Below are 456,505 nucleotides of genomic sequence, written 5' to 3'. Positions count from 1 at the left end.
CGGCCCGTGGGAGGGTCGCCGGGCACGCCGCGGGTCGGGCAGGATGTGAGCCGTGCGCCTCTTCATCGACGACCCCCGGCAGCCCGACGACGTCACCGTGGCCGACCTGCGCGACCTGGCCGAGCGCCTCGCGCGCGAGGCCGGCGAGCTGGTCCGCTCCGGCCGCCCCGACCGCGTCGAGGTGGCCGCGACGAAGTCGACCGCGACCGACGTCGTGACGCGGATGGATGCCGACTCCGAGGCGCTGCTGCGCCGCGGCATCGCGGCCGCCCGCCCCGACGACGCGATCCTCGGCGAGGAGGAGGGCGCCTCGGCCGGGACGTCCGGAGTCACCTGGGTGATCGACCCCGTCGACGGGACCGTGAACTACCTCTACGGCGTCGCGTCGTACGCGGTGTCGGTCGCCGCGGTGGTCGGTCCGCCCGACCCGCTGGAGTGGACCGTGCTCGCCGGGGCGGTGCACTCGGTCGTCGACGACCGCACGTGGACGGCGGGGCTGGGCGCCGGCGCGACGCTCGACGGCCGCCCCGTGCACGTCAACGCCGAGACCGACCTCGGCCAGTGCCTCGTCGGCACCGGCTTCGGGTACGACGCCGACCGCCGTCGCGCGCAGGCCCGCGTGCTGCTCGACGTGCTGCCGCAGGTCCGCGACATCCGTCGGCTCGGCTCGGCTGCGATCGACCTGTGCCTCGTCGCCACGGGCGAGCTCGACCTCTACTACGAGCGCGGCCTCAACCCGTGGGACATGGCCGCGGGAGCGCTCGTCGCGCACGAGGCCGGGGCGCGCGTGACGGGCCTGCGGGGCCGGGCCGCGGACCGCGAGATGACGGTCGCGGGACCGCCCGAGGCGGTCGCGCGCCTGGTCCGGATCCTCGAGGACGCGGGCGCCGACTCCGACTCCTGAGGCGGCACCGCGCACCCGTGACCAACGACACCCGGTCGCGTGCCGCGACACAGGGTGCATCCCTCAGGGAAATGGTGCAGAATCCGGGGGCCCACCGGGAACAATTCCGGTGCGCCGCGCATTGATGAGCGTGCAGTGCCACGAACCCCCTCGGGGCACGTCACGTCACGGGGTGCCCCCGCACCCCGCACCCGTGCCGCCCGGCACGACCGGCCGTCGCCGGTGGTCCGGACGCGCACAGTCGCGATCGACGATATTCCGGAGAGTGACCCCACAGATGGCAACAGACTACGACGCCCCCCGCAAGAGTGAAGAGGAGCTCAGCGAGGACTCGCTCCAGGAGCTCCAGGCTCGTCGCTCCGACAAGAGCTCGGGCGTCGTTGACGAGGACGAGACCGAGGCGGCCGAAGGCTTCGAGCTGCCCGGTGCCGACCTGTCCGGCGAGGAGCTCTCCGTCCGGGTCCTTCCTCGTCAGGCGGACGAGTTCACGTGCGCGAGCTGTTTCCTCGTGCACCACCGCAGCCAGCTCGCCTACGAGAAGAACGGCCAGCAGATCTGCTCGGAGTGCGCTGCCTGACCCGCCGCGCACCACGGCCGACGGCCGCCGCCCCCTCCCCGGGGCGGCGGCCGTCGGCGTTCGCGGGCCTGCGCTCAGGCGGCGTGCGCGGCGCGGACCGCGTCGGCCAGGTTCTGCGGGTGCCGGGTCGAGACGAGCCAGTACGGCGTCGGGTCCTGCGGGTCCTCGAGCACCACGTGGACCCCGGTGCGCGCCCAGGCGCGCAGGCACACGTACGCGCGCGCGTCGAGGCGGGGGCCGAGCTGGACGCGCATCGCGTCGGCGTCGAGGGTCGTCACCTGGCCGAGCAGGGACGCCGGGACGTGGGCCCGCCCCGCCCGGAGCTCGCCGTCGGCGACCTCGACGACCGGCGACGTCCACCACAGCGCGACGACGCCCGCGACGGCGGCCAGGCCGCCGACGCCGAGCGCGATGGCGTGGCTCGCCGGCCACAGGGCGATCCCGAGGACGAGGGCGAAGCCGAGCGCCGCGGCCCAGCCGCCCACGCCCGGGACGAGGCGCTCGCGGTACGAGGCCGTGCTCGCGGCGCCGGAGGTCCCGGCGGGTCCGCGGGTCGGGGACGGGGTGCTGCGGTCGGCGGCGTCGGTCATGGGTCCATCATCCCAGCACCTCGTACCGTGGCCGACGTGCTCGCGGCGCTCCGCGCGCACTAGGCTCTGCGGGTGCCGAACCACCAGCAGCCCTCGACCGGCGACGTCGACGTCCTCATCACGCTCCTCGACGACGTCCCCCTGCCCGCCTACGCCCACCCGGGCGACGCGGGCGCGGACCTCGTGACGACCGTCGACGTCGAGCTGGCGCCGGGGGAGCGGGCCGTGGTCCCGACGGGTGTGTCGATCGCGCTGCCCGACGGCTACGCGGCGTTCGTGCACCCGCGCTCGGGTCTCGCGGCGAAGCACGGGCTCACGGTCGTCAACGCGCCGGGGACCGTGGACGCCGGGTACCGCGGCGAGATCAAGGTGACGCTGCTCAACACCGACGTGCGCGAGCCCGTCGTCCTGCGGCGCGGGGACCGGGTCGCCCAGCTCGTCGTCCAGAAGGTCGAGCGGGCGCGGTTCGTGCAGGCCGAGCGCCTGCCCGGGTCGCACCGCGGCGAGGGCGGGTTCGGGTCGAGCGGCGGGTGGACGCCCGTACCCTGACCGGCGCACCCCGACCGCCGCTGCGCGGGCTAGTGTGGAATCAGTGCGGGACGAGCGTCCCGTGAGGAGACCCGGCCGAGTGCCGGGCAGGTGAAGGAGTTCGTCCGTGGGTCTGTTCCGTCGCTCCAGGTCGTCCGAGCCGGCCGAGTCGTCCGAGCCGTCGGGCACGACGTCCGAGCAGGCCGGCGACGGCGCGCCCGCCCCGGAGACGGCCGCCGAGGCCCCCGCGCGCGGCCCCTACGACTCCTCCCAGGTGCCCGAGCGCGGCCCGCGCCTCGACCTCGGCGCGGTGTGGCTCCCCGGCGTGCCGGGCATGGAGCTGCGCATGGAGGTCGACAAGAAGACGCAGCGCATCACGGGCGTGGCGTGCGCGGTCGGCGGCTCCGGGCTCCAGGTGCAGGCGTTCGCCGCACCGCGCACCGAGGGCATCTGGGACGAGATCCGCGGCGAGATCGCGGCGTCCGTCACCAAGCAGGGCGGCACGGTCGACGACCTGCCCGGCCCGTTCGGGCGCGAGCTGCTCGCGCGCATCCCCGCGCAGACGCCGGACGGCCGCCCGGGCGTCCGGCCCGCGCGCTTCGTGGGGGTCGACGGCCCGCGCTGGTTCCTGCGCGGCGTGCTCACGGGCAAGGCGGCGGTCGACCCGGCCGAGGCGCGCCTGCTGGAGTCGGTGTTCGCCAACATCGTCGTCGTGCGCGACCAGAACCCGCGCCCGCCGCGCGACCTGCTCACCCTGCACCTGCCGGGCAAGGGCCCCGACGCCGCCGCGGCCCCGACCCCGGCCGGCGCCCCCGAGACGCCGTCGTTCGACCCGCTGACCCGTGGGCCGGAGATCACGGAGATCCGCTGACATGGTCCCCACCCTGCGTGACGCCTGGCGCACCGCGCTCGCCTCCCAGGAGGAGCTCGCGGCCGACGAGGAGCGCACCGAGGCGGCCCGGCAGAAGGGCTGCCGTGCCGTGGCCGAGCTGCCCAACCGCCGCCGCGCGAAGATCTCCGGCGTCCTGCGGTCCGTCGTGCTCCGCCCGCGCGAGGGCGTGCCGACCGTCGAGGTCGAGCTCTTCGACGGGTCCGGGGTCGTCGACCTCGTCTGGCTCGGGCGCCGCCGGATCGCGGGCATCGAGCCCGGGCGCCGTGCGCTCGTCGAGGGCCTCGTGTGCGACGTCGACGGTCGCCGCACCATCTTCAACCCGCGCTACGAGCTGCTGGCCAAGCCGGGGGAGTGACCGCGCGGCCGTCGTGCACGGCCGTGCCGTACGATCCTGCGCACCCGACCCGGCCGCGCCGGCCCTCCCGCCGGCGCCGCCCACCCGAGCCCCCGAGGACGCCACGACATGACGAGCAGCAGCGACGCGACCGGCGGCCCCGCGGGCGGGCGCCCCGACCCGGAGCGCGCTCCCGTGGCGCACGACGCCGAGGTGGTGGAGACGGTGGTCGACGACGTCGCGGCGCCCGAGGACGGCCGCGCTCGCGGCGTGCGCGCGCTCGCGGGCGAGGACTTCTCGGTGGCCGACGCGATCGGCGGCGTGCGCGGGCTCGTGGAGTCCGTCGCGCCGGGGCTGGTGTTCGTCGTCGTCTACGTCGCGACGACGAACCTGCGCTGGGCGCTCGTGACGTCCGTGGCGGCGGCCCTCGTGGCCGTCGCGGCGCGCCTCGTCCAGCGCACGCCCGTGACGCAGGCGTTCGGCGGTCTCCTGGGCGTGGGCATCGGCGTCCTGTGGGCGTGGCGCTCGGGGGAGGCGCAGGACTACTTCGCGTGGGGCCTGTGGACCAACGCCGCGTACCTCGTCGCGCTCCTCGTGTCCGTCGTGGTCCGCTGGCCGCTCGTCGGGCTCGTCGTCGAGGGCTTCCGCAGCGGCTTCGGCGTGGGGACGGCGTCGGGCGGCGCGGCCGCGGCCGACGGTGACCCGCGCGCGAGCGCGGACGCTCCCGCGGAGCAGCCCGCCGAGCGGGCCGCCGGGGGCGCGGGAGAGCCCGGCGCGTTCGCGCGCTGGGCGCGGGCGTGGCGGTCGGACCGCGCGCTCGTGCGCCGCTACACCGCCGCGACGTGGCTGTGGATCGGGCTCTTCGGGGCGCGTCTCGCGGTCCAGGTGCCGCTGTACCTCGACGGCGACGTCGGCTGGCTCGGTACCGCGCGCCTCGTCATGGGGATCCCGCTGTGGGCCCTCGTGCTGTGGCTCACGTGGATCCTGGTGCGCCGCCCGGCGACCGCCGGTCCGCGGCCCGCGGCATAGCCGCGGGGCGCGCGCGGCGCGCCCTCAGAGCAGGTCGCCGCCGAGCTCGGGAGGCTCGACGGGCGCGTCCGGCGCCGTCGGGCCGTCCTCGGCCTCCCCGGCGAGCAGCCGGGCCAGCGCGCCCTCGTCCGCCTCGTTCCCCGTGACGAGCAGGAGCTCGTCCCCGACCTCGAGCGTGTCGTCGGCGCTCGGCGCGATCGGGCGCGTGCCGCGCACGATCGCGGCGAGCACGGTGTCCGCCGGCCAGCGCACCTCGCCGACCCGGTGACCGAGGAGCGGCGACGACGGCGGCAGCGTCACCTCGAGGATGTCGGCGCCCGACTGGTGGAACGTGAAGATGCGCACGAGGTCGCCCACGGCGACGGCCTCCTCGACCATCGCCGTCATGATGCGCGGTGTGGACACCGCGACGTCGACGCCCCACGACTCGTCGAACATCCACTCGTTCTTCGGGTTGTTGACGCGCGCGACCGTGCGCGGCACGCCGAACTCGGTCTTGGCGAGGAGCGACACGACGAGGTTCACCTTGTCGTCGCCCGTCGCGGCCACGATGACGTCGCACTCGTCGACCTTCGCCTCGGCGAGCGACGACAGCTCGCACGCGTCGGCGAGGAGCCAGTCGGCCTCCGCGACCTGCGCCACGCGCATCGCCGCGGGCTGCTTGTCGACGAGCATGACCTCGTGGTCGTGGCTGAGGAGCTCGCGGGCGATCGAGCGGCCGACGGAGCCCGCTCCGGCGATGACGACGCGCATCACTCGGCCTCGACCTTCGGTGCGTGGGTGAGCCGGCGTTCGACGACGGCGGCCCGCTCGTCGTCCATGAGCACGTGCAGCACGTCGTTCTCCTGCAGGACGGTGCGGTCGGTGACGAGGACGCCGTCGCCGAAGCGGCTGACGAACGCGACGCGCGCCTCGGTCGCGTCCTCGATGGCGCGGACGGTGCGGCCGATCCAGCCGGGGTGGAAGTCGACCTGGGCGAGCCGCACGCGCCCGGACGGGTCGCGGTACTCGTCGGTCGCACCGAACGGGAGCATGCGGCGCAGCACCTGGTCCGAGGTCCAGCGCACGGTCGCCACGGTCGGGATGCCGAGCCGCTGGTAGATCTCGGCGCGCTGCGGGTCGTAGATGCGGGCGACGACCTTCTCGACGCCGAACGTCTCGCGGACCACGCGCGCGGACAGGATGTTCGAGTTGTCGCCGTCCGAGACGGCGGCGAACGCGTAGGCGTCCTCGATGCCGGCCTGCACGAGCGTGTCGCGGTCGAATCCGACGCCGGTCACCTTCTTGCCCGTGAACTCCGCGGGCAGGCGCCGGAACGCGTCGGGGTTCTGGTCGACGACGGCGACCGAGTGGCCGCTCGACTCGAGGGACTGGGCGAGCGTCGCACCGACGCGCCCGCAGCCCATGATCACGAAGTGCACGCACCGAACGCTACCGCCCGCGGAGCCCGTGGGCGCGCACCAGCGCGACCGGGCGCCGTCGGGCATAGCATGTGTCCTCGTGTCGGAGATCGCTGATGCCGCGAAGCGGCTGCTGCTCGGGCGGCCTGTCCGTTCCGAGCACCTGGGGCACACGCTGCTCCCCAAGCGCGTCGCGCTGCCCGTCTTCGCGTCCGACGCGCTCTCGTCCGTCGCGTACGCCCCGGACGAGATCCTCCTGACGCTCGCCCTCGCCGGTCTCAGCGCGACGATGATCTCGCCGTGGGTCGGCCTCGCGGTCGTGGTCGTGCTGCTGACGGTCGTCGCGTCCTACCGCCAGAACGTGCGCGCGTACCCGTCGGGCGGCGGCGACTACGAGGTCGCGACGGTCAACCTCGGCCCCACGGCGGGCGTCGGCGTCGCGTCGGCCCTCATGGTCGACTACGTGCTCACGGTCGCGGTCTCGATCTCCTCGGGCGCGCAGTACGCCGCGAGCGCGATCCCCGCGCTGCGAGACCACGAGGCGGCGTTCGCGATCGGGCTCGTCGTGGTGCTCACGCTCGTCAACCTGCGCGGGGTGAAGGAGTCCGGCACCTTCTTCGCGATCCCCGTCTACCTCTTCATGCTCGCGATCGGCACGACGGCGGTCGTCGGCTTCTTCCAGTACGTCACCGGCAACCTCGGCCCGGCCGAGAGCGCGGAGTTCGAGCTCACCGCGGAGAGCGGGTTCGACCAGGGGCTCATGGGCATCGCGGGCGCCTTCCTCGTGGCGCGTGCGTTCGCGTCCGGGTGCGCCGCCCTCACGGGCGTCGAGGCCATCAGCAACGGCGTCCCCGCGTTCCGCAAGCCCAAGTCGCGCAACGCCGCCACGACGCTCGCCCTGCTGGGCGGCATCTCGGCGGCGATGATGCTCTCGATCCTCTTCCTCGCCCGCGCGACGGGCGTGCACTACGCGGAGGACCCGCACGCGCAGCTCTCGCTCGACGGCGAGCCGCTCCCGGTCGACTACGTGCAGCACCCCGTGATCGGGCAGCTCGCGGAGACGGTGTTCAGCGGCGCCCCGATCCTGTTCTACGTCGTGTCGGCCGTGACAGGGCTCATCCTCGTGCTGGCGGCCAACACCGCGTTCAACGGGTTCCCGGTGCTCGGCTCGATCCTCGCCAAGGACGGCTACCTCCCGCGTCAGCTCCACACGCGCGGCGACCGCCTCGCGTTCTCGAACGGGATCATCACGCTCGCGGTCGCGGCGATCGTGCTCATCTGGGCCTTCGACGCCGAGGTGACGCGCCTGATCCAGCTCTACATCGTGGGCGTGTTCGTCTCCTTCACGCTGTCCCAGCTGGGCATGGTGCGGCACTGGACCCGCGCGCTGCGCACCGAGCACCAGCCGCGCGAGCGGTCCCGCATGCGCCGCTCGCGCGTCGTGAACACCGTGGGCCTCGGCATGACCGGCACGGTGCTCGTCATCGTGCTCCTCACGAAGTTCACGCACGGCGCGTGGATCGCGATCCTGGCGATGGCGATCGTCTTCGTGCTCATGAAGTCGATCCGCAAGCACTACGACACGGTGCGCGACGAGCTCGCGCTCGGCGACGACGCCGCAGCCGCCCGCGCGCTGCCGAGCCGCGTGCACGCGATCGTGCTCGTCTCGAAGATCCACCGCCCGACGATGCGCGCGCTCGCGTACGCGCGGGCCTCGCGGCCGTCGGTCCTGGAGGCCGTCACCGTCGGCGTGGACGCCGAGGACGTGGAGGACCTGATGCGGCAGTGGGAGGCGCTCGACCTCCCGGTGCCGCTGCGCGTGCTGGACTCGCCGTTCCGCGAGATCACGCGGCCCGTGCTGTCGTACGTGCGGTCCGTGCGTCGTGAGTCCCCGCGTGACCTGGTGGTCGTGTACATCCCGGAGTACGTCGTCGGGCACTGGTGGGAGCAGCTGCTGCACAACCAGAGCGCGCTGCGCCTCAAGGGCCGCCTCCTCTTCACGCCGGGTGTCGTCGTGGCGTCGGTGCCGTGGCAGCTCTCCTCGACGGAGGGGCAGACGGGGCTCGAGGGCGAGGGCTTCCGCCAGCGCTTCACGGGCTACTGATCCCGCCGGCACGGCGTGCGCGGACGGCCCGGCCCCGACTCGGGGCCGGGCCGTCGTGCGCCCGGACCGGGACGGGCGACCGCGCTCGGGACGCGGACGGGGGAGCGTCCGGGATACTGGGGGCATGCCGTCCTCCTCGCGTGGTCCCGCCGTGCCCTCCGACCGTCCGTCCGACCCCGCCGTGGGACGTCCCGAGCGCGCGCCGCGACGCGGTGGCCGACGCCAGGGGCGCCAGAACCGGCAGTCGCCGCGCACGCTCCCTCGACCTGAGGTCGAGGTCGAGCTCGAGGTCGGTCCCGTCGCGCACGGCGGCCACTGCGTGGCCCGCCACGAGGGCCGGGTCGTCTTCGTGCGGCACGCGCTGCCGGGGGAGCGTGTGCGCGCCCGCGTCACCGAGGGCGGCGACGCGGCCAAGTTCTGGCGTGCCGACGCGGTCGAGGTGCTCGAGGCGTCGCCCGACCGGGTGCCGTCCGTCTGGCCCGAGGCGGGCCCGGGCGGCGTGGGCGGCGGTGAGCTCGCGCACGTCGCCCTGGGTGCGCAGCGGCGGTGGAAGCGCGACGTCCTGGCGGAGCAGCTGCGCCGGCTCGCACGCCTCGATCTCGACGAGCTTCACCCTCAGGTAGAGGTCGAGGGTCTGCCGGGCGACGACGATCGCGGTGGCCTCGGGTACCGCACGCGCGTCGACCTGGTGGCCGACGGCGGGGGCCGCGCCGGCATGCACCGCTTCCGCTCGCACACCGTCCTCCCGCTCGACGCCATGCCGCTCGCGAGCGAGGACGTCGCCGACCTCGCGGCGCACGAGAAGGTCTTCACCCGCACGTGGCGCCCGGGCACGCGGATCGAGCTCGTCGCACCCGTCGGGTCCGCGCCGGTCCTGCTCGTCGACGGCGAGCCCTGGCGCGGGGGGCCCGACCACCGGCCCAACGCGCGGCGCAGCGTCACCGAGCGGGTCGTGCTCGGCGACCGGGAGCACACGTACCGGGTCGCCGCCGACGGGTTCTGGCAGGTCCACCGGGAGGCACCCGCGACGCTGGCGGCGGCCGTCCTGGAGGGGGTCGGCGACGTCGGCGGGGCGCGGGTGCTCGACCTCTACTCGGGGGCCGGGCTGTTCACGTCACCGCTCGCCGCGGCCGTGGGCGACGACGGCACGGTCCTCGCCGTCGAGGGCGACGAGCGCGCCGTGCGCGACGCCCGGCGCAACGCGCACGGGCTCGACCGGGTCGAGCTGCGGCACGGGCCGGTCGAGCAGGTGCTCGCGCAGGACGGGAGCGGGGCGGACGTCGTCGTGCTCGACCCGCCCCGCGTCGGCGCCGGGCGTGCCGTCGTCGAGGCCGTGGCGGCCCGGCAGCCCTCGCGCGTCGTCTACGTCGCGTGCGACCCGGCCGCGCTCGCCCGTGACGTGTCGTACCTCGCGGAGCACGGCTACGGGCTCACGTCGCTGCGCGCGTTCGACCTCTTCCCCATGACGCACCACCTCGAGGCGGTCGCCGTCCTCACGCGCTGACCGCGCTGACCGCGCTGACCGCGCTGACCGCGCTGATCGTGCGTGGGCGGGGGCGTGGACGCGGTCCGGGCGGCGGAGGGCGCATGATGAGGGGAGAGCCCTGCGACGACGGGACGGTGGTGTGCGCATGACGGGCACGACGGGGACAGGGGCCCGGGCGGACGTCCCGGCGGCGAGCGACGACAGGACCGCCGGTGACCCGGACGACGTCCGGGACGTCGTCGGCGTGGGCGTCCTGATGCCGAACGGGCGGCTCGCGGGCCGGACCTTCGCGTCGCGCGCCGAGGCGGAGGCGTGGGCGCGGCCCGACGAGGGGGAGGAGGTCGTCGAGCTCAACGTCCTGTGCGACTGCGACCTCTGACCCGTCGCCGACCCCATATATCTTGACGTCAAGATATGTGGGGTATGCTGGTTGCGGTGCAGGTCGCAGCGGGTCGTGGACGAGCCGCCGGCCACCGCCCCGACCGTCCTCCGGGACGCGGCCGGAGCGGCGCACCGGCCCGGCGTAGTCTGGGCGAAGCCCCCTGAACCATGGCATCCGTGCCACCGTCTCGCCACGAAGGAGCTACGAGTGAGCAGCGTCGACACGTTCGGGTCGAAGGGAACGCTGGAGGTCGGTGAGAACTCGTACGAGATCTTCCGCCTCTCCGCCGTCGAGGGTGTCGAGCGCCTCCCGTACAGCCTGAAGATCCTCGCCGAGAACCTCCTGCGCACGGAGGACGGCGCCAACATCACCGCGGACCACGTCCGCGCGCTCGCGTCCTGGGACCCGGCCGCGCAGCCGGACACCGAGATCCAGTTCACGCCGGCGCGCGTGATCATGCAGGACTTCACCGGTGTGCCGTGCGTCGTGGACCTCGCGACGATGCGCGAGGCCGTCGCGGAGCTCGGCGGCGACCCGTCGCGCATCAACCCGCTGGCGCCGGCCGAGATGGTCATCGACCACTCGGTCCAGATCGACGTCGCGGGCCGCTCGGACGCGTTCGAGCGCAACGTCGAGTTCGAGTACCAGCGCAACCACGAGCGCTACCAGTTCCTGCGCTGGGGCCAGACGGCCTTCGACGACTTCAAGGTCGTCCCCCCGGGTACCGGCATCGTGCACCAGGTCAACATCGAGTACCTCGCGCGCACCGTCATGACCCGTGAGGTCGGCGGCGTGCTGCGCGCCTACCCGGACACGTGCGTCGGCACCGACTCGCACACGACGATGGTCAACGGCCTCGGCGTGCTCGGCTGGGGCGTCGGCGGCATCGAGGCCGAGGCGGCCATGCTCGGCCAGCCCGTCTCGATGCTCATCCCGCGCGTCGTGGGCTTCAAGCTCAACGGCTCCATCCCGGCGGGCGTGACCGCGACCGACGTCGTGCTCACCATCACCCAGATGCTGCGCCAGCACGGCGTCGTCGGGAAGTTCGTCGAGTTCTACGGCGCGGGCGTGGCCCAGGTGCCGCTCGCGAACCGCGCGACCATCGGCAACATGAGCCCCGAGTTCGGCTCGACCGCCGCGATCTTCCCGATCGACGGCGTGACGATCGACTACCTGCGCCTCACGGGCCGCAGCGACGAGCAGCTCGCGCTCGTCGAGGCGTACGCCAAGGAGCAGGGCCTGTGGCTCGACCCGGAGGCGGACGGCTACGTCGAGCCCGTCTTCTCCGAGTACCTCGAGCTCGACCTCTCGACGGTCGTCCCCTCGATCGCCGGCCCGAAGCGCCCGCAGGACCGCATCGAGCTCGGCGAGGCGAAGGAGTCGTTCGCGTCCGCGATCCTCGACTACGTCGACGCCCAGGAGGCTGCGCCGTTCACGGGTCTCGACGAGTCGGTCGAGGAGACGTTCCCGGCGTCCGACCCCATCGCCGCCGCCGCGCACGACGACCCGTCCGACCAGCCGGTCGCGCCGAGCCACGCCGACAGCGCGAAGCGCCCGCACAAGGTCGTCCCGGTCACGCTCGAGGACGGCACGACGACCGAGCTCGACCACGGGCACGTCGTCATCGCGTCGATCACGTCGTGCACCAACACGTCGAACCCGTCGGTCATGCTCGCGGCGGCCCTGCTCGCGAAGAAGGCGGTCGACCGCGGCCTCGCGTCGAAGCCCTGGGTCAAGACGTCGATGGCGCCCGGCTCGCAGGTCGTGACGAACTACTACGAGAAGGCCGGCCTGTGGCCGTACCTCGAGAAGCTCGGCTTCCACCTGGTCGGCTACGGCTGCGCCACGTGCATCGGCAACTCGGGCCCGCTGGCCGACGAGATCTCGGCGACGGTCAACGAGCACGACCTCTCGGTCGTCTCGGTCCTCTCGGGCAACCGCAACTTCGAGGGTCGCATCAACCCTGACGTGAAGATGAACTACCTCGCGTCGCCGCCCCTCGTCATCGCCTACGCGCTGGCCGGCACGATGGACTTCGACTTCGAGCGCGAGCCCCTCGGCACGGACCCGCACGGCGAGCCGGTCTTCCTCCAGGACATCTGGCCCTCCCCGGAGGAGGTCCAGGCGACGATCGACGCGTCGATCGACCGCGACATGTTCACGAAGGACTACGCGGACGTCTTCTCGGGTGACGACCGCTGGCGCGCGCTCGAGACGCCCGAGGGCGACACGTTCGCGTGGGACGCCGAGTCGACCTACGTGCGCAAGCCCCCGTACTTCGAGGGCATGGGCATGGAGCCGTCGCCCGTCACCGACATCTCCGGCGCGCGCGTGCTCGCGAAGCTCGGCGACTCCGTGACGACCGACCACATCAGCCCTGCCGGCGCCATCAAGGTGGACTCGCCGGCCGGCAAGTACCTCGCGGAGCACGGCGTCGCGCGCCGCGACTTCAACTCCTACGGCTCGCGCCGCGGGAACCACGAGGTCATGATCCGTGGCACGTTCGCGAACATCCGCCTGCGCAACCAGCTCCTCGACAACGTCGAGGGCGGCTACACCTTCAACTTCGTGAAGGACGCGCAGGACACGATCTACGACGCCGCGCAGGACTACGCCGCGCAGGGCACCCCGCTCGTCATCCTCGGTGGCAAGGAGTACGGCTCCGGCTCGTCGCGCGACTGGGCGGCCAAGGGCACCGCGCTCCTGGGCGTCAAGGCCGTCATCACGGAGAGCTTCGAGCGCATCCACCGCTCGAACCTCATCGGCATGGGTGTCCTCCCGCTGCAGTTCCCGGCGGGCGAGAACGCCGAGTCGCTCGGTCTCGCGGGCACGGAGACCTTCGACATCGAGGGCATCACCGCGCTCAACGACGGCACCACGCCGTCGACGGTCAAGGTCACCGCCACGAAGCCCGACGGCACGAGCGTCGAGTTCGACGCCGTCGTGCGCATCGACACCCCGGGCGAGGCGGACTACTACCGCAACGGCGGCATCCTGCAGTACGTGCTGCGCTCGCTCGTCAGCGCCTGACGACGACGCGACCTCGACGGCGCGCCCACCCCGGCCGGGGTGGGCGCGCCGTCGCCGTCCTCGGGCAGGTCGCGCGGAGGGCCGGTGTCGGGGGCGCGGCGTAGCGTCGGCCGTATGACACAGCGGTCGTGGTCGGTCCTGGGCGTCCCGTCGAGCGCGGCGGCCCACGGCCCCGGTCTCGAGAGGGCGCCGTCGGCGCTGCGCGCGGCCGGTCTCGTGGACGCGCTGCGGGGGCGCGGGCTCGCGGTCGTCGACCAGGGCGACGTCGAGCCGGCCCGCTGGCGTGCGCACCACGAGCCCGGGCGCCTGAACGACGTCGAGCGCGTCGCCGCGGGCGTCGGTCGCGTCCGCGACGCGGTGGGGAGCGAGCTCCGAGCAGGTCGTGTGCCGCTCGTGCTCGGCGGCGAGTGCACCGTGACGCTCGGTGTCGTCGCCGCGGCGGTGGACGTGCACGACGACGTCGGCCTCGTCTACGTCGACGGCGGTCAGGACCTCTTCACGGTCGCGTCGCACCCCGAGGAGCCGATCGCCGACGCGACGGGCGTCGCGCACCTGCTCGAGCTCCCGGGCGCGAGCCCGGAGCTGGCCGCCGTCGGGGCGCGGCGGCCGCTCCTGGACGCGCGGCGGCTCGCGTTCCTCGGCTTCTCCGACGCCGAGGAGGACGACGACGGCCGCGTCGTCGCGACCCGCGTCCCCGCCGCCGAGGTGTCCGCGGGCCCGGAGGCGGCGGCACGCCGCGCCGTGGACGGCGTGGGCAGCGGGCCGTTCGTCCTCCACGTGGACGTGGACGTCCTCGACTTCTTCGCGCTGCCCGCCGCGGACGTGCCCGTCTTCGGACGCGGGCTCGTCCCCGCCGAGCTGGAGCGCGTCGTGCGGGAGGTCGTCTCGGACCCGGACCTCGTCGCGGTGACCCTGGTGGAGTTCAACCCGGACCACGGCGGGGCGGCGACGGCCCGCGCGCTCGTCGACCTGGTCACCCGGGCGCTCGCACCCGGCTGAGGCGCGCGCTGCGCACCCCGACGACCGGACGCGACGTCAGAGCGGGGCGTCGAGCGTGCGGGTCCGGTCCCACGGCTCGGTCCATCCGAGCCGGTCGAACAGCGCGTCGAGGATCCCCCCCGTGAAGCCCCAGACGAGGTGCTCGCGCCCGTCGGCCTCCACGAGGAAGCCGGGGCTCTTGTGCACCCGGCGGTCGCGGCGGACCGTCACGGTGCGGCGTCGGCCGGGGTCGAGGAGGTCGGCCACGGGGACCCGGAACACGTGGGCCGACTCGGCGGCGTCGACGGCGCGGACGGGGGTGGGCCGGGCCCACCACCCGAGCACGGGGGTGACGACGTGGTTGCTCACCGGCACGGGCAGCCGGCCGAGCGTGCCGAGCACCTCGACGCCGCCCGGGTCGAGGCCCGTCTCCTCCTCGGCCTCGCGCAGCGCGCCGCCGACGGGACCGTCGTCCTCGGGCTCCAGCCGGCCGCCCGGGAACGCGACCTGGCCGGGGTGGTGGCCGAGCGTCGTCGCGCGCGCGAGGAGGAGCACGTCGAGGTCGGCGGGCACGGCCGCGGCCGGGTGCTCGGCGGGCACGCCGTCGAGGACGCCGAAGAGCAGCAGCACCGCGGCGTCGCGCGCGTCCGGGCGCAGCGTGCCGACGGCGTGGCGCCACGGCTCGGGCCAGGCGCCGCCGTCGCGCGCGAGCGTCGCGAGCTGCGTGCGCGCCGACGCGCGCGCGGCCCCGGGCTGCGCCGTCACCAGCTCACCGGGAGCGGGCGGCCCTCCTCGTAGCCCGCGGCGGACTGCACGCCGACGACGGCGCGGTCCGCGAGCTCGGCGAGGCTCGACGCCCCGGCGTAGGTCGCGGAGCTGCGCAGCCCGGACGTGATCTGGTCGAGCAGGTCCTCGACGCCCGGCCGCTGGGGGTCGAGGAACATACGGCTCGAGCTGATGCCCTCCTCGTACAGCGCCTTGCGCGCGCGGTCGAACGGAGATCCCCCCGCGGTGCGCGCGGCGACGGCGCGCGCCGACGCCATGCCGAAGCTCTCCTTGTAGAGGCGGCCCGTGCCGTCGTCGTGCAGGTCGCCGGGGGACTCGTAGGTGCCCGCGAACCACGAGCCGATCATCACCTGCGAGGCGCCCGCGGCGAGCGCGAGGGCGACGTCGCGCGGGTGGCGCACGCCGCCGTCCGCCCAGACGTGCTTGCCGAGCTCGCGTGCCGCGGCGGCGCACTCCAGCACCGCCGAGAACTGCGGGCGGCCGACGGCCGTCATCATGCGCGTGGTGCACATGGCGCCCGGCCCCACGCCGACCTTGACGATGTCCGCGCCGGCCGCGACGAGGTCGCGCACGCCGTCGGCCGTGACGACGTTGCCCGCCACCACCGGGACGTCCGGCCCGACCGAGCGCACCGCGTCGAGCGCCTGGAGCATCTTCGCCTGGTGCCCGTGCGCCGTGTCCACGACGAGCACGTCCACGCCCGCCGCGAGGAGCTCCTTCGCCTTCGCCGCGACGTCGCCGTTGATCCCGACGGCGGCGCCGACCCGCAGGCGGCCGGCGTCGTCGAGCGCGGGCGCGTAGACCGACGAGCGCAGCGCGCCCTTGCGCGTGAGGACGCCGACGAGCGCGCCGTCGCGCGTGACGGGCGCGACCTTGAGGCGCGCGGTGTGGAGCTGCTCGTAGGCCGCCTCGAGCCCGGCACGACCGCCGTCGAGGACGGAGGCGTCGAGGACGAGCGGGTGGTCGGTCATCACCTGGTGGACCTGGGTGAAGCGGTCGACGTCGGCACAGTCGGCCTCGGTGACCACGCCCACCGGGCGCCCGTCGTCCACGACGACCGCGGCGCCGTGCGCGCGCTTGCCGATGAGCGTGAGGGCGGTGTGGACGGTGTCGTGCGGGCCGACGACGACGGGCGTCTCGATGACGGGGTCCTTGGACTTCACGTCCGCGACGACGTCCGCCACGACGTCGGTCGGCACGTCCTGCGGGATGATCGCGATGCCGCCGCGCCGCGACACGGTCTCCGCCATGCGGCGCCCCGCGACGGCCGTCATGTTGGCGACGACGACGGGGATCGTCGTTCCCGTCCCGTCGGCGGAGGAGAGGTCGACGTCGAAGCGCGACGTGACCTCGGAGCGCGACGGGACGAGGAAGACGTCGCCGTAGGTGAGGTCGGTCGCGGGGGACTGTCCGGGCAGGAAGCGCATGGCTCCATCCTACGAGGTCGCACCCCACCGTTGTCCGCAGTGTGGAAGGAGAATTCCACGGACGCCGCGTCCGTGCGTCCGGGGCGCGAGTGTGCGTCAATGACGTGAAGGTCCCGTCGCCCGGCGCACCGCGGCGCAGGTCATCGGCCCGGACGGCCTAGAGTTGTCGGGCTGGTCGCACGGGAACGGAACGGAGCATCTGCATGAGCCTGCTTGGCACGATCACCTCGCCCGAGGACGTGCAACGGCTGACCCCGGGGCAGGCGCGCGAGCTCGCCGCGGAGATCCGGGCGTTCCTCGTCGACTCCGTCTCCCGCACGGGCGGCCACCTCGGCCCGAACCTCGGGGTCGTGGAGCTGACCATCGCGATGCACCGCGTGTTCTCGTCGCCCACGGACACCTTCGTGTTCGACACGGGCCACCAGTCCTACGTGCACAAGCTCCTCACGGGGCGCCAGGACTTCTCCGCGCTGCGCAAGCAGGGCGGGCTGTCCGGGTACCCGTCGCGCGCCGAGTCCGAGCACGACGTCGTCGAGAACTCGCACGCGTCCACCGCGCTCTCGTGGGGCGACGGCATCGCGAAGGCGAACGTCGTGCGCGGCCTCACCGACCGGCACGTCGTCGCGGTCATCGGCGACGGCGCGCTCACCGGCGGCATGGCCTGGGAGGCGCTCAACAACATCGCGGAGAGCCAGGACCGGCGGCTCGTGGTCGTCGTCAACGACAACGGGCGCTCGTACTCGCCCACGATCGGCGGCCTCGCGCACCACCTGTCGACGCTGCGCACCACGCACGGCTACGAGAGCTTCCTGCAGTGGGGCAAGCGCACCCTCAACCGGTCCGGCGCGCCCGGGCGGTTCGCGTACGAGTGGCTGCACGGCCTGAAGAAGGGCCTCAAGGACGTCGTCGCACCCCAGGGCATGTTCGAGGACCTCGGCATCAAGTACGTCGGGCCCGTCGACGGCCACGACGTGGAGGCCATGGAGCACGCGCTGCGCCGCGCGAAGGCGTACGGCGCGCCCGTGATCGTGCACGCGCTCACCGAGAAGGGCCGCGGCTACACGCCCGCCGAGCAGGACGTCGCCGACCGCTTCCACGCCGTGGGCAAGATCCACCCGGAGACCGGGCTCCCGGTCGCACCCTCGCGCTTCGGCTGGACGAGCGTCTTCGCCGACGAGATCGTCCAGATCGGGCGACGACGCTCCGACGTCGTCGCGATCACCGCGGCGATGCTCGAGCCGGTCGGTCTCAAGCCGTTCTCGCAGGCGTTCCCCGAGCGCACGTTCGACGTCGGGATCGCGGAGCAGCACGCCGCGACGTCGGCGGCCGGGATGGCGTTCGCCGGGCTGCACCCCGTGGTCGCGGTGTACGCGACGTTCCTCAACCGCGCGTTCGACCAGGTGCTCATGGACGTCGCGCTGCACAAGGCCGGCGTCACGTTCGTCCTCGACCGCGCGGGCATCACGGGCGACGACGGCGCGAGCCACAACGGCATGTGGGACATGGCGATGCTGCGCATCGTGCCAGGCCTGCGCCTGGCAGCGCCGCGCGACGAGGAGACGTTGCGGGCCGCGCTGCGCGAGGCCGTGGACGTCGACGACGCCCCGACGGTCGTGCGCTACCCGAAGGGCGCGCTCTCGGACGCGCTGCCCGCGGTCGAGTCCGTCGACGGCGTGGACCTGCTCGCGGTGCCCGCGGGCGCGGGCGCCGAGGCCGCCCCCGCTGCGGCGGCTCCGGGTGGTCCGCGCCGCGTCCTGCTCGTCGGCCTGGGCTCGATGGCCCGCGTCGCGCTCGACGCCGGGGAGTCGCTCACCGCGCACGGCGTCGACGTCACGGTGGCGTCGCCCACGTGGGTGCTCCCGCTGCCGAGCGCGCTCGTCAAGCTCGCCGGGGAGCACGACCTCGTCGTCACGGTGGAGGACGGCGTCGTGGACGGCGGCGTCGGTGCGCTGCTGGCCCAGCGGGCGCTGGAGTCGGGCGTGCGCACGCCCGTGCACCCGATCGGTCTCCCGGCGCAGTTCCTCGACCACGCCACGCGCGACCAGGTCGTGTCGGCGTACCGCCTCACCGGAGCGGACGTCGCGCGCGACGTGCTGGACGCGCTCGCGGCGCTCGCGCGCGGCTGACGACCCCCGCCGCGCTCCCGGCTCCCGGGCGCGCGGCCCCGGACACGCGGACGGCCCGCGGCGCACCTGCGCCGCGGGCCGTCGCGTCGGTCAGGAGTGGGTGACCTCGACCGCGTGCTCGACGACGGCGCGCAGGTCGCCGCCGGACGCCGCGTGCCACGCGCGCTGCCGGGCGGCGCCGTTGCCCCCGGACCACAGGCGGCCGAGCAGCTCGGTCACCGCGTCCAGGTCGCCGGCGTCGACGAGCGCGTCGCGCACGTGCGCGACGAGCTGGCCGACGACGTCGTGCGCGGGGGCCGGGCGCCACGTGAGGGGCGAGACGAGGTCCTCCTCGAGGCCCGAGCGGCCGGCGCGCCAGGACGCGGTGCGCAGGATCTCGGGCCGCAGCTCGGGCGCGGGCGTGCCGTCGGCGGACTCGCGGGCCGCCGTCTCGACGAGGCCGCGGGCGAGCGCCGCGAGCAGCGTCGCGGTGTCCGGGTCGAGGCACACGTCCGCGACGCGGATCTCGACCGTGGGGTAGCGCGACGACAGGCGGGCGTCGAAGTAGACCATGTTCTCGTCGAGGATCGTGCCGGTCGCCACGAGGCCGTCGACCGCCGCGCGGTACGCCTCGGGCGAGCCGAACGCGCGCGTCGGGCCCGAGGTGGGCCAGCGCGACCAGACCTGCGACCGGAAGCTCGCGTACCCGCTGTCCTGGCCCTGCCAGAAGGGCGAGTTCGTGCTCAGCGCGAGGAGCGTCGCGAGCCACGGCCCGATCCGGTCGAGCACGGCGACGCCCTCGGTGTCGTCCGCGACGGCGACGTGCACGTGGCAGCCGCTCGTCAGCTGCTCGCGCGCGGTGAGGCCGAACGCGGCGCGTGCCTCGAGGTAGCGCAGGCGCGACACGGTCGTGCCCTCGAACGGCAGGGGAGACGTCGAGAGCGCGGCGACCCGGGCCCCGACGCGGTCCGCGGCCTCCTGGGCACGGCGCCGGCCGTCGCGGATCTCGGTCGCGAGCTCGTCGATCTCGCGGCGCGGGTGCGTCGCCGTCTCGAGCTGCTCCTCCATGAACTCCGACTCCAGCGAGCCGGTGCCCCCGCCCTTGTCGTCGCTGCCGGAGGCCTCGAGGGCCTCGGCCGCGCGGGCGACGGGCTGCCCGTCGTCGCCGACGAGCAGGAACTCTTCCTCGACCCCTACGGTGCGTTTCACCCGGGCAGTCTCACACGGATGCGCGTGGCACGTCCGGCGAGCGTGTGACGGGCGCCCGTGTCGTGCGTCACGACCGCGGTGCGCGGTCCCTGGCGGCAGGGCCGGAGGTCTTGTGAAGGTCATCACAAGACCTCCCCGGCGGGGATGTCGAAGAGCCCGGGACCCGCAGGATCCCGCCGTTCCTGGCAGGTCCCGCCCGCCTCGGGACCTAGGTCCCCGAGCGGTCCCGAACGCCTCCGTCGCGGGCCCCGGGAACCTAGCCTGGAGGTGGCGAAGGAGCCCGTCGGAACCTCGGCCGAGGACCCCACCCGGGTCCTCGCGAGGCCGGCGGGTCCGGCCGGCGCGCGGACCCGCGCGTCAGGCACGAGGGAGGTCCTAATGACCAGCGTTTCCGAGGCACCTGGCACGACGAGCGGCGGCCGCGCGGCGGAGGCGGGCACCGTCGACCCGCAGCACGACACCGCGCACGTCCCCGCGTGGGAGGGCTTCACCGACGGCCCGTGGCGCGACACGGTCGACGTGCGCGACTTCATCCAGCGCAACTACCGCCCGTACACGGGCGACGCGTCGTTCCTCGCCGGCCCCACGGAGCGCACGACGGGCATCTGGAGCACGCTGTCCGCCATGTTCCCGGAGGAGCGGGAGATGGGGATCTACGACGTGGACACCCACACGCCCGCCGGGATCACGGCGCACGCGCCGGGCTACATCGACAAGGCGCACGAGGTGATCGTCGGTCTCCAGACCGACGCCCCGCTCAAGCGCGCGATCATGCCGAACGGCGGCTGGCGCATGGTCGAGGGCGCGCTGGAGACCTACGGCTACGAGGTCGACGAGACCCTGCGGAAGGTCTTCACCGAGTACCGCAAGACGCACAACCAGGGCGTGTTCGACGTCTACCCGCCGAACGTGCGCGCGGCCCGCAGCTCGCACATCATCACGGGCCTGCCCGACGCCTACGGCCGCGGCCGGATCATCGGCGACTACCGCCGCGTCGCGCTCTACGGCGTGGACGCGCTGATCGCCGCGAAGAAGCTCGACAAGCTCGGGCTCGACACGCAGCCCTTCAGCGAGAAGGTCGTGCGCGAGCGCGAGGAGCACGCGGAGCAGATCCGCGCCCTGGGCGAGCTCAAGGAGATGGCGGCCTCGTACGGCTACGACATCTCCGGGCCCGCGACGTCGGCCCGCGAGGCCGTGCAGTGGCTCTACTTCGCCTACCTCGCCGCGGTGAAGGAGCAGAACGGCGCCGCGATGTCGCTCGGCCGCACGTCGACGTTCCTCGACGTGTTCATCGACCGCGACCTCGAGGCCGGCCGCATCACGGAGTCCGAGGCGCAGGAGATCATCGACGACTTCGTCATCAAGCTGCGCATCGTGCGGTTCCTGCGCACGCCCGAGTACGACGCGCTGTTCTCCGGCGACCCGACGTGGGTCACCGAGACGATCGGCGGCATGGGCGAGGACGGGCGCCCGCTCGTCACGAAGAACTCGTTCCGGTTCCTCCAGACGCTCTACAACCTCGGCCCGGCCCCCGAGCCGAACATGACGGTCTTCTGGAGCCCGGAGCTGCCGCAGGGCTTCAAGGACTACTGCGCGCAGGTCTCGATCGACACCTCGGCCGTGCAGTACGAGTCGGACGAGCTCATCCGCCAGCACTGGGGCGACGACGCGGCGATCGCGTGCTGCGTGTCCCCGATGCGGGTCGGCAAGCAGATGCAGTTCTTCGGTGCGCGCGTGAACCTCGCCAAGACGCTGCTCTACGCGATCAACGGTGGGCGCGACGAGATCTCGGGCAAGCAGGTCTCGCCCGTGGCGGCGCCCGTCGAGGGCGACGTTCTCGACTTCGACGACGTCATGGCGAAGTTCGACGCGACGATGGACTGGCTGGCCGAGACGTACGTCGAGGCGCTCAACTGCATCCACTGGTCGCACGACAAGTACGCGTACGAGCGCATCGAGATGGCGCTGCACGACAAGGACGTGCTGCGGACCATGGCGTGCGGCATCGCGGGCCTGTCCGTCGCGGCGGACTCGCTGTCGGCGATCAAGCACGCGAAGGTCTCCGTCGTCCGCGACGAGCGCGGCCTCGTCGTCGACTACGTGACCGAGGGCGAGTACCCGACGTTCGGCAACGACGACGACCGGGCCGACGCGATCGCCGTCGACCTCGTCGAGCGGTTCATGGCGAAGGTGCGCACGCACCCGACGTACCGTGACGCGGTGCCCACGCAGTCGGTGCTGACGATCACGTCGAACGTCGTGTACGGCAAGGCGACGGGCAACACGCCCGACGGCCGCCGGGCCGGCGAGCCGTTCGCCCCGGGTGCCAACCCGATGAACGGGCGCGACACGCACGGCATGCTCGCCTCGGCGCTCTCGGTGGCCAAGCTGCCGTACGACGAGGCGCAGGACGGCATCTCGCTGACCAACACGGTCGTGCCGAGCGGCCTCGGGCGTACCAAGGAGGAGCAGGTCACCAACCTCGCCGGCCTCCTGGACGCCTACATCGGGTCCGAGGGTTACCACATGAACGTCAACGTGCTGAACCGCGAGACGCTCCTGGACGCCATGGACCACCCGGAGAACTACCCGCAGCTGACGATCCGCGTGTCCGGGTACGCGGTGAACTTCGTCCGCCTCACGCGCGAGCAGCAGCTGGACGTGCTCTCGCGCACCTTCCACGGCGCGCTCTGACGAGCCCTGACGAGCCCTGAGGAGCCAGCCATGACCGTCACCCTTCCCGGCCCCGCCGTCCGCCCGCAGCGCGGGTGCGGCGTCCCCGGGAGCACCCTGCCCGACGACGCCACGCGCCTCGACGTCCCGGGCGCCCCGACCTCCGCGGCCGAGCCCGCGGCGTCGGGCACGCCCGTGGGCCACGCACGCCGGGCGGGCGCGGGTCTGGACGGGTTGACGGTCGCGGACGTGGACCGGGCCGACAAGCTCGCGGCGATGCACGCGGGCGAGCTCGGCTCGGTCCACTCCTGGGAGCTCGTCACCGCCGTGGACGGACCGGGGACCCGGCTCACGGTCTTCCTCAACGGGTGCCCGCTGCGGTGCCTGTACTGCCACAACCCCGACACGTTCGCCATGAAGGACGGCAGGCCCGTCACGGCGGACGAGCTGCTCGGGCGCGTCCGGCGCTACCTGCCCGTGTTCCGGGCGACGCACGGGGGGCTCACGCTCTCGGGCGGTGAGGTGCTCATGCAGCCCGCGTTCGCGGCGCGCGTCCTGCGCGGCGCGAAGGCGATGGGCGTGCACACCGCGCTCGACACGTCGGGCTTCCTCGGGGCGAACGCGACCGACGCGATGCTCGACGACACGGACCTCGTGCTGCTCGACGTGAAGTCCGGCGACCCGGAGACCTACAAGAAGGTCACGAGCCGCGACCTCGAGCCGACCCTGCGGTTCGGGCGGCGGGTCGCCGAGCGCGGGCTCACCGGCCACGCGCCCGAGGTGTGGGTGCGCTTCGTCCTCGTCCCGGGCCTCACCGACGACCCGGACAACGTCGAGAAGGTCGCCGACTACGCGGCCTCGCTCAACGCGATCCGCCCCGGCACGGTGACGCGCGTCGAGGTGCTGCCCTTCCACCAGATGGGCCGCGACAAGTGGGACGCGCTCGGGCGCACCTACGAGCTCGACGACACGCCCGCGCCGTCGGCCGAGCTCACCGAGCGCGTGCGCGACCAGTTCCGCGCTCACGGCCTGACGACGTACTGACCGACCTGCCGACGAGCGCCGTCTCGGCGGGCCCGCGGTCCTGAGGCGGGGCCGGGTCGTAGGGTTCACGGGTGCCTGCAGCGACCGTCGACACCCACGACCCCCGTTGGACCGACACCGGGAGGCGGTGGACCGAGCGCGTCGCCGACGCGCTCGCCGACCTCGCGAGCCGTGACGGCACGGCCCCGGTCGTCGAGCACATCGGGTCGACGGCCGTGCCCGGGCTGGCCGCGAAGCCGATCATCGACCTCCAGGTGCGCGTCGCGACGCTGCCCTCCGAGGCGGCGCTGGAGGCGGCGCTCGGGCCGCTCGGGTTCTCGATCGAGCGCGGGGCGCGCCCCGACTCGCCCGGCGTGTACCGGGACGTCCCGCGCCCGGGCGCCGACCCCGCGCCCGAGCTCTACGCCAAGCGCCTGCTCGCCCGCCCCGGCGACGAGGGCGAGCCGCCCGTGATCCTGCACGTCCGGCGCCTCGACTCGCCGTTCGCCGCATACGTCGTCGCGTTCCGCGACTGGCTGCGCGCCGTTCCCGCCGAGGCCGCGGCGTACGAGGCGACGAAGCGCAGCCTCGCCGCGCGCCACGCGGACGCCGACGACTACGACGACTACACGCGCGACAAGACGGCGTTCCTCGACGCGGCGCAGTCCCGGATGGAGCGCTGGCTCGCCGAGCGCGCGAACGCTCCTGCCTGATCCCTGCACGGCGCCGCCCGCGCACTGATACCGTGGTGGTACCAGACGAGAGGAGCTCACGTGGCTATGACCTTGCGGCTCGACGACGACGCGCAGGCGGCGCTGGAGCGTATCGCCCGCCGCGAGGGCGTCTCCGCGAACACCGCCGTCGCGCGCGCGGTCGTGGAGTACGACGCGAAGCGGCGCGAGATGCGTGACCGGCTGCTCGCCGACATCGTGGCGGAGGACCAGGAGCTGCTCGACCGGCTCGCGCAGTAGCCGTGGTCGTCTACCTCGACGAGGACGACCTCGTCGCCGCCGCCACGGCGTTCCTCGGGCACCCGCCCGCCGTCCGCGACTACGGGCTCCTGTCGTCCGCACTGGCGCGTCCGGCCGCGTCGATGTACGGCGTCGAGGCCTACCCCGCCCTCGACGAGAAGGCAGCGGCGCTGCTTCTCTCCGTCACGAAGAACCACGCGCTGATCGACGGGAACAAGCGACTGGGCTGGGTCGCGGTGAGACTCTTCTACGCGCTCAACGGGGTGCGGCTCGTCATGCCGCAGGACACCGCGTACGCCCTCGTCGTCGGTGTCGCAGCCGGCGAGATCGACGACGTCGAGACCGTGGCGCAGAAGCTCGCGGAGCACGTCGTGCGCCGCGAGTCGTGACCGCCGCGAGCGGCGCGCTGCCCGACGTCGCCACCGCTCGGGCGGTCGTCGCGGACGCGGACGCCCTCGTCGCGCTGCTCGCGGCGCTCTCCGCCGCGCCCGGGACGGCGCGCGACCAGGTGCGCGCCGCGTTCGGCGACAGCCGCGAGGAGAAGGTCCTGGCGCGCCTCGACACCGTCGACGTCGCGTCCCTGCGCGACGTCACGCGCGAACGCCTGCGGCTCGGGGCGCTCGCGGACGCGGGCGTGCGGACGGTGGGCGAGGTCGCGCGGCTCGGGCGCGACGGGCTGGCGAAGCTCCCCGAGATCGGCCCGCAGACGGCGACGCACCTGCTCGCCGCCGCCGAGCAGGTGGCGCGCGCCGTGCGCGAGAGCCTGCGCTTCCGGATCGACCTCACGCCGGCGGACCCGGTCGCGACCGCGCTCGTCCAGGCGCTGCACACGCTCGACCAGGCCGACGCCGCCGTCGCGCGCTACGGCGACCAGGTGCGGGCCGCGCTCGCGGAGCACGAGCGCGTGCGCGCCGACGCGCTGGTCGCCGCGAGCGGCCCGCGCCGCCTGCTCGCGTGGGGCGAGCGGCGGCGTCGGGCCTCAGCCGCAATCACGGTGCTCGCCGCGGTCGCCGAGCGGGCGCGGGCCATCGGGCTCGCCGACGAGGCGCGGCGCGTCGTCGGGCTGCTGGCCGAGCCCGCGCGCCCGTACGACGTCTGGGAGGACTTCCGGCGGCGGTCCGCGGCGTACTACGCGCTGCTCGACGGCGTCGCCCCCACGGGCCGCGACGTCGCCGCCGCGGCCGGGCACCTGCCCGCCGAGCTGGTCGACCGCGTGCAGACGCAGGCGCTCGACGAGTCGCTGCTGACGGTCTCGTTGCGCGGGTACCAGGCGTTCGGAGCCCGCTTCGCGCTCGCCCAGCGGCGCGTCGTCCTGGGCGACGAGATGGGCCTGGGCAAGACGGTGCAGGCCGTCGCCGTCGTCGCGCACCTGGTCGCCCGCGGCGCGACCCACGCGCTCGTCGTGTGCCCGGCGAGCGTGCTGGAGAACTGGGTGCGCGAGCTGCGCGCGCACGCGGACCTCCCGGTGCACGCCGTCCACGGCGAGGACCGGGAAGAGGCGGCCGCCGCGTGGCGCGCGGCGGGCGGCGTCGCCGTCGTGACCTTCGCGGGCCTGCGGCGCGCGGGGACGGAGACGTTCACGGCCGCCCGGCCGGTCGCGCTCGTCGTGGACGAGGCGCACTACGTGAAGAACCCGCTCGCGAAGCGGTCGGTGGCCGTCGCGGCCCTCGCCCAGGCGACCGAGCACGTGCTCCTGCTCACCGGCACGCCCATGGAGAACCGGGTCGAGGAGTTCCGCACCCTGCTGGGCTACCTCCAGCCCGAGCTCGCGGCACGCCTCGACGCCGCGCACGGCGCCGCTGGCCCCGACGCGTTCCGGCACGCCGTCGCGCCCGCCTACCTGCGACGCAACGCCGAGGACGTGCTCGAGGAGCTGCCCGAGCTCGTGCAGGTCGACGAGTGGGAGCGGCTCGGTACGGTCGACGGCGCCGCGTACCGCGAGGCGGTCGCGGCGGGGTCGTTCATGGCGATGCGCCGGGCGGCGTTCGCCGTCGAGCACCCCGAGGACTCGGCGAAGCTGCGCCGGCTCGTCGAGATCGCGCGCGAGGCGGCCGAGAACGGGCGCAAGGTCGTGGTGTTCTCGTACTTCCGGGACGTCGTGGACGTGGTCGTGCGCGCGCTCGGCGACCACGCGCTCCCGCCCCTCACCGGCTCTGTGCCCGCCCGCACGCGTCAGACGATCGTCGACGCCTTCACCGCGGCCGAGGAACCCCGCGTGCTCGTCAGCCAGATCGACGTCGGGGGAGTGGGCCTCAACCTCCAGGCCGCCTCCGTGGTGATCCTGTGCGAGCCCCAGACCAAGCCGACGACCGAGGCGCAGGCCGTCGCGCGCGCCCACCGCATGGGGCAGGTCGAGAGCGTCCAGGTGCACCGCCTGCTCACGGTCGACAGCGTCGACGAGCACCTCGTGCGCCTGCTCGGCACCAAGGCCCGGCTGTTCGACGCGTACGCCCGCCGCAGCGCGCTCGCCGAGGAGGTCGCGGGCGCGGTCGACGTGTCCGAGGCGTCGCTCGCGCGCGCGGTGGTCGACGCCGAGCGCGCCCGGCTGTTCGTCGACCCGGCCGTGACGTCGGTCGAGGACGCACCGGTCGAGGAGGCGCCCGCCGATGTCGTGCTGCCCGGCGCGGCGGGCGAGGGCGCGCTCGATGACGCGCCCCACGACGCGACCGAGGACGCGCCCGTCGAGCACTGACGGGGCCCGGGGCGGGCCGTCGTCGCGCTCGGCGCCGGGACGCGGCATAGCGTGGCGTCATGACCGAGACGGACACCCTGCCCCCGCTCAGCCCGCTGCGAGAGGACTGGACCACGGCGCTCGCCGTCGTGGCCCACCCCGACGACATGGAGTTCGGCGCCGCCGCAGCGGTCGCGCGGTGGACGGGTCAGGGCAAGCGGGTCGTGTACTGCATGGTCACGAGCGGCGAGGCGGGTATCGACGGCATGGACCCCGACGAGGCGCGTCGCGTGCGGGAGGCGGAGGAGATCGAGTCCGCGCGGATCGTGGGCGTCGACGAGGTGGAGTTCCTCGGGCTGGCCGACGGCGTGCTCGAGTACGGGCTGCCGCTGCGGCGCGCGATCGCGGGCGCGGTCCGGCGCCACCGGCCCGACGTCGTGATCACCGGGAACTACCGCGAGACGTTCCCGGGCGGGATGCTCAACCAGGCGGACCACGTCGCGACGGGGCGGGCCGTCGTCGACGCCGTGCGCGACGCGGGGAACCGGTGGGTGTTCCGCGAGCAGGTCGAGTCGGACGGGATCGAGCCGTGGGGCGGGGTGCGCCAGGTCTGGGTCGCGGCGTCGCCCGACGCCGCGCACGGCGTGGACGTCAGCGCGACCTTCGACGCGGGCGTGGCGTCCCTGCGCGCGCACGCCGCGTACCTCGACGGCCTCGGCTGGGAGGACTTCGACCCGGCGGCGTTCCTCGGGTCGATGAGCGCCCCGACGGGCGAGCGGATGGGCGTCGCGCACGCCGTCGCCTTCGAGGTCCTGCACATGAACGGAGAGGACTGACTCAGGAGGGGTCGGGCCGTTCCTCGACCTCGACCTTCAGCTCGGGTGCGAACCCGAACAGAGCGCCGTCGTGCGAGCCGACCCACCACGTGCCGCACATCATGGTCGCGGTCTGCTCGGTGCCCTCCTCCCACCACGCCGAGCATGCGGCTGTCGCCCGTAGTGCACCCAGGACGGGCGACCACCGCATGCTCGGCGGGAGAGGGGTGGTCAGGCGCGAGAGGGTGCCGGGACGTTTGCTGCGCCGTCGGGCAGGAACCGGCGGCCCAGGACCTTCTCGCTGTAGCCCGTGCGGTCGAGGTACGGCGTGATGCCGCCCAGGTGGAAGCCCCACCCCGCGCCAAGGATCATGCACAGGTCGATCTGCGACGGGCTCGCGACCACGCCCTCGTCGAGCATGAGCCCGATCTCCTGCGTGAGCGCCGTGAGCACGGAGTCGAGGACGCCGGCCTCGTCCAGCGCCCCGTCGCCGCCCGCCTCGCCCGTGCCGAAGACCCGCTGGATCGCCGGGTCGACGGGCTTGGGCAGGCCCTTCGGCGCGTCGAGGACGACGGGGATCTGCTCGTCGACGATGCGCTGGAGGCCGGGGGACTCGGGGAACCGGTCGCCCAGGTCCTCGCGCAGCGACGTGAGCACGTGCAGGCCGACGGCGGGGCCCACGAGGTCGAACAGCGCGAACGGCGGCATCGGCAGACCGAGCGGTGCGACGGCGCGGTCCGCGACCTCGACCGACGTGCCGTTCTCGACCGCCTCGACGATCTTGCCCATGAGCAGGATGAGCAGGCGGTTGACGACGAACCCGGGCCGGTCGGCGACCAGCACGGCCGTCTTGCGGAGCTTCTTCGTCATGGCGAACGCCGTGGCGAGCGCGGCGTCGTCGGTCTTGGCCGCCTGGATGATCTCGACGAGCGGCATCTGGGCGACCGGGTTGAAGAAGTGCATCCCGACGACGCGCTCGGGGTGCTGCAGGTCGGCCGCCATCTCGGTGATCGAGAGCGCGGACGTGTTGGTCAGCAGCACGGCCTGGGGCGAGAGCACGCTCTCGAGCTCGGCGAAGACCTTCTTCTTGAGCCCGAGGATCTCCGTGACCGCCTCGATGACGACGTCGCAGCCCGCGAAGTCGCCGAGCTCGGTCGTGCCGTGCACGGAGCCGACGATGCGCGCGCCGGTGTCCGCGGGCATCCGGCCCGAGCGCACGAGCTTCTCCACGGTCGAGCGGACGTAGCCGAGGCCCTTGTCGACGCGCTCCTGGTCGAGGTCGCGCATGACGACCGGCACCTGGAGGCGCTGGGCGAACAGCAGCGCGATCTGCGCGGCCATGAGCCCGGCACCGACGATCCCCACGCGGGTGACCGGGCGCGCGAGCTTCGCGTCGGGCGCGCCCTGGGGCCGCTTGCCCTTGGAGACGAGCTGGAACGCGTAGACGCTCGCGCGCATCTCGTCGCTCATGATGAGGTCCGCGAGGGCCTCGTCCTCGGCCGCGAACGCCTCCTCGCGCGACGCGGTGCGCGCGGCCGCGACGAGGTCGAGCGCGCGGTACGGCGCGGGGCGCGAGCCCGCGACCACGGCGTCGAGGCGCTGACGCGTCCCGGCGACGACGGCGTCCCACACGGGCTGCGGGTCGAGCTCGCGCCGCTCGACGACGATCTCGCCGCGCAGCACGGCCTCGGCCCAGCGCAGCGAGGACTCGAGGAAGTCGGGCGCCTCGAAGAGCGCGTCGACGAGCCCGATCTCGTACGCCTCCTTCGCCTTGAACGGCTTGTTCGCGGCGGGGCGGGCGAGGATGACGTCCATCGCCTTCTCGACGCCGAGCAGGCGCGGCACGAGGTAGGCGCCGCCCCAGCCGGGGACCAGGCCCAGGCCGACCTCGGGCAGCGCGAGCGCGCCGGCGTCGGACGCGACGGTGCGGTACGTGCAGTTGAGCGCGACCTCGAGGCCGCCGCCCAGCGCGACGCCGTTGACGAACGCGAACGTCGGCACGCCCATGTCCTGGAGCAGCGTGTACGCGGCGTGCCCGGCGCGCCCGAGGGCGAGCGCGTCGTCGCGCACCTGCACGGCCGCGGCCTGCGTGAGGTCCGCGCCCGCGGCGAGGAAGTACGGCTTGCCCGTGATCGCGACGGCGACGATCTCGCCGTCCGCGGCCCGGCGCCGCAGCGTCTCGAGGGTCGTGTGCAGCTCGGCGAGGCCCTCGGGGCCGAGCGTCGTCGGCTTGGTGTGGTCGAGCCCGTTGTCGAGCGTGACGAGGGCGAGCGTGCCCGTCCCGCCGGGGAGCGCGACGTCGCGCACGAGCGAGTGCGTGACGCGCTCCCCGCGCGCGGCGTCCTTCGTCGCGTCCGCGGAGGTGGTGGTGGTGTCGGTCGGTGCGCTCATCGTCAGTTCTCCGCGGTCTCGAAGGTGTGGCCGGAGTAGTCGGCGTGGTGCGGGTTCTCCCAGATCACGGTGCCGCCCATGCCGAGGCCGACGCACATGGTCGTCAGGCCGTAGCGCACCTCGGGGTGCTGCTCGAACTGGCGCGCGAGCTGCGTCATGAGGCGCACGCCCGACGACGCGAGCGGGTGGCCCATGGCGATGGCGCCCCCGTACTGGTTGACGCGCTCGTCGTCGTCCGCGATGCCGAAGTGGTCGAGGAACGCGAGCACCTGGACCGCGAACGCCTCGTTGATCTCGAACAGGCCGATGTCGTCGATCGTCAGGCCCGCGGACGCGAGCGCGCGCTCGGTCGCGGGGACCGGCCCGATGCCCATGACCTCGGGGTCGACGCCCGCGTACGCGTACGCGACGAGGCGCATGCGCGCCGGGAGCCCGAGCTCGTCGGCGACGTCGCCCGCGGCGAGCAGGCACGCCGTCGCGCCGTCGGTCAGCGGCGAGGCGTTGCCCGCGGTGACCTTCCCGCCGGGGCGGAACGGGGTCTTGAGGTCGCGGATCGAGTCGACCGTGGTGCCGGGGCGCGGCAGCTCGTCGGCCGTGGCCAGGCCCCACCCGAGCTCGGTCGACCGGGTCGCGACCGGCACGAGGTCGGGGGAGATGTCGCCGTTCGCGAGGGCCTTGGCGTACTTGGCCTGGCTCGCGACGGCGTACGCGTCGGCACGCTCCTTGGTGAGGTGCGGGTACCGGTCGTGCAGGTTCTCGGCCGTCGCGCCCATGACGAGCGCGGAGGAGTCGACGAGGCGCTCGGCGACGAACCGCGGGTTCGGGTCCGACCCCTCGCCCATGGGGTGGTGCCCCATGTGCTCGACACCGCCCGCGACGACGACGTCCTGCGCGCCCACGGCGACGTTCGCCGCGGTGGTCGTGACCGCGGTCATCGCCCCCGCGCACATGCGGTCGATCGCGAAGCCGGGCACCGACTTGGGCAGCCCGGCCAGCACGGCGACGCTGCGGCCGAGGGTGAGGCCCTGGTCGCCGGTCTGCGTGGTCGCGGCGAGCGCGAGCTCGTCGATCCGCTCGACGGGCAGCTCGGGGCGGCGGCGCAGGAGCTCGCGGACCGTCTTCACGGCGAGGTCGTCCGCGCGGGTCTCCGCGTAGATCCCGTCGGGGCGCGCCTTGCCGAACGGGCTACGGACGCCCTCGACGAAGACGACGTCGCGCACGGGGCGTCGGCGCGAGCGCTGGGTAGCCGCCTGGGTGGGTGCCGAGGTGGGAGAGGGGGCCTCGTTGGCCACGGTCATGGCATCTCCATCCGATGCAGATGGTCGGGACGGCGGTGTCCGGAGCGGCACCGCTCGGGGGTCGTACGTGCGATACACGCTACCGCGGGTATCGGGAAAGCACGAGACCGATGCTACGACATGAAGAGACCCGGTATCGCATCGCGCGATACCGGGTCTCTCCGAGGTTCGGGGTGCTCGGGAGCCCGCGTCAGCGGCTCCCGCGGAGCTTGCGCACGACCTTCTTCGCGGTCGGCAAGCCCTTGTTCCACGCGGAGTACCACATCGAGAACGGCACGTCGACGCTGTGCACGAGCTCGTCGTCGTGCTGGGCGAAGCTGCGCTTGAACTCGCTGATCCCGTCGTTGAGCAGACCGTTCATGTCGTACCGGACCAGCCCGGCCTGCTGTGCGAGCGTGATCGCGTGCCACTTCACCGGCGCGTTGGCGCGCAGCTTGCGACCTGCGTCGTTGATCCCGCCGTAGAGCTCGAACGAGGTCGTCGCCGACGACACGCACCACACGAACGACACCGGCGCGCCCTCGGAGAACGCGGCGACGAGCACCGAGTGCTCGCCGAGCTCGCGGTGGATCGCGAGGTAGTACTCGTCGTCGTGCAGCGCGAAGCCCGCGCGCTCGGCGGTCTCGTGGTAGACGGCGAGCACCTGACGCACCTCGGCCTCGTCCGTCACGCGACGCACCTCGAGCCCCGTGCGCGCCGCCTTGCGGATGTCGTACCGCGTCGACTTGCCCATGGCCTTCGTCAGCTCGTCCTCGGACTTCGTGAGGTCGAGGATCAGGGTCACCGGGTAGAGGATCGGGTTCGCCGCGGGGCGGGCGTCGGGCAGCGCGAGGTGCGTGCCGACGGGCCAGTCGGGCTCGATCGTCACGCCCACGCCGCCCACCGTCGTCTTGCACCAGGCGACGACGGCGCGGGTCACGGCGTCGCGCGTCGCGTCGTCGCCCACGCCCGGGCCGGCGCCCCAGCCGTCTCCCGTCGGCGCGATGACGGGCCCGCGGGGCACGTGGCACAGCGCCTTGAACTGCGCCGGGAGCGAGCGCACGAGCACCTGCGCCAGGCCGCGGACGCGGCCGTCGCCGTCCACCGCCTCCACGCGGTGCGGGGTCCAGGCGCCCGTGGCCTTGACCTCGCCCCAGCCCCAGAGCTGCAGGGGGTGGCCGCCGAGCTCGTTCACCCGGGCGTCCCAGGAGGCTCGGTCGGTGACTGTCCGGATCGTCAGGTTCGCGTCGTGCACGCGGACGACCCTACCCTCCCGCTACCGCTCGCCGGCGCGCTCGAACGCGTCCGCGAGGGGCTCTGCGACGAGCCCCACCTGCCACTCGCGCGCCCCGCGGCCGCGCAGGAACGCGGCGATCCCGTCCGCGTCGGCCGGCTCCGGTGGCGTCCAGCACAGGCGCCGGAGCGCGTCGGGCTGGAGCACGTTCTCGACCGGCACGGCGTACCGCTCGGCGAGCTCCTGCACGACGGCGCGCGCCGCCTCGAGCCGTGCCGCGGCACCCGGGTCGCGGTCCGCCCACGCGCGCGGGGGCGGCGGGGCGTCGGTGCGCGGTCCGCGCGTGGTCGGCAGGGCGCTCGCGGGCAGGGCGAGCGCGGCGTCGACCGCGCGCTGCCAGTACGCCGCACGGCGGCGCGTGCCCTTGCCCGCGAACGGCGGGAGCTCGACGAGCTGGCCCGCCGTGCGCGGCAGCGCCTCGGCCGCGGCGACGATCGCGCGGTCGGGCAGGACGCGCCCGGGGGCGATGTCTCGCGCCCGGGCGGTCGCGTCGCGGGCCTCCCACAGGCTCCGGACGACGGCGAGCCGGCGCGGGTCGCGCAGCGTGTGCGTGCCGGACGTCCGGCGCCACGGCTCGGGCCGCGGGGCGGGCGGTCCCGCGGTGCGCACGGCCTCGAACTCCTGCGCCGCCCATTCCGACTTGCCCGCCTCGTCGAGCCGCTCGCCGAGCGCCCGGCGCAGCGGGACGAGCACCTCGACGTCGAGCGCCGCGTACCGCAGCCAGTCCTCGGGCAGCGGTCGGGTCGACCAGTCCACCGCCGAGTGCTCCTTGGCGAGGCCGAGCCCGAGCACCTCGGCGACCACGGCGGCGAGGCCCACGCGCGCCATCCCCAGCAGGCGGGCCGCGATCTCGGTGTCGAACACGCTGGCCGGGACGATCCCGTGCTCCGCGAGCCCGGGCAGGTCCTGCGACGCCGCGTGCAGGACCCACTCGGCGTCGCCGACCGCCTCGCGCAGCGGCGACAGGTCGGGCACGCCGACGGGGTCGACGAGCGCGGTGCCCGCGCCCTCGCGGCGCACCTGGACGAGGTAGGTGCGCTGGCCGTACCGGTAGCCGGAGGCGCGCTCGGCGTCGGCGGCCACGGGGCCGCTCGCGGCGGCGAAGGCCTCGACGACGCGCGCGAACGCGGCGGGCGTGTCGACGACGGGTCCCAGCCCGTCGGACGGCTCCGTCAGCGGGGTGACGACGGTCGGTGCGCGCTCCGCCCCGGGTGCGGGGTCGAGCGGAGGGGGAGCGGGTGCTGCGGTCGAGCTCATGAGCCCACGGTATTGCGTCGCGCAGGGGGTCGAGCACCGAGGGGGGTCACGCCCTCGGGCAACGGCGGCAGACCGGCGGCCGTGCACAGGAGCTGCGACCACGCCGCGAGGTGGTCGCCGAGGTCCGCCGCGCCGGCGCCCTCCGCGGGCACCGGGGTCCACGACGCGCGCATCTCGAGCTCCACGTCGTTGTGCTTGCCGGCGAGCGCGCCGAAGCTCTGCGACAGGACGCGCGTCACCGTGCCGCCCTCCGCGCGGACGGCCGCACCGGCGTCGTGGAGCGCGTCCTCGAGCCACGTCCACGCGACCTCGGCGAGCATGTCCTCCGCCGCCATCTCCGGCTCCAGCGTCGCGCGCACGAGCGTCACGACGCGGAACCGTCCCTCCCACGCCTCCTGGCCCGCCGGGTCGTAGAGGACGATGAAGCGCCCCGACGCGAGGTCGGGGTCGTCGGAGCGGTCGGCCTCGACCTCGCCCGTGAGCGCGACCGACCACGGCGCGATCCGGCGCGGGGCGGGAACTTCGCGCAGCGTCACCTCGGGTCGCAGCCGCCGCGCGCCGAGGGCGTCGAGGACGGCACGGAACTCCGGGGGAGCGTCGGTCCCGTGAGGGGTGGTCACCCCGGCACAGTACGAGCGGGAGGGGCGGGACGGACGCACGCCGCGCGGGTGTCATCGAATCGTGACCCCGACTTCGTCACGATCCCTGCGGGTGACCGGATCGTGGCACCCCCGGGGCGCGACGGCGCCCGAGGACTAGGCTGGCAGCGTATCCATCCCCGGTGCACCCGGCCGCGCGCCGCGCCCGGCTCGGTTCCGCGCCCTCCCGCGCGCAGCCGTCGTGCGCCGGGACCGACCCCCGAGGAGCAGGGAAGCAGATGTCAGCACGCGCACAGATCGGTGTGACCGGACTCGCCGTCATGGGTCGCAACCTGGCCCGCAACTTCGCCCGGCACGGCTACACGGTCGCGGTGCACAACCGCTCGTACGCCAAGACCGAGTCCCTGATCGCCGAGGCGGGCACCGAGGGCGACTTCGTCCCGTCGGAGTCGATGGCGGACTTCGTGGCCTCGCTCGAGCGCCCGCGCAAGGTCGTCATCATGGTCAAGGCCGGCGCGGCCACCGACGCCGTCATCGACGAGCTCGTGCCGCTGCTCGAGGAGGGCGACATCGTCGTCGACGCCGGCAACGCGCACTTCCCCGACACGATCCGCCGCGAGAAGGCGCTCGCGGCGCTGGGCCTGCACTTCGTGGGCACCGGCGTCTCGGGCGGCGAGGAGGGCGCGCTCAACGGCCCGTCGATCATGCCGGGCGGCACGCGCGAGTCCTACCAGAGCCTCGGCCCCATCCTCGAGGACATCTCGGCGAAGGTCGACGGCGTGCCGTGCTGCACCTACGTCGGGCCCGACGGCGCCGGCCACTTCGTCAAGATGGTGCACAACGGCATCGAGTACGCCGACATGCAGCTCATCGCCGAGGCGTACGACCTGCTCAAGCAGGGGCTCGGCGCGTCCGCGCAGGAGATCGGCGAGATCTTCGCGCAGTGGAACACGGGCGACCTCGAGTCGTTCCTCATCGAGATCACCGCGGACGTGCTCCAGCACGTCGACGCGGAGACCGGCAAGGCGTTCGTCGACGTCGTGCTCGACCAGGCGGAGCAGAAGGGCACCGGCCGCTGGACGGTGCAGAACGGCCTCGACCTCGGCGTGCCGATCACCGGCATCGCCGAGGCGACGTTCGCCCGCGCGCTGTCCGGCTCGGTCCCGCAGCGCGAGGCGGGTCGCGCCGCGCTGCCCGCCGACGCCGCGGCGTGGGACGTGCAGGACCGCGACGCGTTCGTCGAGGACGTGCGTCTCGCGCTCTACGCGTCGAAGGTCGTCGCCTACTCGCAGGGCTTCGACCAGATCGCGGCCGCGTCGGCCGAGTACGGCTGGGACATCGACCGCGGCGCGATGGCCCGCATCTGGCGCGGTGGCTGCATCATCCGGGCGCGCTTCCTCAACCGCATCACCGAGGCGTACGAGCGCGACGCGCAGCTCCCGCTGCTCCTCGCCGACGAGTACTTCACGGGCGCGGTCGGCAACGGCCTCGCGGCGTGGCGTCGCGTCGTGGCCCAGGCCGCCCTGAACGGCGTGCCGACGCCCGCGTTCTCGTCGTCGCTCGCCTACTACGACGGCGTGCGGGCCGAGCGCCTGCCCGCCGCGCTCATCCAGGCGCAGCGCGACTTCTTCGGCGCGCACACCTACCGCCGCGTCGACAAGCCGGGCGTGTTCCACACCGAGTGGTCGGGCGACCGGACCGAGTCCGACGCCTGACGTCCCTCCCGACGTCCCGACGGCGGTCGTCGTGCTCCGGCGCGGCGGCCGCCGTCGTGCGTCCCGGTCCGCACGTCCCTGCGAGTCCGCCGACGTGGCAGGCTAGGCCGCGCGGGCCGCTGCGTCGGCCCCCACACCTGACGCCGGACGACACGGAGAACGATGAGCCGCCACCCGCAGGACGCGACCGCGACGAGGATGCTCGCCGACCGGACGGGCACCGACCCGGCCGACTGGTTCCTCGTCTTCAAGGCCCGCTACGGGATGGAGGTCGTGTTCCGCGCGCTCGCCGAGGCCCGTGGCCCGGGCGACGTGGTCACCCAGGTGTTCACGTGCTCGACGGCGGTCGACCCGGTGCTCGTCGCCGGGCTGCGGCCCGTCTACGCCGAGGTGTCCCCGGCGACGGTCGCGATCGACCCCGAGCGGCTCGCCCTCGGCCCGGCCACGCGGGCGGTCGTGCTGCAGAACACGTTCGGCATCGTCGACGAGCTGGCCGCGCGTCGCCTGCGCGACGCCGCGCGCTCGGTCGGTGCGCTGCTCGTCGAGGACAGCGCGCACTGCGTGGGGCGCCTCGCGCGGGACGCCGACGGCACGCCCGTCGCGGACGTCTCGTTCCACTCGTTCGGCGTCGAGAAGCTGCTGCCCACGCGGTTCGGCGGGGCGGTGTGGGTGAGCCCCGCGCTCGACCCGGCGCTGCGCGCGGCGACGGTGGCGGCGCTCGACGCGCTCCCCGTCGTCGGGAAGCGGCTCGACCTCGCGGCGCGCAGCTTCCGCACGCAGGTGCGCGTGCTCAACCGTCTCCCCGGTGCGGCCGCGGGGAAGGTGCGCGGTGCGCTCACGGCCGTCGGCGCCTACGAGCCGGCGATCGCCCCCGTGGAGAACCGGGGCGGGCTCGCGCACCCGCCGCAGCGGCCGTCCGCGTGGGTGGTGGACCGCATGGTCGACGCGCTGCGCTCCAGCGGCGACACCGAGGCACGGCGCGCCGACACGGTCGCGGAGTACGTGCGCGGGCTCTCCGACGTCGTCGAGGTGCCGGCGGGGATCGGGGAGCGCGCGCCGCTCGTGCGGTTCCCGTTCTTCGCGCCCGACGCCGCGACCGCCGACCGCCTGGTCGCCGAGCTCACGGCCGCCGGGTTCTACGTCGGGAAGTGGTACCGGCCGGCGCTGTTCCCGGGCCCGGACGACCCCGCGGTGTACGGGTACACGCCGGGCGACCCCGGGCTCGCGACGACGGAGGACCTCGTCGCGCGCGTCGTGAACCTCCCGACCACGGTCGGCGTCGCGACGGCGCGCCGCGTCGTCGAGGCCGTCCGGTCCGCCCTGGGCGCCTGAGCCCCACGACCAGGCGGTCCACGTCGGCCGACCAGGTGGTCCCGGCGCGTCCGCGACACCGGACGAGCCGGGACCACCTGGTCGGCGCAGGACCTCCCGGGGCTACGCCGACGGGCGCGAGCGCGCGAACTTCACGTAGTCGAGCGTGTGGCGCAGGTCCACGCGCCACACGTCGAGGCGGCGGCGCAGGCTGCGGTCGGGTGCGTACCGCAGGGTGTGCCACACGCCGTGCTTGCGTGCCTTCTTCACGCGGTGGCGCAGCGACACCGGCACGAGCGCCCGGACGACCGGGTAGGGCACGTTGACCCACAGGCGCGCGTCCGACGTGACCTGCTCGGGCAGCTCGCGCCCGTACACGAGGTCCTCGACGTAGCAGCGCGCGAGGTTGCCGCCCGCGGCCATCGTGTAGAAGCTCGCCGCGCCCTGGCGCAGGTTGACCTCGAGGATCTTGCTCGTGCCGGTGCGGCGGTCGTACATGACGTCGAGGTTGGCGGCGCCGACGTAGCCGAGGCTGTCGAGCAGGTGCCGGATCGACTCCGTGAGCCGGTCGTCCTTCATCGTCACGACCGCGTTGTAGTTCCCGACGAGCTTCGGGTCGTACTCGCCGAGCACGATCTGGGCCGCCGACAGGAACCGCAGGCGGCCGTGGCGGTCGGAGTACGTGTTGACCACGCGCATGACCGACTCGTCGCCCGCGAGGTACTCCTGGACGATGAGGTCGTCCGTGTACCCCGCGGCGTAGATGCGGCGGCCGACGTCGCGCAGCTCCGCCGCGTCCTGGACCAGGTACACCTTCTTCTTGCCCTCGAACCGCAGGCGCGGGTAGGTGTCGGTGTCGGCCGGCTTGAGGATGAGCGGGTACGGGAAGGGGAGGTCCTCCCCGAAGCCGGGGGCGTCGACGTCGGCCGCCGTGGCGATCACCGTCTCCGGGTGCGGCACGCCGAGCTCCGCGCACGTGCGCGCGAAGTCCGTCTTGTTCATGAGGCGCGCGGCCAGCTCCTCGCCGACGAGCGGGATGACGTAGAGGTCCTCGAGCTCGGCCCGGTGGGCGATCACGACGTTCGTGTAGAACTCGATGTTCGCGATGAGCAGGCGCTTGCGGCCCGGGAACTCCTCCGCGAGCTCTCGCAGGACCGCGACGATGCGCTCGGGGTCGTCGAAGTCCCGGTAGGTGCGCACGTCGACGATGCGGGAGTCCGCCGTCTCGCGCAGGGGGAAGCGGCCCAGGGCCAGCGTGCGGACGCCGTACGCCTCGTGCAACGACCTCGCGATGTTGTAGGTGTTGAGGTTGGTCCCCAGGACGATGGGGAGGAACTCGGCGTTGCCGTACGTCATCGCGGAGGGTCGTCCGTTTCTCTTCGGGTCGGCGGGCGTCCGCCATCCTACGGTCCGCGCGGCCCGCGCCCCGGGACGCGGGAGCCGTAGGATCCACGGGTGACGTCGCGACCGGACCAGGACCACGCCCAGCCCCTCGTCGGAGTGCTCGGGGGTGTCGGGCCGCTCGCCACGGCCTACTTCCTCCAGCTCCTCGTCGCGCTCACGGAGGCCGAGCGCGACCAGGACCACGTCGACGCCGTCGTGCTCAACCACGCGACGATCCCCGACCGCACGGACTTCATCCTCGGGCGGTCCGACGCCGACCCCGGCCCGGTGCTCGCGCGGGACGCGGAGCGGCTCGAGCGCTTCGGCGCGGACTTCCTCGTCATGCCGTGCAACACCGCGCACTACTTCACGCAGCAGGTGCTCGACGCGATCAGCGTCCCGTTCGTGTCCATCATCGACACGACGGTCGACGCGGCACGGGCGCGGGTCGACGACCTGCGCGCGGTCGGCCTGCTCGCCACGGCGGGGACCGCGGCGTCGGGCGTGTACCAGGACGCGTTCGCACGCCACGGCGTCGAGGCGCTCGTGCCCGACGACGCCGACCAGGCGCTCGTCTCGCAGATCATCTACGAGCAGGTGAAGGCGGGGCGGCCCGTCGACATCGAGACGTTCCGTGCCGTCGCGGGCCGGCTCGTCGAGCGCGGGGCCCAGGTGATCGTGCTGGGCTGCACGGAGCTGTCCGTGGTCGCCGTCGACCACGACCTGCTCGCCGACCCGCTCTACCTGGACTCGACCGACCAGCTCGCCCGCGCGACGATCCGCCGCGCCGGGCACCGCGTCCGCGGGGCATGACCCCGCGGCTCCGACGACCGCCGGGCCGGCCGGTGCGCTCGTCGGCCCGACGAGCGGCGGGTCAGCCCAGCTCGCTCGTGCCCGAGTAGAGGTGCAGCACGGGGACGTGCAGCTCCTCGCGCGCGCGGGAGGCCCAGTCGGTGTGGAACGTGTCCTCGACCGCGTGCGGGTAGGTCACGACGACGATCTCGCGCGCCCCGCCGGAGGCGACGGCCGTGCGCAGCGCCGGCAGCGGGTCGTCGTCGACGACCACGCCGTCTGCCTCGCGGCCCGCCGCGCGGAGCTCGGCCACGCTGCGCTCGAGCTGCTCGCTCGCCTCCGCCTTGGCCGTCGTGGGCGAGGGCTCGCGGCCCAGGACCTCGTCCCACGCCTCCTTGAGCTCGCCCACGCTGAGGTGGTCGATGATCCCCGAGATGACGTTGCGCTCGGTGTCCGCCGGGACCAGCACCCGGTAGGCGAGCTGCTCGTCCTGGTGCAGCGACAGGATGTGCTGCACGTCGGCCGGGTTGAGCGTGTCTTCGGTCAGGACGAGGATCGTGTCGGTCACGCGGGTCAGCCTAGCGGGAGGAGCCAGCGCGCGGCGGTCGTACCGGCGGGCGACCCGGGCCGGTCCTCGGGGGCGTACAGCAGGTGCCCGAGGCGCGCCCCACGGGGGAGCGCCGTCGTCGCCGCCGGTCTCGCGGCACCGGCGACGATCCGGGTCGGGCCGGGCCCCACGAGGGTCGGGGTGGTCGTGACGCACAGCTCGTCGACGAGGTCCGCGGCGAGGAGGTCCGCCAGCAGCGACGGGCCACCCTCGGCGAGGACGCGCGTCAGGCCGCGCCCGGCGAGCGCGGCGAGTCCTGCGGCGAGGTCGAGCGCGTCGCCCGGCTCGCGCGTGTCGTCGGCCGCGTCCTGCCCGACGACGAGCACCCGGTCCGCGGGCACGTCCCCCCGGGCCGTGGCCGCCCCGGCGGGACCGGTCAGCACGAACGGCGGGCGGTCCGTCCCGGTGAGCGTCGGGGGCACGCGGCCGCTCCGGCTGACGACGGCGAGCTCGAGCGGGGCGTCGTGCAGGTGCCGCAGCCCGCGGGGCCGGTCGAGCGGCGTGTACGCCTCCGCGCGCGCGGTGCCCGCCCCGACGAGCACCACGTCCGCCAGCGCCCGCAGGACCCGGAACACGCGCCAGTCCGCGTCGTCGTTGATCGACCCCGACCGCTCGTCGGGACCCCACGCCGCGCCGTCGACGCTCGCGACCAAGTTCGCCCGGACGACGCTCGCCCCGCGGACCGGGGTCCCGTAGGCGTAGAGCGCGGCGAGCCGGTCCTCGCGCGGGTCGGGCGGGAGGTGCTCCGCAGCGGGCAGGAGCACGTCGAGCGCGGGGAGGTCGGTGCGCCCGGCGACGGGCGGACCCGGCCCCTCGGGCGGGGTGGTGGTCGAGGTCACAGCGGCCAGGCTAGCCGCAGGCGTAGGCTGGATCCTCGTGACTGCGCCCGCCTCCGGTGGTTCCTCGGCCCCGGCAGCCCTCCCCGGCACCGCCCGCGCGTCGGCCTCCTCGCCGACCCCCGGCCGGCCCGGGCCCGTCCGTGCCCTCGCCGACGTCCGGCCCTCCGTGCCCCCGGCCCGGCTCCTCGCCGACCTCGTGCCCCCGCGGCACTTCGCCGACGCGCGCTTCTCGACCTACCGCGCCAACCCCGCCTACCCGAGCCAGGCGCGCACCGTCGCGCGGCTCGAGGAGGTCGCGGCCGCCGTCGTGAAGCCCGCGCGCAAGGGCCTGTTCGGCGCCCGGAAGCAGACCGCGCCCGCGGTGTACATGGACGGCGGGTTCGGCGTCGGCAAGACCCACCTGCTCACCTCCCTCGCGCACGCGGTGGGACTCGACGTCAGCGCGTACGGCACGTTCGTCGAGTACACGAACCTCGTCGGCGCGCTCGGCTTCCGGGCGACCGTGGACGCGCTCGCCACGAAGAAGCTCGTGTGCATCGACGAGTTCGAGCTCGACGACCCGGGTGACACCGTCCTCATGTCCCGGCTCCTGCGCGAGCTCGCGGACCGTGGCGTCGCGCTGGCCGCGACGTCGAACACGCTCCCCGAGGCGCTCGGCGAGGGCCGCTTCGCCGCCGAGGACTTCCTGCGCGAGATCCAGGCGCTCGCGGCCCGGTTCGAGGTGCTGCGCGTCGACGGCGAGGACTACCGGCACCGTGCGGTCGTCACGGACTCCGCGCCGCTGCCCGAGGCCGACGTGCGGACGGCCGTCACGGGCCGGCCCGGCGCGACCCTCGACGCGTTCGACGACCTGCTCGCGCACCTGTCGCAGGTCCACCCCAGCCGGTACCGGGCGCTGCTCGACGGCGTCGAGGTCGTCGCGCTCACGGGCGTGCACCCCGTCACCGAGCAGTCCGCGGCGCTGCGCCTCGTCGTGCTCGTCGACCGCCTCTACGACCGCGACGTGCCCGTGCTCCTCGCCGGGACCGGCGCGTACACGGGGGAGCGGAGCCTGTTCACCGAGGAGATGCTGCGCGGCGGGTACCGCAAGAAGTACTACCGCGCGCTGTCGCGGCTCGGCGCGCTCGCGGAGGACGGCCGCACTGTCGCGCGCGGCGCGGCCTGAGCGTCACGTCGCCGCGAGGCGCGCCTTCTCGACCGCGACGTCGAAGTCGGCCGGGGGCCACCCGAGGTCGAGGCCGCGCAGCGCGTCGAGCAGGAGCTCGCTCACCGCGAGGCGCGCGAACCACTTCCGGTCGGCCGGGACCACGTGCCACGGCGCGACGTCGGTGCTCGTCCGGTCGAGGACGGCCTGGTACGCCTCCTGGTAGGCGGGCCACTTCTGGCGCGAGTCGACGTCGTTCGGGTTGTACTTCCAGAACTTGTCCGGGCGCTCGAGCCGTTCCATGAGCCGCGCGCGCTGCTCCTCGTAGGAGACGAGCAGCGCGACCTTGACGATCGTCGTGCCCGCCGCGGCGACCTCGGCCTCGAAGCGGTTGATCTCGTCGTAGCGCGCCTCCCAGACCTCGGGCGGCACGAGCGCGTCGACGCGCGCGACGAGCACGTCCTCGTAGTGCGACCGGTCGAAGACGCCGATGTACCCGGGCTCCGGCAGGGCGCGCCGGATCCGCCACAGGAAGTCGTGCCGCCGCTCTTCGGGCGTCGGCACCCCGAACGAGCGGTGCGCGACACCCTGCGGGTCGACGAGCCCGACGACGTGCCGCACGATCCCGCCCTTGCCCGCCGTGTCCATGCCCTGCAGCACGAGGAGCACCGACCGCGACCCGCCCGATCGGCCCTCGGCGAACAGGCGCTCCTGCAGCTCGGACAGCTCGTCCGCGTGCTGTGCCACGAGGGCCTTCCCGGCGTCCTTGTCGCCGGTGAACCCCGGCGTCGACGCGCGGTCGAACGTCGCGAGGTCGAAGCCCTCCGGCACCCGGAGCGCCTGCGCCGGCGGCACCTCCCAGGCGCTCTCGGCGCCCCGGTCGCGCGCGGCCTTCGTCTTCGTCGTCGTCGCCATGGGCGCGAGCGTAGTCACACCCGCGACAGCACGGCGACCGAACGCGCGGGCAGGTCGACGTGGTGCCGGCCCGCCCGCGTCGCCGGGTCCCAGGCGGCGAGCACGCGCGGCGTGCCGCCGAGGGCGAGCCGCAGCCGCCGCGAGGAGTCCCCGAGGTTCACCGCGACCGCGACGGTGCGTCGGTCCACGACGAACGCGGGCCCGCCGTGCGGGGCGGCGCCCGTCGTCGGCTCCTCGCCCGACGCGTCGTCGTCCGCGCCGCCCGGCCCGTGGACGCGCACGAGCGAGAGGTCGCCCGAGCGCACGTCGGGCCGTGACCGCAGGGTCACGAGGTCCCGGTACCAGGCGAGCAGCCGGGCGTGCTCGCCCCGCTCCCGCTCGGACCAGTCGAGCACGCTCGCGTCCCGCGTCGAGCGCGCCTGCGGGTCGGGCACGGGGTCGCCGCCGCCCCACCCGTGGTCGGCGAACTCGGCCGCGCGGCCCGCGCGGACCGCCTCCGCGAGCTCCGGCTCGGCGTGGTCCGTGAAGAACTGCCACGGGGACGACGCGCCCCACTCCTCGCCCATGAACAGCAACGGCGTGAACGGCGACACGAGCACGAGCGCCGCGGCCGTCGCGAGGCCGCCGCCGTCGAGCGTGGCCGACGTCCGGTCGCCCTGCGCGCGGTTGCCCACCTGGTCGTGGTTCTGCGAGCTCACGACGAACGCGTGGCCGTCGGTCCCGGCCGGGACCGGCTGCCCCCAGTCGCGTCCCCGGAACGTCGAGTACGTGCCGTCGTGCACGAACACGCCCGTGAGCGCCTTGCGCAGCACCGCGACCGACCCGAAGTCGACGTAGTAGCCCTGCCGCTCCCCGGTCAGCAGCGCGTGCACGGCGTGGTGGACGTCGTCCGCCCACTGGGCGCGCATCCCGCGCCCGCCCTGCTCCACGCCCGTCACGGTCGCCGGGTCGTTCTCGTCCGACTCGGCGACGAGCGTCAGCGGCCGCCCGAGCTCCTGCTCCACGCGCTCCACCCGCCGCGCGAGCTCCGCGAGGAGGTGCGTGGGGGAGTCGTCGACGAGCGCGTGCACCGCGTCGAGCCGCAGCGCGTCCACGTGGAACTCGACGAACCAGCGCTCGGCGTTGTCGATCACCCACTCGCGCACCTCCCGGCTGCCCGGGCGGTCGAGGTTCACGGCCGAGCCCCACGGGGTCGTGTGCGCGTCCGTGAAGTACGGGCCGAACTCCGGCAGGTAGTTCCCCGACGGGCCGAGGTGGTTGTAGACGACGTCGAGCACCACCGCGAGCCCCCGGGCGTGCGCGGCGTCCACGAACCGCTGGAGCGCGCGCGGGCCGCCGTACGGCTCGTGCACGGCGTACAGGTGCACGCCGTCGTAGCCCCAGCCCCGCTCGCCGCCGAACGCCGCGACCGGCAGGAGCTCGACCGCACCGACGCCCAGCTCGACCAGGTGGTCGAGCCGGTCGATCGCCGCGTCGAGCGTGCCCTGCGGCGTGAACGTCCCGACGTGGAGCTCGTAGAGCACCTCGCCGCGCACGTCGCGCCCGGACCACGCGGCGTCCGTCCACGCGAACGCCGGGTCGAACGTGCGGCTCGGGCCGTGCACGCCGTACGGCTGCCACGGGCTGCGCGGGTCCGGACGGCCCGGGCCCCCGTCGACCGAGTACCCGTAGTCCGTGCCCCACGGCAGCTCGTGGTCGTAGCCCCACCAGCCCGGCACGTGCGCCCCCACGAGGCGCAGCGGGAGGCGCTCGGCGCCGTCGAACGTGCCCGCGCCCTGCTCCGGCAGGAGCAGCTCGACGCTGCGCGCCGTCGGCGCCCACACGATCGGCCGGGGCCCCGGCACGGCGAGCAGAGGTGTCGCCTGCGGTGCGGGGACGCGCGGGGGCGGGACGGGGGTGCCTGCCGTCATGGCGCGCCGCCCTCGCCCGTCGCGGCGGTGCTCGCGGGGGAGCCCGGCGCGACGAGGAGCGCGACCGGCAGGTCGGCGAGCAGGTCCGCGACCCGGACGGTCCCGGCCGGGTGCTCGCGCCCGGTGAGCACGTCGACCCACGTGCCCGTGCCCGCGGGGAGCGCGACGACGTGGTCGCGCCACCTGCCGAGGCGGTCGACCGTCCCGGCGAGCCGGGTCGCCACCGTGACGACGTGCGCGACGGCCGCCTCGTCCGTGCGCTCGCCACCGGACGCTTGGTCGGGCGCGGCCCCACCGGCGGAGGTACCGACCGGTGCGGTGCGCGCGAACGCGAGCGCGCACGGCGTCGACGACGCGACGGGCGCGTACCCGGCCCCGGTGCCGACGAACGCGGCGGCGAGGGCCCGGCGCACGCGCAGGGCGCGTGCCGTGACGAGCAGCTTCTCGTCGGCGAGCGTCCGTGGGGGCGCTCCGCCGTCGAGCCGCGCGAGGCGCTCGGTGAGGTCGTCGACGTCCACGGGGCGGCGGTTGTCCGGGTCGACGAGCGTGGGCGCGTACGACTCGGCGCCCTGGTAGACGTCCGCGACGCCCGGGGCCGTGAGCCGCGTGAGCGTGATCCCGAGGCTCGCGGCGCGCAGCTCCTCGCGGTGCTCGCGCGCCCACCGGGCGAACGCCCCGGTGACGGCCGGGTCGGCGAGCGCGCGCCGCGCGAGCTCGGCGACGGCCTCCTCGTACGCCTCGTCGGGGCTCGTCCACGACGTCGCGACCTTCGCCTCGCGCAGCGCCTTGCGCAGGTAGTCGACGAGCCGGTCGGGCGCGATCGCGGCGTCCGACGTGCCGGCGGGCGCGTCGTCCGACGTGACCACGTCGGGGAGCCACGTCCCGGCGACGGTCTGCCACAGCAGGTTCTCGGCGAGACCGTCGACGAGGACACCGCGGTAGGGGGCGGTCGCCGCGCGCACCTCCTCCACGAGACGCGACCACGCGCCCGCGTCCTCGGACAGCACGCCGAGGGCCGCACGCGTGTCCTCGCCACGCTTGGTGTCGTGCGTCGACCCCGCCGTGAGGGCGTGCGGGGTGAGGGCGGCGAACCGCTGCGCGAACGCGTGCCAGTCGTGCACGCCGAGGCTGAACCGGTCCGGCTCGCCCCCGACCTCGCACAGGCTCACGAGCTCGGTCCAGCGGTAGAACGCCGTGTCCTCGACGCCCTTCGCCGTCACGGCGCCGCACACCTGCTGGAAGCGCACGACGAGCTCGTCGCGGCGCGCCTCGCGCCGCCGTCCCGCGCTCCCGACCTCGCGGCCGAGCACGAGGTCCACGACGACGGCGAGCGTCTCCGCGCGCTGCGGGTCGAGCCGTGCGCGGGCGCGCTCGGCCGCCTCCTCGACGGCCCGGACCGCCTCGTGCCGCGGCGGGGTGCCCGGCACCACGTACGCTCGGTAGCGGTCGAACGCGACGAGCAGCTCGCGCAGGCACTGGTGCAGGCCGCGCCACGTGTGGTCGCGCAGGCGCGGGTCGTCGTGGCAGACGGCGGCCGCCAGGTCCGTGAGCCGGTGCACCTCCGCGTAGAGGGGCCCGGCGACGACCTCGCGCTTCGCCTCCTCGACGAGCGCACCGAGACCGCCCGGTGCCGCGCCCGTGAGGCGCGTCATCACGGCGTCGAGGCCCGACCGGCCGCCCGGGTCGACGAAGAGCTGCTGCAACCGCCACGCGACGTCGTAGCCCGTCGTCCCCACGGTCGCCCAGTCGGGCGGCACCTGCTCCTCGCCCGCGAGGATCTTCTCGACGACGACCCACGCGCCGTCGGTGCGGTCCGCGAGGCGCTGCAGGTACTGCGCCGGGTCCGCGAGACCGTCGGGGTGGTCGATGCGCAGGCCGTCGACGACCCCGGACGTGACGAGGTCGAGCACGAGCGCGTGCGTCGCGTCGAACACCTCCTCGTCCTCGACCCGGACCGCGACGAGCGAACCGACGTCGAAGAAGCGGCGGTAGTTGAGCTCCTCGTCGCCCACGCGCCAGTAGGCCAGGCGGTAGTGCTGGCGCTCGACGAGCTCCGCGAGCGGGAGGTCCTCGGTCCCGGCGCGGACGGGGAACACGTGGTCGTAGTAGCGCAGGACGCGCCGGGGGCCGGGGGTGCCCGGGACCTCGACCTCGTCCAGCACGATCTCGCCCGCCGCGAGCACGTCGCCGAGGCGCGCGCCGAGGACGGGCATGAGGACCGCGCCCTCGCCCGCGGACCAGTCGACGTCGAACCACCGGGCGTACGGCGAGGCGGAGCCGTCCTCGAGCACGGACCACAGCGCGCGGTTGTGCCACGCGGGCGTGGGGACCGCCATGTGGTTCGGGACGACGTCGAGCACCATCCCCAGGCCCGCGCCGCGGGCCGCCGCCGCGAGCCGTCCGAGGCCCTCGCGCCCGCCGAGCTCGGCGCTGATCCGCGCGTGGTCGACGACGTCGTACCCGTGGGTCGACCCGGGCGCCGCCTGGAGCACGGGCGAGAGGTAGAGGTGCGTCACGCCGAGCGTCGCGAGGTACGGCACCTGGCGCGCGGCGTCGTCGAACGTGAGGTCGGGGCCGAGCTGCAGCCGGTACGTCGAGACCGGGACGCGCGGCGGCGCGCCGGGCGTGCCGCCGGGGGAGACGGCGGTCATCGCAGCGGCGGGCGGGTCAGGACGACGACGCTGCGGCCCGTCACGGACACGGTCTCCCCGGGCTGCAGCACCTCGCCGACGTCGACCGTGCCGTCGGTGTCCAGCACGACGTCCCAGCTCTGCCCGTACGCCGCCGGCGGCACCGTGAAGTCCAGCGCGTCGGAGTGCGCGTTGAGCAGCAGCAGGAACGAGTCGTCGACGATGGGCTCGCCCCGGCGGTCCTGCTCGGGGATCGCGTCGCCGTTGAGGAACACCATGACGGTGCGGGCGTAGGCGTGGTCCCAGTCCTGCTGGTCCATGCGCGAGCCGGTGATGTCGAGCCACTCGATGTCCGGCAGGTCGTCGGGACCCTCGGGCGTGCCCGGCTCCGCGCCGTCCTGCCGGCCCACGAAGAACCGCCGACGGTGCAGCACCGGGTGGTCGCGGCGCAGCCAGACGACGCGGCGCGCGAAGTCGAGGAGCGCGGCCCGCTCGTCGTCGAGGCCCTCCTCGCCGCCCCAGTCCATCCAGGTGATCTCGTTGTCCTGGCAGTAGCCGTTGTTGTTGCCGCGCTGCGTGCGGGCGATCTCGTCGCCGTGCGCGAGCATGGGCACGCCCTGCGAGAGCAGCAGCGTGGCGAGGAAGTTCCGCCGCTGGCGAGCGCGCAGCGCCCGCACGTCGGGGTCGTCCGTCGGGCCCTCGACCCCGCAGTTCCAGGACCGGTTGTGGCTCTCGCCGTCGTTGTTGTCCTCGCCGTTCGCCTCGTTGTGCTTCTCGTTGTACGACACGAGGTCGTCGAGCGTGAAGCCGTCGTGCGCGGTGACGAAGTTGATCGACGCGATGGGCTTGCGCCCGCCGTGCTCGTAGAGGTCGGACGAGCCCGTGAGCCGGCTCGCGAACTCGGGCAGCGTCGAGGGCTCGCCGCGCCAGAAGTCGCGCACCGTGTCGCGGTAGCGCCCGTTCCACTCCGTCCACAGGGGCGGGAAGCCGCCCACCTGGTAGCCGCCGTCGCCGAGGTCCCACGGCTCGGCGATGAGCTTGACCTGGGAGATGACCGGGTCCTGCTGCACGATGTCGAAGAACGCCGAGAGGCGGTCGACCTCGTGGAACTGGCGCGCGAGCGTGGCCGCGAGGTCGAAGCGGAAGCCGTCGACGTGCATCTCGGTGACCCAGTAGCGCAGCGAGTCCATGATGAGCTGGAGCACGTGCGGCGAGCGCATGAGCAGCGAGTTGCCCGTGCCGGTCGTGTCGAAGTAGTGCGCCTCGTCGCCGTCCACGAGCCGGTAGTAGGCCTTGTTGTCGATGCCGCGGAAGCTCAGCGTCGGTCCGAGGTGGTTGCCCTCGGCGGTGTGGTTGTAGACCACGTCGAGGATGACCTCGATGCCCGCCTCGTGCAGCGCCTTGACCATGGTCTTGAACTCCATGACCTGCTGCCCGCGCGTCCCGTAGGCCGCGTACCCGTTGTGGGGCGCGAAGAACCCGATGGTGTTGTAGCCCCAGTAGTTCGACAGCCCCTTCTCGACGAGCGTGGGGTCGTTGACGAACTGGTGCACGGGCATGAGCTCGACCGCGGTGACGCCCAGCGTCACGAGGTGCTCGATGACGGCCGGGTGCGCCATGCCCGCGTAGGTGCCGCGCAGCTCGTCCGGGACGTCCGGGTGGAGCATCGTCATGCCCTTGACGTGCGCCTCGTAGACGACGCTGTCGTGGTAGTCCCGGTTCGGCGGGCGGTCGTGGCCCCAGTCGAAGAACGGGTTGATGACGACGGACATCATCGTGTGCCCGGCCGAGTCGTCGTCGTTGAGCGGGGGAGCCGGCGGGGGCGCGTCGTCGTCCTCGCCCTCGGCGGGCTCGTCGGCCTGCGCGGCCTCGTCCGCGTCGGCGAACCGGTACGAGAACAGCGACTCGTCGCCGTCGATCTGTCCCTCGATCGCCTTCGCGTACGGGTCGAGCAGGAGCTTCGCCGGGTTGCAGCGGTGGCCGTTCGCGGGGTCGTAGGGGCCGTGCACGCGGTAGCCGTACCGCGTGCCGGGGCCCTTGCCGGGGAGGTAGACGTGCCAGACGTGCGCGTCGATCTCCTCGACGTCGACGCGGGTCTCGTTGCCGTCGTCGTCGAAGAGGCAGAGCTCGACGCGCTCCGCGATCTCGGAGAACAGCGCGAAGTTGGTCCCCGTGCCGTCGTACGTGGCACCGAGGGGGTAGGGGTGGCCTGGCCAGGTCTGCATGCCCCTGAGGATGTCACGGGGTCCTGTTCGCTGTCGTCGCAGGAGACCCCTCGGTGACGCGATCGATCTCGGCCGGGTTCTCGGGCCGCCCGCACCGCCAGTAATAGTGTGCCAAGCGGCGGTCGTGTCGGTGGTCGCCGCCGGCGGACGACGCACCGACCAGCGCGGAGGCGGACGGCCGTGCATCGTGAGACCGGACCTGGTAGACCCGTGCCATGAGCACCCACGCACACCACCGCGACGACCTCAACCAGTCCGACATCGCGTCCGCCCGGCTCTCCCCGCGCCGCGAGGACGAGGGGGAGGCGTCGGGCGACGTGCTCACCGGCGGAGACGCGACGAAGGCGCCGCAGTCGCTCTCGGAGAACGAGCGTCGGCCCATCGACGGCGCGTCCTCGGGTACGTCCTGGGACGACCCCGACGAGCTCTAGCTCGTCGTCACGACGGCGGGCGCGTCAGTCGACGCGCGGCAGGCGGTCGGCGTCGACCGCGATGAGCCGCGGCATCCCCGCGGGGGCGACGGCGCTGAGGGCGAGGTAGCGCGCCTCCGCCCGGTGCAGGCGGATGTGCTCGTCGACGGTCCAGTCGGGACCGTTGGTGAGCGGCATGCCGCACGAGCAGTCGATGGTCACGCGCCCGCCCGCGTCCTCGCGGACCTGCCCGATCGTCACGTGCGCCGACCGCGCGTCCGCCTTGGCCCGGCGCATGCTCGCGCTCACGGGCTCGGGCCGGGGGGCCTGGGGCGGGGGCGAGGAGGGTGCGTCGGTCACGGGTTCCGAGCCTAGACGCCGCCGGGTCCTTGCCGCACCCGCCGTGGCGGGGCGCCTCAGTGCGTGTGCGCGATCCCCAGCGCGTGCGCCCGCTCGTGCTCGCGCTCGGCCGCCTCGCGCGCGGCGATGCGCGCACGGACCTCCTCGCGACGCAGAGGCGGGACCGTCGTCGGCGGGTTGCGGCGCTCGGGCAGCTCGCCGAGCAGGCGCGCGACGACCGCCGTCACCTCGTCGACCGCGCGCTCGAACGGCTCCTCGGTCGCGGCGCTCGTGCGCTGGATGCCCGTGACCTTCCGGACGAACTGGCGCGCGGCCGCCTCGATCTCCTCATCGGTCGCGGGCGGCTCGAGGCCGCGCAGGGTCGTGATGTTCCGGCACATCCCTCGACGCTACGTGCGTGTGAGGAGCGCCACAAGGGCGACCGGGGTCAGGCGAGACGGGCGGTCACCGCGAGGTCCTCGCCCACCTCGACCCGCACGTCCGCCACGCGCACCCCCGGCGGCAGGTCGGCCGCGAGGTCGACGTGGCGCCCCTCCACCTTCGCCAGCTCGCCGCGCGCCACCACGAGCAGCGCCGCGACGACGGGGTTGCGGCTCGACAGCTCGAGGTCGCGGACGGTGAGCACCATGCGCGCGTCGACCTCGGCGGTCCCGGTCGCGCGCACGCTCGCCGAGAGCAGCCCCTTGCGCACGCGGGCGAACGCCTGGAGCGACACCGTGCGCGGGCCCGTCGCGACGAGGTCGACGTCGAGCGAGGCCAGCGTGAGGCCGATGTTCTGCAGCTCGGTGGCGACGATCCTCCGCGCGGTCGCGAGGACCGCCTCGCGCGGGGCCGAGACGCGGACGTGCCCTCCCAGGGGTGCGGAGTCGTCGGGCTCCACGCCCTCGACGGCGAGCGAGCCGTCGGCGCCCTCGACCCAGCGGAAGCGCAGCCCGTCGACCTCGGCCGTGACGTCCACCGGGACGTCGTCCACGAGGAGCGGGTGCGCGTCCACCCGGAGCCGTCGCACCACCGCGTCCTCGCGCGAGCGGACGTGCTCGACGTCGACCGTCGGGGAGGCGCTGCCCCCGGCCGAGGACGCCGGGCGGTCCGCCCCGACGCGGACCCGGACGCCCGTGACGTCGACGTCGAGGCGGGCGACGTCGGGGCCGTCGAGCTCGGCGTCGAGCCGGACGGCCGTCGCGCCCTCGACCTCGGGGCCCAGCGTGCCGAGGACGGCAGGCCGCAGGCGCGCGAGCAGCTCGGGTGCGGTCGTGGGACGCGGGGCCGCGCCGAGCGGCAGGACGTCGTGGGCGGGGCGCTGGTCGGGCATGCGCCGAGAGTAGACGACGAAGGCCGCCCCGGCGCCGGGACGGCCTTCTCATGGTGGGCGATACTGGGATCGAACCAGTGACCTCTTCCGTGTCAGGGAAGCGCGCTACCGCTGCGCCAATCGCCCGGGTGCTGCATACGAGGTGGAGATGGGATTCGAACCCACGTATACGGCTTTGCAGGCCGCTGCCTCGCCTCTCGGCCACTCCACCTTGAGACGCGTCCTCTCATGCTCCCGGGGGAGCAGGCCAGAGAGTGGGCCTCCGAGCGGATGACGGGACTCGAACCCGCGACCCTCACCTTGGCAAGGTGATGCTCTACCAACTGAGCCACATCCGCGCGGCCGATCCGTCGAGAACTCTCACGAGCCCCGTGGTGATCGGCGCGAAGCACATACTAGCCGACTTCCGCCCGGACCCGTGCATCCGGTCCAGGTGATGGTCGGCGCGAGAGAGGCCGCTCCGGACGGTGCCGGGGCGGCCTCTCTCGTCGTGCTCGTGGGCGATACTGGGATCGAACCAGTGACCTCTTCCGTGTCAGGGAAGCGCGCTACCGCTGCGCCAATCGCCCCAGAGGGGTGGTGCTGTTGCGAGGTGGAGATGGGATTCGAACCCACGTATACGGCTTTGCAGGCCGCTGCCTCGCCTCTCGGCCACTCCACCGCGACCTGCCCTCCGCCACCACGAGGGCGGCAGGAGGGTGGGCCTCCGAGCGGATGACGGGACTCGAACCCGCGACCCTCACCTTGGCAAGGTGATGCTCTACCAACTGAGCCACATCCGCGCGGCCGGACCCTGGAGCTTCGGGGAGCGTTTCCCCCGGCCCTCCGGCGTTCCGGCGCGTCCCAGACATTAGTCCACGTTCGCGTCCGGCGTCCAACCGGCTCCACCGAGCCTCCAGCCGCTGCTCGGCGGTCGGGGTCCGGGCGGAGGGTGCGCCCTGGGTAGCGTGGTCCCGTGCCAGGACCTGGGAGAACGCCCGCGCCAGGGCTCGCTCGCTTCGCCGGGCGTGCCGCGACCGGCGTGCTGGAGTCGGTCGACCTCCGGTGCGAGCCGGAGCGGCTGGCCGACGACGGGCCGTGGTTCGTGGTCGCCGACTTCGACGGCCCCGGCCGGGGCGGCAGGGCGCGCGCGTGGCGGTTCGCCGAGCGGCTCGACCCGTCGGACCTCGACGCCGCCACACACGCGGGAGCAGAGCTCGACACGTGGCACGGGCCCGATCCGTCCGCGTGGTGCAGCTCGCTGGACCGGGCCGGCTACGAGGCCGCCGTCGCGCGCGTGCGCGACGAGGTCCGGGAGGGCGAGGTCTACCAGGCGAACGTCTGCCGCGTGCTGGCCGCTCCGCTCGTCGGGCCGGACGGCGGCGAGCCCGACGCCCTGGCCCTGGCGCGTCGTCTCGCCCGGGGCAACCCCGCTCCCTACGGGGGCGTCCTGCACGTGCCGGCGGCGTCCGGCGTCGACCCGGTGTGGGTCGTCAGCGCGTCGCCCGAGCTGTACCTCCGGGTCGCGGAGGGCGCGGTGGCGTCCGGGCCCATCAAGGGCACCGCCCCGACGCCCGGGGGGCTCACGGCCAAGGACCGGGCCGAGAACGTGATGATCACCGACCTCGTGCGCAACGACCTCCAGCGCGTGTGCGACCCGGGGACCGTCGAGGTCACCGACCTGCTCGCGGTCGAGCAGCACCCCGGCCTCGCCCACCTCGTGAGCACCGTGACGGGACGCCTGCGCGCCGGTCTCGCGGGGTCCGCCGCGCTGTGGCCCGCGCTGCTCGAGGCCACCTTCCCCCCGGCGTCCGTGTCCGGGGCGCCCAAGTCGTCCGCGCTGCGGATCATCGACGCGCTGGAACCCGTGCCGCGCGGGCCCTACTGCGGCGCGATCGGCTGGGTCGACGGGGACGAGGCCGTGCTCGCCGTCGGGATCCGGACGTTCTGGTGGACCGCCGGCGTCCTGCGCTTCGGCACCGGCGCCGGGATCACCTGGGGGAGCGACCCCGCGCGCGAGTGGGAGGAGACGGAGCTCAAGGCGCACCGCCTCGTCGGCCTCGCCTCGGGCACACTGGAGCCATGAGCACCCCTGCCGCCACGACACCGACGTCCGCGAGCCCCACCGAGAACCTCGTGATCTGGGCCGACGGGCGCCTCGTGGCACCCGGCGAGGTCGCGCTCAGCGCGGTCGACCACGGCGTGACGGTCGGCGACGGCGTGTTCGAGACGTGCGCCGTGTTCGACGGCCGCGCCTTCGCGCTCACGCGCCACCTGCGCCGGCTCGCGCGGTCCGCCGCCGGGCTCGGCCTGGACGCGCCGGACGAGCGACGCGTGCTCGACGGCGTCGAGGCCGTGCTCGCCGAGGCGGACGCGCGCACGCGCGCCGGTGCCGGGCCGGTGGGCCGGCTGCGCATCACGGTGACGGCCGGCGTCGGCCCGCTCGGGTCCGGGCGCACCCCCGGCGAGCAGACCGTCGTCGTCGCGGTCGGTCCCGCGGTCATCCACCCCGCCGGCCGCGCGGTGCGGTCGCCCTGGACCCGGAACGAGCGCTCCGCCGTCGCGGGGCTCAAGACGACGTCGTACGCGGAGAACGTCGTGGCGCTCGCCGACGCCGTGGGCAAGGGCGGCGACGAGGCGCTCCTCGCGAACACGGCCGGCGACCTGTGCGAGGGCACGGGGGCGAACGTCTTCGTCGAGCGCGGGGGCGAGCTCGTCACCCCGCCGCTGTCCTCGGGCTGCCTCGCGGGCATCACGCGCGAGCTGCTCCTCGAGTGGGCAGCGGAGGACGGTCTGCCCGCGCGCGAGGCGCGCCCCGGCGAGCTCCCGTTCACCGTGCTCGACGAGGTGACCGCGGGGGAGTCGGCGCTGCTGCTCACCGGCTCCGTGCGCAACGTCCAGCCGGTGACCTGGCTCGACGGCGCGGAGGTGGCCGCGGGGGAGCTCTCCGTGGCGGCGCGGGACCTGTTCGAGCGGCGTCGTGGCGAGCGTCTCGACCCGTGACGGCGGCCGGTTTTTCGATCCGGTCCGTTTCAGGCTAGTATCGACCACGCACTCGGGCGATTGGCGCAGTGGTAGCGCGCTTCGTTCACACCGAAGAGGTCACTGGTTCGAACCCAGTATCGCCCACCGAGCAGAGGCCGTCCCCGCACCCGCGGAGGCGGCCTCTTTCGTGTCTCTGGTGCGGCGACGACTCGGGGATCCGCCTCGGTGACGCCCAGTCGGCCCGGAGTTCCGCGGGGGCACCCGGTGCGGTCGCCGCCCCGACGCCTGCTCGACGGCGCCCGGTCCCTGCTCGCGTGCCGATGTCCGCAGGGTGCCGGGGGAGAGCCGTCCGGCCGCGTCCATCAGCCCGACGACCGCCTGGTCCGGGTCGAGCCCCCGGCGCGCGACCTCGCTCGTCGACTCCGTCACCCGGCTGTTCACCCGCCCCGAGGCCACCGCGCGCTGTCCAGGCACGCGATCTCCAGGGCGACGGGTGTGCGGCCGAGCGCATCGTCGCGGCGCTGGAGCACATCGACTTCCGCGGGCGCGGTTCCCAGCGCTTCGGCGGCGACGCGTCGAGCGGGTGAAATCTGAGGCTGCCGGGACCGGCGAGAACTGCTGCTCAGGGCTGCTCGTCCGTGACGAAACGGGACGAAGCGATCCCGGAGACGCCTCCGTGCCCGGAAAGAGAGCGCCGCACGACAGGTCCTGGACAGGCGTCCAGTCTGCGCGGTGCCCCGACGCCGTGCACAGTGCTCGCAAGACCGGAGAACGTGCTCGGTATCGCGCCGAGCGCACCCGCCGCAGCGTTGACGCGACGGCCCCGGTGGTCGTTCTCGCGGTCCTCAGGAGGCCGTGCGGACGTTCGCTCCTCCTCCGTGCGCAGGGGGCACGGAGGGGCCGCCGGTCGCCGTCGACACGGGCCTGGCATCGTCGCTCCGGAGATGCCGCCGCGAGCGACCGCCATCGCGAGACGTCCGCTCCGCGCGCTCCGGGACCGTTGAGTCTTCAACTGTCAGGCACGTTGCTTCTCCCGGCGTCTGTCTGTAGGTTGAGCCGCGCCGGCCGGGGCCCGGCGCGGGGCCAAGCGCGCAGGGGGAGCTTGGCGTCGGGCACCGGCGGCGGGGGGTCAGACGCCCGCGAGGACGCGGGTCGTCTCCGCCGCGCTCGTCCGGTCGCGCAGCGCGCGCCCCAGCCGGCGCAGCGCGTCGTCGTCCGCGAGCAGGTCCGACCAGTCGTCAGGGTCGACGCTCGGGGCGTCGCCCCGGGCCCGCCGCGTCGCCGCGACCTGGAGCTGGTAGGCGAGGATCACCTCCCGCGGGCTGCCGGGGACCGCGACGCGCACGTGGTCCACGTCGTCCCGGCGCGAGTGCAGCGCGAGCGCGGCGAGGCCGTCGAAGATCTCGATGGTGCGGTGGTACTCGTCCACCGCCGCGCTCGATCCGGGCAGGCCGCCGTCGCCGACGGTCGCCACCACGAATGCGTGCAGGTGCTCGAGATCCCGCCGGCGCTCGCGGGCGTACGCCGCGGACGACGCGAGCTGGCCCACGATGCCGACCGTCAGCAGCACGCTCGCCGCGAGCACGAGGTACCGGGTGCGCACGCCGAGGACGAGGTACGGCTCGGCGCTGCCGGGCTCGTGCAGCAGCAGCGCCACGAAGCTGACGACGGCCCACACGACGGCGACGAGCGCGCCCGCCGCCGCGACGTCCATGCCCCACCGCAGCCGCACGGGGCGGCGCGAGCGGGTGCGGACGCACGACACGGCGAACGTCGCGGTCGCCGCCACGAACGTGCCGTAGTACAGCGCGCGGTAGACCCACATGAGCGGTCGGTCGGAGGTCTGGGCGTCGAGGTCGAGGGTCGTCCACGGCCCGCTCGCGACCGCGAGCGCGATCATCGCCGCGCCGACGAGCCCGGCCGCGAGCGCCACGTACCGCGTCCGCGGGGCGTGGCCGGTCGTCGTGCTGTACGCCCACACGCCGACGAACAGGCAGCCGGCGACGAGCGCCACGTGCTTGGCGACCTCGTGGGTGCCGCCGGGGGCGTGCGTCTTGAGGAGCTCGGCGACGGCGGGGACCCGGAGCGCGGACGCCACGGCGACGAAGGCGAGGCCGAGGGGGAGCGCCGTGTCGGCGCCCGTGCGGGCGCGCAGCGCCGTCCACGTGGCGGCGGTGGCGAACAGCGCGGTGGCGACGAGGTCGAGCACGGGGCTCATCGGTAGAGCTCGAGGGACGTCAGGCGTGCGGCGGAGCTCCCGTGCGACGCGATGGAGATCATCAGCTCGCTCGCGAGCCGCTCGACGCGCTGCTCGGCAGGGTCGTCGTGCTCGTCGCGGCACCCGGCGGCGGACGGGGCCGGGCCGGGGCGCGTCGAGTCCAGGACGTGCACGAGCTCGTGCGCGACGACGTGGTCGCGGTGGGGGCCGGGGAGCGTCTGGCGGGCGTCGACGAGGACGAGGTCGCGCTCGGGGAACGCGAGCCAGAGGCCGGTGACGCCGGGGCCGAGGTCGCCCTCGACGACCTCGAGGGGCTTGCCGCGGGTCGCGGCGACGAGGCGGCACGCCTCGTCGATGCTGCGGGCGCGATCGAGCCCCGCGGCGCGCAGGAGGTCATCCACGGTCGGCCTCCGGGGCAGGAGGGTGCCCGTGCGGGGTGCCGCGGGGTGCCACGGGAGGGAGGTGCTCGAGGCTCCGGACGCGGTCGACGATCTCGATGATGGCGCGGACGTTCTCGGGCGACAGGCCCTGGGCGCGCAGCGCGAACTGCTCCACGCCCTCGTCGGCGAGCGCGGCGCGCAGCCGGTCGTCGGGGCTCTCCTCGGGGTCGACGAGGCTCCCCGTGCTCACCCCGAAGAACGCGGCGATGCCCTCGACGACGCGCAGGCTGGGCGACGAGCGGTGCCCGCCGCGCAGAGCGCTGAGGTACGCCTCGTTGATGGAGTAGCCGCGCGCCGTCATCCAGTGGGCGGCCTCCCTGTTGGTCACGGGACGCCCGCCGCGGCCGCGCGCGAAGAGCTCGTTGAGCCGGTGCCGGAAGACGCGTGCGGTGCGCTCCCCGGGTGCCACGTCGTCGTCCATGGGCTGATTCTGGCAGGCTCGGACCGCGCGTGCGCCGGCCCGGGTCGGCGGGTCTCGCGGGCGGGGCCCCCGCCCGTGCCCGCGTCGCGCGGCGTGGTGCGGCCGGGTAGCGTTCCGTGCGGGCGCGGGACGAGCCCCGCCCGGTGCGGGACGCGCGCACCACGACCCCCCGAGGGAGCCGGTATGAGCGAGCAGACACCGAAGGACCGGGGCGGCCTCGGCGACCTTCTCGGCAAGGCCAAGGAGTTCATGACCGACGAGCGCATCGACAAGGCCAAGGAGCTCATGACCGATGAGCGCATCGACGAGGTCGCGGGGAAGATCAAGTCCGTGGCCCCGGACTCCGTCGACCGGCACGTCGACACCCTGGCCGAGAGGGCGAAGAAGGCCAACGACTGACCTGCGGGTCGGTACGATCGAGGGGCGCCGTCCACGACGGCGCCCTTCGTGCTGTCGGGGACGCCCCGGCACCGGGGGACCTGACCGGGCGCCGCGCGCGCCTCCCGCCACAGATCGGAGCACGGACGTGTCTGACGTCGTCTCGTCACCACTCACCATCACCCTCGACGCGGAGGAGACCACGGTGACGACGGGCACGACGGGCACGGACCTGTTCGCGTCGCGTCGCGACGTCGTCGTCATCCGGGTGAACGGGGAGCTCAAGGACCTCGACACGCCGGTCGCGGACGGCGACGTGGTCGAGGGCGTGACGATCGACTCGCCCGACGGCCTCGCCGTGCTGCGGCACTCGGCCGCGCACGTGCTCGCGCAGGCCGTCCAGCAGGTCAACCCGGACGCGAAGCTGGGCATCGGCCCGCCGATCACGGACGGGTTCTACTACGACTTCGACGTCGAGACGCCGTTCACCCCCGAGGACCTCAAGGCGCTCGACAAGGCGATGTCGCGCATCGTCCGGGAGGGCCAGACCTTCCGTCGCCGCGTGGTCACCGAGGACGAGGCGCGCGCCGAGCTCGCGCACGAGCCGTACAAGCTCGAGCTCATCGGGCTCAAGGGCTCCGGCACCACGGACGACACCGAGGGCGCGAGCGTCGAGGTCGGTGGCGGCGAGCTGACGATCTACGACAACGTGCGCGGCGCCGGGCGCGAGAGCGAGACGGTGGTCTGGAAGGACCTGTGCCGCGGCCCGCACCTGCCGAGCACGCGCCTGATCGGCAACGGCTACCAGCTCATGCGCTCGGCCGCGGCGTACTGGCGCGGCAGCGAGAAGAACCCGCAGCTCCAGCGCATCTACGGCACGGCGTGGCCGACGAAGGACGAGCTCAAGGCGTACCTCGAGCGGCTCGCGGAGGCGGAGCGGCGCGACCACCGCCGGCTCGGCAACGAGCTCGACCTGTTCTCCTTCCCGGAGGAGATCGGCTCGGGCCTGCCGGTGTTCCACCCCAACGGCGCGACGATCCGCATGGAGATGGAGGAGTACTCGCGCAAGCGGCACGTGGAGGCCGGCTACTCGTTCGTCAGCACGCCGCACATCACCAAGGCGAACCTGTTCCAGACGTCGCGCCACCTCGACTGGTACGCCGACGGCATGTACCCGCCGATGCACCTGGACGAGGAGCTCGACGACGACGGCAACGTCAAGCGCGCGGGCCAGGACTACTACCTCAAGCCGATGAACTGCCCGATGCACAACCTCGTGTACCGCTCGCGCGGGCGGTCGTACCGTGAGCTGCCCCTGCGGCTGTTCGAGTTCGGCACGGTGTACCGCTACGAGAAGTCGGGCGTCGTGCACGGGCTCACGCGAGCCCGCGGCTTCACCCAGGACGACGCGCACATCTACACCACGCGCGAGCAGATGCGCGGCGAGCTGAGCTCGCTGCTCTCGTTCGTGCTGGACCTCCTGCGCGACTACGGGCTGGACGACTTCTACCTCGAGCTCTCGACGCGCGACCCCGAGAAGTCGGTGGGCGACGACGCGACGTGGGAGGAGGCGACCGAGGTCCTGCGTCAGGTCGCGACGGAGTCGGGCCTCGAGCTCGTCGCCGACCCGGGCGGTGCGGCGTTCTACGGACCGAAGATCTCGGTCCAGGCCAAGGACGCGATCGGCCGCACGTGGCAGCTCTCGACGATCCAGCTCGACTTCTTCGAGCCGGAGCTGTTCGAGCTCGAGTACACGGCGTCCGACGGCACGCGCCAGCGCCCCGTGATGATCCACCGTGCGCTGTTCGGCTCGATCGAGCGGTTCTTCGGGATCCTCGTCGAGCACTACGCAGGCGCGTTCCCCGCGTGGCTCGCGCCCGTCCAGGTCGTCGCGGTCCCCGTCGCGGAGCCGTTCAACGACTACGTGGCCGACGTCGTCGCGCAGCTCAAGGCGCAGGGGATCCGCGCGGAGGTCGACTACTCCGACGACCGGTTCGGCAAGAAGATCCGCAACGCGAGCACGCGCAAGGTGCCCTTCGTCCTCATCGCGGGCGGCGAGGACGCCGAGGCGGGCGCCGTGTCGTTCCGCTACCGGGACGGCCGCCAGGACAACGGCGTGCCCGTGGCCGAGGCCGTCGAGCGGATCGTCTCCGCCGTGCGCGACCGCGTCCAGGTCTGACGGCGCGTGAGCGACGAGCGCACGGGGGCGCCCGGCGCGGCCGACGAGGCCGCGCCGGGCGCCGCACCCGACCCCGCGACCGGTGCGACGGTCGAGACGCCGGACGAGCACCCGCGGTTCGACGACGGCCTGGACCGGCTCTGGACGCCGCACCGCATGGTGTACATCGGCGGGCAGGACAAGCCCGCGGACGACTCGCGCGGCCAGTGCCCGTTCTGCCGCGTGCCGGACCGGACGGACGAGGACGGGCTGGTCGTCGCGCGCGGCCAGGCCGCGTACGTCGTGCTCAACCTCTACCCGTACAACCCGGGCCACCTCATGGTCGTGCCGTACCGGCACGTCTCCGACTACACGGACCTCACGGAGGCCGAGACGGTCGAGGTCGCGCACCTCACGCAGACGGCCATGCGCGTCGTGCGCGCGGTGTCCGCGCCCGACGGCTTCAACCTCGGCATGAACCAGGGCGCGGTCGCGGGCGCGGGCATCGCCGCGCACCTGCACCAGCACGTCGTGCCGCGCTGGGCGGGGGACGCCAACTTCCTGCCGATCGTCGCGCAGACGAAGGCCGTCCCCGAGCTGCTCGCCGACACGCGGGCGCGGCTCTCGGACGCGTGGCCGACCACCGGCGAGGGGGACGACGCCTGATGTTCGGTCGCCTGCGCGCGCTCACCACGCGCCTGTTCACGCCGCTCGCCGCGTTCCTCCTGCGCGTCGGGGTGAGCCCGGACGCGGTGACGGTCACGGGGACGCTCGGCGTCGTCGTCGGCGCCCTGTGGCTCTTCCCGACCGGGCACCTGTTCGCCGGGGTCATGGTCGTCATGGTCTGCGCCTTCGCCGACGTGCTCGACGGCGTCATGGCGCGCCGCGCCGGCCGGTCGGGGCCGTGGGGCGCGTTCCTCGACTCGACCCTGGACCGGCTCGCCGACGCCGCCGTGTTCGTCGGGCTCACGCTGTGGTTCGTCCGCGCCGACGACCCGCGCCTCACGCCCGACCTCGCCGCGTGGGGGACCGGCGTCGCGCTCGCGTGCCTCGCGCTCGGCGCCGTCGTGCCGTACGCACGGGCCCGGGCCGAGAGCGTCGGCATGACCGCGCAGGTCGGGATCGCCGAGCGCGCCGACCGCCTCGTCGCGGCCCTCGTCGCCGCCGGGCTCGTCGGCCTGGGCCTGCCGCCCGTCGTGCTCGTCGTCGTGCTCGGCCTGCTCGCGCTCGCGAGCGCCGTGACGGTCGTGCAGCGCGTCGCGACGGTGCGCCGCCAGGCGCTCGCCCTCGCCACGAGCGCCCCCCGCACCGACGACACGGAGGACGGTCGCTGATGGCCCTCGACGCCGGCAAGGCGTTCACGTTCGCCTGGCGCAACGCGCGCAAGGTGCCCGACCCGCTGCTGCGCGGGCTGTTCGACGTGATCGCCGACGTGACGTGGCTGCTGCACGGCGGGGGAGTGCGCCAGCTCGAGCGCAACCTCGCGCGCGTGCGGCCCGGGCTCTCGCCGCGCGCCCTGCGCCGGCTCTCGCGCGCGGGCATGCGGTCGTACATGCGCTACTACCGGGAGGCCTTCACGCTCCCCGCGTGGACGCCCGAGCAGGTCGAGGCGCGCGTGCGGCTCGTCGGCTACGAGCACCTGGCCGTGCACCTCGACGGCGACCGGAGCCCGGTCCTCGCGCTGTCCCACCAGGGCAACTGGGACCTCGCGGGCGCGTACGCGACCCCGCACATCGCGCCCGTGCTCACGGTCGCGGAGCGGCTGAAGCCCGACGAGCTGTTCGAGGAGTTCCTCGCGTTCCGCACGTCGCTCGGGCTCGAGATCCTCGCGCTCGGCGACGGCGACGTCTTCCGCGACCTGGTGCGCGGCGCGAGCCGGCCGGGGAAGATCATCCCGCTGCTCGCCGACCGCGACCTCACCCACCGCGGCGTCGAGGTCGACCTCTTCGGTCACCGCGCGCGCGTCGCCGCCGGGCCCGCGGCGCTCGCCGTGAGCACGGGCGCGCCGCTCGTTCCCGCCGGCATCTTCTACGAGCGGCTGCACGGGGACCGCCGTCGTGCCGCGGGCTCGCCCTGGGGGCTGGTCATCCGTTTCTTCCCGCGCGTCGAGATCGCGACGGACCTCCCGCGCGCCCAGCGGGTGGCGGCGGCGACGCAGTCCTGGGTGGACGCGCTGAGCGTCGCGATCCGCGAGCACCCGCAGGACTGGCACATGCTCCAGAAGGTGTTCGTCGACGACCTCGACCCCGACCGCTACGCGCGCACGCGCGCCGCGGCGGGCGAGCCGGCCCCGGACACGGAGCGTGCCGCATGAGCCTGCGCGTGGGCATCGTGTGCCCCTACTCGTTCGACGCCCCCGGCGGGGTGCAGTTCCACGTGCGCGACCTCGCCGAGGCGCTCATGGCGCGGGGCCACGAGGTCTCCGTGCTCGCCCCGGCCGACGACGACACGCCCGTCCCGGACTACCTCACCTCCGCCGGCGGCGCGGTCCCCGTGCGCTACAACGGCTCCGTCGCGCGGCTCACGTTCGGGCCGCGCACCGCGGGCCGCGTGCGCCGGTGGCTCGACGCCGGGCGGTTCGACGTGCTGCACCTGCACGAGCCCGTGACGCCCTCGCTGAGCATGCTCGCGCTCTGGATCGCGCAGGGCCCGATCGTCGCGACGTTCCACACGTCGCTCGTGCGCTCGCGCGCGCTGCAGGTCGCCTACCCGCTCGTGCGGCAGAGCCTGGAGAAGATCGACGCGCGGATCGCCGTCTCGGAGGACGCGCGGCGCACGCTCGTGGACCACCTGGGCGGTGACGCCGTCGTCATCCCCAACGGCGTGTACGTCGACACGTTCTCCGACGCCGTGCCGAGCCCGGCTTGGCAGGGCACGCCCGAGGCGCCGACGATCGCGTTCCTCGGACGCCTGGACGAGCCGCGCAAGGGCCTGCCCGTCCTGACGGCCGCGATCCCGCGGATCCTCGAGCAGCTCCCCGGCGCGCGGTTCCTCGTCGCCGGCCGGGGCGACGACGGCCGGGACACCGCGATCGAGGCGCTCGGTGCGCACGCGTCGTCCGTCGAGTTCCTCGGCGGCGTGAGCGACGAGGACAAGGCGAGCCTGCTCGCCTCGGTCGATCTGTACATCGCCCCGCAGACGGGGGGCGAGAGCTTCGGGATCGTCCTCGTGGAAGCGATGAGCGCCGGGGCGTGCGTCGTCGCGAGCGACCTCGGCGCGTTCCGCCGCGTGCTCGACGACGGCGCCGCAGGCGTGCTGTTCCCCGTCGGTGACCCCGAGGCGCTGGCCCGTGCGGTGGTCGACGTGCTGGCCGACCCCGACGCCCGTGCCGAGCACCGGGCGCGCGCGGCCGAGTTCGTCCGCCGGTTCGACTGGTCCGCGGTGACCGACCAGGTCTCCGCGGTGTACGACATGGTGCTCGCGGCGTCCGAGGCGGTCATCCCCGTGCACGAGGACCCGCGCTCGCGCCGGGGCGGGCGCCTGCTCGGACGCGTCCGTGAGGAGGAGGTGGGTCACCCGTGACCTGGTCCGAGATCGCCGTCCTCGTCCTCGTGGTCGCGGCCCTCGCCGCCTGGCTGCTGTGGGTCGCCGCGTCGCGGCTCGACCGCCTCCACCGCAAGGTCATGGCGTCGCGGCTCGCGCTGGACGCGCAGCTGGTGCGCCGCGCGTCGGCCGCCGTGGACCTCGCCGCGTCCGGCGAGCTCGACCCGGCCAGCTCCGTCCTGGTCGCCGAGGCGGCGCACGCCGTCCTCGACGACGACGCGGACGCCCGCCGGCTCGGCGAGCAGGTGCCCGGCCTCGTGCCGCCGGACGGCCCCCGGCCCCGGCGTCTCCTGGGCGGCATGGCGGAGTCGCGCGCGCTCGCCGAGAGCGACCTCACCGCGACCCTGCGCTCCGCGCTGGAGGACGCCGACGACCTCGCCGAGGTGCGGTCGGTCCCGGCGGGCGACGAGCTGCTCGCCACGCTGTCTGCCGCGTGGTACCGCGCCCAGCTCGCGCGCCGCTTCCACAACGAGGCCGTCGCGCAGGCGCTGCGCGTGCGCAGCAAGTGGTGGGTGCGCCTGTTCCACCTGGCGGGCCACGCGCCGATGCCCGTCACGGTCGAGCTCGACGACGCCGCGCCGGACGTCCTCGTGCGGCCGGTCGCCTCCGCGGCCACGGCCGACTGAGAGTCGGCTCTCGCGTGCGGTACCGGGCTCGGCGGCCCCCTCCCGGCCGGTCCGGGCGCCGAGGCCGTGGACGTCCCGGCGATAGGATGGGAGCGCGTGGGAGCATGTGCCGTCGAGCCTGTTCGACGGCGTCCGCGCGCGAGCGCGCGACGTTCCCCTGACCTGAAGGTGTGAGGTACCGGTGACCAACGTGGCCGACCAGAACGTCCCTGCCGAGAGCGCCCCGGGCGCCGCGACCACGGAGGGTGCCGGCGCGGTCGGCACCGCGAAGGTCAAGCGGGGGATGGCGGAGATGCTCAAGGGCGGCGTCATCATGGACGTCGTCACGCCCGAGCAGGCGAAGATCGCCGAGGACGCCGGGGCGGTCGCGGTCATGGCCCTCGAGCGCGTGCCCGCCGACATCCGCGCCCAGGGCGGCGTCTCGCGCATGTCCGACCCGGACATGATCGACGGGATCATCGAGGCCGTCTCCATCCCCGTGATGGCCAAGGCGCGCATCGGCCACTTCGTCGAGGCGCAGGTGCTCCAGTCGCTCGGCGTGGACTACGTCGACGAGTCCGAGGTCCTCACGCCCGCGGACTACGCCAACCACATCGACAAGTGGCAGTTCACCGTCCCGTTCGTGTGCGGGGCGACCAACCTCGGCGAGGCGCTGCGCCGCATCACCGAGGGCGCCGCGATGATCCGCTCCAAGGGCGAGGCCGGCACGGGCGACGTCTCCAACGCGACCACGCACATGCGCACCATCCGCGGGGAGATCCGCCGCCTCACGTCGCTCCCCGAGGACGAGCTGTTCGTCGCCGCGAAGGAGCTCCAGGCGCCGTACGAGCTCGTCAAGGAGGTCGCGGCGACCGGCAAGCTCCCGGTCGTCATGTTCACCGCCGGCGGGATCGCGACCCCGGCCGACGCCGCGATGATGATGCAGCTCGGCGCCGAGGGCGTGTTCGTGGGCTCGGGCATCTTCAAGTCCGGCAACCCCGCCCAGCGCGCGGCAGCCATCGTCAAGGCCACGACGTTCTACGACGACCCCGACGTGATCGCCAAGGTCTCGCGCGGGCTCGGCGAGGCGATGGTCGGCATCAACGTCGACGACATCCCCGTCCCGCACCGCCTGGCCGAGCGCGGCTGGTGACGGACTCCCGCGCGTCGCAGCCGTCCGTCGTCGTGCCGACGACGGACGGCTGAGCCGTCGTGGCCGAGGCCGCCGGAGCGCCGTCGTCCCTGGGACCCGACTGGGTGCTCGGGGACGACGGCCTGTACTTCCGCCGCGGCGCGCGCGTGCTGCTCCTCGACGACGCGGACCGCATCCTCCTGGCGCGCGGGCACGACGTCGACCAGCCCGAGCGCTCGTGGTGGTTCACGATCGGCGGGGGAGTCGACCCGGGGGAGAGCGACGTCGACGCCGCGCTGCGCGAGGTCCACGAGGAGACGGGCCTGCGCCTCGACCCGGGCGCGCTCGTCGGCCCGGTGTACACGCGCAGCGCGATCTTCGACTTCTACCGCCAGCACTGCCGCCAGGACGAGGTGCTGTTCCTCGCGCGCGTCGCCGGGGTGGACGGCGACGGCGGGCTGAGCCGCGACGGGTGGACGGACGTCGAGCTCGACGTCGTCGACGAGATGCGCTGGTGGGCGCTCGACGACCTGCGCGGCGTCCGGATCGAGGTCTTCCCCGAGGGCCTGCCCGACCTCGTCGCGCCGCTGCTGCGCGGGTGGGACGGCGTGACGCGGCACCTCGGCACGGCGCGCGCGGACTGAACGGCGCTACGCCCGGCGGGCGACCACCCGCCACACGATCCCGCCGACCAGCAGGCCCGCGCCCAGCAGCCCGCCGCCGATCGCGACGAACCACAGCACGATCGTGCCGCCGAGCGTCGCGAAGAACGTGCCGAAGCGCCAGCCCTCGGTGACGACGAACGTCGTGCCCGCGGGCGCCGCGCCCTGCGCGACGGACACCGTGCACGTCCCGGACGCGGGCGGCGTGACCTCGGCCACCGTCGTCGCCTGGAAGGAGCCCAGGCCGGAGCTGCCGGACACCGACGGGGCGCTCACCGTGAGGTCGCCGTCGGCGCAGGTCACGGTCACGTCCTCGACGTCGAGGAGCGCGCTGTCCGAGGACCCCGCGCGACCCACCGCCCAGACGCTGTACGGCTGGCCGCCCGTCGCCGCGAGCTCCGCCTCGCCCGGTACGTCGCCCGACGCGAGCGCGGCCGACCCGGGCTGGCCCGCGCCGTCGATCACGCCGGTCGGCAGCGCCCGGACGAACGTCGTCACGCCGAGGACCCCCGCCACGAGCGCGAGCACGAGCACGACGGCGCCGACGACGATCATCGTCGTCGCGCCGCGCGTGCTGCGCGGGGGCCGGGGCGCGGTCCCGGGGTACGGCGCCGGACCGGGCGCGGGGTAGGGCTGACCGGGGGCGGGCGGGTACGTCACGACGGCGAGGCTAGCAACCGTGGGCGCGGCCGGAGGCCCACCGCGCGGACCGGCGGAGAGGACCGCCGACGTATCATTCCCCTTCGTGACGATCACGATCGGTGTCCTGGCCCTCCAGGGCGACGTGCGCGAGCACCGCGCGGCGCTCGAGGCCGCGGGCGCCCGCACGGTGGGCGTCCGGCGCCCCGAGGAGCTCGCCGCGGTCGACGGGCTCGTGCTCCCGGGCGGTGAGTCGACGACCATCGACAAGCTCCTCCGGATCTTCGAGCTCGACGAGCCGCTGCGCGCGCGCATCGCCGAGGGCCTCCCCGTCTACGGCTCGTGCGCCGGCATGATCCTGCTCGCGGACCGCATCCTCGGCGGGACGGCCGACCAGCGCACCATCGGCGGTCTCGACGTGACGGTCCGGCGCAACGCGTTCGGTCGCCAGGTCGACTCGTTCGAGACCGACCTCGCGTTCGCGGGTCTGGCGCCGTCGGACGGCGGGCGCGGCCGTGCACCGAGACCGAGCCGGGACGGGGACGCGGTGCACGCCGTGTTCATCCGTGCGCCCTGGGTCGAGGAGGCCGGGCCCGGGGTCGAGGTGCTCGCGCGGATCCCCGAGCACGGCGCACCCGGCATCCCGACGGCCGCCGCCGGTAGGATCGTCGCAGTCCAGCAGGGATCGCTGCTCGCCACCTCGTTCCACCCGGAGATCTCCGGGGACGCGCGCGTGCACGAGCTGTTCGTCAGAATCGCGAAGGGGTAGGAACGCATGTCAGGGCACTCCAAGTGGGCCACGACCAAGCACAAGAAGGCGGCCATCGACGCCAAGCGCGGCAAGCTCTTCGCGAAGCTCATCAAGAACATCGAGGTCGCGGCGCGCACGGGCGGCGGTGACCCCGCGGGCAACCCGACGCTGTTCGACGCCATCCAGAAGGCGAAGAAGTCGTCGGTCCCCAACGACAACATCGACCGCGCCGTCAAGCGCGGGTCGGGCACGGGCGCCGACGCCGTCGACTACCAGACGATCATGTACGAGGGCTACGGCCCGAACGGCATCGCCGTCCTGGTCGAGTGCCTCACCGACAACAAGAACCGCGCGGCCTCCGAGGTCCGCCTCGCGTTCAGCCGCAACGGGGGCAACCTCGCCGACCCGGGCTCCGTGTCCTACCTCTTCTCGCGCAAGGGCCTCGTCGTCGTGCCGAAGGCCGACGGCGTGACCGAGGACGACGTCATGCTCGCCGCGCTCGAGGCGGGGGCCGAGGAGGTCACCGACTCCGGCGAGGTCATCGAGGTGCTCTCCGAGGCGAGCGACCTCGTCGCCGTGCGCAGCGCCATCCAGGAGGCGGGGATCGAGTACGACTCCGCCGACTCGATCTGGCACCCGTCCATGGAGGTCGAGGTCGACGCCGAGGGCGCGCGCAAGATCCTGCGCCTCATCGACGCGCTCGAGGACAGCGACGACGTGCAGAACGTCTACGCCAACTTCGACGCGTCGGACGAGGTCATGGCGGAGCTCGAGAACGACGACTGACCCGGCTCGGGTCGCCTCCGGGTGGTCAGGTCGCGGTGCGGCCGGGAGGTCGGCGCGCGGTCTACCATCCGCGGCGCTCGTTCCTCGCGCCGCTCCCGCCAGGCCCGCCACGACCGCGCACCGACCTCCCGGCCCCACCGCTGGCTGGTCCGTCGCCGGACCGCGTGGCACGGCCGGTCCGTGCCGTTCACGTGAAAGGGTCGGGGGGTGCGCGTTCTCGGAGTGGATCCTGGGCTGACCCGGTGCGGTGTCGGGGTGGTGGACTCCGCGCGGGGGCGGCGGGCCGAGCTCGTCGCCGTCGGGGTGATCCGGACGGACCCGGAGCTGAGCGTGGACCTGCGGCTGCTGCGGGTCGCGGAGCGGCTCGACGCGTGGCTCGACGAGCACGTGCCCGACGTCGTCGCGGTCGAGCGCGTGTTCGCGCAGCACAACGTCGGGACGGTCATGGGCACCGCGCAGGCTGCGGGGATCGCGATGGTCGGGGCGGCGAAGCGGGGCGTCCCCGTCGCGCTGCACACGCCGTCGGAGGTCAAGGCCGCGGTCACGGGGAGCGGACGCGCCGGCAAGGAGCAGGTCCAGCGCATGGTCGCGAGCATCCTCGGCCTGGCGGAGCCGCCGAAGCCCGCGGACGCGGCGGACGCGCTCGCGCTCGGGATCTGCCACCTGTGGCGCCCGGCGGGCGCCCTGCAGGGTGGCGAGCGCCACGAGCTGACGCCCGCGCAGCGCGCCTGGGCGGCCGCGGAGCACGCGGCGAAGGGACGCCGCGCGCCGCGCTAGAGGCGGCCGTGGCGGTGGTCGTGCGCGTGGCCGCGCCGGTGGTCCGTGTCGGTCGGTCGGCGGGTGGGCGGCCCTTGCTAGAGTGACCGCGGTCGTACGGGTGTTCGACGCGCCCCTCGGCGCGCGGCCCGACGGCGGTCCTCGGGCCGGCGGACCATCGGACCAGGTCGGCGGTGCCGGCCGGAAGAGGAGCCTGCGTGATCGCGTCCCTGAGCGGTGTCGTGGCGAGCGTCCAGCTCGACCGCGCCGTGCTCGAGGTCGGAGGAGTGGGCTACCTCGTCCACGCCACGCCCGCCACGCTCGCCGCCCTGCGCGTCGGGGAGACGGCGCGCCTCGCGACGAGCCTCGTCGTGCGCGAGGACTCGTTCACCCTCTACGGCTTCGCCGACGACGACGAGCGCGCCGTCTTCGAGACCGTCCAGACCGTGAGCGGCGTCGGTCCGCGCCTCGCGCTCGCGATGCTCGCCGTGCACACGCCCGACGGCCTGCGCCGTGCGGTCGCGGGCGCCGACATCGCCGCGCTCGTGCGCGTCCCGGGTATCGGCAACAAGGGTGCGCAGCGGATCGCGCTCGAGCTCGGCGACAAGCTCGGCCCGCCCACGGGCTCCGACGCCCCCGACGCGGGGTCGACCGCCTCGGCGGCGGCGCGTCCGGACGACCGCCGCGACCAGGTGGTCGAGGCGCTCGTCGGGCTCGGCTGGAACCTCAAGGCCGCGGACGACGCGGTGTCCACCGTGCTCGCCGAGGCGGGCGTCGACGTCGTCGAGGCGCCCGACGTGGCGGGTGCGCTGCGCGCCGCGCTGCGGGTGCTCGGCGGGCCGAGGAGCTGACGATGGCGACCTTCGACCAGGTGGGTCTCGACGACCTCGGCGGGGACGGCACGTTCTCGTCGGAGCGCATCGTCGCGGCGGGCGCGGACGACCTCGAGCGCGCGGCCGAGGCCGCGCTGCGCCCGCGCCGGCTGGAGGAGTTCGTCGGCCAGGCCGTCGTGCGCGACCAGCTGTCGCTCGTGCTCCAGGCTGCGCTCGCGCGGGGGAGCGCGCCCGACCACGTGCTCCTGTCGGGCCCGCCCGGGCTCGGCAAGACGACGCTCGCCATGATCATCGCCGCGGAGCTCGGCACGTCGCTCCGCGTGACGTCCGGTCCGGCGATCCAGCACGCCGGCGACCTCGCGGCGGTGCTGTCCTCGCTCGAGGAGGGCGAGGTCCTGTTCATCGACGAGATCCACCGGCTCGCGCGACCGGCCGAGGAGCTCCTCTACATGGCGATGGAGGACTTCCGCGTCGACGTCGTCGTGGGGAAGGGGGCCGGGGCGAGCGCCATCCCGCTCTCGCTCCCGCCGTTCACGGCGGTCGGTGCGACGACGCGCGCAGGGCTCCTGCCCGCGCCGCTGCGCGACCGGTTCGGCTTCACCGGGCACCTGGACTTCTACTCGGGCGACGAGCTCGAGCGCGTGCTGACGCGCTCGGCCGGCCTGCTCGGCGTCGCGCTCGACCCGGACGCCGCCCGTGAGATCGCGGGCCGCTCGCGCGGCACGCCCCGCATCGCGAACCGCCTGCTGCGGCGCGTGCGCGACTGGGCGCAGGTGCGCGGTGACGGGACCATGGACCTCGCGGCTGCGCGCGCAGCCCTCGAGGTCTACGAGGTGGACCCGATCGGCCTCGACCGGCTCGACCGGGCGGTGCTCACCGCGCTGTGCACGCGCTTCAACGGCGGTCCCGTGGGCCTGACGACGCTCGCGGTGACGGTGGGCGAGGAGGCGGAGACGGTCGAGACCGTCGCCGAGCCGTACCTCGTGCGCGAGGGCCTGATCGGGCGGACGCCGCGAGGCCGCGTCGCGACCCCGGCCGCCTGGACGCACCTCGGGCTCACCCCGCCGCGCGAGGGCGGCACGCTCTTCGACGCCTGAGGCGACGCCGGCGGTCACGGGCCCGCGGGAGCGCTCCGTGACGGCGGTCACAGGCGCTCCGCGGGTGGTCCTAGAATGGTCGGGACCCGAGCGGGCGGAACTCCGCGGCGAGACGGCTCGTTGGTGAACCGTGCGCGCACGCCTAGACTGCGCGCAGATCCCGCACAGAACAGGACACGAGACTCCGTCATGGATATCAGCTTCATCCTCATCCTCGCCCTCGCGGCGGGTGCGATGTTCCTCATGACCAGCCGCACCCGCAAGCAGCAGCGCGAGGCCCAGAACTTCCGGGCGACCCTCGCCCCCGGGCAGGAGGTGATGACGGGCTCGGGCATGTTCGGCACGGTCGTCGACGTCGATGACGAAGCCGACGTCATCACCATCGAGTCGACGCCGGGCAACCAGTCCCGGTGGCTGCGCGCCGCGATCGCCAAGCTCGTCGAGCCCCCGGTCGAGGAGACCGAGGAGACGACGGCGGACGACGCGTCCGAGGACGCGGCCGAGTACGGCACCGCCGGCGCCGACGCCGGGACCACCACGAAGGGCGACGTCGACGACCTCGTCGTGCCCGACGACCTCTCCGGTCTGACCGACGACCGGTCGGAGAAGGACCGCGGACGCCGGGACGACGGCACCGACATCAAGTGACCCTATGCCGGTCGCTGCCGCGACCGGCCTGACGCGGTGGGCCGCGAGGCCCACCGCACACGCACGAGAAGAGACGGACAGTTGGCCACCAGCAGCACACGAGCGAGGCCCGTACGGACCCTCGTCACCCTGGGAATCCTCATCGTCGTCCTCTTCGGGTCCCTCTTCGCGGGCACGAAGCTCGACCCGAAGACCGAGGACAACCCGGGCGGGGCGAGCCTCACCCCGGGCCTCGCGCTCGATCTCGAGGGTGGCACGCAGATCATCCTGCAGCCCGTCACCACCGACGGCTCGCAGCCGACGGCCGAGGACATCAACCAGGCGATCAACGTCATCCGCCAGCGCATCGACGCGCAGGGTGTGTCCGAGGCCGAGATCACGAGCCAGGGCCGCAACAACATCGTCGTCGGCATCCCGGGGCAGCCGTCCCAGGAGACCATCGACCTCGTCAGCACCTCGGCCCAGATGCGCTTCCGCCCCGTGCTCTCCGTCGGCATGCCGACGGCGACGCCCGCTGACGAGTCCACCGACCCGGCCGCGGGCGAGGACGCCACGGCCGAGGACGCCCCGGACGCGACGGAGTCCGCGGACGCGGCCACCGACGGCGCGACGGACCCCGCGGCCGAGGACGGCACGGACCCGGCGGCCGACGCAGCGACGGACGCCCCGGCGGACGACGCCACGACGGACCCGGCACCGGAGACGACCCGCCCGGAGAACCCCAGCGACCTCGCGCAGATCACGCCGGAGCTGCAGGCGCAGTTCGACGCGCTCGACTGCACGCTCCCCGAGAACCTCGTGGGCGGCGACAGCGGACCGACCGACAGCGCGTTCGTCTCGTGCGCCGACGACGGCACGGCCAAGTACATCCTGGGCCCGGTCGAGATCGAGGGCACCGACATCTCGAACGCGAGCTCCGGCCTGCGCGTCGGGCAGAACGGCGTCGTCACCAACGAGTGGGTCGTCAACATCGAGTTCGACTCCGAGGGCACCAAGGCCTTCCGTGACGTCACGACGCGTCTCACGACGCTGCCGTCGCCGCAGAACCAGTTCGCGATGGTCCTCGACGGCCTCGTCATCTCGGCGCCCGTCTCGCAGGTCGCGATCCCCGACGGCAAGGCCGAGATCTCGGGCAGCTTCACGCGCGACAGCGCGGCGACGCTTGCGAACCAGCTCAACTTCGGCTCGCTCCCGCTGACGTTCGAGGTGCAGAGCCAGGAGCAGATCTCGGCGACGCTCGGCTCCGAGCAGCTCGAGAAGGGTCTGCTCGCGGGCGCGATCGGTCTGCTGCTGGTCGTCATCTACTCGCTCTTCCAGTACCGCGTGCTCGGCCTGGTCACCGTCGCGTCGCTCGGCATCGCGGCCGTCGTGTCGTACGGCGTGATCTCGGTGCTCTCGTGGACGATCGGGTACCGCCTGTCGCTCGCCGGCGTCGCGGGGCTCATCGTCGCGATCGGTATCACCGCGGACTCGTTCATCGTGTACTTCGAACGCATCCGCGACGAGCTGCGCGACGGCCGGACGCTGAACTCCGCGGTGGAGAAGGGCTGGCAGCGCGCCCGCCGCACGATCCTCGCCTCGGACGCGGTGAACTTCGTCGCCGCGGTGGTGCTGTACTACCTGGCCGTCGGCGGCGTGCGCGGCTTCGCGTTCACGCTCGGCCTGACCACCCTGGTCGACCTCATCGTGGTGTTCCTGTTCACGCACCCGCTCATGCAGCTCCTCGCCCGGACCAAGTTCTTCGCGAACGGCCACCCGGCGTCGGGCCTCGACCCGCGGCGCCTCGGTGTGCGCGGTCCGCGGTACGCAGGTCGCGGTCGTGTCGTCGGCGCGACCTCGACGGCCCCCGCGGCCGGCGACGCCGTCGTCGAGGACGCGCCCGTGCAGGACGCCCCGACGCCCGAGCGCGCGGCGCCCGTGCGGGAGACGGTCGGCGCGGGCGTGGGCCGGTCCGACGGTCCGCGCATGACCATCGCGGAGCGCCGCGCGGCCGAGCGGCGAGCCGCCGCCTCCGCGGACGGCGACGACGGGTCCCCGGCCGCTGACGCGGCAGGCGACGAGAACGAGGAGAAGCACTGATGGCCAGCGGTTTCGCCCAGTGGGGCAACGACCTGTACACGGGCCGCCGGTCCTACGCCATCGTCGCCAAGCGGCGTGCCTACTTCGTGGTGGCGCTCGTCCTGGTCGTCCTGTCCCTCGGCATCATCGGGGTCCGGATCGCCGGTGACGGGCTCAACCTCGGCATCGAGTTCCGCGGCGGGTCGGAGTTCACCGTCTCCGGCGTCTCCGACACCTCGCAGCAGCCCGCGCTCGACGCCGTCGCGGCGGTCGCCCCCGAGGAGGTGCCGCGCGTCACCTCGGTGGGCTCCAGCACCGTGCGGGTGCAGACGGCGGAGCTCAGCAACGCGCAGGTCGAGCAGGTCGCCGTCGAGCTCGCGAGCGCGTACGACGTGTCCGAGGGGGAGGTGACGAGCTCGTACATCGGCCCGACCTGGGGCAAGGACGTCTCCCAGAAGGCGATCGTCGGCCTCGTCGTCTTCCTGCTCCTCGTGAGCCTGGTCATGACGATCTACTTCCGGAACTGGCGCATGGCGCTCGCCGCGGTCATCGCCCTGTTCCACGACCTGATCGTCACGGTGGGCATCTACGCGGCGATCGGCTGGGAGATCACGCCGGCGACGGTGATCGGGCTCCTGACGATCCTCGCGTACTCGATCTACGACACGGTCGTGGTCTTCGACAAGGTCCGTGAGAACACCGCGGGTGTCCTCGACCAGACGCGCAGCACGTACGCCGAGCGGGCGAACCTCGCGATCAACCAGACGCTCGTGCGCTCGATCAACACGTCCGTCGTCGCGCTGCTCCCCGTCGCGGGCATCCTCTTCATCGGGGCGTTCCTCCTCGGCGCGGGCACCCTGCGCGACATCGCGCTCGCGCTGTTCGTCGGCATGGCCGTCGGCGCGTACTCGTCGGTGTATCTCGCGACGCCGCTTGAGGTCGCGCTGCGCGAGCGCGAGAAGCCGATCCAGGAGCACACGGCCAAGGTCCTCGCGCTGCGCGCGGAGCGGGCCGAGGTCGCGGGCGACGAGGAGGACGCCGCGCTCGCGGCGGCCGGCGTCGGGGCGGGGCACCGCCAGCTCCAGCCGGGCGCGCACCAGGGCAACAAGGCGCAGCCGCGCCGCCGTCGTCCCCGATGACGGCACCCGGTCACGTGACGGCCGGCGAGGCGGGCGGCCTGCGCGCCGTCCACCTCGCCGGCCTCGGCCCCGAGCGCGCCTCGCGCGTGCTCGAGCTCGTCCGCGCCGTCCCGGACTACCCGGGGCCGGGGATCGTCTTCCGGGACATCACCGGCCTGCTGGCCGACGGCGACGCCTTCGGCCACGTGGTCGAGGCGCTCGGCGACGTGGCGCGCGCCGCGGGCGGGGTCGACCTCGTCGCGGGCATGGAGGCGCGCGGCTTCCTCATCGGGGCGCCGCTCGCGACGCACCTCGGCGTGGGGTTCGTGCCGCTGCGCAAGGCGGGCAAGCTCCCGCCGCCGACGGACACCGTCACCTACGACCTCGAGTACGGCACCGCGACGATCGAGCTCCGGTCGGGAACACTGCCCCCGGGTGCGCGTGTTCTCGTGGTGGACGACGTGCTCGCGACCGGGGGCACGGCGGCCGCGGGCGCCGAGCTCGTCGAGCGCGGGGGAGGCGTCGTGGTGGGCCTGGCGTTCCTCCTCGAGCTCGAGGGTCTGGGAGGCCGCGAGCGGCTCGCGGGCCGCGAGGTGGCCACGCTGGTCCACGTCGAGTCGTAGGATTGCCACTCCGGTCGTCTCGGCTGGTCGCCGGTATCGTGCCGGCGGCCGCCGCCCTGCGGAAGGAGGCGCGCATGAGCGAGAACACCCGGACGTCGCGCGCTCCTGAGCGCGCGGGCGCCCCGACCTCCGGCACCGGTGGCTCGGGCGGGCGCGGCGTCCGCTCCCGCCTCGTGCGCTTCGGCGCGCGCCCCAACGCGGGCAGCCCGGCGCTCGAGCCGGTGCTCCAGGCGGTCCGCACCAACCACCCCCGCACGGACCTCAGCGTCATCGAGCGCGCCTACGAGACCGCCGAGCGCGCCCACCGCGGCCAGCTGCGCAAGAGCGGCGACCCGTACATCACGCACCCCGTCGCGGTCGCGACGATCCTCGCCGAGCTCGGGTTCGACGGGTCGACGCTCGCCGCCGCGCTGCTGCACGACACGGTCGAGGACACCGACTACTCGCTCGCGCAGCTCACCGAGGAGTACGGCGAGGAGATCGCCATGCTCGTCGACGGCGTGACCAAGCTCGACAAGGTGACGTACGGCGACGCGGCGCAGGCCGAGACGGTGCGCAAGATGGTCGTCGCCATGGCGCGCGACATCCGCGTGCTCGTCATCAAGCTCGCCGACCGCCTGCACAACGCCCGCACCTGGAAGTACGTGTCGTCGTCGTCGGCAGGGCGCAAGGCGCGCGAGACCCTCGAGATCTACGCGCCGCTCGCCCACCGCCTCGGCATGAACACGATCAAGTGGGAGCTCGAGGACCTGTCGTTCCAGGCCCTGTACCCCAAGGTGTACGACGAGATCGTCCACCTCGTCGCCGAGCGCGCGCCGGCGCGCGAGGAGTACCTGGCCGTCGTGCGCGAGCAGGTCACGGCCGACCTGCGCAGCGCGAAGATCAAGGCGACCGTCACCGGTCGGCCGAAGCACTACTACTCGATCTACCAGAAGATGATCGTGCGCGGCCACGACTTCGCGGAGATCTACGACCTCGTCGGCGCGCGCGTCCTGGTGGACAGCGTCCGGGACTGCTACGCGGCGCTCGGCGCGCTGCACGCGCGGTGGAACCCCGTGCCGGGGCGGTTCAAGGACTACATCGCGATGCCGAAGTTCAACATGTACCAGTCGCTGCACACGACGGTCATCGGGCCGGGCGGCAAGCCGGTCGAGATCCAGATCCGCACGCACGAGATGCACCGGCGCGCGGAGTACGGCGTCGCGGCGCACTGGAAGTACAAGGAGACCGCGAAGTCGGGCGGCAAGACGGCGAAGGACGACGCCGCGGCCAACGACATGCGGTGGCTGCGCCAGCTCGTGGACTGGCAGCGCGAGACGGCCGACCCGGCCGAGTTCCTCGACTCCCTGCGCTTCGAGATCGGCGGCGCGGAGGTCTACGTCTTCACCCCCAAGGGCGACGTCATGGCGCTGCCGGCAGGCTCGACGCCGGTCGACTTCGCCTATGCGGTGCACACCGAGGTCGGGCACCGGACGATGGGTGCGCGGGTCAACGGCCGGCTCGTCCCGCTCGACTCGACGCTCGAGAACGGCGACTCGGTCGACGTCCTCACGTCGAAGTCCGAGAACGCGGGGCCCAGCCGCGACTGGCTCGCGTTCGTCAAGAGCCCGCGGGCGCGCAACAAGATCCGGCAGTGGTTCTCCAAGGAGCGTCGCGAGGAGGCCGTCGAGCACGGCAAGGACGCGATCGCCAAGGCGATGCGCAAGCAGAACCTGCCGATCCAGCGCCTGCTGTCGCACGAGTCGCTCGTCGCGCTCGCCAACGAGCTCCGCTTCGCGGACGTCACCGCGCTGTACGCGGCGATCGGCGAGGGCCAGGTGTCGGCGGCGAACGTCGTCTCCAAGCTCGTCCAGGCGATGGGCGGCGAGGAGGGCACGGTCGAGGACGTCGCCGAGACCGCCCGTCCCGGGCACACCGCGCGCCGCGTGCGCACGGGGGACCCGGGCGTCATGGTCAAGGGCGTCGACGACATCTGGGTCAAGCTCGCGAAGTGCTGCACGCCGGTCCCGGGCGACGAGATCATCGGGTTCGTCACGCGCGGGCAGGGCGTGAGCGTGCACCGCGCGGACTGCGCGAACGTCGTCGGGCTGCGCAACCAGCCCGAGCGGATCGTCGACGTCTCGTGGACCACGGGCAGCAACGCGATGTTCCTCGTGCAGATCCAGGTCGAGGCGCTCGACCGTGCGCGCCTGCTCTCCGACGTGACGCGCGTCCTGTCGGACAACCACGTGAACATCCTCTCGGCGACCGTCTCGACCTCGAACGACCGCGTGGCGATGTCGCGCTTCGTCTTCGAGATGGCGGAGCCCGCGCACCTCGCGCAGGTCCTCAGCGCGGTCCGCAAGGTCGACGGCGTGTTCGACGTCTACCGCATCACGGGGACAAAGGCCGCCGAGACGGCGCAGCTCCCCGCCTGAGGCCGCGGCCGGCACGCTGACCGAGGCCACCACGCCGCGCAGGGCGGCAGGCCCGGTGGCAGCATCGGCACATGGACCTGCCCGTCATGCCTCCCGTGCTGCCCATGCTCGCGAAGTCCGTGCCCACCGTGCCCGAGCCCGACGCCGTCGACGGCGGGTACGTGTACGAGCCGAAGTGGGACGGCTTCCGCGCGATCGTGTACCGCGACGACGACGAGGTGCGGCTCGACAGCAGGAACGCGCGGCCCATGGACCGCTACTTCCCCGAGGTCGTCGAGGCGGTGCGGGCGGCGCTGCCGCCCCGGTGCGTGGTCGACGGCGAGATCGTCGTCGCGCGCGACGGGCGTCTCGAGTTCGAGGTGCTCCAGCAACGCATCCACCCGGCTGCGTCGCGCGTGCGGCTGCTCGCGGAGCAGACCCCCGCGGCGCTCGTCGTGTTCGACGTGCTCGCGCTGGGCGACGAGGACCTCACGCGCGCACCGCTCGCGCGGCGGCAGGAGGTGCTCGACTCGCTGGGCCTGGACGGCCCGGCCGTGCACGCCACGCCCCGCACGCGCGACGTCGCCGTGGCGCGGGAGTGGTTCGACACGTTCGAGGGGGCTGGGCTGGACGGCGTCGTCGCCAAGCCGCTCGACGGCACGTACCAGCCGAACAAGCGGGCGATGCTCAAGATCAAGCACGGCCGCGAGGCGGACGTCGTGCTCGCGGGGTACCGCCTGCACAAGACGTCGACCCCCACGAAGCCGCTGCTCGGCTCGCTCCTGCTCGGCCTGTACGACGACGCGGGCCAGCTCCAGTTCGTCGGCGTCGCCGCGTCGTTCCCGACAGCGCGCCGTGCCGCGCTGGTCGCCGAGCTCGCGCCGCTCGTCGTCGAGCCGGGCACGCCGGACGCGGACGCGCACCCGTGGTCCGGGTGGGAGAACCCCGCGGGGGAGCGGATGCCGGGTGCGGTGTCGCGCTGGAGCTCGGGCAAGGACCTGTCGTTCACGCCGCTGCGTCCGGAGCGCGTGCTCGAGGTCGCCTACGACCACATGGAGGGCTCCCGGTTCCGGCACACCGCGCAGTTCCGGCGCTGGCGCGAGGACCGCGACCCGGCATCGTGCACCTACGAGCAGCTCGAGGAGCCGGTGCGCTACGACCTCACAGGCATCCTGCCCGGGGCGCCCGGCGTGGCCTGACGCCGCGCGCCCCCGAGCCCGCGCACCGCGTCAGTCCCGCGCGCGGTCCCGGTCCTTGCTCGGCTGGACGCGCTTGGGCTCGCCGGGCATCTTCGGGTACTCGGGCGGGTAGGGGAGGTCCCCGAGCCCGTGCTCGGCCTCGTCACGCCGGGACAGCTCCAGGGCGGGCTCGAGCGACGCGCCCGGGTCCTCCCGGTCGGCGCGCAGGGGTGCGAAGAGGTCGCCCGCCGCGGCGAGGCGCGCGGGCATCGACAGCACGTCGAAGTCGTCCGGGTGGACGTCGCCGAGCTCCTCCCAGCGCAGGGGAGCGGACACCGTCGCGCGCTGGTTGGAGCGGATCGAGTAGGCCGACGCGATCGTGCGGTCGCGCGCCATCTGGTTGTAGTCGACGAAGATCTTGGCGCCGCGCTCCTCCTTCCACCACTTGGTGGTGACCTGGTCCGGCAGACGGCGTTCGAGCTCACGACCGATCGCGATCGTCGCGCGGCGCGCGGCCACGAAGTCCCACTCGGGCGCGACCGGGACGAACACGTGGATCCCGCGGCCGCCCGACGTCTTGGGGTAGCCGGGGAGGCCGAGCTCGTCGAGGACCTCGCGCAGGTGCGGCGCGACGCGCACGGCGTCGTCGAAGTCCGTGCCCGGCTGGGGGTCGAGGTCGATGCGCAGCTGGTCCACCGCCTCGACGTCGCCGCCGCGCACGGGCCACGGGTGGAACGTCAGGGTGCCGAGGTTGGCCGCCCAGGCGACGACGGCGAGCTCGGTCGGGCACACCTCGTCGGCGGTGCGTCCGCTCGGGAACGCGATGCGCGCGGTCTGCACCCAGTCCGGCGCGCCCTTCGGGATGCGCTTCTGGTAGAACGCGTCGCCGGTGCTGTCCGTGCGCGTGCTCATGCGCGCGCCCTCGAACACGCCCTTGGGCCAGCGCTCGAGCGTCGTCGGGCGGTCGACCAGGGCGCCGAGGATGCCGTCGCCCACGTCGAGGAAGTACTGCACGACGTCCAGCTTGGTGAGCCCGCGCGCGGGGAAGACGACGCGGTCCGGGCTCGTGACGCGCACGGTCCGTCCTCGGACGTCGAGCTCCACGGGGGGTGTCGTGGCTGCGGCCATGCCGACCAACCTAGACCGGGTCGTCGGCCCCGGCGAGCAGGAGCGCGAGGGTGCGTCGCGCCTGCGACCGGCCGGGCCACCGGTGGCGCAGCTCGAGCGACCGCGCCGCCGTGCGGGCGTCGAGCCCGCAGACAGCCTCCAGCCGACGCAGGGTGCTCAGCGCCTGCACCGGCTCGCACCGCGAGGCGACGTCGAGCGCGGTCCGCAGGACCGACGTCACGAGGACGCCCGCGACGAGGTTCGTCTCGTCGCGCAGCACGTGCGCCTGCCGCGCGGCCCGGCCCTGGTGCGGCGCCGGCCGGTGCCGACCGGGCGGGTGGACGACGTCGAGCACGCGGGGCGGCGCGGAGCCGCACAGCACCCACGCGGCCGCCGCGCCCGCGAGCACCGTGCCGCGCGGGACGAGGTCGCGGACGGCGAGCGCCCGCAGCGTGGGGGTGACGGGCACGCTCGCCGGGGCGGCGACGTCGCCCCACAGCCGACGCACGGCGCCGCTCCGGACGAGCTCCTGGAAGGCCGCCGACCCGCCGACGTCCTCCGGCGCGACGAGCAGGCCCACCTCCGGCTCCTCGACCCGGAGCAGGTGCGCGAGCGCGGCTGCGGGGCCGAGTCCCGTGGGGTGGTCGGGTACGGCGTGGTCGGGCACGGTCGTGGCTGCGGGCACGCCTCAACCGTGCCGCACGGCGGTGGGGACGCGGAAGGGCCGGCGCCCGTCTGTGGACGAGCGCCGGCCCTCCGGTCGAGCGGGACGTGCGTCAGCCGCGCGAGTCCTCCGCCGCGCGGACGACCTGCTCGAGCCAGGAGCGCCGCGCGGCGAGCGCCGTCTCGGCCTCCTTGACGGCGCGCGCGTCCCCGCGGCTCTGCGCAGCGGCGAGGTCTGCCTCGAGCCCTTCGATCGCGGCCTCGAGCTGCGCGGCCGCACCCTCGGCGCGGGCGCGCGTCTCGGGGTTGCTCCGCGTCCACTGCGCCTGCTCGGCGTCGCGGACCGCGTTCTCGACGGCGCGCAGGCGTCCCTCGACACGCTGCAGGTCACCGCGCGGCACGCGCCCGGCCTCCTCCCAGCGCTCCTGGAGGTCACGCAGCGCCGCCTTGGCCGCGGCGAGGTCCTTGACGGGCAGGAGTGCCTCCGCCTCGGTGAGCAGCGCCTCCTTCACCTCGAGGTTCGCCGCGTACTCGGCGTCCGTCGCGGAGTTCACCGCGTCGCGCGCCTGGAAGAACGTGTCCTGCGCGGCCCGGAAGCGGGCCCACAGGGCGTCGTCGTCCTTGCGGCTCGCCCGGCCCGCGGCCTTCCAGCGCGCCATGAGGTCGCGGTACGCGCCCGCCGTCGGGCCCCAGTCGGTGCTCGACGACAGCGACTCGGCCTCCGCGACCAGCTTCTCCTTCGCGGCCTTGGCGGAGGCGTTGCGCTGCTCTAGCTCGGCGAAGTAGTGCCGACGCTCGCGGTCGAACGCGGTGCGCGCGTGGCTGAACCGCTTCCACAGCGCCTCCTCGCTCGCGCGGTCGATGCGCGGGCCCGAGCGCTGGGCCTCCTTCCAGCGCTCCAGCAGCCCCCGCAGCTCCTCGCCCGCCGGCCGCCACTGCATGCGGCTCGGGTCGGTCGCGGCGATCTTCTCCGCGGCCTCGATGATCTCCGTCCGGGCCTCGAGGGCCGCGGCCTTCGCTGCGGCGCGCTCCGCCTCGAGCTGCGCGCGGCGCTCGGCCGCGGCGCCGCGCAGCGACTCGACCTGCGCGCGGAGCCCGTCGAGGTCGCCGACCGCGGAGGGCTCGGCGGTCTCCTCGGTGAGCCGGGCGATCGTCTGGTCGATCTCCTTGACGGACAGGTCCGTGCTCGTCAGCCGTGCCTCGAACAGCGCGACCTTCGCCTGGAGGTCGAGGTAGCGGCGCACGTACAGCGTGAGCGCCTCGTCGGCGCCGACGCCGGGGAACTGACCGACGGAGCGCTCGCCGGCGCTCTCGCGGACGTACACCGTGCCGTCGTCGTCCACGCGACCGAACGCGGCCGCGGCCTTGGCGGCGGCCGAGTCGTCGGCGAGCGCCGGGACGGTGGGCACCTCCGGCACGACGGCCGCAGCCGCGGGAGCGCCCGCGGTGGGGGCGGCCGGCTTGCGGGGCGGGTGCGGGAGCGCCGACGGTTTCGGCCGCGGGCCGGGACGCGGGGCCGCAGGCCGCGGCGCCGCGTCCGTGGTTGCCTGCGCGTCCGTGGGCGCCTCCGCGGGTGCGGTCGTCTCGGCGGGCGCGGCCTCCGTCGTGGCCTCGGCAGCGACGGCGTCGTCGCCAGCGTCGGCAGCCGGAGCGTCCGTCACGGGGTCGGCGGGGGCCTCGGTCTGCTCGGGCTCAGCGGCGGGCGCGGCGTCGACGGTAGGAGAGTCGGCCTGCTCGGCCTCGGCCGCGGGCGCGTCCTCCGTCTCGGCCGCGGGCGCGTCCTCCGTCTCGGCGGCGGGTGCGTCGTCCGTCTCGGCGGCCGGGGCGGGCTCCGCCTCGTCGGGAGCGGGACCCTGGTCGGTGGCCTCGGTGGCCTCGGTGGCCTCGGTGGCCTCGGTGGCCTCGGTGGCCTCGGTGGCCTCGGTGGCCTCGGGCGTCGGCTCCACGTCTGTCGCGTCGACCCGTCCGGTCTCGCTCGCCTCCGCGGGCTCCGGTGCCGGTGCGCTCGCCTGGTTCTGGGCGGGATCGCTCACTGGGTCTCAACTCCTTCGATGGTGACCGGGGTGGCGGGGGACCCGTCGCCGGATCCGTCCTGCGTCCCCGCGTCAGCGACTGCCTGGACGACGTCCAGGCCGGACGTGATGGTGCCGAACACCGTGTAACCACCCGCCGCGTCGGACGGGATGGTCGAGTCCTCGTAGACGAGGAAGAACTGGGAGCCCATCGAGTCGGCGTCCCCGCCCTGGCGGGCCATGGCGACGGTCCCGGCCGGGTAGACGTCGTCGGTCGGGGCGTTCTCGACGGGGCCGAACTTGTAGCCCGGGTCGCCCGTGCCGGTGCCCGTCGGGTCGCCGCACTGGAGCACGTAGATGCCCGAGGTCGTCAGGCGGTGGCACGACGTGCCGTCGAAGTACCCGGACTCGGCGAGGGACACGAAGCTCGCGACCGCCTGCGGGGCCGCCGCGCCGTCGAGCGTAAGCGTGAGGTCGCCCGCGCTCGTGGTGAGCGTCGTGGTCCAGTCGCGGCCCTCGGCGGCGGACGCGGGGGGCAGGGTGTGCTCGCCGGAGGGCGCCCCGCCCGTGTCGCCGCCCGGGTCGGTGCCGGGCTCCTGGGTGGCGGCGAGCGCCCACCAGACGGCGACGCCGATCACGACGAGCGCGACGACGACGCCCACGATCGACCACGTGCGCTGGCGCTTCGCGCGGAGCTGGGCCACGTGACGGTCCCACTTCTCCTCACGACGACGCGCCTGCTCGCGCTCGCGACTCTTCGTCGACACCCCAGCTCCTTCGTCCGGCGCCGCGACGGCGCGCACGGTCGACCCCGGTGCGGCCGTGGTCGGTACGGGACAGTCTAGGCACCGAGAACCCTGGTGGCGGGTGGATTTGCCGCACGCAGGTCACGGTCCGGTATCGACGCCGGCGCTCGAAACCCGCGCTGCGCCCGCCCGGAGCAGCCCCGACGCTCGTGCCGCGGGCTACCCTCGCCCTCGTGGACCGACCTCGTGGCACGACGCCGACGCCCTCTGACGACGACCGGCGGGACGCCCCCGGGCCGGCCGTGCACGTGGTCGTGGCCCCCGTCTTCGGCACGAACTGCACGGTGGTGAGCGCCCCGGGCGGCGACTGCGTCGTGGTCGACGCAGGGGCGGGGGTCGCGGACGCCGTCGTCGCGCACGTCCGCGCGGCGGGCCTCGTGCCGCGCGCGGTGCTCGCGACGCACGGCCACGTGGACCACACGTGGGACGCCGCGGCGCTCGCGGACCGCTTCGAGGTGCCCGTCGTGCTGCACGCGGCGGACGCGTACCGGCTCGCGGACCCGTTCGGGAGCCTGGAGCACCCGAAGCACGGCGGGCCCGACGCGAGCCGTGCGGGCGCCGTCGTGTCCGGCCCGCTCGGCGCGGCGCTCGCGGCGGCGGGCGCCGGGCCGCAGGACTACCGCGAGCCGGGACGCGTCGAGACGTTCGACGTGCCCGCGGGCGGCGAGCAGGTGCTGCGCTGGGGCGGTCTCGCGGTGCGCGCGGTCGGCGCGCCCGGGCACACCGAGGGCTCCACGCTCTACCTGGTCGGTGAGCCGGGAGCGGGCCTCGTGCTCAGCGGCGACGTCCTCTTCGCGGGCTCCGTCGGCCGGACCGACCTGCCGGGCGGGGAGGGCGCGACGATGGCCCGCACCCTGCGCGACGTCGTCGCGCACCTGGACCCGGCCTGGGACGTGCTCCCGGGGCACGGCCCGGCGACGACGGTCGCGCGCGAGCTGGCGACGAACCCCTTCCTCGCCCGCTGAGCGCGGGTCCGTGGTCCGGACGATGCGGTCGCCGGTCCCGGCGTCTGGGAAGATCTGACCCATGGCCAGGCCCACACCTCTCTCCGGTTTCCCCGAATGGCTCCCCGACGGTCGGATCGTCGAGCAGCACGTCCTCGACACCCTGCGCCGGGTGTTCGAGCTGCACGGGTTCGCCGGGATCGAGACGCGCGCGGTCGAGCCGCTCGACCAGCTCCTGCGCAAGGGGGAGACGTCGAAGGAGGTCTACGTCCTGCGCCGGCTCCAGGAGGAGCCGCAGGACGACGCCGTGGGCGGGGCGGCCGGGAAGGGTGCGGCCGGCGACAAGCAGCTCGGCCTGCACTTCGACCTCACCGTCCCGTTCGCGCGCTACGTGCTCGAGAACGCCGGGCACCTCGCGTTCCCGTTCAAGCGCTACCAGATCCAGAAGGTGTGGCGCGGCGAGCGCCCCCAGGACGGGCGGTTCCGCGAGTTCACCCAGGCCGACGTCGACGTCGTCGGCGCGGGCGAGCTGCCCTACCACTACGAGGTCGAGCTGCCGCTCGTCATGGCCGAGGCGCTGGGCGCGCTGCGCGACATCGGCGTGCCCGAGGTCCGCGTCCTCGTGAACAACCGCCGGGTCGCCGAGGGGTTCTACCGCGGGCTCGGCATCGACGCGGTGGACGACGTCCTGCGCCAGATCGACAAGCTCGACAAGGTCGGCCCCGAGAAGGTCGCCGCGCTGCTCGTGTCCGAGGCGGGCACGACCCCCGAGCAGGCGCAGGCGTGCCTCGCGCTCGCGGGCATCAGCGGCAGCGACTCCGGCGTGGTCGACCGCGTGCGGGCGCTCGCGGCCGAGCACGGCGTGGAGAGCGAGCTGCTGGAGACCGGGCTCGGCGAGCTCGGCGCGCTGATCGAGGCCGCGAGCGTGCGCGCCCCGGGCGTCGTCGTCGCCGATCTCAAGATCGCACGCGGCCTCGACTACTACACCGGGTCCGTCTACGAGACCGTGCTCGTGGGCCACGAGCAGCTCGGCTCGATCTGCTCGGGCGGGCGCTACGACACGCTCGCGTCCGACGGCGCGAACACCTACCCCGGCGTCGGGCTGTCGATCGGCGTGTCCCGGCTCGTGTCGCGCCTGCTCTCCGCAGGCCTCGTGCGGGCGACGCGCTCCGTGCCGAGCGCCGTCGTCGTGGCCGTCACGAACGAGGAGACGCGCGACGCCTCCGACGCCGTCGCGCACGCGCTGCGCGCCCGCGGCGTGCCGGTCGAGGTGGCGCCCGCGGCCGCGAAGTTCGGCAAGCAGATCCGCTACGCCGACCGGCGCGGCATCCCGTTCGTCTGGTTCCCCGGGCGCGTCGAGGACGACGGCACGCGCTCCCCCGACCAGGTGAAGGACATCCGCTCCGGGGAGCAGGTCGACGCCGACGCCGCGACGTGGGTGCCGCCCGCCGAGGACCGCTTCCCGCGCGTCGTGCCCGCGGGGGACTGACCCGCCGCACCGGGGAGGGGAGGGCGACGTGACGCGACCGGTCGAGCTCGCCCTGCCGTTCCACGGGACGTGGCTCGTGCGCAACAGCCCCGCGCGGCGCGTGCCGAGCCACGGCACCGACCTGTTCGCGACCACGTACGCGATCGACTTCGTCGCCGTCCGAGGGCGGCGCACCGCCGTCGTGCGCGACTGGCGCGCCGCGCTGGGCACCGAGCCGCCCGAACGGTTCGTCGCGTTCGGCCAGCCCGTGCTCGCCCCCGCGGCGGGCACCGTCGTCGCGGTGCACGACGGCGAGCCCGACCACGAGGCCCGTCGCTCACCCGCCGCGCTGCTCGGCTACGCCCTCACGCAGGCGGCGCGAGCGCGCGGCGGTGCCGCGGCGCTCGCGGGCAACCACGTGGTGCTGGCCCTCGACCGGCCGGGCACGTTCGTCGTCCTCGCCCACCTGCGCGCCGGGTCGGTGGCCGTCGAGCCCGGCCGACGCGTCGTGGTCGGCGACGAGCTGGGCCGGTGCGGGAGCTCGGGGAACTCGACGCAGCCGCACGTCCACGTGCAGGCCATGGACGCGGCGGACGCGCTCGCCGCCCGCGGGCTGCCGCTCGTCTTCCGGGGGTTCCGCGAGCGGGCCCGTGACGGCTCGGCGCGCGTCGTGGACCGGGGCGTCCCCGCGGAGGGTGCGGTCGTCGAGCCCGTCTGACCCGTGTCCCGCCGGGGATCACGCCGTCAGCGCGCCCAGCCCGGTGACCCACCCCCCGAGGACCCCGGCGAGGACCACCGCCGCCGCGACCGCCAGCACGCCCACCGCGGCGACGACGTCGGGCACGCCGAGCGGCACGGGCCGCGACGTGGTCCGCGGACCGGACCCGAGGCCCCGTGACTCGAGCGCGACGGTCAGGCGCTCGGACCGGCGCACGGCACCGACGAGGAGGGCGAACGCCGCGGAGCCGAGCGCGCGGGGGGACCGGGGGAGCACGCCGTGTCGTCGGCGCGGGTCGCGCAGGGCCTGGGCGCAGCGGATCGTGTGCCAGGCGTCGGGGAGCTCGACGAGCAGCCGGTGGGCCGCGAGCACCGCGTAGGTCCACGTGAGGGGCAGCCGCCCGTGCTGGTGGAGGCTCGTCATGAGGCGCACCGGGTCGGTCGTCGTCGCGACCGTGAGCGAGAGGGCGCCGACGAGCAGCGTGCGCACGGCGAGCCCGGCACCGATCGTCAGGCCGTCGGAGCCGACGGTGACCAGGCCGAGGTCGACCGGGTCGCCGCCCGGCCGGGTGGCGATGTTGACGACCAGCAGGCTCGTCGCGAAGACGAGGAAGGGCACGTGGGCCAGGGCGAGCGTGCGCACGGGGACGCGCCCCACGACCAGCAGCGCCCCGACCGTGAGCAGCCACCCGATCGCAGGGGTGTACGGGTCGGTGACGAGGAGCGCGCCGGTCGACACGACGAGGACGGTCGCGAGCTTGACGGTCGGGTTCCAGCGCCCGAGGGGCGTGCTGTGCGGCGCGGTCACGGGGCGGCCTCCGTGCGGGCGACTGCCGCGTCGAGCGCGCGGACGAGCGCGCCGGGGTCGACGCCGTGGCGGCGTCCCGTGCGGGCCCACCACGCGAGCAGGGGCGGGCGGCGCAGGCGCGCGCGCCGGCACAGCGCGTCGTCGGCCAGCATGGTGGCGGCCGGGCCGAGCGCCACGAGCCGGCCGCCGACGACCACCGCGACGCGGTCGGCGAGCGCCGCGACGAGCGCGAGGTCGTGCGTGACGACGACGACCGCGCCGCCGACGTCAGCGCGCTGCCGCAGCGCGCGGGCGACGGCGTCCGCCTGGGCGCGGTCGAGCCCCGACGTGGGCTCGTCGGCGAGGAGGACGGGCGGGTCGAGCACCGTCGCCGTCGCGAGCGACAGACGCCGTTGCTCGCCGCCGGAGAGCCGGTACGGGTTGGCGTCGGCGAGGTGCGTCAGGGCGAAGGTGTCGAGGGTCCGCGCGACGCGCCCGTCGACGTCGGCCAGCCGCGCGAGGCGCGCCGACCACGCGACCTCGTCGCGCACCGTCCGCGCGAGGAGCTGGTGCTCCGGGTCCTGGAACACCATCGCGACGGGCGCGTCCGCCGCCGTCGTCACGTCGCCCCTGGTCCGTTCGAGTCCCGCGAGCCCGCGCAGGAGGGTGGACTTGCCGCCCCCGTTCGGCCCCACCACCGCGAGCACCTCGCCCGCGCGGACGTCGAGGTCGACGTCGTGCACCACCGGCGTCTCGTCCCGCCCGCGCCGTCGGCGGCCTGCCATGGCGCGGTGCACCGCGAGACGACGGGCGCGGAGGGCGACCGGGCCGGGCGCACTCGGACCGGCGTCCGAGGCGCCCGGGACCGGTGCCCGCGGATCCGAGGGGCGCGGGTCTGCGGTGCGCGCGAGGTCGACGAGCCAGGCGTCGGTCGCGGGGGCACCGAGCGGTCCGGGGGCCCCGGCCCGCTCGAGCCGGACGTCGAGCGGCAGCCAGCACCCGAGCGCGGCGAGCGTGGCGGCGTGCGCGCGCAGGACGGCGGTCGTGGGGCCGTGCGCGACGGCGCGGCCCGTGCGGTCGAGCACGAGGGTCGCGTCCGGGAGCGTCCCGACGTCGTCGAGGCGGTGCTCGACGAGCACGACCGACCGGCGGGGTGTTCCGTGCGGGTCCGGTCCGGGCGCCCGGACGAGCCCGCCCACGAGCGTCCCCACCTCGTGCGCCGCGGCCGGGTCGAGGAACGCCGTCGGCTCGTCGAGGACCACGAGCTCGGGGTCGGCGACGAGCGCCGCCGCGAGGGCGACGCGCTGCGCCTCGCCGCCCGACAGCGCGTGGGTCGGTCGGTCGTGCAGGTGGCCCGCACCGGCAGCGGCGAGAGCGGTTGCGGCGCGGGCGTCCATGGTGCGCGGGTCCGCCGCCCGGTTCTCGAGCGCGAACCGCAGCTCCTCGTCGACGCGGCCGAGGCAGAGCTGGTCACCCGGCCGCTGCTGGACGAGGCCGACGCGCGCGGCGAGCCCCGCGGGGGTCGTGGCGCGCGGGTCGACGCCCGTCACGCGCAGGTCGCCCGTGACGGTGCCCGGGAGCGTGTGGGGCACGACGCCGACGAGCGCGCGCAGCAGCGTGGACTTCCCGCAGCCCGAGGGGCCGAGCACGAGCAGCCCCGTCCCCGCGGGGACGGTCAGGGTGAGGTCGTCGAGCACGCACGTCGCGTCGTGGCCCACGGTGACGGTCAGGCCCGCGGCGGAGACGGCGTCGGGCACGGTGCCCGGCACGGTGCCGGGCATGACGTCCGCCGCGGCGTCCCGCACCTCAGCCACGGCGGTCCGTGCCGATCGCGAAGGCGTCGAGCGCGCCGGTGCGGGAGAGGGCGTCGCCGAGGAGGCGCGCCGCGATCCCGCACAGCACGACGCACGAGACGACCTGCACGCCGAGCCGGAGCATCGCCCAGTCCTGCCCGAGCCAGCCGAACCGGACCGCGTTGAACGCGTAGGTGACGAGCGCCGCGCTGACGCCCGACGCGACGAAAACCCACCAGCCGTAGCGGCGGTACCGGGTCAGCGCGAAGGGGATCTCCGCGCCCACCCCTTGGACGAGCCCCACGAGGACGAGCAGCGGGCCTGCGGGCGACGCGAGGAAGACCACCTCGACGAGCGCCGCGAGCGTCTCGGTGAGGATGCCGACGCCCGGCTTGCGCACGATGTACGTCGCGAGCGGGCCCACGACGATCCACGCGCCCGCGAGCACGTTCGCGGCAAGGTCCGCGAGCGGCCCCATGGCGAGCTGGAGCGGGGCCCAGAGCTGCACGAACGCCCAGTAGACGAACCCGAACACGACGCCCAGGACGGCGACGAGGACCGTCTCGTGGAGCGTGAGGCCACGGCGCCGGGCGCGGGCCGGGGGAGCGGTGACGGTGCGGTCTCCGGGACCGGGCGCCGGGGGCACGGCGTCGGCCGGCGGGCCGGGCGTGCTGGTGGGCGGGGTCTCCCGGGGCGGGGTGGTGCGGGGCTCGGTCATGCGGTTCCCTCCGTCGGGCCCCCGGGGCGGAGGGTGCACGACGGCGCGCCACCGCTGCCCCCGCGCGGACGGCACGCGCGGGGCGCGGGCACGAGCGCGCAGGGGACGGTGACGTCGGCCCTGCTCCCTTCGCTGGTACGAACCAGATCAGGTTCCACGGGTCTGCAGGGGGGACGGGTGTCCGACCTGCACTCTCAGCGCTCGTGCGCTCCCCGGAGGCGTTCGGCCCGACCCTAGGGCCTGGACGTCCGCCGGACAATCCCGGCGTCTCACCCACCGGGACGTCCGGGCACCGTGAGAAGGTGACGGCGACGAGGCGCCCGCGCGGACCGGGGACGGGCTCCGACGACGAGGAACGAGGCAGCGCGCATGACCCGAGACAACGACCCCGCGGCCGTCGCGGAGCTGGACCGCCTCGACGAGGCCGTGCGGAGCGCGCCCGCGGGCGACACGTCGGCGCAGATCGCGCTGTGGCGGCAGGCGGCGCGCCTCGGCACGTGGTTCTTCATCGCCCGAGGGCCCGAGGACCAGCCGCGTCCGTACGCCGTCGCCGCGGACCAGGGGCCCATGATCTGCCTCTACAGCAGCGCCCCGCGCGCGGACGAGGCGGCCCGGGCGCTCGGGCTGGCGGCCGAAGGGACCGGCTCCGTGCCGCTGCTCGGCGTGCCCGTGCCGGCGGCGATCGACTACGTTGCGTCCTTCGCCGCAGCAGGGGTCGTCGGCGTCGCGCTCGACCACCCCCGCATCGGCCACCACATCCCCCTCGGGAACCTGGCGCTGCTCAAGACGTGGTCCGCCGGCGGATGACCCGTCCTTGACAGCGGGTTCGAACATTTGTTCGAATGGCGCGATGCGGTGGGACGGACAGGCGCTCGGCGCGGACGACGGCGCGCTTCCCGGTTTGGAGCGCATGGGCCTCGTCCGCAGCGTGCGCACGCCCGAGTTCGCGGGGATCACGTTCCACGAGGTCACGGCCAAGAGCGCGCTGTCGAAGGTCCCGGCGATGTCGCGCATGCCCTTCCGCTGGACCGTCAACCCGTACCGCGGGTGCAGCCACGCGTGCTCCTACTGCCTCGCGCCGAGCACGCCCGTGCTCCTGGCCGACGGCACGCAGCGGGCGATCGGCGAGCTGCGCGTCGGCGACGAGATCGTCGGCACCGCCCCCCACGGCGCGTACCGGCGCTACGTGCGCACCCGCGTCCTCGACCGCTGGACCACCCGCAAGCGCGCCTACCGGGTGACCCTCGCCGACGGCACGCGCCTCGTCGCGAGCGGCGACCACCGGTTCCTCACCGAGCGCGGCTGGCGCCACGTCGTCGGCGGCGCCGGGCACCGCGCCCGCCTGGCGCTCGGCGACGTGCTCGTCGGGCCGGGCGCCGCGGCGCTCGCGGACGGGCGGCCCGTCCTCGACGGCCAGGACGTCACCGGCGGCGAGGCGTTGCGCGTCGACTCCCTCGAGGCCCTCGACGGGCCGGGGGAGGTGACGGAGCTGGTCGACATCACGACCGGCACGCGCGACTTCGTCGCCGCGGGGGTCGTGAGCCACAACTGCTTCGCCCGCCCCACGCACGAGTACCTCGACCTCGACGCGGGCGAGGACTTCGACCGGGAGGTCGTGGTCAAGGTCAACGTGGACGACGTGCTGCGCGCCGAGCTCGCCCGACCGTCCTGGGCGCGCGAGGCCGTCGCGCTGGGCACCAACACCGACCCGTACCAGCGCGCCGAGGGACGCTACCGCCTCATGCCCGGCATCATCGACGCCCTCGCCGGGTCGGGCACGCCGCTCTCCGTGCTGACCAAGGGCACGCTCCTGCGCCGCGACCTGCCCCTGCTCGTCGACGCCGCCTCGCGCGTCGAGGTCGGGATCGGCGTGTCCCTCGCGCTCCTGGACCCCGAGCTCCAGGCGAGCGTCGAGCCCGGCACGCCGTCGCCGCGCGCGCGGCTCGACCTCGTCCGCACCGTCCGGGAGGCCGGCCTGCCGTGCGGCGTCATGGTCGCCCCCGTGCTGCCGTGGCTCACCGACTCCACGCGGGCGCTCACCGAGCTGCTCGACGCCGTCAAGGACGCGGGCGCGACGGGCGTCACCGTGCTGCCGCTGCACCTCAAGCCCGGTACGCGCGAGTGGTACATGGGCTGGCTCGCGCGCGAGCACCCGCGGCTCGTCCCCGGCTACGAGCGCGTGTACGCGCGCGGCACGTACGCCTCGACGGCGTACCGGTCCTGGCTGTGGGACCGGGTGCGGCCGATGCTCGAGGCGCGCGGGTTCGGAGTCGCGGGGCACCGCGGCCCCGCGGGCGTCGAGGGCCGGTTCCGCCGCGGCGAGCCCGGCGACCGGCGACGCCGGCCAGGGCCGCCGACGGACGGCGCCTACCCGGCCGGCAGCCTCGCCGTCGACCCGGCGCCGCAGGACGCGCGCGCCAGCTACGGCGGGGCGCTCGCGGGCATGCCGATGGACGGCGGCGGGCTCGACGTCGTCGGCGGGGGAGTCGAGCAGGTCCTGTTCTGACCGGTCTCAGGCGTCGGCGAGGCGCGCCGGGAAGCCGCCGGTTGCGACCGGTCCCCAGCGCGTGATCGTCAGCCGCACGAGAGACTTGCCCTGGCTGACCATCGCCGCGCGGTACTCGTCCCAGTCCGGGTGCTCGCCGCTGACGGCCCGGTAGTAGTCGACGAGCGGCTCGACCGACCCGGGCAGGTCGATCACCTCCGCCTCGCCGTCGACCTGCACCCACGGGTCGGAGAACCGCTCGCCCAGCGACAGGAGCGACGCGCGCGCGTCGCGGCGCACGTTGACCGCCTTGGCGCGCTCCGGGTACGTCGACACGACGACCCGGCCCGCGTCGTCGACCCCGTACGTGACCGGGCTGAGCTGGGGCCGGCCGTCCGCGCGGGTGGTGACGAGGACGCCGTCGTGCCGGGAGCGCAGGAACTCCTCGAGCTCGTCGCGCTCGACGCGCCGGTTCGTCGCGATGGTGCGTGCCACGGGTGACCCTCCTTCGTGCGGGCGGCGGGCCGGACGGCCCTGCCGCGGCCGGTCGGCCCGTGCGCCCACGGGCGCGGCGCCGGTCCCGGCGGTGCCGTCACGGGACGTCGCGGCGGCACCGCCACGGTATCCGGTCGCCCCCGCCGGTCGAGAGCGGACCGTCGACCGCCTCCCGTCGGAGGTATCCGGTCGAGCCGCCCGCCCGCCCGCACTAGACTTCAGCGGACGCGTCCCCGCACCGGGATCGCGACCCCCACCGCCCACCTGGAAGGAACCCTCCGTGCTGCGCACCCGAACGGCCGGCTCACTGCGGGCCGAGCACACCGGTCAGACCGTCACCCTCACGGGCTGGGTCGACCGTCGGCGCGATCACGGCGGCGTCGCTTTCATCGACCTGCGTGACGCGTCCGGCATCGCCCAGGTCGTCATCCGCGACGAGGCCGTCGCGCACCCGCTGCGCAACGAGTTCGTCCTCCAGGTCACGGGCGAGGTCTCGCGCCGCCCCGACGGGAACGAGAACCCGTCCCTGCCGACCGGCGAGATCGAGGTCGTCGCGACCGACGTCGTCGTGCTCAACACGTCCGAGGCCCTGCCGTTCCAGGTGTCGACGGCGCTCGCGGACACGGAGACGATCGGCGAGGAGGCGCGTCTCAAGCACCGCTACCTCGACCTGCGTCGGCCCGCCCCGGCGCACGCCCTGCGCCTGCGCGCCAAGGCGAACCAGGCCGCGCGCCGCGTGCTCGACGCCGAGGAGTTCGTCGAGATCGAGACGCCCACGCTCACCCGCTCGACCCCGGAGGGCGCGCGCGACTTCCTCGTGCCCGCGCGCCTCGCGCCCGGCTCCTGGTACGCGCTCCCGCAGTCGCCGCAGCTGTTCAAGCAGCTCCTCATGGTCGCGGGCATGGAGCGCTACTACCAGATCGCGCGCTGCTACCGCGACGAGGACTTCCGCGCGGACCGTCAGCCCGAGTTCACGCAGCTCGACGTCGAGATGAGCTTCGTCGAGCAGGACGACGTCATCGCGCTCGCCGAGAAGATCCTCGTCGCGCTGTGGGAGCTCGTCGGGTACACCATCCCGACGCCGATCCCGCGCATGACCTTCCACGACGCCATGCGCCTGTACGGGTCGGACAAGCCCGACCTGCGGTTCGGCAATCCCCTCGTCGAGCTCACGGACTACTTCCGGGACACGCCGTTCCGCGTGTTCCAGGCCGAGTACGTCGGTGCCGTCGTCATGGCGGGCGGGGCGTCGCAGCCGCGCCGCCAGTTCGACGCCTGGCAGGAGTGGGCCAAGCAGCGCGGCGCCCGCGGCCTCGCGTACGTGACGTTCGGCGAGGACGGCACGCTCGGCGGGCCCGTCGCGAAGAACCTGTCCGACACCGAGCGTCAGGGCCTGCGCGACGCGACCGGCGCGCAGCCGGGCGACGCCGTGTTCTTCGCCGCGGGCAAGACGTCCGACTCGCGCGCCCTGCTCGGCGCCGCACGCCAGGAGATCGCGAAGCGGACGGGGCAGATCGACGAGGACGCGTGGGCGTTCGTCTGGATCGTCGACGCGCCGCTGTTCAAGCCGACCGGAGAGGACGACGACGTCGATCTCGGCCACTCGGCCTGGACCGCCGTGCACCACGCGTTCACGTCGCCCACGCCCGACTGGGTCGACACGTTCGAGCAGAACCCGGGCGAGGCGCTCGCCTACGCCTACGACATCGTGTGCAACGGCAACGAGATCGGTGGCGGGTCCATCCGTATCCACCGTCGCGACGTGCAGGAGCGCGTCTTCGACGTCATGGGCATCGGGCCCGAGGAGGCGCAGGAGAAGTTCGGCTTCCTCCTCGACGCGTTCAAGTTCGGCGCGCCCCCGCACGGCGGGATCGCGTTCGGCTGGGACCGCATCGTCGCGCTGCTCACGAAGTCGGACTCCATCCGCGACGTCATCGCGTTCCCCAAGTCGGGCGGCGGGTACGACCCGCTCACGCAGGCACCCGCCCCGATCACGCCCGAGCAGCGCAAGGAGGCCGGCGTCGACGCCAAGCCCGCCGCTCCCGCGCCCGACGGCGGCCAGGACGGCGACGCGACCGGGCGCACGGACGCGTAGCGGCCGACCGCACGACGCCGAGGGCGCGCCACCCCGACCGGGGCGGCGCGCCCTCCGTGCGTCCGGACCGCGACGACCACCCCTGCCGCGGCGAGGCACGAGGCGGACCGGCCGAGGACGAAGCCCGCGCCGGCGTCCCGCCCAGATCTTGAGCAGATCCTGAGGTTTCGCTGCGCCGACTCGGCGGGTGCCTCGCGCCGGGGCGCGCAGGATCGTGCTCGTTGAACCCCACGACGAACGAGGCACTCATGACCGCCCTGCTCACCGACCGCGACCCGGTCGACGTCGACGAGCCCGCGCCCTTCGGCACGGAGCTCGACCGCTACCAGTTCACGCCCGACGAGGTCGTGGTCCAGGCCCCTGCCCGCCGCGCGACGATCGGCGCGATCATCCCTGCCTACAACGAGGGATCGACGATCAAGTCCGTGCTCAAGGGCATCCTGCGCCAGACCCGCCTGCCGGACGTCGTGCACGTCGTGGTCAACAACACGAGCGACCGCACCTTCGCCAAGGCGTCCAAGCTCGCCGGGGAGCACACGCGGCGCCGCCACGGCGTCGAGCAGACGACGCGCGTGTACGTCCACGACCTCGGCACCCTGGCCGACAAGAAGGTCGGTGCCCTCAACTACGGCTACCGGCTCGTGCACGGCGCGGACTACCTCCTCGGCGTGGACGGCGACACCGTGCTGGCCAAGGACGCCGTCGAGCGCCTCGAGGCCGAGATGTCGTCCGACCCGCGCATCGGCGGCATCTCCGCCATCTACACCGTCGACAACGTCACGCCGCGCGGTCCGCTCAGCCGGTTCCTGCTCACCGGCCAGCGCGCCCAGTTCGCCGCGTTCAACATGCAGAACCTCCTGCGCGGCCGGAACATGGCCGTCCTCGGCGGCCAGGCCTCGTTGTTCCGCATGTCGGCGCTCGAGGCGGTCATGCTCGCGCACCACCAGCGCGACCCGTGGATCTCCGACTCCGAGGTCGAGGACTCCCTGCTCAGCCTCCAGATCAAGTCGCTCGGCTACTCGACGAAGATCTCGGCGACCGCGCGCGCGACCGTCGGCGGCATGACGACGCTGCGCGCGCTCGACGGCCAGCAGGTCAAGTGGAACTACGGCGCGATCGACCTCATGTGGCCCGGACAGCGCGGCGACACCCGCGGCCAGCCGTTCCACCCCAACCTGCGCCTGCGCTGGATGGAGAACGCGAGCATGCTCGTCAACGCCGCCACCCGCATCCTGTTCGGCCTGCTCGTCGCCGGCGCGCTGAGCCTCCACGCGTTCCGCTTCTCGCCCGTCTGGCTCGTGCCGCCCTCCGTCGCGGTCGCGCTCAACCTCCGGACCGCGCTCTCCATCCGCGGACGCACCTGGCGCGACGTGCTCTTCGCCGCGACCCTCGTCCCGGCCGAGGCCTACATGTGGATCCGCATCGGGCACTTCGTGCGCGCCTGGTCCAAGTTCCTGTCCCGCTCGCGCACCGACAACTGGGCGGCCCAGGCCAAGGCCGAGCGCGGCAGCGGCTGGGCCTACCTCAGCCCGCTGCTCGTCACCCTGGTCGCCCTCGCGGCCGTCGTGTGGGCCTGGACGACGCTGACCCCCGGGGTCCAGTCCGCCGTCCTCTCGGTCGGGTGGCCGGTCCTCGGCGTGGTGACGATCCTCCAGACCTTCTTCATGCTGCGCCGCCTCGTGCGCCGCCACCACGGCCTCCGCGCGTGAGGGAGGACCTGCGCCGGGCGTGGACGGCGCTCGCGGACGACCTGGACGGCGACGTGCAGGCCGTCCGGCGGTTCTTCGTCGCGTACCGGGACCTCGTCGTCCCTCGGGTCGACGCAGCGGCGGTCGCGCTCGCCCGGGGCGACGACGAGGAGGCGCGCAGCGCGCTGCTCACCGTGCGGTCGACGTCGCTCATGGTCGGGGCCACGGAGGTCGGGGACGCCGCCTCCGCGGTGCTCGACCGGCACCGCGTCCGCCGCGACGCCCGGACGACGTCGGACGAGGCGCGCGCGCTCACGGCGCTGCGGGCGGCCGCCCGCAGCGCGTGCGACGACGTGTCGCTCCTGCTCGGCGAGCTGCCGCCCGCCGGTCAGCCCACGGGGTCGAACCGGTAGCCGACGCCGCGCACGGTGCGGATCCACCGGGGCGACGTCGGGCCGTCGCCGAGCTTGCGGCGGAGGTTCGCGATGTGCACCTCGACGCTGCGCCGGTCCGCGTCCGTGACGTACGTGCCGGCGTCGTACTCCTCGCCCCACAGGACGCGGACGAGCTCGTTGCGACTGACGACGCGACCCGCCGCCTCGACGAGCGCGCCGAGCAGGTCGTACTCGCTGCGCGTCAGGTGGACGGCCGTGCCGTCGACCGTGGCCGTGCGGCGGGGGACGTCCAGCAGGAGCCCGGCCGAGCCCATGAGGGTCGGCTCGTGGTCCGCCGGGGCGGGGCGCGCGGCGTCGGCGCCGTCCGACGGCAGGCCGCGTCGCGGTCGCCGCAGGAGCGCCTCGATCCGTGCACGCAGCTCGCGCGGGCGGAAGGGCTTCGTCTGGTAGTCGTCGGCACCGGCGTCCAGGCCCATGAGGGTGTCGATCTCGTCGGTGCGCGCCGTGAGCATCACGATGTAGGTGTCGGAGACCTGGCGGATGCGCCGGCACACCTCGAACCCGTCGATGTCGGGCAGGCTCACGTCGAGGGTCGTCACGACCGGGTCGGTCCGCCGGACGAGCTCCACGCCCTCGACGCCGGTCGCGGCCGCCTCGGTGACGAAGCCGGCCTGACCGAGCACCGTCCGCAGGAGATCACGGATCTCCGCGTCGTCCTCGACGATCACTGCGGTTCGCGTGTTGTCCGCCATCCGGCTCCCCCCGTGCGACTGAGTGCTGCCGCCTACCGTAGCCGCCCGCGGGAGTGCCCGCGCACGAACCGTCCCTGCCGGTGAGCGCGTCTCAGTGGGTGATCGCGAGCCGGCGGTGCACCCGGCGCAGCGGTCCGGGCGCCCACCAGTTGTACCGCCCGAGCAGCGTCATCGTCGCGGGGACCAGCAGGAGGCGCACGATCGTCGCGTCGACGAGGACGGCGACGGCGAGCGCGAACCCGACCTCCTTGATGACGAGCAGGTCGCCGAAGACGAAACCGGCGAACACGACGACGATGATCGCGGCCGCCGACGTGATGATCCGCCCGGAGCGCTGCAGCCCGAGCCGGACCGCCTCGTCGTTGGACAGGCCGGTGTCGTAGAGCTCCTTGATGCGTGCGAGCAGGAACACCTCGTAGTCCATCGCGAGGCCGAACGCGAACGCCACGACGAGCGCGACGACGTACGTCTCGATCCCCCCCACCGAGGAGAAGCTCAGCAGCCCTTCCAGGTGGCCGTCCTGGAACACCCACACGAGCACCCCGAGGGACGCCGCGAGCGACAGCGCGTTCGTCAGCAGCGCCTTCACCGGCACCACCACGGAGCCGGTCATGAGGAACAGGAGCACGAGCGTGGCACCGACGACGATCCCCACGGCCCACCACACGCGCTCGCCGAGCGCCTCGAGGAAGTCGACCTGCCCCGCCGCCTGCCCCGTGACCCAGACGTCGAACCCCGGGTCCGTCGCCCGGACCTCCCGCACGACCGACACGGCCTCCGGCCCGCCGGCGTCGTCCGTGTCGACGTGCACGCCCACCACCGCGTACGACCCGAGCGGCGCTGCCGGGTCGACGCTCTCGACGCCGTCGAGCGCCGCCACGTCGTCGGCCCACGCCTGGGCGTCCTCGACGCTCGCGTCCACGACCGCGACGACCTGGGCGCCCGCGCTCGACGGGTACTGCGCAGCGAGCTCGTCGACGAACTCACGCTGCGGCGACCCCTGGGGGAGCAGCTCGATCCCCGAGTTCCGCAGCTGCAGCCCGAGCACGGGCAGCGCGAGGACCACGAGCAGCGCTGCCGTGGTGAGCAGCACCCACGTCGGGTGCCGCTGGACGCGCTCCGCGAGGCGCGAGAACGCGCCCTCGTCCGACTGCACGTCCGCGGTCCGGGCGAGCACGCGGCGCAGGCCCGGGACCCGGCCGAGCAGCCCCGGGCGGGCGAGGCGGCGCCCCGAGTACGCGAGCAGCGCAGGGACGAGGGTGAGCGCCGTCGCGACGGCCACGAGCACGACCCCGAGCCCGGCCGCGCCGACCGCGCGCAGGATGTCCGGGCGGAACACCATGAGGCCCGCGATGGAGATCGCGACCGTGAGCGCCGAGAACGCGACCGTGCGGCCCGCGGTCTCCATGGTGCGCACGAGCGCCTCGTGCACCACACCGTCTCCGCGCCGCCGACGCAGGGACGGGTCGTCGCCCGCCTCGATCAGGCGGTGCAGCTCCTCCCGGAACCGCGACACCACGAGCAGCCCGTAGTCGATCGACAGGCCCAGGCCGAGCAGGGTGACGACGTTGACGATGGAGGCGTCGACGTCGAGCACGTACGTCAGGCCCAGCAGCACCCCGAGACCGGCACCGATCGACGCGACGGCCCCGGCCATCGGCATGGCCGCGGCGAGGAACCCGCCGAAGACGAGCACCATGATGAGCAGCGCGACCGGCAGGGCGACGGCCTCTCCCGTCGTGAGGTCCTCCTTCACCTGGCTCGTGATCGCCTCGACGATGAGCCCGTTCGACCCCACGAGGCCCGTCGCGTCGCCCGCCGCCTCCGGGGCGGCGTCCGCGAGCACGCCGGGCACGGCCTCGAGCTGCTCCACGACGCGGTCCGCGACCGCGTCGGTGCGCTCGGCGTCGAGGTCGGTGCGCAGCGTCACGACCGAGAGGAAGCCGCGCCCGTCCTGCGCGACGAGCGACTGCGCCGCCGGGTCCTCCACGCCGCCGGGGATCACGTACGGGTCGATGACCGTGTCCACGCCCTCGATGGCGACGAGGTCGGCGTCGACCCCCGTCATGGCCTCCACGACCTGCGGGTCCGCCGGGTCGACGCCGGACACCAGGAGCGTGATCTCCGTCCCGCCCTCGTCGTTCTCCGCGAGGACCTGCGACGCCCGCTCGCTGTCCGAGCCCGGGATCGTCGGCGCGCCCGTCGTCACGCGGTCGAACACGCTCTCCCCGTGGACCCCGAACAGCGCCAGCGCGAAGCCGAGCGCCGCGAGGAGGACCCACACGACGACGGTGAGACGCGGGTGGCGGGCGACACGACGACCGAGGCTCGAGAACACGAGCGCCAGCATCCCACCCGCTCCCGCTGCGTGTCAGATCTCCCGCGCCCCGGCGACGGACGTTCACCCGACCTCCCCGGCCCGGCACCTCCGCGTGGGCGGCGGTGCGTAGGCTCGAGCCCATGTCCACCGGTGATCTCTTCGGCGGCGACCTCTTCGGCGCCGCCACCTCCGGCGCGCAGGGCACGCCGCGACCCGGACCGGGGGCCCCGCTCGCCGTGCGCATGCGCCCCGCCACCCTCGACGAGGTCGCGGGCCAGGCCCACCTCCTCGTGCCCGGCTCGCCCCTGCGGCGGCTCATCCGGTCCGGTGCCGAGAGCGACGCGTCCGGCGGTCGCGCGGCGCCCGGCTCCGTCATCCTCTGGGGCCCGCCCGGCACCGGGAAGACGACGCTCGCCTACCTCATCGCGACCGCCTCCGGCCGCCGCTTCGTCGAGCTCTCGGCCGTCACCGCGGGCGTCAAGGACGTCCGCACGGTCGTCGAGGACGCGCGCCGCCGCCTCGCCACCGGCGGCGAGGAGACCGTCCTGTTCATCGACGAGGTGCACCGCTTCTCCAAGTCGCAGCAGGACGCGCTCCTGCCCTCTGTCGAGAACCGTTGGGTCACGCTCGTCGCCGCCACCACGGAGAACCCCAGCTTCTCCGTCAACTCCCCGCTGCTGTCGCGCTCCCTCCTGCTCACCCTCCAGCCGCTCGGCGACGACGACGTCCGGGCGCTCGTGCGCCGCGCGGTCGCCGACGAGCGTGGCCTCGGCGGCCTCGTCGCGCTCACCGACGAGGCGGAGGACCACCTCGTGCGCCTCGCCGGCGGCGACGCGCGCAAGGCGCTCACCGTGCTCGAGGCCGCCGCCGGCGCCGCGCTGTCCGACGCCCCCGTACCCGTGCCCGCAGCGGCCGCGTCGGCCGACGACGACGCCGAGGGCGCAGGGCGCGGCACGCCCGACGCCGGCCCCCCGCCCGTGCCCGTCGACCTCGACGCCGTCGAACGCGCCGTCGACGTCGCCGCGGTGCGGTACGACCGCGACGGCGACCAGCACTACGACGTCGTCTCCGCCTTCATCAAGTCGATGCGCGGCTCCGACGTCGACGCCTCCCTGCACTACCTCGCCCGCATGATCGCGGCGGGGGAGGACCCCCGCTTCATCGCGCGCCGCATCGTCATCGCCGCCGCGGAGGACGTCGGCATGGCCGACCCCTCGGCGTTGCAGACCGCGGTCGCCGCCGCCCAGGCGGTCCAGCTCATCGGCATGCCCGAGGGCCGGATCGTCCTCGCCGAGGCGGTCGTGCACCTGGCGACCGCGCCCAAGTCGAACGCGGCCTACCTCGGGATCGACGCGGCGCTCGCGGACGTGCGCGCCGGGAAGGCGGGGTCGGTCCCGCCCCACCTGCGCGACGCGCACTACCCGGGCGCCAAGCAGCTCGGTCACGGTGCGGGCTACCGGTACGCGCACGACGCGCCGCACGGCGTCGCCGCGCAGCAGTACCTGCCGGACTCCCTCGTCGGGTCGCGGTACTACACGCCCACGGACCGCGGGTACGAGCGGCAGGTCACGGACCGGCTCGGGCGCATCCGCGACATCCTCGGGCAGGACGGTCCTGCGCGCTGACGGGGTCGGGGACCGCGACGCCCTGCGTGCGGTAGACTGCTCAGGTTGCCTGCACGGCGACCACCTGGGACCTCGGCCCCGACCCCTCGCCCTTCCTCACGGAAGAGCGCGCGGTCCATCGGCTGGTCCCGCACCCGGACCCGGTTCTCGGGACCAGGTGTGACGTCAGAACCCGAACGACAGGAATGAGACACCGCTGTGACGTCTGTCAAGCGCTCGCGCCGCCAGGTCCGCCTGAGCCGCGCCCTGGGCATCGCCCTCACCCCGAAGGCCGTCAAGCACTTCGAGAAGCGCCCGTACCCCCCGGGTGAGCACGGCCGCGCCCGCCGTCGCACCGAGTCGGACTACGCGGTCCGTCTCCGCGAGAAGCAGCGTCTGCGCGCCCAGTACATGCTCCGCGAGAAGCAGCTCGCGCGTGCGTACGAGGACGCCCGCAAGGACAAGGGCCTGACCGGTGAGGCGCTCGTCGAGAACCTCGAGACGCGTCTCGACGCGCTCGTGCTGCGCGCCGGCTTCGCCCGCACCATCCTGCAGGCGCGCCAGGCGGTCACGCACCGCCACATCCTCGTCGACGGCAAGATCGTGGACCGTCCGTCGTTCCGCGTGAAGCCCGGCCAGACCCTCCAGGTCAAGCCGAAGAGCCAGGCGACGACGCCGTTCCAGGTCGCGGCCGCGGGCGCGCACCGCGACGTGCTGCCGGCCGTCCCGGGCTACCTGGACGTCCAGCTCGAGAAGCTCAGCGCGGTGCTCACGCGTCGCCCGAAGCGCGCCGAGGTCCCCGTGCAGTGCGAGGTCCAGCTCGTCGTCGAGTACTACGCTCGCTGATTCCTGCCCCGGACGCCTCGCTCACCGCTTCGTCGGCGAGCGAGGCGTTCGTGCGTCCGGGCCGGTGCGCCGGCCCGCCCCCCGCGGGTGCGGTCGCGCCGTGCCCGACGACGGTCCCCGCCCTGGTGCGGGTAGTGTTTCGCGGAGCCGTGGGTGCGTCCGCGAGGAGCCCTGCGGCGACGACCGTCCCGCGCGCACGGCGCACGGGTGCCGCGCACGCGGCACCGTGACTGGCACTGGAGGAAGAATGTCCCTGGGAGATGTGGCCGGCCTCATCGCAGCCGTCGCGTTCGTGCTGCTCGTCGGCCTGCTCGCGGTGCCGCTCCTCAAGCTCGGCCGCGTGCTCGACGAGGCGCGCGCGAGCATCAAGGAGGTCACCGACCACTCGGTGCCGATCCTCGACGAGGCCGCGACGACCGTCGCCACGACGAACAGCCAGCTCGTCAAGGTCGACACCATCACCACGTCGGCCGCCCAGGTGAGCGAGAACGTCTCCGCGCTCACGGGCCTGTACGCCGCGACGTTCGGCGCGCCGCTGGTCAAGGTCGCCGCGTTCACCTACGGCGTGCGCCAGGCCGCCGCGCGCTCGTTCGGCGGCCGTCGGTCGTCGGGCCGGTCGTCGGCCTCGTCCACGGGCCGCGCCGAGGGGTCGCGCTGATGCGCCGGGTCTTCTGGATCGGTGTCGGCGTCGCGATCACGGTCGTGGTCGTCGTGCGCGGCAAGAAGGTCCTGGCGCGCTACGCGCCGGCGTCGCTCGTGGACCAGGCGACCGAGCAGGTGAACGGCCTCGGCGAGAAGGTCGTCGAGATCGCCCGCGACTTCCGCACCGAGTTCGCGCTCGCGCGCGACGCGCGCGAGCAGGAGCTCATGGCGGCGCTGCTCGCCGAGGGCCAGGAGGACCCGGACGCCGTCCGCGCACGTCGCGCGGCCGGACGCCACGCGCGCCCCGCCGCCGCCGACCGGGACGCCTTCGACGACACGGACGACGTCGAGGACCTGCTCGGTTACTCCTTCTAGGACGCCGAGCCCGCGGCGCCCACCGCACCACCCCGCACGACCACCGACCTCTTTCCGAAGGACATCATGCGCACCGCCGAGATCCGCAAGCGCTGGCTCGACTACTTCGCCGACCGCGACCACACCGTCGTGCCGTCGGCGTCGCTCGTCTCCCCGGACCCGTCCACGCTGTTCACCATCGCGGGCATGGTCCCGTTCATCCCGTACATGACGGGGGAGCAGACCCCGCCGTGGGACCGTGCGACGAGCGTCCAGAAGTGCGTGCGCACCCTCGACATCGACGAGGTCGGCAAGACGACGCGCCACGGCACGTTCTTCCAGATGAACGGCAACTTCTCGTTCGGGGACTACTTCAAGGAAGGCGCGATCACCTACGCCTGGGACCTCGTCACGGGCGCGCGCGAGGAGGGGAAGTACGGGTTCGACCCCGAGAGCGTGTGGGTCACCGTCTACCACGACGACGACGAGGCGCGGCAGCTCTGGAAGCGCATCGCCGGCCTGCCGGACGAGCGCATCCAGGCGCGCGGCAAGAAGGACAACTACTGGTCCACGGGCCAGCCCGGCCCCGCGGGCCCGTGCTCGGAGATCTACATCGACCGCGGTCCCGAGTTCGGCCAGGAGGGTGGCCCCGTCGTCGACGAGGACCGCTACCTGGAGATCTGGAACCTCGTCTTCATGCAGTACGCGATCGACGACGTGAAGTCCAAGGAGGAGTTCCGGATCGTCTCGGAGCTCGCGCGCAAGAACATCGACACCGGCATGGGCCTGGAGCGCGTCGCCTACCTCCTCCAGGGCAAGGACAACCTCTACGAGATCGACGAGGTGTTCCCCGTCATCACCGCGGCCGAGGCGCTCTCCGGCAAGCGCTACGGCGCGAACCACGAGGACGACGTCCGCATGCGCGTCGTGGCCGACCATGTCCGCTCGGCCCTGATGATCATGAGCGACGGCGTGCGCCCGTCCAACGAGGGCCGCGGCTACGTGCTGCGCCGTCTGCTGCGCCGCTCGGTGCGCGCGATGCGCCTGCTCGGCGTCGAGGACCGCGCCATGCCCGCGCTGCTCCCGGTGAGCCGCGACGCGATGGCGCCGTCGTACCCGGAGGTCGCGACCGACTTCGCGCGCATCTCCGACGTCGCCTACACCGAGGAGGACGCGTTCCGGCGCACGCTCACGGCCGGCACGACGATCCTCGACACCGCCGTGTCGCGGGCCAAGGCTGCGGCCGGCTCGGGCGGGACGCCGCTGCTCGGCGGCGACCAGGCGTTCGCGCTGCACGACACGTACGGCTTCCCGATCGACCTCACGCTCGAGATGGCGGCCGAGCAGGGCGTCCAGGTCGACGAGAAGGCGTTCCGCGCGCTCATGACCGAGCAGCGCCAGCGGGCGCGCGCCGACGCGCTCGCGAAGCGCTCGGGCGGCGTCGACACGGCGGCGTACGAGTCGCTCGCGTCCGAGCTCGCGGCGCCCGTGGAGTTCCTCGGGTACACCGAGTCGTCCGCGGCGGTGCGCGTCGCCGGCCTGCTGGTCGACGGCGTCCCCGCCCCGGCCGCGACGGCGCCGGCCGACGTCGAGGTCGTGCTCGACCGCACCCCGTTCTACGCGGAGGCCGGCGGCCAGCTCGCCGACCACGGCACGATCGTGCTCGACGGCGGCGCGACCATCGAGGTCGACGACGTGCAGCGCCCGATCAAGGGCCTGTCGGTGCACCGCGGCCGCCTGGTCGAGGGCACCGCGGCGCTCGGCGACCCGGGCACCGCGACGATCGACCGCGACCGTCGCAAGGCGATCAGCCGCGCCCACTCGGCGACGCACATGATCCACAAGGCGCTCCAGGAGTCGCTCGGCAAGGACGCGACGCAGGCCGGGTCGGAGAACGCGCCCAGCCGCATCCGCTTCGACTTCCGCCGCTCGTCCGCCGTGCCCTCGGGCGCGCTCTCGGAGATCGAGGAGCGGGTCAACACCCAGCTCCAGGAGAACCTCGAGGTCACGGACCAGCTCATGCCGATCACCGAGGCGCGCGCCCTGGGGGCGATGGCGCTGTTCGGCGAGAAGTACGGCGACACCGTGCGCGTCGTCTCCATCGGCGGCGACTGGTCGCGCGAGCTCTGCGCCGGCACGCACGTGCAGCGCACGGGCCAGCTCGGCCTCGTCACGCTGCTCGGCGAGTCGTCGATCGGCTCGGGCGTGCGGCGCGTCGACGCCCTCGTCGGTGACGGCGCGTACGGGTTCCAGGCGAAGGAGCACGCGCTGGTGGGCCAGCTCACGGGTCTGCTCAACGTGCGGACCGAGGAGCTGCCCGACCGCGTGAGCACGCTCGTGTCGCGCCTGCGCGACGCCGAGAAGGAGCTCGCCCAGCTCCGGCAGGCCCAGCTCCTCGCGGCGGCCGGCACGCTCGCCGCCGGGGCGGAGCTCGTGGGCGGCACGCGCGTCGTCGTGCACGACGCCGGTGAGGTCGCGTCCGCGGACGACCTGCGCGCGCTCGCGCTCGACGTGCGCGGCCGTCTCGGCGAGGCGGAGCCCGCGGTCGTCGCCGTCGGCGGCGTCGCGAAGGGTCGCCCGCAGGTCGTCGTCGTGACGAACGCCTCCGCTCGTGCGGCCGGGCTGCGCGCTGGCGTGCTCGCCAAGGCTGCCGCCCAGACGCTCGGTGGCGGTGGCGGCGGCAAGGACGACATGGCCCAGGGCGGCGGCACGGACGTGTCCGCGCTGCCCGCCGCCCTCCGGGGCGTGCGCGACGGCGCAGCGGCCGGCGCGTGACCGGCCTGCCCGTGCAGCCCGCAGACGACGGGCGCGCCCCCCTCCCGCGGGGGGCGCGCCTCGGCGTCGACGTGGGCAGCGTCCGCGTCGGCCTGGCCGCGAGCGACCCTGACGGTCTCGTCGCGACCCCCGTCGAGACCCTCGCACGCGACACGCGCGCCGGCGCGGCGGTCCCCGCCGACGTCGCCCGCATCGCGGCCGAGGTCGAGGAGCGCAACGCCCAGGTCGTGTACGTGGGCCTGCCGCGGCACCTCTCCGGCGGGGAGGGCGCCGCCGCCCAGGGCGCCCGGGCGTACGCTGGTGCGGTGGCTCGCGTCGTCGCACCGGTGCCGGTGCACCTCGTCGACGAGCGGATGACGACCGTCAGCGCCCACCAGGCGCTGCACGCGTCGGGACGCGCCGGTCGCAAGCACCGGAGCGTCGTCGACCAGGCCGCCGCCGTTATCATTCTGCAATCCGCTCTCGAGGCCGAGCGGGGCGCGGGGGTGCGCGCCGGAGAACCTGTAGACCCGACAGGAGACCACCGACCGTGACCGACCTGTTCGAACGGCCCGCAGTCCAGGGCGAGCAGCAGCCCGCGCGCTCCTCGCGCGCCGAGCAGCGCGCGCGCCGGGCCGCGAAGAAGCGACGCCAGCGCCGGCGCCGCCGGGCCCTCGTGGTCCTGCTCGTCTCGCTCCTCGTGGTGGGCGGAGCGGGCTACCTGCTGCTCAACAACGCGTCCGACCTCTTCGGGTTCGCGAACCCGCTCGAGGCGAAGGACTTCGAGGGCCCGGGGACCGAGCCCGTCGACGTCGTGATCGAGCCCGGTTCGACGGGCCGCGACATGGGGGCGGTGCTCACCGAGGCGGGCGTCGTCGCGAGCTCCGCGGCGTTCGCGAACGCGTTCGAGGACAACCCGAACGCCGGCAAGATCCAGCCGGGCACGCACACGCTGCTCCTCGGGATGTCGGCGAAGGACGCCGTCGCGCGTCTCGTGGCGAACGACTCGCGCGTCGAGACGAAGATCACGATCCCCGAGGGCTACACGGTCAAGCAGGTGCTCGAGCGGTCGTCCTCCGTGACCGGGATTCCCGTCGCCGAGTTCGAGGCGGCCATGGCCGACACCGCCGCCACGGGGCTGCCCGCCGAGGCGAACGGCAACTACGAGGGCTGGCTCTACCCGACGACGTACGTCCTCGAGCCGGGCGACGTCACCGCCACGGGGATCATCCAGGGCATGGTCAGCCAGACCACGAGCGAGCTCGCCGAGCTCGGCGTGGCGCCCGAGCGCTTCCAGGAAGTGCTCACGATGGCGTCGATCGTCGAGTGGGAGGGCAAGAACGCGGAGCAGCGGCAGAAGGTCGCGCGCGTCATCTACAACCGCATCGAGGACGGCATGCCGCTCGGCATGGACGCGATCGACGTCTACGGGCTGGGCAAGCCGGCCGGTCAGATCACGACCGAGGAGTTCCAGAACCCCGACCTCCCGTACGCGTCGCGCGTCCACCAGGGCCTGCCCCCCACCCCGATCGGGAGCCCCAGCCGGGAGAGCGTCGAGGCCGTGCTCAACGCACCGGAGGGCCCGTGGCTCTGGTACGTGACCGTGAACCTGGACACCGGAGAGACGAAGTTCACCGACAAGTACGCGGAGTTCGAGCAGTTCAAGCAGGAGTACCGGCAGTGGTTGGCGGAGAACGAGGGGTGAGCACGACGCGCCCGCCGCGCCGGGCGGCCGTCCTCGGCCACCCCGTCGCGCACTCGCTGTCGCCGGTGCTGCACCGTGCCGCGTACGACGCGCTCGGGCTGGACGGGTGGTCCTACGAGGCGATCGACACGACCGAGGAGCAGCTCCCGGCCTTCGTCAACGGCCTCGACGCCTCGTGGGCGGGCCTGAGCCTGACCATGCCGCTCAAGCACGCGGTGATCCCGCTGCTGGACCACGTCGACCCGCTCGCGAACGTCGTCGGGGCGGTCAACACGCTCGTGGTGCAGCCTACGGGTGGGACACGACCGACGTTCGTCGGGACGAACACCGACGTGCACGGCCTCGTCGCGGCGCTGCGCGAAGGGCTGGGGGAGCGGGAAGTCCGTTCCGCCGTCGTGCTGGGCGCCGGCGCGACCGCCGCCTCGACGCTCGCCGCGCTGGCGCAGCTGGGCTGCACCGCACCGTCCGTCCTCGTGCGCTCGCTGGGGCGCACGGGAACCCTGCAGCGCGCCGCGCACCGCATGGGCGTCGAGCCGCGGTTCGAGGTGCTGGACCCGGCGTCGCCCGCGCTCGTCGACCGCCTCGTGCGCACGGACGCCGTCGTGGCCACCCTGCCGTCGCGTGCCGCCGACCCGGTGGCGGGCGCGCTGTCCCAGGCCGCGGTGACGCCCGGCGGGGTCCTCCTCGACGTCGTCTACGACCCCCGGCCCACCGCGCTGTCCGTCGCCTGGGCCGCGGGCGGCGGCACCGTCGTCGGCGGCGAGCGCATGCTCCTGCACCAGGCGGCCGAGCAGGTGCGGCTCATGACGGGCAAGGCTGCGCCGCTGGCGACGATGGACCGCGCCCTCGGCTCCGCGCTCGGCGCCCCGGTCTGAGCCCCACGCGAATCAGCCGCCGAGGACCGCGCGGGTCGTCGTCTGGCCCCAGCCGGCGGCGACGCCCGCGCCGAGCACCATGAACGGGCCGAAGGCCACCGCCGTGTCGCGGCGAGCGCGCCGCGAGACCACCAGGCCGAGCGCCCACGCCCCGCCGAGCAGGAACGGCAGGAGGAGCCCGGTGACGAGCTCGGCCCACCCGAACCACGCGAGCGGGGCGCCGAGCGTGCCCGCGAGCTTGACGTCGCCGAACCCCAGCCCGGGCGGGTGCGCGAGCCGCAGCGCGGCGTAGGCGCAGAAGCCCACGGCGCCGCCGGCGAGCGCGCGGACGAGCGGCTCCCCGTCGCCCGCCGCGAGCGACGCGACCGCGAGCAGCACGACGACCGCGACCCCTGTCGGGAGCACGATCACGTCCGGCAGGCGGTGCGTGCGCACGTCGATCACGGCGAGCAGCGCGCCTGCCGCGGCGACGACCGCGACGGCGGGCGTCGCCCACGACAGGCCCGACCACCACGCCGCGGCCGGCACCGCGAGCAGCGCGAGCACTCCACCCGCCCGGCCCGCGACCCGGAGCTCGCGGGCGAGATCGGCGCGACGGCGTCGTCCCCACGTCCTCGGCGCGCCCGCGGTCACGACGGCCGCCCGCGCCTCGTCCGGCTCGTCGTCACCCGACCCGCGGCGCGATGTCGCGGCGTGCCTCGTCCCGTCCCCCTGCTGGACCATGCGCGGCACCGTAGCGTGCCCGCGGAGGCGCGCGACGTCGTCGTCCACAGGCCGCCGCGTCGGCGGGCACGGAGCTGCGCGCCGCGCCGCAGGGGACCGCGGGACCGACGCCTCAGGGGACCGCTCGACCGTCGTCGCACGCCGTCGGTCCGCACTGCGGGCGGCCGCCGGGACGACGGCGCCGACGTGGGAGGATGGCGATCATGCTGCGTTGGTTGACATCGGGTGAGTCGCACGGCGAGGCGCTGGTCGGGATCCTCGACGGGCTGCCCGCGGGCGTCGCGCTCACGACGGACGACGTGCGCGCCGCGCTCGCGCGTCGCCGCCTCGGGTACGGCCGCGGTTCACGCCAGAAGTTCGAGCAGGACGAGCTGCGCGTCCTCGGCGGCCTGCGCCACGGCGCGACCCAGGGTGGTCCGCTCGCCATCGAGATCGCGAACTCCGAGTGGCCCAAGTGGGTCGACGTCATGTCGTCCGACCCCGTGCCGCCCGAGGCGCTGCTCGTCGACGCCGGGACGGGTGACGTCCGGGAGATCGCGCGCAACCGCCCGCTCACCCGGCCGCGCCCCGGGCACGCCGACCTCGTCGGCATGCGCAAGTACGGTTTCGAGGACGCACGACCGGTGCTCGAGCGCGCCTCGGCGCGCGAGACCGCGACGCGGGTCGCGCTCGGCACGGCCGCGGCGAAGTTCCTCGAGCAGGCCCTCGGCGTCCGGCTCGTGTCGCACGTCGTCGCGATCGGGCCGGTCGAGGTCCCCGAGGACGCGCCGGTGCCCGGCCCCGACGACGTCGCCGCGCTCGACGCCGACCCGGTGCGCTGCTTCGACCCGGACGCCGCGGCGGCCATGGTCGCGGAGATCGACGAGTGCCAGAAGGCGGGAGACACGCTCGGCGGCGTCGTCGAGGTGCTCGCGTACGGGGTTCCCTCGGGCCTGGGCACCTACGCGCAGAGCGACCGGCGCCTCGACGCGCGCCTCGCCGCCGTCCTCATGGGCATCCAGGCGATCAAGGGCGTCGAGGTCGGCGACGGCTTCCGCACCGCGCGCCGCCGCGGGTCCGCCGCGCACGACGAGATCGAGCGCGGCGCCGACGGTCGCATCCACCGGCGCAGCAACCGCGCCGGCGGGGTCGAGGGCGGCATGTCGAACGGCGAGGTGGTGCGCGTGCGCGCCGCCATGAAGCCGATCTCGACGGTGCCGCGCGCGCTCGCGACGGTCGACGTCGTCACCGGCGACGTCGCCAAGGCCCAGCACCAGCGCTCCGACGTGTGCGCGGTCCCGCCCGCGGCGGTCGTCGCCGAGGCCATGGTCGCGCTCGTCCTCGCCGAGCAGGCGCTCGAGAAGTTCGGCGGCGACTCCGTCGCGGAGGTCCGCCGTAACGCCGAGGCGTACCTCGCCGCGATCCCCGAGCTGCAGCGCTGATGACGCCCGTCGCCCCGGGGACCCGGCCGGTCGTCGTGCTCGTCGGGCCGCCCGGGAGCGGGAAGTCGACCGTCGCGCGCCACCTGGCCGAGCTGCTCGGCCTCGCGCAGCGCGACACGGACGTCGACGTCGAGACCACGGCCGGGAAGCCGGTCGCGGACATCTTCGTCGACCACGGCGAGCCGCACTTCCGCGAGCTCGAGCGCGAGGCCGTGACGACCGCGCTCGCGACGCACGACGGCGTCCTCGCCCTGGGCGGCGGCGCGGTGCTCGACGAGCACACGCAGACCGCGCTCGCCGCGTACGTCGCCGCGGGCGGGACGGTCGTCTTCCTCGACGTGAGCCTCGCGCACGCCGCACCGCGCGTCGGCCTCAACCAGGCGCGTCCGCTCCTGCTCGGGAACCCGCGGGCGCGCTGGGCCGCGCTCATGGAGGCGCGGCGCCCCGTCTACGAGCGGGTCTCGACGCTGCACGTCGCGACGGACGCGCGCACGCCCGCCCAGGTCGCGCGCGAGATCCGCGAGCACCTCGTGGACGGTGCGCCCGGCACTCCCGGGCGCACGACGCCCGCACCCGCGCCGGCCGACCCCGCCGGAACCCCGGTCGAACAGGAGAACGCGTGAGCGACACGACCCCCGACGCCATCACCCCCGCCCAGGACACGACCGCGGCCGCGCCGACGCGTGTGCGGGTCTCGGGCGAGCAGCCGTACGACGTCGTCGTGGGGCGCCACCTGCTCGGCGAGCTGCCCGCCATGCTCGGCGCCCGGGTGCGCCGGGTGCTCGTCGTGCACCCCGCGGCCCTCGCCGCGACGGCCGAGGTGGTCCACGAGGACCTCAAGGCGTCGGGCTACGAGGCGTACGTCGCGGAGGTCCCGGACGCGGAGGAGTCCAAGACCGCGCAGGTCGCGGCGTTCCTGTGGGGCGTGCTCGGACAGCTGGACTTCACGCGCACGGACGCGGTCGTCACGGTCGGCGGCGGTGCGACGACGGACCTCGGCGGCTTCGTCGCCGCGACGTGGCTGCGCGGCATCCGCGTGGTGCACGTGCCGACGACGCTCCTCGCGATGGTCGACGCCGCGGTCGGGGGCAAGACCGGCATCAACACGGCCGAGGGCAAGAACCTCGTCGGTGCGTTCCACCCGCCCGCGGGCGTGCTGTGCGACCTCGCGGCCCTGGAGTCGCTCGGCCGCTGGGACTTCGTCGCGGGTCTCGCGGAGGTCGTCAAGACCGGGTTCATCGCGGACGAGCGCATCCTCGAGCTCGTCGAGGAGCACGCCGACGCGCTCGCCGCGTGGGGCACCCGGCCGACGACGGACGAGACCTGGGCCGTCGTCGCCGAGCTCGTCGAGCGCTCGGTCGCGGTCAAGGCGCGCGTCGTGGGGGAGGACCTCAAGGAGGCCGGCCTGCGCGAGATCCTCAACTACGGGCACACGCTGGGCCACGCCGTCGAGCTCACCGAGCGCTACCAGTGGCGCCACGGCGCGGCCGTCTCCGTCGGCATGGTGTTCGCCGCCGAGCTCTCGCGCCTCGCCGGGAAGCTGGACGACGCCGTCGTCGAGCGGCACCGGGCGATCCTCGGCTCGCTGGGGCTGCCCCTCACCTATCGGGGCGACCGCTGGGAGCAGCTCATGTCGGCCATGCGCCGTGACAAGAAGTCGCGCGGCGACCTCCTGCGGTTCGTCGTGCTCGACGACGTCGCCCGCCCGACCCGCCTCGAGGGTCCGGACCCGACGCTGCTCGCCGCGGCCTACGCGGAGATCGCGGCGGACGCCCCGGTGGGCCGCGGGCCGATCGCCCTCTGAGGGGCCACGGTCGAGGTCAGGCCCACAGCCCTCGGGTGCGGAGCACGTCGCGCAGCACGTCCGAGCGGTCGGTGACGATCCCGTCGACCCCGAGGTCGAGCAGCCGGTGCATGGTCGGGGCGTCGTTGACCGTCCAGGCGTGCACCGCGACGCCGGCCCGGTGCGCGGCCCGCACGAACGCGGAGTCCACGACGCGCACCCAGCCTTCGCGCACCGGTACCTGGAGGCAGTCGACGGAGCGCGCGGCTCGTCGGGCGAGCGCGTCGACGCGGGCGCGCCCCGCGAGCAGCATGCCCACCACCGCGCCCCGCGCGCCGGACACGGTCACAGGCCGCGAGAGCCGCGCGACGGTCGCCTCGCGGCGCGCCGCGGCGAACGACGCGACGCACACGCGGTCGTGCGCGCGCGTGCGCTCGATCGCGCGCGCGACCGGCTCGGCAGCCGCCGCCGACTTGACGTCGACGTTGACCCGCAGGTCCGGCCACGTCCCGAGGACGTCCTCCAGCGACGGCACCGGCTCTCGTCCGCCGATCCGGGCGGCGCGCACCGTGCGCCACGGGAGGTCGGCCACGAGGCCGCGCGCGTCCGTCGTCCGGTCCAGCGAGGCGTCGTGGAGCGCCACGGCGACGCCGTCCGACGTCGCGTGGGCGTCCGTCTCGACGTACCGGAGCCCCAGCTCGCGGGCCGCCGCGAACGCGGCCATCGAGTTCTCGAGACCCTCGCGCGAGAAGCCGCGGTGCGCGAGCGCCGCGAAGGGCACGTCCAGGTAGCGCGTCGCGCTCATGCGGCCGCCCCTGGGCGGGCGTCGGACGGCGCGGGGCCGGGTGCGCAGGGCAGCGGCAGGAGCAGGACCGGGGGCAGAGGGCGGGCAGCGCTGAGGGTCACCCCGCCAGCGTGCCCGAGGCCGTGGTCCGTCGCCCGTCGGGAGCGGGCACGGACGTCTCGCCGTCGCCGGCCCCGGCACGGCTAGGCTCGGGCGCCATGGAACGCGTGCTCGTCCTCAACGGACCCAACCTCGGTCGGCTCGGTGTGCGGGAGCCGGAGATCTACGGCTCGGCCTCGATGGCCGACCTCCGTGCGTCGGCGTCGACGTGGGGGAGCGCGCTCGACCTCGCCGTCGACGTGCGGCAGACCGACGACGAGTCCGAGCTCGTCGGCTGGCTGCACGAGGCCGTCGACGCCCGGACCCACGTCGTGCTGAACCCGGCCGCGTTCACGCACTACTCGTACGCGGTGCGCGACGCCGCCGCGCAGGTCACGACGTCCGGCCTGCTGCTGGTCGAGGTCCACCTGAGCAACCCGGCGGCGCGCGAGGCGTTCCGCAGCCACTCCGTGGTGGGCGCGGTGGCGACGGGCACGATCGCGGGCTTCGGCTTCGACTCCTACCGGCTCGCGCTCGAGGCGGTCGCCGCGCGCCTGCGTGGAGCGGCCCAGGCTTGATCGTGCTCGATCAAGCCCCAAGGCTTGATGGAGTGGGAACAAGGGTCTAGCCTTGAGGGTATGTACGTCCTCACCGTCGACCAGCGGGGGAGCACCGGTCGTCCCGATCGCGTCCCCGAGGTGCTCGCGCGCCTCGAGGAGGTGCTGGCGGACCGCGCCGGTGTCGTGGTCCCGTTCGACCGGACCGTCGGCGACGAGGTCCAGGGGGTCCTCGACCACCCGGAGGTCGTCGTCGAGGTCGTGCTCGACCTCCTGCGCGACGGCGGCTGGAGCGTCGGGCTCGGCGTCGGGCCCGTCGACGAGCCGCTGCCCGCGGTGTCGCGCGAGGCGTCGGGCACGGCGTTCGTCCTGGCCCGCGAGGCGGTGGAGCAGGCGAAGTCGCGCGCGGCCACCGCGCCCGTCGCCGTCCGCGGGGAGCCCGCGTCGCGCGCCGCGGAGGTCGAGGCGCTCCTGCGTCTCCTCGCGGCGGTCGCGGACCGGCGCACCGCGCCCGGGTGGGAGGCCGTCGACGCGCTGGCGCGTGTGGGTGGGACCCAGAAGGATGTGGCTCGCGCGCTCGGTGTGTCCGAGCAGGCGGTCAGCCAGCGGCTGCGCACCGCGCTGTGGCCCGAGGAGGCGGCGGTGCGGCCCGTGGTCGCGAGGCTGCTGGGCGAGCTCCACGAGGGGCCGCCGGTGGATCGGCAGGAGGAGAAGGCGTGACGGACCCGGTGACGGTCGTGCTCGTGGTGGTCGTCTGGGTGGTCGCGCTCGCCGCGAGCGTCCTCGGCGGCGGCCCCGTGACCCAGTGGGTGCTGCGCGCGGCGGCGCGCTCGGGCGGCTCCGCCGCTCCGGGGCGTGCCGGCCGGCCCCGGCGCGCGGCCCCTGCGGACCCGGCGGCCGTGCCCGTGCCCCCGCCGCCCCCTCCGACGACGGGGCCGATCGGGACGGAGGCGGTCAAGGCTCTGCGCGGCGGGACGTGGATCGGGATCCTCGAACGGTTCGCGATCACGGGCTGCCTCCTCGCGGGCGAGCCCGGCGGCATCGCCTTCGTCGTCGCGATCAAGGGCCTGGGCCGCTATCCCGAGCTGCGCGAGCACCCCGTCGCGTCGGAGCGCTTCGTCATCGGGACGCTCGCCTCGATGTGCTGGGCGGCGACCCTGGGCGTCGTGGCGAACGCGGTCCTCGCCGCGCTCCGGTAAGATCGTCAAGGCCCATTTCCGCATCCCGCCCTCGCGTGGCCCCCTCGTGCCGTCCCGGCGCGCGGTGGCGCGTCGACGGGACCGCTGACCCTCCGACAGGAAGACGAACGTGGCGACCACCAACGACATCAAGAACGGCACCGTGCTGCGACTCGACGGCCAGCTGTGGACCGTGATCGAGTTCCAGCACGTCAAGCCCGGCAAGGGTGGCGCGTTCGTCCGCACCAAGATCAAGAACGTCATGACGGGCAAGACGATCGACAAGACGTTCAACGCCGGGCTCAAGATCGAGACCGCCAACGTCGACCGCCGTGACTTCCAGTACCTGTACCAGGACGGCGCGGACTACGTGTTCATGGACACCTCGACGTACGACCAGATCACGGTCGGCGCCGAGATCGTGGGCGACGCCAAGGACTACATGCTCGAGAACCAGAACGTGCTCATCGCGTCGAACGACGGCCAGCCGCTCTACATCGAGCTGCCGGCCTCGGTCGTCCTCGAGATCACGTACACCGAGCCGGGCCTGCAGGGCGACCGCTCGACGGGCGGCACCAAGCCCGCGACGCTCGAGACGGGCGCGCAGATCCAGGTCCCGCTCTTCCTCGAGCAGGGCACCAAGGTCAAGGTCGACACGCGTGACGGGTCGTACCTCGGCCGCGTGAACGACTGACCGCCGGCACCGACGGACAGACGACGGACTGACATGGCCGCACGCACCAAGGCGCGCAAGCGCGCGCTCGACGTCCTCTTCGAGGCGGAGCAGCGTCACGTGGACCCGACGACCCTCCTCGCGGAGCGCGTCGCCGACCCCGGGACGGCGCAGACCGCGCTGCCGCAGTACGCGGTCGACATCGTCGAGGGGGTGCTCGCCCACCGCGAGCGCATCGACGAGCTGCTCGAGACCTACTCCCACGGGTGGACGCTCGAGCGCATGCCCGCGGTCGACCGGGCCCTGCTGCGCATCGGCGGCTGGGAGATCCTCTTCAACGACGACGTCCCGGACGTCGTCGCGATCGACGAGGCCGTCGACCTCGCGCGCTCCCTGTCGACCGACGACTCGCCGTCGTTCGTCAACGGGCTGCTCGCGCGCATCGTCGAGATGAAGCCGACGATCACGGCCTGACCGCGGCGCCCGGTCTCGGCCGGGACGACGCCTCGCGCGGCGTCGGTCACGGGTGTGACCGACGCCGCGTCCCACCGGGCGGGACGCGCACCCGGCCGCCGGACCACCGGCGGTAGGGTGGGTGACCGTCAGACATCCTTTAAGGCCCGTCCTGTGAGGCGGGGAAGGAGGTCGCCGGACATGAGCTCTGGCGCTGCTGTGCCCACACCATCCGCACCCCGGCCGGGGTCCGACCCCGAGACGGGGCCGACCGCCGGGACCGTCGTCCTCACGGCGGCGGACATCTCCCGCGCGCTGACGCGCATCGCCCACGAGATCGTGGAGCGCAACAAGGGAGCCCACGACCTCGTCCTCCTCGGCATCCCGACGCGCGGCGTCCCGCTCGCGGCCCGGCTCGCCGAGCGACTCGCCGCGATCGAGGGAGACGGCGCGCCCGACCCGCACGCGATCGTCGGCGAGCTCGACGTGACGATGTACCGCGACGACCTGCACCGCCACCCGACGCGCACGATCGGCGCGACGCGCCTGCCCGCGTCGGGGATCGACGGCAAGGTCGTGGTCCTCGTCGACGACGTCCTGTACTCCGGCCGCACGATCCGGGCCGCGCTCGACGCGATCAGCGACCTCGGCCGCCCGCGCGCGGTGCAGCTCGCGGCGCTCGTCGACCGCGGCCACCGGGAGCTGCCGATCCGCCCCGACTTCGTGGGCAAGAACCTGCCGACGTCGACGTCCGAGCGCGTGAGCGTGCGCCTCGCCGAGATCGACGGCGCCTCAGCGGCGGGCGACGCGTCCGACGACGCGGTCGTCATCCGGCCCGCGGCCCCGCAGGCGGCCGCCACCGACGGTGGGGAGGCCCGCGCATGAGGCATCTGCTCTCGACCCAGGACCTCGGACGCGCCGACGCCGTCCGCATCCTCGACACGGCCGCCCAGATGGCCGCGACGCAGTCGCGCGAGATCAAGAAGCTCCCGACGCTGCGCGGGCGCACGGTCGTCAACCTCTTCTACGAGGACTCGACGCGCACGCGCATCTCCTTCGAGACCGCGGCGAAGCGGCTGTCCGCGGACGTCATCAACTTCTCGGCCAAGGGGTCGAGCGTGTCCAAGGGCGAGTCGCTCAAGGACACGGCGCTGACGCTCCAGGCGATGGGCGCGGACGCGGTCGTCGTGCGGCACCAGGCGTCGGGCGCCCCGCACCTGCTCGCGCACGCGGGCTGGCTCGACGCGGCCGTCGTCAACGCGGGCGACGGCATGCACCAGCACCCGACGCAGGCGCTCCTCGACGCGTACACGCTGCGCCGCCACCTCACCGGGACAGGCCTGACCTCCCCGGGGGCGAGCGGCCCCGACGACGCCGCCGCACGAGGTGCCGGCCTCGACGGACGCCACGTCGCGATCGTCGGCGACGTGCTGCACTCCCGGGTCGCGCGCTCCAACGTCCACCTGCTGCACACGCTCGGGGCCCGCGTGACGCTCGTCGCGCCGCCCACGCTCCTGCCGGTCGGCGTCCGGACGTGGCCGTGCGAGGTCTCCTACGACCTGGACGCAACCCTCGCGGGGCACACGGCGCACGGCGGCCCCGACGCCGTGATGATGCTGCGCGTGCAGCGCGAGCGCATGAGCGGCGCCGGCGCCGGGGGCGGGGCCTTCTTCCCGAACCCGCTCGAGTACAGCCGCAAGTACGGGCTCGACGCCCGGCGCCTCGGACTCCTCGCCGAGCACGCCGTCGTCCTGCACCCCGGCCCCATGAACCGCGGCCTCGAGATCTCCGCGCAGGCGGCGGACTCGCCGCGCGCGGTGATCGTGGAGCAGGTCGCGAACGGCGTCGCCGTGCGCATGGCCGTGCTCTACCTCCTCCTCGCGGGCAGCGACGAGGCCGACGCCGCGGCGTCGTCCACGCCCCTGCCCTCCGCCCAGCCCGTCCCCGCCGTCGAAAGGGTCTCCGCCTCGTGAGCAGCGCCGCAACCACCACGTACGTCCTGCGCGGCGCGCGCCCGCTCGGCGGCGACCCCGTCGACCTCGTCCTCGCGGACGGTGTGGTCGCCGAGCTCGCTCCCGTCGGCGCAGCGCGCGCCGCGGACGACGACGGCACGGTCGTCGTCGACGCGACGGGCCTCGTCGCCCTGCCCGGGCTGGTCGACCTGCACACCCACCTGCGCGAGCCGGGGCGCGAGGATGCCGAGACGATCGCGTCCGGCACCCGCGCCGCGGCGGCGGGCGGCTTCACGGCCGTGCACGCGATGGCCAACACGACCCCGGTCGCGGACACGGCGGGCGTCGTCGAGCAGGTGTGGCGCCTCGGGCGCGACGCGGGCTGGGTCGACGTGCACCCGGTGGGCGCCGTCTCCGTCGGGCTCGCGGGCGAGCAGCTCGCCGAGCTCGGCGCGATGGCCGACTCCGCGGCCCGCGTGCGGGTGTTCTCGGACGACGGGAAGTGCGTCGACGACCCGATCCTCATGCGCCGCGCCCTCGAGTACGTCAAGGCGTTCGACGGCGTCGTCGCCCAGCACGCGCAGGAGCCGCGCCTCACCGAGGGCGCCCAGATGAACGAGGGCGTCGTGTCGGCCGAGCTCGGCCTCGCGGGCTGGCCCGCGGTCGCGGAGGAGGCGATCATCGCGCGCGACGTGCTCCTCGCGGAGCACGTGGGCTCGCGCCTGCACGTGTGCCACCTGTCGACCGCCGGCTCGGTCGAGATCGTCCGCTGGGCCAAGGGCCGCGGGATCGACGTCACGGCCGAGGTCACGCCGCACCACCTCGTCCTCACCGACGACCTGGCGCGCGGCTACGACCCGACCTTCAAGGTCAACCCGCCGCTGCGCACGGCCGCGGACGTCGAGGCGGTGCGCGAGGGTCTCGCGGACGGCACGATCGACATCGTCGCGACCGACCACGCGCCGCACGCGCGCGAGGACAAGGACTGCGAGTGGGCCGCGGCCGCGTTCGGCATGACGGGCCTCGAGACGGCGCTGAGCGTCGTGCAGCAGACCATGGTCGACACGGGCCGCATGACGTGGGCCGACGTCGCGCGCGTGCTGTCGAGCGCGCCCGCGCGCATCGGCCGCATCGACACGGGGGAGCGCGCCCAGGGTCGTCCGCTCGAGGTCGGCGAGCCCGCGAACGTCACGCTCGTCGACCCGGCCGCGCGGCGCGTGGTCGACGGCGCCGGGCAGGCCACCGCGAGCACCAACACGCCCTTCCAGGGCCGCGAGCTGCCCGGTGCGGTCGTCGCGACGTTCCTGCGCGGCCGGGCCACCGTGCTCGACGGCGCGCCCGTCGAGGCGTTCACCGCCGGTCGGGGGGTGGGAGCGTGAACCTGCCGCAGCCGGTCGCGGCCGGGATCTGGATCGTGCTCGGCGTCGTCCTGCTGACGCTCGTGCTCGTCGGCCGGCGCCGGCTCGTGCGCCGCTCCGCGGGCTTCGTGCCGACGCCGCCCGCGGTGCCGACGGAGCCCGCGCGCGGCGGCGTCGTGCTCGGCCCGCTCGACGCGCTGTACGTGTCGAGCACGCTCGCGGGCGACTGGCTCGCGCGCGTCGGCGTCCACGGGCTCGGCGACCGGGCGCAGGCCCAGGTCACCGTGCACGACGGCGGCCTGCACGTCGCGCGCCGCGGCGCCGACGACGTGTGGGTCCCCGCGGCGGCCGTCGAGGACGTGGCGCTCACCCCGGGCATGGCGGGGAAGTTCGTCGGGAAGGAGGCCATCGTCGTGGTGACGTGGTCCGTCCCGGCAGAGCCGGTCCCGGCCGACGCGCCCGAGGCGCCGGCGCACCCTGAGGTCCGGCTGGACACCGGGCTGATGCCGCGCCACGACCACGACGTCCTGCGTCTCCTGGAGGCCGTGCGCGACCTCGCCGGCCGACCCCGGAGCCCGGGCGCCGACGGTACCCGCGAACGACGAACCGGGGCGCCGAGCAGCGCCACCGACGCACCCACCGACCAGGACGGCCCGGCGCCGACGCGCGAGAGCGCGGCACCCGGCACCGACGAGAACGACGAGGAAGCACCTTGACCGCCTCAGCGAACGCAGTGAGCTCACCGACCGCAGTCACCTCGGTGACCGGCGCACCCGCCCCCGACCGGGCCCTGATCGTCCTCGAGGACGGCACGGTGCAGGCCGGTCGCGCGTACGGCGCGCGCGGCACGACCGTCGGCGAGATCGTCTTCAACACCGGCATGACCGGCTACCAGGAGACCCTCACCGACCCCTCCTACCACCGGCAGATCGTCGTCATGACGGCCCCCCACATCGGGAACACGGGCGTCAACGACGAGGACCCGGAGTCCGGCAAGATCTGGGTCGCCGGGTACGTCGTGCGCGACGCGGCCCGCCGCGCGTCGAGCTGGCGCGCGCAGCGCACCCTCGACGAGGAGCTCGCGGCCCAGGGCGTCGTCGGCATCAGCGACGTCGACACGCGCGCCCTCACGCGCCACCTGCGCGAGCTCGGCGTGATGCGCGCGGGCATCTTCTCCGGCGACGCGCTCGTGCGCGACGGCTACCCGCGCACCGTGGAGGACCTCGTCGCCGAGGTGAAGGCGGCGCCTGCGATGGCCGGCGCCGACCTCGCCCGCGAGGTGAGCACGGAGACGGCGTACGTCGTCGAGCCCTTCGAGGGCACGACGCCGGACGGCGAGCCCGTCGCGACCGTCGTCGCCGTGGACCTCGGCATCAAGTCGATGACGCCCCAGCGCCTCGCGCAGCGCGGCGTGCGCGTGCACGTGGTGCCCGCCGCGTCGACGGTCGCGGACATCGAGGCATACGCGCCCGACGGCGTGTTCTTCTCCAACGGCCCGGGCGACCCGAGCGCCGCGACGCACGAGGTCGAGCTGCTGCGCGGCGTCCTGGACCGCGGCACGCCGTTCTTCGGCATCTGCTTCGGCAACCAGATCCTCGGGCGTGCGCTCGGCTACGGCACGTACAAGCTCGCGTACGGCCACCGCGGCATCAACCAGCCCGTCATGGACCGCCGCACCGGCAAGGTCGAGGTCACGGCGCACAACCACGGGTTCGCGGTCGACGCGCCGCTCGACGGCGAGTCCGTCGCCCCGCACGACGGCGGCCGCTACGGGCGCGTCGTCGTGTCCCACGTCGGGCTCAACGACCAGGTGGTCGAGGGGCTCGAGTGCCTCGACCTGCCCGCCTTCTCCGTCCAGTACCACCCCGAGGCCGCGGCCGGCCCCCACGACGCCGCGTACCTCTTCGACCGCTTCGTCGAGCTCATGACGTCGCGTCGCGCCGCCGGCGCGGCGGGCGCAGGCTCCGACGCCGTCGAGCAGACCACCAAGGAGAGCTGACCGTGCCTCGCAGAACCGACATCTCCAGCGTCCTGGTCATCGGGTCCGGCCCGATCGTCATCGGCCAGGCGTGCGAGTTCGACTACTCCGGCACCCAGGCGTGCCGCGTGCTCAAGGAGGAGGGCCTGCGGGTCGTCCTCGTGAACTCGAACCCCGCCACGATCATGACCGACCCCGAGTTCGCCGACGCGACCTACGTCGAGCCGATCACGACCGAGGTCCTCACGTCGATCATCGCCAAGGAGCGCCCCGACGCGCTGCTGCCGACGCTCGGCGGTCAGACGGCCCTCAACGCGGCGATCGCGCTCGACGAGGCCGGCGTCCTCGCGGAGTACGGCGTCGAGCTCATCGGCGCGAACATCGCGGCGATCCAGAAGGGCGAGGACCGCCAGCAGTTCAAGGACGTCGTCGAGGTCTGCGGCGGCGAGTCCGCCCGCTCGGTCATCGTGCACACGGTCGACGAGGCGATCGCGGCCGCGGGCGACCTCGGCTACCCGATGGTCGTGCGCCCGTCGTTCACGATGGGCGGCCTCGGCTCGGGCTTCGCGTACGACGAGGACGAGCTGCGCCGCATCGTCGGGCAGGGCCTGCACTACTCCCCGGTGACGGAGGTGCTCCTCGAGGAGTCGATCCTCGGCTGGAAGGAGTACGAGCTCGAGCTCATGCGCGACAAGAACGACAACGTCGTGGTCGTGTGCTCGATCGAGAACGTCGACCCCGTCGGCGTGCACACGGGCGACTCGATCACGGTCGCGCCCGCGCTCACCCTCACGGACCGCGAGTACCAGAGGCTGCGCGACATCGGGATCGCCGTCATCCGCGAGGTCGGCGTCGACACGGGCGGCTGCAACATCCAGTTCGCGGTCGACCCGGACACGGGCCGCGTCATCGTCATCGAGATGAACCCGCGCGTCTCGCGGTCGTCCGCGCTCGCGTCCAAGGCGACCGGGTTCCCCATCGCGAAGATCGCGGCGAAGCTCGCCGTCGGCTACACGCTCGACGAGATCCCCAACGACATCACGCAGGTCACGCCGGCCTCGTTCGAGCCGACGCTCGACTACGTCGTCGTCAAGGTGCCCCGGTTCGCGTTCGAGAAGTTCCCGGCCGCCGACCCGACGCTCACGACGACCATGAAGTCGGTCGGCGAGGCGATGGCCCTCGGGCGCAACTTCACCGAGGCGCTCGGCAAGGCGCTCCGCTCGATCGACAAGGGCGGCTCGGTCTTCCACTGGGACGGCGAGCCGGTGTCCGGCGCGGAGCTCGACGAGCTGCTCGTACGCATCGCGCGCCCCACCGAGAACCGGATCATCGGCGTCCAGCAGGCGCTGCGCGCCGGGGCGAGCGTGGAGCAGGTGTTCGAGGCCACGAAGATCGACCCGTGGTACCTCGACCAGATCCAGCTGGTCAACGAGGTCGCGGCGGCCGTCGCCGACGCGCCCGCGCTCACGGAGGACGTGCTGCGCGAGGCGAAGAAGCACGGGCTGTCCGACGCGCAGGTCGCGCGCCTGCGGGGCATGGGCCCGGCGGGCGAGGCGACCGTGCGCGAGGTCCGCTACGCGCTCGGCGTCCGGCCCGTCTACAAGACGGTCGACACGTGCGCGGCCGAGTTCGCCGCCCGCACGCCGTACCACTACTCGTCGTACGACCTGGAGACCGAGGTCGCGCCGCGCGAGCGCGAGGCCGTGATCATCCTCGGCTCGGGCCCGAACCGCATCGGGCAGGGCATCGAGTTCGACTACTCCTGCGTGCACGCGGCCCTCACGCTGCGCGAGCGCTACGAGACGGTCATGGTCAACTGCAACCCGGAGACGGTCTCGACCGACTACGACACGTCCGACCGCCTCTACTTCGAGCCGCTGACGTTCGAGGACGTGCTCGAGGTCTACCAGGCGGAGCTCGCCGCGGGGCCGGTGAAGGGCATCATCGTCCAGCTCGGTGGCCAGACGCCGCTCGCGCTCGCGCAGCGGCTCGCGGACGCGGGCCTGCCGATCCTCGGCACGAGCCCCGAGGCGATCGACGCCGCGGAGGACCGCGGCGAGTTCGGCCGCGTGCTCGTCGAGGCGGGCCTGCCCGCTCCGGCGTTCGGCACGGCGCGCTCGCTCGACGAGGCGAAGGACGTCGCGGCCGGGATCGGCTACCCGGTGCTCGTGCGCCCGTCCTACGTTCTCGGCGGGCGCGGCATGGAGATCGTGTACTCGGCCGAGCAGCTCACGGGCTACGTCGAGCGCGCGCTCGTGGCGGCCGCGGCGGAGGACCGCACGGCCGGGACGCTGCCCGCGCCGCTGCTCATCGACCGGTTCCTCGACGACGCCATGGAGATCGACGTCGACGCGCTCTACGACGGCACCGAGCTCTTCCTCGGCGGCGTGATGGAGCACATCGAGGAGGCCGGCATCCACTCGGGCGACTCGGCGTGCGTCCTGCCGCCCGTGTCGCTCTCGGAGCAGGAGATCGAGCGCATCCGCCGCTCGACCGAGGCCATCGCGAAGGGCGTCGGCGTGCGCGGCCTGCTCAACGTGCAGTACGCGCTCGTCTCCGACGTGCTGTACGTCCTGGAGGCCAACCCCCGTGCGTCGCGCACGGTGCCGTTCGTCTCCAAGGCGACGGGCACGTCGCTCGCGAAGGCCGCGGCGCGCGTCATGGCGGGCGAGTCGATCGCCGAGCTGCGTGCGGCGGGCGTGCTGCCCGCCGAGGGCGACGGCGGCACGCTCCCGCTCGACGCGCCGATCGCGGTCAAGGAGGCGGTCCTGCCGTTCAAGCGCTTCCGCACCGCGGACGGCGTGGTCGTGGACACGGTCCTGGGCCCGGAGATGCGCTCGACGGGCGAGGTCATGGGCTTCGACCGCGACTTCCCGCACGCGTTCGCCAAGTCGCAGGCCGCCGCGTTCGGCGGGCTGCCGACGTCGGGCCGCGTGTTCGTCTCGGTCGCGGACCGCGACAAGCGCTCGATCGTCTTCCCGGTCAAGCGGCTCGCGGAGCTAGGCTTCGAGATCCTCGCGACGGACGGCACGTCCAGCGTGCTGCGCCGCAACGGCATCGCGTCGCGCGTGGTGCGCAAGTTCTCCGCGGGCCGCGGGGCGGACGGCGAGCCGACGATCGTCGACCTCATCACGGCCGGCGAGGTGGACATGGTCATCAACACGCCGTCCGGCCAGGGCGCGCGCGCCGACGGCTACGAGATCCGCGCGGCCACGACGGCGGCCGACAAGCCGATCGCGACGACGGTCGACCAGCTCGCCGCCGCGGTGCAGGGCATCGAGGCGGTCCTCGCGGGGCCGTTCGCGGTCGCCAGCCTCCAGGAGCACATGGCGGGCGAGGACCTGACCGCAGGCGTCGAGCTGCCCGCTCCCGCCGCGGAGCGGGTGGGCGCATGAGCGCGGGCTTTGGCGCGCGCCTCGCGGCGGCGACGGCGGACCACGGGCCGCTGTGCGTGGGCATCGACCCGCACCCGGGCCTGCTCGCGGACTGGGGCCTGCCCGACGACGCCTCCGGGCTGCGCGAGTTCGGTCTGCGGGTCGTCGAGGCGGTCGGAGGCCGCGTGGCCGCGGTCAAGCCGCAGTCGGCGTTCTTCGAGCGGCACGGGTCCCGCGGCGTCGCGGCGCTCGAGGAGGTCCTCGCGGCGGCCCGCGCTGCGGGGACGCTGACGATCGTGGACGCCAAGCGCGGCGACATCGGCTCGACCATGGCCGCGTACGCGGACGCGTACCTGCGCGACGGGTCGCCGCTCGCGGCGGACGCGCTGACCGTGTCCCCGTACCTGGGGTTCGGGTCGCTGCAGCCGGCGGTGGACGCGGCGCTGGAGACGGGGCGTGGCCTGTTCGTGCTGTGCCTGACGTCCAACCCCGAGGGCGCCGAGGTGCAGCACGCGCGCCGGGGCGCCGGGGCGGGCGTGGAGTCCGTCGCGGCGCACGTGGCGCGCGAGGCGGCCCGGGTGAACGCCCCGGTCGTCGCCGCGGGTGACGTGCTCGGGCCGGTCGGGCTCGTGGTGGGCGCGACGATCGCGGACGCCGCGGCGCGCACGGGCACGGACCTCGCGGCCGTGCGTGGGCCGCTCCTTGCTCCCGGTGTGGGCGCGCAGGGCGCGGGCGCTGCGGAGCTCGCCGCCGTGTTCGGCGACGCGCGGCGCCAGGTGCTCGCGTCGTCGTCGCGCGGCGTGCTGCGCGCCGGGCCCGGCGCGGACGCGCTGCGCGCGGCGGCTCGGACGGCCACGGACGAGGCGGCTCAGGCGCTGCGCGGCTGAGCCCCGCACCCCCCGGGACCGGGTCGGCACCCTCGCGGGGGCCGACCCGGTCGCCGTCGTGCCCGGTGCGGTCCCGTGCCAGACTGCGCCCATGACCTCCCGCGACGAGACGACGGTCCCAGCCACGCCCGCTGCCGGAGCACCTCCGGAGCTGCCGCCGCCGGGCGCCGTGCCGGGCGCGCTGGACGTGCCGGGCACCTGGAACGCGCGGGACGTGGGCGGTCGGGCGGCGCCGGCCGGTTCCGACGAGCCGCTGCGGACCGGGGTGCTGCTGCGCACGGCGAGCCTGTCCCGGCTGACCCCCGCGGGCCAGACGGCGCTCGTCGACCTGGGCGCGCGGACCGTCGTGGACCTGCGCGGCGAGGACGAGCTCGCGCGCGACGGCGCGGACGCCGTCCCGGGCGGCGTGCGCGTGCTGCGCCGCGGCATGGACCCGACGCCGGGCCTGGTCGACGGGGGAGCGGGCTCGGGTGCGTCGGCGGACCCGGCGGCGCTCGTCGCGGGACTGCTCGCGGCCGACGACCCGGCCGCGGTCGCGCGGCGCCTCATGCACGGCGTGTACGCGACGTTCGTCACGGACCCGGGCATCCGGGAGACGGTCGGCCGCGTCCTGGCGGACGTCGCCGCGGCCGACGGTGCGAGCGTCGTGCACTGCTCGGCGGGCAAGGACCGCACGGGCTGGGTCGTCGCGCTCGTGCAGTACGTCGCGGGCGTCCCGGAGCAGGAGCGCATGGCCGAGTACCTCGCGAGCGCGGCGGCGGCCGAGGGGCTCGCCGCGCTCGTGCCCCCGTTGCCGGGGCTGTCGCCCGAGGCGCTCGCGCCGGTCCTCACCGTCGAGCCCGCGTACCTGGAGGGCGCGTGGGAGCTCGCGGTGCGCGAGCACGGGAGCATCGACGACTACCTCGTGGCGTGCGGCGTGACGACGGCGGTGCGCGACGCGCTCGTGGCGCGTCTCGTGGCGTCCTGAGCCGAGCCCTTCCCCGTCCTGAGCCCGTTGACGAGGTCGCTGCCGGGTCGTCCGCGGCACGGCCACGGACGACGCGCCACGCCCAGTCGTTGCCCGATCGCCCGAGGCTCGCTACTTTCGAGGGGTCGGCTCCGTGCGTCGGCGCAGGTCGCCCGGGTGATCCACCCGGTCGGGGCTCCACCTGCGGGCACGCCGGACGACTGAGTGGGCCCATCCGCCTGACGACGAGTAGGTGACTTGCGTGGCACTTCCACCCCTGACCCCAGAACAGCGCGCGGCGGCGCTCGAGAAGGCCGCGGAGGCGCGACGCGTGCGCGCCGAGGTGAAGAACCGGCTCAAGTACTCCCAGGGCTCCCTGAAGGAGGTCATCGAGCGGGGCCAGACGGACGACATGATCGGCAAGCTCAAGGTCGTCTCGTTGCTGGAGTCCCTGCCCGGCGTGGGTAAGGTGAAGGCTCGGGCGATCATGGAGGAGATCGGGATCGCCGAGACACGTCGTGTCCGCGGCCTCGGCCCCCACCAGTCCGCGGCCCTCATCGAGAGGTTTGGCTGACATTTCCGCGCACCCGTCCGAGCCGACGCCGTCCGTCCCCGCCGGGGAGACCACGGAGCCGGCGTCGCCGCCCGTCGTCCCCGGCCCCGCCCGCCTGACCGTCCTGGCCGGCCCGACCGCCGTCGGGAAGGGCACCGTGTCGGCCGACATCCGGGCCCGCTACCCGGAGGTGTGGCTGTCCGTGTCGGCGACGACGCGCGACCCGCGGCCGGGCGAGGTGGACGGCGTGCACTACCTGTTCGTCGGCCCGGACGAGTTCGCGCGCATGGTCGCGGACCGGGAGCTGCTGGAGTGGGCCGTCGTGCACGGGCGCAACAGCTACGGCACGCCCCGGCGCGCGGTCGAGGAGAAGCTCGCCGCGGGCGTGCCGGCGCTCCTGGAGATCGACCTCCAGGGTGCGCGCCAGGTCCGTGCGTCGATGCCCGAGGCCCGGTTCGTGTTCCTGGCGCCGCCGAGCTGGGACGAGCTCGTGCGTCGGCTCGTCGGCCGCGGCACGGAGGACGCGGAGGAGCGGGAGCGTCGGCTGACGACGGCCCGGGTCGAGCTCGCGGCAGAGTCGGAGTTCGACCACGTCATCGTCAACGACGAGGTGCACCGCGCGACCGACGAGCTCGTGCGCGTCATGGGGCTCGAGCCCCGCCCCGTCCCGGCGGATGGCTCGTCCCCGGCGTCGTCTCCCGTGCCGTCCGGGCACGGCGAGGGGCGCAGCGAGTAGACTGTCCTGCGGTGCCCGTGCGCGGGTGTCCCCCCGTGGGCCCGAGGCCCGGTCGGCGGCCCGTCCTGCGGCGTGGTGCCGCGGCCGCCCGGTCCCGGACGGGGACGCCGTGCGCGCCGCCGCCATCGACCAGCTGCAGCGCCCGCTGCAGACCCTTGAACCCACGGAGCGAACTGTGTCCGGAACCGTCGCCGCCCCCGAGGGCATCACCGACCCGCCCATCGACGACCTGCTCGAGCACGTCGACTCGAAGTACGCGCTGGTCATCTACTCGGCCAAGCGCGCGCGCCAGATCAACGCGTACTACTCGCAGCTCAGCGAGGGCCTGCTGGAGAACGTCGGGCCGCTGCTCGAGACGCGCAACCAGGAGAAGCCGCTCTCGATCGCGATGCGCGAGATCAACGCGGGCCTGCTGACGATCGAGGCCGAGCCCGACGAGGCCCCCGAGGCCTGAGCCCGCACGCCGCGCACCTCCACCGGAGGGCGCGGCGTTCGTGCGTCCGCGCCCGGGTGCGCGGGTGCGTGACCCGCCGCCGCACGCGGCGGGCCTGAGCCGGACCTCCAGGAGGAGCGACATGCGGATCGTGCTCGGTGTGAGCGGCGGGGTTGCGGCGTACAAGGCCGTGCTGCTGCTGCGGCTGCTGCGGGAGCAGGGCCATCGGGTGCGGGTGGTGCCCACGGCGTCGGCCCTGCGCTTCGTGGGCGCGCCCACGTGGGAGGCGCTCTCGGGCGAGCCGGCCACGGACCAGGTGTTCGAGGACGTCGAGCACGTGCCGCACGTCGCGCTGGGCCAGGGCGCCGACCTCGTGGTCGTGGCGCCCGCCACGGCGGACCTGCTCGCGCGCGCGGCCGCCGGTCGCGCGGACGACCTGCTCACCTCGACGCTGCTCACCGCGCGCTGCCCGGTGGTCATGGCGCCCGCGATGCACACGGAGATGTGGGAGCACCCGGCGACGGTCGCGAACGTGGCGACGCTGCGAGCGCGCGGCGTGCACGTGATCGAGCCGGCGTCCGGCCGCCTCACGGGGGCGGACACCGGGCCGGGGCGCCTGCCCGAGCCGGACGAGATCGCGCGCGTCGCGCTCGCCGTCGTGGCGGACGTGTCCCGCGCCGACGCTGCCGACGCGGGTGCCGGGACGGACCGCGGGCCGGTGCAGGACCTCGTGGGACGGCGCGTGGTGGTGTCGGCGGGCGGGACGCGCGAGCCGATCGACCCCGTGCGGTTCATCGGCAACCGGTCGAGCGGGCGTCAGGGCGTCGAGCTCGCGCGCGCCGCGGCGGCGCGGGGCGCGCACGTCACGCTCGTGGCGGCGAACCTGTCCCCGGACGTGGCCGCGCTCGTGCGCGCTCCCGGGGGCGTGCCCGACGCCGTGGTGGAGGTCGAGACGACGGCGCAGCTGCGCGACGCGGTGCGGTCGGCAGCGGCGACGGCGGACGTCGTGGTCATGGCGGCGGCCGTCGCGGACTTCCGTCCGGCTCACGCGCCGGACGCGAAGATCAAGAAGGTCCCGGGCCAGGGGCCCGAGCCGATCGTGCTCGTGGAGAACCCGGACGTGCTCGCCGAGCTCGCCCGCGACCGGCTGCGTCCGGGCCAGGTGGTGGTCGGCTTCGCGGCCGAGACCGGTGACGCGCACGCGTCGGTGCTCGACCACGGCCGGGCGAAGGCGCGCCGCAAGGGCGCGGACCTGCTCGTGGTCAACGCCGTGGGCGAGGGACGGGGGTTCGCGGTCGACGCGAACGACGTGACCGTGGTCGACGGCGCGGGGGACGTCGTCGCGACGGCGAGCGGGTCGAAGGGCGAGGTCGCGGACGCGGTGTGGGACGTCGTCGTGCCGCGCGTGGCGTCGACGGACGAACGGGACGGGGCGGGCGAGTGACCCGCGTCTCGTCTCGCCTACCGGATACGCTCGCTCACCTTTCGGGACAGTAGGCTGTGCGGCATGGCTGAGCTGCGTCTCTTCACGTCCGAGTCCGTCACCGAGGGGCACCCGGACAAGGTCTGCGACCAGATCTCCGACGCGATCCTCGACGCGCTCCTCGCGCAGGACCCCACGTCCCGCGTGGCCGTGGAGACGATGGTGACCACAGGCCTGGTGCACGTCGCGGGCGAGGTGACGACGGACGCGTACGTCGAGATCCCGCAGATCGTGCGCGACGTCGTGCGCCGGATCGGGTACACGTCGTCGGTGATCGGGTTCGACGCGGACTCGTGCGGCATCTCGGTGTCGATCGGCCAGCAGTCGCCGGACATCGCTCAGGGGGTCGACAAGAGTCTCGAGGAGCGCGACGACCAGGGCGACCACGACCCCCTGGACGCGCAGGGCGCGGGCGACCAGGGCCTGATGTTCGGGTACGCGAGCGACGACACGCCGAGCCTCATGCCCCTGCCAGTGTGGCTCGCCCACCGTCTCGCCGAGCGCCTGGCGGCGGTGCGCCGCGACGGCACCGTGCCAGGCCTGCGCCCGGACGGCAAGACGCAGGTCACCGTCGGGTACGACGGCGACCGCGCGGTGACCCTCGACACGGTCGTGCTCTCGACGCAGCACGACCCGGACGTCCGCCAGGACGAGCTGCACCGGCAGGTCGCGGCGCAGGTCGTGGCGCCCGTGCTCGACGCCGCGGGCCTCGACCTCGACGTGCGCGCGACGCGCCTGTTCGTCAACCCCACGGGCACGTTCGTCGTGGGCGGCCCGCAGGGTGACGCGGGACTGACGGGCCGCAAGATCATCGTCGACACGTACGGCGGCATGGCCCGCCACGGCGGGGGCGCGTTCTCCGGCAAGGACCCGTCGAAGGTGGACCGCTCGGCCGCGTACGCGACGCGCTGGGTCGCGAAGAACGTCGTCGCGGCGGGCCTGGCGCGGCGGTGCGAGGTGCAGGTCGCGTACGCGATCGGCAAGGCGCACCCCGTGGGCCTGTACGTCGAGACGTTCGGCACGGAGAAGGTCCCGGTCGAGCGGATCACGGCCGCGATCCGCGAGGTGTTCGACCTGCGTCCGGCCGCGATCATCCGCGACCTGGACCTCCTGCGCCCCATCTACGCCCCGACGGCCGCGTACGGGCACTTCGGGCGCGAGCTCGAGCAGTTCACGTGGGAGCGCACGGACCGCGTCGCGGACCTGCAGTCCCAGGTGTGAGGAGCGTCGTCGCGCCGCCGACGGGTGCGCCGCTCGTGACGGCGGCGCGTGGTTCGATGGCGTCGTGAGCGAGCCGGAGGACACGTCGCGGGCGGTGCAGGACACCCTGCTCACCGTCGCGCCCGCCGCGCCGCGTCGGGGCCCGGCGCCGCCGGCGTCCCACGAGATCGCCGCGCACCTGCCGGTGGCGCGGCTCGCGCTCGACCTCGCCCCCCCGCACCTGGACCGCGCGTTCGACTACCTCGTCCCCGCCACGATGTCCGACGACGCGCGCCCGGGGGTGCGGGTCAAGGTGCGGTTCGCGGGCCGGGACGTCGACGGCTACGTCCTGGAGCGCGTCGACCGCTCGGACCACGACGGGCGCCTGCTGCCGCTGCGGCGGGTCGTGTCGGCCGAGCCCGTGCTGGCACCCGCCGTCGCGCGGCTCGCGCGCGCGGTCGCGGACCACTACGCGGGCACGCTCTCCGACGTGCTGCGCCTCGCCGTGCCGCCGCGGCACGCGCGGGCCGAGCAGTCCTTCGCGGCACGGACGGGCCCCGGGGCGGTCCCCGCGCCGGGAACGGCCCCGAGCGAGGTCTCCGAGGCCGCAGGGGCCTCGGGCGCGGACGTGGTCGCCGCCGAGGCGGCTCCTGCAGCCCCTCCCGTCGCCGAGCCCGTGCCCACGTCGGCGCCCGCCGCTGCGGCGCGCGCGGCGCACCAGGAGTCCGTGTGGGCCCCGTACCGGGCCGGCGCCGCGTTCCTCGCGCACGTCGCGGGCGGCGGGGCACCCCGGGCCGTGTGGACCGCCCTCCCCGGGCTCGCGCCCCCGGCGCCCGAGGTGGCGCCCGAGGTGGCGTCCGCGGGCCGGCGCGGCGCGGGCCGGTCCCGCAAGGAGCCCGACGCGCTGCCCGTCACGCACTGGGCGGCCGCGGTCGCCGAGGCGGTGCGCGCGGCCCGGTCGGGTGGGCGGGGCGCGCTCGTCGTCGTGCCGGACGCGCGCGACGTCGACCAGGTGTGCGCCGCGCTCGCGGCCGCCGGGCTGCCCGCGTGGGACCCGGCGACCGGGGGCGAGGTGGTGCGGCTGACGGCCGACGAGGGGCCCGCGCCGCGCTACCGCGCGTTCCTCGCCGTGCTGCACGGCGACGCGCGCGTCGTCGTGGGGACCCGTGCGGCGGCGTTCGCGCCCGTGGTCGACCTGGGGCTGGTGGTGTGCTGGAACGACGGCGAGGACACGCTCGCCGAGCCGCGCGCCCCGTACCCGCACGCGCGCGAGGTGCTCGCGCTGCGCAGCGACCAGGAGGGCGCCGCGTTCCTGCTGGGCTCGCACGGGCGCACGGTCGCGGCGCACGCGCTCGTCGTGCGGGGCTGGGCGCACGAGCTCGCGGCGCCGCGCGACGTCGTGCGGGCCCGGGCGCCGCGCGTGCGGGCGCTGACCTCGGTCGAGCTGGCGGCGGAGGGGCCGGGCGCGGCGGCGCGCATCCCGACGGCCGCGTGGCGCACGGCGCGCGCGGCGCTCGAGCAGGGGCCGGTGCTGGTCCAGGTGCCGCGGTCCGGGTACGTGCCCGTGGTGGCGTGCGCCCGGTGCCGCACGCCGGCGCGCTGCACGGTGTGCCACGGCCCGCTCGCGCTGTCCGGCCCGCAGGCGACCCCGCAGTGCGCGTGGTGCGGGGCGCTCGCGGGCGGGTGGTCGTGCGCGGAGTGCCACTGGACGGGGCTGCGGTCGGTGCGCGTGGGGTCGCAGCGCACGGCGGAGGAGCTGGGGCGCGCGTTCGCGGGGGTCCCGGTGCAGGTGTCGGGTGCCGCGGCGGCGGGAGGGGTGCTGGGGGCGGTGTCCGCGCGTCCCGCGCTGGTGGTGGCGACGCCGGGCGCCGAGCCGGTCGCGGAGGGCGGGTACGCGGCGGCGCTGCTGCTGGACGCGGCGGTGAGCACGTCGCACGTCGGGCTCGACGTGGCGCAGGACGCGCTCGCGCGCTGGCTCGCCGCGGCGGCGCTCGTGCGACCCGCGACGGCAGGCGGGCAGGTGCTGCTCGTGGGCGACGCCGCGCCCGCGCCGACGAACGCGCTCGTGCGCTGGGACCCGGCGCTCCTCGCGGACCGTGAGCTGGACGAGCGGGTCGAGCTGTCGCTGCCGCCGGCGGTCCGGGTGGCGGCGGTGACGGGCGACCGTCCCGCCGTGGCGGCGGTGCTGGGCCGGGTGGGGCTCGCAGGCCCGGAGACCGTGCTCGGTCCGGTCGAGGTGGCGGCGTCGCCTCGCGGGCGGGGTGCCGACGGGGCGGACGGCGCGGCGCCCGGGCTGGTCGACGCCCCGCCCGTGCGGGCGGTGGTGCGGGTCCCGGTGCGCGACGGCCGGCTGCTGGCGCGCGAGCTCGGCGCGTCCGTCGCGGTCCGGTCCGCGCGGCGCGAGCCGGGTAGCGTGCGGGTGGAGCTCGACCCGAAGGAGATCCTGTGACGCACCGCCCCGCGCCCGACGCCCCGACCGTCGCCCCCCTCGTCGAGGCGTCCGCGGACGCGAACCCCGACCGGGACCCGGCACCCGCCGCCCGCGAGATCGACGCCGTGCTGTACGACTTCGGCAACGTCCTGGTGGGCTGGGACCCGTACGGCGCGTACGACGGCGTCGACCGCCGCGACGTGGACGCGTTCTTCGCCGACGTGGACTTCCGGGTGCTCAACCACGAGCGGGACGCGGGCGCGACGTGGCAGGACGCGCGCGACCGCGTGGCGGCGACCCACCCGCACCACGTCGCGCTGCTCGACCGGTACGTCGAGCGGTTCCCCGCGACGCTCACCGGCCCGGTCGAGGGCTCCGAGGAGCTCGTGCGCGAGCTGCGTGACCTGGGCCTGCGGCTGTACGGCCTGACGAACTGGTCCGCGGAGCTCTTCTCCCACGCCGCGCCGGCCGCGCCCGCCACGGCCCTCATGGAGGACGTGCTGGTCTCGGGGCGCGAGGGCCTGGCCAAGCCCGACCCGGCGATCTTCGCGCTCGCGGTCGAGCGGTTCGGTCTCGACCCGGTCCGGACGTTGTTCACCGACGACAGCCCGGCCAACGTCGAGGCCGCCGCGCGTCTCGGGCTGCGCACCCACCTCTTCGACGGCACGGTCGGCCTGCGCGCCGCGCTGCGCGACCTGGGCGTGCCGGTCGGCCCCGAGGGCTCGGGGTCGTGATGGGCGCCGCGTCGTGACGGGTGCCGGGGTGCCGCGCGCGCTCACGGCCCCGGAGCGCGACGTCCTCGTCTGGATGCTCCGTCACGGGTGCCGCGACGAGGCCGTCGCGCCCGACCAGGACGCGGCCGACCGACGGCGGTGGCTCGCCCAGGTCGACGCCGTGCGGGTGCACGGCACGTGCGCGTGCGGGTCCTGCCCGACGATCGACCTCGGCGACGACGCCGGTCCCGTCCCCGCGCAGGGCCCGCGCGTCGTGCTGGAGGCGGGCACGGAGCGCTTCCTCCTGCTGCTGTTCGTGGACGGTGACCGGCCCAGCTGCCTGGAGTTGGCCCCCGTGGACGACGAGACGTACCCCGCGTTCCCGCCGGTCGCCACGCTGGCGAGCTGACGCCCGCGCCTGGACCGGTCGCCTGCGCACACCGGGCGCCCGACCCGTGCACCGGGCCGCTCCCGGGTCGGCCGCGCTGCCCGGCCACCTAGAATCGGGCCCATGCGCCTGCTGTTCGCGGGGACCCCGGATACCGCGGTCCCGTCCCTCGACGCCCTCCTCGACTCCCGCCACGAGGTGGTCGCCGTGCTCACGCGCGCCGACGCGCCGTCGGGCCGCGGACGGCGCCTGACCCCCAGCCCCGTCCGCGTGCGTGCCGAGGAGGCGGGGATCCCCGTCCTCACGGACCGGCCCCGCGGCGAGGAGTTCCTCGCGCGCCTCGCCGCGCTCGACGTCGACGTGGCGCCCGTCGTCGCGTACGGGGAGATCCTGCGCCCCGACGTGCTCGCCGTGCCGCGGCACGGGTGGGTCAACCTGCACTTCTCCGTCCTGCCCGCCTGGCGCGGCGCGGCGCCCGTGCAGCGCGCGATCATCGCGGGCGACGAGGTGACCGGGGCGACGACGTTCCTCATCGAGGAGGGACTGGACTCCGGCCCCACGCTCGGCACCACGACCGAGACCATCCGCCCCCGGGACACCGCGGGCGACCTCCTGGGCCGCCTCGCCGTCTCCGGTGCGGACCTCCTCGTCGCCACCCTCGACGCCCTCGAGGACGGCACCCTGCGCCCCCAGCCCCAGCCCGCCGACGGCGTCTCGCACGCCGCCAAGCTGACGACCGCGGACGCCGAGGTCCGCTGGGACCACCCGGCGCTCGCGGTCGACCGCCTGGTGCGCGGCTGCACCCCGGCCCCCGGGGCGTGGACGACCCTGCCCGGCGCCGACGGCACGCCCGCGCGCCTGGGGCTCGGCCCCGTCACCCCGCGCCGCGACGTCGTCGACCTCGCTCCCGGGCAGGTGCGTGCGGGCAAGAAGGAGGTGCTCGTCGGGACCGCGACCCACGCCGTCCAGCTCGGGGAGGTGGCGCCGGTGGGCAAGAGGCACATGCCCGCCGCCGACTGGGCGCGTGGCGCCCGGCTCGACGACACCACGGTCCTCGGTGCGGAGACCGCCCGATGAGCGCCGAGCGCCGCGATCGGTCCCCGCGCGGATCGAACGCACGTTCGAACGGGAGCGGGCGTCCGGAACGTCGGGACGACGTGGCGTCGAACACGCGTTCGAACGGTGCCGAGCCACGGGGCGGCGAGCGCTCGAACGCGCGTTCGAAGGCGCGCCCTGAGGCAGGGGCGGGGGCCGCGTCCGGCGGCGGGGACGACGCCCGCCGTGACGCCCGCGGCCGCCAGCGCGGCGCCGCCCGCTCCCGCGGGGAGGCCCACCGCAGCTCTGCGGCACCCTCCCAGCGCCGCAAGGGCACCGACCCCGCACGGGGCGTCGCGTACGACGTCCTGCGCCAGGTCGACGGTTCCGACGCCTACGCCAACCTCGTCCTGCCACCCCTGCTGCGCGAGCGCGGCATCCGCGGACGTGACGCCGGCTTCGCCACCGAGCTCGCCTACGGCACCCTGCGCCTGCGCGGCCGCTACGACGCGATCCTCGCGCACTGCCTCGACCGCCCCCTCGGCCGCCTCGACCCGCCCGTGCTCGACGTCCTGCGCCTCGGCACCCACCAGCTCCTCGCCATGCGCGTCCCGCAGCACGCCGCCGTCTCCGAGACCGTCGGCCTCGCCCGCGAACGCACCGGCGCCGGCAGCGCCCAGCTCGTCAACGCCGTCCTGCGCCGCGTCGCCCGCACCCCCCTCGACGACTGGCTCACCACCCTCGCCGACGACGCCCCCGACCCCCTCGCGGCGCTCGCGGCCACCCAGAGCCACCCCGTGTGGATCGCCCGCGCCCTGCGTGACGCCCTCGCCGGCAACGGGCGCCCCGTGGACGAGCTCGACGCCCTCCTCGCCGCCGACAACGACGCCCCCCGCGTCACGCTCGTCGCCCGCCCCGGCCTCGCCGACCCCCACGAGCTCTCCGACGGCGACGACCGCGTCACCCCCGCCCGCTGGGCACCCACCGCGCTGACCCTCGACGGCGGCGACCCCGCCGCGTTCGGCGCCGTGCGCGACGGCCGCGCCGGCGTCCAGGACGAGGGCAGCCAGCTCGTCGCGCTCGCGCTCGCCGCCGCACCGCTCACCGGACCGCAGCCCGGCTCCGTCGGCGACGACGCGCGCTGGCTCGACCTGTGCGCCGGCCCCGGCGGCAAGGCCGCGCTCCTCGCGGCGCTCGCGGCCGAGCGTGGGGCACGCCTCGTCGCCAACGAGGTCCAGCCGCACCGGGCGCGCCTCGTGGAGAAGGCGCTCGCCGCCGTCCCCGCCGACGCCGTGGAGGCCGTGCGCACGGGCGACGGGCGCGCCGTCGGGCAGGACGAGCCGGGCGCGTACGACCGCGTTCTCCTCGACGCCCCCTGCACGGGCCTCGGTGCCCTGCGGCGCCGGCCCGAGTCCCGGTGGCGCCGCACCCCGGCGGACCTCGCGACCCTCACCGGGCTCCAGCGCGAGCTCCTCGACTCCGCGCTCGACGCCGTCCGGCCCGGGGGAGTGGTCGGGTACGTCACGTGCTCGCCCCACCTCGCCGAGACCCAGGTCGTCGTCGCCGACGTGCTGCGCCGCCGCGACGACGTCGAGGTCCTCGACGCCCCGGCCGTCGTGCGCGACGTCGTGCGCCCCGAGGTGCGCGACGACGTCGAGCTCGGGGATCGTCAGGACGTCCAGCTCTGGCCGCACGTCCACGGCACCGACGCCATGCATCTGACGCTGCTCCGCCGCACGGCATGAGCGCCGCGCCACCGGTCGAGGTGTCGGCATATCTCGACAACGCCGGGGTGTCGGAGTAACCTGACAGCGCTGCGTGCCAGGGAATCCTGACGCGGGCAGCATGGCAGCGCACCCGACGGCAGGAGAGCGAGCATGACCGACACCTGGACCACCCCCCGCAGCCCCCGCGACCTCGGCGCCTACCTCAGCCGCGTCCGCCGCGCCCGCGGGCTCACCCAGGCCCAGGTCGCCGACGAGCTCGGCATCACCCGCCAATACCTCTCCGAGCTCGAGAACGGCGTCGAGAACCTCTGGGTCCAACGACTCTTCGAGCTCCTCGACACCCTCGACGTCGACCTGCGACTCCAGGAACGCCGATGACCACCGTCACCGCCTGGCTCTACGGCACCCCCGTCGCGACCCTCGCACCCACCAGCACCCGCACCACCGACGGCACCCCCCGCGTCAGCCTCACCTGGACCACCGAGGCCCTCGACCGCTGGGGGCACGACGCCCGGGTCCTGTCCCACCTCCTGCCCATCACCCCGCCCGACGAAGCCCCGCCCCACCCCGCCCGCGTCGCCGCCTGGCTCGACGGACTCCTCCCCGAGGGCCGCACCCGCGACGCCATGGCCATCGACGCCGGCATCGACCCCGACGACGCCCTCGCCTTCCTCGTCCACTACGGCCACGACACCGCAGGCGCCGTCCTCCTCGCCCCCGACGGCCACGCCCACCCCGCACCCGGCACCCCCGAACACCTCGACGACGCCGCCGTCGCACGACTCCTGCACGCCGCCGTCGCACGCAGCGGGGGAGAAGGCCGCAGCGAGCACCTCACCAGCTCCCTGCCCGGCATGGAACCCAAGATCACCCTCCTCCACGACGAGCACGGCTGGGCCCGACCCCACGGCTCCGCACCCACCACCCACATCCTCAAGGTCGCCCGCCCCGCCGACTCACCCACCGCCGACCTCGTCAACACCGAAGCAGCCGCCCTCGACCTCGCCCGCCGCATCGGCCTCACCACCGTCGACGCCCACGTCACCGAGTTCGACGGCGAACGCGCCATCGTCGTCACCCGCTACGACCGCGTCCCCGACCCCGACGAACCCACCGGCACCGCACGCCTCCACCAGGAGGACGCCGCCCAGGCCCTCGGCATCAACACCCGCGACCCCGAACGCAAGTTCCAGCACGGCCGCCGCTTCCCCTCCCTCGCCGCCATCGCCCGCACCCTGCGCGACGACGGCACCCGCCCCGACCCCCTCCTCGCCCTCACCACCCTCAACCTCGCCCTCGGCAACACCGACGCCCACGCCAAGAACATCTCCGTCCTGCGCCACGCCGACGGCACCGTCCGCCTCGCCCCCGCCTACGACATCGCCATGCACCTCCACCACGACCACGCCTCCCGCGTCTTCGCCATGGACGTCGCCGGCGAACGCGACATGGACCGACTCACCACCGACCACCTCGTCACCGAGGGCGCCACCTGGGGGCTGCCCCGCCGACGCGCCCAGCGCGTCGTCGCCCAGACCCTCGACGGACTCCTCGCGGCGCTCGCGGACATCGACCGCGACGCCCACCCCGGCGTGAGCCGGCACGCCTGGCGCACGGTCGAGCGGCGCACCGCCGACCTCCGCCGCGGCTTGGTCGCCTGAGCACGGCCTCCTCTCGCGCCGAGCAGGTGGTCGTGGCGGGTCCGCGTGCCCCCCACCCACCAGGACCGCCCGCTCCACCCACCAGGACCGCCTGGTCGGCCGCTGCGCGACGACGGGCACCTGGGCCGGTCGTCGCGCAGCGGCGTCGACATGATCAGAGCGAGCGCTGGAGCAGGATCGTGTCGACCCAGCGGCCGTGCTTGAACCCGACGGCGGTCAGGCCACCCGCCTCGACGAAGCCGAAGCGGCGGTGCAGCGGGAGCGACCCGGCGGCCTCGGGGACGTCGGCGACGACGGAGACGACCTGCCGGACCCCCGCGGCGGCCAGCGCCTCCAGGAGCGCGGCGAGCAGCGCCGTGCCGACGCCGCGCCCGGCGTGGGCCGGGTCGAGGTAGATCGTGTCCTCGGCGGTGTGCCGGTAGGCGGGCTTGGGGCGCCAGGCGGACGCGTACGCGTAGCCCGCGACGACGGTGCCGCGCGGGGAGCCCGGTTCGGCCGGACCCTCCACCTCGGCGACGAGGAACGGCAGGCCGCGCGCAGCGACGTCGTCGAGCTTGCGGTGCCACGCCGGGACGTCCCAGACCTCCTCCTCGAACGTCACGCACGTGTCGCGGACGAACGGGGCGGCGATCTCGGCGACGCGGGGCAGGTCGTGCACCGTCGCCGGGCGGACCGTCACGGCGGGCACGGGCACGGGTCGGTCGGGCGCGAGGGGGAACGCGGCGGGGATCGGACCGGGGGCGGGGGAGGGGAGGTCGCTCACGCGACGAGGGTACGAGCGCCGGGCGCCGGCCCGCGCCCCTAGGCTGGGGCGCATGGCAGCCCTCATCGCACCGAGCATCCTGTCCGCCGACTTCGCGAACCTCGAGCGCGACCTGAACGCGATCGCCACGGCGGACTACGCGCACGTCGACGTCATGGACAACCACTTCGTGCCGAACCTGACGCTCGGGCTGCCGGTGTTCGAGCGCCTGGCGCAGGTGTCGCCCGTCCCCATCGACGCGCACCTCATGATCGAGGACCCGGACCGCTGGGCGCCGTCGTACGCGGAGGCGGGCGCGGCGTCGGTCACGTTCCACGCCGAGGCCGCTGCTGCCCCTGTGCGGCTCGCTCGCGAGCTCCGGCGCCTGGGAGCCCGCGCGGGGGTCGCGCTGCGCCCTGCCACGCCCGTGGAGCCCTTCCTGGACCTGCTGACCGAGGTGGACATGATCCTCGTCATGACGGTCGAGCCGGGCTTCGGCGGGCAGTCCTTCATCGAGGGGACGCTGCCCAAGATCCGGCGGGCGCGCGAGGCCGTGAGCGAGTCGGGCCTCGACGTGTGGATCCAGGTCGACGGGGGAGTGTCGCGCACGACGATCGAGCGGGCTGCGGACGCGGGGGCGAACGTCTTCGTCGCCGGGTCGGCGGTGTACGGGGCAGAGAACGTGCCGGCGGAGATCCAGGCGCTGCGCGAGCTGGCGGAGTCGTCGGCGCACGCCCACTGATCCGGGAGCGAGGAAGGGGCTCTCCGCGGGGAGAGCCCCTTCTCTGTCTCCGAAAAAATAGTGTGCCAAGCGCATATCCCTCCACCCACCGACCGCGTGAGACTCACCAACCAGCACCGAAGACCGGGCGTCGACGCGGGGAGACCCGCGGCTCGGGAGAGCTCACCTGTCGGGAAAGCCGCCCTCGCCTCGGGCCGCAGACGTCTCGACGGACCACCGACCTCCCTGTCGCAGGGGATACCGGAGTACCATCGGCGGTTGCAGAACGCAGTACGCACGAACGTGCTCCGGGGTCGGTGCAATTCCGAGCCGGCGGTGACAGTCCGCGACCCGCGCCCACGCGCGGTTGACCTGGTGGAACTCCAGGACCGACGGTGAAAGTCCGGATGGGAGGAAGCACGTGCGGCGCGGCCACGCCTCGGCGCGTGGTGCTCCGGCGACCCGTCGGTGCACCCGTCGCGAGGTGGCGGCCTCGCCGTGGTGAGCGACGCCGTCGGGCCTTCGTGGCTCGACCCGCCGCCCGCCCTCACCCCGGAGCGCCCGTGCCCGGGAGGAGGACGATGGGCGAGCACCCCCGCACCCTGACGATCGACGCCGCGATGGCGCGCGCGCTCGCGCTGGCTGCCCGAGGACCGGCGCACGGGCCGAACCCCCGCGTCGGGTGCGTCCTGCTGGGCCCACCGGCCGGCGCACCCGTGGCTGAGGGCGCGCCCCCCGGCTCGCTCGACCCGCACCCGCGGCCCGTGCTCGCCGAGGGGTGGCACCGGGGCGCAGGGACGCCGCACGCGGAGGCAGCGGCACTCGCCGACGCACGGGCGCGCGGCGTCGACGTCACGGGCGCGACGGCGGTCGTCACGCTCGAGCCGTGCGCCCACACCGGTCGTACCGGCCCGTGCGCCGACGCGCTCGTCGCGGCGGGCGTGGCGGAGGTCGTGCTCGCCGTCGACGACCCGAACCCCGTCGCCACGGGCGGCGCGCACCGGCTGCGTGCCGCAGGGGTGCGCGTCGTGCGCGGCCTGCGCGCCGCAGAGGGTGAGGAGCTCCTGCGCGTGTGGCTCACGGCCGTCCGGCGCGGCACGCCGTACGTGACGCTCAAGACGGCCACGACGCTCGACGGCTACGTCGCCGCCGAGGACGGGACGAGCCGGTGGATCACCGGGCCCGCGGCGCGCGAGCACGCCCACCGCGTGCGCGCGGAGGTCGACGCGATCGTCGTCGGCACGGGCACGCTCCTGGCCGACGACCCGGCGCTCACCGCGCGGGTCCGCACCCACGACTCCTCGCGCACCGCAGCGCAGAACCCCGTGAGCGCCGTGCGTCTGGCGGAGCACCAGCCGATGCGGGTGGTGGTCGGGCTGCGGGGGATCCCGCCGACGGCGCGGGTGCGCGCGGCGGGCGGCGAGCTGGTGCACGTGCTGACGCGGGACGTCGGTGAGGTGCTGGAGAGGCTCGCGGAGCGGGAGGTGCGGCACGTGCTGGTGGAGGGCGGTCCGACGCTGGCGACGGCGTTCCTGGCCGCGGGTGCGGTGGACGAGCTGCACGCGTACGTGGCCCCGGTGCTGCTGGGGAGCGGTCGACGGGCGGTGGACGGGCTGGGCGTGGCGACGATCGCCGACGCGCACCGGTTCCGCACGGTGGAGGTGAGGCGCGTCGGGGACGACGCGCTGGTGGTGTCCAGGAAGAGCGTGGAAGGACGGGTGGGTTGATGTTCACGGGGATCGTGGAGGAGATCGGGAGGGTCCGGGGTATCGGGTTCCCGGGCGGCGAGGGGGAGGACGCGGTGCTGACGGTCGAGGGGCCGCTGGCCGTGTCGGACGCAGGCCTGGGCGACTCGATCGCGGTGAACGGGGTGTGCCTGACGGTCACGAGCCTCGGGGGCGACGGGTCGTTCACGGCGGACGTCATGCCGGAGTCGCTGCGGCGCACGGCGCTGGGTGACCTCGTCGCGGGGTCGCCGGTGAACCTGGAGCGGGCCGTCCGGGCGGACGCGCGGCTGGGTGGTCACGTGGTGCAGGGGCACGTGGACGGTGTGGGCGCGCTCGTGAGCCGCGCGCCGGGGGAGCGCTGGGACGACCTGGTGTTCTCCGCCCCTGCGGGTCTGACCCGGTACGTGGCGGAGAAGGGTTCGATCGCGGTGAGCGGGGTGTCGTTGACGGTGACGCACGTGGACGACGACACGTTCGGCGTATCCCTCATCCCGACGACTCTCGAGGCGACGGTCCTCCGGGGCCTGGTCCCGGGGGACCGCGTGAACCTGGAGGTCGACGTGCTGGCGAAGTACGTCGAGCGGCTGCTCGTGTCGGGCGTGGTCCCCGGGAGCGCGTCGTGACGGGCGCGGGGTCCGCGAGCGCCGCCGTGCCGGAGGGCGTGCGGCTGGGGTCGGTGGAGGAGGCGCTGGCGGCGATCCGGGCGGGGCGTCCGGTGCTGGTGGCGGACTCGCCGGACCGGGAGAACGAGGCGGACGTGGTGTTCGCGGCGCAGGGGGTGTCGGCGGAGTGGGTGGCGTGGACGATCCGGCACTCGTCGGGGTACCTGTGTGCGCCGATGCCGGCGGCGCGGGCGGACGCGTTGGAGCTGCCGTTGATGGTGCCGCACAGCCAGGACCCGCGGCGCACGGCGTACACGGTGACGGTGGACGCGGCGACGGGGGTGACGACAGGGATCTCGGCGGAGGACCGGGCGCGGACGTTGCGGGTGCTCGCGGACCCGGCGTCGGGTCCGGTGGACCTGATCCGGCCGGGGCACGTGCTGCCGTTGCGGGCGGTGCCGGGGGGTGTGCTGCACCGTGCGGGGCACACGGAGGCGGCGGTGGACCTGGTGCGCCTGGCGGGGATGGGCGAGGTCGGCGGGATCGCGGAGCTGGTGCACGACGACGGGACGATGATGCGTCTGGGGGACGCGGCGGCGCTGGCGGAGCGTGACGGGTTGGTGCTCATCACGATCGCGGACCTGGTGGCGTGGCGGCGGGTGCACGACCCGGCGCCTGCGGTGGCCGCGGAGGTGCCGGATCGAGAGGCGTTGGCGCGGCGGGTGCACCGCACCGCCTCGGCAGAGCTCCCGACGGCGCACGGCCGGTTCCGGGTGGTGGGGTATCGGGACCTGCGCACGGGGGCGGAGCACGTGGCGCTGGTTCCCGCGGTGGGTCCGGCTCGCGCGTCGGACCGTGGTGACGCGGGCGCGCAGGCCGCGAGCGCCGTCGGGCCGGAGGGGGTGCCGGTGGTGCGGGTGCACTCGGAGTGCTTGACGGGGGACGCGTTCGGGTCGTTGCGGTGCGACTGCGGTCCGCAGCTGGAGGCCGCGATGGTGCGGGTCGCGGCGGAGGGCGGTGCGGTGGTGTACCTGCGGGGGCACGAGGGGCGCGGCATCGGGTTGCTGGCGAAGATCGGTGCGTACGAGCTGCAGGACGCGGGTCTGGACACGGTGCAGGCGAACCTGGAGCTGGGGTGGCCGGTGGACCGGCGGGAGTACGGGGCGGCGGCGGCGATCCTGGCGGACCTGGGGTTGTCGCGGGTGCGGTTGCTGACGAACAACCCGGCGAAGGTGACGGGTCTGGTGGCGTCGGGCATCGAGGTGGTGGGTGCGGAGCGGATCGAGGTGGGTCACGGGGAGCACAACCGGGCGTACCTGGTGACGAAGAAGGTGGCGATGGGTCATCTGCTGGACACGGTGGCGGTCCCGGACGGGACTGCCGTGGGAGGGCCGGGCGACGGGTCCGGTGCCGAGGAGACGAAGGAGGACGAGGGATGAGCGGGGCGGGTGCGCCGAGGTTGAGCGTGGACGGGTCGGGGCTGCGGGTGACGGTGGTCGCGGCGAGCTGGCACACGGAGGTGATGGACGGGTTGCTGGCGGGGGCGCGCCGGGCGTTGGCGGCAGCGAACGTGTCGCACGTGAGCGTGGTGCGGGTGCCGGGGTCGTTCGAGCTGCCGGTGGCGGCGGCGCGTGCGGTGGAGCACGGTGCGGACGCGGTGGTGGCGCTGGGGGTGGTGATCCGTGGGGGGACGCCGCACTTCGAGTACGTGTGCCAGGCGGCGACGTCGGGTCTGACGGACGTGAGCGTGCGCACGGGCGTGCCGGTGGGGTTCGGTGTGCTGACGTGCGACGACGAGCAGCAGGCGCTGGACCGGGCGGGTCTGGAGGGGTCGCGCGAGGACAAGGGTGCGGAGGCGGCGGAGGCGGCGGTCGCGACGGTCGTGGCGTTGCGCGACCTGTGACCTGTGACCTGTGACGCGAACGGTCGGGGTGTGCCCGCTGGGCGGACACGCCCCGGCCGGGTCCGGGTGGCGGATACCCTGGAGCGCGTGAAGACGTTCGAGTCCCTGTTCGCGGAGCTGTCCGAGAAGGCCACGACGCGACCTGCCGGTTCCGGCACGGTCGCGGAGCTGGACGCCGGCGTGCACGCGATCGGGAAGAAGGTGGTCGAGGAGGCCGCCGAGGTGTGGATGGCCGCCGAGTACGAGGGCGACGTGAAGACGGCGGAGGAGATCTCCCAGCTCCTCTACCACCTGCAGGTCCTCATGCTGGCGAAGGGTCTGAGCCTGCAGGACGTGTACGAGCATCTGTGAGCGGCCGCGCCGGTGAGCGTCCCCGCTCCCGGCCGCGAGCGCCGCTCGCCCCTCGCTCGTCCCTGCTGTTCCCCTCTTCCTGCCCGATCCCCTGAACGAAGGTCCTGTCATGCTGCGTATCGCCGTCCCCAACAAGGGGTCCCTGTCCGAGCCCGCCGTCGAGATGCTGCGCGAGGCGGGGTACCGCCAGCGTCGTGACCCGCGCGAGCTGGTGCTGGCGGACCCGGACAACGACGCCGAGTTCTTCTTCCTGCGCCCGCGCGACATCGCGGTGTACGTGGGGTCGGGCACGGTCGACGTCGGGGTGACGGGGCGGGACCTGCTGCTGGACTCGGGCGCGGACGCGGTGGAGCACATGCAGCTCGGGTTCGGGGGGTCGACGTTCCGGTACGCGGCTCCGGCGGGGACGATCACGTCGTTGGAGCAGGTGCAGGGGCTGCGGGTCGCGACGTCGTACGAGGTCCTCGTGGAGGGGCACCTGCGGGCGCACGGGGTGGACGCGACGGTGGTGCACCTGGACGGTGCGGTCGAGTCGGCGGTGCAGCTCGGGGTGGCGGACGTCGTCGCGGACGTGGTGTCGACGGGTACGACGCTGCGGGGCGCGGGCCTGGAGGTGTTCGGCGACCCGATCCTGGTGTCGGAGGCGGTGCTGATCCGGCCGCGCAAGGTTGCGGAGGAGGACGTCCCGGCGGGGGTGGAGGTGCTGTCCCGTCGTCTGCAGGGTGTGCTGACGGCGCACGAGTACGTCCTCATGGACTACGACGTGCCGGTGTCGCTCGTGGACCGTGCGGTCGCGATCACGCCGGGCCTGGAGTCGCCCACGGTGTCCCCGCTGCACGACCGGGACTGGGCGGCGGTGCGCGCGATGGTGCGCCGCGACCGCACGAACCAGGTCATGGACGCCCTGTACGACGTCGGGGCGCGCGCGATCCTCGTGACCCGGATCCACGCCTCGCGCCTCTGAGCCCTGGTCCCCGGTGGGCCGCCGGAGGGTGTGAGACGGTGGCGGCATGAGCACCGACCCGTTCCCCGACCCCGGCCTGCCGGGCGACCGCGACGACGACCCGTACCGCACGTTCCGGCCGAGGTTCGGCCTGGTGTCGGCGTGGGCGACGGGCGTGGTCGTCGTCGGCGGGTGCGTCGTGGTGGGGCTGTCCGCGACGGGGCCGCTCGGCACGTCGTGGGTGAACCGGCTGTCGATCGCGGCGTTCGCGCTGTTCGCGGCGTGGCTGCTGTGGCGCCTGGGCGGCGTGCACGCGGTCCCGACGCGCGAGGGCCTGCGGGTGCGCAACGTCATCTACACGCGCCGCCTCGCGTGGCCGCAGATCGTGTCGGTGCGGTTCGGCTCGGGCGACGCCTGGGTGCGCCTCGACCTCGCGGACGGGTCGACGCTCGCCGTCATGGGCATCCAACGGGCCGACGGCGCCCGCGGCGAGGCGGAGTCGCGTCGCCTCGCCGCCCTGGTCCAGGCGCACGGCGAGGCCCGCGAGTAAGGACCGCCGCAGGCGCGCGGCTCCCGTGCCCGCCTCGGGCACCCCCGCACCGACGACGACGGCCCCCGGATCGTGGAGATCCGGGGGCCGTCGTCGTGCGCGGGCGGGTCTACCGCCGGCAGGTGCGGGTCAGAACGCGGCGCGGTGGCGCGGCTTGCGCTCGCCCCGGTCGTCGGCACGGTCGAAGCGGTCACGACGCTCGTCACGACGACCCGACGGCCCGTGGCCGGCCCGCGGGCCGCGGGACGCGGGCGCGCCCTCGTCGAGACGGATGCGCAGCGCCTTGCCCGCGACCCGGGCCCGCGAGATGCGGTCCATGGTGACCGCGTCGAGCGGTGCGGTGATGTCCACCAGCGAGAACGACGGGAAGATGTCGATCTTGCCGACGTCCGACCCGGCCAGGCCCGCCTCGTTCGTCAGCGCGCCCACGATGCCGCCGGGCATCACGCCGTCCTTGTGGCCGACCGACAGGCGGTAGCGCGTCCCGACGGCGTCGCGGCGGATGCCGCGCGTCCCGTCGCCCTCGCGCCGGCCCGACGCACGGTCGCCGCGCGACGGGCGCTCACCCGTGCGCTCCGTGCGACGCGTCTTCGCCTGCTCGCGCGCCGCAGCACGCTCGGCCTCGAACCGCTCCTGCTCCTCGCGGGCACGAGGGCCGTCGTCACCGACCGCGAGCGCCGCCATGGCCGCGGCGAGGTCGACGGGGTCGACGTCGTGCTCGGCGAGGAAGGTGCGCACCATGTCGGCGTACATCGACAGGCGGCCCGCCTCCTGGCGGGCGGGGACCTGCCCGAGCAGGGCCCGCACCTTGTGCGCGGACACGTCCGCGGGGGAGGGGATCTCGATCTCCTGCAGCGGGGTGCGGGTCGTGCGCTCGATCGCGCGCAGGCGCCCGCGCTCGTGCGGGGTGACGAAGCTCAGGGCTTCGCCGGTGCGGCCCGCGCGCCCGGTGCGGCCGATGCGGTGCACGTACGCCTCGGGCTCGCCCGGCAGGTCGAAGTTCACGACGAGGCCGATGCGGTCGACGTCGAGGCCGCGCGCGGCGACGTCGGTCGCGACGAGGACGTCGAGCGCACCGGAGCGCAGGCGCTCCACGATCCGCTCGCGCTCCTTCTGCGCGACGTCGCCGGAGATGGTCGCGGCGGAGATGCCGCGCTCGACGAGCGCGGACCCGACCTCCTCCGCGGCGCCGCGCGTGCGGGTGAACACGATCGCGGCCTCGGCGTCGGACGTGGCCAGGACGCGCACGAGGGAGCCGGTCTTGTGGCGGAACGGCACGACGGCGTACGTCTGGCGCACGCTCGTCACCGTGGAGGACTGGCGCGCGACGGCGATCTCGACCGGGTCGGTGAGGTGCTCGTTCGCGACGCGACGGATCGGGGCGGGCATCGTCGCGGAGAACAGCGCGACCTGACGCTCGCGCGGCGCGCGGGAGAAGATCGTGTCGACGTCCTCCGCGAAGCCCATGCGCAGCATCTCGTCGGCCTCGTCGAGCACGAGGAACCGCACGTCGTCGAGCACGAGGGTGCCGCGCTCGATGTGGTCGATGACGCGCCCGGGCGTGCCGACGACGACCTGCGCGCCGGCCGCGAGCGCCCGCTGCTGCGGCTGGTAGGGCGAGCCGCCGTACACGGCGACGACGTCGACCTTCGGCAGGTGCGCGGCGAACGACTCGACGGCGTCGGCGACCTGCATCGCGAGCTCGCGCGTCGGGGTGAGGACGACGGCCTGCACGCGCCGCAGCGTGGGGTCGATCGCGGCGAGCAGCGGGAGGCCGAACGCGGCGGTCTTGCCGGTGCCGGTCTGTGCGACGCCGGTGATGTCGCGGCCCGAGAGGAGCGCGGGGATGGCCTCGGCCTGGATCGCGGACGGGGTGACGAACCCGAGGTCGGCGACGGCGCGCTCGAGGGGAGCCGGCAGGCCGAGGTCGGAGAACACGGGGCCGGCGGGAGCGGTCTGCTCCGCGACGGCGGGGGAGGTGTCGGTGGAGTGGTCGAGGGCGTGCGCGGGCACGACGACGTCAGCAGTCATGAAAGGGTGAGGACCGTTCGTCTCGGGGTGTGGAGTGGCGTGCGGTCACCGGGTCGGTTCTCGCAGGTCGCACTCCCGAACACACCAGGCCGGCCACCACCACGATCGGGGAGATCAGGGGGGATCGGCCACTCTCACGGACACACGCGGGACGAGCGACGAACTCCAGAGGTGCACCCATCGTACCGGAGCGTGCGGGCAGGCCGCGGGCCCGAGGCCGGTGACGTCCCTCACCCGCACCCGCACCGCCGACGCACCACCGACCCCGGGCACCGGGCGAAGCGGGTGATTTCGGGCCCACCCGGTCGCCGCGCCCGGAAATGAGGGCCGAGGTCACCGGGCACGGTACGTAGGATGGTCGCGCGCGGCAGGTCGCCGCGACGGCGCGACGTGAGCACGGGGCGGTGGGTGTGACGGCAGGGCAGCAGGTCAGCTCGCGCGTCCTGACCGTCCCGAACGTCATCAGCCTCCTGCGGCTGCTCCTCGTGCCCGTGTTCGCGGTGCTCATCGTGCGCGGCGACGACGTGTGGGCCCTGCTCGTGCTCGCGGTCTCCGGCGCGTCGGACTGGCTCGACGGCGTGCTGGCGCGCCGCCTGAACCAGGTGAGCCGCCTCGGGCAGATGCTCGACCCCGCCGCCGACCGTCTCTTCATCCTCGTCACACTCCTCGGGCTCGCGTGGCGCGACGTCGTGCCCGTGTGGCTCGTCGTCGCGATCGTCGCGCGCGACCTCCTCCTCGCGGGCCTCCTGCCGCTGCTCGCCCGCCACGGCTACGGGCCGCTGCCCGTGAGCTTCGCGGGCAAGGCGGGCACCTTCGCGCTGCTGTACGCGTTCCCGCTGCTGCTGCTCGCGGAGATGCCCGGCTGGCTCGGCGACATCGCCGCCGTCACCGGATGGGCGTTCACCTGGTGGGGCGTGGGCCTGTACTGGCTCGCGGGCGCGCAGTACGTGCTGCAGACCCGGGCGCTCGTCCTGCACGACCGCGCCGCCCGCACCGACCGGCCCGGGCCCGCGACGAAGGAGACGCCGTGACCGACACGCGACCGGACCAGCACGGCCCCGCGCGCCGCGCGCCCGTCGACGCGTCCATGACCCTCCTCAACGAGGTCATGCACCGCCCCCTCGACCCCGGGTACGCCGCCGCGGCCGCACGCCGCGCCGCCGGACAGACCCCGCACCGCGGGCGCACCGGCACCGTCGCGCTCGTCGCCCTCGCCGTCGTCCTGGGCGTCGTCACGACCGCCGCCGCCGTGCAGCTGCGCGCCCCGCAGCCCGGCGTCATCGCCGCGCGCGAGACCCTGGAGCAGGAGATCCTCGAACGCCAGGCCACCGCCGAGGAGCTCTCGGCGCGCGGCGCGGAGCTCTCCGGCGAGATCGAGCAGCTCCAGGGCGCGGCCCTGAGCGGCGCGAGCGCCGACGTGCTCGACGGCCTCCAGCAGGAGGGCGCGCTCACCGGCACGCAGGCCGTCGAGGGCCAGGGCGTCGTCGTCACCCTCGACGACACCAGCGGGGGCCTGTCCTCCGGGGCCACCGACGCGAGCACCCTCGTGCACGACTCCGACCTGCAGCGCGTCGTCAACGCCCTGTGGGCCGGCGGCGCCGAGGCCGTCGCGATCAACGACCAGCGGCTCACCGGCCTGTCCGCGATCCGCAGCGCCGGCGACGCCGTGCTCGTCGACCTGCAGCCCCTCGTCGGCCCCTATCGCGTCGAGGCGATCGGCGACCCCGACGCGATGCGCACCTCGCTCCTGCGGTCCGGGACGTCCGACTTCCTCCAGCTCCTCGGCAGCCAGTACGGCATCCGTTCCGGCGTGACCACGCAGAGCCGCCTCGACCTGCCCGGCCGGTCCGCACCCACGCTGTTCTTCGCGCACGCCCCCGAGACGACCGTAGACTCCGACGCACCCGCCGAGGAGACCGGGCCCGCGCCGGGCACGACCGACGGGTCCGGGACCCCACCCGCACCGCACGAGACAGGGCAGGAGATCGTCGAATGATCGCAGTCGTCGGACTGGTGGTGGGCATCGTCGCAGGCCTCGTCCTGCAACCCACCGTGCCCGTGTCGCTGCAGCCCTACCTCCCCATCGCCGTCGTCGCCGCCCTCGACGCCCTCTTCGGCGGCCTGCGCGCGCGCCTCGACGGCCTGTTCGACGACAAGGTCTTCCTCGTGTCGTTCCTGTCGAACGTCGTCGTCGCCGCCCTCATCGTGTTCCTCGGCGACCAGCTCGGCGTCGGCAGCCAGCTCTCGACCGCCGTCGTCGTGGTCCTCGGCATCCGCATCTTCTCCAACGCCGCCGCGATCCGGCGCCACATCTTCAAGGCGTGAGCATGAGCCGCGACCCCCGCGACCAGGCTCCCGGCGACCGGCCCGAGCACCCCGCCGCGCCCGCCGGCGGCGACGCAGGCGCCCCCGCCGAGCCGGGCACCGAGCCCCCGACCCACGACACGACCGGGCCGGACGCCGACCACGACGCGACCGGACCGGCGACCACCGACGTCGCGCACGCCGACGCCCCCGATGACGCGACCCCAGACGCTCCTGGTGCCGACACCGCCGCGGACGACCCCCACGACGCCGAGCCTGTCGCACCCGCGGAGCCCGTCGCGCCCCGCGCGGACGCCACCGGCGAGGCCCCCGCCACCCCGGCCACGACCGACCCGGCTGAGGCTCACCCGGCCGCGGCCGCGCCGTCGGCCACGCCCCACGACGACGACCCCGTCGAGCCCGCCGCGGTCCCCGGCGACCCCGTGACCTCGTCCGACGAGCCGGCCGGGCACGACGAGACGCCGGGCGCCCCGGACGGGGCCACCGGCGCAGGGGAGCGCCCCGCACCCGCCGACCGCACCGACCAGCCCCACGACGCGCCCGCCACCGACACCACGCCGGCCGACACCACGCCCGGCGGCGGCACGCCCGAGCCGGCCACCCGCCCCACCGCCGCGCGTCCGGACGAGCCCTCGAGCACGACCATCCCCGAACCGGAACCGGTCACCGGGGCGACGGCCGCCGTCGGGCGCCACGGAACCCCCACCCAGCCCGAGCCGCGCGGGCTGCGCGGGCTCGGCCGGGCCATGCGCCCGCGCGCGTCGCGCTCCCAGGTCATGGTCGGCGTCCTGTGCGCGCTGCTCGGCTTCGCGCTCGTCGTCCAGGTGAGCCAGACGCAGGAGGACCAGCTGTCCTCCCTGCGCCAGAGCGACCTCGTGCGGCTGCTCGACGACGTCACCCAGCGCTCCGGCGAGCTCGAGGACCAGGTGTCCTCGCTCGAGGCCACGCGCGACGAGCTGCAGTCCGGCTCCGGCCGCGAGCGCGCCGCTCTCGAGCTCGCCGAGCAGCAGGCCGAGACGCTCGGCATCCTCTCCGGCCGGCTCCCCGCCGCGGGCCCCGGCGTCGAGATCGAGGTCGTCGAGGGCGCCGAGCCGCTCGAGGCGTTCGGGCTGTTCAACGTGCTGGAGGAGCTGCGCAACGCCGGCGCCGAGGCCATGGAGGTCAACGGCGTCCGACTCGTCGCGAGCAGCTACTTCGAGGACACCTCCGACGGCGTCGTCGTCGACGGGCAGGTGATCTCGTCCCCGTACCGGTGGACCGCGATCGGCGACCCCTCGACGCTCGAGACCGCGCTCGAGATCCCCGGCGGTGCCATGGCGTCGTTGCGCGCCGACGGTGCGCGCACCACCGTCACCCAGCAGGACCGGGCCGAGGTCACCGCGACCGTCGAGCCCCGCGAACCCCGGTACGCGACCCCCGTCCCTGCCGACGAGTGACCCGGCTTCCCGCAGGCCCACGGCCCGGGGTAGGTTGGGACGACCGAGGGTCGCACGCACAGCGTGACCTGCGGGTGTAGTAGTTTTCGAGCACCAGTTTCCCGCACCACGGGGGCGCGTCCCCCGGTGCGGTTTCCGAGCTCGAGCACGACGTGCGTGAGCCCCGAGGAGGCGTGATGAGTGTCCCAGGCGGTCCTGAGGTGCCGAACCGGGCGGGCAGCGACACGACGGTCAGCTTCGGCCGGATCGAGGCCCCGATCGAGGAAGGCGTGCAGCCCGGTGGCCTGAGCCCCGAGGAGCACGCTGCCGTCGCCGCCCTGCCCCGCCACTCGGCCCTGCTCATCATGCAGCGCGGCCCCGGCCAGGGCTCGCGCTTCCTCCTCGACGCCGAGCGCACCGTCGCGGGGCGCTCCGAGCACGCCGACATCTTCCTCGACGACGTCACGGTGTCCCGCAAGCACGCCGAGTTCGTGCGCGAGGGCGAGCACTTCGTGGTGCGCGACGTCGGGTCCCTCAACGGCACCTACGTGAACCGCAGCCGGATCGACGCGGTCGTCCTCGGCACGGGCGACGAGGTCCAGATCGGCAAGTACCGGCTCACGTTCCACGCCAGCCCGCACGCGGGGGCGTCGGCGGGCGGGGCGGCCTCCCCGTCGTGAGCACGTCCACGGGCGCCGCGCACGCCACGGCCCCGGAGCCCGCGGACGGGCCCGAGCCGTGGCCGCAAGGGATCTCGCGCCGCGCGACCATGCGCATCTCCGACGTGCTGCGCGCACTGCGGGCCGAGTTCCCCCACGTCAGCCACTCCAAGCTGCGCTTCCTCGAGGAGCAAGGGCTCATCGAGCCGGTGCGCACCGCGTCGGGCTACCGCCAGTACAGCCCCGCCGACGTCGAGCGGCTGCGCTACGTCCTCGTCGAGCAGCGTGACCGCTACCTGCCGCTGAAGGTCATCAAGGACCGCCTCGCCGCGCTCGACGCCGGGACCGACGTCGAGGCGCTCGCCCCCCGTCTCGCGACCACCGACGGCGAGCCGGGTTCGGCCGCCGTCCGCCAGCGGTACACCGTGGACGCGCTCGTCTCGGCCGCCGGCGTCGAGCGCGAGCTCGTCGAGGGCCTCATCGAGGCCGGCGTGCTGCGCCAGGCACCGGGCGGGCAGCTCGACGCGCGCTCGCTCGACGTCGTCGTGCTCGCCGCGGGCCTCGCGGACTACGGGATCGAGCCGCGCCACCTGCGCTCCCTGCGCACCGCCGCGGACCGCCACGTGAGCCTCGTCCAGCAGGTCGTCTCGCCGTGGCGCGGCCAGCAGAGCCCGTCCGCGCGCGCCCACGCCGGCACCGTCGCCTCCGAGGTCGGCGAGCTGTGCGCGCAGCTGCACACCGTGTTCGTGCGCCAGGGCGTCGACGACCTCACCCGCTGAGGCCCTCGCCCTCCCGCCGGGACCCGTGCCCACCCCCTGCCGGATACCGGGCGGAGTCGTACCGTGGAGGAGTGAGCGACGACGTCCCGATGGTCCCGGTGGAGGTGCTGGGGGTCCGACAGCAGCAGCGCGACCAGGAGATCGTGGTGCTGCTGCTCGACGACGCGTCCGAGCTCGTGGTGCCGATCGTCATCGGCCCCCGCGAGGCGAGCGCGATCGCCATGGCGCAGGCAGGGCTGCCCACGCCACGGCCCATGACGCACGACCTCCTGCGGGACCTTCTCGACGCCGTGGACGTCCGCCTGGAACGGGCGGAGATCGTCGCGCTCGACGGCGGCATCTTCTTCGCCGAGCTGGTCCTCAGCAACGGCGTGCGGCTCGACTCGCGCGCGTCGGACGCGATCGCGGTCGCGGTGCGCACCGGGAGCCCGGTGCTGTGCTCGGCGGAGGTCGTGGCGACGGCAGGCGTCGAGGTCGTCGACGTCGCGCAGCAGGAGGAGGTCGAGAAGTTCCGCGACTTCCTCGACCACGTCCAGCCCGAGGACTTCTCGGTGGACGAGTAGGAACGGTCGCCGTGGGAGCGGCCCGACCCTCGGGCCCCGGTCGAGGCTTCGGGGACACACAGGACAACACGGACCTTCGACCTCAGGTCGAGGGTTCCGCGGTCGGCGCGACGACGTCGCGGGCGCGACACGCCCGCACGCCTGGGGCGTCGGTCGTTGACGGCCCCCGACGGCGCCCATAGTTTGGTCGTGACATCACCCCAGGAGGCGACAGTGAACAGCAGCGGTGAGGCGAGCGTCGGTGTCGGCGCGGCAGTTCCGCAGGGCGCGCAGGGCCTCCTCTTCGGTGAGGACATCACCGAGCAGGACACCACGACCGGCTACCGCGGCCCGACGGCGTGCCGTGCGGCAGGCATCACGTACCGCCAGCTCGACTACTGGGCCCGCACGGGCCTCGTCGAGCCCACCGTCCGCCCGGCGTCCGGCTCCGGCTCCCACCGCCTGTACAGCTTCCGCGACATCCTCGTGCTCAAGGTCGTCAAGCGCCTGCTCGACACCGGGGTGTCGCTCCAGCAGATCCGCACCGCCGTCGAGCACCTGCGCGAGCGCGGCGTGGACGACCTCGCGCAGATCACGCTCATGAGCGACGGCGCGAGCGTCTACGAGTGCACCTCGCCCGACGAGGTCGTCGACCTCGTCCAGGGCGGGCAGGGCGTGTTCGGGATCGCCGTCGGTCGCGTGTGGCGCGAGGTCGAGGGCACGCTCGCCGAGCTGCCGACCGAGTCGCTCGATGACGAGGACGGCACCGCGACGAGCCCGCAGGACGAGCTCGCCCAGCGCCGTCGGGCCCGCACCGCGGGCTGACCCTCCCGCCCGGCCGGGCCGAACGAGGGACCGGCCGCGAGCGCCGACGCACCCCTGAGAGACGTGTGGACCACGTCACAGCGGGTGCGGTGACCCGTGCGGGGGCGCCGTGGGAGGATCGGCCGGTACGCGCGGTGCGTGACGCCCTCCCCGGCGCCGTGACGCCGCACGGTCGACGGATGGAGTGCCGGTGTTCTCGAAGGTCCTGGTCGCCAACCGCGCGGAGATCGCCGTCAGGGCGTTCCGCGCCGCCTACGAGCTGGGGGCCCGCACCGTCGCGGTGTTCCCGCAGGAGGACCGCAACTCCGAGCACCGGCTCAAGGCCGACGAGGCGTACCTCATCGGGGAGCCCGGTCACCCGGTGCGTGCGTACCTGGACATCGAGGAGATCGTGCGGGTGGCCCGCGAGGCGGGCGCGGACGCCGTCTACCCGGGGTACGGGTTCCTCTCGGAGAACCCCGACCTGGCGCGGGCGTGCGCGGACGCGGGGCTGACGTTCGTCGGGCCGCCGGCGGAGGTGCTCGAGCTCGCGGGCAACAAGGTGCGGGCGCTCAAGGCGGCGCGCGAGGCGGGGCTGCCGGTGCTCGCGTCGAGCGAGCCGTCGGCGGACGTCGACGAGCTCGTCGCGGCCGCGGACGAGATCGGGTTCCCGGTGTTCGTCAAGGCGGTCGCGGGCGGTGGCGGTCGCGGGATGCGGCGCGTCGACGTGCGCGAGGACCTGCCCGAGGCGCTGGCCGCGGCGATGCGCGAGGCGGACGGCGCGTTCGGCGACCCGACGGTGTTCCTGGAGCAGGCGGTGCTGCGCCCGCGGCACATCGAGGTGCAGATCCTCGCGGACGGCGCGGGGAACGTCGTGCACCTGTACGAGCGGGACTGCTCGTTGCAGCGTCGTCATCAGAAGGTCATCGAGATCGCGCCGGCGCCGAACCTCGACCCGGCGGTCCGCGACGCGCTGTGCGCGGACGCGGTGCGGTTCGCGCGACACATCGGGTACCAGAACGCGGGCACGGTCGAGTTCCTCCTCGACACGGTCGGGGAGCGTGCGGGGCAGCACGTGTTCATCGAGATGAACCCGCGCATCCAGGTGGAGCACACGGTGACCGAGGAGGTCACCGACGTCGACCTCGTGTCCGCGCAGATGCGGATCGCGGCGGGCGAGACGCTGGAGGACCTGGGCATCCGGCAGGAGGACGTGCGTGTCAACGGCGCCGCCCTGCAGACCAGGATCACGACCGAGGACCCGGCGAACGGGTTCCGCCCGGACACGGGCCGGATCATCGCCTACCGGTCGCCGGGCGGGGCGGGCGTCCGGCTGGACGGGGCGACGGCGACGGCGGGGTCCGTCGTGTCGGGCCACTTCGACTCGATGCTGGTAAAGCTCACGTGCCGCGGCCGGGACTTCCCGACGGCGGTGCGGCGCGCGCGTCGTGCCCTGGCGGAGTTCCGCATCCGCGGCATCCGCACGAACATCCCGTTCCTGCAGGCGGTCCTCGCGGACCCGGAGTTCGTCGCGGGCAACGTCGCGACGTCGTTCATCGACGAGCGGCCCGAGCTGCTCGCGGCGCGCGAGAGCGCGGACCGGGGCACCCGCCTGCTCGCGTACGTGGGGGACACCACCGTGAACCGGCCGCACGGGGATCCGCGGGTCACGAGCGACCCCGCGGCGAAGCTGCCGGCGTTCGACCTGACGGTCGCGCCTCCGCCCGGGTCGCGCCAGCAGCTCCTCGAGCTCGGCCCGGAGGGGTTCGCGCGGGCGCTGCGGGGCGAGCAGCGGCTGCGCGTCACCGACACGACGTTCCGCGACGCGCACCAGTCGCTGCTCGCGACGCGCGTGCGCACGCACGACCTGGCGGCCGTCGCGCCGTACGTGGCGCGGGCGACGCCGCAGCTGTGGTCGGTGGAGGCGTGGGGCGGGGCGACGTACGACGTCGCGCTGCGCTTCCTCGGGGAGGACCCGTGGGAGCGGCTCGCGACCCTGCGTGCCGCGATGCCGAACCTCGCGATCCAGATGCTCCTGCGCGGTCGTAACACGGTCGGGTACACGCCGTACCCGACGCGCGTCACGGAGGCGTTCGTCGAGGAGGCCGCGGCGACGGGCATCGACGTGTTCCGGATCTTCGACGCGCTCAACGACGTCGACCAGATGCGTCCCGCGATCGAGGCCGTGCGCGCGACCGGCACGACGGTCGCGGAGGTCGCGCTGTGCTACACGGGCAACCTGCTCGACCCGGCCGAGGACCTGTACACGCTCGACTACTACCTGCGCCTCGCGGACCGCATCGTCGACGCGGGCGCGCACGTCCTCGCGATCAAGGACATGGCCGGGCTGCTGCGACCCGCCGCCGCGAGCCGCCTCGTGAGTGCCCTGCGCGAGCGGTTCGACCTGCCCGTGCACCTGCACACCCACGACACGTCCGGCGGGCAGATGGCCACGCTGCTCGCCGCCGCCGCGGCGGGCGTCGACGCGGTCGACGCCGCGAGCGCCGCGATGGCCGGGACGACGAGCCAGCCGCCGCTGTCGGCGTTGGTCGCCGCGCTGGAGCACACGGAGCGCGACACGGGGCTGTCGCTGGCGGCGGTCGCGGACCTCGAGCCGTACTGGGAGGCGGTGCGCCGTGTGTACGCGCCGTTCGAGTCGGGTCTGCCCGGGCCGACGGGTCGCGTGTACGAGCACGAGATCCCGGGAGGGCAGCTGTCGAACCTGCGCCAGCAGGCGATCGCGCTGGGCCTGGGGGACCGGTTCGAGCAGGTCGAGGCGATGTACGCGGCCGCGGACCGGATCCTCGGGCGGCTGGTGAAGGTGACGCCGTCGTCGAAGGTCGTGGGCGACCTCGCGCTGCACCTCGTGGCGGCGGGCGCGGACCCGGCGGAGTTCGCGGCGGACCCGCAGTCGTTCGACATCCCGGACTCCGTGGTCGGGTTCCTGGGCGGCGAGCTGGGCGACCCGCCCGGGGGCTGGCCGGAGCCGTTCCGGTCGCGCGCCCTCGCCGGCCGTGCGGCGCGCGCCGGGGTCACGCCGCTCTCGGCCGAGGACGAGGCGGAGCTCGCGCAGGAGGGGGAGGTGCGCCGTCGTCGGCTCAACCACCTGCTCTTCGCGGGCCCGACGAAGGAGTTCGAGCAGGTGCGGCAGGCGTACGGGGACGTGTCGGTCCTCGACACCCCCACGTACCTGTACGGGCTGGAGCCTGGGCAGGAGGTCGCGGTCGCGCTCGGCAAGGGCGTCCGCCTGCTCGTGGGCCTCGAGGCGATCGGCACGCCCGACGAGCGCGGGATGCGCACGGTGATGTTCACCCTCAACGGCCAGCTGCGCCCGATCCAGGTGCGCGACCGTGCGGTGGACGTCGACGCGCGCACCGCCGAGAAGGCGGACGCGACCCAGCCGGGCCAGGTCGCGGCGCCGTTCGCGGGTGCGGTGACGCCGGTCGTCGTCGTGGGCGACGTCGTCGAGGCGGGGCAGACGGTCGCGACCGTCGAGGCCATGAAGATGGAGGCCGCGATCACGACCCCCGTCGCGGGCACCGTCCAGCGGGTCGCGATCGGGGCGGTGCAGCAGCTGGAGGGCGGCGACCTCGTCCTCGTGGTGGGCTGAGGGGCCGACCCCGCACGAGCGGGCGGGCAAGGACGACTCGAGGAGGATCCATGCAGGTCACGTTCCACGGTCACGCGTGCGTCACCGTGCGCCACGGCGGTCAGGTCGTCGCGATCGACCCGGGCACGTTCAGCGACGCCGCGGCAGCGCTGGCGGACGCCGGCACGGTGCTCCTCACCCACCAGCACCCCGACCACGTGGACACCGGCGCCCTGGGCGACGCCCTCGCGGCCCGGCCGGAGCTCACGGTGTGGGCGCCGGAGGAGGTGGCCGCCGCGGTGCGTCCGTCGCTGCCCGACGGCGCGGCGTCGCGCGTGCACGTCGTGGCTCCGGGGGACGGCCTGGACCTGGGCGGTCTGGAGGTCGTGGTCGGCGGCGGGCGGCACGCGGTGATCCACCCGGACATCCCACGGATCGCGAACGTGACCTACCTCGTGCGCGGGGACGGCGCGACGCTCCTGCACCCGGGCGACTCGTTCGACGCCCCGGACCCGGGCGTGCTGGGCGGACGTCGGCTCGACGTGCTGCTGGCACCGGTCTCGGCGCCGTGGCTCAAGCTCGCCGAGACGATCGACTTCGTGCGCGCGCTCGACCCCCGGGTCGTGGTCCCCGTCCACGACGCCCTGCTGTCGGACGTCGGGCACGGCCTGGTGAACCGGCTCCTGGGCGAGCAGCGCACCGGCGGCACGTACGAGTACCGGCCGCTCGCGACGGGGGAGTCGTTCGACGTCGCCGCCGGCGCGCTGGACGGCGCGGCCGACGCGGTCGCGCGCGAGCTGCGCGACGAGCACCCGGAGTTCGGCGAGGTCGCGCTGCTCGAGGCCGACGAGACCGTGCCACCGCGCCCGGAGGAGGAGGCGGCCGACGTGCTGCGCTCCGACCCGGCCAGCTGAGCCGCGGACCCCGCTCGCCGTCGTCGTCGCCCTCCGGCGGCGACGACGACGGCGCTGCTACAGCAGCGGGCGCAGGGGAGTGAGGACGACCTCGCTGAGCTTCGCCGCCACCGAGCGCGAGTCCCACTCGTCGAGCGTCAGCTCGCGCGAGTTCGACAGGTCGACCTCGAACACCTTCTCCATCTGCTCGGCCACCCCAGGGTCCGTGATCTCGAGGTTCACCTCGTAGTTCCCCGTGAGCGACAGCCGGTCGATGTTCGCCGTGCCGATCGTGGTCCACGCGCCGTCGATGGTCGCGGTCTTCGCGTGCACCATGGCGTTGCGGTACAGGTGGATGCGGACCCCGCCCTTGAGCAGCGCCGTGTACAGACCGCGCGACAGCCAGTCGGCGAGCACGTGGTTCGAGCGCTCGGGCACGAGGACCCGCACGTCGACGCCGCGCGCCGCGGCCGCGAGCAGCGCGGCCAGGATCTCCCGGTCCGGGATGAAGTACGCCTGCGTGATGTAGACGTGCGAGCTCGCGCGGTCGATCGCGTCGAGGTAGATCCCGCGGATCGGGAACACGAGGTGCGCCGGCGCGTTGCGGGCCGCGCGCAGCCGCGGCTCCCAGTGCACCGACCCCGGGTCGGCGAGCAGCGGCTGGTCCGACGAGCGGTTCGCGTTCCAGAAGTCGACGAACGCGTTGCGTAGCTCCCACGCGCTCGGCCCCACGAGGCGGACGTGCGTGTCGCGCCACTGCGTCGCGTACAGGGCACCGATGTTGTAGCCGCCGACGAACGCGATCTCGTCGTCGACGACGAGGATCTTGCGGTGGTCGCGGCCGGACTTGCGCACGTTGAGCATGAGAACGCCCGGGCGGAACACCGGGTAGCGGATGACGTGGATCGGCTCGGGCAGGTCGAAGAACGCCTGCGGGACGACGAGGTTCGCGAAGCCGTCGTACACGACGAACACCTCGACGCCGCGCTCGCTCGCCTCGACGAGCGCCTGCTTGAACTCCTCGCCGAGCGCGTCGGCCTTCCAGATGTACGTCTCGAGCAGGATGCGGCGCCGCGCACCGCGGATCGCGCCGAGCATCTCCCGGTACACGTCCTCGCCGTACGTGAAGACGGTCGTCGTGGTGCCCGCGACCTCGACGTCGGCGGGGGCCGAGCGCGGGAACGACGCCTCGGTGGTGTTGCGGCGCTTGCGGATCGCGTCCGCGGTGACGAGCACGCCCGCGACCGTCACGGGTGCCGCGACGGCCACCACGAGCGCACGGGAGAGCAGACGGCGGGCGGTGCGCAGGGCGGAGTCGGCGGACAGGTGCACGCACTCACCGTAGCGGGCGGCACCCCGGGCGCGACCGGAAGACGGGCGTGCCGCGGGTGAGATCCCGCACGGGCCCGTCCTCGGACCGTTCCTGGTGTGTCCTGAGCGCCTCCTCGGTGCTTCCTCAGTGCGTCCTCAGTGCGAGCGCAGCGCGCGCACGAGCTCGGCCTTGCGCATGGAGGACCGGCCCTCGATGCCGATCTCCGCGGCGCGCTTGCGCAGCTTCTCGACGGTCCAGTCCTCGTAGTCGCCAGCCTTGCCGCCCTTGCGACCGACGCTCGACCGCGACGAGCCCGCCGCGGCGTTCGCGATGCGGGCCGCCTTCTCCTTCGAGTCGCCCTCGTCCCGCAGCTTCTCGTACAGGTCGGGGTCCTTGACGCTCGGACCCGGGTCACGCTTCGGCACGACGCCCTCCTCGGTCTCGGCCCGGCGGCCCGGACGGCTGCCGGTCTCCCGACAGGCTCTCGCCCTCGACACCTTCTCGCACGCGGACGACCTCCTCGCACGCGGCCTCCGCTCCCGCACGACGACGCGCGACGACCGCGCGTCCACGTGCCCCACGTACCCCGCCAGGGCGGTGAGCCCGGACGGGTCGCCGTCGCCGACGACGTCCCAGCGCACGTCCCCGTCGTCGAGGGAGGCGGCGAGCGTCCGCGAGCGCCGCGACGAGCCGTCGGGGACGACCAGCGCGAGCGTGGCGCGGCCACGACCACACGCGCTCGCCCCAGAGCGCGTCCAGGCCGACGACGCGCTCGCCGGTGACGACGACCGCGCGGTCCACGGTGACCGCGACGACCTGGGCGACGGGTTGCGCGAGCGGCGCGCACGGTCGTGTCCGGCGCGAGGAGCTCCACCCGGTGGAGCGGGGCCATGCCTGCGACGCTACGCCCCGCCCGGCGGGTGTCAGCGCCCCCGACGGCACCGCCCGCGTGCTGGGCGGGTCAGACCTCGCTGGGCTCGAGCGCCGCGGAGAGCGGGTGGGCCCGGATCGCGGCGGCCAGCTCGCCCTCGATGCGATCGAGGTAGACGCCCGTGGTCGCGATGGACGCGTGCCCGAGGAGCTCGGCCACGACCTTGACGTCCCAGCCCTCCGCGGCGAGCAGCGTCGCGGTCGTGTGGCGCAGCGCGTGCGGCGTCGCCTCGCGACGGTACTGCGCGGGCATGCGCTCGACGCAGCGCCGCAGCAGCCCGCGCACAGCCTGGGCGTCGATGCGACGCCCGCGCCACGACAGCAGGAGGGCGCGCTGCGCGTCCGGGTCGTCGGGCCGGCGCGCCAGGAGCGTCGGGCGCAGGCGAGCGAGGTACTCCTCCAGCGCGTCCGCGAGCGGGGGAGACAGCGTGACGGTGCGCACGTGGCCGCCCTTGCCCTGGATGCGCCACCGCGTCTGGTCCGGTTCGCGGGAGAAGTCGTCGAGGTTCGCGCGCTCGAGCTCGGACACGCGCGGGCCGAGGACCAGCAGGAGCGCGACGACGAGGCGGTCGCGGAGCTGAAGGTCCTGGTCGCGGCGCGAGACGGCAGGATCCCCGGGCGCGCGGGCGGCGGACACCTCGAGCAGCGACGCCGCCGAGCCCGCGGACAGCGCGGTGCGGGCGACGCGCAGCCCGTCGCGCAGACGGGCCGGGGGAGCGGCCCACTGCATCGGGTCCGCCTGCACCCAGCCCTCGCGCGCGGCGTGCGCGAAGAAGCGCGTCACCGACTGCCTGAACCGGTTCACCGTCGCTGCCGAGCGGCCCGTGCTGCCGGGCTTGCGCGACGCGTCGGCGTACCGGCCGTCGGGCGTGGTCTGGTAGCGCAGCAGGACGTCGTCGACGTCCTCGCCCGTGACGTCGTCCAGCACGCGCACGGGCCCCGCGAGGCGCGCGAACTCCGTGACGTCCCGCTCGTAGCTGCGCCGCGTCGTGGGGGACAGGATGCCGCGCAGGGTCTGCGCGGCGACGGACGCGAGGTAGCGGTCGGCTGCCTCGGCGACGGTGATCCGCTCGAGGCGGGGCGGGGCGACCATGGGGCGGGCCTCCTGGGTGACGGGTCGCCGTCAGCCTAGGCCGCGCCACCCACACCGCTGATCGGGTGCGGCGTCCTGACCTGCACGGACGTGCCGGGCGTCACGCTCCGGCGCCGCGGTCAGCGGACCAGGTGCGCGACGTCCCCGACGGCGACGACGGCGCGGTTGTGGAAGTGGCCGTCCTCGCGCAGCGTCGTGATGCTGCCCGACGGCACCGGGAAGGCGACGTGCCCCGCGGCCTCCACGGGCATCCCGATCCAGGCGGCGACGACGAACGTGGCCGCGAAGCCGTGCGTCACGACGACCTGGTGGTCCACGTCGCGGCGCAGGAGGTCCGTCGTCGCCGCGTACACCCGCAGCGCGACGTCGAGGCGCGTCTCGGCGCCCGCGACACCGACGTCGTGCCGCAGCCGGTCGCCCGTGGCGGGCGGCGGGACGAACCGCGCGTCGAGCCACGCCTGGGGCCGTCCGCCCGCCTCGCCGTAGGACGCCTCGCGCAGCCGCGGGTCGAGGCGCGCCGCCCCGCCGAGCGCGGCGGCGATCGCGGTCGCGGTGCGGCGCGTGCGCAGGAGGTCGGACGTGACGACGTCCGTGCGCGCACCGGCCGGGACGCGTGCGCGCAGCGCAGCCGCGACGAGCTCCGCGTGCCGTAGCCCGGCGGGGGTGAGGTCGGAGTCGTGCTGGCCCCCGACGAGCCCGTCGACGTGGTGCGTCGCCTCCGGGTGCGTCACGACGTGCACGGTCCGCACGCGCGCGCCCACGAGGTCGGGCAGCGGGGGAGGGAGGAGCGGTCGGGGAGTGTCGGGCACCGGGACAGGGTGGCACACGCGCCGGGAGTGCGGCGGCGGCAGGGGGCGTCGCGGTGGTCGGTGTACACGGTGACGGAGGGGGAGCCTCGCCTGGGGCGGGGGATCGACGACTCCGGGGCACCTGGCAGCGGGAGGGTGACCCGAGAAGCGGCGGACCACCTGATGCGCGGTCACCGCGGGCACCCGCGTGTCACCATGGTGTTGACCTAAACACAATGGTTTGGGCTCTATGTCCGATTCTACGCATCATAGCCAATGGTGCGGTCGCGAACCACCCGTCGGCCGCGCGGAGCTCCTGGGAGCTGCGGCAGGCTCTGGAGCGCCGATCCGTCGGGATCCTCGTCGGCGTCGCCGGCCGACCGGGTCCGCACGGGGGACACCGTGCGCCAGGCCCACACGCCGACGGCCGCGAGACCGCCCACGGCGCCGACCAGGAGGAACACCAGGACGGTCAGCACGAGCACCGGCAGCCAGGCGAGCGTCGCGCACGTCGTCAGGACTCGTCCGGACCGACGGGCGTCAGGTGCGGCGGCTGCGAACACCGGCATGGCCGAAATGGAATCCGAGGACGCCGGTGCGACCGTCGTGTCGATGCCGGTCCGCGACGCACGCCGCAGGGATCGCACGACGCTCCCAGCCGGTCGGCGGTCGTCTCCGCGGGCCGCGGGGGCGAGAAGCTGCGGTGCGTACGTCGTCGTGCCCATGACGAAGGGGAGTCCACCGGGGCGCCTCGTGATGCGCTGAAGGGCGCTTCGTTACGCCGTAATGACATAATGTACATTATCGGCGCCATGTCGAGCGGCGTGAGGAGAGTCCAGCAGCCCTCTCCGTACCCCGCCTGCGTGGGGTCTTCAGGTGTGTACTGGCCTCATGGGATCCGCTGGCCTGGAACCGTCCACCCGCTGCGCGATCGACGCGGTCACCGCGCTGCGCCTCGTGCACGACGACGTGCACCTCGGCACGCGCCGCCCGCTCGTCGGCCCGTCCGTCCTGCGCAGCCACGCGCTCTCGATGCTGTACCAGGACGTGCGTCGCGGCGTCCTCGACGAGAAGACGGCACGCGAGCGTCTCGAGGGTGTCGCCTCCCTGCGGATCCGCCTGCTCGGTGACCGCGTCTCGCGCGCGACGGCGTTCCGCATCGCGCGCGAGCTCGGTACGGACGACACGGCGGACGCCGAGTACGTCGCGGTCGCGACGCTCCAGGCAGACGTCCTCGTGGCCGGTGACGAGCAGGTCGCCGCCGCGGCGGACGGTCGGATCCCGCTCGTCGCGTACGAGGACCTCCTGGGCTGAGCGCCCGGGCGCTCGTGTCCCGGGCCCTTCTGGTCGCCCCGTCCGAGCCGGGCCCGGGGTCAGTCGTCGAACACGTGCCAGCAGATCGGGCTGCGACGCCGCTGGTCGTCGAGCACGAGCTCGCGCAGCTCGGCCGGGATGCGATCGCGCTGCCGATCCCGTTCCGCGAGCCGCGCAGCCTCGGCGTCCTCCCCCCGTGCTGCGGCGTCCGCGGCGGCCGCGCGGATCGCGTACGCCGCTGCGCCCAGCCCGTGAGCGGCGACGTGCGCCACGGCGACGGCCTGACCGGCCGCGAGCGCCGCGTACTTGACGGGTGCGGCCTGGCCGCGGCCGGCGGCGTTGGCGACGAAGGCGGTGGTGTGGGCGGTCTTCATGGGGACGTCTCCGCGGATCCAGGCGCGGGCGATGTCGAGGGCGTCGCGGGGTCGGGTGTCGTCGGGTCGTGCGTGTTCGAAGAGGGGCAGGACGTGCTCGGCGCAGTCGACGGCCCATCGGGCGATCTGGTGGTGGTCCTCGTCGGTGAGGGTGCCTCCGCGGCGGATCGTGACGAGGCGGGGGTCGCGGTCGGTGGGCAGGATCGGCATGGTGCGATGCTCCCCCGGCCTGGTGTCGGGGCACCAGCCCTGGGGGCGCGTGGGCCAGGTCGTGGGGCCGGTGGGCGTGGGTGCTCTGGTGGGGTGCGGGTCGGGCGGCGTACGGTGCGAACGTCGTCCCCGTTCGTCGTCCGTCCGGGAGGTGCTGGTGCCTCTCCCCCGGCCGGGTCTCCTGCGTCGCGTCGTCGCGGCGGCGGGTCCTCTCCCCCGGGTCTGGCGGGTCGTGGCGGGCGGGTCGTTCCCGAGGAGGCGTTCATGGTCCGGTTCACTCGTTCTGACGATCTGCGGGGTGCGAGGTTCGAGGGTGTGGACCTGCGGGGTGCGCGGTTCGTGGAGCCGGACCTGTCGGGGGTCGTGGTGCGGGGTGCGCAGGTGGAGGGTCTGGACGTGGATGCGCCGTGGTTGGCGGACGGGGATGCTCCGGTGCTGGTGAACGGGGTGGACGTGCGGGGGTTCGTGGAGGCGGAGCTTGACCGGCGGTTCCCGGGCCGGGAGCTGCGGCGGGCGGCGGACCCGGTGGGTCTGCGGGCGGCGTGGGCGGCGCTGGAGTCCACGTGGGCGACGACGCTGGAGCGGGCGTCGATGCTGCCCGCGAGCGCCGTGGACGTGTCGGTGGACGGTGAGTGGTCGTTCGCGCAGACGCTGCGGCACCTGGTGCTGGCGACGGACGCGTGGTTGGGGCGTGCGGTGCTGGGGGTGGAGCAGCCGTTCCATCCTCTGGGGCAGCCGGGTCCGCAGGCGGCGGAGGACGGGTTGGACCTGTCGGTGTTCGCGTCGGGGATGCCGTCGTTCGGCGAGGTGCTGGAGGCGCGGGCGGGCCGGGTGGCGATGGTGCGGGACTTCCTCGCGGGGGTGACGCCGGAGGTCCTGGGGGTGGTGCGTCGCAACCCGTGGTCGCCGGAGTATCCGGAGACGACGTTGTCGTGCGTGCACGTGATCCTCGAGGAGGAGTGGGAGCACCACCGGTTCGCGGTGCGGGACCTGGCTGTGGTCGAGGCGTCGCTGGCGGGGTGAGCGCGGGTGGCCTTGCTGTGGTGCGTGGGGTCAGGTGGTGCGTGACACCTGGGCGGCGAGGTTGGGGGTGAGCCGGGTGAGGTCGGGGTCGGCGGGGAGCCCGTCAGGGACGAGGGCGGCGGTGACGAGCGTCTGGGCGTCGCCGTACTCCACGCGGAGGTGGCCGTCGTCGAGGTCGGTGACGCGGCCGCAGGTGGAGGCTCCGGCGTCGTCGTCCGGGGTGTCGCCTTCGACGACGGTGACGAGGCAGACGACGTCCTGCCCGTCGCGGGTGCCCGCCCCGGCGTAGAAGGTGGCTCCGTCGAGCTCGCCGAGGCGTCGCGCGGAGATGGGGTCCATCTCGTCGGGCGTCATCGTGTCGACGAGGGCGTCGGCGGGGGTGGGTGCGTCGGCGAGGCGGGTGACGAGGTCCTGGGGTGTCACGGGTCCGGAGCAGGCGGCGAGGGCGACGAGCGCGGCGCCGACGAGGAGGGCGGGTCGGGCCGGGTGGCGGGACAGGTCCATCGAGGATGGATATCACGTCGGGCGCTACGGTGGCGGCATGGATCGTGAGGCGTTCGTCGGCTTCGTCCGTTCTCAGGGGTGGGGCGTCGTGGCGTCTCTCGGCCAGGACGGCGGCCCGCAGGCGGCGTTCCTCGCCGTGGCGGCGACGGACGCGGGCGAGCTGGTGTTCGACGCGCGGGCGTCGTCGCGCAAGGTGGCGAACGTGGCCCGGGACCCGCGGGTCGCCGTGACGGTCGGGGGGACGGACGGGACGACCGTGCAGTGCGAGGGCACGGCGGACGTCCCGGCCGGTGCGGACCGGCGGCGCTGCGCCGCGGCGTACGCGGCGGCGTTCCCGCAGTTCGCGGGGTCGTTGCTGGACGACGGCATCGTGTTGCTGCGGGTCACGCCGGTGTGGGTGCGGTACGGGGACTTCCGTGACGGCCGGTCGGTGATGACGGTCGTCGACGTGACCGGGTGGGGTTCGACGGGGAGCTGACGGCGGCCCGTCCCCCGGTCGTGGCGTCAGCCGAGCAGGGCCTGCTTGGCGCGTGCGTACTCGGTGTCGGTGAGGTCTCCGGCACGGTGGAGGGCGGCGAGGCGTTCGAGCCGGGTCACGAGGTCCGCTCCCCTGCCGGTCGGTGCCGGGTCGGTGGTGGCGCGCCCGACGACCCGCCACAGGGCGCGGGTGAACACGCCGGGGCGGCGGTCGGTCCCGGCACGGTCGGGGCGCAGGTGCGGGAGCCGGGTGGAGGGCACGGTCCGGTCGTCGAGCTCGATGGTGCCGGGGCGGGTGGCGGCGAGGGAGCGGGCGAAGCGTGCGAACCGGGCGGAGGAACCTTCGAGCAGGACGGCGCGCGTGGCCCGGGCGGTGGGGTGCTGGTCGTCGCGCCAGGTGACGGCGACGGTGGGGCCGTCGCCGGTGACGGTGACGACGGGCCTTCCGGCGGGTTGCACCACGGTGTCGTCGCCGCGCACGAGCCGCAGGCGGGTGCCGTCCCACACGAGGCGGCCACCGGCGACGTGGAACATCGCGGGGTACCGGGGTGCGGTGGTGAAGCGGGCGGCGTCGGGTGCGGGCTGCGGTGCCCGCACGATGCCGACGGGTCGGCGCCGGGGCGGTGCCGCGACGTCGTGGTCGGGGCGGGGCGCGTGGTCGGCGAGCGCTTCGACGACGGGGACGGCGAGGGTCTGCGGGGCGGCGGGCGCCGCGCCCTGCTCCGGGTCGCCGGGTCCGGGGGCCCGGTCCTCGGTGGTGCTGCGGCTCATGGTGCTCCCCCGTCGTCGTCGGTCCCCCGATCCTGCCGCGACGGTCCTGCCGGGGGCAAGGCGGGTCGCGGTGCGGACGGGGTGCCGGCGCAGGTCGGGCAGGGGTGCGCGCCCCGGCCGGGAGCACCGGTGGCCGGGGCGCGCGGTCAGGGGGTCACAGGCCGCCGAGCAGGGCCGTGAAGTCGGGCGTCCCGGCGAACGGGTCGGCAGGGCCGGTGTTCTTGCGCAGCGCGACCTTCTCCGCGAGCTCGCGTCCCGCACGCGCGATGCGGGCGGGCAGCCCGCCGCCGGAGTCGCCCTCGGCGGCCGCCCAGTCGTCGGTCGCGGCGAACACGGACGTCGTGGCGACGTCGGCTCGCAGGTAGGTGAACAGGGGGCGCAGCGAGTACTCGAGCGCGAGCGAGTGACGGGCGGTGCCGCCGGTCGCGCCGAGCAGGACGGGCGTGCCGGTGAGCGAGTCCTTGTCGAGGACGTCGACGAACGACTTGAGCAGCCCGGAGTACGTGGTGGTGAACAGCGGGGTGGTCACGACGATCCCGTCGGCGGCGGTGAGGCGCTCGAGCACGCCCGCGAGGTCACCGGTCGGGAAGCCGGTGAGCATGGCGTCGACGACGGCGTGCGCGTGGTCGCGCAGCTCGACGGTCTCGATCTCGGCGCTCACGCCGAGGCCCTGCAGCTCGCGCACCGTGGCCTCGCCGAGCCGGTCGGCGAGCAGGCGCGTGGAGGACGGCTTGGACAGCCCGGCGGACACCACGACGAGGCGGCGGTCCGGGGCGGGGGTGCTGGCGGTCATGCGGTGCTCCTGAGGTGCTGACGTGCGGTGCGGGGTGCGGCCCGTCGTGGGGCCGGGTGCTGCCGTGCCCGACGGCGGCCGGTCGCGGGTGCGGGGCACTCCTCGACCGTACGCCGTCGGGCGGGTGGTCACGGCGCGGGTGTCGCCGGTGTCACAGGCCGAACGCGGCACCGGCGGTGGCGGTGCGGGTGTCGTCCTCGGCGGTGCGCCCGGTCCAGAGGTCCTCGGTGCCGCCGACGTGCGCGGCGCCCTCGGTCCCGGCGGCGCGGGCGGCCGCGACGCGCTCGGCGTGGCTCGGCGGGTTCGACGGCACGTGCGCGGGGCGGACGGCCTCCATCTCCTTGCGCAGCACGGGCACGACCTCGCCGGCGAGGAGGTCGATCTGCTCGAGCACGGTCTTGAGCGGCAGGCCGGCGTGGTCGACGAGGAACAGCTGGCGCTGGTAGTCGCCCACGTGGTCGCGCATCGCGGCGTACCGGTCGATGACCTGCTGCGGCGAGCCGACGGTGAGCGGCGTCTCGCGCGTGAAGTCCTCCATGGAGGGCCCGTGCCCGTAGACGGGCGCGTTGTCGAAGTAGGGGCGGAACTCGTCCCACGCCTTCTGGGAGTCCTTGCGCATGAACACCTGGCCGCCGAGCCCGACGATCGCGGTGTCCGCGGGGCCGTGGCCGTGGTGCTCCCAGCGCTGGCGGTAGAACTGCACCATCTGCTTGGTGTGGCTCATGGGCCAGAAGATGTTGTTGTGGAAGAACCCGTCGCCGTAGTAGGCGGCCTGCTCGGCGATCTCGGGGCTGCGGATCGACCCGTGCCACACGAACGGCGGGACGCCGTCCAGCGGCCGCGGCGTGGAGGTGAAGCCCTGCAGCGGGGTGCGGAACTTGCCCTCCCAGTCCACGACGTCCTCGGTCCACAACCGGCGCAGCAGCGCGTAGTTCTCGATCGCGAGCGGGATGCCCTGCCGGATGTCCTGCCCGAACCACGGGTACACCGGGCCGGTGTTGCCGCGGCCCATCATGAGGTCCATGCGGCCGTCCGAGATGACCTGGAGCATCGCGTACTCCTCCGCGAGGCGCACCGGGTCGTTCGTCGTGATGAGCGTCGTCGAGGTCGACAGGACGATGTTCTTCGTCACGCCCGTCACGTAGCCGAGCATGGTCGTCGGCGAGGACGGGACGAACGGCGGGTTGTGGTGCTCCCCGGTGGCGAAGACGTCCAGCCCCGCCTCGTCCGCGTGCTTCGCGATCGTCAGCATGGACCGCACGCGCTCGGTGTCGTCGGGGGTCCGGCCCGTCGTGGGATCCGTCGTGACGTCGCCGACGGTGAAGATGCCGAACTGCATGGTGTGCTCCCGGGAGTCCTAGGTCGATGCGTTTGCATGTACATGCCGCTCAACCTGGCTCCCCGCGAGTTTGTTCCCGCCCCCCGGGGAGCCAGGTGTGAGCGTGCACACGTCTGGGCCGGTCGGACGGCCGCGGAGTTGCGCGGGGCATCGAAACCCGGGAGCCTGGGACCGCGCGCCGAGGCGGGCCGGCACGACGCAGCGCAGGGGGCCACCAGGCCGTGGGCCCCGCGACGTTCACCGGACCTTCACGGCGCACCGGAACACCGACCGCACGTGAGGCGTTGCCTCTCGTAGACCGGGCCGCTGCCCGCACCCCCACCGGGCGCGCCCACCCACCCCCGAAGACCCCTCAGGAGGACACCATGGCCGACCGTTCGCTGCGCGGGATGAGCATCGGTGCGAAGAGCATGGAGTCGGACGAGGGCGTCGACTTCGCCCCCCGCTTCCAGGCGCACTACGACTGCCCCAACGGGCACACCATCATCCTGCCGTTCTCGACCGACGCCGAGGTCCCCCCGGTGTGGGAGTGCCGCTGCGGCGCCGAGGCGCTGCTGCGCGACGCGGAGCGCCCCGAGCCCAAGGCCGGCAAGCCCGCCCGCACCCACTGGGACATGCTGCTCGAGCGCCGCACCATCTCCGAGCTCGAGGAGCTCCTCGACGAGCGCCTCGGCCTGCTGCGCGCGGGCAAGCTGCGCCGCAGCGCCTGACCGCCTCGCAGCACCCGCACGAGAGGCCCGGACCCCGAGAGGGAGTCCGGGCCTCTGTGCGTGACGGCCGGGGGCCACGCACTCGCGCCGGCGCGGCAGGTCTGCGACTCGCGCGGCACGCCGCGGGGTCGTGCGGCACGCACCGGGACGACGCGTCAGCGCGTGCCGCGCCGCCCCGCGACCGACCGCGCCAGGCTCGCGAGCTGGGCCGCGCGCCGTCGGGCACCCCACACCGTCACCTTCCACAACGCCTCGGTGACGATCGCGCGGCTCATCTTCGACCGCCCCGCCGTGCGCTCGACGAACGTGATCGGCACCTCCGTCGCCAGGCCCCCCGCCCGCACGACCCGCCACGCCATGTCGACCTGGAAGCAGTACCCGTGCGACTCCACGCTCGCGAGGTCCACCGCGCGCAGCGCCGACGCGCGGTAGGCGCGGTAGCCCGCCGTCGCGTCGCCCAGGTGCAGCCCCAGCGCGAGGCGCACGTACGCGTTGCCCGCGCGCGAGAGCACCTCGCGGTGGCGCGGCCAGTTCTCCACGCGCCCGCCCGGGACCCAGCGCGACCCGATGACGAGGTCCGCGCCGTCGGGCGCGCCGTCCGCCGCGGCGGGGCCGAGGGCGGCGAGCAGGGACGGCAGCTGCTCCGGCTGGTGGGAGCCGTCGGCGTCCATCTCCACGAGCACGTCGTACCCGGCGTCCAGGCCCCACCCGAACCCTGCGACGTACGCGGCGCCCAGACCCTCCTTCCCGGCCCGGTGCAGCACGTGCACGCCCGGGTCGGTGGCGGCCGCGGCGTCGGCGAGGTCACCGGTCCCGTCCGGGCTCGCGTCGTCCACGACGAGCACGTCCGCGTCCGGGACCGCGGCGCGCAGGCGCGCGAGCGTGCCCGGCAGGGTCAGCGCCTCGTCGTACGTGGGCACGACGACGAGCACGCGCCCGACCGTGACGCCACCCTCCCCCGCGGCCCCGCTCACGACGCCTCGCCCCCGGCCGGGACCGGGGCGGTCCGGGTGCGGCGCTCGCGGACGGCGGTGACGACGCCGGCGGTGAGGAGGCCGAGGGCGAGGAGCTCGACCACGCGACCCGGCCAGTCCCCCGCCCGTACGGCGGGGGTGAGGCTGGTGCGCAGCGGCAGGTCGGCGACCATCTGGTCGGCGGTGAACAGGCCGGTGCTCCGCAGGAGCGTGCCGTCGGGGGCGATGACGCCGCTCACGCCGACGGTCGAGACCTGCACGGTCGCGCGGCCCGTCGACACGGCGCGCAGCCGCGACATCGCGAGCTGCTGCGTCGACTCGGCGGTGTACCCGAACGAGGCGTTGTTGGTCGGCACGACGAGCAGCTCGGCGCCCGCGTCGACGGCATCGTTCACGAGGCCGTCGTAGGCGACCTCGAAGCAGATGACGACGCCGAGCGGCACCGTGCGACCCAGCCGGGGCGCGTCGAGGTCGACGACGCCGGTCTCGGTGCCCGCGATCATGTCGATGCTCACGCGGTCCACCTGGTCGGAGAACACGCGCAGCAGGGAGCGCAGCGGGATGTACTCGCCGAAGGGCGCCGGGTGCTGCTTGGCGTAGCGGTCGACGACGCCGGTGCCCGGCTCCCACAGGAGCGACACGTTGTACCGGCCACCGGTCTCGGGGTACTCCTGCGCGCCGACGAGGATCGGCGCGCCGACCTCCTGCGCGACGTCGTCGATGGCGCGCGCGACCTCGGGGGTGGTCTGCGGGTCGAGGTCGGAGCCGTTCTCGGGCCACAGCACGACGTCGAGGTCGCCCGGCCCGACGTCGTTGAGGAGCGCGAGGGTGCCCTGCAGGTGGTTGTTCAGCACCTCGGCCCGGTTCGCGAACGACCCGAGGCCGGGCTCGCCCACGTTGCCCTGCACGGCGCCGACGGCGAGCGTGCCCGCCTCGGCGCGCGTGTCGAGCGGCACGAGCAGCGGTGCGGCGACGAGCGCGGCGGCGACGGCCACGGGGACGACGGCGCCGGTCACGACGTCACGGCGGCGCACCACGGCGAGCACCGCGACCGCGAGCAGCGCCCCGACGAGCGCGACGAGCAGCGACACGAGGACCTCTCCCCCGAGCCACGCCGCGCCGACCAGCGGGGAGTCCGCCTGGGAGAAGGCGAGCCGGCCCCACGGGAACCCGCCGAACGGGACCTCGGTGCGGGCCTGCTCGACCCCGACGAACAGCACCGCGAACGCGACGGCCTGCCGCCCGGGACGCCCCGTCAGCCACGACCAGCGGCGTGCCCAGACCCACGCGGCACCGAGCAGCCCGACGAAGCACGCCTCCATGACGGACAGCGCGAGCCACGGCACGGTCTCGGTCGCGTAGTTCGCCCACCACAGGTGCGGCAGGAAGAACGCCAGGCCCCACACCAGGCCGACGAGGAAGCCCCAGCGCGCGCCGTCGCGGCGCAGCGCCCAGAACAGGGTGGCCACGCCGACGAACGCGAGCGGCCACCACCCCCGGTCGGGGAACGCGGTGTCGGTGAGCAGGCCGCCCGCGAGGGCGAGCAGGAGCGTCAGGGGCCGCGACGGTACGGCAGGCGACGGGGCGGCAGGCGACGCGCCTGCGGGGACCTCGCGCTCGGGCGAACCGTCGGGCTGCACACCCGGCCTCGGTCCCGGCTGCCGGTCGGGGGGCGTGCCGGTCTCGGGCGCACGGGCGGCCGTGCCTGCGGGGCGGGATCGCCCGGCGGGAGCGGCCGGGGGCTCGGGGGCGTGCACGGGTGCACCCTACGCCACGGACCTGCACGAAGACCTGGCGGGGCCGCGCCCGTCCGCCGGGAGCCGGCGGGAGGGTGTGTGCGGGCTCGCGCGCCCTTCGGCCCGTACGACGCCGCCACCGGCGGAGCACGTTTTCTACTGAGCGCGCGAGCCCGGCCAGGTACCCGGCGCGGCACGCCGAGGGGTCGTCGTCGGTGGCTGATCCCCCTGCGGCCGCGGGGGCCGGAACACCCTGTCGAAACTACTCCGGCTCACCGCCCTGTCAAGCGGGAGCGATCAGACGAACGTGTCGAACAGGGGCACTCCGGCACGCACGGTCTGCAGGCACCGCGGTCGCGGCACGTCCGGGCCGAGCTCGGGCAGCAGCGGCTGCCCCGCGCGCGCGTCCGTGCTCCACGACGACGTCGTGCGGCCCAGCGCACCCTGCACCACGAGGTGCTCCCCGCGCCACACCGCGAGGTGCGCGGGCGCCCCGACGCGCAGCTGCCCGGCGCCGGTGTGGTCGAGCCCGGCGATGCGCCACCCGCCGCGCGTGTGCGCACGGAACGCGGCCCGGGCCGAGATCTGCTGGTCCGGGTCGACGTGCGACATCGCGGCGAGCACGCCCGCCCACGGGTCGATCCGCGTCACCGGCGCGTCCGACCCGAACGCGAGCGGCACGCCCGCGCCCGCGAGGTCCGCGAACGGGCTCAGGCCCTGCGCCCGCATCGCGCCCACCCGCGCGGCGTACATGCCGTCCGGGCCGCCCCAGGCGGCGTCGAACGCGGGCTGGATGCTCAGGCTCACCCCGTACAGCAGGAGCGTGGCGAGCGCGGTCGCGTCGACGAACAGCGCGTGCTCGACCCGGTGCCGCGCCGCGCGCACCGCGCTCTGCCCGTGCGCCTCGGCCGCGACGCCGAGCCCGAGCACGAGCTCGTCCATCGCGCGGTCCCCGATGACGTGGAACCCGCCCTGCGTGCCGGCCGCCGCGACCGCGGACAGGTGGTCCGCGATCTGCTCCGCCGTGAGGTACAGGTTCCCGCGGTCACCGCGGTCCGGGCCGTCCTGGTACGGCAGCCGCATCGCGGCGGTGCGCGACCCGATCGACCCGTCGACGTTGAGGTCGCCCGCGATGCCCGCGAGGCCGGGCACGTCCGCGAGGAGCGCGCGCGCGTCGTCGGCCGTGGCGCACAGCTCGCCCCGGTACCCCACGACGTGCGGCAGGCCCGACGCCGCGTCCGCCGTGAGCGCGAGGATCTCCCGCAGCCCGGCGCGCGTGTCGATGTGCGGGGCGCTCATCTCGTGCACCGACACCACGCCCTGCTCGGCCGCGGCCCGCAGCGCCGTGCGGTACAGCTCCGTGCGCCGCGCCGGGGACACCGCCCGCGCGACGTCGCGTGCGACGTGGTGCGCCTCCCCCGCGACCCAGCCCGACTCGTCCCACCCGGGCCGCGACTCGAGCGCGCAGCGGCGCGCGAGCGACGTCGACACCACCGCGGAGTGCACGTCCACGCGGGCCGCGTACACCGCGCGGCCGCCCGCCGCGGCGTCGAGCTCGTCGCGCGTCGGGGGGCGCCCCTCGGGCCAGGACCGCTCGTCCCACCCGTACGCGAGCACGACGTCGTCCTCGTGCGCCCCGGCTGCCGCCTTCGCGACGGCGTCCAGCGCGGCCGCGAGCGTCGTCACGCCGGCGCTCGCGGACAGGTCGACGCCGGCCAGGGCGAGCCCGACCTCGAACAGGTGGACGTGGGCGTCGACGAACCCGGGGGCGACGAGCGCGCCGTCGAGGTCGATGACGCGGTCGGCGCGGGCGGCGAGCCCGTCGGCCGTGTCGTCGGCGCCGATCCAGGCGATGACGCCGTCGTCGACGAGGAGCGCTTCCGCGAACGGGTCGGCCGGGGAGTGGATCACGCCACCGCGGTACAGGGTTGAGGCCACAGTCCTTCACGATACCGCCACAACCCGTCGTGCTTCACCGCCCGGTGGCGGCGTCGGCGCAGGTCCGGGCGCGTGTCGTGCACGTCACGCCGGCCGGCTCCAGCGCCGGTCCTCCGAGCCGGCCTCGCGAGACGCCCCGCGCGCCGCCGGCCGACGGTGCCACCGGGGCGGCGGCGCGCTCAGACGCTGGAGTAGGCGACGACGCCGCGGCGCAGGCGGTCGATCGCCTGGCGTGCGGTGCGGCGGACCTCGGGGGTGGGGGCGGCGCCCGCGACCTGGTCGAGGACGTCGATGACCTGCTTGCACCAGCGCACGAAGTCGCCGGCCGCGATCTCGGAGCCGCGCAGCACCGCGTCGAGGCTGCGGCCGACGGCCCACCGGTGCACGGCCGTGACGAGGCCCTCGTCGAGCGGCCCGGTCGCGTCGATGTCGTGCTCGTCCTCGAGGTCGTCGACCTCCGACCACACGCGCGTGGTGGCCTCGAGCGCGCGCGCCAGCCTGCCGTGGGGGCCGCCGGGGACGTCGGGCTCGCCGTGGTCCTCGCGGCGACCGGCGTACACGCACGTGGACACGACGGCGGCCAGGGCGGGCGCGTCGAGGTCCTCCCACACGCCGCGGCGCAGGCACTCGGCCAGGAGCAGGTCGTTCTCGGCGTAGAGGCGGCGCAGCCACTGCCCGTCGGGCGTGACCTGCAGGCCGGTGCGCGCGGCCTCGCGGGCGGCGCGCCCGGTGGGCGGGGCGCCGGGGGTCTCCTCCTCGCCCAGGGCGTCCTCGAGGGGCGCGGCCGGGTCCTGCGCGGGCTCGGCGGGCGCGAGGTAGCCGAGCGTGACGAGGACGTCGCAGATGCGGTCGAAGACGCGCGCGATGGAGCCCGTGCGGCCCTCGACGCGCCGCACGAGCTGGTCGTGCTCCTTCTTCAGCCGCGCCCACCGCTCGGCCCAGCGGGCGTGGTCCTCCCGGTCGGGGCAGTCGTGGCACGGGTGGGCGCGCAGCTGGGCGCGCAGGCGTGCGAGCTGGGCGTCGTCGGTCGCGCCGGACCGGGCGCGGGTGGTGCGGCCGGGGCGCGTGCCCGGCTCGTCGAGCGCGCCGAGCGCGTTGCGCAGCGTGGAGGCGAGGTCGCGCCGCTGCGCGGGCACGCGCGCGTTGAACGTCTTGGGGATGCGCACGCGCGCGACGGTGCGGATCCCGCCGGGTGCGTCGGCGACGGTGAGCTTCTTCACCTGGCGGTCCTGCGTGAGGACGGTGGGGCGCGGGCCGTCGAACCCGGCGCCCTCCCCCGGGTCGAGCACGACGACGTAGCCCGCGCGCCGCCCGGACGGCACCTCGACGACGTCCCCGGGCCGCAGGCGCTCGAACGCGGCGACGACCTCGGCGCGGCGCGACCGGCTCGCGGCGCGCGACAGGTCCCCCTCGCGCGCGGTGATGCGCCGCCGCAGCGCCGCGTACTCGGCGAAGTCGCCGCGGTCGCACGTCATCGCCTGCGCGTACCCGTCGAGCGCCTCGGCGTGGGCCTGCGCCTGCTTGGCCAGGCCGACGACGCCGCGGTCGGCCTGGAACTGCGCGAACGACGTCTCCAGGACCTCGCGCGCCCGGTCGCGCCCGACCTGCGCGACGAGGTTGACGGCCATGTTGTACGTGGGCCGGAAGCTCGAGCGCAGCGGGTACAGGCGCTTGGACGCCAGGCCCGCGAGGTGCACCGGGTCCAGGCCCGCGTGGTCGACGACGACGGCGTGCCCCTCGACGTCGATGCCGCGCCGCCCGGCACGCCCGGTGAGCTGGGTGTACTCCCCCGGGGTCACGTCGACGTGCGCGGTGCCGTCCCACTTGACGAGCTTCTCCAGCGCGACGGAACGGGCGGGCATGTTGATGCCGAGCGCGAGCGTCTCGGTGGCGAACACGACCTTGATGAGGCCGCGGCTGAACAGCTCCTCGACCGTCTCCTTGAACACGGGCAGCAGGCCCGCGTGGTGGGCCGCGATGCCGCGCGCGAGGGACTCCGTCCACGTCCAGTACCCCAGGACCTCCAGGTCCTCGGTCGGGATGGTCGCGGTGCGCTCCTCCGCGACGCGCCGGATCTCGGCCTCCTCCGCGGGCGACGTCAGGCGCAGCCCCGCGGTGAGGCACTGCTGCACGGCGCCCTCGCACCCGGCGCGGGAGAAGATGAAGTAGATCGCGGGCAGCAGCCCGTCCGCGTCGAGCGCGTCCACGACGGCGAACCGGGCGGGGGTGCGCCGCCCGACGACGGACCGGTCCGGCCCCGGGCGGCGCCCCCCGCGGCCGCGGTACCCGCGGTCGCCGGACCCCCGCCGTCCGCCCGGACCGGGGCCGCCCGTGCGGGGCGCGGTGCGGAACGCGGCGAGCAGGTCGGGGTTGATGGGCGGGTTCACGCCCGGGTCGGTCGGGTCCACGGTCCCGGCGTACAGGTCGAGCAGGTCCGCGCCGGGCGCGCGCCCGCCGCCCGCGTGCGCGACCCCCGCCGCGGGGTTCGCCGACGCGACGAGGACGTGCTGCCACAGCGGCACGGGCCGGCGCTCGCTGACGACGACGGTCGTGTCGCCGCGCACCATCTCCAGCCAGTCGCCGAACTCCTCCGCGTTGGACACGGTCGCGGACAGGGACACGAGCTGTACGTCGTCGGGCAGGTGGATGATCACCTCTTCCCACACCGGCCCGCGGAACCGGTCGGCGAGGTAGTGCACCTCGTCCATGACGACGTACGCGAGCCCGTCCAGGGTGCGCGACCCCGCGTACAGCATGTTGCGCAGCACCTCGGTCGTCATGACGACGACGGGCGCCTCCCCGTTGATCGTCGTGTCCCCGGTGAGCAGGCCCACGGAGTCGGCGCCGTGGCGGCGCACGAGGTCCGCGTACTTCTGGTTCGACAGCGCCTTGATGGGGGTGGTGTAGAACGCCTTGCGCCCGCCCGCGAGGGCGAGGTGGACCGCGAACTCGCCCACGACCGTCTTCCCCGCGCCCGTGGGTGCGGCGACGAGCACGCCGCGACCCTCCTCCAGCGCCTCGCACGCGCGCACCTGGAAGTCGTCGAGGGGGAAGTCGAGCACCTGCCGGAAGTCCGCGAGCCGCGTGCGGGACGCCGCCTGGCGGGCCCGGGACGCGGCGTAGCGGGCGGCGGGCGATTCGTCGGCCGTCATGCCGTCAGCCTACGGTCCGCCGCCCACCTCGCCGGTCGAGCCTCCTGCTCAGCGCGCGGGGACGGTGGCGTCGAGCACGCGCAGCGCCCCGGGGACGACGTCGACCCGCAGCGGCAGCGGCCCGAGGTGCTCCCCGTCGGCGAACGCGTGCGGCGGCGCGGCTCCCGCGGCGGTCGCCTCGACCGTGACCGACGTCGCCCGCACGGTCCCGACCGCACGGTGCGCGAGGTGACGGCCCGCGTACATGCCGGGGAAGACGCGCGCGGCGCCCCACCGCCCGAGCGGGCCCGCGACGACGACGTCCAGCAGGCCGTCGTCGGGCACGGCGCCAGGCGCGACCCGGACCCCGCCGCCGAAGCGGGGGCTGTTCGCGACGGCGACGAGCGCGCCTGGCGACTCCCACACGAACGCCCGTCCGTCCGGGCCGCCGGCCGCGTCCGGGTGCTGCGCGGCGTCGGGCAGGGGCAGCAGGGGTGCCCCGGCGAGGACGTCCGGCACGTCGTCGCCCGCGGGCACGCCCCGCACGGTGACGCGGTACCCGTAGGGCCGGTACCGGGTGATCTCGGTCAGGGCGGAGCGCGCGTACCGGGACCGTCCGCGCGGCCAGGTCGCCGCGTTGGCGTGCGCGTTCACCGCGGCGTCGATCCCGGCGGACAGCACGCCCGCGTACCAGCGCGCGACCGGCACGTGCTCGCCCGCGACCCGCGCGGCGTCGACCACCCGTACGCGCGCCCCGGCGCTCGCGGCGGGGCCGAGCGCGGCCAGGAGGGCGTCGACGCAGCGGTCGGGACGGCCGGTGGGCAGGTCGAGGGCGTGGGCGAAGTCGTTCCCGGTCCCCACGGCGACGATGCCGAGCGGCACGCCGGTGCCCGCGGTGGCGTTGACGCCGAGATGCACCATGCCGTCACCGCCGACGACGACGAGCGCGTCCACGCCCGCGGCCGCGACGGTGCCGCGGACGGCGGCGTCGGCGGACTCCTGCGCGAGGGGCAGGCTGGGGGCGCTGAGGTCGAGGACGTCGTGCCCGGCCGCGGTGAGCGCCTCGGCGGTGCGGCGGCCGGCGGTGCGGCCCCGCCCGCGCCCGGCCGTGGGGTTGACGACGAGCGCGACCGTGCTCACGCGCGACCCCCGCGCCCGGTGGGGCGCGGTCGGGGCGGGGTGCTCACAGGGCGAGCCGGGCGGCGTCGCGCTGGTCGACGCGCCGGTCGTGCAGGACGGAGATCCCGTAGGCGAGGAAGTACAGGGCGCAGATGGGCAGCGCGACGCAGAACATGGTGAGCACGTCGGGCGTGGGTGTCATGATCGCGGCGAACAGGAACGAGATCAGCACGGCCCAGCGCCACCCGGCGAGCCACGTCGCGGCGCGGACCACGCCCATCGTGTTGAGCGCGACCATGATCACGGGCACGAGGAACGCGATGCCGAACGCGAGCATGAGGCGCATGACGAACCCGAGGTACATCTGGGCGTTGATGAGGTTCGCGCTGCCGTCGGGCACGAACTCGTTGAGGAGCGCGACCGCGCGCGGCAGCATCACCCACGCGAGCGCGACGCCGGCGAGGAACAGCGGGACGGCGGCGCCGATGAACCCGAACGCGTACCGCTTCTCCTTGGACGTCAGGCCGGGCGTGATGAACGCGAAGAGCTGGTACAGCCACCACGGGCTCGACAGCAGGACGCCGAGGAACAGGGAGACCTTGACCTTCATGTCGATGGCCGTGGCCACGCCCTCGAAGTTCAGGCCCGTCAGGACGTCGCGGCGCTCGGCCGCGTCGACGAGCGGCTGCTGCAGCGCCTGCAGCACCGGCTCGTACACGATCCACCCGACCACAGCACCGAGGACGATGCCGATCGCGGCGAGGAAGAGGCGCCTGCGGATCTCGACGAGATGCTCGCGCAGGGGCATGCGCCCCTCGGGGTCACGGGGAGAGCGGGACACCGACTACGCCTTGGGGGTGTCGTCCTGCGTGGACGACGCCGTGCCCCCCGTCACGCTCGTCGCACCCGTGCCCGCCGCGCCGGTCGTCGTGGCGCCGGTCGTGGTGCCGGTGCTCGTCGTGGCGGTGGTGCCCGACGGCGTCGTGGTCGTCGTCGCGTCGTCGTCCTCGCGCAGGTCCTTGACCTCCTTCTTGAAGATCTTCAGCGACTGGCCGACGGAACGCGCCATGTCGGGGAGCCGCTTCGACCCGAAGAGCAGCAGGACCAGGAGGATGAGGACGACGATCGTCGCGGGGTGACGAAGGATGTTCACGGCGGGAACCTACTACCTACTCGTGGGCGGCCAGGGGCGACGTTGCTCTTCGCGCCATCATAGGTCACGGCGACCCCCGTCCCGCGGTGCCGGTCAGGCGTTGAACCGCCGCCAGCGGGACCACACCAGCTCGTCGCGGCGGCGCCGCAGCACGCGCCGCTCCTCGCGGTCCGCGCGCAGCACGTCCACCCGGGCGCGCAGCTCGACCGGGTCGTCGAACAGCGTGGGCGCCGTCGAGGGCTGCGCCTCCTGCTGGGCTCGCGCCAGCTCGTCCGCCCGCGCACCCAGGTCTGCCGCGACCTGCGACGCACGCGACAGCTCACGTCCCAGGCCCTTGACCGACCGCCACAGGCGCCGCGCCAGGAAGAACGCACCCACGAGCGTGCCCACGACGAGCAGCGTCCAGACCCAGAACCACATGCCGCCCACCCTAACCAGCGGCGCGGTCGTCGCCCGACGGGCCGCCACCCGGGACGCCGGCGGGCAGGTGCGCGTACGCGGCCAGGGCGGCGCTCGCGGCCTCGCGCACGTCCTGCGCGACGGCGGCCGGCTCGACGGCCAGGACGTGACGGGCACGCTCGGTGAGGAGCTGGCGCAGCCACACGGGGTTGGTGACGCGCAGCCGCACCTCGAACGCGCCGCCCGGCAGGTTGCGCACCGACTCCACGGGGACCTGCTCCGCCACGGCGCGCGCCGGGCTCGCGAACGTGATGGTCGCGAGGGGCGCGTCGCCGGTAGGCGTGAAGTCCACGTCGGGGTCGACGTCGTGCCCCTCGACGGCCTGGTCGAGCTCGGTGGCGGCGAGGATGCGGTCGACGCGGAACGTGCGCCGCCCCTGGGCGCGGTGGCACCACGCGAGCAGGTAGGCGTGCTCGTCCTGCGTGTGCAGGGACACGGGGTCCACGTCCCGCTCGGACTCCTCGTCCGCCGCGGTGACGTACCGGATGCGCAGGCGGTGGCCCGCGACGAGCGCGCTCGTGATGGCCGCGACCACGCGAGGGTCGCCCTCGGGCGCGAGCTGCACGTCGAGCGCCGCCGCAGCCTCCCCCGTCGCGTCGGTCAGCTTGCGCAGCACCGACTCCACGACGCCCGCACGCTCCGGGTCGGCCTGCACCGCCGCCGTCTCCCGCATCGCGCGCAGCGCCGCGATGAGCGCGACCGCCTCCCGTGTGCCGAGCCGCAGGGGGCGCGTCATGCCGCGCGCCTCGGTGAGGCGCACCACGCCGCGCTCGATCGAGTCCGCGTCGAAGTCGATGAGGTCGTCGGGCCAGTACCCGGGCGTGCCCGACACCCACAGGGCGTCGACGTCGTCCAGGACCTGGCGCTCGCTGACGCCGAAGTGCCGGGCGAGCTCGCCCACCGGCACCGGTCCCGCGCCGTCGAGGTACGCCACGATGCCCAGCAGGCGCACCAGCCGGTCGTCCGCGCGCTCAGCCACGCTCCACCTCCGCCTGTCCGCCGCCGTCGGCCGGGCCGGTCGCCAGTCCCGCCGCGTCGCGCAGCCGCCGCACGACCGCCTCGCGCAGGTCCGGCGGCCCCAGCACCAGCACCGCGTCCCCGTACCCCACGACCTCGTCCGCCATCGCGTACCGCACGTCGTACGCCACCTCGAGCACGTCGCGGCCCGCGCCGTCGCCCGCCCGCGCGTCGGGCACCGAGCCCACGACCGTGCCGCGCGCCCGCAGCGCCCCCGCACGCTCGGGCACCACCGCCAAGCGCGCGAGCCCGCCCGCGTCGCGCGTGCCCAGCGCCGCGTCCACGTCCACGTGCGCCGGCACCTCGAACGCGTCGCGCGGCCCCGACGCCCGCACCCGTCCCTCGACCCGGCTCAGCCGGTAGGACCGGGGCGCGCCCCGGTCCAGGTCCAGGCCTACCAGGTACCAGCCGCCGCGCCGCGCCGCGATGCGCCACGGCTGCACCCGGCGCGGCCGCACCTCGCCCGTGCTCGCCGCCCGGTACGTGAACGACACCACGCGCCGTGCCGAGATCGCGTCCATGAGCGTCGCGTACGCGTCCCCCACCGCCCGCACCCGCGGCGCCAGACCCGCCACGACGTCCATCGCGGTCTCCCCCGCACCCGCCGCCCGCAGCTTCGTCAGCGCGCGCGAGATGTCCGTCCGCAACGTCTTGTCCTGCCAGAACTGCGCTGCCAGCGCCAGCACCCCCAGCTCCGCGGGCGTGAGGTCCACCGCCGGCAGCGCGTACGCGTCCTGGTCGATCCGGTACCCCACCTCGTCCGCGTGCCCGCCCGCGTCCACCGTGACGATGGGGATGCCCAGGTCGCGCAGCGTGTCCTTGTCCCGCTCGAACATCCGTTCGAACGCGTCGGGCGAGGGTGCGTCCCCGTACCCCGCCACGCTCGACCGGATCTGCTGCTTCGTCATCGACGCGTTCGTGTTCACCAACGCGATCACCAGGTTCAGCAGACGCGCCGCAGGGTTCGTCGACGAACCCCCCGACGACGACGCGACGGAGGGCGCGGAGGCAGCAGTGGGCTCGGACATCGGCACCACGCTAGTCGGTCGATAGGGTGTGCCGCGTGATCACGTGGCGGACCGCGACCGTGGTGTCGCACGCGAAGGCCTGGACCGGAGCCCAAGAGCTGAACGTCAGGCTCCACACACCCCTGCCCGGGCGCCCCGACGACCCCCACGCCACCGTGCGCGCACTCGCGTACACCCAGCTCGTCGGCACCCCCCACCCCGGCGACCACGTCCTCCTCAACGTCTCCGCCCTCGCCCGCGGCCTCGGCACCGGCGGCTACGCGCTCGTCGTCGGCCCTGCCCAGCCCGCCACCCCCCTCCCGCCCGACCCCACACCCGGACCCGGTCACCTCGTCAAGGCCCGCTACACCCCCCTGCAAGCCCTCGTCCTCGGCGTCGACGAGCAGGAGTCCCCCCACCACGACACCCTGCGCGACGCCGACGACCTCTCCGACACCCCCGTCGTCGTCGCCGACCTCCACTCCGCCCTGCCCGCCGTCGTCGCCGGCGCCCGCCACGCCGCCGCGCTCGCAGGCCGTCCCACCCCCCGCATCGCCTACGTCATGACCGACGGCGGCGCGCTGCCCGCCGCGTTCTCCCGCACCATCGCCACCCTGCGCGACACCGGCTGGATCGACACCTGCATCACCGTCGGCCAAGCCTTCGGCGGCGACCTCGAAGCCGTCACCGTCCACACCGGCCTCCTCGCCGCCCACCACGTCACCGGCGCCGACCTCGTCGTCGTCGCCCAAGGACCCGGCAACCTCGGCACCGGCACCCGCTGGGGCTTCTCCGGCGTCGCCGCCGGCGAAGCCCTCAACGCCGTCGCCACCCTGCGCGGCCGGCCCGTCGCCTCCCTGCGCGTCTCCGGCGCCGACCCCCGCGACCGCCACCTCGGCATCTCCCACCACTCCCTCACCGCCTACGGCCGCGTCGCCCTCGCCCCCAGCGACCTCCCCCTGCCCGTCCCCACCCCCGACGTCGAGAACCTCCCCGGCTGGGGCCCCGACCTCACCGCCCGCATCACCCACCAGGCCCACACCCTCGCCGCCCCCACCGGCCGCCACCACCTCGTCCCCGTCCCCGCCGGACCCGACCTCCTCCACGCCCTGCACGACACCCCCGTCCGCCTGTCCACCATGGGCCGCGGCCTCGACACCGACCCCGCCGCCTTCCTCACCGCCGCCGTCGCCGGCGCACACGCCGAGTCCGTCAGGCCCGCATGACCACGACGTAGGGGACCACGACCACCGCCGTCGCCGCACTGGCGCTCGCGGCCGTGCTCGCCGCCGCCCCCTGGAGCCGCGACGTCGACCTCCAGGCCGTGCTGGTCGCCGTGGCGCTCGCGGTGCGGGCGGTCGCGCTGGCCGACGTCTCGTCCGGGGTCGCGGCAGGGCTCGACGGACTCGCCGTGCTCGGCGTCGTCCTGCTCGTGCGACCGCGGGACCGAGCACTCGTCCTGCGAGGACCGCGCCCCGGCACCACGATGGGGACAGACGGCACCCGAGCCGTCGTCCCGCCGCCGTCCCGGCGCGCGTCACCGACCCGAGGAGGCAACCCATGGCTGCTCGCTCCGACCTGCCGAAGTACACGGTCCCGTCGCTCACCCCTGAGGAAGGGGCGAAGATCGCCGGGATCCTCCAGGAGCGGCTGCACGCGCTCAACGACCTGCAGCTCACGCTCAAGCACATCCACTGGAACGTCGTCGGTCCGCACTTCATCGCGGTGCACGAGATGATCGACCCGCAGGTCGACGCCGTGCGCGCGATGGTGGACGCGACCGCCGAGCGCATCGCGACCCTCGGCGTCTCCCCGCAGGGCACGCCGGGTGCGCTCGTCGCCGCCCGCACCTGGGAGGACTACTCCCTGGGTCGCGCGTCGACGATCGCGCACCTCGGCGCCCTCGACGAGGTGTACGTCGGCGTCATCACGGCCCACCGCGAGGCTGCGGCCGCGACCGAGGAGCTCGACGACGTCACGAACGACCTGCTCATCGGGCACCTGCACGACCTCGAGCTCTTCCACTGGTTCGTCCGTGCCCACCTGGAGTCGACGGGCGGCGACCTCTCCACCGAGGGAGCACGTACCGAGGCCGGCGCCGCGCGCAAGGCCGAGGAGGCCGCGGCCGGTCAGCCCTGACCCCGCTCCCCTCCTACGCCGTCGGCCCGACGGCGACCGGGCCCCGTCACGCGAGTCGTGGCGGGGCCCTCGCTTTTCCGGGCTGGTTGGTGAGGTGACCGGCTGGGCTGTCGATGGTTCTGGTGCGCTTGGCACACTATTTATACCGGAGAGCGCATAGAGTCGTGGCATGACCGACCAGCACGGCTCGCCGCCGCCCGTCCGCCAGCTCCGCCTCGTCGTCGAGGCGGAGGACTATGACGCCGCGCTCGCGTTCTACCGCGACGTCCTGGGCCTCCCCCAGCAGATCGCCTACGCGGACGGCGAGGACGACCGGGTGGCGATCCTCGACGTCGGGCGGGCGACGCTCGAGATCGCCTCCCCCGGGCACGCGCGGGCGATCGACGACGTGGAGGTCGGACGACGGGTCGCGGGGCGCCTCCGGGTCGCGCTCGAGGTGGGCGACGCCGGCGACGCGACCGACCGGGCGGTCGCCGCCGGGGCGTCGCTCGTCGCCCCGCCGACGCGCACGCCCTGGGGGTCGCTCAACTCACGCCTCGACGCCCCCGCCGGCCTCCACCTCACGCTGTTCCAGGAGCTCGGCGGCGAGGAGGGCGTCCCGCCCGGCGTCGTCGCCGAGACCGGGCCCGGCGACGATCCCGCTCCCCACCGGGGCTGACGCCTCGACCCACGCCCGCCGGACCTGCTCGAAGCGCGTCGGGAGCGGTGCCCGCACGGCCCCGTAGCGCGCGTTCGTGCGGTGCACGAACCGCCGCCACGACAGCACGAGGCCCTGCTTCGTGATGGGCAGGCCGCTGGACACCGTGACGCCGTTGTCGTGCGTGTGGTGGACCGTGAGCAGCAGCGCGCGCGGCACCGACCCCTCGAGGTCCGCCGCGAGCACCTCCCGCACCGCCATCCAGCGCCGCAGCACGACGACGACGCTCGCGCTCAGCACGTGCTCGCGCACCGTGCGGTGCTTGCCGTGCGTGAGCACGACCCTCCCCTCCCCCGCGCGCTCCGCCTCCGGGCCGAGATCGATGGCGTCGACCGTGCAGCGCAGCAGGTCGCCGTAGCGCGCGCCCGTCGCGCGCGTGAGGCCGGCGATCACCGCGAGCCGCACGGTCTCCGGCTTCGCCGCCTCGACCATCGCCTCCGTCGCCAGCAGGCGCCACACCCACTCGGCCTCGTCGAGCGTGACCGTGGGGCGCGGATAACGGGAGGCGGCGGTCGTGCCGGTAGTGGTGCCGCCCCTCGTGTCCGGGCTGGCGGGTGACGTCGCGTCGTCGGGCATGGACGGGACCCTACCGCTTGGCACACTTTTATTGGGACGGGACGGCGGCGCGTCGCCGTCGGGCGCGTCACGACGTCGTGACCACCGAATTGAATACGTATGCAGAATGCTGCATACTCGTGCCCATGTCCAAGGTTCTCACCTCCCTGCCCGTGGGAGAGCGCGTCGGGATCGCGTTCTCCGGGGGCCTCGACACGTCCGTCGCCGTCGCGTGGATGCGCGACAAGGGCGCGGTGCCGTGCACCTACACCGCCGACATCGGCCAGTACGACGAGCCCGACATCGGCTCCGTGCCCGGTCGCGCGACCGCCTACGGCGCCGAGATCGCGCGCCTCGTGGACTGCCGCGCCGCGCTCGTCGAGGAGGGTCTGGCCGCGCTCGCGTGCGGCGCGTTCCACATCCGCTCCGGCGGTCGCGCGTACTTCAACACCACTCCCCTGGGCCGCGCGGTCACGGGCACGCTCCTCGTCCGCGCCATGCAGGAGGACGACGTCCAGATCTGGGGCGACGGGTCGACCTTCAAGGGCAACGACATCGAGCGGTTCTACCGCTACGGGCTGCTCGCCAACCCGCACCTGCGCATCTACAAGCCCTGGCTCGACGCGGACTTCGTCGCGGAGCTGGGCGGGCGCAAGGAGATGTCCGAGTGGCTGCTCGCCCACGACCTGCCGTACCGGGACAGCACCGAGAAGGCGTACTCGACGGACGCGAACATCTGGGGAGCGACCCACGAGGCGAAGACGCTCGAGCACCTCGACACGGGCATCGAGACCGTCGACCCGATCATGGGCGTGCGGTTCTGGGACCCCGCGGTCGAGATCGCGACCGAGGACGTGACGATCGGCTTCGTCCAGGGTCGTCCGGTGACGATCAACGGGCAGGAGTTCGAGTCGGCCGTCGCGCTGGTCCAGGAGGCCAACGCGATCGGCGGCCGCCACGGGCTCGGCATGTCCGACCAGATCGAGAACCGCATCATCGAGGCCAAGAGCCGCGGCATCTACGAGGCCCCCGGGATGGCGCTCCTGCACGCCGCGTACGAGCGCCTCGTCAACGCGATCCACAACGAGGACACCCTCACGCAGTACCACACCGAGGGCCGCCGCCTCGGCCGCCTCATGTACGAGGGTCGGTGGCTCGACCCGCAGGCGCTCATGATCCGCGAGTCGCTGCAGCGCTGGGTCAGCACCGCCGTCACCGGCGAGGTCACGCTGCGCCTGCGCCGCGGCGAGGACTACTCGATCCTCGACACCACCGGGCCCGCGTTCAGCTACCACCCGGACAAGCTCTCGATGGAGCGCACCGAGGACTCCGCGTTCGGTCCGATGGACCGGATCGGCCAGCTCACCATGCGCAACCTCGACATCGCCGACTCGCGGGCCAAGCTCGAGCAGTACGCGGGCATCGGCATCGTCGGCACCACGCACGCGGCGCTCATCGGCGCCGTGCAGGCGTCCACCGAGCTCATCGGCGCCATGCCCGAGGGCGGCGCGGAGGTCATCGCGTCACGCGGCATGGCCGAGGGCGACGACGCGCTCCTCGACCGCGCCGCGATGGAGTCCGGCACGGACTGACCGCCACGACGCCCACCGACGGCGCCCGGGTCGACGACCGACCCGGGCGCCGTCGCGGCTAGGCTCGCAGCGTGAGTGCAGGCACCGGGGAGCTGTGGGGGACGATCGCCGGACCCGTCGACCACGAGCTCGTCGTCAAGAGGTCCCGCTTCCTCGCGCACCTCTCCCCCGTCCCGTCCGTCGCCGCAGCCGACGCCGTCGTCGCGCGCGTCCGCAAGGAGCACTGGGACGCGCGCCACCACTGCGTCGCGCTCGTCGTCGGCCCCCACGCCGACCAGCAGCGCTCCACCGACGACGGCGAACCCTCCGGCACCGCCGGCATCCCCATGCTCGAGGTGCTGCGGCACCGGCACGTGACCGACGTCGTCGCCGTCGTGACGCGGTACTTCGGCGGCGTCCTGCTCGGCGCGGGCGGCCTCGTGCGCGCCTACTCGAGCGCGGTGAGCGAGGCGCTCGACCTCGCGCGGCCCGTGCGCCGCGCCGTGCTCACCGCGGTGCGCGTCGACGTGCCGCACGCCGACGCCGGGCGGCTCCACGGCGTCCTGCGCGACTGGTGCACCCACCACGGCGGCACGCTCGAGGGCGTCGACTACGGCGCGACGGCCGCGTTCACCGTCCTCGTCCCCCCGGCCGAGCTCGACCGGTTCGACGCCGGCCTCGCCGCCGCGTCGTCCGGCACCCTCGTCGCACGCCGCGGCGACAGCCGCGTCGTCGACGTCCCCGCCTGACCGCCTGCCCTCCACCCGCGAGGTAGAGCCCTGGTCGCGCGAGGTAGAGCCCTGGTCGCGCGAGATAGAGCCGTGGTCACGCGAAGTAGAGGCCCGGTCACGCGAAGTAGAGCCGTGGTCACGCGAAGTAGAGCCGTAGTCGCGTGAAGCGGATCTGCTCGCACGTCGATGACTGCCCGCTCGACCCGCCGGTGCAGGCGACCACGACAGGCCGGGGCGCCACCGCCGTCGGGCAGAGAGCCGAGAGCCGAGGCGAGGGCGACGCACCCGCCCGGCGCGTGCAGTGCCCGATCGACAAGGTCTCTACCTCGACCGACCAGGGCTCTACCCCGGCCGACCTAACCTCTACCTCGGCCGACCAGGGCTCTACCTCGGCGAACCAGGGATCTCCCTCGGCCGACCCGGGCTCTGCCTCCGCGTCAGGCGCTGACGCCGTCCGGGCCGACGACGGCGCCGTCGGGGACGCGGGCGGAGCCGCCCGGGTCGGCGAGCTCGGCGTCGCCGGTGACCGTCACGCCGGAGCCGAAGGTCCAGTCCCCGCGCACCGTGAGCGAGCGGGCCGCGCGCAGGGACGGGGTGCCGTCGTCGAACCGGGCGTCGAACGCGGCGATGGTCTTGTAGTGCGCGGGGTCGAGGTCCACGAACGGCGCGCTGGTGCGCGCGACGAACCGGTACGCGTCGTCGAGGTCGTAGACGTCGGAGCGGAGCACGAGGAGGTCGTTCGTCGTCTTCACCGGCAGGAACCGGTCGCGGCCGACCTCGATCGCGACGGCGCCGTCGAACACCTCGACCGCGGCCCCCATGGCGGACTCGATCTGCACGACCTCGGGCGACGACGGGTCGGTCGGGTCGACGGTCTTGGTGTTCTTGATGAGCGGGAGCTCGAGGACCCCGCCGGTGCGGTCGAGCTCGGCCGACAGCGCCTCGAGGTCGAACCACAGGTTGTTGGTGTTGAAGTACCGGTGCCGGCCGATGTCGGCGGCGGCGTCCTGGTCGTCGGCCGGGGTCTGTGCGGTCTCGCGCAGGACGAGGCGCCCGTCGCTGCGGCGCACGACGAGGTGGCCGCCCTTGCGGTCCGCGGGCGTGCGGCGTGCGACCTCGGCGGCGAACGGCGCCCCGCTGGCGGCGAACCACCCGGCCATCGCGGCGTCGGGCGCGGCCCCGAGGTTGTCGGAGTTCGAGACGCTCGCGTAGCGGTACCCGGCGTCGAGCAGCGCGCGCAGGGCGCCGGACGCGTAGAGGGCGGTGTACAGGTCGCCGTGGCCGGGCGGGCACCACTCGAGCTCGGGGTCGGCGGGCCAGTCGACGGGCGTGAGGTCGCTCGCGAGGAGCTTGGGCTCGCGGTTCTGCAGGAAGTCGAGCGGGAGGTCGTCGACCGCGAGGTCGTCGTGCGGGGCGAGCGCGGCGAGGGTGTCGGCCTGCGTGCGGAACGAGTTCATGAGCAGCAGCGGCAGGGGTGCGCCCGTCGCGCGCCGGGCGGCCCGCACCTGCGCGACGATGACGTCGAGGAAGGTCAGCGGCCCGCCGTCGGGGCGCTGCGGGTCGGCGTCGCGCACGGTGAGGAGCGACTTGGCGCGGTCCATGCCCATCGAGGTCCCGAGGCCGCCGTTGAGCTTGATGACCGCCGTGCGGCGCAGCGCCTCGCGGGCGGCGTCCTCGGGCACCTCGAGCTCGTCGCGGTGCGTGACGTCGGTGAGCGGCTCGACGTCGGCCTCCGGGATCATGCCGGTCGCGCCGGACTCGAGGAGCCGGTAGAACCGGGCGAAGACGTCGATGGCGGCGGGGGCGACGCCCGCGTCGCGCATGCGGTCGGTGGACTGGCTCAGGCCCTGGCTGCTCATGCCCCGATGGTAGGGGCGTGGCGCGGTCCGGGCCCGGTGCGGCGGTCGGCCGGAGCGCGGGTGAGACAGGGCTCACAGCCCTACCGTGGGCAGATGGCGGACGTCCTGCCCGACGACGTGGCGACCTGGCTCGGGTCGTGGTTCTGGGCGCCCGGCTACGACGTCGCTCGCGAGGTGCTGCAACGGGGCACCGCGGCGATCCTCGTCGTCGCGTTCCTCGTCGTCGTGCGGCAGTGGCGCCCGCTGCTGGGCGAGCGCGGGCTGCTGCCCGCCGCGACGTTCGTGGCGCGCACGACGTGGCGGGACGCCCCGAGCGTGCTCCGGTGGCGGTGCTCGGACCGGTTCGTCGCCGCGCTCGCGTGGGGCGGGGCGGGGCTGGCGGCGCTGCTCGTCGCCGGGGTGCCCCAGCGCGGGCCGTGGTGGCTGACGACGCTCGCCTTCCTCGTGCTGTGGGCGGCCTACCTGTCGGTGGTGAACGTCGGGCAGCGCTTCTACGGGTTCGGGTGGGAGTCTCTGCTGTGCGAGGTGACGTTCCTCGTGGGGTGGCTGGGCTCGTCGGGCGGGGGCGCCGCTCCCCCGCTGCTCGTGCTGCTGCTCGCCCGCTGGTGCCTGTTCCGGGTCGAGCTCGGCGCGGGACTCATCAAGCTCCGCGGGGACCGCGCGTGGCGCGACCTCACGGCCCTGGATTATCACCACGAGACGCAGCCCCTCCCCGGCCCGTTCTCGTGGCACGCGCACCACCTGCCGCGGTGGTGGCACCGCGTCGAGGTGGCGGGCAACCACGTGACGCAGCTCGTCGTGCCGTTCGCGCTCTTCGCGCCGCAGCCGGTCGCGAGCGTCGCGGGCGGGGTCGTGGTGCTCACGCAGGCGTGGCTGCTCGTGACGGGGAACTTCGCGTGGCTGAACTGGCTGACGATCGTGCTCGGGCTCGGTGTCGTGAGCGACGGCGCGTGGGCGGCCGTCGGGTCGTGGCTCGTGCCCGCGCTCGGTCGCGGCGAGGGGCCGGTGCCCGACGGCGGGGCCGCCCCGGGCGGCCCGGTCGCCCTCGTCGTGGCCGTGCTCGCGGTGTCGGCGCTCCTGCTCGTCCTCAGCGTGCGCCCGGCGCGCAACCTCGTCGCGCGCCGGCAGCTCATGAACGCGAGCTTCGAGCCGTTCCGGCTCGTCAACGCCTACGGCGCGTTCGGCTCGGTCTCGCGGCGCCGCGACGAGGTGGTGGTGGAGGGGACGACGGCCCGCTCCCCCGGGCCCGACGACTGGGTCGAGTACGTGTTCCGCGGCAAGCCGGGCGACGTGGGGCGCCGCCCGCCGCAGGTCGCGCCCTACCACCTGCGCCTGGACTGGCAGATGTGGTTCCTCGCGCTCGGGTCGCCCGGCACGCGCTGGTTCGAGGTGCTGCTGCTCCGGCTCCTGGAGGCCGACCGCCCGACCCTGCGGCTGCTCGCGGCAGACCCGTTCGCCGACGATCCCGACGGCCCCGCCCCGCGGTGGGTGCGGGCCCGCGTCTTCCGCTACCGGTACACGACGCGCGCCGAGCGGCGACGCACCGGCGACTGGTGGGTGCGCGAGGAGCGCGGGACGCTCGTCGACCCGGTCGACCGCAGGCGTCTGCGGCTGCTCCTGGGCCCGCGGGCCTGAGCGGCCGGCGGCGGGCCAGCCCCGCGCGAGCCGGCCCGCGGCGGCCCGGCGCGACGGTCCTACTCGAAGCGGGACGGGTCGCCCGCGCCGACGCGCACGACCTCGGGGGCGCCGTCGGAGAAGTCGACGACCGTCGTCGGCTCGCTCCCCCGCTCGCCGCCGTCGACGACCGCGTCGACGACGTGGTCGAGCTCCTCCTTGATCGCCCAGCCGTCGGTGAGCGCCTCCGTCGAGCCGGGGAGGATCAGCGAGCTTGACAGGATCGGCTCCCCGAGCGCGGCGACGATGGCCTGGGCGACGGCGTCCTCGGGGATGCGGACGCCCACGGTCTTCTTCTTGGGGTGCGCGAGGCGGCGCGGGACCTCGGAGGTCGCGCGCAGGATGAACGTGTACGGCCCGGGGGTGGCGGCCTTGATGGACCGGAACGCCGCGTTGTCGACCATGACGAAGTGTCCGAGCTGGGCGAAGTCGGCGCACACGAGCGTGAAGTGGTGCCGGTCGTCGAGGTGGCGGATGCGGCGGATGCGGTCGGCGCCCTCGCGGTCGTCCATGCGGCAGCCGAGCGCGTAGCCGGAGTCGGTCGGGTAGGCGACGAGCCCGCCGTCCTCGAGGAGGGCGACGACCTGCGCGATCGCGCGCGGCTGCGGGTTGTCGGGGTGCACGTCGAGGTAGCGGGCCATGGGGCGAGCCTAGGCCCGGGGCCGCGGTCCGGCCGCCGGGACCGCCGTCGTCGTGCACCCGGCCCCGGTGCCGCTACCGGGGCAGGTGCGCGGACACCCGGAGCAGCTCCGCCGGGCTGGCGTTGCCGCCGGAGCAGACGACGCCGACGCGCCGGCCGGCGAACCGGGCGGGGTCGGCGAGGACGGCGGCGAGGGCGGCGGCGCCCGCGCCCTCGGCGACGGTCCGGGCCGCGGTGAGGTAGAGCGCGGCGGCGCGGTCGATCGTGTCGTCGTCGACGAGGACGAAGTCGTCGAGGTGCTCGCGCAGGACGGCCTGGGTGAGCGCGAAGCCGGTGCCGGTGGCGAGGCCCTCGGCGCGCGAGGTGTTGGGCCGGGCGACGAGGTCGCGCGCGCGCCACGAGTCGTGCGCGGCGGGCGACGCGGCCGACTGCACGGCGACGACCTCGAGCCCGGGGGCGAGCGCCTGGGCGACGAGGCACGCCGCGGCCGCCCCGCTCCCCCCGCCCACGGGGACGACGAGCACGTCGAGGTCCGGCGCGTCGGCGAGGAGCTCGAGGTACGCCGTCGCGACCCCGGCGACGAGGAGGGGCTCGTTCGCCGCGCTGACGAGCCGGGAGCCGTCCTCGGCCGCGAGCGCCGTGGCGTGCTCGCGGGCGTCGTCGAAGGTGGTGCCGGTGAGGACGAGGCGGGCGCCGAGGTCGCGGACGGCGTCGGCCTTGGTGGGGTTGGGGTGGGTGGGCATGACGATGGTGCAGGGGGTGGCGGTGGTGCGGGCGGCGTGGGCGACGGCCTGGGCGTGGTTGCCGGTGGAGAAGGCGGTGACGCCGTGGGCGCGCTCGTCGGGGGTGAGGCGCAGGAGCAGGTTGAGGGCGCCGCGGACCTTGAAGGCTCCGGTGGGCTGGTGGTTCTCGTGCTTGACGACGACGTGGGCGCCGGTGGCGCGGTCGAGCGCGGGGTAGGTGCGGGTGGGGGTGGGCTGGAGGTGGGTGGCGAGGAGGCGGCGGGCGTCGAGGACGTCGCGCATCGTGGGCGGGGCGAGGTCTGCGGGGGCCATGGGTCCACGGTCCCGCGGGTCGTCTCATCGGTCCAATGCCTGTTCTGTGCGGAACGATCGATGCGATCTATGCTTCGCGCATGAGGGCGTGGACGTGGACCTGACGCGGCTGCGGGTGCTGGCGGCGGTGGCGCGCGAGGGGTCGGTGACGGGGGCGGCGCGTGCGCTGCACTACGCGCAGCCGTCGGTGAGCCACCATCTGGCGCGTCTGGAGGCGGAGGTGGGTGTGCCGCTGACGGAGCGGCACGGCCGGGGTGTGCGGCTGACGGCGGCGGGTCGGCTGCTCGCGGCGCGGGCGGAGGAGATCCTGGGGCGCGTGGGTGCGGCGCGCGAGGAGCTGGACGCCCTGGTCTCGTTGTCGGCGGGCCGGGTGCGGCTGGCGGCGTTCCCGTCGGCGCTGGCGACGCTGGTGCCCGACGTCGTGGGTCGCCTGGCGCGCGAGCACCCGGGTCTGGGCGTGGGGCTGGTGGAGGCGGAGCCGCCGGAGGCGCTGGACGCGCTGCGGCGCGGTGCGGTGGACGTGGCGCTGGTGTTCGAGCACGACCGGTCGCCGCTGGACACCGACGGGCTGCGCGCGGTGCCGGTGCTCGCGGAGGAGCTGTTCCTGGTCCGTCCGGGTGCCGACCCGTACCCCGGTGCGCACGACGACACCCGCGACGACCCGAAGAGCGACGCCGCGGCGTCGTCCGCGGAGGGGCCGGCGGATCTCGCACCGCTCGCGGACGCGGCGTGGATCGCGGGCTGCGAGCGGTGCCGGGCGGACCTGGTGGGCCGGTGCGAGCGCGCGGGGTTCACGCCGCGCGTCGCGTTCGAGACGGACGACTACGTCGCGGTCCAGGCGCTGGTGGCGTCGGGCGTGGGGGTGTCCCTGCTGCCCGCGCTGGCGCTGCGGGCGCACCGGGACCCGCGCGTGGTGGTGCGCCCGCTGCCGGGCGCGGCGCGCCGCGTGCTCGCGGTCACGTACGGGGAGCGCCCTTCCCCGGGGGCGACGGCCGTGGTCGAGGGCCTGGTGCGCGCGGCGGGCTGACCGTCAGGCGGGCACGACGACGGCGGGCGCCGCGAGCACGAGGAGCACGACGCACACGCCCGCGACGGCCATGGAGAGCGCGAACGGGGCGCGGCTGCGCGGGCGTGCGACCCCGACGGCGCCGGCCGCGAGGGCGAGCACGAGCGCCCCGGCGCCGAGAACCCACGTCACCGGGCCGGGGGGCGTCGGGGGTGCGACCACGACGAGCAGGGACGCCGCGGCGAGCAGCACGGGCGCGAGCACGGAGCTCGCGCGGCGCCCGAGCCGGTGCGGCAGGCCGCGGACGCCCGTGGCGGCGTCGTCCTCGAGGTCGGGCAGGGTGTTCGCGACGTGCGCGCCGACGCCGAGCAGCGCGGCGGCCGCGACGGCCCACGGGGCGGGACGGCCGTCGCCGGGGGCGGCGAGCACGACGAACACGGCGAGCAGGCCGAAGGACACGGCGTACGGGGCCCAGGACCACCACGTGGCCTTGAGCCGCGCGTTGTACGACCACGCGACCCCGACGGCGACGACGTGCACCACCCCGGGCAGCGGCCCGGTCGCGAGGGACAGCGCGAGGCACACGGCGAGCGCCACGAGCGCCGCCGTGCGCAGGGTAGCGGCCGTGACGAGGCCCGACACCACGGGCTTGTCGGCGCGCCCGACGGCGACGTCGCGGCGCGCGTCGAGCCAGTCGTTGGACCAGCCGACGGAGAGCTGGCCGGAGAGGACGGCGAGCGCGACGAGCGTCGTCGTGCGGGCGCCCGCACCGATGCCCGCGGAGAGCGCGAGGGCGAACGCGGTGACCATGACGGTGGGCGGGAAGTGGCTCGCGACCACGAGCCCGCGCACGAGCCCTCGCGAGCGACCGGTCACCATGGCGGCAACCTAGCCCGCCCCCGGCCCGCGCGCCCGGTGCCGGGCCGGTCGTCGCGGCGCACCCCTCCCCCCCGCGCGGGCGGACCGGGCCGGTGGGACGATGCGGGCATGTCGCGCGTCGTCGCCGTCGGGACCTCGCTTCCCGCGCATGCGTACCGCCAGGACGAGATCTCCCGGGTCACGAGCGAGCTGCTCACCGACGACCCGGTCCGCCGTGCGCTCACGCGCCGGCTGCACGCCCACGCGGGCGTCGAGACCCGTCATCTCGCGCTGCCCCTGGAGGACTACGGCGGGCTGTCGTTCGGCTCCGCCAACGACGCCTTCCTCGCGCTCGGGACCGACCTCGCGGAGCAGGCGTGCCGCGCGGCGCTCGACGACGCGGGCCTGCGCCCGGACGAGGTCGACCACGTGGTGCTGACCACGGTCACGGGCGTGGGCGCGCCGACGCTCGACGTGCTCGTCGCGGCCCGGCTGGGCCTACGACCGGACGTGCGCCGCACGCCTTCGTTCGGGTGGGGCTGCGCCGGGGGCGCGGCGGGCCTGGCGCGGGCGGACGACCTGCTGCGAGGGCGCCCGCGGGACGTCGCGCTCCTCGTCGCCGTCGAGCTGTGCTCCCTGACGCTGCAGCGCACCGACCCGTCGACGGCGAACCTCGTGGCGTCGGGACTGTTCGGCGACGGCGCGGGGGCGGCCGTCCTCGTCGGGGACGAGCACCGCCTCGCCCGCCGCCCGGGCCCGTACGGGCGGGCGGGCGCGGGCGTGCGCGCCCGGGGCGTGCGCGTCGTCGACTCGCGCTCGCACCTGCACGCGGGCACGACGGGCGACCTGGGGTGGCGCGTCGGCGACACGGGGTTCGAGATCGTGCTGTCGGCACGCCTGCCCGAGCTCATCGGTGCGCACCTGCTGGGCGACGTCAAGGCGCTGCTCGCCGAGCACGACCTCGAACCGGCCGACGTCGGGGCGTGGGTCGTGCACGCGGGCGGCCCTCGCGTCCTGGACGCCGTCCGCGACACCCTGGGACTCGCCGAGGAGGACCTCGCGCTCAGCCGGGCGTCCCTGCGCGACGTGGGGAACCTGTCGTCGGCGTCCGTGCTGCACGTGCTCGGCGCGACCCTGGCCCGCACGGACGTGCCACCCGGCGCACCGGCCGTCCTCATGGCGTTCGGCCCCGGGGTGAGCACCGAGCTCGTCCTGCTGCGGCTCGACGGCCGCGGCCCGCGCCGGGCGCCCGCGCGACAGGCCGGTCACGCTGCCGGGCACGCGCCCGCCCCGGGCGAGGAGGTCCACGGATGAGCCTCGCCTGGTACGTGGTGCTCGTCGGCGCCACCGCCGTCGAACGGCTCGCCGAGCTCGTCGTCTCGGCCCGCAACGCCCGCTGGTCGTTCGCCCGGGGCGGCGTCGAGTCGGGCCGCGGGCACTTCCCCGCGATGGTCGCGCTGCACACGGGGCTGCTCCTCGCGTGCGTGGCCGAGGCGTGGCTCGCCGACCGGCCGTTCCTGCCGTGGCTCGGCTGGCCCATGCTCGTCCTCGTGCTCGCGAGCCAGGGCCTGCGCTGGTGGTGCATCGCGACCCTCGGGCCGCGGTGGAACACGCGCGTCATCGTCGTGCCGGGCCTGCCGCTCGTCGCGCGCGGCCCCTACCGGTGGCTGCGCCACCCCAACTACGTCGCCGTCGTGGTCGAGGGCGTCGCGCTGCCGCTCGTGCACTCGTGCTGGATCACCGCCGTCGCGTTCACGCTGCTCAACGCCATGCTCCTGGCCCGCTTCCGCATCCCTGCCGAGGAGCGCGCCCTCGCCCGCGCGACGGCGGTCGGCGCCGACGCGCACCCGGCCGTGCCGTGACCCCTCCCCGCCCGACCGACGCCCGCGCGGCCGACCGCCGCGTCGACGTGCTGGTCGTCGGCGGCGGGCCCGTCGGGCTCGCCGCCGCCCTGCACGCCCGCCGCGCGGGGCACGACGTCCTCGTGGTCGACCGCCGCGCCGGCGTCATCGACAAGGCGTGCGGCGAGGGGCTGCTCCCGGGCGCGCTCGCCGCGGTCCTCGCCCTCGGCGTCGACCCGCCGGGCCACCCGCTCGCCGGCATCAGCTACCGCGACGCCACCCGCCACGCCGACCACCCGTTCGCCGCCGGCCCGGGCCGCGGCGTGCGGCGCACCGCGCTGCACGCCGCCCTGCGCGAGCGCGCGCTCGCCGAGGGTGTCGCGATCGAGCACGCCACGCTCCGGGCGCTGCGCCAGGACGCCCGCGGGGTCGACGTCGTGCTCGGAGCGGTGCGAGGACCCGCCGGGGAGGCTCCCGGGGCGGACGGCGGTGCGGACGACGTCGTCCGCGCGGCCCGGGTGCTCGGCTGCGACGGGCTGCACTCCACCGTGCGCCGTCTGACCGGGCTCGACGCCCCGCCGCGCGGGAGCGCCCGGTTCGGCCTGCGCACCCACTACCGGCTCGCCCCGTGGAGCGACCTCGTCGAGGTGCACTGGGCGCCGCACGCCGAGGCGTACGTCACCCCCGTCGCGGCCGACGTCGTCGGCGTCGCCGTCCTCTCCCACCGCGACGGCACCCGTTCCACGCCGCGAGGAGCGCACCACGGGCTCGACGCGTTCGGCGAGCTCGCGGACCGCGCGCGCGACGCCCCCGTGCTCGGGCGCGTCCGCGGCGCGGGACCCCTGCGCCAGCGCGCCCGACGCCGCACCGCCGGGCACGTGCGCCTGGTCGGCGACGCGTCCGGGTACGTCGACGCGCTCACCGGGGAGGGCGTGCGCGTCGGGCTCGCCCAGGCCGAGGCCGCCGTGCGCCACCTCGACGACCCGGCCGCGTACGAGCGGGCCTGGGCCCGCGCCACGCGCGACTACCGCGTCCTCACCTCCGGCCTGCTCGCCTGGGCGGGCAGCCCCGCCCGCCGCGCCATCGTCCCCGCCGCGAGCGCCGCGCCGTGGCTGTACGGGGCGGTCGTGGAGCGCCTGGCCCGCTGACGACGCCGCGCTGTGGGCACCTGCGGTTACCGTGCGGCCATGACCTCGCTCGACCTGCACGTCGTCCCTGACCGTTTCCTGCTCGGCCACGTCCCGGGCGCCACGTTCCCCGAGGACGACGAGTGGGTCGCGCTCGTGCGCGCCCCCGAAGGGCTCACGGTCGTGCGGCACGCGTCCCCGTTCGACGACGCCGAGCGGTGGGCGGGGTTCTACGGCTCGGCCCACGGGCTGGAGACGACGGGGGTGCTCGCGTCCGTCGTCGGGCCGCTGGGCGAGGCCGGCGTGCCGGTGTTCGTCGCGTCCACGTTCCACGCGGACCTCGTGCTGGTCCCGGAGGCGCGGCTCGAGCAGGCCACCCGGGTGCTGCGCGACGCCGGGCACGCGGTCGCCGCTCCTCGGTGATCTCCGGGTCACCGCCCGTCGTCGCGCACGGTCCCCGCACCGGTAGCATGCGCGGATGCGAGCGCGAGGGTGGGTGGCGGCGGCGGCCGTGGTGCTGAGCACGGCGGTCCTGGGCGGGTGCGGGTCCGGCGGTACGGGCCCGGCGGACGGGACCGCGGGATCGCAGGCGGCGAGCAGCGCCGCGCCGTCGCCCGCCACGGCTGTCCCGGCGGAGGACGAGGCCGCTGACGACGCCGCGACCTGCGTCGCCTCCAGCGACGTCATGACGATCGTGGAGAACGCCGACCTCGGCCTCGCCGACGGCCGCATGGCGGAGCCGGAACGCGACGGCTGGTACGAGCTCGCCACCCGCGTGCTCGGCCGCCTGCCGTCCGGCGGGGACAGCGCCGTGCAGACGGCGGTCGCCGACCTCCAGGCGGCCGCGCCGGCCGTCGCGGTCGGGACGTTCGCGGAGTCGACCGGCGTGGGGTCCCCGGAGTGGTCGCAGGCCCAGGCAGACCTCGGCGACGCGTGCGAGGCGCTCGGTACTCCGCTGACGATCGCCCCGTTCACCGGCGGCTGACCCGACGCCCGGCCGCCGCGCCACCGCTCTCGGCGGCCCGCGCCACCGCTCTCGGCGGCACAGCCGGTCACCCCCGCGCCGCTGCCCTCTCCGCCCGGTCGAGCAGGTCGCGCGCGCGGTCACGCGGGAGGAACGCGAGGAGCGCGTCCTTCTCCCCCACGCGCACCCGCTCGGCCACCTCGAAGCCGAGGGCACGCATCCGGGCGTGCGCCCGCTCGTTCGCCGCGTCCGGCTCGACGACGATCCGGTCCACCCGCGGGTCGGCGAAGCAGAACCCGACGACCAGCGGACCGATGGCGGCCCACAGGTCCGCCCCGCGCGGGCCCCGGCCGCCGAGCAGGAAGTGCAGCCCGACGTCGCCCGGCGCCACCGCGTACGCCTCGCCGACGGGGTCGTGCTCCGGCTCGTACGTCTGCAGGAGCGCGACGGGGGCGTCGTCCCACCGCACGAGGAACGCGTGGTGCGTCGGCAGCGACCCGACGTACGCGTACAGGTCGCGCAACTCCGTCCGGGACAGGTCCCCGAGGCCCCAGAACCGTGCCCACGGCCGGGTCACCCAGGCGTGCAGCACGTCGAGGTCCGCGTCCGGGTCGAGGACGCGCAGCGTCAGGCGACCGCCGCCCGGCGCGCGGTGGGAGAGGAGCAGCTCGCCGGGCGCACCGGTGGGCAGGCGGCCGGGGGCGGGCAGGTCGGTCGCGGTCATCGGGTCTCCTCGTGGCGCAGCAGGGCCCAGTCGGTCACGACGGGCACGGTCTCGGCGTCGGCCCAGGCGGCGAGCCGGTCGGCGAAGTGGGGCGAGCGCGGGTCGCCGCTCGCGCCGAACGGCACGCCCCAGCGGCTCGCGTCCCGGTCGGCGAGGTCCCACACCCAGCGCGCGACCGACCCGCGCACGCACACGTCGCTGACCCCCGGCACGCTCGCGGTGCAGCGCACGGTGTCCGTGTCGCCGCCGAGCGGCACGTCCGGCACGCGCGGGACCGGGGCGCCCGGCACGTCGAGGAGCACGTGCAGCCCGAGCACGCGGTGGGTGTCGCCCCACACCGGCGCCGAGCCCGACATGCCGTCCCGCGCCCGCACGACGTCGGCGAGCGCGGCCCACGCGAGCGCGGCGCCGTCGAGCCCGAGCCACGCGGCGCCGAGCAGCGCGGGCAGCGCGTCGGCGACGCGCGCGGTGACGGCCAGCCACGGCGCGAAGACCGGGTCGAGGCCGTGGGGCGCGTGCAGGGACGCGAGCGCGGGGTGCGCCGCGACCCGGCCGACGAGCGCGCCGCGCCACGCCGCGAAGAGCGCCGCGTCGGCGCTGTCCGCGTCCATGCGGCGGTCCCACGCGCGCAGCCGCCCCGCCGCGCGGACCGTCGCGGGGTCGGGACGCACGCCGGTGCCGCGCTCGGCCTCGGTCTCGGCTCCGGCCCCGCCGCCCGGGCCGCCGACGTCGCGGTCGAGCCACCCGAGCAGGTCGTCCGCGCCGCCGAGCAGCGTGTCCGCGTGGACGCGCGACTGGTCCGCCGCGGTCGCGTCGTCGCCCGCTGCCGCGAGCAGCGCCCGGATCCGCCGCGCGCGGTGCGGCGGGGCGTACGTGCGGCCCAGGTCGAGGTCGGGCCGCGCGGGCCGCTCGTTCGCGTCGACCGCGACGTCGTCGACGACCACGGGCGGGGGCGGCACGACCCACGGGCGGGCCCGCCCGGCGTCGGCCCACCCCGGGAGCGGCAGCGCGCGCTCGGCCGGGTCGCGGCGAGGCACGCGCCCCGCCGTCATCGACAGCACGGTCTCGCGGTCGGCCGCCAGCACGCGGTCGACCGGGTCGACCCAGGTCGCGAACGCGTCCGTCACGCCGCGCGCCGACCGGACCCGCAGGAGCCGTCGCCACGCGGCGACCCCGAGGTCGGCGTCCACGCGTGCGGGCAGACGCACGGCGAACGTCCGGCCCGGGTCGTCGGGCCCGCCCGTGACGACGACGCCGCGCGCCGTCTCGATCGTCTCCACCCGGCGCTCGACCGGGCCGCCCGCCGCGCGCACCCGGACCGTGGCGACGACGACGTCCGCCGCCTCCGGACCGTCGGGCCCCTCCGCGACGACCCCGCCGTCCGCCGTGCGGTGGAGCCGCTCCGCGACGACGTCCACGTGGTGCGCCATCGCGTTCGTCACGCCCCACGCCGCCGCGCCCGCGTGCCCGAAGTGCGGGACCCCCGGGACGCCCGGGAACGCGAGCCCGACGACGTCGTACGCGTCGCACGCCAGGCGCACCTGCTGGTAGACGCCCGGCAGCTCCAGCAGGCGGTGCGGGTCGCCCGCGAGCAGCGGCGCCCCGGCGCGCGTCCTGGCGCCCGCGAGCGCCCACGCGTTCGACCCCGAGCCGGGTCCGCCGTCGGCCGCGAGCAGGTCGAGCACCGTGGCGGTGGTCACGTCGGGGCGGGATCGCGCGACGGCGGCCCCGAGGGTGCGCGCGACGTGGTCGCGCCACAGCACGTGGCCGAACCCGGAGAACAGGACGTGCGCGACGAGGAAGACGCCGAGGGGCGCCCACGCGGGCCACGGCTCGTGCGGGGGCAGGTCGCCCCCGCCGGGCCACGCCGGGTCGGCGAGGGCGTGCATCTCGGGCACGTCGCGCCCGCGGTCGAGACCGTCGTCGACGCCCGCGGTGTACGCGTCGACCCAGGCGCGGTCGTCGTCCGCGAGCGCCGCGTAGGCGCGGCGCGCGGTGTCGGCGAGGCGGACGCGGTGGGCGAACCGGTCCCAGGCGAGGCCCGGCTCGCCCAGGCGCTCGGCGAGCCGCCCCTCGGCGCGCCACCGGTCGACCTCGATCTGCCAGCCGCGGTCGAGCGCGGTGACGTACCCCTGGCCGCGCGCGAGCGCGAGCTCGTCCGTGGCGCGCACGTGCGGGACGCCCCACGCGTCGCGGTGCACCTCGAACCCGCCGGGGCCCGCCGTCACGTCAGCCCTCCCGCGCGGCGGGGTTGGCGAGCGTGCCCGCGTACAGCAGGGACGCGGACTGGTCGGCGAGGTCGACCATCTGGAGCGTGTTGCGCAGCTGCAGGCGGTTGAGGCACGAGTGCGCGAACCGCGGGGCGCGCAGGTCGACGCCGCCGCGCAGGTCGGGGTGGTCGGCGCGGTGGGCGTCGAGGCACTGGGCGACGAGACGCCAGAACCGGTCCTCGGCCAGCACGCCGTCGCCGGCGAGGATCGCGGCGAGGTGGCGCAGGACGCCGTCGAACACGTCGGTGAAGATCGCGAGCGCCTTCTCCTCGTCGTCGACGACGGCGCGCACCCGCTCGACGCCGGGCGGGAGCGGCGCGTCGCCGAGGACGGCGACCTCCTCGCCGACGTCCTTCATGACCGCGCGGACCACGACGTGGTCGCGCAGGACGAGGATGAGGTTCTCGCCGTGCGGCATGAACGCGAGGTCGTGCGCGAGGAGCGCGTGGGCGAGCGGGCGCAGGTAGGCGTCGAGGTAGGCGCGCACCCAGTCGGCGGGGTCGAGCCCGGAGGCGCGCACGAGCGCGGTCGCGTGCGCGGCGCCGTCGGGGTCGCGGTGCAGGAGCGCGGCCATGGTGGCGAGGCGCTCCCCGGGCGCGGTGCGCGGCACGGGGCTCTCGCGCCACAGGGCGGCGAGCATCTTGCGGTGCGGGGACGGCGTGGCGGTGCGGTGGTAGACGTCACCGGTGTACCCGATCGAAACGAGCTCGCGCAGCACGGTGAACCCGCGGCCGCCGAGCTCCGGGTCGGCGGCGACGAGGTCCGCGACCCAGTCGTTGATCGCGGGGGTGTCGCGCATGTACGCGGGCGACAGCCCGCGCAGGAACCCCATGTTCTGGATCGCGAGCGCGACCTTGACGTAGTGGCGGCCGGGCCGGGTGAGGTTGAACAGCGTGCGGATCGACTGCTGCGGCTGGTACTCGTCGGCGCCCGGCCCGAGCGGGACGAGGTCGCCGCGCGCGACGTCGGCCGCGAACGTGATGGGCACGCGGTGCTCCCACTGCCACGGGTGCACGGGGAGGTAGAGGTAGTCGGCCGGGTCGAGGCCGCGCGCGGCGAGCCGGTCCGCGAACGCGGCGCGCTCGTCGGGCGTGAGCTCGGCCCCGTAGTGCGTCTCCTCGTCGAGCCCGGCGCCGAGCGCGAGGTGGGTGTGCTCGCGCCGCGCGGCGAGCCACAAGAGGCGCACGCGGCCGCCGTTCTCGGGCGCGTACGCGCGGTACTCCGCCAGGCCGAACCCGATGCGCCCGTTGTTCGCGACGAACCCCGGGTGCCCCTCCGTCATGGCCGCCTCGACCTGCTGGAACGACGCGTCGAGGAGGTCGGTGGCGCTCGGCCCGCCGGTGCGCGCGTACCGCTCGAGCTTCGCGGTCGCGCTCGCGAGCGTGGACGACACCTCCTCGAGGTAGGTGGCGAGCAGGTCGTCGGGGATGCGCAGGTCGGGCTGGAGCTCGACGACGAGGTCGAGCGCGTCGACCGTCAGCTCGCGGGGCGCGCCGGCGCGGTCCGCACCCGCCGGGGCGCCCGCGTCGTCCGGCAGGTCCGGCCGGTCCTGCGTGGGGCGTCCGTCCGTCACGGTGCGCCGGATCGACGCCTCGTCGAGCACCCAGTGCTCGAGCGCGTACCGCCGCGCGCGGAAGCGGTACTCCACCGAGCCGCCCGCGACGGGCAGCACGTACTCGCCCCACCCGTTCGTCTCGACCGGCCAGACCTCCGCGCGCGGCGCGAGCAGCCGCTCGTGGGTGAGCTCGGCGATGGTCTTCGCGACGAGGTGGCGGTGCGCGCGCTCGGCGAGGTCGGGGCGCAGGTGCGGGGCGAGGTCCACACCGTCGCCGAGCGGGCTCGCGTCGAGGTCCGCACGCGTCGCGACGGCGAGGTGCGCCGTCTTGCCCGGGAGGTCCACCTCGCGCAGCACGCGGAACCCCGCCGCGGCGTTCTTCGCCGCGATCGCGGCGTTGCGCACGTCCGGCTCGACGACGACACGGCGGGCGCCACGGCCCGCGGGGGCCAGGCAGAACCGCACGACGGCGCCCATCACGGCCGAGGTGAACCCGCCGCGCGGGGGCCCGGGCGGGGGCGCGACGAGCAGGTGCATCCCGACGTCGCCGGGCTCCAGGAGCGCGGCGGCCGCGGGGACGTCGGCGAGCGTGACGCGCGCCGGGTCGTACGTCTCCACGAGGAACGCCGGCGCACCGTCGACCCGGCCGAGCCACGCGTCCTGGTGCGGGTCGGCGCGGACCGCCGCGAGGTAGTCGCGCACGCCGTCGACGTCGAGGTGGCCCAGCTGCCAGAACGCCGAGCGGGGGTGCGCGAGCCAGCCCTGCACGAGCGCGGCGTCGCGCGCCGGGTCGACGGGCTCGAGCGAGACGTCCGCGCGGCCGTCGCCGAGCCGGACCCGCACCGTGAAGGCGGCGCCCGGGCTCGCGCCCGACGCGACAGCGTCAGGCAGGGCGACGTCCCGCGCCGTCGTCGTGGTGGCGCTCATCGGGCCTCCCCTGCCGTGCGCTCGCCTGCCGCGACGCGCGCCGCGGCGTCCGACGTGGCGGGGGTCGTCGTGGGAGTGGTGGCCGGGGACGGAGGACCCGAGGGAGCCGCGTCGTCGGGCAGGCCGAACGTCTGGAACGCGATGCGCTCCTCCACCGGGTACACCTCGCGCCCCGTGACGGTGCGCAGCACGACGGCGTTGCGCCACGCGGCGAACCCGAGGTCCGGCGCGGTGATGCCGTGGGTGTGCTCCTCGCCGTTGAGCACGTGGACCCGGCGCGCGTGGTCGACCGTGTAGTCGCGTGCGACGTCGAACCGCCCGAGCTCGTCGAACCGGAGCAGGTGGCGCACCGGGTCGAGGAACGCCGGGACCGAAGCGGCGTAGCCCGTCGCGACGACGAGCGCGCGCGTGCGGCGCTCGACCTCCCGCCCGAGCTGCGCGTGCCGCAGCCGCAGCACGTACTCCCCCGCCGGGGCGGCGGCGCCGGCCCGCCCTGGCACGCTCTCGTCGTCGCGCCCGCCGGTGGTCGGCTCGTAGCGCGCGGCGACGACCTCGGTGTCGGTGAGCAGCGTCGTCGGCACCGGGCGGTCGAGGCTCAGGCGGTACAGCGCGTCGTAGATCTCGTCCACGAGGTCGCCGCTGATCCCCTTGTACAGGCCCCGCTGCTCACGGCCGAGGAGCTGGCGCAGCTCGAGCGGCAGCGCGTGGAAGTGGTCGGTGTACTCCGGCGACGTCATCTCGAGCGTGAGCTTCGTGTACTCCATGGGGAAGAAGCGCGGCGAGCGCGTCACCCAGTCGAGGCGGTACCCGGGGCGCCGCGCGTCGCCGTGGACGCCGTCGAGCAGGTCGCGGTAGACCTCGGCGGCCGACTGGCCGCTGCCCACGACCGTGACCGAGCCCGCCGCCGCGAGCGCGTCGCGGTGCGGCAGGTACTGCGCGCTGTGCACGAGCGGCCCCGCGCCCGGGTGCTCGCCGCGCGCGACCTCGTCCGCGAGCGCCCGCAGCGCGGGCGGCAGCACCGGGGACGTGCCGACGCCGAGCACGAGGTGGCGGCCCCGGTGCTCCTCGGTACCGGTGACGCTCCCGTCGGGCGCGAGCGTCTCGGCCCGCACGACGAACGCGTCGGCGGCCGGGTCGTGCTCGACGGCGACGACGCGCCGCGACCAGCGCAGCGAGCCCAGGCGGGCCGCGACCCAGCGGCAGTACGCGTCGTACTCGGCGCGCAGCGGGTAGAACGACTCGCGGATGTAGAACGGGTAGAGCCGGCCCGTGGCCTTGAGGAACGCGAGGAACGAGTACGGCGACGTCGGGTCCGCCATCGTGACGAGGTCGGCGAGGAACGGGACCTGGATCGTCGCGCCCTCGATCATCATGCCGGGGTGCCAGCGGAACTCGGGCGCGGCGTCGAGGAACACGGCGTCGACGTCGTCGAGGGGCGCGGACAGCGCGGCGAGGCCGAGGTTGAACGGCCCGATCCCCACGCCGACCACGTCGCGCACGCGCGCCGGGTCGTGGGGCGCCGGGGCGGGGCCGCTCGTCGTGGGAGCGGTCGTGGTCATCGGGTCACCGCCCCGGCGGTCGCGAGCGACGCCACGAGGTCCGCGGCGTGCGCCGCGACGTCGTCGTCGTGCAGCAGCTCGTCGCGCTCGACGAGCGCCTGGGCGGTCGTGCGCACGAGGTCGAGCACGTGGCGCACGTCCGCGAGCGTGACGGTCGGGTTGAGCAGCGTGAGCTTGAGGCACGGGACGCCGTCGAGCACGGTCTTGGCGACCACCGCGCGACCGGACTCGAACAGCACCCGCCGCACGAGCGGCACGAGGCGGTCCGCGTGCGCCGCGGACAACCCGGGCGGCTCGTACCGGAACAGGACCGTGGAGAGGTCCGTCCGGCCCAGCACCCGCAGGTCGGGGTCGTCCGCGAGGTCGGCGTGCACCTGCGCGGCGAGGTCGCACACGGCGTCGACCATCGCGCCGACCCCGCCGGGCCCGAGCGCGCGCAGCGTCGTCCAGAGCTTGAGCGCGTCGAAGCGGCGGGTCGTCTGGAGCGACACGTCGACCTGGTTCGGCTCGGCGTTCTCGCGCGGGTTGAGGTAGTCCGCGTGGTGCGCGACGCGCTCCAGGTCGGCGCGCTCGCGCACGAGCAGCGCGCTCGCGGACACGGGCTGGAAGAACGCCTTGTGGTAGTCGACCGTCACCGACCGCGACCGCTCGATGCCGTCGAGCAGGTGCCGGCGCGTCGGGGACACCAGGAGCCCGCACCCGTAGGCGGCGTCGACGTGCAACCACACGTCGGCCGCGTCGCACACGTCCGCGACCGCGGCGAGCGGGTCCACGCAGCCGCGGTCGGTCGTGCCGGCGGTCGCGACGACCGCCATGACGACCTCGCCCGCGGCGTGCGCCGCGTCGACGGCGGCCGCGAGCGCCGCGGGCACGACCCGACCGTCGGCGTCGGCCTCGACCCGCACGACCGCGTCGTCGGCGAGACCGAGCAGGAGGGCCGAGCGCGCGACGCTGAAGTGGCTCGACCCCGCCGCCAGGACGCGCAGGCGCGGCAGGACGGCCGAGCGCCCGAGCCCGTCCCGGGCGGCGCGCTCGACGGTGCGCTCGCGGGCGAGGAAGAGCGCGTGGAGGTTGGACTGCGTGCCGCCCGACGTGAGGACGCCGTCGCCGGCGACGTACCCGACGCGGCCCGCGGTCCAGGCGACGACGCGACGCTCCATGAGGGTCGCGACGGTCGACTGGTCGTAGGTGTCGACGGACGTGTTGATCGCGGCGAGCAGGGCCTCGGCACCGACCGCGGGCAGCGCGACCGGGCAGTTGAGGTGCGCGGTGTAGGCCGGGTGGTGGAACCACACGGCGTGGGTCGCGTAGAGGTCGGCGGTCTCGCGCAGCGCCGTGTCGGTCCCGACGCCGGGGCCGTCGAGGTCGGTGGCGTCGACGAGCGCGGCCAGGTGGGCGCGGCTGGCGCCGGACCAGGGCTGGTCGACGGCGGCCACGCGCGCGGCGACGTCGTCCACGACGGCGTGCAGGGTGCTGGCGTAGGCGCCCGCGGTCGCGCCGGTGAGCAGCGCCGGGGCGGTCGGGGTACCGTGCGCGGGCGCGACGGATCGTGCTGAGAGCATGCGAGGCTCCAGGACGGGGAGAGGACCGCCGCGGAGCACGGCGGGGCAACCTGAGGTTTGCCTTGCCTAACCTAGCGCAGCGCGGTCCCCCGTCAAGGGTGACCTGCGCCACGTCGCCGTGGACGCGTGGCCACGCCGGGGAGAGGATGGCAGTCGCCCGTCCTGGTGCCCGAGGAGGCCGTGTGGAACCCACCGTCGCGACGACCCGTCCTGCGATCGTCACCGTGGACGACGACCCCGGGGTCTCGCGCGCGGTCGCGCGCGACCTGCGCCGCCGCTACGGCGACCGCTACCGGATCGTGCGCGCCGAGTCGGGTGCGGAGACGCTCTCCGCGCTGCGCGAGCTCGCGCTGCGGGGCGAGGACGTCGCCGTCGTCCTCGCCGACCACCGCATGCCCGGCATGACGGGCGTCGAGCTGCTCGAGCAGGCGATGGACCTCTTCCCCGCGGCGCGGCGCGTCCTGCTCACCGCCTACGCGGACACCGAGGCCGCGATCGAGGCGATCAACGTCGTCGACCTCGACTACTACCTGCTCAAGCCGTGGGACCCGCCCGAGGAGAAGCTCTACCCCGTCGTGGACGCCCAGCTCGAGGCGTGGTCCGCGACCGACCGGCGCCGCCCGGCCGAGACCGTCGTCGTCGGGCACCGGTGGTCGGCACGCTCGTCGCAGGTGCGCGAGTTCCTCGCGCGCAACCGCGTGCCCTACCGGTGGTACCCGTCGGAGTCCGCCGAGGGGGCGCGCCTGCTCACGGCCGCGCAGGCCGACGGCGAGACCCTCCCCCTCGTCGTCACGCCCGAGGGCGAGCCCCTCGTCGCGCCCGACGACGCGACGCTCGCCGAGCGCGTCGGGCTCGCCACGCGACCCACGGCCGACTTCTACGACCTCGTCGTCGTGGGCGGCGGGCCCGCGGGGCTCAGCGCGGCGCTCTACGGGGCGTCGGAAGGGCTGCGGACGGTGCTCGTCGAGCGCACCGCGACCGGCGGACAGGCCGGGCAGAGCTCGCGCATCGACAACTACCTCGGGTTCCCCGACGGGATCTCGGGCGCCCAGCTCGCCGAGCGCGCGCGCCGCCAGGCCGTGCGGTTCGGCGCCGAGATCGTCACGACGCGCGACGCCGTCGAGCTCGACGTCGACGGCCCGGCCCGCTCGGTGCGGTTCCCCGACGGCACGTCGATCGACGCGCACACCGTCATCCTCGCGTCCGGCGTCTCCTACCGGCTGCTCGACGGCCCGGGCCTCGCGGACCTCGTGGGCCGCGGCGTGTTCTACGGCTCGGCGCTCACCGAGGCGTCCGCGTGCCAGGACCAGGAGGTGTACGTCGTCGGGGGCGCGAACTCCGCCGGGCAGGCGGCGCTGTACCTCGCGCGCGAGGCCAAGCAGGTCACGCTCGTCGTGCGGGGCGACTCGCTCGCCCGGTCCATGTCGTCCTACCTCGTCGAGCAGGTCGAGGCCCACCCGCGCGTGCGGGTCCTCACCCGCACGGAGGTGGTCGCGGCGTCCGGCGACGACCACCTGGAGCACCTCGAGCTGCGCGACCTCGACGCCGCCACCACCACGCGCGTCGAGTGCGGGTGGGCGTTCGTGTTCATCGGCGCCGCGCCCCGCACCGACTGGCTCGACGGCGTCGTCGCGCGCGACCCCCGCGGGTTCGTGCTCGCGGGCCCCGACCTCCTGCACGACGGCGCACCGCCCGCCGGGTGGACGCTCGACCGCCCGCCCTACCACCTGGAGACGTCCGTGCCCGGCGTGTTCGCCGCCGGGGACGTGCGCGCGGAGTCGGCCAAGCGCGTCGCGTCCGCGGTCGGCGAGGGCGCCATGGCCGTCATGCTCGTCCACCGCTACCTCGAACAGCTCTGACCCTCGGCCCCGCGACGCCGCCCCGACGACGCAGGCCCCGACCCGAACCCGGAGGCGACACCGTGACCAGCACCGAGGACCCCACCACGACCCCGCCCACCGAGGACGCGTCCCCGGCGACCGACCCCACCGCCGCGGCCGCCGCCGCGCGCGGGTGGTTGCCGTGCGACGTCGACGAGCTGCGCGCCACGTTCCTGTTCGAGCATCTCACCGACCCCCAGCTCGCGTGGTTGTGCGCGACCGGGCACGTCGAGCGGCACGACGCGGGCTGGCTGTTCCACGAGGGCTCGCCCGCCGAGGCGTTCTACGTCCTGCTCGACGGCGGCGTCGCCCTGTTCCGTCGCGTCGGCGAGGACGAGGTCGAGGTCTCGCGCACCCGTCAGGTCGGGGTCTACCTCGGGGCGTGGAACGCCTACCTGGGCGACCGCTTGCCCCAGACCTACCTGCACTCGGCACGCGCGCTCGAGCCCTCGCGGTTCTTCGTCCTCGCGGCCCACGACTTCGCGAAGCTCATGACCGAGTGGTTCCCCATGGCGGTGCACCTGCTCGAGGGCGTGTTCTGGGGCACGCGCGACGCGCAGCAGCTCGTCGGGCAGCGCGAGCGGCTGCTCGCCCTCGGGTCCCTGTCCGCGGGGCTCACGCACGAGCTCAACAACCCGGCCGCCGCCGCGGTGCGCGCCACCGGGACGCTGCGCGAGCGCGTCGCCGCCATGCGGCACAAGCTGGCGCTCATCGCCGACGGCCCCTACGACCGCGCCACGCTCGCCGAGCTGATCCGGCTCCAGGAGGAGGCCCTCGAGCGGTACGCGGACACGCGCACCGCGGAGGCCGTCGGCGCCCTGGAGACCTCCGACCTGGAGGACCGCCTCACCGACTGGCTCGACGACCACGGCCTGCCCGAGGGGTGGCGGGTCTCCCCCGCGCTCGTCCAGGCCGGCATCGACGAGCCGTGGCTCGACCGCGTCGCCGCGCGGGTCGACGCCGGCGCGCTCACCGGCGCGGTGAGCTGGCTCGCGTACACGATCGAGACCGAGCAGCTCATGGCCGAGATCGAGGACGCCACGGTGCGGATCTCCACGCTCGTCGGGGCCGCCCGCCAGTACTCCCAGCTCGACCGGGCGCCGTTCCGGCCCGTGGACCTGCACGAGCTGCTCGACTCCACACTGACGATGCTCGACCACACCCTCGACGGCGTCGAGGTCGTGCGCCGCTACGACCCCGACCTGCCCGCCGTGCCCGTGTACGCCGCCGAGCTCAACCAGGTGTGGACCAACCTCGTCGAGAACGCCGCGCAGGCCATGGCCGGCACCGGCACCCTCACCGTGACCACCCGGCGCGTCGACGACCACGCCGAGGTCGAGGTAGCCGACACCGGCCCCGGGATCCCCGACGACGTGCGCCCCCGCATCTTCGAGCCGTTCTTCACCACGAAGCCCGTCGGCCAGGGCACCGGGCTCGGCCTCGACATCTCGTGGCGCATCGTCGTGAACAAGCACCACGGCGACCTCGCCGTGACGTCCGTGCCGGGCGACACGCGGTTCGTCGTGCGGCTCCCGCTCGAGCCCGCGCCCCCCACGCCCGACGGGCGCGCGTGACGGCCCCCTCCCCGGCGGCGGGGACGTCGCCGGTCGGCGAGGAGCGCCACGCCTCCTGGCTCGAGCTGTTCTTCGACCTCGTCGTCGTCGCGGGCATCGGCATGCTCGCCCACCTCCTCCAGGAGGACCACGACGGCGGCGGGCTCGCGCTGTACGTCGTGGCGTACACGGCGTTCTGGCTCGTGTGGGCGTGCTTCACCACGTACGGCAACGTCGCGGGAGAGGGTGCGCGGTCCCTGCCGATCCTCGCCGGCATGGCCGCGCTCGCCGTGATGATCGCCGCCGTGCCGGGCATCCACGACGAGCACGCCCAGGCGTTCGCCGTCGCCTACGTCGTGGGACGCCTCGTCGCCGCGCGCCCGTGGCGGCGCACGACCGTCGTCGTCGACCTGCCCGTCGTGCAGGCGCTCGCCGGGGTCGTGCCCTGGATCGTGTCGTGGTGGGCCGACGGCCAGACCCGCTACGTGCTGTGGGGCGTCGGCCTCGCGATCGACCTCCTGCTGCTCCTCACGCTCTCCGGCGAGCGGCTCGTGCGACGCGCGCAGGAGCGCCTCGACGAGGTCCGCGAGCGCCGGGGCCGGGGTCGGGAGCTGGGCGGGCGTCGTGCGCGGCCCGGCGCGCCGGACCGCGGGCGGCGGCGCGGCCTGGAGGTCCCGACGACGGTCGACGCGGCCGCGAGCGACGTGCCTCACCTCGGCGAGCGGCTGGGGCTGTTCGTCATCATCGTGCTCGGCGAGGGCCTCATCCAGGCGATCGACGCCGCGAGCGAGGCCGAGTGGGACCGTTCCCTGCTCGTGGCGGGCGCAGGGGCGTTCACCCTGCTGGTCGGCCTGTGGGCGCTCACGGTGCGCTCGGGCTACGCGGGCGTGGCGCTCCTGCGCCCGGCCGGCGTGCCGCCGCGCGTCGCGTGGTTCCTGCACCTCGTGACGACGGGGGCCCTCGCCACGCTCGCGGGCGCGCTCGGGGGCGTCCTGGACCGCCCGGCGCGGGCGCTCGAGCCCAGCGAGCTCGCGCTGCTCGTCGGGGCGTTCGCCGTCCACGGGCTGGTGTCCGCGGGCGTGCACGCCGTGCTGCGCGACGTCCGCACGGCGCTGGTCCTCGCCGTGCCCGTCGTGGCCGCCGGGGCGCTCGCCACGTTCGGGGGCGGGTCCGTCTCGGCCGCGGGGCTCGTGTGGGTCCTGTCGGCCGCGCTGCTCGTCCAGCTCTCCGGTGCCGGGCGCGCGAAGCGGCCGACGTCGGGCGACGCGGCGTCGGGCGCGGACCTCGGCACGGGGCCGGGCGCCGAGCCGGGTGCGGCGGCGTCGGAGACGGACGTGCGGGACGACACCTGACTCCTCCCCGGCGCAAAGGCGTGGACGTCGCGCGCTCGCGGGCATAGCCTCATGGCGTCCGGTCGAGACCCGCCCGGACGCTCGACCATGACGACCGGTGAAGGGCAGGTGGACCCGCGTGACGCACGAGCGGTCCGTCGACCCGTCCCGAAGGGCGCTCCTCAGGTAGACGACGTGCGTCGTCCACCTGCAGAGCCGTCCTGGGGCACCGTCCTGGGGCGGCTCTCGTCGTCCCGGGGCACGGCACGCGACGCACGACAGGAGGAGCGACGATGAGCGAGGTGGTCATCTACAACCTCGGCGGCAGCCAGGAGCTCGGCCGCGTGTCGTTGCGCCACGCGATCCGCATGCTGCACCGGCAGGTCGCCGAGGTGCTGGAGGCCGTCGAGGGCGAGACGTTCGGGCCCTACCAGCGCCCCCGGTCGGTCGCGCTCGTGCGGTACGTGCACGCGCGCTGGGTGTACGAGCGCCAGGGCCGCGTCCCGTACTCGCGCGCGGCGCTCCTGCGCCGCGACCGCTACCGCTGCGCGTACTGCGGGGGCACCGCGACGACGATGGACCACGTCGTCCCGCGCTGCCAGGGCGGCACGACGACGTGGCTCAACGCCGTCGCCGCGTGCGAGCCGTGCAACGCGGCCAAGGGCGGGCGCACGCCCGAGCAGGCGGGCCTGCGGCTCCTGTCCAGACCGTTCGAGCCCGCGTTCCGCGACATCTACCCGTCAGCGCCCGCCCCGCGCAGACGCTGACGGGACACCGGCCGGCGCGCCCGGCCGGTCACGGTCTGCCCGGCCGGTGGCGGTGACACCGGCCGGGCCGGCCGCGCCCGAGCGGGCCGGGCTGCCCGGCGCCCGCGAGCGCGGCGGCGTCCGGGACACCGGCCGCGCCCCTCCCTCCTGGTGGAGCCGGTCCGCGTCACGCACCCACCTCGGGTCCCGGACCGCGCGAGGGAGCCCACGATGGCGACGGTCCGGATCGGGACGTTCAACGTCGAGAACCTGTTCGAGCGACCGCGCGCGATGGCGGGCCCGCTGACCGTGGGGAACGCGGTCCTGGCGGCGCACGCCCGGGTCAACGCCCTGATCGCCGAGGAGCGGTACGACCCCGACGTCCGCGCCGAGATCCTGGAGCACCTGGAGACGCTCGGCCTGCTGCGCGCCGACGCCGCCGCGCTCGCGCTGCTGCGCCAGGTGCGGGGGCGGCTCGTGCGCCGCACCGGGTCGCAGGCCGCCGGGACCGCCCGCACGGAGGTGGTCGCGACCGGGCGGGGCGACTGGGTCGGCTGGGTCGACCTCGTCAAGGACCGGATCGACGAGCTCGCGATGGTGCACACGGCGCGCGTCGTGGCCGACGTCGGCGCGGACGTCCTCGCGGTCGTCGAGGCCGAGAGCCGCGTCGCGCTCAAGCGCTTCACCGACGCGGGCGTCACCCGCTCCGGGCGCGCGCTCTACCCGCACGTCATGGTCATCGACGGCAACGACGACCGCGGGATCGACGTCGGGCTGCTCACCCGGCGACCGTACGAGATCGGGACCGTGCGCTCCCACGTCGACGACCGGGACTCGCGCGGCCGACTCGTCTTCGGTCGCGACTGCCCCGAGTACGTCGTCACGCTGCCCGGCGGCGGCACGCTCACCGTGCTCGTCAACCACTTCAAGTCCAAGGGGTACGGGACGCAGGCCGAGTCGGACGCGACCCGGCGCCGCCAGGCGACCCGCACCGCGGCGATCTACGCCGGCCTGCGCGCCCGCGGCGAGGAGCACGTCGTGGTCGTCGGCGACCTCAACGACACCCCGGGGTCGGTGCCGCTGCGCCCGCTCCTCGAGGGGACCGACCTGCGCGACGTGAGCGTGCACCCGGACTTCCGGGGCGACGGGCGCCCCGGGACGTACGGCAACGGGACCGCGAGCCAGAAGATCGACTACGTCCTGCTCTCCCCCGCGCTGTTCGAGCGCACCGTGGGCGGGTCCGTCTTCCGCCGGGGCGTGTGGGGCGGGAAGGACGGGACCCTGTTCCCGCACTACGACACGATGACCTCGCCGGTGCACGCGGCGTCCGACCACGCTGCCCTGTGGGCCGACGTCGACCTCGCGTGACGAGCCCGGCCGGGCGCCCGGGGCGGTGGGCGCCCGGCCGGGGCGTCAGTCCGCGCGCGCGAGGGCGATCGTCGTGGAGCCGCGCTGGCCGGCCTCGTAGAACATGTGCAGGCGGCCTTCGACCTCCACGAACGACGGCGCCGCGGCGCGCCCGTGGTCCGGTGCGGCGGACCCCGAGTCGTACAGGACGCCGAGGTGGTCCTCGCGGTCGAAGCCCGTCCCGACGCGCGCGACGTGGATGTTGCCCGAGCCCGCGTGGTACACGACGTGGCCCCCGCCGTTGCGCGACCAGTAGTGCGCCCCGGACACCTGCCCGCCCTCCCCCGCGGCGGGCGTGATGAGCGGCTCCGGCTTGACCTGCCAGCCGGACGTCAGCGCGTGCGACCAGCCGACGTAGATCTTGCGCGTCCCGCCGTGGTTGCCCATGAGCAGCATGACGTAGACCCCCGACTGCGTCGGGTGCGGGAAGACGCGCGCGTACGACGTCTCGCTCACCCCCGGGAGCATGTACGTGCCCACGACCCGGTTGTGGTACGTGAAGCTGCGACCGTCGGCGGAGCTCGCGACCCGGGTCGTGTGGTTCTCGCCGTGGAAGAACAGGTAGATCCGGCGGTCCGCCGGGTTCCAGAACGCGTCGGGGCTCGACACGTGGCTCACGTCGAAGCCCGCCCAGGTGCGCGGGATGATCGGGTTGGCGGGGTGCTCGCGCCACGGGCCGGTGACGGAGTCCGCGTAGGCCAGGCAGATGCCTCCCGGGGCGTCGTGCGGGGCGTAGTACATGTACCAGCGGCCGAGCGGGTTCTCGACGCGCCCGGCGACGTACCGGACCGAGGGGAAGATCAGCTCGTTCGTCGGGTTGTACCGCAGCGTGCTCCGGTCGAGCGGCTGCCCGAGGTAGCGGAACGTCGGGAAACCGGGCACCGCCGCGTGCGCGGGCGCCGGGGCGGCGATGCCGCCCACGGTGCCGGCGAGCGTGCCGGTCGCGGTCGCCGCGCCGAGCACGACGGCACCGCGCAGGAGCGCGCGACGGGTCAGGGGACGAGGGACGGGTGGGCGAGGTTCGTCCGGCATGCTGCCTCCACGGTGAGAGAGCGGGTGGGACGGTAGCCACTCTCATGACGGCCCGTGACCAGGGTCAACACGATAATGAGAACTGCCGAACGGCCCGACGGCGGGCGCCGCACGGGGGCGGGCCGACCCGGAGGCCGCCCGCCGACCGATGAGTCCGCGGGGCGTCCCGGGTCTCCCCCTCGACCGCGCAACAGGGACGAGGAGGATCCATGGCCAAGGTGATCGCCGGCGCGACGGTGTCGCTCGACGGGTTCGTGCAGGACGCCGCCGGGAGCAGCGCCGCGCTCTACGCGGACTTCGACACGCTCGTGGGCAGCGACTACATGCGCCGGCTCCAGGACGAGACCGGCGCCGTGCTCATGGGGCGACGCACGTTCGACGGCGCCGAGGACCCCGACAGCTACGCGGAGGACTACGAGTTCCAGGCGCCGATCTTCGTCGTGACGCACCACCCGCTGCCCGTCGCGCCGCGCCGCAACGAGCGGCTGTGGATCGAGTTCGTCACGGACGGGGTCGAGGAGGCGGTGCGCCGCGCCGTCGAGGCCGCCGGCGACCGCGACGTGACGTTCGTGGGCGGCGCGGACCTCTTCCGCCAGCTCCTCGCGGCGGACCTCGTCGACGAGCTCGCCGTCGACGTCATGCCGGTGCTCCTCGGCGGCGGCGTCCGCCTGTTCGACGGCGGCGTCCCCGCCACCCTGCAGAAGGTCAGCGTCGACGAGGTGGGCGTCCGCACCGCGCTGCGCTACCGGGTGGTGCGCGACGCCGGACCGGCGTAGGCCCCACCTCGCACCTGGGGGCGGACCGCACCGCGGTCCGCCCCGCGAGCGCGCTCAGGACCGGCGGGCCAGCCCCGGTGCGGCCGCCGCGACGAGCAGCGCGGTCGCCGCCGCGAACACGACGACCATGAGGCGCAGCGGCTCGACCGTGAGCGACAGCCCGAGGAGCAGGACGGGGACCGCGAGCCCCACGTACGCGACGAGGAAGACCCCCGCGAGGACCTCGCCCCGGCGGTCCGGGTCGGCCAGCGACCCCGCCGTCGCGAGCGCGGCCCGGAAGAGGATGCCCACGCCCGCGCCCGCGACGACGGCGCTCGCCACGAACCCGGGCAGGCTCGCGGTGCCGACGGAGACGGCGAGCAGGGCGAGCCCCGCGAGGGTCAGCGCGACGGCGAGCGCGACCTGGCGCCGGCGGACGAGCCGGCCCGTCGCGAGCTGCGCGACGGCGGCCGTGGCGAACACCGCGGCGGAGACGAGGCCCGCGACGAGGCGCGACTCCTCGTGCATGACCGTCGCGAGCACGCTCGGCGTGAGGGACGTGAAGAGGCCGAAGACCGCGAACCCCGCGAACGCGGCGGCGGCTGCGGCGGCGAACGTGCCGCGCCCGGCGCGCGGCACGGCGACCCGCTGCGGGCGGTAGCGGTACGGGGCGGCGGCGGGCGCCACGGTCTCCGGCACGAGCGCGGCGGCGAGGACGGCGGCGGCCAGCAGGACGGCGAAGGCGACGTACGGCGTCGTGAGCGGCGCGGGCGCGGCCTGGGCGAGCAGCCCGCCGACGAGCGGGCCGAGCGCGAGGCCGCCGATGTTCGCCAGGCCCGCGACGGCGCTCGCGTCCGCCGGGCCGCCGGGGCGGGCGGCTGCACGGAGCTCGGCGAGGTGCGCGGTCGCCGTCGCGGTGACGGCTCCGATCCCCACGCCCGAGACGAGGCGCGCGACGACGAGGCCGCCCAGGCCGTCCAGCAGCAGGAACAGCACCGCCGCGACGAGCTCGGCCACGAGGCCGAGGAGCAGCACGCGACGACGGCCGAACCGGTCGCTGAGGTGCCCGACGAGGTAGAGGCTCGCGGCGACCCCGACGGCGTACGCGGCGAAGACGACGGTCACGGCGACGGTCGGCAGACCGTCGCGCGCCTGGTAGAGCGGGTAGAGCGGCGTCGGGACCGTCGAGAACGCCATCGCCGTCGCGAACGCGAGCGCCACCACGAGGAACCCGGACCCGTGCGACACGAGCGGCCGCGCGCGCCGCGCACGCGGTGGCCGGGAGGGCCGCTGCGCGTCGTCCGGTCGCGCGGGTGCGGAGCGGGTCGGGGGTGCCGAGGTCGTCGTCATGCGTCCACGGTGCGCCGGGGCCCGTGATCGTGTCCAACGACTTCTATCGATCCCTCTGATCGCGTTTACCGATGTCAGATCGGTAGGGTGAGCGGCATGGAGACGCGCCAGCTCGAGTACTTCGTCGCCGTGGCCGAGGAGCTGAGCTTCACGCGCGCCGCCGCGCGCGTCTTCGCCGTCCAGTCGAGCGTCTCGGCGGGCGTGCGCGCGCTCGAGGCGGAGCTCGGCGCCCGCCTGTTCGAGCGCACGCGGCGCTCGGTCGCGCTCACCTCGCAGGGGGAGGCGCTCCTCCCCCGGGCCCGGGCGGTGCTCGACGCCGTGGACCAGGCCCGCGCCGCCGTCGCCCCCGGACCGCACCACGTGCGCGGCACCGTGCGGCTCGGGGTGTTCACGAACCTCGGGTATCTCGGGCTGCCGCGCACCCTGGCCGCGTTCCGCGACCGGCACCCCGGCGTCGTGCTGCGCCTCACGCCGTCGCCCGCCGGGTCGACGGGCCTCGGGGAGGACGTGCGGCGCGGCGTCGTGGACGTCGCCTTCACCGGGCTGGGGCCCGAGGACCATCCCGGCCTGCGCTACACGCGCCTGACGTCGTCGACCTTCGTCGCGGTCCTGCCCGCCGACCACGCGCTGGCCCGGGCGCGGTCCGTCGCACCCGGCGACCTGGCCGACGAGCGCGTGGTGACGACGCCGCGCGGGTTCGGCAACCGCGTGGTCGCCGAGCGGGCGTTCGCGCACGCGGGCGTCGCGCCGCGCGCGGACACGGAGGTGGCCGACGTCGGGGACCTCCCCGCGTTCGTCGCCGCCGGGTTCGGCGTAGCAGTGGTCCCCGCGGACATGTACGAGCCCGCGCCCGGCGCCGTCGCCGTACCGCTCGACGCACCGGAGGCGTGGTCCCTCGGACTCGTCACGCGGCCGCACCCCGGCGCGGCCGCGGCGGCGCTCGTCGCGTCCCTCGTCGCCTCGCTCGTCACGGAGGCGGAGCGGGCTCCGGGGGCGACGACAGGCCCCGCGCCCGCGGACCCGTCCGGGCCGCGCTGATAGCATCGACGCGTGCTCATCGAGGTCGACAGACTCTAGCCGCCGAGCCGTCGGCGGCCCGCCCCAGCGCACCCCTCGCCCCCGCTCCGCCCCGTCGGAGCCCTCTGCGGCGACCCTGGCCCGGCTCGTGCCACGGCCCCGGCGTGCATGGACGACGCCCCACCGCTCCCGCCACCGGCGGCCCGTCCGCGCGCCCGCGCGACGACGTCCCGCCCGACCTTCCCGGCACGACCACGCCCGCGGCACCGCGGGCCGAGGAGCACACCCATGTCCACCCTGCACCGGTCCGCGGTGACGCTGACCGACCTCACGTTCGAGTGGCCCGACGGCACCGTCGCGCTCTCCCACCTCTCCGGCACGTTCGGCACCGGCCGCACGGGCCTCGTCGGCGACAACGGCGCCGGCAAGTCCACGCTGCTGCGCCTCGTCGCCGGCCTGCTCGCGCCGACGTCCGGGCGCGTGACGACCACCGGCGACGTCGCCTACCTCCCGCAGACGCTCACGCTCGGCCTCGACGCGAGCGTCGCGCGCCTGCTCGGCATCGACCGCACGCTCGACGCCCTGCGCGCGATCGAGTCCGGCGACGTCGACGAGCGGCACTTCGACGCCGTCGGCGACGACTGGGACGTCGAGGCGCGAGCGGCCCAGGCGCTCGCCGAGATCGGGCTCGACGGCGTCGGCCTCGACCGGCGCGTCGGCGAGCTGTCCGGCGGCGAGGCGATGCTCGTCGCGATCAGCGGCCTGCGGGTGCGGCGCAGCGCCATCACGCTGCTCGACGAGCCGACGAACAACCTCGACCGCGGTACGCGCGCCCGGCTCGCCGCGCTGGTCGACGACTGGCCCGGGACGCTCGTCGTCGTGAGCCACGACCTGGAGCTGCTCGAGCACGTCGACGAGACCGCCGAGCTGCACGCGGGCACGCTGACGACGTTCGGCGGCCCGTACAGCGCGTGGCGCGCCCAGCTCGAGGCCGACCAGGCCGCGGCGGCGCAGGCGGCGCGGACCGCCGAGCAGACGTTGCGCGCCGAGAAGCGCCAGCGCGTCGAGGCCGAGACCAAGCTCGCACGCCGCGAGCGGACGGCGCGGACCGCCCAGGCGAACCGCACCGGCTCGCGCATCTCCATGGGGCTGCGTGCGTCCGCGGCCCAGGTCTCGGCCGGCTCGATGCGCCAGGGCCTGGACGCCAAGGTCCAGGCCGCGCAGCAGGCGCTCGACGCGGCGGCGGCCCGGGTGCGCGACGACGAGCACGTGCGCCTCGTGCTGCCGGACCCGGACGTCCCGCACGGCCGTCGCCTCGCCGAGCTGCACGGGACGAACCGCACGGTCGTCCTCCAGGGACCCGAGCGGGTCGCGCTCGTGGGGGCCAACGGCACCGGCAAGACGACCCTCCTGGAGAACCTGCTCGCGGGGCGCGCGCCCGAGCCGGGGCGCGCCGGCGGGACGCTCCTCACCGACCGGGTCGGGTACCTCTCGCAGCGGCTCGACGGGCTCGACGACGCGCGCAGCGCGCTCGACAACGTCCGCGACGGCGCCCCGGGGACGGCTCCGGGCACGGTCCGCAACCACCTCGCACGCCTGCTCCTGCGGGGGTCGGCCGTGGATCGCCCGGTGGGCACGCTGTCGGGCGGGGAGCGGTTCCGCGTCGCGCTCGCGCGGCTCCTGCTCGCCGACCCGCCCGCGCAGCTCCTCGTGCTCGACGAACCGACGAACGACCTCGACGTGCGCAGCGTCGAGCGGCTCGTCGAGGCGTTGTCGGGCTACGCGGGCGCGCTGCTCGTGGTGAGCCACGACGACGGGTCCCTCGCCCGCCTCGGGGTCGACGTGCGGCTCGAGCTCGACCGGGACGGCGCGCTCCACGAGGTGCCCGCGGGCGTGGCGGACCCCGCCCGCTGAGCGCCGGTCCGGGGCGCCCCGCTCGACGGGTCGCCCCGGACCCCGGACGATGGAGCCGGGACCACCGGCCGGGAGGGGGACCCGTGGGCTGGTACACCGAGCACGTCGTGGGCACGGGCCGCGCCCCGGCGCTGTTCGCGCTCGTCGGGTTCGTCGTGACGTTCGTCGTCGTGCGGTCGATCACGCGCCGCATCCGCGCCCGCACCGAGGCCGCCGCAGCGACGACCACGGAGGCGCCCGGGCGCGAGCCCGCGGACGACGACCGGTCGCCGTCACGACGACCCCTCCTCGGGGACGTGTCGATCGGGGGCGTCCACGTGCACCACCAGGTGTGGGGCATCCTGCTCGTGCTGCTGACCGGCATGCTCGAGTTCCGCTACTCCCCCGGGCACCCGTGGTCGGAGGTGCTCGCGCTCCTGTTCGGCGCGGGCGCCGCGCTCGCGCTCGACGAGTTCGCGCTGTGGCTCTACGTCGACGACGTCTACTGGTCCGAGGAGGGTCGGCGCTCGATCGACGCGATCCTCGTCGGCGGGGCGCTCGGCGGGGCCCTTCTCCTGTCCGCGTCGCCGATCGGCACGACCTCGGACGGCACCTCCGGCGGCTGGCTCGCCTTCACCGTGACGGTCGTCGTGCACCTCGCGCTCGCGTTCGTGTGCGTCCTCAAGGGCAAGCTCGCGACGGGCCTGGTCGGCGTGGTGGTCCCGGTCGTCGCGCTCGTGGGCGCGGTGCGGCTCGCGAAGCCGTCGTCGTTCTGGGCCCGACGCCGGTACGGGCGCCGGCCGCACCGGCTCGCCCGCGCGCAGGAGCGGTTCGGGGCGCGCTACCGGGCGCGCCGGGAGCGCGTACGGAACCTCGTCGGCGGCCGGGCCGACGACGACCCGCCGTCGGCGTAGGCCAGGGCCGTCAGGTCAGGTCGGGCGCGGCCCGCACGACGGCGGCCATCGCGGCGGTCGCCGCGGCGTCGGCGTCGGCGTACCACCAGCCCGGGCTCACGACCCGCGCGTGGTCGTTGAGGGCGGCGAGCACGTCCAGCACCGCAGTGCCCAGGGCCCGCGCGTGCGGCGTGAGGCCGCCGCGGATCTTCAGCTGACCGAGCACGATCGCGATCTGCGCGCGGGCCTCGGCCGCGAGCGCCACCTCGTCGACGTCCCCGCCGCGGAGCCGGTCCACGGCGCCCTGCCGACCGGCCGCCCAGACGTCCTCGGGGACCCCGAGGTCCCATGCGGCGAGGAGGCCGTCGACGAAGGCGGGCAGCGCGTCGTCGCGCCCGTCCGCCGCGTACCACTCCTCGAGGTCGCGCAGCGCGTCGTGCCCGGAGTCGTTGCCGAACGGCGCGAGGTCCTCGCCCTCGTCGTAGAACGGCTCCGGCGCGAGGGACACGAAGGCGGGGTGGCTCGTCGCGGGCGACAGACCCTCGTCGGGGTCGTCGAGGAACAGCGTCATGGGGGCGACCCTAGACCGGCGCGGCGGGTGCCGTCGCGCGCGCCCGTCGTCGGGGCCGCCGTGCGGACCGACGGGCCCGCGCCGCGGGAATCCCCTCGATGCGCAGGCCACGCACGTGCCAGGGTAGGCGCATGACCGACGCCACCGACCTGCGCCCCGACGCCCTGGAGCGGGTCGCGTGGCCCGTGCGGACCGCTCGCCTGACGCTGCGCCGCGCCCGGCCGGACGACGCGGACGCGCTGTTCGCCTACCGCAGCCTGCCGGAGGTGGACCGGTGGCTCACGCAGCGGTTCACCGCGGTCGAGGAGTGGCGCGAGCACCACGTCGAGCCGGGGCGGCTCGCGACGACGCTCGTCGTGGAGCACGAGGGCGCCGTGGTCGGGGACCTCTACCTCGCGGTACGCGATGGCTGGGCGCAGCGCGACGTCGTCGACCGTCCGCACGACGACGAGGCCGAGATCGGCTGGGTGCTCGACCCGGCGCACCAGGGGCAGGGTTACGCGACGGAATCCGTCCGGGCGCTCCTGCGGGTGTGCTTCGAGGACCTGGGGCTGCGGCGCGTCGTGGCGAGCGCGTTCCTCGCGAACGAGCCGTCGTGGCGGCTCATGGAGCGCGTAGGGATGCGGCGCGAGGGCGTAGGGGTGCGCGACTCCCTGCACCGGGACCTGGGCTGGGTCGACGGCGTCGTGTACGCGCTGCTGGCCGACGAGGCGCGCGCGGGCGCTTGACCCTGACGCGACGTCAGGGCGCAGGCTGCCCGCATGACCGACACGTTCCCCGCCTTCGACCTCTCCCCCGTCCCCGCCCCGGGGCCCGACGCCGTCGCCCCGGAGCCGTTCCGCGGCATCTACGGCATGCCGCAGTTCGTGACCGTCCCGACGGACGACCTCGCGGAGTCCGTCGAGCTCTGGACGCGCGGGCTCGGGTTCTTCGACCTGTTCTCCGTGCCGGGCGGCATGGTGCACCTGCGCCGGTGGGCGTTCCAGGACGTGCTCCTCGTCCCGGGCACCCCGGCGCCCGACCTGCCGGCCCTGACGGTGAGCTTCTCGTGCGTCCTGTCGCAGGTCGACGCGATCGTCGCCGCGTGCGAGGCGGTGACGCCCGGCTGCACGACAGGCCCGCGCGAGATGCCGTGGGGGTCCGTCGAGGTCGAGGTCCGCACGCCGGAGAACGCGCGCGTCGTCATGACGGCGGCGCGACCGTTCGTCGCCGGGAGCGACTCCGCCCGGTTCCTGGAGGGCATCGGGATCGAGGCACCCGCCCCGTGAGCACCGCGGTGGTCGCTGCGCCACGGAACCACCACCGGCCCGCTGCCCGGCGGACGGGCGTGCGAACGCGGCGCCGGGGTGTGAGGCTGTGATCCCCGCCGCCGCACCACCCTCCCAGGAGCCCCGCATGCCCGCCTCCCCCGCCCCCACGGCGGGCCCCTCCCTCGCCGCCCCGGGACGTGGCGCGATCCTCGCGGGCGACGCGGTCCGGGCTGCGGCCGCGCTCAGCGTCGTCGCGGCCGGCGCGGCGCTCGACGGCGTCGGCGTCGCGCTGTTCCTGCTCGTGCTCGGCGGGACGATGGTGCCGCGCGCCCTCGGGGTGACCGGCGTGCTCGACGTCGGCTACGGAGCTGCGCTGCTCGCCTCCGCCTGGGCCGCCCAGCTCGAGTGGTACCGCGCGGTGCCGTGGCTCGACCTGCCGGTGCACGCCGTGTGCACCGGGCTCATCGCGGCGCTCGCGACGGTGACGCTCGTCCGGGTCGGGGCGCTGCCCGCCCCGCACACCGACGACCGGCCGTGGCGCACGGGCGTCGTCGTGGTGACCACGGGTCTCGGGGCGGTCCTCGCGATCCTGTGGGAGCTCGGCGAGTGGGCCGGGCACACGTTCCTCGACGACCGGATCGGCGTCGGCTACGGCGACACGGTCACCGACCTCGCGACCGGGCTGCTCGGCTCCGCCGTCGCCGGGGTCCTCCTCGCGCGCGGCACCGCGCTCCGCAAGGACCGACCGTGACGCCCCGCACCGCCCCGACCGTGTCGGTCGTCGTCCCGGTCCGCGACGACGCCGCCGCCCTCGATCGCTGCCTGGCGCGCATCGCGCAGCAGACCGTCGCGCCGCTCGAGGTCGTGGTCGTCGACAACGCGTCGCGCGACGAGTCGGCGCTCGTCGCGCGGCGCTGGGGTGCCGTCGTCGTGCGCGAGGACCGCGTCGGCATCCCCGCCGCCGCGGCGACCGGGTACGACGCCGCACGCGGCGACGTCATCGCGCGGCTGGACGCCGACTCGCTCCCCGACCCGGGGTGGGTGCAGCGCGTCGTGGACCGCATGGCCGCCGACCCGACGCTCGACGCGATGACCGGCACCGGCACGTTCGACGACCTGCCGCGCGGCGCGCGTGCCGCCGTCGCGATCGTCTATCTCGGCGCGTACTACGTGCTGTGCCACCTCGCGCTCGGGCACACCGCGCTCTGGGGCTCGTGCATGGCCCTGCGCCGCTCGGCGTGGACCGCCGTGCGCGACGCCGTCGTGCGCGACGACCCCGAGGTCCACGACGACCTCGACCTGTCGTTCCGCCTCGGCCCGGGCCGACGCACGGTGCTCGACCGGTCCTGGCGCGTCGGGGTGTCGGCGCGCTCGCTGCGCGGGCGACGCCAGCGCCGTCGCCGCATGGACCGCGCGTGGCGCACGCTGCGCCTCAACTGGACGGTCGCGCCACCGTGGGAGCGGTGGCGCGACCGCTGGCGCTGACGTGCACGGCCAGCGCCCGGCCCGCGCCCGGACCCACGCTCAGTCCGCGTTGCCGCGCCAGGTGCGCCGCCGCGTCGTGCCCGGGGCCTCCTCGCGGTCGAGACGCGCGAGCAGCGCCGCGAGCGCCGCGGCGATCGGCTGACCGGTCGCGTACTCGACGAACAGCCACTGCCCGGCCGGGTTGATCTCGAGGAACACGTAGTCGCCCTCGGGCGTGCGGCGCAGGTCGACCGCCCCGTACCAGAGGCCGAGCACCTCCATGAGCCGCAGGAGCGCGGTGGCGACGTGCTCGGGCAGGTCGTGGACCGACGTCGGGCAGTGGTGGGTGTCGACGCGGAAGTCGTACGCGTACGCCGACTCCTCGGTGCGCAGCTCGGCCGCGAACAGCTCCGTGCCGACGATCGTCACGCGCACGTCCGACCCCGCGACGGCCTCCTGGAAGATGACGGGCGCGTAGCGCACGCTCTCGATGAGCGCGAGGTCCGCCTCCCGTACGGGGCGGGTCTCGCGCCACGTCGCGGGCGTGCCGCTGAACGGCTTGAAGATCACGCGCCCCGGTTCCCGGTGCAGGAACTCCCGGGCGCGGGCCGGGTCGTTCGTCATGCACGTGCGCGGCACGCGCAGCCCCAGGCGCGCGGCGACCTGGAGCTGCCACATCTTGCGGGACCCTGCCTCGTCGCGGTCCGGGTCGTTGACCCACGTGGCGGGCAGGCACGACCAGAGCCCGGACACCGCCGCGGCCACCTCCCCGTGGGCGAAGCCGCGGTCCTGGGCGGAGCGCAGGTCGTCGTGCAGCGCGAACGGCTGCGGGCGGCGCCACCACACGGCGCGCAGCGTGGTGGTGTCGACCGCGCTCACGCCCTCGGCGCTCGTGTCGACCCAGTCGGCGCGCCACCCCGCGGCGTCCTGCGTCGAGGTGAGCGCCACGTCGCGAGGCGCGTGCCCCGTGTCGAGGAGCACGTGGGGCGCGCCGAGCGCGTCCAGGTGGCGGACGACCTCCGTGGTGTGGAGGTCGTCCGCGTGCGACACGATGCCGATCATCGCGGTCTCCCGGTCCGGTCCGTGAGCGAGGTCGCCAGAGTCACTGCCCGGCCTGGAGCTCGGCGAGCGTCGCCTCGACGGCCTCGAGGGTCGCGCGCGCCTCGGCGACGGCCTCGACGAGCGCGCCGACGACGTCGACCGCCTCGCCCGGACCCTCCTCGTCCACGAGCGACTCCGCGCCCTGGACGAACGGCCGCGCCCCGGCGAGCGCGCCCGCCTGCACGAGCCGCCCGATCGCGGGGTTGACCACGGGGTCGAAGAGGTCGCCGGGGTCGAAGACGCCCTCCTGGAGCGTGTCGCCCGGCCCGGTCCCGACGTCGCCCGCGATCCCGGTGCCGACGGGGTTGTCCGCGGCGAAGCGGGTGTCGCCCTGGAAGACCGAGTCGAGGGCGCGCGGCGTACCGCCCTGGTCCCGGAGGAACGACGTCGCGATCTGGTCGGCGACCGTGTGCGAGTCGGCCTGCCGGATCGTCAGCACGTCGACGGCGCGGGCGGTGTCGGCGCCCAGCAGCGTGCCGACCTGGTCGGCGGCCCTGACGGTCGCGATGACGTCCTGCGCGAGGGACGTGAAGCCGTCGTCGGCGGTCGCGGTGCGCGCCCCGTGGGGCAGGGCCTGGAGCGTCGGCGAGACGGCGCGGATGCCCGCGATCGCCGTGCCGAAGTTCGACCCGGTCCCGGCCGCGTTGCAGCCGCCGTTCGTGTGCACGCCGACGAGCTCGCCCGCGGGCCCGAGGATCCCGGACCCGGAGTTGCCGCCGAGCGTGTCGATGTCGTCGTACCGGACCTGGTTCGTCGTGACGACCGTCGCCGGGCCGGCCTCGACGCGCTTGGGCATCCCGGCGGGGTGGCCGATGATCGCGAGCATGTCGCCCACCGCCGGGTTGGCCGTGGCGACGGCCGTGAACCCGTAGGTGTTCCCCGGGTCGCCGCCCACGCGCACGACGGCCATGTCGAGGCCGCCGAGCCGGTACTCGACGAGCGCGACGATCGGGAAGCTCTGCTCGGTGCGCAGGACACCGGACGGGTCCACCTGGAACAGCACGTTGACGTGCATGCTCATGGCGATCTGCTGCGGGGTGATGACCTGCATCGACCCGTTCTGCCGGGGCAGGACCCAGCCGTCCGCGCTCTGGTCGAACAGGTGGCCGCACGTGAGGACCAGGTCGGGCGCGATGAGGGTGCCGCTCCCCCAGCGCACGCCGTCGACGTTACCGGGGTTGGTGAAGACGCCGCCGAGGCCCGAGTTCCACTGGACCTGCACGGCCTGCTTCTGGTGGGCGTCCACGTACGCGCGCGTGACGCCGAGCGTGCCGTCGTACTGCTCGACGGGCTGGGAGTCGTCGGTCGCGCCGCAGATGGACTCGAGCATCTCCGCGTACGTGGGCTCGTCGCCCGCGATGGACTCGAGCGTCAGCGGGATGCGTTCGGGCAGCGGCGGGTACAGCGCGTCGACGGTGTCGGGCGTCTGCGGCACCTCGCGCCGGCTCGGCTTCCGTGGTGCCGACTTCTTGCTTCCGGGCATGGGTTCCCCCTCGGTTCGGTCCCCCTGCACCTGGAGGGAGGCCGCGGGGTCCCGGCACGTACACCCGCGTCAGCGGTGCGAGCACGGGACCGACGACCGGATCGGAGGCGGTCCGGTCGCCGGTCCCGTGCTCGCCGGTCGACGTCCCGATCAGCGGGGCGCCGCGACGTCCAGCACCCAGGTCACGCCGAAACGGTCGGTGAGCATGCCGTACGCCGGCGCCCAGTCGGACGACGCGAGCGGCGCGACGACGGTCGAGCCGTCGACGAGCGCGTCCCAGTAGCCGCGGACCTCCTCGACGTCGTCGCCGCGCACGGACACGAAGAACGGCGCCTCACCCGGGCTCCAGGGTCGGTCGGCGGGGACGTCGTAGGCCATGACGCGGAACCCGCTCGGGGCGCTGACCTGGCCCCAGACGACGAGGTCGCCCGCCGCCGGGTCGGCAGCCTGGCCGAGGTCGCCGTACGTCGTGACGACGAGCTCTCCCCCGAACACGGACCGGTAGAGCTCGAGCGCGGCGCGGGCGTCGCCGCGGAAGTTCAGGTGCGGGGTGGTCTGGACGGACATGAGGACTCCTCGGGAGGCTCGTGACCCGCGGCGGTCGCCGCGGGCCGCGCGCCGGGCCGACGACCCGGGCGCACCCCACGACTCTCGCGCTCCATCAGGACGGATCGGGTCCGCATTCTGCGGGAGCATGGAGCCATGACCGAGACGTCGCGCCGCACCCTCCTGCTGCTCGCGCTGCTCCAGTCGCGCCCGGACCGGACCGGGCCGGAGCTGGCCGCGCGTCTCGGCGTCGACGCCCGCACGGTCCGGCGCGACGTCGACCGCCTGCGCGAGCTCGGCTACCAGGTCGTGGCGACGCGCGGACGCGTGGGCGGGTACCGCCTCGACGCGGGCGCCGAGCTCCCGCCGCTCCTGTTCGACGACGAGCAGGTCGTGGCCCTGGCCGTCGCGCTGCGGACGGTCACCGCGAGCGGCGTCGGCGACGACCTCGCGGAGGCGTCCGTCCGGGCGCTCACGACGGTCCGGCAGGTGCTGCCCGCCCGGCTGCGGCACCGCGTCGACGCGGTCGACGTCACGACCGTCGCCCCGACACCTGGGCGCCCGGCCGTCCGGGTCGACCTCGACGTCCTGCTCGCCGTGAGCGCGGCGGCGCGCCGCCGGGAGGTGCTGCGCTTCGACTACGCGACCGTGGCGCTCGACGCGCCACCGGAGGCGACCCCCGACGCGAACCCGGACGCGAGCCCCGGCGCGGCATCCGGGACGGTGCAGCCCGACGACCCGCGCACCGGCCCCCGGCCGCCCCGCCGCGCCGAGGTGCACCACGTCGTCGTGCACGACGGGCGCTGGTACGCCGTGGCGTGGGACATCGACCGCGACGACTGGCGCACCTTCCGGCTCGACCGGATGACGCCGCGCACGCCGACGGGACCACGCTTCGTCGCGCGCGAGGTGCCCGGCGGCGACGTCGGCGCGTTCGTCGCGGCGCGCTTCACGGGCGCCGTCGCGGGCGCCGTCGCGGGCCCTGTGCCGTCCGCCGGCAGCACGGCGACAGGAAGCACGGCGACGGGCAGCGCGGCGCAGCAGGCCTCGGGCGCGGCGGTGACGTCCAGGAACCCGGAAGCCCGGGAGACACCGGCCGCGCGGTGGCCGTGCCAGGGCTGGGCCGAGCTCGCCGCCCCGGCACGCGCGGTCGCGCCGTTCGTCGAGGACGGCACGGTCGAGGCCGTGGGCGCGGAGCACTGCCGGGTCACGCTCGGGTCGTGGTCGTGGGTGGCGCTCGCGGCCCGGGTCGCGGCCTTCGACGCCGACGTGCTCGCCGCGGGCCCGGCCGACCTCGTCGCCGCGTGCGACGCCGTCGCCCGGCGCCTCGGCGCAGTCGCCGGGCGGTGACCCCGGCGCACCCGAGACGCTGCGCCGTCGGCGAGGCGAGCCCACTGACCCGGCCGTAGCGTGGAGCGACCCGCCCCCGGCAGATCGGACCCGCCATGAACGCACCGGCACGCCACGACGTGCTCGTCCTCGGCGGCGGCAACGCCGGGCTCTCGCTCGCCGGGCGCCTGCGCCGCGACGGCTGCCCCGACGTCGCCGTCGTCGACCCACGCACCACGCACCAGTACCGGCCGCTGCTCTCCTACGTCGCGTCGGGCATGGCGACCCTCGACGACCTCACGCGGCCGCAGGAGGACGTCGTGCCCGACGGCGTGCGCGTCTACCCCGACCGCGTCGTCAGCGTCGATCCCGAGCGCTCGCTCGTGCACCTCGCGGGCGGGCGCACCCTCGGCTACGGGGACCTCGCGGTGTGCCCGGGGTCGGAGGTCGACTGGGACGCGGTGCCCGGCGCCGAGCAGGCGATGGGCACGCCGCACGCCGCGACGAGCTACCTGCCCGACCTCGCGCCGAAGACGTGGGAGCTGCTGTCGTCGCTCACGTCGGGCACGGTGGTGTTCGCGATCTCGGCGCGGCACGTGCCGTGCTTCCCGGTGGGCCTCAAGCCGCTGTTCGTCGCGGCCGACCACTGGCGCCGTGCCGGCGTCCTCGACGCGATCCGGATCGAGCTCGCGGTCGAGTCGCCGCGACTCGTGGACGACCCGCGGGCGGAGCCCGCGCTGCGCGCCGCCGCCCGGCGCTACGGCGTGCGGGTCCGTACCGCGACGACGCTCGTGTCCGTCGACGCGGCCCACCGCACGGCCCGCCTCCGCGGGCCGCACGGGATCGACGAGGTCTCGTACGACGCGCTCTACGTCGCTCCGCCGCACCGCGCCCCGGCGTGGGTCGCCGCGAGCGGGCTCGCGACCTCGGAGAGCGACGGGTTCGTCGCGGTGGACCCCGAGACCCTCCAGCACGTCGCGCACCCACGCGTCTGGGGGCTCGGCGACGCCGCGGCGGTCGACGCGATGCCCTCGGGCGGCGCCCTGCGCCGGCAGGTGCCCGTCGTGGCGCGCAACATCCAGGCCCGACGGCGCGGCACCCCGATGCAGCGCTACGACGGCTACTCGGTCGCGCCCGTCACGACGTCGCGCGACCGTCTCCTCCTCGCGGAGTTCGACCGCGACCGCCGACCCGACCCCGGGTTCGGCGTCGTCGACCTCGCCCGCCCGCGCCGCAGCCTGCTGCTGTTCGACCGCTACCTGCAGCCCACGATCTACTGGCGGCGGCTGCTCCAGGGCAAGGTGTCCTGACCCGCGGCACGCCGCAGCACGAAGAAGAACGGGCGGCCCATGCCGCGCGCCTCCATGCAGCCGACGACCGTGTCGTCGTCGACGGCACGCAGCGCGTCCTCGACGGGGAGCGCGTCGTAGGTCATCGCCGCGGTCACGACGCCACGGTGCACGACGGCGCGCACCCGAGCCCGCGGAGCGCGCGTCCGGGTGAGCGGCAGCAGCGCCCGCACGACCCGGGCGACCCGGGGTCGACGCAGCGCCGGGGCCGCTCGCAGCACGAGCGGGAGCGGCACGAGCGCGGGGTTCACGTCCACGACGTCGCCGCCCGGGCCGTCGAACAGGAGGGGGTGCGCGTCGCCGCCGGGCTCGAACCGCTTGCCCGCCCAGCCCAGGGCCTCGAGCGTGCCGTCGAGCACGTGCCCCGTCGGCAGCCCGGAGCCCCACCAGAACCCTGGGAGCGCATCGCCGTCGACCGGCGCGAGCGTGTCGAAGAACGCGAGCGCAGCGTCCGGCGTCGTGCCGCGCGCGAGGTCGTCGAGCGTGCCGGACGGCGAGCGCTCCGGCCGCACGGTGTCGGGGTCGGTCATGCGTCGCTCCTCCGTCGTCCTGGCGGTGCCGTCGTCCCGATCCTCCCGCGCGGCGCGGGACGACGCCCGTCCCGCCGGACCCGGCGCTGACACACTGGTGCTCGTGCAGCACGGCGACCACGAGACCGACCAGGACCCCGCAGCGCAGGCGCTCGCGCGGAGCGTCGCGGCGCTCCGCCGCGCGGCCGAGCACGCGGACCGCTGGTGGTACCTCGCGAGCGGGCGCGAGCTCGACGGGCGCGCCTACGCGTGGGCGTGCGTGCCGCTCGCGGGCGAGGTGGTCGCCGTCCGACAGGTCGTGGGGCTGGAGGACGGGTCGTGGCGCCGGTACGCGTACGACGAGGTCGTCGAGGACGACGCAGGGTTCCTCACCGACCAGCCGTTCGACGACGCCGACCTCGCCGGGACGGGCGACGTCCACCCGCTCGACGCGGCGGAGTTCGCCGCCCTCTGGGCGCGCGCGGGGACCGCCGGGGCCTGAGCCCGCCCCGCACCCGCCGTCAGGACGACGACGCCGGCCCGACGTCCACGGTCTCGTGCCGCTTCTGGCGCGCGAACCGCGCGGGGAGGTCGGGGCCGTCCCAGACCTGGATCGCGCGCCAGATCGACGCCGCGATGGGCACGGCGAGCACGGCGCCCGTGAGGCCCGCGAGCACGGTGCCCGCGGTGAGGGCGATGAGGATCACGAGCGGGTGCAGGCGCAGCGTGCGGCCCATGACGACCGGCTGGAGCAGGTCGCCCTCGAGCTGGTTCACCGCGATGACGATCACGACGACGACGAGCGCCTCGACCGGCCCGACGGCGACGAGCGCGACGAGCGCGCACAGGACGCCCGCGAGCGTGGCCCCCACGAGCGGGATGAACGCGAGCAGGAACACGAGCACGGACAGCGGGAGGACGAGCGGCACCCCGACGATCGCGAGGCCGATGCCGATCGCGACGGCGTCCACCGCGGCGACGATCGCCGTCCCGCGCACGTAGCCGCCGAGCGTGCGGACCGTCGTCTCGCCGATGCGCTGCCCGCGCGCGTACCGGGCGCCCTCGAACGGACGCAGCAGGAACTCCCAGATGGCCGGGCCGTCCTTGAGGAAGAAGAACAGCACGACGATCATCACGAAGAACCCGGCGACGAAGTCGACCGTCTGGGAGGCGCCCGCGAGCGCCCCGGCGCCGACCGCGTCGGACTGGAGCAGGCCGACGAGCGAGTCGCGCACCGACGCGATCTGCTCCTCGGTGATGTCGAACGGCAGGTTCTGCACGTACGTCTGGAGCTCGTCGAAGCCCTCGACGGCCTGGTCGCGCAGCTCCGGCCACTGCTTGACGACCGCCGCCGCGACGAGCCACACCACCACGCCGAGCACGACGACGAGCGCGAGCAGCGCGACGACCGTCGCGAGGAACGACGGCACGCCCTTGCGCCGAAGCAGGCCGACGAGCGGCGAGATCGCCGCGGCGAGCACGAGCGCGATGAGGACGGGGATGACGATGAGCGTCAGCCGCGTCACCGCGAACACCGCGACGGCGACGAGCGCGACCAGGGCGAGCACCTGCACCGAGCGCGTGCCCGCGCGACCGAGGCCGTCCGACCAGAGCGCGGACACCCCCGCCGGCCGCGCGGGCTCGACGGAGTCGTCCCTTTCCGTCGCGGCGTCCGACTCCCCGGCAGGGGCGCGCTCCGCGACGGCGACCCGCTCCGCGGCGGGAGCCTCCTCGGTGCGCTCGTCCGCCCGCTTGCCCGACCGCCGTCTGCCCAGACCCATCCCGCTCCCTCTCTCGCCGCACGTGTGACGGCCAGGGTGCCACGATCGGGCGTCACCCGCCGGGTGCCGGGACGGGGCGCCCCGTAGGGTGCGAGGCATGGCGTCCCGCATCAGCGAGCTGGTCCTCGACTGCGCCGACCCGGAGCTGCTCGCGCGGTTCTGGTGCGGCGTGCTCGGCTACGTCGAGCTCGACCGCGAGGAGGACGGCTCGATCGAGATCGGCCCGCCGGGCGTCGGGTTCGGCGGCCCCCAGCCGACCCTGATCCTCAGCCCGAGCACCGACCCGCGCGCGGGCAAGCTCCCGCTGCACCTCGACGTGAACCCGACCGACCGCGACCAGGACGCCGAGCTCGAACGACTCCTCGGCCTCGGCGCGCGGCCCGCGGACGTCGGCCAGACGGGCGACGAGCCGTGGCACGTCCTCGCCGACCCCGAGGGGAACGAGTTCTGCCTGCTCCGCCGCCGGCTCGACCCCTGAGCGATCAGGTGGCCTGCGGGCCGGACGCCCGGACGGCGAGGTCCTGCGTGCCCACGACCCCGAGCAGCCGGATCCGGTCCGCCGCCTGCGTACCCGGCGCCGCCGTGAGCACGAGGAGCACCTGCAGCTGGTCCTCCGTGACGAGCGCCTGGCAGTCGACCTCGATCTCCCCCACCACCGGGTGCACGAGCGTCTTGTGGTCCACGAACCGGCGCGCGACCTCCTGCCGGTCCCAGAGCGCCACGAACTCCGGGCTCGTGCGGGACAGGACCCGCACCAGCTCGCCCGCGCGCGACGACGCACCCAGCACCGCGACGGCCGACCGCAGGCTCGCGACGAGCGCGCGGCCCTGCCGGTCCCGGTCGTCGGCCGGGTAGATCGCCCGCGCCGTCGTCGGGTGGGCGAACCACCGGTAGATCTCGCTGCGGTCCCACCCCGTGTACGCGGACGCGTCGCCGTAGAGCGCGCGCGCCAGGTCGTTCTGCGCGAGCGTCTGCGCGAGCGGGTCGAGGATCAGGGCAGGGGTGTCGCCCAGGCGGTCGAGCACGCGCTGCAACGCCGGGGCCACGTGCCCGGGATCGGTCGCCCGGTCGGGGACCCCGTGCCCGGCGACCCGGTAGAGGTGGTCGCGCTCGTCGTCGGACAGGCGCAGCGCCCGCGCGATCGACGCGAGCATCTGCGTGCTCGGCTGCGGCCCGCGCTGCTGCTCCAGGCGCGTGTAGTAGTCCGTCGACATCAGCGCGAGCTGCGCCACCTCCTCGCGGCGCAGGCCCGGTGCCCGACGGCGCAGCCCGGCCGGGAGGCCCACGTCGCCCGGCTGCAGGGTCTCCCGGCGACGGCGGAGGAAGTCGGCGAGCGCGGCGCGGTCCATGCGCCCATCGTCCGGGGTGCGCGGCGCCCGTGCCAGGGATCGCCGGTCCCCCGTCCACCGGACTCTGCCGCGGCGCGCGCCGGGCGCCCAGGATCGAGGCATGGACATCAGGAACAGCACCGTCTTCATCCCTGGCGCGACGAGCGGCATCGGGCTCGCGCTCGCCGTCGCGCTCCACGAGCAGGGCAGCACCGTCGTCGTCGGCGGGCGCCGCGCCGAGCTCCTGGAGCGGATCGCCGCCGAGCACCCCGGCCTCGACACCGTGCGCATCGACACCACCGACCCCGAGAGCATCGCCACCGCGGCGAAGGAGGTGCTCGACCGTCACCCCGAGCTCGACACCCTCGTCACCATGGCCGGCATCATGCGCACCGAGGACTGGCACCACCCCGAGGGCTTCCTCGACACCGCCGAGGAGACGATCACGACCAACGTGCTCGGGCCGATCCGGCTCGTCGGCGCGTTCGTCGAGCACCTGCAGACCCGGCCGCGCGCGACGATCGTCACCGTGTCGTCCGGGCTGGCGTTCGCGCCGCTCGCGGCCACGCCGACGTACGACGCGTCGAAGGCCGCGATCCACATGCTCAGCGAGGCGCTGCGGCTCCAGCTCGCCGACACGAGCGTCGACGTCGTCGAGCTCGTCCCGCCGTCGGTGGCGACCGACCTCATGCCGCGTCAGCGCGAGAGCGCGATCGCCATGCCGCTCGACGAGTTCGTCACCGAGGTCGTCGACCTGCTGCGCACGCAGCCCGACGCGCACGAGATCCTCGTCGAGCGCGTGAAGCTCCTCCGGTTCGGCGAGGCGCGCGGCGACTACGACGACGTCGTGCGGACCCTCAACGCGTCTGACCCGCACGGTCGCTGAGCGGGCTCGTCCGTGGCGGCGCAGGACGGAGAGGACGGCGCGGGAGCCCGGCTCAGGGGGTTGTGCCTGCGGGTCGGGACGCGAAGAGGTCGAGCCCGAGAGCGCGCGACAGGAGCGCGCCCGCGCGGCGACCGCGCACCGAGTTCCCCGCGTCGTCGAGCCGCGGGGAGAACGCCGCCACCGCGCCCTTTCCCGGCGACATCATGACGATGCCTCCGGAGATGCCGCTCTTGGCCGGCACCCCGACCTCGAAGAGCCACTCGCCCGACCTCTCGTACATCCCCGTCGAAGCCACCACGCTGAGCGCGTCCCGAGCCATGCCCGCCTCGACCACGCGCTCGCCGGTCGACGGGTTGACACCGCCGTTGGTGAGCGTGGCGCCCATCATGGCGAGGTCGTGGGCGTCGACGCGCAGCGCGCACTGCCGGGTGTAGAGGTCGACGACGGCCGCCGCGTCACCGTGCAGGCGCCCGTGGCTCGCGAGCAGCGAGGCGAGCCCTTCGTTGTGCTGGCTCGTCCGGGACTCGGACCGGTAGACCTCCTCGTCGACGTCGAGGGCGCGCCCGGCGAACCGTGACAGACCGTGCACGAGGAAGTCCCACCGGGCGTCGTCCGTGTCACCGGGAACCAGACCCGTCGTCGCGAGCGCGCCCGCGTTGACCATCGGGTTCATCGGGTGCCCCTCGCCGTGCTCGATGGCCAGGACCGAGTCGAACGGCACGCCCGTGTTGTCGACGCCCACGCGCTCCAGGACGGCGTCGTGCCCGATCTCCTGGCAGACGAGCGCGTACACGAACGCCTTCGAGATCGACTGGATCGAGAACCGGTGGCGCACGTCGCCGCGCGCGTGCTCCGTCCCCGCCGTGTCGGTGAAGACCACACCGAACAGGTCCGGCTCCGCGCCCGCGAGCGCGGGCACGTCCTCGATGACCGCCCCCTCGTCGAGGTCGCGGAAGCGTTCGTACGCGTCGTCGAGCGCGGCCTCGACGACGTCGTGCCCGGGCAGAGAACCGGTGGAGATCCACGGGTCGGGGTGATGGCTCATCCCTCGTGACGCTACCCGCGGCCTGCGCGGCTCGCCCAGGAGGTCAGAACAGCGGCCACGGCACGGCGGGCATGTCGCCCTCCGGTGCGGGGAACCGTGCCGTGCGCAGCAGCCGGTCGCAGCGCTCCGCGAGGGCGGCCACCTCGTCGGGCGCGAGGAGCTCGCGCAGACGGTAGGCGAGGTCACCGTCGACGCCCGCACGCACGCGCTCGACCCCGGCGAGCTCGTCGTCGGCGAGCGGCTCGCCGAGCCAGCCCCAGAGCACCGTGCGGAGCTTGGGCTCGACGTGGAACGTGACGCCGTGGTCGACGCCGGCGCGCCGCCCGTCCGCCAGCGGCAGCACGTGCCCGCCCTTGCGGTCGGCGTTGTTCACGACGGCGTCGAGCACGGCCATGCGGCGCAGCGCCGGCGAGTCCTCGTGCACGACGCTGACCGGGCGGTCCTCCTCGTCGACGCCCTCCAGCACCGTCCGGACCCCGTCGCGCGGGACCTCGTCGGTGGGCACGACGTCGACGGGCGACTGCGTCGAGTCCACGTCCTGCCAGAGCTGCACCATGCCCGGACCGAGCGGCCCGTCGCGCAGCCACGTGCGCGGCACGACCCCCCAGCCGAACGCCTCCGACACGAGGTACGCGGCGACCTCGCGACCCGCGAGCGTGCCGTCCGGGAAGTCCCACAGCGGCTTCTCCCCTGCCACCGGCTTGTACACGACCGAGAGGTCGCCCAGGCGGGCGAGGAACGTCGCGTTCGACGCGGTCCGGATGCGCCCGACGACGTCGAGCGGCATCTCGGTCAGGGCGGCGTCGGGCGGGGTGCCGGCAGGGTCGAGACCGGACGGCGCGGCGGCGTCGTCGCGCGGGGTCGTCACGCCTCGTCGGGCAGCGCGCACTCGTGCCCGTCGGGGTCGACCGGCCGGCCGCACCGCGGGCACAGGGGGCGCCCCGCGCTCACGACGGCGCGCGTGCGCTGCGCGAACGCGCGCGCCGTCCCCACCGGCATCTTGACCAGGAGCGACTCCGCGGGCTCCGGCTCGTCCGCCTCGGGGTCGAGGTCGTCGTCGTCCACGAGCGGGAACGCCTCGACGATGACCTGCGCCGTCCGAGGGTCCCACGCGAGGCGCATCGCGCCCGTGCGGAACTCCTCCTCGACCGGGAGGTCCAGGGGGTCGTCGTCGACGAGCTCGGCCGGGACGTCGGCGGGGACGCTGTACCGGTTGTCGGGCTCCTCCATGAGCTCGTCCAGCAGGCGCTGGATCGTGTCCGCCAGGACGGCGGACTGCTCCTTCTCGAGCGCGACGCTCGTCGTCCGGGTGCCTTCGCGCGCCTGCAGGTAGAACGTGCGGGAGCCGGGCAACCCGACGGTCCCCACGACGACGCGGTCCGGCCAGTCGTACTCGTGGACGAGAGTCGGCATGCCCTCACTCTACGAGCGCACGGCCCGTCCGCACGGGACGGCCACGGGTCGGACGCCGGACGCTCCGGCTACCGCGCGCCGTCGGCCTGGCCCGGCCCGGCCCCACCGCCGACGGGCGCGTCCCCCGCGGGCGCCGCGCCGCGCAGCCAGGAGAGGTCGCCCGCGTCGGTGTTCAGCGCCACGGCCTCCGGACGGTGCGGCCCGTACCGGACGACGGAGATCGACGCCGGGCCGACGACGATGCGCTGGAAGAGGTCAAGGTGCACCCCCAGCGCGTCGGCGAGCACGGACTTGATGACGTCGCCGTGCGAGACCGCCGCCCACACCGCGTCCGCGCCGTGGCGGGCGGCGACCTCGGCGTCGTGCCGCCGGACCGCCTCGACGCCCCGGGCCTGCATCGCGGCCAGCGACTCGCCGCCCGGGAAGACGGCCGCCGACGGCTGCGTCTGCACGACCGACCACAGCGGCTCCTGGGCGAGGTCCTTGAGCGCACGACCCTGCCACTGCCCGTAGTCGCACTCGGTGATCCCGTGCTCGGTCACCGTCTCCAGGTCGTCCGCCTGGTGGTCGAGCACGGCTTGCGCGGTCTGCCGGCACCGCTCCAGCGGGCTGGTGACGACCCGCGCGAGCAGCACGCCCGCGATGCGCTCGGCCGCCCGGGCCGCCTGGTCGCGCCCGACCGCGTCGAGCGCGACGCCGTCGGCGCGCCCGGCGAGGATGCCGCTCGCGTTCGCGGTGGTGCGGCCATGACGGACGAGCAGGACGGTCGGCATGCCCCGAGCGTAGGTGACCGCCGGCTCTCAGCTCGCGGCGGTGGCGTCCGCTGACGCCGTGTCCTGGGTCTGGATGACCCGCGGGACGAGCCGGTCGGGCAGGGGCGCCATGCCCGGTCCGCCCGCGCGGATCCAGCAGTGCAGGGCGTCGGTGAGCTCGTCGCCCGCGAGCTGCTCGAACCAGGTAGGACCGGCGGCACGGGCGGCGGGCACCGGCCTGACCACGACGACGTCCCCGCGCTCGCACTCGTCGAGGCAGTCCACGACGGTCAGGCGCGCGTCCCCGGTCTCGGCGATCCGGCGCAGCCGGTCGAGCTGCCCACCCGGACGGGTGTCGGTCGCGGCCAGCGTCTCCCCCGCGCAGAGCCCGCACGCGGTGATGCCGGGGACCGTGCGCGCGGGGCGCGGACGCCGTTCCCGGTCGTCGGTGGGGGTCGTCGCCGTCACGCGTCGACGCCCTGCTGACGAACGTGGCGACGAGCCTGGTGCCGAGCCGTCGTCGGCTCGCGCTCGCCGCACTGCCCCGGGGAGGTCATGCGTGCCCTGCTTCCTCTCGTGACGTGGCGAGCCGGTCGCTCGCAAGCGATACCCCGCAAGGGTATATCGGCCCTCCACGGTCAGCCCACCCCGTGACCCGCCTCGTGAGAGCAGGGGTGAGCACGGTGTCGGGTCCTTCGGCCTGGGCCCGCGGGGCGCGCGCACGTCAGACGCGTGCGACGGCGCGCCCCGCGGGGCGGGATCACCTCGAGGTGAGCAGGTCTGCCATGGTGGAGATCTCCGCCTGCTGGGTCTCGACGATCTCCTGCGCCATCGCGACCGCGTCCGCGTTCTCTCCCTCGGCGACCTCGGTCTGCGCCATCTCGACCGCACCCTCGTGGTGGACGATCATCTGCTCGAGGAAGAGCTTCCCCGCCTCCGCGCCCTGCGCGACGTCCAGGGCCTCCATGTCCTCCTCGCTCATCATCCCGTCCATCGACCCGTGGCCCATGGCCTCGTGGTCCATGCCGCCGGGCTCCTCCATCGGAGAGCCCCACTCCTCCAGCCACGTGGTCAGCTGCTCGATCTCGGGCCCCTGGGCGCCCTTGATCTGGTTCGCCAGGTCTGTGATCGCAGGGTCGACGCCGTCCTTGGCCAGGATGACGTCGGACATCTCGATCGCCTGCTCGTGGTGGGGGATCATCATCTGGGCGAACATCACGTCCTGGTCGTTGAACGTGGCGCCCTCCGCCGCGCCGTCCTGCTCCTCGGCACCGGTCGTGGCGGACGACGCCGCCCCGCTCCCGGGCTCGTCGTCGTTCGAGCACGCCGCGAGGCTCGCGACGGTCGCCAGCGCGATCGCCGGAACCAGCACTCTCGTGAACTCCATGGGGAAAGACCTCTCGTCTCGGTACTCAGGAACCACACGCGCCCCGGTGCGGGGCGTATCGGTCGACGCAGGGCGCGCCGACGGCGTGTGGTTCCTACGTCCGAGAGATGCCGAGGAGGTGCAGCGACGGCGCGAGGCCGAGGAAGGGCTGAGCGCGCCCCGGTTCGACGAGGCGGGACCAGACGGGGGTGAGGCGTGCCAGGAGGCCGCGCCCGGGGCGCACGAGGGCGAGCAGCACGACCAGCACCATGAGGCACATGGCCGAGGCCATCTCGTGCCCGCCGCAGTCGAGGCAGCCACCCTGCTGGTGGTGCCCGGGGCCGTCGTCGGCCGCCGGTGCACCCGCGGGGTGGCTCGTCTCGGCGATGACCGCCGCAGGCCCGACGTGGGCCGTCGACGAACCACTCATCGCGTGCATCGTCACGACGCCGAGAAGCAGCGCAGCGATCAGCAGGGCACCCGAAAGCCCTCGCCGGCGCCCGGCGAGCAGCGAACGGAGTGCGGCCATGGGGTGCATGTCGCCGCCACCCTAGCAAGCGACCATCGGGTCGGGACTGCCCCAAGATCGGTTGACTCCTGATCGGCGGGGACCGTGCTCTTCACCGGAAGGATGTCGCTCGTGCCAGCCCCATCCCGCTGAATTCCGCCGAGACGTGGTCGTCGCAGCCAGTTAGTGCGGCTCGATTGCGTAGATCGACAAGGGTGAGGCCGCCTGGTTGCTAGACGACATAGCAGAAGCAGTCGCCGAAAGCAAAAAACAGGCCAGAGGAGTATTCCTCTGGCCTGTTTCTCTTGTCGGGCTGACAGGATTTGAACCTGCGACCCCCTGACCCCCAGTCAGGTGCGCTACCAAGCTGCGCCACAGCCCGTGGCTGGATCACCGAGCCAGATCCGACCTGATCGGACCCCGTGAAGCCTCGGATACTCTACCCCATCCGCGACGCCTCCAGCGCACCGTTTGCCCCGGTCGGGGCTGTGCGGTCGGTCTCGCCGGAGGTCGCCGCGGCGTCCTGCTCCCCCGTCGGCAGGTGCGCGCGCCACGCGCTCGCCACGATCACCAGGCAGACCGCGGCGATGACCAGGCCGCCGAGGAACATCTGCGCGTACGTCCACCGCACGGACAGCGCCGCGAGCGCCACGGGCACGCAGAACCCGATGTAGGTGAGCGAGTAGTAGACGGCCGTCAGACCGGCGAGGTCGTCGGGCGTCGCGATGCGCTGGACCTCGCTGAGCCCCGCGACGAGCGCGAGCCCGTAGCCGGCCCCGAGCACCATTGCGGCGACGAGCGCCGTCGGGAGGTCGAGCCGCGCCGAGGCGTAGGCGCCGAAGCCCATGCCGACGACGACGATGGACATGGCCACGACGGACGCCCGCGCGCTGTGCCGGGTGTCGATGAGGCGGCCGAGCACCTGGATGCCCACCCCGCAGCCGAGGCCGAGCACCGTCATCAGCCCGGAGAACGCGATGGGCGCGCTGCCTGCGCTGGCGGACACCAGGCCCGGCAGGACGGCGTAGGCGCTGCCGGCGCACCCGAACACCCAGGGCGCCACGGGCACGACGACACGCAGGAACCGCCGGTGCGCGACCGCCGGCACGCGCAGGTCGTCGCGCAGCCGGCCCCGGGCCCCGCCGTCGGGCACGGCACGCGTCTCCGGGACACCGAGCAGCCAGACGCCGGTCGCGACCGCGAGCGCCGCGTGCAGCAGGTAGGCGGTGTGCGTGGGCCAGGGCGCCCACTGGGCGAGCACCGCCGCGACGCCGGCCCCGACGAGGAAGCCCAGCGTGAGGGCGAGGCCCGCGCGTCGGGCGCCGGAGCCGCCGTCGGGCACGCCGGACGCCCGGGCGGCCGCGTCGCTGAGCTCCTTGACCCAGGTGGTGCCGACGGCCATGACGAGGCCCAGCGCGACGCCGCACAGGACGCGCCCCGTCGCGAGCAGGGCAGCGGACGACTCCCCCGCCGCGAGCACGAGGGACCCGACGAGCGCGATCGGCGCCGCGGGCAGGAGCAGCGGCCGGCGCCCGTACCGGTCGGAGAGCGGCCCGCCGAGCAGGAGCGCGGGGACGATCCCGAGCACGTACGCGGCGAGCAGCGCGTCGACGGTCACCGCGGAGAAGTGCCCGACCTCCCGGTACATGACGAGCAGGGGCGTGAACTCGTTGCCGCCCCACGCGACGGCGAACATCACCGCCGCGACGGCGAGCCACGCCCGCGGCCCGACGGCGGCACTCGCCCCCGGCGCGGAGGCCTCGCTCGTGGGGCCCGAGGCAGCCGCGCTCACAGGCCGGCCCTCGCGTCCTCGAGGTGGCGCTGGACGCGGCGCTTGTAGGTGCGGGTGTCGCGCACCTCGAGCGCGTCGACGAGCGCGCGGTGCCCGGCGACGAACGTCGTCGCGCGGCCCGGGTCCCACCGGACGCTGTGCGCGACCATCCGCTGCTGGCGCTCGCGCAGGCTCACGAAGAACGTGGTGAGCAGCGCGTTGCCGCCGGCCGCGACGATCTCCTGGTGGAACCGCGCGTCGAGGGTCGCGTACTCCGCGACGTCCCCGTCGGCGACGGCGGCCTCCTGGGCGGTGACGAGGTCACGCAGGAGCGCGACGAGGGTGGCGAGCTCGGCGTCGGGCAGGCGGACGACGGACTGGGCGGCGTGGGTCTCGACGAGCAGGCGCGCGTCGAGGACGTCGTCGGCCTCGCCGGGCGCGACCGGTACCACGAGCGCGCCGCGCTTCGGGTAGAGCCGCAGCAGGCCCTCCGCCTCCAGGCGCAGGAATGCCTCCCGGACCGGTGTGCGGCTCACACCGAGCTGTTCGGCGATCTCGCCCTCGCTCGTCATGGAGCCGCCGGGCAGGCTCCCGTCGAGGACGAGGGACTTCACGTGCCGGTACGCCTGCTCCGTAGCAGAAGCGCTGGTGATGCGGGGCATAGATACATGATGCATCTATCGTGTGCACGACATCGCCCGCAACCGCTCTGCGGGGCCGTGCGGTTCGACACACCGAGCGCCGAACCCTCAAGTGATAGTTGACGCCGCCCGTTACTTACAGTTTCGCCGAAACTGTAAGTAAGGTGACGTCATGGAAGCAGTTCAGGCGCTCGCTGTGCCAGCGGTAGCTCACGTGAGCCACTACTGGACAGCAGAGAACGACGGCCTTTCGACGCGTGCGCAGGTGGCGGCTGGCTCGGGACCCTACGAGTCCACCATCCCGACCGCCATCGCCGACTACTCCCCCGTACTGACGCCGCAGCAGTCCGCCGACGCCGAGGAAGCAGCCGCCGCTCTCGCACGCTTCGACTCGTACGCCAGCGCAACGCTCGGGCCGGACAACCCCACCCTGGGTCCGATGTCCTCGATCCTGCTGCGCACCGAGTCCGCTTCCTCGTCGCAGATCGAGAACCTCACGGTCGGCGCCAAGCAGCTCGCGCTCGCCGAGATCGACCAGACGACGAGCACCAACGCACGCACCGTCGTCGCGAACGTCCGGGCCATGCAAGCCGCGATCGACCTCGCCGACCGGCTCGACGAGGCCTCGATCCTCACGATGCACCGCGAGCTCCTCGCCGGGCAGCCCGGATGGGAGGAGCACGCGGGGCGTTACCGAGGCACTCTGGTCTGGGTCGGCTCGTCGAGCATCAGCCCGAGAGGCGCGACCCACGTCGGGCCCCAGCCCGAGCTCGTCCCTGGAGCGATGGCGGACCTCATGGCCTTCGTTCGCCGGGAGGACCTTCCCGTCCTCGTCCAGACCGCCGTCGCGCACGCGCAGCTCGAGACGATCCACCCGTTCACGGACGGCAACGGTCGCACCGGCCGGGCCCTCGTGCACGCCATGCTGCGCTCGAAGGGCCTCACACGGAACACCATCGCCCCGGTCTCCGCGGGCCTCCTCATCGACACCGAGGCCTACTTCGACGCGCTCACCGCGTTCCGCGCCGGTGACGCCTGGCCGATCGTCGAGCAGCTCTCCCGCGCGAGCCGGTTCGCCGCGACGGCCGGAGCGCGGCTCGTCGACGACCTCGCGGGACAGGTCGCCACAGCGCGGGAACAGCTTTCCGGGCTGCGGCCCCAGGCCTCCGCCTGGAGCGTCGTGCCGCACCTCGTGGCCCATCCGGTGATCAACGCGGCGTTCCTCCGCGACCACCTCGGGTTCAGTGACGTCACCGCCCAGCGAGCGCTGAGCCAGCTCGCCGATGCGGGTGTCCTCCGCGAGCGCAGCGGCCTCCGGCGCAACCGGGTCTGGCAGCACGAGGGGATCCTCGCCGTCCTGGACCTGTTCGCCCAGCGGATCCGGCGCAGCTGACGACGCCTGGAGGTCCCGGCGGGTGCCGACTACGTCCACTCGTCCGGTACGACGCCCTCCGACGGCCCCGTGCCGTCCCGCAGCGCCGCGTCGAGCCGTCGGACCAGCTCGCCGACGCGACCGCCGCCGCCCGGCGCGGGCGGGTAGCGACGCAGCACGGCGACGACCTCGGGCGTCGCGAGCGCCCGCGCGGTGTCGAGCCACCCGCTCGCGACGCTCTCGCCGGACCCGTCCACGCCCGCGGCGAGCGCGGCGGCGTGCGCCGCGTGGGCGGCGGAGCCGAGGACGTGCTTGACCTGGTGGGCGTCGGCGATCGGGTGCAGGTACGCGGCGCCGGCCGCCGCCATCGCGGCCCGGGCGGCCTCGGCGGCGGCGGGGTCGCCCGCCTCCTTCGCCGCGCGCAGGGCCGCCCAGGCGGTGTCGCGCAGCGCCTTGCCGCGCGCGCCACCGAAGGCGAACGCGCGGGCCGCGTCGACCGCCTCGCGGGGGCGTGCGTCGTCGGGCCGGACCGCCTCGACGAGCTCCAGGGCCGGCTCCGCGCACCGGGCCGCGTACCCCGTGACCGCCCGCAGATCCTCGATGCTCACCTCGACCGCAGCCGCCGTCGTCGTCACCGCTCGCTCCTCGCTCTCGCGCGCTCCCGTCCGCGCCAGGACGCGGAACGCCCTACGAGCACCGTACCGAGCCGGGCACCCTCACGTCCCGACCCACGACCCGGCCCGCGGCGCACACGACGGCTCACACGACCGGCCCGGCGCCCCGCGCGACCTGGAGCACCCGCGCGACGCCGGGCTCGTCGGGGTCGTCGGTGATGTCGCGCCCGTCGAGCCAGCACCCGACGACGTGCGCGAGCTCGCCGGGGTGGCTGAAGTTCATGGCGTGCGGGGCGCCCTCGATCGCGGCGACGGTCACGTGCGGGGGCGCGAGCGCCCCGACCTCGCGCACGCGCCACGGCGGCGGCATGAGCGGGTCGCGCGTGCCGAGGACGGCGAGCGTCGGCACGGGGACGCGCAGCACGCGTTCGAGCGAGGGGAACCGGGCGAGCTCGGCGAAGAGCTGGAGCGCGTTGACCGGCCCGAAGCGCACGTAGTCGGGCACCGCGACGCGCGCCATGCGCGGGCTCTCGCGCACGGCGTCACGCGCGAGCTGGGTGAGCGCGCGCCCGAACGGCTGGTTGTGCACGCCGCCCGCGGGCGAGGCGAGCACGACGCCGGCGACGCGGTCGGGGGTGGCGTGCGCGACCTCGAGGCTGACGGGGCCGCCCATGGAGTTGCCCAGCAGGACCACACGGTCGAGCCCGAGCGCGTCGAGCGTCGACAGGAGCGCCCACGCGAGGGCGGGGATGCCGAGCGGGTGGCCCCACTCTTCGCTGCGCCCGTACCCGGGCAGGTCCGGCACGACGGCGGTCGCGCGGTGGGCGAGACGCTCGGCCGTCGGGAGGAGGTAGGTGCCGGAGATGGCGAAGCCGTGCACGTGCACGATCGGCACGGCACCCGCGACCTCGGGGCCGGAGCGCACGAAGACCTCGCGGCCCTCGACGGTGACGTGGCGCGACGTCCACCCCTCTGCGGCCATGCCGCGATCCTCCCAGCGCACCGTGCCGACCTCGGCCGCGCGGGTGGCGGAGCACCCGCGACGGGTGAGGCGCCGGGACGACCCGGGCGGCGAGCATGGACGCCGGACGGGGGTCGACGTGGAGCAGAGCACGGGTCGCACCGAGGGTCGGCCGACGGCGGCCGACCGGCGCCTCGCGCTGCTCCTGGCCGCCGCGATGTTCGTGCTCGTGGTCGACACGTCGTTCATGAACGTGTCGATCTCCGCCGTCGTGCGCGACCTGGGCACGACCGTGAGCGGCGTCCAGACGGCGATCGCGCTCGAGGCGCTCGTGTCGGCGTCGTTCATCCTCGTGGGCAGCAAGGTCGGCGACCTCGTGGGCCGGCGGCGCGCGTACGTCGTCGGGCTGCTCGCGTACGGGGCGGGCGCGGTGGCGATGACGCTCGCACAGAGCCTCGTGGCGGTCGTGATCTTCTGGTCGGTGATCGGCGGGCTCGGGGCCGCGCTGCTGCTGCCGGCGATGCAGTCGCTCGTGCACGGCAACTTCGAGGGCTCCGCGCGCAAGGCGGTCTACGCGCTCGTGGGCGCGGCGGCGTCGATCGCGGCGGCGGTGGGGCCGCTGCTCGGGGGCGTCATCACGACGACGCTGTCGTGGCGCGTGGCGTTCGGGCTCGAGGCCGTGGTGATCGTCGTCGTCCTCGTGGGCGTGCGCCTCGTGCGCGACGTCCCGTACACGGGCGACCGCGCGGTGGACGTCGTCGGGACGGTCCTGTCCGTCGTCGGGATGGGCGGCGTGGTGCTGGGCGTGCTCGTGTGGCAGGAGGGCGGGGAGGCGGTCGGGGCCCTCGTCCTCGTCGGCGCGCTGGGTCTCGTAGGCCTCGCGTGGTGGCTCGTGCGCCGCGCGCGGGCCGGGCGGACGACGCTCGTCGACCCCGGGCTGTTCCGCTCGCCCGCGTTCCGGGTCGGGGTGTCGCAGCAGCTCCTGCAGCAGGTCGCGCTCGGCGGGGCGATGATCGCGCTGCCGATCTTCCTGCAGATGGCGCTCGGGTACGACGCGCTGCTCGCGGGCCTCTCGCTCGCCCCGCTGTCGCTGACGATGTTCGCCGCCGCCCTCGTCGCGGGCAAGCGCCCTGGCCGACGACGCCCGGCGACCCGTGTGCTCGCCGGCTTCCTCCTGCTCGTCGTGGGCATGGTGGCGCTCGTCGTCGTGGTGCCGAGGGCGTCGTCGGGCTGGTGGCTCGCGCTGCCGCTCGTCGTGGCGGGCGCCGGGCTGGGGCTCCTGGTCTCCCAGCTCAACGCGTACACGCTGTCCCCCGTGCCCGAGGAGCGCGCGAGCGAGGCCGCGGGCGTGAGCTCGGCCGCGGGGTCGTTCGGCCTCTCGCTCGGCCTCGCCGTCGCAGGCGCGGTCATGCTCGCGTCGCTCGCGGCGGGGTTCACGGCGCGGGCCGAGGCGAGCGACGTGCTGCCCCCGGACGACAAGGAGCAGGTCGCCCGGGTGCTCGAGGACGACGCCGAGATCATGAGCGACGCCCAGCTCCTCGAGCTCCTCGCCGACGAGCCGCCCGCGGTGCGCGCCGAGGTCGTGGCCATCAACGACGACGTGCGCGCGCGGGCGCTGCAGGTCGCGCTCCTCGTGCCGCTCGTCGCGGGGCTCCTCGGCGTCGTCGCGGCGCTGCGCATGCGCCGCCTGCCGGACCCCGAGACACGTGAGGACGAGCCGCCGGTCCTCGGCTGACCTGCGTCGTCGGGATCGTGACCGGACCGATACCCGGTTCGTTGCTCGTGCTAACCGTCGCGAAACGCCGGGGAAACAGCGGCTTGTGAGCATCGCTGACGGCAGGGGGCCCCACCACACGACCGCCGGTCGCGCCGTACCTCCGCGCGCCCGGAGGAAGGACCGCTCGCCCATGACCCGTCCCGTCCCCCGCAGACGGCTCCGCGCCCGCGCCGCCCTCGTCGGCGGTCTCGCGGTCGCCGCGGCGGCCCTCGCCGCCCCCGCGCACGCCGCACCGTCCGTCACCCAGGTCTCCCTCACGGCGCCCGCGTCGGTCGAGGTCGGCGCGGAGATCACCGTCACGGTCGCCGCGACCGGCGCCGGCGACCTCTACGCCTACGACCTCGCCGTCGCCTACGACCCCGACCTCGTCGAGCTCGTGGACGGTTCCGTCGTCACCCCGGACGGCGGCTTCGCCGACGCGACCGACGACGCGGCCGGGACGGTCGCCGTCACGCACACGCGGCTCGGTACCTCCCCCGGCCTCGAGGGCGACGTCACCCTCGCGACCCTGACGTTCACCGCCGTGTCCGACGGCGCGGCCGCCTTCGCCGTCCCGACCGCCACGCTCGTCGGCGCCGACGCCGAGACGGCCACGCTCACCGACGCCGCGAGCGCCACGACGACCGTCACCGCGGTCGACGTCCCGCCCACGCAGGAGCCGACGGACGGGCCCACCACGCCGCCGGTCGACGACGGCGGCACCACGACCCCCGGGGACGACGGCGCGTCCGACTCGTCGTCGTCCCCGTCCGGGTCCACCTCGGGCGGCGCGCTCGCGTCGACCGGGGCGAGCGTCGCCTGGTTCGCCGGGGCCGCGCTCCTCGCGGTCGCCGTCGGCACGGGCATCCTGCTCGCGCGGCGTCGGGCGGCCACGCGATGACCGGCCCGCTGCCCCGCCCCGACCTCTCGCCCGCGCACCGCGCGCCCGTCCCCTCGAAGGAGCCGTCCGTGACCACGACCCACCGGCGCGCCGCCACCGGCGGGCTCGCCGCCCTGACGATCGGCGGCCTCGTCCTCGGCGTCACGACGGCGCCCGCCGCGACCGGCGCCCCCGCCACGGAGAGCGCGCCGCTCCTCGCCCCCTACTGGACCGAGCTCGATCTCACGGGCGACCGGCAGGTCACGACCGACGACCTCGCGGTCGTCGCCGGGGCGCTCGGCGCGACGTCGGCGGACGCGGTCTGGGACGACGTCGCGCCCGCCGACACGGACGGCGACGGCACGATCACGGTGACCGACCTCGCCGCCGTCTCGCAGCGCATGGTCTACGACGACGGCCCGTTCGAGCTCGTCGAGGCGTCCGTGCTCGACATGCAGGCCGCGATGAACGCGGGCACGACGACGTCGGTCGCGATCACCCAGGAGTACCTCGACCGGATCGCGGCGTACGACACGACGCTCGTCGACACGGGCGCGGGCGGGCGGCCGCTGCACTCGATCATCAGCACGAGCGACGTCGCGCTGGAGGCCGCCGCGCGCGCCGACGCGGTCCGCGCGACGGACGGCATGACGAGCCTGCTGCTCGGCGTGCCCGTCGCGGTGAAGGACAACTACGACACGACGGACATGCCCACCACGGGCGGCTGCGGCTGCTGGGACGACAACCGGACGACGACCGACGCGACGATGGTCGAGGGCCTGCGCGCCGACGGCGCGGTGATCCTCGCGAAGGCCAGCCTGGACGAGTTCGCGTTCGGGTTCGCGTCGGAGTTCTCGTCCTTCCAGGGCGCAGGGACGAGCACGCTCGTCGCGAGCCCGTACGTGACGAGCCGCACGGCCGGCGGGTCCAGCGGCGGCACGGGGGCGGCCGTCGCGGCGAACCTCGCCGGGCTCGGCCTCGGCACGGACACGGGCGGGTCGATCCGCGTCCCGTCGTCGTACAACCAGCTCGTCGGCGTGCGCCCGACGGTCGGTCTCGCGAGCCGCGACGGCATCATCCCGCTCGCGCTGAGCCAGGACACGGGCGGCCCCATGGCGCGGAGCGTCCTCGACGCGGCGGTCGCGCTCGACGCCGTCGCCGGGGTCGACGCCGCCGACCCGGTGACGTCGCGCCAGGAGGGCGAGGTCCCGGCGTCGTACACGCAGTACCTCGACGAGGGCGCGCTCGACGGCGCCCGCATCGGCTACGTGCCGTCGATGCTCGGCTCCAACGCGGCGACCCTGCGCCTGTGGGCCCAGACCCGCGCGACGCTCGAGTCGCTCGGCGCGACCGTCGTCGAGGTCACGCCGCCCACCACGTGGTCGCCGGTCCTGCCGAACGGTTTCGCGAGCGTCCTCTCCGAGGGGTCGGGCTCGACGAACGAGTTCAAGCACGACCTCGACGCGTACGTCGCGACCCACCTCGCCCCGCAGGTCGAGGCCCGCACGCTCCAGGGGATCGTCGACTCGGGCCGCTACGTGCCGTCCCGCCGCAGCACGTACGTCTCGCGCGACGCGGTCACCGAGGAGACGTACCAGGCGTGGGCAGGGCCCGAGGGGTCGCACACGAAGGTCCTCGCCGAGGGCAAGGTGCTCGTCACGACGATGCTCGACGACGGCGACCTCGACGCGCTCGTCTACCCGAGCGCCAACCCGTACGGGACGATCGGGACCAACCTGCGGCTCAGCCCGAACACCGGGCTGCCCGCCGTGACCGTCCCGGTCGGCCAGGCGGTCGCGACCGACGGCACCGTCACCGGCGGCGGCGTCAACCTCGAGCTGCTCGGCCGCGACTTCGACGAGGGCCCGCTGCTCGGCCTCGCGTACGCGCTCGAGCAGGCCACGCAGGCCCGCACCTCCCCCGCGCTCTACGGCCCGCTCGGCTGAGCGGCCCACCACCGCCGACGGCGGCCGTCCCCTCCCGGGGGGCGGCCGCCGTCGTGCGTCGGGAGAGGTCGCCCACCACGGCGACGACGCGTCAGCGTCGCGGTGTCCGACGGCGCTCGTCGTCGCCACCGAGGGCGGCGCCGAGCGCCGCGAGCACGAGCAGGTCCACCACGAGCCCGGCGACGCCGACCCACTGCAGCGCGCGGAACACGAGGAGCTGCGTGAGCAGGAGCGAGACGAGCACGCCGCGCCGGACCCAGACGGCGCCGGCGCGGCGGTCCTCGGGCTGTCCGCGACGGGACGCCACCACGCCGACGACGACGCACGCGACCGTCGCGGCGACGCCCGCGACGATGCCGACCCCGACCCAGGCGGGCACGTCGACGTCGCCGACGAGCACGCGCAGCCCCGCGAGCAGCGAGCCGAGCGCTGTCCCGAGCACGAGCACGACCACCACGACGGCGGCCCAGCGGCGCTGGAGCGTCCGCGCGAACCAGGCCGACGAGCGCCGCACGAGCGCGCGCACCGGGTCGGGCACGTCGACGTCGTCGCGCGGCACGGCCTCGACGAGCGCCGCGACCTCGTCGGCCGTCGGCTCGCCCCGGCCCAGGGCGACGAGCGCACGGGCCTCGTCGCGCGCGTCGTCGGTGAACCCGCCGGCGACGCCCGCGACGGCGCGGTCGGTCGCGACCGCGAGGTACTCGGCCGGGTGGTGGCGCCGCCAGCCGTGCAGCGCCTCGACGACGAGGACGAGCACGACGACCGTCGCGTAGATGAGCGCCGCCGTCGGCTCGTAGAAGTAGTCGTTGTCCGCGGTGACGAACTTGCCGATCTCGTCGACGAACAGCCCGAACCCGATGCCGCCCACGAACGCGCCGAGCGAGCGCAGCGCCGGGCCGACGAAGGACAGCAGGATCACGAGGGCGAGCGCCATGCCGAGCCCGCCCCACAGCACGTGCGCGACGTGCAGGTCTCCCCCGCCGACCTGCGGGTACCCCGACGCCGCGAGGAAGAACCGCGTCACGAGCACCGTCGCGACGGCGACCACGAGGAACGTCACGACGTGCCGCACGGCCGCGGTGTCGCGGGCCGCGCCCAGGCGCAGGGCGCGGCCCCGCCGGGACGTCCCGGCGGAGGCGCGCCCCGAGCCCGCGCTCACCGCTTGCGCTTCTCCCGCACGCGGACGCTGATCTCGATGGGCGAGCCCTCGAACCCGAACGTCTCGCGCAGGCGGCGCTCGATGAACCGGCGGTAGCCCGCCTCGAGGAACCCGGTCGCGAAGACGACGAACCGCGGCGGGCGCGTGGAGGCCTGCGTCGCGAAGAGGATGCGGGGCTGCTTGCCGCCGCGCAGCGGGTGCGGGTGGGCGGCCACGAGCTCGCCGAGGAACGCGTTGAGGCGGCCCGTCGGGATGCGCGTGTCCCAGGAGTCGAGCGCGCGCTCCATCGCCGGGGCGAGACGGTCGGTGTGCCAGCCGGTGCGGGCCGACACGTTGACGCGCGGCGCCCACTGCACCTGCACGAGGTCCTTCTCGATCTCGCGCTCGAGGTACGGGCGACGGTCGTCGTCCATGAGGTCCCACTTGTTGTACGCGATGACGAGCGCGCGGCCCGCGTCCACGACCTGGGAGATGACGCGCGTGTCCTGCTCGGTGAGCGGCACCGACGCGTCCACGAGCACGACGGCGAGCTCCGCCTTCTCGATCGCGGCCTGCGTGCGCAGCGACGCGTAGAAGTCGGCGCCCTTCGTCTGGTGCACGCGGCGACGGATGCCGGCGGTGTCGACGAGGACGTACGGGACGTCCTTGATGGTCACGAGCTCGTCGACCGGGTCGCGCGTCGTGCCCGCGATCTCGTCGACGACGACGCGGTCGGCGCCCGCGAGCTTGTTGAGCAGCGAGGACTTGCCGACGTTCGGGCGCCCGACGAGCGCGACGCGGCGCGGCCCGGTCGGGCGCACCTCGCCGTGCTCGGACTCGGTCGGGAGCGCCGCCATCGCGGCGTCCAGCAGGTCGCCCGTCCCGCGGCCGTGCAGCGCGGACACGGGGTGCGGCTCGCCGAGGCCGAGGCTCCAGAGGTAGGCGGCGTCCGCCTCGCCCGACTGCCCGTCGACCTTGTTGGCGCACAGCACGACCGGCTTGCCCGACTCGCGCAGGAGGCGCACGACGCGCTCGTCCGTCGCGGTGGCGCCGACCGTCGCGTCCACGACGAAGAGCACCGCGTCGGCGAGGGCGATGGCGACCTCGGCCTGCTCGGCGACCTTGGACTCGATGCCCGCGACGTCGACCTCCCAGCCGCCGGTGTCGACGAGCGTGAACCGGCGCCCGGCCCAGTCGGCCGGGTAGCTCACGCGGTCGCGCGTGACGCCCGGCTTGTCCTCGACGACGGCCTCGCGACGGCCGAGGATGCGGTTGACGAGGGTCGACTTGCCGACGTTCGGACGCCCGACCACGGCGAGCACGGGCAGGGGCGACTCGGGCTCCGCGCCGTCGAGCGCGTCCTCGTCGGCGTCGAGCAGCGCGAGGTCGGCGTCCTCGAGCTCGTAGTCGTCGAGCCCGGCGCGCAGCGCGCGCTCGCGCGCCTCGTCGTCCGCGGAGTCCGCGTGCGCCAGGGGCTCCTCGGCCTGCCCGACGGCGTCGGTCGGTCCGGGCGTGCCGGGCTGGGCGGGGTCGGGTGTGGTCATGGGGTCTATTCTCCCAGGCCGCGGGCCAGGCTCCGAACCAGGCCGCGGGCGCGTCGTGCGGGTGGCCGTCCGGGACGCACGGCGTCAGCCCGCGGGACCGTCCCGGCGCGCGGCCAGCCGCGCGACGACGGCCCGCACGACATCGTCGGGCACGGGCTCCGCGAGCGGGAACCGCAGCGTGCCCTTGCCGTCCTGGTAGCGCGCGATGCGCCGCGCGAGCGCGTCGTCGACCTCGGGCACGGGGTAGAGCGAGACGTGGTGCGCCCAGCCCGCGAGGTAGACGACGTACCGGCCGTCGCGCGTGAAGGTCGGGATGCCGTAGCTGATCCGCTCACCCAGGCCGGGCACCGTGTCGTGCACCACGGCGCGCAGGTGCGCGACGACGTCGCGCGCGTCCGGGGCGAGCGTCGCGAGGTACTCGTCGACGGTCGTGGGCTTGCCGGGCGGCTCGGCCATGCGTGCTCCCTCCCCCGCGGGCGGCGCCTGCCCGGTCCCGCGACGGGGCGCCGGCGCCTGAGCGCGAACCTACCGCGCGGCGGTCGTGCCCGCGAGGCGCACGAGGACGACCCCGGCGACGACGAGCACGCCACCCGCGGCCTGCACGAGTCCCGGCACCTCGCCGAGCAGGAGCCACGCGATGACCACGGTGAACAGCACCTCCGACAGCCCGACGAACGACGCGAGGCGGTCGCCCATGCGGACGGTCGCGGCGACCCCGGACACGTACGCGAACGCCGTCGCGACGAGCACGACGACCGCGAGCGGGACGTACCAGGGCGCGGTCGAGCCGAGGAGCGTGACGTCGACGAGCGGGGCGGCGAACGGCAGCACGCCCGCGAGCGCCGCCGCGCCGAGCGCGAGCGCTCCGACGCCGAGCCCGCTCGCGGCGAGCGCGACGGGAGGCAGGCGCGTCGGGCGCGCGGACAGCACGAAGTAGGCGCCCAGCCCGCCCGCCGCGCCGAGCGCGAGGAGGACGCCGAGCAGGTCGGGGCGAGCGCCGCCCGGGTCGACGACGAGCACGAGGCCGAGGACCGCGACGGCGCAGCCCGCGAGCGTGAGCCGTGGCGGCACGTGCCGCGTGCGGGCCCAGGCGAGGCCGACGAGCAGGACGGGCGCGAGGTACTCGATGAGGAGCGCGATCCCGACGGGCATGCGCGCGACCGCCGCGAAGTAGCACAGCTGGGTCCCCGCGACGGCGACGAGGCCGAACCCGAGGACCAGCCGCCACTCCTCGCGCAGGAGCCGGTGGCTGCCGCGCAGGGCGACCGCCGCGACCGGGGCGAGGACGAGCGCCGAGCACAGGGCGCGCGCGAAGACGGCGGCGCCGGGCGTCCAGCCCGCCTCGAGGAGCGGCTTGACGAACGGGCCGCTCGCGCCGAACGCGAGGGCCGACGCGAGCCCGACGAGCAGACCGGTGCCCGGGCGGTCGCCCACCACGTGCGCCACCGGGCGGTCCGTCCTCATGGGGTCGGCCGGTCCCCGCGCGGGTCGTCCAGCGGCAGCGCCACACCGGTCAGCGCGACCGTGTCGGCGACCAGCTCGGCGAGCGCGGTGCGGATGCGCTCGTTCGCGTCCTCGAGCGCCTGCTTGCCGCTCACCCCGGGCACGCGCTCGACGGCGAGCGGCGCGCCGAAGCGGACGACGAGCCGACGCCGCACCCCGGGGAGCCGGTTGACGCCCTCACCCGCGCGGCGCGTACCGAGCACGGCCACGGGCACCACGTGCGCGTGGCCGTTGAGCGCGAGCCACGCGGCCCCGGCGCGCGCCGACGTCGCGTCGCCGCGCCCGCGGGCGCCCTCGGGGAAGACGCCGACCGCCCCGCCGCGCCGGAGCACGCCGAGCCCGGCCGCGAGCGCCGGGCGTCCGCCGGTGCGGTCCACGGGGATCTGCCCGGCGGCACGCAGCACCCAGCCGACCGGCCCCGTGAACATCTCCTCCTTGACGAGGACGTGCAGCGGGCGCGGCGCGACACCGAGGACGAGCGGCCCGTCGACGACGCCGGTGTGGTTCGCGGCGAGCACGACCGGGCCGTCCGTCGGGACGTGCTCCGCCCCGATGACGTCGGTCGCCCACACGACCCGGGCGAGGAAGCGGCCCACCCAGCGCGACCAGGCCGGCCCGGCGGGCGACGGCACGCCGTCTCCCGGACCGCGCACCCGGCTCACGAGCCCTGGCGCGGACCGACCACCCGCCCGGTGACCTGCTCGACCACGGAGAGGACCGCGTCGATCGTCTGCTCGAGGTCGAGCTCCGACGAGTCGACGGTCACGACGCCGTCGGCCGCGACCTGGAACTGCGAGACCGTCGCGTCGTCGCGGTCGCGCCGCAGCACCTGGTCCTTCGTCGCCTCGACGGCGGCCGCGTCGGCCGTCCCGTGCACGTCGAGCGAGCGCCGCGCGAGGCGGGCCTCCTCGCTCGCGGTGAGGAGCACACGCACGTCGGCGTCGGGGGCGACGACCGTCGTGATGTCCCGGCCCTCCGCGACGACGCCGCGCCCGCCCGCGAAGCCGTCGGGCGTGCGCTCGACCTCGATGACCGCGCGCTGGAGGCGCCGCAGCTCGGCGCGCACCGCGAGGTTCGTCGCGACGGCGCTGACGGCCGTGGAGATCGCGGTCGAGCGGATCGCCTCCTCGACGTCCGTCCCGTCCACGTGGACCGTCGGCCCGGACGGGTCGAGACCCATGACGAGCGGCATGACGCGCACGGCGTGCGCGACGGCGTCCTGGTCGGCGAGGTCCTCGCCGCGGTGGAGGCACCACCAGGTGGCGGCGCGGTACATCGCGCCCGTGTCGAGGTACGCGAGGCCGAGGCGGCGCGCGACGCCCTTGGACACGCTCGACTTGCCGGACCCCGAGGGCCCGTCGATCGCGAGCGTCAGCGCGCCGTCTCCCGGCGTCCCCGGGCTCACTGGGCCAGGTCCTTGCGCAGCGCCGTCGCCCCGTGCAGGTACACGTGCTGCACCGCCGCACGGTCCACGTCGAGCTCCGCGTGCGCCATGAGGCGCACCACGCGCGGGAGCGCGCCGGGCACCGCGATCTCCGTCGCGCACATGAGCGGCACGTCGCCGAGGCCCATCTCGCGCGCCGCGGCGGCCGGGAAGTCGGCCACCAGGTCGGGCGTGCACGTGAAGAGGATCGAGATGAGCGCGCGCGTGTCGACGGCGTTCGCGTCGAGCACCTCCTGCACGAGCTCGCGCGTGCGCTCGAACAGGTGCTCGCGCTCGTCGACGTCGAGCTGGGTCGCGCCCCGGATCGCCCGGACCGGCATGGATGGTGCTCCTTCGTGCGGGACGGCCCGCCTCGCGGCGGTCCGTCGGGGTGTGGTGCGGGACGCGCGGAACGGGCCTAGAGCCCGACGCCCGCCATGAGCGTGCCGAGCTCGGTGCGACCGAGCACGCGCGTCGTGCCGGGGCGCAGGTTGCCGAGCGCGATCGGGCCGATGCGCGTGCGCACGAGGCGCGTCACGGGGTAGCCGACCTCCTCGAACATGCGTCGCACGACGCGGTTGCGCCCCGAGTGCAGCACGACCTCGATCATCGTCTGGTCCGCGACCTGGTCGACGACGCGGTACGCGTCCGCCCGCACGACGCCGTCCTCGAGCTCGATCCCGTGCAGGAACTTGTTCGCGATGTTCCCCGCGACCTTGCCGCGCACCGTGACGAGGTAGGTCTTGGCGACCTCGTGCGAGGGGTGCGCGAGGTGGTTCGCGAGCTCGCCGTCGTTCGTGAGGAGCAGCAGGCCCTCGCTGTCCGCGTCGAGGCGGCCCACGTGGAACAGGCGCTCGGGCCGGTCGGCGACGAGCTCCGCGATGGACGGGCGCCCGTCCGGGTCGTGCATGGTCGACACGACGCCGCGCGGCTTGTTGAGGGCGAGGGTCACGCGCGAGGAGTCGAGCTGCAGGCGCATCCCGTCCACGTGCACGACGGCGCGGGCCGGGTCGACCCGCACGCCCAGCTCGGTGACGCGCACGCCGTCGACCTCGACGCGGCCCTGCGCGATGAGGTCCTCGCACGCGCGGCGCGACCCCAGCCCGGCCGACGCCAGCACCTTCTGCAGGCGCACGCCGTCCTCGACGTGCACGTCGCGCTGGGGCTCGGTGGGCTGCCCGCGCACGGGACGGCGCGGCCGGCCGGCCGCCTGGCCGGTGCGGGGCGCCGCCGTACCGCGACCCGGCGCAGGTCGACCCCGACCGGCAGCCGCGTCGCGGCCCGTGGACGAGCCCTGCGCGGACGAGCCGCCGCGCCGGGGCGCGCCGCCCGAGCGTGCGCCGTCGCCACTCCGCGGGCCGCCGCGACGCGCGTCGCCGCTCCCGCCGCGGCGTGCGTCGCCCGCCCCGTCGCGGGGCGTGCGCCCGCGCCCTGCGTCGCCGGAGCGGCGTCCGTCCTTCGAGCTCATGCGTGTCCTTCGTCCGTCGGTCCGTGCGTGACGTCGCGCGTCACGCCGGGTGTCGTGGCGGTCGGCGCCGGTGCGCCGTCCGCGTCGTCAGCCGCGGCGCCGGGAGCGTCCGTCGGCGCCGCGACGCCCGTCGGCCGCGCGGGAGCGCGCAGGTCGGCGAGCCCGTCGAGGCCCTCGAGGTCGTCCATGTCCGGCAGGTGCGGCGCGAGCGGGGGGAGCTCGTCGAGCGACGTGAAGCCCATCCGCTCGAGGAAGTACCCCGTGGTGCCGAAGAGGCCGGCGCCGGTGTGCGGGTCCTGGCCGACCTCGGCCACGAGCCCGCGCGCCACGAGCGTGCGCACCACGCCGTCCACGTTGACCCCTCGCACCGCCGACACCTGGCCGCGGCTGACCGGTTGACGGTACGCGATCACGGCCAGAGTCTCCAACGCCGCCTGCGTGAGCCGGGCCGTCTGGCCGCCCTGCACGAACCTGCCCACGACCTCGGCGTGCGCGGGCGCGGAGTACACGCGCCACCCGCCGCCCGCCGCGCGCAGCTCGAACCCGCGCGGGCGCCCGCCGTCGTCGCCCCGGTACTCGGCGGCGAGCTCGTGCAGCGCGTCGAGCACCTCGTCGACCGGGACCGCGAGCGCCGTCGCGAGCTCGACCGGCGGGATCGGCTCGTCGGCGACCATGAGCACGGCCTCGAGCGCGGACGGCAGGCCGCCCGGGAGGTCGTGCACGGCGGGCGGGCGGGCGTCGTCCGGGGTCGGGCCGTCGTCGGGCAGCGTCACGCGGGGACCTCCTGGTCGGTGGCGGCGAGGGCGTCCGCCAGGTCGGGCTCGTCGCCCTCGTCGAACTCGCTGCCGACGCCGACGAGCGGCGGCTCGGCCGCGTCGTCGTCGCCCGACCACCGCACGGTGAGCTCGCCGAGCGGCGTCACCTGGTCGAACGCGACGAGCGCCTGACGGAACAGCTCGAGCAGCGCGAGGAACCGCGCGACGACCACGGCGGTCTCCCCCGCGTCGGCCACGAGGGCGCGGAACGTCGTCGTGCCGTGGCTGCGCACGCGCTCGACGACGATCCCGGCCTGCTCGCGCACGCTCACGGCGGGGGCGTGCAGGTGGTCGAGCGAGACGCCGGGCGGCGGCGCCTTGGGCGCGAGCGCGCGGGCCGCGAGCACGGCGAGCTGGTCCGGTCCCATGGTCCACACGAGCTCGGGCAGCAGCGCGGCGAGGTGCGGCTCGAGCTGCACGACGCGCGGGAACCGGCGCCCCGCGCTCTCGAACCGCTCGGCGAGCAGCCCCGACACGTCCTTGTACGCGCGGTACTGCAGCAGCCGCGCGAAGAGCAGGTCCCGCGCCTCCAGCAGCGCCAGGTCCTCGTCGTCCTCGACGCTGCCCGTCGGCAGCAGCCGGGCCGCCTTGAGGTCGAGCAGCGTCGCGGCGACGACGAGGAACTCGCTCGCGGTCCCGAGGTCCCAGCCGGGGTGGTCCTCCCCCGCGGCCCGCGCGACCGCGGCGGCACGCTCGGCCGTGCGGATGTACGCGATGAAGTCGTCCGTCACGCGCGCGAGCGCGACCTCGGTGATGTCGAGCTTGTGCTTCGTGATGAGCGACAGCAGCAGGTCGAAGGGCCCGCTGAAGTTGTCGAGCCGGACCTCGAACCCGGTCCGTGCGGGCGGCTCGGTCGGTGGCGGCGGCTCAGGCGGCGTCGCCACGGGCGACCAGCTCCCGGGCGAGCTGCCGGTACGCGACCGCGCCCGGGTGGTTCGGCGCGTAGACGGTGATGGGCTCCGCCGCGACGGACGCGTCCGGGAACTTCACGGTGCGCCCGATCACGGTGTGGAGCAGCTTGTCGCCGAACGCCTCGTGCACGCGCGCCACGACCTCGCGCGAGTGCAGCGTCCGCGAGTCGAACATCGTGGCGAGGATGCCGTCGACGTCGAGGCGCGGGTTGAGCCGGTCGCGCACCTTCTCGATCGTCTCGACGAGCAGGGCGACGCCGCGCAGCGCGAAGAACTCGCACTCGAGCGGGATGAGGACGCCGTGCGCGGCGGTGAGCGCGTTCACGGTCAGCAGCCCGAGCGACGGCTGGCAGTCGACGAGGATCACGTCGTAGTCGTCCACGACGGGGCGCAGCACGCGCGACAGGACGGACTCGCGCGCGACCTCGCCCACGAGCTGCACCTCGGCGGCCGAGAGGTCGATGTTCGCGGGCAGCAGGTCGAGGTTCTCCACGTCGGTGCTCACGAGCACGTCGTGGATGTCCGCGCCACGCTCCATGAGCAGGTTGTAGACCGTGCGGTCGAGCTCGTGCGGGTTGACGCCCAGGCCGACGGACGCGGCGCCCTGCGGGTCGAAGTCGACGAGCAGGACCTTGCGCCCGTACTCGGCGAGCGCGGCGCCCAGGTTGATGGTCGTCGTCGTCTTGCCGACGCCGCCCTTCTGGTTGCACATCGCGATGATCCGGCCCGGGCCGTGCGCGGCGAGCGGGGCCGGGACGGGGAACTCCGGCAGGGTGCGGCCGACGACGTCGACACGCGGCTCGGTGCCGGCGGTCCGGTCCGCGGGGCGGTCGACGGCGGGGGCCGCGTCCCCCTCGGCGGAGGTCGGCGGGGCGACCGGACGGACGGCGTCGCCGTGCGAGCCGTGCGCGCCGCGCGTCTCGGGCTGGGTCTCGGCCTGGCTGCTCACGTCCGCCACGGTATCGCAGGACCTCCCCGCGGCCGGTGCGCACGCGCCCGCGCGCCGCGTTCCGGGACGGCACGCCGCAGGGCACGCCGCAGCGGTGGTGCCGCCGTCCCGGCGCGCCCGTCAGCCCAGCGCGCGGGGGTGCGCGGCCGCGTAGACCTCGCGCAGCGTGTCGGGCGTCACGAGCGTGTAGATCTGGGTCGTGGTGACCGACGCGTGGCCCAGCAGCTCCTGCACGACGCGCACGTCCGCGCCGCCGGCGAGCAGGTGGGTCGCGAACGAGTGCCGCAGCGTGTGGGGCGAGATGCGCTCGGGGTGCTCGATCCCGGCGCGCTCGGCCGCGGTGCGCAGCACGGCCCACGCGCTCTGCCGGGACAGGCGCGCGCCGCGCGTGTTGAGGAACACCGCGGGCGTCCCCCGCCCGTTCGCGGCGAGCGCGGCGCGCCCGCGCACGAGGTAGGCGTCGAGGGCGCGTCGCGCGAACGACCCGACGGGCACCACGCGCTCCTTGCCGCCCTTGCCCAGCAGGCGCACGGCGCCGCTGTCGAGGTCCAAGTCGTCGACGTCGAGGCTCACCGCCTCGGTGATGCGCGCGCCGGTCGAGTACACGAGCTCCAGGAGCGCGCGGTCGCGCAGGGGGCCCGGACCGTCCCCGGCCCCGGAGGCCTCGAGGATGCGCGCGACCTCGTCGGTCGAGATGGCCTTCGGCAGCCGCCTGCCCTGGGCGGGCGGGCGCACGTCGGCCGACGCGTCGGCGTCGGCGAGGCCCTCCGCCGCGCAGAACCGGTGCCAGCCGCGCACCGCCGCGACCGACCGGGCGGTCGAGGACGCCGACAGGGGCGCGCCGCCGTCGGCCCCGGTGCGCAGCGCCGTGACGTAGTCCGCGACGTCGTCCGCCTCGACGTCGCGCACGGCGTGGTTGCCGCGCGACCCGAGGAACGCGACGTAGCGCGCGAGGTCGCGGCGGTAGGCCGCGACCGTGTTGGCGGACAGCCCGCGCTCGACGGCGAGGTGCGCCAGGTACTCGCGCGCGGCGCGGTCCAGCGCCTCGGGCACGTGGGCCTCGCCGGGGCTCATGGCGTCACTGCCCTGCCGGGACGGCCGGGCTCACAGCGGGAGGAAGACGTCGACCGCCACCGCGACGAAGAGCAGGGTCAGGTACGTGATGGACGCGTGGAAGACCTTCATCTCCCCCACCTTGCCGCCCTTGCCGTCGGCCTTGTCGCGCGCCCGGCGCAGCATCGTCACGCACGACGACAGGAACCACGCGCCCAGGGCCGTGGCGACGACGCCGTACACCCAGGTCATGCCGGCGAGCGGCCACAGCGCGAGGGACGAGGCGACCATCGCGACGCCGTAGAGGATCATCTCGCGCGCGACCCTGCTGTCGTCCGCGACGACGGGGAGCATCGGGACGCCCGCGTTCGCGTAGTCCCGCTTGAACTTCATCGACAGCGGCCAGTAGTGCGGCGGGGTCCAGAAGAAGATGACGAGGAACAACGCGAGCGCCGCCCAGCTCAGCGAGCCCGTGACCGCCGACCAGCCGATGAGCACCGGCATGCAGCCCGCGATGCCGCCCCACACGATGTTCTGCGGAGTACGGCGCTTGAGGATCATCGTGTAGCCGACGACGTAGATCGAGATCGCCGCGAACGTCAGCCACGCCGAGACGACGTTGACCAGCAGCGCGAACCAGACCAGCGACACCACGCCGAGGACGGTCGCGAAGACGAGCGCCGCGCGCGGGGAGATCTCGCCCGTGACGAGCGGGCGCCGCTTGGTGCGGTTCATGACCTCGTCGATGTCGCGGTCGAGGTAGCAGTTGTAGACGTTCGCGGACGCCGCGGCGAGCGTGCCGCCGACGAGCGTCGCGAGGATGAGGCCCAGGCCGGGCAGCCCGCCCTGCGCCAGGAACATCGTCGGCACCGTCGTGACGAGGAGGAGCTCGATGATGCGCGGCTTGGTGAGGGCGACGTAGGCGCCAACCCGCTCGCGCAGCGCGCGGGTCGCGCTGGCGACCTCGGCCGTCGGGGCGACGGAGGTCGCGGGGGCCGTCGGGGAGGACGGCTGCTGGGTCGACGCGGCGCTCGACGGGCTTCCGGTCCCGTCGATCGGTGCCTGGCTCGTGGTGTGCACGCGCTTCGGTGTTCCGTTCTGAGGTGGGGGGCGAGCTGGGACGGACCGCCGGTCGTCCTCGCTCATCGTACGTCCCCGCCTGCGCGGGGGCCGACCGGACGGGCCGGGCGATTGTGTGACATCCGACCGAAATCCAGCACGTGGGCACCGCCCGGCCGGGAACGGCGCGCGCGTATAGGCTGGTGCCCGCGACCGTCCCGCGTCGGACCGCCCGCCACGGACGTGGCCTCCGGGCCGCGCGACGGGCACCGGGCCGCCCCGCCCCCTGAGGCGTGAGGCCGGGAAATGTTCAACGGTTGCTTCGAGTTGTCGCGAGGATCCGGGGCGCGCGCTCCGGACGGGAATGAGGTTCGGTGAACGCGTTGTCCCCTGCTCACACGCCCCTGGACTGGACGGACCTGGACGACCGGGCCGTCAAGACGATCAAGGCGCTCGCCGCCGACGCCGTGGAGAAGGTGGGCAACGGCCACCCGGGCACCGCGATCTCGCTGGCCCCCGCCGCGTACCTGCTGTTCCAGAAGGTCATGCGCCACGACCCGTCCGACGACCACTGGGTCGGTCGTGACCGGTTCGTGCTCTCCGCGGGCCACTCGTCGCTGACGATCTACCTCCAGCTCTTCCTCGCCGGGTACGGCCTGGAGATGGAGGACATCGAGGCGCTGCGCACGTGGGGCTCCAAGACCCCCGGCCACCCCGAGTACAAGCACACCCGGGGCGTCGAGATCACGACCGGCCCGCTCGGCCAGGGCCTCGCGTCGTCGGTCGGCATGGCGTTCGCGGCACGCCGCGAGCGCGGCCTGCTCGACCCGTCGACCACGCCGGGCGAGTCGCCGTTCGACCACCACGTCTACGTCATCGCCTCCGACGGCGACCTGCAGGAGGGCGTGACGAGCGAGGCCTCCTCGCTCGCGGGCCACCAGCAGCTCGGCAACCTCGTCGTGATCTGGGACGACAACAAGATCTCGATCGAGGACGACACGGACATCGCGTTCACCGAGGACGTGCTCGCGCGGTACGCGGCGTACGGCTGGCACACCCAGCGCGTCGACTGGACCAACGGGGGCACCGGCTACACGGAGGACGTCGACGCGCTGCACGCCGCGATCGAGGCCGCCAAGGCCGAGACGGGCAAGCCGTCGATCATCGCGCTGCGCACGATCATCGGGTACCCGTCGCCCACGAAGCAGAACACGGGCGGCATCCACGGCTCCGCCATGGGCGCCGACGAGATCAAGGGCCTCAAGGTCGAGCTCGGCCTCGACCCCGAGGCGAGCTTCGCGATCGACGACGAGGTGCTCGCGTACACGCGCGCCGTCGGCGAGCGCCAGGCCGACGCCCGCGCCGCCTGGGACCGGGCGTTCGAGGCCTGGAAGACGGCGAACCCGTCCGGCGCGGAGCTGCTCGACCGCCTCTCGCGCCGCCAGCTCCCGGCGGGCTGGGAGGACTCCCTCCCGACGTTCGAGGCGGGCAAGGCCGTCGCGACGCGCTCCGCGTCCGGCAAGGTCCTCACCGCGCTCAAGGACGTCCTGCCCGAGCTGTGGGGCGGCTCCGCCGACCTCGCGGGCTCGAACAACACGACGATGGACGGCGAGCCGTCGTTCGTGCCGGCCGAGCACGCGACGAAGAAGTTCCCGGGCCACGAGTACGGCCGCACGCTGCACTTCGGCATCCGCGAGCACGCGATGGGCGCGATCCTCAACGGCATCGTCCTGCACGGTGGCACGCGCGCCTACGGCGGCACGTTCCTCCAGTTCAGCGACTACATGCGTCCCGCCGTCCGGCTCGCCGCCCTCATGGAGATCCCGACGACGTTCGTGTGGACGCACGACTCGATCGGCCTCGGCGAGGACGGCCCGACGCACCAGCCCGTCGAGCACCTCGCGGCGCTGCGCGCGATCCCGGGCCTCGACGTCGTGCGGCCGGCCGACGCGAACGAGACCGCGTGGGCGTGGCGCACCGTGCTCGAGAACACCGAGCGCCCGGCGGGCCTCATCCTCACGCGCCAGAACGTGCCGACGTTCCCGCGCGGGACCGACGGCTACGCCGACGCGTCCGGCACGGCGCGCGGCGGCTACGTGCTGCTCGACACCGAGGGCACGCCCGACGTCATCCTCATCGGCACCGGCTCCGAGGTGCAGCTCGCCGTCGAGGCGCGCGAGATCCTCGCCGCCGAGGGCGTGCAGGCGCGCGTCGTGTCGCTGCCGAGCCGCGAGTGGTTCGACGGCCAGGACGACGCCTACCGCGAGTCAGTCCTGCCGTCCACGGTCCGTGCGCGCGTCTCGGTCGAGGCGGGCGTCGCGCAGGGCTGGCGCGAGCTCGTCGGCGACGCCGGCCGCTCCGTGAGCCTCGAGCACTACGGCGCGTCCGCGGACTACCAGGTGCTGTACCGCGAGTTCGGCATCACGTCCGAGGCCGTCGCGACGGCGGCGCGCGAGTCGATCGCCGCGGCGCGCGGCGACGACGCGCCGGGCGCCGAGCCCACCCCCTCGGAGGGCGGCACTGGCGACCTGCGCTGACCCTTCGTAGATTCCGAGGTGGGGCCGCGCACGCGGCCCCACCTCGGGACGCCCCGGGACGACCGCCACGAGCGGCGCCCCGGGTGCACGCCCGCGGCGAGAGCACCACGAGAGGAAGTCCGATGACGCAGCCCACCACCGTCCCCGGCCCCATCGAGCAGCTCACGGGAGCGGGCGTGTCGATCTGGCTCGACGACCTCTCCCGAGAACGGCTGCGCACCGGCAACCTCGCCGAGCTCGTGGCGACGCGCGGCGTCGTCGGCGTGACCACGAACCCCACGATCTTCGCGTCGGCGCTCGCGCAGGGCGACGCCTACGACGCCCAGCTCGCCGACCTCGCGGCCGCGGGCACCGACGACGCGGCCGTGGAGGCCGCCGTCGAGCGCATCACCACGGACGACGTGCGCACCGCCGCCGACCTCCTGCGCCCCGTCTACGACGCCACCGACGGCGTCGACGGGCGCGTCTCGATCGAGGTCGACCCGCGCCTCGCCCACGACGCCGACGCGACGGTCGTCACGGCGGAGCGCCTGTGGCGCACGATCGACCGCCCGAACGTCTACATCAAGATCCCGGCGACCGTCGCGGGCCTCGACGCGATCACGCGCACGCTCGCGCAGGGCATCAGCGTCAACGTGACCCTCATCTTCTCCCTCGCGCGCTACCGCGCCGTCATGGAGGCGTTCGCGATCGGGCTGGAGCAGGCGCGCGCCGACGGCGTCGACCTCGCGCCCGTGGGCTCGGTCGCCTCGTTCTTCGTCTCGCGCGTGGACACCGCCGTGGACGCCGCGCTCGAGAAGGTCGGGACGCCCGAGGCGCTCGACCTGCGCGGGCAGACGGCCGTGGCGAACGCGCGCCTCGCGTTCGAGGCCTACGAGGAGTTCCGCCAGACGGACCGCTGGCGCTCGCTCGCCGCGTCCGGCGCGCAGCCCCAGCGCCCGCTGTGGGCCTCGACGGGCGTGAAGAACCCCGAGTACCGCGACACGATGTACGTCGACGAGCTCGTGACGGACGGCGTCGTGAACACGATGCCCGAGGCGACGCTCCAGGCGTTCGCGGACCACGGCGTCGTGACGGGCGACACGATCACCGGCACGGCGTCCGCGTCGAGGCGCACGATCGAGACCGTCGAGTCGTTCGGCGTCTCCCTCGTGGAGGTCACCGACCGCCTCGAGGCCGAGGGCGTGCGCAAGTTCGAGGACAGCTGGACCGAGCTCCTCGCCACGACGCGCGACAACCTGCGCCGCCTCGCCTCCTCCTGACCCCGGCGCGCGGCCGGCCTCTCGCCCGCGCGTCCGACCTGCGGGAACGACGGCGCACCCCGTGGCGACGCCCCTATGATCCGCAGACGCCCCAGACCTTCTGCAGTCCTCCGACCCCTCCCCGAACGGAACGGTGCCACCAGGTGAGACCGGCCAAGATCACGCCAGAGCACAACCCTCTGCGCGACCCCCTCGACCTGCGCCTGCCTCGGATCGCGGGCCCGTGCGGGCTCGTCATCTTCGGCGTCACGGGCGACCTCGCCCGCAAGAAGCTCATGCCCGCGGTCTACGACCTCGCCAACCGCGGCCTGCTGCCGCCGGGCTTCGCGCTCACGGGCTTCGCGCGCCGCGACTGGGAGGACCAGGACTTCGCGCAGGTCGTGCACGACGCCGTCAAGGAGCACGCGCGCACGCCGTTCCGCGAGGCGACGTGGCGCCAGCTCTCCGAGGGCATCCGGTTCGTCCAGGGCTCGTTCGACGACGACGAGGCGTTCGAGCGCCTGCGCGAGACGGTCGAGACGCTCGACGCCGAGCGCGGCACGGGCGGCAACCACGCGTTCTACCTGTCGGTCCCGCCGAGCGCGTTCCCCGTCGTGTGCCGCCAGCTCGCCGAGTCGGGGCTGTCCCGCTCGGCGGAGGAGGCGTGGCGCCGCGTGGTCATCGAGAAGCCCTTCGGCCACGACCTCGCGAGCGCGCGCGAGCTCGACGCCGTCGTGTCGGAGGTCTTCCCGCCCGACTCGGTCTTCCGCATCGACCACTACCTCGGCAAGGAGACGGTCCAGAACCTCCTCGCCCTGCGCTTCGCGAACCAGATGTTCGAGCCCATCTGGAACGCGAACTACGTCGACCACGTGCAGATCACGATGGCCGAGGACATCGGCATCGGAGGCCGCGCGGGCTACTACGACGGCATCGGCGCCGCGCGCGACGTCATCCAGAACCACCTCCTCCAGCTCCTCGCGCTCGTCGCGATGGAGGAGCCGGTGTCGTTCGACGCGCCCTCCCTGCGGGCCGAGAAGATCAAGGCGCTCTCCGCCGTGCGGCTGCCGCGCGAGCTGTCCCGGCACACGGCCCGCGGCCAGTACGCCGCCGGCTGGCAGGGCGGCGAGGAGGTCATCGGCTTCCTCGAGGAGGACGGCATCCCCGACTCCTCCACCACGGAGACGTACGCGGCGATCCGCGTCGACATCGACAACCGCCGCTGGGCGGGCGTCCCGTTCTACCTGCGCACGGGCAAGCGCCTCGGGCGTCGCGTGACCGAGGTCGCGGTCGTGTTCAAGAAGGCACCGCACCTGCCGTTCGAGAGCTCGCAGGCGTCGGACCTCGGGAACAACGCGCTCGTGATCCGCGTCCAGCCGGACGAGGGCGTGACGATGCGCTTCGGCGCCAAGGTCCCGGGCACCGCGATGGAGGTCCGCGACGTGACGATGGACTTCGGCTACGGGCACGCGTTCACCGAGTCGTCGCCGGAGGCGTACGAGCGCCTCATCCTCGACGTCCTGCTCGGCGACCCGCCGCTGTTCCCCACGCGCGAGGAGGTCGAGCTCTCCTGGAAGATCCTCGACCCGATCACCGCGCACTGGGCGGCGAAGGGCAAGCCCGAGCAGTACCGGTCGGGCACGTGGGGCCCGGAGTCCGCCGACGCGATGCTCGCGCGCGACGGCCGCGCGTGGCGGCGCCCGTGACCGCCCCGGCGCCCGCCGAGCGGGCCGCGCGCACCCGAGAGACCCCCCGACCCCGTCGTGCGCCGGTACGCGGCACGACCCTCCGACCGGCGAGGACCCCGCGATGATCATCGACCTGCCCGACACGACGACGAACGCGGTGAACAAGCGCCTCGTGCGCCTGCGCGACGAGGGCGGCGCGATCGCGCTCGGGCGCGTCCTCACGCTCGTCGTCATCGCGCGCGAGTCCGACGTCGAGACGTCGATCGAGGCGGCGAACGACGCGAGCCGCGAGCACCCGTGCCGCGTCATCGTCGTCGCCCCGTCCGGGCGCAGCGCGACGCCGCACCTCGACGCGCAGATCCGCGTCGGCGGCGACGCCGGCGCGTCCGAGGTCGTCGTGCTCCGCACCGCCGGGCCGCTGCTCGAGCACGCGGACACGCTCGTCATGCCGCTCCTGCTGCCCGACGCACCCATCGTCGTCTGGTGGCCGGGTCAGCCGCCGGCGTCCCCGGACGACGACCCGGTCGGCGCCATGGCGCAGCGGCGCATCACCGACTCGATCACGGCGAAGGACCCCGAGGCCACGCTCGCGCAGCTCGCGCAGACGTACGGTCCGGGCGACTCCGACCTCGCGTGGGCCCGCGTGACGCTGTGGCGCGGCCTCATCGCCGCGGCGCTCGACCAGCCGCCCTACGAGCCGGTGACGAGCGTCGTCATCGAGGGCCAGGCGAAGCACACGTCGCTCGACCTCCTCGCCGCGTGGCTGGGCTCGCGCCTGCGCTGCCCGGCGCAGGTGGTGCGACGGCGCGGCGCGGAGGCGATCACGCGCGTGACGCTCGAGCGCAAGAGCGGGCCGATCGTCCTCGACCGCCCCGACGGCCGGACGGTGACGATCAGCCAGCCGGGCAAGCCCGACCGCCGCGTCGCGCTGCCCATCCGGACGCTCAGCGAGGCCCTCATCGAGGAGCTGCGCCGCCTCGACCCCGACGAGATCTACGGCGAGGTGCTCACCAAGGGGCTGCAGAAGGTGGGCGCGTGACCGCCGCCCGGCCGGACGCCCCGGCGCGCCTCGTCGTCGTGCACCCCGACGCCGCCGTGCTCGCCGAGGCCGTGGCGTCGCGCCTCGTGACGCGGCTGCTCGACGTGCAGTCGGTCCGCCGCCCCGTGCACGTCGTGCTGACGGGCGGGACCGTCGGGATCGCGAGCCTGGCGGCGCTCGCGCGCCACCCCGCGCGCGACGCCGTCGACTGGTCGGGCGTGCACGTCTGGTGGGGCGACGAGCGCTTCCTCGCGTCCGGCGACGGCGAGCGCAACGAGACGCAGGCGCGCGAGGCGCTCCTCGACCACCTGCCGCACCTCCCGCCCGAGAACGTGCACCCGATGCCGGCGGCCGACGCGGCGGCGACCCCCGAGGAGTCGGCGACCGCGTACGCGGCGACGCTCGCGGAGCACGCGCCGGACGGCCGGCACGTCCCGGCCTTCGACGTCCTGCTGCTCGGCATGGGTCCCGACGGCCACGTCGCGTCGCTCTTCCCCGGCCACCCCGGGCTCGACGTCACGGGCACCCCGACGGCGGGCGTCCACGGCTCCCCCAAGCCGCCGCCCGAGCGGGTCACGCTGACGTTCGAGGCGATCGCCCAGGCCCGTCAGGTGTGGGTCGTGGCGGCGGGCGCCGAGAAGGCCCCGGCGGTGGCGTCGGCCCTGTCAGGCGCGTCGGCGCACGAGACCCCAGCCGCCGCGGTCGCGGGCACGGAGGCGACGCTGTGGCTCGTCGACGTCGCCGCGGCCGGTACCGGGACCCCGACGGCCTCGGACGCGAGCCGCGCATGACGACGGGCGGCAAGCGCATGACGGACCCCGCGGTCACGTGGGACGCCGTCGACACGTACTTCGCGCCCCTCGTGGCCGAGGACGACGTGCTCGCCGCCGCGTCGGCGCGCGCCCGGGACGCCGGGCTCCCGGAGATCCAGGTCTCCCCCGCGCAGGGCCGGCTGCTGCAGCTCCTCGCGCTCACGTCGGGCGCGCGACGCATCCTCGAGATCGGCACCCTGGGCGGCTACTCGACGATCTGGCTCGCCCGCGCCCTGCCGTCCGACGGCACGCTCGTCACGTGCGAGATCGACCCGGCCCACGCCGCCGTCGCACGCGAGTCGGTGTCGGCGGCCGGGCTGTCGGACGTCGTCGACGTCGTCGTCGGCCCGGCCGCGGACACGCTGCGAGGGCTCGTCGCGGGCGGCGCCGCGCCGTTCGACCTCGTGTTCGTCGACGCGGACAAGCCGTCGAACCCGGTCTACCTCGACCTGGCACTGCAGCTCTCGCGCCCCGGCACGCTCGTCGTCGTGGACAACACCGTCCGCGGCGGGGCCGTCGCGGACGCGACGAGCACCGACCCGAACGTGCTCGGCGTGCGGGAGATGGCGGACCGCGTCGTCGCGGACCCGCGCCTCGACGCCACCGCCGTGCAGACCGTCGGGTCCAAGGGGTACGACGGCTTCGTGCTGGCGCGCGTGCGCGCCTGAGCCGCTCTCCGTACCGGCCCGACCGGGGTCAGCGGCCGCGACGGGCGCGCAGCGCGGCGAGCGCCTCGTCGAGGATCGCGACGCCGTCCTCGTCGCTGCGCCGCTCCTTCACGTACGCGAGGTGCGTCTTGTAGGGCTCGTTGCGCGACGGCGTCGGCGGGTGCTCCTGGTCCTGACCGGCCGGGAACCCGCACCGCGGGCAGTCCCAGGTCTCCGGGGCCTCGATGCCCGCCTCCGAGGAGAAGCTGGGTCGCGTCTCGTGGCCGTTGGCGCACCAGTACGACACCCAGAACCGCGGCGCGATCTCGCCGCGCTCGGACTCCCCGAGCGGTCCCGCCCCGACGCGCGACCCTCGGATCGCGTTACCACCTGCCACGTGCTCTCTCCCCCGTCCGTGCCGCCGTCGGCACTCGTTCCTGCCCGGACCGCGCGACCGTGCGCGGCTTGCCCCCTGCCGACTGCGGACTCTCCTGCCGTCCCGACGACGCCCTGGTGGGCGCGTGCGGTCAGACGACCTTCTGGAGGAGACCCAGGAGCACGATGACGACGGCCCAGACGAGGGCGAACGCCACGGTGATGCGGTTGAGGTTGCGCTCGGCGACGCCGGAGCTGCCCACGGAGCTCGAGATCCCGCCGCCGAACATGTCGGAGAGGCCGCCGCCCTTCCCCTTGTGCATGAGCACGAGCAGGGTGAGGAAGGCGCTGGTCAGCACCAGCAGGATCTGGAGGATGATGCGCAGCACGTCCACGAGTACGTCCTTGAGGCTCAGGGCCGGCCCGACCGATGTCGGGACCGACCGCACGGTTGTCGTGCACGGGCGTGACCCGCGGCACAGGGGACAAGAGTAGGCGACGCGGGGCCGCTGCGGCCAACCCCGTCCGCCGTCGTCCCGGGACGGCGGCCGACGGCCCCGGGACGCGGTCCCGGGGCCGTCGGTGCGAGGTGCGGCGCGGAGGTCAGGCGCCGGTCGCGTGCGACTGGTAGCGCGCGATCTTCGCGAACTCCTCGGGGTCGAGGCTCGCGCCACCCACGAGCGCGCCGTCCACATCCGGCTGCGCCATGATCGCGGCGACGTTCGACGACTTGACCGAGCCGCCGTACAGGATGCGCGTCGCGTTCGCGAGGTCCGCGTCGTAGAGGTCGCCGAGGGCGCCGCGGATCGCACCGCAGACCTCCTGGGCGTCCTCGGGCGTCGCGACCTCGCCCGTCCCGATGGCCCACACGGGCTCGTACGCGATGACGAGCGTCGCCAGCTGAGGGGCCGGGATGCCCGCGAGCGCGCCCTCGACCTGCGCGAGCGTGTAGGCGATCTGCTCGCCGGCCTTGCGCACGTCCAGGCCCTCGCCCACGCACAGGATCGGGGCGATGCCCTGACCCACGGCGGCGACGATCTTCTCGTTCACCAGGGCGTCGGTCTCGCCGTGGTACTGGCGGCGCTCCGAGTGCCCGATGGCGACGTAGCTCACGCCGAGCTTGGCCAGCATCGACGCCGAGATCTCGCCCGTGTACGCGCCCTCGGCGTGCGCCGAGACGTCCTGCGCGCCGTACTTGAGCTCGAGCTTGTCCGCGTCCACGAGCGTCTGCACCGACCGGAGGTCGGTGAAGGGCGGCAGCACGGCGACCTCGACGGCCGCGTAGTCGTGCTTCGCGTCCTTCAGGGTCCACGCGAGCTTCTGCACGGTGTGGGTCGCCTGGTGGTGGTCCAGGTTCATCTTCCAGTTGCCCGCCATGAGCGGGGTGCGGGTGTTCGCCACGGGTCCTTCTTCTCTCTGTGGGGCCCGCGCCGCCCACGGGGAGCGGGCGGCGCGGAGGGGTACGGGGGGCGGTCAGCCCTCGAGGACGGAGATCCCTGGGAGGTCCTTGCCCTCGAGGAACTCGAGGCTCGCGCCGCCACCGGTCGAGATGTGGCTGAAGCCCGCCTCGTCGAAGCCGAGGATGCGGACCGCGGCGGCCGAGTCGCCGCCGCCGACGATGGTGAACGCACCGTTCGCCGTCGCGTCGACCAGGGCCTGGGCCACGGCGCGCGTGCCGCCCGAGAACGCCTCGAACTCGAACACGCCCGCGGGGCCGTTCCAGACGACGGTCTTCGCGTCGACGATCTTGCTCGCGAAGAGCTTCGCCGAGTCGGGGCCGATGTCGAGGCCGATCTTGTCGGCCGGGATCGCGTCCGCGGCGACGACCTCGTGCGGCGAGTCCGCGGCGAACGCGTCCGCCACGACGATGTCCGTCGGCAGGACGATCTCGACGCCGTTCTTCTCCGCGTCCGCGAGGTAGCCCTTGACCGTGTCGATCTGGTCCTCCTCGAGGAGGGACTTGCCGACGCCGTAGCCCTTCGCCGCGAGGAAGGTGAACACCATGCCGCCGCCGATGAGCAGGCGGTCCGCCTTGGTGAGCAGGTTCGCGATGACGCCCAGCTTGTCGGAGACCTTCGAGCCGCCGAGCACGACCGCGTAGGGGCGCTGCGGGTCCTCGGTCGCCTTGCGCAGGGAGTCGACCTCCTTGAGGACGAGCTCGCCCACCGCGGAGGGGAGAACCTGCGCCACGTCGTAGACCGACGCCTGCTTGCGGTGCACGACGCCGAAGCCGTCGGAGACGAAGACGTCCGCGAGCTGCGCGAGGTCGCGAGCGAGCGCCTGGCGCTCCGCGTCGTCCTTCGACGTCTCGCGCGGGTCGAACCGGATGTTCTCGAGCAGCGCGACCTCGCCGTCGCCGAGCGCGGCGACCGTCTCGCGCGCCGAGTCGCCGACGACGTCCTGCGCCAGGTGCACCGGCACGCCGAGCAGCTCGCCCAGGCGGGCCGCGACGGGCGCGAGGGAGTACTTCGGGTCCGGCTCGCCCTTGGGGCGGCCGAGGTGCGCGGTGACGATCACCTTCGCGCCCGCGTCCGTCAGCTTCTTCAGCGTCGGGAGCGCGGCGCGGATGCGCCCGTCGTCCGTGATGGTCGTCCCGTCGAGCGGGACGTTGAAGTCGGAGCGGACGAGGACGCGCTTGCCGCGCAGGTCGCCCAGGGAGTCGATGGTCTTCATGCGGTCTCCTACGGTTCTGTCGCCGTCGTGCGGGACGCCGGCCGGCAACCGGCCCGGCCCGCACATGAGGACGTCCGCGTGCGCGTCACCGGGCGGTGCCGGGACGCGCACGCGGACGCATGGTGCTACGCAGGGCTGTGCTGCGTCAGCAGGTGGCTCAGAGCTTCTCGCCGACCAGGGCGGTCAGCGCGACGAGGCTGTTCGAGTAGCCCCACTCGTTGTCGTACCAGGAGACGACCTTGACCTGGTCGCCGATCACCTTCGTGAGCTTCGAGTCGAAGATGCTCTGGTGCGGGTTGGTGACGATGTCGCTCGACACGATCTCGTCGTCGACGTACTCGAGGATGCCCTTGAGCGGGCCGTCCGCCGCCGCCTTGAGCGCGGCGTTGACCTCGTCCACCGTGACCTCGCGCGAGGCGGTGAAGGTGAGGTCCGTCGCCGAGCCGGTGATGACCGGGACGCGCAGCGCGTAGCCGTCCAGCTTGCCCTTGAGCTCGGGCAGGACGAGCGACACGGCCTTGGCCGCACCCGTCGAGGTCGGGACGATGTTCTGCGCGGCGGCGCGGGCACGACGCAGGTCGCGGTGCGGGCCGTCCTGCAGGTTCTGGTCACCCGTGTAGGCGTGGATCGTGGTCATGAGACCACGCTCGATGCCGATCGAGTCGTTGAGCGCCTTGGCCAGCGGGGCGAGGCAGTTCGTGGTGCACGACGCGTTCGAGATGATGTGGTGCGCGGCCGGGTCGTACTGGTCCGAGTTCACGCCCATGACGAACGTGGCGTCCTCGTTCTTGGCCGGGGCCGAGATGATGACCTTCTTGGCGCCGGCGTCGATGTGCGCCTTCGCCTTGGTCGCGTCGGTGAAGAAGCCGGTCGACTCGATGACGATGTCGGCGCCGAGCTCGCCCCAGGGGAGGTTCGCCGGGTCGCGCTCCGCGAGCGCACGGATCTTCTTGCCGTCGACGATGATGTTGTCGTCGTCGAAGTCCACGCTCAGCGGGAAACGGCCGAGGACCGTGTCGTACTTGAGCAGGTGCGCGAGCGTCTTGTTGTCCGTGAGGTCGTTCACGCCGACGATCTCGATGTCGGCGCCCGACTCGACGATGGCGCGGTAGAAGTTCCGTCCGATACGACCGAAGCCGTTGATACCGACGCGGATGGTCACAATGCCCTCCTCAGGGCGCGCCGGTTGTCCCGACGCACACGGTTGATGCCGAACGATCACGTACGCCGTCGTACGCAGGTGGTGATCGCGCCCGTGCCCCGCTGCCCGGATCCCGGCACAGCACCCTCCGTGCCCGTGGACCGTCACGGCGACAGCCGGGACCACCCACGCCCACGAGGGGTGTCAGCGAAGGAGCACGTCGTTGTCACCTGACACTGACGAGCCTATACCAACACCACTCCGTCATGTGACCTGAATCCCATGCTTCGGGACCATCGTCCCGCCGGTGCGTGACGTCCAGGGGGCGGGCGCCGCCGCGCCCGGCTCACGGGCGCACGGGGTTCGGACGACCGCCCGCGCTCGTCAGAGGTCGAGCAGCTCGGGGCTCAGCCCCGCCTCGGTGTCCGGGATGCCGAGCTCGGCCGCGCGCTTGTCGGCCGTGGACAGCAGGCGGCGGATGCGCCCCGCGACCGCGTCCTTGGTGAGCGGCGGGTCGGCGAGCTGGCCCAGCTCCTCGAGCGAAGCCTGCTTGTGCGCGAGACGCAGCTCGCCCGCCTCGCGGAGGTGCTCCGGCAGGTCGGGGCCCAGGATCTCGAAAGCCCGCTCGACCCGGGCGCCCGCGGCGACGGCGGCGCGCGCCGAGCGGCGCAGGTTGGCGTCGTCGAAGTTGGCGAGCCGGTTCGCCGTGCCGCGCACCTCACGACGCGCACGACGCTCCTCCCACACGAGGACCGCCTCGTGCGCGCCGAGGCGCGTGAGCAGCGCGCTGATCGCGTCCCCGTCGCGGATCACCACGCGGTCGATACCGCGGACCTCCCGCGACTTCGCCGACACCCCGAGGCGGCGGGCGGCGCCGACGAGCGCGAGGGCGGCCTCCGGGCCCGGGCACGTGATCTCGAGCGCCGACGAGCGCCCGGGCTCCGTGAGGGACCCGTGGGCGAGGAAGGCGCCGCGCCACGCGGCCTCGGCCTCCTCCACGCCGCCGGAGACGACCTGCGGGGGCAGCCCGCGCACGGGCCGGCCGCGCTGGTCGAGGAGGCCGGTCTGACGGGCCAGGGACTCGCCGTCGCGCACGACCCGCACGACGTACCGGCTGCTCTTGCGCAGGCCCCCGGCGGACACCACGATCAGCTCGCTCGTGTGGCCGTAGACGTCCGCGATGGTCTCCCGGAGACGACGAGCGGCGATGGCGGTGTCGAGCTCGGCCTCGATGACCACACGACCCGAGATGAGGTGCAGGCCGCCGGAGAAGCGGAGCATCGCGGACACCTCCGCCTTGCGGCACGAGGTCTTGTCCACCCGCAGTCGTGCCAGCTCGTCCTTCACCTGTGCCGTGAGCGCCATGCGGGACATCCTGCCACCGATGGGAGCGTGTCGCGGCGGCGTCCCGGAGCGCGGGGGCGTACCCCGCGGTGTCCGGCGAGCAGCCGGACCAGGCCCCTCGCGCACGCGCCCGCGAGGGGCGCAGGAGGCTTCGACGGCTCAGCGGGCGGGCGAGCCGACGTCGCCGAGGACGTCGTCGAACACGTCCCGGTAGGCGGCCGCGAGGCGCAGCGCGTCGTGCCGCGGCGTGCCGTCGCCGCGGCGGACCTGCCGCAGCAGGAGCCGGGCACCCATGCGCGCCGCGGCCTCCGCGAGCTGCTCGGTGTCCTCGACCGCGGACGGGTCGGCCACGACGGCGTCGATGCGCAGCCCCGGCGCGTGCTTGTGCAGCACCTCCAGGTGCTCCGTCGCGGTGAGCCCGAACGTCTCCCCCGTCTCGCTCGACAGGTTGAGCGTGACGCACCGCCGTGCCGGGGTCTCGTGCAGGGCGCGCGCGAGCTCGGGCACGAGCAGGTGCGGCATCACCGACGAGAACCACGACCCGGGCCCGAGCACGACCCAGTCCGCCTCCTCCACGGCCCGCACCGCCTCCGGGCACGCCGGCGGGTCCGCGGGCACGAGCCGGAGCTGCTCGATGCGGTCGTGGGTGACCGCGACGCGGCTCTGCCCGACGACCGTCTCGAGCCGGCCTTCCGACCAGACGTCCGCCTCGATCCGGAGCGGCACCGCCGCCATGGGCAGCACCCGGCCCCGGGCCCCGAGGAGCTTGCCCACCCAGTCGAGACCGGCCACCGGGTCGTCGAGCAGCTCCCACAGCGCGACGATGAGCAGGTTGCCCACCGCGTGGTTGTCGAGGTCCCCCTCGGACGTGAAGCGGTGCTGCAGGAGCGCGCTCCAGGTGCGACCCCACTCCGAGTCGTCGCACAGGGCCGCGAGCGCCATGCGCAGGTCTCCCGGCGGCAGGACGCCGAGCTCCTCGCGCAGGCGCCCCGAGGAGCCGCCGTCGTCGGCGACGGTGACGACCGCGGTGAGGCGGTCGGACATGAGCCGCAGCGCCGACAGGCTCGCGGAGAGCCCGTGGCCGCCGCCCAGGGCGACGACGGCGGGGTTGCGCAGGCTGACCACGGTGCCCGTCACTCCTTGCCGAGGTCGCGGGCCGTGACGATGACGCGCTGCCCCTGCGCGCGCAGGCGCGCGGCGATCGCCTCGCTGATCGCGACGGACCGGTGCTTGCCGCCCGTGCAGCCGACGGCGATGGTCACGTAGCGCTTCTCCTCCCCCAGGTAGCCGGCCAGCACAGGCTCGAGGGCGTTCACGTACCGGTCGACGAACTCGAGGGCGCCGGGCCGTCCGAGCACGTAGTCGCGCACGGGCGCGTCGCGGCCCGTGAGGTGGCGCAGCTCGGTGATCCAGTAGGGGTTCGCGAGGAACCGCACGTCGACCACGTGGTCCGCGTCGAGCGGCAGCCCGTACTTGAACCCGAAGGAGACCACGTTGATGCGCAGCGTCTCGGGGGTGCCGTCGGCGACGGCGGCGCGCACCTCGCGCGCGAGGTCGTGCACGGTGAGCTCGGACGTGTCGATGACGACGTCGGACCGCTCCTCGAGGCTCGCGAGGAGACGCCGCTCCTCGGCGAGACCGTCGAGGATGCGCCCCTCGCCCTGCAGCGGGTGCGGGCGGCGCACCTGCTCGTAGCGGCGCACGAGCACCTCGTCCGACGCGTCGAGGAACAGGATGCGGTAGAAGACGCCGCTCTGGCGGAGGTGGTCGAGCACCTCGACGAGGTCGGTGAAGAACTCGCGCCCGCGCACGTCGACGACCGCCGCGATGCGCTCGAGCGTCGAGCCGGACCGGGTCATGAGGTCCACGAGCGGGACGATCATGCGCGGCGGCAGGTTGTCGACGACGTACCAGTCCAGGTCCTCCAGCACGGCGGCGGCCCGGGTGCGGCCGGCGCCCGACATGCCCGTGATGATGAGCACCTCCGCCTCGCTCGGCTCGGGCGCGTGGGTCGCGGCCTCGATCGCGGGGATACCGCTGGGGACGGTGGTCGGGGAGGGCTCCGGCAGGCGGGCGGGCTGGCCCTGCGGGCTGAGGTCCGGGGTCGGCTCCGAGGTCATGCCCCCAGCATGCCAGCCGTCACGCGTGGGCCGCGGCCTCGTCCTGCGCCGGAGTGTCCCGCGAGGTCCGGTCGGGGTCCTGGGGCAGCACGGACGGGGCGTCGTCGGGCGACGGCGTCGGGGCGCCGCCGTCCGGGGCGCCTCCCCCGAGCGCCGCGACGACCGCCTGCGCGGTCCGCTCGCCCATGCCGCGGACGCTCGCGATCTCCTCGACGCTCGCCCCGCGCAGCCGCTTGAGGGAGCCGAAGTGCTTGAGGAGCGCGGTGCGCCGCGCCGGGCCGAGGCCGGGGACGTCGTCGAGCGCCGAGGCCGTCATGCCCTTGCTGCGCTGCCTGCGGTGCTGGGCGATCGCGAAGCGGTGCGCCTCGTCGCGGACGCGCTGGAGCAGGTACAGGCCCTCGGAGGAGCGCTGCAGGATCACGGGGTACTCCTCCCCCGGCACCCAGACCTCCTCGAGCCGCTTGGCGAGGCCGCACAGCGCGACGTCGTCGATGCCGAGGTCCGCGAGGGCCCGCGCCGCGGCCGCGACCTGCGGCGGCCCGCCGTCGACGACGACGAGGTTCGGCGGGTACGCGAAGCGCGCGCGCCGGTCCACGGGCGCGTCCGGGTCCACCTCGCCGCTGCGCGGCACGTAGCCCGCCGCCTCCGCGGCGCGCTCCGCCCGCCCGGCCGCGGCGTCGGAGCCGTCGGCGACGTCGTCCGCCTCGAGGTCCAGCTCGACCTCGCCCGAGCGGGAGCGGTCGGACAGGTAGCGCTTGAAGCGGCGCGAGATCACCTCGTACATCGCGGCCGTGTCGTCGGCGGCGCCGTCGCCGTCCGGCCCGCGGACCGTGAAGTGCCGGTACTCGCTCTTGCGCGCGAGCCCGTCCTCGAAGACCACCATCGACGCGACCTGGTACGTGCCCTGGTTGTGCGAGACGTCGTAGCACTCGATCCGCAGCGGCGCCGTCTCGAGCTCGAGCGCCTCCTGGATCTCGCGCAGCGCCTGGCTGCGGGTCGTCAGGTCGCCCGCACGCCGCGTGCGGTGCAGCGCGAGCGCGTGCTCCGCGTTGGCGCGCACCGTCGCGGCGAGCTCCTTCTTGTCCCCGCGCTGCGGCACGCGGACGTCGACCCGCGCGCCCCGCAGCCCGGAGAGCCACGTGGTGACCTGGTCCGTGTCCGGCGGCAGGACGGGCACGAGGACCTCGCGCGGGACGGCGTCGCGCGCGAGGTCGCGCCCGGCGCGCGTGCCGACGTCCGCCGCGACGGCCTCCTCCGCCGCGCCGTACACCTGCTGCAGCAGGTGCTCGACGAGCTCGGCGTCCGTGACGTCCTCGACCTTCTCGACGATCCAGCCGCGCTGGCCGCGGATGCGACCACCGCGCACGTGGAACACCTGGACGGCCGCCTCGAGCTCGTCGCCCACGAGCGCGAACACGTCGGCGTCGGTACCGTCGCCGAGCACGACCGCGTTCTTCTCCGTGGCCCGCTGGAGAGCGGCGATGTCGTCGCGCAGCCGCGCCGCGGCCTCGTACTCCATGGCGGCGGCGGCCTCGTTCATCTTGCGCTCCAGCCGGCGCACGAACCGCTGGGTGTCACCCGCCATGAAGTCGCAGAAGTCCTCGGCCAGCGCCTTGTGGTCCTCGGGCGTGATGCGCCCGACGCACGGCGCCGAGCACTTGTCGATGTACCCGAGCAGGCACGGGCGGCCCGTCTGGTGGGCGCGCTTGAAGACGCCCGCCGAGCACGTGCGCACCGGGAACACCCGCAGCAGGAGGTCGAGCGTCTCGCGGATCGCCCACGCGTGCCCGTACGGCCCGAAGTACCGCGTGCCGGGCCGCTTCGCGCCGCGCATCACCTGCGCGCGCGGGAACTCCTCGCCCATCGTCACCGCGAGGTACGGGTAGGACTTGTCGTCGCGGTACTTGACGTTGAACCGCGGGTCGAACTCCTTGATCCACGTGTACTCGAGGGCGAGCGCCTCGACCTCGGTCCCGACGACCGTCCACTCGACCGACGCCGCCGTCGTGACCATCGTCTGGGTGCGGTGGTGCAGGTTCGCGACGTCCTGGAAGTAGTTCGACAGACGCGCGCGCAGGTTCTTGGCCTTGCCGACGTAGATCACGCGACCGTGCTCGTCGCGGAACCGGTAGACGCCCGGCGAGGTGGGGATCTCCCCCGGCGCAGGGCGGTACGTCGCGGGATCTGCCATGTTCTCCAGCCTAGGTCAGGCCACCGACGCCGGTGGCTCGGGGGTGGGGATGCTCGGGGACGCGGCGACACGGCGACACGGCGACGCGGCGACGCGGCGACGCCGCGACGACACCGTGTGACGCGCGTCACCGGCCGTTAGGGTGGCGGCCATGAGCGCACAGCACGGATACGCCGCGACGACCCGCTGGACCGGCGCGGGCGACCGCGGGACCGCGTCCTACACCGCCTACAGCCGCGACCACGAGGTGCTCCTGGACGGGCGCCCGTCGCTGCCCGGCTCCGCGGACCCGGCGTTCCGCGGCGACCCGACCCGGTACAGCCCCGAGGAGCTGTTCCTGGCGAGCCTGTCGCAGTGCCACATGCTGTGGTTCCTCCACCTCGCGGCCGCGGCGGGCGTCGTCGTGCGCGAGTACGTCGACGACGCGACCGGCACCATGCGCGTGGAGTCCGGCGGCGAGGGCCAGTTCACGGACGTCACGCTGCACCCCCGCGTGGTGGTCGACGACGGACCGGGCACGGACGAGGCGGCGATGGCGACCCTCCACCAGCGCGCGCACGACCACTGCTTCATCGCGCGCTCGGTGAACTTCCGGGTGCTCGTCGAGCCGGCACCCGCCCGGCGCGCCGTCGCCTGACACGGAGAGCACAGCACCGAGCCCGCGAGGAGCACCGAGGAAACTCGGGGACGCTCCGAGCACGCCGCGCGGGTGCGGGCCTGCTCGGTCCCGCACCCGCGCCGCCGCTTCCTCGTTAGGCCGCGGACGCCTTGCGGCGCCCTGCCTTCGGCTTCTCCTCGGTCGCCCGACGCGCCGCCGCGGACCGGCCCTTCGTCCCCTTGCCCGCCTTCGCCGCCGGGGCCGACGCCTCGGAGGTCGTCGGCGCGGGCCCGACCGGCACGGGGTCGTTCCCGTCGAGGATCTCCGCGAGGAAGCGCCCGGTGTGGCTCGCCTCGACGCGCGCGACCTGCTCGGGAGTGCCCTGCGCGACGACCTTGCCGCCGCCGGAGCCGCCCTCGGGGCCCATGTCGACGACCCAGTCCGCGCTCTTGATGACGTCGAGGTTGTGCTCGATGACGAGGACGCTGTTGCCCTTGTCGACCAGCGACTGGAGCACGCCGAGCAGCTTGCGGATGTCCTCGAAGTGCAGGCCCGTCGTCGGCTCGTCGAGCACGTAGATCGTGCGACCCGTCGAGCGCTTCTGCAGCTCGCTCGCGAGCTTGACGCGCTGCGCCTCGCCGCCCGACAGCGTCGGGGCGGGCTGCCCGAGCCGGACGTAGCCCAAGCCGACCTCGACGAGCGTCTTGAGGTGCCGCGAGATCGCGGGCACGGCGGCGAAGAACTCGGCTGCCTCCTCGATCGGCATGTCGAGGACGTCCGCGACGGTCTTCCCCTTGAAGTGGACCTCGAGCGTCTCGCGGTTGTAGCGCGCGCCGTGGCACACCTCGCACGGCACGTAGACGTCCGGGAGGAAGTTCATCTCGATCTTCAGCGTGCCGTCGCCCGAGCACGCCTCGCAGCGGCCACCCTTGACGTTGAACGAGAACCGGCCCGGCGTGTACCCCCGCACCTTGGCCTCGGTCGTCTCCGCGAACAGCTTGCGCACGTGGTCCCACACGCCGGTGTACGTCGCGGGGTTGGACCGGGGCGTGCGCCCGATGGGGCCCTGGTCCACGTGCACGACCTTGTCGAGGTGCTCGAGACCGGTGACACGCGTGTGCCGGCCCGCGACCTGGCGGGCCCCGTTGAGCTCGTTGGCCAGCACGGTGTAGAGGATCGAGTTCACGAGCGTCGACTTGCCGGAGCCCGAGACGCCCGTGACCGCGGTGAACGTCCCGAGCGGGAAGCTCACGTCGATGCCCGTGAGGTTGTGCTCGCGCGCGCCGACCACCTTGATCTGGCGACCCGGGTCGGTCGGGCGCCGCTGCGCCGGCAGCGGGATGCTGCGGCGCCCCGACAGGTACGCGCCCGTGACGGACTCCGGCGCCTCGAGCAGGCCCGCGTAGTCGCCCGAGTGCACGACGCGCCCGCCGTGCTCCCCCGCACCCGGGCCGATGTCGACGACCCAGTCCGCGGTGCGGATCGTGTCCTCGTCGTGCTCGACGACGATGAGCGTGTTCCCGAGGTCGCGCAGGCGCGTGAGCGTCTCGATGAGCCGCCGGTTGTCGCGCTGGTGCAGACCGATGCTCGGCTCGTCGAGCACGTAGAGCACGCCGACCAGGCCGGAGCCGATCTGCGTCGCGAGCCGGATACGCTGCGCCTCGCCGCCGGAGAGCGTCGCGGCCGGCCGCTCGAGCGAGAGGTAGTCGAGGCCGACGTCGAGCAGGAAGCCGAGCCGCGCGTCGATCTCCTTGAGAACCTCGGTCGCGATGGCACGCTCGCGCGAGCCGAGCTCGAGCGACCCGAGGAACGCCGCGGCCTCGCGCAGGGGGAGCCGGCACACGTCCCAGATGGACCTGCCACCGACCTTGACCGCGAGCACCTCCGGCTTGAGGCGGGCCCCCTCGCACACGGGGCACGGGACCTCACGCATGAAGGCCTCGTACTTCTCCTTCGACCAGTCCGACTCGGTCTCGGTGTGCCGACGCTCGAGGAACGTGATGACGCCCTCGAACCCCGTCGAGTACTGCCGCTCACGGCCCCAGCGGTTCTTGTACCGCACGTGGACCTGGTGGTTCTGGCCGTGGAGCACGGCCTTCTTCGCCCGCTCCGGCAGCGCGCGCCAGGGCGTGTCCATGGAGAACCCGAGGTCGTCCGCGAGCGCCGTGAGCACCCGCTCGAAGTACTCCGACGAGATCTGCGCCCACGGCGCGACCGCGCCCTCCCGCAGCGACTTCTCGACGTCCGGGACGACGAGGTCCGGGTCCACCTCGAGACGGAACCCGATGCCCGTGCACTCCGGGCACGCGCCGTACGGCGCGTTGAAGGAGAACGTGCGCGGCTCGATCTCGTCGAGCGCGAGCTCGTGGTCGTTCGGGCACGCGCGCTTCTCCGAGAAACGGCGCTCCCGGGCCGGGTCGTCCGCGTCCGCGTCGACGAGCTCGACGACGACGAGCCCGCCCGCGAGCCCGAGGGCCGTCTCGACGGAGTCGGTGAGCCGGCGCTGGACGCCCTCGCGCGCGACGAGACGGTCGACGACCACCTCGATGTCGTGCTTGAGCTTCTTCTCGAGCGCCGGGACGTCCGTGAGGGTGCGCACCTCGCCGTCGACGCGGGCGCGGGCGAAGCCCTTGGTCTGGAGCTCCTTGAAGAGCTCGGAGTACTCGCCCTTGCGGCCGCGCACGACCGGGGCGAGGACCTGGTAGCGCGTGCCCTCGGGCAGCTCGAGGAGACGGTCGACGATCTGCTGCGGGGTCTGCGCGGTGACGCGCTCGCCGCACACCGGGCAGTGCTGCGTCCCGGCGCGCGAGAACAGCAGGCGCAGGTAGTCGTAGACCTCGGTGATGGTGCCGACGGTCGAGCGCGGGTTGCGGTTCGTGGACTTCTGGTCGATCGAGACCGCGGGCGACAGGCCCTCGATGAAGTCGACGTCCGGCTTGTCCATCTGGCCGAGGAACTGGCGCGCGTACGCGGACAGCGACTCGACGTACCGGCGCTGCCCCTCCGCGAAGATGGTGTCGAAGGCGAGCGACGACTTGCCCGAGCCGGAGAGCCCCGTGAAGACGATGAGCTTGTCGCGCGGGAGGTCGAGGTCGACGTTGCGCAGGTTGTGCTCGCGGGCACCGGAGATGACGAGGCGATTGCTCACCGCAGCATCGTACGGCCGACCACCGACACTCGCACAGGTGTTCGACGTCACCTTCGCACCGCACGCGGCGAATGCTCACGAGCAGGGCACGCACGGGCTCCTCGCCGTGACCCGCGTCACCGCGGTGCCGGGTCTCGGCACCCTGTCCGTGGCGGCGGGCGGCACACTGGGCGCATGACGTACACCGGACAGGTCGCCGTGGGCGGCCCGCACGACCTGCGACGCCTGGACGAGGTCGAGATCCGCAAGCTCGCCGTCGGGCCGCTCGCCAACGACGTCTATCTCCTCACGTGCCGGCGCACCGGGGCCCAGCTGCTCGTGGACGCCGCCGACGCGGCCGACGACGTGCTCGCCCTCGTGCGGGACGGCTCGCCGTCGGGGCGGCTCGACGGCGTCGTCACGACGCACCGGCACGCCGACCACCTCCGGGCGCTGGCGGAGGTCGTCGCCGCCACGGGCGCGTGGTCGGCCGCCGGTCAGGCCGACGCGGACGCGGTCGCCGCGGCGTCCGGCGTCCCGGTCGCCCGGGTCCTGCGGCACGGGGACGTCCTGCGGGTCGGCGCGCTCGACCTCGAGGTCGTCGCGCTGCGCGGGCACACGCCGGGCTCCGTCGCGCTCGCCTACCGCGAGCCGGACGACGCCACCGGGCCCGAGGCCGTGGCCGGCCGGGTGCACCTGTTCACCGGGGACTCGCTGTTCCCCGGCGGCGTGGGGAACACCGACCGGGACCCGGCGCGGTTCGCGAGCCTGCTGTCGGACGTCGTCGCGCGCGTCTTCGACCGGTTCGACGACGCCACGTGGGTCTACCCCGGTCACGGCGCCGACACGACGCTCGGTGCCGAGCGGCCGCACCTCGCCGAGTGGCGCGAGCGGGGCTGGTAGCGCGGGGCTCGTAGCGGGCGGCAGGGAGCGGGCGCGGCCGAGGCGCGGACCCGACCGCGCGGCGTCGGGACGGCCTGGTTCACTGGCTCCATGCCGATCCACGCCGTCACCTACGTGTACGCCGACCGCCCCGCCGAGCTCGACGCCCTGCGACCCGAGCACCGCGCGTTCCTCCGCGCCCTGCACGAGCGCCGCACGCTCCTCGCCTCCGGCCCCCTCCCCGCCCACGAGGACGCACCCGCCGGAGCGCTGCTCGTCCTCGACGGCGAGACGCCCGACGACGTCGCCACGTTCCTCGACGAGGACCCCTTCGCACGCGCGGGGCTGGTCGCCGAGCGCACTGTCCGCCCGTGGTCGCCGGTGATCGGCGACTGGGCGGACCGCGTCTGAGCCAGGCGTGCGCTCGCTGCCCTCGCCCCTGGCCGGGTACCGCCGCTAGCGCGCGGCGCTCCCGCGGGGGCCCGCGCCGCCCTGCGGCGGGGTCTCCCCCGCCGCGGGCGCCTCGTCGGTCACGGTCTCCGTGGCGTCCTCCGCGGACGGCGCCGCGGTGCCGGGCTCCACGACGCCCGACGACGCGCCCTGCGCGTGCAGCGCACGGGTGCGCAGCAGGCTCGCGACGGTCGTCACCGCGAGCGCCCCGACGATCACCACGAGCGAGAGCCAGATGGGGACCGTCGGCACCGCCTCGAGGTGCTCGCCGCCGTTGATGAACGGCAGCGTGTTCTCGTGCAGCGCCTCGAGGATGAGCTTGACGCCGATGAAGCCGAGGATGACGGCCAGCCCGATCGGCAGGTAGACGAGCCGCTCGAGCAGGCCCCCCAGCAGGAAGTAGAGCTGGCGCAGGCCCATCAGGGCGAACACGTTCGTCGTGAAGACGATGAACGGGTCCTGCGTGAGCCCGAAGATGGCAGGGATGGAGTCGAACGCGAACAGCAGGTCGGTGCTGCCGATCGCGAGGAACACGACGACGAGCGGCGTGAAGACTCGCTTGCCGTCCTCGACCGTGCGCAGCCGGCCGCCGTCGTACCGGGTGCCGAGCGGCAGGACCCGGCGCAGCGCCCGCACGGCCCGGTTCTCGTGGTACTCCTCGGGTTCGTCGCCCCCCGCCACGAGCTTGATCGCCGTGTACACGAGGAACGCGCCGAACAGGTAGAACACCCACACGAACTGCGAGATGATCGCCGCGCCCGCCAGGATGAACGCCCCCCGCAGGACGAGCGCGACGATGATCCCGACCATGAGGACGCGCTGCTGCTGCTCTCGCGGGACCGCGAAGCGCGCCATGATGATGACGAACACGAACAGGTTGTCCACGGAGAGGCTGTACTCCGTGAGCCACCCCGCGTAGAACTCCCCGGCCGGGGCCGCGCCCCCCACCGCTCCGACGACCGCCCCGAAGACGAGCGCGAGCGCGACGTAGAACCCGACCCACAGCGCGCTCTCGCGCATGGACGGGACGTGCGGCCGGCGCCCGACGACGAACAGGTCGACGAGGAGCAGGACGGCGAGCGCCGAGAGCGACGCCCACTCGAACCAGACGGGGAGTTCGTGAACCATCGGTGGCTAGCCCTCCGAGATCTCGGCCTCGCGCCGACGGTCGGCGCGGTCCTTGGCCAGGCTCGCGATCGTGGTGATCGCGAGCACGACGACGATGAACCCGAGGGACAGGGCGGTCGGGATCTCCGGGATGACGGTGATGTGCTCACCGCCGTTGATGAACGGCACCTCGTTCTTGTGCAGCGCGTGGATGAGCAGCTTCACGCCGATGAAGCCGAGGATCGCCGCGAGGCCGTAGGCGAGGTAGACGAGGCGGTCGAGCAGGCCGTCGATGAGGAAGTAGAGCTGGCGCAGGCCCAGCAGCGAGAACGCGTTGGCCGCGAACACGAGGTACGTCTCCTGCGTGAGGCCGAAGATCGCGGGGATCGAGTCGACGGCGAAGAGCAGGTCCGCGCTGCCGATCGCGATCATCACGATGAGCATCGGGGTGATGAAGCGCTTCCCGTCGATCTTGGTCGTCATCTTGTCCTCGACGTACGTCTCCGTCGTCGGGAACAGGCGGCGGGTCAGCTTGAGCGCGCCGTTCTCGTGGAACTCCTCGTCGTGGCCGGAGCCCGCCTTCACCTGCGTCCACGCCGTGTACAGCAGGAACGCGCCGAAGACGTAGAAGATCCAGCTGAAGTTCTCGATGAGCGCCGCGCCCAGGAGGATGAAGATCGTGCGCAGGACGAGCGCGATCGTGATGCCGATCAGCAGGACCTTCTGCTGGTACAGCCGCGGGACGCGGAAGCTCGTCATGATGAGCACGAAGACGAAGAGGTTGTCGACCGACAGGCTCTTCTCGGTGATGTAGCCGGCGAAGTACTCGCCGCCGTACGTCGAGCCCCAGACGGCCCAGACGATGCCGCCGAACAGCACCGCGACGGCGACGTAGCCCGCGGACCACCAGCTGGCCTCGCGCAGGCTCGGGGCGTGCGGCGTGCGCACGTGCCCGACGTAGTCGACGGCGAGCATCGCGAGGATCACGCCGATGGTGACGAGCCAGGCCCAGACGGGGACGTCCATGCAGAAACCTCCGGTACGTAGCACTGAGTACCGAAGGTCTCTTCCGCCACGCACCGCCACGCGCGCGTCCGTGACGCGGGCTGGTAGTTGCGGGACCGGTGACACCGGGCCGACGACTGCGCCGACCGTGATGACGACATCACCGCGGAGGAATACTCCCCTTCAACGAGGAGCCAGCATAGGCCATCGCTCCTGCTCGTGTGACAACACCACGCCACCGCGGACTGTTCCGCGGGCGCGCCCACGACGACGCCGGGCCGGTCCCCAGAACCGATCAGGCCGTCGCCGCGTGCATCTGGCGCAGCTCCTTCTTGAGCCCCGAGATCTCGTCACGCAGCCGCGCCGCGAGCTCGAACTGGAGCTCGCCCGCGGCCGCGTGCATCTGGTCGCTCAGCTCCTGGATAAGCTCCGCGAGGTCGCTCGCCGCGGCGCCCGCGAGCCGGTTGCCCGACGACGCCCCCTCCTTCGGCCCGCCCGGCACCGGAGCCTTGCCCTTCGCGCCCTTGCCCGGCTGGCGGTAGCCGCCGGCCAGGAGCTCGGCGGTGTCCACGTCCTCGCGCGCGAGCATGTCCGTCACGTCGGAGATGCGCTTGCGCAGCGGCGTCGGGTCGACCCCGTGCTCGGTGTTGTACGCGATCTGCTTCTCGCGGCGGCGCTCGGTCTCCTCGATCGCCGCGGCCATCGCCGGCGTGATCCGGTCCGCGTACATGTGCACCTGGCCGGACACGTTACGGGCCGCGCGGCCGATCGTCTGGATGAGCGACTTGGGCGAGCGCAGGAAGCCCTCCTTGTCGGCGTCCAGGATCGCGACGAGCGAGACCTCCGGCAGGTCGAGACCCTCGCGCAGCAGGTTGATGCCGACGAGCACGTCGTACTCGCCGAGGCGCAGCTCGCGCAGCAGCTCGACGCGGCGCAGCGTGTCGACCTCGGAGTGGAGGTAGCGGACCCGGACGTCCTTCTCGAGCAGGTAGTCCGTGAGGTCCTCGGCCATCTTCTTGGTGAGCGTCGTGACCAGCACGCGCTCGTCGCGGTCGACCCGCTCGCGGATCTCGTGCAGGAGGTCGTCGATCTGGCCGGTGGTCGGTTTGACGATCACCTCCGGGTCGACGAGGCCCGTCGGGCGGATGATCTGCTCGACCACGCCGTCCGCCATCGAGAGCTCGTAGTCACCCGGCGTGGCCGACAGGTACACCGTCTGGCCGATGCGCTCGACGAACTCCTCCCACCGCAGCGGGCGGTTGTCCATCGCGCTCGGCAGGCGGAACCCGTGGTCCACCAGGCTGCGCTTGCGCGACATGTCGCCCTCGAACATCGCCCCGATCTGCGGCACGGTCACGTGCGACTCGTCGATGACGAGGAGGAAGTCCTCCGGGAAGTAGTCGAGCAGCGTGTTCGGAGGCGAACCCGCCTCCCGGCCGTCGATGTGCCGGGAGTAGTTCTCGATCCCGGAGCACGTGCCGATCTGGCGCATCATCTCGATGTCGTAGGTGGTGCGCATGCGCAGGCGCTGTGCCTCGAGCAGCTTGTTCTGCCGCTCGAGCTCGTCGAGCCGCTCCGCGAGCTCGGCCTCGATCGAGGAGATCGCGCGCTCCATGCGCTCCGGACCCGCGACGTAGTGCGTCGCGGGAAACACGTGGATGCTCGGTTCGGAGCGGATGACCTCGCCCGTGAGGGGGTGCAGCGTCTGGATGCTCTCGATCTCGTCGCCGAAGAACTCGATGCGGACCGCGAGCTCCTCGTAGACCGGGATGATCTCGACCGTGTCGCCGCGCACGCGGAACGTACCGCGCGTGAACGCCATGTCGTTGCGCGTGTACTGCATGGTGACGAACTGCCGCAGCAGGTCGTCGCGCTCCACCTGCATGCCGACGTCGAGGCGCACCATCCGGTCGACGTACTCCTGCGGGGTGCCAAGACCGTAGATGCACGACACCGACGCCACGACGACGACGTCCCGGCGCGTGAGCAGCGAGCTCGTCGCGGAGTGTCGCAGCCGCTCCACCTCGTCGTTGATCGACGAGTCCTTCTCGATGTAAGTGTCCGTCTGCGCGATGTACGCCTCGGGCTGGTAGTAGTCGTAGTACGAGACGAAGTACTCGACCGCGTTGTTCGGCAGCAGCTCACGGAACTCCGTGGCGAGCTGGGCGGCGAGCGTCTTGTTGGGGGCCATGACGAGCGTGGGGCGCTGCAGCTCCTCGATCAGCCAGGCCGTCGTGGCGGACTTCCCCGTACCGGTGGCGCCGAGCAGCACGACGTCCTTCTCGCCCGCGCGGACACGCTGCGAGAGGTCCGCGATGGCCGTGGGCTGGTCGCCCGACGGCTGGTACTCGGAGATGACCTCGAACGGAGCGGTGGCGCGCTGGAGATCGGTCACGGGACGCATGGGTCCACGGTACGTCCAGCCACCCACATCGTTCGCGGGAGCGCCTCGACCGACCGCGCGCCACCTACACCCGACTTCACCCGCGCGCAATTTGGAAGGCGTGGTGCCGAACCCCTAGTGTTCCCTCGACCTGCCCGCTCCCCGACGCCCGTGGAGCCCCGGTGACCGGCCGGCCGTGGGCGTCGCGACCCGCGCGCAGCTCTCGTCAGCACGGCCACCGACCCCTCGACCTGGAGCCCTCATGCGCCTGCACCCCGCGCGCCCCCGCGGAATCCCCCTGCTCGCCCTCACGACCCTGGCCCTCACGGCCGGCCTCGCCGCGCCCGCGAGCGCCACCCCTGCCGTGGACGCGGACGACGTCTGCTCCGCGGACGCCACGACCCGCCCCGTCGGCGTGTACGAGCTCACGGCCGTGGAGGACACGGGGGTCGGCATCTGGGCCGGCGGCGGGCTCACCGTCACGACCGCGACCGAGCTCGAGGGCCGCGTCGTCGTCGGCGGGAACGCCGACCTCGCCGGGGCGGGCTCCCTCAACGTCGGGACAGCGGGCGGCGGCGGCTCGGGGATCACCCCCGCGGGCGGGACCGACATGCTCGTCGTCGGCGGCGACCTCGCCACCGCGCGGAACACGCAGGTCGGGTTCCACGCGTCGCGCGGCGGGAACGTCGTCGTGGGCGGCACGATCACGGGCGCCGCGCCGAGCACGGAGAGCGCGAACGCGCTCGGCACGCACGGGTCCGTGCGGCAGGGCGTGGGCCGGGACGCGGCGCTCGCGCCCTACGACGAGCTCCCCGCGCTCGTCGACGGCATCGCGGCCGACGCCGTCGACGGCGCCGAGGCGGTCGCCCCCGAGAACGGCGTCCTGACCCTCGAGGCGGGCGCGCGGTACGCGCTCACGGCGGAGGGTGCCGCGTCGCTGCGCGAGCTGCACGTCACGGGCACCGGCCCGGTGCTGCTCAGCGTGAGCGGCTCCACGGTGCGCATCCCGTCCCTCGCATACGTCGCGTACGACGGCGTGCGCCTCTACCAGGCGACCCAGTACCTGTCGTCGCACTTCCTCTGGGCGTTCCCGGACGCGACGCAGGTCGCGCTCGGCACGAACGACCAGTTCCCCGGCACGATCGTCGTCCCGCGCACCGACGCGACGCTCACGGTCTCCACGTCGACCAACGGTCGCGTCCTCGCGAACGGGGCGGTCGCGTACACCGGCGGGGCCGGCATCGAGCACCACAACTACCCGTTCGCGGGCCCGTGCGAGCCGGTCCCGGTCGTCACGGAGCCCGAGCCGGAGCCGTCGCCCGAGGTGCCGACCCCGGGCGACACCGCGACGACGACGCCCCCCACCGCCGCCGAGACCCCCGGTGCCGAGGCGCCGGGCGAGCCTGCGGCGGAGAGCACGCCCTCCCCGGAGGCGACGCCCGTCGCGAGCGCGGACCCGACGCCGTCGGCCGCGCCCACCGGGGAGGCGGCGCCGGGGAGCGGGCTGGCCTCGACCGGCGCGTCCGTCGTCGTGCTCGCCGTGGTGGCGGCGCTGCTGCTCGCGGGGGGCGCGACGCTGCTCGTCGTCGTCGCCCGACGCCGCGCGGCGAGCTGACGTCCGCGGCGCCGGGGCCGGCAGGAAGACCTGTCGGCCCCGGCGCCCGCTCAGCTCACGGTGCCTGCGGCGACACGCGGCTCGGGCGCGCCGCGCAGAGCCTGGCGGACGACGGCGGCGACGGCCGTCACCTGGTCCTCGACCGGCAGCACACGGGCCTCCGGCACGTGGAGGAAGCCCGCACGGCGACCCGGTACGGAGCCCCAGTGGTGCATGAGGGCGTAGAACACGTCGTTGCACACGTACGTGCCCGCCGTCCCGGACACCTCCACGGGGACGCCGACCTCCCGGACCGCGAGGAGCGACGCCTTGAGCGGGAGCGTGGACCAGCGCCCCACGGGCGCCCCCGGCACGACGGGGACGTCGACCGGCTGCGCTCCGGCGTTGTCGGGGATCCGGGCGTCGCGCACGTTCACGGCCACGCGTTCGAGGCGCACGCGCCCGGAACCGCCCGCGAGCCCCAGCGCGACGACGACCTGGGGGTCGTGCTCGCGGACGGCAGCCTCGAGCGCGGGCCAGGCACCGGCGAACGTCACGGGGAGCCGCACGGCGACCACGCGGTCCCCCACGAGGTCCTCGCCGCGCGCGGCGAGCCGCTCGGCCGTCTCCCAGGAGGGGTTCGTCGCGTCGCCGCCGAAGGGCTCGAAGCCGCTCACCACGACCGTCACGCCTCGCGCTCCTCGATCTCCGCCCGCGCCTCCGCGTCGACCTCCGCGCGCACACGCGCCCAGAGCGCGTCGACCTGCGCGCGCAGCGCGTCGGGCTCGCCCGACCCGTCGAGGGTGACGTCCGCGGCCGCGAGCCGGGCGGCGTCGTCGGCCTGCGCGGCGAGCCGCGCACGCGCCTCGTCCTCGCTCAGCCCGCGCGACGAGACGAGGCGGTCCACCCGGACGTCCTCGGGCGTGTGCACGACCACGACGCAGTGGAACCGCGCCGGGTCGCCCGTCTCGACGAGGAGCGGGATGTCGTGCACGACGACGGCCCGCGGGTCGGCCGCGCCGGCGGCGGCCTCGCGCTCGGCGGCGAGCCGGCGCACCTCGGGGTGGACGATCGCGTTGAGCCGCTCGCGCGCGGCGTCGTCCCCGAACACCACGCGCCCGAGCGCGGGCCGGTCGAGCGCGCCGTCCTCGTCGAGCACCTCGGGGCCGAACGCCTCGACGACCTCGTCGAGCCCGACGGTGCCGGGCGCGACGGCGTCGCGCGCGAGGGCGTCGTAGTCGACGACCACCGCGCCCAGCTCGGCGAAGCGGGCGAGCGCGACGGACTTCCCCGCTGCTATTCCTCCGGTCAGGCCGATGCGAAACATGCGTCCATCCTGCCAGCCGGCGCACGGCACCGCGCCGGGGCACGCGCCGGTCACCGCGGGACGCTCAGCCGCGGGACCTGGCTCCCGTGGACTGCTCGGGGCTGGCGTCGCCGCCGGGCCGCTCGCCCGCGACGGCGCGCAGGAGCCGGAGCAGCTCGGCACGCTCGTGCGCGTCCAGGCGGGCCAGCAGGGTGCCCGCGCTCGAGGAGCGCTCCGCCCCGACCTGCTCGACGACCTCACGCCCACGCGGTGTGAGCTCGACGAGCGTCGCGCGCCGGTCCTGCGGGTCGGGGGTGCGACGCACGAGACCGGCCCGCTCGGCGTCGTCGACCTTCGAGGTGACCGAGCGCGGCGCGACGTCGAGGGCCGACGCCACCGCGCCGAGCCGGCACGGTCCGTCGCAGCGGGAGAGGAAGCGCAGCATCCGGAACTGGCCGGGCGTCGTCCCCGCGGGCTCGAGCCGCTCGCTCGCCTCGCGGCGCACGCTGCGCAGCGCGGCGTGCAGGAGCGCGAGGAACTCCCCCGCCTCGTCGGTGGAGGCGGCCTGGCCGCCCGGAGGTACGCCCGGCGTGGCAGGCTGGCTCGGGTCGGTCGTCACGAGGCGAGCGTACCGAAACCGGGCTCACTTGTGGTATCGGCTCATTGTGAGTTAGACTCACTATCGAATCGCGCGAGCGATCCTCGGACCGCGCCCGCCGGACGGCCACCGCCGCCGCGGACGACGCGCCCCTCCCCCACCCAGGAGGCCTCATGTCCTTCCCCTCACCCCTCCCCGGCCACGGCGGCCCGCGCGGCATGCGCTCCTTCCGCCAGGACTCCTCCGTCACCTCCCGGCGGCTGCACCGCGGCACGATCCGCCGGGTGCTCGCGTTCGCCCGGCCCTACCGGCGCCAGCTCGCCGCGTTCCTCGTGCTCATCTCCGTCGACGCCGCCGCGGGAGCGGTCACCCCGCTGCTCTTCCGGCGCATCATCGACGACGGCATCACCGCCGGGGACGTCGGCCTCGTCGTCGCCCTCTCGGCCGTCGCGGCCGGTCTCGCCGTGCTCTCCGGCGCGCTCGGCGTCGCGCAGCGCTGGTTCTCCTCGCGCATCGGCGAAGGGCTCATCGTCGACCTGCGCACCGCCGTCTTCGACCACGTCCAGCGCATGCCGCTCGCCTTCTTCAGCCGGACGCGCACCGGTGCGCTCGTCCAGCGTCTCAACGGCGACGTCCTCGGCGCGCAGCAGGCGTTCACGTCGACCCTGTCGAACGTGTTCTCCAACCTGCTCACCGTCGTGTTCGTGCTCGCCGCGATGCTCTCGATGTCGTGGCAGCTCACGCTCCTCGCGCTCACCCTCCTGCCCGCCTTCGTCCTGCCCGCCCGCTGGGTCGGCAAGCGCCTCGCCGCGATCACGCGCGAGAGCTACGAGCTCAACGCCGAGGCGGCGCAGACGATGAACGAGCGCTTCAACGTGGCGGGCGCCCACCTCGTCAAGGTGTTCGGCGACCCGGACCGCGAGTCGTCCCGGTTCGCCGCCCAGGCGCGCCGGGTCCGCGACATCGGGGTGCGCCAGGCCATGTACGGGACCGTGTTCCGCGTCGGGCTGACCGTCGTCGCGTCCGTCGCCGTCGCGATCGTCTACGGCCTCGGTGGCGTCATGGCCATCTCGGGCTCGCTCACCGTCGGCACCGTCGTCGCGCTGACCGCCTACCTGGGCCGTCTCTACGGCCCCCTCACGGCCATGTCGAACGTCCAGGTCGACGTCATGACTGCGCTCGTCAGCTTCGAGCGCGTGCTCGAGGTGCTCGACCTCGAGCCCACCGTGACGGACGCCCCCGACGCCGACGACCTCGCCGCGGACGTCGCACGCGAGGGCGCGAGCCTCGAGCTCGACGGCGTGACCTTCCGCTACCCGAGCGCGGCCGAGGTCTCCCTCGCCTCGCTCGAGTCCGTGGCGGTGGAGGGCACCGACCCGACGACCGACACGCTCCACGACGTCTCGTTCTCCGTGCCCGCGGGCGCGATGGTCGCGCTCGTCGGGTCGTCCGGCGCGGGCAAGACCACCGTGTCGCAGCTCGTGACGCGCATGTACGACCCGAGCGCCGGCCACGTGCGGATCGCCGGTCGCGACCTGCGCGACGTCACGCAGGAGAGCCTGCACGACGCCGTCGGCGTCGTCACGCAGGAGGCGCACCTCTTCCACGACTCGATCGCGGAGAACCTGCGGTACGCCAAGCCCGACGCGACGGACGCCGAGCTCGAGTCCGCGCTGCGCCGTGCGCACGTGTGGGACGTCGTCGCCGCGCTGCCGTCCGGCATGGACACCGTCGTGGGCGACCGCGGCTACCGGATGTCCGGCGGCGAGCGGCAGCGCCTCGCGATCGCGCGGGTGTTCCTCAAGGCCCCGCAGCTCGTCGTCCTCGACGAGGCGACGGCGCACCTCGACTCGGACTCCGAGGCGGCGGTCCAGGCCGCGCTCGCCGAGGCGCTGCGCGGGCGGACCTCGCTCGTCATCGCCCACCGGCTCTCGACCGTCCGCGAGGCCGACCTCATCGTCGTGCTCGACGCCGGCCGCGTCGTCGAGACGGGCACGCACACCGAGCTCCTGGCGCGTGGCGGACGCTACGCCACGCTCTACCGGACGCAGTTCGCCGACTCGCCCGCGCCGTCGGGCACCGACCCGGCCACCGTCCCGGCCCCCGAGCCGGCGACGGCAACAGCCTGACCGCCCACCGCCGACCAGGCGGTCCCAGCTCGTCGACCAGGCGGTCCCGGCTCGTCCGCGGCCGCTGACGGACCGGAACCACCTGGTCGGCGCCGTGGGTGCCAGGGTGCGTGCGTGCGGACATGGCGAAGGCCCGCCACCCCGAGGGGTGGCGGGCCTTCGTCTGCTCAGCGTGGCGTCCCGCGCGGGGCCGCCGGCCGGGTCAGTTGCCCGTGAGCTTCTCGCGGAGCGCGGCGAGCGCCTCGTCCGACGCGAGCGTGCCCGTCGCCTCGGCGGCCGGGGCCGACGAGTAGGACGTGCTGGAGGACGACGACGAGCTCGAGGAGCTCGTGCTCTCGCCCGACGCGGCGTCGTAGTCGGCCTTGACGGCCTCCGCGACCTGCTTGCGGTGCGCCTCCCAGCGCTCGTGCGCCTTGGCGTACTCCGCCTCCCACGCCTCGCGCTGCGCCTCGAAGCCCTCGAGCCACTCGTTGGTCTCCGGGTCGAAGCCCTCGGGGTACTTGTAGTTCCCCTGCTCGTCGTACTCGGCGGCCATGCCGTAGAGCGCGGGGTCGAAGTCGTCCGACTCCGGGTCCACGCCCTCGTTGGCCTGCTTGAGCGACAGCGAGATGCGGCGGCGCTCGAGGTCGATGTCGATGACCTTGACGAAGACCTCGTCACCGACGTTGACGACCTGCTCCGGCAGCTCGACGTGGCGCACGGCCAGCTCCGAGATGTGCACGAGGCCCTCGATGCCGTCCTCGACGCGCACGAACGCACCGAACGGGACGAGCTTGGTGACCTTGCCCGGCACGACCTGACCGATCGCGTGGGTCCGAGCGAACGTCTGCCACGGGTCCTCCTGCGTCGCCTTCAGCGACAGCGAGACGCGCTCGCGGTCGAAGTCGACGTCCAGGACCTCGACCGTGACCTCCTGGCCGACCTCGACGACCTCGGACGGGTGGTCGATGTGCTTCCAGGACAGCTCGGAGACGTGCACGAGACCGTCGACACCGCCGAGGTCCACGAACGCACCGAAGTTGACGATCGAGGAGACGACACCGGGGCGCACCTGACCCTTCTGCAGCGTCTGCAGGAAGGTGGAGCGGACCTCGGACTGCGTCTGCTCGAGCCAGGCACGGCGCGAGAGGACGACGTTGTTGCGGTTCTTGTCGAGCTCGATGATCTTCGCCTCGATCTCCTTGCCGACGTACGGCTGGAGGTCGCGGACGCGACGCATCTCCACCAGGGAGGCCGGGAGGAAGCCACGGAGGCCGATGTCGAGGATGAGACCACCCTTGACGACCTCGATGACGGTGCCGGTGACGACGCCGTCCTCCTCCTTGATCTTCTCGATCGTGCCCCAGGCGCGCTCGTACTGGGCGCGCTTCTTGGACAGGATCAGACGGCCTTCCTTGTCCTCCTTCTGGAGGACGAGGGCCTCGACCGCGTCGCCGACGTTGACGACCTCACCGGGGTCCACGTCGTGCTTGATGGACAGCTCGCGGGAGGGGATGACGCCCTCGGTCTTGTAGCCGATGTCGAGGAGGACCTCGTCGCGGTCCACCTTGACGATCGTGCCTTCGACGATGTCGCCGTCGTTGAAGTACTTGATGGTCGCGTCAACGGCGGCGAGGAAGTCCTCCTCGGTGCCGATGTCGTTGACGGCAACCTGGGGTGCGGACTTCGCGGGGGTAGAGATGGTCATTGAGTTCGATGCTCCGATGCGGACAGGTGTAGTCGAGCGGGTAGGGTTTCTCGGCGCGTCTCCCACCGACGCCCCCGGACGCTCCGACGCCGTGGTCGACGTCGTGGCTCGGGATGAAGGCGGGCGCAGCGCACCGCCGTCCACCTTATCCGGGTGTCACCCCGGCGGTCAACGCGGTCTCGCGCCCCCCGCCGGGGCGTCCCGGCTACCGGTTCCGCGTCACGCGAGCACGCGCGCGACGCGCAGCAGCTCTTCCGGGACCCGCTTGGGGCGGCCCGCGACCTCCGCCAGCGGCACGAGCTCGACGCGCTCGCCCCGCAGCGCCGTCATGACGCCCGACGTCCCCGCGCTCACGGCGTCCACGGCCGCGACGCCGAAGCGGCTGCCGAGGATCCGGTCGGTCGGCGTCGGCTCTCCGCCGCGCTGCACGTGCCCGAGCACCGTGAGCCGGGTGTCGAACCCGGTGCGCTCCGCGATCTCGGCGCTCACGCGCTCCCCGATGGACCCGGCGACGATCTCGCCGAACCGGCCGAGCTGCTGCGTGAACTCCATCGACGACCCCTCGCGCGGCACGGCGCCCTCGGCCACGACGACGATCGAGAAGTTCGCGTGGGCGCGGTGCCGGTGCCGGAGGAACTTCACGACCTGGTCGATGTCGAACGGCTGCTCCGGCGCGAGCACGACCTCCGCGCCGCCGGCGATGCCCGCGTTGACCGCGATCCAGCCGGCGTGGCGCCCCATGACCTCGACCACCATGACGCGGTTGTGGCTCTCCGCCGTCGTGTGCACGCGGTCCAGCGCCTCCGTCGCGATGTTCACGGCGGTGTGGAACCCGATCGACAGGTCCGTGCCCTCGACGTCGTTGTCGATCGTCTTGGGGATGGCGACGATCTTCACGCCCGCCTCCGCGACGCGGCTCGCCGCGTGCAGCGTGCCGTCGCCGCCGATGCAGATCAGCGCGTCGAGGTGCTCTGCCTCGACGGTCGCGAGCACGGCGTCCATGCTGCCGTCCTCCTCGCGCGGGTGGAACCGCGCCGTGCCGAGCAGCGTGCCGCCCACGGGTAGGACGTTCCGGATGTCCTGGCGGCCGAGCGGGTGCACGTCGCCGTCGACGACGCCGCGCCAGCCGTTGCGGAAGCCGATGATGGTGTGCCCGTACTCCCCCGTCCCCTGCTTGACCACGGCCCGGATCGCCGCGTTCAGGCCGGGGCAGTCGCCCCCGCCGGTGAGAAGTCCGATGCGCACCTGTTCCTCCGTCTCGTCGTCGCGTCGCGCGTCCTCGCGCGCATGCCGGGCGTCGACGGAGGTGCCGACCTCCGCGGCACCGCGTCACCCTCAACCCTAGCCACCCCCGCGCGACAGGTCACCGCCCGTCCCGGTCCGCGGGCACGCCGACGACCAAGGTCCCGACCGGACGGGCCGTGCGGCGGGCGCCCCGTGTTCGGTCGCCGGCCCGTTCCCGCCCGCAAGGACGCCGACGTGAGGCCGACGGCGGTGGGCGGCTGCGGTGGGCGGTGGCGGCGGTGGCCGACGGCGGTCGGCAGCGTCGGTGGGCGACGGCGGTCGGCAGCGTCGGTGGGCGACGGCGGTCAGCGGCGTCGGTGGGCGACGTGGTCGTCGAGGTGCCGGGCGGCATCGCGGTGGACCGGGAGAATGGGCGCATGAGCGCGTCCTCCTCGTCCGTGCCGCCCTCCGCGGCCATCCCGCCCGGGCCGACCGCCGACGCCGGCTACCGCGACGTGCCCGCGTCCGAGGGCGGACGTGCCGGCCGAGAGTGGTGGGACGCGAACGCGCAGGAGTACCTCGACGAGCACGGGTCCTTCCTCGGCGCGGCGGACTTCTGCTGGTGCCCGGAGGGCCTGCGGGAGCGCGACGCGCGGCTGCTCGGCGACGTCGCCGGGCGCCGCGTTCTCGAGGTCGGCGCGGGCGCGGCGCAGTGCTCGCGCTGGCTCGTGACGCAGGGGGCGAAGGTCGTCGCGACGGACGTGTCCGCCGGCATGCTCGCCGCGGGGGCGGCCCTGGACCGGGCGACGGGCGTGCGCGTCCCGGTCGTCCAGGCCGACGCGCGCCGGCTCCCGTTCGCCGACGCCACGTTCGACGCGGCGTTCACGTCGTTCGGCGCGATCCCGTTCGTGCCCGACGCGGCGGCCGTCCACCGCGAGGTCGCGCGCGTGCTGCGGCCCGGCGGCACGTGGACGTTCTCGGTGACACACCCGACCCGGTGGGCGTTCCCCGACGACCCGAGCGAGCACGGGCTGACCGCGAACCGCTCCTACTTCGACCGCAGGCCCTACGTCGAGACCGACGCCGCCGGCCGGGTCGTCTACGCCGAGTACCACCGCACCCTGGGCGACCACGTGCGCGAGGTCGTCGCCGCCGGGCTGGAGCTGCGCGACGTCGTCGAGCCCGAGTGGCCCGCCGAAAACTCCGAGGTGTGGGGCGGCTGGGGCCCGGTGCGCGGCGCCTACCTGCCCGGGACGGCGATCTTCCGCACGCGCCTCCCGGGCTGAGTCGCCTGGATCAGTGGCCCGCCTCGTGCCACGTGGCCCCGACGCCGACCGAGACGTCGAGCGGCACGTCCAGCTCGGCGGCCGCGCCCATCTGCGTGCGCAGCACCTCCTCGACCGCGTCGCGCTCGCCCGGAGCCACCTCGACCACGAGCTCGTCGTGCACCTGGAGGAGCAGCCGCGACCGGAGCCCGCGCTCGTCGATCGCGCGCTGCACGTTGAGCATCGCGACCTTGATGATGTCGGCCGCGCTGCCCTGGATGGGCGCGTTGAGGGCCATGCGCTCCGCCATCTGGCGGCGCTGCCGGTTGTCGCTCGTGAGGTCGGGCAGGTACCGGCGGCGCCCGAGGATGGTCGCCGTGTAGCCCGTGGCCCGCGCCTCGTCGACGACGCCCGTGAGGTAGTCGCGCACGCCGCCGAAGCGCTCGAAGTAGTCGTCCATGAGCTTCTGGGCCTCGCCCACCTCGATGGTGAGCTGCTGCGAGAGCCCGAACGCCGACAGCCCGTACGCGAGGCCGTACGACATCGCCTTGATCTTCGAGCGCATCGCGGGCGTGACCTCGGCCGCCGGGACCTCGAACACGCGCGACCCGACGTAGGAGTGCAGGTCCTCCCCGGACCGGAACGCCTCGATGAGGCCCTCGTCGCCCGAGAGGTGCGCCATGATGCGCATCTCGATCTGGCTGTAGTCAGCCGTCATGAGGGTCTCGTAGCCCTCGCCGACGACGAACGCACGCCGGATGCGCCGGCCTGCCTCGGTGCGGATCGGGATGTTCTGCAGGTTGGGGTCGGTCGAGCTGAGCCGGCCCGTCGCCGCGATCGTCTGCTGGAACGTCGTGTGGATGCGGCCGTCGTCGGCGACGGACTTCAGCAGCCCCTCGACCGTCTGGCGCAGCCGCGAGGCGTCGCGGTGCGCGAGCAGGTGCTCGAGGAACGGGTGCTGCGTCTTGACGAAGAGGTCCGCGAGCGCTGACGCGTCGGTCGTGTAGCCCGTCTTGATCTTCTTCGTCTTGGGCATCCCCAGCTGGTCGAACAGCACCTCCTGGAGCTGCTTGGGAGAGCCCAGGTTCACCTCGCGCCCGATGACGGCGTACGCCTCCGACGCGGCCGTCGCGACGAGGTCGCCGAAGTGCTGCTCGAGCTCGCGCAGGTACGTGACGTCCGCCGCGATCCCACGCTGCTCCATGCGCACGAGCACCTGGGACAGCGGCAGCTCGAGGTCGGCGAGGAGCGTCGTGGCCCCCCGGTCCTCGAGCTCCCCCGCGAGGACCTCGCCGAGCTGGGCGACGGCGAGGGCACGCACCGCGTCCCGCTCCTGCTCGCCGCTGCCGTCGAGCGAGAGGTCGAGCGCGCCCTGGGCGTCGTTGCCGGCCTCGGTGTCCGGGCGCAGCTCACGGTGCAGGTGCCGCACGACGAGGTCGCCCAGGTCGTAGCCGCGCTGGTCGGGGTGGCACAGGTACGCGGCGAGCTCCGTGTCGAACGTGACGCCGGCGAGGTCGTAGCCCCGCGCCGCGAGCTCGTGCCAGGCCGACTTCGCACCGTGCACGACCTTGGGCCGCTCCGGGTCGGCGAGCCACGCGGCGAGCGCCTCGTCGTCGGCGCCCGCCACGTCGGCGAGCTCGAGCGCGACGGCCGCCCCCGCGTCGTCGGACACCGCGAGGCCCCAGGCGTCCCCGCCGCCCGGAACGGCCTTGCCGGCCACCTCGACGCCGAGCGGGCGCGCGCCGTGCTCGGTCAGCCAGGCGCCCAGGCCCCCCGGCAGGACGGTGGCGAGCGCGACGTCGAACCCCGCCTCGGCCTCGACCTCGCCCTCGGGGGCGATCGCGAAGAGCCGGTCGCGCAGGGCGCGGAACTCGAGGGCGTCGAGCACGCGGTGGGCGGCCTCGCGGTCCCAGGGACGGGTCGCGAGGTCGTCGGGGCCGACGGGCAGCTCGAGGTCGAGCAGGAGCGCGTTGAGCTGTCGGTTGAGGCGGACCTGGTCGAGGTGCGCCCGGAGGTTCTCCCCCGCCTTGCCCTTGATCTCGTCCGCGTGGTCCAGCAGGCCGTCCAGGTCGCCGTACGCCGTGATCCACTTGGCGGCCGTCTTGGGGCCGACGCCGGGGATGCCCGGCAGGTTGTCGGACGTCTCGCCGACGAGGGCGGCGAGGTCCGGGTAGCGCTCGGGCGGCACGCCGTACTTCTCGACGACGGCGGCGCTGTCCATGCGCGCGAGCTCCGAGACGCCCTTCTTCGGGTAGAGCACCGTGACGTCCGGGCCGACGAGCTGGAACGAGTCCCGGTCCCCCGAGCAGACGAGCACCTCCATCCCGGCGGCGGCGCCCTGCGTCGCCAGGGTGGCGAAGATGTCGTCGGCCTCGTAGCCCTCGCGCTCGAGCGTGGGGATGTGCAGCGTCTCCAGGATCTCCTTGATGAGCGGCACCTGGCCCCGGAACGGCTCGGGCGTGGACTCCCGTGTGCCCTTGTAGCTGGGCAGGATCTCGGTGCGGAAGGACTGGCGCCCGGCGTCGAACGCGACGGCGACGTGCGTGGGCTCCTCGTCCCGCAGGAGGTTGATGAGCATCGAGGTGAACCCGTAGACCGCGTTCGTGTGCTGCCCCGTGGTCGTCGAGAAGTTCTCCGCCGGGAGCGCGAAGAACGCGCGGTAGGCCATGGAGTGTCCGTCGATGAGCAGGAGGCGAGGTCGCGCGGAGGTCGTCACGGGTGCCAACCTATCGCCCATGACCCACACGCACGGCTCCGACCAGAACGCCGCCCCGACCGGGACGCCGTCCCCCGCCACCCCGTCGACACCCGACACCCCGCGCCACGCCTACGAGGCGATGGGCCTGCGCACCGAGGGGACGCTCATCGAGCGCATGGGCATCGAGCTGGGCGAGGTGGGGGCCGACCGTGTCACGGCCCGCATGCCCGTGGCGGGCAACACGCAGCCCGCGGGGCTGCTGCACGGGGGTGCGTCCGTCGTCCTCGCCGAGACGCTGGGGTCCATCGCCGCGCAGCTGCACGGGGGGCCCGGCCGCGCGGCCGTGGGCATCGAGGTGAACGCGACGCACCACCGGGGGGTGCGCGACGGCTGGGTGCACGGCGAGGCGGTGGCGGTGCACCGCGGACGCACGACGGCAAGCTACGAGATCGTCGTGTCCGACGACGAGGGTCGCCGCGTGTGCACGGCGCGCCTCACGTGCCTGATCCTCGCGCAGGGCTGACCGGGCGACGCCGGCCGCAGGACGCGGGCGCCAGGCTCAGCCGGGCAGGGTCTCGCGCGTGTCGGCCGGCGTCACCACGCCCGCGCGGCGGTTGTACTCGGCCTGGAACTCGCGCAGGTCGACCGGCCCGGACATGGTCTCGGTGCGGGCGCGCCGACGGCGCGCGATGAGGTCCTCGAGCGAGCGCGTGCCCCGGCGGGCGGGGGTGAGGTCGGCCGCGAGCCGGCGCTGCAGGACCGCCGTCGAGACGACGCGGTGCCCGGCCACCGGGCCGAAGCCCAGCCGCGCGAGGAAGCGCTGCACCCCACGGGAACCGGGGATCGGCACGGAGTAGACGTGCGTCGCGCCGGACGACGCGGCGAGCTCGGCCGTCGCGCTGAGGAGCGCGTGGCCCACCCCGCGGCGCCGGGCGTCCTCCCCCACGTACACCGCCTCGACGTACAGGCTCGGTTCGTCCGCGAACAGGTGCGGGTCGAGCACGCGGGCCAGGACGAACCCGACGGGGCGGCCGTCGTGCAGGGCGACGAGCACGTTGCCGCCGGGCAGGGTGAGCAGCACCGACAGGTGCCGGACCAGGCGGTCCTCGTCGGGTGCGCAGATCTGCGCCCCGGACGCCGACTCGCGGCGTGCCTCCGAGCACAGCACAGCGATCCCCGGCAGGTCGTCGCCGACCGCGGGCCTGACCTCCACTGCTGGGCGCACTGCGCTCCTCCTCGTTCGCACCGTGGACCGGCGGCACCGAGGGACGTGGGGCGTGAAAAGGTCCACGTCGCTCGGACAGCACCGTCGGCCGTCGACTGAGCACTACGTGGCGACCGTGTTCACCGCCCCGGAACTGCTGGACGCCAGTCCAAGACGATAGCCCGCCCGGAGCCCCGTGACAAAGGTCCTGATCAGGACCCCGCGCGGCGCACCGGGCGCGGCCGGCGGCTCAGGCGCCGCCGACCTGCTCGATGACGGCGTCCGCGACCTCGCGCATCGTGAGGCGGCGGTCCATCGACGTCTTCTGGATCCAGCGGAACGACTCCGGCTCCGACAGGCCCATCTTGGTCATGAGCAGGCCCTTCGCGCGGTCGACGCGCTTGCGCGTCTCGAAGCGCTCCGCGAGGTCGGCCACCTCGGACTCGAGGGCCGTGATCTGCGAGTAGCGCGAGATCGCGATCTCGACCGCGGGCAGCAGGTCCGCCGGCGTGAACGGCTTGACGACGTACGCCATGGCGCCCGCGTCGCGCGCCCGCTCGACGAGCTCCGCCTGCGAGAACGCCGTCAGCAGGACGACCGGGGCGGCGTGCGCCTTGCCGATCTGCTCCGCCGCGGAGATGCCGTCGAGCTCGGGCATCTTCACGTCCATGACCACGACGTCGGGCTTGAGCTCGAGCGCCAGCTTCACCGCCGTCGCGCCGTCGCCGGCCTCGCCGACGACGTCGAACCCGGCGTCCCGCAGCGTCTCGACGACGTCGAGACGGATCAGGGCCTCGTCCTCCGCGACGACGGCGCGGCGCGCGGCACGACCCGACGGGGCGGGGGTGGCGGCGGGCTCGGGCTCGATCATCGGGGGCAGGTCGAGCGGCTGCTTGTCCTCGGGCTGCGCTGTCTGGTCACTCACGGGACTCATCGTAGTGCGCCGCACCGGGTGCCGCCCCCGCGTTTCACCCTCCGGGGAGTGTGATTCTCGTGAAGGCACGCGTGTGTGGTTCGATGGTGCCCGCGCGGCGGAGACCGACAGGTCCGCTCCGCGCACGGCCCCGGTAGCCCAACCGGCAGAGGCGTTCGGCTCAAACCCGATCCAGTGTGGGTTCGAATCCCACCCGGGGCACCCCTCATCTCGGTGGACGTGCGGTGCTCGACGTCACGGCTCCTCGCGGTCGAGGAAGTCCCGCGTGGTCGCGACGAACGACTCGACGCTGGAGTACGGCAGCCCGTGCGGAGCCCCCGGGACCGTGACGAGCCGCCCGTCGGGCAGCGCGTCGACGAGGCGGCGGGCCCACGTCCCCGAGACGAGCGGGTCGCGGTCCCCGACGAGCACGAGGACGGGCTGCGTGATGCTCTGCACCAGGTGGCTGACCTCGGCGCGGCGCGCCTGCTTCAGGGCCCGCACCGCCGCGACCGGACCGGCCCGCAGGTAGTCCACGACGGCGATCGGCAGCAGCGACCACCTCTCGCGCGGGCCGTCGAGGAGCAGGCGCCACGCGCTCTGCCACCACCGGGGGTGCTCCGGGTCCCGGGAGGGACCGACGAGGACGACCCGCCGGACCAGGTCGGGCCGCTCCGCCGCGAGATGACTGACGATCTGGCAGCCCAACGAGTGCCCGACGACGTCCGCGCCCGTCATGCCGAGCCCGTCCATCCAGCGGGCCACGACGTCCGCCATCTCGGCCATCGACGGCAGGTGCGGCGGGCGGCCGCTGCGGCCGACGCCCGGCAGGTCCAGGGCGGCGGTGCGACGGTCCGTACCGAGCCGCCGAACACCCGGCTCCAGGTATCGCGTCGACAGCGCGAGCCCGTGCACGAGGACCACGTCGGCGGGTACGTGGCGGCCCTCCGGGCGGTCCGCCCGGCCCGGCTTCGCCACGACGGAGTACACCCGCACCCCGTCGATCAGGTCGTACCGCTCCTGGAGGGCCGGGAGGAACGTGCCCGCCGACGAGCGCTCACGCCGACGCGCTCGGGGCACGGCAGACCTCGCTCTCCCACCGTCGACCGGTGGCTGGGTGGTCAGCACCGAGCGGTCGCCGAGCGCTGGGCCACCACTGTAGAGGGCGCGGACGCGCGCCACCGCGGGACTCCGGACGGCACGGACGGACGGCGGGCCCCGCCTGCGGGAAGCACGGGCGTCTAGAGCTCGGGCCGTGCCGAGTCCAGCACGACCGCCTCGCGCGCGGCCTCCCGGGCGGCGGCGCTCGCGTCGCGCGCCGCCTGCCGGGCGATCGCCTCGTCGCCGAGGAGAGCGGCGGAGCGCGCGACGGTCGCGGACGTCAGCGCGTCCTGCGCGCTCCGTTCTGCGGCCTCCGCCACCTGCTGCACCTGCTCGCACACGCTCGCGGCCGCCTCCGCGGTCTCGCGCGCGTCCCGGCGCGCGACGAGCGCGCGGAAGGTCGCCTCGCGCGCGGCTGCCGCCGCGCCGTCGGCGTCGGGGTCGCTCGCCGCCGCGTACAGGTCCTGGTCGACGTCCTCGATCTGCTCGCTGGTCACCCACGTGAGGGTAGGGCCGACCTGCCGTGCTCGCTCGAGCGAGGCCCCCGCTCGTCGGACGGCACCGAGGCCGACCGGACGCCGTGCCCGTTCGTCGGCGCCGACCGCGACCCGCCGGGGCCGTACCGGGCGACCGCCGACCGGAAGAGCTCCCCCGCCACCGACCGAGCCGTCAGAGGCTCGGCCCCCGGCGCCGTCGTGGCCGCCGAGGCGGCGGCGAGCTCGTCGTCGACGAACCGGCCGAGTACCGCCGGGACGGGGCCCGCACCCATCTCGCGCGAGACCGCCTTGAGCGCGACGAGCCCGGACGCCTCCCGCACCACCGCGCTCGGTGCCTCGCCCTCGTCGAGCAGCGTCGCGAGGCGCATGGGCGGGACGGCGTCGGGTCGCACGCGCAGCCAGCGCAGCGTCGCCGCCGGACGCAGGACGTAGAAGAGCTTCTTGAGCGGCACCTCCTGCGCCGTCCACCAGCGCTCCCGCTGGCCGAGCGCGACGTGCAGGTAGTGCCGCCGCAGGGCGTCGCGGTGGACCACCCGCTCGGCGAGCGCGAGCAGGTCCGCCCGGAACGCGACGTCGCCGCGGTACACGATCGGCGAGCGCAGCCACTCCAGCAGCGTCGCGTTCCCGCGCACGAGCAGCCGCACCGCCTTGACGAGGTCCCACCCGTTGACGTCCAGCACCGCGTCGAGCGGCGTCTCGACGACGTCGTGCCGCGGCCAGGGGTCGAGGTAGTCGGCCTCGGACCGCACGTACACGAAGCGGCAGTCGTAGTCCGAGTCCGGCGACGGGAACCCCCACGCCCGGCTGCCGCTCTCCACCGCGAGCGGCACCGTCACGCCCTCGTCGCGCACGACGGCGTCGAGCCGCGCGTCGACCCGACGCACGACCGCGGGGTCCAGGGACGCAGGCACGGCACGCATCCCGCGAGGGTAGGGGTGCGCCGCGGGCCGTGTCGCGGGCTTTCCCGGAGGCGCAGGACGACCGACGGCGGCGCCCCCGCGCAGGGGGCGCCGCCGTCGGGCAGCACGAGCGCCCGGGTCGGGCGCGCGGCGTCAGCTCCGGTGCGAGCTCCGGACGTCAGTTCCGGGTGTCGGAGTGGTCGCCGATCTTGTGCACGAGGATCGAGTTCGTCGTGCCCGGCTGGCCCACGGGGGCGCCGGAGACGACGACCACGAGGTCGCCGACCTCGGCGAGGCCGTTGGCCTGCAGGGTCGTGTCGACCTGGCCGACCATCGCGTCGGTGTTCTCCACCTCGGGCACCTGGTAGGTCTGGGTGCCCCACGTGAGCGACAGGACGTTGCGCACGTGCTCGCGCGGCGTGAACGCGAGCAGCGGGATGGACGAGCGCAGGCGCGACATGCGGCGCGCCGAGTCGCCCGACTGCGTGAACGTCGCGAGGTACTTCGCACCGAGGATCTCGCCGATCTCGGCCGCAGCGCGCGTGATGGCGCCACCGCGGGTGTGCGGGGTCGAGCCGAGCGGCGCGATGCGCTCGCGGCCCGCCTCCTCCGTCGCCTCGATGATCCGGGCCATCGTCTGGACCGTGAGGATCGGGTACTCGCCCACGCTCGTCTCGCCCGAGAGCATGACCGCGTCGGCGCCGTCGAGGACGGCGTTGGCGCAGTCGGACGCCTCGGCGCGCGTCGGGCGCGGCGAGTTCGTCATGGACTCGAGCACCTGGGTGGCGACGATGACGGGCTTCGCGTTGCGACGCGCGAGCTCGACGATGCGCTTCTGGACGAGCGGCACCTGCTCCAGCGGGAGCTCGACCGCGAGGTCACCACGGGCGACCATGACGCCGTCGAACGCGTCGACGATCTCGGCGAGGTTCTCGACGGCCTGCGGCTTCTCGATCTTCGCGACGACGGGGACCGTGCGGCCCTCCTCGTCCATGATCCGCTTGACGTCCTCGAAGTCCTTCGCGGACCGCACGAACGACAGCGCGATGATGTCGGCGCCGAGCTTGAGGGCCCAGCGCAGGTCGTCCTGGTCCTTCTCGGAGAGCGCCGGCACGGAGACCGCGACACCCGGGAGGTTCAGGCCCTTGTTGTTCGACACCGGGCCGGCGACCTCGACGCGCGTGACGACGCGCGGGCCCTCGACGGCGGTGACGCGGACGAGCACCTTGCCGTCGTCGATGAGGATCGGGTCACCGACGCGGGCGTCGCCCGGCAGGCCCTTGTGCGTCGTGGAGACGAGCTCCTTGGTGCCGACGACGTCCTCGGTCGTGATCGTGAAGGTGTCACCCTCCTCGAGCCAGTGCTTCTCGTCTCCCGCGAAGCGGCCCAGACGGATCTTCGGCCCCTGGAGGTCGACGAGGACCGCCACGGAGCGGCCCGACTCGGCGGCGGCCTCGCGCACGCCGTGGTAGACGGCCGCGTGCTCCTCGGCGCTGCCGTGGCTGCGGTTGATCCGCGCCACGTCCATGCCCGCGTCGACGAGCGCGCGGAGCTGCTCCTTCGACTCGGTCGCGGGTCCGATGGTGCAGACGATCTTTGCTCTGCGCATATCTCCAGCCTCTAGTCTTCCGACCGGCCAGGAGCCGGTCGTCGCGGGGTGCCCCTCCCTAGGATGCCCCGCTCATCGTCCCGGCGCCGGACATCCGACGTCGGGGTGCACGTCAAGCGCGCAAGGACACGGTGTTCGCGCGCACGGGCGCGGGCAGCTCGGTCCCTCCCTGAAGGTAGGCGTCGACGGATGCCGCCGCCGCCCGCCCCTCGGCGATCGCCCACACGATCAACGACTGCCCACGACCGGCGTCGCCGGCCACGAAGACCCCGGGCAGCGACGACGCGAAGTCGTCGCCGCGCGCCACGAGGCCGCGTCCCGTGAGGTCCGCGCCCGTCTGGGCCGTGAGGGCAGCCGTCTCCGGCCCGGTGAAGCCCATCGCGACGAGCACGAGGTCCGCGGGGATCTCGCGCTCGGTGCCCTCCTTGGGCACGCGACGGCCGTCGGGCAGGTACTCGGTCTCCGCGACGCGCAGCGCGCGCACGGCCCCGTTCTCGTCGCCGAGGAACGCGACGGTCGACGCGAGGAACTCGCGCTCGCCGCCCTCCTCGTGGGACGAGGACACCTCGAACACGATCGGGTCCGTGGGCCACGGCTGGGTCGCGGACCGCTCGAGCGGCGGCTGCTTGCCGATCGCGAGCGTCGTGACGCTCGCCGCGCCCTGGCGCAGCGAGGTGCCGAGGCAGTCCGAACCCGTGTCGCCACCACCGATGACGATGACGTGCTTGCCGGTGGCCGTGATCTGGTCGGGCACCTCGCGCCCGGCCACGACGGCGTTCGCCTGGTGCAGGAAGTCCATCGCGTAGTGGATGCCGCCCAGCTCGCGCCCCGGCACCGACAGGTCGCGCGGCACGGTCGCGCCGGTCGCGACCACGACGGCGTCGTACCGCGCCCGCAGGTCGTCCCACGTGATGTCGACGCCGATCTCGACGCCGGGGCGGAACCGCGTGCCCTCGGCCTCCATCTGCGCGACGCGACGGTCGATGTGGTGCTTCTCGAGCTTGAAGTCGGGGATGCCGTAGCGCAGCAGACCTCCGACGGCGTCGTCGCGCTCGTAGACCGCGACGGTGTGCCCGGCGCGCGTGAGCTGCTGCGCGGCGGCGAGCCCGGCGGGACCGGACCCGACGACCGCGACCGTGAAGCCCGTGAGCCGCTGGGGCACCTGCGGCGTGACGTACCCGCGCTCGAACGCCTCGTCGATGATCGAGACCTCGACGTTCTTGATCGTCACCGGCGGCTGGTTGATGCCGAGCACGCAGCTCGACTCGCACGGCGCCGGGCACACGCGACCGGTGAACTCCGGGAAGTTGTTCGTCTCGTGGAGGCGGTCGATCGCGTCGGCCCACTGCTCGCGGTAGACGAGGTCGTTCCACTCGGGGATGAGGTTCCCGAGCGGGCAGCCCTGGTGGCAGAACGGGATGCCGCAGTCCATGCAGCGGCCCGCCTGCTCCTTGAGGAACGGCTGCCCCTCCTCGAGGTGCGCGTGCACGTCCTTCCAGTCCCGCAGGCGCACGGCCACCGGGCGGTTGGGCGGGAGCTCGCGCTCCCGCACCTTCAGGAATCCGCGGGGGTCAGCCACGGGCCACCTCCAAGATCTGGTCCCACACGCCCGGCGCGGCCGGGTCGAGACCGGCCGACTCGGCCTTCTCGAGCGCCGACCGCATGCGGGCGAAGTCGGTCGGCAGCACGCGCGTGAAGCGCTGCACCGCCGTGGTGAAGTCCTCGAGCAGCTCGGCCGCGAGCGGCGAGCCGGTCTCCTCGTGGTGACGGCGGACGAGCTGCTCGACGAGCGCGACCTCGGCGTCCTCGAGCGGGCTCAGCCCGAGCTCGCCGGTCGCGAGCGCGCTCGTGTTCACGGCGCTCTCGCGCAGGTCGAGCACGTAGGCGGTGCCACCGGACATGCCGGCGCCGAAGTTGCGCCCGGTCGGGCCGAGCACGACGACCGTGCCGCCCGTCATGTACTCGCACCCGTGGTCGCCCACGCCCTCGACGACGAGCGTCGCACCGGAGTTGCGGACGCCGAAGCGCTCGCCGACCCGGCCACGCAGGAAGATCTCGCCCGACGTCGCGCCGTAGCCGATGACGTTCCCGGCGACGACGTTGCTCGACCCGGTGAGGACCGCGTTGCGGTCCGGCCGCACGACGATCCGGCCGCCCGACAGGCCCTTGCCGACGTAGTCGTTCGCGTCGCCGAACAGGCGCAGCGTGACGCCGCGCGGGAGGAACGCGCCGAGGGACTGGCCGGCGGACCCGGTGAGGGTGACGTCGATCGTGTCGTCCGGCAGGCCCTCGCCGCGGAAGCGCTTGGTCACCTCGTGGCCGAGCATCGTCCCGACCGTGCGGTTGACGTTGCGCACCGGCAGCGAGATCCGGACCGGCTCGCGCCGCTCCAGCGCGTCCTCGGCCAGCGCGACGAGCTGGTTGTCGAGCGCCTTCTCCAGGCCGTGGTCCTGCGTCGTGGTGTTCCGCAGCGACGCGCCCTCGACGGGGACGGGCTTCTCGAGGATGGGCGCGAGGTCGAGACCCTGCGCCTTCCAGTGGTCGATCGCCTGGCGCGTGTCGAGGTACTCGACGTGGCCGATCGCCTCCTCGATGCTCCGGAACCCGAGGCGCGCCAGGTACTCGCGCACCTCCTCCGCGATGAACTCGAAGAAGTTCACGACGAACTCCGGCTTGCCCGTGAACCGAGCCCGCAGCTCCGGGTTCTGCGTCGCGACACCCACCGGGCACGTGTCCAGGTGGCACACGCGCATCATGACGCAGCCCGAGACGACCATCGGCGCGGTCGCGAAGCCGAACTCCTCGGCCCCGAGCAGCGCGGCCACGACGACGTCGCGCCCGGTCTTCATCTGCCCGTCGACCTGCACGACGATGCGGTCGCGCAGGTTGTTCAGCACGAGGGTCTGCTGCGTCTCGGCGAGGCCGATCTCCCACGGCGTGCCCGCGTGCTTGAGCGACGTGAGCGGGCTCGCGCCCGTGCCGCCGTCGTGACCCGAGATGAGGACGACGTCCGCGTGCGCCTTGGACACGCCCGTCGCGACCGTGCCGACGCCGAACTCGGAGACGAGCTTGACGTGGACGCGCGCGGCCGGGTTCGCGTTCTTCGCGTCGTGGATGAGCTGCGCGAGGTCCTCGATCGAGTAGATGTCGTGGTGCGGCGGCGGCGAGATGAGGCCCACGCCCGGCGTCGAGTGCCGGGTCTTCGCCACCCACGGGTACACCTTGTGGCCCGGGAGCTGACCGCCCTCGCCGGGCTTGGCGCCCTGGGCGAGCTTGATCTGGATGTCGTCCGCGTTCGTCAGGTACTCGCTCGTGACGCCGAAGCGCCCCGACGCGATCTGCTTGACCTTCGAGCGACGCTCCGGGTCGTACAGGCGCTCCGGGTCCTCGCCGCCCTCGCCCGTGTTCGACCGGCCGCCGAGGCGGTTCATCGCGATCGCGAGGGTCTCGTGCGCCTCGGCCGAGATGGAGCCGTAGGACATCGCGCCGGTGTTGAAGCGCTTGACGATCTCGCTCACCGGCTCGACCTCGTCGAGCGGGACCGCGGGGCGCTCGCCCTCGCGGAGCTCGAGGAGGCCGCGCAGGGTCATGAGCCGCGAGGACTGCTCGTCCACGCGGTGCGTGTACTCGCGGAAGATGTCGAACCGGCGCTCGCGCGTCGAGTGCTGGAGCCGGAACACCGTCTCCGGGTCGAACAGGTGCTCCTCGCTGTCGCGGCGCCACTGGTACTCGCCGCCCGTGGTGAGGCGGACGTGCGGCCGGTGGTTGCCGGAGCGCGGGTAGGCGTCCACGTGGCGCGCCGCGACCTCGGCCGCGACGACGTCGAGGCCGATGCCGCTGAGACGCGACGTCGTGCCCGTGAAGAACGCCTGCACGAGGTCGTGCGACAGGCCCACGGCCTCGAAGACCTGGGCGCCGCGGTACGAGGAGATGGTCGAGATGCCCATCTTGCTCATGACCTTGAGGACGCCCTTGCCGAGGCCCTTGATGAGGTTCGCGACGGCCTTGGCCGGGTCGACCGCGAGGTAGCCGCGGCGCGCGAGGTCCTCGACGGTCTCCATGGCGAGGTAGGGGTTCACCGCGGCCGCGCCGTAGCCGATGAGGAGCGCGACGTGGTGCACCTCGCGCACGTCGCCCGCCTCGACGACGAGCGACACCTGCGTGCGCGTGTGGCGCCGCAGGAGGTGGTGGTGCACCGCGCTCGACAGCAGGAGCGACGGGATCGGCGCGTGCTCGGCGTCCGAGTCGCGGTCCGACAGCACGATGAAGCTCGCGCCGGCGGCGACGTGCGCGTCGACCTCGGCGAAGATCTCCTCGAGCCGGGCGAGCAGCGACTCGCCGCCGCCCGCGACGCGGTACAGGCCCTTGATCGTCACGGCGCGGAAGACGCCCGCGAGGTTCGGGTCCTTGTCGACGCGGATGATCTTCGCGAGCTGGTCGTTGTCGAGCACCGGGAACGGCAGCATGAGCTTGCGCGCGTGCTCCGGGGTGTCGACGAGCAGGTTCGGCTCGGGGCCGATCGCGCCGCCGATCGACGTGACGAGCTCCTCGCGGATCGCGTCCAGCGGCGGGTTCGTCACCTGCGCGAACATCTGCGTGAAGTAGTCGAAGAGCAGGCGCGGCCGCTTCGCGAGGACCGCGATGGGCGTGTCGGTGCCCATGGCGCCCAGCGGCTCGGCGCCCGTGTTGGCCATCGGCGTGAGGATGACCTTGAGCTCCTCCTGCGTGTACCCGAAGGCACGCTGGCGGCGCTCGACCGACGCGGGGCTGTGCGCGACGTGCTCGCGCTCGGGCAGCTGGTCGAGGTAGACCGCGTTCTCCGCGACCCACCGCGCGTACGGGCGCTGCGCGGCGAGCTGGGACTTGATCTCCTCGTCCTCGATGATCCGGCCCTGGCCGGTGTCGACGAGGAACATGCGGCCCGGCTCGAGGCGGCCCTTGCGGACGATCGTCGCCGGGTCGAGGTCGAGCACGCCCGCCTCGCTCGCGAGCACGACGAGGCCGTCCTCCGTGACCCAGTAGCGCCCGGGGCGCAGGCCGTTGCGGTCGAGGACCGCGCCGATGAGGGTTCCGTCGGTGAAGTTGAGGCACGCGGGGCCGTCCCACGGCTCCATGAGCGTCGAGTGGTACTCGTAGAACGCGCGCAGGTCCGGGTCCATCTCGGCGTGGTTCTCCCACGCCTCCGGGACCATCATGAGCACGGCGTGCGGCAGCGAGCGGCCCGACAGGTGCAGCAGCTCCAGCACCTCGTCGAAGCTCGCCGAGTCGCTGGAGCCGTCGGAGCACACCGGCAGGAGCGGCGCGAGGTCGCCGAGGGCGTCGCTCGCGAGGGTGCCCTCGCGCGCGGCCATCCAGTTCCGGTTGCCGCGCACCGTGTTGATCTCGCCGTTGTGCGCGATCATCCGGAACGGCTGCGCGAGCGGCCAGGACGGGAACGTGTTCGTCGAGAACCGCGAGTGCACGAGCGCGATCTCGCTCGCGTACCGCGGGTCGGACAGGTCCGGGAAGAACGGCTCGAGCTGCGCCGTCGTGAGCATGCCCTTGTAGGTGAGCGTGCGGGCCGACAGCGACGCGAAGAAGAGACCGAGCTCGTTCTCCGCCCGCTTGCGCAGGCGGTAGGTCCGGCGGTCGAGGTCGACCCCGGCGAGCTCGCGCGACGGGTCGGCCACGACGACCTGACGGAACAGGGGCATCGACGCTCGGGCGCTCGGGCCGACGAGGTCGGCCGTCACGGGCACGTCGCGCCAGGCGAGGACCTCGAGCTTCTCCTCGGCGGCGATCGCCTCGACCGCGCGGGCGGTGGTCGCGGCCGCCTCGGGGTCCTGCGGGAGGAACGCCATGCCGATGGCGTAGTGCCCGGCGGGCGGGAGCTCGGCGTCGACCACGTCGCGGACGAAGGCGTCGGGGATCTGCGTGAGGATCCCCGCGCCGTCACCGCTGTTCTCCTCGGCGCCGACCGCGCCGCGGTGGTCCAGGTTGAGCAGGGCCGTGAGCCCCGCGTCCACGATGTCGCGTCCGGGCGTGCCGCGGAGCGTCGCCACGAAGGCGACGCCGCACGCGTCGTGCTCGGCGGCGGGGTCGTACAGACCGGATGCCGTGGGAGGGGCGGACAGGGCGGGTGCCCGGTGCGCGTCCCGATACTGCGGCGTGGTCATCAACACCGTCCTCACAGGCGCCCGACCGAGACGGCCGGGCTGGTTCCAGCTGGGGGGTTCGGGACGTCGTCGGCCCTGGTGGACATGACGGAACCACCGGGCGGTCGCCCGGCGGATTCGCCGTTGAGTGACGGAGGCTCAGCGACCGGGGTCTGGTCGCGCGGCATCTGCCTGCTCGGACTCCTCCGAGTCGTCGGAGTCCGCGGTCTTCTCGGGGTCCGCGGCGTCGGTCGACTCCTCGACCGGCTCCGTGGTCTCCGTGGCGGGCGCTTCGCCCGGCGCGTCGAGGGACACCGTCTCCTCGCGCCCGGGGTGGCGACGCCCGACAACGATAAACGCTACCAACGCACCGACACCGACCAGGATCGAGGTCCAGACGTTCAGCCGGAGACCGAGGACGAGCTCGGCCTCGTCGATGCGCAGCATCTCGATCCACACCCGACCGAGCGTGTAGACGAAGACGTAGAGCCAGAATACCCGACCATGACCGAGCCGGAACCGACGGTCCAGGTAGATCAGGAGCAGGGCAGCGGCGATGTTCCAGACCATCTCGTAGAGGAAGGTCGGGTGGAACAGCGTGCCCGGCGGGTAGCCGGCCGCCGCGGCGACCGAGTCGTCGACCCGCAGGCCCCACGGCAGCGTCGTGGGCGAGCCGAACAGCTCCTGGTTGAACCAGTTGCCGAGGCGACCGACGGCCTGCGCGAGCAGCAGGCCGGGGGCGAGCGCGTCCGCGAACGCCGGGAAGCTCACGCGCTGGCGCCGGCACCCGATGTACGCGCCGACGGCACCGAGCGCGACCGCGCCCCAGATGCCGAGGCCGCCCTCCCACACGTACAGCGCGCGGACGGGGTCGCCGTTCGGGCCCCAGTACGGGTCGGGCGTCGAGAACACGTGGTAGAGCCGCCCGCCGACGATCCCGAACGGGACCGCCCAGAAGGCGATCTCCAGGACGTCGTCGGCCTCTCCCCCGCGCTCGACCCAGCGGCGGCGCGTGAGCCACAGGGCGACGCCGATCCCGGCGAGGATCGCGAGCGCGTAGGCGCGGATCGGGAACGGCCCGAGGTACCAGGTGTGCTGGCTCGGGCTCGGGATCGCGGCGGGCAGGGCACCCGCCGCCTCCACGAGCTGCCCGACGGCGAGCGCGGCGCTCATGCGACCACCCCGCCGGGCGTCGTCGTCCCGGGTTCCGCGGGGCGGGCGGAGCGCACCCCGGCGGCCAGCGAGGCGGCGACCGTGCGGAGCGCGGCGAGCCGCTCGTCCCACGGCGCGTCGCCCAGCAGGGGACGGACGAACGCCGACCCGACGATGACGCCGTCGGCGTAGCGCGCGACCTCCGCGGCCTGCTCTGCCGTGGAGACGCCGAGGCCGACGCACACGAGGTCGGCGCCCGCAGCCCGCGTGTCCGCGACGAGCCGTGCGGCCTGGGGCCCGACGGCGGCGCGCACGCCCGTGACGCCCATCGTGGAGGCGGCGTAGACGAAGCCGCGCGACGCGCGCGCCGTGAGCTGCAGGCGCTCCGGCGTCGAGCTCGGCGCGACGAGGAACACGCGGTCCAGGCCGTGCGCCTCGGCGGCGTCCAGCCAGTCGCGGCCCTCGTCGGGGACGAGGTCGGCCGTGATGAGACCGGCTCCCCCGGCCGCGGCGAGGTCGCGCGCGAACGCGTCGACGCCGTAGCGCAGCACGGGGTTCCAGTACGTCATGACGAGCACCGGCACGCGCCCGCCCGTGCGCTCCGTGACGGCCGCGACGACGCGGAAGACGTCCGCGACGCGCGCGCCGCCGTCGAGCGCCGCCTGGGCCGCGGCCTGGATGACCGGGCCGTCCATGACGGGGTCCGTGTAGGGGATGCCGAGCTCGAGCACGTCCACGCCCGACTCGACGAGCGCGAGCGCCGCCTCGACGGAGCGCTCGACCGTCGGGAAGCCGACGGGCAGGTAGCCGACGAGCCCCGCGCGTCCCTCCGCGCGCAGCTCGAGCAGGCGTCGCGCGGTGGCCGACGCGGTCGCCGGCGCCCCGGGTGCGTCCTGGGTCTGGGCGGCGCTCACAGCTGTCCCTCCGTGCCCGTCGCCGTCTCGGCGATCGCGTCGTCGTCCACGAGGTCGAACCACCGGGCGGCGGTCGCCACGTCCTTGTCCCCGCGCCCCGAGAGGTTCACCAGGATCACGTGGTCCGTGCGGCCTGCGGCCGCGGCCTCGCGCCCGATCCGCAGCGCGCCCGCGAGGGCGTGGGCCGACTCGATCGCGGGGATGATCCCCTCCGTGCGGCACAGCAGGCGGAAGGCGTCCATCGCCTCGGAGTCGGTCACGGGCAGGTACGTCGCGCGCCCGAGGTCGTGGAGCCACGAGTGGGCGGGGCCGACGCTCGGGTAGTCGAGGCCCGCGGACACCGAGTGGCTCGGCAGCGTCTGTCCGTCCTCGTCCTGGAGGAGGTACGAGCGCGCGCCGTGCAGGACGCCCGGTGCGCCGCCGCTGAAGCGTGCCGCGTGCCGGCCCGTCTCGATGCCCTCGCCGCCCGCCTCGAAGCCGAAGAGCTCCACGCCCTCGTCGTCGAGGAAGGCGTTGAAGAGCCCGAGCGCGTTCGAGCCGCCGCCCACGCACGCCGCGAGCGCGTCGGGCAGGCGCCCGATCCGGTCGAGGATCTGCGTGCGCGCCTCCTCGCCGATGACGCGGTGGAACTCGCGCACCATCTCGGGGAACGGGTGCGGCCCGGTCACGGTGCCCAGCAGGTAGTGCGTCGTGTCGACGTTGGCGACCCAGTCGCGCAGCGCCTCGTTGATCGCGTCCTTGAGGGTGCGCTGGCCGATCGTCACGGGGACGACCTCGGCGCCGAGCAGGCGCATGCGCGCGACGTTCAGCGCCTGGCGCCGCGTGTCCTCCTCGCCCATGTAGACGACGCACTCGAGGTCGAGCAGGGCCGCGGCCGTCGCCGTCGCGACGCCGTGCTGGCCCGCGCCCGTCTCGGCGATCACGCGCTTCTTGCCCATGCGCTTCACGAGCAGCGCCTGGCCGAGGACGTTGTTGATCTTGTGCGAGCCCGTGTGGTTGAGGTCCTCGCGCTTGAGGAACACGCGCGAGCCCCCGGCGTGCTCCGCGAAGCGCGGCACCTCCGTGAGCGGGCTCGGGCGGCCCGTGTACTCGCGCTGCAGGCGCGCGAGCTCCGTGACGAACGCCGGGTCGTCGAGCGCCTTGCGGTACTCGGTCTCGAGCTCGTCGAGCGCGGCGACGAGCGCCTCGGGCACGAAGCGCCCGCCGAACTCGCCGAAGTAGGGACCCTCCTGGGTCGCGAGGGAGCGCGTCAGGTCCGCACGGACGGAGTGCGCGTCGCTCCGCGGGGTGGTCGATGGTGTCGAGTCGGGCACGGGGCCGGTCCTCCTGGATGGTGGGGTGTGCTGGGCCGGGGCGCGGCGCCTGTGACGTGACGGACGGTGCCGTCGTGCCTCAGGGCCGCACGGACCACAGCGACGGGTGCGACCCGGCCGCGACGAGGTCGGCGACGGAGGCGCGCGGCGCGTCGTCGGTCACGAGCGCCTCGCCGACGAGCACCGCGTGCGCGCCGGAACGGGCGTAGTCCATGACGTCGTGGGGGCCGCGCACGCCGGACTCGGCCACACGGACGACCTCGTCGGGGATCGCGGGCGCGAGTCGCGCGAAGGTCGTGCGGTCGACGTCGAGCGTCTTGAGGTCGCGCGAGTTCACGCCGACGACCCGGGCCCCGGCGTCGAGCGCGCGCGTCACCTCGTCGAGCGTGTGGACCTCGACGAGCGCGGTCATGCCGAGCGAGTGCACGCGCTCGACGAGCGACGTCAGCACCGTCTGCTCGAGCGCGGCGACGATGAGGAGCACGATGTCCGCGCCGTGCGCGCGTGCCTCCCACACCTGGTACGGCGTCACGACGAAGTCCTTGCGGAGCACGGGGACGTCGACCCGCGCCCGGACGGCGTCCAGGTCCGCGAGGCTCCCGTTGAAACGCCGCTGCTCGGTGAGCACCGAGATCGCGGCGGCGCCGCCCTTCTCGTACTCTCCCGCGAGCTCGGCCGGGTCGGAGATGGACGCGAGCGCACCCTTGCTGGGGCTCGACCGCTTCACCTCGGCGATGACGGCCACCGCGTCGTCCGCCTTGAGCCGGCTCACGCACTCGAGCGCACCGGGGACGCGGGCGGCTCGTTCCTTGAGCTCGTCGAGCGAGGTCGTCGCCTGGCGTGCCGCGAGGTCCTCGCGCACGCCCGCGACGATGTCGTCCAGCACCGTCATCGTCCCACCACTCCCCGTGTCGTCCGCTCCCTGCCGGGCCGGTCGGCCGGCGTGCACCCACAGGTTCGGGCCGACCCGTTGACAGGGAGGTACCTGCCATCGTAGAGCCGCCCCCGAGTGACGATGACCACGGCCCAGCCCCCGAGACGCGCGCAGCGCGGCAGCTCGTGGTCGCGGCCGTCTGCTCAGGCGGCCAGCGGACCGAGCCACGGGACCAGGGCGGGCACGTTGCGCAGCACCCCGAAGAGCACGAGCACGGCGAGCGACGTCCACGCCACCCACGCCGGCACGCGCGGTCCGGGACGCCCGCGCCAGGCGCGCACGAGCCACAGGCCCCACAGCACGACGAGCAGCGGGGCGACGACGACCCAGATCGGGTTCATGGACCACGCCGCGGCCAGGTCGAGGTGCACCAGCTCGTGGGTGGCGCGCAGGCCTCCGCACCCGGGGCACGCGAGGCCCGTCAGGGCGAGCAGCGGGCACGTGACGTAGTGGCCGGGGCGGTTCGGGTCGACAGCCCCCACGTAAGCGGTCGCGGCGGCGACGAGCGCGCCCACGGCGAGCGGCGCCATGGCTTCGCGCGGCACCCGCCGTCGGCCCACCGCCTCGGACGTCACGTGACCGTCCCCGTCAGTACTGGTCGGGGATCGTGCCGACCCAGGCCAGGACGGCGGGGAAGAACGCCAGCAGGAGCACCAGGCCGAGCGCGGACAGGCCGATCGCGACCCAGCCGAGGATGATCCCCGCCGTCGCCATGCCGTCGTTGTCCGCCTGGCCCTCCGCGACGGCACGCTTCGCCGCGTTGCCCACGATCACCGCGGGGATGCCCGTGAAGAAGCCGCAGCTGAGCACGAACGCGGCGATGCTCAGGACGAGCGACCAGATCGCGAGGTTGTTCTTCGGGTAGTACGGCGGCGGCGCGTAGGCGCCCGCCGGGTACTGCTGTCCGGGGTACTGCTGTCCGGGGTACTGCTGTCCGGGGTACTGCTGGCCCGGGTACGCCTGCTGCGACTGGCCCGGGTACGGCTGGCCGGGCTGCTGCTGCCCGGGGTAGCCCTGGTCAGGCCCCTGCGGGCCGGGGTGCTGCGGGCCGCCGGGCACCGACGAGCCGTACGGCGCCTGCGACCCGTCCTGCGGGGGCGTGCCGTCGTGAGCGCCCGGTCCCGGCGGCTGCGTCACCGCGCGCCCTGCTTCTTCTGCCCGTACCCCATGTTCCGGAGCACGAGGCCGCCGACGAGCGCCACGGCCACGACGCCCATGCCGACCCAGAAGAGCCAGACGCCGGACACCTGAGCGATGGCCGGGAGGAGGACACCGATCGCGGCCACGAACGCGCCGACCATGATGCCGATCATGGTGAACCACGCGGCGACGGTGTGGCCGTGGTTCGTGGGCGGTGCCGCGGGCGGCAGGTAGGCGATCTCGGTGGTCTGCTGGTTCTCGGCCATGAGGGTCGTGCCTTTCGTCAAGATGTGGTCAGAGCCTATCGGACCGGGCCGGGGCCCGTCCCGTCGCGGGGCGCACGTCGCGTCGGACACGTCCGCGCTGCTCAGCGGTCCGTCGGGTCCTCGCCGCGGGAGAGCGCGTCCCACGCGTCGTGGTCGGAGACGTCGTCGACGTCGCTGGGGCCCGTCGCACCCGCGGCCTCGGACGTCTCGCCCGCCGGTGTGCCGGCTCCCGTCGCGGGTGCCGCCCCGGCCCGCTCGTGCCGGGTCGAGGCGCCCGCCCACGACCGTGCACCGAGGGCGACCCACACCACGACGAGCACCGTGAGCACACCGAGCACCGCTGCCGCCCAGGGCGCCGCGGTGAGCTCGACCGGTGCGGTCAGCTCCGTCACGCCCGTCGCCTCGGCGACCGCCGACCGGGCGGTCGGCTCCGGGTCGATCGCGACGCTCAGCGCGGAGACCGTGGCGACGACGCCGCTGGCCGCCGCGACCGCCAGGACGACCCACCGGCCGACCCGCCCCACGAGACCGAGCGCGAGCGCGGCTGCGACGAGCACGAGCGCGGCCGCGCTCACGCCGGGGGCGGCCGACGTGCCGGCCACCGCGACGTCGACCTGCGGGTCCAGCGCGGTGGCACCCGTCGTGCGCAGCCACGTGGGCACGGCCGCGGCGAGGGTCGCGCCACCGAGGAGCAGCAGGACCCAGATGGCCGTGCGGCGGGCCGGACCGCCCGGGCGGCTCACGCGAGCTCCCGCAGCCGCGCCGCGACCTGCACGGCGCGGACTGCCGCGGCCGCCTTGTTGCGCGACTCCGCGTACTCGAGCGCGGGCACGGAGTCGGCGACGATCCCGCCCCCGGCCTGGACGCTCGCGCGCCCGTCGCGGATCAGCGCCGTGCGGATGGCGATCGCCATGTCCATGTTCCCGTCGAAGTCGAAGTACCCGGCCGTCCCACCGTAGATCCCGCGCGAGGCGGGCTCGAGCTCGTCGATGAGGGCGATCGCGCGCGGCTTGGGCGCGCCCGAGAGCGTCCCCGCGGGGAACGTGGCCCGGAAGGCGTCGAGTGCCGTCGCGCCGTCGCGCAGCGTGCCGACGACCGTCGAGCACAGGTGCATGATGTGGCTGAACCGCTTCGTCGCCAGGAACTCCACGACCTCGACCGACGTCGGTTCGCAGACCTTGACGAGGTCGTTGCGCGAGAGGTCGACGAGCATGATGTGCTCCGCGAGCTCCTTGGGGTCCTCGCGCAGCTCCTCCCCGAGCGCGACGTCCTCCTCGGGCGTCGCGCCGCGCGGCCGCGAGCCCGCGATGGGGAACGTCGTGACCCGCCCGTCCTCGACCTTGACCAGCGTCTCCGGGCTCGACCCGACGACCGCGAAGTCGCGCCCGTCGGCGTCCGTGAGCTGGAAGTAGTACATGTACGGGCTCGGGTTGATCGTGCGCAGCGCCCGATACACGTCGAGCGGGTCCGCCGGGCAGTCGAGGTCCAGGCGCTGGGAGAGGACGACCTGGAAGACCTCGCCCTCGCGGATCGCGTCCTTGCCCGCCACGACGGACGCCTCGAACTCGTCGCGCGTCGAGCGGAACTCGAGCTCGGGCTCGACGGCGTCGGCGGCCACGACCGACGCGACGTGCGCACCGCCCGCGACGAGGCGCGCCTGCATCGCGTCGAGGCGCCGCACCGCGTCGGCGTACGCCTCGTCGACCCGCTCGTCCGTGTCGTCGAAGTTGATCGCGTTCGCCACGAGCCACACGCTGCCCTCCGCATGGTCGACGACCGCGAGGTCCGTCGCGAGGCACAGCGTGAGCTCCGGGACGCCCAGCTCGTCGGGCGCGTGCGACGGCAGCGTCGGCTCCCAGTGCCGGATGACGTCCCACCCGATCGCCCCGGCGAGCCCGCCCGTGAGCGGCGGGAGACCGTCGACCGCGGGCGTGCGCAGCACGTCGAGCGTCGCCTCCAGCACGTCGACCACGTCGCCCTGGCGCGGTACCCCGGCGGGCACGTCGCCCGACCACACCGCGCGGCCGTCACGTGCCGTGAGGGTCGCGCGGGACGCGACGCCGACGAACGAGTACCGGGCCCAGCGCCCGTCCGACTCCGCGGACTCGAGCACGAACGTGCCCGGGCGCCCCTGCGCGAGCGTGCGGTAGAGCCCGACGGGCGTGACGTCGTCGGCCAGGAGGCGCCGCACGACCGGGACGACCCGGCGGGAGCGGGCGAGGGCGCGGAAGCCGTCGAGCACGGGCCACGTCGTGCCCCAGGCGGGCCCGCCCGCGGGGACGGTGGTGGTGCCGGCCGGGTCGACGGTCGTGCTCACTGGTTCTCCTCCTCGGGGTCCGGTCCGGGGGCAGCGCCCGGGGCACCGGGCGCGGACGGCAGCTCGCCGACGACGGCGCCCAGGTCTCCCCCGGCCTCGAAGCACGTGCGCGTGCCCGTGTGGCACGCGGCGCCGACCTGGTGCACGCGCACGAGGAGCGCGTCGCCGTCGCAGTCGAGCGCGACCGAGCGCACCACCTGGACGTGCCCCGAGGTGTCGCCCTTGCGCCAGTACTCCTGGCGCGACCGGCTCCAGAACGTCACCCGGCCGGTCGTCAGGGTGCGGTGGAGCGCCTCGTCGTCCATCCAGCCGAGCATGAGCACCTCGCCGGTGTCGTGCTGCTGGACGATCGCGGCGACCAGTCCGGCGTCGTCGCGCTTGAGCCGCGCGGCGACCTCGGGGTCGAGCGCGGACGGGGTCGTGGTCTGCGGGCCGGTCGTGGAGTCGGGCACCCGAGAATCCTGCCAGACGCCGGGCCGCCGCCGGTCCCCCGTCTCGCCCGACCGGGCGTGACGTCGGTCGCCCGGCCCGGGTGGTCAGCGGGTCTGGGAGACCCAGGCGTCGTGCATGCGGGCGTAGACCCCGCCCGCGCGGGCGAGGTCGTCGTGGTGACCCACCTCGACGACGTGGCCGGCGTCGACGACGACGACGAGGTCGGCCGCCTCGGCCGTGGAGAGGCGGTGCGCGATCGTCAGGGTCGACCGGCCCGCGGTGAGCGACGCGAGCGCCCGCGCGATCCGGACCTCCGTCGCCGGGTCGACGGCGGACGTCGCCTCGTCGAGGACCAGCAGGTCCGCCTCGGCCAGGTACGCCCGCACGAGCGCGACGAGCTGCCGCTCGCCCGCGGAGAGGGACTCGCCTCGCTGCCCGACCGAGGAGTCGAGCCCGTCCGGGAGGTCCGCGACCCAGTCGGTGAGGCCGAGCCGCTCGACGGCCGCCTCGATCCGGGCGCGACGCGCGGCCGCCGGCTCCTCCTCGGCCGCACCGCGGAGCCCGTAGGCGACGTTGTCGGCGAGCGTCCCGTCGAAGAGGAAGCCCTCCTGCGGCACGAGCACGACGCGCTCGCGCAGGGACGCGACCGACAGGTCTCGCAGGTCGGTGCCGTCCAGGAGGACGCGTCCGCCCGTCGGGTCCATGAGCCGCGTGACGAGCTTCGCGATCGTCGTCTTGCCCGAGCCGGTCGCGCCGACGACGGCGACCGACGCACGCGCCGGCAGGTCGAGGTCGACGCCGTGCAGCACCTCGGGCCCGTCGGGGTAGGCGAACCGGACGTCCTCGAGACGCACGTGGGCCGGGCCGCGCGGGCTGCGCACGCCGTCGGCGCCCTTGTCGGTGACCTCGACCGGCGTCTCCAGGACGGCGAGGACGCGGCGCCAGCCCGCCACCGCGTTCTGCAGCTCGTTGAGGATCTCCGTCGCCATCTGGACCGGCCCGGTGAAGAGCTGGACGAGGAACAGGAAGGCGAGGAGCTGGCCCACCGAGATGTCGCCCGCCACACCGAGCAGCGAGCCGACGACCACGACGACCGCGAGCACGAGGTTCGCGACGAGCACGCCGCTCGAGAAGACGACGGCGACCAGCTTCTGCGCCCGGACCATCGCGCGCCGGGTCGCGTCGACCGCGGCGTCGACCCGACGCGCCGTCCGTGCCCCGGCGCCGTACGCGCGGATGGTCTCCGCACCGACGACGGACTCCGAGATGGCGCCGAGCATCGCGCCGACCCGCGCGCGGACCTGGGTGTACGCGTCGTTGACCCGCGCCTGCGCGGGGCGCAGGACGAGGAACAGCGGCACGAAGCACGCCCACACCACGAGCGTGAGCTGCCACGAGTACACCGCCATGAGCACCGTCGCGACGCCGATCTGGAGCACCGAGACGAGCAGCATGATGCCGCCCCACTGCACGAACAGCGAGATCGTGTCGACGTCGCTCGTGACGCGCGAGACGAGCGACCCCCGTCGCTCGGAGTTCTGCGTGAGGACCGACAGGTCGTGCACGTGGCGGAACGCGCGCACGCGCAGCGCGGCGAGGCCGGCCTCGGTCGACCGGAACAGGCGCACGTTGACGAGGGCCGAGCACAGCCCGGCGAGGACGAGGATCCCGGCGGCGACGCCGACGAGCACCGCGACGCGCGTGGTGTCCGGACCGCCGTCGGCGAGCACGCCCGTGTCGATGGTCTGCTGCACGGTCACGGGCACGACGACCCGGCCCAGCGCGGCGGCGACGGCGAGTCCGAGGGTGACCCAGATGCCGGTGAGGATCTGCGGCGACACCTGCACGCCGCGACGCAGCGTCGCGAGGACGCCCAGGGAGCTCGCCGAGGCGATGCGCGCGTCGCCGGTGCGGACGTCCGCGGCACCACCGTCGACGGCGGCACCCGAGTCCCGGCGGGGCGGCCGCCCGGGTCGGGTGGTGGTGGTCCGGGTCATTCCTCCAGCGCCCCCGTCTCGACGTGCCGCACGACGTCGTCCTCCTCCGTCTCCTCCTGCCGCACGAGGTCGTCCTCGCGGCGGCCGTCACGGACCTGCTCGTCCTCGCCCGCGTCGCGGACGGAGTCGTCCGTCGCGTCGGCGCGCTCGTGCTCGCGGCGCTCCGCCTCGCGCGCGTACGCGGTCGCGAGCTCGCGGTACCCGGGGTCGCGAGCGAGCAGCTCGTCGTGCGTCCCGACGTCCACCACCCGCCCGGACTCCACGTGCACGACGACGTCCGCGAGCGCGACGCTCGACATGCGGTAGGCGACCATGACGACCGTCGGGCGGTCGTCGCCGCCCCGCGCGACGCCCGCGAGGATCTCCTGCTCGACCCGCGGGTCGACGGCCGAGGTCGCGTCGTCGAGGACGAGCAGGCGCGGCCGCCGGACGAGCGCCCGCGCGATCGCGAGACGCTGGCGCTGGCCGCCGGACAGGTTGGCCCCCCGCTCCCCGAGCGGGGCGTCGAGACCCTCCGGGAGCCGCTCGACGACGTCGTCCACGCGCGCGAGGCGCAGGGCCGCCCAGACCTCCGCGTCGTCCGGGCCGGGGTCGCCCTCGTCGACGAGCGTGACGTTGGCGCGCACCGTGTCCTCGAACACGAAGGCCTGCTGCGCGACGAGGGCGACCTGCGTCGTGAGGTCCGCCTCGCGCACGTCGCGCACGTCGGTGCCGTCGAGGAGCACGCGCCCGCGCGTCGGGTCCGAGAGCCGCGCGAGGAGCGAGACGAGCGTCGTCTTGCCGGCACCCGTCGGGCCGACGACGGCGACGGTCGTCCCCGGCGCGACGGTCAGGTCCACGCCGTCGAGCAGCGTGAGCTCGCGGCCGCCCGCCCGGACGTCGACCCCGACGCCCTCGAGCCGCACGCCCAGCCCGGCACCGGACCCGGTCAGGGCCGTGGTCCCGGGGCGCAGCACGCCGCCCGCGTCGACGACGCGGCTGATGCGCTCGTACCCGACGAGCGCGCGCGGGAGCTCGCCGAGGACCCAGCCGAACGCGCGGACCGGCACGGCCATCACGGTCAGCAGGTACGCGGCGGTGATGATGTCGCCCGGCGCGACGTCGCCCGCGGTGAGGCGCACCGTCCCCACGCCGAGGACGAGGAGCGTGCCGAGCGACGGCAGGAGCTCGATGACGGGGTCGAAGAACGCCCGCACGACGCCGACCCGCACGTTCGCGGCGCGCAGCTCGTCGGTGCGCTCGGCGAAGCGGCGCTCCTCGCGGTCCGCGGTGCCGAGCGACGTGACGAGGAGCGCGGCTTCGAAGCTCTCGTGCGCGACGTCCGAGACCTCGGCGCGCAGCTGCTGCGCCCGCGTGATGGCCGGCGACATGTAGCGCTGGAACACGATGTTCACGGCGACGGCGACGGGGATGACGACGAGCGCCGCGCACGCGAGCCAGACGTCCACCCGGAAGAGCATCACCGCGGCGACGCCGATCATGACGACGACGCCCAGCGCGAACGGCAGCGGGTTGAACACGCCCGTCGCCGCCTCGACGTCGGAGTTCGCGTTCGACAGCAGCTGCCCGGCCGGGTGCGAGCGGTGCCACGACATCGGCAGGCGCAGGTACTGGCGGGTCACCGCGGTGCGGTGGCGCGCCTGCAGCGCGGCGTACCCGTCGCCCGCGAAGATGCGCCGCGCGGCGACGCTCACCGCGAGCGAGAGCGCGATGCCGGCCAGCACGAGGCCCGCGACCCAGATGCGGCTCCGTGCGGCCGCGTCACCCGCGAGCGCGGGCACCACGACCTCGTCGGTGACCCTGCCGACCGCGCTGCTCACGGCGACGGTCAGCGCGCCGAACAGCGCGGAGGACCCGATCGCCAGCACGTAGGTGCGCGGCTCGTCGCGGATGCCGCGCCCCATGAGCGCGAGCGAGCGGCGGACGCGGGAGCCGGTGAGGGCGTGCGGGCGCCGGACCGACGGCTCGGCGGGGAGCCGGTCGCGGGGCTGGTCGTGCCGGGCGGCGATGGCCGGCGGGTCGGTCGGGGCGGGCGGGGCGTCGGCGCCGGTGGGGCGCGTCCTGCTGCCGGGCACGGGACGGTCCTCGTCTTTCGTTCAGGGGGTGGCCCGATCCTCTCACGGGCTCCCGACACCGCCGCCGGGCGTCCGCGCCGGTCAGCGCACCTGCACGCCCTGCGCCCGCATCGCGTCCTTCACCTGGCCGACGGTGAGGGCGCCGAAGTGGAAGACGCTCGCGGCGAGCACCGCGTCCGCCCCGGCGCGCGCCGCTGCCACGAAGTGCTCGGGCGTGCCCGCGCCGCCGCTCGCGACGAGGGGCACGCGCACCTCCGAGCGCACCGCGGCGAGCATCTCGAGGTCGAAGCCCGCGGTGGTGCCGTCCGCGTCCATCGAGTTGAGCAGGATCTCCCCCGCGCCCAGCCCCGCGGCGCGAGACGCCCACTCCACGGCGTCGATCCCCGTGCCGCGCCGCCCGCCGTGGGTCGTCACCTCGTAGCCGGAATCCGTCCGCACGTCGCCGGTCGTGCGGCGCGCGTCCACCGAGAGCACGAGCACCTGGCTCCCGAAGCGGTCGGCGATCTCCGCGATGAGCTCCGGGCGGGCGAGCGCCGCCGTGTTCACGCCGACCTTGTCCGCGCCCGCGCGCAGGAGGCGGTCCACGTCGTCCGCCGAACGGACCCCGCCACCGACCGTGAGCGGGACGAAGACCTGCTCGGCGGTGCGGCGCACGACGTCGTACGTCGTCTCCCGGTTGCCGGACGACGCGGAGACGTCGAGGAACGTCAGCTCGTCCGCACCCTCCGTGTCGTAGCGGGCGGCGAGCTCGACGGGGTCGCCCGCGTCCCGCAGGTTCTCGAAGTTCACGCCCTTGACGACGCGTCCCGCGTCGACGTCGAGGCACGGGATCACGCGGATCGCGACGGTCATGGGGACTCTCCTCGGTCGGCCGGCGCTGCGCCGGTCGTGTCGGTGCCGGTCGTGTCGGTGCCGGTCGTATCGGTGCCGGTCGTGTCGGTGCCGGTCGTGTCGTCGGCCGTGCCGGTGCCGCCCGGGCTCTCGGGCGCGCTCTCCTCGGTCACGGGGAACTGGGCGTCGAGGATGTCGACGACGTAGACGAGCGTCTCGCCCGCCAGCGGGTTGGCGGTCGCGCCGTAGGCGAGGTCGGGCGGCACGACGAGGAGCACCTGGCTCCCCACCGACTGCTCGAGGAGCCCCTGCTCCCAGCCCTCGATGACCTCGCCGATGCCGATCATCACCGACAGGGGCGCGGTCCCCTCCGTCCACGTCGAGTCGAAGACCTCGCCGTCGGACCAGCGCACGCCCGTGTACCGGACGGTGACCACCTGACCGACCTCGACCTGACGGCCGTCGCCGCGGACGAGCGGCTGCACGACGAGGCCCGCGGGCGCCGCGGCCTCCGACGGGACGGCGACGCTCGGCGCGCCCTGCGCGTCGAGCGTGACGGTGGGCAGCCCGTCGATCGGCTCGACCGCCTCCCCGGACGCGCGCGTCGGCAGGACGTCGACGACCAGGGCGACGGGGACGCCGTCGTCCACCTCGAGGCGCAGGAGGCGCGCCCCCACGCGCTGCCCACGCAGGAGGTCGCGCAGCTCGCGGCCGACCGACTCGTCGGTCAGCGTGCGCCAGCGCGGCGCGTCCGTGTACGTGTTCTGCAGGACGGTGCCGTCGCGCAGGTCCTCCGCGTAGAGGTTGAGCAGCAGTGGCCCGCCGTCCACGAGCTCGGCCCCGGCGCCCGGCCACACCACCTCCGACGACGCGTCCGGCACGTCGAGCGGGGCGCGGTACTCGAGCGCCGGGGGCGCGCCGGACGATCCGGCGACCGTGAGGTCGGTGTTGAGCGGCGTCTCCGTCGCGTCCTCGGGCTCCGTGCACGCACCGAGCACGACGGCGGCGAGGAACGCCACGAGCAGCACGAGCACTGCCCGGGACGCGGGCGCACGACGAGCGCGCCGGACGCCCGGAGGGCGCCCGGCCGCGAGGGCCAGGTTCGTCACATCACGTCCTGCATCACATCGACTCGATGAGGCGCTCCACGCGCTCGTCGACGTTCCGGAACGGGTCCTTGCACAGCACGGTGCGCTGCGCCTGGTCGTTGAGCTTGAGGTGCACCCAGTCCACCGTGTAGTCGCGGCGGGCCTCCTGGGCGGCGCGCACGAAGTCGCCGCGCAGCTTGGCTCGCGTGGTCTGCGGCGGCACGGCCGTCGACTCGAACACCTCGAGGTCCGTGGTGACCCGCTCGACCATGCCGCGGGCCGCGAGCAGGTTGTACAGCCCCTCGGTGCGCGAGATGTCGTGGTAGGCGAGGTCGAGGCGCGCGATCCGCGGGTCGTCGAGCTCGAGACCGTGCTTCGCCTGGTAGCGCTGGATCAGGCGGTACTTGATGACCCAGTCCAGCTCGCGGTCGACGAGCGAGAGGTCGCCCGTCTCGAGGGCGCGCAGCCCGCGCTCCCACAGGTCGAGCACCTGCTTGACGACCGGCGTCGGCGAGACGTCCTGCTCGACGAACTCGCGCACCCGCTGGAGGTACTCCCCCTGGAGGTCGATCGCGGTGACCGTCCGGCCGCTCGCCAGCTGGACAGGGTGCTTGCCCGTCATGTCGTGGCTGATCTCGCGGATCGACCGGATGGGGTTCTCGAGCGCCAGGTCCCGCATCGGGACCCCCGCCTCCACCATCCGCAGGATGAGGTCGGTCGAGCCGACCTTGAGCATGGTCGTCGTCTCCGCCATCGAGGAGTCGCCGACGATCACGTGCAGGCGGCGGTAGCTCTCGGCGTCGGCGTGCGGCTCGTCGCGCGTGTTGATGATCGGGCGCGACCTGGTCGTCGCGCTCGACACCGCCTCCCAGATGTGGTCGGCGCGCTGGGACAGGCAGTACACGGCGCCGCGAGGCGTCGCGAGGACCTTGCCGGCGCCCGTGAGGACCTGGCGCGTGATGAGGAACGGCACGAGGACGTCCGACAGGCGCGCGAAGTCGCCCTGTCGTCGCACGAGGTAGTTCTCGTGGCAGCCGTACGAGTTGCCCGCCGAGTCGGTGTTGTTCTTGAACAGGTGGATCCGGCCCGGCAGGCCCTCGTGCTCGAGCCGCTGCTGCGCGTCCGCGACGAGGCCCTCGAGGATCCGCTCGCCGCCGCGGTCGTACGCGACGAGCTGGCGGACGTCGTCGCACTCGGCCGTCGCGTACTCGGGGTGCGAGCCGACGTCGAGGTACAGCCGGGAGCCGTTGCGCAGGAACACGTTCGACGAGCGGCCCCAGGCGACCACCTTGCGGAACAGGTACCGGGCGACCTCGTCCGCCGAGAGCCCGCGCCCGTCGTCGGACGCGCACGTCACGCCGTACTCGGTCTCCAGCCCGAAGATCCTGCGGTCCATGCGGCGCTACCCCTCGTCCGTCGGGCCGGCGCCCGTCGCGTCGCCGGGCGCACCCTCGGCGGGCCCGTCCGTGGCGCTCGCCGCGTCGTCTCCGTCAGCATCAGCATCAGCATCAGCGAGGAGGCCCTCGAGGACGGCGCCCGTGAGCCGGCGGAACGCACGCCGGGGTCGCGTGCGGTCGAGGACGGCCACCTCGAGCTGCGCGGCCGGGATGGTGCGCGTCTCGTCCCCGTCGCCGCCGGACGCGAGCGCGTGCACCGCCAGGCGCAGCACCTCGGCGAGGCCGAGACCGGGCCGCCACGCGTCCTCGAGGACCCGGCCGAGCTGGTCGGCCTGGCCGCCCATGACGACCACGCCCTGCTCGTCGGCGACCGAGCCGTCGTAGGAGATCCGGTAGAGCTGGTCCTGCTCCGCCGTGCGACCGACCTCCGCGACGACGAGCTCGACCTCGAGCGGCTTCGACTCCGTGGTGAACACCGTGCCGAGCGTCTGGGCGTACGCGTTCGCCAGGCCGCGCGCGTTGACGTCCGTCCGGTCGTAGGAGTAGCCGCGCAGGTCTGCGTACCGCACCCCGGCGACGCGCAGGTTCTCGAACTCGTTGTACTTGCCCACCGCGGCGAACGCGATGCGGTCGTAGATCTCCGAGATCTTGTGCAGCGCGCGCGACGGGTTCTCCGTCGCGAAGGCGATGCCGTCCTCGTACGCGAGGACCACGACGGACCGGCCGCGCGCGATGCCCTTGCGCGCGAAGTCCGCCCGGTCCTTCATCAGCTGCTCGGGCGAGACGTAGAAGGGCATGTTCACGCGTCGTCACCTCCGGTCGGGTGGTCCTGCGGGAGGTCGTGCGGGACGGCCTCGGCGTTCGTCACCGGGGGACGGCCGCGCTCCACGCCCGCCCCGGAGCGCTCCGCCACGATCTGCTCGACGACCGCCGCGAGCTCGTCGTCGGGCACGCGCTCGTAACCGTCGGCCGTCACGACGGCGACCACCGGCCAGATCCGGCGGACCGGGTCCGGGCCGCCCGTGGCCGAGTCGTCGTCCGCCGCGTCGTAGAGCGCCTCGACCGCGACGCGCACGGAGGCCGCCCGGTCGAGGCCCGTCCGCCACAGCTTCTTCAGGGAGCCGCGCGCGAAGACCGAGCCCGACCCCACCGAGTGGTACGCCCGCTCCTCGTACCGGCCGCCCGTGACGTCGTACGAGAAGATCCGGCCGGCGCCGCGATCGAGGTCGAACCCCGCGAAGAGGGGCACGACCGCGAGGCCCTGCATGGCGAGGCCGAGGTTCTGCCGGATCATCGTCGACAGGCGGTTGGCCTTGCCGTCGAGCGAGAGCAGCGCGCCCTCGATCTTCTCGTAGTGCTCGAGCTCGAGCTGGAACAGCCGCACGAGCTCGACGGCGATGCCCGCCGTCCCGGCGATGCCCACGGCCGAGTACTCGTCGGCCGGGAAGACCTTCTCGATCTCGCGGTTCGCGATCATCGAGCCCATCGTCGCGCGACGGTCCCCCGCCATGACGACGCCCGCGCCCACGCCCTCGGCGCCGAACGTCAGCGCCACGATCGTGGTGGCGTGCGGCGCGTCGGGCATCGTGCCGGACGCCGCGTGCCCGGCCGTGCGGTGCGACGGCAGCAGGTCGGGGGCGTGCCCGGACAGGAAGTCCAGGAAGGACGACGACCCGGGGGTCGTGAACGCGTCGGGCAGGCGCCCGGGCTGGTCCGTGCTCATCGGGTTGCCGTCACCCTTCCTACTCGCCGCCCTTCTGCACGAAGCCCCGGACGAAGGACTCCGCGTTCGTCTCCAGGACCTCGTCGATCTCCTCGAGGAGCGCGTCCACCTCCGCGTCGCGCGACTGCGCCTGCGGGGCGACCGGGGTCGCCGGGGCCTCGGGCTCGTCGTCAGGACGCCGGTCCTCGTGCGACGCGTGCGTGCGTTCGGTACCCGCCATGGCTGCCTCCTCGTCCGTCGGCCGGCCTCGCGCCGACGCTCTGTCCGTTCCAACCCCGTCCGGGCTCGCGCCCTTCCCGGCCCTGCTCGCACGCGGCGCCCGTTCCACGGAGGGCGGGCGCCGTCGTGCGTCCAGCCTAGTCGCCGCCGGTCACGACGGGCCCGCGAGACCCGCCAGCAGCGCGGCCGCGTCCGGGCTCGCGTCGAGGAGCGCGCCGATGTGGGCGCGCGTCCCGCGCAGCGGGTCCATCATCGGGACGCGCTGGAGCGAGGGCGCGCCCGGCACGTCGAAGATCACGGAGTCCCAGCTCGCCGCGGAGACCTGGTCGCCGTAGCGCGCCATGACCTCGCCGCGGAAGAACGCGCGCGTGTCCTCGGGCGCGTGGTGCACCGCCGCGCCGACCTCGCGCTCGGTGACCACCCGGTCCACGGCGTCCGCGGCGAGCAGACGGTGGTAGATGCCGCGCTCGGGCCGCACGTCCGACCACTGGAGGTCCATCGCCGCGAGGCGCGAGTGGCCCCAGTCGAGACCGTCGCGCTCCCGCAGGCGGTCGAGGAGCCGCAGCTTGGCGACCCACTCGACGTCGCGCACGCACGCGTCGCGGTCGGTCGCGAGGCGGTCGAGCACCGAGCGCCACCGCGCGAGCACGTCGCGCGTCGGGGCGTCGACCCCGTCCGGCCCGGCGAGGCGCTCGGCCGCGTCGACCGCCACCTCCAGGTACTCGCGCTGGATCTCGAGCGCCGTCAGCTCGCGCCCGTCCGCGAGCGCGAGGCGCCGCGTCAGCTCGAGGTCGCGGCTCACGCGCTGGACGTCCGCGACCGGGTCCGCGAGGCGCAGCCCGGACAGGCGGGCGCGCACGTCCTGCCCGAGCTCCTCCAGGTGCTCGACGACGAAGAGCACGAGCGACGTCGTGCCCGTCTTGAGGTACGTCGCCGTCTCGAACATGTTCGCGTCGCCGATGATGAGGTGCAGGCGGCGCCAGCGCTGCCGGTCCGCGTGCGGCTCGTCGCGCGTGTTGACGATGGGCCGGCGCAGCGTCGTCTCCAGGCCGACCTCCGCCTCGACGTAGTCCGCGCGCTGGGAGATCTGGAACCCGTGCTCCTCGCCCGCCGGGCCGAGGCCCACGCGCCCCGAGCCGGCGAACACCTGCCGGGTCACGAGGAACGGCGTGAGCATCTCGACGAGGACGCCGAACGGCACCTCGCGGTCGACGAGGAAGTTCTCGTGGGTGCCGTAGCTCGCGCCCTTGCCGTCCACGTTGTTCTTGTAGAGCACGACGCCGCCGCCCGGCACCTGGGCCAGCTCGCGCGACGCGGCGAGCATGACCCGCTCCCCCGCCACGTCCCAGCACACGACGTCGTGCGGCACCGTGACCTCGGGCGAGGAGTACTCGGGGTGCGCGTGGTCGACGTAGAGCCGGGCGCCGTTCGTGAGGATGACGTTCGCCGCGCTCGGGTCGTCGTACTCCTCCGTGGTCGGGCGCGCGACCTCCTGCAGCGAGGCCTCGGCGGCGCCGCCCTCTGCGGCCCGCCCGACCGGCCCCGACGGCGCGGGCCGCGACGGGTCGTCCGTGAGGAGGGACGGGTGCGCCGACGCGCGCGGCACGTGGAACCCTCGTGCGTCCTGCAGCGGGTCCTCGTCGTCGTAGTCCCAGCGCGCCCGGCCCCGGGCGCCGTCGCTGCGCGCGGCGAGCGCCCGGTAGGTGGTGACGACCTGGCTCGACATCAGCATCGGGTTCGCCATCGGCTTGCCCGGCTGCAGGACGCCGTACTCCGTCTCGATCCCCATGACCCGTCGTACGCTCACGCGCTCACCCTATGTCGGCCGCCCGACGCCGCGCCGCGCTGTCCACGGGCGTGCCGACCGCGCCCTGCTACAGGTACTGGCCGGTGTTCGTGACCGTGTCGATGGTGCGCGGCGAGCCGCCCTCGCCCTTCTTCTGGACGATCGTGCGGATGAAGACGATGCGCTCGCCCTTCTTCCCGCTGATCCGCGCCCAGTCGTCCGGGTTGGTGGTGTTCGGCAGGTCCTCGTTCTCCTTGAACTCGTCGACGCACGCGGCGAGGAGGTGGTCGACGCGGATGCCGCGCTGCCCCGTGGCGAGGAGGTCCTTGATCGCGGACTTCTTCGCCCGGTCCACGACGTTCTGGATCATCGCGCCCGAGTTGAAGTCCTTGAAGTACAGGATCTCCTTGTCGCCGCTCGCGTAGGTGACCTCGAGGAACTGGTTCTCCTCCTCCTCGGAGTACATGCGCTCCACGACCGAGCGGATCATCGCGTCGAGGGCCGCACGCTGGTTCCCGCCGTGCTCGGCGAGGTCGGCCGCATGGATCGGCAGGTCCTCCGTGAGGTACTTGGCGAAGATCTCCTTCGCGCCCTCGGCGTCGGGCCGCTCGATCTTGATCTTCACGTCGAGGCGCCCCGGCCGCAGGATCGCGGGGTCGATCATGTCCTCGCGGTTCGACGCCCCGATGACGATGACGTTGTCCAGCCGCTCGACGCCGTCGATCTCGGCGAGGAGCTGCGGGACGATCGTCGTCTCGACGTCGGACGACAGACCCGTGCCGCGGGTGCGGAACAACGACTCCATCTCGTCGAAGAAGACGACGACGGGCGTCCCCTGGGAGGCCTTCTCCCGCGCGCGGGCGAAGATCAGCCGGATGTGCCGCTCCGTCTCGCCCACGTACTTGTTGAGCAGCTCGGGGCCCTTGACGTTGAGGAAGTAGCTGCGGGCGGCGCCCGAGCCGTCCGCGACCTGCTCGCCCCGCGCCCGCGCCACGGTGTGCGCGAGCGAGTTGGCGACGGCCTTGGCGATGAGCGTCTTGCCGCACCCGGGCGGCCCGTACAGCAGCACGCCCTTGGGCGGGTGCAGTCCGTGCTCGCGGAAGAGGTCGGGGTGCGTGAAGGGCAGCTCGACGGCGTCGCGGATCTGCTCGATCTGCGGGCCGAGGCCGCCGATGTCCTCGTACTCGATGTCCGGGACCTCTTCGAGGACGAGCTCCTCGACCTCGGACTTCGGGATGACCTCGAACACGAAGCCGCTGCGTGTGTCGATCGTGAGCGAGTCCCCGACGCGGAGCGCCGTGCGCGCGACCGAGCCGGCGAGCCGCACGACCCGCTCCTCGTCGGCGCGACCGACGACGAGCACGCGCTCGGCGTCGAGGATCTCCTTGACCGTGACGATCTCGCCCGTGCGCTCGTAGCCGCCCGCGGCGACGACGGTCATCGCCTCGTTGAGCTTGACCTCCTGGCCCGGGCGCAGCCGCTGGACGTCGAGGCTGGGGCTCGCGCCGACGTGCATCTTGCGCCCCGCCGCGGAGACGTCGACCGACCCGTCCGGGTGCGCGGCGAGGAACACCGCGTACGTCCCCGGTGGCTTGGCGAGGTCGTCGATCTGCCGCTTGAGGTCGAGGATCTGGTCCCGGGCCGCGCGCAGCGCCTCCGCGAGCCGCTCGTTCTTCGCGGAGAGCAGCGCGAGCTCGCGCGCGCCGCTCTGCGGGGCCTCGTCGCTACGGCCGAATGTCTCGCTCATCGGGTGTCCCTCTCGCCGCCGGCTCGCCCGACCACGGGGGTGGACGGCGGACGACGGGCCACGCGAGGCGCCCGTGCCGACCATCGTCCGGCGGTCGGGTGTAGACCTTAGGCACAAGTCTGGCCCGTGCACACGGACGACACCCAGGGTGAGACGGCGGCGTCCCGATCGTTACCGGACCGTCACGCGCCCGACACGTCGGGCGCCTCGCCGGCCTCGTCCCCGACCTGCTGCACGCCGTGCTCCGCGACGCCGTCCACGTCCGGCCCGGCGCCCGGGCCGGACGCCTGCTCGGGGCCCTGGCCGACGTCGCGCCGCACGCGCCGGATCTTCTTCTCGGAGACCGGTCGCTCGCCCAGCTCCTCGGGCGACCACTGCTCGGCGTCGGTCGGGTACGCGCCCTTGGCGGGGCGCCGCTTGCGCTCGGGCGGCGCGACGCCGTCCGCGAGGCGCCGTGCGGTGAGCAGGAACCCGGTGTGCCCGATCATGCGGTGCTGCGGCCGCACGGCGAGGCCCTCGAGGTGCCAGCCGCGCACCATCGACTCCCACGCGACGGGCTCCGCGTAGCGGCCGTCGGCCCGCAGGTCCTCGGCGAGGCGCGAGAGCTGGGTCGTCGTGGCGACGTAGCAGACGAGGACGCCGCCGGGCACGAGCGCGCGGGCGACGACGTCGAGGTTCTCCCAGGGCGCGAGCATGTCGAGCACGACGCGGTCCACCGTGCCGTCCTCGGCGACCGTCGGGAGCACGTCGGCGAGGTCGCCGACGGACAGCGTCCAGGCCGGGTGCGCACCGCCGAAGAACGTCTCGACGTTGCCCCGGGCGATGGCGGCGAAGTCCTCGCGCCGCTCGATCGAGTGCAGCTCGCCCGCGTCGCCGACGGCGCGCAGGAGCGACATCGTCAGCGCGCCGGAGCCCACGCCCGCCTCGACGACGCGTGCGCCCGGGAAGATGTCCGCCATCGCGACGATCTGGCCGGCGTCCTTCGGGTAGACGACCGCGGCGCCGCGGGGCATCGAGAGCACGTAGTCCGCGAGGAGCGGGCGCATCGCGAGGTACTCGATCTCGGCGGTGTTGCGCACGACGCTGCCCTCGGGGCGGCCGATGAGGTCGTCGTGCCGCAGGTAGCCCTTGTGCGTGTGGAACGTCGCACCCGGCGCGAGCGTGATGGTGTGCAGACGCCCGCGCGGGTCCGTGAGCTGGACCTTGTCCCCCACGCGCAGCGGGCCGCGGCGCTCGTCCGCGCCCGTCGCGCCGGGGCGGTCGGACGCGCCGCGCGCGGGGGCGGCTGCGCCGTCCCCACCGGGCTGCGGGGTCGGGTGGCCGGGCGTGGTGGCGGGCTCGGAGGTCACGGGCGACCATCCTACGGGCCGTCCGCCCCGCGCCCGACGCCGGTCGGTCGCGCGCGCGGACGACCCGGCGGTCACCGCCCGCGCCGGGCGTCGCGCAGCGCGGCGACGACCTGGGCGACCTCGAGCGCGCCGACGACGCGGCCGCCGTCGGTCACGACGACGACCGCCGCGTCCCGCCCGACGCGCGAGAGCTCGGCGAGCATGTCCTGCCCCTCGCGGTGAGCGTCGATCGTCGCGTCACCGGGCAGGGGCACGGCGACGGCGCCGACCGGGGTCGTCTCGGCGGCGTCGGGCGGCACCGCCGCGGCCGCGGCCGGGTCCACGTACCCGAGGGGCCGACCGGCCCCGTCCACGAGCACGGCGACCACGTGCGGTCCGCCCGCGAGCGCCACCGCGCGCCCGACCGCGCCGACCGTCGCCGTGGACGGCACCGCGACCGCGGGCCGCGCCAGGGTGCGGACGGTGAGCCCGGACACTGCCTCCCGGGTGCGGCCGACGGAGATGGCCTGCCCCGCGCCGCTCCACAGGAACGCCCCGATGAGCGCCGCCCACGCGACGGTCCACAGGTCCGGCCGCCCGCCGTAGGACAGCGGCCACACGAGCGCCCACGCGACGACCCCGACGGCGACAGCGCGCCCGACCCAGCCGGCCGCGACCGTCCCCTTCGTCCGCGACCCGGTCGCGGCCCACACGGCGGACTCGAGGATCTGGCCGCCGTCGAGCGGGAGGCCAGGGAGGAGATTGAAGAACCCCACGAAGGCGTTGGAGAACGCGCCCGCGTACAGCAGGAGGGCAGGCACGGAGAAGGTCGGCTGCGCCTGGAACGTCACCCAGAACACGACCGCGAGCGCCAGGTTGGTCAGCGGGCCGACGACCGAGATGAGGAAGCCGTCGAGCGGGCGCGCCGACGTCCCGGAGTACGCCGTGTGGCCGCCCCAGAGCGTCACCGCGAGCTCGGTCACGTGCTGGCCTCGGGCGCGCGCGACGAGCGCGTGCGCGACCTCGTGCAGGAAGACGGACGCGAACAGCAGCAGCACGAACGCGAACGACACGAGGTAGATCTCGGGGCCGAGGTGCGGGGCGAGCCGCTGCACCGTCGGCGCGAACAGGACCGTGAGGATCGCCGCGGCGAGGAACCAGGACGGTGTGAGGATCACCGGTGCGCCGACGACCCGGCCGATCACCCAGCCCTTCGTGCGCGGGCCTGCCGGTGCGGGCGTGCGGGGTGCTCGAGGTTCGGGTCCGTCCACCCTGGAAGCCTATGCGCTCGGCGGGCACGGCCCGACGCCGTCGGGCGGCGGGCGGCACGGACAGGGGGCGCCTCAGGCGGCGTCGTCCTCCATGAGGTCGACGGCGTCGCCCGCGACGAGCCGCGACAGGAGCGAGACGTCGACGAGCTCGAGCGACGGCGTCCGGCTCAGGCCAGGCGCTGGGCGCACCGGGACGACCGCCTCGACGCCCAGCGTCGCGGCCCCCGCGGCGCGGGCCGAGGCGATGCCCGCGGGCGAGTCCTCGATCGCGACGCAGCGCGTGACGTCGACCCCGAGGCGCTGCGCCGCGAGGAGGTAGGGCTCCGGGTCGGGCTTGCCGCGCTCGACCTCGTCGCCGCAGACCAGCACCTGGAACGCGTCGCGCGGCGCCATCTCGGCGACCGGCTGGGCGAGCTCGCGGTAGGACATCGTGACGAGCGCGCACGGCACGCCCGCCTCGCGCAGCGCCGTGAGGAGCTCGCGCGCACCGGGCTGCCACGGCACCTCGACGCGCACCTGCTCGATCACGCGCCCGATGAGGAACGCGACGATCTCGTCGACCGGCAGGTCGACGCCGCCGCGCTCGCGCAGGATGCGGGCCGACTCGCGCAGCGGGTTCCCGACGAGCGACATCGCGTCGTCGTGCGTCCACGTGCCGCCGTGCGCGGCGACGAGCTCGTGCTCCGCCGCGATCCAGTAGGGCTCGGTGTCGACGAGCGTCCCGTCCATGTCCCACAGGACCGCCTCGGGCAGCGCGGGGACCTCGGGACGGTCAGCAGAGCGCTGACCTGCGGAAGTGCTGTCGGAACGAGAAGGCAAAGCGGTCTCCATCACTGGTCGTGCGTCGAACCCTGCACCGTCGACCCTAACCGCACGGCGGTGCCGCCGGGCCGCGCCGCAGGTCGGGGAGGACGTGCCCGTCGGGGCCCGTGCCAGTCCGTCCCGCTCAGGAACGCCACGGCTCCCGACGCGGTTCGCTCTCCCGCCTCTGGGCGGGTGCCGGTGCGCGACGCCGGCTTCTGGCGACCCTGCTCCCGAACTCATACGCCGGTCGACAGAAGCGTGAGGCTTCCCTAGGCTGCTGAGCGCCCGCCACCGCCGTCGGGCCCGACGAAGGAGTCGCCATGTCCGCACCCCCCGTCCGCCGCCCGCTCGCGCTCACCCTCACCGGGGTGCTCCTGCTCGCCGGGACAGCGCTCCCCGCGAGCGCCGCCGTCCCCGACCCCGTGGTGACCGGACCGGTGCCCGCGACGACGGCGCCCGGCGACCCCGCGCACGGGTACCCCTTCCTCGCGACGGACGACGACCTCGCCGCGCACGGCTACGTCGAGGAGGAGTTCTTCGTCGAGGGCGAGGCGACCCGCTACCAGGCGGACGGCGTCACGGACGCGACGGTCCTCAGCACCGGGCACGCGTTCCGCACGCGCGTCGTGGTGCGCCGGCCCGTCGACCCCGCGACGTTCAACGGCACGGTGATCGCCGAGTGGTACAACGTCTCGAACCAGTGGGACCAGGAGGTCGACTGGTTCCAGACGCACGAGCACCTCGTGCGCGAGGGCTACGCATGGGTCGGGGTGTCGGCGCAGCGCGCGGGCGTGCACTCCCCCACCGGCCTGCGGGCCTGGAGCCCGGAGCGCTACGGCACGCTCGACCTCACCGACGGCGGCACCGTGACCGACGACACCCTCTCGTGGGACGTCTTCAGCCAGGCCGTGGCCGCGGTGCGGGACCCCGCGGGCACGGCGCCGCTCGGGCCGCTCGAGGCGGATCGCGTCGTCGCGACCGGGCACTCGCAGTCGGCGGGGCGGCTGTGGTCCTACGTGAACTCCGTCGACCCGCTCGCGGGGGTGGTCGACGCCGTCGTGCTGCACGGCGGGGGCGGCCTGCTGCGCGACGACCTCGAGACGCCGGTGTTCAAGATCAACAGCGAGACGGACGTCGCGATCGACCTCCTCGGGGCCGCGCAGCGCCAGCCGGACACCGACCTGCGGCGCACGTGGGAGGTCGCGGGCGCGTCGCACGGCGACTGGAAGCTCATCACCGACTACGGGCGGCTGCGGATCCGCGACATCGGCTCCGCGCCCGGTGGTTACCCCGGGACGCCGCAGACCTGCGAGGAGCCGTCCGGCTCCCGGGTACCTCAGCACCTCGTCCAGGCGTCGGTGTACGACCACGTGGCCGCGTGGGTCGCGGACGGGACGGCCCCGCCGTCGGCGGCGCCCATCACGCTGACCGACCAGACGCCGCGCCAGGTGGTGCGTGACGAGCGCGGCCTGGGCCTGGGCGGCGTCCGGCTCGCGCAGCAGGACGTCCCGACGCGGATCAACTCCGGCGCCAACGCGGGCCCGGGCTTCTGCTTCCTCGACGGCGGCTCCCGCCCGGTGGACGACGCCACCCTCGCGGCCTGGTACCCGGACGCCGAGGAGTACCGCGACGCCGTCGTCGCGTCGACCAGCGCCGCGGTCGAGGCGGGCTTCGTGGGTACCGACGTCGCGGCCGACCCCTCCTGGTACACCGACGTCGTCGACCTCGTCGACGAGCGCGTCACAGCGGGCACGGTCGCACCGGAGGTCGGGGCGCAGGTCCAGGACCGCATGCGGCACGCGCTGGAGGCCGCGGACCGGCGTGACTGGGACGCGGCGCAGATCCAGGTCCGGGAGGCGCTGTCCCTCGGCTCCACGGCGGTCGAGGACGCCGGCGCCGCGGCGAGCGTCGTGCGGTCGACCACGGCCGTGCTCGGCGTCCTCGCGCTGTCAGCCGCCCACGACGGCCCCGACGTCTCCGCGACCGCCGTCCCCCGGTGCCTGGCCGGGCGGGCTTACGTCGCGGTCCGCGCGACGAACGACGGCACGGCCCCCGTCGACGTCACGCTGAGCACGCCGTTCGGCGAGCGCACCGTGGCGGGCGTCGCACCCGGCGCGTCCGCGTACCAGTCGTTCTCGGCGCGCTCGGCTGCGCTCGACGCGGGCAGCGCGCGGGTGACGGCCACGGGAGACGGGCGTTCGTCGTCGGACGACGTCGCCTACCCGGCGCTGGACTGCGGCTGAGGCGGCTACGCCGGGCGCGAACCCGCCCCGACGCCGTCGGGCCCGGCCGCATAGGCTGGGGTGATGACCGAGAACGCGACCGAGGGCACCCGCCAGACCGTGATGATCGCGGCGTTCGAGGGCTGGAACGACGCCGGGAGCGCCGCCACGGCCGCCCTGCAGCACCTGCACGAGGTGTGGGGCGCCGAGGACGTCGACGAGCTGGACCCGGAGGAGTACCACGACTTCCAGGTGAACCGCCCGGTCGTCACGACGGACGACGACGGGCGCCGCGAGATCACGTGGCCCACGACGACGATCGCGTCGACGGTCCTCTCGCCGACGGGTCGGCGCGTGGTGCTCGTGCACGGCATCGAGCCGTCCATGCGCTGGCGCCGGTACTGCCGCGAGCTGCTCGACATCGCGGAGGAGCACGGCGTGCGCACGGTCGTCACCCTCGGGGCGCTGCTCGCCGACGTGCCGCACACGCGGCCGATCCCCATGACGGCGACGTCGGAGAGCGTGGGCCTGCAGGCCGTGCTCGACGTCGAGCCGAGCACGTACGAGGGCCCGACGGGCATCGTCGGCGTGCTCCAGCACGCCGCGGCGGAGCGAGGGATGCAGTCGGTGTCGCTCTGGGCGGCCGTGCCGCACTACGTGGCGCACCCGCCGTCGCCCAAGGCGACGCTCGCGATCCTCGCGCGCATCGAGGAGCTGCTGTCCGAGCCGATCCCGCTGGGCGACCTGCCGGAGGACGCCGAGGCGTGGCAGCACGGCGTCGACGAGCTCGCGGCGGAGGACGCGGAGATCGCGGAGTACGTCCAGCAGCTCGAGGAGGCGAAGGACACGGCGGAGCTGCCCGAGGCGAGCGGCGAGGCCATCGCGCGCGAGTTCGAGCGCTACCTGCGCCGCCGCGACCGGGGCAACCCGGGCAAGGGCCCGACGGTCTGACGCACGCGCCGCCCGCGGGGCGGGTGCGTCAGCGCGCGGGGCGGCTCGTCAGAGCCGGACGCCCAGCAGCGCGTTCACCGCGCGTGCGACGACGCCCGGGGCGCCCTCCTCGTCGCGCGACGTGTCACGTCCGGGGCGCAGCGACTCCGCGGCCCAGGCGTCCACCGCGGCGAGCGCCGTCGGGGCGTCGAGGTCGTCGGCGAGCGCCGCGCGCACGGCCGCGAGCGTCGCGGTCGCGTCCGGGCCGCCGTTGCCGGACACGGCGTCGCGCCACGTCTCGAGACGTCGCGCGCCCGCGGGCAGGTCGTCGTCGGTCCACTCCCACTCACCGCGGTAGTGGTGGGCGAGCAGCGCGAGCCGGATCGCCATCGGGTCGACGCCCGTGGCCCGCAGGTTCGACACGAGCACGAGGTTGCCGCGCGACTTGCTCATCTTCTCGCCCTCGTACGCGACGAGGCCGGCGTGCACGTGCGCGCGGGGCGCACCGCCGCCGGTGAGCATGCGGTCGTGCGACGACGACATCTCGTGGTGCGGGAACAGCAGGTCCGCTCCCCCGCCCTGCACGTCGAACGGCAGGCCGAGCCCGTCGCGCGAGATGACCGCGCACTCCACGTGCCAGCCGGGCCGGCCGGTGCCGAGCGCGCCGCCGTCCCACGCGGGCTCGCCCGGCCGCTCGCGGCGCCACAGCAGCGGGTCGAGCACGTCCTTCTTGCCCTCGCGGTCGGGGTCGCCGCCGCGCTCGGCGAAGAGGTGCTCCATGACGTCGCGCGCGAGGCGCGAGACCGACCCGAACGCGCGGTCGGCCGAGAGGTCGGCGTACACGTCGCCCAGGCCGGGGTCGGTACCGCCCGCACCGGGCTCGACCGGGACGCGGTACGCGAGGCCCGCGTCGAGGAGCTGGGTCACCGCGTCGACGACGGCGGGGATCGTCTCCACCGCGCCCTCGTAGACGTCGGGCGGGACGACGCCGAGCGCCGTCATGTCCTCGGCGAACAGCGCGGTCTGCTCGACGGCGAGCGCGCGCCAGTCGACGCCGGTCGCGGCGGCGCGCTCCAGCAGGGGGTCGTCGACGTCGGTGACGTTCGACGCGTACCGCACGCGGTGCCCCGCGTCCGTCCACGCGCGCACGAGCAGGTCGAACGCGACGTAGGTCGCGGCGTGACCGATGTGCGTCGCGTCGTAGGGCGTGATGCCGCACACGTACAGGGTGGCGTCCTCGCCCGCGGCGGCGACGACGAGCTCACGGGTCGACGAGTCGTGCACCCGGACCGGGAGGCCTCGTCCGGGGAGCTCGGGGATCTGCGGGGCGGGCCAGCTGTGCACGCGTCAACCTTAGCCGTCGGGGCGCGGGCGTCGGACCGCCGTCCGGCACGCGGGCCGCGCGCGAGGCCGTGCCGGACGGCGACCGGGCAGGTCCGTGCGAGGCGCGGGACAATGCGGACGTGACGAACCCCACCGAGCCGCGGACGAGCGCGCCGCCCGACGGCGCACCCGCACCGGCGTCCCGACGACCGACCGTGCGCGCCGTCGCGGCGTGGACGGTCGCGCCCGGGGCGGACGGCGTGCACCCGGCCGACCCTGCCGCCCTGGCGGCGGCCGGCGCCCCGGCCCCCGGCTCCCCCACGACGGACGCCCGCCCGGGCGACGACACCGCCGCGGGCGGCCAGGACGACCGGCGCGCGGCCAGTGCCACGGTGACGTGGGCGCGCCTGGAGGACCTCGACGCGGTGCTCGACGCCGCCGCGCAGGTCGCGTCCGGGTCCGGCCCGACGTGGCGGGGCCTCGCGCGGCGCGACGGTCACCCCCTGGCTCACGTGCACCGCGTCGCGGCGGACTGGCTCCTCCTGGTGACGCCGACGGCGTGGTTCACCGAGGCGGACCGCCAGGTGCACACGGGCCAGTTCGCCGCGCTCCTCGGTCCGGGGCTCGTCCTCACGGCCGAGGAGGGCGACGCGGACGTGCACGCGCTCATGCTCGACAAGCTCGGCGCGCCCGGCGACCCCCACGGCTCGCCCGTCCAGCGGATCGTCTCGGCCGCCGTGCTGGCGATCGTCGGCGGCGCCTCGGACGTCGAGCTGGGCCTGGGCGACGCCGTCGCCGACACCGAGCGCGTGGTGTTCGACCAGCAGCGCGAGGACCCGGTCGAGCGCATCTACGACCTCAAGCGCGAGATCACCGAGGCAAGGCGCGCCCTCATGCCCGTCACGGCGGAGCTGCCCGAGCTCCTCGACCCCGACGTCCCCGACCACCTCGGGGTGAACCGGCGCATCCTCGAGCGCGTCGTGACGACGGTGGAGCGGATCGACCGGCACCTCGAGGCGCACGACGACCTGCTCTCGGACATGCTCCAGGTCCACATGACCCAGGTCTCGGTGCGTCAGAACGAGGACATGCGCAAGATCTCGGCGTGGGCGGCGATCCTCGTGTACCCGACGATCGTCGCGGGCGTGTACGGGATGAACTTCCGCACCATGCCGGAGCTGCACTGGGCGTTCGGCTACCCCTTCGCGCTCGCCCTCATGGCGGGCGGCTGCGTCGTGCTCTACCGCGTCTTCAAGCGCGCCGGCTGGCTCTGAACCGGTCGGCGGCACGGGGCGCGCCGCCGCGACGGCCAGGTCGTCTGCCGGCGCGGCTCACGGGGTCGAGACGGTCGTCCCGCCCGGCTCCAGCACGCCGACGAGCAGGAGCAGCACGACGAGCGCCGCGAGCGCGAGACGGTAGACCACGAACGGCGTGTAGCTGAAGGTCGAGACGATCTTGAGGAACGCGATGATGACGAAGTACCCGACGACGAACGCGACGAGCGTCGCGATGAGGGTCGCCCCGGCGCCGGGGGCCCCGGGCGCCGGCTCGTCCGCGGACTTGAAGAGCTGGTAGAAGCCCGAGCCCATGACGGCGGGGATCGCGAGGAGGAACGAGTAGCGTGCCGCCGCCTCGCGCGTGAAGCCCATGAGCAGGCCCGCGGTGATCGTGCCGCCCGAGCGCGAGACGCCCGGGACGAGCGCGAGCGCCTGGGCGAACCCGAACGCGACCGCCTGCCCGGCCGAGAGCTCGCGCAGCGTGCGGCGCTTGGCGCCGACCCGGTCGGCCCAGCCGAGCAGCAGCGCGAACACGGCGAGCATGAGGGCCGTGAGGTAGAGGTTGCGGAACGTGTTCTCGATCGCGTCCTGGAACAGCAGGCCGAGCAGCACGATGGGCACGGAGCCGAGCGCGATGTACCAGGCCATCGCCGCGTCGTGGTCGTGCCGGCCGAGCCGCGCCCGCCAGTCCGTGCCGTGGTCGCCGCGCACGGATCGCCACCAGGCGGCGCAGATGCGCGCGATGTCCCGACGGAAGTAGAGCAGCACCGCCGTCTCGGTCCCGATCTGCGTGATCGCCGTGAAGGCGGCGCCCGGGTCCTGCGACCCGATCAGCTCGCCGACGATGCGCAGGTGGGCGCTCGACGAGATCGGGAGGAACTCGGTCAGGCCCTGGACGAGGCCGAGGAGGACGGCTTCCCACGCGTTCACGAGCGGTCACGATACCCGCTCGGGCGCGCGGCGGGGCGCGCGCGTGACGCCCCGCCGCCGAGCGGGTGAACCTGGGCCGACCCGGTCCCCGACCGCGCGCCCCGACGGTCGCCCGCAGTCCCCCGCCGGTACCCTCGGCAACCATGGAGAACCGCCACCTCGGCAGCACCGGCCTGCGCGTGTCCGAGCTCGGGCTCGGCACCATGACGTGGGCCCGGGACACGGACGAGCTCGACGCGGCCGAGCAGCTGCGGGACTTCGTCGACGCCGGCGGCACCCTCGTCGACACGGCCGCCTCCTACGCCGACGGCGACGCCGAGTCGCTCCTCGGGTCGCTCCTCGGCGCGAAGGTCGACCGGCGCGACGTCCTGCTGTGCACCAAGGCGGGGGTGCGCCACACGCCCTCCGGCCCGGTCGTCGACGCGTCCCGCGGCGCGCTCCTCGACTCGCTCGACGACTCGCTCGCGCGCCTGGGCACCGACCACGTCGACCTGTTCCTCGTGCACGCCCCCGACCCGCGCACGCCGTTCACCGAGACGCTGTCCGCGCTGCGCCACGCGGTGACGTCCGGGCGCGCGCGCTACGTCGGGCTGTCGAACCACCCGGCGTGGGCGACCGCGCGTGCCGCGACCCTGCTCGGCGGGACCGACGACGTCGGCCTCGCCGCCGTCCAGCTCGAGTACTCGCTGCTCCAGCGCGGCGCCGAGCGCGAGGTCGTCCCGGCCGCCGAGTCGCTCGGCCTCGGCCTGCTCGCGTGGTCGCCGCTCGGGCGCGGCGTCCTCACCGGCAAGTACCGGCGCTCGCTCCCCGCCGACTCGCGCGGCGCGTCGCCGCACCTCGCCGGGTTCGTCGAGCCCTACCTCGACCAGGCGTCGTCGGGGATCGTCGAGGCCGTCGTCACCGCCGCGGAGGGCCTGGGCCGAGCGCCGCTCGACGTCGCGCTGTCCTGGCTCCTGGGGCGCCCCGCCGTCGCGAGCGCGGTGGTCGGTGCGCGCACCCCGGCGCAGCTGCGCACGTCGCTCGCCGCGACCGACCTCGTGCTGCCCGACGCGGTGCGTGCGGCGCTCGACGACGTGAGCGCGCTCGACGTCGGCTACCCCGAGCGGTGGTGACCCCGCCCGGCTCTCGAAGGTCTAGGGCCGCTCAGCGCGCGCCGTCGGTCTCGAGCTCGCCGGACAGGACGTCGTCCTCGAGCGTGTCGTCGAGGTCGTCGTCGAGCGCGTCCTCGTCCTCCTCCGCGTCGTCGTCCTCGTCGTCCTCGTCGTCGTCCTCCTCCGCGAGGTAGAACGGCGTCGCCTCCCCGTGCACCTGCCCCAGCGCCTCGTCGTACACCTCGAAGGCGTCCCCGAGGACGTAGTAGGCGTCGTCGACCGCGGGGTCGTCCTCCCCGCGACGTGCGGCGACGGCGTTGTAGTGGGCTTCGAGCGCGGCGATGAACCGGTCGAGCGCGGCACGCGGGTCAGCGGTCATACCCTGACCGTAGCGCCGAGAGGGGCACAATGGCACTCGTTGGCCGGGTCGGTCCCACGACCCGGCCCGCGACCGAGTCAGGCGAGAGAGGACGGTGGCACGTGGAGGAGAGGCCGACGTCACGCCGGAGGTCCGGATGGGCCGCGCACGGCGGGCAGTACGAGTACCGCGTCCTGACGATCGACCGCTCCACGAGCCGGTCGGACGCGAGCAGGCTCCTCACCGACGAGGCGGAGTACGGGCGCTGGGAGCTGGCCCGCACGCGGCTGTACGTCGGGGGCGAGCGCCGCGTCTGGCTGCGGCGCAAGATCATCCGGGTCAGCTCCACCCTGTGAGCACGGGATCCCGTGAGCACGATCCGGTGGGCACAGCCGGGTGAGCGGCGAGAACGAGGAGGCGCGGGACGTCTTCACGAAGTCGCGCGCCGAGGCCCCGGCGGGGTTCTTCCGGTGCGAGGCCGCCGGGCTGGCGTGGCTCGACGTCCCCGGCGGCCCCCGCGTCGCCCGGGTGCTCGACGTCGGCCCCGACCACCTGGACCTGGAGCGCGTCCCGACGACGGCGCCGACCCGCGAGGCGGCCCGGTCGTTCGGGCGGGCGCTCGCCGTCGTGCACGACGCCGGGGCGCCGACCTGGGGCGCGGCCCCGCCCGGGTGGTCGGGCGAGGCGTTCTTCGGCCCGCTCGACGACCCGCTGCCGCTGCCCACGGGGGCGTGGCCGGACTGGCCGACGTTCTACGCCGAGGCGCGCCTCCTGCCGGTCGCGCGGCAGGGCCGCGACCGGGGCGCGCTCGACGCCGAGGACGCGCGGCTGCTCGAGCGCCTCGCCGAGCGCCTGCCCGACCTCGCCCGCCCCGCGCTCGACGACGCGCCCGCGCGCGTGCACGGTGACCTGTGGTCGGGCAACGTGCTGTGGGCACCCCGCCGTCCCGGTCCCGGGGGTGGGCCCGACCACGGCACGTCCGGCGCCGTCGAGGCGGTGCTCATCGACCCGGCCGCGCACGGCGGGCACCGCGAGGCCGACCTCGCGATGCTCGCGCTGTTCGGCGCGCCGTTCCTCGACGAGGTCCTCGCCGGGTACGACGCCGCGCACCCGCTCGCGCGCGGGTGGCGCCACCGCGTCGCGCTGCACCAGGTGTACCCGGTCGCGGTGCACGCGGTGCTGTTCGGCGGCGGCTACCGCGCGCAGCTGCGCTCCTCCGTCCGGGCGCTGCTCGGCGAGACCTGACCGCGCGACGCCCGCCGGTCAGCAGGTGCGCAGCAGCCGGTCCAGGACGCGCACGCCGAACCGCAGCGAGTCCACGGGCACGCGCTCGTCGACGCCGTGGAACATGCCGGCGAAGTCGAGGTCCGCGGGCAGGCGCAGCGGGGCGAAGCCGTAGCCCGTGATCCCGAGCCGGGCCAGCGACTTGTTGTCCGTGCCGCCGGACAGCGTGTACGGCAGCACCGTCGCCTCCGGGTCCTCCGCGAGCAGCGAGTCGACCATCGCGTCCACGAGGTCGCCCTCGAACGGCACCTCGAGCGCGATGTCGCGGTGGATCTCCTCGACCCGCACGTGCTCGCCCGCGAGCGCGCGGAGCGTCGCGAAGCCGTCGTCCTCGTGGCCCGGCAGGAGGCGCGCGTCGATCGCCGCCTCGGCACGTCCGGGGACGACGTTCGCCTTGTAGCCCGCGGAGAGCTGCGTCGGGTTGGACGTGTGCCGCACCGTGGCGCCGACGAACCGCGACGCCGGGCCGAGCGCGGCCACGAGGGCCTCGATCGACCGGGAGTCCTCGGGGTCGTAGCGCAGGCCCGTGAGGTCCGCGACGCCGCGCAGCAGCTTGTCGACCGTCGGCGTGAGCGTGTTCGGCCAGTGGTGCGTCCCGATGCGCGCGACCGCCTCGGCGAGCCGCGTCACCGCGTTGTCGTCGTTCACCTGCGACCCGTGCCCGGCGCGCCCCTCCGCGACGAGGCGCAGCCAGGCGATGCCCTTCTCCGCCGTCTGGAGCAGGTAGGCGCGCCGGCCCCCGACCTCCACCGAGAACCCGCCGACCTCGCTGATCGCCTCGGTCGCGCCCTCGAACAGCTCGGGCCGGTGGTCGACGGCGTAGCGCGCCCCGTAGGCGCCGCCCGCCTCCTCGTCCGCGAAGAACGCGACGACGACGTCGCGCGCGGGCTTGCGGCCCTCGCGCGCCATCTGGCGCACGACCGCGAGGATCATCGCGTCCATGTCCTTCATGTCGACGGCGCCGCGCCCCCACAGCAGGCCGTCGATCTCCTCGCCCGCGAACGGGTCCACCGACCAGTCGTCCGCCTGCGCGGGGACGACGTCGAGGTGACCGTGGAGCACGAGCGCCGGGCGCGTGGGATCCGCGCCCTCGAGCCGCACGACGACGCTCGCTCTGCCGGGCTCCGACTCGAACAGCTCCGGGTCGAGGCCGACCTCGTGCAGCAGCCCCATGACGTACTCCGCGGCGGCGCGCTCCCCCGGGCCCGACCCGTCGCCGAAGTTCGACGTGTCGATCCGGAGCAGCTCGCGGCAGATCCGCACGACCTCGTCCTCGGCGCGCGGCACCGCGCCGGCGGTCGCGTCGGTCGCCGCAGGGGCGCTGGCCAGGGAGTCCGGGTGCGGAGCGGTCATGGCCACACGCTACCCGCCGCCGTCGAGCCGACCGACCGCCGGCTTCCCCGGAGCCGGCGGTCAGTGGCCGCCGTGGGAGTCCGCGGCGAGGCTGCGGGGGCCGGTGCCGTCGCCCGGGAGCGCGTCGGTGTCGTGGTCGGGGTGGGTGCCCCCGGGGACGTCGATGCGGGACGGCGCCTGCTCGCCCGGGGCGACGACGACGAGCTGGCCCATCATCCCGCGGTCCTCGTGCGTGAGCAGGTGGCAGTGGAACATGTACGGGGTCGTCGGGTCGGTCGCCCCCTCGGCGGCGTCGAACCGCACGAGGAGCCGCGTCACGCGCCCCGGCTGGACGTAGACCGTGTCCTGCCATCCGGCGAGGTCGGGCCCGGGCGGTTCGCCCGCGACGTCGAGGACGCGGAACCGGACGTCGTGGACGTGGAAGTTGTGCGGGGTGTCGTCGAGGCCCGTGACCTCCCAGACCTCGGTCTCGCCGACCGTGACGACCTCGTCGACGCGGGTCATGTCCATGGACCGGCCGTTGATCGCGCTCCCGGAGAGCTCGAAGCGCCGGGTGCGGACGGCGTCGGACTCGTCGAGCGCGTCCGCGGGGTCCGTCGCCCCGAGGGTGGCGGGGACGTCCGGGCTCGGCACGAGCGTGGCGGCCGCACGCAGCTCGAGGAGGTCGAACGTGTCGTCCCCGCCGGAGAAGCGCTCGAACACGGGGTTGACGCCGAGGTCGGGCGGGAAGCTGCGCAGGACCGCGCGCTGCCCGGGCGCCATGGTCACGACGACCTCGGCGCGGTCGCCGGGCGAGAGCCGGACCCGCTCGACGGTCTGCGGTGCGGCGAGCAGGCCGCCGTCGGTCCCGACGAGGCGGACCGTCCCGCCGTCGGCGAGCCCGACGTCGTACACGCGCGAGTCGGAGCCGTTGAGCAGCCGGAGCCGGACGCGCTCGGTCGTGACGTCGAGGTACGGGCCGGGCGTGCCGTTGACCAGGATCGTGTCGCCCAGCGTGCCGACCGGCGACAGGAACGACACCGCGTCGTCGAGCCGGCCGTCGGCGTGGAAGCGCTTGTCCTGGAGGATCACCGGGACGTCGTCGACGCCGTACTCGTGCGGCAGGTCCGCAGCCGGCCCGTCGGCGGCGGCAGGGTCGTCGAGCAGGAACATCCCCGCGAGCCCGCGGTACACCTGGTCCGCCGTCTGCCCGTGGAGGTGCGGGTGGTACCAGAGCGTCGCGGCGGGCTGGTCGACCGTCCAGGTGGGCGACCACGTCTCGCCGGGCTCGACCATCTGGTGGGGGCCGCCGTCCATCGCGGGCGGCAGGTGCATGCCGTGCCAGTGGAGCGTCGTCGTCTCGTCGAGCGCGTTCGTCACGTCGACGCGCACCCGCTCGCCGCGCGCGGCACGCAGCGTCGGCCCGAGGTGGTCGCCGTTCAGCCCGATCGTCGGTGTGGGCGCGGACGCGCCGAGGTCCGCGACGCCCGCGCGCGCCTCGAGCGCGAAGACGCGCACGCCGTCCTCCACGCGCGACTCCGCGAGGGGCGGGACGGCGAGCGGCCGCGTGAACGCCACCGCGCCGGCCGTGCTCGTCGCGGCGCGCGCCCAGGCGACGCCGAGGACGGCGACGATCGTCCCGACGAGCACGAGCGCGCCCAGGCCGAGCACGAGCACGACCCGCCGCACGCGGTGCGGCGGGCCTGCGGCCGGGACGACGGCGGGCGGGACGGTCGGCGAGGTCGGCATGGTGGCTGCGCTCCAGGGTGCGGACGACGGCCTCCGTGGACCGGGGCCGGAGGCGGCCCGGGCGAGGGCCGCCTCCTCGACGCTAGGAAGGCGGAGGGCGCCGGGCGTCGGCCGTGCGGCGTACGCGCGCCCGGAGTGGACCCTGAGCGGGGCCCAGGGAGGCTCAGGGGCCTCCCCGGGCCCCGGCTCAGGCGTCGAGGCCGCGGCGCGCGAGGAGCGGCGCGATCTCGGCGTCGCGTCCGCGCAGCTCGCGGAACGACCGCAGCGGGTCCTGCGAGCCGCCGCGCGCGAGCAGCACGCGGCGGAAGCGCTCGCCGTTCTCGCGCGACAGGCCGCCGTTCTCGCGGTACCACTCGACCGTGTCGGCGTCGAGGACCTCGGACCAGATGTACGAGTAGTACCCGGCCGCGTACCCGCCCCCGAACACGTGGTTGTAGTACGTGGTGCGGTAGCGCGGCGGGACGGGCGCGAACGCGACGCCCGCCGCCTCGAGCGCGGCGGCCTCGAACGGCACGACGTCCGCCTCCGACGCCGGGACGCCGTCGGGCCCGACCTGGTGCCAGGCCTGGTCGAGCAGCGCCGCCGCGAGGTACTCGGTCGTGCCGAAGCCCTCGTTGAACTGCCGCGAGGCGAGCATCGTGTCGACCCACTCGGCGGGCATCGGCTCGCCCGTGACGTGGTGCACCGCGTAGGAGCGCAGGACCGACGGCTCCCACGCCCACATCTCGTTGACCTGCGACGGGTACTCGACGAAGTCGCGCGGCACCTCCGTGCCGGACTGCGACGGGTAGCGCACGTCGGAGAACAGGCCGTGCAACGCGTGCCCGAACTCGTGGAAGAGCGTGATGACCTCGTCCCACCCGAGCAGCGTGGGCTGGCCGGCCGGCGGCTTGACGATGTTGAGGTTGTTCACGACGACCGGCTTCTGGCCGAGCAGGTGGTTCTGGTCGACGAGGTTGTTCATCCAGGCGCCGCCGCGCTTGGACTCGCGCGTGTACCAGTCGGCGAGGAACAGGCCCATCCCCTGGCCAGGCTCCCCCGGCGTCTCGGCGTCGAAGACCTCGAAGACGCGCACGTCCGGGTGGTAGCCGACGAGGTCGTGGCGCTCGGCGAAGGAGATGCCGAACAGGCGGTTCGCGGCCAGGAACACGCCGTCGTGCACGACGCGCTCGAGCTCGAGGTACGGGCGCAGCAGGGCGTCGTCGAGCGCGTAGCGGTCCTTGCGCACGCGCTCGGCGTAGAACGACCAGTCGGACGCGCGCAGCGTCGCGCCCGGCTCGTCGGCCCGCAGCGCCGCCTCGAGGTCGGCCGCCTCGCGGCGCGCGTTCGCGACGGCGGCGGGAGCGAGCCGCGCGAGCATCGCGTTCACGGCCTCGGTCGTCTTCGCGGTCGCGTCCTCCGCGACGTACGCGGCGTGGTGCTCGTAGCCGAGCAGGCGCGCGCGCTCGGCCCGCAGGCGCACGGTCTCGAGCACGATCTCGCGCGTGTCGTGGTCGTCACCGGTCGCACCGCGCGACTCCGACGCCTGCTGCACGCGCTCGCGCACGTCCCGGCGCGAGAGCGAGGCGAGGACGCCCTGCTGGGTGGGGAGCTGCATCTCCAGCAGCCACGCGCCCTCGTGCCCGCGCGCGGAGGCGGCCGCCGCCGCGCCCGCGACGGCGTCCTCGGCGAGCCCGTCGAGCTCGGAGCGGTCCGTGACGAGCACGCTCGCGGCGTTCGCGCCCGCGAGCAGCTTGCGCCCGAACGCGGCCTCGAGCGTGGTCAGGCGGCCGTTCAGCGCGCGCAGGCGCTCCTGCTGCTCGGCGTCGAGCTCGACGCCCGAGCGGCGGAACCTGACGAGCAGCGTGCGGAGCAGCCACGCGGCGTCGGGCTCGAGGGTCTGCTCGCCGGCGTCCACCGCGTCCTGGAGCGCGCGGGCGCGCGCGTACAGGCGGGCGTCCATGTAGATCGCGTCGTGGTGGGCCGCGAGCTCGGGCGCGAACTCCTCCTCGATCTGCTCCAGGCCCGGCGTCGCGTCGGCCGACAGCTGGTTGTAGAACGCGTTGAGCACGCGCGCGAGGTCACGACCCGACCGCTCGAGCGCCTCGAGCACGCTCGCGACCGTGGGCGGCGCGTCGTCGGTCGCGATCTCCTCGATCGCCGCGCGCTGCGCCGCCGTCGCGGCCCGCAGCGCCGAGAGGTAGTGCTCCTCGCGGATCGCGTCGTAGTCGGGCAGCTCGTACGGCAGCACGGACGGCGTCGCGAACGGGTTGGCGGGGTCGAGGTCGAGAAGGGCCGGCGCGGTGGTAGGCGCGGGCGCGTCGGCGCGCGTCGTGGGCTCGGAGGTCATGGTGCCCATCTTGACCCCGCGGGCGGGCGCGACGGAAACGGATACCCCGCCGCCCGGGAGCACGACGGCGGTGCGTCGTCAGGCCGCGCGGCCCGACGGCGGCGCGTCCGCCGGCCACGGGTCGACCGGCTCGCGCGGGTCGTCGGGCAGGAGCGTGCCGACCCAGGCGTCCCGTCGCTCGCCGCGCTGCAGCGCGAAGCCGCGCACCGTTCCCTCGACCCGGAAGCCGAGGCGCCACGCCGTCCGGCGCGAGGGCCAGTTGCCGACGTACGCCTGCCAGAAGAGCCGCGCGAGGCCCGCGCCCTCGGGGTCGAACGCCCAGTCGACGACGAGGCGGCCCGCCGCCGTCATGAGGCCGCGGCCCCGGGCCTCCGGAGCGGTCCAGTAGCCGATCTCGGCCGACCGTCGGCCCTCGGGCGCGTCGTCGAGGCTCAGGCCGATCATGCCGAGGAGAGGACCGACGCCGTCCGGGCCGGGGATGCCCGAGCGGCCCGCGCTCTCGCGCACGCCCCACGTCAGGACGCCCCCGCGCTCCCACCCGGGGCCGACGTGCTCCTCGACGAACTGCACCGCGTCCGTGCGCGCGTACGGCGACGGCACGACCGTCCACGCGGCGACCTCCGGGTCCTGGCACGCGGCCGTGATCGCGTCGACGTCGTCGAGGGTCGGGGTGGACAGGTGGACGCGGCCGTCGTCGAGGGCGAAGGGGTGCACCCGCCCGAGCCTGGCACGCCGTGCGACGCGACGTCACCCGGAATCCGGGACGTCGCCGTCCTGGGGCGCCACCGCACCCTCCCTCGTCCTCGTGGCCCGGGTGACGTCAGGGGCGCAGGGCGTCCTCCACGGGCGTCCACGGCAGGTCGTGCGCGGCGGCCACCGCCTCGTTGAGGAGGGCACCGCGGTGGGTGGACGCCCCCGACCGCAGGAGCGGGACGTCCCGCACCGCGTCGACCCCGCCGTCCGCGAGCGCCGCCAGGTACGGGAGCGTCGCGCTGGTCAGGGCGAGGGTGCTCGTCACGGGGACGGCACCGGGCATGTTGGCGACGCAGTAGAACGTCGTGCCGTGGACGGCGAACGTCGGGTCGTCGTGCGTCGTGGGCCGTGATCCCTCGAAGCACCCGCCCTGGTCGACGGCGACGTCCACGAGCACGGCGCCGGGCCGCATCCGCGCGACGAGGTCGTCCGTGACGAGGCGCGGGGCGCGCGCCCCGGCGACGAGCACGGCGCCGACGACGAGGTCGGCCTCGAGCACCTCGCGCTCGATCGCGTACGCGCTCGACACGACGGTGCGCACGTGCCCCGAGAACTCCTGGTCGACGGCGCGCAGCACGGGGAGCGCGAGGTCGACGACCGTGACCTCGGCCCGCGTGCCCACGGCGATCTCGGCGGCGTGACGCCCCGCGGTGCCGCCCCCGAGCACGACGACCCGGCCGGGCCGCGTCCCCGGCACGCCACCGAGCAGGACGCCCCGACCACCCGCCGGTCGTTGGAGGAGCCATGCGCCCACCTGGGTCGCCATGCGTCCGGCGACCTCGCTCATGGGCGCCAGGAGCGGGAGGGTGCCGTCCGCGGCCTGCGCGGTCTCGTAGGCGACGGCGGTGGTGCCGGCGTCGAGCAGGGCGCGCGTGCAGGCCTCGTCGGCGGCGAGGTGGAGGTACGCGAACAGCAGGAGGTCGTCGCGCAGGAAGCGGTGCTCGCTCGCGACCGGCTCCTTGACCTTGCACACGAGCTCCGCCTCGCCCCAGACCTCCTCGGCGGTGGGCACGATGCGCGCGCCCGCGCTCTCGAACTCCGCGTCGGGCAGGTGGGAGCCGGTCCCGGCCCCGGACTGGACGAGCACGTCGTGCCCGGCCCGCACGAGGTGGTGGGCGCCGGCGGGGGTGAGCGCGACGCGGTCCTCGTGGTTCTTGACCTCGGTGGGTATCCCGATCCTCATGGTCCAGTGTGGCCGCAGGCGGCCGCCGTGCGCAGAGTGGCAGGATCTTGTTCCTGCGTGTCCTGGCTGCCACTCGTGCCGCCTCGGCGTCGTTGCCAGGGTGGGGCGCGTGGACCCGACGACCTCCCGCACGACGACCCGACCCGACCTGCCGGGCCGCCCGGCCGCCCCTCCCGGACCGGGCCGTCCCCCCGGACCCCTCGCACCGGCACCGGCACCGGCACCGGCACCGGCACCGGCGGGCACGCTGGGCCTCGCACGCGGCAGCGCGCTCTACGTCGCGAGCGTGCTCGGCACCGGCGTCCTCGCGCTGCCAGGGCTCGCGACCCGCGTCGCCGGGCCCGCGTCCGTGCTCGCCGTCGCCCTCGTCCTCCTCGCGAGCGTGCCGCTCGCGGGGACGTTCGCCGCGCTCGCGGCGCGGCACCCGGACCGGGGCGGTGTCGCGAGCGCGGTGCGCGCGGCGCTCGGCCCGACGGCGGCCCGCGCCACCGGGTACTGGTTCTACCTCGGCGTGTGCGCAGGCGTCCCCGTCGTCGCGGTGCTGGGCGCCGAGTACGTCGTCGCCGTCGTCGGGGCGGACCGCGGGGTCGTCCCCGTCGTGGCGGTCGCGCTCGTCGTCGTGCCCGCGCTCGCGGTGGGCCTCGGCGTGCGCGTGGCGGGCGCCGTCCAGCTCGGCCTGACGACGCTCCTGCTCGCGGCGGTCGTCGTGGTGGTCGCCGCTGCGGCGCCGGCCGCGCGCGCCGAGCGCTTCACGCCGTTCCTCAGCGAGGGGTGGTCCGGCGTGGGCTCGGCCGTGAGCCTGTTCGTGTGGGCGTTCGCCGGGTGGGAGGTCGGTACGCACGTCTCGGCCGACTTCCGCGACCCCCGGCGCACGATCCCCGCCGCGACGGGCGTGGCGCTCGTGGTGGTGGGCGTCGCCTACCTCGCGCTCCAGGTCACGACGGTCGGGGTGCTCGGGACGGGCGCGGGGACGGGGACGGTCGCGCTCCTGGACCTCGCGCGCGTCGGCGCCCCCGCCGCGGGTCCGGTGCTCGTGGGGGTCGTCGCCGCGGTCGTCACGTCCGGCGTGCTCACCGCGTACCTCGCCGCGTTCGCGAACCTCGGGCAGGCGCTCGCCCGCGACGGGGACCTCCCCCGTCCCCTGGCCGCACTCTCGGGCCGTGCGGGCGTCCCGCGTCGCGCGCTGGCCGTCACGCTGGGGCTGGCGACGGGCTACCTCGCCGTGCTCGTCGCGACGGGGCTCGACCTCGAGCCGTTCGTGCGCGTCCACACGAGCAGCATGGTGGCCGTCTACGCCCTGGGCATGGTGGCGGCGCTGCACCTGCTCCCCCGGCGCTCTCCCGGCTGGTGGCTCGCTGCGGTCGCGGCCGTCCTCACGGGCGTGCTGCTGCTCCTCGCCGGTGCGTCGCTCGTGGCGCCGGCGCTGCTCGCCGCCGCCGCGGCCGTCGTGATGCTCGTCCGGCGCCGGGCCGCGCGCCGACCCTCGGACGCCCGGGTCCGAGGCCGGTGACGGCGTCGCCCGGGAGTCACCCGGGCGGCCCGTTCCCCGGGCGCGCGCTCTCCGCTACGGTCGACGCCATGCCCACGTGGACGGACCCCGGCCCGGTGGAGTTCGACGCCGAGGTGGTCGCCGCCGGGACACGGTCGGGAGCGTTCGTCGCGCTCCCCGTCGACGTCGTCGACCTGTTCGGGACGCGCGGCCGGGTCCCGGTGCTCGCCGCGGTCGACGACGTCGCGTACCACGCGTCGCTCGTCGCCTACGGCGGCCCGCACCTGCTCGCCGTGCTCCGCTCGGTGCGGGCGGCGACCGGCAAGGGGGTCGGGGACACCGTGCACGTCTCGGTCCGTCTCGACGACGGGGTCTCCGCCGTCCCGCGGTGACCGCGCCCCGAGCCCGCGCGGGCGGTCAGCTCGTCGCGCTCTCCGGGGGCGGCGTGACGCCCGGCCCGACGTCCCCGAGGGCGATCTCCTTCGCCGTCGGCAGCTCGTCCTCCATGGGTGGGTCCTTGTGCCGCAGGTGCGAGAACACCGACCACGCGACCGCGACGAGCGGCACCGACACGACGGCGCCGAGGATCCCGGCGAGCAGCGTGCCGGCCGTCACGGCGATCGCGACGACCACCGGGTGGAGCGACACCTGCTTGCCCATGACGAGCGGCTGCAGCACGTGGCCCTCGAACTGCCCGATGAGCGCGATGCCGATCGTCACGATGAGCGCGATGAGGAAGCCCTTGGCCGCGAGCGCGACGATCGCGGCGATGATCATCGCGAGCGGGGCGCCGATGATGGGGATGAAGGCCCCGATGAAGACGAGGACGGCGAGCGGGGCCGCGAGCGGGACGCCGAGGATCGCGAGGAAGACCCCCGCGAGGATGCCGTCGACGAGCGCGATGATCACCGTGCCGCGCGCGTAGCCGGAGAAGGTGTACCAGCCGGCGCCGCCCGCGATCTTCCAGCTGTCGCGCGAGCGCGACGGGAGCTGGTTGAGGAACCACGTCCACATGTCCTTGCCCCGGGCGAGGAAGAACACCGTGCAGAAGATCGCGAGCGCGATCGCCGCGAACGCCTCGAAGACCGACCCGGCGCTCGCCGCGGCCTGGCTCGCGATGTCACCACCGTGCTCCGTCAGCCACTGGCGGCCGTTGTCGATCCAGCCGTTGACGTCGTCCGCCGTGATCGTGACCGGCAGGGGCCCGTTCTCGAGGAAGTCGAAGATCTGCTCGATGCCCTGGTCGAACTGCTCCGCGAGGCTCTGCCACTGGCCTGCGACCGACGTGATGACGTAGGTCAGCAGACCCGCGAAGAAGAGCAGTGCCGTGAGGATCGCGAGCCCCGTGGCCAAGCCGCGCGGCATGATCCGGCCGTAGAAGTCGGTGACCGGCCGCAGGACCGACGTGATGACGAGCGCGAGGAAGACCGCCACGAACACGAGCTGCACCTGCGCCGTCGCGAAGAAGACGAGCGCGACCGCCGCGACGATCATGAGCAGGCGCCACGACCAGCCCGCGGTGGTGCGCAGCCAGGCGGGCACGGTCTCGTCGTACCCCACCACCGACGGGTTGCGACGCGCCCCGGCGACCTTGCGCGCCGCGCTCGACGCCCCGGCGAGGTGCTTGACCGACGCCGCCGAACGGTCGGAGCCGGACCCCGGTCGAGGTGTCGGTGCCGGGCCTGCTGCGGGTCGCTGCTCGTCCGTCACGCGTGCCTCCGTCGCGTCGTGGCCACCATCCGCCCAGTGTGCCCCAGGTCGCCCCCGCACGCCGGGCGCCGCGCGCGGCCTCGACAGAGGTCGCGGTCGAGGTCGCAGCCCTGGTCCGGGCCGTGACGGCGATGTGAGGACCACCCCCGAACCGTGCTATGTTTTTCCCCGCACCCGAACGGCGGAAACGCCGGGAAGGTCCACTCGTCCGGGTGGCGGAATGGCAGACGCGCTAGCTTGAGGTGCTAGTGCCCTTTATCGGGCGTGGGGGTTCAAGTCCCCCTCCGGACACCATGATCAAGGCCCCTGGCCTGCGGAGACGCAGACCGGGGGCCTTCGTCGTGCTCCCCGGCCCGTGCGAGCGGTGCGTCACCGTCCCGCGGGGAGGACGACGTCCTCACCCGTGGTGACGACCGTCACGGGCTCGTCGGCAGGCAGGCCGGGGACGACGACGACGCTCGTCGACGGCGCGGTGTCGAGGGTGCAGGGACGCTCGTCGGTGCCCGCACGACGGCCGAGGAGGAAGCTCAGCTCGCGGTCCTCGGCGTCCCACGTGTCGTCGACGGGGACGAGCGGGCGCGAGCTCGACCCGAACGTCACGACGTCCACGGTCTGCGGCTCGCCGCCCCGCACGTAGCCGACCTCCGGTGTGTCGGCGTCCGACCACGGGTGCACCTCCCCGCCCTCGGCGGGCAGCCCGAGATACGTGCGGTCGGCGGCGGACGGGTCGATCGGGTCGGTGGGCAGCGCGCACGCGACGAGGGCGGCCGTCGCACCGATGCTCAGCACCGAGGTGCCGACGAGACGAACCGTGCGGACGAGGGCGGGCAGCTGCGGGTCGATGGCGGGCATGGTGCTCACGCTCGCCCCGAGGCACCCCGTCCCGGATCGGTCGAGCGCGCCGTCCCGACCTGCCCGCGGGCCTCGTCGCGCGCTGCGTCGCCTCAGGAGCGGCCGCTCCGGGCTTGAGGCGCCCGAGCGCCGGAGGAGCCGTGCCCCGCTCGTCGGCTCGCACCGTGACGTTCGCGCTGTCATCCTCGGTGACCGCGAGGATCAGCGCCGCTGATCCTGGACGCCTCCGCCAGACCCGCGGCGGCCGTCTGCTCGTCGCGGACGACGTCCCCGGTGGGCGACCTCCCCGACGACTCCAGTGGCTGGGCGTCTCCGCTCCTCGTGGCGCGTCAGGGTGGCGTCGGTGAGGCCGGGGATCACGGCGGCGCCGATGAGGTAGACGTCGATCGTGTCGCGTCAGGGCTCATCAGTCATGTCGAGGTCCGAGAGGAAGCTCTGGTTCCCGGCGTCGGCGAGCACGGCCTCGAGGCCGCCGAACCGGTCGACGGACCCCCCGAGGGCCTGGCTGATCCCGCTCCCTCCGAGGGCGCCGGCCGGCGAGGCCGACCGTCGGACCGAGGGGTGACGGCCGACGCACCGCCGACCGCCCGGCGAGCCCGTCGGGCGCGTCAACGCGGCGCCACGCCGTCGTGGCGGCGGGCCAGGGCGAGCGTCGTCGTGCCGACCGCGACGAGGAGGCCCGCCAGCAGCAGGCCGGCCGCACCGGACCACGACCGCACGACGGCGGCGCCGGCGGCCGCGCCCGCGCCCATCGCGAGCACGGCCCCCGCACGTCGGGCCGCGCCCTCTCCGGACCCGCCCGCGAGCGGGCTGCTGAGGGCGAGGTTCACGAGCGTCGTGGTGACGACGACGGTCGAGACGTCCTGGACGTGGGCGCCCCGCGCGGCGACCGCCTGGGCGCCCATCACGAGCGCGAGGGCGGCGGTGAGGGCCAGGACCCCGGGCGTGGGCAGGCGCCCGACGGCGAGCCACAGCGCGCCGCCCCCGACCACGAGCACCGCTCCCCCGGCGAGCACGCCGAGCGCGCGCCGCGGCATCCGCGCGTCGTCGGCGCGCCCGCGGAGCAGCACCCCGCACAGGGCGGCGCCGAGGACGAAGGCGACGAGCGCGACGACGTTGTTGAGCAGCGGGATCCCGCCCGCACCGGCGGCGGCGAACCCGACGAAGAGCACGTTGCCCGTCATGTTGCCGGTGAACACCTGGTCCAGCGCGAGGTAGCTCACCGCGTCGACGACGCCCGTCGCCACGGTCAGGACGAGCAGGCCGGCCACGTACGGCCGGTCGCGCGGGTCGGTCATCGTCCGACCGTACGGGCCGGGACCTGCCGCGGCGCGTCGGCGGGCGCCGCCCCGAGCCCGCGTGCGGCGTCACGCGCCGGCCGCGCGGTCCTCCACGTCGTCCGCCGGACGGTCGGCGACCACGACGGCGTCGTCGACGAAGCGGGGTCGGCAGGCGAACCAGCCGGCCACGACCCCGGGGACGGCGGTCGCGGCGAGCACGACGAGCGGGACGGACCACGAGCCGGTCGCCTCGCGCAGCAGGCCGAGCCCGAGGGGCCCGAAGCAGGCGATCCCGTACCCGATGCCCTGGACGAAGCCGGACACGGCCGACGCCGCCTGGGCCGTCCGCGTGCGCCGGTTGATGAGCGTCATGCACAGGGGGAAGGTGCTCACCCCGATCCCGAGCGCGCACACCCACACCACCGTGCCGTCGAGCGGGGAGAGCAGGAGGCCCAGGTACCCGGCGACGAGGACCACCGAGCACGCGACCACGACGACGAACGGGTTGGTCAGCCGGGTGGCGACCTGGGGCACCACCAGCGCCGCGAGCACGCCCCACGCCGAGTACAGCGCGACCATGGAACCGCCGAGCGCCGCGCTGCCCCCGGCGTCGGTGAGGACCGCCGGCACCCACGTGATGATCGCGTAGTTCGACAGCGACATCATGGCGAAGAGGCCGACGAGGCCCCACGCGGTGGACGACCGGCCCACCCGGAGGCGCGCGCCGGCCGCCGCGACGGGTGCGGGCGCGTGGTGGGCGGCGGGGAGCCGGAGCGCGAGGAGCAGCCAGACGACGGCGGCGACCGCGGCCGGCCCGGCCCAGATCCCGACCGACAGCCGCCAGGTGCCGGCCTCGGCGACCGGGACCGCGAGCAGCGGGGCGACGAACTGCCCCGTCTGCAGGAGGAGGAGGTAGAGCGAGGTCCACAGCGCGAGCCGGTCGGAGAACCACGCCTTCACCAGCGGCACGATGACGACGTTGGCCGCCCCGATGCCCGCGAGCGCGAGCACCGTCGACAGGACGAGCACGGTCGTCGTCGGGGAGGCCGCGCGCAGCACGAGGGACAGCGCGGTGAGGCCCAGCGCCACGGTGGCCGTGCGCTCGAGCCCGAACCGCCGCGTGACCGCGGGCGCGAGGAACCCGAACACGGCGAACGACGCCGCGGGCACCGTGCCGAGCAGGCCCGCGACGGTCACACCGAAGCCGAGGTCGGCGCCGACGATCTCGAGGAGCGGGGTGAACCCGGTGACGGCCGTCCGGAGGTTCACCGCCGTCAGCGCGACGGCGACGCCCGCCCAGAGGGTCAGGCGTCCGGGGCGCAGCCGCGGCCGGGAGGGAGAGAGGGTCGCCACGCTAGACTCCACACTGAGGTCGGCGGATGATGGGATCATGGGATGAATCTGGAGCAGTCTGGCACAGGCGGACCGATGCGTCGAGTAGGCCTCATCGACCAGGCCGCCGCGCGCTTCCGGGACGAGATCGTCTCCGGCCGGTGGGCCGTCGGCGAGCGGATCCCCACCGAGGCCGCCCTCGTGGCGGAGTTCGGCGTCGGGCGCAACACCGTGCGCGAGGCGCTGCAGTCGCTCGTGCACGCCGGGCTGCTGCGCCGCGAGCAGGGCCGCGGCACGTTCGTCATCTCCCGCTCCGAGCTGACCGGCACCCTGGAGCGCCAGCTCGCGGGCGGCAGCCGCCGGCACTACCTCGAGCTGCGGCTCGCCCTCGACAGCACCGCCGCCTCGCTCGCCGCGGCGAGCCGCTCGGACGACGACGTCGAGCACCTGCGCGAGCTGCGCGACCGGCGGGAGGCGGCCTGGGAGGCCGACGACCGCGACGCCCGCGCGCGCGCCGACCTCGACCTGCACCGCGCGATCGTGGCCGCGACGCACAACCCGCTCTACGTCACCCTCTACTCGAGCATGCTCGACGTCTTCACCGTGCACATGCGCGACGAGGAGAACGCGGACGACGAGGCGGCGCACCGCCACCACCACCAGCTGGTCGAGGCCGTCGCACGGCAGGACGCCGCCGGGGCCGCCGCGGCGGTCGCCGCGATCTTCGACCCGTTCCTGCCGCGCGCGGACGCCGGGCCCTCCCCCGTCCGCTGAGGCACGCCGGGCGGCGGGACGCGCCGGGACAGCGAGAGGCCCCGTCGTGTGGAGCGACGGGGCCTCTCGATCCGCTGTCTCATTCGGATCCCGCCGGCGCTCTCACGCCGGAAGCATGCCCCCGAGCCTACCGGTCCCGTCCGGGTCCGCGTGCCGTAGCGTCGGGGCGTGACCGCGACCACGCCCGGCAGCGGCGACCGGGCGGAGCTCCTCTGGCTGCCCGTGGGGGCCGGGGGCCACGTCGTGCGTCGCACGAGCGCCGCGTGGGAGCGTGCCGCCGCGCTCCGCGCACGACGTCGTCCCCGCCCGCTGTTCCACGCGGCGCTGGGGCTGCGGCGCGACGGGGTGCCGTACGTCGTCGAGATGACACCCGCGTGGGGCGGCCCGCCGGTCGACCGGGGCGTCGTGGTGACCGGTCCCGTGGGCCTGCGGCCGCTCGGGCGCTCCCGCTGGTTCCGGTACGAGGTGCGCTGCTGGCCGCACGGAGCGATCCCCGACCGGGAGCACGCCGTCGGGCCGCCCGTCGTCGTCACGAGCGACCCCGCCGCGGTCGGGCGGCTCCTGCGCGCCGTGCGTGGCGCCCCGCCGCTCACGTGGGGCCGTCGCCCGCCCGGAGCGGGCGAGATGTGGAACTCGAACTCGCTCGTCGCGTGGTCCCTCGTCCGGGCAGGGCTCGAGGCCGACCACGTGCCGCCCGACGGCGGACGGGCCCCGGGCTGGGGGGCGGGCGTCCGCGTGGCCGCAGGCACCGCCTGATCGTCCACGGTCGCGCGGGCGGCGCCCGTCCCACCCCGGCACGACCTCCTCCTCCCCGAGGAGGAGGCGGAGCGGTCGCGGATCTCGGCCGACCGCCCGAGCCGGTGCCCCCGCGGGCCTCCGTAGCGTCGACGACGGCGGTGCCCGACGACCGGGCCCGCGGACGACGGGAGGACCGATGATCCAGGTGGAGGCGCTGACGAAGCGCTACGGACCCACGACCGCGGTGGACGGGCTGACGTTCACGGCGCGGCCCGGGACCGTGACGGGCTTCCTCGGCCCGAACGGCGCCGGGAAGTCGACGACGATGCGCGTCGTCGTCGGGCTGGAGCGGCCGACCTCCGGCACGGCGACCGTCGACGGCCGCCGGTACGCGGACCTGCCGGCGCCGCTGCGCGCCGTCGGGGTCATGCTCGACGCCCGCTCCGTGCACCCCGGCCGCACGGCGTTCCGCCACCTCACGGCGCTCGCCCGCACGCACGGGATCGGGCGGGCGCGCGTGGACGAGGTGATCGGGATGACCGGCCTCGAGAGCGTCGCGGGGCGGCGTGCGGGCACGTTCTCGCTCGGGATGGGCCAGCGCCTCGGCATCGCGGGCGCGCTCCTCGGCGACCCCGGCACGCTCGTCCTCGACGAGCCCGTCAACGGCCTGGACCCCGACGGCGTGCTGTGGGTGCGCGGTCTCGTGCGCGGCCTCGCGGCCGAGGGCCGCACGGTGCTGCTGTCGTCCCACCTCATGCACGAGCTCGCGCTGTGCGCGGACCGGGTCGTCGTCATCGGCCAGGGCCGGCTGCTCGCCGACGCGCCGGTGTCGGAGCTCGCGGGCGAGGCGGGCTCGCTCGAGGACGCGTACCTGCGGCTCACCGCCGACGCCGTCCAGTACCGCGGCCGCGCCGCGGGCGAGACCGGCCTGGCGTCCGCCGGAGGTGCCCGATGACCGCCCCTACCGCCCGGACCGCACCGACCGCGACGTCGCGACGCGCGCACCCGGCAGCGCCACGGCCCGCGAGCGCGGGTGGCCCGACGCTCCTCCGCGCCGTCGCCGCGGAGTGGACGAGGCTCACGAGCCTGCGCTCGTCGTGGTGGGCGGCCGCGCTCACCGTCGTCGTCTCGGCCGTGCTGACGTACCTCTCGGCGCAGGCGTCGTCGGTGGACCCGGGGTTCGACCCGCTCGGCTCGCTCTCGTCGGGCCTCCTGCTCGCCCAGGTGCCGCCGCTCGTCCTGGGCGTCCTGGTCGGGACGGGCGAGTACAGCACCGGCACGTTCCGCACGACGTTCGTCGCGGAGCCGCGGCGCTGGCCCGTGCTCGTGGGGCAGACGGCGGCGACCGCCGCGTTCGCGCTGCTCACCGCGGTCGTGGCGGTCGCGGCGGCGGTGCTCGCGCTGCTGCCGTCGGCGCGCTCGCGCGACCTCGCGCTCGACCTCGGCGGCGACGGCACGCCGCAGGTCCTCGTCGGGATGACCCTCCTGCTCGCCGGCATGGCCCTGCTCGGCCTCGCGATCGGGGCGCTGGTGCGGCGACCCGTGCCCGCCGTCACCGCCGCGGTGCTCGTCGTGCTCGTCCTGCCCGTCGCGCTCGTCCTCGCGGCCGACCTGTCGGGCGACCCGCTCGCCGCCCCCGCGGGGGTCTCGTCCGCGCAGGCCGCGGTGAACACGGTGGTCACGTTCCTGCCCACCGGGGCGGCGTCGCTGCTCACGGGCGAGGGTGCCGTCGAGGGCGCGCCCGACCTGGGCGCCGTCGGCGGCGGGCTCGTCCTGGCGGCGTGGGTCGTCGTGCCGCTCGCCCTGGCCGCCGTCCGCCTGCGCGCGCGGGACGTGGTCTGACGTGGCGACGACGATCCCCCCGACGGACCCCGCGCCGACCCGCACCGCGCCCGCGCCGGACCGTCCCCAGGTGACCCTGCTCCGGGTGCTCGCGGCGGAGCGGGACAAGCTGACGAGCCTGCGCTCGACGGCCTGGCTCGCGCTCGCGACCGTCGCCGCGGCGGCGGGGACGGCGTGGGCGCTGGGCGCGTTCGCCCGGCCCGACGCCGGGTCCTCCGGGGCGCCGCTCGCCGTCGCGGGGTCCGTGCTCGCCCAGCTCGGCTTCCTCGTGCTCGGCGCGGGCGTCGGCGCCGGGGAGTTCCGGACCGGCACCGCGCGCGTGACCTTCGTCGCGGTCCCTCGCCGTCTGCCCGTGCTCGCGGCGCAGGCGCTCGTGACGGCCGCGGCCGCGCTCGCCGTCGCGGCCCTCGCGCTGGGCGCGGCGCTCGCCGCGACCGCCGCGCAGCGCGCCGACGCCGCGCTCGTGCTCGACCTCGCGGACCGGGAGACGCTGCGCGTCCTCGGGGGCTTCGTGCTCTACCTGACCGGGGTCGCCCTCGTGGGCCTGGGCCTGGGGGCGCTCGTGCGGCGGCCGGACGGCGCGCTCGTCGGCGGGGTCGTGCTGCTCGTCGTGCTCGACCACGTGCTCGCGACGAACCCGGGCCGGGTCGCGGACACGGCGCGCGCGCTCCTGCCCGGGGCGGGGGCGCGCCTGCTGCAGGACGACGCCCGGCTGGCGGCCTTCGACGCGACGGCCCTGGGCCCGCACCTCGGCACGTGGGGCGGGGGTCTCGTCCTCGCGGCGTGGGCCGCCGCGCTGCTCGCGGCGGCGGCGTACCGGCTGCGGCGCCATGACGTCGTCTGACGTGCCGCGCGGCGGACGATGGAAGAGTAGGCGCGTGCCCACGCCGCCCCTCGCCCTCCCGTCCACGCCCGGGGCGCGCGACGGCGGACCGCGCGCGGAGCCCGACGTCCGGCGGCGCGGCGCCGTCGGCCGCGTGCTCGCGCGGCACCCGTGGGCGACGGACCTCGCGCTCACGGGCGCGGTCGCGCTGCTCGGGCTCGTCACCGCGGCGGTCGCGCTCACGACGGTCGAGGGGTCCACCGGGCTGGGGCTGTTCCGCCCCGACGAGCCCGTGGCCCGGGTGGTCGTCACGGCCTGGCTCGTCGGCGCCGCCCTCGGGGCGGGCCTGCTCCTGCTCCGGCGGTCGCGCCCGCTGACCGTCGCGGCGGCCCTCACCGTCCTGGCCGTCGTGTCGCTCGCGACGGCGGGCGTGCTCGGCGTGCTCGGCGTGTGCCTCGCGTGCGCGGCGCACACCGTGGCTGCCGAGCGTGCGCCCCGCACGGCGTGGGTCGTGTGCGGGGCGGTGCTCGCCGTCGTCGTGGCGGCGCTGTGGTGGTGGCAGGACATCGGCCTCGCCGAGATGCTGCTGTGGAGCGACCCGGTCGTCCGGCCGGACGGCGACCCGGTGCGCGACCTCGCGCAGCCGCCCTTCTCCCCCGGCCGGCGCTCGGTGTCGGTCCTCCTCCTGCTCGCGCTCCTGCTGCTGGGGATGGCGACGGGGTCGGGCGCACGGGCACGACGGCTGCACGACGAGGACCTCGCCGCGCGCTACCGCGCCCTGGCGCGCGACCGCGACCAGAGCGCGGCGCTCGCCCGGGCCGCCGAGCGGGCGCGCATCGCGCGCGAGATGCACGACGTCGTCGCGCACAGCGTGTCCGTGATGGTCGCGCTGTCCGACGGCGCGGGCGCGGCCCTGGACCGGGCACCCGACCGCTCGCGCGAGGCGCTGCACGAGCTGTCCCGCACGGGACGCGACGCGCTGGCCGACATGCAGCGCGTCCTCGGCGCGCTCGACCCCGAGGAGGGCGGCGACGGGCCCGGCACCCCCGTCGAGCCGACCGGGACGGACCTCGCTGCCGTCGTCGCGCGGTTCCGCGCGGCGGGCGTGCCTGTCGCCGCGACCGGCCTCGACGTCGCGCTCCCTCCGGACACGTCGCTGCGCCTCGGGGCCGTGCGCATCGTCCAGGAGGCCCTGACCAACGTGCTGCGGCACGCTCCCGGGACGCCCGCGGCCGAGGTCGTCGTGCGTCGCACCGAGCGTGCGGTCGAGATCGACGTCCGCGACGACGGCGGCACGCGCCCGGGGACCGGAGGCGGGAGCGGCCGCGGGATCGTGGGCATGCACGAGCGCGCCGCGCTGCTCGGCGGCGTCGTCGAGGCGGGCCCGCGACCGGGCGGCGGCTGGGCGGTGCACGTCGTCCTGCCCTGCGACCCGGGCGAGAGCGGTGCCCGGAGCGCCCTCGGGCTGGAGCACCCGCACCGCGACGTGCACGACGACGACGGAGGACGACCGTGACGACCGTGCTGCTGGTGGACGACCAGGCGCTGCTGCGGATGGGCTTCCGCCTCGTGATCGAGTCGGAGCCCGACCTCGAGGTGGTGGGCGAGGCCTCCGACGGGCGCGTGGCCCTCGACCAGGTCGCGGCCCTCGCCCCCGACGTCGTCGTCATGGACGTCCGGATGCCCGGGATGGACGGCATCGAGGCGACCCGGCGCGTCGTCGGCGAGCACCCCGGGACACGCGTCCTCGTGCTCACGACGTTCGACGTCGACGAGTACGCGTTCGCCGCGCTGCGCTCCGGGGCGAGCGGGTTCCTGCTGAAGAACGCGCGCCCGCACGAGCTCGTCGAGGCGATCCGCACGGTCGCGGCGGGGAGCTCGGTCGTCGCGCCCCGCGTGCTGCGCCGCATGCTCGACCTCTTCGCGCCGCACCTGCCCGCGGGCGAGCAGCCGGCGGTCGACGACGGCCTCGACCCCCGGCTGCGCTCCCTCACGCCGCGCGAGCTCGACGTCCTGCGGTGCGTGGCCGAGGGGATGTCGAACGCCGAGATCGCCGACCGCCTCGTGCTGTCCGCGACGACCGTGAAGACGCACGTCGGCAACCTGCTGGCCAAGCTGGGCGTGCGCGACCGGGTGCAGGCCGTGATCGTCGCGTACGAGAGCGGGCTCGTGGGGTCGCGCGGCTGACGCCTCGCGTTCACCCCCGCCGGGTGAGGCTCGCGCGCGCACACCGCTGCGACCGTGGGACGAGCGCCCGAGAGGAGCCGAGGATGACGGCTGCACCGATCCCCCGACAGCAGGCACCGGCCCCCACGGGCCCCTGGCACACGGCGCCGCCCGAGGCGGTGTGCGCCGCGCTCGACGTCGACCCGGCCGTCGGGCTGACGACGGCGCAGGTCGCGGAGCGGCGCGCCCGTTACGGGCCGAACGCGCTCGCCGAGGAGCGCAAGGAGCGGCCGTGGCAGGCGTTCCTGCGCCAGTACCGCGACCTCATGCAGCTCGTCCTCGTCGGTGCCGCGGTCGTGAGCATCATCGCGCTCGGCGACGTGACGACCGGCGTCGTCGTGCTCGCCCTCACCGTCCTCAACGCCCTCATGGGCCTGCACCAGGAGGGCAAGGCGGCCCAGAGCGTCGCGGCGCTCCAGCAGATGCTCGTCATGACGGCCACCGTGCGCCGCGACGGGCGCCAGGAGCAGGTGCCCGCGGAGGAGCTCGTGCCGGGCGACGTCGTCGGGTTCGAGGCGGGCGGCAAGATCCCCGCGGACGGGCGGCTGCTCGTCGCCGCGTCGCTCGAGATCGAGGAGGCCGGGCTCACGGGCGAGAGCACGCCCGTCGCGAAGGGCGTCGCGGCGGTCGCGGCGGACGACGCCCCCCTCGGCGACCGCACCGACATGGCGTACATGAACTCCCAGGTCACGCGCGGGCGCGGCGAGATGGTCGTGACCGCCACGGGCATGACGACCGAGGTGGGCCGCATCTCCGGGATGCTCAGCGGGGTCGAGCAGGACAGGTCGCCGCTCACGCGCCAGCTCGACCGCATCACGGTGATCATCACGGTCATGGCGGCGGTCGCCCTCGTCGTGGTCGTCGTGCTGGGGCTCGTGCGCGGCGAGGATTTCGACAGCCTCTTCGTCGTCGGGATCAGCCTGGCGATCGCCGCGATCCCGACGGGGCTGCCCGCCGTCGTGACGATGCTCCTGTCGCTCGGCACGCGGCGGCTCGCCGAGGAGGGCGCGATCGTCAAGCGCCTCAAGTCCGTCGAGACGCTCGGGTCGACGTCGGCGATCTGCTCCGACAAGACCGGGACGCTCACGCTCAACCAGATGACCGCGCGCCGGCTCGTGCTCGCCGGGCGCCGGTTCTCCGTCGACGGCGAGGGGTACTCCACGACCGGCCGCATCCTCGCGGCGGCCGGGTCCACCGACGTCCCGCTCGAACCGGTCGCGCTCCCGCTGGCGCTCGCGAGCGACGCCGTCGTGCGCGACGGCGAGTGCCTCGGCGACCCCACGGAGGGCGCGGTCGTCGTCCTCGCGGCCAAGGCCGGGCTCGACGTCGAGGAGACGCGCGCCGAGCACCCGCGCGTCGCGGAGGTCCCGTTCGACGCCGCGTACAAGCTCATGGCGACGTTCCACGAGATCGACGACGAGCTCGTGTGCTTCGTCAAGGGCGCCCCGGACGTGCTGCTCGCCCGCTCGGCCCGGCACCTGACGGCCGACGGCGGGTCGGCGCCCCTCGACGACGAGGGCCGCGCGCGCGTCCTCGCGGAGAACGACGCGCTCGCGGGCGAGGGCATGCGCGTGCTGGCCGTCGCGCGCCGCACCGTCGCGCGCGACGAGCTCGGGGGCGACCTGCTCGCCACGGTGCGCGACCTCGAGCTCCTCGCGCTCGTCGGGATCGTGGACCCCCCGCGCCGCGAGGCGCGCGACGCCATCGCCGAGTGCCGCGACGCCGGCATCCGCGTGCGGATGATCACGGGCGACCACGTCACCACGGCCGCGGCGATCGCCGGGCAGCTCGGCATCGAGGGGCGCGCGCTCACGGGCGCCGAGTTCGCCGCGATGTCCGACGCGCAGCTCGAGGCGGAGGTCGGCGAGATCGGTGTGGTCGCGCGCGTGGCGCCGGAGGACAAGGTGCGGCTCGTCGACGTGCTCAAGCGGACGGGCGACGTGGTCGCGATGACGGGCGACGGCGTGAACGACGCCCCCGCCCTGACGCGCGCGGACATCGGCGTCGCGATGGGGATCACGGGCACCGAGGTGACCAAGGACGCCGCCGAGATGATCCTCACCGACGACAACTTCGCCACGATCGTGGCGGCGGTCGAGGGCGGCCGCGGGCTCTACGACAACCTCATGAAGTACATCCGCTTCCAGATGGTCGTCCTCGTCGGGTTCATCCTCACGTTCGTCGGCGCGGGCATCTTCACCGTGGCCGGGGGCACCCCGCTCACGCCGCTGCAGATCCTGTGGGTCAACTTCGCGATCGACGTGCTGCTCGCGATCGGCCTCGGCTTCGACGCCGCGACGCCCGGCCTCATGCGGCGCCGGCCCCGCCCGCCCACGGAGCCGGTCATCGGGCGCGCGCTCGGCGTGCGGCTCGCCGTCGGGGGCGTGCTCATCGCCGTCGGCACGCTCGTCGCCGTCGCGTGGGGCGAGGCCGACGCCGACCTCGCGGTCGCGACGACGATGGGGCTCACCGCGATGTCCCTCCTGCACGTCGTCGCCGCGCTCGAGTGGCGCGACCCGCGGGCGAGCATCCTGTCCTCCGAGACGCTCGCGAACGGCCGGTTCGTCGTGCTCCTGCTCGCGTCGCTCGGGCTGACGTTCCTCGTCACGACGCTCGACGGGCTGCAGCGGATCTTCGGCACCGTCGACCTCGACGGCGGCCAGTGGGGCGTGTGCGCCCTCGTCGCGCTCGCCTTCCTCGTCGTCGTCGAGCTCGGGAAGCTCGTGCTGCGCACGGTGGACCGGCGCCGCTCCTGAGGACGTCTCCCGAAGAGGGCCCTCAGGGCACGACGCCGAGCTCGCGGCCGCGCCGCACCGCCTCGCGCCGCGAGCCGACGCCGAGCTTGCGGTAGACCGACTTCAGGTGCGCCTTCACCGTGTTGACCGACACGAAGAGGTCGGCGGCCACCTCGGCGTTGCTCGCCATGGACGGCAGGACGGCGAGGACCGCGAGCTCCCGCTCGGTGAGCGGCTCGACGAGCGGGACCGGCTCCGGCGCCCGGCCCGGAGGGTCGAGGTGGGCGCGCAGCAGCTCGCCGAGCGCGTCGTCGCGGCGCCCGACCGCGCGCGCGAGCGGCTCGTCGAGCTCGGTGCCCAGGACCGCGAGGAACGGCCGGACGACCCGTTCCGCTGCGGCCAGCTCGAGTGCGCGCCCGAGCGGGGCGTCGACGCGGCGCGTGCCCGCCCGCGCGAGCGCGGACGCCAGGACGAGCGCCCCCTCCACCCGCACGACGACGTCGGCCTCCTCCCCCGGCGTGCCCCCCAGACCCGCCACGGCGCGCTCGGCCGCCCCCGTGCGCCCCGCGGCCAGGAGCTCGCGCGCGCCGCACACCGCGACCACCGCGGCGCTCCCCAGCCGTTCCCGCCCGACGCGCGCGCCGAGCGCCGGGCCCGTGCCGTCGTCGACCCGGCGGGCTGCCGCCGTGGCGCGCACCCACAGGTCCGCGAGCACCGGGGGCGTCGCGGACCGCCCCAGGGCGCGGTCCGCGGCGACGAGCGCCTGCCGCGCGGCCCGCGCGTGCCCACGGTCCGCGGCGACGAGCGCCTGGAGCAGCCGGACGGCGGCCTCGGACGCGGGCTCGCGACCACCGGCGTCCGCCGCGAGCGCGTGCGCGAGGTGGCGGTCGAGCCCGTCGTCCGACCCCCGGAGGTAGCGCACCCACGCGCGCGCCGCGTGCGCGGGACGCACGTGCGCGTACCCGTCCCAGCCGCGCCGCTCGGCCTCGACCAGCACGGCGCGCGCGGCGGCGTCTCCCGCGTCGAGCCGACCTGCCGCGACGGCGCGGAGCGCTGCCGCGGCGCGCGCCCCGAGGGCGTAGAGCTGCGGGGCACGCCAGGCCCGGGCGCCCGGGGCGGTGAGCGTCCCCGGCACCGGCTCCCCCTCCGGGTCCGGGCCGATCGCACACCATGCGAGGCCCGCCGCGCGGTGCGCCCGCGCGAGGCCCCGGTACGTCTCGAGGGCGGGGAACGGGTAGGGCACCGCGTCCGCCGCCGCGAGCGCGCCGCCCGCCGCCGTCGCGAGCCCGTGAACGTCGCCCGTCGAGCGCGCGACAGAGGCGGCGAGCAGCTCGAGGAGCACCGCCGCGGCGGGATCGGCGACCGGGTCCGCGGCGGTGGCCAGGAGGTCGCGCGCCCGCGCGACGTGGAGCCGCACGGCGTCGTAGCGCTCGTCGACGGACGCGAGCGAGCCCGCGCACAGGTGCAGGCGGGCTTCGGGTCGCAGGGTCGCGTACGGCACGCGCCGCAGGACCTGGGCGACGCTCTCGCGGTGCGGCCCCGCGAGCTCCGCGGCCGCCCCCTCGACGAACACCTCGCCGAGCAACGGCCAGTCCTCCGCGTCCGCCGCGTGCTCGAGCGCGCGCAGCGCCTGACCGTCCTGGGCGAACCAGCGCGCCGCGGCCCGGTGCGCCTCGCGCAGGCCCGTCGGGTCCTCGGACCGCAGCTGGTGCAGGAGCATCTCGCGCAGCAGCGGGTGGTAGCGGTACCAGGTGCGTCGCCCGCCCGACGTCATGACGAAACCGTCCGCCGCGGCCAAGCCCGGGAGCAGCCGGTCCGTCGGCGCCCCCGGGTCGAGGACGGCCGCGAGGTCGGGGCACACCGCCGACGCCACGCTCGTGCGCAGGAGGAACCGCCGGGCCTCGGGCCCCTGGCTGTCGAGGACCTCCGCGAGCAGGAACTCCGCCGCCGAGCGTGCGGCGCGCGCCCGGCTCGTCGCGTCGTGCTCCTCCACGCGCAGCCGCACCCCGACGGCCCAGCCGCCGGTCGCGCCCACGACGCGTCCGGCGTCGTCGCCGGAGAGCGCACGCCCCTGCGCCGCCGCGAGCGCCGTCACCGCGGAGGCGTCGAACGCGAGCTCGGCCGCACCGACCTCGGTCATCTCGCCCTGCGCACGCAGGCGCTGCAGCCGCAGGAGCGGGTCGACGCGCGTGAGGACCACGAGGTGGAGGGGCAGCCGGTAGCGCAGCAGGTCGTCCACCGTGGACGCGACCTCGGGGCACGCGGCGTGGTGGAAGTCGTCGAGCACGAGGACCACGGGCTCGGGCAGCGCCTCGATCGCCGCGAGGACGCGGCGCAGGAGCGCGGGCGTGAGGCGCGGTGGCACGACGAGGGTCTCGAGCGCGTGCCCCGGAGGCACCGCCCCGGCCGCCCGCAGCGCCGCGAGCACGTCGGCCCAGAAGGCCGCCGGCTTGTCGTCGAACGGCTCGAGCGTCAGCCACGCGACCCGCGGGCCGGTGCCGCCGTGCGCCCACCGGGCCGCGACGGTCGTCTTCCCCCAGCCCGGGCCGGCCGACACCAGGGTGAGGCGGCGCGTGGCCGCCGCCGCGACCAGGGCCTCGACCACCGGGCGGCCCACCGTGGACGGCGGCAGCTCCGGGACGGTGGTGCGGGCGCGCGAGGTCCCGGAGGCGTCCGTGACGTGCGCGACGTCCTCCGGCTCGGCACGGGGCTCGACCGAGGCCATGGGGGCAGCGTATTCCCGGCCCCCCTGGACCGCAGGGCGAGCCGAGCGCGAGCTCGCCGACGCGCCTCAGGCCGGACCGGGCCCGGGCGGCGGCGCGCCGACGGCGGTCGGTCGGGCGAGGAACTCGACGACGACGAGCACGAGGCCCGCGACGAGCGCGACCCCCACGACGAGGCCGGGCGTCGGCGTGCCCGCCAGGAGCAGGACGAGCGCGGCGACCGCCACGACGACGACGCGCACGAACGCCTTGTGCCGCCCGAGCCAGTCGCCGACAGGCCCCGTCGAGACGCCCCGGCCCTCGCCCCAGCCGCGGGCGGCGGCACCCGCACGGCCCAGCCCTGCACGCAGGCTGCGGGCCGACGCGCTCGGCCCGCCCACGTACGCGGCGAGCGCGACCACGAGGCCCAGCACGCCGACGGTGCGCAGCGTGAGGCGCAGGTAGCCGACGGCCTGGTCGAAGACGACCTCCGCGGCGTCGAGGCGCACCACCTGCCCCGAGAGCGCGCCGAGGTACAGGCCCCGCGCGACGGCGAGCCCGACGCCCAGCGCGACCATCGCTCCCGTGAGCGCGAGCCCGGCCACGACGAGCGCGCGCGAGCGGTGGTTCGCGACGAGGACCCCCGCGGCGAGGAGACCGAGCACGACCCACGGCAGCCAGGTCGTGAGCGTGACGACCTGGGCGTACCGGTTCTGGAGCATGACGAGCTCGGCGGACTGCGCGACAGTGAACGTCGCGTCGACCGACGGGATGCGGGCCGCGACGTCCAGGCCGCGGTCCACGAGGCGTTCCTTGAGCAGGTCGATCAGGCCGGAGAGCTGGATGGACAGGCGGCCGTCGTCGCTCACCTGCAGGACGTCGCCGTCCTCGCCGCGCATCACGGCGACGAGCTGCTCGTGGGCCACGCGGTTCGCCTGGAGCCAGGCGCCCTCGAACGCGTCGCTCTCCACGAGCCGCGTCGCCGTCTCGTGCACGAGCGACTCCACGCCGCTCGTGAGCGGTGCCTCGAGCGCGGCCAGGGCCTGGGTCGCGCGCGGCGGGACGTCGCGCTCCTCGAGCCCGCCCACGAGGTCGTCGACGAGCGCCCCCACGTCGACGCGCGACATGACGACCTCGGTGAGCCGCCCGGCCACCGCGGACTGGACGACGGGGTCGCCCGCGAGCGGACCGACCGTCGCGACGTAGCGGTCGGTGTCCGTCAGCTCGCGCTGCGCCCACGCCGAGACCGCGCCGAGCGGCGCGAGGAGCGCCCCGAGCGTGATGAGGACCGCGCACGCCGCGGCCCGCAGCCCCCGCCGGGGTCGCCGGCCCGCCTGCTGCCTGGTGGCGTCGCCGTCCGAGCTCCCAGGCGGTGCGGCGGGCGGGCGCTCCTCGAGCCGGCGGCGCAGCTCCGCGTTCTCGCGCTCGAGCGCGGCGAGGCGCAGGGCGTCGGACGCGTCGCGCCCTGGCGCGGTCTCGTCGGCCATCGCTCGTCCTCAGGCGAGCGCTCGGGCCTTGAGCCGGGCGAACTCGTCGGCGTCGATCGTGCCGGCGTCGTAGAGGGCCTTGGCGTCGGCGATCTCGCTCGCGGGCGACCTGCCGGAGCCGGCCGTGGCCCGCACGTAGTCGTCCATGACCTGGCGGCGCGCCAGCTGCTCCTCCGCGTGCCGCTCCGCCATGCCCCGCCCGCGCGCGATGACGTAGACGAGCGCGGACAGGTACGGGACGACGATCAGCGCGACGATCCACAGCGCCTTCCACCAGCCGCTGAGCGTCTTGTCGCGGAACAGGTCCGCGACGATCTGGAACAGCACGACGAGGTAGGCGATGAAGAAGAACCACCACACCATGAGCCAGAACCAGTCCCAGAATCCGTCCATCGGGCACCCCTCGTGTCGGGTCACGGCGGTCCCGTGACGCTCCCACTGTGGAGCGGCGCGGGTGCCCGCGTGCTCACCCGTCGGGGGTAGTCGGCCGCCGGAGGTCACGGGCCACCCCTACCGGGTGATCCGGCCCGGGTCCGCACCCCCGCATCCTGGACCGACGTGGGCGACCCGGGAGAAGGACGCATGGACCGCACGACGCTGGTCGAGGTGACGGTGCTGGGGCCGGTGGCGCTGCCCGAGCCCGACCTCGCCGAGCTCGGTGTGCGCCGGTCCGTGGAGTGCACGCGCCTCGAGGCCCGGGTCCGCGACCAGGCCGCGCTGTACGGGCTGCTCCAGCGGCTCGCGGCGCTGGGGCTCGACCTCGTCGAGCTGCGGACGGCGGCGCCCGGCGGCCGGCCCGACGTCGAGCTCGTCGTCCGCGGCCCGGTGGGCGCGCTCGTGCAGCAGATGCTCGACGACGTCGGTCGTGCGCAGCCGGCGACCAGCACGACGTACCGCGTGCGGGACACGGACCTCGTCGGCGTGCTCGGCGCCGTGACCGGGCTCGCCGACGACCGGTCCGGCGCGCACGTCGGGCCGCACGGCGGGACGCACGGCGGGACGCACGACCCCGGGCACGGCGGGACGGCCGCCGGGGGCGCGTCCGCGATGGACGTGCGCATCGCGCAGCTGCGCGACCTCGCCGCGCTGCGGGACCGGGGCGTCCTCACCGACGCCGAGCTCGCGGAGCAGAAGGCACGCGTCCTCGAGCCGTGACGACGGCGGGCCGGGCAGGCAGGCAACGCACCGCAGGCCGATGCCCCGCTCAACCTCCTTTCACGTTACATCGTCCCACCAAGCGAGACGATGGGGACCACGCTGGGGCCAACTGATGCACTAGCGCATAGTGGCAAGCACATCACCGGCGCGCTTGCTCGTGTGTCAGACCCCAGGAGGACTCATGGCCATCTCACGCCGCTCGTCGGTCACCATCTCGCTCGTCGCGGCGGCGGGGATCCTCGCGGGCTGTGCGGGCGGGAGCGACCCGTCCGGCGGCGGGGACGACGCCGCGCCGCAGATCTCGTTCCTCTACTCCCCCTACGCGGACTACGCGCCGTTCTTCCTCGCGGAGGACAAGGGGTACTTCGAGGAGGCGGGCGTCGACGTCGAGCTCCTCGCCAAGGGTGGGACGTCCGGCGAGACCTACCAGCTCGTCAGCACGAACAACGTCACGGCCGGTGGCGCGACGTGGGGCGCGGGCCTGTTCAACGCCACCGAGGCCGGCGCGTCGCTCTCGGTGATCGCGAGCGTCTCGCGCGTGCCGGAGAGCGGACCGAACCCGGCCCCGTTCGTCGTCGCGGCCGACTCCGGCATCACGTCGATCGAGCAGGTCGCCGGGAGCCGCGTCGGGATCCCGGGCGACGGGGGCTTCGGCATCTACTCGGTGGCCAAGGCGCTGGAGGCCGGGGGCCTCACGCTCGACGACGTCGAGCTCGTCAACGTCGGCCCGCCGGAGACGGGCCCCGCGCTCGTCGGCGGCTCCGTCGACGCCGCCTGGTCGATCGAGCCCATCTCGTCGTCGCTGGAGAGCGAGGGCATCGCGTCCGAGATCCTCCCGATCGACTACCACGCGGGCACCGAGCTCGGCGCCCTGGTGTTCAGCACCGAGTACGTCGACGAGCACCCCGACGCGGTCGTCGCGTTCACGGCCGCCTACCTGCGCGCCGCCGCGGAGCTCGAGGCGGGCGGCTGGGACGACCCGGCGAACCAGGAGATCATCGCGCGGTACACCGAGCTCCCGGTCGAGACGCTCACGTCGCTCGCGCTCACGGAGCAGGACCCGACGGGCGAGATCGACTGGGAGGACGTGCACGCCCAGGAGCAGTTCTTCCGCGAGCGCGGGACGCTCGAGTACGAGGGCGAGGCGGACGTCGAGAGCATCTTCCGCGCCGACCTCCTCGACCAGGCGCGCGAGCGGGCCGCGGAGCTCGGCTCATGACGGCCGTCTCCGTCGAGGGCCTCTGGAAGGGGTTCCACGACCGCCGCCGCGACGACGTGCTCGTCGCGCTCCAGGACGTGTCCCTCACCATCGAGGACAACGAGTTCGTCTGCGTGCTCGGACCCTCCGGGTGCGGCAAGAGCACGCTCCTGCGCATCCTCGCGGGCCTGGAGGAGGCCGACCGCGGGACGGTGACGATGGCGGCGCGACCGTCCGTCGTCTTCCAGGACCACGGCGTGCTGCCGTGGCTCACGGTCGAGCAGAACGTCGAGTACCCCCTGCGCCTGCGCGGCGTGCGGCGCTCGGCCCGGCGCGAGCGCGTCGCCCCGCTGCTGGACATGGTGGGCCTCACGGAGTTCCGGGGCTTCTACCCGCACCAGCTCTCGGGCGGCATGCGGCAGCGCACGTCGGTCGCCCGGGCGCTGGCCGACGACGGCGCGACCCTCCTCATGGACGAGCCGTTCGGCGCGCTCGACGAGCAGACGCGCGTCGTGCTGCAGCAGGAGCTGCTCAAGATCTGGTCGCAGACCTCGCGGTCGGTGCTCTTCATCACGCACAGCGTCGACGAGGCGCTCGTGCTCGCGGACCGCGTCGTCGTCATGTCGGCCCGGCCCGGTCGCATCCTCGCCGACGTGCGGGTCCCCTTCGACCGCCCGCGCGACATCCTCGAGCTGCGCCGCGACCCGCGCCACGGCGAGATCACGTACGAGCTGTGGCGTCTGCTGCGGGACGCCGAGGCGCAGGACGCCGAGTCTCACGACGCGTCCGGGGCGGACGAGCGCTCCGCCGCCGGTGCCCGGGAGGCGGTCGCATGACGACCCCGACCGACGAGCGCACGCCCGCCCGCCCGACCGGCCCGGCCGCGAGCGGCGGGACCTCGGACGAGACCCTGGTCGGCGCCGACCGCACCGCCGAGATCACGCGCGAGCTGACCGAGGAGCTGCGCCGCAGGCGCACGGGTCGCTTCGTGCGCGTCGTCGGGCCGTTCACGCCGCTCCTGCTCCTCGCGGTGTGGGAGCTCGCGAGCCGGACGAACGCGCTCGACGCGCGGTTCTTCCCGCCGCCGTCGTCGATCGCCGAGACGTTCGCGCAGCTCGTCGGGAGCGGCGAGCTCTTCGAGCACGCGGGCATCACGCTCACGCGCATCGCGATCGGGTTCGTGCTCGGCGCCGTGCCCGGGCTGGTCCTGGGCATCGCGCTCGGGTCCGTCACGACCCTGCGCACGCTCCTCGGGCCGATCTTCGCGAGCCTGCTGCCCGTGCCCAAGGTCGCGATCTTCCCGCTGCTGCTCCTCGTGTTCGGCCTCGGCGAGGCGAGCAAGTACGTGATCGTCGCGATCGGCGTGTTCTTCTACGTCTTCTACAACGCGATGGGCGGCGTGCTCCAGACGCCGCAGATCTACTTCGACGTGGCGACCGCCAACGGGGCGGGCCGGCTCCAGCGCTGGCGGACGGTCGCGCTGCCCGCCGCGCTGCCGAGCATCTTCACCGGCCTCAAGCTCGCCGTGGGCGGCGCGTTCGTCATCATCGCGGCCTCGGAGTTCGTCGGGTCGCGCAACGGCCTGGGCTATCTCATCTGGAGCTCCTGGACGACGTTCGCCGTCGCGAAGATGTACGTGGGCATCGTCACCATCTCCGTGCTGGGCTACCTCTCCACGACTTTGGTCACGGTGCTCGAACGACGACTCGTGCCCTGGTCCCGTCAGTAGGAGGCAGCATGAACCCCCACCACGACCCGTCCCGCGTGCCCGGGGTCGGCGCATGAGCGTCGTCCCGGCAGCGGACCGGATCTACCACGAGCTGCGCCGCCGGATCATCTTCACCGAGCTGCGCCCCGGCGAGGAGATCGACGTCACCGAGACGGCGTCCGAGTTCGGGACGTCGCGCACGCCGGTGCGCGACGCGCTGCACCGCCTCGACCACGACGGCCTCGTGGACGTGCGGCCGCGCGCCCTGTGCCGCGTCGCCCCGGTCACCCTCAAGACGCTCGTCGACGTGCTCGACGTCCGCGAGGCGACGGGACCGATGGCGACGCGTCTCGCGGCCGCCCACGCGAGCCCGGCCGAGGTCGACGAGCTCGCGGCCATCGCCGAGGGCACGTACCCGCAGGCGCAGGACGTGCAGTCGATCCTGTCGGCGTCGCACCTGTTCCACTGCCGGGTCGCGAAGTACTCGCGCAACCCGCGCCTGCACGCGATCACCGAGCTCGCGCTCGAGGACCTGGAGCGGGCGTTCCGGCTCTGCGGGCGCCAGCCCTTGGAGCCCGGGCCGCCGCTCGACGACCACCGGCTCCTCATCGAGGCGCTCCGTGCGGGCGACGGAGAGCGCGCCGCCCGGCTCGAGCTCGAGCACATCCGCCGCGGCCGCAGCGTCGTCATGGGCCTCGCGATCGACTCCGGGGCGTTCTTCGGCGACGACTGACCGGCTGCCCACGCGCGACGACCCGCACGTCCCGCCCGCCCCACCCGCACGACCCGACCTACCCCGACCACCCGAGAGGACCGCCGTGCCCGCCACCCCCACCGTGCGCGTCGACGCCGCGGACGCCCGTGCCCGGGCCCGCGCGGCGCTCGCCGCCCACGACCCCGCCGACGCCGACCTCGCGGCCCGCGCCGTCGTGGCGGGGGACGCGTCGGGGTGGCCCGAGTTCGGTCTGGCGCTCCTCGTCCGCGAGCTGCGGGACGCGAGCGCGCGGACGACGGGGCGGGCCCGGCCCGCGGGGCCGGCCGTCGTCGTGACCGGGGCGACCGCGACGCTGGACGCGCACGACCTCCCCGGGCCGGTCGCGCTCGCCGCCGCGGTCCGCCAGGCCGCGGAGCTCGCGCGCGGGCTCGGCGTCGGCGTCGTCGCCGTGCGCCACGCGGGCGGCACGGGGCGCGTCGGCGCGTACGTCCGCGCGCTCGCCGAGGACGGGCTGGTCGGGGTCGCGCTCGCGCAGTCCCCGGCCACCGTCGCCCCGTACGGCGGGACCGCTCCCGTGGTCGGCACGAACCCGCTCGCCGTGGCGGTGCCGCGGGCCGGGCGGGGTCGCGCGCTCGTCGTCGACGCCGCGACGAGCGCCGTCACGCTCGCCGACGCGCGGCGCCGCGCCCGGGAGGGCACGCCCCTGCCCGACGGCGCGGCCCTCGGCCCCGACGGCGAGCCCACCCGGGACGCGAGTGCCGTCGGTGCGCTGCTCCCGGCCGGTCTGCTCGGGTCCCTGCTCGGGCTCACCGTGGAGGCGCTCGCCGGGCTGGTGACGGGCGGACGCGGCGACGCCGTGGGGCGCGGGCTCTGGGTGCTCGCGCTCGACCCCCGCGCGTTCGGCGCCGACGACCTCGCCGACCGGGCCGACCGCCTCGGCGACGACTGGACCCGCGCCGGCGGCCGCGTCCCGGGCGCCCGGCCGGACGCGGAGGCGTTCGACGTCGACCGCGACGTCTGGGACGCGCTGGACCCGGCGACGGGAGGCACGTCGTGACGCTCCGGCTCACCGTCAGCCCCGCCGACGACCTGCTCGACGTCGCCCGCCGCATCGAGGTGAGCGGCGCCGCACCCGGCGCGCTCGTCACGGTCCGCGCGACGACGGACCGCGCCGGGACCGCCTGGTCCGCCCGCGCGACCTACCGCGCGGACCGGGCCGGCACGGTCCGGCTCGACCGCGACCCGCCGATGACCGGCGACTACGGCCGCGTCGACGGGATGGCGCTCCTCACGTCCCAGCGGCCCGGCCCGACGCCCGGCACGGCCCCCGGCCGGCCCGCCGCGACCGACGTCGCGCGCCCGCTGCGCACGCGCCTCGAGGCGTGGGACGAGTCCGACGCCGCACAGCGCGCGACGGCCGACCTCGTGCAGCGCTGGACCGGGCCGGGGGTGCGACGGCGCGAGGTCCGCGAGGACGGCCTCGTCGGCACGCTCTTCGTGCCGCCGGGCGACGGTCCGCACCCGACGATCGTCGTGCTCAACGGCTCGGGCGGCGGCATCAACGAGCAGCGCGGCGCGCTCTACGCGTCGCGCGGGGTGCAGGCGCTCGCGCTCGGGTACTTCGGCGCGCCCGGGCTGCCCGACCACGTCACCCGCACGCCGCTGGAGTACTTCGAGACCGCGCTGCGCCACGTGCACCGCGAGCTCGCGCCGCGCGCCGGCGTCGTCGTGGTGAGCGGCCAGTCGCGGGGCGGCGAGCTCGCGCTCCTGCTGGGCGCCACCTACCCGGGCCTGGTGGGCGCCGTCGTCGCCTACGTGCCCGGGGCCCACGTGCACGGCGCCCAGGGCGCCGCGGACCCCGCCCAGGGGTGGGACTCCCCCACGTGGACGCTCGGCGGCGAGGCGCTCCCGCACCTGTGGCAGGACAACCCGGGCGTGACGTGGCAGCCGTGGACCGGCGGGCCGCCCCCGGACCGGTACCGCGACGTCTACGTCGACGGGCTGCGCGACCGCGGGTTCGCCGCCCGGTCGCGCATCCCCGTCGAGCGTATCGCGGGCCCCGTCGCGTGCGTCTCCGGCATGGCCGACGGGCTGTGGCCGTCGAGCATGTACGCGCGCCAGGTCGTCGAGACGCTGCGCGCCGCGGGCCACGCGCACGAGACGCTGCTGCTCGACTACCCCGACGCGGGCCACTCGATCGCCCTGCCGCACCTCCCCGTCGCGCAGGGCCCGACCCGCCACCCCGTCTCCGGCATCGAGCTCTCGGCCGGCGGGACCCCCGCGGGCAACGCGTACGCCGACGCCGACTCGTTCGCGCAGGTGTGCGCCTTCGTGGAGCGCGCGACGCGCGTGCCCTGACCTGCACCCTCCGACCCCGATCCTGACCCGACCCATCGACGAGAGGACCGACATGTCCGCAGTGAGCGCCGAGTACCGCCAGGAGTGGGAGCGGTGGCACCGCGCCCGGATCGACGAGCTGACGAGCCCGTACGGGTGGATGTCCATGGTCAGCCAGGACTGGCTGACGGGTGCCGAGCCGCTCCAGGTCGAGGGCGTGCCCGGCACGTGGTCGGTCCAGGACGACGAGGTCGTGTACACGCCCGACGGCAGCGGCGAGACCGTGACGCTCGACGGCGCCCCCGTGACGGCACCGACGCCCGTGTCGACCGGTCACAAGTACTCCCTCGTGCCCGCGTTCTACGGCGACCTGCGCGTCGAGACCATCCGTCGCACCGACGCGACCGGACGCCAGATCTTCGGCGTGCGCGTCCGCGACCCGCGCGAGGCGGCCCGCAAGCGCCTCGACGACATCGAGACGTTCCCGCTCGACGAGCGCTGGGTCCTCCCGGCGCGGTTCACGCGGACGGCGGAGCACGCGTCGGACTACCCGACGGTCGAGCGCGGGGTGTTCGAGGAGCAGCGCGTGATCGGCACCGTGACGTTCACCCTGGACGGGACGGAGCACACGCTCCTCGTCGCGGGGCGCCCGGACGACGACACGGGCATCGAGCGCGGCAACGCGCACTTCACCGACACCACGAGCGGCAAGGAGACGTACGGCAACGGTCGGCTCGTGCGCGTCCCCGACACCGAGCGGGACGGTGACACCGTGGTCGACTTCAACCGCGCCTTCTCCTTCCCGTGCGCGTTCACGAACTTCGTCACGTGCCCGCTCGCCCCGGCGCAGAACCGGCTCCCGGTCGCGGTGACCGCGGGCGAGAAGAAGCCGCCGCTCCAGATCGACCGCGTCCAGACCTTCGCGCAGGCGTCCTGACCCGTCCGCGCGACGCCCCGACGGCGGGCGACCGGCACGTCCGGTCGCCCGCCGTCGGCGTCCGGGCGGCCTCCCGGGCGCCGCGCGGACCGATCCCTTGACACTCGGAAAGCGCTTCCCTACGCTGCGAGAGTCGCGCACACGGACGTGCCGCTCGAGAGCAGGACGGGAGAGCAGGACGCGGCGACCGCTGAGGTCACCGACCGTGCGCCCGGCCCGGACGGCCCTCGCCGCAACGACGCGGGGACGAGGACCGACGGCGTGCAGGAGGGCCGGCCCGGCGGCGGACGCCCGGCGGGTCGGTCGCATGACAGCGCTAACCAGCGTCGTGCCAGCACCATCCGACGAAGTGGAGCAGACGATGACGTCTACGCATGCGAGCCGACGAGGCAGGGCGGCGCTCGCCCTGTCCCTCGCGGCCGTCCTGGGAGGGACCCTCCTCGGACCCCCGGCGGCCGCGGAGGAGGCCGCGGACGAGTTCAGCGAGGTCCTCAGCTTCGAGTCCTACCAGCGCACCGCCCTGAACGGCCAGGACGGCTGGTCCGCCTCCTCCGCCGCCCGGGTCGTCGCCGACCCGCTCAACGGCAACAACCAGGTGCTCGAGATGGTCGGGGGGACCCAGCGGGCCCACCGCGCCGTCCCCGGCATCGCCGACGGGACGACCGGCACCGTGTTCTTCCGCTTCCTGCGCTCCGGGAGCGTCGACACGTCGTTCGGGATCACCGACCTCGACGCGCCGTCCGACTACGCGCACAGCCGCGCGTACGTGAACAACCAGAACAACGACGTCATGCTCGTACGCGACGGCGGCGCCTTCAAGCCCGCGGGCGTGTGGTCGCGCGACACGTGGCAGTGCGTCTGGATCGTCGCGGACAACGCGACCGACAAGGTCAGCGTGTACAGCCAGGGCGGCCCCTACGAGGAGGTCACGCGGCTGCCCGCGGGCACCGAGCAGCAGTTCGGCTTCCGGCAGGCCGTGAGCGGCGCGCTCGACCGCTTCTTCTGGATCAACGGCGCGAGCAGCGCGGGCAGGCTCCTGCTCGACGACGTCGCGGTCGACACGACCGGGCAGAACCTCGCCGTCCCGACCGGCAACCCGGCCGACTGCGCCGGGGGCGGCACCGCGCCGAGCGAGCCGCTGCTCAACCCGCTGCCGGACCCGACGCCGTCGACCCTCGGCATCGAGGTGACCGAGCTGGCCCAGCTCCCCGAGTCGTCGACGACACCGGCGACGCAGGACCAGCGCCTCGTGCGGCACAACCGGATCACGCACCTCGACGAGATCCCGGACGGCTCCGGCCGCCTCATGGTGCCGGACAACAACGCGGTGCTCTACACGGTCGACAAGGACACCGGGGAGCACGTGGCGTACCTCGACGTGCGCCAGCAGTTCCTCGACAACTTCCACAACAGCGCGGGCCTCGGGACCGGACTCGGCTCCGCCGAGTTCCACCCCGACTTCGCCGAGAACGGCCTGTTCTACACGGTGCACACCGAGGGCGGCACCGCGCTGACGCAGGACACGCCGGACTACCCGGCGTACGGCAACACGCAGTTCCACAGCGTCGTCACGGAGTGGAAGGCCACCGACCCGTCCGCACCGGTCTTCGCGGGCACGAGCCGCGAGGTCCTGCGCGTGCCGTTCGCCGGCCGCGTGCACACGGTGCAGCAGATCGCGTTCAACCCCACGGTGACCGAGGGTGACGCCGACTACGGAAACCTCTACGTCCTCGTGGGCGACGGCGGCAACGGCGTCGGCAACGGCAACCCGCAGGACCTCGCGACGCCGCAGGGCAAGGTCTTCCGCATCGACCCGCTCGGCGACGACAGCGCCAACGGGAGATACGGGATCCCCGCGGACAACCCGTTCGTCGGCACCCCCGGGGCGCTGCCCGAGATCTACGCCCTCGGCCTGCGCGACCCGCACCGCATCAGCTGGGACCCCGAGGGCGACCACACGATGTACCTCGGGCACATCGGCGAGTGGCAGGTCGAGTCGGTGTACGCCGTCGAGCCGGGCGACAACTTCGGCTGGTCCGTGCGCGAGGGACCGTTCCTCGCGGACAACCGGCAGATCTTCCCCCTGCCCGCCGACGACGCGCAGCACGGCTTCACCTACCCCGTCGCCGCGTACGACCACAACCGCGACCCGGGCCAGACCGGCGACGCGGGCGTCGCGCTCAACGGCGGCTTCGTGTACCGCGGGGACATCCCGGAGCTGCGCGGCCGCTACCTGTTCACCGACCTCGTGCGCGGGTGGGTCCTGGGCACCGAGGCCGACGAGATGGTCCGGAACGACGGCGACCCGGCCGACCTCGCCGAGATCGAGCACCTGCGCGTGTTCGCCGACGGCGCGGAGACGACGTTCCAGGAGCTCGTCGGCGACCAGCGGGTCGACCTGCGGTTCGGCGCGGACGCCGACGGGGAGCTGTACCTCGTCTCGAAGGCGAACGGGAAGATCTGGAAGGTGACCGGCGCGCGGCGCGCGACGGCCGCCTCCCCCGTCGCGCTGCCCGAGCTCGCCCCGAACCTCGTCGCGCACTACGACTTCGACCACCCCGTCCCGGGTGCGCCGACGTGGGAGGCGGACCAGGGCTGGTCGGGGACCGACATCGAGCTCGTCAACGGCGGCGTCGAGATGCGCGTGGCGGACCGGGCCTACCCCGGTGCGGGCGAGGCGCTCCAGACGCAGCAGATGAGTCCCCGGACGGCGTCGAACGACGACTGGAAGGCCGGCGTCTACGACCCCGACGGCGTCGACTCCCTCGGTGCGTTCGCCGGGGCGGACGAGATCTCCGTGATGGGCTGGTTCAAGCCGACCGGCGAGCACCCCGCCCTCAACTCGGGCACGGCGAACCCCGACGACCGCTACAACGCGATCGGGCTCGCCGGAGTCCTGACCGGGACGTCGGACGGGCACGCGGTGCGCGCGCTGCTCGAGGTCATCACGGTGGACGGCGAGCTGCGGCTCGTCGCGCTCGGGCGCCGCCTCGACGGCGGCGGCTCGTGGACGTTCGCGGCCGACCTGCCGTGGGACCAGATCCTCCAGCGCAACCAGTGGGTGCACCTCGCCGCGACGTTCGACTTCGCGGGCGGGGAGATGAAGCTGTACCGCAACGGCGAGGAGCTCGAGGGCCGGTACACGGCCTCGAACCCGTGGGGCGCGGGCGCGACGTCGCCCACCGACCCCGCGGGGATCAAGATCGGCGGGAGCTTCCCGCAGGACACGCGCGAGGCGAACCCGTTCCACGGCCGCATGGACGACCTCATGTTCCTCGACGTCGTCCCGACGCCCGAACAGGTCGCCGCGCAGTACGCGCTGTTCGGCGCCCAGCCGGTCGAGCCTCCGGCGCCGCCGTCGTGCGCGCCGGCGGGCGAGCCGATCACCGACGTCCTCGGTGCCGACCACTGGGCGCCGCGCACGCCGTCGAAGTGGCAGTTCCCGGGCGACGCGGTCGTGCTCGCGCAGGCGGGCGACAACCCGAACGACGGCATCCGCCGTCCGTTCGAGTACGCGGTCCTCACCGAGGGCCCCGAGCTCGGGTCGTTCGCGCTCGACGCCGAGGTGCGGCTCGACGCCCCCGCGTCCGTGAACAACCGCGACGTGATCGTGGTGTTCGGCTGGCAGTCGGACACGCAGTACTACTACGCGCACCTGTCGCAGGACAACACGATCTACGCGCACAACGGCATCTTCAAGGTCGACGGCAAGGACCGGGAGCGGATCGACGACCAGTGGGACGGCGCCGTCGGGGCTCCCCCGGCGGTCACCGACGAGGAGTGGCACGACGTGCGCGTCGTGCGCTGCGCGGACAGCGGCGACGTCGCCGTCTACGTCGACGGGCTCGACACACCGCTCCTCACCGCGAACGACACGACGTTCGGCACGGGCCGCGTCGGGTTCGGCTCGTTCGACAACACCGGCAGCCTGCGCGACCTCGTCGTCACGCCGGCGCAGGAGCCGGCCGGCGTGGCGCTCGACGTCGTCGTGACGCCGCGGTGCCTCGCGGGCAAGGCGTACCTCGCGGTCGCGGCGACGAACGCGTCCGACGTCGTGGCGGACGTGACGCTCACGACGGCGTTCGGGTCGCGCACGGTCGCGGGCGTCGCGCCCGGGGCGGCGGCCTACCAGTCGTTCGCCACGCGCGCGACGACGCTCGACGCAGGGGCCGTCACCGTGTCCGCCACGGCGACGGTCGACGGCGAGGAGGTGACGAGCGAGGAGGTGGTCGAGCACGCGGCGCACGCCTGCGGCTGACGCGCACCTGAGCACCTGAGCTGACGACCCGAGCCGCCCCGGCTCCCACGGCTGCGTCCGACCAGCCTGCGGGACCGGGGCGGCTCTGCGCCCGGTGTCACCCCGCCGTCAGCACCGCCACGCCGCGCCGCAGGGCGAGCACGACCGCGCCCGCGACGAAGTAGTCCCGGTCGTCCTCGCGGCGCGCCGCCCGGACGCCGTCGTGCAGCTCCTGCGTCCGCGCGGAGACCTCGCGCAGCGCCTCCGCGTCGGCGGGCTCCGTGCCGACGGACCGCAGCGCACCGGCGTAGGCGTCCAGGGCACGGGCCGTGAGCGGCCGCAGGCGGGCGCCGAGCGCGAGGTCGTCGCGGTCCTCGCGCTCCCACTCGACGAGCAGCCGCACGAGCGACCCGACGACGCCGGCCGACCCCTCGAGCTCCTGCGCGCGCCGCACCTGCGACGCGGCCCAGTCGCGGTGGCGACGCAGCCGGATGTTGGCGCGCGCGGCCTCCCGTGTCCGCGCGACGGCGTCGCGCGCGCGGGTGAGCGTCGGCTCCACCTCGCGCCGTCGCTCCTCCCACTCCTCCGCCGACGGCGGGCGCTCGCCCGCGAGACCGTCGCCGAGCGCCTCGACCTGGTCGACGAGCGTGTCGCGCAGCCCGTCGAGGGCCTCCTCGGTCGGGGTGAGGGGCAGCGGGGGCACGAGCAGGTTGATGACGACGCCGATGCCCGCACCCACGACGACGAGACCGGCGTACGCGCCGACGAACTCGACCTTCGCGTCGTTGCCGATGATGAGCACGAACAGGGCCGACGTGACCGCCCACGTGCCCATCTCGCCGAACCGCCGCCAGCCCGCGCACAGGAGCGCGAGGCCCACGACGAGCGCCACGGACAGCGCGCTCGGGGCGAGGACGAGGTCGACGCCGCGGGCGATCGCCGCGCCGACGAGGATCGCGAGGATCGCCTGGGCCGACTCGCGGACGGAGCGCGCGAGCGTGCTCGTCGTCGCGACGACCGCGCCGAGCGGGGCGTAGTAGGGGTACTCGGAGAACGGGGCCGGGGCGAGCACCCCGACGTACCACGCGACCGCCGCCGCGAGCGCGCCCTTGACGGCCAACGACCACCGGGGGTGGCGCACCCACTGCCGCTGCGCCGCCGCGACCGCCCGGCGCGCCCGCGTGCCGGCCTCCACGACCCGGGGCGCCCGGGCCGCGAGCGGGGTCCGACCCGTGCTGCTCTCGTCTCGTGCCACGGCACGAGGGTGCCCCGCCCGGCGGGCACCCGCACGCGCGCCCTCCCACCCGGGTGCTCGACGACCGGGCACGAGCGACGGTTCGACGTGTGAGCGGGCAGAGCCGGTGCTTCACTGGCGGCGTCGGTGCAGCCAGACGCCGACGCGCGCGAGCGGTGGTCACCGCCACGGCCTCTCGCTCGGTCGCCTCCGGGACAGCTCGGGGGACGCGATCCAGCGCGACGCTCCGACACCCGTCGACCCGCGCCGCCCCCGCGAGCGAGACGCAACGGAAGGCCGTCGCCCCGGCCGGCGGCACACCCCTCACGCACCACCCACGGAAGGACGGCAGCACCATGCGAGCACTGACCTGGCAGGGACGCGAGAAGGTGAGCGTCGAGGACGTGCCCGACCCCCGGATCGAGCAGCCCACGGACGCGATCGTGCGCGTCACGTCGACCGCGATCTGCGGCTCAGACCTGCACCTGTACGGGGTGCTCGGGATGTTCCTCGACGCCGGCGACGTCCTGGGCCACGAGACCATGGGCGTCGTCGAGGAGGTCGGGCCCGAGGCGGGGAACCTCCGGGTCGGCGACCGCGTCGTCGTCCCGTTCAACATCGCGTGCGGGCACTGCTGGATGTGCGAGCGCGGCCTGCAGACCCAGTGCGAGACGACGCAGGTCCGGTCGCAGGACAAGGGCGCCGCGCTCTTCGGGTACACGAAGCTCTACGGCCAGGTGCCCGGCGGCCAGGCCCAGTACCTGCGCGTGCCGCAGGCCCAGTACGGGCCGGTCGTCGTGCCCGACGACGGCTCCCCGGACGAGCGGTACCTCTACCTGTCCGACGTGCTGCCCACCGCGTGGCAGGCCGTCGAGTACGCCGACGTGCCGCCCGGCGGCACGGTCGTGGTGCTGGGGCTCGGCCCGATCGGCCAGATGTCCGCGCGGATCGCGCTGCACCGCGGCGCGTCCCGCGTCGTCGGGATCGAGCGAGTCCCGGAGCGGCGGGCGATGGCCGAGCGCCACGGCGTCGAGACCCTCGACCCGTCGGCGGTCGACGACCTCGTCGGCGCGGTGCGCGACCTCACGTCCGGCCGCGGCGCGGACTCGGTCATCGACGCCGTCGGGATGGAGGCGCACGGCTCCCCCGTCGCCGAGGCCACCCAGAAGGTCGTCGGCGTCCTGCCCGACGTCCTCGCCGCGCCCCTCACGGAGCGCGCCGCGACCGACCGCCTCGCGGCCCTCTACACCGCGATCGACCTCGTCCGCCGCGGCGGCACGATCTCGATCTCCGGCGTCTACGGCGGGGCGAAGGACCCCCTGCCCATGATGCAACTCTTCGACAAGCAGGTGACGCTGCGCATGGGGCAGGCGAACGTGCGGCGCTGGACCGACGACGTCCTCCCCCTCGCCGCCGACGTCTCCGACCCGCTCGGCGTGCTGGACCTCCGGACGCACCGGCTGCCGCTCGAGTCGGCCCCGGACGCGTACCGCACGTTCCAGCGCAAGGAGGACGGCTGCATCAAGGTCGTGCTCGACCCGTGGGCCTGACCACCGTCGACGCGGTCGTGGTCGGCGCGGGGCCCAACGGCCTCGTCGCCGCGAACGCGCTCGTCGACGCGGGGTGGGACGTGCTCGTGCTCGAGGCGCAGGACACGTACGGCGGCGCGGTCCGCTCCGCCGAGGTCGCGGCACCGGGGTACGAGACGGACCTCTTCAGCGCGTTCTACCCGCTCGCGGCGGGGTCGCCGGTGATCCGGGGCCTGCACCTGGAGGAGCACGGGCTCACGTGGTCCCGCGCCCCGGACGTCCTCGCGCACGCGCTGGACGACGGCGGTGCCGCCGTCCTGCGCGCCCGTGCCGAGGACACCGCCGCCGGGCTCGAGGAGGTCGCGCCCGGTGACGGCGACGCGTGGCTCGAGCTCGTGGCCGGGTGGGACCGCGTGCGCGACCCGCTCCTCGACGCGCTCTTCAGCCCGCTCCCGGCGGCCGGGCCGGTGCTGCGCGTGCTGCGCCGGCTCGGCGCGGCGGGCACGCTCGACCTCGCCCGGCTCGCCGTCCTGCCCGTGCGCCGCCTCGCCGACGAGACGTTCCGCGGCGAGGGCGGCGGCCTGCTGCTCACGGGCAACGCGATGCACGCCGACGTCCCGCCCGACGCCGCGGGCAGCGGCGTGTTCGGCTGGCTGCTCGCCATGCTCGGCCAGGACGTCGGCTTCCCGGTCCCCGCCGGCGGGGCCGGCCGGCTCCCCGACGCGCTCGTCTCGCGGCTCCGCGCCCGCGGCGGTGAGGTCGTCACGGGCGCGCGGGTCGAGCGGGTGCACGTGGTGCGCGGCCGCGCGGTCGGCGTGAGCACGGCCGACGGGAGGCACGTGCGCGCCCGCCACGCCGTGCTCGCCGACGTCAGCGCGCCCGCGCTCTACCTCGACCTCGTCGGCGCCGACCGGCTCCCGGCACGGCTCGTGCGCGACCTCGGCCGGTTCCAGTGGGACCACCCGACCGTGAAGGTGAGCTGGGCGCTCGACCGGCCGGTCCCGTGGACCGCGCCCGGGGCGCGCGGGGCGGGCACGGTGCACCTCGGCGTCGACCGGGCGGGGTTCGTCGACGTCGCGGCCTCGCTCTCGCGCGGCCACGTCCCCGAGCGGCCCTTCCTCGTCCTCGGGCAGATGACGACCTCGGACCCCACGCGGTCGCCCGCGGGCACCGAGTCGGCGTGGGCGTACACGCACGTGCCGCACGGCGTGCCGTGGACGCGCGAGCGCGTCGCGGACGAGGTGCGTCGCGTGGAGGACGCGGTCGAGCGCGTCGCTCCCGGCTTCTCCGACGCGGTCGTGGGCCGGTTCGTGCAGACCCCGGCCGACCTGGAGGCGGCCGACGCGAACCTCGCGGGCGGGGCGATCAACGGCGGCACCTCCGCCGTGCACCAGGAGCTGTTCCTGCGCCCGACGCCCGGACTCGGCCGCCCGGAGACGCCCGTCGCGTCGCTCTACCTCGCGAGCGCGTCCGCCCACCCCGGCGGCGGCGTCCACGGGGCGTGCGGGTGGAACGCGGCGCGCGCCGCGCTCGCCGCCGCCGGACCGCGCGGGTCGCTGCGCCGCGCGCTCGTGCGCACCGCGTGGGCACGGCTGCTGCGCGACCCCTGACCCGGCGCGCCGCCGGCACGATCCGCGAGCGCTACGGGTTCCGGCGCTCCGCGAGGTACGCGAGCCGCCGCAGGGCCTCGACGTTCCGGGGGCCGATCACCGCGCTCCGGAGCGGCCGGGGCACGAGCGTGCCCGGACCCTTCTCGGCGTCCTCGGTGATGCGCACGGTGCAGCCCTGCTCCGTCGGGCGCACCTCGATCCGCACGCGCGCCTCGCCCGCGGGCCAGCCGCGCGCCTGGAGGTCGATCCCCCGGTCCGGGTCCCAGGCGCGCACGACCGTCTCGTCGTCGAGCAGCGCGGGCCACAGCCCGACCGAGTGGAGGATCCTCGAACCCGGCGCGGGCCAGGAGTCGTCGACGGCGCGGATCCGCGCCGTCCCGACGACCCACGTCGAGTACGACCAGCCGTCCGCGAGGACGCCGAGCACCGCGTCGGAGGGGCATCGCACGGCCCGAGTGACGGTCACCATGAGGCGACGCTAGTCGCGCGCCCCGCACTGGCAACCGCTCGCGCCCACCGCGACTCCGCGCGAGCGCGAGGCACCCCCCGTAGCGTGGGGGACCTGCCCACGACACCGTGGGCGGCCACGTCCAGGAAGGGAGGGCGCGATGGGCATCGCCGGCTTTCCCCAGGAGTTCGCGGACCGGGCCGCGACGATCCTCGGCCACGGCCTCGAGGTCAGCGTGACGATGCGCCAGGCCGGGGTGAGCGTGCGCGCGGGCAGCAGCACCGAGGCCGCCGCGCGCTGCGACCAGGCCGAGGCGCTCGACGGCCGCGGCCCGTGCATCGACGCGATGGACCACGGAGGACGTCGCGTCATCGCGTCCGTGGCGGACGCCCCCGGGTGGGAGCGCTGGTCGCGCCAGTGCGTCGAGGAGGGCTTCGTCACGGCGGCCGCCGTCCCCGCCGCCGTCACGGCCGACGTCGCCGTCGCGCTCAACCTGTACTCGCGCGCGCCCGACCCCTGGACGCCGGAGCTCCTGACGGCGGCCGACGCGTTCGCGCAGCTCGTCGCGTCGGCGGTCGGCCTCCGCCTCGAGCTCGCGGCGCTCGAGGACTCGACCGCGGGCTTCTACCGGGACATGTCCGACGCCGTGGCGACCGAGCGCGCCGTCGGGGCGATCATGCAGACGAACCGGTGCTCCGCCGACGAGGCCCGCCGCATCATCGACTCGGCGTCCCGGCACCGGAACGTGAGCCCGCGCGAGGTCGCGGAGTCCCTCCTGCGCGCGCTCGTCGTGGAGGACGCGCCGGACCCCGCCGACGACGACCCGGGCCTCCCGTGAGCGTCCCCCACGACGCCGACGGGGCGCACGCGCACGACCGCCGCACCGTCCTGTCGGGCGTCCTGTTCGGTGCCGGGATCGCGGCGTCGATCATCGACCTGTTCGTGTTCCACCTGGGCCTGCAGTGGCACCACTTCTACGACCTGTCGACGACCCAGGTGGCGCTCGCCGCCGACGGCGTCTTCCACGCGGTGGGCTGGTTCGTCACCGTCTGGGGTCTGTTCCTGCTCGCCGACGTACGCCGCCGCACGGAGGTGTCGTGGTCACGGTGGGTCGGGGCCGTGGTCGTCGGCGTCGGGGGCTTCCAGCTCCTCGACGGCGTCCTCAACCACAAGATCCTCGGGATCCACCAGATCCGGTTCGGCGTCGACCTCCTGGTGTACGACGTCGTGTGGATCGGGACGGCGGTCGTCGCGCTCGCCGTCGGGCTCGTGGTCCTGCGCCGCGCGCGGCCCGCTCGTGCAGGCGCCGCCGGGACCGCGTGATGCCTCCGCACGACCACGTCGCGAGCGGCGGGCCCGCCCTGCTGACGGTCGTCGCCGTCGTCGCCCTCGCCGTGGGCGCTGCGGCGTACGCCGCCGGGCTGCGGGCGGCCCGGTCGCGCAGCCCCTGGCCCGTGCGGCGCACGCTGTCCTGGTACGCGGGGCTCGTGAGCGCGGGCGTGGCGGTCGTCGGGCCGCTCGCGGACGCGTCGCGGTCGAGCTTCACGGCCCACATGGCCGGGCACGTCCTGCTGGGCATGCTCGCACCGCTGCTCCTCGTGCTCGCCGCGCCGGTGTCGCTGCTCCTGCGTGCCCTGCCGCCCGCCCGGGCGCGGCGCGTCGCCGCGGTGCTGCGCTCCCCCGTGCCGCGCGTCGTCGGGCACCCGGTGATCGCCGGCCTCCTCGACGCGGGCGGGCTCTGGCTCCTGTACACGACGGGACTCTTCCACCTCGCCCACACCTCCCCGGTCGTGGGCGTCGTCGTGCACGCGCACGTCCTGCTCGCGGGCTGGTTGTTCACCGCGTCCCTCGTCGGACCGGACCCGCACCCGTCCCGCGCGTCCTTCCGGGTGCGCGCGGGCGTGCTCGTCGCCTTCGTCGCCGCCCACTCCGTGCTCGCGAAGTGGCTCTACGCCCACCCGCCGGCGGGCGTCTCCCCCGCCGACGCGCGCACCGGCGGGCAGCTCATGTACTACGCGGGCGACGTCGTCGACGTCGCGCTCATGGTGCTCCTCGTGGCCGGGTGGTACGCGGCGACGCGGCCCCGGGAGGTCCCGGTCGCGCGCGGCCGCCCGCGGCCCGGCCTCGCGTGACGGCGCCTGCTCGACGACGCCTGCTCGACGACGCGGGCGCGCGGGCCCGGCCGTGGGCGGGCGGCTCCTCACGTCCCGTCGTCGCCCGGGTCGAACGCCTCCCGGTACAGCCGACCCGCCTCCTCGACGACCCGCGGGTCGAGCGACGCGGCCGGGACGACGTCCACCAGGAGCGGCTCGCTGTCCGGGCCGCGCCCCGCGACCTCTCCCGTGAGGAGCCACGGGAACCGCTCCGGCGTCATGAGGTGCGCGTACTGGCAGAGCTGGCGCGCCACCCAGTGCTCCACCGGGCGCTCCCACCACGGCTCGGGCGTCAGCGGGTTGACGCTGAGACCGGGCAGCAGGCACCCGCTCTCGTGGTCGCGGCTCACGCTCTCGGCGTCCTGCTCAGGACCGCCGCTGAACCGCACGTAGAGGGGGCGCACCACCTCCACGAGCTCGGCGACCTCCGCGAGGCTCCGCAGGCGGGGCAGCGTGTCGAGCGTGCTGGGCGCGTCGGGCATCGGGACCTCCTGGACTGGCGTCGTGCAGGCGGGGCCCCTTCTCGACTCTCCGTGACGGACGGGACCTGCCGGTCACGCCCGCCGTCCCCAGGCTACGAGGGGGTCGGCGGCCAGGCATCCCCAGGCCTGCGAGCGCCGGGAGGCCGTGCGACGGTGGCAGGACGCGCCGCTCGTGCGGGGCGCGGGAGCACCACGAAGAGCGCGACCGAGGAGGCCGACATGAGCGAGAACGACGAGCGCGGCTACGACCCCGCCGAGGACCCGGACGCCGACCCCCGGTCGCTCAACCCCCGCGAGGGGCGGCACGCGAGCGGGTCGGGGTCCGAGGACACCGACCCCGACGCCGAGCCGGGGAACGTCAACCCGCGCACCGGCGGCCAGGCGTCCGGCGACGCCTGACGCGCGGAGCACGAGGGCCCGGGTGCGGTGCACCCGGGCCCTCGCCGTGCGGTCTACGCGGCCGCGCTCGCGACGAGCCCGCCCCCGCGAGGGGCCGTCTCGCCCCGCAGCCCGAACCGCAGGCCGAGGTGGTCCATGGTCGGCGGGAGCGGGCCCCGGGCGAGGTAGCTGCCTCTCGCGACGGCGAGGTCGAGACGCGCGACACGGGCGAGCGTGTGCGCCGCCAGGAGCAGCACGCGGTCTCCTCTCAGTCCTTGTGCAGGGCGTCCTTGACGGCGCCCTTCGCCTTCTCGAGCGTCGACGGCTTGCCGGTCGTGCCGTGGAAGCGCTCGTCGGGCGTCGTGGGCGGCGGCATCGGGACGCCCGCGGGAGGCTCGGCCACGTAGGTGAACTCGCCCTTGCCGTCGGGGGTCGGGCCGCTCGCCCAGCGCCCCTCGGACGCGTGCTCGCCGTCGGAGAAGTTGATGTACTGGTAGGACACGTCGCGGTCCTCCTTCGACAGCGGGAACGTGCTGGGCACCGGGAGCTCCTCGACGCCCTCGTCGCGCAGCTCCTGCGCCGCCGCGAGCCACTGGTTCTGGTGCATCGTGTCGCGCGCGAGCAGGAACGCCAGGAGGTCCTTCACGCCGGCGTCGTCGGTCATGTGGTAGAGCCGCGCGACCTGCACGCGGCCCTGCATCTCGGCGTTCGCGTTGGCCGTGAAGTCCGCGAGCAGGTTGCCGCTCGCGGTCACGTACCCGGCCGACCAGGGGTTGCCGTTCGAGTCGACGGGCCGCGCACCGGCCCCCGCGACGATCGCGTGCTGCGGGTCGGTGCCGCCGATGATCGCCGCCACGGTCGGGTCGTCCTGGACGGCTCCCTCGACGGTGCCGACCGGCGCCTTCTCGAGGAGCTGGGCGATCATCGTCGCGAGCATCTCGACGTGCCCGAACTCCTCGGCACCGATGCCGTAGAGCAGGTCGCGGTACTTGCCGGGGAGGTGGGCGTTCCAGGACTGGAAGCCGTACTGCATGGCCACGGTGATCTCGCCGTACTGCCCGCCCAGCACCTCCTGGAGCTTGCGGGCGTAGACGGCGTCCGGGCGGTCCGGCGTGGCCTGGTGCTGGAGCTCTTGACGGTGGAAGAACATGCTCTCTCCCTCGGGAGGTCGCCTCCCCGCACCAGCGTGCACGGGAGGACCACGGCACGCGCCCCCTTCTCGACGCGTCGAGCGTCCCTCCACCCTGTGGCCGCCGTCACCCGGTCGCATCTGGGGACGGGCGAGACGGGCGCCCGACCTCGTCGGTCCGGGCGCGGCGCCCGACGGGTCGTGGGCCGCGACACGCCGGAACTTCACCCCCCACGGGGGACGCCGCCGCGGGAGCCGAGCCCCTAGCGTGGTGACCGTCGCGGGGCGGCCGGTGAAGAAGACCGCCGCACGCCTGCCCCGCGGCGAACCGCCCTCGTCCGAGCCCGCCGGGACGAGGGCGACGTGCGTCCGGACCCACGCGCGCGAGCGCACGCGATCGTGCCTACGGTCGACGCAGCTTCGAGAACGGGAGCTTGACGACCTGAGGAGCCACCATGCCCGACGCCCCCGGCCCCGCCGTCCACGACGACGACTCCCCCGTCCTCCTGCGTCTCGCCCGACGGCTCGAGGACTCACCCGCACTGGACGGGCTCTCCGGCACCGTGCGCGGCGTCGCGCTCGCCCTCGTCCCCTCCCACGGGCGGCTGCGCGAGGAGCTGCACGGCCGCTCGCTCGGCCACGCCCTGCACGCGACCCTCACCGACGTGCCCGTCGGCCTCTGGACGAGCGCCGCCGTGCTCGACCTCGTCGGGGGCGAGCGCAGCGCGCCCGCGGCGCAGCGCCTCGTCGGGCTCGGCGTGCTCGCGGTCGCGCCGACCGCGCTCACGGGCCTCGCCGACTACCTCGACGTCGACCGCCGCGCGCGCCGCGTCGGCGCGGTCCATGCCGCGCTCAACTCCGGCGTCTCGCTGCTGTACGGCGCGTCGTGGCTGCTGCGCCGCGGCGGCCGGCGCCGGTCGGGCGTCGCCGTGTCTCTCGCCGCCTACGGGCTCGCCGGGGCGAGCGCGTTCCTCGGCGGCCACCTGGCCCAGGCGCTGCGCGAGCCGCCCGCCGAGGTCGCGCTCGGCGACGACGACGTCCCGGACCTCCCGTGACGCCGCGGCTCGCGGCGGTCGTGCGGGACCGCGCGAACGCGCTCGTGACGGGGGCGACGAGCGGCATCGGCCGCGCGCTCGCGCACGAGCTCGCCCGCCGCGGGCACGACGTCCTGGTCGTCGCCGACCGCGACGTCGACGCGACCGTCGGCGAGCTGGCCGCGCACGGCGGGACGCACGAGGGTCTCACGGTCGACCTCACGACGCCGCGCGGCGTCGAGGCCACCGCCCGACGGGCGCGCGAGCTCGGCGTCTCGACCGTCGTCCTCAACGCGGGCGTCGGGGTGCACGGCGCGTACGCGCGCACCCCGCTCGAGGCGCAGCTGCGGCTCGTCGACCTCAACGTGCGCTCCGTCGCCCACCTGACGCACCTGCTCCTGCCCGACCTCCTCGCCGAGGGGCACGGTCGGCTGCTGGTCACGGCGTCCGTCGCGGGCGAGATGCCGGCCCCGCACTTCGCCACCTACGCGGCGTCGAAGGCGTTCCTCCGGTCGTTCGCGTGGTCGCTGCGCGGCGAGCTCGCGGGCACGGGCGTGACGGTCACCGCCCTCCTGCCCGGCCCCACCCGGACCCCGTTCTTCCGGGAGGCCGGCATGGAGCGCACGCACGTGGGGCGCCTGCCGAAGCCGAGCGCCGCCGCGGTGGCGCGGCAGGCCGTCGACGCGCTCGTCCACGGCCGGCCGGAGGTCGTCCACGGCGTCCAGGGCAAGGCCATGCTGGCGGTCGCCCGCGTCCTGCCGCAGCCGGCGCGGGCCGCGTTCCACGGCTGGTTCTACGCGCCCGTCCCGCCCTCGCTGGCCGTGCCGCGGGCCGCGTCGTCGGGCTCGCCGCTGCGGTAGCCGTTCACCTTGTGCGTCCCGTCGCACCACGGCGGGATCGCCGTGCCCCCGCAGCGGCACAGGGCGATCGTCGCGCGGCGCCTCTCGATCTCGCGGCCCTGCTGGTCGACGAGGCGCGCGGGCCCGCGCACGAGGAGCGGCCCGTCCGGGCACGCCGTGACGGTGACCTCCTCCACCCGCGACTCGACCCGCGACTCCGCCCGGGGCTCCTCGCCCGGCGTCCGCCCGGCGCCCGTCATGCGGCCACCGCCCGCGCCGTCACGCCACGCAGCGCGGCCGTCGAGTGCGCGGCGCGGCGGATCCGCGTGCCGGCGTACGGCACGCCGCCGCGGGCGCGCCAGGCGACCGCGACCCACACGCACACGGTCCGCTCGACCAGCCACGCGGGAGCCCACAGCGCCGACGACGCGGGCCACGCAGCGGTGCCCCCCGCGCGGCGTCGTCCCGCCTCGGCCAGCACGACCGCGCTCGCCAGCACCGCGGTCAGCGCGCCCAGCCAGGCCGCGCGCGCCGTGCCCCGACCCCGCACCGTCCCCACGACGCACGCACCGAGGAGCGGGGCGAGCGCGAGCTCTGCCGTGAGCCGCGCGGGCTGCGCGAACGAGTCGTAGGCCTGGCGCACGCGCTGCTCGACGAACTTCCGCGTCGTCGGTGGGCGACGGGCGACGAGCAGGTCGGGCCGGTACACGACCGTCCTGGCGTGGGCGCGCAGCGTGCGCTCGAGCTCGAGGTTCTCGAACAGCACGCGGGCGTCGTACCCGTCGGGGCCGAGCGCGTCGCGCCGCAGCACCACCGTGCCGCCCCAGTCGTGACCGAGCGCGCGGTTGACGAGCGAGCGCGCGGTGTCCCAGCGCGCGTGCCACGGCAGCGGGTCGAACACGTTCTGCGGCACGACGGCGTCGGCGTCGTCGAGCGCCGCGAGCGCCCGGTCGAGCGTCGCGGCGTCCCAGCGCACGTCGTCGTCCGCGACGACGACGCGCGGCGCGGTCGTCGCGGCCAGGGCGGTGAGCACGCCGACGACCTTCCCGTTGCAGCCCGAGGGCGGCGGGCCGACCTCGACGGTTCGCGCCGACCCGCCCCACGCGGCGGCGTGGAGCGCACGGACGGGACCGGGCGACCCGTCCGCCACGACGACCTCGACGTGGCGCGCGAGGTCGCGCAGGTAGGCGGACAGGTCCGCCGTCGCCGCCTCGTCGGGCTGCTCGCGGCGCAGCGGCAGCACGTAGGTCACGTCAGCCACGCGGCGCGTCGCCCTCCTGCACCGGGTCCGGGCCCGGCTGCGGCTCGACGGCCGGCGCGAGCGGCACGCGCAGGGCCGAGACGCCCTGCTGCCAGCGCTCGAGCGCGTGGGCGGCCACGTCACCCTCGACGGCCAGGCACGCGGCCGCGCCGAGCAGGACGTCGTCCCGCAGCGCCGGCTCCTGCTCGACGAGGCGGCCCGCGAGGTCGCGCGCGGCGATCTGCTCGTGCACCGCGTCGGCCTCGACGTGCTCGTCGAAGTACCAGGTGGTGTCCGCGTCGTGCCCGAGGCGGCGGAAGCCGTTGCCGTACAGGCGGCTCGGCACCGACGACGTCATCTCGAACGCGGCGAGGTGGCCGACGATCGCGCCGCGCAGGCGCCGGTGCAGGCCGAACAGCGACATCGTGTTCAGGGCCGCGAGCACGACCGCGGGCACGGCGTCGACGTAGCGGCCGTAGGTGTCGTCGAGCCCGACGCCGCGCATCGCCCGCGCGAACAGCTCGGCGTGCATGCGGCCGGGTCGACCGCCGCCGTACTCGTCCGCCTGGATCTCCACGAGCGCCGCCTTGGGCACGCCCGCGAGCCGCGGGACGGCCCACGTGTGCGGGTCGGCTTCCTTGAGCTGGTAGAGGGACTTCAGCGCGAGGAGCTCGCGCGCCTGCCCGGCGTCGGCGCGTTTCGCGACGTACCGCGACAGGCTCGGGCCGTCGTCGGCCGCCGCGAGCTCGAACAGCCGTCGCGCGACGCCGGCCGCGTCGGTCGCATCGCACGTCGGCTGGCCGGCGCGCTCGCGCACCGCGGCCTCGAACGGGGCCTCGATCCGCGCGCGCACCGCGAGCAGCGGCGGGTCCCACTCCCAGTCGTCGTCGACACCCTCGACCCCCCGGTAGTGCAGCTCGTAGAGGAGGGTGAGGGCGAGCTGGACGTCCTCGTCGCGCAGGATCTCCGCGGCCGCCGCGTCCAGCGCCGGCCCGACGGCGTCCTCGACCGGGCGCAGGCGGTCGGCCGCACCCGGGGGCTCGACGAGCGCGGCGAGGAGCGCGGCGCTCAGCGGGCCTCGTGGGCGGGGCAGCGGCAGGCGGCCCGTCGCCGGCGCCGACGGAGCACCGGGCACGGGCCCGTCCGACGGACCGGTCGCGGTCGCCGACCCGGCGGTGGGGACGTGGGCGGGGAGGGCGGTGGAGGTCATCACGGGTTCCTGACGCTCGCGCGGACGGCGCCCCTGCTCGACGCCACCGCCATGCTCCCCACGGACCGCCCGACTCGCGAGCCGAACCGGCCCCCGGGCGGGCGGCCGACGGCGCATCAGCCCTGCTGGGAGCCCTGCGGGGAGGTCGCGACGGTGCGTGACGCCTCGGCTGCACGAGAGGGCCGCTCGCCACCTGAGCGCGACCACCCGCTCCAGTTGTGTGCGCGCGGTCCGCGCCTAGCGTGGGGGGTGGTCCAGGAGGTGGCCGTACCGGCGGAGCGAGAGCCCGGCACGGCTACCGCTCCGTCGCCAGTCACGCCGCACGAGCGGCGACGACGACGGGAGTCCGACCATGAGCGAGACGAACGTGCCGTACGGCTCGGGGCCCGGTTCGCCGGGTGTCGGGACGGCGCAGGACACCGGGGACAGCGGCGGCGCCGCGGCCGGGGTGAAGCAGCGCGCGAGCGAGGCCGCGTCCCACGCCGGCGACGCCGGCCGGGAGGTCGCGCAGGACGCGAAGGAGAAGGCGCGCGACGTCGCGCACGAGGCCACGGACCGCGCACGCGGCCTGGTCGACCAGACGAGGACGGAGCTCAGCGACCAGGCACGCACGCAGCAGGAGCGCCTCGCGGGCGGGCTGCGGTCCCTCGGTGACGAGCTCCGCCAGATGGCGGACGGCACCGAGGACCCGGGCTACGCGACCGACCTGGTGCGGCGCGCCGGGGACGCCACCGGGCAGGTGGCGCAGTGGTTCGAGGACCGTGAGCCCGCGTCGGTGCTGCACGAGGTCGAGAGCTTCGCCCGGCGCCGTCCGGGCACGTTCCTCCTCCTCGCCGCCGGGGCCGGCCTGCTGGTCGGACGGCTCGTGCGCGGCATGAAGGACGCGCCGGACACCGGCTCCGACCGCGCGCAGGACGGCGGCACCGGGTCGACGTCCGGGTCGACGACGTCCGCGACGCGCGGCGCGCACGCCGCACCGCTCGGCACGACCACGGGCTCGACCGGCGGGTCGACCACGGCGACGACCACCGGCACGACCGGGACCACCGGCGTGCCGGGCACGACCGGCGGCGCGGGGACCGGCGCGCCCGACATCGGCACGGCGGGCGCGTACCCGGGCCTCGCGAACGACCGCCTGGCGCACGACCCCGACGTCCCGACGTCGGCCGAGGGCGTTCCCCCGACGTACCCGCCCACGACGCCCGGCTCGGGCGCCCGGCCGGGAGGTGGCCCCGATGTCGTACACCCCTGACCCGTTCGCCGCGGCGGGCACCGGCCGGCACACGACGGGCAGCGGCCCCGACCCGGGCGTGGCCACGCCGCAGCCCGTGCCGACGTCCGCGGACCAGCAGGCCGAGCAGCAGAGCATCGGCGAGCTCGTCGCCGAGGTGAGCCGCGACCTGTCGACGCTCATGCGCCAGGAGGTCGAGCTCGCCAAGGCGGAGGCCAAGCAGTCGGCGCAGCGCGCCGGGAAGGGCGCCGGGATGCTCGCCGGCGCCGGGGTGGCGGGCCACATGGTCCTGCTGTTCCTCTCCGTGGCGCTGTGGTGGGCGCTCGGCGCCGTCATGGGCCGCGGCTGGTCGGCCGTCGTCGTCGCGGTGCTGTGGGCGATCGTCGCCGCGGTGCTCGCGGCGCGCGGACGCAAGGAGCTGCGCACGGTCGAGGGCATGCCCGAGACCACGGACACCCTCAAGAAGATCCCGAACGCCGTCCGAGGACACGAGGAGAAGAACTCATGAGCACCAGCGATCCGGAGGAGATCCGGGCGGACATCGAGCGCACGCGGACCGAGCTGAGCCGCGACGTCGACGCCCTCGGGGAGAAGGTCAAGCCCGGCAACGTGGCGCGCCGCCAGGTGGACCGGGTGCGGTCGGGCGTGACGAGCGTCAAGGACCGCGTCATGGGCAGCGCCCACGACACGGTCGACTCGGCCCGGGACACGTCGCACGGCGTCGCCGACCGCGGGCGCGAGGCGGCCTCGTCGGTCGCCGACTCGGCGCGCAGCACGGCGTCCTCGGTCGCCGACACCGTGGGCTCCGCCCCGCGGGCGGTGCGCGAGCAGACGCAGGGCAACCCCCTCGCCGTCGGCCTCGTGGCCTTCGGCGTGGGGCTCGTCGTCGCCTCCCTCCTCCCGTCGAGCCGCGCCGAGCAGCGCGCCGCCGTCGGGGTCAAGGAGAAGGCGGCGCCGCTCGTCGAGGACGTGAAGTCCACGGCGCAGGAGGTCGTGCAGGATCTCAAGGAGCCCGCGAAGGAGGGCGCCGAGGCCGTCCGCGACGCCGCGAAGGACGCCGCGCAGTCCGTGGGGCAGCACGGCAAGGAGGCCGCGGCGGACGTCCGCGACCAGGTCAAGGAGGGCTGACAGCCCGCACGACGGCGGCCCGGGTGACGCGTACGTCACCCGGGCCGCCGTGCGTGTGCGGAGCGGTCGGTGCCCGGACGCGCGAGCGCCGGGTGAGGCGGCGTCGGACGTCCGCCTCACCCGGCGCTCCTGCGCGTCAGGCCGGTGTCAGCCGCACGACAGCGCGTCGTGCTCGGCCGTGACCGTGGCCGTCCTCCCCTCGGCGTCGGTGGCGGTGACCGTCGCGGAGCCGGCCTCGACCTCGCCGGAGCGGACCGCGAACGACTGGTAGGCGTTCGCACCCGGGGCGACGTTCTCGACCGTCTTCGTGCCGTACGGCGTCTCGAGCGTCACCGTGAGCGGGACGTCGTCCTCGTTGAGGGCGCGGACCGCGACGTAGGTCTTGCCCGCGAGGCAGCGCGCCTGCGCGGTCGCCGTGACGTCGGGCCCGGCCTCGCCGGCGGGGACGCCGGTGAGGTACTCGAAGCCGTGGGCCGCGAAGTCCTCGCCGTCGGGCGCCTGGTCCCACTCGAGGACGTAGTACGCGACGCCGGCCTCCTGCGCCGCCGTGAGGATCTCCTGGAGCGGCACCTCGCCCTCGCCCAGGTTGGTGAACGACGGGCGGCCGCCCGCGTTCAGGCCCGTGGCGTCCTTGACGTGGAGCAGCTCGATCCGGTCGCCGTACTGCTCGATGAGCGCCGGGACGTCGACGCCCGCGTGGGCGGCCCACGCGACGTCGAGCTGGAACGTGACGTACTCGGGGTTCGTCTCGCGGACCAGGATCTCCCAGGCCGAGAGCGTCTCCCCCTCGTGCTCGTACGTCGTGCGGAACTCGCCGTCGTGGTTGTGGCCGAAGAACTTCGTGAAGCCGGCGTCGACCGCCCGCTCCCCGAGCCGGTTCATGGCCTCGGCCGTCGCGAGCGTGTTCTCGTAGGTGCCGATCCCCGGCGCGGGCCAGCCGCCCGAGCCGACGTACTCCTGGCCGAGCGTCCCCACGTAGTCCAGGGTCGCGTCGAACGTGGCCTCGTCGACGTTGTAGTGCGACGACTTCACGCTCAGGCCGTAGGAGTCGGCCAGCGCACGGAACTCCTCGGCGGTGTAGCCGGAGAAGTTGCCGCCGAAGGGCTCGATGTTCTTGAAGCCGATCTCCGACAGGCGCTCGAGCACGGCCGGGAGGCCCGCCTCGTTGACCCACGGGATGAGCGAGAACATCTGGATGGACACCTGCTCGGCCGGCACGACGACCGGCTCGGTGCTGCCCTCGCCCACGGCGAACGTCACCGCGTCGACGTCCACGCCACCGGTGGTCGTCACGACGACCGAGCCGGTGCCCTCGGGCACGCTGCTCAGCGTCTGCGTGACGTCCTGCCAGCCCTCGCCCGTGAAGGCGAAGTCGGCGAGCGGCTCGGTGGCCTCGGCCCCCGCGCCCTGCCAGCTCAGCGTGACGGTGCCCTCGCCGCTGCCGCGGACGGTGACCTCGTCGACGGCCTCGCCCGTCGGGGCGTGCACGAGCGCGAGCGGCCGGTAGGTGAACGAGTCGCCCTCGTCGAACGAGGTGACGTAGCGGCCGGCGTTCGCCGCCGGGTCCTCGACGACCTCGACGCCCTCGGCCGCGTCGTACCACTCGGCCTGCTGCGCCTGCGGCTTGAGGATGTGCGTGGCCTCGCCGGTGATGGCGGGGACGTCACCCTGGGCCTTGTCCGTGTACGTGACGACCAGCGTGCCGAAGATCTTCTCGCCCTCGCCGTGCTCGACGGCGTCGGGGCTCGTCTGGATCGTGAAGCCGCAGCCGTCCTCGGTGACCGCGGCGCGCCCGCTCACCTCGGGGTGGGCGTGCTCGTTGTGGCCGAGGCCGAACGTGTACTGGATGTTGGTGCACACCGGCTCGTCGCCGTCCTCGGCGTCCTGCACCGAGACGGTGTACGGGACGGCGTCGCCCCAGTCGAAGACGGCCCCGTCGGGCTGGCTCAGCGTGATCTCCGGGGCGGTGTTGCCGACGGTGACCTGCTGGATCGCGAGGCCGAAGTTGCCCTCCGGGTCGGTGACGCGCAGCTGCACCGCGAACCGCCCGCGCTCGGTGAACGTGTGCGTCACCGTCTCGCCCTGCGCGTCGTACTCGCCGTCGGCGTCGAAGTCCCAGTCGAAGGTCAGGCCCTCGTTCGGGGTCTCCGCGTCCGTGGTCGCCGAGGCGTCGAACGTCACCTCGAGCGGCGCGTCGCTGCCCGACACCGGGGAGGCGGAGATCGCCGCGCGCGGCGTCTTGTTCTCCGACCCGTAGGTGATGCGGTACAGCCCGGCGTCCGGGTTCTGGCGGAAGAAGCCGTCCCCGTACTCCAGGACGTACATGGACCCGTCCGGACCGAACTCCATGTCCATGACGTTGTCCCAGATCGGCTGGTTCACCGTCTCCAGGTGCGCGTTGGGCAGGAAGTCCTCGACCGCGGTGACCTCACCGGCCGACGAGAGCTCGTCGAGCGTGAACGCGACGACGTAGTCCTGGGAGAACTCCGCCATGAACGGCTTGCCGTCCCAGTACGCGGGGAACTTGCCCGGCGCGTCGGGGTAGTCGGCGGAGCGGAAGATCGGGCCGCCCATGGGCGCCTGGCCGCCGCCGCCCAGCTCGACCAGCGGGTCGAGCAGCTCCGGCTGGTCGCCGGGGCGGTCGCCGTAGTAGACCTGCGGCGCGGTGGCCGGCGGGACGACGTCCAGACCGGTGTTCCACGTGGAGTTGTTCTTCGCGCCGGCCTCGCAGTCGAACCACTCGCCGGGCGTGCCCGTCGCGAAGTCCCACTCGTTGTAGTTCGCGTTGGGCCCGTGGCAGTAGGGCCAGCCGCCGTTGATCGGCTCGGTCGTGAGCTGCCACTCGACGTAGCCCATCGGGCCGCGGTCGGGGTTCGCGTTCGCCGCGTCGGGACCGTAGTCGCCCCAGACGAGCGCGCCGGACTCGAGGTCGTAGTCGATCCGGAAGGGGTTGCGCACCCCCATCACGTAGATCTCCTCGCGCACCAGGTCCTCGGACCCCTCGTACTGCGGGTCGTCGAAGAGGTTGCCCTCGGGGATCGTGTACGTGGTGCCGGGCCCGACCTCCGTGCCGGGGGCGATGTCCTCGATCGGGTTGATCCGCAGGATCGCGCCGCGCAGGTCGTTCGTGTTGCCCGCGCTGCGGCGGTCGTCGAACCCGGGGTTCATGCCGGGCGCGTTGTTGTTCGGGGCGTACCCGTCGGCGCCGGGGGCGCCGGCCGGGGTGTTGTCACCCGTGGACAGGAAGAGGTTGCCCTCGGCGTCCCACGCCATGTCGGCGCCGACGTGGCAGCACTGGCCGCGCTGCGCGTCGACCTTGAGGATCGCGCGCTCGCTGTCCAGGTCGAGCGTGCTGCTCTCCGCGTCCCACGTGAACCGCGAGAGCTGGTTGTAGCCCAGCCAGCGGTCCCAGTAGCTCTCGTCCTCGCCCGCGGGGAGCGAGTTCGGCGCGCTGCCCTGCGGCGTCGTCTCGGGGTACTCGACCCCGGTGGGCGAGGTGCCCTCCATGACGCGGGGCGCGTACACGAGGTAGACGAACCCGTTCTCCTCGAAGTCCGGGTCCAGGGAGATGCCCTGCAGCCCGTCCTCGGAGTTGGCGTAGACGTCGAGCTTCGCGATCTGCGTCGTCCGCCCGGTCGCGGTGTCGGTGAGGCGGACGACGCCGTCGCGCGCCGTGTGCAGGACCCGCGAGTCGGGCAGGACGGCGAGGTCGATCGGCTCGCCGGTGTCCTTGCTCAGCAGGACCTTCTCGTAGTTGTTCCAGTCGAGTGCCGCGTCGTCCTGCGCGGCCTCGGCGGCGGTCTCGTCCCCGCCGTGGCCGGGGTGCGCGCTCGCACCGCTCAACGCGAGCGGGACGAGCAACGCGGCGGACAGCGCCGCCGCGGCACCTCGGGCGAGCCTGCGTCGGCTCGTGGATGGTCTGTGCACAACGTCCTCCTTGACGTAGATCGAGGAGCCCGTGGTCCCCGACCAGCAGCGCGGCACCTGTGCTCGATGCCGCTGCTCGACGATCGCCGCTGATCGGTCGACCCGGATGGGTGGACGGCCCCGGGGACCGGGGCCTGCGCGGCGCCGTCCTGGCCCCGCGCTGCGTTCGACCCTAGGTCGGACTTTCGCTGCTGCCAAGTCAGAAGTTGAAATATCGAGACGAAAAGTTCGGCCGGGCTGCTCACGAAAACCGACCAGGAGGTCGCTCTTCCTGGTGGGTCGGCGGGTGGGCACCCGCGGCGAGCGTCTGCTGTCAGTCGACCCGGAGGTCGACCGTCGCACCCCGCGCCACGGTCCGGATCTCGACCCCGGGCAGCTCCGGCGACCGTGTGAGGAAGTCGCGCAGCGGGCTGCGGAACACGCCGTAGTCGTCGTGGTGGACCGGGACGACGAGCGGCACGCCGACGCGCCGCACGAGGTCCGCGCCCTGCACGTCGTCCATCGTCACGGTGCGGCCGAGGATGCGCGTCCCGCCCAGGTGCGCCACCACCGAGTCGAGGTGCGGGAACGCGTCCGCGACGACGTCGACGTGGTCGCCCGTGAGCGTGTCGCCCGTGACGTAGACCTGGGTCTGGCGGTCGCCGTCGACGCGGTGGGTGTAGACGGTGCCCATGACCTCCGGCAGCAGGGAACGCATGACGCCGCGCGCGTGGATGGCCGGGACCGACTCCACGTCGAGCGTCTCCTTGCCCGCGCGGAACGTCTCGATCGTGCCGGTCGGCATGCCGACCGTCGCGAAGTGGTGCCGCGCCAGGCGCCGCGCCGCGGACGGCGTGGTGAGGAGCGGCACCTGCCGCGTCAGGCCGCGCCGCGCGACCCGGTCGAAGTGGTCCCCGTGCAGGTGGGACAGGACGATCGCGTCGAGCGGCGGGAGGCCCGTCGGCCCGAACGCGGGCTGGGTGCGGCGCCGCGACGCGAGGCCCTTGCCGAGGTAGGCCCACTGGCCGCGGTGCAGGAAGTTCGGGTCGGTGAGCACGGTGAAGCGCCCGAACCGCAGGAGCGCCGTCGCCGTCCCGCCGAACGTGAGCGTCGCGCCCGCGCGGCGGCTCACGGCTCCCCCAGCGCCTCGAGGTGGACGGCCTTGCGCACGGTCATCTCGTCGAGCAGGTCCGGCCCGTACCCGGCGCCGCCGCCGCTGCCGCGCCGCGGGTCGGCCGACCCGCCCGGCGCGCCCCCGAACACGGCGTTGACCTTGACCGTGCCGACGTCGAGCACGTCCGCCGCGCGCAGCGCGTGCGCGAGCGACGGCGAGAGCACCGTCGCCGCCAGCCCGTACGCCGACGCGGACGCACGACGCAGGCCCTCGTCGAAGTCGGCGACGCGCACGACCGGCGCGACGGGGCCGAACGTCTCCACCGTGAGCAGGTCGACGTCGTCCGGGCACCGGTCGAGCACCGTGGGCGCGTAGAACGACCCGGTCCGGTCGAGCCGCCGGCCGCCTGTCACGACCTCGGCCCCCGCCGCGAGCGCCCCCTGCACGTGCTCCTCGACGACGGCGAGCTGCGCGTCGTCGACGAGCGGGCCCATGGTCGTCGCGTCGTCGGCCGGGTCACCCACCACGACCTCGTCCGCGAGGCGCGCGAGCTCGGCGACGACCGCGTCCGCGACCTCCTCGACGACGTACGCCCGCTCGACGGCGGTGCACAGCTGGCCGCCGTTGGTGAACGCGCCCGTGGCGATCTGCCGCGCGGCGAGGACCGGGTCGACGCCCGCGTCCACGACGAGCGGGTCCTTGCCGCCGTTCTCGAGCAGCACCTTCGCCCCGCGCGCGCCCGCGGCGGCGGCGATGCGCCGTCCCGCGGCGGTGGAGCCGACGTGCGCGACCAGGGCGACGCCGTCGTGCGCGACGACGGCCGCGCCCGTCGCGCCGTCGCCGCTGACGACGCGCAGGACGTCCGGCGGGAGCGCGCCCGCCACGATCTCGGCGAGGCGCACGCCGGGAGCGTCGCTGCGCTCCGACGGCTTGTGCACCACCGTGTTCCCGGTGACGAGCGCCGCGGCGAGCAGCCCGGCGGCCGCCGGGTAGGGGTCGTTCCACGGCGTGATCACCGCGACGACGCCGCGCGGCTCCCGGCGCACGACGTCGAGCGCGGCGGGATCGCCCGCGAGCACCCGACCGGCCCGGCCCAGACCCGCGACGGCGGCCTCGTCGAGCAGGTCGGCGGCGACCTCGGCCGACGCGCGCGCCTCGGCCCGCAGGCGTCCGGTCGTCGTGCACAGCAGGTCGCCGAGCTCGTCGACGGCGGCGCGCACCGCGCGGGCGGCGGCGCGCAGGGCACCGGCCCGCTCCCCCGGCGGCGTCGCGCGCCACGCGGGCCAGGCGGCCTCGGCGGCGCGCACCGCGGCGTCGACCTCGTCGGCGTCCGCGCAGCGGACCGGGGCGGCGGGCCTGCCCGTGGCCGGGTCGGCCCGCTCGAGGCGGCGCTCGCCCGCGGCCGGCGCGGACGGGTCGGGCTGGGTGGTGGGTGCGGTGGTCGTGGTCATGCGGGCCTCCCGGGGTCGCACGAAGAGAAACACCCGTCGGTGCGACGTCGGCGTGCGAGAGCCGCTTCTCCGGGTCAGGGTGAAGTCGGGTTGCAGCAGAGCCGACCCGCACGTGCCAGGTCGAGTGCCCCCTTTCTCGAGGCGCACCACGAGCCTGACCCGAACGAGGAAGGCTCGCAGCCCATGCGCGTCCTCGGAGTCAACGCCCTGTTCCACGACCCGTCCGCCGCCCTCGTCGTCGACGGCCGGGTGGTCGCCGCCGCGGAGGAGGAACGCTTCTCCCGGCGCAAGCACGGCAAGCGCCCGCTGCCGTTCGCGGCGTGGGAGCTCCCGGAGAAGGCGATGGCCTGGTGCCTCGAGGAGGGCGGGCTGCGCCCCCAGGACCTGGACGCCGTCGCGTACTCGTTCGACCCGGCGCTCGCCAAGCCCGCCGAGGAGATGGGCCTGCCGGACCCGTGGGACTGGCTGCGCGTGCAGTACGCCGAGCGCGCGCCGCAGTTCCTCGCCACCGCGCTGCCGGGCCTGTCCCCCTCGACGGTGCGGTTCGTGCCGCACGAGGTCGCGCACGCGGCGTCGGCCGCGCTGGCGTCGCCGTTCCCGGTCGCGAGCGTCCTGTCGCTCGACGGCCGCGGGGAGCGCTCGTCCCACCTCGCGGGCCGCTACGACCACGGCCGCCTCGAGGTCCTCGCGAGCCAGGAGCTGCCGCACTCGCTCGGGCTGGTCTACGAGTCCCTCACCGAGCACCTGGGCTTCCTGCGGTCGAGCGACGAGTACAAGGTCATGGCGCTCGCGTCGTACGGCGAGCCGCGCTTCCTCGACGACCTGCGCGAGGTGCTCCACGCGACGGGCGACGGCGGCTTCGTCGCCGAGGTGCCCGACTGGGAGCGCTGGGCGCCGCGCCGCACGGACGACGGCACGTGGGGCACCGCGCACGGCGGCCGGGCCGAGCACGCCGACCTCGCGGCGTCGGTGCAGGCGCGGCTCGAGGAGGTGCTCGTCGACCTCGCCACGTGGCTCCACGGGCAGACGGGCGACCGCGTGCTGACCATGGCGGGCGGCACGGCGCTGAACTGCGTCGCGAACTCGCGGGTCTGGCGCGAGTCGCCGTTCGCGGAGGTCTGGGTCCAGCCCGCGGCGGGCGACTCCGGCACGGCGCTGGGCGCGGCGCTCCAGCTCGCCGCGGAGGCGGGCGACACCGTCGAGCCGATGGGCTCGGCGGCGCTCGGCCGCGCGTGGGGCGACGAGGCGCTCGCCCGGTGGCTGCGCACCGCGCAGGTCCCCTTCACGACGCCCGACGACCTGCCCGCCGAGGTCGGGCGGATCCTCGCGGACGACGGCGTCGTGGCGTGGTTCGACGGCCGCGCCGAGCTCGGCCCGCGCGCGCTGGGGCAACGCTCCCTGCTCGCGCACCCCGGACCGGTGGAGAACCTGGAGCGGCTCAACGACGTGAAGGGCCGCGAGCAGTTCCGGCCCGTGGCGCCGATGGTCCTGCTCGAGGACGCCGCGGAGATCTTCTCCGGCGGCCCCGTCCCGAGCCCGTACATGCTGTTCGTGCACGACGTGGCGCCCGCGTGGCGCGAGCGGATCGCGGCCGTCGTGCACGTCGACGGGACGGCACGCATCCAGACCGTCGACGGGTCGACGCCGCGCCTGCAGGCGACGATCCGGGCGTTCAAGGAGCTGACCGGGCTGCCGGTCGTCGTCAACACGAGCCTGAACACGGCGGGCCGACCGATGGTCGACGACCCGCGCGACGCGCTCGAGCTCTTCGGGTCCGCCCCCGTGGACGCGCTCGTGCTCGGCCCGCACCTCGTGCGCCGCCCCGACGTGTTCGCGGCTCCGTCCGGGGCGACGGCGTGAGCGCGCCCGCGGGCCGCCCCGCACCCCCGGTGCCGTACGCCGTCGTCGTGCCCTCGATCGGCCGCCCGTCGCTCGACCGGCTCCTGGAGACCCTCGTCGCCCAGGCCGACGGCCCGGACTCCCCCGGGCCGGCCGAGGTCGTCGTCGCGGACGACCGGCGGCTGCCGCGGCCCGGCACGACCGACCCGGTGCCCGACCCGCTCGACCTCGGGGACGCCGGCCGTGCGCTCGGCGCGCGCGTCGTGCGCACCGGGGGCCGGGGGCCTGCCGCCGCGCGCAACGCCGGGTGGCGCTCGACGACCGCGCCGTGGGTCGTGCTCCTCGACGACGACGTCGAGCTCCCCGCCGGGTGGGCGCGCCTGCTCACGCAGGACCTCGCGGCGGCGACGCCCCGCACCGGCGGCGTGCAGGGCCGCCTGCACGTCCCGCTGCCCGCGCACCGCCGTCCGACGGACTGGGAGCGCGGGACCGCCGGGCTCGAGCGCGCGGCGTGGGCCACCGCCGACATGGCGTACCGGCGCGCCGCGCTCGAGCAGGTCGGCGGGTTCGACGAGCGCTTCCCCCGCGCCTACCGCGAGGACGCGGACCTCGCGCTGCGCGTGCGCGAGGCGGGCTGGGAGCTCGTGCGCGGCACGCGCACGACGACCCACCCCGTGCGCCCCACGGACGACGCGGTGAGCCTGCGCGTGCAGGCCGGGACCCGCGACGACGCGACGTTCCGCGCCCTGCACGGACCGGGGTGGCGCGAGCGCGCCGAGACCGGCCGCGGTCGCCTCGCGTGGCACGTCGCGACCGTCGCCGCCGCCGCGGTCGGCGTCGGCGGGCTCGTCGCGCGGCGCCCGCGCGTCGCGGTGCTCGGCGCGCTCGGGTGGGCGGCCCTCACCGCGCAGTTCCTCGGGCGCCGCCTCGCACCGGGGCCGCGACCGGGAGACGACGTGTTCGGGCCCGAGCTGCGGCGCATGGCCTGGACGAGCGCCGCCATCCCGTTCGCGGCGGTGCGGCACCGCGTCGCGGGCGCGGTCGCCGCCCGGCGCGGGCTCGAGCCGTGGCCCCCGCCGCTCGCTGCGGTCCTGCTCGACCGCGACGGCACGCTCGTGCACGACGTCCCGTACAACGGCGACCCGGCGGCGGTGCGCCCCCTGGCGGGCGCCCCCGCCGTGCTCGACGACCTGCGCGCCCGCGGGGTCCGGCTCGGCGTGGTGTCCAACCAGTCCGGCGTCGGGCGCGGGCTGCTCACGCGCGCGCAGGTCGACGCCGTGAACGCGCGCGTCGAGGAGCTGCTCGGCCCGTTCGACACGTGGCAGGTGTGCCCGCACGCGCCGGACGACGCGTGCGCGTGCCGCAAGCCCGGTCCCGGCCTCGTGCTCGCCGCGGCGGCCGACCTCGGCGTCGAGCCGTGGCGGTGCGCCGTCGTGGGCGACATCGGCGCCGACGTGGGCGCCGCGCTCGCCGCGGGCGCGACCCCGGTCCTCGTGCCGACGCCCGTGACGCGCGCCGAGGAGGTCGCCGCCGCCCCGTGCGTCGCGCCGGACCTCGCCGCCGCGGTCCGCGCGCTCGACGACCGCCTGCCCGGCGCGTCCCCGGCGCACGCCGCCGGGTCCTCCCCCGGCGCGGATGCAGCTGGGGCGTCCCGACCCGGCGCGCCCGCGGCGACGCCGGACGAGGGGCGTGCGGCATGAGCGCCGACGTGCTCGCCGTGCGCCTCGACAGCGACGGCGACGTCCTGCTCACGGGCCCCGCGATCCGGGCGATGGCGCACGCGGCCGCGCGCGACGGCGGACAGGTGGACGTCCTGGCGGCCCCGGCCGGGCGGGCGGCGGCCCTGCTGCTCCCCGACGTGCGCGACGTGCTCGTCTTCGACGCCCCCTGGTCCGGCTACCGGCCCCCGCCCGTCGACCGCGGGAGCGTGCTCGACCTCGTCGCGACGCTCGCCGCGCGGCGCTACGCCGCGGCGGTCGTCTTCACCTCGTTCCACCAGAGCCCGCTGCCCGCGGCGATGCTGCTCAAGGTCGCGGGCGTCGGGCGCGTCGCCGCGGTGAGCGAGGACTACCCGGGCTCGCTCCTCGACGTGCGGCACACCCGCCCCGACGGCCTGCACGAGGTCGAGGCCGCGCTCGACCTCGCCCGCGCCGCGGGGTTCGGCGCGCCGCCCGACGGCGACCGGCTGCGCGTGCGCGGGCCGCTGCCCGACGTGTCGTCGCTCGTGCCCGCGAGACCCTACGTCGTCGTGCACCCCGGCGCGTCCGTCCCGGCCCGGGCGCCCGCGCCCGACCACGCGCGCGACCTCGTCGCGGCGCTGGTGCGCGCGGGCCACGAGGTGGTCGTCACGGGCGGACCGGGCGAGGCCGACCTCGCGGCGCACGTCGCCGCCGGGCGCGCGCGGGACCTGTCGGGGCGCACGGACCTCGCGGGTCTCGCGGCGGTGCTCGCCGCCGCTCGGTGCGTCGTCGTCGGCAACACGGGGCCCGCGCACCTGGCCGCCGCCGTGGGCACGCCCGTCGTGTCCCTCTTCGCCCCCGTGGTCCCCGCGGAGCGGTGGGCGCCGTGGGGCGTGCCGACCGTCCTGCTCGGCGACCAGGAGGCCGCGTGCCGCGGCACGCGGGCCCGACTGTGCCCGGTGCCCGACCACCCGTGCCTCGACGTCGACCCGGCCGACGTCGTCGCGGCCGTCGACCGGCTCGCCTCCCCGCACGCCGTGGGGATGCCCGAGCCGGGCGCCGCCCTGCCGCGGACCGTGGGGGTGACCCGATGAGGATCCTCGTGTGGCACGTGCACGGGTCGTGGGCGACGTCGTTCGTCGCCGGCGGCCACGAGTACCTCGTCCCGGTCGTCCCCGACCGCGGGCCGGACGGGCGCGGTCGCGCACGCACCTGGGACTGGCCGCCCGGGGCGCGCGAGGTCGCGCCGGACGAGCTCGCCGATCTCGCGGCGGACCGCGCGATCGACGTCGTGGTGCTCCAGCGCCCCGAGGAGGTCGAGCTCCTGCGGCGCTGGACCGGGCTCGTGCCCGGCCGCGACGTGCCCGCCGTCTACGTCGAGCACAACGCCCCGACGGGCCACGCGGCCGCGACCCGGCACCCGCTCGCCGACCTCGGCGTCGTCGAGGAGGGCCTGGTGCCGATCGTGCACGTCACGGCGTTCAACGCGCTCATGTGGGACACGGGCGACGCGCGCACGCTCGTCGTCGACCACGGCATCCCCGACCCCGGCCCGCTGTACACCGGGGAGCGGGCGAGCGTCGGGGCCGTCGTCAACGAGCCGGTGCGGCGCTGGCGTGTCGCCGGGACCGACGTGCTCGTCGCGCTGGGGCGGCACGTGCCGCTCGACGTCTACGGCATGGGCGTCGGCAAGCTCGCCGAGCACCTCGCGGCGCCCGGCGCCGCGCCGCACGACCTCCCGCACGGCCTGCACGACGACGTCCCCCAGGCCGCGATGCACGCGCGGCTCGCGACGTCGCGCGCCTACCTGCACCCCTACCGCTGGACGAGCCTCGGGCTCTCCCTGCTGGAGGCGATGGCGCTCGGGATGCCCGTGCTCGCGCTGCCGACCACCGAGGCGCCCGTCGCGGTGCCCCCGGCCGCGGGACTTCTCAGCGCCCGTCCCGACGAGCTCGCCGCGACCGCGCGGCGCTGGCTCGCCGACCGCGACGACGCCCGCGAGCACGGCCGGGCGGCCCGCGCCCACGTGCTCGAGCACTACTCCCACGCCGCGTTCCTGCGGCGCTGGGACACGGTCCTGACGGAGGTGACCTCATGAAGATCGCGATGATCTCGGAGCACGCCAGCCCCCTCGCCGCCCTGGGCGGCGTCGACGCGGGCGGGCAGAACGTGCACGTCGCGTCGCTCGCCACGCGGCTCGGCGCGCAGGGCCACCGTGTGGAGGTGTTCACGCGCCGCGACGACGCGTCCCTCCCGGAGCGGGTCCCGCTCGCGCGCGGCGTCGAGGTCGTGCACGTGGACGCCGGTCCGCCCGTGCCCGTGCCCAAGGACGACCTCCTGCCCCACATGGACGCGTTCGGCGCCGACCTCCTGCGGCGGTGGATCGAGCCCGGGCCCCGGCCCGACGTCGTGCACGCCCACTTCTGGATGTCCGGGATCGCGGGCCTGCTGTCCGCTCCCGCGCTCGGGGTCCCGCTCGTGCAGACCTTCCACGCGCTCGGGTCCGTCAAGCGCCGCCACCAGGGCGCGCACGACACGAGCCCCGCCGAGCGCGTGGCCCGCGAGCGCCTGCTGTGCCGCGCGGTCGACCGGATCGTCGCGACGTGCGCCGACGAGGTCGCCGAGCTCGTCGCGCTCGGCGCCGACCCGGACCGCATCGACGTCGTGCCGTGCGGCGTGGACCTCGGCCGCTTCCTGCCCGACCCGGACCGCACCGAGCACCCGCACCGCGAGCCCGGCACGCTGCGCCTGCTCTCGGTGGGCCGCCTCGTCGAGCGCAAGGGCGTCGACACGGTCATCGAGGCGCTCGCGGAGCTGCCGGGCGCGGAGCTCGTCGTCGCGGGCGGCCCCGCGCCGGGCGCGCTCGACGAGGACCCCGAGGTCCTGCGGCTGCGCGCCGTCGCGGTCGCGGTCGGCGTCGCGGACCGCGTCCGGTTCGTGGGCAGCGTGACGCAGGACGACGTGCGCGACCTCATGCACGCCGCGGACGCCGTCGTGTGCGACCCCTGGTACGAGCCCTTCGGGATCGTCCCGCTGGAGGCCGCCGCGTGCGGGCGCCCGGTCGTGGGCGCCGCCGTCGGCGGTCTGCTCGACTCGGTCGTGGACGGGCGCACGGGCCTGCTCGTCCCGCCGCGCGACGCCGGAGCGCTCGCCGCCGCGCTGCGCCGCCTCTCCGACGACCCGGCGTTCGCGGAGCGCCTCGGCTCGGCCGCGCGGCTGCGCGCCGAGCACCTGTACGGCTGGGTCACGGTCGCCGAGCGCACCGTCGAGTCCTACGAGCGCGTCGCCTCGGCCCGGCGCACCGAGCGCGGCCGGGCACGGCCCGTCGCGGCCGGGCGCACCGCACTGCGGGCGGTGAGCGCACCGTGACCGCGCCGTGGACCGGGCCCGCTGCCGGGCACACGGACGGGCCCGCGGACGCGCACGGTGCCGGACCGCACGACGCCGCGCGCCGCTGGCTGCGCGCGCACGCCGACGACCTCCACGACGGTCTCGACCTGCTCACCGCCGAGGCGGGCCGGATCGACACGTGGGGCGCGCGGCTCGCCGACACCGTGCTCGCGGGCGGGCGACTCCTCGTCGCGGGCAACGGGGGCAGCGCCGCCGAGGCGCAGCACCTCACCGCCGAGCTCGTGGGCCGCTTCGACGGCGAGCGGACCCCGCTGTCCGCGATCAGCCTGCACGCGGAGACGTCGAGCCTCACGGCGATCGTCAACGACTACGGCATCGCGGAGATGTACGCGCGCCAGGTCGCCGCGCACGGGCGCCCGGGCGACGTGCTCGTGCTCCTGTCGACCTCCGGCGAGAGCGAGAACGTCGTCGCGGCAGCTCGCCGGGCGCGTGCGCTCGGCCTCACGACGTGGGCGCTCACCGGCCCGCGGGACTGCGCGCTCGCCACCGCGTGCGACGACGTGCTCGCCCTGCGCGGCGCGTCGACGTCGTCCGTGCAGGAGCTGCACCTCGTCGTCGTGCACGCGCTGTGCGCCGCGCTCGACGCGCACGTGCGTCACCACGAGGCGCGCGCCGCGGCGGACCTCCCGGGCGCCGGGTCGGCCGAGGACCGGCCGGCCCCGGCACCCGCACCGGCCTCCGCGGCGGCGACCGGACCGCAGGTGGTCGTCGTCGGGGACGTGCTCCTCGACCGTGACGTCGACGGCCAGGTCACCCGCTTCTCCCCCGACGGCCCGGTGCCCGTCGTCGACACGCTCGGCGTCCGGCGCAGCCCGGGCGGCGCGGGGCTGACCGCGCTCCTCGCCGCCGACGGCGCGAGCGTGCGCCTCGTCGCGCCGTTCGGCGACGACGACGCGGGCTCCGAGCTGCGGGGCCTGCTGCGCCCGCACCTCGACGTCGTCGCCCTGCCGCAGGTCGGCACGACGCGACGCAAGACCCGCGTGCGCTCCGGCGGCCAGACCGTCGTGCGCGTCGACGACGGCGGCCCCGCCCGGCCCGGCGACCTGCCGGAGCGCGCGGCGCGGGCGGCGCTCGCGGGCGCGGACGTCGTGCTCGTGTCCGACTACGGCGCGGGGACGACCCACGCGGGATCGGTCCGCGACGCGCTCGCGCACGCGGCCCGCACCGGGACGCTCGTGTGGGACCCGCACCCGCGCGGCGGCGCCCCGGTGCCCGGGACGGCGCTCGTCACGCCCAACCTCGCGGAGGCGCTCGACGCCGCGGAGGCGCTCGGCCTGGACGCGACGCCCGACGACCCCGGGGGCCTCGCGCGGTCGCTCGCGGCCGCGTGGGACGTGGGGGCGGTGTGCGTCACGGCGGGCGACCGCGGGGCGTTCGTCGCGCGCGCGGACGGCGAGCCCGCGTACGTGCCCGCGACCGTGGCGCACGGCGACCCGTGCGGCGCGGGCGACCGCTTCGCCTCGACGGTCGCGGTCGCTCTCGCCCGGGGCGAGGGCCTCGTCCCGGCGGTCGTCGCCGCCGTCGCCTCGGCCTCGGCCTGGGTCGCGGCGGGCGGCGCGGAGGGCTACCGGCGCCGGGCCGGCTCCCCCGTCGGCCGCGCGCCGGGTGCGGCCCGGGAGCAGGCGCCGGACCGCGTGTCGAGTGCCCCGGCCCCCTCCGGCGCGACGCAGGACGTCCCGCCGTCGGACGGCGAGGGGCCCGAGGCCGTGGCCGCCCGGCTGCGCGCGGCGGGCGGCACCGTCGTCGCCACGGGCGGCTGCTTCGACATCCTGCACGCCGGGCACGTCGCGACGCTCGAGGCGGCCGCGCGCCTGGGCGACCACCTCGTCGTGCTGCTCAACGGCGACGCGTCCGTGCGGCGGCTCAAGGGTCCGCAGCGCCCCGTCGTCGGGCAGGCCGACCGGGCCCGGGTCCTCGCCGCGCTCGACTGCGTGGCCGCCGTCGTCGTGTTCGACGAGGACGACCCGCGCGCCGCGCTCGACCGCCTGCGCCCCGACGTCTGGGCGAAGGGCGGCGACTACACCGAGGAGACGCTCCCCGAGGCGGAGACGGTCCGGCGCCACGGCGGCCGGGTCGTCGTCCTGCCCTACGTCGACGGCCGTTCCACGACCTCGATCCTCGAACGCTCCGGGCGGTTCGCGCCCGGGGTCCCCACCCGCACGGAGGAGACCACCGCATGACCACCACCACGTCCGCCCAGCGGACCGACGCCCTGGCACCCCGCGAGCTCGGCACCGTCTACGTCACCGGGGGCGCGAGCGGCCTGGGGGCAGCGCTCGTCGAGGCGGTGACGGCGGCGGGCGGCAAGCCGGTCGTCCTGGACCGGGTCGCGCCCGCCGACGGCGTGCCGCACGCGGTCGTCGACCTGTCCGACTCCACCGCCGCGGCCGCCGCGGTCGAGCGGCTCGCGCTCGAGGTCGGGCCGCCCGACGCCGTCGTGACGGCCGCCGGCACCGACGCGTGCGGGCGCCTCGACGAGATCGACGTCGAGACGTGGGAGCGCGTCGTGCGGGTCAACCTGTTCGGGACGGTCGCCGTCGTGCGCGCCGCGCTGCCGTTCCTCGAGGAGCGCCGCGGCACGGTCGTCACGGTCGCGTCGACGCTCGGCCTCAAGGGCGTCTCGGACGCGACCGCCTACTGCGCGTCGAAGTTCGCCGTGCGCGGGTTCTCCCAGGCCCTCGCGGCGGAGCTCGCGGGCCGCGTCGGCGTCACGTGCCTCGTGCCCGGCGGGATGCGCACCGCGTTCTTCGACGGCCGCACCGAGCAGTACAAGCCGGGACCGGACGCCGACCTCAACGACCCGCGCGCCACCGCGGCCGCCGTCGTGACGGCGCTGCGCCAGCCGGTGGGCTGCGAGATCCGCGAGATGCTCGTCATGGCGTCCGGCGAGACGTCGTGGCCGTGACGGCGGGCGCGACGGAGCCGGCGCCCGACCTGCCGGGGCTCGCGGGGCAGGACGAGGGGACCGTCCTCGTGCTGCGCGCGCTCGGGCTCGGGGACGCGCTGACCGCCGTGCCCGCGCTGCGGGGCGTGCGGCGCGCGTGGCCCGGCCGACGCGTCCTCCTCGCCGCGCCCGCGCAGGTCGGCGGCTGGCTGCACGACCTCGGCCTCGTCGACGGCGTCGTGCCGACCCGCGGCCTCGAGCCGCTCGTCTGGGCGCAGGAGGCGCGGACGCTCACCGGTGCGGACCCCGTCGGGCACGTGGCGGTGAACCTGCACGGCAGCGGCCCCGAGAGCCACCGGGTGCTGCTCGACACCGCCCCGGAGCGGGTGGTCGCGTTCGCGTCGGGCGACGCGGGGGTCGACGGGCCGGGCTGGGACCCGGACGAGCACGAGGTCGACCGCTGGTGCCGGCTCGTCACCGCGGCGGGCGGCGCGTGCTCGCGCGAGGACCTGCGGCTCGACCCGCCGGGGTCGCGGGGGCGCCACGTCGTCGTGCACCCCGGCGCGGCGTCCGGCGCGCGCCGCTGGCCCGCGGACCGCTTCGCCGCGGTCGCGCGCGGCCTCGCGGCCGCCGGTCACGACGTCGTCGTCACGGGCGGCCCCGACGAGCGCGACCTGTGCGCGCGGGTGGTGGCCGACGCCGTCGCCGCCCTCGGCGGCCTCGCAGGGGCGCCGGACGGGACCGGCAGCGTGACCGACACCGCCGGCACGATGGACCTGCCGACGCTCGCCGACGTCGTCGCGACGGCCCGGCTCGTCGTCTGCGGGGACACGGGCGTGGCTCACCTGGCGACCGCGTACGGCACCCCGTCCGTGGTGCTGTTCGGCCCGACGCCGCCCGCCTCGTGGGGACCGGCGGTGGACCCGGAGCGGCACGCGGTGCTCTGGCACGGCGACACGGAGCAGGGGCCGACGCACGCGCGCGACCGGGCGCCGGGCGGGTACCGCGGCGACCCGCACGCCGCCGACCTCGACCCGGCGCTCGACCGCATCACCGTCGAGGAGGTCGCCGCGGCCGCGCGGTCGCTGCTCGCCGGGCCCCAGGACCCCGCCGAGATGCGTGCGGGCGACGAGGCCCTGAGCGTCGAGGCATGACCTCCCCCGATCTCGATCTCGACCCCCGCACCGACGGAAGGACCGCACCATGACCGGACCCGCCTCCCCCGACCCCGACCCGCTGGACGCCTCGCACCGCTCGTCCGCGGCCGACTTCTCGGCGAGCGGTGACGTGCAGCCCGGCGAGACCCCGCCCGCGGAGGACCAGGTGAGCGCGCCGCAGGGCCACGAGGAGCACGGCCCGCACCGGGCCGTGCCGTGGGTCTGGATCGGGGTCGTCGGCGTGGTCGCCGTCGTGACGGCCCTGTTCTTCGTGGGCTACGCCGTGGGGCTGCTCGACTGAGGTCGTGCCGCGCGCGGCGCGGCGACCCCGAGCGAGCGCACGTCCCACCCGGCCGCGCGCCACCGCGCGCCGTCGACGGCGTTGCGCGCGTCCACGAGGCGCCGCGCCCGCACCACGCGGGCCAGGGCGCCGGGGTCGAGGTCGCGGTACTCGTCCCACTCGGTCGCGAGGACCACGACGTCGGCGCCGGTCGCCGCCTCGCGCGCGTCCGCCGCGTACCCGAGCTCGGGGGCGGCCGCCTGCGCGAGCGCGAGCGCCTGCGGGTCCGTGACGACGACGTCGGCCCCCTCCGCGGCGACCGCCCGGGCCAGCGCGAGGGCGGGCGAGCTGCGCACGTCGTCGCTGTCCGGCTTGAACGCGGCGCCGAGCACCGCCACGCGTCGCGCCGCGAGGGAGCCGCCGCACGCGGTGCGCGCGAGCGCGACGGCGCGCTCCCGGCAGCGGTCGTTGATGGCGTCGACCTCGGCGAGGAACGACACCGCCGGGCCGACGCCGAGCTCGCGCGCCCGGGCCGCGAACGCGCGGATGTCCTTGGGCAGGCACCCGCCCCCGAACCCCAGGCCCACGCCGAGGTACTCGCCGCCGATCCGGCGGTCGAGCGCCATGGTGCCGACGAGCGCGACCGCGTCGCCGCCCGCGGCCTCGCACACCTCCGCGACCGCGTTGGCGAACGAGATCTTCGTCGCGAGGAACGCGTTGGCGGCCACCTTCGCGAGCTCCGCGGTCGCGAGGTCGGTCACGAGGCGGGGCACGCCGTCGTCGAGCAGCCGCGCGTAGACGGCGTCGAGACGCTCGGCGAGCGCGTCGCCGTCGTCGGGCACGCCGTAGACGAGCCGGTCCGGGTGCAGCGTGTCCGCGACCGCGTGCCCCTCGCGCAGGAACTCGGGGTTCCAGGCCAGCCGGACGCCGTCGGGCAGGTCTGTCGCGAGCCGGGCGGCCGTGCCGACGGGGACGGTCGACTTGCCGACCACCACCGACCCCGGGCGCAGGTGCGGGCGCAGCGCCGCGAGCGCGGCCTCGAGCTGCTGCAGGTCCGCGACGCCGCTGCCCGCCGACTGCGGCGTCCCGACGCACAGGAAGTGGACGTCGGCGACGCCCGCGTGCGCGACGTCGGTCGAGAACGTGAGCGACCCCGCCCCGCCCGGGTCGGCGAGGAGCGCGGCGAGACCCGGCTCGAAGAACGGGGCCCGACCCTCCGCGAGCGCCGCGACGCGGGCCGGGTCGACGTCGATGCCGACCACCTCGTGCCCCAGGCGCGCGAGGGCCGCCGCGTGGACCGCGCCGAGGTAGCCGCAGCCGTGCACGGAGACCTTCATGCCGGGTCTGCTCCCTCGTCCGCGGCGGCGCCGCGCGCCACCCCGACGGCGACGGGCGTCTCGCCGCCACCGTCGGTGCGGAACCACTCGACCGTCCGGGCGAGGCCCTCGGTCCACGGCGTGCGGGCCCGCCAGCCGAGGGTGCGCTCCGCGAGGCTCGTGTCCGGCCGACGACGGCGCGGGTCGTCCTCGGGCAGGTCGACGTGCACGATCCGGGCGTCGCTCCCCGTCGCCGCGAGCACGTCGCGCGCGACGCGCTCGACCGTGAGCTCCGTCGGGTCGCCGAGGTTCACGGGGCCGGGGTGGTCGGTGCGCGCGAACGCGAGGATGCCCTCGACGAGGTCGTCCACGAAGCACACCGACCGGGTCTGCGACCCGTCGCCCGCGACGGTCAGCGGCTCCCCCGCGAGCGCCTGCCGGACGAACGTCGGGACCATGCGGCCGTCGTGCCCGCGCATCCGCGGCCCGTACGTGTTGAAGATCCGCACGATCCCCGTGTCCACGCCCCGGCTGCGCCGGTACGCGGCGGCGGTCGCCTCCGCGAACCGCTTGGACTCGTCGTAGACGCTGCGCGGGCCGACGGGGTTCACGTGGCCCCAGTAGTCCTCGCGCTGGGGGTGGACCTCCGGGTCGCCGTAGACCTCGGACGTGGAGGCGAGCACGAACCGCGCCCCGGCCCGGTCGGCCAGCTCGAGGCCGTGACGCGTCCCCGCCGACCCCACGAGCAGGGTCTCGAGCGGGAGCCGGAGGTAGTCCACGGGCGAGGCGGGCGACGCGAGGTGCAGCACGAGGTCGACCCGTTCGGGGTCGGGCACCTCGATCCCGGCGCTGACGTCGCCCTCGACGAACCGGAACCGCGCGTCGTCGCGCAGCGCGTCGAGGTTGCGCAACTGACCGGTCGACAGGTCGTCGACGCACACGACCTCGACGCCCTGGCCCACCAGCGCCTCGCACACGTGACTGCCCACGAAGCCGGCACCGCCCAGCACGACCGCGCGCCGCACGGTGCGGGCCGCGCTCGGAGTCTCCGGGGTGTCGCTCATGCTCGTCTCCTCGCGACGGAGCGCGACGCAGGCACGCGGGGACGATCCGTCAGATCCGTCCCGCCGGTCGCGCTCGTGCGGACGGGCTCGTGGCTGGACCCGGAGACCTCACGCTCACACGCCTCCTGCGGGCTCGCACGGTGGCCCGCGGCGCGAGCGACCCGGGGTCGTGGCACGGTGACGCGATGAGCGCACCGACCGCACCCCAGCAGCAGGCCACCGACCCGGACACGAAGCTGTCCCGCTCGGTCGGGGGACGGCTCCTGTACCTCTTCATCCTCGGCGACGTGCTCGGCGCGGGCGTCTACGCGCTCGTCGGCGAGATGGCCGGCGAGGTGGGCGGCGCCGTCTGGCTGCCGCTCCTCGTCGCCCTCGGCCTCGCCCTGCTGACCGCCGGGTCGTACGCCGAGCTCGTGACGAAGTACCCGCAGGCGGGCGGCGCGGCCGTGTTCGCGGACCGCGCGTTCCGCAGCCCGCTCGTGTCGTTCCTCGTCGGGTTCTCCATGCTCGCCGCGGGCGTGACGAGCGCCGCGGGCCTCTCCCTGGCCTTCGCCGGCGACTACTTCGCGACGTTCGTCGACGCGCCCGACCGGCTCGTGGCCGTGCTCTTCCTCGCCGTCGTCGCGGCGCTCAACGCGCGCGGCATCAAGGAGTCGCTGCGCGCCAACGTCGCGATGACCGCGATCGAGCTGTCCGGGCTCGTGCTCGTCGTCGTGCTCGCCGCCGTCGTGCTGGGGCGCGGCGAGGGGTCGCCGGGCCGCGTCACGCAGTTCGCGGAGGGCACGACGCCGGCGCTCGCCGTCCTCGCGGCCGCCATCCTCGCGTACTACTCGTTCGTCGGGTTCGAGACGTCGGCCAACCTCGCCGAGGAGGTGCGCGACGTGCGCCGCACCTACCCGCGCGCCCTGTTCGGCGCGCTCGTCACGGCGGGCGTCGTGTACGTCGCGGTGGGCGTCGCCGCGGTCGCGGTCGTGGACCCCGAGACGCTCGCCGGCTCGACCGGTCCGCTGCTCGAGGTCGTCGACGCCGAGGGCTCGGTGCCTGCGTGGGTGTTCTCGCTCGTCGCGCTGATCGCCGTCGCGAACGGGGCGCTGCTCACGATGATCATGGCGAGCCGGCTCGCGTACGGCATGGCCGAGCAGGGCCTGCTCCCGGCCACGCTCGGGCGCGTGCTCCCCCGCCGCCGCACGCCGTGGGTCGCGATCGTCGTGACGACCGTGGTCGCGATGGGGCTCGTGTTCACGGGCGACGTCGCGGGCCTCGCCGAGACCGTCGTGCTGCTCCTGCTGCTCGTGTTCGCCTCGACGAACGTCGCGGTCCTCGTGCTGCGGCGCGACCCCGTCGACGCCCCGCACTTCCGTGTCGCGACGGTCGTGCCGGTGCTGGGCGTGGCGTCGTGCGTCCTGCTCCTCACGCAGCAGGACGCCGTGACGTGGCTGCGCGCGGGGATCCTGCTCGCCGTCGGCGCGGCGCTGTACGTCGTGATGCGCTGGACACGCCGGGCCGCGGACGCGCGCCCGGCGTAGCTCCCGCTCGCGACCGTCGGCGCGCGAGCCGCCGCGCTACGCGTCCGCGGGCCGGGCGACCGAGCCGCGCACGACGAGGTGCAGCGGCAGCACGGTGCGCGCGGGCGGGTCCGCGGGGCGGGTGCCGGTCATCGAGCGCTCGATCGCGTCCATCGCGGCGAGCGCCAGCGCCGCGACGGGCTGCTCGAGCGTCGTGAGCTTGGGCCGCAGCCACTGGCCGACGCGGATGCCGTCGCACCCGACGACCGAGAGGTCCTCGGGGATGGAGATGCCGTGCAGCTCGGCCGCACCCAGCATCCCGACGGCGACGATGTCGCTGCCGACGAAGACGGCCGTCGGCGCGCTCCCGGGCCGCGTGAGGTAGGGGAACGTCGAGGCGCCGAACTGCTCGGTGTACGGGCCGTGGCGCACGAGGTCCGGGTCGACGTCGAGGCCGGCGTCGTGCATCGCGTCGACGTACCCGCGCAGGCGGTCCTGGGTCGTGGACAGCTCCGCGGGCCCGGCGACGTGGGCGATGCGCCGGTGCCCCTGCTGCACGAGGTAGCTCGTGGCCTGGTAGGCGCCACCGTAGTTGTCGACGGTGATCGTCTCGACGGGCAGGTCGAGGTCGACCTCCTCGTCGATGACGACGACGGGCAGGCCGTCCGCGACGGCGCGCGCGAGCCGGTCGTCGGTCCGGGACATCCCCACGTAGACGATGCCGTCGAGCGAGCCGTCGCTCGCGAGGAGCTGGCCGAGGCCGGACTCGGCGTCGCCGTGCCGCGTCGACAGCGCGACGACGAGCGGGACGCGGCGGTCGCCCGCGAGGCGCGCAACCTCCTCGGCGAGGGCGGTGAAGAAGGGGTTGACGAAGTCGGGCACGACGAGCGCGACCACCCCGGTGCGGCGCTCGTCCTCGCGCGGGGCGGGACCGGGTGCGGGCACGACGTACCCGACCTCGCGGACCGCGGCGTCGATCCGCGCCGCCGTCTCCGGCTGGACGTTGAGCTGCCCGCGCAGGTAGCGCGACGCCGTCGAGGCCGACACGCCGGCACGTTGCGCAACACGCGTGAGCGTCATGGCTCCCCTTCCTCGGGGCGGTCCCCCAGATCCCTTGCACTCTACCGGGAGCGTCGGGCCGCGCACGGTGTTGACAGCCGCGCCGCTCGCCCCCTACGGTCTTGCGCAACGCTACACAACGTTGCGCAAAGTCGTCGAGGACGTCGCCGCGCGACCTGATCGCAAGGAGGCCGGGATGAGCCGGGTTCTGCTCGCCGGGGAGTCGTGGATCAACGCGACCACCGACTACAAGGGGTACGACGCGTTCCCCCACGCCCAGCTCGAGATCGGGTGCGCGCGCCTGCTCGAGGCGCTGGCCGCCGAGGGCCACGAGGTCACGCACCTGCCCTCGCACCTCGTCGCCGAGGACTTCCCCTCCACGCTCGACGAGCTCGACGCCTACGACGTCGTGATCCTGTCCGACATCGGCGCCAACTCGCTCCTGCTGCCCCCGGTCGTGTTCTCCCAGGGACGCCCGTTCCCGAACCGGCTCAAGCTCCTCGCCGAGTGGGTCCGCCGCGGCGGCGGCCTCATGATGGCCGGCGGGTACCTCAGCTTCCAGGGCTTCCAGGCCAAGGCGAACTACCACGGCACCGCCGTCGAGGCCGTCCTGCCCGTCGACATCCTCCCGTACGACGACCGCGAGGAGACCCCGGAGGGCATCGGCGGCACCCTGACCGACGTCGAGCACCCCGTCACCGCCGGCCTCGACCGCGAGTGGCCGATCCTCCTCGGCTACCAGCGCCTCACCGCCAAGACCGACGCGACCGTCCTCGCCACCATCGAGGACCGTCCGCTCGTCGCCGTCCGGACCGAGGGCGAGGGGCGCACGCTCGCGTTCGCCTCCGACATCTCCCCGCACTGGGCCCCGCGCGAGTTCATGGACTGGGCCGGCTACGGCCCGCTGTTCGGCCAGGCCGTCACCTGGCTCGCGGGCTGATGACGCCCGAGGTAGTGGTCGTCGGCAGCCTGAACATGGACCTCAGGCTGACCGTCGACCGCCTGCCCCGCTCGGGCGAGACCGTCTCCGCGACGGGCCTCGTCCGCTCCCCCGGCGGCAAGGGCGCCAACCAGGCGGTCGCCGCCGCCCGACTCGGCCGCCGCGTCGCCATGGTCGGCGCCGTCGGGGACGACGACGACGGCCGCGCGATCCGCCGCCGCCTCGCCGTCGAGGGCCTCGTCCTCGACGGCCTCGCGACGGCGGACCGCCCCACCGGGGTCGCCGTCGTGCTGTGGGAGCAGCCCGAGTCGACGATCGTCATCGAGCCCGGCGCGAACGCCGTCGTCGACGAGGCGTTCGTCACCGAGCGCGCCGACCTCGTGCGCGACGCGGCAGCCGTCCTGTGCCAGTGCGAGACGCCGCTCGGCGCCCTGCGCGCCGTCGCCGCCACCGCGACGGGGACCACCGTGCTCAACCCGGCGCCCGCCGTGCCGCTGCCCGCCCACGTGCGCGCCGCGTTCCGCGTGCTCGTGCCCAACCGGTTCGAGCTCGCGACCCTCGTCGGCGCGCGCGACGAGCCCGTCGGCACCGACGCCGTGCTCGCCATGGTGCGCGCGCTCGACCACCCCGGGGACGTCGTCGTCACCCTCGGGGCCGACGGCGCGCTCGTCGTCCCCGCAGGAGGCGCACCCGTCACCGTCCCGGCGGAGCGCGTCGACGCCGTCGACACGACCGCCGCCGGCGACTCGTTCTGCGCGGCGCTCGCGGACGGCCTCCTCCACGGCGGCGACCTCGTCGAGTCCGCCCGCTGGGCGGCGCGCGTCGCCGCCTCCACCACCACCCGCCACGGCGCCGTCGACTCCCTGCCGCGCGCCACCGACCTGGCCCCCGAGGGCACCAGGATTCCGCTCCACAGCTAAGTCCGACGTACCGTCGGAGGAAGGCACGGTCACGCAATGAAGCACACCACGCCGGCGACCACCGGTTCCCCGTCCGGCACTCAGGGAGGTGCTGTGAGCTCGTCAGCCCGCCGCAGCAGGGTCAAGGACACCGCGACCGCCCTGCTCGTCGTCGCGACCGTCCTCGCGGGGGCCCTCGGTCCCATGCAGGCGGCCGTCAACGGCCAGCTGGGCAAGACGATCGGCGACGGGCACGCCGCCGCCCTCATCTCGTTCGGGACCGGCCTGGTCCTCATGTTCGTCGTCGTGTTCGCGCGTCCTGCGACCCGACGCGAGGCGCTCGCGATCCCCGGCCTGATCCGCTCGCGCACCATCCCGTGGTGGAACTACCTCGCGGGCCTGTGCGGCGCCGTCATCGTCCTGTCCGAGGGCGTCACGGTCGGCGTCCTCGGCGTCGCGACGTTCCAGATCTCGCTCATCTCGGGCCTCGTCATCTCGGGCGTCATCTGCGACCGCCTCGGCGTCACGGCGTCGGTCAAGCAGCCGCTCACCACGACGCGCCTCCTCGGCGCGGCGCTCGCCATCGCGGCGACCGTCGTCGTCATCTCCCCGAGCTTCTCCGTGCCGCACACGATCGTGCTCGCGATCATGCCGTTCGTGGGCGGTCTGCTCGCGGGCTGGCAGCCCGCCGGGAACGCGGCCGTCGCCGACGTCACCGGGTCGATGCTCGTCTCGATCGGCTGGAACTTCCTCGTCGGCTTCACCGCCCTGCTGATCGCCTACCTGGTGCGCGCGGCGGTGGGCGGCGTCGACTTCCAGCTCCCGAGCGAGTGGTGGATGTACCTGGGCGGCCCGCTCGGCCTGCTGTCGATCGCGCTCATGGCGCTCCTCGTGCGCGGCCTCGGGCTGCTCCTTCTCGGCCTCGCCTCGGTCGCGGGCCAGCTCGTCGGCTCGCTCGTCCTCGACGCCGCGATCCCGGCGCTCGGCCACACCGTGCACGTCGCGACCGTCATCGGCACGGTCATCGCGCTCGTCGCCGCCGGGATCGGGATGATCCCGTCCGGCAAGGCGGCGCACGCCGACGGCCCGGACGCCACCGGCCCCGACGGACCCGACGCGGGCGTCGCGGCGGCGGTCGCGGGCGGCGAGGCCGGCGAGACGAGCGCGCGATGAGCGTCACCCCCGCCGGTCACGTCCAGACGGTCACCGGCCGTGCCGCGGCCGCGGACCTCGGCCTCACGCTCCCCCACGAGCACCTCTTCAACGACCTGTCCGGGGTGCTCGACCCGCCGAGCTACCGCTTCTCCGAGGCGGTCGTCGAGGCGCCGGTCTCCGCGTCGGTCGCCTGGGCGCTGCGCCAGGACCCGTACTGCTGCGCGGACAACATCGCCGACAAGCCGGTCGCCGCGGTCGCGGCGGAGCTCGAGAGCTTCGCCGCCCTGGGCGGGCGCACGATCGTCGACGCGACGTCGAGCGCCGCGATCGGGCGCAACCCCGAGCGCCTCGCGGAGGTCGCGCGCCGCACCGGGCTGCACGTGGTCGCGGGCTGCGGCGCGTACCTCGAGAAGTTCGAGGGCGACCGCATCGCCGCCGCGGCCGTGGACGCCCAGGCGTCCGCGATCGTCGCGGAGCTCGCCGACGGGATCGGCGGGACGGGCGTGCGTCCCGGCATCATCGGCGAGATCGGCGTCTCGCCGTCGTTCACCGCGGGCGAGGCCGCGTCGCTGCGCGCGGCGGCCCTCGCCCAGCGCGAGCACCCGCACGTCGCGCTCCAGGTGCACCTCCCCGGGTGGCAGCGCCGCGCGCACGAGGTGCTCGACCTCGTGCTCGACGAGGTGGGCGTGCGCCCCGAGAAGGTCGTGCTGTGCCACATGGACCCGTCCGCCGACGACCCGGACTACCAGCGGTCCGTGGCCGAGCGCGGCGTCTGGCTCGAGTTCGACATGGTCGGCATGGACATCACCTTCCCGAAGGAGGGGGTGTCCCCCGACCCGCACACGACCGCGACCGCGGTGCAGCGCCTCGTCGAGGCCGGTCACGCGGGCCAGGTGCTGCTCAGCCACGACGTGTTCCTCAAGCAGATGTGGGTGCAGCACGGCGGCAACGGGTTCGCCTACGTCCCGACGGTGTTCACCGAGATGCTCGCGGCGCGCGGCGTGCCGCGCGACGTGCTCGCGCGCCTCACGCACGACAACCCGGTGGCGATGCTCACCGCGTGACGCGACGCCGTCCGCCACCCGCACGGCCGGGGCCCGCCAGGGTCCCGGCCGTCGGCGCACCCGGGACCTCCGGCCCTGGTCGCGGCGTCGCGCTCTGAGAGGATCGGCGCATGAGACGACGTGCCCTCCCGACCCTCGTGGCCGCCGTGGCCGCGACCGCCCTCGTGCTCGCCGGCTGCTCCGGCGGGTCTCCCGAGCCGTCCGCGCTGGACGCGCTGCTCGACCGGCACGACCTCGCGGGGCTCAGCGGCCAGGAGGTCGTCGACCGGCTCGAAGGGCTCGAGACGGCCGACCGGCCGACCGACCTCGTGGCCTCCGTCCGCGCGGCGGAGCTCGTGCTCGCCGACGAGTCGTACGAGACCACGGTCCCGCTGCCCGAGGACACGTTCTACCTCTCCGTGGCGCCCTTCGTCGACGAGACGCACGAGTGCTTCTACCACTCGCTCACCACGTGCCAGGGCGAGCTCGCGGGCGAGCCGGTCTCCGTGACCGTGGTCGATGCGGCCACCGGCGACGTGCTCGTCGAGGAGGACACGACGCTCGGCGCCAACGGCTTCGTCGGCTACTGGCTCCCGCGCGACGTCGACGCGGAGCTGCGCGTCGAGCACGACGGCCGGGTCGGCACCACGACCGTCTCGACGCGCGACGACGACCCGACCTGCCTCACGACGCTCCAGCTCGCCTGACGAGCCGCGGACGCCCGGCGGTGTATCCGCCGGAGCACGCACGACGCCCGCCGCACGGAGGTGCGACGGGCGTCGTGCGTGCTGTGCCGGGGAGGTGTCAGGCCGTACCGGCGAAGTCGACCACGAGCTCCTCGGTGACCGTCTCGCCGTCGCGCTCGGCGGTGGCGGTGACCGTCACCTGCCCCGCGGGCACCTCGACGAGGCGCGTCGCGAAGGCCTGGTAGGCGTTCTTGGTCGGCGCGACGGCCGCGAACTCCTTGGTCCCGTACGGCGTGGTGACCGTGAGGTCCACGGCCGTGTCGTCCTGGTTGACCACTCGGACGGCGAGGTACTGCTTGCCGCCCATGGTGCGCAGCTCGGCCTCGGCCGAGAGGTCGAGCGCGGGGCCGTCGTCGACCAGCGCGGACTGCCAGTCGACGAGGTCGTCGATCTTCGTGCCGAGCAGCGCGCGGTCGCCCGCCGCCGCCGACAGGTGGTCGACGAGCGAGCGCGCGCCGCCGAGCACCTGCACGGCCGTCGCGGGGTCGTCCGCGTCGGCCGCGGTGCGCGCGCTGCCGAGCAGCGACGAGATCGCGCCGGCGATGACGCCGTCGCCCACCGCAGAGGTGTTCAGGCCCGCCACGAGCTCGTCCACCTCGCCGAACGTGACGCAGTTGCCGCCGCCCTCGACGACGCCCGCGGTCCACTCGACGCCCTTGAGGACGTGCTCGAGGAACAGCGGGTCGGTCCACGAGGCGTCGGTGTGCCCGGCGCCCTCGTACCAGGAGCGACCGCCCTCGAAGTTCTGGCACCACGCGATCGGGTGGTCCTCGCCCATCGCGTTGTTGCCCGGGTTGTACGTCGACTCGTCGAGCGTGATGAGGACGTGGACGTCCTCGCGCGGGTTGGTCGTGTAGTTGTACCACTCGTCGAACCGCTCCCACACGGCGGGCAGGTGCGCCGTCGAGGGGTGCCCCGGGCTCTCGACGCGCATCGTCGCCGTCTGCTGCTGCGGGTGACTGACGAACCGCGCGCCGCCGCCCGTGAGCTGGCTGTACCAGGGCACGGTGTGCATCGTGTCCGTCGCCGCGTGCAGGCCCACGAACCCGCCGCCGCCCCGGATGTAGCCCTGGAACGCGGCGAGCTCGGCGTCGTCCAGGAGGCGCGGCGTGGCCGGGTTGAGGGAGTTCGTGTTGTCGACGGGCGACGCGAAGACGATGGTCGCGTACTGCGCGAGGTCCTCGGCGCTCGTGAACGGCGAGGAGTCCATCGTCAGGTCGGGCTGGCCGGGCGAGCCGCTGCCCCACCACCCCGCCGAGCTGTTCGGCGGGTCCCACACGTCGACCGTGAAGCCGTTGTCGGCGCCGAGCTCGATGAGCGCACGCGTGGTGTCGTCGATGTGCGAGTGGCGGAAGCCGAGCGTCTCACCGACGACGAGGATCTTGTAGTCCTCGTCGTCGGCGGCCGCCGGGCCCGCGGTCATGAGCGTGGCACCGCCCACGAGCGGCAGCGCGGCAGCCGCAGCCACCGCCCGCCGGAACGTCATGCCGCTGAACAAATCCATGCGTGCTTCTCCCTCGTCGTCGAGAGCGCGAGCCGGAGGGTCGCCGACGGCGACCCCACGGGGCGACGCGCGCACTCCTGCGTGCGTGGACGTCGGCTGCTGCCGATGCAGCGAGTTTTGACGGCAGGTGCACAAAAGTCAAGGTTTCAACGACTCGCGGACACGGTTTCTCACCCACCCCTCGTCGGGCGACCGCGCGTCGACCGGCACGGCCTCGGGGCACAGCGAGCGCACAGGGTCACCACAGGCACGCCTCCGCGTCGCGCGCGACCCTGGAGCCATGACCGCAGCCACCGCCCCCGTCGGCCGCCCGGACCAGCCGCGCCTCACGCGCCCGGACGGCTCCCCCGTCCGCGTGCTCGTGGTCGACGACGAGCCGAACCTCGCCGAGCTGCTCACCTCGGCGCTGCGGTACGAGGGCTGGGACGTCTCCACCGCGCTCGACGGGCACGGCGCGATCCGCACCGCGCGGGAGACCGGGCCGGACGTCGTCGTGCTCGACGTCATGCTCCCCGACATGGACGGGCTCACCGTCCTGCGCCGCCTGCGCGAGCGCGACCCCGACGTGCCCGTGCTGTTCCTCACCGCGCGCGACGCCGTCGAGGACCGCGTCGCCGGGCTCACCGCGGGCGGCGACGACTACGTGACCAAGCCGTTCAGCCTCGAGGAGGTCGTCGCCCGGCTGCGCGGGCTGCTGCGCCGCGGCGGTGCGAACGCCCGACGCGAGGACTCCGTGCTCGTCGTCGGCGACCTCGAGCTCGACGAGGACGCGCACGAGGTGCGCCGCGGGGGCGAGGAGGTCCGGCTCACCGCGACCGAGTTCGAGCTCCTGCGGTACCTCATGCGCAACCCGCGCCGCGTGCTGTCCAAGGCGCAGATCCTCGACCGCGTCTGGAACTACGACTTCGGGGGCCAGGCCAACATCGTCGAGCTCTACATCTCCTACCTGCGCCGCAAGATCGACAAGGGGCGCGCCCCGATGATCCACACGCTGCGCGGCGTCGGGTACGTGCTCAAGCCCGCCCCCGACGCGGAGAGCGCCCGTGCCTGACCTGGGCCCCACCGGGCCGGCGGCCACAGGGCCGGAGCGTCGACCCACCGCCCTGCGCCAACGCCTCGTGCTCGTGCTCGCGGCCGTCGTCCTGCTCGTCACCGTCGGGCTCGCCGTCGCGTCCGCCATCGCGCTGCGCACCCAGCTCGTCGCCCAGGTCGACCACGAGCTGCGCCAGGCGAGCGACCGGCTCGCCCGCGGAGACGGCCCCGCGCAGCCCCCGGACGGTACCGGCGACGCGTCCGCGCCGGAACCCGGCGGGCCCGACGACCCGTCGCGCTTCCCCCCGGGCACGGGCCCCGGCAGCGCCGTGCTCCGGTACGACGGCGGCGAGCTCGTGCTCGCGGAGTACGTCACGCCCGGCCTCCAGCGCGTGACGCTCGACGACACCCAGGTCGCGGCGCTCGAGGACGTCCCGACCGACGGCGCCGCGCACGACGTCGACCTCCCCGACCTCGGGTCGTTCCGCGCCGTGCACCGCACCACCGCGGACGGGCAGCCCGTCGTCGTCGCGTCGAGCACGGCCCAGGTCGACGCGACCGTCGAGAGGTACCTGCTCGTCGAGGCCGCGCTCGGCGCCGCCGGGGTCCTCGCGGCCGTGCTCCTCGGCACATGGCTCGTGCGGCGCTCGCTGCGCCCGCTCGACGACGTCGCCGCCGCCGCGGGCCGCGTCTCCGAGCTCGAGCTCGCGCAGGGCGAGATCGGGGCCATCCCCCGTGTCCCGGACGACCTCACCGACGAGCGCACCGAGGTCGGCCAGGTGGGCGCCGCGCTCAACCGCATGCTCGAGAACGTCGAGACCTCGCTCCAGGCGCGCCACGACTCGGAGACGCAGGTGCGGCGGTTCGTCGCCGACGCGAGCCACGAGCTGCGCACCCCGCTCGCCTCGATCCGCGGGTACGCGGAGCTCGTGCGCCGCTCCCCCGACGACGTGCCGCCCGCGACCGCGCGCTCGCTCGACCGCATCGAGGCCGAGGCGGTCCGCATGACCGGGCTCGTCGAGGACCTGCTGCTCCTCGCCCGGCTCGACGCCGGCCGCCCCCTCGACCGCGCGCCCGTCGACCTCGCGGCGCTCGCCGTCGACGCCGTCACCGACGCGCACGCCGCGGGCCCCGACCACGACTGGGCGCTCGACCTGCCCGGCGCGGGCGACCTCGACGTCGACCCGGCGTCCGGCACTCCGGACCCGGACGACCTGCCGGACGACGCCGTCGACCTGGAGGTGACGGGCGACGAGGCGAGCCTGCGCCAGGTCCTGACGAACCTCCTCGCCAACGCCCGCAGGCACACCCCGCCGGGCACCCACGTGGACGTCCGGGTCACGACGGACGCCGACGCCGTCGTGCTCGCCGTCTCCGACGACGGCCCCGGCATCCCCGCAGCCCTGCGGCCGGCGCTCTTCCGCCGCTTCACGCGCGGCGACGACGCCCGCAACCGCACCGGCGGCTCGACCGGCCTCGGGCTCGCGATCGTCGACGCGATCGTCACCGCCCACGGCGGCACGATCACCGTGACGTCCGCGACGGCGGACGAACCCGGCTCCACCGGCACCACCGTCGCGGTCCGCCTCCCCCGCGACCGCCCTTGATGTCACCGCGCTACCACGACGCGCCGGAGGCCGTGCCCGCCCCACGACAGAGACCACAGGCTTGGATCGCACTCGGCTTGGCACGGCGCAGCCCGCTCGAAGGACGCTCCACGCGGCTGTCACTGTCGGTGGTTCCCGGAATGCTCTGTGCATGTTCTGGGATGCTCGACGGCCGGAGATCGCCTACCTCGTCGGCCTGCTCCAGACGGACGGATGTCACGACGGCAGCCCGGATCGCAAAGGCCGCATCACTCTCGAACTCGCTGTGCGCGACCGCGACGTGCTCGAGGGGATCTCCTCGCTGCTCCCTTGCTACTCGTCTGTCCGTCTCAGGCACCGGACGACGAACTTCAGTTCGGACCACGTGTCCGCAACGCTCGGGTTCTTCGACCAGACCGCGCGGCGAGAGCTCGCTGCGCTCGGTGTGACGCCGGGGCGCAAGAGTTCGACCATCGGTCCGCCGCCTGCACCGTTCGCCGAAGCCGACTACACGCGCGGAATCCTTGACGGTGACGGGTCAGTGGGGTTCACGATGACGGGGACCCCCTTCATCAGTCTGGTCACCGCGAGCCCGCCCCTTGCCGCGTACTTCTGCTCCGTCATCGCGGACGTGTGCGGCGTTCGGAGGAGCGCCAAGCCCAACACCCGTGACGGCGTCATGAACATCATGGTCGCGAACGTCGCCGCCGCCACTCTCGCCCGTTGGGCGTGGTACTCGCCAGACGCTCTGTGCATCGGCCGCAAGCGCCGACTGGCCGAAGCGGTCGCCGCGTGGCGTCCAGAGCCGGGCCGCGAGAGCAGGTACGGGATCGTGCGCAAGGCCTGGACCCCCGATCAGGACGCGATCGCGATCGAGCTCCCGCTCGAGGAAGCCGCCGCAGCCCTCGGACGAAGCGTCCGAAGCGTCTCCGTGCGGCGTTGGCGGCTCTCCACGCAGCGCTCCGCAGGAGCCGCCGGGTGAGCCTGGGTATTCGGTGCGCACGGGAGGACTCGAACCCCCGACGCCCGGCTCCGGAAGCCGGTGCTCTGTCCGCTGAGCTACGCGCGCTGGTGCTCCTTAACGTCGAGCAGACGGGACGCGAGGCGTCCAGGTGCCCTCGGAGGGAGTCGGACCCCCGTCTCCGCTTCCGTAGAGCGGCGTCGTGTCCGTTGGACCACGAAGGCAGTGCGTTTCACCGCGAGGCGCACGACAAATGCGCGCCGACGGCGGAGAATTGGAATGGCAGCACGAAAGACGCACCCGGCCAGGGCGCATTCCCGCACAAGAAAAAGGCCGCCCCGGCGATGTCCCGGGACGGCCTGTCGTGACGACGCTGTGGTCAGACGACAGGACCGCCGGAGTCGCCGGCGAGGAACGAGGACACGCTGAGATACGCCACGGGCAGCACGACGCGCGGCTGCTCGCAGGGCAGGACGGGACGTCGCCGGTCCTGCTGGACGGGTTCGCGCACGGCACTGCTCCTCTCGGTCATGTCGGGTGGCCCACGCACCGGAATGTCGTCGACCGAGGTAGACCGTACGCGCCTTTCCCGAACCGCACAACCTCATTTCTCGAATTCGTCCAAGAATCTCCGGCCGAGACCCGCGCACCACCCGGATATCCCGCCTGCAGACCTTTCCTCACCGCAGACGAGCTCGCCCGCTCTCCGCGCAACCCCGCCCCCCGTGCGCCCCCCGTGCGCCCTCCGCGCAGGACGCAGCCTTCGCCTCCCCCGTCAGGGCTCGGCGGGTCGGACTCCGGCGACCGACCCAGGCTGAAGTCAGGCCGCTTGGCACACTTTTCTCCTCGCCGACGCGAAAACTCTCGGCCTTCCGGGCGACCGACCGGGACTGTCGGCGGCACCGGGTAGGGTTCCGGACGTTCCGGACAGACCTCCCGACGCCGACGAACCGCGCGCGGGCCCGACGACAGGAGATGCGCCGCCATGATGGGTGCCAACCACGCCGCGACCGGGGCGGCGGCGTGGATCGCCGTGACGTCGACGGCCCCGTTCGCCCTCGGCTGGCACCCCGTGTCGTCGGTCGGGGTCATGACGGGTGCGGTCGTGTGCGCCGGGGCCGCGCTCCTGCCCGACGCCGACCACCACAACGGCACGTTCGCGCACTCGCTGCCGCCCGTGAGCGAGTGGGTGTCCGACGCCGTCGAGACGGTCGCGGGCGGGCACCGCCAGGGCACGCACTCGTTCCTCGGCATCGCGGTGTTCACCGCGCTCGCCTGGCTCGCGGGCCTCGTCACGGTCGAGACCGCGAGCTTCGGCACGGTCTACGTCGGCGGCGGGCTGCTCGCCGTGCTCCTCGTCGCGCTCGCACTCAAAGCGCTCAAGCTCACGCGGCGCGGCAGGCTCGTGCCGTGGGTCACGTCGCTCACCGTCGCCGCGCTCGTCGCCCTGTTCTCCCCGGAGGAGTGGAACTGGCTGCCCGTCGCGGTGGGGCTCGGCGTCACGGTCCACATCCTCGGCGACGTGCTCACGACCAACGGCGCTCCCCTGCTCTGGCCGGTGAAGATCCGCTCGCCGCGCTGGGTGCGGCGCTCGCTCGTCGTCGACGACGTGTGGCGCCCGAGCGGGAGCTTCGCCCTCCCCCTGCTCGGCTCCACGGGGTCGGTGCGCGAGTGGATCCTCGCGACGGCCGTCGGGCTGTACGCGACGGTCGGGTTCGTGTGGGCTGCGCTCGACCAGATGGGCTTCGACACCCTGGGGACGTACGAGCGCGTGGTGGCCGCGATCCAGGTCCTCGCGTCCGGGGCCGCCTGAGCCGTCCCGCGAGGTCCTGAGGACGACCTCAGCCCGCGGCGCGGACGCGGGACAGACGCGCCGTCGACCACCGCAGGACCTCCGTCAGGAGGATCGCAAGCACGCCGCACGCCAGGCCGACACCGAGCGACCCGGGGTCGGAGACGTCGAGCGAGAGCAGCGCGCGGAGCGCGGGGACGCTGAAGAGCCCGACGTAGAAGGCCACCGAGAAGCCGACCAGGAGCGCCTTCCACCACGTGTACGGGCGCGCCACGACCGCGAGCACCCACAGCGCGCCCACGAGCAGGGTGGCCAGGGCCGCGGTCGACGCCCGCATCTCCTCCGGGGCGAGCGTGTCCGTCGGGCCGCCCAACGACGCCCCGCCCGCGCCCGGGTCCACCACGAGGTAGCACACGAAGGTCAGGACACCGATCGACACCCCCGCGGGCACCGCGAGCCGGAGCACCCTCGCCACGAAGCCGGGCCGGGCCCGTTCGTCGTTGGGCGCCAGGGACATCACGAACGCGGGGACCCCGATCGTGAACCACGCCGCGACGGTCACGTGGATCGGCAGGAACGGGTAGGAGACGGGGTCGGCGCCGACGAGCCACGCACCGACCCCCGCGAGGCCCACCAGGACGGCCAGCACCACCGCGTACACGGTCTTGGTGAGGAAGAGGTGCGCGACCCGTTCGATGTTCCCGATCACCCGACGGCCCTCGCCGACCACGGACGGCAGCGTCGCGAAGCGGTCGTCCAGCAGCACGAGCTGCGCCACGGACCGCGCGGCGGGGCTCCCCGACCCCATGGCCACGCCGATGTCCGCGTCCTTGAGCGCCAGCACGTCGTTCACGCCGTCCCCCGTCATGGCGACGGTGTGCCCGCGCGCCTGCAGCGCCCCGACGACGGCCCGCTTCTGGTCCGGCCGCACCCGGCCGAACGTCGTGGCGCCCTCGACGACGGTCGCGAGCTCCTCGCGGTCGGAGGGCAGGCTCCGGGCGTCGACCGACGTCGCGGGACCGCCCAGGCCGAGGGACCGCGCGACCGCGGCGACGGACACCGGGTTGTCACCCGAGATCACCTTCACCGTGACGCCCTGGGCGTGGAAGTAGTCCAGGGTCTGCCGGGCGTCGGCGCGGACCCGTTGCTCGAGCGCGACGAGCGCCCGCGGGACGAGGCGCCCCGGGGCGCCTCCGTCCGGGGCGGCGGCGTCGACCGGCGTGTCGGTCGACGCGACGAGCAGCACGCGCAGGCCATGGGCGCCGAGGTCCGTCGCCTGCTGCGCCACGTCGGACCGGGGGTCGAGCAGCACGTCCGCCGCACCGAGGACCCAGTTCCCGCGGGGACCCTCGACGTCCGCGAACGACATCCCGGACCACTTCGCGGCCGACGAGAACGGGACGACGGCGGTCGCCTGCCAGGCCGGCGGCTCGGGGAACGCCTCCGCGACCGCGGCGACGGACGCGTTGGGCCGCGGGTCGAGGGCGGCGAGCGCCGCCAGGGCGCGCTCCACGTCGCTCCGGGCGCCGTCGAGCACGTCCACCCGCGCGAGGCGCATCCCGTTCTCCGTGAGCGTGCCCGTCTTGTCCGCGCACACCACGTCGACGCGCGCCAGCCCCTCGATGGCCGGCAGCTCCTGGACGAGGCACCGGCGTCGGCCGAGCCGGACCACCCCGATCGCGAAGGCCACGGACGTCAGGAGCACCAGGCCCTCGGGGACCATCGGCACGAGCGCCGCGACCATGCCGAGGACGGACTGCCGGAACCCCTGCTGCGAGATGACGAGCTGGTTCACCACCGTGAGGACGCCCGCGGGGACCAGCAGCCAGGTGATGACCCGCAGGATCCTGTCGATGCCGGCACGCAGCTCCGAGCGCACGAGCGTGAACGCGCTCGCCTCGTGCGCGAGCCGCGCGGCGTACGCGTCCGCGCCGACCTCCGTCGCCCGGTAGGCGCCCGAGCCGGCCGCCACGAAGCTCCCGGACAGCAGCCGGTCCCCGGGCTGCTTGACGACCGGGTCCGACTCGCCGGTGAGGAGGGACTCGTCGACCTCGAGCGAGGTGGACTCGACCACCCGGCCGTCGACGACGACCTGGTCGCCGGCGCCGAGCTCGACGACGTCGTCGACGACGACGTCCGCCTGGTCGACCTCCGTCCCCGCCCCGTCGCGGCGCACGCGCACGGGTGCCCGCCCCACGATCGCCAGCGCGTCCAGCGTGCGCTTGGCACGCAGCTCCTGGACGATCCCGATGCCGGCGTTCGCGAGGATCGCGAGACCGAAGAGACTGTTGACGAGCGATCCCGTGCTCAGCGCCAGGACGAGGAGGACCCCCAGCACGGCGTTGATCCGGGTCATGGTGTTCGCGCGCACGATGTCCCACGTCGTGCGCCCCGAACGGGGCGGCAGCCGGTTGACCCGGCCGTCGGCGACGCGTTCCGCGACGTCCTGCGACGTCAGTCCCGCAGCCCTCGTCGACGGCGCCGTCATGGGGGCGAGCGTATCCGCCGTAATTCCGTTGCGCCGGGGCGCGCGGTGATGGGACGGTCGCAGGACGTCGCCCGCGCCGTCGGGCACCGGAGGAGAGGAGGAACGCCATGAGCTGGACGACCCCCGCTCGCGTGTCCACCACCCCCGGGAGCCCCCGCCGCCGCTGACCGGTCCACGACCGCTCGCGACGACCGTCCCCGACCGCCCGGCCCGGCGGCCGCGGCGACGCGCGCTCCCCTCCCCCGAGGAGCCCCCGTGCCCGAGCACGACCTGCCGTACCCCGACCTCTCCCTCCCGCCCGCCCTGGCGCGCGACCCCCGCACTCCCCCGCCGCGCCGCCTGCGGCGCCTCGCCGACCTGGCCGACGCCGAGGCCGAGGCCGGTGTCCTCGACGCGGCGCTCGGCGACGACCAGCGCTGGTCCACGTGGTCCGCCGTCGAGAAGGGACAGCGCGGGCCGGAGCCGCACCCCGACTGGGTGGTGACGGCCGACGCCGCCCTCGACACCGAGCTCGGCCTGCTCAAGACCGGCAAGGAGGCGGACGTCTTCCTCCTGGAGCGGGCCGTCCCCGGCGACCCCGCGCGCCGCAGCCTGCTCGCCGCGAAGCGCTACCGCGACCTCGACCACCGCTCGTTCCGGCGCGACACGGTCTACACCGAGGACCGCCGCGTGCGCCGGACGCGCGACCGTCGCGCCCTCGACCGCAAGTCGCGCTACGGGCGCCAGGTCGCGGCCGGGCAGTGGGCCGCGGCGGAGTTCGCCGCGCTGTGCGAGCTGTGGTCGGCCGGTGCGCCCGTCCCGTACCCCGTCCAGATCGACGGCGACGAGATCCTCATGGAGTTCGTCGGCACGTCCGACGGCGTGTCGCACGAGGCCGCGCCGCGGCTCGCGCGCACGCGGCCCGACCGCGACCTCCTCGCGTCGTGGTGGGACCAGGTCCGCGACGCCATGGCCGTGCTCGCCCGGCTCGGCTACGCCCACGGCGACCTGTCGCCGTACAACGTCCTGGCGGACGGCGACCGGATCGTCGTCATCGACCTGCCGCAGGTCGTGGACCTCGTGGCGAACCCCTTCGGCACCGAGCTCCTCCTGCGCGACTGCCGCACCATGGCCGCGTGGTTCGCCTCGCGCGGGCTCGAGACGGACGCGGACGAGCTCTTCGCGGTGCTGCTCGCCCAGGCGTGGTGACGACCGCGCCCCGACCGGCGTGCGACGATCGACCGCGTGCTGCGCCTCGCCCTCGTCGGCCTCGACTCGTCCCACGCCGACCACTACGTGCGGCTCGTGGCCACGGAGCGGCGCTGGCCGGGGGTGCGGCTCGTGGCGCTCGTCGACGGGGAGCCGGGCCGCCGCGCGGAGCTCGCCGCGACCGGCGGGCTGTCCCTGGACGCGGCCGACGCCACCGTGCCGGACGTCGTCGGGCGGGTCGACGCCGCGATCGTCGCCCACCGCGCGGGGCGGCGGCACGGCGCCGCGACGCGTGCGCTCCTCGCGGCGGGCGTCCCGGTGCTCGTGGACAAGCCGTTCGCCGCGTCGGTGGCCGACGCGCGGGCGACGCTCGACGTGGCGCGCGCGCACGGCACGGCCGTGACGACGGCGTCCGCGCTGCGGTTCGCGCCCGAGGTCGCGGCGGCGCGCGCCGCCCTCGCGACCGCTGCCGGAGGTCCCGTCGCGCCGGTCGTCCCCGCGGCACCGGCGTCGCAGCCCGGGCCCGCGGTCGAGGTGTCCGGCCCCGCGGACCCGGACGACGAGCGCGACGGGCTGTTCTTCCTCGGCATCCACGTCGTCGAGGCCGCGCGCGCCGTCGTCGGCGCGCCGCCCGGAGCGGCGTGGTCACCACCCGTCGTGACGCGCTCGGCGGACGGGATCGTCGCCACGACGCGGCTGGGCGGCGTCGACGTCCGGCTGCTCCTCCTGGACCCGGTCGCCCACCCGACCGCGGGGTTCGCGGTCGCGGTGCGCACGTCCCGCGGCGTCGAGCGCTCGGAGATCGTGCTCGACGCCGACTACCTCGCCCCGGTGGTCGAGCACGGGCTCGCGGTCCTCGCGCCGGGGACCCCCACGACCACCCCCGCCGCGGCGCGCACGACGGCGGACCCCGACGACACGGCCCGGGTCGCCGCCGAGCACGCGACAATCCTTGCGGACCTCGCACTCCTCGAGCAGGTCGGGGCGGCCCTGCGGCCCTGATCACCAGGCCGCGGGCGCGCGCCGCCCGCGCCGGGTCCCGGCGGACGGGGTAGAACGGGACCATGGAGCCCTCCACCGAGTCCTTCGACGCCGACGACGTCCGGACGTTCCTTACGACCTACGGCGTCGCGCTCTCGACGGGCGACCTCGACACGATCGGCGAGAGCTACGCCTTCCCGGCGCTCGTCGTCGGCACGACCGACGCGGTGCTCCTCGGCGACCCCGAGGACGTGCGCGCGTCGACGGCCGAGCTCGCCCGGGGGTTCCGCGAGCGCGGGCTCGTCGGCGTGGTCGCGCACCTCGTCGGGGTCGAGGAGGTCGGCGACGCGCTCGTCTGGGCGCACGCGCGCTGGAGCTACCGCGACGAGTACGCGAACGAGCAGGAGGCGCAGGAGGTGCGGTACCTGCTGCGCCGCGCGCGGGACACGTTCGAGGTGTGCGTCGCGGTGCCCGTCGGCCCGTAGGCCGCGCCGACCACGCCCGCACGATCAAGCCCGGCACGACCGACCCCCGCACGACGGTGCCCGTCCACCGGCCGCGAGCGCCCCGGGTCAGGACAGCCGGTTGTCCCGGTCCTCCCACGGCGACGCGGCAGCCGACCGCCCGGACGGGGCGCCGTCGTCGGGCTGGAGCGCCCGCACGACGAACGACCCCGCGGCGAGCACGACGCCCCCGGTGAACGCGACCTGCAGCACGGTGAGCAGCACGCCCACGAACCAGGTGCCCGCGAACGCGTAGGTGAGGTGCATGAGGCCGACGTTCTGGACGAGCGCGCTCCCGACGGCCAGGCCGACCCCGGTCCAGAGCATCGTGCGGGCGGTGAGACGGGGCGGCATCACGGGTTCCTCTCGTCGGCGAGACGGTCCGGGCCCGGACGTCGGCGGACGCGCGGCACCCGGTCCGTTCCTACCACGCCGCCCGCGGCGCCGCGGTCCCGCCTCCCGCGTCAGCGGAAGTCGCGCGAGGTCGTGCCGACCTGGAGCGAGAGCGGTGCGAGGTGCTCCGCGACGAGGTTCGTGGCGCCGTCGGCCCGTTCGAGCCGCCCGCGCACGACGAGCGCCGCGGACCCGCGCGCGACCTTCCGGAACCGCTGCCACAGCCCGGGCGAGCACACGACGTTGAGGATGCCCGTCTCGTCCTCGAGCGACAGGAACGTCACGCCCCCCGCGGTCCCGGGTCGCTGGCGGTGCGTGACGACGCCGCCCACGGCGACCCGCGACGGCGGGTGCGGGCGCGTGCCCGGCACCTCGCCCGCGGCGCGCTCCGCCTCGTCGACCTGCTCGATCTCGCGCGACACCGCGACGGCGCCGACGACGGTGAGCACCCCGGCCGCGGTGAGGCCGTCGCGGACGTACTGCGTCGGGTAGGAGCCGGTGGACACGCCCGTGGCCCAGACGTCGGCGACGGCGGTCTCGACGTCGGTCATGCCGGGCAGCGCCGGCGCCTCGACGCCGACGCTCACGCCCGGCAGCGTCCCCGGCCCCTCCTGCGCGAGCGCGCCGGCCGCCCACAGCGCCTCGCGTCGTGTCACGCCGAGGCCGTCGGTCGCGCCGGCGGTCGCGAGCCCCTCGAGCTGGGCGGTCGTGAGGTCGACGCGCCGCACGAGGTCGCGCAGGTCGCTGAAGGGCCGCCCCTCCCCCGGTGCGCCGCGCGCCGCGACGACGCGCTCGGCCGCGTCCTTCCCCAGCCCGCGCACGCTCGCGAGCCCGAGCCGCACCGCGAGCCCGAGGTCGGGCTCCGGCCCGTAGCGGGTGTCGACCCGCACCTCCCCGCCGAGCATGCGGTCGCTGCCCGTCCGGACGTCCTGAGGGTCGGCACCCGCATGGTCGGCGGGCAGCCGCTCGACCGTCGCCTCGACGTCGGACGCGTTGACGTCGGGACGCAGCACGGTGACGCCGTGGCGGCGTGCGTCCGCCACGAGCGACTGCGGCGAGTAGAACCCCATGGGCTGCGCCGCGAGCAGCCCCGCGTAGAACGCGGCGGGGTGGTGCACCTTGAGCCACGAGCTCGCGTAGACGAGGAACGCGAACGAGTACGCGTGCGACTCGGGGAACCCGAAGTCGGCGAACGCCTTGAGCTTGTCGTAGATCTCCTCGCGCACGGCCGGGTCGGTGACGCCCTTCTCCCGCATCCCGTCCATGAGCCGCCCCCGCAGCTCCTCCATGCGCTCGACCGACCGCTTGGACCCCATCGCGCGCCGGAGCTGGTCGGACTCCTTCGGGGAGAAGCCCGCGACGTCGATCGCCATCTGCATGAGCTGCTCCTGGAACAGCGGCACGCCCTTCGTCTTGCCGAGCGACTTCTCCAGCAGCGGGTGCAGGAACGTCACCTCCTCCCGACCCCGCGCCCGGTTGATGTACGGGTGCACGGACCCGCCCTGGATGGGCCCGGGGCGGATGAGCGCGACCTCGATGACGATGTCGTAGAACCTTCGGGGTCGCAGGCGCGGGAGCGTCGCCATCTGCGCGCGCGACTCGACCTGGAACACGCCGACGGTGTCGGCCGCGCACAGCAGGTCGTACACCGCCGGGTCGTCCTCGGGCAGCGTGTGCAGCGCGAGGCGCGGGCCGCCCTCGTGCCGTTCCACGAGGTCGAACCCGATGCGCAGCGCCGTGAGCATCCCGAGGCCCAGGAGGTCGAACTTCACGAGCCCCGCGTCCGCGCAGTCCTCCTTGTCCCACTGCAGGACGGTGCGGCCCTCCATGCGCGCCCACTCCACGGGGCACACCTCGATGACCGGGCGGTCGCACATGACCATGCCGCCCGAGTGGATGCCCAGGTGCCGCGGGAGGCGCAGCATCCGGTCGGCGAGGTCGAGCACCGCGTCCGGGATCTCGCCCTCCTGCGCGGCCGACGGCGGCCGGTGCGCGGGCACGACGTCGTGCGTGTCGTCCGCGCGCAGGACCTCGCCGTCGTCCACGGCGAGCGGGTCGACGACGCGCGCGCCCCGGCCCGTGAGGTCGGGCGACCAGTCCCGGCTCCCCCACAGGCGCGACGTCGCGGCGTCCTTCCGGGCGGTGCGCGTCGTGACCCGCGGGGCGGCCGGGCCGGTTGACCCCGGGGTCTTCGCCGCGATCGCCCGCTCCTTCGCCGCCCGGTCCGCCGCGGGCGACGACGGGTCAGGACCGCGCAGCGACCCCCACCGCTCGATCGACTTGCTCCACGCGTCGGCCTGCCCGACGTCGTACCCGAGCGCCCGGGCCGCGTCGCGCACCGCCGACTTCGGCCGGTAGGAGATGACGTTCGCGACCTGCGCGGCGTGCGTGCGCCCGAACGTCGCGTAGACGTGCTGGATGACCTCCTCGCGTCGCGCCGACTCGATGTCGATGTCGATGTCCGGCGGGCCGTCGCGCTCGGGCGCGAGGAAGCGCTCGAACAGCAGGCCGTGCTTCACCGCGTCGACGGCCGTGATGCCGAGCGCGTAGCAGACCGCGGAGTTCGCGGCCGACCCCCGGCCCTGGGCGAGGATCCCGTTCCTGCGGCAGAACTCGACGAGGTCGTAGACGACGAGGAAGTACCCCGGGAAGTGCAGGTCCTCGATGACGCGCAGCTCGTGGTCGATCTGCGCCCACGCGCCCCTGATCTTCTCCTGGCCGCGCGGCCCGTACCGGTCCTCGCCGCCGCGCCGCACGAGCTCGCGCAGCCACGTGGCCTCCGTGTGCCCGTCCGGCACCGGGTACGGCGGCAGGTCGGGCGCGACGAGGTGCAGGTCGAACGCGCACTCGTCCCCCAGGGCGGCCGCGTTCGCGACGGCCTGCGGGTGCCGGGGGTGGCGCGCGAGCATCTCCGCCGCGGAGCGCAGGTGCGTCGTCGGGGCACCGGGCAGCCAGCCGTCGAGGTCGTCGAGCGACGAGCGCGCACGCACGGCCGCGAGCGCCCCCGCGAGGTCGGCGTCGCGCGGGTGCGCGTAGTGCGCGGCGGTCGTCGCCACGAGCGGCAGCCGGGCCTCGGCGGCGAGGTCGGCGAGCGCCGCGTGCAGGTCGGCGTCGCGCGGGTCGTCGGTCGTGGTGATCTCGACGGCGACGTTGTCGGCGCCGAAGAGGGCGACGAGGCGGTCGAGCTCGCGGCGGGCCGCGGCGCGCCCGGACGTGACGAGCGCGCGCCGCACCGCGCCCTTGCGGCACCCGGTGAGCACGAGCCACTGCCCGGCGGCCTCCGCCGCGAGCTGTTCGAGGCGGTAGTCGGCGGCGCCCTTGGTTCCCGTCGCGAGGTGCGCGGTCGCGATCGCGCGCGACAGGTTGCGGTAGCCCTGCGTGCCGCGCGCGAGCACGAGCAGGTGGGTCGAGCGCGGGTCGGGGACGCCGGTGGGCGGGTCGAGCACGGGCGCGCCGGTCCCGGTCGGCGCGGGCAGGTGCAGCTCGGACCCGAAGACCGTGGGGAGCCCGACCTTGCGCGCGGCCTCGGCGAAGCGCACGACGCCGTACAGGCCGTCGTGGTCGGTGACGGCGAGCGCCGACAGCCCGAGCCGCGCGCCCTCGGCGGCGAGCTCCTCGGGGTGGGACGCGCCGTCGAGGAAGCTGAACGCGGAGTGCGCGTGGAGCTCGGCGTAGCGCGGGCCGGCGGTGCGGTCAGTCATACAGGCCCTCCACGGTCCAGCGCCCGCGCGCGCTCGCGAGGAGCAGGCCGCGGCCGTCGTCGAGCAGGACCTGGACGTGCACACGACGCCGCGGCGCGGGCGTCCACCAGCGCTCGGCGAGCGGCCACGGCCCGGCCCAGTCGACGACGGCGCGCGACGACCCGGGCCCGGGCAGCGCCGTCTCGTCCCGGCGTGCCGCCGCGCGGCGCGGGCCCTCCTCCGGCGCGGGGTCGGGCCACCACACGGTCGCGGGCTCGCCGCTCATCGCGAGGCGCGCGTCGACGACGACGGGCCGCCCGGCGTCGTCGAGCACGACGACGTCCTGCGGCTCGACGGGCACGAGCGCGGGGGCCGGGCTCGGCAGCGCGCCGGGCCACGGCAGGGCCGGGTCGCGCGGGCGCGCGACGTCCTCCCCGAACGGCACGAGGTGCACGCGGTCCGTCGCGTCGCGGCCGCCCTGGACCTGGACGCGCAGGACGGCGTCGCCGCCGAGGATGCCCTGCACGCGCCCGAGCGCGCGATGGGCGCGCGCGTCCTCGCCGCTCGACGCGCCCCACAGGCGCGGCTGCTCCGCCCCCGCCGGGACGACCTCCTCGGCCGTGAGGGACAGGCGGGCCAGCGGCGCGACGCCCGGGACGACGTCGGCCCCGCCGGGTGATCCCTGCTCGCCGCCACGACGCGCGGCCCGGGCCGCGCGCCCGGCGCGGACGGACGTGGTGGTGAGCCAGCCCTCGAGCTGCCACCGGACCTTGTCCGTGAGGCGCGCCGGGCTCATCGCACCCGGCCCGTCGAGCCGCCAGGTGCGCTCGAGGTCGTCGCCCTCGACGGTCCGCGCGGTGATGCGCAGGCGCCCGGCGACGAGCGAGCGCGCGACGAGCTGGTCGTGCAGGTCCTCGGAGAGCCGCCGCGCGGCGAAGGTCGCGACGTCGACGCGCTCGGCGGGCGGGTCGAGCTCGGCGCTCACCGCGACGTCGGGCTCGACGCGGCGCCGCGCGGGCGGGCGCAGGTCCTCGCCGCGCGCGAGCCGGTGCGCCCACGCGCCGAGGTCGCCGAAGCGTCCCTCGACGGTCGCGGGCGGCAGGGCCGCGAGCGCCCCGAGGGTCCGCACGCCGAGCCGGCCCAGGAGGTCCACGAGCTCGTCGACCGCGACGGCGGCGTCCGGCCGGGCGGTGACGTGCACGAGGTCGCGCGCCGGCCGGGGCGCGAGGAACGCGGCGGAGCGGCCGGGCGGGACGACGACGGCGTCCCGTGCGGCGAGCACGGCGGCGAGGATGCCGTCGGCGACGCCCACCTGGCTCTCGTGCCCGGTGCGCTCGGCGACGCGCGCGACGAGCGCCTCCGCGAGCGCGGCGTCGGACCCGTGGTACCGGCTCGCCCCGGCGGCGGGCAGGAGCAGCAGGCCGGGCCGGGTGATCTCCAGCCCCGCGACGACGGTCTCGGCCGCGAGCGCGACGGGCTCGAACTCGCGGGCGTCGCGCGCGTCGTCGACGTCGAGCAGCTCGAGCTCGGGGCAGCACTCGCGGGCCCGACGGCGGCGCATGCCCCGGCGCACACCCTGGGCGCGCGCGGTCGCGGAGACGGCGACGACGCGGCGGCCGTCGTGCGTCGCGGCGGGGACGTGCGCGGGGACGTCGCGCACCGCCATCGCCGCGAGCACCGGCCAGTCCGGCACCCACAGGGCGGCCGTGCGGGTCGGGCTCGTGCTCATCCGACGAGCCGGAGCCGGGAGGGCCGGTCGGGGTCCTCGACCGGCGCGGGGCCGGTGCGGGTCGTGCGGGCGGTCACGGCGGTCTCGGCCGCGGCGGTCTCGGCCGCGGTGGTCTCGGCCGCGGTGGTGCCGGTCCCGGCCGCGGGCCGGGTGCCGCGGTCGTCCTCGGCGAGGAACGCGGGCCAGTCGTCGTGGGCGAGCGGGAGCTCGACCTCGACCCGCGTGGGGCGCGCGGCTCCCCCGCGGCCCGCGCGCTCGACGACGAGGGTGCGACGGCGCAGCCAGCCCGCACCGCGGTCCGCCCCGGACCAGCCGCCGCCCGTCACGGTGAGCGCGACGTGCGCGCCCGGCCACGTCCCCGCGGCGACGAGCAGCGCCCCGCGCTCCCGCGCCCGTGCGGCCAGGCGTCGTCGGTCGGGGTCGGTGAGGGCGGCGTCGGGCCCGACGACCACGACGTCCAGGCCGTCGACGAGCGCCGAGATCGCGAGCGCCGCGTCGGGGCCGGGCCGCGGGACGAGCACGACGCGGTCGAGGTCGGCGCCGGCGTCGGCGGCCGCGAGCAGCCCGACGGCGGGGAACCCGACGGCGGCGGTCCACGCCCCGGCCCGCGACGGCCGCGCGACGAGCGCGAGCAGGAGGCTCGTCGAGCCGCGCACCGCCAGCACGGTGCCGCGCTGCAGGGCGCCGAGCGGGAGGAGCGGCGCGAGCGCGTCGTGCACCGGCCACCACCGCTCGTCCGTGCCCACGTCCCGGCTCGCGCCCGAGGCGATGGCGTGGCGCGTGCGGGCGCGCGCCGGAGGTTCGGGCGGCGCGGCAGGGGCGGGCCGGACGGCCGTCGACGAGGCGGCGTCCGCGAGCGGGGCGACCTCGGCGAGGAGCGCGGTGCCGCCACGCGGGAGAGCGTCGGCACGCGAGACGGTGTCGGCACGCGGGACGGTGTCGGCGCGCGGGACGACGGCCGGTGCCGCCGGGGCGGTGAGCGGTTCGGGGGGCGCGGGGGCGACGACGGGGCGGTGTCGGCGGACCCCCGTACGCTCCTCCGCGCGGCGCAGGACGGCGCGGGCCCGCTCGGCCTTGTCGACGGCCGCTCCCGTCGTCTGGCCGGACGCCCCCGCCCGCTCGGCGGGGTCGGCGAGAAGGGTCATCTCGCCTCCCGGGGTGGTGCTCGGACGGGACGCGCACCGCGCGTCGACTGCTGCGGGCGGCGTGCTGCACCCGCCGACTTTCGAACAGACGTTCGAACACTTCCAGTGAACGACTGCCGCCGCGGGGTGTCAACTCCGCAGGCCGGAGGCGCCTGCTTCGTCCGAGATGCCCGCCCCAACCCTCGACCCCCACTGGAGACTTGCCCGAAACCCTCGACCTCTACCTGACCCTTCTCCCCCGCCGACCATGCGGCTGTCGCCCGTCCGGCGGGCGGCACGGGCCGCGACCGCATGCTCGGCGGGCTCGGAGGGCTCGGAGGGCTCGGAGGGCTCGGAGGGCTCGGAGGGCATGTTCGGCATCCGGCCTCTTCCGCGCGGGAGGCCGCCGGGGTGACAGGCTGGCGGCATGGACGCCCGCACGACGCTGCCCACGCTCGGCTCGCTCACCTGGGAGCCGGCGCTCGACCACCTCGACCTCGTCGCCCCTGTGACCGCCGACGCGCTGCGCCGGTGGGCCGACGCCGAGCCGGACGTCGCGACGCTCGTCGCCGTGACGGAGATCGACCCCGACCTCGCCGACACCGCGACGCTCAACGCCGCGTTCGACCTGCCCGTCGAGGCGTCGGCGAACTGCGTCGTCGTGGGCGGCACGCGCGCGGGCGACGAGCGCGTCGCCGCCGCCGTCGTGCGCGCGCACACGCGCGCCGACGTCAACACGCGCATCCGCAAGCTGCTCGACGTGCGCAAGGCGTCGTTCCTGCCGACCGACCGCGCGACGGCGGAGTCCGGCATGGAGTACGGCGGCATCACGCCCGTCGGGCTGCCCGAGGGGTGGCGCGTGCTCGTCGACTCCCGTGTGGTGACCGACGGCGCGCTCGCGCTGGTCGGGAGCGGCGTGCGGCGCTCGAAGCTGCTGCTCCCCGGTGACCTCCTCGGGCGCCTGTCCGGCGTCGAGGTCGTCGAGGACCTCGCCGTCCCTGTGGCCTGACGCACCCCTCCCTCCGAGCACGACCCGAGACGCGCTGGGCATCCCCGACGACCCTCAGGTCGTGCTCGGCGGTCAGTCCTCCAGGACGACGAGCCGCTGCGTCGCGCGCGTCATCGCGACGTAGCGGTCGACCGCGCCCTCGACGCCGTCACCGAACGCGCGCGGGTCCACGAGCACCACGAGGTCGAACTCGAGGCCCTTCGCCGCCTCGGGCGTGAGCCACCGCACCCGCGCGGACCCGCCGCCCTCGCCACCGACGTCACCGACCTTGCCGTCCGACCCGTCACCGACCCTGCCGTCCGACCCGTCGCCGGACGGCTCGGTGGCACCGATGACGCACGCCGTGCCGTCCGCGTGCTCGGCGAGCCACGCGTGGAGGACCGCGTCGAGGTCCGCGACCGCCCCGTGGGCAACGGGCACGCCCGTGCTGCGCACCGACGTCGGGACGTTGGCGTCCGGGAGCGCGGCCCGGACGACGGGCTCCGCCTCGGCCATGATCTCCCGCGGCGTGCGGTAGTTGACGCTCAGCGACGCCTCCTCGACGCGGGCGAAGCCCACGCGCGCGAGCCGCTCGCGCCAGCTCTCCGGGAAGCCGTGGCGTGCCTGGGCCCGGTCCCCGACGACCGTGAGGCTGCGCGACGGGCAGCGGCTGAGGACCATCTGCCACTCGGCGTCGGTGAGCTCCTGCGCCTCGTCGACGACGACGTGCGCGAACGGCCCCGCGAGGCGGTCCGGGGTCGCGCCGGCGAGCGCGCCGTCGTCCACGAGCGCGTCGCGCAGGTCCTGGCCGCGCAGCATCTGCATGACCCCGAGCTCGCTGTCGTCGGTCGCGACGAGGTGGTCGACGACGTCGTCCATGCGCGCGCGCTCCGCCGCGACGGCGGCCTCGTTGCGGCGGCGCCGGCGCGACGTCTCCGGGTCACCGAGCCGACGGCGCGCGGCGTCGAGCAGCGGCAGGTCCGCCGTCGTCCACGCGTGCGCGTCCGGGCGCTGGAGCGCGCGCACCTGCTCGGGCGTGAGCGACGGCGCGCACAGACGCAGGTAGGCGGGCACGGACCACAGGTCGGCGACGAGGTCCGTCGGCTCCACGAGGGGCCACGCGCGGTCGAACGCGGCGCCGAGCTCGCGGTGGCCGCGCAGGGCACGGCGCACGTCGTCGGCCTCGACCTCCGCACCGTCCTCCGCGGCTCCCCCGCAGGCCTTGTCCACGAGGATCTCGACGAGCGCGCCCCACACGTCGTCGCGCGCCTCGTTGTGCGGGGTGCCCGGGTCGACGGACTCGAACGCCTCGGTCCATTCGGCGGTGGAGAGCCAGACGTCGGCCCACGGCGTCTCGACCTCCATGCCCTCGGCGGGCGGGCGCTCGGAGAACCGCACGGCGGGCTCGATCGCGGCGACGAGCCCCGCCGACGCCTTGAGCCGCGCCACCTCGGGGTCGGCTTCGGCGCGCGCCGTCGCGCCCTCGGGGACGAGGTCGCGCAGCGTGCAGGTCTGCACGCCCTCCTCGCCGAGGCCCGGCAGCACGTCGGTCACGTACGCGAGGTAGGGACGGCTGGGCCCGACGACGAGCACCCCGCCGCGCCCACCACCGTGCTCGCTCTCGTGCCCGTCGCGCACGTGCGGGTCGGCGTACAGCAGGTAGGCGGCGCGGTGCAGCGCCACGACCGTCTTGCCCGTGCCGGGGCCGCCGTCGACGACGAGCGCGCCCCGGGAGCCCGCGCGCACGATCGCGTCCTGGTCGGCCTGGATCGTGCCGAGCACGTCGCGCATCCGCGGGGACCTGCTCGCGCCGAGGCTCGCGACGAACGCCGACTGGTCGTCGAGCGCCGCGCTCGACCCGGCGCCGTCGGGCACGAGCTCCTCGTCCCAGTAGTCGGTGACGCGCCCGCGCCCCCACCGGTACCGGCGCCGCGCCGCGAGGCCGAGCGGCTGCGCGGGCGTGGCCGCGAAGTACGGCTCGGCGGCGGGCGAGCGCCAGTCGACGAGCAGGCGCTCCCCCGCCGGGCCGGTGAGGCCCACGCGGCCCACGTACACCGGCGAGGAACCGTCGGCGAACGTCATGCGGCCCAGGCACAGGTCGACGCCGTAGCGCTGCAGCAGCCGCAACCGGCCGCTGAGCCGGTGGATCTCCTGGTCGCGCTCGAGCGCCTCGGTCCCGCTCCCGCCGGGTGCGCGGCGCGCGGCGTCGAGACGCTGCGCGAGGTCGGCGACGGAGCGCTCGAGGCTCGCCGCGATCGCGGCGAAGTGGCGCTCGTCGGTATCGACGAGCGCGGGGTCGGCCTTCGCGGCCAGGCGGGTGGGCAGCTCGAAGAACGGTGCGGGCTGCGGGTCCTGGCCCGCGGTCGGGTGGGTCGACGGGCGGCTGGACGGGTCGGTGGTGCGGGCGGCGGTCACGGGGGCGTCGGGCAACGTCATCAGCTCCGGTCCGGGTCCTGCGGAGGGACGCACGGGCCACGACGACCCGCGCACGAGCGGAGATTCTGCGCCCCCGAGGGGGCCTTGCCGCAAGACCCCCGGTGCGCTATACCTTGGAAAGGGAGGCCGCTCAGGCCTCCCTCTCCCGTCGCCGGACGTCGTGCCGGCGCACTCGGTACCGGCGCTCGGTACCGTCGCCGACGGGTCGCAGCAGACGCGTGCTGACCCGCTGCCGAGATGCGAGAAGTGGGGGGGGGGGGGGGGGGGGGGGGGGGGGGGGGGCCGCGGGGGGGGGGGGGGGGGGGGCCCCGGGGGGCGCGGGGGGGGGGGGGGGGGGGGGGGGGGGGGTCTCTGGCCCCCCCCGCGACCACACTAGCCGATCCGGGGGCG

General features: G+C 75.0%; 408 protein-coding genes, 12 tRNA genes, 1 pseudogene and 2 riboswitches (1 of these 423 cut by a window edge). Of the genes and pseudogenes, 223 read left to right on the top strand and 198 right to left on the bottom strand.

Annotated elements, in window-relative coordinates; genetic code table 11:
• The 3 genes from ABIE39_RS04400 to ABIE39_RS04390 form a co-directional block, all read left to right on the top strand.
• On the top strand, positions 1-49 hold the end of the coding sequence (locus ABIE39_RS04400; protein ID WP_074806054.1) for a trimeric intracellular cation channel family protein. It extends 605 nt beyond the left edge of the window; 49 of the gene's 654 nt are visible here — the last part of the coding sequence; its start codon lies beyond the left edge, outside the window; its stop codon occupies positions 47-49.
• A 3-nt stretch (positions 50-52) separates the two neighbouring features.
• Entirely contained in the window at positions 53-904 is an 852-nt protein-coding gene (locus ABIE39_RS04395; RefSeq protein WP_255181129.1) for an inositol monophosphatase family protein, read from the top strand.
• A 277-nt stretch (positions 905-1,181) separates the two neighbouring features.
• A complete protein-coding gene (locus ABIE39_RS04390) occupies positions 1,182-1,481 on the top strand; it encodes a DUF4193 domain-containing protein (RefSeq protein WP_021483601.1) in 300 nt (99 codons plus the stop codon).
• 74 nt (positions 1,482-1,555) lie between these two features.
• Here the strand turns inward: ABIE39_RS04390 and ABIE39_RS04385 are convergent, their stop codons facing one another.
• Entirely contained in the window at positions 1,556-2,071 is a 516-nt protein-coding gene (locus tag ABIE39_RS04385; protein ID WP_175008646.1) for a DUF3093 family protein, read from the bottom strand.
• 72 nt (positions 2,072-2,143) lie between these two features.
• On the opposite strand from ABIE39_RS04385, the gene dut reads away from it, so the two are divergent.
• The 4 genes from dut to ABIE39_RS04365 all read left to right on the top strand — a co-directional run bounded on the left by dut (position 2,144) and on the right by ABIE39_RS04365 (position 4,854).
• Positions 2,144-2,620: a dUTP diphosphatase gene (gene dut, locus ABIE39_RS04380; protein ID WP_354050584.1), complete on the top strand. Its 477-nt coding sequence runs from the start codon at positions 2,144-2,146 to the stop codon at positions 2,618-2,620.
• Positions 2,621-2,726: 106 nt separating this feature from the next.
• Positions 2,727-3,470, top strand: a complete 744-nt coding sequence (locus tag ABIE39_RS04375) for a DUF3710 domain-containing protein (RefSeq protein ID WP_354050582.1) — start codon at positions 2,727-2,729, stop codon at positions 3,468-3,470.
• 1 nt (position 3,471) lies between these two features.
• The gene (locus ABIE39_RS04370; protein ID WP_034652381.1) at positions 3,472-3,846 is read left to right on the top strand and encodes an OB-fold nucleic acid binding domain-containing protein; all 375 of its coding nucleotides are present in this window, start codon (positions 3,472-3,474) and stop codon (positions 3,844-3,846) included.
• Between the two features lie 108 nt (positions 3,847-3,954).
• The gene (locus ABIE39_RS04365) at positions 3,955-4,854 is read left to right on the top strand and encodes a DUF3159 domain-containing protein (protein ID WP_175008643.1); all 900 of its coding nucleotides are present in this window, start codon (positions 3,955-3,957) and stop codon (positions 4,852-4,854) included.
• 24 nt (positions 4,855-4,878) lie between these two features.
• Here ABIE39_RS04365 and ABIE39_RS04360 read toward each other — a convergent pair whose 3' ends face one another.
• Positions 4,879-5,607 (bottom strand): potassium channel family protein, encoded by a 729-nt coding sequence (locus ABIE39_RS04360; RefSeq protein WP_074807155.1) that lies wholly within the window; start codon positions 5,605-5,607, stop codon positions 4,879-4,881.
• A complete protein-coding gene (locus ABIE39_RS04355) occupies positions 5,607-6,260 on the bottom strand; it encodes a potassium channel family protein (RefSeq protein WP_074807158.1) in 654 nt (217 codons plus the stop codon). The genes ABIE39_RS04360 and ABIE39_RS04355 overlap by 1 nt, the downstream gene beginning before the upstream one ends.
• A 94-nt stretch (positions 6,261-6,354) precedes the next feature.
• Between ABIE39_RS04355 and ABIE39_RS04350 the strand changes: the two genes are divergently transcribed.
• The 5 genes from ABIE39_RS04350 to ABIE39_RS04330 all read left to right on the top strand — a co-directional run bounded on the left by ABIE39_RS04350 (position 6,355) and on the right by ABIE39_RS04330 (position 14,255).
• Positions 6,355-8,358 carry an amino acid permease gene (locus ABIE39_RS04350; protein WP_175008642.1) on the top strand — a complete coding sequence of 668 codons (2,004 nt, stop codon included), beginning with the start codon at positions 6,355-6,357 and terminating at the stop codon, positions 8,356-8,358.
• A 124-nt stretch (positions 8,359-8,482) separates the two neighbouring features.
• The gene (locus ABIE39_RS04345) at positions 8,483-9,862 is read left to right on the top strand and encodes a class I SAM-dependent RNA methyltransferase (RefSeq protein ID WP_209829117.1); all 1,380 of its coding nucleotides are present in this window, start codon (positions 8,483-8,485) and stop codon (positions 9,860-9,862) included.
• Positions 9,863-9,989: 127 nt separating this feature from the next.
• The gene (locus tag ABIE39_RS04340) at positions 9,990-10,223 is read left to right on the top strand and encodes a hypothetical protein (protein WP_209829267.1); all 234 of its coding nucleotides are present in this window, start codon (positions 9,990-9,992) and stop codon (positions 10,221-10,223) included.
• Positions 10,224-10,433: 210 nt separating this feature from the next.
• Positions 10,434-13,256, top strand: coding sequence for an aconitate hydratase AcnA (locus ABIE39_RS04335; RefSeq protein ID WP_175008639.1), 2,823 nt, complete (start codon positions 10,434-10,436; stop codon positions 13,254-13,256).
• Positions 13,257-13,370: 114 nt separating this feature from the next.
• A complete protein-coding gene (locus tag ABIE39_RS04330; protein WP_209829119.1) occupies positions 13,371-14,255 on the top strand; it encodes an arginase family protein in 885 nt (294 codons plus the stop codon).
• A 36-nt stretch (positions 14,256-14,291) separates the two neighbouring features.
• Here ABIE39_RS04330 and ABIE39_RS04325 read toward each other — a convergent pair whose 3' ends face one another.
• Positions 14,292-14,999 carry an NUDIX domain-containing protein gene (locus ABIE39_RS04325; RefSeq protein ID WP_175008637.1) on the bottom strand — a complete coding sequence of 236 codons (708 nt, stop codon included), beginning with the start codon at positions 14,997-14,999 and terminating at the stop codon, positions 14,292-14,294.
• Positions 14,996-16,447 (bottom strand): GuaB1 family IMP dehydrogenase-related protein, encoded by a 1,452-nt coding sequence (locus tag ABIE39_RS04320; protein WP_175008636.1) that lies wholly within the window; start codon positions 16,445-16,447, stop codon positions 14,996-14,998. Before ABIE39_RS04320 ends, ABIE39_RS04325 begins: the two co-directional genes overlap by 4 nt.
• Positions 16,448-16,650: 203 nt before the next feature.
• Between ABIE39_RS04320 and dxs the strand changes: the two genes are divergently transcribed.
• Positions 16,651-18,573, top strand: a complete 1,923-nt coding sequence (gene dxs, locus ABIE39_RS04315; RefSeq protein WP_061268199.1) for a 1-deoxy-D-xylulose-5-phosphate synthase — start codon at positions 16,651-16,653, stop codon at positions 18,571-18,573.
• Positions 18,574-18,663: 90 nt separating this feature from the next.
• Here dxs and ABIE39_RS04310 read toward each other — a convergent pair whose 3' ends face one another.
• Positions 18,664-19,761, bottom strand: coding sequence for a carboxylate-amine ligase (locus ABIE39_RS04310; RefSeq protein WP_061268198.1), 1,098 nt, complete (start codon positions 19,759-19,761; stop codon positions 18,664-18,666).
• A 378-nt stretch (positions 19,762-20,139) separates the two neighbouring features.
• Here ABIE39_RS04310 and pflB point away from each other — a divergent pair, with 378 nt between their 5' ends.
• The 7 genes from pflB to ABIE39_RS04275 all read left to right on the top strand — a co-directional run bounded on the left by pflB (position 20,140) and on the right by ABIE39_RS04275 (position 27,935).
• Complete coding sequence (gene pflB / locus ABIE39_RS04305; RefSeq protein WP_074806089.1) at positions 20,140-22,455, top strand: formate C-acetyltransferase; 2,316 nt, start codon at positions 20,140-20,142, stop codon at positions 22,453-22,455.
• Positions 22,456-22,485: 30 nt separating this feature from the next.
• Positions 22,486-23,478 carry a pyruvate formate-lyase-activating protein gene (gene pflA / locus ABIE39_RS04300; protein ID WP_354050577.1) on the top strand — a complete coding sequence of 331 codons (993 nt, stop codon included), beginning with the start codon at positions 22,486-22,488 and terminating at the stop codon, positions 23,476-23,478.
• 71 nt (positions 23,479-23,549) lie between these two features.
• Positions 23,550-24,170 carry a GrpB family protein gene (locus tag ABIE39_RS04295; protein WP_175008632.1) on the top strand — a complete coding sequence of 207 codons (621 nt, stop codon included), beginning with the start codon at positions 23,550-23,552 and terminating at the stop codon, positions 24,168-24,170.
• 60 nt (positions 24,171-24,230) lie between these two features.
• Positions 24,231-24,428: a CopG family transcriptional regulator gene (locus ABIE39_RS04290; protein ID WP_108047630.1), complete on the top strand. Its 198-nt coding sequence runs from the start codon at positions 24,231-24,233 to the stop codon at positions 24,426-24,428.
• A gap of 2 nt (positions 24,429-24,430) precedes the next feature.
• The gene (locus ABIE39_RS04285; protein ID WP_175008631.1) at positions 24,431-24,817 is read left to right on the top strand and encodes a type II toxin-antitoxin system death-on-curing family toxin; all 387 of its coding nucleotides are present in this window, start codon (positions 24,431-24,433) and stop codon (positions 24,815-24,817) included.
• Positions 24,814-27,120: a DEAD/DEAH box helicase gene (locus ABIE39_RS04280; RefSeq protein ID WP_354050574.1), complete on the top strand. Its 2,307-nt coding sequence runs from the start codon at positions 24,814-24,816 to the stop codon at positions 27,118-27,120. Before ABIE39_RS04285 ends, ABIE39_RS04280 begins: the two co-directional genes overlap by 4 nt.
• Positions 27,121-27,179: 59 nt before the next feature.
• A complete protein-coding gene (locus tag ABIE39_RS04275) occupies positions 27,180-27,935 on the top strand; it encodes a PIG-L deacetylase family protein (RefSeq protein ID WP_354050573.1) in 756 nt (251 codons plus the stop codon).
• Between the two features lies 1 nt (position 27,936).
• Here ABIE39_RS04275 and ABIE39_RS04270 read toward each other — a convergent pair whose 3' ends face one another.
• From ABIE39_RS04270 to ABIE39_RS04245, 6 genes are all read right to left on the bottom strand, one after another.
• Positions 27,937-28,125 carry a hypothetical protein gene (locus ABIE39_RS04270; RefSeq protein WP_175008629.1) on the bottom strand — a complete coding sequence of 63 codons (189 nt, stop codon included), beginning with the start codon at positions 28,123-28,125 and terminating at the stop codon, positions 27,937-27,939.
• A gap of 20 nt (positions 28,126-28,145) precedes the next feature.
• Positions 28,146-30,305 (bottom strand): 3-hydroxyacyl-CoA dehydrogenase NAD-binding domain-containing protein, encoded by a 2,160-nt coding sequence (locus ABIE39_RS04265; protein ID WP_354050571.1) that lies wholly within the window; start codon positions 30,303-30,305, stop codon positions 28,146-28,148.
• 2 nt (positions 30,306-30,307) lie between these two features.
• Positions 30,308-31,603 carry a thiolase family protein gene (locus ABIE39_RS04260; RefSeq protein WP_051028501.1) on the bottom strand — a complete coding sequence of 432 codons (1,296 nt, stop codon included), beginning with the start codon at positions 31,601-31,603 and terminating at the stop codon, positions 30,308-30,310.
• Between the two features lie 190 nt (positions 31,604-31,793).
• A complete protein-coding gene (locus ABIE39_RS04255) occupies positions 31,794-32,837 on the bottom strand; it encodes a lipid II:glycine glycyltransferase FemX (protein WP_354050569.1) in 1,044 nt (347 codons plus the stop codon).
• Positions 32,838-32,858: 21 nt separating this feature from the next.
• Complete coding sequence (locus tag ABIE39_RS04250) at positions 32,859-34,133, bottom strand: HRDC domain-containing protein (RefSeq protein WP_175008627.1); 1,275 nt, start codon at positions 34,131-34,133, stop codon at positions 32,859-32,861.
• Positions 34,130-34,753, bottom strand: a complete 624-nt coding sequence (locus ABIE39_RS04245) for a DUF3000 domain-containing protein (protein ID WP_074806118.1) — start codon at positions 34,751-34,753, stop codon at positions 34,130-34,132. The genes ABIE39_RS04250 and ABIE39_RS04245 overlap by 4 nt, the downstream gene beginning before the upstream one ends.
• A gap of 257 nt (positions 34,754-35,010) precedes the next feature.
• Here ABIE39_RS04245 and gnd point away from each other — a divergent pair, with 257 nt between their 5' ends.
• Positions 35,011-36,447 carry an NADP-dependent phosphogluconate dehydrogenase gene (gene gnd, locus ABIE39_RS04240; protein ID WP_061268192.1) on the top strand — a complete coding sequence of 479 codons (1,437 nt, stop codon included), beginning with the start codon at positions 35,011-35,013 and terminating at the stop codon, positions 36,445-36,447.
• 162 nt (positions 36,448-36,609) lie between these two features.
• The gene (locus ABIE39_RS04235; protein ID WP_175008626.1) at positions 36,610-37,779 is read left to right on the top strand and encodes a DegT/DnrJ/EryC1/StrS family aminotransferase; all 1,170 of its coding nucleotides are present in this window, start codon (positions 36,610-36,612) and stop codon (positions 37,777-37,779) included.
• A 102-nt stretch (positions 37,780-37,881) separates the two neighbouring features.
• Here ABIE39_RS04235 and ABIE39_RS04230 read toward each other — a convergent pair whose 3' ends face one another.
• Complete coding sequence (locus ABIE39_RS04230; RefSeq protein ID WP_209829131.1) at positions 37,882-39,114, bottom strand: carboxylate--amine ligase; 1,233 nt, start codon at positions 39,112-39,114, stop codon at positions 37,882-37,884.
• Positions 39,115-39,213: 99 nt separating this feature from the next.
• Here ABIE39_RS04230 and cuyB point away from each other — a divergent pair, with 99 nt between their 5' ends.
• Entirely contained in the window at positions 39,214-39,954 is a 741-nt protein-coding gene (gene cuyB / locus ABIE39_RS04225) for a cysteate racemase (protein WP_074806127.1), read from the top strand.
• A gap of 61 nt (positions 39,955-40,015) precedes the next feature.
• Here cuyB and ABIE39_RS04220 read toward each other — a convergent pair whose 3' ends face one another.
• Both ABIE39_RS04220 and ABIE39_RS04215 read right to left on the bottom strand, forming a co-directional pair.
• Positions 40,016-40,501, bottom strand: coding sequence for a putative universal stress family protein (locus tag ABIE39_RS04220; protein ID WP_175008623.1), 486 nt, complete (start codon positions 40,499-40,501; stop codon positions 40,016-40,018).
• Positions 40,502-40,506: 5 nt separating this feature from the next.
• Positions 40,507-41,379: a dihydrofolate reductase family protein gene (locus ABIE39_RS04215; protein WP_354050565.1), complete on the bottom strand. Its 873-nt coding sequence runs from the start codon at positions 41,377-41,379 to the stop codon at positions 40,507-40,509.
• Positions 41,380-41,416: 37 nt separating this feature from the next.
• Between ABIE39_RS04215 and zapE the strand changes: the two genes are divergently transcribed.
• A complete protein-coding gene (gene zapE, locus ABIE39_RS04210; RefSeq protein ID WP_074806129.1) occupies positions 41,417-42,544 on the top strand; it encodes a cell division protein ZapE in 1,128 nt (375 codons plus the stop codon).
• Positions 42,545-42,547: 3 nt separating this feature from the next.
• On the opposite strand, the gene ABIE39_RS04205 is transcribed toward zapE, so the two are convergent.
• The 4 genes from ABIE39_RS04205 to glgX are packed head-to-tail and all read right to left on the bottom strand — an operon-like array spanning position 42,548 to position 50,203.
• The gene (locus ABIE39_RS04205) at positions 42,548-43,438 is read right to left on the bottom strand and encodes a PPK2 family polyphosphate kinase (protein ID WP_175008622.1); all 891 of its coding nucleotides are present in this window, start codon (positions 43,436-43,438) and stop codon (positions 42,548-42,550) included.
• A gap of 14 nt (positions 43,439-43,452) precedes the next feature.
• Entirely contained in the window at positions 43,453-45,348 is a 1,896-nt protein-coding gene (gene treZ / locus ABIE39_RS04200; RefSeq protein WP_354050563.1) for a malto-oligosyltrehalose trehalohydrolase, read from the bottom strand.
• Positions 45,345-47,999 (bottom strand): malto-oligosyltrehalose synthase, encoded by a 2,655-nt coding sequence (gene treY / locus ABIE39_RS04195; RefSeq protein WP_209829136.1) that lies wholly within the window; start codon positions 47,997-47,999, stop codon positions 45,345-45,347. The genes treZ and treY overlap by 4 nt, the downstream gene beginning before the upstream one ends.
• Positions 47,996-50,203 (bottom strand): glycogen debranching protein GlgX, encoded by a 2,208-nt coding sequence (gene glgX, locus ABIE39_RS04190; protein WP_209829137.1) that lies wholly within the window; start codon positions 50,201-50,203, stop codon positions 47,996-47,998. The genes treY and glgX overlap by 4 nt, the downstream gene beginning before the upstream one ends.
• A 215-nt stretch (positions 50,204-50,418) precedes the next feature.
• Here glgX and ABIE39_RS04185 point away from each other — a divergent pair, with 215 nt between their 5' ends.
• Positions 50,419-50,634, top strand: coding sequence for a hypothetical protein (locus ABIE39_RS04185; RefSeq protein WP_074806138.1), 216 nt, complete (start codon positions 50,419-50,421; stop codon positions 50,632-50,634).
• 24 nt (positions 50,635-50,658) lie between these two features.
• Here ABIE39_RS04185 and ABIE39_RS04180 read toward each other — a convergent pair whose 3' ends face one another.
• The 9 genes from ABIE39_RS04180 to ABIE39_RS04140 all read right to left on the bottom strand — a co-directional run bounded on the left by ABIE39_RS04180 (position 50,659) and on the right by ABIE39_RS04140 (position 53,067).
• A complete protein-coding gene (locus tag ABIE39_RS04180) occupies positions 50,659-50,973 on the bottom strand; it encodes a hypothetical protein (RefSeq protein ID WP_354050560.1) in 315 nt (104 codons plus the stop codon).
• A 56-nt stretch (positions 50,974-51,029) separates the two neighbouring features.
• Entirely contained in the window at positions 51,030-51,353 is a 324-nt protein-coding gene (locus tag ABIE39_RS04175; protein WP_175008618.1) for a DUF2277 domain-containing protein, read from the bottom strand.
• Positions 51,354-51,400: 47 nt separating this feature from the next.
• Positions 51,401-52,285 carry a serine/threonine-protein kinase gene (locus ABIE39_RS04170; protein WP_114553557.1) on the bottom strand — a complete coding sequence of 295 codons (885 nt, stop codon included), beginning with the start codon at positions 52,283-52,285 and terminating at the stop codon, positions 51,401-51,403.
• 51 nt (positions 52,286-52,336) lie between these two features.
• Positions 52,337-52,411, bottom strand: a tRNA-Val gene (locus tag ABIE39_RS04165).
• A gap of 14 nt (positions 52,412-52,425) precedes the next feature.
• Positions 52,426-52,496: transfer RNA gene (locus tag ABIE39_RS04160), tRNA-Cys, on the bottom strand.
• A 54-nt stretch (positions 52,497-52,550) separates the two neighbouring features.
• Positions 52,551-52,623: transfer RNA gene (locus tag ABIE39_RS04155), tRNA-Gly, on the bottom strand.
• A 159-nt stretch (positions 52,624-52,782) separates the two neighbouring features.
• A tRNA-Val gene (locus ABIE39_RS04150) sits at positions 52,783-52,854 on the bottom strand.
• Between the two features lie 21 nt (positions 52,855-52,875).
• A tRNA-Cys gene (locus ABIE39_RS04145) sits at positions 52,876-52,946 on the bottom strand.
• A 48-nt stretch (positions 52,947-52,994) separates the two neighbouring features.
• Positions 52,995-53,067, bottom strand: a tRNA-Gly gene (locus ABIE39_RS04140).
• 173 nt (positions 53,068-53,240) lie between these two features.
• Between ABIE39_RS04140 and ABIE39_RS04135 the strand changes: the two genes are divergently transcribed.
• The 3 genes from ABIE39_RS04135 to ABIE39_RS04125 all read left to right on the top strand — a co-directional run bounded on the left by ABIE39_RS04135 (position 53,241) and on the right by ABIE39_RS04125 (position 55,393).
• Positions 53,241-54,350 (top strand): chorismate-binding protein, encoded by a 1,110-nt coding sequence (locus ABIE39_RS04135; protein ID WP_209829139.1) that lies wholly within the window; start codon positions 53,241-53,243, stop codon positions 54,348-54,350.
• Complete coding sequence (locus ABIE39_RS04130) at positions 54,347-55,267, top strand: aminotransferase class IV (protein WP_175008616.1); 921 nt, start codon at positions 54,347-54,349, stop codon at positions 55,265-55,267. The genes ABIE39_RS04135 and ABIE39_RS04130 overlap by 4 nt, the downstream gene beginning before the upstream one ends.
• Before the next feature lie 54 nt (positions 55,268-55,321).
• A tRNA-Val gene (locus ABIE39_RS04125) sits at positions 55,322-55,393 on the top strand.
• A 985-nt stretch (positions 55,394-56,378) separates the two neighbouring features.
• Here the strand turns inward: ABIE39_RS04125 and ABIE39_RS04120 are convergent.
• The 3 genes from ABIE39_RS04120 to ABIE39_RS04110 are packed head-to-tail and all read right to left on the bottom strand — an operon-like array spanning position 56,379 to position 58,328.
• Positions 56,379-57,467, bottom strand: a complete 1,089-nt coding sequence (locus ABIE39_RS04120; RefSeq protein WP_354050557.1) for a hypothetical protein — start codon at positions 57,465-57,467, stop codon at positions 56,379-56,381.
• A complete protein-coding gene (locus ABIE39_RS04115) occupies positions 57,464-57,868 on the bottom strand; it encodes a hypothetical protein (protein WP_074806166.1) in 405 nt (134 codons plus the stop codon). The genes ABIE39_RS04120 and ABIE39_RS04115 overlap by 4 nt, the downstream gene beginning before the upstream one ends.
• Positions 57,861-58,328, bottom strand: coding sequence for an XRE family transcriptional regulator (locus ABIE39_RS04110; protein ID WP_175008613.1), 468 nt, complete (start codon positions 58,326-58,328; stop codon positions 57,861-57,863). The genes ABIE39_RS04115 and ABIE39_RS04110 overlap by 8 nt, the downstream gene beginning before the upstream one ends.
• A gap of 183 nt (positions 58,329-58,511) precedes the next feature.
• Here ABIE39_RS04110 and ABIE39_RS04105 point away from each other — a divergent pair, with 183 nt between their 5' ends.
• From ABIE39_RS04105 to ABIE39_RS04065, 9 genes are all read left to right on the top strand, one after another.
• Positions 58,512-58,727 carry a hypothetical protein gene (locus tag ABIE39_RS04105; protein WP_175008612.1) on the top strand — a complete coding sequence of 72 codons (216 nt, stop codon included), beginning with the start codon at positions 58,512-58,514 and terminating at the stop codon, positions 58,725-58,727.
• Between the two features lie 127 nt (positions 58,728-58,854).
• Positions 58,855-60,885, top strand: coding sequence for a threonine--tRNA ligase (gene thrS / locus ABIE39_RS04100; RefSeq protein ID WP_186810408.1), 2,031 nt, complete (start codon positions 58,855-58,857; stop codon positions 60,883-60,885).
• 6 nt (positions 60,886-60,891) lie between these two features.
• Positions 60,892-61,530, top strand: coding sequence for an HIT family protein (locus tag ABIE39_RS04095; protein WP_502914829.1), 639 nt, complete (start codon positions 60,892-60,894; stop codon positions 61,528-61,530).
• Positions 61,530-62,198: a phosphatidylinositol phosphate synthase gene (pgsA, locus tag ABIE39_RS04090; protein ID WP_114553008.1), complete on the top strand. Its 669-nt coding sequence runs from the start codon at positions 61,530-61,532 to the stop codon at positions 62,196-62,198. Before ABIE39_RS04095 ends, pgsA begins: the two co-directional genes overlap by 1 nt.
• Entirely contained in the window at positions 62,198-63,178 is a 981-nt protein-coding gene (locus ABIE39_RS04085) for a phosphatidylinositol mannoside acyltransferase (RefSeq protein ID WP_114553007.1), read from the top strand. Before pgsA ends, ABIE39_RS04085 begins: the two co-directional genes overlap by 1 nt.
• A 2-nt stretch (positions 63,179-63,180) precedes the next feature.
• Positions 63,181-64,386 (top strand): glycosyltransferase family 4 protein, encoded by a 1,206-nt coding sequence (locus ABIE39_RS04080; protein ID WP_209829247.1) that lies wholly within the window; start codon positions 63,181-63,183, stop codon positions 64,384-64,386.
• The gene (locus tag ABIE39_RS04075) at positions 64,383-65,033 is read left to right on the top strand and encodes a hypothetical protein (RefSeq protein ID WP_175008610.1); all 651 of its coding nucleotides are present in this window, start codon (positions 64,383-64,385) and stop codon (positions 65,031-65,033) included. The genes ABIE39_RS04080 and ABIE39_RS04075 overlap by 4 nt, the downstream gene beginning before the upstream one ends.
• Positions 65,034-65,223: 190 nt before the next feature.
• The gene (pdxS, locus tag ABIE39_RS04070) at positions 65,224-66,165 is read left to right on the top strand and encodes a pyridoxal 5'-phosphate synthase lyase subunit PdxS (protein WP_034652135.1); all 942 of its coding nucleotides are present in this window, start codon (positions 65,224-65,226) and stop codon (positions 66,163-66,165) included.
• Positions 66,166-66,224: 59 nt separating this feature from the next.
• The gene (locus ABIE39_RS04065; RefSeq protein WP_175008609.1) at positions 66,225-66,788 is read left to right on the top strand and encodes an NUDIX domain-containing protein; all 564 of its coding nucleotides are present in this window, start codon (positions 66,225-66,227) and stop codon (positions 66,786-66,788) included.
• A 6-nt stretch (positions 66,789-66,794) separates the two neighbouring features.
• On the opposite strand, the gene ABIE39_RS04060 is transcribed toward ABIE39_RS04065, so the two are convergent.
• Complete coding sequence (locus ABIE39_RS04060) at positions 66,795-67,466, bottom strand: hypothetical protein (RefSeq protein ID WP_354050553.1); 672 nt, start codon at positions 67,464-67,466, stop codon at positions 66,795-66,797.
• Positions 67,467-67,551: 85 nt separating this feature from the next.
• Between ABIE39_RS04060 and pdxT the strand changes: the two genes are divergently transcribed.
• From pdxT to ABIE39_RS04005, 11 genes are all read left to right on the top strand, one after another.
• Positions 67,552-68,214: a pyridoxal 5'-phosphate synthase glutaminase subunit PdxT gene (gene pdxT, locus ABIE39_RS04055; RefSeq protein WP_175008608.1), complete on the top strand. Its 663-nt coding sequence runs from the start codon at positions 67,552-67,554 to the stop codon at positions 68,212-68,214.
• 6 nt (positions 68,215-68,220) lie between these two features.
• A complete protein-coding gene (locus ABIE39_RS04050; protein ID WP_053370897.1) occupies positions 68,221-68,982 on the top strand; it encodes a YebC/PmpR family DNA-binding transcriptional regulator in 762 nt (253 codons plus the stop codon).
• A gap of 207 nt (positions 68,983-69,189) precedes the next feature.
• Positions 69,190-69,759 (top strand): crossover junction endodeoxyribonuclease RuvC, encoded by a 570-nt coding sequence (gene ruvC, locus ABIE39_RS04045; protein ID WP_354050551.1) that lies wholly within the window; start codon positions 69,190-69,192, stop codon positions 69,757-69,759.
• 197 nt (positions 69,760-69,956) lie between these two features.
• The gene (ruvA, locus tag ABIE39_RS04040; RefSeq protein ID WP_175008607.1) at positions 69,957-70,589 is read left to right on the top strand and encodes a Holliday junction branch migration protein RuvA; all 633 of its coding nucleotides are present in this window, start codon (positions 69,957-69,959) and stop codon (positions 70,587-70,589) included.
• 2 nt (positions 70,590-70,591) lie between these two features.
• A complete protein-coding gene (gene ruvB / locus ABIE39_RS04035; protein ID WP_175008606.1) occupies positions 70,592-71,668 on the top strand; it encodes a Holliday junction branch migration DNA helicase RuvB in 1,077 nt (358 codons plus the stop codon).
• A 189-nt stretch (positions 71,669-71,857) separates the two neighbouring features.
• Positions 71,858-72,316, top strand: coding sequence for a preprotein translocase subunit YajC (gene yajC / locus ABIE39_RS04030; RefSeq protein ID WP_021483634.1), 459 nt, complete (start codon positions 71,858-71,860; stop codon positions 72,314-72,316).
• Positions 72,317-72,397: 81 nt separating this feature from the next.
• Positions 72,398-74,395 (top strand): protein translocase subunit SecD, encoded by a 1,998-nt coding sequence (secD, locus tag ABIE39_RS04025; protein WP_175008605.1) that lies wholly within the window; start codon positions 72,398-72,400, stop codon positions 74,393-74,395.
• On the top strand, positions 74,395-75,513 hold the full coding sequence (gene secF, locus ABIE39_RS04020) for a protein translocase subunit SecF (RefSeq protein ID WP_043651870.1): 1,119 nt from the start codon (positions 74,395-74,397) through the stop codon (positions 75,511-75,513). The genes secD and secF overlap by 1 nt, the downstream gene beginning before the upstream one ends.
• Positions 75,510-76,115 carry an adenine phosphoribosyltransferase gene (locus ABIE39_RS04015; protein ID WP_175008604.1) on the top strand — a complete coding sequence of 202 codons (606 nt, stop codon included), beginning with the start codon at positions 75,510-75,512 and terminating at the stop codon, positions 76,113-76,115. The genes secF and ABIE39_RS04015 overlap by 4 nt, the downstream gene beginning before the upstream one ends.
• A gap of 74 nt (positions 76,116-76,189) precedes the next feature.
• Positions 76,190-78,532, top strand: coding sequence for a RelA/SpoT family protein (locus tag ABIE39_RS04010; RefSeq protein ID WP_074807188.1), 2,343 nt, complete (start codon positions 76,190-76,192; stop codon positions 78,530-78,532).
• Positions 78,533-78,603: 71 nt separating this feature from the next.
• Positions 78,604-79,710: an ATP-dependent DNA ligase gene (locus ABIE39_RS04005; protein WP_175008603.1), complete on the top strand. Its 1,107-nt coding sequence runs from the start codon at positions 78,604-78,606 to the stop codon at positions 79,708-79,710.
• A gap of 30 nt (positions 79,711-79,740) precedes the next feature.
• Here the strand turns inward: ABIE39_RS04005 and ligD are convergent, their stop codons facing one another.
• From ligD to ABIE39_RS03985, 4 genes are all read right to left on the bottom strand, one after another.
• Positions 79,741-80,817, bottom strand: a complete 1,077-nt coding sequence (ligD, locus tag ABIE39_RS04000) for a non-homologous end-joining DNA ligase (protein ID WP_175008602.1) — start codon at positions 80,815-80,817, stop codon at positions 79,741-79,743.
• 10 nt (positions 80,818-80,827) lie between these two features.
• Positions 80,828-81,481, bottom strand: coding sequence for a hypothetical protein (locus ABIE39_RS03995; protein ID WP_175008601.1), 654 nt, complete (start codon positions 81,479-81,481; stop codon positions 80,828-80,830).
• Between the two features lie 91 nt (positions 81,482-81,572).
• Positions 81,573-83,492 (bottom strand): DUF349 domain-containing protein, encoded by a 1,920-nt coding sequence (locus ABIE39_RS03990; protein WP_354050546.1) that lies wholly within the window; start codon positions 83,490-83,492, stop codon positions 81,573-81,575.
• Positions 83,489-84,238, bottom strand: a complete 750-nt coding sequence (locus ABIE39_RS03985; RefSeq protein WP_175008600.1) for a peptidylprolyl isomerase — start codon at positions 84,236-84,238, stop codon at positions 83,489-83,491. The genes ABIE39_RS03990 and ABIE39_RS03985 overlap by 4 nt, the downstream gene beginning before the upstream one ends.
• Positions 84,239-84,450: 212 nt before the next feature.
• Between ABIE39_RS03985 and ABIE39_RS03980 the strand changes: the two genes are divergently transcribed.
• The 3 genes from ABIE39_RS03980 (at position 84,451) to ABIE39_RS03970 (ending at position 87,407) form a co-directional block, all read left to right on the top strand.
• Complete coding sequence (locus ABIE39_RS03980) at positions 84,451-85,242, top strand: MBL fold metallo-hydrolase (protein WP_354050543.1); 792 nt, start codon at positions 84,451-84,453, stop codon at positions 85,240-85,242.
• Positions 85,243-85,303: 61 nt separating this feature from the next.
• Positions 85,304-86,710, top strand: a complete 1,407-nt coding sequence (gene hisS, locus ABIE39_RS03975) for a histidine--tRNA ligase (RefSeq protein ID WP_354050541.1) — start codon at positions 85,304-85,306, stop codon at positions 86,708-86,710.
• Between the two features lie 28 nt (positions 86,711-86,738).
• Positions 86,739-87,407 (top strand): M23 family metallopeptidase, encoded by a 669-nt coding sequence (locus ABIE39_RS03970; protein WP_354050539.1) that lies wholly within the window; start codon positions 86,739-86,741, stop codon positions 87,405-87,407.
• A gap of 18 nt (positions 87,408-87,425) precedes the next feature.
• Here ABIE39_RS03970 and ABIE39_RS03965 read toward each other — a convergent pair whose 3' ends face one another.
• Genes ABIE39_RS03965 through ABIE39_RS03955 form a run of 3 tightly spaced genes read right to left on the bottom strand, consistent with a single transcriptional unit; the run spans position 87,426 to position 90,704 of the window.
• Entirely contained in the window at positions 87,426-88,214 is a 789-nt protein-coding gene (locus ABIE39_RS03965; RefSeq protein ID WP_354050537.1) for an energy-coupling factor transporter transmembrane component T family protein, read from the bottom strand.
• On the bottom strand, positions 88,211-90,007 hold the full coding sequence (locus tag ABIE39_RS03960; RefSeq protein ID WP_354050535.1) for an ABC transporter ATP-binding protein: 1,797 nt from the start codon (positions 90,005-90,007) through the stop codon (positions 88,211-88,213). The genes ABIE39_RS03965 and ABIE39_RS03960 overlap by 4 nt, the downstream gene beginning before the upstream one ends.
• Positions 90,000-90,704, bottom strand: coding sequence for an ECF transporter S component (locus ABIE39_RS03955; RefSeq protein ID WP_175008596.1), 705 nt, complete (start codon positions 90,702-90,704; stop codon positions 90,000-90,002). The genes ABIE39_RS03960 and ABIE39_RS03955 overlap by 8 nt, the downstream gene beginning before the upstream one ends.
• Before the next feature lie 105 nt (positions 90,705-90,809).
• A riboswitch (TPP riboswitch) is annotated at positions 90,810-90,929 on the bottom strand.
• Positions 90,930-91,073: 144 nt separating this feature from the next.
• Between ABIE39_RS03955 and ABIE39_RS03950 the strand changes: the two genes are divergently transcribed.
• Complete coding sequence (locus ABIE39_RS03950; RefSeq protein ID WP_354050533.1) at positions 91,074-91,511, top strand: hypothetical protein; 438 nt, start codon at positions 91,074-91,076, stop codon at positions 91,509-91,511.
• A 43-nt stretch (positions 91,512-91,554) separates the two neighbouring features.
• Positions 91,555-93,210 (top strand): Rv2578c family radical SAM protein, encoded by a 1,656-nt coding sequence (locus ABIE39_RS03945; RefSeq protein WP_354050531.1) that lies wholly within the window; start codon positions 91,555-91,557, stop codon positions 93,208-93,210.
• Between the two features lie 6 nt (positions 93,211-93,216).
• Here ABIE39_RS03945 and ABIE39_RS03940 read toward each other — a convergent pair whose 3' ends face one another.
• Positions 93,217-93,684 carry a TIGR03618 family F420-dependent PPOX class oxidoreductase gene (locus ABIE39_RS03940; RefSeq protein ID WP_175008593.1) on the bottom strand — a complete coding sequence of 156 codons (468 nt, stop codon included), beginning with the start codon at positions 93,682-93,684 and terminating at the stop codon, positions 93,217-93,219.
• Positions 93,685-93,964: 280 nt separating this feature from the next.
• Between ABIE39_RS03940 and aspS the strand changes: the two genes are divergently transcribed.
• From aspS to ABIE39_RS03925, 3 genes are all read left to right on the top strand, one after another.
• The gene (aspS, locus tag ABIE39_RS03935) at positions 93,965-95,779 is read left to right on the top strand and encodes an aspartate--tRNA ligase (RefSeq protein ID WP_209829150.1); all 1,815 of its coding nucleotides are present in this window, start codon (positions 93,965-93,967) and stop codon (positions 95,777-95,779) included.
• Between the two features lie 248 nt (positions 95,780-96,027).
• A complete protein-coding gene (locus tag ABIE39_RS03930; RefSeq protein ID WP_354050529.1) occupies positions 96,028-97,488 on the top strand; it encodes a glycosyltransferase family 2 protein in 1,461 nt (486 codons plus the stop codon).
• Positions 97,485-97,880, top strand: coding sequence for a hypothetical protein (locus tag ABIE39_RS03925; protein WP_354050527.1), 396 nt, complete (start codon positions 97,485-97,487; stop codon positions 97,878-97,880). The genes ABIE39_RS03930 and ABIE39_RS03925 overlap by 4 nt, the downstream gene beginning before the upstream one ends.
• On the opposite strand, the gene ABIE39_RS03920 is transcribed toward ABIE39_RS03925, so the two are convergent.
• Together ABIE39_RS03920 and ABIE39_RS03915 are read right to left on the bottom strand one after the other, a co-directional pair.
• Positions 97,856-98,614 carry a response regulator gene (locus tag ABIE39_RS03920; RefSeq protein ID WP_175008589.1) on the bottom strand — a complete coding sequence of 253 codons (759 nt, stop codon included), beginning with the start codon at positions 98,612-98,614 and terminating at the stop codon, positions 97,856-97,858. The genes ABIE39_RS03925 and ABIE39_RS03920 overlap by 25 nt on opposite strands.
• Before the next feature lie 91 nt (positions 98,615-98,705).
• Positions 98,706-100,952, bottom strand: a complete 2,247-nt coding sequence (locus tag ABIE39_RS03915; RefSeq protein ID WP_354050525.1) for an MMPL family transporter — start codon at positions 100,950-100,952, stop codon at positions 98,706-98,708.
• A 122-nt stretch (positions 100,953-101,074) separates the two neighbouring features.
• Here ABIE39_RS03915 and ABIE39_RS03910 point away from each other — a divergent pair, with 122 nt between their 5' ends.
• The 8 genes from ABIE39_RS03910 (at position 101,075) to ABIE39_RS03875 (ending at position 109,714) form a co-directional block, all read left to right on the top strand.
• Positions 101,075-102,559, top strand: a complete 1,485-nt coding sequence (locus tag ABIE39_RS03910) for an AAA family ATPase (RefSeq protein ID WP_175008588.1) — start codon at positions 101,075-101,077, stop codon at positions 102,557-102,559.
• 198 nt (positions 102,560-102,757) lie between these two features.
• Entirely contained in the window at positions 102,758-103,384 is a 627-nt protein-coding gene (rpsD, locus tag ABIE39_RS03905; RefSeq protein WP_074806274.1) for a 30S ribosomal protein S4, read from the top strand.
• Positions 103,385-103,631: 247 nt separating this feature from the next.
• A complete protein-coding gene (locus ABIE39_RS03900; RefSeq protein ID WP_175008587.1) occupies positions 103,632-104,042 on the top strand; it encodes a DUF948 domain-containing protein in 411 nt (136 codons plus the stop codon).
• Complete coding sequence (locus ABIE39_RS03895; protein WP_076404900.1) at positions 104,042-104,401, top strand: hypothetical protein; 360 nt, start codon at positions 104,042-104,044, stop codon at positions 104,399-104,401. Before ABIE39_RS03900 ends, ABIE39_RS03895 begins: the two co-directional genes overlap by 1 nt.
• Before the next feature lie 66 nt (positions 104,402-104,467).
• Positions 104,468-107,155: an alanine--tRNA ligase gene (gene alaS / locus ABIE39_RS03890; RefSeq protein WP_175008586.1), complete on the top strand. Its 2,688-nt coding sequence runs from the start codon at positions 104,468-104,470 to the stop codon at positions 107,153-107,155.
• Positions 107,152-107,688 (top strand): Holliday junction resolvase RuvX, encoded by a 537-nt coding sequence (gene ruvX, locus ABIE39_RS03885; RefSeq protein WP_255437130.1) that lies wholly within the window; start codon positions 107,152-107,154, stop codon positions 107,686-107,688. The genes alaS and ruvX overlap by 4 nt, the downstream gene beginning before the upstream one ends.
• On the top strand, positions 107,685-108,839 hold the full coding sequence (gene mltG / locus ABIE39_RS03880; RefSeq protein ID WP_354050522.1) for an endolytic transglycosylase MltG: 1,155 nt from the start codon (positions 107,685-107,687) through the stop codon (positions 108,837-108,839). The genes ruvX and mltG overlap by 4 nt, the downstream gene beginning before the upstream one ends.
• A complete protein-coding gene (locus tag ABIE39_RS03875) occupies positions 108,836-109,714 on the top strand; it encodes a shikimate dehydrogenase (RefSeq protein WP_175008584.1) in 879 nt (292 codons plus the stop codon). The genes mltG and ABIE39_RS03875 overlap by 4 nt, the downstream gene beginning before the upstream one ends.
• Before the next feature lie 12 nt (positions 109,715-109,726).
• Here the strand turns inward: ABIE39_RS03875 and ABIE39_RS03870 are convergent, their stop codons facing one another.
• Positions 109,727-110,437 (bottom strand): prepilin peptidase, encoded by a 711-nt coding sequence (locus ABIE39_RS03870; RefSeq protein ID WP_354050520.1) that lies wholly within the window; start codon positions 110,435-110,437, stop codon positions 109,727-109,729.
• A 203-nt stretch (positions 110,438-110,640) separates the two neighbouring features.
• On the opposite strand from ABIE39_RS03870, the gene aroC reads away from it, so the two are divergent.
• From aroC to aroB, 3 genes are read left to right on the top strand one after another with little or no spacing between them, the layout of a single operon-like run.
• Positions 110,641-111,858, top strand: coding sequence for a chorismate synthase (aroC, locus tag ABIE39_RS03865; RefSeq protein WP_175008692.1), 1,218 nt, complete (start codon positions 110,641-110,643; stop codon positions 111,856-111,858).
• Positions 111,858-112,481 (top strand): shikimate kinase, encoded by a 624-nt coding sequence (locus ABIE39_RS03860; protein ID WP_175008582.1) that lies wholly within the window; start codon positions 111,858-111,860, stop codon positions 112,479-112,481. Before aroC ends, ABIE39_RS03860 begins: the two co-directional genes overlap by 1 nt.
• On the top strand, positions 112,478-113,662 hold the full coding sequence (gene aroB / locus ABIE39_RS03855) for a 3-dehydroquinate synthase (RefSeq protein ID WP_354050518.1): 1,185 nt from the start codon (positions 112,478-112,480) through the stop codon (positions 113,660-113,662). The genes ABIE39_RS03860 and aroB overlap by 4 nt, the downstream gene beginning before the upstream one ends.
• A gap of 16 nt (positions 113,663-113,678) precedes the next feature.
• Here aroB and ABIE39_RS03850 read toward each other — a convergent pair whose 3' ends face one another.
• On the bottom strand, positions 113,679-114,446 hold the full coding sequence (locus ABIE39_RS03850; RefSeq protein WP_074806295.1) for a glycerophosphodiester phosphodiesterase family protein: 768 nt from the start codon (positions 114,444-114,446) through the stop codon (positions 113,679-113,681).
• Between the two features lie 197 nt (positions 114,447-114,643).
• On the opposite strand from ABIE39_RS03850, the gene ABIE39_RS03845 reads away from it, so the two are divergent.
• The 25 genes from ABIE39_RS03845 to ABIE39_RS03725 all read left to right on the top strand — a co-directional run bounded on the left by ABIE39_RS03845 (position 114,644) and on the right by ABIE39_RS03725 (position 140,240).
• Positions 114,644-115,102, top strand: a complete 459-nt coding sequence (locus ABIE39_RS03845; RefSeq protein ID WP_114553966.1) for a type II 3-dehydroquinate dehydratase — start codon at positions 114,644-114,646, stop codon at positions 115,100-115,102.
• A 60-nt stretch (positions 115,103-115,162) separates the two neighbouring features.
• Complete coding sequence (locus ABIE39_RS03840) at positions 115,163-115,801, top strand: hypothetical protein (protein WP_209829155.1); 639 nt, start codon at positions 115,163-115,165, stop codon at positions 115,799-115,801.
• Entirely contained in the window at positions 115,798-116,280 is a 483-nt protein-coding gene (locus tag ABIE39_RS03835) for a hypothetical protein (protein ID WP_255181201.1), read from the top strand. Before ABIE39_RS03840 ends, ABIE39_RS03835 begins: the two co-directional genes overlap by 4 nt.
• A gap of 109 nt (positions 116,281-116,389) precedes the next feature.
• The gene (gene efp / locus ABIE39_RS03830) at positions 116,390-116,953 is read left to right on the top strand and encodes an elongation factor P (protein ID WP_021482610.1); all 564 of its coding nucleotides are present in this window, start codon (positions 116,390-116,392) and stop codon (positions 116,951-116,953) included.
• Between the two features lie 33 nt (positions 116,954-116,986).
• Entirely contained in the window at positions 116,987-117,406 is a 420-nt protein-coding gene (gene nusB / locus ABIE39_RS03825; RefSeq protein WP_021482611.1) for a transcription antitermination factor NusB, read from the top strand.
• A gap of 180 nt (positions 117,407-117,586) precedes the next feature.
• Positions 117,587-118,270, top strand: a complete 684-nt coding sequence (pyrR, locus tag ABIE39_RS03820) for a bifunctional pyr operon transcriptional regulator/uracil phosphoribosyltransferase PyrR (protein WP_114553674.1) — start codon at positions 117,587-117,589, stop codon at positions 118,268-118,270.
• Positions 118,267-119,358, top strand: a complete 1,092-nt coding sequence (locus ABIE39_RS03815) for an aspartate carbamoyltransferase catalytic subunit (protein WP_114553673.1) — start codon at positions 118,267-118,269, stop codon at positions 119,356-119,358. The genes pyrR and ABIE39_RS03815 overlap by 4 nt, the downstream gene beginning before the upstream one ends.
• Complete coding sequence (locus ABIE39_RS03810) at positions 119,355-120,716, top strand: dihydroorotase (RefSeq protein WP_209829158.1); 1,362 nt, start codon at positions 119,355-119,357, stop codon at positions 120,714-120,716. The genes ABIE39_RS03815 and ABIE39_RS03810 overlap by 4 nt, the downstream gene beginning before the upstream one ends.
• Entirely contained in the window at positions 120,713-121,411 is a 699-nt protein-coding gene (locus ABIE39_RS03805) for a PH-like domain-containing protein (RefSeq protein WP_354050513.1), read from the top strand. Before ABIE39_RS03810 ends, ABIE39_RS03805 begins: the two co-directional genes overlap by 4 nt.
• A gap of 44 nt (positions 121,412-121,455) precedes the next feature.
• On the top strand, positions 121,456-122,694 hold the full coding sequence (gene carA, locus ABIE39_RS03800) for a glutamine-hydrolyzing carbamoyl-phosphate synthase small subunit (protein WP_074806318.1): 1,239 nt from the start codon (positions 121,456-121,458) through the stop codon (positions 122,692-122,694).
• Between the two features lie 2 nt (positions 122,695-122,696).
• The gene (carB, locus tag ABIE39_RS03795) at positions 122,697-126,068 is read left to right on the top strand and encodes a carbamoyl-phosphate synthase large subunit (protein ID WP_209829160.1); all 3,372 of its coding nucleotides are present in this window, start codon (positions 122,697-122,699) and stop codon (positions 126,066-126,068) included.
• Entirely contained in the window at positions 126,065-126,934 is an 870-nt protein-coding gene (gene pyrF / locus ABIE39_RS03790; RefSeq protein WP_209829161.1) for an orotidine-5'-phosphate decarboxylase, read from the top strand. The genes carB and pyrF overlap by 4 nt, the downstream gene beginning before the upstream one ends.
• A 91-nt stretch (positions 126,935-127,025) precedes the next feature.
• A complete protein-coding gene (locus tag ABIE39_RS03785; protein ID WP_209829162.1) occupies positions 127,026-127,901 on the top strand; it encodes a tyrosine-protein phosphatase in 876 nt (291 codons plus the stop codon).
• Between the two features lie 241 nt (positions 127,902-128,142).
• Positions 128,143-128,454 (top strand): integration host factor, actinobacterial type, encoded by a 312-nt coding sequence (mihF, locus tag ABIE39_RS03780; protein ID WP_021482878.1) that lies wholly within the window; start codon positions 128,143-128,145, stop codon positions 128,452-128,454.
• A gap of 103 nt (positions 128,455-128,557) precedes the next feature.
• Complete coding sequence (gene gmk, locus ABIE39_RS03775; protein ID WP_209829254.1) at positions 128,558-129,169, top strand: guanylate kinase; 612 nt, start codon at positions 128,558-128,560, stop codon at positions 129,167-129,169.
• A gap of 175 nt (positions 129,170-129,344) precedes the next feature.
• Positions 129,345-129,623: a DNA-directed RNA polymerase subunit omega gene (rpoZ, locus tag ABIE39_RS03770; protein WP_031316460.1), complete on the top strand. Its 279-nt coding sequence runs from the start codon at positions 129,345-129,347 to the stop codon at positions 129,621-129,623.
• A gap of 121 nt (positions 129,624-129,744) precedes the next feature.
• Positions 129,745-131,046 carry a bifunctional phosphopantothenoylcysteine decarboxylase/phosphopantothenate--cysteine ligase CoaBC gene (coaBC, locus tag ABIE39_RS03765; protein ID WP_175008573.1) on the top strand — a complete coding sequence of 434 codons (1,302 nt, stop codon included), beginning with the start codon at positions 129,745-129,747 and terminating at the stop codon, positions 131,044-131,046.
• A 63-nt stretch (positions 131,047-131,109) separates the two neighbouring features.
• Positions 131,110-132,306 (top strand): methionine adenosyltransferase, encoded by a 1,197-nt coding sequence (metK, locus tag ABIE39_RS03760; RefSeq protein WP_175008572.1) that lies wholly within the window; start codon positions 131,110-131,112, stop codon positions 132,304-132,306.
• Between the two features lie 64 nt (positions 132,307-132,370).
• Complete coding sequence (locus ABIE39_RS03755) at positions 132,371-134,734, top strand: primosomal protein N' family DNA-binding protein (RefSeq protein WP_354050509.1); 2,364 nt, start codon at positions 132,371-132,373, stop codon at positions 134,732-134,734.
• Complete coding sequence (locus ABIE39_RS03750) at positions 134,731-135,450, top strand: HAD family hydrolase (RefSeq protein ID WP_255437129.1); 720 nt, start codon at positions 134,731-134,733, stop codon at positions 135,448-135,450. The genes ABIE39_RS03755 and ABIE39_RS03750 overlap by 4 nt, the downstream gene beginning before the upstream one ends.
• A 13-nt stretch (positions 135,451-135,463) precedes the next feature.
• Positions 135,464-135,838: a hypothetical protein gene (locus ABIE39_RS03745; RefSeq protein WP_175008570.1), complete on the top strand. Its 375-nt coding sequence runs from the start codon at positions 135,464-135,466 to the stop codon at positions 135,836-135,838.
• Positions 135,839-135,940: 102 nt separating this feature from the next.
• Complete coding sequence (gene fmt / locus ABIE39_RS03740; RefSeq protein WP_175008569.1) at positions 135,941-136,894, top strand: methionyl-tRNA formyltransferase; 954 nt, start codon at positions 135,941-135,943, stop codon at positions 136,892-136,894.
• Between the two features lie 80 nt (positions 136,895-136,974).
• Positions 136,975-138,597, top strand: a complete 1,623-nt coding sequence (locus ABIE39_RS03735; RefSeq protein ID WP_255437128.1) for an RsmB/NOP family class I SAM-dependent RNA methyltransferase — start codon at positions 136,975-136,977, stop codon at positions 138,595-138,597.
• Positions 138,598-138,729: 132 nt separating this feature from the next.
• Positions 138,730-138,957, top strand: coding sequence for a helix-turn-helix domain-containing protein (locus ABIE39_RS03730; RefSeq protein ID WP_175008567.1), 228 nt, complete (start codon positions 138,730-138,732; stop codon positions 138,955-138,957).
• Entirely contained in the window at positions 138,954-140,240 is a 1,287-nt protein-coding gene (locus tag ABIE39_RS03725) for a HipA domain-containing protein (protein ID WP_175008566.1), read from the top strand. The genes ABIE39_RS03730 and ABIE39_RS03725 overlap by 4 nt, the downstream gene beginning before the upstream one ends.
• A gap of 154 nt (positions 140,241-140,394) precedes the next feature.
• Here ABIE39_RS03725 and ABIE39_RS03720 read toward each other — a convergent pair whose 3' ends face one another.
• Positions 140,395-141,003: a GNAT family N-acetyltransferase gene (locus ABIE39_RS03720; RefSeq protein WP_354050505.1), complete on the bottom strand. Its 609-nt coding sequence runs from the start codon at positions 141,001-141,003 to the stop codon at positions 140,395-140,397.
• Between the two features lie 52 nt (positions 141,004-141,055).
• On the opposite strand from ABIE39_RS03720, the gene rpe reads away from it, so the two are divergent.
• The 8 genes from rpe to ABIE39_RS03680 all read left to right on the top strand — a co-directional run bounded on the left by rpe (position 141,056) and on the right by ABIE39_RS03680 (position 147,779).
• Complete coding sequence (gene rpe / locus ABIE39_RS03715; RefSeq protein ID WP_354050503.1) at positions 141,056-141,724, top strand: ribulose-phosphate 3-epimerase; 669 nt, start codon at positions 141,056-141,058, stop codon at positions 141,722-141,724.
• A 278-nt stretch (positions 141,725-142,002) separates the two neighbouring features.
• A riboswitch (FMN riboswitch) is annotated at positions 142,003-142,128 on the top strand.
• Between the two features lie 156 nt (positions 142,129-142,284).
• Positions 142,285-143,430: a bifunctional diaminohydroxyphosphoribosylaminopyrimidine deaminase/5-amino-6-(5-phosphoribosylamino)uracil reductase RibD gene (ribD, locus tag ABIE39_RS03710; protein ID WP_255437126.1), complete on the top strand. Its 1,146-nt coding sequence runs from the start codon at positions 142,285-142,287 to the stop codon at positions 143,428-143,430.
• Positions 143,430-144,053 carry a riboflavin synthase gene (locus tag ABIE39_RS03705; protein ID WP_354050501.1) on the top strand — a complete coding sequence of 208 codons (624 nt, stop codon included), beginning with the start codon at positions 143,430-143,432 and terminating at the stop codon, positions 144,051-144,053. The genes ribD and ABIE39_RS03705 overlap by 1 nt, the downstream gene beginning before the upstream one ends.
• Positions 144,050-145,471 carry a 3,4-dihydroxy-2-butanone-4-phosphate synthase gene (gene ribB, locus ABIE39_RS03700; protein ID WP_255437125.1) on the top strand — a complete coding sequence of 474 codons (1,422 nt, stop codon included), beginning with the start codon at positions 144,050-144,052 and terminating at the stop codon, positions 145,469-145,471. The genes ABIE39_RS03705 and ribB overlap by 4 nt, the downstream gene beginning before the upstream one ends.
• A complete protein-coding gene (ribH, locus tag ABIE39_RS03695) occupies positions 145,468-145,935 on the top strand; it encodes a 6,7-dimethyl-8-ribityllumazine synthase (RefSeq protein ID WP_114553263.1) in 468 nt (155 codons plus the stop codon). Before ribB ends, ribH begins: the two co-directional genes overlap by 4 nt.
• Before the next feature lie 87 nt (positions 145,936-146,022).
• Positions 146,023-146,286 (top strand): phosphoribosyl-ATP diphosphatase, encoded by a 264-nt coding sequence (locus ABIE39_RS03690; RefSeq protein ID WP_024839663.1) that lies wholly within the window; start codon positions 146,023-146,025, stop codon positions 146,284-146,286.
• Positions 146,287-146,395: 109 nt separating this feature from the next.
• Entirely contained in the window at positions 146,396-147,250 is an 855-nt protein-coding gene (hisG, locus tag ABIE39_RS03685) for an ATP phosphoribosyltransferase (protein WP_175008562.1), read from the top strand.
• Positions 147,251-147,296: 46 nt separating this feature from the next.
• The gene (locus ABIE39_RS03680; protein ID WP_108049695.1) at positions 147,297-147,779 is read left to right on the top strand and encodes a PH domain-containing protein; all 483 of its coding nucleotides are present in this window, start codon (positions 147,297-147,299) and stop codon (positions 147,777-147,779) included.
• A gap of 129 nt (positions 147,780-147,908) precedes the next feature.
• On the opposite strand, the gene ABIE39_RS03675 is transcribed toward ABIE39_RS03680, so the two are convergent.
• On the bottom strand, positions 147,909-149,810 hold the full coding sequence (locus ABIE39_RS03675) for a DEAD/DEAH box helicase (protein ID WP_175008561.1): 1,902 nt from the start codon (positions 149,808-149,810) through the stop codon (positions 147,909-147,911).
• A gap of 410 nt (positions 149,811-150,220) precedes the next feature.
• On the opposite strand from ABIE39_RS03675, the gene clsA reads away from it, so the two are divergent.
• From clsA to ABIE39_RS03625, 10 genes are all read left to right on the top strand, one after another.
• Positions 150,221-150,841 carry a cardiolipin synthase ClsA gene (clsA, locus tag ABIE39_RS03670; protein ID WP_175008687.1) on the top strand — a complete coding sequence of 207 codons (621 nt, stop codon included), beginning with the start codon at positions 150,221-150,223 and terminating at the stop codon, positions 150,839-150,841.
• The gene (locus ABIE39_RS03665; protein ID WP_255437124.1) at positions 150,838-151,806 is read left to right on the top strand and encodes a DUF881 domain-containing protein; all 969 of its coding nucleotides are present in this window, start codon (positions 150,838-150,840) and stop codon (positions 151,804-151,806) included. Before clsA ends, ABIE39_RS03665 begins: the two co-directional genes overlap by 4 nt.
• Positions 151,803-152,135 carry a small basic family protein gene (locus ABIE39_RS03660; protein WP_021483549.1) on the top strand — a complete coding sequence of 111 codons (333 nt, stop codon included), beginning with the start codon at positions 151,803-151,805 and terminating at the stop codon, positions 152,133-152,135. Before ABIE39_RS03665 ends, ABIE39_RS03660 begins: the two co-directional genes overlap by 4 nt.
• Positions 152,136-152,137: 2 nt before the next feature.
• Entirely contained in the window at positions 152,138-153,571 is a 1,434-nt protein-coding gene (locus ABIE39_RS03655) for a DUF881 domain-containing protein (protein ID WP_354050497.1), read from the top strand.
• A 176-nt stretch (positions 153,572-153,747) separates the two neighbouring features.
• On the top strand, positions 153,748-154,230 hold the full coding sequence (locus ABIE39_RS03650; protein ID WP_074806382.1) for an FHA domain-containing protein: 483 nt from the start codon (positions 153,748-153,750) through the stop codon (positions 154,228-154,230).
• Positions 154,227-154,988, top strand: coding sequence for a transcriptional regulator FtsR (ftsR, locus tag ABIE39_RS03645; protein WP_354050495.1), 762 nt, complete (start codon positions 154,227-154,229; stop codon positions 154,986-154,988). Before ABIE39_RS03650 ends, ftsR begins: the two co-directional genes overlap by 4 nt.
• Positions 154,989-155,077: 89 nt before the next feature.
• Positions 155,078-155,551, top strand: a complete 474-nt coding sequence (locus ABIE39_RS03640) for a bifunctional nuclease family protein (protein WP_074807220.1) — start codon at positions 155,078-155,080, stop codon at positions 155,549-155,551.
• 213 nt (positions 155,552-155,764) lie between these two features.
• Positions 155,765-156,355, top strand: a complete 591-nt coding sequence (locus ABIE39_RS03635; protein ID WP_074806388.1) for a MerR family transcriptional regulator — start codon at positions 155,765-155,767, stop codon at positions 156,353-156,355.
• 190 nt (positions 156,356-156,545) lie between these two features.
• On the top strand, positions 156,546-159,944 hold the full coding sequence (locus ABIE39_RS03630) for a pyruvate carboxylase (protein WP_354050493.1): 3,399 nt from the start codon (positions 156,546-156,548) through the stop codon (positions 159,942-159,944).
• A gap of 50 nt (positions 159,945-159,994) precedes the next feature.
• A complete protein-coding gene (locus tag ABIE39_RS03625; protein ID WP_354050491.1) occupies positions 159,995-160,837 on the top strand; it encodes an MBL fold metallo-hydrolase in 843 nt (280 codons plus the stop codon).
• 57 nt (positions 160,838-160,894) lie between these two features.
• On the opposite strand, the gene ABIE39_RS03620 is transcribed toward ABIE39_RS03625, so the two are convergent.
• The 5 genes from ABIE39_RS03620 to ABIE39_RS03600 all read right to left on the bottom strand — a co-directional run bounded on the left by ABIE39_RS03620 (position 160,895) and on the right by ABIE39_RS03600 (position 165,664).
• Complete coding sequence (locus tag ABIE39_RS03620) at positions 160,895-162,142, bottom strand: phospholipase D-like domain-containing protein (RefSeq protein WP_400109582.1); 1,248 nt, start codon at positions 162,140-162,142, stop codon at positions 160,895-160,897.
• A gap of 141 nt (positions 162,143-162,283) precedes the next feature.
• Positions 162,284-162,553 (bottom strand): DUF7218 family protein, encoded by a 270-nt coding sequence (locus ABIE39_RS03615; RefSeq protein ID WP_034656177.1) that lies wholly within the window; start codon positions 162,551-162,553, stop codon positions 162,284-162,286.
• Positions 162,554-163,089: 536 nt separating this feature from the next.
• A complete protein-coding gene (locus ABIE39_RS03610; RefSeq protein ID WP_354050489.1) occupies positions 163,090-164,151 on the bottom strand; it encodes a tyrosine-type recombinase/integrase in 1,062 nt (353 codons plus the stop codon).
• Positions 164,152-164,270: 119 nt separating this feature from the next.
• A complete protein-coding gene (locus ABIE39_RS03605) occupies positions 164,271-164,960 on the bottom strand; it encodes a histidine phosphatase family protein (RefSeq protein WP_354050487.1) in 690 nt (229 codons plus the stop codon).
• 239 nt (positions 164,961-165,199) lie between these two features.
• Positions 165,200-165,664, bottom strand: a complete 465-nt coding sequence (locus ABIE39_RS03600; protein ID WP_354050485.1) for a hypothetical protein — start codon at positions 165,662-165,664, stop codon at positions 165,200-165,202.
• Between the two features lie 166 nt (positions 165,665-165,830).
• On the opposite strand from ABIE39_RS03600, the gene ABIE39_RS03595 reads away from it, so the two are divergent.
• On the top strand, positions 165,831-166,253 hold the full coding sequence (locus ABIE39_RS03595; RefSeq protein WP_175008555.1) for a type II toxin-antitoxin system VapC family toxin: 423 nt from the start codon (positions 165,831-165,833) through the stop codon (positions 166,251-166,253).
• Between the two features lie 59 nt (positions 166,254-166,312).
• On the opposite strand, the gene ABIE39_RS03590 is transcribed toward ABIE39_RS03595, so the two are convergent.
• Positions 166,313-166,837, bottom strand: a complete 525-nt coding sequence (locus ABIE39_RS03590) for a putative immunity protein (RefSeq protein ID WP_209829173.1) — start codon at positions 166,835-166,837, stop codon at positions 166,313-166,315.
• 264 nt (positions 166,838-167,101) lie between these two features.
• On the opposite strand from ABIE39_RS03590, the gene ABIE39_RS03585 reads away from it, so the two are divergent.
• A complete protein-coding gene (locus tag ABIE39_RS03585; protein ID WP_209829174.1) occupies positions 167,102-167,860 on the top strand; it encodes a DinB family protein in 759 nt (252 codons plus the stop codon).
• 30 nt (positions 167,861-167,890) lie between these two features.
• Here ABIE39_RS03585 and ABIE39_RS03580 read toward each other — a convergent pair whose 3' ends face one another.
• The gene (locus ABIE39_RS03580) at positions 167,891-168,364 is read right to left on the bottom strand and encodes a hypothetical protein (protein ID WP_175008552.1); all 474 of its coding nucleotides are present in this window, start codon (positions 168,362-168,364) and stop codon (positions 167,891-167,893) included.
• Positions 168,365-168,401: 37 nt separating this feature from the next.
• On the opposite strand from ABIE39_RS03580, the gene ABIE39_RS03575 reads away from it, so the two are divergent.
• A complete protein-coding gene (locus ABIE39_RS03575) occupies positions 168,402-168,842 on the top strand; it encodes a pyridoxamine 5'-phosphate oxidase family protein (RefSeq protein ID WP_175008551.1) in 441 nt (146 codons plus the stop codon).
• A 26-nt stretch (positions 168,843-168,868) separates the two neighbouring features.
• On the opposite strand, the gene ABIE39_RS03570 is transcribed toward ABIE39_RS03575, so the two are convergent.
• From ABIE39_RS03570 to ABIE39_RS03560, 3 genes are all read right to left on the bottom strand, one after another.
• Complete coding sequence (locus ABIE39_RS03570) at positions 168,869-169,612, bottom strand: hypothetical protein (RefSeq protein WP_175008550.1); 744 nt, start codon at positions 169,610-169,612, stop codon at positions 168,869-168,871.
• Positions 169,613-169,766: 154 nt separating this feature from the next.
• The gene (locus ABIE39_RS03565; protein WP_043651674.1) at positions 169,767-170,405 is read right to left on the bottom strand and encodes an FMN reductase; all 639 of its coding nucleotides are present in this window, start codon (positions 170,403-170,405) and stop codon (positions 169,767-169,769) included.
• Positions 170,406-170,556: 151 nt separating this feature from the next.
• Positions 170,557-171,744: an LLM class flavin-dependent oxidoreductase gene (locus ABIE39_RS03560; protein ID WP_354050482.1), complete on the bottom strand. Its 1,188-nt coding sequence runs from the start codon at positions 171,742-171,744 to the stop codon at positions 170,557-170,559.
• Positions 171,745-172,109: 365 nt separating this feature from the next.
• Between ABIE39_RS03560 and ABIE39_RS03555 the strand changes: the two genes are divergently transcribed.
• On the top strand, positions 172,110-172,454 hold the full coding sequence (locus ABIE39_RS03555; RefSeq protein WP_021483180.1) for an RNA polymerase-binding protein RbpA: 345 nt from the start codon (positions 172,110-172,112) through the stop codon (positions 172,452-172,454).
• Positions 172,455-172,609: 155 nt separating this feature from the next.
• Here ABIE39_RS03555 and ABIE39_RS03550 read toward each other — a convergent pair whose 3' ends face one another.
• From ABIE39_RS03550 to ABIE39_RS03505, 10 genes are all read right to left on the bottom strand, one after another.
• Complete coding sequence (locus ABIE39_RS03550; protein WP_114554233.1) at positions 172,610-173,428, bottom strand: polyprenol monophosphomannose synthase; 819 nt, start codon at positions 173,426-173,428, stop codon at positions 172,610-172,612.
• Positions 173,425-175,068 (bottom strand): apolipoprotein N-acyltransferase, encoded by a 1,644-nt coding sequence (gene lnt, locus ABIE39_RS03545; protein ID WP_354050480.1) that lies wholly within the window; start codon positions 175,066-175,068, stop codon positions 173,425-173,427. The genes ABIE39_RS03550 and lnt overlap by 4 nt, the downstream gene beginning before the upstream one ends.
• 393 nt (positions 175,069-175,461) lie before the next feature.
• Positions 175,462-177,102, bottom strand: a complete 1,641-nt coding sequence (locus tag ABIE39_RS03540) for an amidohydrolase family protein (protein WP_175008547.1) — start codon at positions 177,100-177,102, stop codon at positions 175,462-175,464.
• A 179-nt stretch (positions 177,103-177,281) separates the two neighbouring features.
• Positions 177,282-180,254, bottom strand: coding sequence for a DEAD/DEAH box helicase (locus ABIE39_RS03535; protein WP_354050478.1), 2,973 nt, complete (start codon positions 180,252-180,254; stop codon positions 177,282-177,284).
• Positions 180,255-180,302: 48 nt separating this feature from the next.
• Complete coding sequence (locus ABIE39_RS03530) at positions 180,303-181,373, bottom strand: diacylglycerol/lipid kinase family protein (protein ID WP_209829179.1); 1,071 nt, start codon at positions 181,371-181,373, stop codon at positions 180,303-180,305.
• Positions 181,374-181,416: 43 nt separating this feature from the next.
• Positions 181,417-182,160, bottom strand: coding sequence for a twin-arginine translocase subunit TatC (gene tatC / locus ABIE39_RS03525; protein WP_209829257.1), 744 nt, complete (start codon positions 182,158-182,160; stop codon positions 181,417-181,419).
• Between the two features lie 36 nt (positions 182,161-182,196).
• Entirely contained in the window at positions 182,197-182,505 is a 309-nt protein-coding gene (gene tatA / locus ABIE39_RS03520) for a Sec-independent protein translocase subunit TatA (RefSeq protein WP_083385040.1), read from the bottom strand.
• Positions 182,506-182,598: 93 nt separating this feature from the next.
• The gene (locus tag ABIE39_RS03515; RefSeq protein ID WP_108049759.1) at positions 182,599-182,925 is read right to left on the bottom strand and encodes a hypothetical protein; all 327 of its coding nucleotides are present in this window, start codon (positions 182,923-182,925) and stop codon (positions 182,599-182,601) included.
• Between the two features lie 10 nt (positions 182,926-182,935).
• Positions 182,936-183,943: a helix-turn-helix transcriptional regulator gene (locus ABIE39_RS03510; protein WP_209829180.1), complete on the bottom strand. Its 1,008-nt coding sequence runs from the start codon at positions 183,941-183,943 to the stop codon at positions 182,936-182,938.
• Positions 183,936-184,889, bottom strand: a complete 954-nt coding sequence (locus tag ABIE39_RS03505; protein WP_354050476.1) for a helix-turn-helix transcriptional regulator — start codon at positions 184,887-184,889, stop codon at positions 183,936-183,938. Before ABIE39_RS03505 ends, ABIE39_RS03510 begins: the two co-directional genes overlap by 8 nt.
• 155 nt (positions 184,890-185,044) lie before the next feature.
• Here ABIE39_RS03505 and ABIE39_RS03500 point away from each other — a divergent pair, with 155 nt between their 5' ends.
• The 5 genes from ABIE39_RS03500 to ABIE39_RS03480 all read left to right on the top strand — a co-directional run bounded on the left by ABIE39_RS03500 (position 185,045) and on the right by ABIE39_RS03480 (position 190,699).
• On the top strand, positions 185,045-186,214 hold the full coding sequence (locus tag ABIE39_RS03500; protein WP_114553446.1) for a DUF3866 family protein: 1,170 nt from the start codon (positions 185,045-185,047) through the stop codon (positions 186,212-186,214).
• A gap of 334 nt (positions 186,215-186,548) precedes the next feature.
• Positions 186,549-187,127 carry a Dps family protein gene (locus tag ABIE39_RS03495; RefSeq protein ID WP_074806464.1) on the top strand — a complete coding sequence of 193 codons (579 nt, stop codon included), beginning with the start codon at positions 186,549-186,551 and terminating at the stop codon, positions 187,125-187,127.
• A 169-nt stretch (positions 187,128-187,296) separates the two neighbouring features.
• Entirely contained in the window at positions 187,297-187,785 is a 489-nt protein-coding gene (locus tag ABIE39_RS03490) for a VOC family protein (RefSeq protein WP_114553445.1), read from the top strand.
• A 740-nt stretch (positions 187,786-188,525) separates the two neighbouring features.
• Positions 188,526-189,971 (top strand): argininosuccinate synthase, encoded by a 1,446-nt coding sequence (argG, locus tag ABIE39_RS03485; RefSeq protein ID WP_114553443.1) that lies wholly within the window; start codon positions 188,526-188,528, stop codon positions 189,969-189,971.
• A 71-nt stretch (positions 189,972-190,042) separates the two neighbouring features.
• A complete protein-coding gene (locus tag ABIE39_RS03480; protein WP_114553442.1) occupies positions 190,043-190,699 on the top strand; it encodes a YigZ family protein in 657 nt (218 codons plus the stop codon).
• Positions 190,700-191,118: 419 nt separating this feature from the next.
• Here the strand turns inward: ABIE39_RS03480 and ABIE39_RS03475 are convergent, their stop codons facing one another.
• The gene (locus ABIE39_RS03475; RefSeq protein WP_354050475.1) at positions 191,119-192,540 is read right to left on the bottom strand and encodes a UTP--glucose-1-phosphate uridylyltransferase; all 1,422 of its coding nucleotides are present in this window, start codon (positions 192,538-192,540) and stop codon (positions 191,119-191,121) included.
• A gap of 93 nt (positions 192,541-192,633) precedes the next feature.
• On the opposite strand from ABIE39_RS03475, the gene ABIE39_RS03470 reads away from it, so the two are divergent.
• Positions 192,634-194,175, top strand: coding sequence for a lipase maturation factor family protein (locus ABIE39_RS03470; protein ID WP_209829183.1), 1,542 nt, complete (start codon positions 192,634-192,636; stop codon positions 194,173-194,175).
• Between the two features lie 59 nt (positions 194,176-194,234).
• Here ABIE39_RS03470 and ABIE39_RS03465 read toward each other — a convergent pair whose 3' ends face one another.
• Together ABIE39_RS03465 and ABIE39_RS03460 are read right to left on the bottom strand one after the other, a co-directional pair.
• The gene (locus ABIE39_RS03465; RefSeq protein WP_209829184.1) at positions 194,235-194,855 is read right to left on the bottom strand and encodes an L-threonylcarbamoyladenylate synthase; all 621 of its coding nucleotides are present in this window, start codon (positions 194,853-194,855) and stop codon (positions 194,235-194,237) included.
• 73 nt (positions 194,856-194,928) lie between these two features.
• A complete protein-coding gene (locus ABIE39_RS03460) occupies positions 194,929-195,909 on the bottom strand; it encodes a threonine ammonia-lyase (RefSeq protein WP_354050473.1) in 981 nt (326 codons plus the stop codon).
• A gap of 88 nt (positions 195,910-195,997) precedes the next feature.
• On the opposite strand from ABIE39_RS03460, the gene ABIE39_RS03455 reads away from it, so the two are divergent.
• On the top strand, positions 195,998-196,936 hold the full coding sequence (locus ABIE39_RS03455) for a LysR substrate-binding domain-containing protein (protein ID WP_354050471.1): 939 nt from the start codon (positions 195,998-196,000) through the stop codon (positions 196,934-196,936).
• Between the two features lie 3 nt (positions 196,937-196,939).
• Here the strand turns inward: ABIE39_RS03455 and ABIE39_RS03450 are convergent, their stop codons facing one another.
• On the bottom strand, positions 196,940-197,794 hold the full coding sequence (locus tag ABIE39_RS03450; protein ID WP_354050469.1) for a UbiA family prenyltransferase: 855 nt from the start codon (positions 197,792-197,794) through the stop codon (positions 196,940-196,942).
• A 108-nt stretch (positions 197,795-197,902) separates the two neighbouring features.
• Between ABIE39_RS03450 and ABIE39_RS03445 the strand changes: the two genes are divergently transcribed.
• The 5 genes from ABIE39_RS03445 to ABIE39_RS03425 are packed head-to-tail and all read left to right on the top strand — an operon-like array spanning position 197,903 to position 201,726.
• A complete protein-coding gene (locus tag ABIE39_RS03445; RefSeq protein WP_175008534.1) occupies positions 197,903-199,087 on the top strand; it encodes a 3-oxoacyl-[acyl-carrier-protein] synthase III C-terminal domain-containing protein in 1,185 nt (394 codons plus the stop codon).
• Complete coding sequence (locus ABIE39_RS03440; RefSeq protein ID WP_175008533.1) at positions 199,084-199,635, top strand: isoprenylcysteine carboxylmethyltransferase family protein; 552 nt, start codon at positions 199,084-199,086, stop codon at positions 199,633-199,635. Before ABIE39_RS03445 ends, ABIE39_RS03440 begins: the two co-directional genes overlap by 4 nt.
• The gene (locus tag ABIE39_RS03435) at positions 199,632-200,762 is read left to right on the top strand and encodes an NAD(P)/FAD-dependent oxidoreductase (RefSeq protein ID WP_354050467.1); all 1,131 of its coding nucleotides are present in this window, start codon (positions 199,632-199,634) and stop codon (positions 200,760-200,762) included. Before ABIE39_RS03440 ends, ABIE39_RS03435 begins: the two co-directional genes overlap by 4 nt.
• Before the next feature lie 39 nt (positions 200,763-200,801).
• On the top strand, positions 200,802-201,164 hold the full coding sequence (locus tag ABIE39_RS03430; RefSeq protein ID WP_175008531.1) for an ACT domain-containing protein: 363 nt from the start codon (positions 200,802-200,804) through the stop codon (positions 201,162-201,164).
• A gap of 55 nt (positions 201,165-201,219) precedes the next feature.
• Complete coding sequence (locus ABIE39_RS03425) at positions 201,220-201,726, top strand: hypothetical protein (protein WP_354050465.1); 507 nt, start codon at positions 201,220-201,222, stop codon at positions 201,724-201,726.
• A 67-nt stretch (positions 201,727-201,793) separates the two neighbouring features.
• On the opposite strand, the gene ABIE39_RS03420 is transcribed toward ABIE39_RS03425, so the two are convergent.
• From ABIE39_RS03420 to ABIE39_RS03400, 5 genes are read right to left on the bottom strand one after another with little or no spacing between them, the layout of a single operon-like run.
• Complete coding sequence (locus ABIE39_RS03420; protein ID WP_354050463.1) at positions 201,794-202,429, bottom strand: GNAT family N-acetyltransferase; 636 nt, start codon at positions 202,427-202,429, stop codon at positions 201,794-201,796.
• Entirely contained in the window at positions 202,426-204,657 is a 2,232-nt protein-coding gene (locus tag ABIE39_RS03415) for a penicillin acylase family protein (protein ID WP_354050461.1), read from the bottom strand. The genes ABIE39_RS03420 and ABIE39_RS03415 overlap by 4 nt, the downstream gene beginning before the upstream one ends.
• 1 nt (position 204,658) lies before the next feature.
• The gene (locus ABIE39_RS03410; protein ID WP_354050459.1) at positions 204,659-207,181 is read right to left on the bottom strand and encodes a GNAT family N-acetyltransferase; all 2,523 of its coding nucleotides are present in this window, start codon (positions 207,179-207,181) and stop codon (positions 204,659-204,661) included.
• Positions 207,178-208,740, bottom strand: coding sequence for a lysine N(6)-hydroxylase/L-ornithine N(5)-oxygenase family protein (locus tag ABIE39_RS03405; protein WP_354050457.1), 1,563 nt, complete (start codon positions 208,738-208,740; stop codon positions 207,178-207,180). The genes ABIE39_RS03410 and ABIE39_RS03405 overlap by 4 nt, the downstream gene beginning before the upstream one ends.
• Positions 208,737-210,302 carry a pyridoxal phosphate-dependent decarboxylase family protein gene (locus ABIE39_RS03400; protein ID WP_354050455.1) on the bottom strand — a complete coding sequence of 522 codons (1,566 nt, stop codon included), beginning with the start codon at positions 210,300-210,302 and terminating at the stop codon, positions 208,737-208,739. Before ABIE39_RS03400 ends, ABIE39_RS03405 begins: the two co-directional genes overlap by 4 nt.
• A gap of 182 nt (positions 210,303-210,484) precedes the next feature.
• Between ABIE39_RS03400 and ABIE39_RS03395 the strand changes: the two genes are divergently transcribed.
• The 5 genes from ABIE39_RS03395 (at position 210,485) to ABIE39_RS03375 (ending at position 217,180) form a co-directional block, all read left to right on the top strand.
• The gene (locus ABIE39_RS03395) at positions 210,485-212,161 is read left to right on the top strand and encodes an NAD(P)/FAD-dependent oxidoreductase (RefSeq protein WP_255437115.1); all 1,677 of its coding nucleotides are present in this window, start codon (positions 210,485-210,487) and stop codon (positions 212,159-212,161) included.
• A gap of 62 nt (positions 212,162-212,223) precedes the next feature.
• On the top strand, positions 212,224-213,756 hold the full coding sequence (locus ABIE39_RS03390) for an ATP-binding protein (RefSeq protein WP_354050453.1): 1,533 nt from the start codon (positions 212,224-212,226) through the stop codon (positions 213,754-213,756).
• Entirely contained in the window at positions 213,753-215,087 is a 1,335-nt protein-coding gene (locus ABIE39_RS03385; protein ID WP_186810403.1) for a low temperature requirement protein A, read from the top strand. The genes ABIE39_RS03390 and ABIE39_RS03385 overlap by 4 nt, the downstream gene beginning before the upstream one ends.
• A gap of 272 nt (positions 215,088-215,359) precedes the next feature.
• Positions 215,360-215,833 carry an HNH endonuclease gene (locus tag ABIE39_RS03380; protein ID WP_074806508.1) on the top strand — a complete coding sequence of 158 codons (474 nt, stop codon included), beginning with the start codon at positions 215,360-215,362 and terminating at the stop codon, positions 215,831-215,833.
• Between the two features lie 210 nt (positions 215,834-216,043).
• Positions 216,044-217,180, top strand: a complete 1,137-nt coding sequence (locus ABIE39_RS03375; protein ID WP_354050451.1) for an endonuclease/exonuclease/phosphatase family protein — start codon at positions 216,044-216,046, stop codon at positions 217,178-217,180.
• A 45-nt stretch (positions 217,181-217,225) separates the two neighbouring features.
• Here ABIE39_RS03375 and ABIE39_RS03370 read toward each other — a convergent pair whose 3' ends face one another.
• Positions 217,226-218,251: a hypothetical protein gene (locus ABIE39_RS03370; protein ID WP_354050449.1), complete on the bottom strand. Its 1,026-nt coding sequence runs from the start codon at positions 218,249-218,251 to the stop codon at positions 217,226-217,228.
• Positions 218,252-218,460: 209 nt separating this feature from the next.
• On the opposite strand from ABIE39_RS03370, the gene ABIE39_RS03365 reads away from it, so the two are divergent.
• Positions 218,461-219,027, top strand: coding sequence for a dihydrofolate reductase family protein (locus ABIE39_RS03365; RefSeq protein WP_354050447.1), 567 nt, complete (start codon positions 218,461-218,463; stop codon positions 219,025-219,027).
• 54 nt (positions 219,028-219,081) lie between these two features.
• Here the strand turns inward: ABIE39_RS03365 and ABIE39_RS03360 are convergent, their stop codons facing one another.
• Entirely contained in the window at positions 219,082-220,356 is a 1,275-nt protein-coding gene (locus ABIE39_RS03360; protein ID WP_354050445.1) for an MFS transporter, read from the bottom strand.
• Positions 220,357-220,452: 96 nt separating this feature from the next.
• Here ABIE39_RS03360 and ABIE39_RS03355 point away from each other — a divergent pair, with 96 nt between their 5' ends.
• From ABIE39_RS03355 to ABIE39_RS03345, 3 genes are all read left to right on the top strand, one after another.
• A complete protein-coding gene (locus ABIE39_RS03355) occupies positions 220,453-221,394 on the top strand; it encodes a LysR family transcriptional regulator (RefSeq protein WP_209829195.1) in 942 nt (313 codons plus the stop codon).
• Between the two features lie 267 nt (positions 221,395-221,661).
• Entirely contained in the window at positions 221,662-223,287 is a 1,626-nt protein-coding gene (locus tag ABIE39_RS03350) for an ABC-F family ATP-binding cassette domain-containing protein (RefSeq protein WP_354050443.1), read from the top strand.
• Positions 223,288-223,370: 83 nt separating this feature from the next.
• On the top strand, positions 223,371-224,180 hold the full coding sequence (locus tag ABIE39_RS03345; RefSeq protein ID WP_209829197.1) for a hypothetical protein: 810 nt from the start codon (positions 223,371-223,373) through the stop codon (positions 224,178-224,180).
• 10 nt (positions 224,181-224,190) lie between these two features.
• On the opposite strand, the gene ABIE39_RS03340 is transcribed toward ABIE39_RS03345, so the two are convergent.
• Positions 224,191-224,730 carry a hypothetical protein gene (locus ABIE39_RS03340; protein WP_354050441.1) on the bottom strand — a complete coding sequence of 180 codons (540 nt, stop codon included), beginning with the start codon at positions 224,728-224,730 and terminating at the stop codon, positions 224,191-224,193.
• A 131-nt stretch (positions 224,731-224,861) separates the two neighbouring features.
• Here ABIE39_RS03340 and ABIE39_RS03335 point away from each other — a divergent pair, with 131 nt between their 5' ends.
• From ABIE39_RS03335 to ABIE39_RS03320, 4 genes are all read left to right on the top strand, one after another.
• Positions 224,862-225,458 carry a GNAT family N-acetyltransferase gene (locus ABIE39_RS03335; RefSeq protein ID WP_354050439.1) on the top strand — a complete coding sequence of 199 codons (597 nt, stop codon included), beginning with the start codon at positions 224,862-224,864 and terminating at the stop codon, positions 225,456-225,458.
• A gap of 33 nt (positions 225,459-225,491) precedes the next feature.
• Positions 225,492-225,998 (top strand): VOC family protein, encoded by a 507-nt coding sequence (locus tag ABIE39_RS03330; RefSeq protein ID WP_354050437.1) that lies wholly within the window; start codon positions 225,492-225,494, stop codon positions 225,996-225,998.
• Positions 225,999-226,125: 127 nt separating this feature from the next.
• A complete protein-coding gene (locus tag ABIE39_RS03325) occupies positions 226,126-226,731 on the top strand; it encodes a DUF2238 domain-containing protein (protein ID WP_354050435.1) in 606 nt (201 codons plus the stop codon).
• Positions 226,728-227,465, top strand: coding sequence for a glycosyltransferase (locus ABIE39_RS03320; RefSeq protein WP_175008514.1), 738 nt, complete (start codon positions 226,728-226,730; stop codon positions 227,463-227,465). Before ABIE39_RS03325 ends, ABIE39_RS03320 begins: the two co-directional genes overlap by 4 nt.
• A gap of 39 nt (positions 227,466-227,504) precedes the next feature.
• Here the strand turns inward: ABIE39_RS03320 and ABIE39_RS03315 are convergent, their stop codons facing one another.
• The 3 genes from ABIE39_RS03315 to ABIE39_RS03305 form a co-directional block, all read right to left on the bottom strand.
• Complete coding sequence (locus tag ABIE39_RS03315; RefSeq protein ID WP_175008513.1) at positions 227,505-228,506, bottom strand: MvdC/MvdD family ATP grasp protein; 1,002 nt, start codon at positions 228,504-228,506, stop codon at positions 227,505-227,507.
• A gap of 40 nt (positions 228,507-228,546) precedes the next feature.
• Positions 228,547-230,028: a trypsin-like serine peptidase gene (locus tag ABIE39_RS03310; protein ID WP_354050433.1), complete on the bottom strand. Its 1,482-nt coding sequence runs from the start codon at positions 230,026-230,028 to the stop codon at positions 228,547-228,549.
• 150 nt (positions 230,029-230,178) lie between these two features.
• Positions 230,179-230,595 carry a VOC family protein gene (locus ABIE39_RS03305; RefSeq protein ID WP_354050431.1) on the bottom strand — a complete coding sequence of 139 codons (417 nt, stop codon included), beginning with the start codon at positions 230,593-230,595 and terminating at the stop codon, positions 230,179-230,181.
• Between the two features lie 135 nt (positions 230,596-230,730).
• Between ABIE39_RS03305 and ABIE39_RS03300 the strand changes: the two genes are divergently transcribed.
• Complete coding sequence (locus tag ABIE39_RS03300) at positions 230,731-231,924, top strand: helix-turn-helix transcriptional regulator (RefSeq protein ID WP_354050430.1); 1,194 nt, start codon at positions 230,731-230,733, stop codon at positions 231,922-231,924.
• 95 nt (positions 231,925-232,019) lie between these two features.
• Positions 232,020-233,213, top strand: coding sequence for an NAD(P)/FAD-dependent oxidoreductase (locus ABIE39_RS03295; protein WP_354050428.1), 1,194 nt, complete (start codon positions 232,020-232,022; stop codon positions 233,211-233,213).
• Here the strand turns inward: ABIE39_RS03295 and ABIE39_RS03290 are convergent.
• The gene (locus tag ABIE39_RS03290) at positions 233,177-233,782 is read right to left on the bottom strand and encodes a DUF4334 domain-containing protein (RefSeq protein WP_175008508.1); all 606 of its coding nucleotides are present in this window, start codon (positions 233,780-233,782) and stop codon (positions 233,177-233,179) included. The two genes, ABIE39_RS03295 and ABIE39_RS03290, sit on opposite strands and share 37 nt — an antisense overlap.
• 103 nt (positions 233,783-233,885) lie before the next feature.
• Here ABIE39_RS03290 and ABIE39_RS03285 point away from each other — a divergent pair, with 103 nt between their 5' ends.
• On the top strand, positions 233,886-234,263 hold the full coding sequence (locus ABIE39_RS03285) for a hypothetical protein (protein WP_175008507.1): 378 nt from the start codon (positions 233,886-233,888) through the stop codon (positions 234,261-234,263).
• A gap of 19 nt (positions 234,264-234,282) precedes the next feature.
• Here the strand turns inward: ABIE39_RS03285 and ABIE39_RS03280 are convergent, their stop codons facing one another.
• Positions 234,283-235,542 carry an AI-2E family transporter gene (locus tag ABIE39_RS03280; RefSeq protein WP_354050426.1) on the bottom strand — a complete coding sequence of 420 codons (1,260 nt, stop codon included), beginning with the start codon at positions 235,540-235,542 and terminating at the stop codon, positions 234,283-234,285.
• Positions 235,543-235,639: 97 nt separating this feature from the next.
• Between ABIE39_RS03280 and ABIE39_RS03275 the strand changes: the two genes are divergently transcribed.
• Entirely contained in the window at positions 235,640-236,020 is a 381-nt protein-coding gene (locus ABIE39_RS03275; protein ID WP_175008505.1) for a VOC family protein, read from the top strand.
• 4 nt (positions 236,021-236,024) lie between these two features.
• Here the strand turns inward: ABIE39_RS03275 and ABIE39_RS03270 are convergent, their stop codons facing one another.
• On the bottom strand, positions 236,025-236,891 hold the full coding sequence (locus ABIE39_RS03270) for a helix-turn-helix transcriptional regulator (RefSeq protein WP_354050424.1): 867 nt from the start codon (positions 236,889-236,891) through the stop codon (positions 236,025-236,027).
• A gap of 100 nt (positions 236,892-236,991) precedes the next feature.
• Here ABIE39_RS03270 and ABIE39_RS03265 point away from each other — a divergent pair, with 100 nt between their 5' ends.
• On the top strand, positions 236,992-237,756 hold the full coding sequence (locus tag ABIE39_RS03265; RefSeq protein ID WP_175008503.1) for an SDR family NAD(P)-dependent oxidoreductase: 765 nt from the start codon (positions 236,992-236,994) through the stop codon (positions 237,754-237,756).
• Between the two features lie 52 nt (positions 237,757-237,808).
• Here the strand turns inward: ABIE39_RS03265 and glsA are convergent, their stop codons facing one another.
• From glsA to ABIE39_RS03215, 10 genes are all read right to left on the bottom strand, one after another.
• Positions 237,809-238,801, bottom strand: coding sequence for a glutaminase A (glsA, locus tag ABIE39_RS03260; protein ID WP_354050422.1), 993 nt, complete (start codon positions 238,799-238,801; stop codon positions 237,809-237,811).
• Positions 238,802-238,844: 43 nt separating this feature from the next.
• Complete coding sequence (locus tag ABIE39_RS03255) at positions 238,845-239,588, bottom strand: SCO1664 family protein (RefSeq protein WP_354050616.1); 744 nt, start codon at positions 239,586-239,588, stop codon at positions 238,845-238,847.
• Positions 239,589-239,665: 77 nt separating this feature from the next.
• Positions 239,666-240,214: a DUF3090 domain-containing protein gene (locus ABIE39_RS03250; protein WP_354050420.1), complete on the bottom strand. Its 549-nt coding sequence runs from the start codon at positions 240,212-240,214 to the stop codon at positions 239,666-239,668.
• A 68-nt stretch (positions 240,215-240,282) separates the two neighbouring features.
• Positions 240,283-240,987: an MSMEG_4193 family putative phosphomutase gene (locus ABIE39_RS03245; protein WP_354050419.1), complete on the bottom strand. Its 705-nt coding sequence runs from the start codon at positions 240,985-240,987 to the stop codon at positions 240,283-240,285.
• A gap of 27 nt (positions 240,988-241,014) precedes the next feature.
• Positions 241,015-241,434 (bottom strand): hypothetical protein, encoded by a 420-nt coding sequence (locus ABIE39_RS03240; RefSeq protein ID WP_074806588.1) that lies wholly within the window; start codon positions 241,432-241,434, stop codon positions 241,015-241,017.
• A gap of 292 nt (positions 241,435-241,726) precedes the next feature.
• Positions 241,727-242,353, bottom strand: a complete 627-nt coding sequence (locus tag ABIE39_RS03235; protein WP_354050417.1) for a DUF305 domain-containing protein — start codon at positions 242,351-242,353, stop codon at positions 241,727-241,729.
• A 94-nt stretch (positions 242,354-242,447) separates the two neighbouring features.
• Positions 242,448-242,861 (bottom strand): hypothetical protein, encoded by a 414-nt coding sequence (locus tag ABIE39_RS03230; RefSeq protein WP_354050415.1) that lies wholly within the window; start codon positions 242,859-242,861, stop codon positions 242,448-242,450.
• A 287-nt stretch (positions 242,862-243,148) separates the two neighbouring features.
• A tRNA-Pro gene (locus tag ABIE39_RS03225) sits at positions 243,149-243,222 on the bottom strand.
• A gap of 57 nt (positions 243,223-243,279) precedes the next feature.
• A complete protein-coding gene (locus ABIE39_RS03220) occupies positions 243,280-244,632 on the bottom strand; it encodes an MFS transporter (protein WP_354050413.1) in 1,353 nt (450 codons plus the stop codon).
• Positions 244,629-245,273, bottom strand: a complete 645-nt coding sequence (locus ABIE39_RS03215) for a GntR family transcriptional regulator (RefSeq protein WP_354050411.1) — start codon at positions 245,271-245,273, stop codon at positions 244,629-244,631. Before ABIE39_RS03215 ends, ABIE39_RS03220 begins: the two co-directional genes overlap by 4 nt.
• A 244-nt stretch (positions 245,274-245,517) precedes the next feature.
• Here ABIE39_RS03215 and ABIE39_RS03210 point away from each other — a divergent pair, with 244 nt between their 5' ends.
• Positions 245,518-246,645, top strand: a complete 1,128-nt coding sequence (locus ABIE39_RS03210; protein ID WP_354050409.1) for a Fic family protein — start codon at positions 245,518-245,520, stop codon at positions 246,643-246,645.
• Positions 246,646-246,674: 29 nt separating this feature from the next.
• Here the strand turns inward: ABIE39_RS03210 and ABIE39_RS03205 are convergent, their stop codons facing one another.
• Together ABIE39_RS03205 and ABIE39_RS03200 are read right to left on the bottom strand one after the other, a co-directional pair.
• Positions 246,675-247,259: a putative immunity protein gene (locus tag ABIE39_RS03205; protein ID WP_175008495.1), complete on the bottom strand. Its 585-nt coding sequence runs from the start codon at positions 247,257-247,259 to the stop codon at positions 246,675-246,677.
• 124 nt (positions 247,260-247,383) lie between these two features.
• Positions 247,384-248,220, bottom strand: coding sequence for an alpha/beta fold hydrolase (locus tag ABIE39_RS03200; RefSeq protein ID WP_354050407.1), 837 nt, complete (start codon positions 248,218-248,220; stop codon positions 247,384-247,386).
• Between the two features lie 196 nt (positions 248,221-248,416).
• On the opposite strand from ABIE39_RS03200, the gene ABIE39_RS03195 reads away from it, so the two are divergent.
• The 3 genes from ABIE39_RS03195 (at position 248,417) to ABIE39_RS03185 (ending at position 252,781) form a co-directional block, all read left to right on the top strand.
• Positions 248,417-249,934, top strand: a complete 1,518-nt coding sequence (locus ABIE39_RS03195; protein WP_175008677.1) for an MFS transporter — start codon at positions 248,417-248,419, stop codon at positions 249,932-249,934.
• A 172-nt stretch (positions 249,935-250,106) separates the two neighbouring features.
• Positions 250,107-250,856 (top strand): cohesin domain-containing protein, encoded by a 750-nt coding sequence (locus ABIE39_RS03190; protein WP_354050405.1) that lies wholly within the window; start codon positions 250,107-250,109, stop codon positions 250,854-250,856.
• A 68-nt stretch (positions 250,857-250,924) separates the two neighbouring features.
• Positions 250,925-252,781, top strand: coding sequence for an amidase family protein (locus ABIE39_RS03185; RefSeq protein WP_354050403.1), 1,857 nt, complete (start codon positions 250,925-250,927; stop codon positions 252,779-252,781).
• Positions 252,782-252,872: 91 nt separating this feature from the next.
• Here the strand turns inward: ABIE39_RS03185 and ABIE39_RS03180 are convergent, their stop codons facing one another.
• The 13 genes and pseudogenes from ABIE39_RS03180 to ABIE39_RS03120 form a co-directional block, all read right to left on the bottom strand.
• Positions 252,873-253,940, bottom strand: coding sequence for a hypothetical protein (locus ABIE39_RS03180; protein ID WP_354050401.1), 1,068 nt, complete (start codon positions 253,938-253,940; stop codon positions 252,873-252,875).
• Positions 253,937-255,463, bottom strand: a complete 1,527-nt coding sequence (gene der, locus ABIE39_RS03175; protein WP_186810401.1) for a ribosome biogenesis GTPase Der — start codon at positions 255,461-255,463, stop codon at positions 253,937-253,939. The genes ABIE39_RS03180 and der overlap by 4 nt, the downstream gene beginning before the upstream one ends.
• Before the next feature lie 84 nt (positions 255,464-255,547).
• On the bottom strand, positions 255,548-255,919 hold the full coding sequence (locus ABIE39_RS03170) for an iron chaperone (RefSeq protein WP_074806634.1): 372 nt from the start codon (positions 255,917-255,919) through the stop codon (positions 255,548-255,550).
• 69 nt (positions 255,920-255,988) lie between these two features.
• On the bottom strand, positions 255,989-256,927 hold the full coding sequence (locus ABIE39_RS03165; protein WP_209829212.1) for a DMT family transporter: 939 nt from the start codon (positions 256,925-256,927) through the stop codon (positions 255,989-255,991).
• Positions 256,924-257,598, bottom strand: coding sequence for a lysophospholipid acyltransferase family protein (locus ABIE39_RS03160; protein ID WP_354050398.1), 675 nt, complete (start codon positions 257,596-257,598; stop codon positions 256,924-256,926). Before ABIE39_RS03160 ends, ABIE39_RS03165 begins: the two co-directional genes overlap by 4 nt.
• 26 nt (positions 257,599-257,624) lie before the next feature.
• On the bottom strand, positions 257,625-258,371 hold the full coding sequence (gene cmk / locus ABIE39_RS03155; RefSeq protein WP_209829213.1) for a (d)CMP kinase: 747 nt from the start codon (positions 258,369-258,371) through the stop codon (positions 257,625-257,627).
• Positions 258,368-258,730, bottom strand: coding sequence for a chorismate mutase (aroH, locus tag ABIE39_RS03150; protein WP_175008487.1), 363 nt, complete (start codon positions 258,728-258,730; stop codon positions 258,368-258,370). Before aroH ends, cmk begins: the two co-directional genes overlap by 4 nt.
• 77 nt (positions 258,731-258,807) lie before the next feature.
• Complete coding sequence (locus tag ABIE39_RS03145; RefSeq protein WP_354050396.1) at positions 258,808-259,857, bottom strand: pseudouridine synthase; 1,050 nt, start codon at positions 259,855-259,857, stop codon at positions 258,808-258,810.
• A gap of 164 nt (positions 259,858-260,021) precedes the next feature.
• Positions 260,022-260,630 (bottom strand): annotated as a pseudogene (gene scpB / locus ABIE39_RS03140) (SMC-Scp complex subunit ScpB); the annotation flags it as partial.
• Positions 260,627-261,556: a segregation/condensation protein A gene (locus tag ABIE39_RS03135; RefSeq protein WP_175008485.1), complete on the bottom strand. Its 930-nt coding sequence runs from the start codon at positions 261,554-261,556 to the stop codon at positions 260,627-260,629. The pseudogene scpB and the gene ABIE39_RS03135, both read right to left, overlap by 4 nt.
• Positions 261,540-262,355 carry a ParA family protein gene (locus tag ABIE39_RS03130; protein ID WP_255437145.1) on the bottom strand — a complete coding sequence of 272 codons (816 nt, stop codon included), beginning with the start codon at positions 262,353-262,355 and terminating at the stop codon, positions 261,540-261,542. The genes ABIE39_RS03135 and ABIE39_RS03130 overlap by 17 nt, the downstream gene beginning before the upstream one ends.
• Before the next feature lie 297 nt (positions 262,356-262,652).
• Positions 262,653-263,606: a site-specific tyrosine recombinase XerD gene (xerD, locus tag ABIE39_RS03125; protein ID WP_354050392.1), complete on the bottom strand. Its 954-nt coding sequence runs from the start codon at positions 263,604-263,606 to the stop codon at positions 262,653-262,655.
• Positions 263,607-263,636: 30 nt separating this feature from the next.
• Positions 263,637-264,665, bottom strand: a complete 1,029-nt coding sequence (locus tag ABIE39_RS03120) for a heme o synthase (protein ID WP_354050390.1) — start codon at positions 264,663-264,665, stop codon at positions 263,637-263,639.
• A gap of 353 nt (positions 264,666-265,018) precedes the next feature.
• On the opposite strand from ABIE39_RS03120, the gene tkt reads away from it, so the two are divergent.
• From tkt to ABIE39_RS03090, 6 genes are all read left to right on the top strand, one after another.
• Positions 265,019-267,181, top strand: a complete 2,163-nt coding sequence (gene tkt / locus ABIE39_RS03115) for a transketolase (protein ID WP_175008482.1) — start codon at positions 265,019-265,021, stop codon at positions 267,179-267,181.
• A gap of 122 nt (positions 267,182-267,303) precedes the next feature.
• A complete protein-coding gene (tal, locus tag ABIE39_RS03110) occupies positions 267,304-268,443 on the top strand; it encodes a transaldolase (protein WP_209829217.1) in 1,140 nt (379 codons plus the stop codon).
• Between the two features lie 143 nt (positions 268,444-268,586).
• Positions 268,587-270,128: a glucose-6-phosphate dehydrogenase gene (gene zwf / locus ABIE39_RS03105; RefSeq protein WP_175008480.1), complete on the top strand. Its 1,542-nt coding sequence runs from the start codon at positions 268,587-268,589 to the stop codon at positions 270,126-270,128.
• 103 nt (positions 270,129-270,231) lie between these two features.
• Complete coding sequence (gene opcA, locus ABIE39_RS03100; protein ID WP_175008479.1) at positions 270,232-271,149, top strand: glucose-6-phosphate dehydrogenase assembly protein OpcA; 918 nt, start codon at positions 270,232-270,234, stop codon at positions 271,147-271,149.
• Positions 271,146-271,940 (top strand): 6-phosphogluconolactonase, encoded by a 795-nt coding sequence (pgl, locus tag ABIE39_RS03095; protein WP_175008478.1) that lies wholly within the window; start codon positions 271,146-271,148, stop codon positions 271,938-271,940. Before opcA ends, pgl begins: the two co-directional genes overlap by 4 nt.
• Positions 271,937-272,629 (top strand): O-methyltransferase, encoded by a 693-nt coding sequence (locus ABIE39_RS03090; RefSeq protein ID WP_354050387.1) that lies wholly within the window; start codon positions 271,937-271,939, stop codon positions 272,627-272,629. The genes pgl and ABIE39_RS03090 overlap by 4 nt, the downstream gene beginning before the upstream one ends.
• Before the next feature lie 28 nt (positions 272,630-272,657).
• Here the strand turns inward: ABIE39_RS03090 and ABIE39_RS03085 are convergent, their stop codons facing one another.
• The 9 genes from ABIE39_RS03085 to uvrC all read right to left on the bottom strand — a co-directional run bounded on the left by ABIE39_RS03085 (position 272,658) and on the right by uvrC (position 282,452).
• Complete coding sequence (locus ABIE39_RS03085; protein WP_021481809.1) at positions 272,658-273,005, bottom strand: RNA polymerase-binding protein RbpA; 348 nt, start codon at positions 273,003-273,005, stop codon at positions 272,658-272,660.
• A 130-nt stretch (positions 273,006-273,135) separates the two neighbouring features.
• Positions 273,136-273,378 carry a preprotein translocase subunit SecG gene (gene secG, locus ABIE39_RS03080; RefSeq protein WP_021481808.1) on the bottom strand — a complete coding sequence of 81 codons (243 nt, stop codon included), beginning with the start codon at positions 273,376-273,378 and terminating at the stop codon, positions 273,136-273,138.
• 208 nt (positions 273,379-273,586) lie between these two features.
• Positions 273,587-274,384, bottom strand: a complete 798-nt coding sequence (gene tpiA, locus ABIE39_RS03075) for a triose-phosphate isomerase (protein WP_074806672.1) — start codon at positions 274,382-274,384, stop codon at positions 273,587-273,589.
• Positions 274,385-274,456: 72 nt separating this feature from the next.
• Positions 274,457-275,656, bottom strand: a complete 1,200-nt coding sequence (locus tag ABIE39_RS03070; protein WP_074806675.1) for a phosphoglycerate kinase — start codon at positions 275,654-275,656, stop codon at positions 274,457-274,459.
• Positions 275,657-275,813: 157 nt separating this feature from the next.
• The gene (gap, locus tag ABIE39_RS03065; protein ID WP_061267764.1) at positions 275,814-276,818 is read right to left on the bottom strand and encodes a type I glyceraldehyde-3-phosphate dehydrogenase; all 1,005 of its coding nucleotides are present in this window, start codon (positions 276,816-276,818) and stop codon (positions 275,814-275,816) included.
• Positions 276,819-277,181: 363 nt separating this feature from the next.
• Positions 277,182-278,162, bottom strand: a complete 981-nt coding sequence (whiA, locus tag ABIE39_RS03060) for a DNA-binding protein WhiA (RefSeq protein WP_034655142.1) — start codon at positions 278,160-278,162, stop codon at positions 277,182-277,184.
• 138 nt (positions 278,163-278,300) lie between these two features.
• Positions 278,301-279,266 (bottom strand): gluconeogenesis factor YvcK family protein, encoded by a 966-nt coding sequence (locus ABIE39_RS03055; protein ID WP_209829219.1) that lies wholly within the window; start codon positions 279,264-279,266, stop codon positions 278,301-278,303.
• Between the two features lie 8 nt (positions 279,267-279,274).
• Positions 279,275-280,261: an RNase adapter RapZ gene (gene rapZ / locus ABIE39_RS03050; RefSeq protein WP_175008475.1), complete on the bottom strand. Its 987-nt coding sequence runs from the start codon at positions 280,259-280,261 to the stop codon at positions 279,275-279,277.
• Between the two features lie 19 nt (positions 280,262-280,280).
• A complete protein-coding gene (gene uvrC / locus ABIE39_RS03045) occupies positions 280,281-282,452 on the bottom strand; it encodes an excinuclease ABC subunit UvrC (protein ID WP_209829220.1) in 2,172 nt (723 codons plus the stop codon).
• A gap of 151 nt (positions 282,453-282,603) precedes the next feature.
• On the opposite strand from uvrC, the gene ABIE39_RS03040 reads away from it, so the two are divergent.
• Positions 282,604-283,089 (top strand): OsmC family protein, encoded by a 486-nt coding sequence (locus tag ABIE39_RS03040; RefSeq protein WP_175008473.1) that lies wholly within the window; start codon positions 282,604-282,606, stop codon positions 283,087-283,089.
• A 115-nt stretch (positions 283,090-283,204) separates the two neighbouring features.
• Here ABIE39_RS03040 and uvrA read toward each other — a convergent pair whose 3' ends face one another.
• Entirely contained in the window at positions 283,205-286,198 is a 2,994-nt protein-coding gene (gene uvrA / locus ABIE39_RS03035; protein ID WP_175008472.1) for an excinuclease ABC subunit UvrA, read from the bottom strand.
• 37 nt (positions 286,199-286,235) lie between these two features.
• Between uvrA and ABIE39_RS03030 the strand changes: the two genes are divergently transcribed.
• From ABIE39_RS03030 to ABIE39_RS03020, 3 genes are all read left to right on the top strand, one after another.
• Positions 286,236-286,376: a hypothetical protein gene (locus ABIE39_RS03030; protein ID WP_354050383.1), complete on the top strand. Its 141-nt coding sequence runs from the start codon at positions 286,236-286,238 to the stop codon at positions 286,374-286,376.
• Complete coding sequence (locus ABIE39_RS03025; protein ID WP_354050381.1) at positions 286,373-287,080, top strand: MBL fold metallo-hydrolase; 708 nt, start codon at positions 286,373-286,375, stop codon at positions 287,078-287,080. Before ABIE39_RS03030 ends, ABIE39_RS03025 begins: the two co-directional genes overlap by 4 nt.
• A gap of 90 nt (positions 287,081-287,170) precedes the next feature.
• Complete coding sequence (locus ABIE39_RS03020) at positions 287,171-287,470, top strand: YciI family protein (protein ID WP_354050380.1); 300 nt, start codon at positions 287,171-287,173, stop codon at positions 287,468-287,470.
• A 45-nt stretch (positions 287,471-287,515) separates the two neighbouring features.
• Here ABIE39_RS03020 and ABIE39_RS03015 read toward each other — a convergent pair whose 3' ends face one another.
• The 3 genes from ABIE39_RS03015 to uvrB all read right to left on the bottom strand — a co-directional run bounded on the left by ABIE39_RS03015 (position 287,516) and on the right by uvrB (position 292,025).
• Complete coding sequence (locus tag ABIE39_RS03015) at positions 287,516-288,637, bottom strand: TerC family protein (protein ID WP_354050378.1); 1,122 nt, start codon at positions 288,635-288,637, stop codon at positions 287,516-287,518.
• Positions 288,638-288,643: 6 nt separating this feature from the next.
• Positions 288,644-289,642, bottom strand: a complete 999-nt coding sequence (locus tag ABIE39_RS03010) for a TerC family protein (RefSeq protein ID WP_175010030.1) — start codon at positions 289,640-289,642, stop codon at positions 288,644-288,646.
• A gap of 274 nt (positions 289,643-289,916) precedes the next feature.
• Positions 289,917-292,025: an excinuclease ABC subunit UvrB gene (uvrB, locus tag ABIE39_RS03005; RefSeq protein ID WP_175010031.1), complete on the bottom strand. Its 2,109-nt coding sequence runs from the start codon at positions 292,023-292,025 to the stop codon at positions 289,917-289,919.
• Between the two features lie 241 nt (positions 292,026-292,266).
• Here uvrB and ABIE39_RS03000 point away from each other — a divergent pair, with 241 nt between their 5' ends.
• The gene (locus ABIE39_RS03000) at positions 292,267-293,619 is read left to right on the top strand and encodes a choice-of-anchor A family protein (RefSeq protein ID WP_354050376.1); all 1,353 of its coding nucleotides are present in this window, start codon (positions 292,267-292,269) and stop codon (positions 293,617-293,619) included.
• Positions 293,620-293,669: 50 nt separating this feature from the next.
• Here the strand turns inward: ABIE39_RS03000 and ABIE39_RS02995 are convergent, their stop codons facing one another.
• The 3 genes from ABIE39_RS02995 to ABIE39_RS02985 all read right to left on the bottom strand — a co-directional run bounded on the left by ABIE39_RS02995 (position 293,670) and on the right by ABIE39_RS02985 (position 295,523).
• The gene (locus ABIE39_RS02995) at positions 293,670-294,287 is read right to left on the bottom strand and encodes a pyroglutamyl-peptidase I (protein WP_354050374.1); all 618 of its coding nucleotides are present in this window, start codon (positions 294,285-294,287) and stop codon (positions 293,670-293,672) included.
• Positions 294,284-294,925: a dephospho-CoA kinase gene (gene coaE, locus ABIE39_RS02990; RefSeq protein WP_175010034.1), complete on the bottom strand. Its 642-nt coding sequence runs from the start codon at positions 294,923-294,925 to the stop codon at positions 294,284-294,286. The genes ABIE39_RS02995 and coaE overlap by 4 nt, the downstream gene beginning before the upstream one ends.
• Positions 294,926-294,989: 64 nt before the next feature.
• Positions 294,990-295,523, bottom strand: a complete 534-nt coding sequence (locus ABIE39_RS02985) for a MarR family transcriptional regulator (protein WP_175010035.1) — start codon at positions 295,521-295,523, stop codon at positions 294,990-294,992.
• A 152-nt stretch (positions 295,524-295,675) separates the two neighbouring features.
• Between ABIE39_RS02985 and ABIE39_RS02980 the strand changes: the two genes are divergently transcribed.
• The gene (locus tag ABIE39_RS02980; protein ID WP_175010036.1) at positions 295,676-297,631 is read left to right on the top strand and encodes an ABC transporter transmembrane domain-containing protein; all 1,956 of its coding nucleotides are present in this window, start codon (positions 295,676-295,678) and stop codon (positions 297,629-297,631) included.
• A gap of 202 nt (positions 297,632-297,833) precedes the next feature.
• Here ABIE39_RS02980 and rpsA read toward each other — a convergent pair whose 3' ends face one another.
• Complete coding sequence (gene rpsA / locus ABIE39_RS02975; protein WP_175010037.1) at positions 297,834-299,318, bottom strand: 30S ribosomal protein S1; 1,485 nt, start codon at positions 299,316-299,318, stop codon at positions 297,834-297,836.
• Between the two features lie 219 nt (positions 299,319-299,537).
• Positions 299,538-300,563 (bottom strand): 6-phosphofructokinase, encoded by a 1,026-nt coding sequence (locus tag ABIE39_RS02970; RefSeq protein WP_034651013.1) that lies wholly within the window; start codon positions 300,561-300,563, stop codon positions 299,538-299,540.
• Positions 300,564-300,979: 416 nt separating this feature from the next.
• On the opposite strand from ABIE39_RS02970, the gene ABIE39_RS02965 reads away from it, so the two are divergent.
• Positions 300,980-301,828, top strand: coding sequence for a class I SAM-dependent methyltransferase (locus ABIE39_RS02965; protein ID WP_354050371.1), 849 nt, complete (start codon positions 300,980-300,982; stop codon positions 301,826-301,828).
• Between the two features lie 10 nt (positions 301,829-301,838).
• On the opposite strand, the gene polA is transcribed toward ABIE39_RS02965, so the two are convergent.
• Positions 301,839-304,544 carry a DNA polymerase I gene (polA, locus tag ABIE39_RS02960; protein WP_354050369.1) on the bottom strand — a complete coding sequence of 902 codons (2,706 nt, stop codon included), beginning with the start codon at positions 304,542-304,544 and terminating at the stop codon, positions 301,839-301,841.
• Between the two features lie 100 nt (positions 304,545-304,644).
• On the opposite strand from polA, the gene ABIE39_RS02955 reads away from it, so the two are divergent.
• Positions 304,645-305,028, top strand: a complete 384-nt coding sequence (locus ABIE39_RS02955; RefSeq protein WP_108046864.1) for a hotdog fold thioesterase — start codon at positions 304,645-304,647, stop codon at positions 305,026-305,028.
• A 36-nt stretch (positions 305,029-305,064) separates the two neighbouring features.
• Here the strand turns inward: ABIE39_RS02955 and ABIE39_RS02950 are convergent, their stop codons facing one another.
• Both ABIE39_RS02950 and ABIE39_RS02945 read right to left on the bottom strand, forming a co-directional pair.
• Positions 305,065-305,730, bottom strand: coding sequence for a GNAT family N-acetyltransferase (locus tag ABIE39_RS02950; protein ID WP_157837895.1), 666 nt, complete (start codon positions 305,728-305,730; stop codon positions 305,065-305,067).
• A gap of 229 nt (positions 305,731-305,959) precedes the next feature.
• Positions 305,960-306,580, bottom strand: coding sequence for an ANTAR domain-containing response regulator (locus ABIE39_RS02945; RefSeq protein ID WP_228086484.1), 621 nt, complete (start codon positions 306,578-306,580; stop codon positions 305,960-305,962).
• Positions 306,581-306,770: 190 nt separating this feature from the next.
• Here ABIE39_RS02945 and ABIE39_RS02940 point away from each other — a divergent pair.
• A tRNA-Leu gene (locus tag ABIE39_RS02940) sits at positions 306,771-306,844 on the top strand.
• 33 nt (positions 306,845-306,877) lie between these two features.
• Here ABIE39_RS02940 and ABIE39_RS02935 read toward each other — a convergent pair.
• The 29 genes from ABIE39_RS02935 to ABIE39_RS02795 form a co-directional block, all read right to left on the bottom strand.
• On the bottom strand, positions 306,878-307,702 hold the full coding sequence (locus ABIE39_RS02935; RefSeq protein ID WP_354050368.1) for an alpha/beta fold hydrolase: 825 nt from the start codon (positions 307,700-307,702) through the stop codon (positions 306,878-306,880).
• Between the two features lie 161 nt (positions 307,703-307,863).
• Positions 307,864-308,220, bottom strand: a complete 357-nt coding sequence (locus tag ABIE39_RS02930) for a hypothetical protein (protein WP_186810511.1) — start codon at positions 308,218-308,220, stop codon at positions 307,864-307,866.
• A complete protein-coding gene (locus tag ABIE39_RS02925; protein WP_209829231.1) occupies positions 308,217-309,140 on the bottom strand; it encodes a nucleotidyltransferase domain-containing protein in 924 nt (307 codons plus the stop codon). Before ABIE39_RS02925 ends, ABIE39_RS02930 begins: the two co-directional genes overlap by 4 nt.
• A gap of 157 nt (positions 309,141-309,297) precedes the next feature.
• Positions 309,298-310,728 carry a pyruvate kinase gene (gene pyk, locus ABIE39_RS02920; protein ID WP_144683736.1) on the bottom strand — a complete coding sequence of 477 codons (1,431 nt, stop codon included), beginning with the start codon at positions 310,726-310,728 and terminating at the stop codon, positions 309,298-309,300.
• Positions 310,729-310,840: 112 nt separating this feature from the next.
• Entirely contained in the window at positions 310,841-312,307 is a 1,467-nt protein-coding gene (locus ABIE39_RS02915) for a glutamate synthase subunit beta (protein WP_209829232.1), read from the bottom strand.
• Complete coding sequence (gene gltB, locus ABIE39_RS02910; RefSeq protein WP_175010045.1) at positions 312,300-316,883, bottom strand: glutamate synthase large subunit; 4,584 nt, start codon at positions 316,881-316,883, stop codon at positions 312,300-312,302. Before gltB ends, ABIE39_RS02915 begins: the two co-directional genes overlap by 8 nt.
• Positions 316,884-317,021: 138 nt before the next feature.
• Positions 317,022-318,035 (bottom strand): prolipoprotein diacylglyceryl transferase, encoded by a 1,014-nt coding sequence (gene lgt, locus ABIE39_RS02905; protein WP_175010046.1) that lies wholly within the window; start codon positions 318,033-318,035, stop codon positions 317,022-317,024.
• Positions 318,032-318,928 carry a tryptophan synthase subunit alpha gene (gene trpA / locus ABIE39_RS02900; RefSeq protein WP_175010047.1) on the bottom strand — a complete coding sequence of 299 codons (897 nt, stop codon included), beginning with the start codon at positions 318,926-318,928 and terminating at the stop codon, positions 318,032-318,034. Before trpA ends, lgt begins: the two co-directional genes overlap by 4 nt.
• On the bottom strand, positions 318,925-320,181 hold the full coding sequence (gene trpB / locus ABIE39_RS02895; RefSeq protein ID WP_108046952.1) for a tryptophan synthase subunit beta: 1,257 nt from the start codon (positions 320,179-320,181) through the stop codon (positions 318,925-318,927). The genes trpA and trpB overlap by 4 nt, the downstream gene beginning before the upstream one ends.
• Positions 320,182-320,320: 139 nt before the next feature.
• Entirely contained in the window at positions 320,321-321,133 is an 813-nt protein-coding gene (gene trpC / locus ABIE39_RS02890) for an indole-3-glycerol phosphate synthase TrpC (RefSeq protein ID WP_074806749.1), read from the bottom strand.
• A 185-nt stretch (positions 321,134-321,318) separates the two neighbouring features.
• On the bottom strand, positions 321,319-321,750 hold the full coding sequence (locus tag ABIE39_RS02885; protein ID WP_255437394.1) for a DUF2752 domain-containing protein: 432 nt from the start codon (positions 321,748-321,750) through the stop codon (positions 321,319-321,321).
• A 13-nt stretch (positions 321,751-321,763) separates the two neighbouring features.
• Positions 321,764-322,312, bottom strand: coding sequence for a DUF4190 domain-containing protein (locus ABIE39_RS02880; RefSeq protein ID WP_354050364.1), 549 nt, complete (start codon positions 322,310-322,312; stop codon positions 321,764-321,766).
• Positions 322,309-322,602, bottom strand: a complete 294-nt coding sequence (locus ABIE39_RS02875; protein WP_342779615.1) for an HGxxPAAW family protein — start codon at positions 322,600-322,602, stop codon at positions 322,309-322,311. Before ABIE39_RS02875 ends, ABIE39_RS02880 begins: the two co-directional genes overlap by 4 nt.
• Positions 322,603-322,682: 80 nt before the next feature.
• Entirely contained in the window at positions 322,683-323,324 is a 642-nt protein-coding gene (locus ABIE39_RS02870) for a Trp biosynthesis-associated membrane protein (protein WP_175010049.1), read from the bottom strand.
• Positions 323,321-324,898 (bottom strand): anthranilate synthase component I, encoded by a 1,578-nt coding sequence (locus tag ABIE39_RS02865; protein ID WP_354050362.1) that lies wholly within the window; start codon positions 324,896-324,898, stop codon positions 323,321-323,323. Before ABIE39_RS02865 ends, ABIE39_RS02870 begins: the two co-directional genes overlap by 4 nt.
• Positions 324,895-325,350, bottom strand: a complete 456-nt coding sequence (gene hisI, locus ABIE39_RS02860; protein ID WP_108046887.1) for a phosphoribosyl-AMP cyclohydrolase — start codon at positions 325,348-325,350, stop codon at positions 324,895-324,897. The genes ABIE39_RS02865 and hisI overlap by 4 nt, the downstream gene beginning before the upstream one ends.
• A gap of 84 nt (positions 325,351-325,434) precedes the next feature.
• Positions 325,435-327,327 (bottom strand): ABC transporter ATP-binding protein, encoded by a 1,893-nt coding sequence (locus ABIE39_RS02855; RefSeq protein ID WP_354050360.1) that lies wholly within the window; start codon positions 327,325-327,327, stop codon positions 325,435-325,437.
• A complete protein-coding gene (locus ABIE39_RS02850) occupies positions 327,324-329,231 on the bottom strand; it encodes an ABC transporter ATP-binding protein (protein ID WP_354050613.1) in 1,908 nt (635 codons plus the stop codon). The genes ABIE39_RS02855 and ABIE39_RS02850 overlap by 4 nt, the downstream gene beginning before the upstream one ends.
• Positions 329,232-329,483: 252 nt before the next feature.
• Positions 329,484-330,254 (bottom strand): imidazole glycerol phosphate synthase subunit HisF, encoded by a 771-nt coding sequence (gene hisF, locus ABIE39_RS02845; RefSeq protein ID WP_354050358.1) that lies wholly within the window; start codon positions 330,252-330,254, stop codon positions 329,484-329,486.
• Entirely contained in the window at positions 330,251-331,342 is a 1,092-nt protein-coding gene (locus ABIE39_RS02840; RefSeq protein ID WP_354050356.1) for an FKBP-type peptidyl-prolyl cis-trans isomerase, read from the bottom strand. Before ABIE39_RS02840 ends, hisF begins: the two co-directional genes overlap by 4 nt.
• Positions 331,343-331,355: 13 nt before the next feature.
• On the bottom strand, positions 331,356-332,717 hold the full coding sequence (gene pafA / locus ABIE39_RS02835) for a Pup--protein ligase (protein ID WP_074806769.1): 1,362 nt from the start codon (positions 332,715-332,717) through the stop codon (positions 331,356-331,358).
• Positions 332,718-332,723: 6 nt separating this feature from the next.
• Positions 332,724-333,521, bottom strand: coding sequence for a proteasome subunit alpha (prcA, locus tag ABIE39_RS02830; RefSeq protein WP_175010053.1), 798 nt, complete (start codon positions 333,519-333,521; stop codon positions 332,724-332,726).
• A complete protein-coding gene (prcB, locus tag ABIE39_RS02825) occupies positions 333,518-334,441 on the bottom strand; it encodes a proteasome subunit beta (protein ID WP_083385061.1) in 924 nt (307 codons plus the stop codon). Before prcB ends, prcA begins: the two co-directional genes overlap by 4 nt.
• A gap of 19 nt (positions 334,442-334,460) precedes the next feature.
• Positions 334,461-334,661, bottom strand: a complete 201-nt coding sequence (locus ABIE39_RS02820) for a ubiquitin-like protein Pup (RefSeq protein WP_021479766.1) — start codon at positions 334,659-334,661, stop codon at positions 334,461-334,463.
• Between the two features lie 150 nt (positions 334,662-334,811).
• The gene (dop, locus tag ABIE39_RS02815; RefSeq protein WP_175010064.1) at positions 334,812-336,449 is read right to left on the bottom strand and encodes a depupylase/deamidase Dop; all 1,638 of its coding nucleotides are present in this window, start codon (positions 336,447-336,449) and stop codon (positions 334,812-334,814) included.
• 85 nt (positions 336,450-336,534) lie between these two features.
• Positions 336,535-338,193 carry a proteasome ATPase gene (gene arc / locus ABIE39_RS02810; protein ID WP_074806775.1) on the bottom strand — a complete coding sequence of 553 codons (1,659 nt, stop codon included), beginning with the start codon at positions 338,191-338,193 and terminating at the stop codon, positions 336,535-336,537.
• Positions 338,194-338,375: 182 nt separating this feature from the next.
• Positions 338,376-339,407 (bottom strand): tRNA (adenine-N1)-methyltransferase, encoded by a 1,032-nt coding sequence (locus ABIE39_RS02805; protein ID WP_502914832.1) that lies wholly within the window; start codon positions 339,405-339,407, stop codon positions 338,376-338,378.
• A 206-nt stretch (positions 339,408-339,613) separates the two neighbouring features.
• Positions 339,614-340,792 (bottom strand): site-2 protease family protein, encoded by a 1,179-nt coding sequence (locus tag ABIE39_RS02800; RefSeq protein ID WP_175010056.1) that lies wholly within the window; start codon positions 340,790-340,792, stop codon positions 339,614-339,616.
• Positions 340,793-340,864: 72 nt separating this feature from the next.
• A complete protein-coding gene (locus tag ABIE39_RS02795) occupies positions 340,865-341,611 on the bottom strand; it encodes an HAD family hydrolase (protein WP_354050352.1) in 747 nt (248 codons plus the stop codon).
• 305 nt (positions 341,612-341,916) lie between these two features.
• Between ABIE39_RS02795 and ABIE39_RS02790 the strand changes: the two genes are divergently transcribed.
• Positions 341,917-343,839 (top strand): alpha/beta hydrolase domain-containing protein, encoded by a 1,923-nt coding sequence (locus ABIE39_RS02790; RefSeq protein ID WP_209829826.1) that lies wholly within the window; start codon positions 341,917-341,919, stop codon positions 343,837-343,839.
• 63 nt (positions 343,840-343,902) lie between these two features.
• Positions 343,903-344,769, top strand: coding sequence for a PAC2 family protein (locus ABIE39_RS02785; protein WP_354050350.1), 867 nt, complete (start codon positions 343,903-343,905; stop codon positions 344,767-344,769).
• A 48-nt stretch (positions 344,770-344,817) separates the two neighbouring features.
• Here ABIE39_RS02785 and mshC read toward each other — a convergent pair whose 3' ends face one another.
• Positions 344,818-346,092: a cysteine--1-D-myo-inosityl 2-amino-2-deoxy-alpha-D-glucopyranoside ligase gene (gene mshC / locus ABIE39_RS02780; protein WP_175009777.1), complete on the bottom strand. Its 1,275-nt coding sequence runs from the start codon at positions 346,090-346,092 to the stop codon at positions 344,818-344,820.
• A gap of 119 nt (positions 346,093-346,211) precedes the next feature.
• On the opposite strand from mshC, the gene ABIE39_RS02775 reads away from it, so the two are divergent.
• Entirely contained in the window at positions 346,212-347,345 is a 1,134-nt protein-coding gene (locus ABIE39_RS02775; RefSeq protein WP_354050348.1) for a CorA family divalent cation transporter, read from the top strand.
• Between the two features lie 57 nt (positions 347,346-347,402).
• Here the strand turns inward: ABIE39_RS02775 and ABIE39_RS02770 are convergent, their stop codons facing one another.
• Positions 347,403-348,278 (bottom strand): undecaprenyl-diphosphate phosphatase, encoded by an 876-nt coding sequence (locus tag ABIE39_RS02770; RefSeq protein WP_175009779.1) that lies wholly within the window; start codon positions 348,276-348,278, stop codon positions 347,403-347,405.
• 143 nt (positions 348,279-348,421) lie between these two features.
• Here ABIE39_RS02770 and ABIE39_RS02765 point away from each other — a divergent pair, with 143 nt between their 5' ends.
• Entirely contained in the window at positions 348,422-349,390 is a 969-nt protein-coding gene (locus ABIE39_RS02765; protein ID WP_175009780.1) for an aldo/keto reductase, read from the top strand.
• A 31-nt stretch (positions 349,391-349,421) separates the two neighbouring features.
• Here ABIE39_RS02765 and ABIE39_RS02760 read toward each other — a convergent pair whose 3' ends face one another.
• A complete protein-coding gene (locus ABIE39_RS02760; protein ID WP_175009781.1) occupies positions 349,422-349,748 on the bottom strand; it encodes a primosomal protein in 327 nt (108 codons plus the stop codon).
• A 101-nt stretch (positions 349,749-349,849) separates the two neighbouring features.
• On the opposite strand from ABIE39_RS02760, the gene ABIE39_RS02755 reads away from it, so the two are divergent.
• Together ABIE39_RS02755 and ABIE39_RS02750 are read left to right on the top strand one after the other, a co-directional pair.
• Complete coding sequence (locus tag ABIE39_RS02755) at positions 349,850-350,083, top strand: DUF5703 family protein (protein WP_009861400.1); 234 nt, start codon at positions 349,850-349,852, stop codon at positions 350,081-350,083.
• Between the two features lie 40 nt (positions 350,084-350,123).
• Positions 350,124-350,972 carry a fructosamine kinase family protein gene (locus ABIE39_RS02750; RefSeq protein ID WP_354050345.1) on the top strand — a complete coding sequence of 283 codons (849 nt, stop codon included), beginning with the start codon at positions 350,124-350,126 and terminating at the stop codon, positions 350,970-350,972.
• A gap of 18 nt (positions 350,973-350,990) precedes the next feature.
• Here the strand turns inward: ABIE39_RS02750 and ABIE39_RS02745 are convergent, their stop codons facing one another.
• The 5 genes from ABIE39_RS02745 to ald all read right to left on the bottom strand — a co-directional run bounded on the left by ABIE39_RS02745 (position 350,991) and on the right by ald (position 358,357).
• Positions 350,991-352,364 carry a M20/M25/M40 family metallo-hydrolase gene (locus ABIE39_RS02745; protein WP_354050343.1) on the bottom strand — a complete coding sequence of 458 codons (1,374 nt, stop codon included), beginning with the start codon at positions 352,362-352,364 and terminating at the stop codon, positions 350,991-350,993.
• 60 nt (positions 352,365-352,424) lie between these two features.
• Positions 352,425-354,092: a multicopper oxidase family protein gene (locus ABIE39_RS02740; protein ID WP_354050341.1), complete on the bottom strand. Its 1,668-nt coding sequence runs from the start codon at positions 354,090-354,092 to the stop codon at positions 352,425-352,427.
• 187 nt (positions 354,093-354,279) lie between these two features.
• Positions 354,280-356,421 (bottom strand): M3 family metallopeptidase, encoded by a 2,142-nt coding sequence (locus ABIE39_RS02735; protein ID WP_354050340.1) that lies wholly within the window; start codon positions 356,419-356,421, stop codon positions 354,280-354,282.
• 78 nt (positions 356,422-356,499) lie between these two features.
• A complete protein-coding gene (locus ABIE39_RS02730) occupies positions 356,500-357,135 on the bottom strand; it encodes a GNAT family N-acetyltransferase (RefSeq protein ID WP_354050338.1) in 636 nt (211 codons plus the stop codon).
• Positions 357,136-357,241: 106 nt separating this feature from the next.
• Complete coding sequence (gene ald / locus ABIE39_RS02725) at positions 357,242-358,357, bottom strand: alanine dehydrogenase (RefSeq protein ID WP_354050336.1); 1,116 nt, start codon at positions 358,355-358,357, stop codon at positions 357,242-357,244.
• A 109-nt stretch (positions 358,358-358,466) separates the two neighbouring features.
• Here ald and ABIE39_RS02720 point away from each other — a divergent pair, with 109 nt between their 5' ends.
• Both ABIE39_RS02720 and ABIE39_RS02715 read left to right on the top strand, forming a co-directional pair.
• Positions 358,467-359,867, top strand: coding sequence for an APC family permease (locus tag ABIE39_RS02720; RefSeq protein WP_354050334.1), 1,401 nt, complete (start codon positions 358,467-358,469; stop codon positions 359,865-359,867).
• 68 nt (positions 359,868-359,935) lie between these two features.
• Positions 359,936-360,238 carry a DUF1905 domain-containing protein gene (locus ABIE39_RS02715; protein ID WP_074806810.1) on the top strand — a complete coding sequence of 101 codons (303 nt, stop codon included), beginning with the start codon at positions 359,936-359,938 and terminating at the stop codon, positions 360,236-360,238.
• A gap of 25 nt (positions 360,239-360,263) precedes the next feature.
• Here the strand turns inward: ABIE39_RS02715 and ABIE39_RS02710 are convergent, their stop codons facing one another.
• A complete protein-coding gene (locus ABIE39_RS02710) occupies positions 360,264-361,409 on the bottom strand; it encodes an AI-2E family transporter (protein ID WP_502914831.1) in 1,146 nt (381 codons plus the stop codon).
• Between the two features lie 353 nt (positions 361,410-361,762).
• Between ABIE39_RS02710 and ABIE39_RS02705 the strand changes: the two genes are divergently transcribed.
• Positions 361,763-361,850 (top strand) — tRNA-Leu (locus ABIE39_RS02705).
• Positions 361,851-361,925: 75 nt separating this feature from the next.
• Here ABIE39_RS02705 and ABIE39_RS02700 read toward each other — a convergent pair.
• From ABIE39_RS02700 to ABIE39_RS02690, 3 genes are all read right to left on the bottom strand, one after another.
• Positions 361,926-362,408: a hypothetical protein gene (locus ABIE39_RS02700; RefSeq protein ID WP_354050331.1), complete on the bottom strand. Its 483-nt coding sequence runs from the start codon at positions 362,406-362,408 to the stop codon at positions 361,926-361,928.
• A 608-nt stretch (positions 362,409-363,016) separates the two neighbouring features.
• Positions 363,017-363,706 (bottom strand): YoaK family protein, encoded by a 690-nt coding sequence (locus ABIE39_RS02695; protein ID WP_354050330.1) that lies wholly within the window; start codon positions 363,704-363,706, stop codon positions 363,017-363,019.
• 69 nt (positions 363,707-363,775) lie between these two features.
• On the bottom strand, positions 363,776-365,041 hold the full coding sequence (locus ABIE39_RS02690) for an MFS transporter (RefSeq protein ID WP_354050328.1): 1,266 nt from the start codon (positions 365,039-365,041) through the stop codon (positions 363,776-363,778).
• Positions 365,042-365,116: 75 nt separating this feature from the next.
• Between ABIE39_RS02690 and ABIE39_RS02685 the strand changes: the two genes are divergently transcribed.
• From ABIE39_RS02685 to ABIE39_RS02650, 8 genes are all read left to right on the top strand, one after another.
• On the top strand, positions 365,117-365,794 hold the full coding sequence (locus ABIE39_RS02685) for a FadR/GntR family transcriptional regulator (RefSeq protein WP_209829815.1): 678 nt from the start codon (positions 365,117-365,119) through the stop codon (positions 365,792-365,794).
• Positions 365,795-365,962: 168 nt separating this feature from the next.
• Positions 365,963-366,550, top strand: a complete 588-nt coding sequence (locus tag ABIE39_RS02680; protein ID WP_209829814.1) for a hypothetical protein — start codon at positions 365,963-365,965, stop codon at positions 366,548-366,550.
• Positions 366,551-366,728: 178 nt separating this feature from the next.
• A complete protein-coding gene (locus ABIE39_RS02675) occupies positions 366,729-367,487 on the top strand; it encodes an ABC transporter ATP-binding protein (protein WP_354050325.1) in 759 nt (252 codons plus the stop codon).
• On the top strand, positions 367,484-368,374 hold the full coding sequence (locus ABIE39_RS02670) for a hypothetical protein (protein WP_354050323.1): 891 nt from the start codon (positions 367,484-367,486) through the stop codon (positions 368,372-368,374). The genes ABIE39_RS02675 and ABIE39_RS02670 overlap by 4 nt, the downstream gene beginning before the upstream one ends.
• Position 368,375: 1 nt before the next feature.
• Entirely contained in the window at positions 368,376-369,218 is an 843-nt protein-coding gene (locus tag ABIE39_RS02665) for a hypothetical protein (RefSeq protein ID WP_354050321.1), read from the top strand.
• Positions 369,219-369,252: 34 nt separating this feature from the next.
• Positions 369,253-370,713, top strand: a complete 1,461-nt coding sequence (locus tag ABIE39_RS02660; protein ID WP_354050320.1) for a sensor histidine kinase — start codon at positions 369,253-369,255, stop codon at positions 370,711-370,713.
• The gene (locus tag ABIE39_RS02655; protein WP_209829810.1) at positions 370,710-371,384 is read left to right on the top strand and encodes a response regulator transcription factor; all 675 of its coding nucleotides are present in this window, start codon (positions 370,710-370,712) and stop codon (positions 371,382-371,384) included. Before ABIE39_RS02660 ends, ABIE39_RS02655 begins: the two co-directional genes overlap by 4 nt.
• A gap of 83 nt (positions 371,385-371,467) precedes the next feature.
• On the top strand, positions 371,468-374,179 hold the full coding sequence (locus tag ABIE39_RS02650) for a cation-translocating P-type ATPase (protein ID WP_354050318.1): 2,712 nt from the start codon (positions 371,468-371,470) through the stop codon (positions 374,177-374,179).
• Positions 374,180-374,201: 22 nt separating this feature from the next.
• On the opposite strand, the gene ABIE39_RS02645 is transcribed toward ABIE39_RS02650, so the two are convergent.
• The 3 genes from ABIE39_RS02645 to ABIE39_RS02635 form a co-directional block, all read right to left on the bottom strand.
• A complete protein-coding gene (locus ABIE39_RS02645; RefSeq protein ID WP_354050316.1) occupies positions 374,202-376,883 on the bottom strand; it encodes a winged helix-turn-helix domain-containing protein in 2,682 nt (893 codons plus the stop codon).
• 66 nt (positions 376,884-376,949) lie between these two features.
• Positions 376,950-378,347 carry a hypothetical protein gene (locus tag ABIE39_RS02640; protein WP_354050314.1) on the bottom strand — a complete coding sequence of 466 codons (1,398 nt, stop codon included), beginning with the start codon at positions 378,345-378,347 and terminating at the stop codon, positions 376,950-376,952.
• Between the two features lie 9 nt (positions 378,348-378,356).
• A complete protein-coding gene (locus tag ABIE39_RS02635) occupies positions 378,357-378,740 on the bottom strand; it encodes an SHOCT domain-containing protein (RefSeq protein ID WP_074806851.1) in 384 nt (127 codons plus the stop codon).
• 189 nt (positions 378,741-378,929) lie between these two features.
• Between ABIE39_RS02635 and ABIE39_RS02630 the strand changes: the two genes are divergently transcribed.
• The 9 genes from ABIE39_RS02630 to ABIE39_RS02590 all read left to right on the top strand — a co-directional run bounded on the left by ABIE39_RS02630 (position 378,930) and on the right by ABIE39_RS02590 (position 390,658).
• Positions 378,930-379,502 (top strand): DUF8691 family protein, encoded by a 573-nt coding sequence (locus ABIE39_RS02630; RefSeq protein WP_354050313.1) that lies wholly within the window; start codon positions 378,930-378,932, stop codon positions 379,500-379,502.
• Positions 379,503-379,686: 184 nt separating this feature from the next.
• On the top strand, positions 379,687-380,724 hold the full coding sequence (locus ABIE39_RS02625; RefSeq protein ID WP_354050311.1) for an ABC transporter substrate-binding protein: 1,038 nt from the start codon (positions 379,687-379,689) through the stop codon (positions 380,722-380,724).
• A complete protein-coding gene (locus ABIE39_RS02620) occupies positions 380,721-381,539 on the top strand; it encodes an ABC transporter ATP-binding protein (protein WP_074806857.1) in 819 nt (272 codons plus the stop codon). Before ABIE39_RS02625 ends, ABIE39_RS02620 begins: the two co-directional genes overlap by 4 nt.
• Positions 381,536-382,432: an ABC transporter permease gene (locus ABIE39_RS02615; protein WP_354050309.1), complete on the top strand. Its 897-nt coding sequence runs from the start codon at positions 381,536-381,538 to the stop codon at positions 382,430-382,432. The genes ABIE39_RS02620 and ABIE39_RS02615 overlap by 4 nt, the downstream gene beginning before the upstream one ends.
• A gap of 52 nt (positions 382,433-382,484) precedes the next feature.
• The gene (locus tag ABIE39_RS02610) at positions 382,485-383,144 is read left to right on the top strand and encodes a GntR family transcriptional regulator (RefSeq protein ID WP_021483335.1); all 660 of its coding nucleotides are present in this window, start codon (positions 382,485-382,487) and stop codon (positions 383,142-383,144) included.
• A gap of 85 nt (positions 383,145-383,229) precedes the next feature.
• Positions 383,230-384,183 (top strand): Ldh family oxidoreductase, encoded by a 954-nt coding sequence (locus ABIE39_RS02605; RefSeq protein WP_186810489.1) that lies wholly within the window; start codon positions 383,230-383,232, stop codon positions 384,181-384,183.
• Complete coding sequence (locus ABIE39_RS02600) at positions 384,180-385,484, top strand: acyl-CoA thioesterase/BAAT N-terminal domain-containing protein (RefSeq protein ID WP_354050307.1); 1,305 nt, start codon at positions 384,180-384,182, stop codon at positions 385,482-385,484. Before ABIE39_RS02605 ends, ABIE39_RS02600 begins: the two co-directional genes overlap by 4 nt.
• Before the next feature lie 52 nt (positions 385,485-385,536).
• Positions 385,537-386,400 carry a DUF1684 domain-containing protein gene (locus tag ABIE39_RS02595; RefSeq protein WP_354050306.1) on the top strand — a complete coding sequence of 288 codons (864 nt, stop codon included), beginning with the start codon at positions 385,537-385,539 and terminating at the stop codon, positions 386,398-386,400.
• Between the two features lie 361 nt (positions 386,401-386,761).
• Positions 386,762-390,658 (top strand): PQQ-dependent sugar dehydrogenase, encoded by a 3,897-nt coding sequence (locus ABIE39_RS02590; RefSeq protein ID WP_354050304.1) that lies wholly within the window; start codon positions 386,762-386,764, stop codon positions 390,656-390,658.
• 97 nt (positions 390,659-390,755) lie between these two features.
• Here the strand turns inward: ABIE39_RS02590 and ABIE39_RS02585 are convergent, their stop codons facing one another.
• Positions 390,756-391,892, bottom strand: coding sequence for an FUSC family protein (locus tag ABIE39_RS02585; protein ID WP_354050302.1), 1,137 nt, complete (start codon positions 391,890-391,892; stop codon positions 390,756-390,758).
• A 335-nt stretch (positions 391,893-392,227) separates the two neighbouring features.
• On the opposite strand from ABIE39_RS02585, the gene ABIE39_RS02580 reads away from it, so the two are divergent.
• Together ABIE39_RS02580 and ABIE39_RS02575 are read left to right on the top strand one after the other, a co-directional pair.
• Complete coding sequence (locus ABIE39_RS02580) at positions 392,228-393,421, top strand: alcohol dehydrogenase catalytic domain-containing protein (protein ID WP_175009809.1); 1,194 nt, start codon at positions 392,228-392,230, stop codon at positions 393,419-393,421.
• Positions 393,412-395,010 (top strand): phytoene desaturase family protein, encoded by a 1,599-nt coding sequence (locus ABIE39_RS02575; RefSeq protein WP_255437356.1) that lies wholly within the window; start codon positions 393,412-393,414, stop codon positions 395,008-395,010. Before ABIE39_RS02580 ends, ABIE39_RS02575 begins: the two co-directional genes overlap by 10 nt.
• Positions 395,011-395,041: 31 nt before the next feature.
• Here the strand turns inward: ABIE39_RS02575 and ABIE39_RS02570 are convergent, their stop codons facing one another.
• On the bottom strand, positions 395,042-395,479 hold the full coding sequence (locus ABIE39_RS02570) for an SRPBCC family protein (RefSeq protein ID WP_209829800.1): 438 nt from the start codon (positions 395,477-395,479) through the stop codon (positions 395,042-395,044).
• A 139-nt stretch (positions 395,480-395,618) separates the two neighbouring features.
• Here ABIE39_RS02570 and ABIE39_RS02565 point away from each other — a divergent pair, with 139 nt between their 5' ends.
• The 3 genes from ABIE39_RS02565 to ABIE39_RS02555 are packed head-to-tail and all read left to right on the top strand — an operon-like array spanning position 395,619 to position 397,590.
• The gene (locus tag ABIE39_RS02565; protein WP_354050299.1) at positions 395,619-396,296 is read left to right on the top strand and encodes an ANTAR domain-containing protein; all 678 of its coding nucleotides are present in this window, start codon (positions 395,619-395,621) and stop codon (positions 396,294-396,296) included.
• The gene (locus tag ABIE39_RS02560) at positions 396,293-396,781 is read left to right on the top strand and encodes a DUF2243 domain-containing protein (RefSeq protein ID WP_354050297.1); all 489 of its coding nucleotides are present in this window, start codon (positions 396,293-396,295) and stop codon (positions 396,779-396,781) included. The genes ABIE39_RS02565 and ABIE39_RS02560 overlap by 4 nt, the downstream gene beginning before the upstream one ends.
• Complete coding sequence (locus tag ABIE39_RS02555; protein ID WP_175009813.1) at positions 396,781-397,590, top strand: cytochrome c oxidase assembly protein; 810 nt, start codon at positions 396,781-396,783, stop codon at positions 397,588-397,590. The genes ABIE39_RS02560 and ABIE39_RS02555 overlap by 1 nt, the downstream gene beginning before the upstream one ends.
• A 68-nt stretch (positions 397,591-397,658) precedes the next feature.
• Here ABIE39_RS02555 and ABIE39_RS02550 read toward each other — a convergent pair whose 3' ends face one another.
• Complete coding sequence (locus tag ABIE39_RS02550; protein WP_175009814.1) at positions 397,659-398,093, bottom strand: DUF6098 family protein; 435 nt, start codon at positions 398,091-398,093, stop codon at positions 397,659-397,661.
• 219 nt (positions 398,094-398,312) lie between these two features.
• Here ABIE39_RS02550 and ABIE39_RS02545 point away from each other — a divergent pair, with 219 nt between their 5' ends.
• Positions 398,313-398,492, top strand: coding sequence for a hypothetical protein (locus ABIE39_RS02545; RefSeq protein ID WP_354050294.1), 180 nt, complete (start codon positions 398,313-398,315; stop codon positions 398,490-398,492).
• Between the two features lie 53 nt (positions 398,493-398,545).
• On the opposite strand, the gene ABIE39_RS02540 is transcribed toward ABIE39_RS02545, so the two are convergent.
• Both ABIE39_RS02540 and ABIE39_RS02535 read right to left on the bottom strand, forming a co-directional pair.
• Positions 398,546-398,728 (bottom strand): hypothetical protein, encoded by a 183-nt coding sequence (locus tag ABIE39_RS02540; RefSeq protein WP_175009815.1) that lies wholly within the window; start codon positions 398,726-398,728, stop codon positions 398,546-398,548.
• An 11-nt stretch (positions 398,729-398,739) separates the two neighbouring features.
• The gene (locus ABIE39_RS02535) at positions 398,740-399,621 is read right to left on the bottom strand and encodes a manganese catalase (protein ID WP_209829795.1); all 882 of its coding nucleotides are present in this window, start codon (positions 399,619-399,621) and stop codon (positions 398,740-398,742) included.
• 434 nt (positions 399,622-400,055) lie between these two features.
• Here ABIE39_RS02535 and ABIE39_RS02530 point away from each other — a divergent pair, with 434 nt between their 5' ends.
• Both ABIE39_RS02530 and ABIE39_RS02525 read left to right on the top strand, forming a co-directional pair.
• Positions 400,056-400,655: a DUF2231 domain-containing protein gene (locus ABIE39_RS02530; protein ID WP_354050293.1), complete on the top strand. Its 600-nt coding sequence runs from the start codon at positions 400,056-400,058 to the stop codon at positions 400,653-400,655.
• A complete protein-coding gene (locus ABIE39_RS02525) occupies positions 400,652-401,494 on the top strand; it encodes an SDR family NAD(P)-dependent oxidoreductase (protein ID WP_354050292.1) in 843 nt (280 codons plus the stop codon). Before ABIE39_RS02530 ends, ABIE39_RS02525 begins: the two co-directional genes overlap by 4 nt.
• Here ABIE39_RS02525 and ABIE39_RS02520 read toward each other — a convergent pair.
• The 3 genes from ABIE39_RS02520 to ABIE39_RS02510 are packed head-to-tail and all read right to left on the bottom strand — an operon-like array spanning position 401,428 to position 403,923.
• On the bottom strand, positions 401,428-401,733 hold the full coding sequence (locus tag ABIE39_RS02520) for a CDGSH iron-sulfur domain-containing protein (protein ID WP_354050291.1): 306 nt from the start codon (positions 401,731-401,733) through the stop codon (positions 401,428-401,430). The two genes, ABIE39_RS02525 and ABIE39_RS02520, sit on opposite strands and share 67 nt — an antisense overlap.
• Complete coding sequence (locus ABIE39_RS02515; protein WP_354050290.1) at positions 401,730-402,734, bottom strand: glycosyltransferase family 2 protein; 1,005 nt, start codon at positions 402,732-402,734, stop codon at positions 401,730-401,732. Before ABIE39_RS02515 ends, ABIE39_RS02520 begins: the two co-directional genes overlap by 4 nt.
• On the bottom strand, positions 402,727-403,923 hold the full coding sequence (locus ABIE39_RS02510) for an iron-containing redox enzyme family protein (RefSeq protein WP_354050288.1): 1,197 nt from the start codon (positions 403,921-403,923) through the stop codon (positions 402,727-402,729). The genes ABIE39_RS02515 and ABIE39_RS02510 overlap by 8 nt, the downstream gene beginning before the upstream one ends.
• Before the next feature lie 352 nt (positions 403,924-404,275).
• Here ABIE39_RS02510 and ABIE39_RS02505 point away from each other — a divergent pair, with 352 nt between their 5' ends.
• From ABIE39_RS02505 to ABIE39_RS02495, 3 genes are read left to right on the top strand one after another with little or no spacing between them, the layout of a single operon-like run.
• Complete coding sequence (locus tag ABIE39_RS02505; RefSeq protein WP_175009821.1) at positions 404,276-405,175, top strand: hypothetical protein; 900 nt, start codon at positions 404,276-404,278, stop codon at positions 405,173-405,175.
• 58 nt (positions 405,176-405,233) lie between these two features.
• A complete protein-coding gene (locus ABIE39_RS02500) occupies positions 405,234-405,662 on the top strand; it encodes a phage holin family protein (RefSeq protein WP_074807324.1) in 429 nt (142 codons plus the stop codon).
• Positions 405,659-406,282, top strand: a complete 624-nt coding sequence (locus ABIE39_RS02495) for a DUF3618 domain-containing protein (protein WP_209829789.1) — start codon at positions 405,659-405,661, stop codon at positions 406,280-406,282. Before ABIE39_RS02500 ends, ABIE39_RS02495 begins: the two co-directional genes overlap by 4 nt.
• Before the next feature lie 147 nt (positions 406,283-406,429).
• Here the strand turns inward: ABIE39_RS02495 and ABIE39_RS02490 are convergent, their stop codons facing one another.
• The 3 genes from ABIE39_RS02490 to ABIE39_RS02480 form a co-directional block, all read right to left on the bottom strand.
• Entirely contained in the window at positions 406,430-410,209 is a 3,780-nt protein-coding gene (locus ABIE39_RS02490) for a PQQ-dependent sugar dehydrogenase (RefSeq protein WP_175009823.1), read from the bottom strand.
• Between the two features lie 313 nt (positions 410,210-410,522).
• Positions 410,523-411,320, bottom strand: a complete 798-nt coding sequence (locus ABIE39_RS02485) for an MBL fold metallo-hydrolase (RefSeq protein ID WP_354050284.1) — start codon at positions 411,318-411,320, stop codon at positions 410,523-410,525.
• On the bottom strand, positions 411,317-412,753 hold the full coding sequence (locus ABIE39_RS02480; protein WP_354050282.1) for an aldehyde dehydrogenase family protein: 1,437 nt from the start codon (positions 412,751-412,753) through the stop codon (positions 411,317-411,319). Before ABIE39_RS02480 ends, ABIE39_RS02485 begins: the two co-directional genes overlap by 4 nt.
• Positions 412,754-412,936: 183 nt before the next feature.
• Here ABIE39_RS02480 and ABIE39_RS02475 point away from each other — a divergent pair, with 183 nt between their 5' ends.
• The 9 genes from ABIE39_RS02475 to ABIE39_RS02435 are packed head-to-tail and all read left to right on the top strand — an operon-like array spanning position 412,937 to position 424,024.
• Positions 412,937-414,613, top strand: coding sequence for a carbamoyltransferase family protein (locus tag ABIE39_RS02475; protein WP_354050281.1), 1,677 nt, complete (start codon positions 412,937-412,939; stop codon positions 414,611-414,613).
• Complete coding sequence (locus tag ABIE39_RS02470) at positions 414,610-416,292, top strand: HAD-IIIA family hydrolase (protein WP_354050279.1); 1,683 nt, start codon at positions 414,610-414,612, stop codon at positions 416,290-416,292. Before ABIE39_RS02475 ends, ABIE39_RS02470 begins: the two co-directional genes overlap by 4 nt.
• On the top strand, positions 416,289-417,365 hold the full coding sequence (locus tag ABIE39_RS02465) for a glycosyltransferase family 9 protein (RefSeq protein ID WP_354050278.1): 1,077 nt from the start codon (positions 416,289-416,291) through the stop codon (positions 417,363-417,365). Before ABIE39_RS02470 ends, ABIE39_RS02465 begins: the two co-directional genes overlap by 4 nt.
• Positions 417,362-418,369, top strand: a complete 1,008-nt coding sequence (locus tag ABIE39_RS02460) for a glycosyltransferase (protein WP_354050276.1) — start codon at positions 417,362-417,364, stop codon at positions 418,367-418,369. The genes ABIE39_RS02465 and ABIE39_RS02460 overlap by 4 nt, the downstream gene beginning before the upstream one ends.
• The gene (locus ABIE39_RS02455; protein WP_354050274.1) at positions 418,366-419,640 is read left to right on the top strand and encodes a glycosyltransferase; all 1,275 of its coding nucleotides are present in this window, start codon (positions 418,366-418,368) and stop codon (positions 419,638-419,640) included. Before ABIE39_RS02460 ends, ABIE39_RS02455 begins: the two co-directional genes overlap by 4 nt.
• Positions 419,637-421,862 carry a PfkB family carbohydrate kinase gene (locus tag ABIE39_RS02450; protein WP_354050273.1) on the top strand — a complete coding sequence of 742 codons (2,226 nt, stop codon included), beginning with the start codon at positions 419,637-419,639 and terminating at the stop codon, positions 421,860-421,862. The genes ABIE39_RS02455 and ABIE39_RS02450 overlap by 4 nt, the downstream gene beginning before the upstream one ends.
• A complete protein-coding gene (locus tag ABIE39_RS02445) occupies positions 421,859-422,587 on the top strand; it encodes an SDR family NAD(P)-dependent oxidoreductase (protein ID WP_175009831.1) in 729 nt (242 codons plus the stop codon). Before ABIE39_RS02450 ends, ABIE39_RS02445 begins: the two co-directional genes overlap by 4 nt.
• Positions 422,578-423,720 (top strand): glycosyltransferase family 9 protein, encoded by a 1,143-nt coding sequence (locus ABIE39_RS02440; RefSeq protein ID WP_354050272.1) that lies wholly within the window; start codon positions 422,578-422,580, stop codon positions 423,718-423,720. The genes ABIE39_RS02445 and ABIE39_RS02440 overlap by 10 nt, the downstream gene beginning before the upstream one ends.
• A gap of 49 nt (positions 423,721-423,769) precedes the next feature.
• Positions 423,770-424,024 carry a DUF6480 family protein gene (locus ABIE39_RS02435; RefSeq protein WP_043654002.1) on the top strand — a complete coding sequence of 85 codons (255 nt, stop codon included), beginning with the start codon at positions 423,770-423,772 and terminating at the stop codon, positions 424,022-424,024.
• Here ABIE39_RS02435 and ABIE39_RS02430 read toward each other — a convergent pair.
• The gene (locus ABIE39_RS02430) at positions 424,000-425,340 is read right to left on the bottom strand and encodes a UDP-glucose dehydrogenase family protein (protein ID WP_354050271.1); all 1,341 of its coding nucleotides are present in this window, start codon (positions 425,338-425,340) and stop codon (positions 424,000-424,002) included. The two genes, ABIE39_RS02435 and ABIE39_RS02430, sit on opposite strands and share 25 nt — an antisense overlap.
• Complete coding sequence (locus tag ABIE39_RS02425) at positions 425,337-426,383, bottom strand: NAD-dependent epimerase/dehydratase family protein (protein WP_354050269.1); 1,047 nt, start codon at positions 426,381-426,383, stop codon at positions 425,337-425,339. Before ABIE39_RS02425 ends, ABIE39_RS02430 begins: the two co-directional genes overlap by 4 nt.
• Positions 426,384-426,568: 185 nt before the next feature.
• On the opposite strand from ABIE39_RS02425, the gene ABIE39_RS02420 reads away from it, so the two are divergent.
• Positions 426,569-427,909 carry an amino acid permease gene (locus tag ABIE39_RS02420; protein WP_114553582.1) on the top strand — a complete coding sequence of 447 codons (1,341 nt, stop codon included), beginning with the start codon at positions 426,569-426,571 and terminating at the stop codon, positions 427,907-427,909.
• Between the two features lie 36 nt (positions 427,910-427,945).
• On the opposite strand, the gene ABIE39_RS02415 is transcribed toward ABIE39_RS02420, so the two are convergent.
• Entirely contained in the window at positions 427,946-428,968 is a 1,023-nt protein-coding gene (locus tag ABIE39_RS02415; protein WP_175009834.1) for a substrate-binding domain-containing protein, read from the bottom strand.
• A gap of 175 nt (positions 428,969-429,143) precedes the next feature.
• On the opposite strand from ABIE39_RS02415, the gene ABIE39_RS02410 reads away from it, so the two are divergent.
• From ABIE39_RS02410 to ABIE39_RS02390, 5 genes are all read left to right on the top strand, one after another.
• Positions 429,144-429,887, top strand: a complete 744-nt coding sequence (locus ABIE39_RS02410; protein WP_175009835.1) for a glutamine amidotransferase — start codon at positions 429,144-429,146, stop codon at positions 429,885-429,887.
• A complete protein-coding gene (locus tag ABIE39_RS02405) occupies positions 429,887-430,807 on the top strand; it encodes a ribokinase (protein ID WP_074806947.1) in 921 nt (306 codons plus the stop codon). Before ABIE39_RS02410 ends, ABIE39_RS02405 begins: the two co-directional genes overlap by 1 nt.
• A gap of 93 nt (positions 430,808-430,900) precedes the next feature.
• Positions 430,901-431,959, top strand: a complete 1,059-nt coding sequence (locus tag ABIE39_RS02400; RefSeq protein WP_209829779.1) for a DMT family transporter — start codon at positions 430,901-430,903, stop codon at positions 431,957-431,959.
• Complete coding sequence (locus ABIE39_RS02395) at positions 431,956-433,005, top strand: phosphotriesterase family protein (RefSeq protein WP_074806950.1); 1,050 nt, start codon at positions 431,956-431,958, stop codon at positions 433,003-433,005. Before ABIE39_RS02400 ends, ABIE39_RS02395 begins: the two co-directional genes overlap by 4 nt.
• Before the next feature lie 110 nt (positions 433,006-433,115).
• Complete coding sequence (locus ABIE39_RS02390; protein ID WP_085387812.1) at positions 433,116-433,691, top strand: CueP family metal-binding protein; 576 nt, start codon at positions 433,116-433,118, stop codon at positions 433,689-433,691.
• A 97-nt stretch (positions 433,692-433,788) separates the two neighbouring features.
• On the opposite strand, the gene ABIE39_RS02385 is transcribed toward ABIE39_RS02390, so the two are convergent.
• Positions 433,789-435,234, bottom strand: coding sequence for a ThuA domain-containing protein (locus ABIE39_RS02385; protein ID WP_354050265.1), 1,446 nt, complete (start codon positions 435,232-435,234; stop codon positions 433,789-433,791).
• 280 nt (positions 435,235-435,514) lie between these two features.
• Between ABIE39_RS02385 and ABIE39_RS02380 the strand changes: the two genes are divergently transcribed.
• From ABIE39_RS02380 to ABIE39_RS02370, 3 genes are all read left to right on the top strand, one after another.
• Positions 435,515-436,285: a response regulator transcription factor gene (locus tag ABIE39_RS02380; protein WP_074806958.1), complete on the top strand. Its 771-nt coding sequence runs from the start codon at positions 435,515-435,517 to the stop codon at positions 436,283-436,285.
• Positions 436,278-437,873: a sensor histidine kinase gene (locus tag ABIE39_RS02375; protein ID WP_354050263.1), complete on the top strand. Its 1,596-nt coding sequence runs from the start codon at positions 436,278-436,280 to the stop codon at positions 437,871-437,873. Before ABIE39_RS02380 ends, ABIE39_RS02375 begins: the two co-directional genes overlap by 8 nt.
• Before the next feature lie 151 nt (positions 437,874-438,024).
• Positions 438,025-438,834, top strand: coding sequence for a hypothetical protein (locus ABIE39_RS02370; RefSeq protein WP_175009840.1), 810 nt, complete (start codon positions 438,025-438,027; stop codon positions 438,832-438,834).
• Between the two features lie 14 nt (positions 438,835-438,848).
• On the opposite strand, the gene ABIE39_RS02365 is transcribed toward ABIE39_RS02370, so the two are convergent.
• The 3 genes from ABIE39_RS02365 to ABIE39_RS02355 all read right to left on the bottom strand — a co-directional run bounded on the left by ABIE39_RS02365 (position 438,849) and on the right by ABIE39_RS02355 (position 439,324).
• Positions 438,849-438,921: transfer RNA gene (locus tag ABIE39_RS02365), tRNA-Arg, on the bottom strand.
• 44 nt (positions 438,922-438,965) lie between these two features.
• A tRNA-Arg gene (locus ABIE39_RS02360) sits at positions 438,966-439,037 on the bottom strand.
• 155 nt (positions 439,038-439,192) lie between these two features.
• Positions 439,193-439,324 (bottom strand): hypothetical protein, encoded by a 132-nt coding sequence (locus ABIE39_RS02355; protein WP_255318583.1) that lies wholly within the window; start codon positions 439,322-439,324, stop codon positions 439,193-439,195.
• 474 nt (positions 439,325-439,798) lie between these two features.
• Here ABIE39_RS02355 and ABIE39_RS02350 point away from each other — a divergent pair, with 474 nt between their 5' ends.
• On the top strand, positions 439,799-440,626 hold the full coding sequence (locus ABIE39_RS02350; protein ID WP_175009841.1) for a metal-dependent hydrolase: 828 nt from the start codon (positions 439,799-439,801) through the stop codon (positions 440,624-440,626).
• Positions 440,627-440,654: 28 nt separating this feature from the next.
• Here ABIE39_RS02350 and ABIE39_RS02345 read toward each other — a convergent pair whose 3' ends face one another.
• Positions 440,655-443,093 carry an HAD-IC family P-type ATPase gene (locus tag ABIE39_RS02345; RefSeq protein WP_175009842.1) on the bottom strand — a complete coding sequence of 813 codons (2,439 nt, stop codon included), beginning with the start codon at positions 443,091-443,093 and terminating at the stop codon, positions 440,655-440,657.
• A 357-nt stretch (positions 443,094-443,450) separates the two neighbouring features.
• Between ABIE39_RS02345 and ABIE39_RS02340 the strand changes: the two genes are divergently transcribed.
• From ABIE39_RS02340 to ABIE39_RS02330, 3 genes are all read left to right on the top strand, one after another.
• Positions 443,451-444,281 carry a serine protein kinase RIO gene (locus ABIE39_RS02340; RefSeq protein ID WP_502914830.1) on the top strand — a complete coding sequence of 277 codons (831 nt, stop codon included), beginning with the start codon at positions 443,451-443,453 and terminating at the stop codon, positions 444,279-444,281.
• Between the two features lie 36 nt (positions 444,282-444,317).
• Positions 444,318-445,283, top strand: coding sequence for a Gfo/Idh/MocA family oxidoreductase (locus ABIE39_RS02335; RefSeq protein ID WP_354050258.1), 966 nt, complete (start codon positions 444,318-444,320; stop codon positions 445,281-445,283).
• Positions 445,284-445,345: 62 nt separating this feature from the next.
• Entirely contained in the window at positions 445,346-445,747 is a 402-nt protein-coding gene (locus ABIE39_RS02330) for a DUF6841 family protein (RefSeq protein ID WP_074806972.1), read from the top strand.
• An 87-nt stretch (positions 445,748-445,834) separates the two neighbouring features.
• Here ABIE39_RS02330 and ABIE39_RS02325 read toward each other — a convergent pair whose 3' ends face one another.
• From ABIE39_RS02325 to imuA', 4 genes are all read right to left on the bottom strand, one after another.
• A complete protein-coding gene (locus ABIE39_RS02325) occupies positions 445,835-446,119 on the bottom strand; it encodes a hypothetical protein (RefSeq protein ID WP_175009844.1) in 285 nt (94 codons plus the stop codon).
• 110 nt (positions 446,120-446,229) lie between these two features.
• Positions 446,230-449,859, bottom strand: a complete 3,630-nt coding sequence (locus ABIE39_RS02320) for an error-prone DNA polymerase (RefSeq protein ID WP_354050256.1) — start codon at positions 449,857-449,859, stop codon at positions 446,230-446,232.
• Positions 449,852-451,567, bottom strand: coding sequence for a DNA polymerase Y family protein (locus ABIE39_RS02315; RefSeq protein ID WP_354050254.1), 1,716 nt, complete (start codon positions 451,565-451,567; stop codon positions 449,852-449,854). The genes ABIE39_RS02320 and ABIE39_RS02315 overlap by 8 nt, the downstream gene beginning before the upstream one ends.
• The gene (gene imuA' / locus ABIE39_RS02310; RefSeq protein WP_175009847.1) at positions 451,564-452,712 is read right to left on the bottom strand and encodes a DnaE2-dependent mutagenesis accessory factor ImuA'; all 1,149 of its coding nucleotides are present in this window, start codon (positions 452,710-452,712) and stop codon (positions 451,564-451,566) included. The genes ABIE39_RS02315 and imuA' overlap by 4 nt, the downstream gene beginning before the upstream one ends.
• Positions 452,713-453,118: 406 nt before the next feature.
• Between imuA' and ABIE39_RS02305 the strand changes: the two genes are divergently transcribed.
• Positions 453,119-453,700, top strand: a complete 582-nt coding sequence (locus ABIE39_RS02305; protein ID WP_354050252.1) for a YbaK/EbsC family protein — start codon at positions 453,119-453,121, stop codon at positions 453,698-453,700.
• Positions 453,701-453,772: 72 nt separating this feature from the next.
• On the opposite strand, the gene helR is transcribed toward ABIE39_RS02305, so the two are convergent.
• A complete protein-coding gene (gene helR, locus ABIE39_RS02300; protein WP_354050250.1) occupies positions 453,773-456,115 on the bottom strand; it encodes an RNA polymerase recycling motor ATPase HelR in 2,343 nt (780 codons plus the stop codon).
• Positions 456,116-456,505: the final 390 nt, after the last annotated feature.

This window comes from Cellulosimicrobium sp. 4261 (assembly GCF_040546915.1).
Classification (GTDB): Bacteria; Actinomycetota; Actinomycetes; order Actinomycetales; family Cellulomonadaceae; genus Cellulosimicrobium; species Cellulosimicrobium cinnabarinum.
Note: the sequence above shows the minus strand (reverse complement) of the source record. Positions and strands in the feature narration are given on the sequence as shown.

Excerpts from the sequence above, each read along its gene's own strand:
- ABIE39_RS03920 (WP_175008589.1), bottom strand. The coding sequence starts at position 98,614 with ATGGCGGACAACACGCGAACCGCAGTGATCGTCGAGGACGACGCGGAG.
- ABIE39_RS03900 (WP_175008587.1), top strand. The coding sequence starts at position 103,632 with ATGTCCCTGGGAGATGTGGCCGGCCTCATCGCAGCCGTCGCGTTCGTG.
- ABIE39_RS02675 (WP_354050325.1), top strand. The coding sequence starts at position 366,729 with ATGATCCAGGTGGAGGCGCTGACGAAGCGCTACGGACCCACGACCGCG.
- ABIE39_RS02855 (WP_354050360.1), bottom strand. The coding sequence starts at position 327,327 with ATGACCCGGACCACCACCACCCGACCCGGGCGGCCGCCCCGCCGGGAC.
- ABIE39_RS03840 (WP_209829155.1), top strand. The coding sequence starts at position 115,163 with ATGTACGTCCTCACCGTCGACCAGCGGGGGAGCACCGGTCGTCCCGAT.
- ald (WP_354050336.1), bottom strand. The coding sequence starts at position 358,357 with ATGAGGATCGGGATACCCACCGAGGTCAAGAACCACGAGGACCGCGTC.
- ABIE39_RS02625 (WP_354050311.1), top strand. The coding sequence starts at position 379,687 with ATGGCCATCTCACGCCGCTCGTCGGTCACCATCTCGCTCGTCGCGGCG.
- ABIE39_RS02455 (WP_354050274.1), top strand. The coding sequence starts at position 418,366 with ATGAAGATCGCGATGATCTCGGAGCACGCCAGCCCCCTCGCCGCCCTG.
- ABIE39_RS03020 (WP_354050380.1), top strand. The coding sequence starts at position 287,171 with ATGCCGATCCACGCCGTCACCTACGTGTACGCCGACCGCCCCGCCGAG.
- aroC (WP_175008692.1), top strand. The coding sequence starts at position 110,641 with ATGCTGCGTTGGTTGACATCGGGTGAGTCGCACGGCGAGGCGCTGGTC.
- ABIE39_RS02325 (WP_175009844.1), bottom strand. The coding sequence starts at position 446,119 with ATGCCGCCCCGTCTCACCGCCCGCACGATGCTCTGGACCGGGGTCGGC.
- ABIE39_RS03400 (WP_354050455.1), bottom strand. The coding sequence starts at position 210,302 with ATGCTCTCAGCACGATCCGTCGCGCCCGCGCACGGTACCCCGACCGCC.
- ABIE39_RS03255 (WP_354050616.1), bottom strand. The coding sequence starts at position 239,588 with ATGCCGCTCGACGTCGTCGGGCGCATCCGGACCGCGTCGAACGCGACG.
- ABIE39_RS03355 (WP_209829195.1), top strand. The coding sequence starts at position 220,453 with ATGGAGACGCGCCAGCTCGAGTACTTCGTCGCCGTGGCCGAGGAGCTG.
- ABIE39_RS03270 (WP_354050424.1), bottom strand. The coding sequence starts at position 236,891 with ATGGACCGCGCCGCGCTCGCCGACTTCCTCCGCCGTCGCCGGGAGACC.
- lgt (WP_175010046.1), bottom strand. The coding sequence starts at position 318,035 with ATGAGCGCCGCGCTCGCCGTCGGGCAGCTCGTGGAGGCGGCGGGTGCC.
- pflB (WP_074806089.1), top strand. The coding sequence starts at position 20,140 with ATGACCAGCGTTTCCGAGGCACCTGGCACGACGAGCGGCGGCCGCGCG.
- helR (WP_354050250.1), bottom strand. The coding sequence starts at position 456,115 with ATGACGTTGCCCGACGCCCCCGTGACCGCCGCCCGCACCACCGACCCG.
- ABIE39_RS03405 (WP_354050457.1), bottom strand. The coding sequence starts at position 208,740 with ATGACCACGACCGCTCCCACGACGAGCGGCCCCGCCCCGGCGCCCCAC.
- ABIE39_RS02410 (WP_175009835.1), top strand. The coding sequence starts at position 429,144 with ATGAGCCGGGTTCTGCTCGCCGGGGAGTCGTGGATCAACGCGACCACC.
- pyk (WP_144683736.1), bottom strand. The coding sequence starts at position 310,728 with ATGCGCAGAGCAAAGATCGTCTGCACCATCGGACCCGCGACCGAGTCG.
- ABIE39_RS04270 (WP_175008629.1), bottom strand. The coding sequence starts at position 28,125 with ATGCGGTGGTCGCCCGTCCTGGGTGCACTACGGGCGACAGCCGCATGC.
- der (WP_186810401.1), bottom strand. The coding sequence starts at position 255,463 with ATGACCACACCCGACCCCGCCCAGCCCGGCACGCCCGGACCGACCGAC.
- ABIE39_RS03590 (WP_209829173.1), bottom strand. The coding sequence starts at position 166,837 with ATGCCGATCCTGCCCACCGACCGCGACCCCCGCCTCGTCACGATCCGC.
- ABIE39_RS04015 (WP_175008604.1), top strand. The coding sequence starts at position 75,510 with ATGACGGCACCCGGTCACGTGACGGCCGGCGAGGCGGGCGGCCTGCGC.
- ABIE39_RS04385 (WP_175008646.1), bottom strand. The coding sequence starts at position 2,071 with ATGACCGACGCCGCCGACCGCAGCACCCCGTCCCCGACCCGCGGACCC.
- ABIE39_RS02745 (WP_354050343.1), bottom strand. The coding sequence starts at position 352,364 with ATGACCGCTCCGCACCCGGACTCCCTGGCCAGCGCCCCTGCGGCGACC.
- argG (WP_114553443.1), top strand. The coding sequence starts at position 188,526 with ATGTCCAAGGTTCTCACCTCCCTGCCCGTGGGAGAGCGCGTCGGGATC.
- ABIE39_RS03330 (WP_354050437.1), top strand. The coding sequence starts at position 225,492 with ATGACCGACACGTTCCCCGCCTTCGACCTCTCCCCCGTCCCCGCCCCG.
- ABIE39_RS02620 (WP_074806857.1), top strand. The coding sequence starts at position 380,721 with ATGACGGCCGTCTCCGTCGAGGGCCTCTGGAAGGGGTTCCACGACCGC.
- ABIE39_RS02670 (WP_354050323.1), top strand. The coding sequence starts at position 367,484 with ATGACCGCCCCTACCGCCCGGACCGCACCGACCGCGACGTCGCGACGC.
- ABIE39_RS02390 (WP_085387812.1), top strand. The coding sequence starts at position 433,116 with ATGAGACGACGTGCCCTCCCGACCCTCGTGGCCGCCGTGGCCGCGACC.
- glsA (WP_354050422.1), bottom strand. The coding sequence starts at position 238,801 with ATGAGCCATCACCCCGACCCGTGGATCTCCACCGGTTCTCTGCCCGGG.
- ABIE39_RS03350 (WP_354050443.1), top strand. The coding sequence starts at position 221,662 with ATGTCCACCCTGCACCGGTCCGCGGTGACGCTGACCGACCTCACGTTC.
- ABIE39_RS03335 (WP_354050439.1), top strand. The coding sequence starts at position 224,862 with ATGACCGACGCCACCGACCTGCGCCCCGACGCCCTGGAGCGGGTCGCG.
- ABIE39_RS04205 (WP_175008622.1), bottom strand. The coding sequence starts at position 43,438 with ATGGCGACGACGACGAAGACGAAGGCCGCGCGCGACCGGGGCGCCGAG.
- ABIE39_RS03365 (WP_354050447.1), top strand. The coding sequence starts at position 218,461 with ATGGCCAAGGTGATCGCCGGCGCGACGGTGTCGCTCGACGGGTTCGTG.
- uvrC (WP_209829220.1), bottom strand. The coding sequence starts at position 282,452 with ATGGCAGATCCCGCGACGTACCGCCCTGCGCCGGGGGAGATCCCCACC.
- ABIE39_RS02740 (WP_354050341.1), bottom strand. The coding sequence starts at position 354,092 with ATGCCGACCTCGCCGACCGTCCCGCCCGCCGTCGTCCCGGCCGCAGGC.
- ABIE39_RS02640 (WP_354050314.1), bottom strand. The coding sequence starts at position 378,347 with ATGGCCGACGAGACCGCGCCAGGGCGCGACGCGTCCGACGCCCTGCGC.
- ABIE39_RS03170 (WP_074806634.1), bottom strand. The coding sequence starts at position 255,919 with ATGGCCGAGCCGCCCGGCAAGCCCACGACCGTCGACGAGTACCTCGCG.
- ABIE39_RS02565 (WP_354050299.1), top strand. The coding sequence starts at position 395,619 with ATGGGCATCGCCGGCTTTCCCCAGGAGTTCGCGGACCGGGCCGCGACG.
- ABIE39_RS03230 (WP_354050415.1), bottom strand. The coding sequence starts at position 242,861 with ATGGCCGCACTCCGTTCGCTGCTCGCCGGGCGCCGGCGAGGGCTTTCG.
- ABIE39_RS02460 (WP_354050276.1), top strand. The coding sequence starts at position 417,362 with ATGAGGATCCTCGTGTGGCACGTGCACGGGTCGTGGGCGACGTCGTTC.
- xerD (WP_354050392.1), bottom strand. The coding sequence starts at position 263,606 with ATGAGCCCCGGCGAGGCCCACGTGCCCGAGGCGCTGGACCGCGCCGCG.
- ABIE39_RS03440 (WP_175008533.1), top strand. The coding sequence starts at position 199,084 with ATGAGCCTCGCCTGGTACGTGGTGCTCGTCGGCGCCACCGCCGTCGAA.
- ABIE39_RS03325 (WP_354050435.1), top strand. The coding sequence starts at position 226,126 with ATGCCCGCCTCCCCCGCCCCCACGGCGGGCCCCTCCCTCGCCGCCCCG.
- ABIE39_RS03580 (WP_175008552.1), bottom strand. The coding sequence starts at position 168,364 with ATGGACCTGTCCCGCCACCCGGCCCGACCCGCCCTCCTCGTCGGCGCC.
- ABIE39_RS03410 (WP_354050459.1), bottom strand. The coding sequence starts at position 207,181 with ATGAGCGCCACCACGACGACGGCGCGGGACGTCGCCCTGCCTGACGCT.
- ABIE39_RS03070 (WP_074806675.1), bottom strand. The coding sequence starts at position 275,656 with ATGAAGACCATCGACTCCCTGGGCGACCTGCGCGGCAAGCGCGTCCTC.
- ABIE39_RS04085 (WP_114553007.1), top strand. The coding sequence starts at position 62,198 with ATGGCCCTCGACGCCGGCAAGGCGTTCACGTTCGCCTGGCGCAACGCG.
- ABIE39_RS04345 (WP_209829117.1), top strand. The coding sequence starts at position 8,483 with ATGCCGTCCTCCTCGCGTGGTCCCGCCGTGCCCTCCGACCGTCCGTCC.
- ABIE39_RS04120 (WP_354050557.1), bottom strand. The coding sequence starts at position 57,467 with ATGAGCCCCGTGCTCGACCTCGTCGCCACCGCGCTGTTCGCCACCGCC.
- ABIE39_RS02350 (WP_175009841.1), top strand. The coding sequence starts at position 439,799 with ATGATGGGTGCCAACCACGCCGCGACCGGGGCGGCGGCGTGGATCGCC.
- ABIE39_RS03250 (WP_354050420.1), bottom strand. The coding sequence starts at position 240,214 with ATGCCGACTCTCGTCCACGAGTACGACTGGCCGGACCGCGTCGTCGTG.
- tatC (WP_209829257.1), bottom strand. The coding sequence starts at position 182,160 with ATGCCCCTGCGCGAGCATCTCGTCGAGATCCGCAGGCGCCTCTTCCTC.
- ABIE39_RS02630 (WP_354050313.1), top strand. The coding sequence starts at position 378,930 with ATGGACCGCACGACGCTGGTCGAGGTGACGGTGCTGGGGCCGGTGGCG.
- ABIE39_RS02965 (WP_354050371.1), top strand. The coding sequence starts at position 300,980 with ATGAGCGCGTCCTCCTCGTCCGTGCCGCCCTCCGCGGCCATCCCGCCC.
- ABIE39_RS02615 (WP_354050309.1), top strand. The coding sequence starts at position 381,536 with ATGACGACCCCGACCGACGAGCGCACGCCCGCCCGCCCGACCGGCCCG.
- pafA (WP_074806769.1), bottom strand. The coding sequence starts at position 332,717 with ATGGACCGCAGGATCTTCGGGCTGGAGACCGAGTACGGCGTGACGTGC.
- ABIE39_RS02790 (WP_209829826.1), top strand. The coding sequence starts at position 341,917 with ATGTCCGCACCCCCCGTCCGCCGCCCGCTCGCGCTCACCCTCACCGGG.
- pflA (WP_354050577.1), top strand. The coding sequence starts at position 22,486 with ATGACCGTCACCCTTCCCGGCCCCGCCGTCCGCCCGCAGCGCGGGTGC.
- ABIE39_RS03660 (WP_021483549.1), top strand. The coding sequence starts at position 151,803 with ATGATCGCAGTCGTCGGACTGGTGGTGGGCATCGTCGCAGGCCTCGTC.
- ABIE39_RS03585 (WP_209829174.1), top strand. The coding sequence starts at position 167,102 with ATGGTCCGGTTCACTCGTTCTGACGATCTGCGGGGTGCGAGGTTCGAG.
- ABIE39_RS03025 (WP_354050381.1), top strand. The coding sequence starts at position 286,373 with ATGACGTACACCGGACAGGTCGCCGTGGGCGGCCCGCACGACCTGCGA.
- ABIE39_RS02735 (WP_354050340.1), bottom strand. The coding sequence starts at position 356,421 with ATGACCTCCGAGCCCACGACGCGCGCCGACGCGCCCGCGCCTACCACC.
- coaBC (WP_175008573.1), top strand. The coding sequence starts at position 129,745 with ATGCGGATCGTGCTCGGTGTGAGCGGCGGGGTTGCGGCGTACAAGGCC.
- ABIE39_RS03595 (WP_175008555.1), top strand. The coding sequence starts at position 165,831 with ATGGGATCCGCTGGCCTGGAACCGTCCACCCGCTGCGCGATCGACGCG.
- ABIE39_RS03280 (WP_354050426.1), bottom strand. The coding sequence starts at position 235,542 with ATGGGTCTGGGCAGACGGCGGTCGGGCAAGCGGGCGGACGAGCGCACC.
- ABIE39_RS04235 (WP_175008626.1), top strand. The coding sequence starts at position 36,610 with ATGAGCCGCCACCCGCAGGACGCGACCGCGACGAGGATGCTCGCCGAC.
- ABIE39_RS04340 (WP_209829267.1), top strand. The coding sequence starts at position 9,990 with ATGACGGGCACGACGGGGACAGGGGCCCGGGCGGACGTCCCGGCGGCG.
- gnd (WP_061268192.1), top strand. The coding sequence starts at position 35,011 with ATGTCAGCACGCGCACAGATCGGTGTGACCGGACTCGCCGTCATGGGT.
- ABIE39_RS02955 (WP_108046864.1), top strand. The coding sequence starts at position 304,645 with ATGGGCCTGCGCACCGAGGGGACGCTCATCGAGCGCATGGGCATCGAG.
- hisS (WP_354050541.1), top strand. The coding sequence starts at position 85,304 with ATGGCCAGGCCCACACCTCTCTCCGGTTTCCCCGAATGGCTCCCCGAC.
- ABIE39_RS02715 (WP_074806810.1), top strand. The coding sequence starts at position 359,936 with ATGCCCACGTGGACGGACCCCGGCCCGGTGGAGTTCGACGCCGAGGTG.
- ruvB (WP_175008606.1), top strand. The coding sequence starts at position 70,592 with ATGGCGACCTTCGACCAGGTGGGTCTCGACGACCTCGGCGGGGACGGC.
- opcA (WP_175008479.1), top strand. The coding sequence starts at position 270,232 with ATGATCATCGACCTGCCCGACACGACGACGAACGCGGTGAACAAGCGC.
- ABIE39_RS03610 (WP_354050489.1), bottom strand. The coding sequence starts at position 164,151 with ATGGTCGCCCCGCCCCGCCTCGAGCGGATCACCGTCGCCGAGGCAGCC.
- ABIE39_RS02495 (WP_209829789.1), top strand. The coding sequence starts at position 405,659 with ATGAGCACCAGCGATCCGGAGGAGATCCGGGCGGACATCGAGCGCACG.
- ABIE39_RS02475 (WP_354050281.1), top strand. The coding sequence starts at position 412,937 with ATGCGCGTCCTCGGAGTCAACGCCCTGTTCCACGACCCGTCCGCCGCC.
- ABIE39_RS03675 (WP_175008561.1), bottom strand. The coding sequence starts at position 149,810 with ATGACTGCTGACGTCGTCGTGCCCGCGCACGCCCTCGACCACTCCACC.
- ABIE39_RS03565 (WP_043651674.1), bottom strand. The coding sequence starts at position 170,405 with ATGACCGCCAGCACCCCCGCCCCGGACCGCCGCCTCGTCGTGGTGTCC.
- ABIE39_RS03650 (WP_074806382.1), top strand. The coding sequence starts at position 153,748 with ATGAGTGTCCCAGGCGGTCCTGAGGTGCCGAACCGGGCGGGCAGCGAC.
- imuA' (WP_175009847.1), bottom strand. The coding sequence starts at position 452,712 with ATGACCCTTCTCGCCGACCCCGCCGAGCGGGCGGGGGCGTCCGGCCAG.
- ABIE39_RS02320 (WP_354050256.1), bottom strand. The coding sequence starts at position 449,859 with ATGACTGACCGCACCGCCGGCCCGCGCTACGCCGAGCTCCACGCGCAC.
- ABIE39_RS03305 (WP_354050431.1), bottom strand. The coding sequence starts at position 230,595 with ATGTCCGTCCAGACCACCCCGCACCTGAACTTCCGCGGCGACGCCCGC.
- treZ (WP_354050563.1), bottom strand. The coding sequence starts at position 45,348 with ATGACGGCAGGCACCCCCGTCCCGCCCCCGCGCGTCCCCGCACCGCAG.
- ABIE39_RS03945 (WP_354050531.1), top strand. The coding sequence starts at position 91,555 with ATGCGGTGGGACGGACAGGCGCTCGGCGCGGACGACGGCGCGCTTCCC.
- ABIE39_RS02330 (WP_074806972.1), top strand. The coding sequence starts at position 445,346 with ATGGAGCCCTCCACCGAGTCCTTCGACGCCGACGACGTCCGGACGTTC.
- ABIE39_RS03090 (WP_354050387.1), top strand. The coding sequence starts at position 271,937 with ATGACGACGGGCGGCAAGCGCATGACGGACCCCGCGGTCACGTGGGAC.
- ABIE39_RS03315 (WP_175008513.1), bottom strand. The coding sequence starts at position 228,506 with ATGATCGGCATCGTGTCGCACGCGGACGACCTCCACACCACGGAGGTC.
- ABIE39_RS02700 (WP_354050331.1), bottom strand. The coding sequence starts at position 362,408 with ATGCCCGCCATCGACCCGCAGCTGCCCGCCCTCGTCCGCACGGTTCGT.
- gltB (WP_175010045.1), bottom strand. The coding sequence starts at position 316,883 with ATGACCACGCCGCAGTATCGGGACGCGCACCGGGCACCCGCCCTGTCC.
- ABIE39_RS02370 (WP_175009840.1), top strand. The coding sequence starts at position 438,025 with ATGTTCTGGGATGCTCGACGGCCGGAGATCGCCTACCTCGTCGGCCTG.
- ABIE39_RS03570 (WP_175008550.1), bottom strand. The coding sequence starts at position 169,612 with ATGAGCCGCAGCACCACCGAGGACCGGGCCCCCGGACCCGGCGACCCG.
- ABIE39_RS03785 (WP_209829162.1), top strand. The coding sequence starts at position 127,026 with ATGACCTCCCGCGACGAGACGACGGTCCCAGCCACGCCCGCTGCCGGA.
- ABIE39_RS03235 (WP_354050417.1), bottom strand. The coding sequence starts at position 242,353 with ATGGAGTTCACGAGAGTGCTGGTTCCGGCGATCGCGCTGGCGACCGTC.
- ABIE39_RS03505 (WP_354050476.1), bottom strand. The coding sequence starts at position 184,889 with ATGACGAAGCAGCAGATCCGGTCGAGCGTGGCGGGGTACGGGGACGCA.
- ABIE39_RS04130 (WP_175008616.1), top strand. The coding sequence starts at position 54,347 with ATGAGCACCCCTGCCGCCACGACACCGACGTCCGCGAGCCCCACCGAG.
- ABIE39_RS02415 (WP_175009834.1), bottom strand. The coding sequence starts at position 428,968 with ATGACGCTCACGCGTGTTGCGCAACGTGCCGGCGTGTCGGCCTCGACG.
- ABIE39_RS03930 (WP_354050529.1), top strand. The coding sequence starts at position 96,028 with ATGACCGCCCTGCTCACCGACCGCGACCCGGTCGACGTCGACGAGCCC.
- ABIE39_RS03560 (WP_354050482.1), bottom strand. The coding sequence starts at position 171,744 with ATGCAGTTCGGCATCTTCACCGTCGGCGACGTCACGACGGATCCCACG.
- ABIE39_RS03430 (WP_175008531.1), top strand. The coding sequence starts at position 200,802 with ATGACCTCGCTCGACCTGCACGTCGTCCCTGACCGTTTCCTGCTCGGC.
- ABIE39_RS02345 (WP_175009842.1), bottom strand. The coding sequence starts at position 443,093 with ATGACGGCGCCGTCGACGAGGGCTGCGGGACTGACGTCGCAGGACGTC.
- ABIE39_RS03370 (WP_354050449.1), bottom strand. The coding sequence starts at position 218,251 with ATGCCGGACGAACCTCGCCCACCCGTCCCTCGTCCCCTGACCCGTCGC.
- ABIE39_RS02695 (WP_354050330.1), bottom strand. The coding sequence starts at position 363,706 with ATGACCGACCCGCGCGACCGGCCGTACGTGGCCGGCCTGCTCGTCCTG.
- ABIE39_RS03680 (WP_108049695.1), top strand. The coding sequence starts at position 147,297 with ATGAGCACCGACCCGTTCCCCGACCCCGGCCTGCCGGGCGACCGCGAC.
- ABIE39_RS02395 (WP_074806950.1), top strand. The coding sequence starts at position 431,956 with ATGAGCGTCACCCCCGCCGGTCACGTCCAGACGGTCACCGGCCGTGCC.
- ABIE39_RS04330 (WP_209829119.1), top strand. The coding sequence starts at position 13,371 with ATGACACAGCGGTCGTGGTCGGTCCTGGGCGTCCCGTCGAGCGCGGCG.
- ABIE39_RS02980 (WP_175010036.1), top strand. The coding sequence starts at position 295,676 with ATGTCCTTCCCCTCACCCCTCCCCGGCCACGGCGGCCCGCGCGGCATG.
- ligD (WP_175008602.1), bottom strand. The coding sequence starts at position 80,817 with ATGGCCGCAGCCACGACACCCCCCGTGGAGCTCGACGTCCGAGGACGG.
- secF (WP_043651870.1), top strand. The coding sequence starts at position 74,395 with ATGGCCAGCGGTTTCGCCCAGTGGGGCAACGACCTGTACACGGGCCGC.
- ABIE39_RS03265 (WP_175008503.1), top strand. The coding sequence starts at position 236,992 with ATGGACATCAGGAACAGCACCGTCTTCATCCCTGGCGCGACGAGCGGC.
- ABIE39_RS03145 (WP_354050396.1), bottom strand. The coding sequence starts at position 259,857 with ATGAGCTCGAAGGACGGACGCCGCTCCGGCGACGCAGGGCGCGGGCGC.
- ABIE39_RS02305 (WP_354050252.1), top strand. The coding sequence starts at position 453,119 with ATGGACGCCCGCACGACGCTGCCCACGCTCGGCTCGCTCACCTGGGAG.
- ABIE39_RS03195 (WP_175008677.1), top strand. The coding sequence starts at position 248,417 with ATGTTCGTGCTCGTGGTCGACACGTCGTTCATGAACGTGTCGATCTCC.
- ABIE39_RS03950 (WP_354050533.1), top strand. The coding sequence starts at position 91,074 with ATGACCCGAGACAACGACCCCGCGGCCGTCGCGGAGCTGGACCGCCTC.
- glgX (WP_209829137.1), bottom strand. The coding sequence starts at position 50,203 with ATGCAGACCTGGCCAGGCCACCCCTACCCCCTCGGTGCCACGTACGAC.
- ABIE39_RS03300 (WP_354050430.1), top strand. The coding sequence starts at position 230,731 with ATGACCGAGACGTCGCGCCGCACCCTCCTGCTGCTCGCGCTGCTCCAG.
- uvrB (WP_175010031.1), bottom strand. The coding sequence starts at position 292,025 with ATGCGTCCCGTGACCGATCTCCAGCGCGCCACCGCTCCGTTCGAGGTC.
- ABIE39_RS03625 (WP_354050491.1), top strand. The coding sequence starts at position 159,995 with ATGCAGGTCACGTTCCACGGTCACGCGTGCGTCACCGTGCGCCACGGC.
- ABIE39_RS03575 (WP_175008551.1), top strand. The coding sequence starts at position 168,402 with ATGGATCGTGAGGCGTTCGTCGGCTTCGTCCGTTCTCAGGGGTGGGGC.
- ABIE39_RS03490 (WP_114553445.1), top strand. The coding sequence starts at position 187,297 with ATGACCGACCAGCACGGCTCGCCGCCGCCCGTCCGCCAGCTCCGCCTC.
- ABIE39_RS03535 (WP_354050478.1), bottom strand. The coding sequence starts at position 180,254 with ATGACGGCCGACGAATCGCCCGCCGCCCGCTACGCCGCGTCCCGGGCC.
- ABIE39_RS04230 (WP_209829131.1), bottom strand. The coding sequence starts at position 39,114 with ATGACGTACGGCAACGCCGAGTTCCTCCCCATCGTCCTGGGGACCAAC.
- ABIE39_RS02405 (WP_074806947.1), top strand. The coding sequence starts at position 429,887 with ATGACGCCCGAGGTAGTGGTCGTCGGCAGCCTGAACATGGACCTCAGG.
- ABIE39_RS03295 (WP_354050428.1), top strand. The coding sequence starts at position 232,020 with ATGAACGCACCGGCACGCCACGACGTGCTCGTCCTCGGCGGCGGCAAC.
- ABIE39_RS04050 (WP_053370897.1), top strand. The coding sequence starts at position 68,221 with ATGTCAGGGCACTCCAAGTGGGCCACGACCAAGCACAAGAAGGCGGCC.
- ABIE39_RS02645 (WP_354050316.1), bottom strand. The coding sequence starts at position 376,883 with ATGGCCTCGGTCGAGCCCCGTGCCGAGCCGGAGGACGTCGCGCACGTC.
- ABIE39_RS02820 (WP_021479766.1), bottom strand. The coding sequence starts at position 334,661 with ATGGCGGGTACCGAACGCACGCACGCGTCGCACGAGGACCGGCGTCCT.
- ABIE39_RS04105 (WP_175008612.1), top strand. The coding sequence starts at position 58,512 with ATGAGCGAGCAGACACCGAAGGACCGGGGCGGCCTCGGCGACCTTCTC.
- ABIE39_RS03190 (WP_354050405.1), top strand. The coding sequence starts at position 250,107 with ATGACCCGTCCCGTCCCCCGCAGACGGCTCCGCGCCCGCGCCGCCCTC.
- ABIE39_RS03845 (WP_114553966.1), top strand. The coding sequence starts at position 114,644 with ATGGAACGCGTGCTCGTCCTCAACGGACCCAACCTCGGTCGGCTCGGT.
- ABIE39_RS04355 (WP_074807158.1), bottom strand. The coding sequence starts at position 6,260 with ATGGGCTGCGGGCGCGTCGGTGCGACGCTCGCCCAGTCCCTCGAGTCG.
- ABIE39_RS04005 (WP_175008603.1), top strand. The coding sequence starts at position 78,604 with ATGGACCTGCCCGTCATGCCTCCCGTGCTGCCCATGCTCGCGAAGTCC.
- ABIE39_RS03015 (WP_354050378.1), bottom strand. The coding sequence starts at position 288,637 with ATGGTTCACGAACTCCCCGTCTGGTTCGAGTGGGCGTCGCTCTCGGCG.
- ABIE39_RS03165 (WP_209829212.1), bottom strand. The coding sequence starts at position 256,927 with ATGAGGACGGACCGCCCGGTGGCGCACGTGGTGGGCGACCGCCCGGGC.
- dxs (WP_061268199.1), top strand. The coding sequence starts at position 16,651 with ATGAGCCTGCTTGGCACGATCACCTCGCCCGAGGACGTGCAACGGCTG.
- ABIE39_RS02530 (WP_354050293.1), top strand. The coding sequence starts at position 400,056 with ATGCCCGACGCCCCCGGCCCCGCCGTCCACGACGACGACTCCCCCGTC.
- ABIE39_RS03870 (WP_354050520.1), bottom strand. The coding sequence starts at position 110,437 with ATGGTCCAGCAGGGGGACGGGACGAGGCACGCCGCGACATCGCGCCGC.
- ABIE39_RS03895 (WP_076404900.1), top strand. The coding sequence starts at position 104,042 with ATGCGCCGGGTCTTCTGGATCGGTGTCGGCGTCGCGATCACGGTCGTG.
- ABIE39_RS02435 (WP_043654002.1), top strand. The coding sequence starts at position 423,770 with ATGACCGGACCCGCCTCCCCCGACCCCGACCCGCTGGACGCCTCGCAC.
- tal (WP_209829217.1), top strand. The coding sequence starts at position 267,304 with ATGACGCAGCCCACCACCGTCCCCGGCCCCATCGAGCAGCTCACGGGA.
- ABIE39_RS03860 (WP_175008582.1), top strand. The coding sequence starts at position 111,858 with ATGACGCCCGTCGCCCCGGGGACCCGGCCGGTCGTCGTGCTCGTCGGG.
- ABIE39_RS04260 (WP_051028501.1), bottom strand. The coding sequence starts at position 31,603 with ATGACCGTGGCCAACGAGGCCCCCTCTCCCACCTCGGCACCCACCCAG.
- ABIE39_RS03290 (WP_175008508.1), bottom strand. The coding sequence starts at position 233,782 with ATGACCGACCCCGACACCGTGCGGCCGGAGCGCTCGCCGTCCGGCACG.
- ribD (WP_255437126.1), top strand. The coding sequence starts at position 142,285 with ATGGGCGAGCACCCCCGCACCCTGACGATCGACGCCGCGATGGCGCGC.
- hisG (WP_175008562.1), top strand. The coding sequence starts at position 146,396 with ATGCTGCGTATCGCCGTCCCCAACAAGGGGTCCCTGTCCGAGCCCGCC.
- whiA (WP_034655142.1), bottom strand. The coding sequence starts at position 278,162 with ATGGCGCTCACGGCACAGGTGAAGGACGAGCTGGCACGACTGCGGGTG.
- ABIE39_RS04110 (WP_175008613.1), bottom strand. The coding sequence starts at position 58,328 with ATGGACGACGACGTGGCACCCGGGGAGCGCACCGCACGCGTCTTCCGG.
- hisF (WP_354050358.1), bottom strand. The coding sequence starts at position 330,254 with ATGACCGTCGCGATCCGCGTGATCCCGTGCCTCGACGTCGACGCGGGA.
- ABIE39_RS03555 (WP_021483180.1), top strand. The coding sequence starts at position 172,110 with ATGGCCGACCGTTCGCTGCGCGGGATGAGCATCGGTGCGAAGAGCATG.
- ABIE39_RS02595 (WP_354050306.1), top strand. The coding sequence starts at position 385,537 with ATGTCCGCAGTGAGCGCCGAGTACCGCCAGGAGTGGGAGCGGTGGCAC.
- ABIE39_RS03340 (WP_354050441.1), bottom strand. The coding sequence starts at position 224,730 with ATGACGCTGTTCCTCGACGACCCCGACGAGGGTCTGTCGCCCGCGACG.
- ABIE39_RS03040 (WP_175008473.1), top strand. The coding sequence starts at position 282,604 with ATGAGCGCACAGCACGGATACGCCGCGACGACCCGCTGGACCGGCGCG.
- ABIE39_RS04275 (WP_354050573.1), top strand. The coding sequence starts at position 27,180 with ATGACCGAGACGGACACCCTGCCCCCGCTCAGCCCGCTGCGAGAGGAC.
- ABIE39_RS03275 (WP_175008505.1), top strand. The coding sequence starts at position 235,640 with ATGGCGTCCCGCATCAGCGAGCTGGTCCTCGACTGCGCCGACCCGGAG.
- coaE (WP_175010034.1), bottom strand. The coding sequence starts at position 294,925 with ATGTTTCGCATCGGCCTGACCGGAGGAATAGCAGCGGGGAAGTCCGTC.
- rpsA (WP_175010037.1), bottom strand. The coding sequence starts at position 299,318 with ATGACCATCTCTACCCCCGCGAAGTCCGCACCCCAGGTTGCCGTCAAC.
- polA (WP_354050369.1), bottom strand. The coding sequence starts at position 304,544 with ATGGGCGATAGGTTGGCACCCGTGACGACCTCCGCGCGACCTCGCCTC.
- ABIE39_RS02535 (WP_209829795.1), bottom strand. The coding sequence starts at position 399,621 with ATGTTCTTCCACCGTCAAGAGCTCCAGCACCAGGCCACGCCGGACCGC.
- metK (WP_175008572.1), top strand. The coding sequence starts at position 131,110 with ATGGCTGAGCTGCGTCTCTTCACGTCCGAGTCCGTCACCGAGGGGCAC.
- dop (WP_175010064.1), bottom strand. The coding sequence starts at position 336,449 with ATGGGGATCGAGACGGAGTACGGCGTCCTGCAGCCGGGCAAGCCGATG.
- ABIE39_RS02420 (WP_114553582.1), top strand. The coding sequence starts at position 426,569 with ATGAGCGCACCGACCGCACCCCAGCAGCAGGCCACCGACCCGGACACG.
- ABIE39_RS03375 (WP_354050451.1), top strand. The coding sequence starts at position 216,044 with ATGGCGACGGTCCGGATCGGGACGTTCAACGTCGAGAACCTGTTCGAG.
- ABIE39_RS03245 (WP_354050419.1), bottom strand. The coding sequence starts at position 240,987 with ATGCCGACCGTCCTGCTCGTCCGTCATGGCCGCACCACCGCGAACGCG.
- ABIE39_RS02760 (WP_175009781.1), bottom strand. The coding sequence starts at position 349,748 with ATGACCGCTGACCCGCGTGCCGCGCTCGACCGGTTCATCGCCGCGCTC.
- ABIE39_RS02610 (WP_021483335.1), top strand. The coding sequence starts at position 382,485 with ATGAGCGTCGTCCCGGCAGCGGACCGGATCTACCACGAGCTGCGCCGC.
- ABIE39_RS02480 (WP_354050282.1), bottom strand. The coding sequence starts at position 412,753 with ATGACCACGACCACCGCACCCACCACCCAGCCCGACCCGTCCGCGCCG.
- ABIE39_RS04360 (WP_074807155.1), bottom strand. The coding sequence starts at position 5,607 with ATGCGCGTCGTCATCGCCGGAGCGGGCTCCGTCGGCCGCTCGATCGCC.
- ABIE39_RS02555 (WP_175009813.1), top strand. The coding sequence starts at position 396,781 with ATGCCTCCGCACGACCACGTCGCGAGCGGCGGGCCCGCCCTGCTGACG.
- pyrF (WP_209829161.1), top strand. The coding sequence starts at position 126,065 with ATGAGCGCGGGCTTTGGCGCGCGCCTCGCGGCGGCGACGGCGGACCAC.
- ABIE39_RS03310 (WP_354050433.1), bottom strand. The coding sequence starts at position 230,028 with ATGCCCGGAAGCAAGAAGTCGGCACCACGGAAGCCGAGCCGGCGCGAG.
- ABIE39_RS03380 (WP_074806508.1), top strand. The coding sequence starts at position 215,360 with ATGAGCGAGGTGGTCATCTACAACCTCGGCGGCAGCCAGGAGCTCGGC.
- ABIE39_RS02505 (WP_175009821.1), top strand. The coding sequence starts at position 404,276 with ATGAGCGAGACGAACGTGCCGTACGGCTCGGGGCCCGGTTCGCCGGGT.
- ABIE39_RS02765 (WP_175009780.1), top strand. The coding sequence starts at position 348,422 with ATGGAGAACCGCCACCTCGGCAGCACCGGCCTGCGCGTGTCCGAGCTC.
- ABIE39_RS02590 (WP_354050304.1), top strand. The coding sequence starts at position 386,762 with ATGACGTCTACGCATGCGAGCCGACGAGGCAGGGCGGCGCTCGCCCTG.
- alaS (WP_175008586.1), top strand. The coding sequence starts at position 104,468 with ATGCGCACCGCCGAGATCCGCAAGCGCTGGCTCGACTACTTCGCCGAC.
- ABIE39_RS03600 (WP_354050485.1), bottom strand. The coding sequence starts at position 165,664 with ATGGGCACGACGACGTACGCACCGCAGCTTCTCGCCCCCGCGGCCCGC.
- ribH (WP_114553263.1), top strand. The coding sequence starts at position 145,468 with ATGAGCGGGGCGGGTGCGCCGAGGTTGAGCGTGGACGGGTCGGGGCTG.
- ABIE39_RS02425 (WP_354050269.1), bottom strand. The coding sequence starts at position 426,383 with ATGAGCGACACCCCGGAGACTCCGAGCGCGGCCCGCACCGTGCGGCGC.
- fmt (WP_175008569.1), top strand. The coding sequence starts at position 135,941 with ATGCGCCTGCTGTTCGCGGGGACCCCGGATACCGCGGTCCCGTCCCTC.
- ABIE39_RS03215 (WP_354050411.1), bottom strand. The coding sequence starts at position 245,273 with ATGCCCCGCATCACCAGCGCTTCTGCTACGGAGCAGGCGTACCGGCAC.
- ABIE39_RS03495 (WP_074806464.1), top strand. The coding sequence starts at position 186,549 with ATGGCTGCTCGCTCCGACCTGCCGAAGTACACGGTCCCGTCGCTCACC.
- ABIE39_RS02550 (WP_175009814.1), bottom strand. The coding sequence starts at position 398,093 with ATGCCCGACGCGCCCAGCACGCTCGACACGCTGCCCCGCCTGCGGAGC.
- ABIE39_RS03000 (WP_354050376.1), top strand. The coding sequence starts at position 292,267 with ATGCGCCTGCACCCCGCGCGCCCCCGCGGAATCCCCCTGCTCGCCCTC.
- ABIE39_RS02570 (WP_209829800.1), bottom strand. The coding sequence starts at position 395,479 with ATGGTGACCGTCACTCGGGCCGTGCGATGCCCCTCCGACGCGGTGCTC.
- ABIE39_RS03470 (WP_209829183.1), top strand. The coding sequence starts at position 192,634 with ATGGCGGACGTCCTGCCCGACGACGTGGCGACCTGGCTCGGGTCGTGG.
- treY (WP_209829136.1), bottom strand. The coding sequence starts at position 47,999 with ATGACCGCCGTCTCCCCCGGCGGCACGCCCGGCGCGCCGCCGCGCGTC.
- ABIE39_RS03450 (WP_354050469.1), bottom strand. The coding sequence starts at position 197,794 with ATGGTGACCGGTCGCTCGCGAGGGCTCGTGCGCGGGCTCGTGGTCGCG.
- nusB (WP_021482611.1), top strand. The coding sequence starts at position 116,987 with ATGGCCGCACGCACCAAGGCGCGCAAGCGCGCGCTCGACGTCCTCTTC.
- ABIE39_RS02465 (WP_354050278.1), top strand. The coding sequence starts at position 416,289 with ATGAGCGCCGACGTGCTCGCCGTGCGCCTCGACAGCGACGGCGACGTC.
- ABIE39_RS02925 (WP_209829231.1), bottom strand. The coding sequence starts at position 309,140 with ATGCGTGCCGTGCCTGCGTCCCTGGACCCCGCGGTCGTGCGTCGGGTC.
- ABIE39_RS02520 (WP_354050291.1), bottom strand. The coding sequence starts at position 401,733 with ATGACGGGCGCCGGGCGGACGCCGGGCGAGGAGCCCCGGGCGGAGTCG.
- arc (WP_074806775.1), bottom strand. The coding sequence starts at position 338,193 with ATGAGCGAGACATTCGGCCGTAGCGACGAGGCCCCGCAGAGCGGCGCG.
- ABIE39_RS02380 (WP_074806958.1), top strand. The coding sequence starts at position 435,515 with ATGACCGCAGCCACCGCCCCCGTCGGCCGCCCGGACCAGCCGCGCCTC.
- ABIE39_RS03445 (WP_175008534.1), top strand. The coding sequence starts at position 197,903 with ATGTCGCGCGTCGTCGCCGTCGGGACCTCGCTTCCCGCGCATGCGTAC.
- ABIE39_RS03200 (WP_354050407.1), bottom strand. The coding sequence starts at position 248,220 with ATGGCCGCAGAGGGGTGGACGTCGCGCCACGTCACCGTCGAGGGCCGC.
- ABIE39_RS03465 (WP_209829184.1), bottom strand. The coding sequence starts at position 194,855 with ATGGCCCGCTACCTCGACGTGCACCCCGACAACCCGCAGCCGCGCGCG.
- ABIE39_RS02580 (WP_175009809.1), top strand. The coding sequence starts at position 392,228 with ATGCGAGCACTGACCTGGCAGGGACGCGAGAAGGTGAGCGTCGAGGAC.
- ABIE39_RS03475 (WP_354050475.1), bottom strand. The coding sequence starts at position 192,540 with ATGAGCAGCCAGGGCCTGAGCCAGTCCACCGACCGCATGCGCGACGCG.
- ABIE39_RS02850 (WP_354050613.1), bottom strand. The coding sequence starts at position 329,231 with ATGGGGCGCGGCATCCGCGACGAGCCGCGCACCTACGTGCTGGCGATC.
- ABIE39_RS03730 (WP_175008567.1), top strand. The coding sequence starts at position 138,730 with ATGACCGACACCTGGACCACCCCCCGCAGCCCCCGCGACCTCGGCGCC.
- ABIE39_RS03515 (WP_108049759.1), bottom strand. The coding sequence starts at position 182,925 with ATGTGGTTCTGGGTCTGGACGCTGCTCGTCGTGGGCACGCTCGTGGGT.
- ABIE39_RS03725 (WP_175008566.1), top strand. The coding sequence starts at position 138,954 with ATGACCACCGTCACCGCCTGGCTCTACGGCACCCCCGTCGCGACCCTC.
- ABIE39_RS03640 (WP_074807220.1), top strand. The coding sequence starts at position 155,078 with ATGGTCCCGGTGGAGGTGCTGGGGGTCCGACAGCAGCAGCGCGACCAG.
- trpC (WP_074806749.1), bottom strand. The coding sequence starts at position 321,133 with ATGACGGTGCTGGACGACATCGTCGCGGGCGTGCGCGAGGACCTCGCG.
- ABIE39_RS02685 (WP_209829815.1), top strand. The coding sequence starts at position 365,117 with ATGCGTCGAGTAGGCCTCATCGACCAGGCCGCCGCGCGCTTCCGGGAC.
- ABIE39_RS03705 (WP_354050501.1), top strand. The coding sequence starts at position 143,430 with ATGTTCACGGGGATCGTGGAGGAGATCGGGAGGGTCCGGGGTATCGGG.
- aroH (WP_175008487.1), bottom strand. The coding sequence starts at position 258,730 with ATGCCGGTCCGGGCGATCCGGGGCGCGACCCAGCTCGACGTCGACGAG.
- ABIE39_RS02510 (WP_354050288.1), bottom strand. The coding sequence starts at position 403,923 with ATGACCTCCACCGCCCTCCCCGCCCACGTCCCCACCGCCGGGTCGGCG.
- ABIE39_RS04370 (WP_034652381.1), top strand. The coding sequence starts at position 3,472 with ATGGTCCCCACCCTGCGTGACGCCTGGCGCACCGCGCTCGCCTCCCAG.
- ABIE39_RS04185 (WP_074806138.1), top strand. The coding sequence starts at position 50,419 with ATGAGCACCCACGCACACCACCGCGACGACCTCAACCAGTCCGACATC.
- ABIE39_RS03955 (WP_175008596.1), bottom strand. The coding sequence starts at position 90,704 with ATGACCGAGCCCCGCACCACCCCGCCCCGGGAGACCCCGCCCACCAGC.
- ABIE39_RS02635 (WP_074806851.1), bottom strand. The coding sequence starts at position 378,740 with ATGGACGGATTCTGGGACTGGTTCTGGCTCATGGTGTGGTGGTTCTTC.
- ABIE39_RS02650 (WP_354050318.1), top strand. The coding sequence starts at position 371,468 with ATGACGGCTGCACCGATCCCCCGACAGCAGGCACCGGCCCCCACGGGC.
- pyrR (WP_114553674.1), top strand. The coding sequence starts at position 117,587 with ATGAGCTCTGGCGCTGCTGTGCCCACACCATCCGCACCCCGGCCGGGG.
- ABIE39_RS04170 (WP_114553557.1), bottom strand. The coding sequence starts at position 52,285 with ATGCCCGACCAGCGCCCCGCCCACGACGTCCTGCCGCTCGGCGCGGCC.
- ABIE39_RS03010 (WP_175010030.1), bottom strand. The coding sequence starts at position 289,642 with ATGGACGTCCCCGTCTGGGCCTGGCTCGTCACCATCGGCGTGATCCTC.
- ABIE39_RS03815 (WP_114553673.1), top strand. The coding sequence starts at position 118,267 with ATGAGGCATCTGCTCTCGACCCAGGACCTCGGACGCGCCGACGCCGTC.
- ABIE39_RS03655 (WP_354050497.1), top strand. The coding sequence starts at position 152,138 with ATGAGCCGCGACCCCCGCGACCAGGCTCCCGGCGACCGGCCCGAGCAC.
- ABIE39_RS04010 (WP_074807188.1), top strand. The coding sequence starts at position 76,190 with ATGAGCGAGAACACCCGGACGTCGCGCGCTCCTGAGCGCGCGGGCGCC.
- ABIE39_RS04390 (WP_021483601.1), top strand. The coding sequence starts at position 1,182 with ATGGCAACAGACTACGACGCCCCCCGCAAGAGTGAAGAGGAGCTCAGC.
- ABIE39_RS04320 (WP_175008636.1), bottom strand. The coding sequence starts at position 16,447 with ATGCGCTTCCTGCCCGGACAGTCCCCCGCGACCGACCTCACCTACGGC.
- ABIE39_RS02945 (WP_228086484.1), bottom strand. The coding sequence starts at position 306,580 with ATGATCGAGCCCGAGCCCGCCGCCACCCCCGCCCCGTCGGGTCGTGCC.
- ABIE39_RS02445 (WP_175009831.1), top strand. The coding sequence starts at position 421,859 with ATGACCACCACCACGTCCGCCCAGCGGACCGACGCCCTGGCACCCCGC.
- ABIE39_RS02315 (WP_354050254.1), bottom strand. The coding sequence starts at position 451,567 with ATGAGCACGAGCCCGACCCGCACGGCCGCCCTGTGGGTGCCGGACTGG.
- prcB (WP_083385061.1), bottom strand. The coding sequence starts at position 334,441 with ATGAGCACGGACCAGCCCGGGCGCCTGCCCGACGCGTTCACGACCCCC.
- ABIE39_RS03460 (WP_354050473.1), bottom strand. The coding sequence starts at position 195,909 with ATGGCCCCCGCAGACCTCGCCCCGCCCACGATGCGCGACGTCCTCGAC.
- ABIE39_RS03420 (WP_354050463.1), bottom strand. The coding sequence starts at position 202,429 with ATGACCGCGACCGACCTGCCCGCCCCCGGCCGCCTGCCCACCGGTGCG.
- ABIE39_RS04265 (WP_354050571.1), bottom strand. The coding sequence starts at position 30,305 with ATGAGCGCACCGACCGACACCACCACCACCTCCGCGGACGCGACGAAG.
- ABIE39_RS02785 (WP_354050350.1), top strand. The coding sequence starts at position 343,903 with ATGACCGAGAACGCGACCGAGGGCACCCGCCAGACCGTGATGATCGCG.
- ABIE39_RS02385 (WP_354050265.1), bottom strand. The coding sequence starts at position 435,234 with ATGGATTTGTTCAGCGGCATGACGTTCCGGCGGGCGGTGGCTGCGGCT.
- ABIE39_RS03360 (WP_354050445.1), bottom strand. The coding sequence starts at position 220,356 with ATGACGACGACCTCGGCACCCCCGACCCGCTCCGCACCCGCGCGACCG.
- ABIE39_RS03425 (WP_354050465.1), top strand. The coding sequence starts at position 201,220 with ATGCGAGCGCGAGGGTGGGTGGCGGCGGCGGCCGTGGTGCTGAGCACG.
- ABIE39_RS03850 (WP_074806295.1), bottom strand. The coding sequence starts at position 114,446 with ATGAGCGCGACGCGCTACCTGGACGTGCCCTTCGCGGCGCTCGCGCAC.
- ABIE39_RS02545 (WP_354050294.1), top strand. The coding sequence starts at position 398,313 with ATGAGCGAGAACGACGAGCGCGGCTACGACCCCGCCGAGGACCCGGAC.
- pgsA (WP_114553008.1), top strand. The coding sequence starts at position 61,530 with ATGTTCGGTCGCCTGCGCGCGCTCACCACGCGCCTGTTCACGCCGCTC.
- ABIE39_RS03910 (WP_175008588.1), top strand. The coding sequence starts at position 101,075 with ATGTCCACCGGTGATCTCTTCGGCGGCGACCTCTTCGGCGCCGCCACC.
- rapZ (WP_175008475.1), bottom strand. The coding sequence starts at position 280,261 with ATGACCTCGGAGCCGACCCCGGACCTCAGCCCGCAGGGCCAGCCCGCC.
- rpe (WP_354050503.1), top strand. The coding sequence starts at position 141,056 with ATGGCAGCCCTCATCGCACCGAGCATCCTGTCCGCCGACTTCGCGAAC.
- ABIE39_RS04365 (WP_175008643.1), top strand. The coding sequence starts at position 3,955 with ATGACGAGCAGCAGCGACGCGACCGGCGGCCCCGCGGGCGGGCGCCCC.
- ABIE39_RS02430 (WP_354050271.1), bottom strand. The coding sequence starts at position 425,340 with ATGAAGGTCTCCGTGCACGGCTGCGGCTACCTCGGCGCGGTCCACGCG.
- ABIE39_RS04175 (WP_175008618.1), bottom strand. The coding sequence starts at position 51,353 with ATGTGCCGGAACATCACGACCCTGCGCGGCCTCGAGCCGCCCGCGACC.
- yajC (WP_021483634.1), top strand. The coding sequence starts at position 71,858 with ATGGATATCAGCTTCATCCTCATCCTCGCCCTCGCGGCGGGTGCGATG.
- ABIE39_RS04250 (WP_175008627.1), bottom strand. The coding sequence starts at position 34,133 with ATGAGCTCGACCGCAGCACCCGCTCCCCCTCCGCTCGACCCCGCACCC.